Annotated in this window: 405 protein-coding genes, 3 tRNA genes, 1 other RNA gene and 3 pseudogenes (2 of these 412 only partly in view); 186 read left to right on the plus strand and 226 right to left on the minus strand. The window is 72.4% G+C overall.

Features of this window, described 5'->3' with window-relative positions:
• From BJ981_RS08490 to BJ981_RS08520, 7 genes are all read left to right on the plus strand, one after another.
• Positions 1 to 6,273 carry the 3' portion of a non-ribosomal peptide synthetase gene (locus tag BJ981_RS08490; protein ID WP_184609622.1) on the plus strand. The gene continues 672 nt to the left of window position 1, outside the view, so 6,273 of the gene's 6,945 nt are visible here — the last part of the coding sequence; the start codon falls outside the window, past its left edge; it ends in the stop codon at positions 6,271 to 6,273.
• A gap of 162 nt (positions 6,274 to 6,435) precedes the next feature.
• The gene (locus BJ981_RS08495) at positions 6,436 to 6,648 is read left to right on the plus strand and encodes a CbtB domain-containing protein (protein ID WP_184609624.1); all 213 of its coding nucleotides are present in this window, start codon (positions 6,436 to 6,438) and stop codon (positions 6,646 to 6,648) included.
• Positions 6,649 to 6,666: 18 nt separating this feature from the next.
• The gene (locus BJ981_RS08500) at positions 6,667 to 7,413 is read left to right on the plus strand and encodes a CbtA family protein (RefSeq protein ID WP_239139538.1); all 747 of its coding nucleotides are present in this window, start codon (positions 6,667 to 6,669) and stop codon (positions 7,411 to 7,413) included.
• A 257-nt stretch (positions 7,414 to 7,670) separates the two neighbouring features.
• Entirely contained in the window at positions 7,671 to 8,882 is a 1,212-nt protein-coding gene (locus BJ981_RS08505; protein WP_184609625.1) for an ammonium transporter, read from the plus strand.
• A 31-nt stretch (positions 8,883 to 8,913) separates the two neighbouring features.
• A complete protein-coding gene (locus BJ981_RS08510) occupies positions 8,914 to 9,687 on the plus strand; it encodes an HAD family hydrolase (RefSeq protein ID WP_184609627.1) in 774 nt (257 codons plus the stop codon).
• Positions 9,684 to 12,056, plus strand: a complete 2,373-nt coding sequence (locus tag BJ981_RS08515; RefSeq protein ID WP_184609629.1) for a glycoside hydrolase family 65 protein — start codon at positions 9,684 to 9,686, stop codon at positions 12,054 to 12,056. The genes BJ981_RS08510 and BJ981_RS08515 overlap by 4 nt, the downstream gene beginning before the upstream one ends.
• A gap of 184 nt (positions 12,057 to 12,240) precedes the next feature.
• Complete coding sequence (locus BJ981_RS08520) at positions 12,241 to 13,311, plus strand: ornithine cyclodeaminase (protein ID WP_239139539.1); 1,071 nt, start codon at positions 12,241 to 12,243, stop codon at positions 13,309 to 13,311.
• A 47-nt stretch (positions 13,312 to 13,358) separates the two neighbouring features.
• On the opposite strand, the gene BJ981_RS08525 is transcribed toward BJ981_RS08520, so the two are convergent.
• The 3 genes from BJ981_RS08525 to BJ981_RS08535 all read right to left on the minus strand — a co-directional run bounded on the left by BJ981_RS08525 (position 13,359) and on the right by BJ981_RS08535 (position 16,750).
• Entirely contained in the window at positions 13,359 to 14,204 is an 846-nt protein-coding gene (locus BJ981_RS08525) for an alpha/beta fold hydrolase (protein ID WP_184609631.1), read from the minus strand.
• The gene (locus BJ981_RS08530) at positions 14,204 to 15,139 is read right to left on the minus strand and encodes a VOC family protein (RefSeq protein WP_184609633.1); all 936 of its coding nucleotides are present in this window, start codon (positions 15,137 to 15,139) and stop codon (positions 14,204 to 14,206) included. The genes BJ981_RS08525 and BJ981_RS08530 overlap by 1 nt, the downstream gene beginning before the upstream one ends.
• Before the next feature lie 66 nt (positions 15,140 to 15,205).
• Positions 15,206 to 16,750: a bifunctional 3-(3-hydroxy-phenyl)propionate/3-hydroxycinnamic acid hydroxylase gene (locus tag BJ981_RS08535; RefSeq protein ID WP_184609635.1), complete on the minus strand. Its 1,545-nt coding sequence runs from the start codon at positions 16,748 to 16,750 to the stop codon at positions 15,206 to 15,208.
• A 174-nt stretch (positions 16,751 to 16,924) separates the two neighbouring features.
• Between BJ981_RS08535 and BJ981_RS08540 the strand changes: the two genes are divergently transcribed.
• The gene (locus tag BJ981_RS08540) at positions 16,925 to 17,575 is read left to right on the plus strand and encodes a TetR/AcrR family transcriptional regulator (RefSeq protein ID WP_204070521.1); all 651 of its coding nucleotides are present in this window, start codon (positions 16,925 to 16,927) and stop codon (positions 17,573 to 17,575) included.
• A gap of 24 nt (positions 17,576 to 17,599) precedes the next feature.
• On the opposite strand, the gene dmpG (BJ981_RS08545) is transcribed toward BJ981_RS08540, so the two are convergent.
• The 3 genes from dmpG (BJ981_RS08545) to BJ981_RS08555 are packed head-to-tail and all read right to left on the minus strand — an operon-like array spanning position 17,600 to position 20,387.
• Positions 17,600 to 18,625: a 4-hydroxy-2-oxovalerate aldolase gene (dmpG, locus tag BJ981_RS08545; protein ID WP_184609639.1), complete on the minus strand. Its 1,026-nt coding sequence runs from the start codon at positions 18,623 to 18,625 to the stop codon at positions 17,600 to 17,602.
• Complete coding sequence (locus BJ981_RS08550) at positions 18,625 to 19,569, minus strand: acetaldehyde dehydrogenase (acetylating) (protein WP_184609641.1); 945 nt, start codon at positions 19,567 to 19,569, stop codon at positions 18,625 to 18,627. Before BJ981_RS08550 ends, dmpG (BJ981_RS08545) begins: the two co-directional genes overlap by 1 nt.
• Positions 19,566 to 20,387, minus strand: coding sequence for a 2-keto-4-pentenoate hydratase (locus BJ981_RS08555; protein WP_184609646.1), 822 nt, complete (start codon positions 20,385 to 20,387; stop codon positions 19,566 to 19,568). Before BJ981_RS08555 ends, BJ981_RS08550 begins: the two co-directional genes overlap by 4 nt.
• Before the next feature lie 70 nt (positions 20,388 to 20,457).
• On the opposite strand from BJ981_RS08555, the gene BJ981_RS08560 reads away from it, so the two are divergent.
• Positions 20,458 to 21,219, plus strand: a complete 762-nt coding sequence (locus BJ981_RS08560; RefSeq protein WP_184609648.1) for an IclR family transcriptional regulator — start codon at positions 20,458 to 20,460, stop codon at positions 21,217 to 21,219.
• On the opposite strand, the gene BJ981_RS08565 is transcribed toward BJ981_RS08560, so the two are convergent.
• Positions 21,181 to 22,002: an IclR family transcriptional regulator gene (locus BJ981_RS08565; RefSeq protein ID WP_184609651.1), complete on the minus strand. Its 822-nt coding sequence runs from the start codon at positions 22,000 to 22,002 to the stop codon at positions 21,181 to 21,183. The genes BJ981_RS08560 and BJ981_RS08565 overlap by 39 nt on opposite strands.
• 79 nt (positions 22,003 to 22,081) lie before the next feature.
• Between BJ981_RS08565 and BJ981_RS08570 the strand changes: the two genes are divergently transcribed.
• The 5 genes from BJ981_RS08570 to BJ981_RS08590 all read left to right on the plus strand — a co-directional run bounded on the left by BJ981_RS08570 (position 22,082) and on the right by BJ981_RS08590 (position 28,538).
• A complete protein-coding gene (locus BJ981_RS08570) occupies positions 22,082 to 23,245 on the plus strand; it encodes a cupin domain-containing protein (protein ID WP_184609652.1) in 1,164 nt (387 codons plus the stop codon).
• Positions 23,242 to 24,075 (plus strand): fumarylacetoacetate hydrolase family protein, encoded by an 834-nt coding sequence (locus BJ981_RS08575; RefSeq protein ID WP_184609654.1) that lies wholly within the window; start codon positions 23,242 to 23,244, stop codon positions 24,073 to 24,075. Before BJ981_RS08570 ends, BJ981_RS08575 begins: the two co-directional genes overlap by 4 nt.
• Positions 24,075 to 24,716 (plus strand): maleylpyruvate isomerase family mycothiol-dependent enzyme, encoded by a 642-nt coding sequence (locus BJ981_RS08580; RefSeq protein ID WP_184609656.1) that lies wholly within the window; start codon positions 24,075 to 24,077, stop codon positions 24,714 to 24,716. The genes BJ981_RS08575 and BJ981_RS08580 overlap by 1 nt, the downstream gene beginning before the upstream one ends.
• 17 nt (positions 24,717 to 24,733) lie before the next feature.
• Positions 24,734 to 25,990, plus strand: coding sequence for an FAD-dependent monooxygenase (locus BJ981_RS08585; protein WP_184609658.1), 1,257 nt, complete (start codon positions 24,734 to 24,736; stop codon positions 25,988 to 25,990).
• Positions 25,991 to 27,344: 1,354 nt separating this feature from the next.
• A complete protein-coding gene (locus BJ981_RS08590) occupies positions 27,345 to 28,538 on the plus strand; it encodes a chymotrypsin family serine protease (protein WP_184609659.1) in 1,194 nt (397 codons plus the stop codon).
• Between the two features lie 214 nt (positions 28,539 to 28,752).
• Here BJ981_RS08590 and BJ981_RS08595 read toward each other — a convergent pair whose 3' ends face one another.
• From BJ981_RS08595 to BJ981_RS08620, 6 genes are all read right to left on the minus strand, one after another.
• Entirely contained in the window at positions 28,753 to 31,908 is a 3,156-nt protein-coding gene (locus tag BJ981_RS08595; RefSeq protein WP_184609661.1) for a S8 family serine peptidase, read from the minus strand.
• A 600-nt stretch (positions 31,909 to 32,508) separates the two neighbouring features.
• Positions 32,509 to 33,945 carry an MFS transporter gene (locus BJ981_RS08600; RefSeq protein WP_184609662.1) on the minus strand — a complete coding sequence of 479 codons (1,437 nt, stop codon included), beginning with the start codon at positions 33,943 to 33,945 and terminating at the stop codon, positions 32,509 to 32,511.
• 285 nt (positions 33,946 to 34,230) lie between these two features.
• Positions 34,231 to 35,079 (minus strand): SDR family oxidoreductase, encoded by an 849-nt coding sequence (locus tag BJ981_RS08605; RefSeq protein WP_204070522.1) that lies wholly within the window; start codon positions 35,077 to 35,079, stop codon positions 34,231 to 34,233.
• Between the two features lie 17 nt (positions 35,080 to 35,096).
• Entirely contained in the window at positions 35,097 to 38,036 is a 2,940-nt protein-coding gene (locus BJ981_RS08610; RefSeq protein WP_184609666.1) for an amino acid adenylation domain-containing protein, read from the minus strand.
• Positions 38,029 to 38,748, minus strand: a complete 720-nt coding sequence (locus BJ981_RS08615; RefSeq protein WP_184609667.1) for a thioesterase II family protein — start codon at positions 38,746 to 38,748, stop codon at positions 38,029 to 38,031. The genes BJ981_RS08610 and BJ981_RS08615 overlap by 8 nt, the downstream gene beginning before the upstream one ends.
• 41 nt (positions 38,749 to 38,789) lie before the next feature.
• The gene (locus BJ981_RS08620; protein WP_184609669.1) at positions 38,790 to 39,956 is read right to left on the minus strand and encodes an epoxide hydrolase family protein; all 1,167 of its coding nucleotides are present in this window, start codon (positions 39,954 to 39,956) and stop codon (positions 38,790 to 38,792) included.
• Between the two features lie 245 nt (positions 39,957 to 40,201).
• Between BJ981_RS08620 and BJ981_RS08625 the strand changes: the two genes are divergently transcribed.
• Complete coding sequence (locus tag BJ981_RS08625; protein ID WP_204070523.1) at positions 40,202 to 41,464, plus strand: cytochrome P450; 1,263 nt, start codon at positions 40,202 to 40,204, stop codon at positions 41,462 to 41,464.
• Between the two features lie 2 nt (positions 41,465 to 41,466).
• On the opposite strand, the gene BJ981_RS08630 is transcribed toward BJ981_RS08625, so the two are convergent.
• The 15 genes from BJ981_RS08630 to BJ981_RS08700 form a co-directional block, all read right to left on the minus strand.
• Positions 41,467 to 42,246, minus strand: a complete 780-nt coding sequence (locus BJ981_RS08630; protein WP_184609676.1) for a 2-keto-4-pentenoate hydratase — start codon at positions 42,244 to 42,246, stop codon at positions 41,467 to 41,469.
• Positions 42,247 to 42,302: 56 nt separating this feature from the next.
• Positions 42,303 to 42,533: an acyl carrier protein gene (locus tag BJ981_RS08635; protein ID WP_184609678.1), complete on the minus strand. Its 231-nt coding sequence runs from the start codon at positions 42,531 to 42,533 to the stop codon at positions 42,303 to 42,305.
• 37 nt (positions 42,534 to 42,570) lie between these two features.
• Positions 42,571 to 43,554 (minus strand): beta-ketoacyl-ACP synthase III, encoded by a 984-nt coding sequence (locus tag BJ981_RS08640; protein ID WP_184609680.1) that lies wholly within the window; start codon positions 43,552 to 43,554, stop codon positions 42,571 to 42,573.
• Positions 43,551 to 44,576, minus strand: a complete 1,026-nt coding sequence (gene dmpG, locus BJ981_RS08645) for a 4-hydroxy-2-oxovalerate aldolase (RefSeq protein WP_184609682.1) — start codon at positions 44,574 to 44,576, stop codon at positions 43,551 to 43,553. Before dmpG (BJ981_RS08645) ends, BJ981_RS08640 begins: the two co-directional genes overlap by 4 nt.
• A complete protein-coding gene (locus BJ981_RS08650) occupies positions 44,573 to 45,583 on the minus strand; it encodes an acetylating acetaldehyde dehydrogenase (RefSeq protein ID WP_307837843.1) in 1,011 nt (336 codons plus the stop codon). The genes dmpG (BJ981_RS08645) and BJ981_RS08650 overlap by 4 nt, the downstream gene beginning before the upstream one ends.
• A 186-nt stretch (positions 45,584 to 45,769) precedes the next feature.
• Complete coding sequence (locus BJ981_RS08655; protein WP_184609686.1) at positions 45,770 to 46,945, minus strand: cytochrome P450; 1,176 nt, start codon at positions 46,943 to 46,945, stop codon at positions 45,770 to 45,772.
• A 10-nt stretch (positions 46,946 to 46,955) separates the two neighbouring features.
• Positions 46,956 to 48,245: an MFS transporter gene (locus BJ981_RS08660; protein WP_204070525.1), complete on the minus strand. Its 1,290-nt coding sequence runs from the start codon at positions 48,243 to 48,245 to the stop codon at positions 46,956 to 46,958.
• Between the two features lie 27 nt (positions 48,246 to 48,272).
• A complete protein-coding gene (locus tag BJ981_RS08665; RefSeq protein WP_204070526.1) occupies positions 48,273 to 49,328 on the minus strand; it encodes an amino acid--tRNA ligase-related protein in 1,056 nt (351 codons plus the stop codon).
• Positions 49,329 to 49,330: 2 nt separating this feature from the next.
• Positions 49,331 to 50,713: an FAD-binding oxidoreductase gene (locus tag BJ981_RS08670; protein WP_204070527.1), complete on the minus strand. Its 1,383-nt coding sequence runs from the start codon at positions 50,711 to 50,713 to the stop codon at positions 49,331 to 49,333.
• The gene (locus tag BJ981_RS08675; RefSeq protein WP_184609690.1) at positions 50,710 to 58,200 is read right to left on the minus strand and encodes a non-ribosomal peptide synthetase; all 7,491 of its coding nucleotides are present in this window, start codon (positions 58,198 to 58,200) and stop codon (positions 50,710 to 50,712) included. Before BJ981_RS08675 ends, BJ981_RS08670 begins: the two co-directional genes overlap by 4 nt.
• Before the next feature lie 14 nt (positions 58,201 to 58,214).
• Positions 58,215 to 59,441, minus strand: a complete 1,227-nt coding sequence (locus BJ981_RS08680) for a condensation domain-containing protein (protein WP_184609692.1) — start codon at positions 59,439 to 59,441, stop codon at positions 58,215 to 58,217.
• Between the two features lie 4 nt (positions 59,442 to 59,445).
• Complete coding sequence (locus BJ981_RS08685) at positions 59,446 to 62,070, minus strand: amino acid adenylation domain-containing protein (protein ID WP_204070528.1); 2,625 nt, start codon at positions 62,068 to 62,070, stop codon at positions 59,446 to 59,448.
• Between the two features lies 1 nt (position 62,071).
• Entirely contained in the window at positions 62,072 to 63,115 is a 1,044-nt protein-coding gene (locus BJ981_RS08690; protein WP_184609695.1) for a class I SAM-dependent methyltransferase, read from the minus strand.
• A gap of 36 nt (positions 63,116 to 63,151) precedes the next feature.
• On the minus strand, positions 63,152 to 63,382 hold the full coding sequence (locus tag BJ981_RS08695; RefSeq protein WP_184609702.1) for an MbtH family protein: 231 nt from the start codon (positions 63,380 to 63,382) through the stop codon (positions 63,152 to 63,154).
• 89 nt (positions 63,383 to 63,471) lie between these two features.
• A complete protein-coding gene (locus tag BJ981_RS08700; protein ID WP_184609704.1) occupies positions 63,472 to 64,467 on the minus strand; it encodes a class I SAM-dependent methyltransferase in 996 nt (331 codons plus the stop codon).
• Between the two features lie 229 nt (positions 64,468 to 64,696).
• Between BJ981_RS08700 and BJ981_RS08705 the strand changes: the two genes are divergently transcribed.
• Positions 64,697 to 65,809 carry a histidinol-phosphate transaminase gene (locus BJ981_RS08705; protein WP_184609706.1) on the plus strand — a complete coding sequence of 371 codons (1,113 nt, stop codon included), beginning with the start codon at positions 64,697 to 64,699 and terminating at the stop codon, positions 65,807 to 65,809.
• Between the two features lie 75 nt (positions 65,810 to 65,884).
• Here the strand turns inward: BJ981_RS08705 and BJ981_RS08710 are convergent, their stop codons facing one another.
• The 4 genes from BJ981_RS08710 to pdhA form a co-directional block, all read right to left on the minus strand.
• Positions 65,885 to 66,901, minus strand: coding sequence for a ParB/RepB/Spo0J family partition protein (locus BJ981_RS08710; protein WP_239139541.1), 1,017 nt, complete (start codon positions 66,899 to 66,901; stop codon positions 65,885 to 65,887).
• A 643-nt stretch (positions 66,902 to 67,544) separates the two neighbouring features.
• Positions 67,545 to 68,909, minus strand: coding sequence for a dihydrolipoamide acetyltransferase family protein (locus tag BJ981_RS08715; RefSeq protein ID WP_184609710.1), 1,365 nt, complete (start codon positions 68,907 to 68,909; stop codon positions 67,545 to 67,547).
• Entirely contained in the window at positions 68,906 to 69,931 is a 1,026-nt protein-coding gene (locus BJ981_RS08720) for an alpha-ketoacid dehydrogenase subunit beta (RefSeq protein ID WP_184609712.1), read from the minus strand. The genes BJ981_RS08715 and BJ981_RS08720 overlap by 4 nt, the downstream gene beginning before the upstream one ends.
• The gene (gene pdhA, locus BJ981_RS08725; protein WP_184609714.1) at positions 69,928 to 71,052 is read right to left on the minus strand and encodes a pyruvate dehydrogenase (acetyl-transferring) E1 component subunit alpha; all 1,125 of its coding nucleotides are present in this window, start codon (positions 71,050 to 71,052) and stop codon (positions 69,928 to 69,930) included. Before pdhA ends, BJ981_RS08720 begins: the two co-directional genes overlap by 4 nt.
• 112 nt (positions 71,053 to 71,164) lie before the next feature.
• Here pdhA and BJ981_RS08730 point away from each other — a divergent pair, with 112 nt between their 5' ends.
• A complete protein-coding gene (locus BJ981_RS08730) occupies positions 71,165 to 71,689 on the plus strand; it encodes an Lrp/AsnC family transcriptional regulator (protein WP_184609716.1) in 525 nt (174 codons plus the stop codon).
• A gap of 37 nt (positions 71,690 to 71,726) precedes the next feature.
• Here BJ981_RS08730 and BJ981_RS08735 read toward each other — a convergent pair whose 3' ends face one another.
• Positions 71,727 to 72,008, minus strand: coding sequence for a sulfurtransferase TusA family protein (locus BJ981_RS08735; RefSeq protein WP_184609718.1), 282 nt, complete (start codon positions 72,006 to 72,008; stop codon positions 71,727 to 71,729).
• 139 nt (positions 72,009 to 72,147) lie between these two features.
• Positions 72,148 to 73,086, minus strand: coding sequence for a GlxA family transcriptional regulator (locus BJ981_RS08740; RefSeq protein ID WP_184609720.1), 939 nt, complete (start codon positions 73,084 to 73,086; stop codon positions 72,148 to 72,150).
• Positions 73,087 to 73,271: 185 nt separating this feature from the next.
• Here BJ981_RS08740 and BJ981_RS08745 point away from each other — a divergent pair, with 185 nt between their 5' ends.
• On the plus strand, positions 73,272 to 73,676 hold the full coding sequence (locus tag BJ981_RS08745) for a DUF6010 family protein (RefSeq protein WP_184609721.1): 405 nt from the start codon (positions 73,272 to 73,274) through the stop codon (positions 73,674 to 73,676).
• Positions 73,677 to 73,686: 10 nt separating this feature from the next.
• Here BJ981_RS08745 and BJ981_RS08750 read toward each other — a convergent pair whose 3' ends face one another.
• From BJ981_RS08750 to BJ981_RS08790, 9 genes are all read right to left on the minus strand, one after another.
• Entirely contained in the window at positions 73,687 to 74,841 is a 1,155-nt protein-coding gene (locus BJ981_RS08750; RefSeq protein WP_184609723.1) for a glycoside hydrolase family 113 protein, read from the minus strand.
• 143 nt (positions 74,842 to 74,984) lie between these two features.
• Positions 74,985 to 75,800, minus strand: a complete 816-nt coding sequence (locus BJ981_RS08755; RefSeq protein WP_184609725.1) for an IclR family transcriptional regulator domain-containing protein — start codon at positions 75,798 to 75,800, stop codon at positions 74,985 to 74,987.
• Positions 75,801 to 75,980: 180 nt separating this feature from the next.
• Positions 75,981 to 77,039 carry an amidohydrolase family protein gene (locus BJ981_RS08760; protein ID WP_184609727.1) on the minus strand — a complete coding sequence of 353 codons (1,059 nt, stop codon included), beginning with the start codon at positions 77,037 to 77,039 and terminating at the stop codon, positions 75,981 to 75,983.
• 36 nt (positions 77,040 to 77,075) lie between these two features.
• Entirely contained in the window at positions 77,076 to 77,705 is a 630-nt protein-coding gene (locus BJ981_RS08765; protein WP_184609729.1) for a hypothetical protein, read from the minus strand.
• Positions 77,683 to 78,468: an ABC transporter ATP-binding protein gene (locus tag BJ981_RS08770; RefSeq protein ID WP_184609731.1), complete on the minus strand. Its 786-nt coding sequence runs from the start codon at positions 78,466 to 78,468 to the stop codon at positions 77,683 to 77,685. The genes BJ981_RS08765 and BJ981_RS08770 overlap by 23 nt, the downstream gene beginning before the upstream one ends.
• Positions 78,465 to 79,256 carry an ABC transporter ATP-binding protein gene (locus BJ981_RS08775; protein ID WP_204070529.1) on the minus strand — a complete coding sequence of 264 codons (792 nt, stop codon included), beginning with the start codon at positions 79,254 to 79,256 and terminating at the stop codon, positions 78,465 to 78,467. Before BJ981_RS08775 ends, BJ981_RS08770 begins: the two co-directional genes overlap by 4 nt.
• Entirely contained in the window at positions 79,253 to 81,259 is a 2,007-nt protein-coding gene (locus tag BJ981_RS08780) for an ABC transporter permease (RefSeq protein ID WP_184609733.1), read from the minus strand. Before BJ981_RS08780 ends, BJ981_RS08775 begins: the two co-directional genes overlap by 4 nt.
• Positions 81,260 to 81,347: 88 nt before the next feature.
• Positions 81,348 to 82,676 (minus strand): ABC transporter substrate-binding protein, encoded by a 1,329-nt coding sequence (locus BJ981_RS08785; protein ID WP_184609735.1) that lies wholly within the window; start codon positions 82,674 to 82,676, stop codon positions 81,348 to 81,350.
• Entirely contained in the window at positions 82,673 to 83,905 is a 1,233-nt protein-coding gene (locus BJ981_RS08790; protein ID WP_184609737.1) for an FAD-dependent oxidoreductase, read from the minus strand. Before BJ981_RS08790 ends, BJ981_RS08785 begins: the two co-directional genes overlap by 4 nt.
• Before the next feature lie 256 nt (positions 83,906 to 84,161).
• Here BJ981_RS08790 and BJ981_RS08795 point away from each other — a divergent pair, with 256 nt between their 5' ends.
• Entirely contained in the window at positions 84,162 to 84,914 is a 753-nt protein-coding gene (locus tag BJ981_RS08795) for an IclR family transcriptional regulator (RefSeq protein WP_184609739.1), read from the plus strand.
• A gap of 16 nt (positions 84,915 to 84,930) precedes the next feature.
• On the opposite strand, the gene BJ981_RS08800 is transcribed toward BJ981_RS08795, so the two are convergent.
• The 18 genes from BJ981_RS08800 to BJ981_RS08885 all read right to left on the minus strand — a co-directional run bounded on the left by BJ981_RS08800 (position 84,931) and on the right by BJ981_RS08885 (position 107,531).
• Positions 84,931 to 85,827: a hydroxyquinol 1,2-dioxygenase gene (locus BJ981_RS08800; RefSeq protein ID WP_184609741.1), complete on the minus strand. Its 897-nt coding sequence runs from the start codon at positions 85,825 to 85,827 to the stop codon at positions 84,931 to 84,933.
• Complete coding sequence (locus tag BJ981_RS08805) at positions 85,824 to 86,882, minus strand: maleylacetate reductase (RefSeq protein ID WP_184609744.1); 1,059 nt, start codon at positions 86,880 to 86,882, stop codon at positions 85,824 to 85,826. The genes BJ981_RS08800 and BJ981_RS08805 overlap by 4 nt, the downstream gene beginning before the upstream one ends.
• Before the next feature lie 30 nt (positions 86,883 to 86,912).
• A complete protein-coding gene (locus BJ981_RS08810; protein WP_184609745.1) occupies positions 86,913 to 88,406 on the minus strand; it encodes a CoA-acylating methylmalonate-semialdehyde dehydrogenase in 1,494 nt (497 codons plus the stop codon).
• 51 nt (positions 88,407 to 88,457) lie between these two features.
• On the minus strand, positions 88,458 to 89,474 hold the full coding sequence (locus BJ981_RS08815) for an ABC transporter permease (protein WP_184609747.1): 1,017 nt from the start codon (positions 89,472 to 89,474) through the stop codon (positions 88,458 to 88,460).
• Entirely contained in the window at positions 89,471 to 91,015 is a 1,545-nt protein-coding gene (locus tag BJ981_RS08820) for a sugar ABC transporter ATP-binding protein (RefSeq protein ID WP_184609749.1), read from the minus strand. Before BJ981_RS08820 ends, BJ981_RS08815 begins: the two co-directional genes overlap by 4 nt.
• The gene (locus tag BJ981_RS08825) at positions 91,012 to 92,163 is read right to left on the minus strand and encodes a sugar ABC transporter substrate-binding protein (protein WP_184609750.1); all 1,152 of its coding nucleotides are present in this window, start codon (positions 92,161 to 92,163) and stop codon (positions 91,012 to 91,014) included. Before BJ981_RS08825 ends, BJ981_RS08820 begins: the two co-directional genes overlap by 4 nt.
• 84 nt (positions 92,164 to 92,247) lie before the next feature.
• Positions 92,248 to 93,174, minus strand: coding sequence for an alpha/beta hydrolase (locus BJ981_RS08830; RefSeq protein WP_184609752.1), 927 nt, complete (start codon positions 93,172 to 93,174; stop codon positions 92,248 to 92,250).
• A gap of 117 nt (positions 93,175 to 93,291) precedes the next feature.
• Positions 93,292 to 94,629 (minus strand): amidohydrolase family protein, encoded by a 1,338-nt coding sequence (locus BJ981_RS08835; protein WP_184609754.1) that lies wholly within the window; start codon positions 94,627 to 94,629, stop codon positions 93,292 to 93,294.
• A gap of 22 nt (positions 94,630 to 94,651) precedes the next feature.
• Positions 94,652 to 96,178 carry an FAD-dependent oxidoreductase gene (locus BJ981_RS08840; protein WP_184609756.1) on the minus strand — a complete coding sequence of 509 codons (1,527 nt, stop codon included), beginning with the start codon at positions 96,176 to 96,178 and terminating at the stop codon, positions 94,652 to 94,654.
• A gap of 263 nt (positions 96,179 to 96,441) precedes the next feature.
• The gene (locus BJ981_RS08845; RefSeq protein WP_184609759.1) at positions 96,442 to 97,320 is read right to left on the minus strand and encodes an alpha/beta fold hydrolase; all 879 of its coding nucleotides are present in this window, start codon (positions 97,318 to 97,320) and stop codon (positions 96,442 to 96,444) included.
• 18 nt (positions 97,321 to 97,338) lie between these two features.
• On the minus strand, positions 97,339 to 100,074 hold the full coding sequence (locus BJ981_RS08850; RefSeq protein ID WP_184609761.1) for a helix-turn-helix transcriptional regulator: 2,736 nt from the start codon (positions 100,072 to 100,074) through the stop codon (positions 97,339 to 97,341).
• 44 nt (positions 100,075 to 100,118) lie between these two features.
• Positions 100,119 to 100,973: a ribokinase gene (locus BJ981_RS08855; RefSeq protein WP_184609763.1), complete on the minus strand. Its 855-nt coding sequence runs from the start codon at positions 100,971 to 100,973 to the stop codon at positions 100,119 to 100,121.
• Positions 100,974 to 101,001: 28 nt separating this feature from the next.
• Positions 101,002 to 101,952 carry a nucleoside hydrolase gene (locus BJ981_RS08860; protein WP_184609765.1) on the minus strand — a complete coding sequence of 317 codons (951 nt, stop codon included), beginning with the start codon at positions 101,950 to 101,952 and terminating at the stop codon, positions 101,002 to 101,004.
• On the minus strand, positions 101,949 to 103,178 hold the full coding sequence (locus tag BJ981_RS08865) for an amidohydrolase (RefSeq protein WP_184609767.1): 1,230 nt from the start codon (positions 103,176 to 103,178) through the stop codon (positions 101,949 to 101,951). The genes BJ981_RS08860 and BJ981_RS08865 overlap by 4 nt, the downstream gene beginning before the upstream one ends.
• Positions 103,179 to 103,233: 55 nt before the next feature.
• The gene (locus BJ981_RS08870) at positions 103,234 to 104,844 is read right to left on the minus strand and encodes an ABC transporter permease (protein WP_184609770.1); all 1,611 of its coding nucleotides are present in this window, start codon (positions 104,842 to 104,844) and stop codon (positions 103,234 to 103,236) included.
• Positions 104,841 to 105,662, minus strand: coding sequence for an ABC transporter ATP-binding protein (locus BJ981_RS08875; RefSeq protein WP_184609772.1), 822 nt, complete (start codon positions 105,660 to 105,662; stop codon positions 104,841 to 104,843). The genes BJ981_RS08870 and BJ981_RS08875 overlap by 4 nt, the downstream gene beginning before the upstream one ends.
• Before the next feature lie 29 nt (positions 105,663 to 105,691).
• The gene (locus tag BJ981_RS08880; RefSeq protein WP_184609774.1) at positions 105,692 to 106,729 is read right to left on the minus strand and encodes an ABC transporter substrate-binding protein; all 1,038 of its coding nucleotides are present in this window, start codon (positions 106,727 to 106,729) and stop codon (positions 105,692 to 105,694) included.
• A gap of 55 nt (positions 106,730 to 106,784) precedes the next feature.
• Entirely contained in the window at positions 106,785 to 107,531 is a 747-nt protein-coding gene (locus BJ981_RS08885) for an FCD domain-containing protein (RefSeq protein WP_184609777.1), read from the minus strand.
• Positions 107,532 to 107,671: 140 nt separating this feature from the next.
• On the opposite strand from BJ981_RS08885, the gene BJ981_RS08890 reads away from it, so the two are divergent.
• Positions 107,672 to 108,475, plus strand: a complete 804-nt coding sequence (locus BJ981_RS08890; RefSeq protein WP_184609778.1) for a nucleoside phosphorylase — start codon at positions 107,672 to 107,674, stop codon at positions 108,473 to 108,475.
• Entirely contained in the window at positions 108,475 to 109,746 is a 1,272-nt protein-coding gene (locus BJ981_RS08895) for an MFS transporter (protein ID WP_184609780.1), read from the plus strand. The genes BJ981_RS08890 and BJ981_RS08895 overlap by 1 nt, the downstream gene beginning before the upstream one ends.
• Here the strand turns inward: BJ981_RS08895 and BJ981_RS08900 are convergent.
• The 8 genes and pseudogenes from BJ981_RS08900 to BJ981_RS08935 all read right to left on the minus strand — a co-directional run bounded on the left by BJ981_RS08900 (position 109,718) and on the right by BJ981_RS08935 (position 117,340).
• Positions 109,718 to 110,578 carry an N-acyl homoserine lactonase family protein gene (locus BJ981_RS08900; RefSeq protein WP_184609782.1) on the minus strand — a complete coding sequence of 287 codons (861 nt, stop codon included), beginning with the start codon at positions 110,576 to 110,578 and terminating at the stop codon, positions 109,718 to 109,720. The two genes, BJ981_RS08895 and BJ981_RS08900, sit on opposite strands and share 29 nt — an antisense overlap.
• 4 nt (positions 110,579 to 110,582) lie before the next feature.
• On the minus strand, positions 110,583 to 111,992 hold the full coding sequence (locus BJ981_RS08905) for a purine-cytosine permease family protein (protein ID WP_184609783.1): 1,410 nt from the start codon (positions 111,990 to 111,992) through the stop codon (positions 110,583 to 110,585).
• A 137-nt stretch (positions 111,993 to 112,129) separates the two neighbouring features.
• Positions 112,130 to 112,923 (minus strand): annotated as a pseudogene (locus tag BJ981_RS08910) (amino acid ABC transporter ATP-binding protein).
• Entirely contained in the window at positions 112,916 to 113,581 is a 666-nt protein-coding gene (locus BJ981_RS08915; RefSeq protein WP_184609785.1) for an amino acid ABC transporter permease, read from the minus strand. The pseudogene BJ981_RS08910 and the gene BJ981_RS08915 overlap by 8 nt, the downstream one beginning before the upstream one ends.
• 57 nt (positions 113,582 to 113,638) lie before the next feature.
• Positions 113,639 to 114,589 (minus strand): ABC transporter substrate-binding protein, encoded by a 951-nt coding sequence (locus BJ981_RS08920; protein WP_184609787.1) that lies wholly within the window; start codon positions 114,587 to 114,589, stop codon positions 113,639 to 113,641.
• 71 nt (positions 114,590 to 114,660) lie between these two features.
• A complete protein-coding gene (locus BJ981_RS08925; RefSeq protein WP_184609789.1) occupies positions 114,661 to 115,413 on the minus strand; it encodes a YoaK family protein in 753 nt (250 codons plus the stop codon).
• 22 nt (positions 115,414 to 115,435) lie between these two features.
• Positions 115,436 to 116,572, minus strand: a complete 1,137-nt coding sequence (locus tag BJ981_RS08930; protein ID WP_184609791.1) for a diaminopropionate ammonia-lyase — start codon at positions 116,570 to 116,572, stop codon at positions 115,436 to 115,438.
• 24 nt (positions 116,573 to 116,596) lie between these two features.
• Positions 116,597 to 117,340, minus strand: coding sequence for an SDR family NAD(P)-dependent oxidoreductase (locus BJ981_RS08935; protein ID WP_184609793.1), 744 nt, complete (start codon positions 117,338 to 117,340; stop codon positions 116,597 to 116,599).
• A 54-nt stretch (positions 117,341 to 117,394) separates the two neighbouring features.
• Here BJ981_RS08935 and BJ981_RS08940 point away from each other — a divergent pair, with 54 nt between their 5' ends.
• Together BJ981_RS08940 and BJ981_RS08945 are read left to right on the plus strand one after the other, a co-directional pair.
• Positions 117,395 to 118,840 (plus strand): gamma-glutamyltransferase, encoded by a 1,446-nt coding sequence (locus BJ981_RS08940; RefSeq protein WP_184609795.1) that lies wholly within the window; start codon positions 117,395 to 117,397, stop codon positions 118,838 to 118,840.
• A gap of 78 nt (positions 118,841 to 118,918) precedes the next feature.
• Complete coding sequence (locus BJ981_RS08945; RefSeq protein WP_184609797.1) at positions 118,919 to 120,124, plus strand: M20 family metallopeptidase; 1,206 nt, start codon at positions 118,919 to 118,921, stop codon at positions 120,122 to 120,124.
• 58 nt (positions 120,125 to 120,182) lie between these two features.
• Here the strand turns inward: BJ981_RS08945 and BJ981_RS08950 are convergent, their stop codons facing one another.
• Positions 120,183 to 120,620, minus strand: coding sequence for a GlcG/HbpS family heme-binding protein (locus BJ981_RS08950; protein ID WP_184609799.1), 438 nt, complete (start codon positions 120,618 to 120,620; stop codon positions 120,183 to 120,185).
• A 107-nt stretch (positions 120,621 to 120,727) separates the two neighbouring features.
• Between BJ981_RS08950 and BJ981_RS08955 the strand changes: the two genes are divergently transcribed.
• Positions 120,728 to 121,927, plus strand: a complete 1,200-nt coding sequence (locus BJ981_RS08955) for an RNA-guided endonuclease InsQ/TnpB family protein (RefSeq protein ID WP_184609801.1) — start codon at positions 120,728 to 120,730, stop codon at positions 121,925 to 121,927.
• On the opposite strand, the gene BJ981_RS08960 is transcribed toward BJ981_RS08955, so the two are convergent.
• Genes BJ981_RS08960 through BJ981_RS08975 form a run of 4 tightly spaced genes read right to left on the minus strand, consistent with a single transcriptional unit; the run spans position 121,845 to position 124,821 of the window.
• Positions 121,845 to 122,594 carry a 2-oxo acid dehydrogenase subunit E2 gene (locus BJ981_RS08960; protein ID WP_184609802.1) on the minus strand — a complete coding sequence of 250 codons (750 nt, stop codon included), beginning with the start codon at positions 122,592 to 122,594 and terminating at the stop codon, positions 121,845 to 121,847. The genes BJ981_RS08955 and BJ981_RS08960 overlap by 83 nt on opposite strands.
• Positions 122,591 to 122,821 (minus strand): biotin/lipoyl-containing protein, encoded by a 231-nt coding sequence (locus BJ981_RS08965; RefSeq protein ID WP_184609804.1) that lies wholly within the window; start codon positions 122,819 to 122,821, stop codon positions 122,591 to 122,593. The genes BJ981_RS08960 and BJ981_RS08965 overlap by 4 nt, the downstream gene beginning before the upstream one ends.
• 21 nt (positions 122,822 to 122,842) lie before the next feature.
• Positions 122,843 to 123,814: an alpha-ketoacid dehydrogenase subunit beta gene (locus tag BJ981_RS39075; RefSeq protein WP_204070540.1), complete on the minus strand. Its 972-nt coding sequence runs from the start codon at positions 123,812 to 123,814 to the stop codon at positions 122,843 to 122,845.
• Positions 123,811 to 124,821: a thiamine pyrophosphate-dependent dehydrogenase E1 component subunit alpha gene (locus BJ981_RS08975; protein ID WP_239139543.1), complete on the minus strand. Its 1,011-nt coding sequence runs from the start codon at positions 124,819 to 124,821 to the stop codon at positions 123,811 to 123,813. Before BJ981_RS08975 ends, BJ981_RS39075 begins: the two co-directional genes overlap by 4 nt.
• 137 nt (positions 124,822 to 124,958) lie before the next feature.
• Here BJ981_RS08975 and BJ981_RS08980 point away from each other — a divergent pair, with 137 nt between their 5' ends.
• Both BJ981_RS08980 and lipA read left to right on the plus strand, forming a co-directional pair.
• The gene (locus BJ981_RS08980) at positions 124,959 to 125,759 is read left to right on the plus strand and encodes an SDR family NAD(P)-dependent oxidoreductase (RefSeq protein WP_184609806.1); all 801 of its coding nucleotides are present in this window, start codon (positions 124,959 to 124,961) and stop codon (positions 125,757 to 125,759) included.
• Positions 125,760 to 125,761: 2 nt separating this feature from the next.
• The gene (gene lipA, locus BJ981_RS08985; protein WP_184609808.1) at positions 125,762 to 126,724 is read left to right on the plus strand and encodes a lipoyl synthase; all 963 of its coding nucleotides are present in this window, start codon (positions 125,762 to 125,764) and stop codon (positions 126,722 to 126,724) included.
• A 25-nt stretch (positions 126,725 to 126,749) separates the two neighbouring features.
• Here lipA and BJ981_RS08990 read toward each other — a convergent pair whose 3' ends face one another.
• Positions 126,750 to 127,448, minus strand: a complete 699-nt coding sequence (locus BJ981_RS08990) for a GntR family transcriptional regulator (RefSeq protein WP_184609810.1) — start codon at positions 127,446 to 127,448, stop codon at positions 126,750 to 126,752.
• A 451-nt stretch (positions 127,449 to 127,899) separates the two neighbouring features.
• Between BJ981_RS08990 and BJ981_RS08995 the strand changes: the two genes are divergently transcribed.
• The 4 genes from BJ981_RS08995 (at position 127,900) to BJ981_RS09010 (ending at position 130,628) form a co-directional block, all read left to right on the plus strand.
• Positions 127,900 to 129,198 carry a dicarboxylate/amino acid:cation symporter gene (locus BJ981_RS08995; protein ID WP_184609812.1) on the plus strand — a complete coding sequence of 433 codons (1,299 nt, stop codon included), beginning with the start codon at positions 127,900 to 127,902 and terminating at the stop codon, positions 129,196 to 129,198.
• A 125-nt stretch (positions 129,199 to 129,323) separates the two neighbouring features.
• Positions 129,324 to 129,881 (plus strand): NADPH-dependent FMN reductase, encoded by a 558-nt coding sequence (locus BJ981_RS09000; protein WP_184609813.1) that lies wholly within the window; start codon positions 129,324 to 129,326, stop codon positions 129,879 to 129,881.
• Positions 129,882 to 129,922: 41 nt separating this feature from the next.
• A complete protein-coding gene (locus BJ981_RS09005) occupies positions 129,923 to 130,333 on the plus strand; it encodes a winged helix-turn-helix transcriptional regulator (protein WP_239139544.1) in 411 nt (136 codons plus the stop codon).
• Positions 130,334 to 130,427: 94 nt separating this feature from the next.
• Positions 130,428 to 130,628, plus strand: coding sequence for a hypothetical protein (locus BJ981_RS09010; RefSeq protein ID WP_184609815.1), 201 nt, complete (start codon positions 130,428 to 130,430; stop codon positions 130,626 to 130,628).
• 136 nt (positions 130,629 to 130,764) lie between these two features.
• Here BJ981_RS09010 and BJ981_RS09015 read toward each other — a convergent pair whose 3' ends face one another.
• Positions 130,765 to 131,376: a hypothetical protein gene (locus BJ981_RS09015; RefSeq protein WP_184609817.1), complete on the minus strand. Its 612-nt coding sequence runs from the start codon at positions 131,374 to 131,376 to the stop codon at positions 130,765 to 130,767.
• A 325-nt stretch (positions 131,377 to 131,701) separates the two neighbouring features.
• On the opposite strand from BJ981_RS09015, the gene BJ981_RS09020 reads away from it, so the two are divergent.
• Positions 131,702 to 132,571 (plus strand): D-alanyl-D-alanine carboxypeptidase family protein, encoded by an 870-nt coding sequence (locus BJ981_RS09020; RefSeq protein ID WP_184609819.1) that lies wholly within the window; start codon positions 131,702 to 131,704, stop codon positions 132,569 to 132,571.
• A 64-nt stretch (positions 132,572 to 132,635) separates the two neighbouring features.
• On the opposite strand, the gene BJ981_RS09025 is transcribed toward BJ981_RS09020, so the two are convergent.
• Positions 132,636 to 136,232: a WD40 repeat domain-containing serine/threonine protein kinase gene (locus BJ981_RS09025; RefSeq protein ID WP_184609821.1), complete on the minus strand. Its 3,597-nt coding sequence runs from the start codon at positions 136,230 to 136,232 to the stop codon at positions 132,636 to 132,638.
• A gap of 217 nt (positions 136,233 to 136,449) precedes the next feature.
• On the opposite strand from BJ981_RS09025, the gene BJ981_RS09030 reads away from it, so the two are divergent.
• Complete coding sequence (locus tag BJ981_RS09030) at positions 136,450 to 137,043, plus strand: CBS domain-containing protein (protein ID WP_184609828.1); 594 nt, start codon at positions 136,450 to 136,452, stop codon at positions 137,041 to 137,043.
• Between the two features lie 80 nt (positions 137,044 to 137,123).
• Here BJ981_RS09030 and scpA read toward each other — a convergent pair whose 3' ends face one another.
• The 5 genes from scpA to BJ981_RS09055 are packed head-to-tail and all read right to left on the minus strand — an operon-like array spanning position 137,124 to position 144,487.
• Entirely contained in the window at positions 137,124 to 139,289 is a 2,166-nt protein-coding gene (gene scpA, locus BJ981_RS09035; RefSeq protein ID WP_184609830.1) for a methylmalonyl-CoA mutase, read from the minus strand.
• Positions 139,286 to 141,001 carry a methylmalonyl-CoA mutase subunit beta gene (locus tag BJ981_RS09040; RefSeq protein WP_239139813.1) on the minus strand — a complete coding sequence of 572 codons (1,716 nt, stop codon included), beginning with the start codon at positions 140,999 to 141,001 and terminating at the stop codon, positions 139,286 to 139,288. The genes scpA and BJ981_RS09040 overlap by 4 nt, the downstream gene beginning before the upstream one ends.
• Complete coding sequence (locus BJ981_RS09045; protein ID WP_184615847.1) at positions 140,998 to 142,752, minus strand: acetyl/propionyl/methylcrotonyl-CoA carboxylase subunit alpha; 1,755 nt, start codon at positions 142,750 to 142,752, stop codon at positions 140,998 to 141,000. The genes BJ981_RS09040 and BJ981_RS09045 overlap by 4 nt, the downstream gene beginning before the upstream one ends.
• A gap of 8 nt (positions 142,753 to 142,760) precedes the next feature.
• Positions 142,761 to 142,952 (minus strand): acyl-CoA carboxylase epsilon subunit, encoded by a 192-nt coding sequence (locus tag BJ981_RS09050; RefSeq protein ID WP_184609832.1) that lies wholly within the window; start codon positions 142,950 to 142,952, stop codon positions 142,761 to 142,763.
• On the minus strand, positions 142,949 to 144,487 hold the full coding sequence (locus BJ981_RS09055; protein WP_184609834.1) for an acyl-CoA carboxylase subunit beta: 1,539 nt from the start codon (positions 144,485 to 144,487) through the stop codon (positions 142,949 to 142,951). Before BJ981_RS09055 ends, BJ981_RS09050 begins: the two co-directional genes overlap by 4 nt.
• A gap of 84 nt (positions 144,488 to 144,571) precedes the next feature.
• On the opposite strand from BJ981_RS09055, the gene BJ981_RS09060 reads away from it, so the two are divergent.
• From BJ981_RS09060 to BJ981_RS09075, 4 genes are all read left to right on the plus strand, one after another.
• Entirely contained in the window at positions 144,572 to 145,261 is a 690-nt protein-coding gene (locus BJ981_RS09060; RefSeq protein WP_184609836.1) for a TetR/AcrR family transcriptional regulator, read from the plus strand.
• A gap of 171 nt (positions 145,262 to 145,432) precedes the next feature.
• Entirely contained in the window at positions 145,433 to 146,695 is a 1,263-nt protein-coding gene (locus BJ981_RS09065) for a KAP family P-loop NTPase fold protein (RefSeq protein ID WP_184609837.1), read from the plus strand.
• Positions 146,696 to 146,697: 2 nt separating this feature from the next.
• Entirely contained in the window at positions 146,698 to 147,651 is a 954-nt protein-coding gene (locus BJ981_RS09070; RefSeq protein ID WP_184609839.1) for a P-loop NTPase family protein, read from the plus strand.
• Positions 147,648 to 151,712: an NACHT domain-containing protein gene (locus tag BJ981_RS09075; protein WP_184609841.1), complete on the plus strand. Its 4,065-nt coding sequence runs from the start codon at positions 147,648 to 147,650 to the stop codon at positions 151,710 to 151,712. Before BJ981_RS09070 ends, BJ981_RS09075 begins: the two co-directional genes overlap by 4 nt.
• A 51-nt stretch (positions 151,713 to 151,763) precedes the next feature.
• Here BJ981_RS09075 and BJ981_RS09080 read toward each other — a convergent pair whose 3' ends face one another.
• Complete coding sequence (locus BJ981_RS09080; protein ID WP_184609843.1) at positions 151,764 to 152,879, minus strand: FAD-dependent monooxygenase; 1,116 nt, start codon at positions 152,877 to 152,879, stop codon at positions 151,764 to 151,766.
• 91 nt (positions 152,880 to 152,970) lie between these two features.
• Between BJ981_RS09080 and BJ981_RS09085 the strand changes: the two genes are divergently transcribed.
• Positions 152,971 to 153,984, plus strand: coding sequence for a GntR family transcriptional regulator (locus BJ981_RS09085; RefSeq protein ID WP_184609845.1), 1,014 nt, complete (start codon positions 152,971 to 152,973; stop codon positions 153,982 to 153,984).
• On the opposite strand, the gene BJ981_RS09090 is transcribed toward BJ981_RS09085, so the two are convergent.
• The 4 genes from BJ981_RS09090 to BJ981_RS09105 are packed head-to-tail and all read right to left on the minus strand — an operon-like array spanning position 153,941 to position 160,143.
• The gene (locus tag BJ981_RS09090) at positions 153,941 to 155,026 is read right to left on the minus strand and encodes an enolase C-terminal domain-like protein (protein ID WP_184609847.1); all 1,086 of its coding nucleotides are present in this window, start codon (positions 155,024 to 155,026) and stop codon (positions 153,941 to 153,943) included. The two genes, BJ981_RS09085 and BJ981_RS09090, sit on opposite strands and share 44 nt — an antisense overlap.
• A gap of 1 nt (position 155,027) precedes the next feature.
• The gene (locus BJ981_RS09095) at positions 155,028 to 158,123 is read right to left on the minus strand and encodes an FAD-binding and (Fe-S)-binding domain-containing protein (RefSeq protein WP_184609849.1); all 3,096 of its coding nucleotides are present in this window, start codon (positions 158,121 to 158,123) and stop codon (positions 155,028 to 155,030) included.
• Positions 158,120 to 159,886, minus strand: a complete 1,767-nt coding sequence (locus BJ981_RS09100) for a thiamine pyrophosphate-dependent enzyme (protein WP_184609851.1) — start codon at positions 159,884 to 159,886, stop codon at positions 158,120 to 158,122. Before BJ981_RS09100 ends, BJ981_RS09095 begins: the two co-directional genes overlap by 4 nt.
• Positions 159,883 to 160,143, minus strand: coding sequence for a hypothetical protein (locus BJ981_RS09105; RefSeq protein WP_184609852.1), 261 nt, complete (start codon positions 160,141 to 160,143; stop codon positions 159,883 to 159,885). Before BJ981_RS09105 ends, BJ981_RS09100 begins: the two co-directional genes overlap by 4 nt.
• Before the next feature lie 494 nt (positions 160,144 to 160,637).
• Between BJ981_RS09105 and BJ981_RS09110 the strand changes: the two genes are divergently transcribed.
• Complete coding sequence (locus tag BJ981_RS09110; protein WP_184609854.1) at positions 160,638 to 161,918, plus strand: ArsB/NhaD family transporter; 1,281 nt, start codon at positions 160,638 to 160,640, stop codon at positions 161,916 to 161,918.
• A gap of 86 nt (positions 161,919 to 162,004) precedes the next feature.
• Positions 162,005 to 162,520, plus strand: a complete 516-nt coding sequence (locus tag BJ981_RS09115; protein ID WP_184609856.1) for a DinB family protein — start codon at positions 162,005 to 162,007, stop codon at positions 162,518 to 162,520.
• A 48-nt stretch (positions 162,521 to 162,568) separates the two neighbouring features.
• Here the strand turns inward: BJ981_RS09115 and BJ981_RS09120 are convergent, their stop codons facing one another.
• Positions 162,569 to 163,708 (minus strand): polyamine ABC transporter substrate-binding protein, encoded by a 1,140-nt coding sequence (locus BJ981_RS09120; protein WP_184609858.1) that lies wholly within the window; start codon positions 163,706 to 163,708, stop codon positions 162,569 to 162,571.
• Between the two features lie 393 nt (positions 163,709 to 164,101).
• Here BJ981_RS09120 and BJ981_RS09125 point away from each other — a divergent pair, with 393 nt between their 5' ends.
• Positions 164,102 to 165,343 carry a multidrug effflux MFS transporter gene (locus BJ981_RS09125; RefSeq protein WP_184609860.1) on the plus strand — a complete coding sequence of 414 codons (1,242 nt, stop codon included), beginning with the start codon at positions 164,102 to 164,104 and terminating at the stop codon, positions 165,341 to 165,343.
• Positions 165,344 to 165,360: 17 nt separating this feature from the next.
• On the opposite strand, the gene BJ981_RS39080 is transcribed toward BJ981_RS09125, so the two are convergent.
• The 6 genes from BJ981_RS39080 to BJ981_RS09155 form a co-directional block, all read right to left on the minus strand.
• Complete coding sequence (locus BJ981_RS39080) at positions 165,361 to 167,202, minus strand: helix-turn-helix domain-containing protein (protein ID WP_184609862.1); 1,842 nt, start codon at positions 167,200 to 167,202, stop codon at positions 165,361 to 165,363.
• Between the two features lie 90 nt (positions 167,203 to 167,292).
• A complete protein-coding gene (locus BJ981_RS09135) occupies positions 167,293 to 168,927 on the minus strand; it encodes an amidohydrolase (protein ID WP_184609864.1) in 1,635 nt (544 codons plus the stop codon).
• Complete coding sequence (locus BJ981_RS09140) at positions 168,924 to 170,393, minus strand: aldehyde dehydrogenase family protein (RefSeq protein ID WP_184609865.1); 1,470 nt, start codon at positions 170,391 to 170,393, stop codon at positions 168,924 to 168,926. The genes BJ981_RS09135 and BJ981_RS09140 overlap by 4 nt, the downstream gene beginning before the upstream one ends.
• Positions 170,393 to 171,430: an LLM class flavin-dependent oxidoreductase gene (locus tag BJ981_RS09145; RefSeq protein ID WP_184609867.1), complete on the minus strand. Its 1,038-nt coding sequence runs from the start codon at positions 171,428 to 171,430 to the stop codon at positions 170,393 to 170,395. The genes BJ981_RS09140 and BJ981_RS09145 overlap by 1 nt, the downstream gene beginning before the upstream one ends.
• A gap of 93 nt (positions 171,431 to 171,523) precedes the next feature.
• A complete protein-coding gene (locus BJ981_RS09150) occupies positions 171,524 to 172,498 on the minus strand; it encodes a flavin reductase (protein ID WP_184609869.1) in 975 nt (324 codons plus the stop codon).
• Positions 172,495 to 172,944: a cupin domain-containing protein gene (locus BJ981_RS09155; RefSeq protein WP_184609871.1), complete on the minus strand. Its 450-nt coding sequence runs from the start codon at positions 172,942 to 172,944 to the stop codon at positions 172,495 to 172,497. The genes BJ981_RS09150 and BJ981_RS09155 overlap by 4 nt, the downstream gene beginning before the upstream one ends.
• A 307-nt stretch (positions 172,945 to 173,251) precedes the next feature.
• Here BJ981_RS09155 and BJ981_RS09160 point away from each other — a divergent pair, with 307 nt between their 5' ends.
• The 9 genes from BJ981_RS09160 to BJ981_RS09200 all read left to right on the plus strand — a co-directional run bounded on the left by BJ981_RS09160 (position 173,252) and on the right by BJ981_RS09200 (position 180,436).
• The gene (locus tag BJ981_RS09160) at positions 173,252 to 174,031 is read left to right on the plus strand and encodes an amino acid ABC transporter ATP-binding protein (RefSeq protein WP_184609873.1); all 780 of its coding nucleotides are present in this window, start codon (positions 173,252 to 173,254) and stop codon (positions 174,029 to 174,031) included.
• Between the two features lie 52 nt (positions 174,032 to 174,083).
• Positions 174,084 to 174,959 carry a substrate-binding periplasmic protein gene (locus tag BJ981_RS09165; RefSeq protein WP_184609874.1) on the plus strand — a complete coding sequence of 292 codons (876 nt, stop codon included), beginning with the start codon at positions 174,084 to 174,086 and terminating at the stop codon, positions 174,957 to 174,959.
• The gene (locus BJ981_RS09170; protein ID WP_184609877.1) at positions 174,959 to 175,645 is read left to right on the plus strand and encodes an amino acid ABC transporter permease; all 687 of its coding nucleotides are present in this window, start codon (positions 174,959 to 174,961) and stop codon (positions 175,643 to 175,645) included. Before BJ981_RS09165 ends, BJ981_RS09170 begins: the two co-directional genes overlap by 1 nt.
• On the plus strand, positions 175,645 to 176,307 hold the full coding sequence (locus BJ981_RS09175) for an ABC transporter permease subunit (protein ID WP_184609879.1): 663 nt from the start codon (positions 175,645 to 175,647) through the stop codon (positions 176,305 to 176,307). The genes BJ981_RS09170 and BJ981_RS09175 overlap by 1 nt, the downstream gene beginning before the upstream one ends.
• Before the next feature lie 104 nt (positions 176,308 to 176,411).
• On the plus strand, positions 176,412 to 177,119 hold the full coding sequence (locus BJ981_RS09180; protein WP_184609881.1) for a CBS domain-containing protein: 708 nt from the start codon (positions 176,412 to 176,414) through the stop codon (positions 177,117 to 177,119).
• The gene (locus BJ981_RS09185) at positions 177,116 to 177,610 is read left to right on the plus strand and encodes a CBS domain-containing protein (RefSeq protein WP_184609888.1); all 495 of its coding nucleotides are present in this window, start codon (positions 177,116 to 177,118) and stop codon (positions 177,608 to 177,610) included. Before BJ981_RS09180 ends, BJ981_RS09185 begins: the two co-directional genes overlap by 4 nt.
• Before the next feature lie 65 nt (positions 177,611 to 177,675).
• Entirely contained in the window at positions 177,676 to 178,059 is a 384-nt protein-coding gene (locus tag BJ981_RS09190; RefSeq protein WP_184609890.1) for a hypothetical protein, read from the plus strand.
• Between the two features lie 101 nt (positions 178,060 to 178,160).
• Positions 178,161 to 179,216 (plus strand): PLP-dependent cysteine synthase family protein, encoded by a 1,056-nt coding sequence (locus BJ981_RS09195; RefSeq protein ID WP_184609892.1) that lies wholly within the window; start codon positions 178,161 to 178,163, stop codon positions 179,214 to 179,216.
• Positions 179,216 to 180,436 carry an MFS transporter gene (locus BJ981_RS09200; protein ID WP_239139812.1) on the plus strand — a complete coding sequence of 407 codons (1,221 nt, stop codon included), beginning with the start codon at positions 179,216 to 179,218 and terminating at the stop codon, positions 180,434 to 180,436. The genes BJ981_RS09195 and BJ981_RS09200 overlap by 1 nt, the downstream gene beginning before the upstream one ends.
• 21 nt (positions 180,437 to 180,457) lie before the next feature.
• Here BJ981_RS09200 and BJ981_RS09205 read toward each other — a convergent pair.
• A pseudogene (locus BJ981_RS09205) lies at positions 180,458 to 181,684 on the minus strand (aminotransferase class V-fold PLP-dependent enzyme); the annotation flags it as partial.
• A gap of 194 nt (positions 181,685 to 181,878) precedes the next feature.
• On the opposite strand from BJ981_RS09205, the gene BJ981_RS09210 reads away from it, so the two are divergent.
• Entirely contained in the window at positions 181,879 to 182,649 is a 771-nt protein-coding gene (locus tag BJ981_RS09210; protein WP_184609895.1) for a TetR/AcrR family transcriptional regulator, read from the plus strand.
• A gap of 230 nt (positions 182,650 to 182,879) precedes the next feature.
• Here the strand turns inward: BJ981_RS09210 and BJ981_RS09215 are convergent, their stop codons facing one another.
• The gene (locus BJ981_RS09215; RefSeq protein ID WP_184609897.1) at positions 182,880 to 185,027 is read right to left on the minus strand and encodes a (Fe-S)-binding protein; all 2,148 of its coding nucleotides are present in this window, start codon (positions 185,025 to 185,027) and stop codon (positions 182,880 to 182,882) included.
• 328 nt (positions 185,028 to 185,355) lie between these two features.
• Here BJ981_RS09215 and BJ981_RS09220 point away from each other — a divergent pair, with 328 nt between their 5' ends.
• From BJ981_RS09220 to BJ981_RS09305, 18 genes are all read left to right on the plus strand, one after another.
• Positions 185,356 to 186,375 carry an acyl-CoA dehydrogenase family protein gene (locus BJ981_RS09220; RefSeq protein WP_204070662.1) on the plus strand — a complete coding sequence of 340 codons (1,020 nt, stop codon included), beginning with the start codon at positions 185,356 to 185,358 and terminating at the stop codon, positions 186,373 to 186,375.
• Between the two features lie 2 nt (positions 186,376 to 186,377).
• On the plus strand, positions 186,378 to 187,505 hold the full coding sequence (locus BJ981_RS09225) for an acyl-CoA dehydrogenase family protein (RefSeq protein WP_184609900.1): 1,128 nt from the start codon (positions 186,378 to 186,380) through the stop codon (positions 187,503 to 187,505).
• Between the two features lie 224 nt (positions 187,506 to 187,729).
• Positions 187,730 to 188,971: an ABC transporter substrate-binding protein gene (locus tag BJ981_RS09230; RefSeq protein WP_184609902.1), complete on the plus strand. Its 1,242-nt coding sequence runs from the start codon at positions 187,730 to 187,732 to the stop codon at positions 188,969 to 188,971.
• A gap of 7 nt (positions 188,972 to 188,978) precedes the next feature.
• Positions 188,979 to 189,845 carry a branched-chain amino acid ABC transporter permease gene (locus BJ981_RS09235; RefSeq protein WP_184609904.1) on the plus strand — a complete coding sequence of 289 codons (867 nt, stop codon included), beginning with the start codon at positions 188,979 to 188,981 and terminating at the stop codon, positions 189,843 to 189,845.
• A 3-nt stretch (positions 189,846 to 189,848) separates the two neighbouring features.
• Positions 189,849 to 191,723: a branched-chain amino acid ABC transporter ATP-binding protein/permease gene (locus BJ981_RS09240; RefSeq protein WP_184609906.1), complete on the plus strand. Its 1,875-nt coding sequence runs from the start codon at positions 189,849 to 189,851 to the stop codon at positions 191,721 to 191,723.
• A complete protein-coding gene (locus tag BJ981_RS09245; protein WP_184609908.1) occupies positions 191,723 to 192,472 on the plus strand; it encodes an ABC transporter ATP-binding protein in 750 nt (249 codons plus the stop codon). The genes BJ981_RS09240 and BJ981_RS09245 overlap by 1 nt, the downstream gene beginning before the upstream one ends.
• A 12-nt stretch (positions 192,473 to 192,484) precedes the next feature.
• A complete protein-coding gene (locus BJ981_RS09250; protein WP_184609910.1) occupies positions 192,485 to 193,231 on the plus strand; it encodes an SDR family NAD(P)-dependent oxidoreductase in 747 nt (248 codons plus the stop codon).
• A 2-nt stretch (positions 193,232 to 193,233) separates the two neighbouring features.
• Entirely contained in the window at positions 193,234 to 194,373 is a 1,140-nt protein-coding gene (locus BJ981_RS09255; protein WP_184609912.1) for a CaiB/BaiF CoA transferase family protein, read from the plus strand.
• The gene (locus BJ981_RS09260; RefSeq protein ID WP_184609914.1) at positions 194,370 to 196,508 is read left to right on the plus strand and encodes an acetate--CoA ligase family protein; all 2,139 of its coding nucleotides are present in this window, start codon (positions 194,370 to 194,372) and stop codon (positions 196,506 to 196,508) included. Before BJ981_RS09255 ends, BJ981_RS09260 begins: the two co-directional genes overlap by 4 nt.
• Positions 196,501 to 196,947 (plus strand): FAS1-like dehydratase domain-containing protein, encoded by a 447-nt coding sequence (locus BJ981_RS09265; protein ID WP_184609916.1) that lies wholly within the window; start codon positions 196,501 to 196,503, stop codon positions 196,945 to 196,947. Before BJ981_RS09260 ends, BJ981_RS09265 begins: the two co-directional genes overlap by 8 nt.
• Positions 196,948 to 196,997: 50 nt before the next feature.
• Positions 196,998 to 197,453: a MaoC/PaaZ C-terminal domain-containing protein gene (locus BJ981_RS09270; protein WP_184609918.1), complete on the plus strand. Its 456-nt coding sequence runs from the start codon at positions 196,998 to 197,000 to the stop codon at positions 197,451 to 197,453.
• Entirely contained in the window at positions 197,450 to 197,893 is a 444-nt protein-coding gene (locus BJ981_RS09275) for a Zn-ribbon domain-containing OB-fold protein (RefSeq protein WP_184609926.1), read from the plus strand. The genes BJ981_RS09270 and BJ981_RS09275 overlap by 4 nt, the downstream gene beginning before the upstream one ends.
• On the plus strand, positions 197,890 to 199,056 hold the full coding sequence (locus BJ981_RS09280; RefSeq protein ID WP_184609928.1) for an acetyl-CoA acetyltransferase: 1,167 nt from the start codon (positions 197,890 to 197,892) through the stop codon (positions 199,054 to 199,056). The genes BJ981_RS09275 and BJ981_RS09280 overlap by 4 nt, the downstream gene beginning before the upstream one ends.
• Complete coding sequence (locus BJ981_RS09285; protein WP_184609930.1) at positions 199,053 to 199,826, plus strand: enoyl-CoA hydratase/isomerase family protein; 774 nt, start codon at positions 199,053 to 199,055, stop codon at positions 199,824 to 199,826. Before BJ981_RS09280 ends, BJ981_RS09285 begins: the two co-directional genes overlap by 4 nt.
• The gene (locus BJ981_RS09290; protein WP_184609932.1) at positions 199,823 to 200,635 is read left to right on the plus strand and encodes an enoyl-CoA hydratase/isomerase family protein; all 813 of its coding nucleotides are present in this window, start codon (positions 199,823 to 199,825) and stop codon (positions 200,633 to 200,635) included. Before BJ981_RS09285 ends, BJ981_RS09290 begins: the two co-directional genes overlap by 4 nt.
• Before the next feature lie 4 nt (positions 200,636 to 200,639).
• Positions 200,640 to 201,410 carry an electron transfer flavoprotein subunit beta/FixA family protein gene (locus BJ981_RS09295; RefSeq protein ID WP_184609934.1) on the plus strand — a complete coding sequence of 257 codons (771 nt, stop codon included), beginning with the start codon at positions 200,640 to 200,642 and terminating at the stop codon, positions 201,408 to 201,410.
• Positions 201,411 to 201,423: 13 nt separating this feature from the next.
• The gene (locus BJ981_RS09300) at positions 201,424 to 202,383 is read left to right on the plus strand and encodes an electron transfer flavoprotein subunit alpha/FixB family protein (protein ID WP_184609936.1); all 960 of its coding nucleotides are present in this window, start codon (positions 201,424 to 201,426) and stop codon (positions 202,381 to 202,383) included.
• A complete protein-coding gene (locus tag BJ981_RS09305) occupies positions 202,384 to 203,574 on the plus strand; it encodes an MFS transporter (RefSeq protein ID WP_184609938.1) in 1,191 nt (396 codons plus the stop codon).
• Positions 203,575 to 203,644: 70 nt separating this feature from the next.
• Here the strand turns inward: BJ981_RS09305 and BJ981_RS09310 are convergent, their stop codons facing one another.
• Positions 203,645 to 204,196, minus strand: coding sequence for an isochorismatase family protein (locus BJ981_RS09310; protein ID WP_184609940.1), 552 nt, complete (start codon positions 204,194 to 204,196; stop codon positions 203,645 to 203,647).
• Positions 204,197 to 204,461: 265 nt separating this feature from the next.
• On the opposite strand from BJ981_RS09310, the gene BJ981_RS09315 reads away from it, so the two are divergent.
• The gene (locus BJ981_RS09315) at positions 204,462 to 205,676 is read left to right on the plus strand and encodes an MFS transporter (protein WP_184609942.1); all 1,215 of its coding nucleotides are present in this window, start codon (positions 204,462 to 204,464) and stop codon (positions 205,674 to 205,676) included.
• A 19-nt stretch (positions 205,677 to 205,695) separates the two neighbouring features.
• Here the strand turns inward: BJ981_RS09315 and BJ981_RS09320 are convergent, their stop codons facing one another.
• Complete coding sequence (locus BJ981_RS09320; protein WP_184609943.1) at positions 205,696 to 207,093, minus strand: sensor histidine kinase; 1,398 nt, start codon at positions 207,091 to 207,093, stop codon at positions 205,696 to 205,698.
• 459 nt (positions 207,094 to 207,552) lie between these two features.
• On the opposite strand from BJ981_RS09320, the gene BJ981_RS09325 reads away from it, so the two are divergent.
• On the plus strand, positions 207,553 to 207,915 hold the full coding sequence (locus tag BJ981_RS09325; RefSeq protein ID WP_184609945.1) for a hypothetical protein: 363 nt from the start codon (positions 207,553 to 207,555) through the stop codon (positions 207,913 to 207,915).
• Positions 207,916 to 208,117: 202 nt separating this feature from the next.
• Here the strand turns inward: BJ981_RS09325 and BJ981_RS09330 are convergent, their stop codons facing one another.
• Entirely contained in the window at positions 208,118 to 208,858 is a 741-nt protein-coding gene (locus BJ981_RS09330) for a DUF2306 domain-containing protein (protein WP_184609947.1), read from the minus strand.
• Between the two features lie 114 nt (positions 208,859 to 208,972).
• Between BJ981_RS09330 and BJ981_RS09335 the strand changes: the two genes are divergently transcribed.
• The 3 genes from BJ981_RS09335 (at position 208,973) to BJ981_RS09345 (ending at position 211,466) form a co-directional block, all read left to right on the plus strand.
• Positions 208,973 to 209,713 carry a TetR/AcrR family transcriptional regulator gene (locus BJ981_RS09335; protein ID WP_184609949.1) on the plus strand — a complete coding sequence of 247 codons (741 nt, stop codon included), beginning with the start codon at positions 208,973 to 208,975 and terminating at the stop codon, positions 209,711 to 209,713.
• Between the two features lie 279 nt (positions 209,714 to 209,992).
• Positions 209,993 to 210,193: a ferredoxin gene (locus BJ981_RS09340; RefSeq protein ID WP_184609959.1), complete on the plus strand. Its 201-nt coding sequence runs from the start codon at positions 209,993 to 209,995 to the stop codon at positions 210,191 to 210,193.
• A 1-nt stretch (position 210,194) separates the two neighbouring features.
• Positions 210,195 to 211,466, plus strand: coding sequence for a cytochrome P450 (locus BJ981_RS09345; protein WP_184609961.1), 1,272 nt, complete (start codon positions 210,195 to 210,197; stop codon positions 211,464 to 211,466).
• A 62-nt stretch (positions 211,467 to 211,528) separates the two neighbouring features.
• On the opposite strand, the gene BJ981_RS09350 is transcribed toward BJ981_RS09345, so the two are convergent.
• Together BJ981_RS09350 and BJ981_RS09355 are read right to left on the minus strand one after the other, a co-directional pair.
• Positions 211,529 to 213,346: an RICIN domain-containing protein gene (locus BJ981_RS09350; protein WP_184609964.1), complete on the minus strand. Its 1,818-nt coding sequence runs from the start codon at positions 213,344 to 213,346 to the stop codon at positions 211,529 to 211,531.
• Between the two features lie 367 nt (positions 213,347 to 213,713).
• Positions 213,714 to 214,670, minus strand: coding sequence for a glycosyltransferase family 2 protein (locus BJ981_RS09355; RefSeq protein ID WP_184609966.1), 957 nt, complete (start codon positions 214,668 to 214,670; stop codon positions 213,714 to 213,716).
• Positions 214,671 to 214,810: 140 nt separating this feature from the next.
• On the opposite strand from BJ981_RS09355, the gene nhaA reads away from it, so the two are divergent.
• Together nhaA and BJ981_RS09365 are read left to right on the plus strand one after the other, a co-directional pair.
• On the plus strand, positions 214,811 to 216,115 hold the full coding sequence (gene nhaA, locus BJ981_RS09360; protein WP_372437024.1) for a Na+/H+ antiporter NhaA: 1,305 nt from the start codon (positions 214,811 to 214,813) through the stop codon (positions 216,113 to 216,115).
• 126 nt (positions 216,116 to 216,241) lie between these two features.
• Positions 216,242 to 217,165: a TIGR03620 family F420-dependent LLM class oxidoreductase gene (locus BJ981_RS09365; protein WP_184609970.1), complete on the plus strand. Its 924-nt coding sequence runs from the start codon at positions 216,242 to 216,244 to the stop codon at positions 217,163 to 217,165.
• A 21-nt stretch (positions 217,166 to 217,186) separates the two neighbouring features.
• Here the strand turns inward: BJ981_RS09365 and BJ981_RS09370 are convergent, their stop codons facing one another.
• From BJ981_RS09370 to BJ981_RS09385, 4 genes are all read right to left on the minus strand, one after another.
• A complete protein-coding gene (locus BJ981_RS09370) occupies positions 217,187 to 217,615 on the minus strand; it encodes a DUF2267 domain-containing protein (RefSeq protein WP_184609972.1) in 429 nt (142 codons plus the stop codon).
• Positions 217,616 to 217,675: 60 nt separating this feature from the next.
• Positions 217,676 to 219,679, minus strand: a complete 2,004-nt coding sequence (locus BJ981_RS09375) for an erythromycin esterase family protein (protein WP_184609974.1) — start codon at positions 219,677 to 219,679, stop codon at positions 217,676 to 217,678.
• A gap of 12 nt (positions 219,680 to 219,691) precedes the next feature.
• Positions 219,692 to 220,141 carry a DUF1931 family protein gene (locus BJ981_RS09380; RefSeq protein WP_184609976.1) on the minus strand — a complete coding sequence of 150 codons (450 nt, stop codon included), beginning with the start codon at positions 220,139 to 220,141 and terminating at the stop codon, positions 219,692 to 219,694.
• 114 nt (positions 220,142 to 220,255) lie between these two features.
• Positions 220,256 to 222,151 (minus strand): glycoside hydrolase family 15 protein, encoded by a 1,896-nt coding sequence (locus BJ981_RS09385; RefSeq protein ID WP_184609978.1) that lies wholly within the window; start codon positions 222,149 to 222,151, stop codon positions 220,256 to 220,258.
• Positions 222,152 to 222,369: 218 nt separating this feature from the next.
• Between BJ981_RS09385 and BJ981_RS09390 the strand changes: the two genes are divergently transcribed.
• The 13 genes from BJ981_RS09390 (at position 222,370) to BJ981_RS09450 (ending at position 236,029) form a co-directional block, all read left to right on the plus strand.
• Positions 222,370 to 223,287 carry an SRPBCC family protein gene (locus BJ981_RS09390; RefSeq protein ID WP_184609980.1) on the plus strand — a complete coding sequence of 306 codons (918 nt, stop codon included), beginning with the start codon at positions 222,370 to 222,372 and terminating at the stop codon, positions 223,285 to 223,287.
• 11 nt (positions 223,288 to 223,298) lie between these two features.
• Positions 223,299 to 224,471 carry a zinc-dependent alcohol dehydrogenase gene (locus BJ981_RS09395; RefSeq protein WP_184609982.1) on the plus strand — a complete coding sequence of 391 codons (1,173 nt, stop codon included), beginning with the start codon at positions 223,299 to 223,301 and terminating at the stop codon, positions 224,469 to 224,471.
• Positions 224,472 to 224,790: 319 nt separating this feature from the next.
• Entirely contained in the window at positions 224,791 to 225,537 is a 747-nt protein-coding gene (locus BJ981_RS09400; protein WP_184609984.1) for a GntR family transcriptional regulator, read from the plus strand.
• Between the two features lie 27 nt (positions 225,538 to 225,564).
• Positions 225,565 to 226,878 (plus strand): ABC transporter substrate-binding protein, encoded by a 1,314-nt coding sequence (locus tag BJ981_RS09405; RefSeq protein ID WP_184609985.1) that lies wholly within the window; start codon positions 225,565 to 225,567, stop codon positions 226,876 to 226,878.
• 103 nt (positions 226,879 to 226,981) lie between these two features.
• A complete protein-coding gene (locus BJ981_RS09410; protein WP_184609987.1) occupies positions 226,982 to 227,821 on the plus strand; it encodes a carbohydrate ABC transporter permease in 840 nt (279 codons plus the stop codon).
• The gene (locus BJ981_RS09415) at positions 227,818 to 228,651 is read left to right on the plus strand and encodes a carbohydrate ABC transporter permease (RefSeq protein ID WP_184609989.1); all 834 of its coding nucleotides are present in this window, start codon (positions 227,818 to 227,820) and stop codon (positions 228,649 to 228,651) included. Before BJ981_RS09410 ends, BJ981_RS09415 begins: the two co-directional genes overlap by 4 nt.
• Positions 228,648 to 229,607 carry an N-acetylglucosamine kinase gene (locus tag BJ981_RS09420; RefSeq protein WP_184609991.1) on the plus strand — a complete coding sequence of 320 codons (960 nt, stop codon included), beginning with the start codon at positions 228,648 to 228,650 and terminating at the stop codon, positions 229,605 to 229,607. Before BJ981_RS09415 ends, BJ981_RS09420 begins: the two co-directional genes overlap by 4 nt.
• 3 nt (positions 229,608 to 229,610) lie before the next feature.
• The gene (locus BJ981_RS09425; RefSeq protein WP_184609993.1) at positions 229,611 to 230,276 is read left to right on the plus strand and encodes an N-acetylmannosamine-6-phosphate 2-epimerase; all 666 of its coding nucleotides are present in this window, start codon (positions 229,611 to 229,613) and stop codon (positions 230,274 to 230,276) included.
• Positions 230,273 to 231,562, plus strand: a complete 1,290-nt coding sequence (locus BJ981_RS09430) for a hypothetical protein (protein WP_184609995.1) — start codon at positions 230,273 to 230,275, stop codon at positions 231,560 to 231,562. Before BJ981_RS09425 ends, BJ981_RS09430 begins: the two co-directional genes overlap by 4 nt.
• The gene (locus BJ981_RS09435; RefSeq protein WP_184609996.1) at positions 231,559 to 232,323 is read left to right on the plus strand and encodes a sugar isomerase domain-containing protein; all 765 of its coding nucleotides are present in this window, start codon (positions 231,559 to 231,561) and stop codon (positions 232,321 to 232,323) included. The genes BJ981_RS09430 and BJ981_RS09435 overlap by 4 nt, the downstream gene beginning before the upstream one ends.
• A gap of 406 nt (positions 232,324 to 232,729) precedes the next feature.
• Entirely contained in the window at positions 232,730 to 232,921 is a 192-nt protein-coding gene (locus tag BJ981_RS09440) for a DUF6229 family protein (protein WP_184609998.1), read from the plus strand.
• A 23-nt stretch (positions 232,922 to 232,944) separates the two neighbouring features.
• Positions 232,945 to 233,136, plus strand: coding sequence for a DUF6229 family protein (locus BJ981_RS09445; protein ID WP_184610000.1), 192 nt, complete (start codon positions 232,945 to 232,947; stop codon positions 233,134 to 233,136).
• A gap of 19 nt (positions 233,137 to 233,155) precedes the next feature.
• Complete coding sequence (locus BJ981_RS09450) at positions 233,156 to 236,029, plus strand: type 2 lanthipeptide synthetase LanM family protein (RefSeq protein WP_184610002.1); 2,874 nt, start codon at positions 233,156 to 233,158, stop codon at positions 236,027 to 236,029.
• 125 nt (positions 236,030 to 236,154) lie between these two features.
• On the opposite strand, the gene BJ981_RS09455 is transcribed toward BJ981_RS09450, so the two are convergent.
• A complete protein-coding gene (locus tag BJ981_RS09455) occupies positions 236,155 to 237,012 on the minus strand; it encodes a universal stress protein (RefSeq protein ID WP_184610004.1) in 858 nt (285 codons plus the stop codon).
• Between the two features lie 223 nt (positions 237,013 to 237,235).
• Between BJ981_RS09455 and BJ981_RS09460 the strand changes: the two genes are divergently transcribed.
• Positions 237,236 to 237,577 (plus strand): DUF3147 family protein, encoded by a 342-nt coding sequence (locus tag BJ981_RS09460; protein ID WP_184610006.1) that lies wholly within the window; start codon positions 237,236 to 237,238, stop codon positions 237,575 to 237,577.
• The gene (locus BJ981_RS09465; protein WP_184610008.1) at positions 237,574 to 237,978 is read left to right on the plus strand and encodes a DUF3147 family protein; all 405 of its coding nucleotides are present in this window, start codon (positions 237,574 to 237,576) and stop codon (positions 237,976 to 237,978) included. Before BJ981_RS09460 ends, BJ981_RS09465 begins: the two co-directional genes overlap by 4 nt.
• Positions 237,979 to 237,987: 9 nt before the next feature.
• On the opposite strand, the gene BJ981_RS09470 is transcribed toward BJ981_RS09465, so the two are convergent.
• From BJ981_RS09470 to BJ981_RS09485, 4 genes are all read right to left on the minus strand, one after another.
• Positions 237,988 to 239,046: a sensor histidine kinase gene (locus BJ981_RS09470; RefSeq protein ID WP_184610010.1), complete on the minus strand. Its 1,059-nt coding sequence runs from the start codon at positions 239,044 to 239,046 to the stop codon at positions 237,988 to 237,990.
• Positions 239,033 to 239,698 carry a response regulator transcription factor gene (locus BJ981_RS09475; RefSeq protein ID WP_184610012.1) on the minus strand — a complete coding sequence of 222 codons (666 nt, stop codon included), beginning with the start codon at positions 239,696 to 239,698 and terminating at the stop codon, positions 239,033 to 239,035. Before BJ981_RS09475 ends, BJ981_RS09470 begins: the two co-directional genes overlap by 14 nt.
• Before the next feature lie 300 nt (positions 239,699 to 239,998).
• Complete coding sequence (locus BJ981_RS09480) at positions 239,999 to 240,160, minus strand: hypothetical protein (RefSeq protein WP_184610014.1); 162 nt, start codon at positions 240,158 to 240,160, stop codon at positions 239,999 to 240,001.
• Between the two features lie 82 nt (positions 240,161 to 240,242).
• Complete coding sequence (locus BJ981_RS09485; RefSeq protein WP_184610016.1) at positions 240,243 to 242,567, minus strand: phosphoketolase family protein; 2,325 nt, start codon at positions 242,565 to 242,567, stop codon at positions 240,243 to 240,245.
• An 86-nt stretch (positions 242,568 to 242,653) separates the two neighbouring features.
• On the opposite strand from BJ981_RS09485, the gene BJ981_RS09490 reads away from it, so the two are divergent.
• Both BJ981_RS09490 and BJ981_RS09495 read left to right on the plus strand, forming a co-directional pair.
• Entirely contained in the window at positions 242,654 to 243,295 is a 642-nt protein-coding gene (locus BJ981_RS09490) for a response regulator transcription factor (protein WP_184610018.1), read from the plus strand.
• 52 nt (positions 243,296 to 243,347) lie between these two features.
• Entirely contained in the window at positions 243,348 to 243,752 is a 405-nt protein-coding gene (locus BJ981_RS09495; protein WP_184610020.1) for a pyridoxamine 5'-phosphate oxidase family protein, read from the plus strand.
• Between the two features lie 3 nt (positions 243,753 to 243,755).
• Here the strand turns inward: BJ981_RS09495 and BJ981_RS09500 are convergent, their stop codons facing one another.
• The 5 genes from BJ981_RS09500 to BJ981_RS09520 all read right to left on the minus strand — a co-directional run bounded on the left by BJ981_RS09500 (position 243,756) and on the right by BJ981_RS09520 (position 249,622).
• Positions 243,756 to 245,444 carry a sensor histidine kinase gene (locus tag BJ981_RS09500; protein ID WP_184610022.1) on the minus strand — a complete coding sequence of 563 codons (1,689 nt, stop codon included), beginning with the start codon at positions 245,442 to 245,444 and terminating at the stop codon, positions 243,756 to 243,758.
• A 69-nt stretch (positions 245,445 to 245,513) separates the two neighbouring features.
• Entirely contained in the window at positions 245,514 to 246,059 is a 546-nt protein-coding gene (locus BJ981_RS09505) for a DoxX family membrane protein (protein WP_184610023.1), read from the minus strand.
• A 97-nt stretch (positions 246,060 to 246,156) separates the two neighbouring features.
• The gene (locus tag BJ981_RS09510) at positions 246,157 to 247,170 is read right to left on the minus strand and encodes an Acg family FMN-binding oxidoreductase (protein ID WP_184610025.1); all 1,014 of its coding nucleotides are present in this window, start codon (positions 247,168 to 247,170) and stop codon (positions 246,157 to 246,159) included.
• Positions 247,171 to 247,258: 88 nt separating this feature from the next.
• On the minus strand, positions 247,259 to 248,230 hold the full coding sequence (cydB, locus tag BJ981_RS09515) for a cytochrome d ubiquinol oxidase subunit II (protein ID WP_184610027.1): 972 nt from the start codon (positions 248,228 to 248,230) through the stop codon (positions 247,259 to 247,261).
• 12 nt (positions 248,231 to 248,242) lie between these two features.
• Positions 248,243 to 249,622 carry a cytochrome ubiquinol oxidase subunit I gene (locus BJ981_RS09520; RefSeq protein ID WP_184610029.1) on the minus strand — a complete coding sequence of 460 codons (1,380 nt, stop codon included), beginning with the start codon at positions 249,620 to 249,622 and terminating at the stop codon, positions 248,243 to 248,245.
• A gap of 295 nt (positions 249,623 to 249,917) precedes the next feature.
• Between BJ981_RS09520 and BJ981_RS09525 the strand changes: the two genes are divergently transcribed.
• On the plus strand, positions 249,918 to 252,545 hold the full coding sequence (locus BJ981_RS09525) for a bifunctional acetate--CoA ligase family protein/GNAT family N-acetyltransferase (protein ID WP_184610031.1): 2,628 nt from the start codon (positions 249,918 to 249,920) through the stop codon (positions 252,543 to 252,545).
• 60 nt (positions 252,546 to 252,605) lie between these two features.
• On the opposite strand, the gene BJ981_RS09530 is transcribed toward BJ981_RS09525, so the two are convergent.
• Entirely contained in the window at positions 252,606 to 253,280 is a 675-nt protein-coding gene (locus BJ981_RS09530; protein WP_184610033.1) for a CBS domain-containing protein, read from the minus strand.
• Positions 253,281 to 253,496: 216 nt separating this feature from the next.
• Here BJ981_RS09530 and BJ981_RS09535 point away from each other — a divergent pair, with 216 nt between their 5' ends.
• From BJ981_RS09535 to BJ981_RS09560, 6 genes are all read left to right on the plus strand, one after another.
• On the plus strand, positions 253,497 to 253,967 hold the full coding sequence (locus BJ981_RS09535) for a pyridoxamine 5'-phosphate oxidase family protein (protein ID WP_184610034.1): 471 nt from the start codon (positions 253,497 to 253,499) through the stop codon (positions 253,965 to 253,967).
• Positions 253,968 to 254,165: 198 nt separating this feature from the next.
• A complete protein-coding gene (locus BJ981_RS09540; RefSeq protein ID WP_204070659.1) occupies positions 254,166 to 255,911 on the plus strand; it encodes an iron-containing alcohol dehydrogenase in 1,746 nt (581 codons plus the stop codon).
• 143 nt (positions 255,912 to 256,054) lie between these two features.
• Positions 256,055 to 256,702, plus strand: coding sequence for a DsbA family oxidoreductase (locus BJ981_RS09545; protein WP_184610036.1), 648 nt, complete (start codon positions 256,055 to 256,057; stop codon positions 256,700 to 256,702).
• A gap of 22 nt (positions 256,703 to 256,724) precedes the next feature.
• Entirely contained in the window at positions 256,725 to 257,390 is a 666-nt protein-coding gene (gene cseB, locus BJ981_RS09550; RefSeq protein WP_204070658.1) for a two-component system response regulator CseB, read from the plus strand.
• The gene (locus BJ981_RS09555) at positions 257,387 to 258,688 is read left to right on the plus strand and encodes a sensor histidine kinase (protein ID WP_184610038.1); all 1,302 of its coding nucleotides are present in this window, start codon (positions 257,387 to 257,389) and stop codon (positions 258,686 to 258,688) included. Before cseB ends, BJ981_RS09555 begins: the two co-directional genes overlap by 4 nt.
• Positions 258,689 to 258,791: 103 nt before the next feature.
• Positions 258,792 to 259,682 carry a D-alanyl-D-alanine carboxypeptidase family protein gene (locus BJ981_RS09560; RefSeq protein WP_184610040.1) on the plus strand — a complete coding sequence of 297 codons (891 nt, stop codon included), beginning with the start codon at positions 258,792 to 258,794 and terminating at the stop codon, positions 259,680 to 259,682.
• 41 nt (positions 259,683 to 259,723) lie between these two features.
• Here BJ981_RS09560 and BJ981_RS09565 read toward each other — a convergent pair whose 3' ends face one another.
• From BJ981_RS09565 to BJ981_RS09625, 13 genes are read right to left on the minus strand one after another with little or no spacing between them, the layout of a single operon-like run.
• A complete protein-coding gene (locus tag BJ981_RS09565) occupies positions 259,724 to 260,434 on the minus strand; it encodes a thioesterase II family protein (protein WP_184610041.1) in 711 nt (236 codons plus the stop codon).
• Positions 260,431 to 261,219, minus strand: coding sequence for a methyltransferase domain-containing protein (locus BJ981_RS09570; protein ID WP_184610043.1), 789 nt, complete (start codon positions 261,217 to 261,219; stop codon positions 260,431 to 260,433). The genes BJ981_RS09565 and BJ981_RS09570 overlap by 4 nt, the downstream gene beginning before the upstream one ends.
• Complete coding sequence (locus BJ981_RS09575; protein ID WP_184610045.1) at positions 261,216 to 262,490, minus strand: MFS transporter; 1,275 nt, start codon at positions 262,488 to 262,490, stop codon at positions 261,216 to 261,218. The genes BJ981_RS09570 and BJ981_RS09575 overlap by 4 nt, the downstream gene beginning before the upstream one ends.
• 25 nt (positions 262,491 to 262,515) lie before the next feature.
• Complete coding sequence (gene asnB, locus BJ981_RS09580; RefSeq protein ID WP_184610047.1) at positions 262,516 to 264,336, minus strand: asparagine synthase (glutamine-hydrolyzing); 1,821 nt, start codon at positions 264,334 to 264,336, stop codon at positions 262,516 to 262,518.
• A gap of 25 nt (positions 264,337 to 264,361) precedes the next feature.
• On the minus strand, positions 264,362 to 265,504 hold the full coding sequence (locus BJ981_RS09585) for a GNAT family N-acetyltransferase (protein WP_184610049.1): 1,143 nt from the start codon (positions 265,502 to 265,504) through the stop codon (positions 264,362 to 264,364).
• Complete coding sequence (gene panD, locus BJ981_RS09590; protein WP_184610050.1) at positions 265,501 to 265,932, minus strand: aspartate 1-decarboxylase; 432 nt, start codon at positions 265,930 to 265,932, stop codon at positions 265,501 to 265,503. Before panD ends, BJ981_RS09585 begins: the two co-directional genes overlap by 4 nt.
• Positions 265,932 to 270,914, minus strand: coding sequence for a non-ribosomal peptide synthetase (locus BJ981_RS09595; RefSeq protein ID WP_184610052.1), 4,983 nt, complete (start codon positions 270,912 to 270,914; stop codon positions 265,932 to 265,934). Before BJ981_RS09595 ends, panD begins: the two co-directional genes overlap by 1 nt.
• Entirely contained in the window at positions 270,911 to 275,503 is a 4,593-nt protein-coding gene (locus BJ981_RS09600; protein ID WP_184610054.1) for a non-ribosomal peptide synthetase, read from the minus strand. Before BJ981_RS09600 ends, BJ981_RS09595 begins: the two co-directional genes overlap by 4 nt.
• Complete coding sequence (locus tag BJ981_RS09605) at positions 275,500 to 277,305, minus strand: non-ribosomal peptide synthetase (RefSeq protein ID WP_184610056.1); 1,806 nt, start codon at positions 277,303 to 277,305, stop codon at positions 275,500 to 275,502. Before BJ981_RS09605 ends, BJ981_RS09600 begins: the two co-directional genes overlap by 4 nt.
• Positions 277,302 to 278,513, minus strand: coding sequence for an aminotransferase class V-fold PLP-dependent enzyme (locus BJ981_RS09610; RefSeq protein ID WP_184610058.1), 1,212 nt, complete (start codon positions 278,511 to 278,513; stop codon positions 277,302 to 277,304). The genes BJ981_RS09605 and BJ981_RS09610 overlap by 4 nt, the downstream gene beginning before the upstream one ends.
• The gene (locus BJ981_RS09615; protein WP_184610060.1) at positions 278,503 to 279,819 is read right to left on the minus strand and encodes a phenylacetate--CoA ligase family protein; all 1,317 of its coding nucleotides are present in this window, start codon (positions 279,817 to 279,819) and stop codon (positions 278,503 to 278,505) included. The genes BJ981_RS09610 and BJ981_RS09615 overlap by 11 nt, the downstream gene beginning before the upstream one ends.
• Positions 279,820 to 279,866: 47 nt before the next feature.
• Positions 279,867 to 280,067: an MbtH family protein gene (locus BJ981_RS09620; protein WP_184610062.1), complete on the minus strand. Its 201-nt coding sequence runs from the start codon at positions 280,065 to 280,067 to the stop codon at positions 279,867 to 279,869.
• A complete protein-coding gene (locus BJ981_RS09625) occupies positions 280,064 to 281,491 on the minus strand; it encodes a class I SAM-dependent methyltransferase (protein ID WP_184610064.1) in 1,428 nt (475 codons plus the stop codon). The genes BJ981_RS09620 and BJ981_RS09625 overlap by 4 nt, the downstream gene beginning before the upstream one ends.
• A 485-nt stretch (positions 281,492 to 281,976) precedes the next feature.
• Here BJ981_RS09625 and BJ981_RS09630 point away from each other — a divergent pair, with 485 nt between their 5' ends.
• From BJ981_RS09630 to BJ981_RS09670, 9 genes are all read left to right on the plus strand, one after another.
• A complete protein-coding gene (locus tag BJ981_RS09630; protein WP_184610066.1) occupies positions 281,977 to 283,023 on the plus strand; it encodes a MupA/Atu3671 family FMN-dependent luciferase-like monooxygenase in 1,047 nt (348 codons plus the stop codon).
• Positions 283,020 to 284,117 carry a Rossmann-fold NAD(P)-binding domain-containing protein gene (locus BJ981_RS09635; RefSeq protein ID WP_184610068.1) on the plus strand — a complete coding sequence of 366 codons (1,098 nt, stop codon included), beginning with the start codon at positions 283,020 to 283,022 and terminating at the stop codon, positions 284,115 to 284,117. Before BJ981_RS09630 ends, BJ981_RS09635 begins: the two co-directional genes overlap by 4 nt.
• 51 nt (positions 284,118 to 284,168) lie before the next feature.
• Positions 284,169 to 285,551 (plus strand): DUF6002 family protein, encoded by a 1,383-nt coding sequence (locus tag BJ981_RS09640; protein WP_184610070.1) that lies wholly within the window; start codon positions 284,169 to 284,171, stop codon positions 285,549 to 285,551.
• A gap of 3 nt (positions 285,552 to 285,554) precedes the next feature.
• Entirely contained in the window at positions 285,555 to 286,574 is a 1,020-nt protein-coding gene (trpS, locus tag BJ981_RS09645; protein WP_184610072.1) for a tryptophan--tRNA ligase, read from the plus strand.
• Positions 286,574 to 288,217 (plus strand): DUF885 family protein, encoded by a 1,644-nt coding sequence (locus BJ981_RS09650; protein WP_184610074.1) that lies wholly within the window; start codon positions 286,574 to 286,576, stop codon positions 288,215 to 288,217. The genes trpS and BJ981_RS09650 overlap by 1 nt, the downstream gene beginning before the upstream one ends.
• A 172-nt stretch (positions 288,218 to 288,389) precedes the next feature.
• Positions 288,390 to 289,106 carry a Crp/Fnr family transcriptional regulator gene (locus tag BJ981_RS09655; RefSeq protein WP_184610076.1) on the plus strand — a complete coding sequence of 239 codons (717 nt, stop codon included), beginning with the start codon at positions 288,390 to 288,392 and terminating at the stop codon, positions 289,104 to 289,106.
• Between the two features lie 73 nt (positions 289,107 to 289,179).
• On the plus strand, positions 289,180 to 289,965 hold the full coding sequence (locus BJ981_RS09660) for a hypothetical protein (protein WP_184610078.1): 786 nt from the start codon (positions 289,180 to 289,182) through the stop codon (positions 289,963 to 289,965).
• Positions 289,966 to 290,153: 188 nt separating this feature from the next.
• Entirely contained in the window at positions 290,154 to 292,154 is a 2,001-nt protein-coding gene (locus BJ981_RS09665; protein WP_184610080.1) for a hypothetical protein, read from the plus strand.
• 3 nt (positions 292,155 to 292,157) lie between these two features.
• Positions 292,158 to 292,931 carry a hypothetical protein gene (locus BJ981_RS09670; protein ID WP_184610082.1) on the plus strand — a complete coding sequence of 258 codons (774 nt, stop codon included), beginning with the start codon at positions 292,158 to 292,160 and terminating at the stop codon, positions 292,929 to 292,931.
• Positions 292,932 to 292,947: 16 nt separating this feature from the next.
• Here BJ981_RS09670 and BJ981_RS09675 read toward each other — a convergent pair whose 3' ends face one another.
• From BJ981_RS09675 to BJ981_RS09685, 3 genes are all read right to left on the minus strand, one after another.
• Positions 292,948 to 294,072 carry a Ppx/GppA phosphatase family protein gene (locus BJ981_RS09675; RefSeq protein ID WP_204070653.1) on the minus strand — a complete coding sequence of 375 codons (1,125 nt, stop codon included), beginning with the start codon at positions 294,070 to 294,072 and terminating at the stop codon, positions 292,948 to 292,950.
• A 292-nt stretch (positions 294,073 to 294,364) separates the two neighbouring features.
• Positions 294,365 to 295,450 (minus strand): hypothetical protein, encoded by a 1,086-nt coding sequence (locus BJ981_RS09680; protein ID WP_184610084.1) that lies wholly within the window; start codon positions 295,448 to 295,450, stop codon positions 294,365 to 294,367.
• Entirely contained in the window at positions 295,447 to 296,049 is a 603-nt protein-coding gene (locus tag BJ981_RS09685) for an RNA polymerase sigma factor (protein WP_184610086.1), read from the minus strand. Before BJ981_RS09685 ends, BJ981_RS09680 begins: the two co-directional genes overlap by 4 nt.
• A 307-nt stretch (positions 296,050 to 296,356) precedes the next feature.
• Between BJ981_RS09685 and BJ981_RS09690 the strand changes: the two genes are divergently transcribed.
• The 3 genes from BJ981_RS09690 to BJ981_RS09700 all read left to right on the plus strand — a co-directional run bounded on the left by BJ981_RS09690 (position 296,357) and on the right by BJ981_RS09700 (position 300,246).
• On the plus strand, positions 296,357 to 298,729 hold the full coding sequence (locus tag BJ981_RS09690; protein WP_184610088.1) for an NACHT domain-containing protein: 2,373 nt from the start codon (positions 296,357 to 296,359) through the stop codon (positions 298,727 to 298,729).
• A gap of 136 nt (positions 298,730 to 298,865) precedes the next feature.
• Entirely contained in the window at positions 298,866 to 299,504 is a 639-nt protein-coding gene (locus BJ981_RS09695) for a maleylpyruvate isomerase N-terminal domain-containing protein (RefSeq protein ID WP_184610090.1), read from the plus strand.
• A 34-nt stretch (positions 299,505 to 299,538) separates the two neighbouring features.
• Positions 299,539 to 300,246: an RraA family protein gene (locus BJ981_RS09700; protein WP_184610092.1), complete on the plus strand. Its 708-nt coding sequence runs from the start codon at positions 299,539 to 299,541 to the stop codon at positions 300,244 to 300,246.
• Positions 300,247 to 300,286: 40 nt separating this feature from the next.
• Here BJ981_RS09700 and BJ981_RS09705 read toward each other — a convergent pair.
• Positions 300,287 to 300,361 (minus strand) — tRNA-Cys (locus BJ981_RS09705).
• Positions 300,362 to 301,121: 760 nt separating this feature from the next.
• Here BJ981_RS09705 and BJ981_RS09710 point away from each other — a divergent pair.
• The gene (locus tag BJ981_RS09710) at positions 301,122 to 301,577 is read left to right on the plus strand and encodes a DoxX family membrane protein (protein ID WP_184610094.1); all 456 of its coding nucleotides are present in this window, start codon (positions 301,122 to 301,124) and stop codon (positions 301,575 to 301,577) included.
• A 69-nt stretch (positions 301,578 to 301,646) separates the two neighbouring features.
• Here the strand turns inward: BJ981_RS09710 and BJ981_RS09715 are convergent, their stop codons facing one another.
• Entirely contained in the window at positions 301,647 to 302,264 is a 618-nt protein-coding gene (locus tag BJ981_RS09715) for an alpha/beta fold hydrolase (protein ID WP_184610096.1), read from the minus strand.
• A gap of 53 nt (positions 302,265 to 302,317) precedes the next feature.
• Here BJ981_RS09715 and BJ981_RS09720 point away from each other — a divergent pair, with 53 nt between their 5' ends.
• Positions 302,318 to 303,055, plus strand: coding sequence for an SDR family NAD(P)-dependent oxidoreductase (locus tag BJ981_RS09720; RefSeq protein WP_184610098.1), 738 nt, complete (start codon positions 302,318 to 302,320; stop codon positions 303,053 to 303,055).
• 101 nt (positions 303,056 to 303,156) lie between these two features.
• Here the strand turns inward: BJ981_RS09720 and hpnH are convergent, their stop codons facing one another.
• The 8 genes from hpnH to BJ981_RS09755 form a co-directional block, all read right to left on the minus strand.
• Positions 303,157 to 304,161 (minus strand): adenosyl-hopene transferase HpnH, encoded by a 1,005-nt coding sequence (gene hpnH / locus BJ981_RS09725; protein WP_184610100.1) that lies wholly within the window; start codon positions 304,159 to 304,161, stop codon positions 303,157 to 303,159.
• Complete coding sequence (locus tag BJ981_RS09730; RefSeq protein ID WP_184610102.1) at positions 304,158 to 304,868, minus strand: phosphorylase family protein; 711 nt, start codon at positions 304,866 to 304,868, stop codon at positions 304,158 to 304,160. The genes hpnH and BJ981_RS09730 overlap by 4 nt, the downstream gene beginning before the upstream one ends.
• Entirely contained in the window at positions 304,865 to 306,829 is a 1,965-nt protein-coding gene (gene shc / locus BJ981_RS09735; RefSeq protein WP_184610104.1) for a squalene--hopene cyclase, read from the minus strand. The genes BJ981_RS09730 and shc overlap by 4 nt, the downstream gene beginning before the upstream one ends.
• Complete coding sequence (locus BJ981_RS09740; protein ID WP_184610106.1) at positions 306,829 to 307,842, minus strand: polyprenyl synthetase family protein; 1,014 nt, start codon at positions 307,840 to 307,842, stop codon at positions 306,829 to 306,831. The genes shc and BJ981_RS09740 overlap by 1 nt, the downstream gene beginning before the upstream one ends.
• Positions 307,839 to 309,161: a hydroxysqualene dehydroxylase HpnE gene (hpnE, locus tag BJ981_RS09745; RefSeq protein WP_184610108.1), complete on the minus strand. Its 1,323-nt coding sequence runs from the start codon at positions 309,159 to 309,161 to the stop codon at positions 307,839 to 307,841. Before hpnE ends, BJ981_RS09740 begins: the two co-directional genes overlap by 4 nt.
• Positions 309,158 to 310,015: a presqualene diphosphate synthase HpnD gene (gene hpnD, locus BJ981_RS37445; protein WP_204070651.1), complete on the minus strand. Its 858-nt coding sequence runs from the start codon at positions 310,013 to 310,015 to the stop codon at positions 309,158 to 309,160. The genes hpnE and hpnD overlap by 4 nt, the downstream gene beginning before the upstream one ends.
• Positions 310,016 to 310,018: 3 nt before the next feature.
• On the minus strand, positions 310,019 to 310,942 hold the full coding sequence (gene hpnC, locus BJ981_RS37450; protein WP_311745344.1) for a squalene synthase HpnC: 924 nt from the start codon (positions 310,940 to 310,942) through the stop codon (positions 310,019 to 310,021).
• Positions 310,943 to 311,072: 130 nt separating this feature from the next.
• Complete coding sequence (locus BJ981_RS09755; RefSeq protein ID WP_239139673.1) at positions 311,073 to 311,855, minus strand: polysaccharide deacetylase family protein; 783 nt, start codon at positions 311,853 to 311,855, stop codon at positions 311,073 to 311,075.
• Between BJ981_RS09755 and BJ981_RS09760 the strand changes: the two genes are divergently transcribed.
• A complete protein-coding gene (locus tag BJ981_RS09760) occupies positions 311,849 to 312,985 on the plus strand; it encodes an MGDG synthase family glycosyltransferase (protein ID WP_239139672.1) in 1,137 nt (378 codons plus the stop codon). The two genes, BJ981_RS09755 and BJ981_RS09760, sit on opposite strands and share 7 nt — an antisense overlap.
• Here BJ981_RS09760 and BJ981_RS09765 read toward each other — a convergent pair.
• Complete coding sequence (locus tag BJ981_RS09765; RefSeq protein WP_184610110.1) at positions 312,897 to 313,775, minus strand: DMT family transporter; 879 nt, start codon at positions 313,773 to 313,775, stop codon at positions 312,897 to 312,899. The genes BJ981_RS09760 and BJ981_RS09765 overlap by 89 nt on opposite strands.
• Positions 313,772 to 314,665 carry a DMT family transporter gene (locus BJ981_RS09770; protein WP_184610111.1) on the minus strand — a complete coding sequence of 298 codons (894 nt, stop codon included), beginning with the start codon at positions 314,663 to 314,665 and terminating at the stop codon, positions 313,772 to 313,774. The genes BJ981_RS09765 and BJ981_RS09770 overlap by 4 nt, the downstream gene beginning before the upstream one ends.
• 421 nt (positions 314,666 to 315,086) lie before the next feature.
• Between BJ981_RS09770 and BJ981_RS09775 the strand changes: the two genes are divergently transcribed.
• Entirely contained in the window at positions 315,087 to 316,016 is a 930-nt protein-coding gene (locus BJ981_RS09775; protein WP_184610113.1) for a methyltransferase domain-containing protein, read from the plus strand.
• 121 nt (positions 316,017 to 316,137) lie between these two features.
• Here BJ981_RS09775 and BJ981_RS09780 read toward each other — a convergent pair whose 3' ends face one another.
• Positions 316,138 to 316,572, minus strand: coding sequence for a hypothetical protein (locus BJ981_RS09780; protein WP_184610115.1), 435 nt, complete (start codon positions 316,570 to 316,572; stop codon positions 316,138 to 316,140).
• 232 nt (positions 316,573 to 316,804) lie between these two features.
• On the opposite strand from BJ981_RS09780, the gene BJ981_RS09785 reads away from it, so the two are divergent.
• Positions 316,805 to 317,206 (plus strand): ribosomal maturation YjgA family protein, encoded by a 402-nt coding sequence (locus tag BJ981_RS09785; protein ID WP_204070650.1) that lies wholly within the window; start codon positions 316,805 to 316,807, stop codon positions 317,204 to 317,206.
• A gap of 206 nt (positions 317,207 to 317,412) precedes the next feature.
• On the opposite strand, the gene BJ981_RS09790 is transcribed toward BJ981_RS09785, so the two are convergent.
• The 3 genes from BJ981_RS09790 to BJ981_RS09800 form a co-directional block, all read right to left on the minus strand.
• Complete coding sequence (locus tag BJ981_RS09790) at positions 317,413 to 318,267, minus strand: dioxygenase family protein (RefSeq protein ID WP_184610118.1); 855 nt, start codon at positions 318,265 to 318,267, stop codon at positions 317,413 to 317,415.
• Between the two features lie 421 nt (positions 318,268 to 318,688).
• Entirely contained in the window at positions 318,689 to 320,965 is a 2,277-nt protein-coding gene (locus BJ981_RS09795) for a M4 family metallopeptidase (RefSeq protein WP_239139671.1), read from the minus strand.
• A 180-nt stretch (positions 320,966 to 321,145) separates the two neighbouring features.
• Entirely contained in the window at positions 321,146 to 322,123 is a 978-nt protein-coding gene (locus BJ981_RS09800; RefSeq protein WP_239139670.1) for a LysR family transcriptional regulator, read from the minus strand.
• A 344-nt stretch (positions 322,124 to 322,467) separates the two neighbouring features.
• On the opposite strand from BJ981_RS09800, the gene BJ981_RS09805 reads away from it, so the two are divergent.
• Positions 322,468 to 323,130 (plus strand): hypothetical protein, encoded by a 663-nt coding sequence (locus tag BJ981_RS09805; RefSeq protein WP_184610121.1) that lies wholly within the window; start codon positions 322,468 to 322,470, stop codon positions 323,128 to 323,130.
• A gap of 202 nt (positions 323,131 to 323,332) precedes the next feature.
• Here the strand turns inward: BJ981_RS09805 and BJ981_RS09810 are convergent, their stop codons facing one another.
• The 12 genes from BJ981_RS09810 to BJ981_RS09865 form a co-directional block, all read right to left on the minus strand.
• A complete protein-coding gene (locus BJ981_RS09810; protein WP_184610122.1) occupies positions 323,333 to 325,930 on the minus strand; it encodes a DUF4118 domain-containing protein in 2,598 nt (865 codons plus the stop codon).
• A gap of 53 nt (positions 325,931 to 325,983) precedes the next feature.
• On the minus strand, positions 325,984 to 326,862 hold the full coding sequence (locus tag BJ981_RS09815) for a potassium-transporting ATPase subunit C (protein WP_184610124.1): 879 nt from the start codon (positions 326,860 to 326,862) through the stop codon (positions 325,984 to 325,986).
• A complete protein-coding gene (kdpB, locus tag BJ981_RS09820; RefSeq protein ID WP_184610126.1) occupies positions 326,862 to 329,009 on the minus strand; it encodes a potassium-transporting ATPase subunit KdpB in 2,148 nt (715 codons plus the stop codon). Before kdpB ends, BJ981_RS09815 begins: the two co-directional genes overlap by 1 nt.
• Positions 329,010 to 330,671, minus strand: a complete 1,662-nt coding sequence (gene kdpA / locus BJ981_RS09825; protein ID WP_184610128.1) for a potassium-transporting ATPase subunit KdpA — start codon at positions 330,669 to 330,671, stop codon at positions 329,010 to 329,012. It abuts the gene before it with no gap.
• Positions 330,671 to 330,760, minus strand: coding sequence for a K(+)-transporting ATPase subunit F (kdpF, locus tag BJ981_RS09830; protein WP_184610130.1), 90 nt, complete (start codon positions 330,758 to 330,760; stop codon positions 330,671 to 330,673). Before kdpF ends, kdpA begins: the two co-directional genes overlap by 1 nt.
• Entirely contained in the window at positions 330,757 to 331,014 is a 258-nt protein-coding gene (locus BJ981_RS37455) for a hypothetical protein (protein ID WP_204070649.1), read from the minus strand. Before BJ981_RS37455 ends, kdpF begins: the two co-directional genes overlap by 4 nt.
• Positions 331,015 to 331,059: 45 nt before the next feature.
• Positions 331,060 to 331,734, minus strand: a complete 675-nt coding sequence (locus BJ981_RS09840; RefSeq protein ID WP_184610132.1) for a DUF6766 family protein — start codon at positions 331,732 to 331,734, stop codon at positions 331,060 to 331,062.
• A gap of 154 nt (positions 331,735 to 331,888) precedes the next feature.
• The gene (locus BJ981_RS09845; protein WP_184610134.1) at positions 331,889 to 332,344 is read right to left on the minus strand and encodes a hypothetical protein; all 456 of its coding nucleotides are present in this window, start codon (positions 332,342 to 332,344) and stop codon (positions 331,889 to 331,891) included.
• Positions 332,345 to 332,483: 139 nt separating this feature from the next.
• A complete protein-coding gene (locus BJ981_RS09850) occupies positions 332,484 to 332,900 on the minus strand; it encodes a CBS domain-containing protein (RefSeq protein WP_184610136.1) in 417 nt (138 codons plus the stop codon).
• 300 nt (positions 332,901 to 333,200) lie between these two features.
• On the minus strand, positions 333,201 to 333,533 hold the full coding sequence (locus tag BJ981_RS09855) for a DUF3140 domain-containing protein (protein WP_184610138.1): 333 nt from the start codon (positions 333,531 to 333,533) through the stop codon (positions 333,201 to 333,203).
• A gap of 1 nt (position 333,534) precedes the next feature.
• A complete protein-coding gene (locus tag BJ981_RS09860; protein WP_184610139.1) occupies positions 333,535 to 333,762 on the minus strand; it encodes a hypervirulence associated TUDOR domain-containing protein in 228 nt (75 codons plus the stop codon).
• 50 nt (positions 333,763 to 333,812) lie between these two features.
• Positions 333,813 to 334,274 (minus strand): carboxymuconolactone decarboxylase family protein, encoded by a 462-nt coding sequence (locus tag BJ981_RS09865; protein WP_184610141.1) that lies wholly within the window; start codon positions 334,272 to 334,274, stop codon positions 333,813 to 333,815.
• A gap of 94 nt (positions 334,275 to 334,368) precedes the next feature.
• Between BJ981_RS09865 and BJ981_RS09870 the strand changes: the two genes are divergently transcribed.
• Positions 334,369 to 335,268 (plus strand): sigma-70 family RNA polymerase sigma factor, encoded by a 900-nt coding sequence (locus tag BJ981_RS09870; RefSeq protein WP_184610143.1) that lies wholly within the window; start codon positions 334,369 to 334,371, stop codon positions 335,266 to 335,268.
• A 288-nt stretch (positions 335,269 to 335,556) separates the two neighbouring features.
• The gene (locus BJ981_RS09875; protein WP_184610145.1) at positions 335,557 to 336,003 is read left to right on the plus strand and encodes a BP74-related protein; all 447 of its coding nucleotides are present in this window, start codon (positions 335,557 to 335,559) and stop codon (positions 336,001 to 336,003) included.
• A 143-nt stretch (positions 336,004 to 336,146) separates the two neighbouring features.
• Here BJ981_RS09875 and BJ981_RS09880 read toward each other — a convergent pair whose 3' ends face one another.
• The 3 genes from BJ981_RS09880 to BJ981_RS09890 form a co-directional block, all read right to left on the minus strand.
• Positions 336,147 to 336,755 carry a class I SAM-dependent methyltransferase gene (locus BJ981_RS09880; RefSeq protein ID WP_239139669.1) on the minus strand — a complete coding sequence of 203 codons (609 nt, stop codon included), beginning with the start codon at positions 336,753 to 336,755 and terminating at the stop codon, positions 336,147 to 336,149.
• 200 nt (positions 336,756 to 336,955) lie between these two features.
• Positions 336,956 to 337,249, minus strand: coding sequence for a hypothetical protein (locus BJ981_RS09885; RefSeq protein ID WP_184610150.1), 294 nt, complete (start codon positions 337,247 to 337,249; stop codon positions 336,956 to 336,958).
• A gap of 165 nt (positions 337,250 to 337,414) precedes the next feature.
• On the minus strand, positions 337,415 to 338,308 hold the full coding sequence (locus BJ981_RS09890; RefSeq protein WP_239139668.1) for a maleylpyruvate isomerase N-terminal domain-containing protein: 894 nt from the start codon (positions 338,306 to 338,308) through the stop codon (positions 337,415 to 337,417).
• A gap of 184 nt (positions 338,309 to 338,492) precedes the next feature.
• Here BJ981_RS09890 and BJ981_RS09895 point away from each other — a divergent pair, with 184 nt between their 5' ends.
• Entirely contained in the window at positions 338,493 to 338,798 is a 306-nt protein-coding gene (locus BJ981_RS09895; protein ID WP_239139667.1) for a hypothetical protein, read from the plus strand.
• Positions 338,799 to 338,914: 116 nt separating this feature from the next.
• Positions 338,915 to 339,475, plus strand: coding sequence for a hemerythrin domain-containing protein (locus BJ981_RS09900; RefSeq protein WP_204070648.1), 561 nt, complete (start codon positions 338,915 to 338,917; stop codon positions 339,473 to 339,475).
• Positions 339,476 to 339,726: 251 nt separating this feature from the next.
• On the opposite strand, the gene BJ981_RS09905 is transcribed toward BJ981_RS09900, so the two are convergent.
• The 4 genes from BJ981_RS09905 to BJ981_RS09920 all read right to left on the minus strand — a co-directional run bounded on the left by BJ981_RS09905 (position 339,727) and on the right by BJ981_RS09920 (position 342,139).
• Positions 339,727 to 340,284, minus strand: a complete 558-nt coding sequence (locus BJ981_RS09905; RefSeq protein ID WP_184610154.1) for a hypothetical protein — start codon at positions 340,282 to 340,284, stop codon at positions 339,727 to 339,729.
• Between the two features lie 87 nt (positions 340,285 to 340,371).
• On the minus strand, positions 340,372 to 341,460 hold the full coding sequence (locus BJ981_RS09910; protein ID WP_184610156.1) for a winged helix DNA-binding domain-containing protein: 1,089 nt from the start codon (positions 341,458 to 341,460) through the stop codon (positions 340,372 to 340,374).
• A 49-nt stretch (positions 341,461 to 341,509) separates the two neighbouring features.
• Entirely contained in the window at positions 341,510 to 341,863 is a 354-nt protein-coding gene (locus BJ981_RS09915; RefSeq protein WP_184610157.1) for a hypothetical protein, read from the minus strand.
• Between the two features lie 108 nt (positions 341,864 to 341,971).
• Positions 341,972 to 342,139 carry a hypothetical protein gene (locus tag BJ981_RS09920; RefSeq protein WP_184610159.1) on the minus strand — a complete coding sequence of 56 codons (168 nt, stop codon included), beginning with the start codon at positions 342,137 to 342,139 and terminating at the stop codon, positions 341,972 to 341,974.
• A gap of 25 nt (positions 342,140 to 342,164) precedes the next feature.
• Here BJ981_RS09920 and BJ981_RS09925 point away from each other — a divergent pair, with 25 nt between their 5' ends.
• The 3 genes from BJ981_RS09925 (at position 342,165) to BJ981_RS09935 (ending at position 344,589) form a co-directional block, all read left to right on the plus strand.
• A complete protein-coding gene (locus BJ981_RS09925; protein WP_184610161.1) occupies positions 342,165 to 342,686 on the plus strand; it encodes a CGNR zinc finger domain-containing protein in 522 nt (173 codons plus the stop codon).
• Positions 342,687 to 342,722: 36 nt separating this feature from the next.
• Complete coding sequence (locus tag BJ981_RS09930; RefSeq protein WP_184610162.1) at positions 342,723 to 342,953, plus strand: DUF2277 domain-containing protein; 231 nt, start codon at positions 342,723 to 342,725, stop codon at positions 342,951 to 342,953.
• A gap of 577 nt (positions 342,954 to 343,530) precedes the next feature.
• On the plus strand, positions 343,531 to 344,589 hold the full coding sequence (locus BJ981_RS09935; protein ID WP_184610164.1) for a PP2C family protein-serine/threonine phosphatase: 1,059 nt from the start codon (positions 343,531 to 343,533) through the stop codon (positions 344,587 to 344,589).
• A gap of 15 nt (positions 344,590 to 344,604) precedes the next feature.
• Here the strand turns inward: BJ981_RS09935 and BJ981_RS09940 are convergent, their stop codons facing one another.
• The 4 genes from BJ981_RS09940 to BJ981_RS09955 form a co-directional block, all read right to left on the minus strand.
• Entirely contained in the window at positions 344,605 to 345,789 is a 1,185-nt protein-coding gene (locus BJ981_RS09940) for a site-2 protease family protein (RefSeq protein WP_184610165.1), read from the minus strand.
• On the minus strand, positions 345,786 to 346,697 hold the full coding sequence (locus BJ981_RS09945) for a universal stress protein (RefSeq protein ID WP_184610167.1): 912 nt from the start codon (positions 346,695 to 346,697) through the stop codon (positions 345,786 to 345,788). Before BJ981_RS09945 ends, BJ981_RS09940 begins: the two co-directional genes overlap by 4 nt.
• Before the next feature lie 69 nt (positions 346,698 to 346,766).
• A complete protein-coding gene (locus BJ981_RS09950; RefSeq protein WP_184610169.1) occupies positions 346,767 to 347,372 on the minus strand; it encodes an Rv1733c family protein in 606 nt (201 codons plus the stop codon).
• A gap of 321 nt (positions 347,373 to 347,693) precedes the next feature.
• On the minus strand, positions 347,694 to 349,184 hold the full coding sequence (locus tag BJ981_RS09955; RefSeq protein ID WP_239139666.1) for a phenylacetate--CoA ligase family protein: 1,491 nt from the start codon (positions 349,182 to 349,184) through the stop codon (positions 347,694 to 347,696).
• 211 nt (positions 349,185 to 349,395) lie between these two features.
• Between BJ981_RS09955 and BJ981_RS09960 the strand changes: the two genes are divergently transcribed.
• Positions 349,396 to 350,373 carry a hypothetical protein gene (locus BJ981_RS09960; RefSeq protein ID WP_184610170.1) on the plus strand — a complete coding sequence of 326 codons (978 nt, stop codon included), beginning with the start codon at positions 349,396 to 349,398 and terminating at the stop codon, positions 350,371 to 350,373.
• Here BJ981_RS09960 and BJ981_RS09965 read toward each other — a convergent pair.
• The 3 genes from BJ981_RS09965 to BJ981_RS09975 are packed head-to-tail and all read right to left on the minus strand — an operon-like array spanning position 350,370 to position 354,140.
• Positions 350,370 to 351,629, minus strand: coding sequence for an APC family permease (locus BJ981_RS09965; RefSeq protein ID WP_184610172.1), 1,260 nt, complete (start codon positions 351,627 to 351,629; stop codon positions 350,370 to 350,372). The two genes, BJ981_RS09960 and BJ981_RS09965, sit on opposite strands and share 4 nt — an antisense overlap.
• On the minus strand, positions 351,626 to 352,258 hold the full coding sequence (locus BJ981_RS09970; protein WP_184610174.1) for a DedA family protein: 633 nt from the start codon (positions 352,256 to 352,258) through the stop codon (positions 351,626 to 351,628). The genes BJ981_RS09965 and BJ981_RS09970 overlap by 4 nt, the downstream gene beginning before the upstream one ends.
• A 37-nt stretch (positions 352,259 to 352,295) precedes the next feature.
• Positions 352,296 to 354,140, minus strand: coding sequence for a bifunctional copper resistance protein CopD/cytochrome c oxidase assembly protein (locus BJ981_RS09975; RefSeq protein WP_184610176.1), 1,845 nt, complete (start codon positions 354,138 to 354,140; stop codon positions 352,296 to 352,298).
• Between the two features lie 228 nt (positions 354,141 to 354,368).
• Between BJ981_RS09975 and BJ981_RS09980 the strand changes: the two genes are divergently transcribed.
• On the plus strand, positions 354,369 to 354,563 hold the full coding sequence (locus BJ981_RS09980; protein ID WP_184610178.1) for a CsbD family protein: 195 nt from the start codon (positions 354,369 to 354,371) through the stop codon (positions 354,561 to 354,563).
• An 87-nt stretch (positions 354,564 to 354,650) separates the two neighbouring features.
• Here BJ981_RS09980 and BJ981_RS09985 read toward each other — a convergent pair whose 3' ends face one another.
• Both BJ981_RS09985 and BJ981_RS09990 read right to left on the minus strand, forming a co-directional pair.
• Complete coding sequence (locus BJ981_RS09985) at positions 354,651 to 355,394, minus strand: RraA family protein (RefSeq protein ID WP_184610180.1); 744 nt, start codon at positions 355,392 to 355,394, stop codon at positions 354,651 to 354,653.
• Between the two features lie 553 nt (positions 355,395 to 355,947).
• Positions 355,948 to 356,415 (minus strand): VOC family protein, encoded by a 468-nt coding sequence (locus BJ981_RS09990; protein WP_184610182.1) that lies wholly within the window; start codon positions 356,413 to 356,415, stop codon positions 355,948 to 355,950.
• A 219-nt stretch (positions 356,416 to 356,634) separates the two neighbouring features.
• Here BJ981_RS09990 and BJ981_RS09995 point away from each other — a divergent pair, with 219 nt between their 5' ends.
• From BJ981_RS09995 to gnd, 7 genes are all read left to right on the plus strand, one after another.
• Complete coding sequence (locus tag BJ981_RS09995) at positions 356,635 to 357,027, plus strand: PPOX class F420-dependent oxidoreductase (RefSeq protein WP_184610184.1); 393 nt, start codon at positions 356,635 to 356,637, stop codon at positions 357,025 to 357,027.
• A 168-nt stretch (positions 357,028 to 357,195) separates the two neighbouring features.
• Positions 357,196 to 358,521, plus strand: a complete 1,326-nt coding sequence (locus tag BJ981_RS10000; protein WP_204070647.1) for a hemolysin family protein — start codon at positions 357,196 to 357,198, stop codon at positions 358,519 to 358,521.
• 19 nt (positions 358,522 to 358,540) lie between these two features.
• Positions 358,541 to 359,566 carry a hemolysin family protein gene (locus BJ981_RS10005; protein ID WP_204070646.1) on the plus strand — a complete coding sequence of 342 codons (1,026 nt, stop codon included), beginning with the start codon at positions 358,541 to 358,543 and terminating at the stop codon, positions 359,564 to 359,566.
• 127 nt (positions 359,567 to 359,693) lie between these two features.
• On the plus strand, positions 359,694 to 360,995 hold the full coding sequence (locus BJ981_RS10010) for an acyltransferase family protein (RefSeq protein ID WP_184610186.1): 1,302 nt from the start codon (positions 359,694 to 359,696) through the stop codon (positions 360,993 to 360,995).
• A 145-nt stretch (positions 360,996 to 361,140) separates the two neighbouring features.
• The gene (locus tag BJ981_RS10015) at positions 361,141 to 362,568 is read left to right on the plus strand and encodes an LCP family protein (protein WP_184610188.1); all 1,428 of its coding nucleotides are present in this window, start codon (positions 361,141 to 361,143) and stop codon (positions 362,566 to 362,568) included.
• 151 nt (positions 362,569 to 362,719) lie between these two features.
• A complete protein-coding gene (locus BJ981_RS10020; protein WP_184610190.1) occupies positions 362,720 to 363,388 on the plus strand; it encodes an HAD family hydrolase in 669 nt (222 codons plus the stop codon).
• A gap of 178 nt (positions 363,389 to 363,566) precedes the next feature.
• Positions 363,567 to 365,003 carry an NADP-dependent phosphogluconate dehydrogenase gene (gene gnd, locus BJ981_RS10025; RefSeq protein ID WP_184610192.1) on the plus strand — a complete coding sequence of 479 codons (1,437 nt, stop codon included), beginning with the start codon at positions 363,567 to 363,569 and terminating at the stop codon, positions 365,001 to 365,003.
• Between the two features lie 6 nt (positions 365,004 to 365,009).
• On the opposite strand, the gene BJ981_RS10030 is transcribed toward gnd, so the two are convergent.
• Positions 365,010 to 365,204: a hypothetical protein gene (locus tag BJ981_RS10030; protein WP_184610194.1), complete on the minus strand. Its 195-nt coding sequence runs from the start codon at positions 365,202 to 365,204 to the stop codon at positions 365,010 to 365,012.
• Positions 365,205 to 365,468: 264 nt separating this feature from the next.
• Here BJ981_RS10030 and BJ981_RS10035 point away from each other — a divergent pair, with 264 nt between their 5' ends.
• The 13 genes from BJ981_RS10035 to BJ981_RS10095 all read left to right on the plus strand — a co-directional run bounded on the left by BJ981_RS10035 (position 365,469) and on the right by BJ981_RS10095 (position 379,725).
• Complete coding sequence (locus BJ981_RS10035) at positions 365,469 to 366,704, plus strand: helix-turn-helix domain-containing protein (protein WP_184610195.1); 1,236 nt, start codon at positions 365,469 to 365,471, stop codon at positions 366,702 to 366,704.
• A 178-nt stretch (positions 366,705 to 366,882) separates the two neighbouring features.
• Positions 366,883 to 367,722: an undecaprenyl-diphosphate phosphatase gene (locus tag BJ981_RS10040; protein WP_239139664.1), complete on the plus strand. Its 840-nt coding sequence runs from the start codon at positions 366,883 to 366,885 to the stop codon at positions 367,720 to 367,722.
• Positions 367,723 to 367,812: 90 nt separating this feature from the next.
• Positions 367,813 to 368,775, plus strand: a complete 963-nt coding sequence (locus tag BJ981_RS10045) for a 3-oxoacyl-ACP synthase III family protein (protein ID WP_184610197.1) — start codon at positions 367,813 to 367,815, stop codon at positions 368,773 to 368,775.
• A gap of 10 nt (positions 368,776 to 368,785) precedes the next feature.
• Positions 368,786 to 369,532: a glycosyltransferase family A protein gene (locus tag BJ981_RS10050; protein WP_184610199.1), complete on the plus strand. Its 747-nt coding sequence runs from the start codon at positions 368,786 to 368,788 to the stop codon at positions 369,530 to 369,532.
• Positions 369,529 to 370,686, plus strand: a complete 1,158-nt coding sequence (locus tag BJ981_RS10055) for a cytochrome P450 (protein WP_239139663.1) — start codon at positions 369,529 to 369,531, stop codon at positions 370,684 to 370,686. The genes BJ981_RS10050 and BJ981_RS10055 overlap by 4 nt, the downstream gene beginning before the upstream one ends.
• A 1-nt stretch (position 370,687) precedes the next feature.
• Positions 370,688 to 372,280, plus strand: a complete 1,593-nt coding sequence (locus tag BJ981_RS10060; RefSeq protein ID WP_184610201.1) for a class I adenylate-forming enzyme family protein — start codon at positions 370,688 to 370,690, stop codon at positions 372,278 to 372,280.
• Between the two features lie 31 nt (positions 372,281 to 372,311).
• Complete coding sequence (locus BJ981_RS10065; protein WP_184610203.1) at positions 372,312 to 373,259, plus strand: NAD-dependent epimerase/dehydratase family protein; 948 nt, start codon at positions 372,312 to 372,314, stop codon at positions 373,257 to 373,259.
• Between the two features lie 212 nt (positions 373,260 to 373,471).
• The gene (locus BJ981_RS10070) at positions 373,472 to 374,647 is read left to right on the plus strand and encodes a cytochrome P450 (RefSeq protein ID WP_239139662.1); all 1,176 of its coding nucleotides are present in this window, start codon (positions 373,472 to 373,474) and stop codon (positions 374,645 to 374,647) included.
• A gap of 238 nt (positions 374,648 to 374,885) precedes the next feature.
• On the plus strand, positions 374,886 to 375,962 hold the full coding sequence (locus BJ981_RS10075) for an ABC transporter substrate-binding protein (RefSeq protein ID WP_184610207.1): 1,077 nt from the start codon (positions 374,886 to 374,888) through the stop codon (positions 375,960 to 375,962).
• Positions 375,963 to 376,059: 97 nt separating this feature from the next.
• The gene (locus BJ981_RS10080) at positions 376,060 to 376,896 is read left to right on the plus strand and encodes an ABC transporter ATP-binding protein (protein ID WP_184610209.1); all 837 of its coding nucleotides are present in this window, start codon (positions 376,060 to 376,062) and stop codon (positions 376,894 to 376,896) included.
• Between the two features lie 3 nt (positions 376,897 to 376,899).
• Complete coding sequence (locus BJ981_RS10085; protein ID WP_184610211.1) at positions 376,900 to 377,760, plus strand: ABC transporter permease; 861 nt, start codon at positions 376,900 to 376,902, stop codon at positions 377,758 to 377,760.
• On the plus strand, positions 377,760 to 378,155 hold the full coding sequence (locus BJ981_RS10090) for an RrF2 family transcriptional regulator (RefSeq protein ID WP_184610212.1): 396 nt from the start codon (positions 377,760 to 377,762) through the stop codon (positions 378,153 to 378,155). Before BJ981_RS10085 ends, BJ981_RS10090 begins: the two co-directional genes overlap by 1 nt.
• 97 nt (positions 378,156 to 378,252) lie before the next feature.
• The gene (locus BJ981_RS10095) at positions 378,253 to 379,725 is read left to right on the plus strand and encodes a serine/threonine-protein kinase (protein WP_184610214.1); all 1,473 of its coding nucleotides are present in this window, start codon (positions 378,253 to 378,255) and stop codon (positions 379,723 to 379,725) included.
• Between the two features lie 12 nt (positions 379,726 to 379,737).
• Here BJ981_RS10095 and BJ981_RS10100 read toward each other — a convergent pair whose 3' ends face one another.
• Positions 379,738 to 381,672, minus strand: coding sequence for an amino acid transporter (locus BJ981_RS10100; RefSeq protein WP_184610216.1), 1,935 nt, complete (start codon positions 381,670 to 381,672; stop codon positions 379,738 to 379,740).
• 572 nt (positions 381,673 to 382,244) lie between these two features.
• Between BJ981_RS10100 and BJ981_RS10105 the strand changes: the two genes are divergently transcribed.
• Together BJ981_RS10105 and BJ981_RS10110 are read left to right on the plus strand one after the other, a co-directional pair.
• Complete coding sequence (locus tag BJ981_RS10105) at positions 382,245 to 383,210, plus strand: ATP-binding protein (RefSeq protein WP_184610218.1); 966 nt, start codon at positions 382,245 to 382,247, stop codon at positions 383,208 to 383,210.
• A gap of 111 nt (positions 383,211 to 383,321) precedes the next feature.
• The gene (locus tag BJ981_RS10110) at positions 383,322 to 383,708 is read left to right on the plus strand and encodes an SCO5389 family protein (RefSeq protein ID WP_184610220.1); all 387 of its coding nucleotides are present in this window, start codon (positions 383,322 to 383,324) and stop codon (positions 383,706 to 383,708) included.
• Positions 383,709 to 383,779: 71 nt separating this feature from the next.
• On the opposite strand, the gene BJ981_RS10115 is transcribed toward BJ981_RS10110, so the two are convergent.
• On the minus strand, positions 383,780 to 384,721 hold the full coding sequence (locus BJ981_RS10115; RefSeq protein WP_184610222.1) for a LysR family transcriptional regulator: 942 nt from the start codon (positions 384,719 to 384,721) through the stop codon (positions 383,780 to 383,782).
• A gap of 97 nt (positions 384,722 to 384,818) precedes the next feature.
• Here BJ981_RS10115 and BJ981_RS10120 point away from each other — a divergent pair, with 97 nt between their 5' ends.
• On the plus strand, positions 384,819 to 386,093 hold the full coding sequence (locus tag BJ981_RS10120; protein WP_184610224.1) for a pyridoxal phosphate-dependent aminotransferase: 1,275 nt from the start codon (positions 384,819 to 384,821) through the stop codon (positions 386,091 to 386,093).
• 163 nt (positions 386,094 to 386,256) lie between these two features.
• Positions 386,257 to 386,901: a GNAT family N-acetyltransferase gene (locus BJ981_RS10125; RefSeq protein WP_184610226.1), complete on the plus strand. Its 645-nt coding sequence runs from the start codon at positions 386,257 to 386,259 to the stop codon at positions 386,899 to 386,901.
• 374 nt (positions 386,902 to 387,275) lie between these two features.
• On the opposite strand, the gene BJ981_RS10130 is transcribed toward BJ981_RS10125, so the two are convergent.
• Entirely contained in the window at positions 387,276 to 387,764 is a 489-nt protein-coding gene (locus BJ981_RS10130; protein ID WP_184610227.1) for a hypothetical protein, read from the minus strand.
• Positions 387,765 to 388,353: 589 nt separating this feature from the next.
• Here BJ981_RS10130 and BJ981_RS10135 point away from each other — a divergent pair.
• Positions 388,354 to 391,380, plus strand: coding sequence for an AfsR/SARP family transcriptional regulator (locus BJ981_RS10135; protein WP_184610229.1), 3,027 nt, complete (start codon positions 388,354 to 388,356; stop codon positions 391,378 to 391,380).
• Between the two features lie 548 nt (positions 391,381 to 391,928).
• Positions 391,929 to 392,231, plus strand: coding sequence for a hypothetical protein (locus BJ981_RS10140; RefSeq protein ID WP_184610231.1), 303 nt, complete (start codon positions 391,929 to 391,931; stop codon positions 392,229 to 392,231).
• Here the strand turns inward: BJ981_RS10140 and BJ981_RS10145 are convergent.
• The 3 genes from BJ981_RS10145 to BJ981_RS10155 all read right to left on the minus strand — a co-directional run bounded on the left by BJ981_RS10145 (position 392,228) and on the right by BJ981_RS10155 (position 394,376).
• The gene (locus tag BJ981_RS10145; protein WP_184610233.1) at positions 392,228 to 392,782 is read right to left on the minus strand and encodes a dihydrofolate reductase family protein; all 555 of its coding nucleotides are present in this window, start codon (positions 392,780 to 392,782) and stop codon (positions 392,228 to 392,230) included. The two genes, BJ981_RS10140 and BJ981_RS10145, sit on opposite strands and share 4 nt — an antisense overlap.
• Positions 392,783 to 392,856: 74 nt before the next feature.
• Entirely contained in the window at positions 392,857 to 393,708 is an 852-nt protein-coding gene (locus BJ981_RS10150; RefSeq protein WP_184610235.1) for an LLM class flavin-dependent oxidoreductase, read from the minus strand.
• Positions 393,709 to 393,773: 65 nt separating this feature from the next.
• Complete coding sequence (locus BJ981_RS10155; RefSeq protein ID WP_184610236.1) at positions 393,774 to 394,376, minus strand: TetR/AcrR family transcriptional regulator; 603 nt, start codon at positions 394,374 to 394,376, stop codon at positions 393,774 to 393,776.
• A 222-nt stretch (positions 394,377 to 394,598) separates the two neighbouring features.
• Here BJ981_RS10155 and BJ981_RS10160 point away from each other — a divergent pair, with 222 nt between their 5' ends.
• Complete coding sequence (locus BJ981_RS10160) at positions 394,599 to 395,066, plus strand: winged helix-turn-helix transcriptional regulator (protein ID WP_184610238.1); 468 nt, start codon at positions 394,599 to 394,601, stop codon at positions 395,064 to 395,066.
• 5 nt (positions 395,067 to 395,071) lie between these two features.
• Here the strand turns inward: BJ981_RS10160 and BJ981_RS10165 are convergent, their stop codons facing one another.
• A complete protein-coding gene (locus tag BJ981_RS10165) occupies positions 395,072 to 395,716 on the minus strand; it encodes a VC0807 family protein (RefSeq protein WP_184610239.1) in 645 nt (214 codons plus the stop codon).
• A 226-nt stretch (positions 395,717 to 395,942) separates the two neighbouring features.
• Here BJ981_RS10165 and BJ981_RS10170 point away from each other — a divergent pair, with 226 nt between their 5' ends.
• From BJ981_RS10170 to BJ981_RS10180, 3 genes are all read left to right on the plus strand, one after another.
• The gene (locus BJ981_RS10170) at positions 395,943 to 396,743 is read left to right on the plus strand and encodes an SURF1 family cytochrome oxidase biogenesis protein (RefSeq protein ID WP_184610241.1); all 801 of its coding nucleotides are present in this window, start codon (positions 395,943 to 395,945) and stop codon (positions 396,741 to 396,743) included.
• Between the two features lie 6 nt (positions 396,744 to 396,749).
• The gene (locus BJ981_RS10175) at positions 396,750 to 397,328 is read left to right on the plus strand and encodes a putative glycolipid-binding domain-containing protein (RefSeq protein WP_184610242.1); all 579 of its coding nucleotides are present in this window, start codon (positions 396,750 to 396,752) and stop codon (positions 397,326 to 397,328) included.
• A gap of 189 nt (positions 397,329 to 397,517) precedes the next feature.
• A complete protein-coding gene (locus BJ981_RS10180) occupies positions 397,518 to 398,660 on the plus strand; it encodes an amidohydrolase family protein (protein WP_221314680.1) in 1,143 nt (380 codons plus the stop codon).
• A 9-nt stretch (positions 398,661 to 398,669) separates the two neighbouring features.
• Here BJ981_RS10180 and BJ981_RS10185 read toward each other — a convergent pair whose 3' ends face one another.
• A complete protein-coding gene (locus tag BJ981_RS10185) occupies positions 398,670 to 399,032 on the minus strand; it encodes a YkvA family protein (protein ID WP_221314681.1) in 363 nt (120 codons plus the stop codon).
• A gap of 180 nt (positions 399,033 to 399,212) precedes the next feature.
• Positions 399,213 to 399,887 carry a TetR/AcrR family transcriptional regulator gene (locus BJ981_RS10190; RefSeq protein WP_239139346.1) on the minus strand — a complete coding sequence of 225 codons (675 nt, stop codon included), beginning with the start codon at positions 399,885 to 399,887 and terminating at the stop codon, positions 399,213 to 399,215.
• 213 nt (positions 399,888 to 400,100) lie between these two features.
• Between BJ981_RS10190 and BJ981_RS10195 the strand changes: the two genes are divergently transcribed.
• Positions 400,101 to 400,784 carry a hypothetical protein gene (locus BJ981_RS10195; protein WP_184610248.1) on the plus strand — a complete coding sequence of 228 codons (684 nt, stop codon included), beginning with the start codon at positions 400,101 to 400,103 and terminating at the stop codon, positions 400,782 to 400,784.
• A 54-nt stretch (positions 400,785 to 400,838) separates the two neighbouring features.
• Here the strand turns inward: BJ981_RS10195 and BJ981_RS10200 are convergent, their stop codons facing one another.
• The 7 genes from BJ981_RS10200 to ffs form a co-directional block, all read right to left on the minus strand.
• On the minus strand, positions 400,839 to 401,948 hold the full coding sequence (locus BJ981_RS10200) for an aspartate-semialdehyde dehydrogenase (RefSeq protein WP_184610250.1): 1,110 nt from the start codon (positions 401,946 to 401,948) through the stop codon (positions 400,839 to 400,841).
• Positions 401,945 to 403,219, minus strand: a complete 1,275-nt coding sequence (locus BJ981_RS10205) for an aspartate kinase (RefSeq protein WP_184610252.1) — start codon at positions 403,217 to 403,219, stop codon at positions 401,945 to 401,947. The genes BJ981_RS10200 and BJ981_RS10205 overlap by 4 nt, the downstream gene beginning before the upstream one ends.
• A 145-nt stretch (positions 403,220 to 403,364) precedes the next feature.
• A complete protein-coding gene (locus tag BJ981_RS10210) occupies positions 403,365 to 403,895 on the minus strand; it encodes a DUF5063 domain-containing protein (RefSeq protein WP_184610254.1) in 531 nt (176 codons plus the stop codon).
• The gene (gene recR / locus BJ981_RS10215) at positions 403,888 to 404,487 is read right to left on the minus strand and encodes a recombination mediator RecR (RefSeq protein ID WP_184610256.1); all 600 of its coding nucleotides are present in this window, start codon (positions 404,485 to 404,487) and stop codon (positions 403,888 to 403,890) included. Before recR ends, BJ981_RS10210 begins: the two co-directional genes overlap by 8 nt.
• A gap of 5 nt (positions 404,488 to 404,492) precedes the next feature.
• Positions 404,493 to 404,840 (minus strand): YbaB/EbfC family nucleoid-associated protein, encoded by a 348-nt coding sequence (locus tag BJ981_RS10220; RefSeq protein WP_203959057.1) that lies wholly within the window; start codon positions 404,838 to 404,840, stop codon positions 404,493 to 404,495.
• Positions 404,841 to 405,272: 432 nt separating this feature from the next.
• Positions 405,273 to 407,420: a DNA polymerase III subunit gamma and tau gene (locus tag BJ981_RS10225; protein ID WP_184610258.1), complete on the minus strand. Its 2,148-nt coding sequence runs from the start codon at positions 407,418 to 407,420 to the stop codon at positions 405,273 to 405,275.
• A gap of 98 nt (positions 407,421 to 407,518) precedes the next feature.
• An RNA gene (gene ffs / locus BJ981_RS10230) (signal recognition particle sRNA small type) lies at positions 407,519 to 407,614 on the minus strand.
• Between the two features lie 133 nt (positions 407,615 to 407,747).
• Here ffs and BJ981_RS10235 point away from each other — a divergent pair.
• The 3 genes from BJ981_RS10235 to BJ981_RS10245 all read left to right on the plus strand — a co-directional run bounded on the left by BJ981_RS10235 (position 407,748) and on the right by BJ981_RS10245 (position 408,464).
• Positions 407,748 to 407,833, plus strand: a tRNA-Ser gene (locus BJ981_RS10235).
• 186 nt (positions 407,834 to 408,019) lie between these two features.
• Positions 408,020 to 408,304 carry a tyrosine-type recombinase/integrase gene (locus BJ981_RS10240; protein WP_184610260.1) on the plus strand — a complete coding sequence of 95 codons (285 nt, stop codon included), beginning with the start codon at positions 408,020 to 408,022 and terminating at the stop codon, positions 408,302 to 408,304.
• Between the two features lie 19 nt (positions 408,305 to 408,323).
• A complete protein-coding gene (locus BJ981_RS10245; protein ID WP_184610262.1) occupies positions 408,324 to 408,464 on the plus strand; it encodes a hypothetical protein in 141 nt (46 codons plus the stop codon).
• A 31-nt stretch (positions 408,465 to 408,495) separates the two neighbouring features.
• Here the strand turns inward: BJ981_RS10245 and BJ981_RS10250 are convergent, their stop codons facing one another.
• Complete coding sequence (locus BJ981_RS10250) at positions 408,496 to 409,314, minus strand: hypothetical protein (protein WP_184610264.1); 819 nt, start codon at positions 409,312 to 409,314, stop codon at positions 408,496 to 408,498.
• A 1,558-nt stretch (positions 409,315 to 410,872) separates the two neighbouring features.
• Here BJ981_RS10250 and BJ981_RS10255 point away from each other — a divergent pair.
• Both BJ981_RS10255 and BJ981_RS10260 read left to right on the plus strand, forming a co-directional pair.
• Positions 410,873 to 411,613, plus strand: coding sequence for a WbqC family protein (locus BJ981_RS10255; protein ID WP_184610266.1), 741 nt, complete (start codon positions 410,873 to 410,875; stop codon positions 411,611 to 411,613).
• Positions 411,614 to 411,856: 243 nt separating this feature from the next.
• A complete protein-coding gene (locus BJ981_RS10260) occupies positions 411,857 to 412,621 on the plus strand; it encodes a formyltransferase family protein (RefSeq protein WP_184610268.1) in 765 nt (254 codons plus the stop codon).
• A 325-nt stretch (positions 412,622 to 412,946) separates the two neighbouring features.
• Here BJ981_RS10260 and BJ981_RS10265 read toward each other — a convergent pair whose 3' ends face one another.
• Complete coding sequence (locus tag BJ981_RS10265) at positions 412,947 to 413,852, minus strand: Sco1979 family transcriptional regulator (RefSeq protein WP_184610269.1); 906 nt, start codon at positions 413,850 to 413,852, stop codon at positions 412,947 to 412,949.
• A gap of 189 nt (positions 413,853 to 414,041) precedes the next feature.
• Positions 414,042 to 414,347 (minus strand): hypothetical protein, encoded by a 306-nt coding sequence (locus BJ981_RS10270; protein WP_184610271.1) that lies wholly within the window; start codon positions 414,345 to 414,347, stop codon positions 414,042 to 414,044.
• Between the two features lie 289 nt (positions 414,348 to 414,636).
• Between BJ981_RS10270 and ypfJ the strand changes: the two genes are divergently transcribed.
• The 3 genes from ypfJ to BJ981_RS10285 all read left to right on the plus strand — a co-directional run bounded on the left by ypfJ (position 414,637) and on the right by BJ981_RS10285 (position 416,851).
• Entirely contained in the window at positions 414,637 to 415,518 is an 882-nt protein-coding gene (ypfJ, locus tag BJ981_RS10275) for a KPN_02809 family neutral zinc metallopeptidase (protein WP_184610273.1), read from the plus strand.
• Between the two features lie 69 nt (positions 415,519 to 415,587).
• Complete coding sequence (locus BJ981_RS10280) at positions 415,588 to 415,938, plus strand: type II toxin-antitoxin system VapB family antitoxin (protein WP_184610275.1); 351 nt, start codon at positions 415,588 to 415,590, stop codon at positions 415,936 to 415,938.
• A gap of 115 nt (positions 415,939 to 416,053) precedes the next feature.
• Positions 416,054 to 416,851: a hypothetical protein gene (locus BJ981_RS10285; RefSeq protein WP_184610277.1), complete on the plus strand. Its 798-nt coding sequence runs from the start codon at positions 416,054 to 416,056 to the stop codon at positions 416,849 to 416,851.
• Positions 416,852 to 417,089: 238 nt separating this feature from the next.
• Here the strand turns inward: BJ981_RS10285 and BJ981_RS10290 are convergent, their stop codons facing one another.
• From BJ981_RS10290 to BJ981_RS10300, 3 genes are all read right to left on the minus strand, one after another.
• Complete coding sequence (locus tag BJ981_RS10290) at positions 417,090 to 417,614, minus strand: hypothetical protein (protein ID WP_184610278.1); 525 nt, start codon at positions 417,612 to 417,614, stop codon at positions 417,090 to 417,092.
• 62 nt (positions 417,615 to 417,676) lie between these two features.
• A complete protein-coding gene (locus tag BJ981_RS10295) occupies positions 417,677 to 417,880 on the minus strand; it encodes a hypothetical protein (RefSeq protein WP_184610280.1) in 204 nt (67 codons plus the stop codon).
• Between the two features lie 671 nt (positions 417,881 to 418,551).
• The gene (locus BJ981_RS10300; RefSeq protein ID WP_184610282.1) at positions 418,552 to 419,256 is read right to left on the minus strand and encodes a hypothetical protein; all 705 of its coding nucleotides are present in this window, start codon (positions 419,254 to 419,256) and stop codon (positions 418,552 to 418,554) included.
• Between the two features lie 649 nt (positions 419,257 to 419,905).
• Here BJ981_RS10300 and BJ981_RS10305 point away from each other — a divergent pair.
• Together BJ981_RS10305 and BJ981_RS10310 are read left to right on the plus strand one after the other, a co-directional pair.
• On the plus strand, positions 419,906 to 420,130 hold the full coding sequence (locus BJ981_RS10305; protein ID WP_184610283.1) for a hypothetical protein: 225 nt from the start codon (positions 419,906 to 419,908) through the stop codon (positions 420,128 to 420,130).
• Positions 420,131 to 420,259: 129 nt separating this feature from the next.
• Positions 420,260 to 420,523: a PadR family transcriptional regulator gene (locus tag BJ981_RS10310; protein ID WP_239139367.1), complete on the plus strand. Its 264-nt coding sequence runs from the start codon at positions 420,260 to 420,262 to the stop codon at positions 420,521 to 420,523.
• A gap of 933 nt (positions 420,524 to 421,456) precedes the next feature.
• Here BJ981_RS10310 and BJ981_RS10315 read toward each other — a convergent pair.
• Genes BJ981_RS10315 through BJ981_RS10335 form a run of 5 tightly spaced genes read right to left on the minus strand, consistent with a single transcriptional unit; the run spans position 421,457 to position 423,237 of the window.
• Entirely contained in the window at positions 421,457 to 421,843 is a 387-nt protein-coding gene (locus BJ981_RS10315) for a hypothetical protein (protein ID WP_184610285.1), read from the minus strand.
• Positions 421,843 to 422,133 carry a hypothetical protein gene (locus tag BJ981_RS10320; protein ID WP_184610286.1) on the minus strand — a complete coding sequence of 97 codons (291 nt, stop codon included), beginning with the start codon at positions 422,131 to 422,133 and terminating at the stop codon, positions 421,843 to 421,845. Before BJ981_RS10320 ends, BJ981_RS10315 begins: the two co-directional genes overlap by 1 nt.
• Complete coding sequence (locus BJ981_RS10325; protein WP_184610288.1) at positions 422,130 to 422,534, minus strand: hypothetical protein; 405 nt, start codon at positions 422,532 to 422,534, stop codon at positions 422,130 to 422,132. The genes BJ981_RS10320 and BJ981_RS10325 overlap by 4 nt, the downstream gene beginning before the upstream one ends.
• A complete protein-coding gene (locus BJ981_RS10330) occupies positions 422,531 to 422,836 on the minus strand; it encodes a hypothetical protein (RefSeq protein WP_184610290.1) in 306 nt (101 codons plus the stop codon). The genes BJ981_RS10325 and BJ981_RS10330 overlap by 4 nt, the downstream gene beginning before the upstream one ends.
• Complete coding sequence (locus BJ981_RS10335) at positions 422,833 to 423,237, minus strand: hypothetical protein (RefSeq protein WP_184610292.1); 405 nt, start codon at positions 423,235 to 423,237, stop codon at positions 422,833 to 422,835. The genes BJ981_RS10330 and BJ981_RS10335 overlap by 4 nt, the downstream gene beginning before the upstream one ends.
• 300 nt (positions 423,238 to 423,537) lie before the next feature.
• On the opposite strand from BJ981_RS10335, the gene BJ981_RS10340 reads away from it, so the two are divergent.
• The 4 genes from BJ981_RS10340 to BJ981_RS37920 all read left to right on the plus strand — a co-directional run bounded on the left by BJ981_RS10340 (position 423,538) and on the right by BJ981_RS37920 (position 425,914).
• A complete protein-coding gene (locus BJ981_RS10340) occupies positions 423,538 to 424,710 on the plus strand; it encodes a helix-turn-helix domain-containing protein (protein ID WP_184610294.1) in 1,173 nt (390 codons plus the stop codon).
• A gap of 46 nt (positions 424,711 to 424,756) precedes the next feature.
• A complete protein-coding gene (locus tag BJ981_RS10345) occupies positions 424,757 to 425,065 on the plus strand; it encodes a 4a-hydroxytetrahydrobiopterin dehydratase (RefSeq protein ID WP_184610296.1) in 309 nt (102 codons plus the stop codon).
• Between the two features lie 134 nt (positions 425,066 to 425,199).
• Complete coding sequence (locus BJ981_RS37915) at positions 425,200 to 425,403, plus strand: 4a-hydroxytetrahydrobiopterin dehydratase (protein WP_239139348.1); 204 nt, start codon at positions 425,200 to 425,202, stop codon at positions 425,401 to 425,403.
• Between the two features lie 376 nt (positions 425,404 to 425,779).
• Positions 425,780 to 425,914 (plus strand): hypothetical protein, encoded by a 135-nt coding sequence (locus BJ981_RS37920; RefSeq protein ID WP_260324624.1) that lies wholly within the window; start codon positions 425,780 to 425,782, stop codon positions 425,912 to 425,914.
• Positions 425,915 to 426,138: 224 nt separating this feature from the next.
• Here the strand turns inward: BJ981_RS37920 and BJ981_RS10355 are convergent, their stop codons facing one another.
• The 6 genes from BJ981_RS10355 to BJ981_RS10380 all read right to left on the minus strand — a co-directional run bounded on the left by BJ981_RS10355 (position 426,139) and on the right by BJ981_RS10380 (position 429,892).
• Entirely contained in the window at positions 426,139 to 426,522 is a 384-nt protein-coding gene (locus BJ981_RS10355; protein ID WP_204070361.1) for a hypothetical protein, read from the minus strand.
• A gap of 118 nt (positions 426,523 to 426,640) precedes the next feature.
• The gene (locus BJ981_RS10360; protein ID WP_184610300.1) at positions 426,641 to 428,065 is read right to left on the minus strand and encodes a tyrosine-type recombinase/integrase; all 1,425 of its coding nucleotides are present in this window, start codon (positions 428,063 to 428,065) and stop codon (positions 426,641 to 426,643) included.
• Between the two features lie 158 nt (positions 428,066 to 428,223).
• A tRNA-Ser gene (locus BJ981_RS10365) sits at positions 428,224 to 428,313 on the minus strand.
• A gap of 72 nt (positions 428,314 to 428,385) precedes the next feature.
• Positions 428,386 to 428,820: a tRNA adenosine(34) deaminase TadA gene (gene tadA / locus BJ981_RS10370; protein WP_184615882.1), complete on the minus strand. Its 435-nt coding sequence runs from the start codon at positions 428,818 to 428,820 to the stop codon at positions 428,386 to 428,388.
• A 74-nt stretch (positions 428,821 to 428,894) separates the two neighbouring features.
• Complete coding sequence (locus tag BJ981_RS10375) at positions 428,895 to 429,386, minus strand: tRNA adenosine deaminase-associated protein (protein ID WP_184610301.1); 492 nt, start codon at positions 429,384 to 429,386, stop codon at positions 428,895 to 428,897.
• A gap of 17 nt (positions 429,387 to 429,403) precedes the next feature.
• Positions 429,404 to 429,892 carry a tRNA adenosine deaminase-associated protein gene (locus tag BJ981_RS10380; protein ID WP_184610303.1) on the minus strand — a complete coding sequence of 163 codons (489 nt, stop codon included), beginning with the start codon at positions 429,890 to 429,892 and terminating at the stop codon, positions 429,404 to 429,406.
• 178 nt (positions 429,893 to 430,070) lie between these two features.
• On the opposite strand from BJ981_RS10380, the gene upp reads away from it, so the two are divergent.
• The 6 genes from upp to BJ981_RS10410 all read left to right on the plus strand — a co-directional run bounded on the left by upp (position 430,071) and on the right by BJ981_RS10410 (position 434,189).
• Complete coding sequence (gene upp, locus BJ981_RS10385; protein WP_184610305.1) at positions 430,071 to 430,709, plus strand: uracil phosphoribosyltransferase; 639 nt, start codon at positions 430,071 to 430,073, stop codon at positions 430,707 to 430,709.
• 188 nt (positions 430,710 to 430,897) lie between these two features.
• A complete protein-coding gene (locus tag BJ981_RS10390; protein WP_184610308.1) occupies positions 430,898 to 431,116 on the plus strand; it encodes a three-helix bundle dimerization domain-containing protein in 219 nt (72 codons plus the stop codon).
• Positions 431,117 to 431,231: 115 nt separating this feature from the next.
• A complete protein-coding gene (locus BJ981_RS10395) occupies positions 431,232 to 431,390 on the plus strand; it encodes a hypothetical protein (RefSeq protein WP_184610310.1) in 159 nt (52 codons plus the stop codon).
• 7 nt (positions 431,391 to 431,397) lie between these two features.
• Positions 431,398 to 431,925 (plus strand): PH domain-containing protein, encoded by a 528-nt coding sequence (locus BJ981_RS10400; protein ID WP_184610312.1) that lies wholly within the window; start codon positions 431,398 to 431,400, stop codon positions 431,923 to 431,925.
• Positions 431,926 to 432,057: 132 nt separating this feature from the next.
• A complete protein-coding gene (locus BJ981_RS10405) occupies positions 432,058 to 433,395 on the plus strand; it encodes a helix-turn-helix domain-containing protein (RefSeq protein ID WP_184610314.1) in 1,338 nt (445 codons plus the stop codon).
• 104 nt (positions 433,396 to 433,499) lie between these two features.
• Positions 433,500 to 434,189: a FadR/GntR family transcriptional regulator gene (locus tag BJ981_RS10410; protein ID WP_184610316.1), complete on the plus strand. Its 690-nt coding sequence runs from the start codon at positions 433,500 to 433,502 to the stop codon at positions 434,187 to 434,189.
• Positions 434,190 to 434,210: 21 nt separating this feature from the next.
• Here BJ981_RS10410 and dnaN read toward each other — a convergent pair whose 3' ends face one another.
• From dnaN to BJ981_RS10425, 3 genes are all read right to left on the minus strand, one after another.
• Positions 434,211 to 435,305 (minus strand): DNA polymerase III subunit beta, encoded by a 1,095-nt coding sequence (gene dnaN, locus BJ981_RS10415; protein WP_184610318.1) that lies wholly within the window; start codon positions 435,303 to 435,305, stop codon positions 434,211 to 434,213.
• A gap of 71 nt (positions 435,306 to 435,376) precedes the next feature.
• Positions 435,377 to 436,030, minus strand: a complete 654-nt coding sequence (locus tag BJ981_RS10420; protein ID WP_184610320.1) for a LuxR C-terminal-related transcriptional regulator — start codon at positions 436,028 to 436,030, stop codon at positions 435,377 to 435,379.
• Positions 436,027 to 437,526, minus strand: coding sequence for a sensor histidine kinase (locus BJ981_RS10425; protein ID WP_184610322.1), 1,500 nt, complete (start codon positions 437,524 to 437,526; stop codon positions 436,027 to 436,029). Before BJ981_RS10425 ends, BJ981_RS10420 begins: the two co-directional genes overlap by 4 nt.
• A 132-nt stretch (positions 437,527 to 437,658) precedes the next feature.
• On the opposite strand from BJ981_RS10425, the gene BJ981_RS10430 reads away from it, so the two are divergent.
• The 6 genes from BJ981_RS10430 to BJ981_RS10455 all read left to right on the plus strand — a co-directional run bounded on the left by BJ981_RS10430 (position 437,659) and on the right by BJ981_RS10455 (position 442,566).
• Complete coding sequence (locus BJ981_RS10430) at positions 437,659 to 438,570, plus strand: ABC transporter ATP-binding protein (RefSeq protein ID WP_184610324.1); 912 nt, start codon at positions 437,659 to 437,661, stop codon at positions 438,568 to 438,570.
• A gap of 10 nt (positions 438,571 to 438,580) precedes the next feature.
• A complete protein-coding gene (locus BJ981_RS10435) occupies positions 438,581 to 439,354 on the plus strand; it encodes an ABC transporter permease (protein WP_239139350.1) in 774 nt (257 codons plus the stop codon).
• Between the two features lie 81 nt (positions 439,355 to 439,435).
• On the plus strand, positions 439,436 to 440,017 hold the full coding sequence (locus tag BJ981_RS10440; RefSeq protein ID WP_184610326.1) for a TetR/AcrR family transcriptional regulator: 582 nt from the start codon (positions 439,436 to 439,438) through the stop codon (positions 440,015 to 440,017).
• A 73-nt stretch (positions 440,018 to 440,090) separates the two neighbouring features.
• Positions 440,091 to 440,843, plus strand: coding sequence for an SDR family NAD(P)-dependent oxidoreductase (locus BJ981_RS10445; protein ID WP_184610328.1), 753 nt, complete (start codon positions 440,091 to 440,093; stop codon positions 440,841 to 440,843).
• Positions 440,844 to 440,987: 144 nt separating this feature from the next.
• Positions 440,988 to 441,809, plus strand: coding sequence for a helix-turn-helix domain-containing protein (locus tag BJ981_RS10450; RefSeq protein ID WP_184610329.1), 822 nt, complete (start codon positions 440,988 to 440,990; stop codon positions 441,807 to 441,809).
• Between the two features lie 13 nt (positions 441,810 to 441,822).
• Complete coding sequence (locus BJ981_RS10455) at positions 441,823 to 442,566, plus strand: metallophosphoesterase (RefSeq protein ID WP_184610331.1); 744 nt, start codon at positions 441,823 to 441,825, stop codon at positions 442,564 to 442,566.
• 8 nt (positions 442,567 to 442,574) lie between these two features.
• Here BJ981_RS10455 and soxR read toward each other — a convergent pair.
• Together soxR and dnaB are read right to left on the minus strand one after the other, a co-directional pair.
• Positions 442,575 to 443,024: pseudogene (gene soxR / locus BJ981_RS10460) on the minus strand (redox-sensitive transcriptional activator SoxR); the annotation flags it as partial.
• A gap of 100 nt (positions 443,025 to 443,124) precedes the next feature.
• Positions 443,125 to 444,480, minus strand: coding sequence for a replicative DNA helicase (gene dnaB, locus BJ981_RS10465; RefSeq protein WP_239139351.1), 1,356 nt, complete (start codon positions 444,478 to 444,480; stop codon positions 443,125 to 443,127).
• A 313-nt stretch (positions 444,481 to 444,793) separates the two neighbouring features.
• Here dnaB and BJ981_RS10470 point away from each other — a divergent pair, with 313 nt between their 5' ends.
• Positions 444,794 to 446,104: an MATE family efflux transporter gene (locus BJ981_RS10470; protein ID WP_184610334.1), complete on the plus strand. Its 1,311-nt coding sequence runs from the start codon at positions 444,794 to 444,796 to the stop codon at positions 446,102 to 446,104.
• 28 nt (positions 446,105 to 446,132) lie between these two features.
• Here the strand turns inward: BJ981_RS10470 and BJ981_RS10475 are convergent, their stop codons facing one another.
• From BJ981_RS10475 to rpsF, 7 genes are all read right to left on the minus strand, one after another.
• Positions 446,133 to 446,894 (minus strand): amino acid ABC transporter ATP-binding protein, encoded by a 762-nt coding sequence (locus BJ981_RS10475; RefSeq protein ID WP_372436932.1) that lies wholly within the window; start codon positions 446,892 to 446,894, stop codon positions 446,133 to 446,135.
• The gene (locus BJ981_RS10480) at positions 446,891 to 447,784 is read right to left on the minus strand and encodes an amino acid ABC transporter permease (protein ID WP_239139352.1); all 894 of its coding nucleotides are present in this window, start codon (positions 447,782 to 447,784) and stop codon (positions 446,891 to 446,893) included. Before BJ981_RS10480 ends, BJ981_RS10475 begins: the two co-directional genes overlap by 4 nt.
• Complete coding sequence (locus BJ981_RS10485) at positions 447,781 to 448,659, minus strand: ABC transporter substrate-binding protein (protein WP_184610336.1); 879 nt, start codon at positions 448,657 to 448,659, stop codon at positions 447,781 to 447,783. The genes BJ981_RS10480 and BJ981_RS10485 overlap by 4 nt, the downstream gene beginning before the upstream one ends.
• A 217-nt stretch (positions 448,660 to 448,876) precedes the next feature.
• Positions 448,877 to 449,323 (minus strand): 50S ribosomal protein L9, encoded by a 447-nt coding sequence (gene rplI / locus BJ981_RS10490; protein ID WP_184610338.1) that lies wholly within the window; start codon positions 449,321 to 449,323, stop codon positions 448,877 to 448,879.
• A gap of 17 nt (positions 449,324 to 449,340) precedes the next feature.
• Positions 449,341 to 449,577 (minus strand): 30S ribosomal protein S18, encoded by a 237-nt coding sequence (gene rpsR / locus BJ981_RS10495; RefSeq protein ID WP_061256131.1) that lies wholly within the window; start codon positions 449,575 to 449,577, stop codon positions 449,341 to 449,343.
• A 71-nt stretch (positions 449,578 to 449,648) separates the two neighbouring features.
• On the minus strand, positions 449,649 to 450,212 hold the full coding sequence (locus BJ981_RS10500; RefSeq protein WP_184610340.1) for a single-stranded DNA-binding protein: 564 nt from the start codon (positions 450,210 to 450,212) through the stop codon (positions 449,649 to 449,651).
• Between the two features lie 99 nt (positions 450,213 to 450,311).
• Positions 450,312 to 450,602, minus strand: a complete 291-nt coding sequence (gene rpsF, locus BJ981_RS10505; protein WP_184610342.1) for a 30S ribosomal protein S6 — start codon at positions 450,600 to 450,602, stop codon at positions 450,312 to 450,314.
• A 233-nt stretch (positions 450,603 to 450,835) separates the two neighbouring features.
• Here rpsF and BJ981_RS10510 point away from each other — a divergent pair, with 233 nt between their 5' ends.
• Positions 450,836 to 451,144, plus strand: coding sequence for a hypothetical protein (locus BJ981_RS10510; RefSeq protein ID WP_184610344.1), 309 nt, complete (start codon positions 450,836 to 450,838; stop codon positions 451,142 to 451,144).
• A 61-nt stretch (positions 451,145 to 451,205) separates the two neighbouring features.
• On the opposite strand, the gene BJ981_RS10515 is transcribed toward BJ981_RS10510, so the two are convergent.
• Entirely contained in the window at positions 451,206 to 451,394 is a 189-nt protein-coding gene (locus BJ981_RS10515; RefSeq protein ID WP_184610345.1) for a hypothetical protein, read from the minus strand.
• 99 nt (positions 451,395 to 451,493) lie between these two features.
• On the opposite strand from BJ981_RS10515, the gene BJ981_RS10520 reads away from it, so the two are divergent.
• Positions 451,494 to 452,249, plus strand: coding sequence for a deoxyribonuclease IV (locus BJ981_RS10520; RefSeq protein ID WP_204070362.1), 756 nt, complete (start codon positions 451,494 to 451,496; stop codon positions 452,247 to 452,249).
• Positions 452,250 to 452,309: 60 nt separating this feature from the next.
• On the opposite strand, the gene BJ981_RS10525 is transcribed toward BJ981_RS10520, so the two are convergent.
• The 3 genes from BJ981_RS10525 to BJ981_RS10535 form a co-directional block, all read right to left on the minus strand.
• Positions 452,310 to 453,437: a mannosyltransferase family protein gene (locus BJ981_RS10525; RefSeq protein WP_239139353.1), complete on the minus strand. Its 1,128-nt coding sequence runs from the start codon at positions 453,435 to 453,437 to the stop codon at positions 452,310 to 452,312.
• Between the two features lie 69 nt (positions 453,438 to 453,506).
• Positions 453,507 to 454,847, minus strand: coding sequence for a glycosyltransferase family 87 protein (locus BJ981_RS10530; protein WP_184610347.1), 1,341 nt, complete (start codon positions 454,845 to 454,847; stop codon positions 453,507 to 453,509).
• A gap of 14 nt (positions 454,848 to 454,861) precedes the next feature.
• Positions 454,862 to 456,869 carry the 3' portion of a transglycosylase domain-containing protein gene (locus BJ981_RS10535; protein ID WP_184610349.1) on the minus strand. The gene runs 632 nt beyond the window's last position, so 2,008 of the gene's 2,640 nt are visible here — the last part of the coding sequence; its start codon lies beyond the right edge, outside the window — the gene reads right to left on this strand; its stop codon occupies positions 454,862 to 454,864.

Genomic DNA, 456,869 nt, shown 5'->3' on the forward strand with positions numbered 1-456,869 from the left:
CTGCGGCGGGTCTGCGACGTGGACGTGCGGGGCACGGCGGCGCCGCGCGCGGCGGCCCTGGGCGTCAGCATGTTCGCCGTCGCGCTGAGCGGGCTGGCGGCGGCGCTGGCGCGGTGGAACGGCGAACCGCGTGCGGCGGTCGGGATCCCGTTCAGCCACCGTCCCCCGGCCGAGGACGGCGAGGTCGGCTACCGGGTCAGGACCCTGCCCACGCGGATCGAGGTCGCGGCGGGGGACACGCTGGGGTCGCTGGCGACCCGCGTGGGAGCGGAACTGCGGGACGCGGCCACGCACGCCGACTGGGAGACCGGCGCCGACCTCGGCGCCGCGATGGCGGGCGATTCCGTCGTCGCCGTCAACCTGCTCCAGCCCGCCGGCATGGTCACCCATCACCGGCCGTCCCCCGCCGAGGTCGCCGGCCTGCGCTGGCGGCCGTACCTGCTGCACAACGGCACCGCCAAGTTCCTCATGAACGTCTACGTCGCCGCGAGCGACGGCAAGCTGGCCCTCACCTTCGAGTGCCGCGCCGGCGGCGGAGCCCGCGACGAACTGGAATGGCTGGCCGACCTCGCCGCCACCACGATCGCCGACGCCTTCACCCTCCCCCCGGACCGGCCGGTGATCACGATCGGCGATGCGGCCCCCATCCCCGAGGAACAGCCGGTCGGCCCAGCCAGTGGCGCGAGCACCCTGCCCACGGAACGGCCGGTCGGCCCGGACAGTGGCACGAGCACCCTGCCCGCGGAACGGCCGATCGCTCCGACCGGTGACGCGAGCACCCTGCCCACGGAACGGCCGGTCGCTCCGGCCGGTGACGCGAGCAACCTGCCCGCGGTCGCCACGGCAGGTGGGGTGCGGGCCGCCGTGTCCGCACCGCCGTCCGTGCGTGCGGGTGGGTGGACGCCGCGTGACCTGCTCGCGCGGGCGGCCGAGCGTCCCGACGCCGTCGCCGTCGTGGAGGACCACCCCGGGGGCGCGGTCGCGGCGAGCTACGCGCAGATGGCGGAGGCGGCCGAGGAGGTCGCGCGGTGGCTGACGGCCGCCGAGGTCGGTCCCGGCCAGGCGGTCGCCGTGCGGCTGCCACGGGGCGCGCCTCTGATCGCCGTGGCGCACGGCGTGCTGATCGCGGGCGGGGTCCTGCTGCCCCTCGACCCGGACCTGCCGACGGGGCGAGCGGAGCACATGCTGGCCGACAGCCGGGCGCGCCTGCTCGTCGAGGAGGACCAGGCCGGCGGGGCCTTCACGTCACTGGGGCGGCCCTTACGCGTGACCGCGCTCAGCTCCGGGCCACGGAGCATCCCCCTGGAGGACGGCGCCGCCGAGGCGGCCTACGTCATGTACACCTCCGGCTCGACGGGCCGTCCCAAAGGCGTCGCCGTCGGCCGGGAGGCGCTGGCGAACCGGCTGGCGTGGATGCAGCGCGCGTTCCCCACCGGCCCCGGGGACGTGGTGCTGGCCAAGACGCCGCTGAGCTTCGACGTGTGCCTGTGGGAGCTGCTGTGGCCCACCGCCCACGGCGCGACCGTGGTCACGGCCCGGCACGGACGCCACGGCGACGCGGGCTACCTGGCCGACGCCATCGTCCGCTACGGGGTGACGGCCGTCCACTTCGTGCCGTCCATGCTGGCCGCCTTCCTCGACGCCGCCGCGGCGCCGCCGCCGAGCCTGCGCGAGGTGTTCAGCAGCGGTGAACCGTTACCGAGGTCCCTGGCCCACCTCGCCTGGACCCGGCTCGGCGCGCGGGTGCACAACCTGTACGGGCCGACCGAGGCGTGCGTCGACGTCACCGCGTGGACGTTCGACCCCGGGGACGGGCGGTCGTTCGTGCCGATCGGCCGCCCGATCGACGGCATGCGCGTGCGCGTCCGCGATCCGGACGGCCGCGAGGTGCCGCTCGGCGCCGTCGGAGAGATCGTCGTCGAGGGTGTGGGCGTGGCCCTCGGCTACCTCGGCGGAGCGGCCGGGGAGCGTGCCCGGTTCGCCGTCGAGCCGGGCACGGGGCTGCGTTCCTACCGCACCGGCGACCTCGGCCGGTGGCGGGCCGGGCAGGTGCTGCGGTTCCTCGGCCGCCTCGACGACCAGGTGAAGATCAACGGCCAGCGGGTGGAGCTGGAGGAGATCGACGCGGTGCTCGCCGAGCATCCGGCCGTCTCCGCGGCCGGCGTGCGGTACCGGGCGCAGGTCACCGGGCCGCGCCGCATGCAGGCGTACCTGGTGCCGCGCGGCGAGGTCTCGGCGGCCGAGCTGCGGGCCCACGCCGCCCGGCACCTCCCGCGTCCGATGGTCCCGACGCTGTTCACGGCGGTGGACCGGCTGCCGTACCAGGCGAGCGGCAAACTCGCCCGCGCGGACCTGGACGCCCTGACCGGCCACGACCTCGCCTGGCCCACGAGTCCGGAAGAACAGACCGGCCCGGACGTCGCCCGACCCGCCGACCAGGACCCCGCCCGGCCCAGGAGTCCCGAAGAACAGACCGGCCCGAACGTCGCCCGACCCGCCGACCGGGACCCCGCCCGATCCGCGAGACGGGAAGGACGGGCCGGCCGGGGCCCCGCCTGGTCCGCCGACCGGGGCCCCGTCTGGTCCGCGGAGCGCGGCGTCCCGGACGCCACGGTCGTGGATGCCCTGGTGCGCGCTCAGGTGGGCGAGCTGCTGGGGATGGCGGAGGTCCCGCCGGACACCGATCTGTTCCACCTCGGCGTCGACTCCATCAACGCGGTACGGCTGGTGGGGGCGCTGCGCCAGGCGGGCATCGCGGCCGAGGTGGCCGACCTGTTCGAGGCGCGCACGCTACGCGCACTGACGGCCCGCCTCGACACGCGCGACGACACCCGCGAGACCACGCCGACGTCCCCGAACCCACCCGCACGATCGGAGCGATCGGCGCCACCACACCCATCCGCGCCGTCGGGGCGATCGGTGCCACAGGACCCATCCGCGCCACCGCACCCATCCGCGCCCTCGGGGCGATCGGCGCCACCGGATCCGTCCCCGCCACCGAACCCATCCGCGCCACCAGATCCTTCGGGGGCACCGGACCCTGTCGCGCCGTCAGGGCCGTGGCGGTATGAGCGCTGGCGCGGTCATGGGGTTCTGCGGCGGTTTCCGTTGTCGGGGCTGCAGATGGGGCTGGTCTATCACCGGGACGTGAGCGGGGACTATCTGACGTACGTCACCGGGTACGAGCTCGACGGCGAGGTGGACTCCGAGCTGCTGCGGGGGGCGATCGCCGAGGTGGCGGCGCGGCATGAGGCCGTGCGTACCGCGTTCGATCTCTCCGCCGAGGGCGGGCCCGAGCAGGTCGTCGTGGACGAGGTGGCCACCCGCCTGGTCGAGCACGACCTCACCGCCGCGGGGGACGAGGCGGCCGCGGGGAACGAGGCGGCCGCGGGGAACGAGGCGTTCGGCCGGTGGCTGGAGCGGGTGCGCCGTGAGCCGTTCCCGTGGGACTCGCCGCCGCTGTTCGCCTTCCACCTGCACCGGCTGGCGCGCGACCGGGCCGTCCTGTCCATCGTGGAACCGTTCCTGGACGGCTGGAGCGTCGCGGTGCTGGGGCGCGACATCCTGGACTCCTACGAACGCGCCCGGTCTGCGCGCGCGGGAACCCCTCCCCCGCGCACCGCCCGCGAGCCGGTCACGGCGATCCCGTCCTACGAGACGTTCGTCGGCCTGGAGCGCGCGGCGGCCGAGGACGAGTCCGCGCTGGCCCACTGGCGCGAGATGGTCACGCGCCCCGGCGTCGCCTGGCGGCCCGCGCTCGCCCCGGGCGACCCCGCGGCGCCCGGCGCGTGGCACCGCTACGACCACGTGTTCGCCGAGGACGAGCTGCGCGCGTTGCGCGCGGCGGCCTACACGCTGCGGGTGTCGCTGCGCACGCTGATGTGGGCCGTGCACATGCGCACCCTGGCGCTGTTCACCGGCCGTCCGCTCACCGGGTCCACGCTGGTGGTCAACGGGCGTCCCGAGGTTCCCGGCGGCGAGGCGATGTGCGGGCTGTTCCTGAACTTCATGCCGGTGGTGGCCGAGGTGGGGCAGGACACCACCTGGCGCGACCTGGCCGGCCAGATGGTGCGGGCCGAACAGCTCTCCTGGCGTCACCGGCGCACCCCGTACGCGACGGTGAAGGCCCTGGCGCCGGGGTTCGAGCCCTCGACGGTCTTCAACTACACCGAGTTCCACCTCTACCGCGAGCTGATGGAGGACCCGAGCCGGGCGCTCCGCGTCCGGAGCGTCACCGGTTTGGACCAGACGTACATGGACCTCACCGTGCAGTGTTCCCTGGACGCCACCGGCCGCCGGCTCCGGGTGTCGGTGGAGCACCGCGCCCCGAACGTCACGGCGGCGGACGCGCGCCGCTACCTGTCCTGCCTGGTGCACGCCGCCCGCGCGGCGGCGCGCGACGTGGAGTCCGCGGTGGACGCCGACCGGCTGCCGCCCGAGGAGCTGGCGCGCGTCACCGCGGCGGGACAGGGACCGGACCGCGCCTGGCCCGCCGATCTGACGCTGCCGCGCGCCGTGGACGGGCATGCCGACGCGCGACCGCACGCCGTGGCCGTGGAGGACGCCGCCGAGTCCTTCACCTACGCGGAGCTGGCGGCGCTGAGCCGGCGGTACGCGGCGGGCATCCTGCGGCGCGCGACCGGCCCGCACCCGGTCGTCGGGGTGATGGCCCCGCGCTCCGCGCGCTTCTGGGCGTGCGTGCTCGCCATCTGGCGGGCGGGGGGCACCTACCTGCCGCTGCCGGACGGGACGCCGCCCGCGCGCCTGGCGGCCATGGCCGCGCGCGCCGGAGCCGAGGTGGTGTTCACCGACCCCCGCCACGACACCGTCCCGCCCGAGTTGCCGGCGTCCGTGCGGCTCCTCGCCCTGGACGGCCTGGACGGCCCTGCGGCGGACGCCGAGCCCGTGCCCGCGCGACCGCGGGCCGCGTGCGCGTACATCCTGTTCACCTCGGGGTCCACCGGCAGCCCGAAGGGCGTGCGGATCGGGCCCGCCGCGATGGCCAACCACTGGTGGAGCAAGGTGGACCTGCTCGGCCTCGACGAGGAGTGCGTCGTGGCCCAGTCGGCTCCGGCGTCCTTCGACGTCTCCCTGTGGCAGTTCGCCGTGCCGTGGCTGCGCGGCGGGCGGGCCGTCGTGCTGGAGGACGACCTGCTCCTGGACCCGGCGCGGCTGTTCGCCCGGCTGGAGGAGCGGGGAGTGCGGCTGTACGAGACGACGCCGAGCCACCTGGCGGCCCTGCTGGACGCGGCCGGGCACCGGGCGACGCCGTGGCCGCGGCCGGGGGGCGCGCTGGACCGGCTCATGGTGACCGGTGAGGCGGCCGGCGCCGAGGTGTGCCGCCGCTGGCTCGCCGCGGGCGGCCCGCCGATCGTCAACGCCTATGGCCCGACCGAGTGCGCCGACGACATCACGCACATGGTGATCGACGATCCCGGCCTCACCGGGGTCGTGCCGATCGGCCGTCCGATCCCGAACGTCGTCTGCCAGGTCACCGACGAGGCGGGGCAGGTGCTGCCGCTCGGCGTCGAGGGAGAGCTGCGCGTGCGCGGCGCCTGCCTGGGGCTCGGCTACCTGGAGCCGGAGGACGAGGCGGGGCGTTTCCTGCGCGCGGGCGGCGACCGGGGCGAGGTGGTCGCGTATCGCACCGGTGACCGGGCGCGGTTCAGGGAGGACGGCGCGCTGCTCTGGCTGGGGCGGGACGACGGGCAGGTCAAGGTGCGGGGGCGCCGGATCGAGCTGGGCGAGGTCGAGACGCATCTGCGCGCCCATCCGGCCGTCCGCGACGCGGCGGCGGTCGTGCCGGACGGCGGTGGCCGCCTGCGGGCCGTCGTCGTGGCGGGCGCACCGGGCGTGGACCGAGCCGCGCTGCTGAGACATCTGTCCGCGCGCGTTCCGTCCTGGATGTTCCCCGACGAGTTCGTCTTCGCCGACGCGCTGCCGCTCACGTCGCACGGCAAGCTGGACCGCGCCGCGCTGGCGGGACCGGGCCACACCTTGGACGCCGGCCGGGCGTCCGGCGCGCCGGCCCGGCCGAGGGCGGAGCTGGACGCGATCGTGGCGGCGGAGTGGGAGGCGATCACCGGCCGCGTCCCGGCGCCGGACAGCCACTTCTTCGCCGACGGCGCCGGCTCTCTGGACAGCGTCCGCCTCATCGCCCGGCTCGGGGCGCGCCTCGGCCGTGCGCCGAGCGTCGCCGACCTGCTGGACGCGCCCGTCTACGCCGACTTCGTCGCGCGACTGCGCGGCCGGACTCAGTGCCCATTGAGTTAGCCGACCCCGCTATGTACATTATAAGTAATCTTGTCGTGACGCTGGGTTGATCTAGTCCCCGCGGCCCGGCGCCACCGCGGGATCCCGCTGTTTCGGGGGAGTCACCTCGCGTGACACACGGTCCTATCACCAGGTGCATGTGCGACCTCGAAGGAGACGTCCGTGGCACAGACAACCGTCCCCGCGTCCCGGCCATTACCCCTGACGATCCCCATCCAGACGATCATCCCGTGGGCGGTCCTGGCCACCGTCCTGTCCCTCCTCGTCCTCTACTTCGTCGGCGTCGAACAGGGGGCGTTCTCGCTCTTCGGCGGCCAGTCCGTCCACGAGTTCGTCCACGACGGGCGGCACCTTCTCGGATTCCCCTGCCACTGACCGGCGCGGGGAGACACCATGACCATGGGCCCCTTGCTGGTACGCGGAATGCTGGCCGGGCTCGTCTCGGCCGCGCTCGGCCTGGTGTTCGCCTGGGTCGCCGGTGAGCCGCAGGTCAACCTGGCCATCGCCTTCGAGGCGCGGCAGTCCGCCGCCGCGGGCATGGCGGAAGAGCCCGAGCTGGTCTCGCGCACCGTCCAGGAGACCTTCGGCCTCGCGGTCGCGGTCGGGCTGTTCGGGGTGGCCATCGGCGGCCTGTTCGCCGTGGCGTTCGCCATCGCCTACGGACGGCTCGGAGCGTTCGGCCCGCGCGCCACGGCGGCGCTGCTGGCCGGCGGCGGCTTCGTCGCCGTCGCGCTGGTGCCGTTCCTGAAATATCCCGCCAACCCGCCCGCTGTGGGTTCCCACGACACCGTCGCCACCCGGACCGGGCTCTACTTCGCACTGGTCGCGATCTCGATCGCCATCGCCATCGTCTCCGTCCAGGCGGGGCGTCACCTCGCCGCACGGCTCGGCAACTGGAACGCCACGCTGGCCGCCGGCGCGATGGCCCTGATTCTGATCACCGTCTCCTACCTGATCCTCCCGAAGGTCGACGAGGTCTCCGCGAACTTCCCCGCCACGGTCCTGTGGGAGTTCCGCCTCGCGTCCCTCGGCGTGCAGGCCGTCATCTGGACCACGCTCGGTCTGGTGTTCGGCGTGCTCACGGAGCGCTCCCTGGCGTCCCGCGCCCGGGCGGCCCCGGTGACCGCGCCGACGGGCTGACCCGCCGGTCGCGCTCCTCTCGCCCGGCCCCGACTCCGGCCACGTCCTCCTCCCCCCCGACGTGGCCGGCCGGGCACCGGACCCGTTCGCGCCGGTCACAGGCCCTCTGCGCGGCGGATGCCCGGGAGGCACGCTAATGATCGGCAAAGTAAGTGAGCGCCGCGTTTGCGTGACGGCCGCCTCGGCAACGCAAGCAGCGGGGGCTTCACGGCGCGGCCGGGACGGGGCGACCGGCGGCCGGGGGCGAGGGGGAACGAATGCAGAGCGGTCTGAACACGGGCGACTCCGCCTGGATGCTGGTCAGCACCGCGATGGTGCTCCTGATGACCCCCGGCCTCGCCTTCTTCTACGGGGGCATGGTCCGCTCCAGGAACCTCCTGACGATGCTGTACATGAGCTACATCTGCATCAGCCTGGTCACCATCGTGTGGTTCGCCTACGGCTACGGGCTCGCCTTCGGCAAGGATCTCGGCGGCGCCGGCCTCCTCGGGTGGAGCAACTTCCTGTTCAGCGGCATCAGCCCCGGACAGGGGTACGGCCGCATCGCCGCCTACATCTTCGCCGCGTTCCAGACGACCTTCGCCATCATCACCGTCGCGCTCATCAGCGGCTCGATAGCCGGACGCGCGCGCTTCGGCCCGTGGATGGCGTTCGTCGTCGCCTGGGTCACCTTCGTGTACGTCCCGATCGCGCACTGGGTGTTCTCGCCCACCGGCTGGATCAACAAGTGGAAGGTGATGGACTTCGCGGGCGGCCTGGTCGTCGAGTTGAACTCGGGGATCGCGGGGCTGGCGCTGGCGCTGGTGCTCGGCCGCGGCGTCGCCTTCCGGCGCGGCGAGGGGCCGCGGCCGGACAACATCCCGTACGTCCTGCTGGGGCTGGGCCTGCTGTGGTTCGGCTGGTTCGGGTTCAACGCCGGATCGGCGCTGACCGACGGCGCGCTGGCCTCGCGCGCGTTCGTCAGCACGCTGATCGCGGGCTGCGCCGCGCTGCTGACCTGGCGGCTGCTGGAGTGGATCCGCTTCAAGCGGCTCACCCGGCTCGGCTCCTCCAGCGGCGCGCTGGCCGGCCTCGTGGCCATCACCCCGTCGTGCGCGTTCGTCGACGTCACCGGCGCCTTCTTCATCGGGGTCATCGCCGCCATCGTCTGCACCTACGCCGTGGAGATGAAGCTCGTGCTCGGCTACGACGACACGCTGGACGTCACCGGGCTCCACGGGGTGGGCGGCATCGTCGGGGTCCTGGCCCTCGGATTCTTCGCCACCGGCGAGCTGCGCGGAAGCCCCGGGCTGTTCCACGGCGGTTCGGTCGCGGTGCTCGGCAAACAGGCCGTCGCGGTCGTGGTCGTGGGGCTCTACAGCTTCGTGCTCACCTACCTCATCGGAACGGTCGTCGACCGGCTGTTCCGCATGCGCATGACGGACGAGGAGCAGGAACAGGGCTCCGACGCCCACTTCGCCGCGGGCTGACCCCCGCTCCGGTCCATCCCAGGAGGAAGCCATGTCCCGGACCGCCCTCGGCCTCCCGGCCCGGATCACGGCCTGCCTCTTCGACATGGACGGCGTGCTCACCAGCACCGTGAAGCTGCACAAGGCGGCCTGGAAGCAGACCTTCGACGCGTTCCTGCGCGAGCGCGAAGGACCCGGATTCTCGCCGTTCACGGAGGAGGACTACGACCGGCACGTGGACGGACGGCCGCGCGCCGACGGCGTGCGCGACTTCCTGGCCTCCCGGGGCATCCGCCTTCCCGACGGACACCCGGACGACCCGCCGGACGCCGACACGGTCAACGGGGTGGGCAACCGGAAGAACGAACTGCTGTTGTCCCTGATCAAGCGGCACGGCATCGCGGCGTACCCCGGCTCGGTGACGTATCTGCGGGCCGTGCGGGACGCCGGCCTGGCCATCGGCGTGGTCACCTCCTCGCGCAACGCGCCGGCCGTCCTGGCGGCGGCGGGCCTGACCGACTTCGTGCACGCCAGGATCGACGGCACGGTCATCGCCGACCAGCACCTGCGGGGAAAGCCGGAACCGGACTCCTACCTGGCCGGGGCGAAAGCCCTCGGCGTGCATCCCTCCGGCGCGGCGGTCTTCGAGGACGCGCTCGCCGGCGTCGCGGCCGGACGGGCCGGCGGCTTCGGCTGCGTCGTCGGCGTCGACCGCGCCCACCAGGCCGACGCCCTGCGCGCGCACGGCGCCGACATCGTCGTGAGCGATCTGGCGGACCTGCTCGACCGGCCGGCGGGTGAGGCGGAGGGCGGGGCGGCACCGTGATCAGGCATCCGGCGTTCCCCGTCGAGCCCTGGGCCGTGCGGGAGAGCCGGCTCGACCTGGAGGTGCTGGCCCAGAGCGAGTCGCTGTTCGCGCTGTCCAACGGGCACATCGGCCTGCGCGGCAACCTGGAGGAGGGCGAGCCGCACGGCGAGCCGGGCACCTACCTCGGCGGGTACTACGAGCTGCGGCCGCTCCCCTACGCCGAGGCGGGCTACGGGTATCCCGAGTCCGGGCAGACGGTGGTGAACGTCACCAACGGCAAGCTGATCAGGCTGCTGGTCGACGACGAGCCGTTCGACGTGCGCAACGGCGTCCTGCACGAGCACGAACGCGTTCTCGACCTGCGCGCCGGCACGCTGTCGCGCAGGCTCCGCTGGACCTCGCCGAGCGGCGGCCAGGTGCGGGTGTCCAGCACGCGGCTGGTGTCCTTCGCCCAGCGCGCGGTGGCCGCCATCCTGTACGAGGTGGAGGCGGTCGACGAGCCGCGGCACGTGGTCGTGCAGTCGGAGCTGGTCGCCAACGAGACCCTGGGGTGCGCGGCCGGGGACCCCAGGACGGCCGCCCACCTGGAGTCGCCGCTGGTCCTCGGGGAGAACCTCCCGGCGAAGGACGGCGTGGCGGTCATGGTCCACCACACCCGGGCGAGCGGGCTGCCGATGGCCGCCGCGATGTGCCACGAGATCGACGGGCCGGAGGACCTGCGCGTCAACGCGGCGGGCACGGGCGACGTCAACCGGGTGACGATCGCCACGTGCCTCACCCCCGGCCGGCGGCTGCGGCTGGTCAAGTTCCTCTCCTATGGGTGGTCGGCCGGCAGGTCGCGGTCCGCGCTGCACGATCAGGTCGTCGCGGCGCTGGCCGCCGCACGCCTGGTGGGCTGGGAGGGCGTGCTCGACCAGCAGCGGCGGTTCCTCGACGACTTCTGGCACGGCGCCGACGTGACGGTCGAAGGAGACGCCGAGGTGCAGCAGGCCGTGCACTTCGCGCTGTTCCACCTGCTCCAGTCGGGGGCGCGCGTACAGGACGCCCCCATCCCCGCCAAGGGGCTGACCGGAGCCGGGTACGACGGGCACGCCTTCTGGGACACCGAGAGCTACGTGTTGCCGGTGCTCACCTACACCTACCCGCGGGCCGTCGCGGCGGCGCTGGAGTGGCGCGAGTCCACCCTGCCCCTGGCGAAGCAGCGCGCCGGGCAGCTCGGCCTGGCCGGGGCCACCGTCCCGTGGCGGACGATCAACGGCCAGGAGTGCTCCGGGTACTGGCCGGCCGGAACGGCGGCGTTCCACGTCAACGCCGCCGTCGCCCACGCGGTCCTGGAGTACGTCGACGCCACCGGGGACACGGCGTTCGAGCGGGACACGGGCCTGCCGCTGCTGGTCGAGACGGCCCGGCTGTGGTACGCGCTCGGCCACCACACCGCCGAGGGGAAGTACCGCATCGACGGCGTGACCGGCCCGGACGAGTACAGCGCCGTCGCCGACAACAACCTGTACACCAACCTGATGGCCCAGCTGAACCTGCGCGAGGCGGCGGAGGCCTCCGGCCGCCATCCCGACCGGGCCGCACGGCTCGGCGTCACCGAAGAGGAGAGCAGGAGGTGGCGTGCGGCGGCGGCCGCGATGTCCGTCCCCTATGACGAACGGCTGGGCGTGCACTCCCAGAGCGAGGAGTTCACCCAGCACGACGTGTGGGACTTCGCCGCCACCAGGCCGGAGCAGTATCCGCTGTTCCTCCATTTCCCGTACTTCAATCTCTACCGTCAGCAGGTGGTGAAACAGGCCGATCTCGTGCTGGCCATGCACCTGCGCGGTGACGCCTTCACACCCGAGCAGAAGGCCCGCAACTTCGCGTACTACGAGGCGCTGACGGTCCGTGACTCGTCGCTGTCCGCCTGCACCCAGGCGGTCATCGCCGCCGAGGTGGGACAGCTCGACCTCGCCTACCGCTACCTCGGCGAGGCGGCGCTGATGGACCTCGACAACCTGGAGAGGAACACCCTCGACGGCGTTCACATGGCCTCGCTGGCCGGGGTGTGGATCGCCCTGGTCGCGGGGTTCGGCGGCCTGCGCGCGGCCCGGGGCGAGCTGTGCTTCGCCCCGCGACTGCCCCGGGAGATCACCCGGCTCGACTTCCGGCTGCGGCACCGCGGCACCCTGCTCCAGGTGAGCGTCACGGAGCAGGCCACCACCTATCGGCTCCTGGACGGCCCGCCGGCCGCGCTGACCCACCACCGCGAACGGTTCCCGCTGCGGGACGAGCCGGTCACGCTGCCCAACCCGCCGACGCCGCCACCGGATCCGGGCATCCACCAGCCGGCCGGCCGCGAGCCGCTCGCCCGCCATCCTGATCGTCCGGCCCCCGGCTCCTGAGCCACGGTGAGCGGGCCACGGCCCGGGGCGCGTTGACAGCGCAAGACGTCCGTGTTCGCATGAGGAAGCGGCGGCTCAAGCGCGGGAGACGAGGGCTTGACATGTCGCGGGCCGACCATGACGGACGTGAGCGTCCACGCGTGGGCGCGTGGCGCTCCCGGACACACTCAGGAGATCTCGTCCCGTGGACTTCGAGCCCCATCCCGGCCACGAGTTCCGCTATCTGACCCGCGCGGACGTCGTCGAGGCGGCCCGCGGCGTGGACATCGTCGGCGCGGTGGCCGAGGCGCTGGTCCTGCACGGCGAGGGCCGCACGGTCCTGCCCGAGGAGGCGTACCTGGGCTGGACCACCTCCGGCGGCGCCGCCGCCCGCTGCCTGGCCATGCCGGGCGCGCTGACCGCGGGGCCGCCGCCGGTGGTCGGCCTGAAGACGATCAACGCGAGCCTCGCCAACCCGGACCGGGGCATTCCCCGCTCCCAGGGCTTCACCCTGCTCCTCGACCCGGACACCGCCCGCCCGCTCGCCCTCATGGAGGCCGCCTACATCAGCGCGATGCGCACCGCGGCGGTCACCGCGCTCGCGGCGCGGCACCTCGCCGTCGCGTCCCCGCGGTCCCTCGCGCTCATCGGCTGCGGCACGCTGGCACGCGCCCACGCGGCCCTGCTGCTCGACACCGTGCCCACCCTCGAAGAGATCCGCGTGTACGACACCGCCCCGGGCCGCGCGCGGAGCCTGCTGGAGTTCGTCGCCGGGCTCCCACGTGGCGCGCACGTCACGGCGAAGGCGGCCGGCGCGGCGCGCGCCTGCGTGGCCGGCGCCGATCTCGTCGTCCCCGTCACCACCGTCACCGAGGGGTACATTCCGCCCGGCTGGCTGAAGCTGGGCGCACTGGTCGCGCACGTCTCCCTCGACGACCTCACCGAGGAGGCCGTGCTGGCCGCCGACCTGCTCGTGGTCGACGACTGGAGCCTGGTGCGCGACGACCCCCGGCGGCTGCTCGGCCGGATGCACCGCGCGGGAAGCCTGCTCGGCCCGCGCGGCGAACCCTGGCCCGGAGCGGCCCCGCGGCCGCGCGCCCGCAAGGTGGACGCGTCCCTGGCGGACATCGTGACCGGCCGCCACCCCGGCAGGCGCGGCGAGGCCGACGTCGTCGTCAGCAACCCCTTCGGCATGGCGATCCTCGACGTCGCCGTGGCCGATCGAGTCCACGCCGAGGCCGAGGCGCGGGGCATCGGCCGCCTGCTCGGCATCTGAGCCGGTCACCGCGCGCGCGGCGTCGCGACCGCCCCGGGTTCGCCGGGTCAGGTGTTGGCGATGAAGTCGGTGACCAGCCGGTTGAACTCGTCGGCGTGCTCGATCATCGCCCAGTGGCCGCAGCGGTTGAGGAGCACAAGGCGGCTGTCGGGGATGTTCGCCAGCAGGTACAGCGAGGTCTCGAACGGGACCACGCGGTCGTCGCGGCCGTGGATGAGCAGGGTCGGCGTCTGGACGGCCGGCAGCAGCTCCGGCTTCACCCACACCGGGAGCGGCGCGCCCTTCGGGAGGCCGGCCACGTAGTTGCGCAGGTGCTCGGGGCGGGCGAGCGCGGCGTCCGAACGCGCCTGGCACAGCTCGGGAGTGGCGAACCTGGCCTTGTCGTAGACCATGATCTCGACGAGCCGGCGCATGTTCTCCGGGCTCGCGTCGCGGTAGGCCTCGATCAGCACCTTGAGGCCCTCGGACGGCCCGTCGCCCGCGCCGAAGAGCGTGGGCATCCGGCCGACGGGCGGCCCCATGGTGACCAGGTGCGAGATCCGGCCGGGATGCTCGGTGGCCAGCCGCAGCGAGGTCTGGCCGCCCATCGAGTTGCCGACGAACGCCGCCTTCTCGATGCCGAGGGCGTCCAGGAACTGGATCGCGGCCGCCACGTGGTCGAGCCGGTCGACGGTCGCCGGGTCCGACTCGCCCCAGCCGGGCATGTCGACGGCGTACACGTGGAAGTGCCGGGCCAGCGCCTCGATGTTGCCGGCGAAGTTGCTCCACCCGGTCGCGCCGGGCCCGCTGCCGTGCAGCAGGACGACGGGGTGGCCGGAGCCCGCCTCGTAGTAGCGGAGCGTCCAGTCGCGGGTCCGGACGGTGCGCGCGATGTCGCGGGGGTCGAGGGCCATCAGTGGGACGCTCCGTTCGGCGCGGGCGCGGCGGCGGCGAGCAGCTCGGCGACGACGCCCGGGGGGCGGTGGCCCCAGCTGTGCAGCTTGTCGAGCGTTCTCACCTCCCACGTCGCGTCATCGATGATCAGCCCGCCCCAGCCGTACTCGACGCTGAAGCCGGAGGGGGTGAAGACGTAGAAGCTGAACATGTGGTCGTTCGGGTGCATGCCGAGGGTCATCTCGAACGGCCGCCCGGCGTCCATGCAGCGGTCGTAGGCCGCGCCGACGTCGCGGATGTCGGTCACCTCGACCATGAAGTGATGGGTCTTCTTCGGCGACGGCAGGTCGCCGAAGGCGACGGTGTGGTGGCGGCCGTTGCAGTGCAGGAAGATGAGGTCGGCGACCACGCCGGGGGCCAGCTCCTCGACGATGATGTCGCTGATCTTGAAGCCGAGCAGGTCGACGTAGAAGGCCAGGTAGGTCTCCCGGGAGACGCCGTGCGCCAGGAGGACCTGGTGGCCCGCGCCGCCGGCGCCGGTCACGAACCCGCCGAGCAGCTTCGCGGACGCGAACGGCGTGGCGGCGTCGGCGAGGCCGGTGACCAGCTCGATCCGGTTGCCCATCGGGTCCGTGGTGACGAAGATCCGGTCCACCTGACGGGCGGCGGCGAGGGCGTCGTCGCCTTCGGTGACCTCGACTCCGGCCGCGCGCGCCTTCTCGACCAGCGCGCCGAGCGCGGCGGCGTCCGAGACCTCGTAGCCCGTCGCCACCAGGTCGTCGGCCGGGCCGTCCTCGACGATCCAGCGGTGCGCCTTCGCGTCGGTGCGCAGCGTGAACCCGCCGGCGGTCCTCTCCCCGATCTGCATGCCCAGCAGGTCGACGCCGAAGCGCTCCCATTCCGCGAGGTCGCTCACCTCGTAGACGACGTAGCCGAGTTCCATGACTCCGGACATCGATCCTCTCCTCTTCTTCACGTTCTTCTGGTCGCGAGGGTTCTCGTGTGCGCGGGCGGGCCGCTCTCAGGCGGGCACGGCGAGGCCGCTGACGTCGGCCGCGGCGACGAACCTGTCCGGGCGGACCGCCACGGCGCGGGCGCCGTACCTGCGCAGCCAGGGCAGGAGGACCTCGTCCAAGTCGACCAGCTCGTCCGGGCCCTGCGTGTAGGCGGTCTTCGGCCGCACGGCGACGTAGCGGGCGCCGAGCGCGTCCCAGCCCGCCTTCTCCGGCTCCGTCAGCAGCGTCGCGGGGTCGACGTCGTCGCCGAGCAGCACGAAGCCGTCGCCGAGCAGCTCGTCCAGGCGTGCCATCCGGCCGACCGCGTCGCCGGCGATCGGCTGCGGGACCATCCGGCCGACGATGCTGGCGTCGCCCAGCGGGCCCCTGAGCCACCCGCCCGCGAGCACCGGCGGGGCGGTGAGCGGCGGCTCGAACGGGGTCACCGTGTCCTCGGGCACGGCGTTCATCGCCGCCTGCTCCTCCTCGGAGAGTTCCTGCTTGATGACCCGTCCGAGCTGGACGGCGAGGGCGGTGTAGAAGGCGGCGTTCGGGCGCCGCTCCGCCTCGTAGGTGTCCAGCCAGCTCTCCGGCAGCTCGCCTCTGATCACGCGGGCGAGCTTCCAGCCCAGGTCGTGGGCGTCGCGCATCCCGGTCTGCATCCCGGCGCCCGCCCACGGCGGCATCAGGTGGGCGGCGTCGCCGGCGAGGAACACCCGGCCCCGGCGCCAGGTGTCGGCCATCCGGGTGTGGTGCTTGTAGAAGGCGTGCTGGTGGATCTCGACGTCCTTCTCGGTGACGCCGAGCGCCTTGAGCAGCGGCCAGACCTCGGCGCTGGTCGGATAGTCCGCCGGGGACTCGTCGGGTTTGAGGGGGATCTCCCACCGGTGGTTGCCCGCGGAGAGCGCGATGTCGACGACCGGACGCTCCTTGTCGGACCAGAAGGTCAGGAAGTCGCGGTCGGGCCACCACCGCTTGACGCGGCAGTCGATGACCACCCAGGTGACGTCGCCCGTGTCGCCCAGCAGCCGGCAGCCCACCTGGCCGCGGACGGTGCTGCTGCCGCCGTCGGCGCCGATCGCGTACCGGGCGCGGACGGTGCGGCGCTCGCCGGTCGCGGCGTGCGTCCAGGCGACGGTGACGCCGTCCGCGTCCTGGTCGACGCCCGTGACGTCGGCGCCGTAGTGGACGGCGACGCGGTCGCCGTGCTCGCGCGCGGCGGCGCGCAGCTCGGCCTCCATCGTCGGCTGGTAGATGTTGTAGAAGCGCGGCCTGCGGCCCAGCGTCGAGGGCGGGTGCTCCACCCGCATGATCTCCGTGCCGTCGTAGGTCACCCAGCGCAGGGCCCGCTGGGGGTCGATCTTCTTCTCGATCCGCTCGTCGACGCCGAGGTTCTGGAAGATCCGCATCGTCCAGTCGTTGACGGTCACGGCCCGGGCCCGGGGGTAGAGGTCCTCGTCGCGCTCCAGGGCGACGGCGGACACGCCGTACTTGGCGAGGGTGAGGGCGGCGATCACTCCGGTCGGGCCGTACCCGACGATCGCGACGTCCGCGTCGTGGCTCTCGGTCATAGCGCTGACTCCGTGGTCTCGGGCGCAGGTGATCTGCGACACTTTTGGACCGAACGTTCGGTTCAAGTGTGTGAGGAGCTAACAACGTGCTCCGGCGACATGTCAAGAGCTTGCCCGCACCGCGGCCCGGGTGAGGAGACGGGCCACCGCCACCGGGTCCCTAGACTTCGGCGCGTGGACAAGCCCGCGCCGGAGGCGCACACCGGAAACCGCCGCGGCCGCCGGTCACGTCAGGAGATCCTCGACGCCGCGGCCCGGGTGATGTCCGTGCGCGGCTACGCCGGCACGTCGATCTCGACGCTCGTCAAGGAGACGGGCCTGCCGAAGAGCGCCTTCTACCACCACTTCGCGTCCAAGGCGGGGCTGCTCTCGGCCGTCATGGCCCAGGGGGCGCGCGGATTCTTCGACGCCATGCGCGAGGCCCACAGGAACCCGCCCGAGCACGGCGCCCCGCGCGAGCGCCTCGGCTGGTACCTGCAGAAGACCGGCGAGGTCTTCGTGCATCGGGAGGAGTTCCTGCGCCTGCTGCTCGTGCTGGTGATGAGCCGCGAGGCCGCCGAGGCCCCGGAGGCGCAGCGCACCGTGAGCGCCGTCCGCGACGAGGGGCGCGACTACATGCGGCACATGATCCGTTCGTCGTTCATGGCCGAGGGCGAGGACGCCGCGAACGCCGTCGCCGACGCCCTCGGCCACTTCGGCATGGCCGGGTTCGACGGCGCGTTCGTCTCACTCCAGTCGGAGGACGGCAAGCCGATCGCGGAGTTCATGGACCAGCTCGCCGACGCCATGGTGGCGCTCGGCGCGGCGCTCCTCGCCGCCCGCTGAGCCGGGCCCCCTGCCGCGGCACGGTCACGCGGGCCGCTGCTCGCGCGCCGCGACGATCGTGAGCGCGATGTCGACGATCATGTCCTCCTGGCCGCCCACCAGGCGGCGGCGGCCGCACTCCATGAGGATGTCCCGGACGTCCAGGTCGTACCGCGCGGCGGCGGCCTCCGCGTGGCGCAGGAAGGACGAGTACACGCCGGCGTACCCCAGCGTGAGAGTCTCCCGGTCCACGCGCACCGGACGGTCCTGCAAGGGACGGACGATGTCGTCGGCGGCGTCCTGGAGCCGGAACAGGTCGCAGCGGTGCTCGAAGTCCGAGAGGTCCGCGACCGCGATGAACGCCTCCAGCGGGCAGTTGCCCGCGCCCGCGCCGTGCCCGGCCAGCGACGCGTCCACCCGGCGGACGCCGTTCTCGACCGCCACGACGGAGTTCGCGACCGACAGCGAGAGGTTCTCGTGGGCGTGGATGCCGATCTCGGTCCCGGCGTCCAGCACGTCCCGGTAGGCGCGGACCCGCGCGGCCACGTCGTTCATCGTGAGCCGGCCGCCGGAGTCGGTGACGTAGACGCAGTGCGCGCCGTAGGACTCCATCAGCCGCGCCTGCCGGGCCAGCTCCTCCGGCGGGGCCATGTGGGAGAGCATCAGGAAGCCGGACACGTCCATGCCGAGCTCGCGCGCGGCGGCGATGTGCTGGGCGGAGATGTCGGCCTCGGTGCAGTGCGTGGCGACCCGGACGGAGCGGACGCCGAGGTCGTAGGCGTGCCGCAGTTCGCGGACGGTGCCGACGCCGGGGAGCAGCAACGTGGTGAGGCGGGCGTTCTCCAGCACCGAGGCCGCGGCCTCGATCCACTCCCAGTCGGTGTGCGAGCCGGGGCCGTAGTTGACCGACCCTCCGGCGAGGCCGTCGCCGTGCGCGACCTCGATCGCGTCGACGCCCGCCCGGTCGAGCGCGGTGACGATGCGCTTGACGTCCTCCAGGCCGATCCGATGGCGTACGGCGTGCATGCCGTCGCGCAGGGTGACGTCCTGGACGAAGATCGGGATGCCCATCAGAGGCCCGCCTTCCCTGCCGCGAGGCGCTCCGCGACCCGCAGGCCGGCGGAGGTCATGATGTCGAGATTGCCGGCGTAGGCCGGGAGGTAGTGCGCGGCGCCCTCGACCTCCAGGAAGACCGACACCTGGTGAGTGGGCGGCGGACCTCCGCCGGCGAGCAGCGTCCCGACCGGCTGACCGGCGGGGATCTCGGTGATCTGTACCTGCTGCTTGAGCCGGTACCCGGGGACGTAGGCGGCGACGTCGGCGACCATCTTCTCCACCGACCGCCTGATCTCCTCCTGCGCGTCCGGGTCCGGTGCCGTGACGAGGCAGAACACCGTGTCCCGCATGATCAGCGGCGGCTCGGCGGGATTGAGGACGATGATCGCCTTGCCGCGGCGCGCCCCGCCGACCCGCTCGATGGCGGCCGCGGTGGTCTCGGTGAACTCGTCGATGTTGGCGCGGGTGCCGGGGCCGGCCGACTTCGAGGCGATCGACGCGACGATCTCGGCGTACTCGACCGGCGCCACGCGGCCGACCGCGGCGACGATCGGGATGGTGGCCTGGCCGCCGCAGGTGACCATGTTGACGTCCGGCGCGTCGAGGTGCGCGTCGAGGTTGACCGCGGGGACGACGTAGGGCCCGATCGCCGCCGGGGTCAGGTCGATCAGCCGCCTGCCGAGCGGGATCAGCTTGGCGGCGTTCGCCTCGTGCGCCTTGGCCGAGGTGGCGTCGAAGACGATCCCGATCTCGGCGAAGCCCGGCAGCGCGATCAGCCCGTCGACGCCCTCGTGCGTGGTCGGGACGCCGAGGCGGGCGGCGCGGGCCAGGCCGTCCGACGCGGGGTCGATGCCGACCATGGCCCCCATCTCCAGGTGCCGCGCCCCGCGCAGCACCTTGATCATCAGGTCGGTGCCGATGTTGCCGGACCCGATGATCGCGACCTTGGTCCTGCTCACGAAGTCCCTCCGGTGAAGCGTGCCGTCACGGCGCCGAGCCCCGACAGCGTGGCGGTCACGGTGTCGCCCGCGGCCACCGGCCGCATCGGGCCGAGCGCCCCCGACAGCACGACCTGCCCCGCGCGCAGCGGCAGGCCGAGGTCACGGGCCGTGCGGGCCAGCCACACGACCGCCTCGATCGGGTCGCCGAGGCAGGCCGCGCCGGTCCCCGTGGAGACCTCCTCGCCGCCGGCGCGCATCGACATCACGACGTCCACCGGCTCGAACTCCTCCAGGGTGCGGCGTTCCCGGCCCAGCACGTAGGCGCCCGAGGAGGCGTTGTCGGCGACCGTGTCGCCGAAGGAGATGTCCCACCCGGCGATCCGGCTGCCGCAGATCTCCAGCGCGGCGACGCCGTACCCGATCGCGTCCCGCACCCGCGCGGCGTCGAGCGGGCCGTCGGCCAGGTCGGCGCGCAGCACGAACGCGATCTCCGCCTCGACCCGCGGCTGGAGCACCCGCGCGGCCGGGATCGCGTCCCCGTCGGCGTACGCCATGTCGTCGAAGAGGACGCCGAGGTCGGGCCGGTCGACGCCGAGCTGCCGCTGCACGGCCTCCGAGGTCAGGCCGATCTTGCGGCCGACGATCCGGGCGCCCGCGGCGAGGCGGCGCCGGGTGAGCTCGGCCTGCACCGCGTACGCGGCGGTCAGGTCGTCCGGGCCGATCAGGTCCCGCACCGGCGCGCAGGGCACGCCGGACGCGGACGCCGCGGCGAGCCGCTCGGCCGCGGCGGCGATGGCGGACTGGCTCGCGGTGGCGAGCCCGGTGCTTTCTGTCACGCTCCCCACTGTGTGGCCGGGGCAGGGCCCCCGACCAGCACTTCGTCTCGTTCAGCGATACGCTGCGAGGGTGACGGGAGCGGCTGACCTCGACACCGTGCTGGGCAAGGCGGTGACGATCCTGCGTGCCTTCCGGGCGGAGGACCGCGCCGTCAGCCTCGCCGAGCTGGTGCGGCGCACCGGCCTGCACAAGGCGACCGTGCACCGGCTGTCCGGCGACCTGGTCGCCAACCGCCTGCTCGAACGCGCCGGCGGCGGCTACCGGCTCAGCGGCGGCCTCTTCGAGCTCGGGATGCTCGCGTCGCTGGAGCGCAGCCTGCTGGAGGTGGCGATCCCGTTCCTCCAGGACCTGTACGAACGCACCCACGAGACCGTCCACCTCGGAGTGCTGGAGGGCCACGACGTGGTCTACCTCGCCAAGATCGGCGGCCACCACCAGGCCAAGGCGCCCTCGCGCACCGGCGGGCGGATGCCGCTGCACTGCACCGCGATCGGCAAGGCGCTGCTGGCGCACGCCGGCGCCGGTCTGCGGCGCGAGGTGCTGTCCGGACCGCTCGAACGGCGCACGCCGCACACCGTCGTCGCGCCGGGCATCCTGCGCCGCCAGCTCTGGCGCGTCACCGAGACCGGCGTCGCGTTCGAGACGGAGGAGTCGACGGCCGGGCTCGCGTGCGTCGCCGCGCCCGTGCTCGGACGCGACGACGAGCCGCTCGCCGCGATCAGCGTGGCGGGCCCGGTCGGCCGGTTCCGCCCCGAGACGCACGTGACGGCGGTGCGCGCGGCGGCGGCCGCCCTAGCCGCCACCCTCACCCGGCGCGCCCTGCTCGTCTGACCCGTCCAGGCCGGCGCCGTGGAGGGCGCGCGTGATGGCGTCGGTCGCGGTGGTGAGTGCGGCGATGAGCGCGGTGAGGTGATCCGGGGAGTACCGGACGCCGGGCATCGAGATCGACAGTGCCGCGATGGTGGCGCCGGCGTGGTCCCGCACCGCGTGCCCGAGCGCGACCACGCCCCGCTCGGTGCGCTCCAGGTTGAGCGCGACGCCGCTGCGGCGCACCGCCCGGAGCTCCACGCGGAGCCTCGCCAGGTCGGGCGGCTCCTCGCCGAGGTCGCGCCGATCGTCCCCGGCGTACAGGGTCTCGAGCTCCCGGTCCGAGAGCGCCGCGAGCGTGATCAGGCCGCCGCTGGCCTGGTGGGCGGGGAAGACCATGCCCTCGCGGCTGCCCACCCGCAGAGCCTGCGCGCACTCGACCGAGGCGATGAACCGGACGGTCCTGCCGGTGCGGATGCTGAGGTTGACCGTCTCGTCGATCCGGTCGACCAGGGCGCGCATCGGCCCGAGGGCCGCCGCGCGCAGCGCGCCGACGTCGGAGCGGGCACGCTCGGCGAGCGCGAGGATGGGGCCGACCCGGTAGGTCCTGTCCTCGTCCTGGACCGCGAAGTCGCGGTAGACCAGCGCGGTCAGCAGCCGGTGCGCCGTGGAGCGCGCGACGCCCAGCCGCTCGGCCGCCGCCGACACCGTGATCGCCCCATCGAGCTGGAGGATCTGCGCGAGCCTGAGGGCATGGTCGACGCTGCTCGGCGCGTAGGCCGGTGGAGTCTTCATCGACTTCGCCATGCGTCCGATCCTGACACGGATTGTTCTGCTGTGCAGAATCCTCTGTTCCGCGTTGGTCAACGTCGCAGATAGTCGTGCTATGCCCGATGTCTCCGATCTGCACGCCGTCACGTCGCCGGTCAGCCTCACCGCCGTGGACCGGCCCGACCAGCCTCCCGCAGGCCCCGACCTCGACGATCTCTACCGCGGCTTCGAGAAGGCCCTGCTCGTCCCGCTGTGGACGGAGATCGGCGACCTGATGCCCGGGCACCCGCGCTCCAGCGCGCAGCCGCACCGCTGGGAGTGGAGCCGGCTGCTCGAACTCGCCGGCCGTGCCGGGAACCTGGTCCCGGTCGGCCGTGGCGGCGAGCGCCGCGCGATCGCCCTCGCCAACCCCAGCCTCGGCGGCCGGCCCTACGCGACCCCGACCCTGTGGGCGGCGATCCAGTACCTGATGCCGGGCGAGGACGCGCCCGAGCACCGGCACACCCAGAACGCGTTCCGCTTCGTCGTCGAGGGCGAGGGCGTGTGGACGGTGGTCGAGCGCGACCCGGTGCCGATGCGCCGGGGCGACTTCCTCCCCCAGCCCGGCATGCACTGGCACGCCCACCACAACGCGGCCAGCACGCCGATGGCCTGGCTCGACGGCCTCGACATCCCGTTCCAGTACGGCGTCGAGGGCCAGTTCTTCGACTTCGGCCGGGACACCCTCAGCGAGGAGGAGCACGCCACCCCGGGCCGTTCCCGCTCGGAGCGGCTCTGGGGACACCCCGGCCTCGCGCCGGTCTCCCAGCTCGGCCGTCCCCAGGGCACCCCGCTGCTGTGCTACCGCTGGACCGACACCGACGCCGCGCTGAACGACCAGCTCGCCCTGGAGCGCGAGGGCCACGGCGGCACGGTCGAACCCGGCCACGCCCTGGTCCGCTACACCGACCCCGCCACCGCCGGCGACGTGCTGCCGACGATCCGGGCGCAGTTCCACCGGATCGCGGCGGGCACGCACACCGCGCCGTACCGGGAGACCGGCTCGTCGGTCTACCAGGTCTTCGACGGGTCCGGCCGGGTCACCGTCGGCGACCGCTCCTGGACGGTGACGCGCGGCGACCTCTTCGTCGTCCCGTCCTGGCAGCCGCTGTCGATCCGCTCGGAGGCCTCGGCGTCCGACTCCGACTCGGGCGCGCTCGACCTGTTCCAGTTCAGCGACGCCCCGATCTTCACCAAGCTCAACCTGTTCCGCAGCCACACCGAGAAGGACGCCCGATGAAACTCGCCACCATCCGCCTCGACGGCCACCGCACCGCGGCCGTACGCGTCGACGGCGACGAGCTCGTCGACGTGGGCATGCCCGACGTCGGCGCGGTGCTGGCCGCTCCCGGCGGTCTCGCCGCCGCCGCGGCGGCCGACGGCCCGCGGCGGCCGCTGGCCGGAGCCGACCTGGCCCCGGTGGTGCCACGGCCCGGCAAGGTCGTCTGCACCGGCCTGAACTACCGCAACCACATCACGGAGATGGGCCGCGACCTCCCGGAGTACCCGACCCTGTTCTGCAAGTTCGCCGACACGCTCATCGGCGCCACCGACGACATCGTGCGCCCGGCGGAGACCGAGCAGTTCGACTGGGAGGCCGAGCTGGCCGTGGTCATCGGCCGCCAGGTGCGCCGGGCCGACGAGGAGCAGGCGATCGCCGCGATCGCCGGGTTCACCGTGCTCAACGACATCACCTGCCGCGACTGGCAGTTCCGCACCCGCGAGTGGCTGCAGGGCAAGGTCTGGGACTCCACCACCCCGATCGGCCCCTACCTCGTCACCGCGGACGAGACCGGTCCCCGGCCGGCGCTCGCCATCCGCTGCGAGGTCGACGGCCGGGTGACACAGTCCGACAACACCGGCGACCTGCTCTTCGACCCGGTCCACCTGGTCCGCTACGTCTCGACGATGGTGCGGCTCAACCCGGGCGACGTGATCGCGACCGGCACGCCCGGCGGCGTCGGCCACGCCCGCAAGCCGCCGGTCTTCCTCAACGGCGGCGAGCTGGTCGTGACGGAGATCGAGGGGCTGGGCAGGCTGGCGAACCGCGTCGTCGCCGAGGGCGCGTGATGGCGCGCGACCTCGCCACCACGCTGGCCTGGGTCGACGCGGGAACGCGGCTGTGCGCGCCGGCGATCGCCGGCCTCTCCGAGGAGGAGTACGACGCCCCGTCCGCGCTGCCCGGCTGGACGCGCAAGCACCTCGTGGCGCACCTGGCGGCGAACGCCGACGCGATCGGCAACCTGGTCCGCTGGGCGCGCACCGGCGAGGAGACGCCGATGTACGCCTCGCCGGAGGAGCGCGCCGCCGGCATCGAGCGGGGCTCCCTGCTCGGCGCCGGCGAGCTGACCGAGTGGTTCACCGCGTCGGCCGCGACCCTGGCCGCCGCGATGACGGCGCTGCCCGAGGAGGCGTGGCGGGCCGAGGTGGTGACCGCGCAGGGGCGCACCGTCCCGGCGAGCGAGACCCCGTGGATGCGCGCCCGGGAGGTCATGGTGCACGCCGTGGACCTCGCGACCGGGCACACCTTCGCCGACCTTCCCGAGGACTTCCTGCGGGCACTGCGGGACGACATCCACGCCAAGCGGGGACAGGTGCCCGCCGTCGAGGGAACCCTGGCCGACGTGACCGCCTACCTGGCCGGACGGTCCTCAGGCGGCGTGACCTCTCCCGGCGGCGGCCCTCCCCCGGCCCTGCCGCCCTGGCTGTGACGGGAAGGACCGACCCCATGGGCACCTCCAACGCCGACGTGATCGTCATCGGCGGCGGCATCGGCGGCCTCTCCGCCGCGCTCGCGCTGACCCGCGCGGGCCTGCGGGTCCGGGTGCACGAGCAGGCGTCCGCGTTCGGCGAGGTCGGCGCCGGGCTCCAGCTCGCGCCGAACTGCACCCGCATCCTGGACCACTACGGCCTGCTCGGCGAGGCGACCGCCCTCGGCGTGCTGCCCGAGTCCATGGTCATGAAGGACGCCGTGGACGCGACGGAGCTGACCCGGCTGGACCTGCGCGACGTCGAGCGCCGTTACGGCCACCCCTACCTGGTCATCCACCGCAGCGACCTGCACGGCATCCTGCTGCGCGCCTGCGACCGCGCGGGCGTCGAGCTGCTGACCGACGCCCGCTGCACCTCGTACGAGAACGTCGGCGGCGGCGCCCGGGTCCGCTTCGCGGGCGGTGGGACCGACGAGGCGGAGGCGGTGATCGCCGCGGACGGGCTGCACTCGGTCGCCCGTGAGCTGCTGGTCCGCGACGAGCCGGTCAGCTCGGCGTACGTCGCCTACCGCGGCGCCGTGCCGTTCGAGCAGGTCGCCGGCAACGGCGTCCACGAGAAGGACGTCGTCGTGTACGTCGGCCCGCGCTGCCACTTCGTGCAGTACCCGCTGCGGGCCGGCGAGATGTTCAACCAGGTCGCCGTGTTCGAGTCGCGCAAGGCACTGGCCGGCGAGGAGGACTGGGGAACCCCGGACGAGCTGGACGCCGCGTTCGCCGGGACCTGTGACCAGGTCCAGAAGGGGTTGCCGTCGATGTGGCGCGACCGGTGGTGGCGGATGTACGACCGGGACCCGATCATGACGTGGGTGTCCGGCAGGATCGCGCTGCTCGGCGACGCGGCGCACCCGCCCCTGCAGTACATGGCGCAGGGCGCGATCATGGCGATCGAGGACGGCTGGGTGCTCGGCGAGCAGGTCGCCGCCCAGGGCGCCCGGCGGACCGGGCAGGGCTCGGGCGTCGACTGGGACAGGGTGCTCGCCGCCTACGGGGCGGTGCGGCCCGAGCACTGCCGCCGGGTCGTCACCACCGCCCGGGCGTGGGGCGACCTGTGGCACCTCGACGGCGTCCGGAGGCTCCGGCGCAATGCCCTGCTGCGCGGCCGGGACGTCCACGACTACGCGTTCGTCGACTGGATCTTCGGCCCCACCGCGCTGACCCCCGAGGACGAGCCGGAGATGTTCCGCCCGATCCCCCTCGACACCGTGCCGCTGTGACACCCAGGCGCGGCTCGCGGAGGCCGGGAACATCGGGACGGCGAGGAACAGACGTCCTCGCCGTCCCCGTTCCGTCTGTTCCTGGTGCGCCGCATCGCGGAGGCCCGGCCGGGTGGCGCTCCGCCGATCAGGACAGACCTCCGATAACTCGTCATGTCAGGACGTTGCTCTCGATCGGGCACACAGGCCGGGATATTCCGCTTTCCCGATGACACGACGGTGATTCCGCCGAAGTAGGCAGAGTTCTGCCGTTCACCGCATCGCAGCGCCCAGTCGGGGACGGACATGTGATCTCCGCCTCGTTCATCATCCATACCCGACCTCCCTTACCAAACGCGACACAGGAAGATTTGTCGCCTTGCCCGGCTTCTTATTGGGCCGACCCAATAACGCCGGGCCGAATTCCGGAGAGCGACCGGTTCGTAACAGGGCTCCGCATATCCGGCGGCCGACATGCGCGCCGACGATCGCGAACGCGCGGCGTGTGGAATACCACCGACCGAAAACCGTGGCGTACCGATCGGCGGCACGGCGATGGCGCGGGTCGGACACACCGCGTCGCGGCCTTCATACCCGCCGGAGTGGCGCCGGGCCCATACGAGCCGCCGCGCCGGCCATTTTCCGCCGGTAATCGCAGGCCAGGGGCCGCACTGCCGGGCTTCTCCCTGGTCGGAGGGGTCGGCTCACCGGGAACCCGCCCTCCCGGCGGCACGTGCCGCTCTCTCTCACATGAACTCGTCATCGGGTGTGAAATGGACATCGCACGGTCGGCCGCAAACAACGGTTCCGGGCCGGCGGATGGGCGCCGCGATTACTTCTGGCCCGTTTCATAACCCGGCGACGTCCCAGTTCACCCCATATTCGTCAGACCAATTCACATACCCGTGTCGTTGACGGTGAGGACATTCTCTGCCACGAAGCGCAATGTGACGAAGGTCATAATTCGCCGCGCGGCCGCGCGCCGGCGGCCATTCGCGCGCACCCTTCGCGTCAACCCCTACGCCCACCGTGACGATACTGACCGCGAAGGTAAGGGGCGTCCTACCTCGACGGCGCACACCCCTACCTCTGACAGGGATTCCGCCATGATCCGTTCGGAAAGTAAGAGCGGCATAAAGAATGACGGAATGGCGCCCTGACAAACGTGTTTGCAAACCCGTGTGCGGCTATGTACTGTCACTTTCGGGACGGCGGCCTTAAGGCAGTCGAAACGGTTATGTCGGGGAGAGTTCATCTAAAATCCATTGTTCTCATCGCCTTCCTCGAGCGCCTCGTAACGGCGCGGGCGTTCGGCGGGAAGGCGCGATCCAATGCACGGTGAAAAAGCCCACACGACGATGTGAAAGGACCACTCGTGCGTAGAAGGTTTAGTCTCGCCCTTGTCACTCTGGCCACCACGGCCGGGCTCGCGCTGCCGGTCGGCAGCGCGATGGCGCAGAGCCCCGAGCCCGGCGCGCACAACGCGCCGGCGGCCGGCTACCACATTCCGCGCCCCGCGGAGAGCGCGCTCGCCGGCCGGACCGAGGTCGACCAGGCCGCGAAGATCATTCGCACCGCCGTGGCGAACGGCGCCGACACCGGTTACGGCAACATCGTCGTGACCGACAACGCCGTTCAGCTCTTCTGGAAGGGCGCCCCGCCCGCGTCGCTCAGCAGCGCGCTGGCCGAGGCGCGTGACATCGTGACGGTCGAGGTCCTGCCCGCCGACTACTCGCTGGCCGAGCTGGAGAGCCAGGCCGAGGTCATCGCGCAGGACATCAGGGCGGACGTGAAGGGCCCGGTCATCGGCGTCCAGATCGCCCCCGACTCAAGCGGTCTGATCCTGCGCATCCGCAAGGACGCCAACCCGGGCCAGCTCGGCGTCCCCTCGGTGACCGTGCCGTACACCACCCAGGAGTCCGCGGTTCCCACCCTGACCTCGCGTCAGGTGGACACGGCCCCGTACTCGGGCGGCATCGTCCTCACCAACCAGGACCCCGGCGTGCAGTACTCGTGCACCAGCGGGTTCGGCGTCACGAAGAACAACGTGAAGTACCTGCTGACCGCGGGCCACTGCGGCCAGGTCGGCAGCCAGTTCCGCAACAGCACCTCGACCGTCGGGTCCGCGACGCAGAAGCACTCCGCGCACGACCTGCTGCTGGTTCCGGCCAACGCGGCCGGGACGATCTACGACGGTCCGGTCGCGACCACGTCCAAGAAGGGCGTCGTCGGCTGGGACTACGTCTACGCCGGTGACATCGTGAAGTCCTCCGGCGCCACCAGCGGCACCGTCCCCAGGCTGTGGGTGACCGGCAACGTCTACGCGCTCGTGGTCAACGACGTCTACGGCAACAGCGTGGTCATCAGCAACCAGATCGAGACCGTTCAGCTCGACGGCCTGACGCCGGCCGCCGGCGGCGACAGCGGCGCCCCCATCTTCGTCGACTACGGCACGACGGGGAAGGTGGTCGCCAAGGGTTCCGCGTCCGCGGTCAGTGGCACCAGCCTGTTCTTCCAGCCCTTCTCCTCGGCGGTCGTGGACTTCGGCGTCGCCCCGATCCCGGGCTGACCGGCGCCCGGCGCACCACGCCGAGCACCGGCCGCACATAGCACCGCCCCCGGCGAAACCTAGCCAGAAGACCGGCCGTTCCCGATGATGTCGGCCCCGGCGAGTACCTCTCCCACTCGCCGGGGACTTTCTCATTTCCAGCCCTTCTTTTCCTGCTTTTCCCGGCTCCGGCTTCCCGGTGTCGCGGAGAGGACACCGGGACGCCGGCCCCGGATCAGTCCATGAGCCCGTACGCCCGGATGACCGTCTGGCTCACCCGCATACCGGCGGTCGTGGCCGCCGTGACGCGCAGGGACACGAAATCCCCTGTGGCGGACGGCTTCACGACGGCGGAGTACTGCCACTCACCGCCCTTCCGTACGGTGGCCGGCTGCCAGGTGGCGCCGTCGTCGTACGACGCCTCCACGGTCAGATGCTTCATCTGTAAATAGGGGACCAACGGGATACGGTCGATGGTGATGCCGACCGGGATGTTCACCGTGCGCTTGGCCCGGTTCAGCGGGTCGAGCCCGGTCGGGGAGATCCGCGCGGCCAGACGCGAGATCGGCGCCGGCCACGCGGTGGACCCGGAGTCGAACGTCCAGCTGCTCTCCACCCGGGTCGCGAGCGAGGCGTACGGCACGTTCCGCGTGCTGACCTCCGTCAGCGTGTAGGACGCGGTGTTCTCGGGCAACGTCGCGTCGAGGCCGCACGAGACGCCGCCCCGCGGGACCACGCAGGTGGTGTGCGCGAGCACCTTGCCCCCCGAGGTGAGCGTCGCCTCGCCCTCGCTGTACATCTCCATGCCGATCCGGCCGGGCTCCGGGTCGGCGTACTGCCTGCCGCCCGTGAAGCTCAGCTCGTCGCCCTCTCTGACCAGGCCGTCCTGCTGGAGGCCCGGCCCGTAGGCGGCGCGGCCCCAGACCTCGCTGGAGGACCTGTCCACGACGTACCGGCCGAGGCTCAGCACGCTCTGGCCGGGCCCGAGGTGCAGCACCGTGTCCCAGGCCAGGCCGGGCTGGTACGACCGGTAATTCACCACCGTGCCCGGCAGCGAGACCCGCGTCGACACGAAGGGGGCGCCCGACGGCGCCGCCGCGACGGCTCCCGGGAAACTCACGCCCGCTCCGCGGTTCACCATGGTGATCTTCGCCAGGTCCTTGACGGCGGCGTTGTAGACCGGGCGGTCGGGCAGGCCGCCCTGGTACACCTTGACCAGGTCGTAGCGGACGTTCTCCCCGTTGTCCCCGCTGCTCTTGTACCACATGTTGTGGACCTGGTACGTGGCCCCCGGCACGCGTGAGGGGATGACGTAGAGGTCCCCCACCGGAGATCCCGTGACGGAACCGGCGAACATCGACCGGAACGTGCGCCCCGCCGCCTGGTGCGTGATGACCGAGATCGCGGTCGGCTCCTGGAGGGCGTCCGGGTCGTCCAGGGTGACGGTGACCTTCTGCCCCTTCCGCGCGTCCATCACCACCTCGCGGTGGTCGGCGTCCACGTGGATCGCCGTGTGGGCGATGGCGCTGTAGTTGTCGCGCCAGGTGAAGTCGGTGTTGAGCATGTACCCCTGCGCCGTCCAGTCCCCGGCCGGCAGCCTGGCGTGGCCGACGCCCTCGTAGAGCGCCACGTTCTCCAGCCAGTCCCGCTCCAGGTCGTAGACCAGGGCGCTGCTGTGCACGGCGGGCTCGCCGTTCCTGTCGAGCACCTTGAACGTGACGTCGTACGATTCGGGCTCGACGTAGGCGCCGGCCAGCGTGCGCAGCACCACGTCGTCGCCCGCCGAGGCGACGAGCACGCCGGGGTACTCACCGGGCTCGGCGCCCGCGGTGGCCATGGCCAGCGTCACCGAGGCCTGCCCGTGGGCGGGCACCTTGAGCCGCTGCGAGGCGAGCTTCAGCAGCCCTCGGGGCAGCGCGACGCCGGGCTGCGCGCTCTCCATGCGCAGGTCGAGGATGAGCGACCTGTCACCGGAGTTGGTGTAGGTGACGGTCTTGGTCACCGTCGCGTTCCCGCCTTCGCCGTACGGCAGCGTCGTCCACAGGTTGCCGGGCGTGGCCGTCACCTGCCGGTCGCTCGCCGCCGCCACGTCGACGCGCCCGGCGCCCTGCTCGTACGGGCCGAAGTCCGGGTTGGGGACGGCGGTCCCGATCAGCGCGCCCTTCAGCTCCTCGGCCTTCCAGTCCGGGTGCGCCTGGGCCAGGATCGCCGCCGCGCCCGCGACATGCGCCGCGGCCAGCGACGTGCCGCTCTCCGGGGTGTACATGCCGTTCTGGTCGAGCCCGATCGTGGTCCCCGCGGTGATCGCCACTCCCGGCGCGGTGATGTCCGGTTTCACCGCGTGGTCGCCGGTGCGCGGCCCCCGGGCGGAGAAGTCGGCCGGCATGTCGCTCTTGTTGACCGCGCCGACGGTGAGCGCGGCGTCCGCGCTCCCCGGGCTGGCGAGCGTGGCCTTGCCCGGCCCGTCGTTGCCGGCGGCGACGACGAACAGCGTCCCGTAGATCTCGGTGAGGGTGTTGACGGCCTCCTCCAGCGGGTCGGGCTCCTGGCTGTCCCATGGTGTGCCGAGGCTCAGCAGGGCCACCTTGGCCTTGACCTCGGCGGCGGCCCAGTCCATCCCCCTGAGGATGGAGGAGTCGCTGTACCCGGCGAGGACGCCGGCCACCTTGCCGATGGCGAGCTTGGCGTCCGGCGCGACTCCCCGGTACTTGCCGCCCGACCCCTTCCCCGACCCGGCGATCACCGAGGCCAGGTGGGTGCCGTGCCCCATGCCGTCCATGATGTTGCCCTCGCCGGAGAAGTCGGCGGTGTCGGCGACGGCGTCGGCGAGGTCCGGATGCCGGGAGTCGTACCCGTTGTCGAGCACGGCCACCGTCACGCCCTTGCCGGTCAGGCCGCGCTTCCACGCGACCGGCGCGCCGATCTGCGCCACGCTGCGGTCCAGGAACGGGGTGCGCTTGCCGTCCAGCCACACCTTGGTGACGCCGCCGGCGAGCGAACGGCCCGTCGAGCCCGCCGTCAGCTCCCGCCACGCCTGCCCCGCGCCGTTCTTGGCGACCTTCATCGCGGACAGCTTGAGCGCGTCGCTGCGCCAGCCGCCCACGGCCGCCTTCGCGGCGAGGCTCGGCGGCGACGACGACCGGACGATCAGCGGCACCTCCTTGCTGTGGCCGTCGTCGTAGCCCCACGCCACCAGTTGCGTGACGTCGAACAGGCGCTTGTCCATGAGGCCGCGCGCGACGAGCGGCAGCGCGTCGACGGGGAAGACGCTCAGGTGGCCGTCGCGTTCCTGGGCGGTGAACTGCATCTTCTCGCGGCCCGGGCCGCGCTCGATCTCATAGGCGGGACCCGAGGCGCCCTGCGCGTACAGCGTGACCCGGTCTCCGGTCACCAGGGTGACGACGGCGGCTCCCCGCGCGCGCCCGGCGTCACGCGGTGTTCTCCCGGTCGCGGCGCGCGGGCCGTCGGCCGAAATCGGCGCACCGGCTTTCCGTGCGCCGGGCGAATAATTCGGCACGCGGGCGGAATCGCTTTGTGCGCGCTCGGCTCCATTCGGTGCCGACGCATTCGCGGCGCCGAGCGGCAGGGCGAGTCCGAGCGTGGCGGCCAGCCCCAAAGTGGTGGTCTTTCTTTTCCAGGTCATCGGCGCCGTCCCTTCTCCGGACGGCTCGATATTGGCGTTCCGGTACGCGTCTGGCGAGGTGTCGGCAGCGTGAGAGGGCTCGCTGGCGACGCCTGGTCCTGTGGGGGGTGCGACACAGATCCTCCTGTCGGCTCATCCGGCCGCCATTCGGCAGGCGACGCATACACTCCTAGCACAAACCCGATCAGTAGTCATGAGCGTGGTAAGTAACCCCACTTCACCATGTCAAGGACCGGCCGGCCCCGCCTCTCACCGCTGTTTTCCGCGGCGTTCAAATCGCGGGAGCCGGCCTTTTCCGTGACACTTTATGGTGTGGTCGCACAGCCATTTTCGGGCGATAGCAGGCGATTATCTGTTCCGTGAAATGTCACCGGCGGGCTCGGCGCCCTCCGTGGTCGCCGCCTTCGGCGCGCGCATCAGCAGAAGGCTCAGCACGGCGCCGCCCGCCGCGATGATCCCGGCCCCGGCGAAGGCCGCCTGGAAGCCGCCGGTGAGCCGGGCCGCGTCACCCAGCTCCGCGGCGCCGCGCGAGGTCGCGATCGCCGTCATGACGGCGAGGCCGAGGGCCGAGCCCACCTGGTAGGTGGTGTTGACGATGCCGGAGGCCAGGCCGCTCTCCTCCGGCCGCACTCCCGACATCGCCGACATCATCGCGGGGATGTAGGCCAGGGACATGCCGGCGGCGGCGACGAGCGAGGCGGGCAGCACGTCGACGGCGAACACGCCCTCGGCCCTGACCAGGGACAGCCCCGCCACTCCCGCCGCCAGGACCAGCAGGCCGATGACGATCAGCGGCTTGGCGCCGAACCGGCCGAGCAGACGGGCCGTGACGCCGATCATGAAGATCATGATGGTCACGGTCATGGGGAGCAGGGCCGCGCCGCCGGCGAACGCGCCGTAGCCGAGGACCTGCTGAAGGTAGAGGTTGAGGAAGTACCACATCGGGATCCAGGCGGCGCCCAGCAGCGCCATCGCCAGGTTGGCGGTGGCGAGGCCGGGGGTGCGCCAGATGCCGAGCGGCATGAGCGGCGCGCGGACCGCCCGCTGGACGAGCAGGAACAGCACGAGCAGGGCGACCGCTCCGGCCAGTTCCAGCGAGGTCGCGGCCGAGGTCCAGCCCTGCTCGGGCGCCCGCACGATGGCGAACACCGCCAGGGCGATGCCGGCGGTGACCGCGACGGCGCCGAGAACGTCGACCGTGCCGCGCCTGCCGCCGACCGCCGGCAGCAGGGCGGGGACGGCCAGCAGGGTCGCCACGCCGATGGGGATGTAGACGATGAAGACCCACGGCCAGCTCAGGTATTCGGCGATGACGCCGCCGAGGAAGACGCCGGCGGTGCCGCCGGCGGGGGCGGCGGCGCCGTACAGGGCCATGGCCTTGCCGAGTTCGCGCCGGTCGTGGCCGAAGAGCATCATGAGCAGGGTCATCGAGGCGGGCGCGATCAGCGCGCCGCCGATCCCCTGGACGCCACGGCCGGCGATCTCGACCCAGGCGTCGCCCGCCGCCGCCGCGATGGCCGACCCGGCGATCAGGATGATCCAGCCGGCGGTGAAGACCTTGCGGGCGCCGAGGAGGTCGGACAGCCGGCCGCCGAGCAGCAGCAGGCCGCCGAAGGCGATGACGTAAGCGTTGAAGACCCATTGCAGACCGCTCTGGGTGAAGCCGAGGTCGCGCTGAATGTCGGGCAGCGCGACCCCGATGATCGAGGTGTCCATGATGACCATGAACTGCGCGGCGGCGAGCACGATGAGTGCCCGCCATCTGCGCGGGCTGATGGCGTCCATGCGGAAACTCCTGTTCCCCGCGTCCGCGCCGACTGGCAGGATGCGGGAGGGGTGGGTGTGATCTCGAACCGGACCGGCCCCGCGAGTGGGCGTGCATGCCAGTGCACGCCCACCACTCATGTCAGTGGCCGGAAGACGCCCGGCGCGCCGCCGCCCACGTGATCGTGCCGTCGGCGACATCGGCGCCCGCGCCTCGGTGTTCCTTCCGTTCCTGATACCCCTAGGGGGTAGGTGTATGGGACGGCAGGACGGTAACATACCCCCCAGGGGTTCATCAAGCAGGTCTCAGCGGGCGCTGTAGCCGCCGTCCACGGTGATGACGCCGCCGGTGACGCCGCGGGACTCGTCCGAGGCGAGCCAGATGCAGGCGTTCGCGACGTCGTGGGCCGAGACCAGCCGCCGGGTCGGCTGGCCGTCGACGAAGACCTGCTCCTGACGGTCGGCGGGGATGCCGAGGGCGTCGGCGATGCCGCCGAGCATCCGGCCCTCCAGCTCCGGCTCGTCGCGGACCGACCCCGGGCACAACGCGTTGACCCGGACGCCGGACGTGGCGTAGTCCAGCGCGGCGGCGCGGGTGAGCCCGACGAGTCCGTGCTTGGCCGCCGTGTAGTTCGCGAAGTGCGGGTAGCCGACCACGCCCGCGGTCGAGGCGACGTTCACCACGCTGCCGGCCCCACGGTCCAGCATGTGCGGGACGACCAGGCGCATCACGCGCCACGCGCCGGTCAGGTCGACGTCCACCATGAGCCGCCACTGGTCCTCGTCCAGCCCGTGCGCCGGGAGGCCCGCGGGCGTGGCGAGGCCCGCGTTGTTCACCAGGACGTCGACGCGCCCGAGGCGGTCCAGCGTGTCGCCGACCGCCGCCGCGAGCTCGTCCGGGGAGCGCACGTCGGCGTGGCGGGTGAGGACGGTCGCGCCGCGCTCCTCGCACAGCCGGCCGGTCATGCGCAACTGGGCCGCGGTCCCGAGCGGGTAGGTGGCGCCGGGGATGTCCGCGGCCACGTCGATCAGGGCGAGGTCGGCGCCCTCCGCCGCGAGCGCGAGCGCGCAGGCGCGGCCGATGCCGCGAGCGGCGCCCGTGACGATCGCGACCCTGCGGTCCAGGCGTCCGGCGCGCCGGGGTGAAGTCGTCACAGCACCTTCCTCGTCGGTCATGCCGGACGGGCCTGCCGCCGCAGCACCGCCGCGAGCCCGCGGACGGTGGGGTTGAGGTAGATCTCGCGGGGCGGCAGCTCGGCCAGCCCGTGTTCGGCCATCACGGTGAGCAGGCGGATCGCGGTCAGCGAGTTCCCGCCGAGGTCGAAGAAGTTGTCGTCGGGCCCGACGGGCGTCCGCAGGACCGCGGTCCACGCCGCCAGGACCGCCTCCTCCACGTCGCCGTTGACCGGCGCCGGCGGCGTGACCGGAGCGGGTGCGGCCGTGGAGACCTCGGCGAGCCGGTCCACGTCGAGCTTTCCGTTGGCGGTGAGCGGCAACGCCGCCACGACCGTGACCGAGGCGGGCACCATGTAGTCCGGCAGGACGCGGGCCACGCGCCGGCGGACGTCCTGTCCTGACGCGGCGGCGTCTCCGGCGACCACGTAGGCGTCGAGCCGGGCGCTGTCGGAGTCCGGCCCCCGGCGGAGCACGACGGCGGCGGCCGTCACGGCGGGAACGGCCAGCAGCGCCGCCCGGATCTCCTCGGGCTCGATGCGGTACCCGCGCAGCTTGACCTGGTCGTCCAGCCGGCCGAGGTGTTCGAGCCGCCCGTCCGGGAGCAGCCGGCCGCGGTCGCCGCTCCGGTACATCCTGCCCCCCGTGAACGGGTCGGCCGCGAAGCGCTCCGCCGTCACCGCGGGAAGGTTGAGGTAGCCGTCGGCCACGCCCGCGCCGCCCACCCAGATCTCCCCCGGCACCCCGGGGGGAAGCAGCCGGCCCGCCTCGTCCATGACGTACACGTGCCAGCCGGGGATCGGCGGCCCCACCGAGCGGGACCCGGTCAGCGCGTCCCACCGCGTCACCGTCTGCGCCGTCACGTGGACGGTCGTCTCGGTGATGCCGTACATGTTCACCACCCGGCACTCCTCCTCCGGGTGCCGGTCGAACCAGCGGAGCAGGATCCGGGGGTCGAGCGCCTCGCCGCCGAGGATCACCAGCCGGACGGCCAGCGGCTCCGGCCGGGCGTGGTCGTGGTCGATCAGGTGGGTGAGCGCCGAGGGCGTCTGGCTCAGGACCGTGACCCCCGTGCGGCGCAGCAGCTCGTGGAAGCTCGCCGGAGAGCGGGCCACCAGGTAGGGGACCACGACGAGCCGCCCGCCGGTCAGCAGGCACCCCCAGATCTCCCACACGGAGAAGTCGAAGGCCGGCGAGTGGAAGAAGGACCACACGTCCTCGGGGGACAGCCCGAAGTCGCGTTCGGTCGCCGCGACGAGGGCGGCCACGTTCCGGTGCGGCACCTTCACGCCCTTGGGCCGGCCGGTGGATCCCGAGGTGTAGATGACATAGGCGGCGTCGTCCGGCGTGACGCGCACCGGGCCGGCGGGCGCGTCGCCGCCCTCGGCGATCAGGTCCTCCACCGTCAGCACCGGCACATCACGGGCTCTGTCCCCGGCCGCGTCCCCGGCCTTCTCCTCGACCGTGCGCTCGGTCATGGCGACGAGCAGCGCGGCGTCCGAGTCGTGCAGGATCGCGGTGATCCGCTCCGCCGGGTAGCTCGGGTGCAGCGGCACGTACGCGGCACCGGACCTGAGGATGCCGAGCATGGTCGCGATGAGGTCCGGGGACGGGTCCAGGCACACGCCGACGCGTGCGCCGGTGGTGACGCCACGCCGGCGCAGGCCCGCCGCGATCCTCCCGGCGCGCGCGTCCAGTTCCCGGTACGTCAGCGACCCGCCGTCTCCCAGGACCGCGACCCGGTCCGGGTGCGCGGCGGCGCGGGCGGCCAGGGCGTCGTGCACGCAGACGGCGGGCGCGTCCACCGTGTGGCGCGGGCGGCCGAGCCGGGCCACCCGCCGCTTCTCGGCCTCGTCGAGCAGCTCGACCTCCCCCAGGGAAGACGACGGCGCTCCGGTCAGCAGCCGTCCGGCCACGTGCAGGGTGTGCCGGACGAACCGCGCGGCGGTGTCCCTGCCGAACCGGTGGTGGCACTCGCCGAGGACGCGCCCGTCCGGGAGCAGGTCCACCACGAGCGTCAGCGGATAGAGCGGCGCGAGGTGCGGGACGTACGCGTCCTCGTCCCGCCGCGCCACCAGCACTCCGGCCCGGGCGCTCAGCACGTCCGGCAGCGCGGGATCACCGGACGGCTCCCACGGCACCCCGTGGGCGAGCCGGTCGCGCACGCCGGACAGGTACCGTCCGATGGTCGTCCCCGCTTCGGCGTCCGCAGGCACGACGGTCAGCGTCTCGGCGCACACGGCGCCGTCCGCAGCGGCGGACAGGGCCGTGCCGACCAGCGCCCGATCGGTGCCCGCGTACCGGGCGAGCACCAGGCCCGCCGCCGCCACCAGGACGGCGTGCAGGTCGGCGGGCGGAACGTCCGGCGGAGCGGGCACCGGGAACCGCAGGACCCCGTGCCCTGCGCCGCCGGGGTGGCCGTCGCTCCACGCCGGCGTATCGCCCCGGAGATCGCGGACGGCTCCGGCGAGCTCCTCCAGGTCGGCGTGCGGCCCGCCGGGCGGGACGGCGAGGCCGGCGCCGGTGAGGATCGACCTGGCGAGCGGGCCCAGCGACGCCCGTCCGACGCGGGACCGGTGCGCGACGAGGACGAGGTCGGCGGCGCCGTCGGCGTATCGGAGGAGCACGGCCCGCAGCGGGGCGCGGCCCGGGGCGAGGGGGCGGTGCAGTTCGGCGGTCCTGCGCCGCCGGGCGAGCGGGCCGGCCGCCGCGCCGGGCACGTCCTCGGCCCACAGCCGCGGGGCCGCGCCGCCCAGGTCTCCCGCGTCGTGCGCGTCGCCCACGGCGAGGAAGGGGTGGTCCGCCGTGATCCGCGCGAGATCGCGCGCCAGTGACTCCGCGGCGGGCGCGTCCGCGATCCGGAACGCCGCCGAGTGGCACAGCCGGGCGGTCTTCTCCGCCGCGGACAGGAGCGGCTCCCTGGCCGCCCGATCACCCATGGGACAGCCGTCCGACGAGCGCGAGGATCTCGGCCACGGAGTCGACCAGGTACATGTGCCCGCCGGGCATCTCGGCCACGTGGAACTCCGCGCCGGTGGCCGTGGCCCAGCCCTGGAGTTCCGCCCGGGAGACGAGCCCGTCGTCGGCGCCGCGCACGGCCGTGATCGGCGCGCGCAGCGGCGGGCGGGAGGCCGGCGGCCGGTAGTTCTCGTGCATCTCCACGTCGGCCCGCAGGCAGGGCAGCAGCAGCTCGCGCATCGTGGGGTCCTCCAGCGCCGGATGCGAGTACCCGGCGAACTCCAGGACCCGTGCCAGGAACTCCTCGTCCGGCAGCCCGGTGGCCCGCTTCTCCCGCACCTCGCCGGGACCGGGGGAACCGCTCACGACCAGGTGCGCGACGGCCGGGCCGCCCACGTCCTGGAGGCGGTGCGCCATCTCGTAGGCCAGGATCGCGCCCAGGCTGTGCCCGAAGACCACGACGCGCGACCGCCCGGCGAGCTTGTCGAGCACCTCCCCGGCGAGGCCGTCGACCGCCTCGTGGACGTCGCGGTACGGGGGCTCGGTGAACCGCTGTTCCCGGCCGGGAAGCTGGACCGGGACGACCTCGACGGCCTCCGGGTCGTGGCCGCGCCAGGGCCGGAAGAACCCGGCGCCGGCGCCCGCGTAGGGGAAGCACAACAACGTCGCGGGGTCCGCCTTCGTGCCTCGCATCGGCCGCTGCTCCTTCGAGAGGTCGCCATCGTTCGGATTCGTCATCGCGCCGGCCGGCGTAGGGGGCGGAAGAACCGGCGGACGTCCTCGGTGAACAGGTCGGGCACTTCCAGCGCGGCGAAGTGGCCCCCGGTGTCGAACTCGGTCCAGGACGTGATGTTCGGGTTGGTGCGCACGGCGAAGCGCCGGATCGGCGGCGCCACGTCGCCGGGGAACACCGCCACGCCGAACGGGACGGTCAGCGTCTCCGGCAGGCCGAAGGTCGCCGCGGAATCCTTGTACAGGCGGGCGGAGGACGCCGCGGTGTTGGTGAGCCAGTAGAGCATCACGTTGGTGAGGATGCGGTCGCGGCGCACCGCGTCCTCCGGGAGCGCCGCCGGGCGGCTCCACTCCTTGAACTTCTCCACGATCCAGGCGAGCTGGCCGGCCGGGGAGTCCGCGAGCGCGTGCCCGAGCGTGTGCGGGCGGTGGGTCTGCACCTGCGCGTAGCCGGACAGCTCCGTGTTGAACACGTGGAGCCGTTCCACTCTCTCCATCTCGGCGGGAGTGAGCGCGGCCATCTCCTTCGGGTCGCCGGACGGGAAGGTGAGCAGGAAGTTCACGTGCACGCCGACGACGTCGTCCGGTGCGTGGACGCCGAGCTTGCGCGAGATCAGCGACCCGAAGTCGCCGCCCTGCGCGCCGTAGCGGTGGTAGCCCAGCCGCTTCATCAGCGCGGCCCAGGCGGACGCGACCCGCGCCACCCCCCAGCCGGTGTCGCGGGCCGGCCCGGACAGGCCGAATCCCGGGATCGAGGGGATCACCACGTGGAAGGCGTCCGCGGGGTCGCCGCCGTGCGCGGCGGGGTCGGTGAGCGGGCCGATGACGTCCAGGAACTCCGCCACCGAGCCCGGCCACCCGTGCGTGACCACCAGCGGGAGCGCGTCCGGCTCCGGGGACCTGACGTGCAGGAAGTGCACGGTGGCGCCGGATATCTCGGTGGTGAACTGGGGGTGGGAGTTCAGCTCCGCCTCGGCCTTGCGCCAGTCGTAGGACGTGCGCCAGTACTCGACGAGGTCCTTGAGGTAGTCGACGGGGACGCCGTCGTCCCAGCCGGCGCCGGCGGGCTGGCGGGCCCAGCGGGTGCGGGCCAGCCGGTCGGCCAGGTCGTCGAGGTCCGCCTGCGGGATGTCCACGCGAAACGGCCGGACAAGGCCATCAGAGACCATCGCTTCTCCTCGTTGGACCCGCGCCGGGGAGCGGGTTTCAAAGGCAGGCGGGCACGGCGGATTCTGGGCGGGCACCTTCGGCGCGGACGCCCACGGCCCCGCCGGCGTCACAGGCGAGCATAAACAAGGCCCGCCCGTTAATCACGCTGTCCATTGACGGTTCTTTCCGCGGCCGGCCCATATCTTGGAGTCCACGCGGCGACCCGGCACAATTGCCACCGACGAGCCGGGAAGGCGCCGCGCGCATGGCGGTCGCGACGGCACCGAATGGCGCACCATCCGGAAGGAGAAGTGACATGTCTTTCGGCGCGCACAGCGAATGGAAATCGCCGGATCTGTCCGATCCCTTGGTGTACACCGAAGGCGACGCGGAGGCGCTTTGGGCGGCGCAACGTGAACGCGAACCGGTCTTCTGGACCGACCGGGCCGCCGCGGAGGGATTCTGGTCCGTGCTGAGCCACCCGCCCGCGAACGACGTCCTGCGCGACAGCGAGACCTTCGTCTCCTCGCGCGGCATGCGGCTGGACTCTCCCCCCGTCCCGACGGCCGACGCGGCGGGCAGCGTGCTCATCGTGAGCGACCCGCCGCGGCACGGCAGCCTCCGCCGGATCGTCAGCTCGGCCTTCACCCCGCGCACGGTCCGCCGCCTGGAGGCGACCATCCGCACGACGGCCGTCTCGATCGTGGAGAACGCCGTGGCCGCGGGCGAGTTCGACGCGGTCGAGATGGCGGCCAGGCTGCCCGTCTCGGTGATCTGCGACATGCTCGGGGTGCCGCCGCAGGACTGGGAGAGCCTGCTGAGGCTGAGCATCACGGCGTTCGGGTCCGGCGGCGACCGCGAGGTGGAGATCGAGGCGAACAGCGAGATCCTGCTCTACTTCGAGCACCTGGTGAAGCTGCGCAGGAAGGATCCCGGAGACGACGTCGTCAGCGCCTTCGTCCACGCCGAGGTGGACGGCGTCCCGTTCTCGGACGACAAGATCATCCTGAACTGCAACGCCCTTTTCTCGGCCGGCACGGAGACGACACGGCACGCCTCGGTGGGCGGGCTGCTCGCGTTCATCGATTTCCCCGGCCAGTGGGCGCGCCTGCGGGAGAACCCGGATCTGATGCCCACCGCGGTCCAGGAGATACTGCGCTATTCAAGCCCCATCCTGCACGTGATGCGGACCGCCGTCGCGGACACCAGGATCGGCGACCGGGAAATCTCGGCGGGCGACCGGGTGGCGGTCTGGCTGCCCGCCGTGAATCGCGACGAGACCGTTTTCGACGACCCGCTCGTTTTCGATGTCGGCCGTGATCCGAACCGTCATCTCGCGCTTTCAGCCGGCCCGCATTTCTGTCTCGGGTCGTCGCTCGCGATAACGGAACTCGGCGTATTGTTCGAGGAACTGCTGAAGCGGGCCGACCACGCCGAGCACGCCGGGACGCCGCGCCGCATGCCATCGAACTTCGTCTGGGGATTCGAGACGGCGCCGGTCCGGCTGGCACGGCGCCGCGCGGAGTGAGGTCAGGCCTGGACGGCGACCGAGCCGAGCCGGTCGAACTCGGCGACGAACCGGTCGCCGGGGTTCATGGGGACCGCGGCGTGCAACGCGCCGGTCAGGATCAGGTGACCGGGCTCCAGCGCCACGCCGTGCTCGCCGAGCGTGTTCGCCAGCCAGGCCACCACCGCCACCGGGTCGCCGAGGGCCGCCGCCCCGGCGCCCGTGGCGACGACCTCGTCGTTGCGGCTGAACACCATGCCGATCAGGCGCGGGTCCACGTCCCGGGCGGGCACCGCCCGGTCGCCGAGCACCAGGGCGCCGTTGGAGGCGAGGTCGGCGATCGTGTCGGCCAGCCGGATCCGCCAGTCCGCGATGCGGGAGTCGACGATCTCCAGCCCCGCCATGACGTCCGCGATGGCGGCACGGGCGGTCTCCAGGGTCACGCCGGGCCCGGCGAGACGGGACCCGAGCCTGAAGACGATCTCGGCCTCGACCTTGGGCGCGATGAAGGCCTCGCGCGGCACCCGGTCGCCGTCGGCGTACAGCGTGGACGCCAGGACGGGGCCGTAGTCGGGCGTGTCCACGCCGAACAGGCGCTGCATCGGGACCGACGTCAGCCCCGCCTTGTACCCGATGACGCGGTCGCCGTCGTCCAGCAGCATCCCGACCAGGTCCCGCTGGATCGCGTAGCCGTCGGCCATGCCCATCGCCGGGTCGTCGTCGGTGAACGGCGCGATCGGCACGCGGGTGGCCCTGGCCTGGTAGAGCGCCCGCGCCCTGGACCGGTGATCGAGACCGGACATGAGTACACCTGCTTTCGCTTCCGAAGGGCCGGACCGGGAACGCCGCGGCGAGGGTGTCAGGTCCGCGGGCTGCGCTCCTCCATCAGCCGCACGATGTCGGCGACGGTGGAGGCGCCCATCAGTTCGTCGTCGCTGATCTCGATCTGGAACCGCTTGCTCAGGATCATCGACAGTTCGACCATGGCGAGCGAGTCCAGCCCCGCCCCCTCCCGGTCGACGTCGGGCCGCACGTCGACGTCGTGGAGTTGAAGATCCTCCACCAGTATCGTCTTGAGCACCTCGTACACGCCGCCTCCTCGTCTGTGTCGCGGTCCGGCGCCTGATCTAGGGCGCGGTTTCCAGGTCGGGCCAGACCACCGTGGTGGCGCCCCAGGTCAGGCCACCGCCGAAGGCCGTGACCAGCACCCGGTGGCCGGGTGCGAGGACGCCGTCCGCCGTGGCCTGGCCCAGCAGGATCGGTATCGACGCGGCCGCGGTGTTGCCCACGTCGCGGATGTTCTGCGCCTGCCGGTCCGCCGGGATTCCCAGCTCGGCGGCCACCGCCGCCGACACCCGGGCGTTGGCCTGGTGGGCGACCATCCGGTCCACGTCGTCCATCGACCAGCCCGCCGCTCCGGCGGCGGCGCGCGCCGCCTCGGCCATCCGTTCCACGGCCTGCCGGAAGACGGCGCGGCCCTCCATGCGGAAGTAGCCGTCCTCGACGCGGATCAGATCGCGGTTCTCGCCGTCGCTGCCCAGGAAGACGCGCCCGACCGCGCCCCGCTCCGCCGCGGCGCCGCGCCGCAGGACGACCGCGCCCGCGCCGTCGCCGAAGATCGGGACGGTGGTGCGGTCGAGCGGGTCGAGCAGGCTGGTGAACCGCTCGGCGGCCACCAGCAGCACCCGGTCGGCGTGTCCGGCGGCGATGAAGCCGGTGGCGGCGGCCAGCGCGTAGAGGAATCCGGAGCACACCGCCGAGACGTCGAAGGCGGCGACGCCGGTCAGGCCCAGCCGGGAGGCGACCTCGGGGGCGGTCGCGGGGCAGGCGCGGTCCGGCGTGGTGGTGGCCAGCATCAGCGCCTGGACGTCGTGGCCGCCGGCGGACTTCAGCGCCCGCGCGCCCGCCTCGGCGGCGAGGTCGGCCGTGGTCAGGTCCTCGCCCGCGACCCGCCGGGCGGCGATCCCGGTCCTGCTGAGTATCCACTCCTCGGTGGTGTCCAGCCGGGCGCACAGGTCCGCGTTGGTCACCACGCGCGGGGGCAGCCAGTGCCCGATGCCGCAGATCACCGCGGCGGCCCTGTCGGCCGGCGGCGTCCCGTCGCCGGTCATGCGCGGCGCTCCGCCAGTTCCAGCGCGACGTCCACGATGAGGTCCTCCTGCCCGGCCACCGCCTGCCGCCGCCCTAGCTCGAAGAAGACGTCGCGGGGGTCCACCCCTTCGCGGCGGGCGATGTCGAGCACCGGCGTCTTGAAGCCGGAGAAGACGCCGGCCAGGCCGCTCACGAGGCTGACCGAGTCGATGGTCGGCGGCGCCGGCATCAGGGTCCGCCCGGCGAGGTCGGCCGCGTCCAGCAGGGCGTAGAGGTCGATGCCGGTCGCGAAGCCCATGCGCTCCAGCACCGGCACCACGACCTCGAGCTGGGTGTTGCCGGCCCCGGCGCCGAAACCCCGCGCGCAGGCGTCGATGACCTGGGCGCCCGCCTGGGCCGCGGCGACCGAGTTGGCGACGGCCATGCCGAGGTTGTTGTGCCCGTGGAAGATCACCGGTACCGAGACGGTCTCCACGATCGCCGTGATCCGCTCGGTGACGTCGGGCGGCAGGTAGTGGCCGGAGGAGTCGAAGATCCCGACCGCCGTCGCCCCGTACTCCTCCATGCGCAGGCACTCCTTGGCCAGCCGCCCGGGGTCGGCCATGTGGCTCATCAGCAACAGGCCCTGCGCCTCGGCCCCCAGGTCCCGCAGGAACCCGAGGTGGCGCTCGGTGAGGTCGCTCTCGGTGCAGTGGGCGCCGAGCCGCACCACGTCCGCGCCGTGGTCCAGGGCCCGGCGCAGGTCGCGGGCCGTTCCCCAGCCGGGCAGCATGAACACGCCCATCTTGCTGTTCGGCAGCGCCTCGCGCACCACCGTCAGCATCTCGTCGTCGCTCAGCGCCGCGCGTCCGACCTGGAGCGAGGACGCGCCCAGGCCGTTGCCGTGCCCGACCTCCACCACCGGGACGCCGGCCGCGTCGGCGGCCGAGGCGTAGCCGCGCAACTGCTCGCGCCCGAGGACGTGGCGCACCGCGTGGTGGCCGTCGCGCAGGGTGGGGTCGTGGATGACGAGGCGGGGCCGGCCGGTGGAGAGCTGGTTCATGACACCCCCGTGGTGGCGATCGCCGCGTCGCTCAGCGCCCACCGCTCGGCGACGAGCACGGCCGCCGCGTTGATGATGTCCACGTTGCCCATGTGCCGCGGGATGCGCTCGCCCGCGGCGGCGACCTCGACCGCGACGAACACCCGGTCGCCGGTCACCGTGCACGCCTTGACCGTGAGGCCGGGCGCGAACGCCCGCACCCGCGCGGCGGCGTCCTCCACGTCCGCGCGGACGGACTCGGCGTCGAACCCGCCGCCCAGCAGCGACATCGCCACGCGGAACATCGCCGGCGGCGACGCCGGGCTGAGGTTGACCATCACCTTGATCTCCGGCACGCCGGTGAACGTCCGCACGGCGTCCTGCGTGGTGTCGATGTACTCGTCGAGGTTCAGGCGGGTGGCCCGGCCCACGCTCGCGCTGGCCGCCGTGGTGACCACCTCGATGTACTCGGCCGGGTGCCGCCGGGTGAGCGCGTGCAGGATCGGCACCGCCGCCTGCCCCGTGCAACTGATCAGGTTGACGTTGCGGTGGGACCGCGCGTCGGCCCCGTTCACGGTCGGCGCGACCATGTGCCCGACCATGCTCGGCGTCAGGTCGACGAGCCGGGTGCCCAGCGGTTCGAGGGATTTCCAGTGTTCGACGTGGGACAGGGCGTTGCTCGCGTCGAACACGATGTCGAAGGGACGGTCGGCCGCGACCAGCGACCGGATCCCGTCCGCGGCGGTGGCGCAGCCGAGGGCGGCCGCGCGGCGCAGCCCGTAGGCCCTGTCGTCGCGTCCGACCACCAGTTGGCAGTCGAGGACGGCGGAACGCTGCACCTTCGTGAGGAGATCGATACCGATGAGTCCGGCTCCGAGAATGGCGACCCTCAGCGGTTCGCTTCCATTCACAGGCAAGCCCTCTTCCGACGTGAGACGGCGTCCATGAGAGAAAAGGAGAAACGAAATGTCCATGAGCGCGGATGACCGGTGACCCTGGATGCCGCCGGCGGCGCGGCCGCGCGGCATTCCGATTCCCTGGTCGGCTCTCTAGGTACTTTCTCAATGGGCCCTGTCCATGTCCAGCCCGCGGACCGGGGCCTGTGGACATGGGTTTCACCGCGGCGGAGAACGCGGACACGCGTTCACGATGAAAGGCGCGGAAAGCCTGGAGAATGAGCGCGCGGCCGGTCACGACGGGGACCGGCCGCGGGCTCAGGACGTGACGCCGGAGTCGCCGCTCAGCGTCAGGTAGAGATGCTCGAAACCGCGGTAGGTGCGGTTTCTGCGCCAGCGCACCTCGCGGACGCGCGCCTCGGGATAGCGCCGGGCGAACAGCGTGAGCACGGTGGTGGCCGTCAGGCGCGCGAGCGACGCGCCGGAGCAGTAGTGCATGCCGTGGCCGAACGCCAGGTGGTCGGCGCGGCGTCCCTCGAGGTGGGCGGCGGGCCCGTCGGACGCGGGCAGATCGGACGCAGAAAGATCGGACGCAGAAAGATCGGACGCGGACGGCGGCTCGAAGAGGTCCCGGCCGTCGAGCGAGACCATGACCAGCTCGCCGCGCGCGATCCGGTGGCCGCCGAGCGCGGTGTCCTCGGCGGCGACCCGGGCCACGTGGCCGAGCGGGGCGTACAGGTCCAGGACGCGCTCCACGATCGCGGCCGCCTCCTCGCCGGTCCGCGACGCCGCGACGCCGCCCTGCAGCCCGTGGCCGATCATGTACCACAGCGCGAACGTGATGAGCGCGGCGGTGGTCTCCAGCCCGCCGAACAGCATCATCGACGAGGTGGCCAGCCGGTCGCCGTCGCCGTCGCCGTCGCCGTCGCCGGACCGGGCCCAGATGCCCTCGCCGTCCCCGTCCGGGAGGCCGTCGATGAACTCCTCCATCTCGTGGAGCGCCTCCTGGGCGCGCACCGCGTACTCGCGGCGGTAGGAGGCCGCGAGGAAGTCGGCCAGCGCCCGCGCCCACCTTTGCTCGATGCCGGGCAGTTCGAGCACGTGGGCGACGGTGCGCGCCGAGATCGTGTCGGCCAGGTCGGCCACGGCGTCAGCGGTCGCCGACTTCCCGAAGTCCGCCAGCGCCTCCTCGACGATCGTGTGGACGACGCCGCCGAGTTCGCGGATCCGGCGGGGGGAGAACATCGGCTGGACGGCCCGCCTGGCGGTCCTGTGCCGCTCGCCGTCGAGCAGCGCGAACCACCGGCTCAGGGTGGCGATCAGGTGCGCGCACCGGTCGTGCATGTCGGCGGGCAGGTAGGTGAGGTTGGCGACCTCGAACGTCTCCGAGGACAGGCGCCGGTCCTCCAGCGCCTCCCGCGCGGCCTCGCCCCACACCACCCAGCAGGCCAGGTCGTCGTAGTAGCGGACGGTGGATGTCTGGTCTGACGGCATCGTCCATCCCTCACCCGCCGGCGAGGGCGGGTTCCGGCTCGTAGGTCTCTGGGAGGTCGCGTTCCTTGCGCATCGGGCTCAGCGCGAGGATGAGCCAGCAGACGGCGAGGACGCCCGTCATGATCCACATGGCTCCCCGGTATCCGACCACGTCGCCGAGCACGCCGCCGAGCAGGGAACCGAGCGGGATCATGCTGTGCCCGATCGCCATGGCCGTCGCCACGACCCGGCCGAGCATGTGCGGCGGGCAGTACGCCTGCCGGAAGCTGCCGACCACGATGTTGGCCACGGCGATGCCGATGCCGACGAAGAACCCGCCGAGCCCGAACAGCAGCATGCGCGGCCCCGGGCCGGCCATGGGCATGAGCAGCGCGAACGGCGCGGTGGTGAGCTGCAGGAGCAGCAGGCCGCGCGCGGTGCCGACCCGGCGGGTGACCCTGGTGGTGACCAGCGCGCCCACGATGCCGCCGACGCTGCCCGTGCTCAGCAGCACCCCGACCGTGGCCGGGTTCAGGCCGACGGTGCGCACCAGGAACACGACCTGGACCGCCTGGTACCCCATCAGCGCGAGGTTCGTCACGGCGCCCCAGGTGACGATGGGCCGCAGGTAGCGGTCCCTGCCGACGAACCTGAGCCCCTCGGCGATCTGCCGGCCGAGGGGGTCGCGACCCTCGCGGGGGGCGGGGGGCGGCTCGGCCACGCGGATCCGGTGCAGGCAGAACGCGGAGATCAGGAACGTCAGCGCGTCGGCCAGCAGCGCGGTGGCCGCGCCGAACGCCTGGGCGAGCAGGCCGGCCGCGCCCGGCCCGGCGAACTGGGTGGCGGTCTCGCTGCCGTGCAGCTTGGCGTTGCCCTCCATCAGGTCGCGGCCGTCGAGCACGGTGCGGACGTAGGCGTGGTAGGCGGGGTAGAAGCAGGTGGCCGCGGTGCCGGAGATCAGCGCGACGGCGATGAGCTGGCCCAGGGTCAGCACGCCGAGCCACGCCGCCACCGGCACGCTCACGAACACCGCCGCGGACACCAGGTCACACGCGATCATGAACGGCCGCTTGCGCACCCGGTCGACCCACGCGCCCGCCGGCAGGCCCACGATCAGCCAGGGCAGCCACACCGCCGCGGCGAGGACACCGACGGCCGTGGAGCTGGCGCCCAGGCTCACGACCGCGATCAGGGGGAGGGCGACCACGGTGATGCTGTTGCCGAGCTGGCTCGCGGTCTCGCCCGTCCACAACAGGCGGAAGTCCCGCTGGGCCAGCACGCCCCACCACGTCCGGGGCCGTTCCGGGGTGTCCTTCGCCACGTCCGACAAGATGCATCATCCCGTGATTTATGGCCGAACGACGGCCGAAGGGAACTCCAAGGGCTCGTTTACCCGCGATATTACAGGAATATCGCGGATGTCGTCGTGGCGCAGCACCCACATCAGAAAACGCTCCACGCCCATGCCGAAACCCGAGGTCCGCCGCGGAAATGCCTCCACCATGCGCACATACCATGCGTAGTCCTCTTCCCTGACGTTATGCAGCGCCATGGACTTACGCAGGGTCTGGGCGTCCGAGTGCCGCTCGCCCGAGCCGACGATTTCGCCAGGACCGAAAAGCAGGTCCGCGTTCCGCGCGGTTCTCCCGTCCGGGTCCTCGAATGCCTGGTAAAACGGCACGGCCAGCGCGTCGTAGTGACGCACCCAGACGAATTCGCTCACCCGCCGCATCAGCGCACGCTCTCCCGCGCGGGTCAGCGTCCGCCAGGTGCCCTCGTCGCGGACGCCGCCGTCCACGTCGGCCACCACGCGGGCCGCCTCGTCGAAGGTGAGCTGCGGGAACGACGCCCCGGCGGCCATCCGCTCCAGGTGCGAGACATCGCCCCGGGTGGCCGCCAGACGTCCGCCCAGCCGTTCGAGGACGGCGCCGGCCAGCGTGCCGACATAGCCGTCCACGTAGGCGATCAGGTCGTCCAGCCCGCCGGGGATCTCCGCCTCGCTGTGGGTGTACTGGTTCAGATGGGTCTGGTCGGCGGGCTCGCCGCGGAACGACGGCGCGATCACGAAGCATCCGTCCGGCGTCAGGCGGCAGCCGTACTCCAGGGCGAACTGCAGGGAGTCCGGTAAGTACGTCCGCACCCCCGCCACCGTCACCGGCACCGGCTCCGAGTCGCTGCCCAGGGCGGTCGGGCACGTCACCGACCGGGTGGTCAGCGGCAACGGGAACCCGCGCAGCCCGCGCGAGCGGGCGTACTCGCCGGTGGTCGCGAGGATCACGTCGTACAACTCCGCGATCAGCGCGGTCCAGGGAGAGCGCAGCGCCGTGACGAACGCGTCCGGCTCGTTGCTGTCGAACACGGCCGGTGGCCGCACCAGGTTCTGGGCCGTGGTGGCCTGCGTCATGGTCATGTCCCTTCGGAAGCGCTGGTCGTGGGCCGCGCGGCCGCCGGGATCCGGCCACCGCGCAGGACGTCGTCCGGGTCGTAGACCCGTTTCACGGCGGCCAGTCGCCGCAGCCGCTGTTCTCCGTAGATGTCCGGGGGCGCCCATTCCTCGTCCTGGACGTAGTTCACGTAGGCCCCCGGCATGCGCGACCCGCTCAGGGACCGGACCGCGCGGCGGGTCCAGGCGACGTTCTCCTCGTCGTGCGCCGGATCCGTCCACTGCGCCGAGGCCGTGACGATGTAGGGCGCGTCGCGGTTGGGGAAGGCGCCGTCGTGCTCGGGCAGGCGCGCGATCGCGCCGCGCAGGTACTCGAAGTCGATGCTGGACAGGGTCGAGGGCATCTCCCGCGCGCCGCTCAGCATCGACGCCACGGCCTCGTCCGGCAGGCCGGTCAGGTAGCCGGACTTGGTGTAGTAGCGGTGGCCGTGCGGCTCGCTGAGATCGCCCATCCCCTGGAGCTCCAGGTAGGAGATCACCCGGCCGGTCGCCGTCTCCGGCGGCGCGGCGTCGAGCAAGGGGGCGATTCGCGCCGGGCCGTCCTGCGGGTCCCCGAAGTACGCGCCGCTCAACCGCAGCACGACGCCGCCGCCGTCCGGCGCGGCGCCGGGCAGCCGCTTGAGCGCGCCCACCACGTGCAGATTGTCGGGCTGCCGCTCGGCGAAGGACCGGTAGGCGGCCAGCGCCCGCGCCGCCGTGGCCGGCGGGTACTGCGCCACATAGTGGTAGAGCGGCCCCACCGGGCGCAGCCGGAGCGTGAACCGGGTGACGACGCCGAAGTTCCCGCCCCCGCCGCCGCGCAGCGCCCACAGCAGTTCCGGGTGCTCGGCATCGGTGGCCTCGACGATCGAACCGTCCGGAAGCACCACCTGCGCGGCGAGGATGTGGTCGCAGGTCGGCCCCCACGTGCGGGCCAGCCAGCCGTAGCCGCCGCCGAGGGCGAGGCCGCCGAGGCCGGTGTGCGACACCACCCCCGCCGGACAGGCCAGGCCGTAGCGCACGGTGGCGGCGTCGACGTCGCGCAGCAGGCATCCGCCGTCGGCGTGCGCCACCTTGGCCCCGGCGTCGACGAGCACGCCCCGCATCGGCGACAGGTCGATCATGACGGCGTCGTCCGCGACGGCCGCGCCCGCGACGTTGTGGCCGCCGCCCCGCACGGTCACCGGGTGCCCGTTCGCCACGGCGAACCGCAGGGCGTCGGACACCTCCTCCGCCGTACGGCAGCGCGCCACGCACACCGGGCGGCGGTCGTGCATGGCGTTCCACACCGCCCGCGCCTCGTCGTAGCCGGGGTCCCCGGGGTACAGCAGGTGCGGCCGGGACGGCCGCGGCCGGGCGCCGTTCACCGCGCCCCCCGCAGTCCGGCGCCGGTCCCGAGGGCCGCGCCGAGCGCCTCGGCGATCAGCGTCCGCGGCTCGTCGGCCAGGACCTCCTCGTGGCGGCAGGGCAGCGGCGTCTCGGCCAGGTCGTCCACGTATCGCTCCCAGTCCTCGGGTCTCGGCCAGTTCGGGCCGCGGCCGCGGGCCGCGGTGAAGAACATCGCCGTCCCCCGGAACCGGGACGGCCGCCACGCCGCCGCCAGCCGGCTCGCGTTCACCCCGACGTCCACGAGCCGCTGGAGCACCCGTTCCTCCAGGCCGAGCCGGTGGAGCGCCGTGCCGCGAAGGGCGGCCAGCGCGTGGCGCAGCCGATCGGCGTTCTCCACCTCTCCCGGCGGCTCCTCGCCGAGCGTGGCCAGCAGGGAGAACTCGTCCCACTGGCTCTGGGTGGCGAAGGCGGGGTAGTGCCAGGTCTCGCCGGGGTAGGCGTCGATCAGGGCGAGCAGCTCGACCCGCTCCCCCTCGTCCTGGAACCTTGTGGCCAGCGCGTGGGCGATGTTGCCGCCCAGCGACCAGCCCAGCAGCCGGTAGGGCCCCGTCGGGCTGACCTGCCGGATCTCGGCGGCCATCCGGTCCAGCATCTCCGCGAAGGACGCCGGGAGCGGCGCCCCGTCCCGCAGGCCCGGCGCCTGCACGCCGTACACCGTCGTGTCGGTGGCGAGCTGACCGGCCAGCGCCCGGTAGCCCCAGGCCAGGCCGGAGGCCGGGTGCACGCAGAAAAGCGGCGTGGGGTCCGCGCCGGTCCTGAGCGGCAGGAGGACGTCGAAGTCGTGCCGCGCGTCCTCGCCGGCTTCGGCCGCGAGGATGCCCGCCGGGGTCGGCGTCCGGAACAGCGTGCGGATCGACACGGTCAGACCGAGTTCGGAGCGGACATCGGCGATCAGCCGCATGGCGAGCATCGAGTGCCCGCCGAGCTGGAAGAAGTCGTCGTCCACGCCGACCTCGGGCCGGCCGAGCAGCCGGGCGAACAGGCCGCACAGGACCTTCTCGCGCGGGGTACGGGGCGCGGCGAGCAGGCCGGCGGCGGACGGTTCTGGGGCGGGCAGCGCGGCGCGGTCCAGCTTCCCGTTCACGGTGCGCGGCAGCGCGTCGAGGACGACGAACGCGGTCGGCACCATGTACTCGGGCACCAGGTCGACGGCCCGGCGGCGCAGCCGGTCCACCTCGACGTGCCCGCCGGCGAGCGCCGGGGTGACGTAGGCGATCAGCGCGCCCTCCGGGGAGGCCACGACCGCGCTCTGCCCGACCGAGGCGTCGCCCTCCAGCGCGGCCTGGATCTCGCCGGGCTCGGCCCGGTGGCCGCGGATCTTGAGCTGGTGGTCGGCCCTGGCGACGAACTCCAGCTCGCCGTCCCGGTTCCACCGGACCAGGTCGCCGGTGCGGTACATCCGGGTGCCCGCGGGCCCGAACGGGTCGGCCACGAAGCGCTCGGCGGTCAGCGACGCCCGGCGCGAGTAGCCGCGGGCGACTCCGGCGCCCGCGACGTACAGCTCCCCGACGACGCCGGGCGGCGCCAGGCGCATCCGGTCGTCGAGCACGTAGCACCGGGTGTTGGGCAGCGGCGGCCCGATCGGCGCACGGCCGCCGGCCACCGCGTCGCGGCGCAGCATCGCGATCGACACGTCGTCGGTGCACTCGGCGGGCCCGTACACGTTGGCCAGCGGTATGCCGGGGAACCGGTCGTACCAGCGCCGGGCCAGCTCGCCGGGCAACGCCTCGCCGTGGACCAGCATCCACCGCAGCCCGGTGAGCCGGGCCGCCGCGGCGGGGTCGGCCGCGCAGGCGTTCAGGACGGCGTCGAGCACCGCGGGCACGATCTGCAGCACCGTGACGCCGTGCCGCGCCACCGCGTCCAGCAGGGCGAACGGGTCCCGGGTGGTGTCGTCGTCCATGACGTGCACCCGGCCGCCGACGGTGAGCATGGTGAGCGCCTGCCAGATCGCGACGTCGAACGTCAGCGGCGCGTTGAACGCCATCGTGTCGCCCTCGCCGAGCCCGTACAGGTCGGCGACCACCGCCAGGTGGTTGGCCAGTCCGCGGCGGGTGACGAGGACCCCCTTGGGCGTGCCGGTGGAGCCGGAGGTGAACACGCTGTAGGCGAGCGCGTCGCGCGGCGCCTCGACGGGCGGCTCCAGAGGCGCCGATCCGCCAGGGCTCAGCACCGTGACCGGATGGTCGCAGGCGGCGGCGATCGCCGCGGCCCGGTCCCGCAGGCCGGCGGCGGCGACGATGACGCGCGCTCCGGCGTCCGTGAGCATCCCGGCGGCGCGGGCCACCGGGATCCCCGGGTCGAGCGGCAGGTAGCCGCCCCCGCCGTCGAGCACGCCGAGCGCGGCGGCCACGAACCACGGGCTGCGCTCGGACAGCACCGCGGTCACCGCGTCGATCCCGGCTCCGGCGGCGACCAGCTCCCGGCGGACCGCGCCAGCCCTCCCCGCCAGCTCCGCGTAGGTCAGCGAACCGTCCGCGGCGGACACCGCGACCGCGTCCGGACGCCGGTCCACCACCTGGCGCACCCGCACGGGGGTGTCGTGCTCGGGTTCGGGGCGGTCCGCGCCGTTCCCGTCGGCCAGCAGGCGCCGCCGTTCGGCCGGGGACAGCAGGTCGATCGCGCCGATCCGCCGGTCCGGGTCGGCGACCACGGCCTCTAGCATGCGGATGATCCGGTCGCGGATCGCCACGACGGTGTCCCGGTCGAACAGGTCGGTGGCGTACTCCAGGACGACGCCGAGCCCGGACGGCGCGCCCTGGGCGTCGCGGCGCTGGTCGAAGTCCACCGACAGGTCGAACTTCGCCGTCCCGGTGGACAGCGAGGACAAGGTGGCCTCGGCGCCGAACAGCGGCTCGCTCTCGTTCATGAAGCCGTAGTCCAGGGCCACGAGGACCTGGAACAGCGGGTGCCTGCCGAGGGACCGCCGCGGGTTGCAGCGTTCGACCACCAGGTCGAACGGCACGTCCTGGTGGGCGAAGGCGGCCAGTTCGAGGTCGCGGGTGCGGTGGAGCAGTTCGGTGAACGTCGGGTCGCCCGAGGTGTCGGCGCGCAGCACCAGCGTGTTGACGAAGAACCCGACCAGGTCGTCCAGCGCCGCCTCCGGACGCCCGGTGACCACCGTGCCGAGCGGGATGTCGTCGCCGACGGCGTACCCCTTGAGCACGGCCGCCACCGCGGCCTGCAGGACGATGAACAGCGTGCAGTTCTGCCGCCGCGCCAGGTGCAGCAGCTCCCGGTGCAGGGCCGGGTCGGTGACGAGCTCGACCGTGTCGCCCTGGTAGCTGGGCTCGGACGGGCGCGGCCGGTCGTAGGGCAGGTCGAGCTGCTCGGGCATCCCCGCCAGCGCGGTGGCCCAGTGGTCGAGGTGCCCGGCCAGCACGCTGGACGGGTCGCGCTCGTCGCCGAGCGTCGCGCGCTGCCACACCGTGTAGTCCGCGTACTGCACGGCGAGCGGCTCGATGTCCGGCCGGGCGCCGGCCGCCCGCGCCCGGTAGGCGTGGTCCAGGTCGGCGAGGAGCGGGCGCAGCGACACGCCGTCGCAGGCGATGTGGTGCACCAGGACGAGCAGCACGTGCTCGGGCCCGGGGCCGTCGGTCACCTCGAAGAGTACGCAGCGCAGCGGCAGGTCCACCGTGACGTCGAAGGCGTGCCGGGCGGCGCGGTCCAGCTCCGCGTCCACCTCGCTCCCGGCGACGGCGACGACCGGCAGGTCGAGGCCGACCTCGGCCGGCGGCAGGATCCGCTGGTAGGGGGCGCCGTCCGCGGACGGGAACACGGTGCGCAGCGCCTCGTGCCGGGTGACCAGGTCGTGCAGGGCCGTGCGCAGCGTGGCGACGTCCAGCGCGCCGCGCAGCCGCACCACCAGCGGGATGTTGTAGGTGGCGCTCGGCCCCTCCATCTGGCCGATGAACCACAGGCGCTGTTGCGCGAAGGACAGCGGGATCGGGTCGGGGCGCGGCCCGCCCCCGGCCAGCGGCACGGGCTCCCGGTCCGGCTCGGCGACCTGGGTCAGCACCCGCGCGACCCCGGCGGGGGTGGGTTCCTGGAAGAGCTGGGCGAGGGCGAGGTGCACGCCGAGCACGGAGCGGATCCTGGTCACCAGCCGCATGGCGATCATGGAGTGGCCGCCGAGCGCGAAGAAGCTGTCGTGCGGGCCGACCTCCTCGACGCCGAGCGCGTCGGCGAAGAGGCCGCACAGGATGTCCTCCACCGCGGTGCGCGGCACGGCGGCCTGCCGCGACCCGGCGGCGGCCTGCGCGGCGCGCTCGGGCTCGGGCAGCGCCGCCCGGTCCAGCTTCCCGTTGGCGGTGATCGGCAGCGCGTCGAGGGGCACGAACGCCGAGGGCACCATGTAGTCGGGCAGCCGGGCGGCCACGCGTTCCCGCAGGTCCGCGAGCGCTCCCCCGTCCGTGTCGTCGGCGGGCACCACGTAGGCGACCAGGCCGCGCTCTCCGGCGTCGTCCTCGTGGACCACCACCGCGGCCAGGGCGACCGCCGGGTCGGCCTGGACCACGGACTGCACCTCGCCGGGTTCGATCCGGAACCCGCGGATCTTGACCTGGTCGTCGGTCCTGCCGGCGAACTCCAGGTCGCCGGTGTCCGTGCGGCGCACCAGGTCGCCGGTCCGGTACATCCGCTCGCCCGGCCCCGCGAACGGGTCGGCGACGAACCGCTGCGCGGTCAGCCCGGGGCGGCCGACGTACCCGCGGGCCAGCCCGGCGCCCGCCACGTACAGCTCGCCCAGCTCCCCGTCCTCGACCGGCCGCAGCCCCTCGTCGAGCACGTAGGCGCGCACGTCGTCCAGCGTGCCGCCGATCGGCACGTTGTCGGGGAGCTCGCCCTCGGCCGGCACGAAGAACCGGGTCGCGAAGGTGGTCGTCTCGGTGGGCCCGTACCCGTTGACCACCTGGGTGCCGGGCCGGGCGGCGCGCAGCGTGCGGATCGCGCGGGCCGACACGGCCTCGCCTCCGGTCCACACCTCCTCCAGAACGCCGAGCGCGGCGTCCTCCTCCTCCACCATCAGGTTGAACAGCGACGTGGTCATCGCGGCCGCCGTGGGCCGGTGCTCCTCGATGGCGCGCGCCAGCGTCCGCGCGTCGAGGTCGCCGGGCGGGGCGATCACGCAGCATCCGCCGTTGAGCAGCGGCACCCACATCTCGTAGGTGGAGGCGTCGAACGCGTAGGAGGAGTGCACCAGCACCCGGCGGTGCGCGGCGCCGGAGAACGAGCCGTCCCTGGCCAGCGCCAGGATGTCGCCGTGGGTCACTCCGACGCCCTTCGGGGTGCCGGTGGACCCGGAGGTGAACATGATGGACGCGAGCTGGTCGGGGTTCCCCGTCGAGCGCGGCAGCGGGACGTCGGGCGCGGACATCGCGCCGGGCTCGACGACGAGGATCGCGGCCTGGTGGTCGAAGCGCACGCTCAGCGACGTCGCGTCCACCAGCAGCACCCGCGCCTTGGACTCCCGCATGACGACGCCGTGCCGCGCCGCCGGGCTGCGCCGCTCCAGCGGCACGAACGCGCCGCCCGCCTTCAGCACGGCGAGCAGCGACACGATCAGTTCGACCGAGCGGTCGACCAGCACGGCGACCGGCGTCTCCGGCCCCACGCCGAGGGCGACGAGCCGGTGGGCGAGGGCGGTGGCCCGCCGGTCGAGCTCCTGGTAGGTGACCTCCTCCCGCCCGGAGACGAGCGCCGGGGCGTCCGGCCGGTCGCGGACCAGCTCGGCGAACCGGTCGGGGACGGTCGCCGCGAGGGACTCGCTTCCCGCGGGCGCGGCGCGCTCCGCCAGCTCCAGCCGGTCCACGGTGAGCTCCGGGTCGTCCGCGACCTGGTCGAGGATCCGGACGAAGTTCGCCGCCAGCAGTTCGACGGTGTCCCGGTCGAACAGCTCGATCGCGTAGTCGAGGAAGCCGGCGATGCCCTGCGGGACGCCGTCCGCGGCCGGCAGCTCCCGCATGCCGAGCCCGAGCTCGAACTTGGCCGCCACCGTGCCCACGTCGTAGAGCTCGGCGTCCGGCAGGCCGCGCAGCACGTCCGCGTCGACCCCGGTCGCGCCGAATCCGAGGGACACCTGGACGAGCGGGCTCCAGCCGCGCGCGTCGCCCGGGTTGACCGCCTCCACCACCCGGTCGAACGGCACCTCCTGGTGGGCGAGGGCGGCCATGTCCGCGTCCCTGATCCGGTCCACCAGGTCGCCGAAGGACGGGTCGCCGGAGGTGTCGGTGCGGAACACGAGCGTGTTGGCGACCAGGCCGACCAGCCCGTCCAGGTCGTCGTGCGACCGGCCGGCCACCGCCGCGGCGAACGGGAGGTCGGTGCCCGCGCCGGCGCGGGTGAGCAGCGCGGCCAGCGCGGCCTGCATCACCATGAACAGCGTCGCCCGGCACCGCCGGGCCAGGGTGACCAGGCGGGCGTGCAGCGCCGCGTCGATGGTGAACGGCACTCCGGCGCCGTGGTGGGACGGCACCGCGGCGCGGGGCCGGTCCAGGGGCAGCGCGAGCCGCCGGGGGATGCCGTCCAGCGCGCGCCGCCAGAAGTCGAGCTGGGCGGTCAGCACGCCGTCCGGCCCGGACTCCTCGTCGAGCAGCCTCCGGTACCACTCGCTGTACCGCCGGTAGGTCACCGGCAGCGGCGGGAAGTCCGGAGCGCCGCCGGCGAGGCGGGCCGCGTAGGCCGTGGCGAGGTCACCGAGCAGCGGGCGGATCGACTCCCCGTCGGCGGCGATGTGGTGCAGCGACAGCAGCAGCACGTGCTCCGGCCCGCCGCCGCCCGGCGCCACCGTGATGTCGGTCACCCGCAGCGGAAGGTCGGCGGTGATGTCGAACGCCTCGCTCGCCGCCTCGGCCAGCGCGCCGGGCAGGCCGCCGTCCGGCACGGTGATCTGGCGCAGCAGCGGGCCCACCTCGGCCATGTCCACCACGTGCTGGTACGGCACCCCGTCGATCTGCGGGAACACCGTGCGCAGCGGCTCGTGCCTGGCCACCACGTCGCGCAGCGCGGCCTCCATCGCCGCCGCGTCCACCGTGCCGCGCAGGCGCACCGCGACCGGCATGTTGTAGCGGGGGGTCGGCCCTTCGAGCTGCGCCAGGAACCACAGCCGTTGCTGCGCCGACGACAGCGGGGCGCGTTCCGGCACGGTCACCTCGTCGAACGCGGCGCGGACGCGGGTGGCCTGGGCGCCGTCCGCGTCCTGCGCGAGCCTGCGGGCCAGCCCGGCCACCGTGGGCGACTCGAAGAGCTTGCGCACGTGCGCCGCCGGGCCGAGCACGCGGCGGATCCGGTTCACCAGCCGCATGGCCAGCAGCGAGTCGCCGCCGAGCTCGAAGAAGTTGTCGTCGGCGCCGACCGAAGGCAGCCCCAGCGCCTCGGCGAACAGGCCGCCGAGGATCTCCTCCTGCGGCGTGCGGAAGGCGCCGCCGCCCTGAGAACCATGGGGGGAGCCATGGAGTGCTGACGTCATGGGGTTCCCTTCGATCAACGTGGTTCCTGCAGGAGACGGCGCAGCGCGTGCTGGAACCGGCCGGCCAGCTCGCGTACGTCCCCGGAGGTGAAGGACTCGGCCTCGGCGCGCAGCACGCCGCGGATGTTGCCGACCGTGCCCCAGGTGAACTCCCACAGCGCGGGCAGGTTCGCCCAGCGTGGCGCGATGGGCCTGGCCGACGTGCGCATGCCCGGCAGGGGCAGGTCCGGGAGCACGGTGTCGACGTTGACCACGTGCACGAGCAGCGGGTCGGCCCCGGGCCCGCGCGGCAGCCCGGCGGCCCGCAGGATGACGGGGTAGGGCACGTCCTTGTGCGTCAGGGCGTCGTCCATCGACTCCGCGTGCACCTCGACCAGGCCGGCGCCGCGCAGCCCCGCCGGCCAGGTGGTGCGCACGGGCAGCGTGTTGAGCAGCGGTCCCACCGTGGCCTGCGACGACGCGGTGTCGCGGATGGCGGCGGGCAGTCCCACGACCGACTCGCCGCGGTCGCCGGCCACCGCGACGCTCACCGCGGTGAACAGCACCGCGGCCGGCGAGACCCGCGCGGCCCTCGCCAGAGCGCGGATGCCCCGGGTGTCGTCGGCGTCGAGCTCCAGGTCGGCCGCGTCGAACAGGCCGCGCCGCTCGTCGGCCGGTTCGGCCCGCGGCCTCGGCGGGACCGTCACGCCGCGCAGCCGTTCCCGCCACCACGCGGCGTCCCAGCTCTGCTCCTGCTCCCACGCGGCGTGGTCGAAGAAGTCCGGCGCGGGGCCGAGGTCCGGCACGGCGCCGCGCACCGCCGCGCCGTACGCCGCGCCGAGCTCGCGCAGCATGAGCGCCAGCGACCAGCTGTCCCCGGCGACGTGGTGGACGGCCAGCCCGAGGGCGTGCTCGTCCGGCGGGTCCGACACCAGCACGGCCCGCACCGGCGGCTCGTCGACGAGGTCGAACAGCGTGTCCCACAGCCCGGCCAGCTCGGGCGCGCCCGCCCGCGCCGGGCCGGTCACCCGGCGCAGGCCGGGGAGCCCGCCGGTGTACGGGAGGGCGACCTCGCCGTCGTAGGTGGACGACAGGACGGGATGCCGGCCCATGACGTGGTGCAGCGCGTGTTCGAGCGCTCCGGCGTCCACACGGCCCGTGATGGAGAAGCACACCGGCATGGTGTACATCGGGCGGCCGGTCAGGGCCTCCTGCACCAGCATGGCCTGCTGCATGCCGGTCAGCGGTCGGGCGGCGGCCACCAGATCACGCCCTCACGGCGTCCGCGGCGCGCAGCACCTCGCCGGCCCACCCCGCGAAGCTCGTGGCGCGCAGGCACCGTCCCGGGCCGATGTCGGCGCCGGTCACCTGGCGGACCCGCGCGGTGACGCGCAGCGCGAGCAGCGAATGCCCGCCCAGCGAGACGAAGTCGTCGTCGTCGTTGATCTGGTCCATGCCCAGCGCCACCCGCCAGATCTCGCGCAGCACCTCGCGCGGGGAGCCGTCCCCGCCCGGGACGACCGCGGTCTCGGGCGGCAGGTCCGGCGGGGGGAGGTCGCGGCGGGACACCTTGCCGTTGGGCAGCCGCGGCAGGTCCTCCAGGAACACGACGTGGCCGGGCCGCATCGCGGGCGGCAGCAGGGCGGCGGCGTGCCGGTGGATCTCGCGGGCGGTCAGGAGCTCCGGGGGGCGGTGCGCGCCCGGCCGGGCCGGGGAGGGCGGCGCGGGGTCGGCGTCCCGGGTGGCGTACACGTAGCTGACGTCGGCGTCGCGGCCCACGGTCCAGTCGTGCTGGGTGTGCACGGTGAACCCGGCCTCCTTCAGGGTCGCCACGATCGGCGGGCCGGCGACGGTGCTGTGCTCGACCTCCAGGCAGACCTGCCGCACCCGGGCCCAGTGGCCGGGGCGGACGCCGTCGAGCACGCCGCCTTCCGCGCCCTCGACGTTGATCTTCAGCAGGTCCACCCGGTCCACGCCGTACTGGTCGAGCACGGTGGACAGGTCGAGCGTCTGGACCGTGTACGTGGTGCCGCGCAGCCGGTCCTCGGTGTCGCGCCGCAGCTCCGCCATCTCGGTGGCCGGCACCGTGCCGGCGGCGGCGTGCTCGAGGTGCGACCGGACCAGGCCGGCCGCCTCCGTGCCCCGGTCCGCGCCGAGGCCCGACAGGTACGTGAGGCCGGGGAACGAGGTCAGCGTGGCGGTGCCGGCCCGGTCGGTGACCGCGACCGGGACGATCCGGGCGCGCACGTCGTTGAGCTCCAGGTTGGCGCGCAGGTACGGCAGCACGTCCGGGTTCGGCTCCACCGCCACGACGTGGACGCCGGGGGCCTGGTCGTGCGCCCACAGCGCGAACAGCCCGACGTTGGCCCCGACGTCCACCACCGTGTCGCCGGGCCCGACCCGGATCCCGAACCGCGCGTACTCGTCCTCCTCGAAGATCTGGCGGTACAGGAACATCGTCTCGTCGGGGGACGGCGTGGCCACCGGCCGCCCGTTCGGCAGCCGTATCCGCCGCAGCCCGTCGACCACCGGTGAGTTGGCCCGCCGCGCGGCCACGTAGGCGACCAGTTGGACGCCGCCCGCGCCGTCGGGCACGCCGACGACGGCGGCGTCCCTGACGAGGGGATGCCGGCGGATCGCGCTGCTCACGCCTTCGGGTTCCACGCGGACGCCGCGCACCTTCACCTGGTCGTCGATCCGCCCGCGGAACTCCAGGTAGCCGGCCGGGGCGAGCCGGACCAGGTCGCCGGTGCGGTAGACGCGGCCGGGGCCCCACGGGTCGGGCAGGAACCGCCGCGCGGTCAGCGCGGCGTCGTCCAGGTAGCCGGTCGCCACTCCGGCGCCGCCGATCCACAGCTCGCCGGTCTGTCCCGCGGGCACCGGGGCGAGGTCCTCGCCGAGCACGTGGCAGGTGACGCCGTCGATCGGCCGTCCGATGGGGGCGATGGTCCCGTCGAAGGGCTCCTCGGCGTCCCACGTCGTGGCGTTCACCGACGTCTCGGTGGGCCCGTAGAAGTTGACCACGCGGCAGCCGAGCATGCTCCGCAGGCGGCGGACCAGGCCCATGTCCAGGGCCTCGCCGCCGCAGAACACCCGCCGCAGCGAGGTGCAGTACCGCAGCTCTTCCTCGTCCAGCACGTAGCGCAGCACCGAGGGGACGAAGTGCGCCGTGCTCACCTCGGCCTCGCGGATGAGCCGGACCAGGCCGCGGCTGTCGAACTGCAGGCCGGGCGGGGCGATGACGAGGGTGCCGCCGGCGACGAGCGGCGCGAAGATCTCGTGGATGGCGGCGTCGAACGCGGTCGACGCCTTGTGGAGCACGCGCTCGCCGGGCTCGAACGCGAAGACGCGCTGCCCCCACTCCAGCCGGTTGACGAGGCCGGCGTGGTGCAGGACCACGCCCTTCGGCCGGCCCGTCGATCCGGAGGTGAACAGGATGATCGCCGGTTGGACGTCCGCGGCGGCTCCCCGCCACACGTCCCCGGGGGCCACCGGCCCGAGGTGGGCGCGGTCCTCGTCGAGGCGCAGCCAGGGCGCGGCGCCCGCGCCGGGCGGCGCGGTGTCCTCGGCGTGCAGCACCACGCGGGGCCGGGCGGCCGCGCAGATGCCGTCGAGCCGGTCGAGCGGGAACTCCGGATCCATGGGCACCGCGACCGCGCCCATGGTGGTGACCGCGAGCAGGGAGGTCACGTACTCGGCGGATCGCGGCAGGTAGAGCCCGACCCGGTCGCCGGGGCGCACGCCCGCGGACCGCAACCGCCTGACCGTGCGGCCGACCCGGTCCCACATACGCGGGTAGGAGACCTCGCCGTTCACGTCGATGATCGCGGCGCGTCCCGGATCGTCCGGCGGCGTGTTCCCGATCAGGTCGGGCAGGTATACGGGCGGCACCTCACGACACCCTTTCCGCGACCGCCGCGAGCGCCATGCGCGGCACCTCGGCAACGCAATATCCGGACATTTCATGAACCGTTGGGCGACGCGGCGTGTCCGAGGCGGCGCCGATGCGCGCCAGGTACGCCGAATGGTCGAAGATCTCCTCCAGCAGGCGCCAGGAGGACTCCTTCTCCCCCGCCATGACCTGGTGGATGCCGTACATGTCGGCGACGTAGTCGCACATGCGGCGGCGCGCGGTCTCGGGGTCCCGTCCCCGCACCACGAGCGGGTCGTAGACGTCCACCACCCGCACGCCCGCCGGCAGCCGATGGAACAGCGCCACCATGTCCTCGCGGGAGAAGTGCCGGTAGTCGTGGCCGGCCGCCGAGTGCGGGTGGACCAGCTCGGCGAAGAACCGCGCCATGGGGCTGGCCTCGTCGAAGTCGTGGATGACCACACGTCCTCCGGGGCGGGTGACGCGCAGCGCCTCCGCCATGGCCCGGGACCGGTCCGCGGGGGCGATGTGGTGGGTGCCGTAGGCCAGCAGCACCGCGTCCACCGACGCGTCGCGCAGGAAGAGGAAGTCGGCCGCCTGGCGCACCGCGGGCAGGCCCATGGCCAGCGCCCGCTCGACCATCGTGCCGGAGATGTCGCCGGTCAGGACGGTCGGCTTCGCCGCGGCCCCGCCGTTCTCGGCCACCGCGCGCGCGATCACGCCGTCGCCGCCGAGCACGTCGAGCACGGTGACCTCGCCGGTCGCGCCGGCGGGCGTGGCGAGCCGCAGCAGCCGCCGCGCCCCGGTCCACCGCACCGACACGTCCTGCTGCGCCCTGCGGTAGGAATCGCCCCGGCCGCTCGCGTCGGACTCGAACTCGTTGACCGTGGACACCAGAGCCGACAACCGGTCGGCCGACCGCATCCGCGCGTCGTCCAGCCTCGCGCGCAGCTCCGGATGGCGGGCCGCCACCATGCCGAGGTATTCGTCAAGGGAGGCGGACGGAAGATATCGGTCCGTGGCCGGTGATCGCACAGCGGTTTCCAGGCGTGAGTTGACGGTCATGAAATGCGGCTCCTGCTCGCTGGAGAGAACACCGGACTACTCCGCGGGCCGCCGGCCGGCTTCGTCCAGGGCGCGCGCCAGGCTCGCCGGGCGCAGGTCGGTCCAATTGCGCTCGACATAATCCAGGCAGTCGGTTCTCGACCCCTCGTGGACCACGTCCCACCCGGCGGGAACGTCCACGGAAGGCAGCCAGAGAGAATGCTGGCGCTCCTGGTTGACGAGGACCAGAAACGTACCATCGGCATGGTCGAACGGGTTTTCCGGCACACTCAGCCCCTTTGGCAGGAATGGTTAGGTCAGCCGATCGGCGGCCCGCGGCACGGAACTCGTGGATTCCGGCGGCGCGGGGGAGCGGATCAGCCGCCGGCCACGAACATGCGGCCGCCCGGCATGCGGTGCGGCACGGACGTGACGTCGGTGTAACCCGCGCGGCGGAACAGGTCCAGCCATTGTTCTTCGGTGGGCAGCCGCACGTTCATCGACGTCCCGTGCAGATAGGTGAAAAGCGCGCTGAAGGCCCGTTCCCGCGCGACGGGCACGTACGGCACCGCGTCGGTGACGATCAGGCGGCATCCGTCCGCCGTCGCCTCCCGGCAGGCGCGCAGGACCGCCGTGAACGTCTCCGGATCGCCCACGACGTCGTGCATGACGAAACCGGCGTGCACGACGTCGGCGTCCCGCACCGGCGACGGGTCCTCCACCAGCGACTCGATCTTGCGGTTCACCACGGTGAGGCGGTCGGCCACCCCGGCGCGCCGGGCCGCGCGCCCTGCTTCCTCGCAGGCCGCGGCGCTCATGTCGATCGCGGTGCCGGTGCTGCCGGGGAGCGTGCGCAGCAGGTGGACGAGCAGCCCGCCCGCCCCCGCGCCGAGGTCCGCCACCTTGGCCGGACGGAGGTTCACGATCTCGGAGAAGGCGCGGGGATAGAAGCCCTGCGACCCGACCCAGCGCGACGACGTCGCCACCCATCGGCCGTCGCGGTCGTATTTCCTGGTCGCCTCGCCGGGATCCCGGAGAAATTCCGGCGCGTTCTCGATGTACGGCCGGTTGGCATTCATGGCCCACAGCACGTAACCCGACTCGTACCTGCGGTCCGCCATATCCGGACAGGGCAGGAACCGCTCGGACTCGCCGACGCGATCGACCAGTCCCGCGGCGTGCAACGCGTTCACGAATTCGGCGCAGTTCCGCGTGGGGGCCGCCGCCGCGGCGGCGACGTCCTCGACCGTGAAAGGCTCCGCCCGGTCCAGCAACGGGGTTATTCCTATTTCCTCGGCGATCTCCAGCAGAGCGGCGACCGCCGCCAGATCCGCGGCCGTCTCACCGGGATGAGTGGATTGGTCGATGCTCATTGGTCGCTCCAAAGTCAAGGGCTGCGTCCAAAAGAGGAGTATCGGCAGGGGTGTACCGGGTGGTGCCATCGTCAGGCCTGCGCCGCCGTCCAATCAAGTAATCGCACGCCGCGATAAGAAACACGGCGGTCATCACGTGGGTGAGGCGTCCGCCGTTCACGGCGCGCTGTCGCCGTCTCGGCGCGTTGGCTACCGTCGGAACCGACTCGATCGCGGATACGGAGGATTCATGGGAAAGCCGCGCTTCCGCTCTATATTCGATGGTCTGCCCGCCTATGAACCGTCGCGAGCCGTTCGGTCGGCGACGGGCGATTCTCACCTTCTCGCGGCGAACGAGTCCCCGCACCGGCCGCTCCCCGACATCGTCGCGGCGATCACCGAGGCGGCGGAGACGATCAACCGCTACCCCGATTTCGGCGGGACGGAGCTGACCGCGCGGATCGCGCGGGCGCACGGCGTCACCGAGGACCGGGTGGCGATCGGCGCCGGTTCCGTCGCCCTGCTCCAGATGCTCCTCCAGGCCGTCGCCGACGCCGACGCCGAGGTCATGTACGCGTGGCGGTCGTTCGAGCTGTATCCGGTCCTCGCCGACCTCGCCGGCGTCCGCGGCGTCCGGATCCCGCTGGTGGACGAGCGCCACGACCTGAACGCCATGGCCGAGCGCGTCGGGGACGACACCCGGCTCGTCCTGGTCTGCAACCCGAACAACCCGACCGGCACCCTGCTCGGCCACGACGACCTGCGCGCGTTCGCCGACCGGGTGCCCGCGGACCGCCTGATCGCGGTGGACGAGGCCTACTTCGAGTACGTGCGCCAGCCGGGGGCGCGCAGCGCGATCGCCCTGACCGCCGACCGCCCGAACCTCGTCGTGCTACGCACCTTCTCCAAGGCCTACGGGCTCGCGGGCCTGCGCGTCGGGTATCTCGTGGGCCCGCCCTACGTCGTCGCCCGGCTGCGCAAGGCCTACCTCCCCTATTCGGTGAGCGCCGTGGCGCAGGCGGCGGCGCTGGCGGCGCTGGGGCGGCAGAAGGAGCTGTTCTCCCAGGTCGACGAGGTGGTCGCCGAACGGGCGCGGGTGCGCGGGGAACTGACCGCGACGGGGTGGGCCGTGCCGCGGAGCGAGTCCAACTTCCTGTGGCTGCGCATGGGCGCCGCCAGTGGCGAGTTCGGCGACCGGTGCGGCGACGCGGGGGTCGCGGTGCGGGTGTTCCCCGGAGAGGGGCTGCGGGTCTCGATCGGAACCCCCGCCGACAACGACGCGTTCCTGGCCGCGGCGGCGGCCTGGCGGGCGAAGACCAGGTCACCGGCCGCGGACGGCCCCGCGACGGTGTCCAACTGCTGACATCGGCAGTTGGACACCGTCAGGTCGTCCAACCGCGGACCTCGGCGGTCGGACACCGTCGGACCGCGTGCCGTGTCACGCGCTCGGCTGGCTCGCCGCCTGACTGCTGACCTGCTCGGCCAGCCGGGCCCAGTCCTCGGCGCACGATTTGGCGAGCTTGGCCACCTGCTGCACCCGGTGGCTCGGCACGGCGCGCAGGATGTCGTCCCACTCCCGGACCGCCACCTGGGACAGCTCCAGCCAGCGCAGCAGCAGCCGGCCCCCCGCCGAGAAGCGCAACGACGGGTCCCGGCGCAACGCGTGGACGAGGGCCACCTGCTCGTCGTGGGACGCCAGCCCGTTCGGGATCCGCCCGACGACCCGGCCCGGCTGCGCGCGCGCGTGGCCGTCGTCGTGCCGCGGGCGGCCGCCACCGCCGGACCGGGTGCGACGGCTCTGCGGCACCGGGTCCTCGCCCCGCTCCACCCGGTTCCGCACGTCGCGCACGGTCTCCGGCGAGATCCCCGCGATCTTCGCGATCTCCCGCAGCGACGCGTCCGGCCGCTCGGCGACCAGCCAGCCGGCGAGCTTGCGGCCGCTGGCCGCGTCGACCGGCCGCGCGCGCCCGTCGCGCCCGAGCCGCACCTCTCCCGCCCTCCGCAGGGAGTCGCTCGCCGACCGGATCTCGGCCACCGTCTTGGGCGACAGCCCGACGACGGCGGCGATCCGCCGGTCGGACCAGTCCGGGTGGGAGTTCATGATCCTCGCGGCGGCGGTCCGGCGCTCGGCCGCGGACAGCGGCAGCCCGTGCCTGACGTTCTCCTCGACCGCCCTGACGAACGCGCTCTCCTCGCTGCCCTCGAAGAACCTGACCTCGACGGTGTCCCTGCCGACCAGTTGCGCGGCGTGCAGCCGGTGCATGCCGTCGATGACCCGCATGGTGCTCCGATGCACGATTATGGGGGGCAGTTCCTCGACCACCTCCATCAGCCGCCGGGCATGCGCGACGTCCACCCCTGTTAATCGTGGACCGTCCCCGACCGCCAGCAGCTCGATGGGTACCGAATGAATATTGCTTTTATCCGCTCCCTCGCCCGATCTGAGCTCGCTCAACGTCGCTCCTCCCCCGTCGACCATCTGCGTGGAAACGTCAGGCCACCTCCCGGCGTGTGGCGCACGAGAAGAACACCCCTCGCGATCGGTTCGTCTTCGCGCGCCGAAATCGTCTATCGAGTTGGCGTCCGGGAATCATTGAACTCAGGGGTTCGACCCCCATCGTTCAATGGCAGCCGTGACGAAGACGAGCGCCCTCCACCGCGTGGGCCCCGTACCGTTGAATTCGAATGACGCCCCGCAGAGAGGGCAGTACCCGCGGCGTGTCAGCGACCGTGCCGCGGCACCTCAATGTGCGCTCGTCGCCCTCGATCAGGGACCGGCTCCGAAACCGAGGCGGGAATCGGGAGGCCATTCACGAGTCGCACTCACATTGTCGTCGGCCTTTGCTCGAAGACCGGGCCGAAGCTGCCTGCACGACTGCGGGGCCGACGCTGCATGACAACTCCGATCGTCTCACGAAGGCACGCGGAACGGTTGTTAGTCGTTGATCAGCAAGATCTGATTATTGCCGAGTGTCCGGATGACTACAACCGCGACTGGACACCTTTAGGGTTGGTCAGGATGCCGGCCGTCACCGGCTTTGGTGCGACCGCTTTGGGCGCCCGGGCCGCCGTCGTGACACCACCGCGCGCCGCGGCCCTCACAGGTTGGCGACCAGCACTTCCGGGCGTTCGACGCAGTCGGCGACGAAGCGGAGGAACCCCCCGGCGACGCCGCCGTCGCAGACCCGGTGGTCGAACGTGAACGATATCTGCGCGACCTTGCGGAGCCGTATCTCGCCCTCGTGCGCCCACGGCCGGTCGATGATCCGTCCGACGCCGAGCATGGCCGCCTCGGGGTGATTGATGATCGGTGTGGAGCCGTCCACCCCGAAGACGCCGTAGTTGTTGAGGGTGAACGTCCCTCCGGTGAGCTGCCGCGGCGTGAGGGCGCCCGCGCGGGCCTGCTCCGTGCGCTCCCGCAGCCGGGCGGCGAGCTCGGTGAGGGTGAGCCGGTGCGCGTCGTGCACGACCGGGACGACCAGCCCCCGGTCGGTCTGCGCGGCGAAGCCCAGGTTGATCCGGGGCAGCCGCACGATCTCCTCGCGCTCGGTGTCCACGTAGGCGTTGAGCTCGGGGAACTCCCGCAGGCCCGCCACGCAGATCCGGGCGAACAGCGCGAGCATCCCCACCCGCGCGTCCGGGCGGGCCCGTCCGATGCCGGCCTTCAGCTCCACCAGGGCGGAGGCGTCGACGTCGACCCAGGTCGTCGCGTCGGGGATCTCGCGCCTGCTCCGGGCGAGCTTCTCGGCGACGGCCCGCCGCACCCCCCGCAGCGGGACCCGCACCGGCTCCCCCGCCTCCTCCAGCACCGAGGGCCCGGCCTGCGCCGGCACCACCGCGCGCCCGGCCCGGGCGGGAGCCGCGGCGTCCGGCGCGACCCGCGCGGACGCCGCGGCGTCGACGTCGCGGCGGAGCACGACGCCGCCGGGACCGCTGGGGGTCAGCGTGGCGAGGTCGACGAGACGCTCGCGCGCCAGACGGCGCACCACCGGCGAGATGACCCGCGGCACCTCCGGCCGCGCCGGCACGCCGGCCGGCGTGGCGGATCCGGACGACGCAGGCGATGTGGCACCAGACGACGCGGGCGGCGCGGGCGGCGCGGCCTTGGCGAGGCGCGCGGCGCGGCGGCGGGAGCGGCGCGCCGCGCCGGTGCCGTAGCCGACGAGCACGTTGCCCGAGCCCGCGCGTTCCTCTTCCCGGTACCGCTCGTCGGCGGCCGTCACCGCGATGAGCGGCTCGCCCACGCCGACGACCGCCCCCGGCTCGCCGTACAGCCGCGCCACCGTCCCGGCGACCGGGACCGGCACCTCGACGGCGGCCTTGGCCGTCTCGACCTCGACGACGATCTGATCGACGGTGACGACGTCGCCGACGGCGACCCGCCAGTCCAGGATCTCGGCCTCCGTCAGCCCTTCCCCGAGGTCGGGCAGCCGGAAGATCTGCTCCGTGCCGGACGCGTTCACGCCGCGCCCCCGGCGAGGAGGTGGCGGGTGTCCGGCTCGTCGTCGCGCTGCAGGCGGTCCAGCGCGTCCAGGATCCGGTCGACGCCCGGCAGGTGGTGGTGCTCCAGCATCGGCGGCGGGTAGGGGATGTCGAACCCGGTCACGCGCAGCACCGGCGCGAGCAGGCTGTGGAAGCAGCGTTCCTGCACCCGCGCGGCGATCTCGGCGCCGACGCCGGCGAATCCGGCGGCCTCGCTCAGCACCACGCACCGGCCGGTGCGGCGCACCGACGCGACGACGGTCCCGTCGTCGAAGGGCACGATCGTGCGCAGGTCGAGGACCTCCAGGTCCCAGCCCTCGTCCGCCGCGGCCTCCGCCGCCTCCAGGGCCACCGGCACGGTGGGCCCGTAGGCGACCACGGTCGCGTCCGCGCCGGGGCGGCGGATCGCGGCGCGTCCGAACGGCTCGGTGCGCGCCGGCAGGGCGACGTCCGCCTTGGACCAGTACAGCTTCTTGGGCTCCAGGAAGATCACCGGGTCGGGGTCGTCGATCGCCTCGCGCAGCAGCGAGTACGCGTCCGCCACCGTGGCCGGGGTGACGACCTTCAGCCCCGGCGTGTGCGCGTAGTACCCCTCGCTGGAGTCGCAGTGGTGCTCGACGCCGCCGATCCCGCCGGCGTAGGGGATCCGGATGACGATCGGCAGCGCGACCCGGCCGCGGGTGCGGTTGCGCATCTTGGCGACGTGCGAGGCGATCTGCTCGAAGGCCGGGTAGGCGAACGCGTCGAACTGCATCTCGACCACGGGCCGGAAGCCGCCCATGGCCATCCCGACGGCGAAGCCGACGATCCCGGACTCGGCGAGCGGCGTGTCGAAGCAGCGGTCCTCGCCGAACTTCGCGGTCAGGCCGTCGGTGACGCGGAAGACGCCGCCGAGCGGGCCGACGTCCTCGCCGAAGACCAGGACGCGTTCGTCGCCGTCCAGGGCGTCCCGCAGCGCGGCGTTGAGCGCCTGCGCCATCGTCGTACCGGCCGGCGGCGTCATACCGGCACCTCCTCGGCGTGGAGCTCGGCCTGGAGCTCGGACCGCAGGAGCGCGCGCTGCTCGGCCAGTTGCGGCGTCGGCTCGCGGTAGACGTGGGCGAACAGGTCGAGCGGGGCGAGGTCGGGATCGGCGTTCATGCCGGCGCGCAGCCGCGCGGCGACCTCCTCGGCCTCGGCGGCGATCGCGGCCGCCTCCTCGTCGCCGAGCCGCCCGAGCCCGCGCAGGTACGCCTCCAGCCGGGCGATCGGGTCGCGCCGCCGCCACCGCTCGGTCTCCGCGTCCGCGCGGTAGCGGGTGGCGTCGTCGGCGTTGGTGTGCGGCTCCATACGGTAGGTGTGCGCCTCGACGAGGAACGGCCCGCCGCCCGAGCGCGCGTGCGCGACGGCGGCGCCCAGCACGGCGAGCACCGCCACGGCGTCGTTCCCGTCCACCTGCTCCGACCGCACGCCGTACCCGATGCCCTTGTAGGCAAGGGCGGGCGCCGCGGTCTGCCGCTCCAGCGGCACCGAGATGGCGTACCGGTTGTTCTGCACCAGGAACACCACCGGCGCGTGGAACACGGCGGCGAAGTTCAGCGCCTCGTGGAAGTCGCCCTCGCTGGTCGCGCCGTCGCCGACGAAGGCGAGCGCGACCCGGCCGCTGCCCTTGCGCCGTTCGGCGTAGGCCAGGCCGGCGGCGTGCACGGTCTGGGTGGCGAGCGGCGTGCACTGCGGCGCGACGTGGTGGCGGTGCGGGTCGTAGCCGCAGTGGGCGTCGCCCCGCAGCAGCGAGAGCACCTCGACCGGGGGGATGCCGCGGGTCACCAGCGCGACCGACTCCCGGTAGGTGGGGAAGAGCCAGTCGCCGTCGTCGAGGGCGAGCACGGCGCCGACCTGGCAGGCCTCCTGCCCTCGGCTGGAGGGGTAGACGGCGAGGCGGCCCTGCTTGGTGAGCGCGGTGGCCTGGGCGTCGAACCGGCGTCCCACGACCATCCGCCGGTAGGCCCGCAGGAGCAGGTCCGGGTCGGGTTCCGGATAGGGGTGAGGACCGCGCGCGGGCGTGCCGCCGTCGGTCAGGAAGCGGATCGGTCGCTCCGAGGGAAGCAGCGGCCGTGGGCGGCCGTCCCGGTGTCGCTCCGTCATACGGGCACCGACCTCCTTGCTCGGCCATCTGAGTAGGAATATGAGCCAATTCCGCCATATGTCTCAATAGCTGGGATAAAGTCGGGATATTTGGCTCTGAGAGGCGGTCCCGATGGACCATCTGTCGTTCCCCGCGTTGCCGGACGCCGACCCCACGGGACGATCGGCGGCGCTCGACGACGTCGACCACGCGATCCTGCGCGAGCTGAGCGCCGACGGGCGCATGTCGATGCGCGCCCTCGCCGAACGCGTGCGCGTCTCCCGGTCCAACGTCTACGCGCGGGTCGAGCGCTTGGTCGAGGACGGCGTCATCACCGGCTTCACCGCCCGCGTCGATCCGGCACGCGCCGGGCTGGGCCTCACCGCCTACGTCCTGGTCACCATCGACCAGAACGCGTGGCGGTCGGTGTCCGGCATGCTGTGCGACGTGCCCTACGTCCAGCACGTGGCGTTCGTCGGAGGCGACGTGGACCTCATCATGCTGGTGCGCGCGCCCGGCACCGCCGCGCTGCGCGACATCGTCCTCGCCAGGATCCACGCGGTCGAAGGCGTCCGCTCCACCCGCACCTGGCTGGTCTTCGAGGAGCAGGCCGGCCCGCTCGCCCCCGGCGGAACGGCGACGCACGACGCCGTCTGAGCCGCGAGCGCGCGCGGGTGCGCCGGAGGTGACGGAGTCAGGACCCGCTGAGGCGCCAGGGGGATCGTGGTTGGGTGGGGCGGGCGTCGGTCCGGACCTGGAGGGCGTAGGTGGGACGTTCGGCGGCGGGCACCGGGCCGAGGTAGGCGTGACCGGTCAGATGGCACCAGGCCGGCAGGTCGATCGGCGCGGCCGGGTCGGTGGCGATCAGGTGCACGACGGTGCCCGCGGGCAGCTCCTCGACCAGGCGGCGCAGCTCGATCAGGAGCTGGACGCAGCGGCGGTCGCCGCCGTCCATCACCACGGGCTCGGCGGTCATGCCGCCGCCTCGGTCGCCAGGCGGCGCGGCCAACGACGTTCCGATCTCACCACAGACCTCCGACAATCCGTGGAACAGCGTAGAAGACGGCGGGTGACCGTACCGAAGGGGGCCCGCGGGAACCGTCGCCGCGGGCGACTCAGCGGAACGCGCGCCGGTAGCCGTGCGGGCTCACGCCCGTGACCCGCTTGAAGCGGTCCCGGAACGCGGTGGACGAGGTGAAGCCGACCTCGGCGCCGATGCGCTCGACGGTGTGGTCGGTGGTCTCCAGCAGGTGCTGGGCCTGGCGGACCCGGGCCCGGTGCAGCCAGCGCAGCGGGGTCGTGCCGGTCTGCTCGCGGAAGCGGCGCAGCAGCGTGCGGGGGCTCATTCCCGCGTGGGCGGCGATGTCGGCGAGCGTCAGTTCGCGGGCCAGGGACTCCTGCAGCCAGGCGAGCAGCGGCTCGAACGCGGAACCCCGGGTCATGGGCGAGAGCGGCTGGACGATGAACTGGGCCTGCCCGCCTTCCCGCTCCAGCGGCATCACCGACAGCCGGGCGGCGTCGGCCGCCACGGCCGAGCCGTGGTCGCGGCGGATCAGGTGCAGGCACAGGTCCAGCCCGGCGGCGGCGCCCGCCGAGGTGAGGATCTGCCCGTTGTCGACGTAGAGGACGTCGGGATCCACCTCGACGTCCGGGTACGCGGCGGCCAGCCGGCCGGCCGCGGCCCAGTGGGTGGTGGCGCGCAGGCCGTTGAGCAGCCCCGTGGCGGCCAGCGGGAAGGTGCCCGAGCAGATGGAGGCGATACGGACGCCACGGGCGGCGGCGGCCCTGAGCGCGTGGCGGACCTCCGGTGACGGCGGGGCCGCCGGGTTCGCGGTGCCCGGCACGATGATCGTCCCGGCGTCCGCCAGACCGTCCAGCCCCCACGGGGCGCGCAACGTGAACGCGCCCGCGTCCACCTCCGGCCGCTCGGCGCAGACGCGCACCTGATAGCCGGGACGACCGTCCGCGAGCCTCGTGCGGGTGAAGACCTCGATCGGCGTGGACAGGTCGAAGGGGATCACCTGGTCGAGCGCGAGCACGGCGACGATGTGCATGCCCGAAAGCTATCCGCCACCGCCGGCCGGGCGTATGGCGGTATCCCGTTGACAGGTGTCGGAAACGCCACTGGGACGGGCCCGGCGGCCCGGCTAGCGTCGGTGGCGCTCTCCGGCCTGGACGGAGGAACCCGGTCCGTACACATCCGCGTCGGCACGCGACGCACGGGGGTAATGAAATGATCTTGACTGTCGTCCCGCCGGCCCTGATCGGCCTGCTCTACGCCGCCGGGATGTCACTGATCCGGGAGCCGCACCGGCGCCGGTTCAACGCCGTCATGGTGGCGGGGGCCGGAGCCGCCTACCTCAGCGGCGGCGGCCTGGGCGGCTGGGAGTTCGCCTTCACCGCCGCCGTCACCTACTGCGCCTACCGCGGGCTGGAGTCGTGGACGTTCATCGGCGTCGGCTGGCTGCTGCACACCGCCTGGGACGTCGTGCATCACCTCAACGGCAACCCGATCATCCCGTTCGCCCTTGACTCCTCCCTCGGGTGCGCGATCTGCGATCCGGTCATCGCCCTGTGGTGCCTGGCCGGTGGGCCCTCGCTCGTGGACGTCGCCCGCCGCCGGGTACCCGGTCTCCGGAGCTAGCCGGCTCGCTTCAGCGGGCGCCGGCCGCACGGGCGAAGTGCCGGGCCACGGTGTGGAAGGACTCCTTCGGCGCCCAGTGCCAGGACGGCGTGGGGGCGTCCTCGGTCTTCCATATCGCCTTGGTCAGGCTGTAACTCGCCATGTCGAGGTCGTGGCGCCGCTCCCGGCGGTGCGGCGCGTCCGGGGTGACGAACTGGTACACCATCGCCGCGTGCAGGTTCATCCGCTCGAACACCTCCAGCACCTGGGCCAGGTAACGGGCCTGGACGTGTTCGCTGCGCCTGAGGTCTCCCCGGATCTCCGGCTTGGGCTCGCCGTAGTCGACGACGTCCCACCCCATGCCGCCGGCTTCGGGCGCGCCCGCGAAGGTGCAGGTGCCGCACTCGGTGACGGCGACCGGCCTGCCCCACTTCCGGTACCGCGCCAGCTCCTTGACGTACCCGGACGGGTCGGCGAAGTAGGAGTAGTAGTTGACGCCGACGATGTCGAACAGGCGCCAGTCCACGGTGTCGCCGTGCCCGGCGCCGTAGGTGAGCGGGCCGGTGAAGACCCGGCGTCCGGTCCTGGCCGCCTCGGCGATGAAGCGGTCGAGGAGCCGCTGCGCCTTCTCGGGGTCCCAGTTCCCCTTGATCATGTTCTGGACGCGCTCGACCGCGTCGTCACCGGGGACGATGCCGGGCACGAACAGCACGAACTCGCAGCCGACGATCAGGTGCACCCGAGCGCCCTGGCGGCGCAGCCGCTCGGCCTGCCTGCCGGTCTCGGCAATGTGGTCGAGGATCTCGCGTTCGGGACGGTCGGCCAGGCGCGGCTGGAGCCACACGTGCATGCCCTGCCCGGCCGCCTCGGCGGCGGTGGCCGTCATGCGTTCGACACCGGTGCCGAAGACCACGACCGAGTTGGCGTGCAGCCGGTGCCTGATCGCCCGCATGTCGGCCCGCATGCGGGCGCGGTCCCAGCCGGTGTGCGGCGTCTCGCCGTCCAGGCACTCGTACATCACCCCCCGGTAGGTCAGCCCGCGCCGGGGTGACGCCGATTCCCGGGGCGCGGTGGCGGGGGCTCCGGCCGCCGGCTCCGCCGCCAGGAGCGTCCCGGCCGCCGCCGTGGCGCCGACCGCCGCCGCCCCGGCGAGGAAGCGTCCCCTGCTGATCGCCTTGTTCCGCATTCGCGTGCTCCAACCGCCGTCGTCTGGTCCTCTCCAGGCTCCGGCCGAGCGCCCGCGATGATCAATCGTTCCTCGGTCTACCTGCCATGACGAAAGTAGGAACCCGCGCCGGGAAAAGCACCTGCTCGGCCCCCTTCGTGCGGCTATCGGCGCGGGGCCGGGGTGATGACGGCCTGGGGGGCGGCGTGGATGAGTTCGTAGTCGCGGCTGATCGCGCTCGCCGTCCTGAGGAGGAGCGGGAGCAGTTCGTCGATCAGTCGCCGGTGGTCCACCTCGGCGGTGATGGCCGTGATGTTGACCGCCGCGATGGTCCGGCCGTCGCCGTCACGCAGGGGAGCCGCGACGGAGCGGACGCCGGCCGCCACCTCCTCGTCCGTCGAGGCCCAGCCGCGGGCGCGGATCTCGCGGAGCTCGGCCTCCAGTTCGCCGGCGGTCTTCGCCCGGCGGGGGATGATCGCCGAGCGGGTCGGGGTGTCGAGGGCGGCGCGCAGCGCGTCGGCGTCGAGGGCGGCGAGCAGCACCTTGCCGAGGGCCGTGCTGGCGGCCGGCAGCCGGCTGCCCACGTCGACGCGGACGGAGACGACCTTGGGGACCTCGACACGAGCGACGTAGAGGATGTCGGATCCGTCGAGCTGTGCGATGGAGGCGGCCTGGTCGCTGCGGGCGACCAGGTCGCTCAGGTGCGGGTGCGCGACCTCCCAGAGCCCGGTGGACAGCGTGTAGGCCATGCCGAGTTCGAGCACACGGGGGGTGAGGACCACGCCGTCGGAGGTCTGCCGGACGTACCCGAGGTGTTCCAGGGTGAGGATGATGCGGCGCGCGGTCGGCCGGGCCAGGCCGGTGGCGGTCGCGATGTCGGTGAGGGACATCGGCACGCGCCGTGAACCGAAGCACGTGAGCACGTCGAGTCCACGGGCCAGCGCCTCGATGAAGTCGGGGCCGGCGTTGTCGCGTGGCATCTGGGTCCTTTCGTCGGGCTTCGCAGGAAAGGTTAGCGGGGTGGCCCCGCGCTGCCCGACAGTCGGCCCGCTCAGCGGCCTGGCGTCCGATTTCTCCGCCCTTCGCTCTCACCTCCTTGGCTGGTCACGGGAGAGGTCATGCTTCTAGTGATCACACTTGGCGGATCGCCCCCGCCCGTCTCATGATTCCGGCCGCCCAGCGGCCACATGACCGCCATGCGACGGGTCCGCCGTGCCGACGGGCGAGACGGCCGGTCGCGTCCGCTGGACGGCGGGGGTCATACGCCGTGCGGCTCTCGGGAAGAGCTCCGCCGCGCGCCGCAGAACGCCGTCGGCCTCCTCGGCGGAGAGGGCGCCGCACTGGGTGAGACCGCGCAGGTCGGCCTCGGCGGACTCCTCGGTCGTACACGGGGCGCCCCAGTCGCTGCCGTACACGATGTGGCCGACGCCCACGGTGGCCACCGCGGGGAGCAGCGACTGCGTGGCGGCGGTCCCCGCCGTGTCGACGTAGAGCGTCGAGACCTGCGCGTCGATCTCGTCCGCCGTCACCCCCTGGGGCACCCACGCCTCGTCGCCCAGGAGACGGAGCCGTCCGGTCAGCGCCGGGAAGGCGCCGCCGCAGTGGGCGATGACGAAGGTGATGTTCGGGTACCGGGTGAACGTCCTGCGGAACACCATGTCGAAGACGGTCCTGGCGGTCTCGAAGGCCACCTCGTACAACGGCGCGGGGTGGTCCAGCACCGGGGGACGGCGGGCGTCCGGGTGGACGAAGACCACCGCTCCCCAGTCGTCGAGCCGCGCCCACAACGGCGCGAGCGAGGCGTCGCCCAGGTGGACGCCGTTGTAGTTCGCCGTGACCGCGAAGCCGTCGGCGTCCAGGTGCTCACGCGCCCGCTCCGCCTCCCGGACGGCGGCGGCCGGGTCGTCGGTGGGCAGCGCGGCCAGGAGGCCGAACCGGGACGGATGGTCCGCCACGAGCCGCGCACCGTAGTCGTTGGAGGCGCGCACGGCGGGCTCCGTGCCCGGGATGTTGCTCAGCATCTGCATGGCGGTCCCGGACGCGTCCATGTGGGCCAGCGTCCGCTCCAGGGACCATTCGTAGGGCTCCGGGAAGTAGATGCCCCGTCCGAGCATGGCCTGCCACGCCCGGACGCGCTCCTCCTTCGTGCTCGGCGGGGCGAAGTGCGCATGGACGTCGATGTGTCCACCGGCGGTCGTCCGGCCTCGCGTGGCCGTCATGGGCGTTCTCACCTTTCTCTCGCACTCTTGTGGGCGCTACGCGCGCGGCGGGCGGACGCCGGTGAACAGGGCGAGGCCCTCCTCGATCTCCGTGAGCGGGCTGCGCGCCAGGCTCGGCGCCAGCAGCGCCCGCGCCTCGGCCGGCGAGGTCAGCGCCGACGGGTCCACCTCGTCCACGCGCCAACTGCCGCTGTCGTCGTAGATGTACTCACCGGCGAGCCGCCCCTCGCGGTAGGGCCACATGGCGGCGAAGTGGTGCGAGACCTGGTAGGTCCCCGAGGGCTCCACGTCCTCGCCGGCGAGCGCCGGATCCGTGCCCGGCACCACCTGGGCGAAGACGGCCTCGATGAAGACGCCGTGGTCGGAGACGGCCACCTGCTCCTCCAGCGCGCCGAACACGTTGGCGCCCTCGGAGACGATGCCCGCGTAGAAGCGGCGCACCTCGTCCATGCCGTCGAGGACCATGGTCCTGCCCCGCTCGGTGATCCGGTAGACCGGGTGGTCCACCGTCATGACCGGCGTGAGGATGTCCTCCCAGTGGCCGGACACCTCCAGCACCGCGTGCCGGCGGTAGTTCTTCAGCATGTGCCGGTGCCTCGGGTTCTCGACGACCGCGAGCGCGGCGTCGACACCTACCGTGATGTCACGGACGTCGAACACCTTCATCGTTCTCTCCTTCATCAGTGACGGTCGCGGCGGCGGATCCGCCGGCGACCCCCGGCGCGGGCGCCGGGTCCTCCCCGAGGTAGGCGCTGGTCAGCTCGTCGATCCTGGGCCTCATCTCGCCGGTGGTCCCCGAGGCCACCACCCTCCCTCCGGCCATGACATGGACACGATCGACCCACCGGAGCGCCAGATGGACGTGCTGCTCGACGATGACGACCCCGCATCCCCGCTCGGCCGCGACGCGGCGCAGCACCGGGAAGAAGGCGCTGACGACCAGCGGCGCGAGGCCCAGGCTCATCTCGTCCACGATCAGCAGGCTCGGGTCGCGGCACAGGGCCCGCGCGAGCGCGAGCATCTGCTGCTCACCGCCGGACAGCGCCGCGACCCTGCGGCCGCCGAGCCCGCGCAGCGCCGGGAAGTACTCCAGCACCCACTCCGCCGATCTCCGCCCGCCCGCGGCGAGGCCGAGGGTCTCGTCCACGGTGAGCGAGGGGAACAGCGACCGGTCCTCCGGGACGTGCTGGATGCCCGCCCGTGCCCGGTGCGCGGGCGGCAGCCCGCCGACCGGCCTGCCGTCCAGCCGGATCTCGCCCTGGTAGGTGCGCACCAGGCCGGAGATCGCCAGAAGCGTCGTGGTCTTCCCCGCGCCGTTGGCGCCGAGCAGGGCCACCAGCTCACCGCGCTCGACCGAGAGGCCGACGTCGCGCACGACGGGCACGGACCCGTATCCGGCCGTCAGGCCCTTCACTTCCAGCAGGCTCACCGCGCCCCCTCGGCCGGCCGGCTCGGCTGGAGCCCGCCCTCGTCCGCTGTCCCCGGGTCGTCGGCGCCGAGATAGGCCGCGATGACCCGGGGGTCGTTCCGCACGTCACGGGGCGGGCCGCAGGCGATGACCGCCCCGAAGTCCAGGACGTACACCCGGTCGCAGATCCCGAGGACCAGCGGCATGTCGTGATCGACGAGGACGACCGACGTGCCCGAGGCGACGACGTCGCGCAGGATCTCGCCCAGGAGGCCGCGTTCACGCCCGTCGAGCCCGGCGGCGGGTTCGTCCATCAGCAGCAGCTTGGGGTCGCCGGCCAGCGCGCGGGCGACGCCGACCAGGACGCGCTGCCCGTGCGACAGCTCGCCGGGCATCCGGCCGGCCAGCCGCCCGATGCCCAGGCGTCCGAGCACGTCGTGATCGTCCCGCCGGCCGTCCGAGCGGCGACGGGCGGCCCCGGACCGGCGGGGAACCGCCATGCGGACGTTCTCGGCGACGGTCAGGTCCTCGAAGAGCTGCAGCGTCTGCCACGTCCGTGCCAGCCCCATGCGCGCACGCTCCGACGGCCGGCGACGCCGGATGTCGTGGCCGTCGAACGTGAGGGAGCCGCTCGTGGGGGAGGCGAAGCCGGTGATCGCGTCGAGCAGCGTGCTCTTCCCCGCGCCGTTCGGGCCGATCACACCGACCAGTTCCGCGGGCATGATCTCGACGTCCACCTCACGCAGCGCCCGCACGCCGCCGTAGTGCAGCGAGACCGCCGCGGCGCGCAGAAGCGGGCCGGCCGTCACGACTCCCCCATCGCCGCGCCGCCGCGCCGCCAGTGCCGCAGGAGCGCCGCACGCGGGCGGCGCGCCGCGCCGGCGACGCTCACGGCGACGCCGTCCGGCGATCCGATGACGGTCAGGATCACCGCGAGTCCCGCGAACAGAGGCTGATAGTCGGGGCCTATCCCGAACCACGTCGTCACGGCGTGGAACAGCAGCCCCTGCGCGACCAGCAGGCCACCGACGAGCGCGCCGCCGACCGTGCCGACCCCGCCGAGCACGGCGACGGCGAAGAAGGCGATCGAGGTCAGCGGCCCGAAGCGGTCGGCGCTGACGCCCGCGAAGTTGTAGCCGTACAGCACCCCGGCGGTGCCCGCGAGAAGGCCGCCTATCGCGAAGGCGGCGGTCTTGACGGCGCCGACGTTCACGCCGGCCGCCGCGGCGGCGGCCTCGCTCGACCGGACGGCGAGCATCCGCGCGCCGAGGGGCGAGCGCCGCACCCTGACCACGAGCAGCGCGCATCCGAGCAGGACGGCGAAGACGACGAGGCCGAACCCGCCGCTGGGCGACTCCGTCCCCCAGAACGAGTGGGCCGGGGAGATCTCCATGCCGAAGACCGTGATCGGCGTGACGTTCGCGGGCCGCAGTCCGCTCCCCCACTGCGGGTTGCCGAACCAGAACCGCTGGGCGGCCACGCCGCCGGCGAGCGTCAGCACCGCGAGCTGGAGCCCGCGCACCCGGCGGGCCGGCAGCGAGAACAGCAGGCTCGTCGCCACCGCCGCCGCGACGCCGGCGATCGGCGGCAGCGGGAACGGCAGGTGCGCGTCGGTACCCGCCGCGGCGGTCACGTATCCGGCGGCCCCGGCCACGGCCATCTGGGCGAAGGAGATCTGGCCCACGAAGCCGGTCGTGACGACGACCGACAGGCAGAGCACGGCGCCGAGCATGCTGTTGATGAGCGCCTGGCGCCAGTCGAACGGAAGGCCCGCCAGGGCGGCGACGACGACCACGGTGCCCGCGACGGCGGCGGCGCCGGCGCGCCGGGGCCGGGGCGCGCGGGGCATCGCGGGCGGAGCCGCCGTCAGCCGGTCGGGCAGCGCGCGTCCCCTGAGGTAGAGCGCGACGGCGAGCACGAGGAAGGGCACCAGCTCGGTGACGCCGGGCAGCGGTACGCCGTCGACCTGCGGGAACCACGACTGTCCCTGGAAGAGGGCGATCAGCGAGGTGACGATCCCGAGCCCGAACGCCGTGGCGACGGTGACGCCGAACGACGTGAAGCCCCCGAGCAGGGCCGCGGTCAGCACCGGGACGACCAGCAGCGTGAAGGTCACCGGGTGAAGCTGGGTCGTGGGCGCCGCGAGCATGCCGAACAGCCCGCCGAGCACGCTCGCGATCACCCAGTTGGCGCACTCGAGGCGGGCGGTGGACAGTCCGAGGAGCACCGCGCCCTTCCCGCTGTCGGCGGCCGCCCGGGTCGCGATCCCGAACCGGGTGTGGCGGTAGAGCGCCCACAGCAGCGCCGTCGCCGCGACCACGAGCCCGGCCAGCAGCAGGCGGTCCTCGGGTATCGACACGCCGAGCAGGCCGACCGGTTCCTGGGGCAGGACGGCCGGCGCGGCGACCGGATCGGCTCCCCAGTGCAGGACGATCACCGCCTGCACCGTCAGCAGCACGCCCGACGACGCGACGATCTTGGCGAGCGGCCCGGCCTTCGCCAGCGGCCGGTAGACCAGCAGGTACTGCAGCACGCCGAGGCCAGCCGCCATGGCGAGGCCGATGGCCAGGGCGGGCAGGGCGCCGAGCGGTTCGCCGCCGGCCGTCAGCGGGATCGACGGCGGCAGCACCAGCGTCCCGGTCGTGCGCAGCTCGGAGTAGGTGTAGGCGGAGTAGGCCGCGGTGGCGCCCGCGGCGATGTTGATGACGCCGGACGAGCGGTACGTCACCACCATGCCGGTGGCGAGCCCGGCGATGAGCGCGCCGTGGCCGAGCCCGAGCAGCATGAAGGCGAGGATCTGTTCCGTGCTCATCCGCGGGCCCCCGGGGCACCGAGGGCGTACGGGTGGTGCGGTTTCGCGCCGGCGGCGAGGCCGGCCACGGCGAGAAGGCGGCGCGGGGTCATCGCGTGATGCCGATGCTCTGGGCGTCGACCTCGACCGAGCGCTCCCACCGGCCGCCGCCCTGGTACCGGGACAGGAAGACGGTGGTCGAGCAGAGCGACGGCAGGCCCTTCTCGGCGAGGAAGCCGCAGCTCATCCGGTCCGGGCCGAGGAACAGCGGTCCGTGGAACGCCTTCCACCAGCCGGAGACCGCCGCGGGCTCGGGGGTGGCGCCCAGCTCGTTGAGCATCTTCGTGTCCAGGATGATCGAGTCCCAGGCGTACGGCGCGAGGCCGCCCGCCTTCCCGCCGGGGGCGTAGGCGTTCATGACGCTCCGGTAGATCGCGGCCTGCCGGTCCGTCCCGGGCGACAGCACGTTGCGGGACTGTCCCACGTACGTCCACGCCGGCAGGTCGCCGCCGTTGGCCTGGCGCACGGAGTCGTCGGTGCAGAAGTCGAGGGCGATGACCGGCGCCTTGACGCCGAGCTGCCGCAGGGCGCGCGCGGTCGGGACGCAGCTCGGCGTATTGGAGATCCGCACCACCGCGTCGGCGTCGAGCGCGCCCGCCGACACGAGCGCGGAGGCGACGTCGGCGGAGCCCGTCTGGGTGGCGACCTGCTTGAACGAGACGCCGAGCTGCCCGAACGCCGCCGCGACCGACTTGGCGCCGAAGGACGAGCCGGGGTCGTCGCCGTCGTACACCACGGCGACCCGCTCGGCCTTGAGGACGTCGGCGACGTACTTGGCGATACCGCCCTGGATGCCGTACGAACCAGGCCAGGGCTGGTACACCCCCTTGGCGGCGACGTCCGTCGGGGAGGCCGGGGTCTGCCCGACGACCGCCTTCCGGCCGCTCAGGGTGTCGTAGACGGACACGGTGCCGACGGTCAGCAGGCTGAGCTGGACGACCTGGATCCGCGCGTCGCCGGCCATCCGTTGCGCGCAGTTCAGCGCCTCCTCCTGCGCCGAGACGACGACGCAGGGGACCAGCGCGAGGGGACGGCCACGGACGCCGCCCAGCTTCTCGTTCACGAACCTGACGGCCACCTCGGCCGCGGCCTGCGCCTCGGGGAAGCTCGGGATGCCGCCGTGCTGGGTGATGAAGCCGAGGTACACCGGCGGCTTGCCGGTGTCCGCGCTCCCCGGCGTGCCGCCGACGTAGGAGCTGAGCGCCTTCTGCGCTTCGCCAAGGCTCGGCAGCGCGGCCGTGCCGGCCGGCGCCGCGCTCGCCCCTGTCCGTGCGGCCGGTCCCGGGCCCGCGCAGCCGGTGATCCCCATGAGGATCCCGGCACCCGCCGCCGCGGCCGCGCGCAGGACACGACCGCGACCACGCGCGTTGTCGATCATTCGGTGACGCCTTTCCTGACATGGTCGTTCGACGTGAGCCCGATCGCGGGGTCGTGACCGTAGATCCATCCGTTGTGCGTCAGCGGGTCCTCGCCCGCGAACGACGCGTCCCTGGCCCGCTGGGCGGGCCCGTCGGGCAGATGGTTGGTCTCGGCCCTGTCGCGGCTCGCCCGCTGCAGCCGGGTGGCCCGGGGGCGGCGGATCTTCTCGTAGCGTTCGAGGGCGGCCCGTGGGTCCGCCCGCTGGTCGGCGAGGCAGTGCGCGAGCACCGCGGCGTCTTCGAGCGCCTGGGCCGCGCCCTGGGCGTAGAAGGGGAACATGGGGTGGGCCGCGTCGCCGATCAGCGCGACCGGGCCGTTGGTCCACCGCGGCAGCGGATCACGGTCCAGCAGGGCCCACTGGCCGGTGCGGTCCGCCGCCGCGAGCAGCGCGGTCAGCTCGGCCGACCATCCGGCGAACTCCGCGCGCAGGTCCTCGACCCGGCCCTCGGCCGACCAGGACTCGGTCGTCCAGTCACGCGCCGGTCCGAAGGCGACGATGTTGACCAGCGTGCCGCCGGATATCGGGTAGTGCACGAGGTGGTGGCCGGGGCCGAGCCAGAGCGTCTGGACCGGCCGCAGCGCGAACGCCGGGGCGCGGTGCGCCGGGACCAGGCAACGGTAGGCGCACATCCCCGAGAACCGCGGCGGCCCGGCCTGCCCCACGAACCGGCCGACGGTGGTGTGCACCCCGTCGGCGCCGATGACGACGTCGGCCTCCGCCTGTGATCCGTCGGCGAAGGTGATCTCGACGCCCCCGGGACGGTGCTCCAGCCCCACGACACGGCTGTCCAGCCGCAGCGCCGACTCCGGGCCCGCCGCCCTGACCACGTCGAGGAGATCGGCACGATGGGTGACATAGCACTGCTCGCCGTAACGGCGCTCGCACTCGTCGCCGAGCCGCTGCGAGAACAGCACCCGTCCGTCGGCCCAGCGCCGGAACTCCCAGCCGATCCGCAACGCGACCGCGCGCTCCCGCAGCCGCTCGAACTGGCCGAGGCGGCGCAGCAGCCGTACGGCGTTGGGCGAGACGACGAGCCCGGCGCCGACCTCGGCCAGTCGCCTGGCCTGCTCGTACACGGTCACCTGGATGCCCGCGCGGTCGAGGAACGCCGCGGCGGCGAGGCCGGCGATCCCCCCGCCGACCACGGCCACCCGCGGGCCCGGGGGCGGCTTGGCATTGATGCGCATTCACGTACTCCTGTCGGGGGGCGCCGCTAGGGGGTGCGGCGAGGGGACTCCGGTGCGCGAACGCGGACGTCCGGTGGGTGGCGGGAACGCCGGCCGCCGGGCCGTAGACTCACCGGCGGGTTGCCACCACGATCCGTGGCGGGCGCCGCGCGCCGCAGCAGGTTGTCCGCTGAACGGACCCCTTCCTGGTCCGCGCCACCCCGCGGGCCGCACAATGGCACCCAGGGCCACCGCCGACGCGAGCAGGTAACACGACATGGCCAACAGCAGCGACCGTGGCCGCACGGTCACGTCCCGGGCACTCGCGGTCCTCGGCTCCTTCACGCCGGCGCGGCCGGAGCTGACGCTCGCCCAGATCTGCCGGATCACCGGCCTGCGCCACGCCACCGCGCACCGGCTGGTCCGCGAGCTGGTCGACTGGGGGGCGCTGGAGCGCACGCCGCGCGGCCCGTACGTGATCGGCCTGCGGCTGTGGGAGCTCGGCACGCTCAACCCGCGTGGACTGCCGCTGCGCGTCCGCGCGATGCCCGTCATGGAGGACCTCCACGCCGCGACGCGGCAGCACGTGCAGCTCGCCGTGCTCGACGGCAACGAGGCCCTCGTCGTCGAACGGATCTCCGCGCCCGGCGCGGTGCCCGTGCGGTCCCAGGTCGGCGGGCGGCTCCCCCTGCACGCCTCCGCCGTGGGCAAGATGCTCCTGGCGCACGCGGGCGACGACCTGTTCGCCGAGGTGGTCAAGGAGGGCCTGGCCCGTTTCACCACGGCGACGGTCACCGACGAGGCCGTGCTGCGCCTGGCGCTGGCCGAGTCCCGGCGGACGGGGGTCGCCGTCGTGCGGGAAGAGATGAGCGCGGGCGCCTACTCGGTGGCGACGCCGATCACCGATGAGAAGGGGCACGTGGTCGCCGGGCTGTCCGTGGTGGGACCCGACCCGGCGATCCACCGGCTGGTGCCGGCCGTCGTGATGGCAGGCCGCGGCATCTCCCGCGGCCTGGTCCGGAGACCGTGAGAGCGCCCGGCCGCCGTCAGGTCTCCGCCGGCGCGAGAACGATGTCGAAGCGCGCCGTGGACCAGGTGCCGTCCACGGGCCTGCCGTCCGGCGTGGGCGTGCCGGCCGGCCGGCGGACGAATTCCTTGACCAGCGACTCCTTGACGCCGAAGACGCTGTCCTCGCCGAGCAGTTCGTCGCCGCGGACGAAGATGTGCGTCACGAGGCGCCGGCATCCCGCCGCGGTGACCATGAAGTGCAGGTGCGAGGCGCGCATCGGGGACCGGCCGGTCGCGGCGAGCAGCGCGCCGACCGGGCCGTCGTGCGGGATCGGGTACGGGGTCGGGGTGATCCCCCAGAACGCGTAGCGCCCGTCGCCGTCGGTGAACAGGTGGGCCCGGGCGGCCGTCCGCCCGTCGTCGTACTGGACGTCGTACCTGCCGTGCTCGTCGGCCTCCCACACCTCGATCCTGGCCCCGGGCACCGGCCGGCCCGCCGTGTCGGTGACGGTCCCTTCGACCCGGCACGGCTCGCCGGCCGCGCCGAAGGCGATGTCCCCGCCGATCGGCGCCTCCGGGCTGTCCTCGACGAAGAAGGGGCCGAAGACGGTGGCCTCGGTCGCGGCGCCGACGGCCTGGTTGTTGATCGTGATGATCTGCATCGAGGCGCCGAGGACGTCGGAGAGCAGGATGAACTCCTGCCGCTTGGGAGTGGTGATGTGGCCGGCGGCGGTGAGGAAGGCGATCGCCGCGGCCCACTCCTCCTCGGTGAGCCGCACCTCGCGCAGGAAGCCGTGGAGGTGGCGCACCAGCGCGCGCATCACCTCCTTGAGCCGGGGATCCTCGCAGGCGTCGAACGAGCTCAGCACCCGGTCGACCAGGGCGGTCTCCCGGCGTTCCTGCTCGGCGGAGAGACCGGCGGGCGGCGTGTTCACGGTGTTCCTCCTGTCCAGGCGGCGCGCAGGAGCGCCACCAGGTCGGGCCGGGTCACCGGCCGCGGGTTGGCGTACGGGTCGGCCAGCACCTCGTCGGCGACTCGGGCGAGGTCGCCCTCGGCGACGCCGAGCTCCCTGAGGCTCGTGGGCACGCCGAGCCGGGCCGTCAGGGCGGCGAGGCCGGCGGCCGCGTCGCCGGCGCCCAGGGACCGGCGCAACGCGGCGGCCGCGGCCGGCGCCGCCGGAAGGTTGTACGCGGCGACGTGCGGGAGCATGACGGCATGGGTCTCGGCGTGCGGAAGGTCCAGCATGCCGCCGAGGACGTGGCACAGCTTGTGGTGCAGGCCCATCGTCGTCGCGCCGAGGCAGGCCCCGCACAGCCAGGCCCCCCGCAGCGCCGCCGTCCGTCCCGCCCGGTCGCCGGGGTCGCGGGCGATGAGCGGCAGGGCGGTCGCGAGATCGCGCACGCCCTGCTCCGCCATCGCCGCGACCACCGGGGACCCGTCCGGGGCGTACAGGGCCTCGACGGCGTGGGCGACCGCGTTGAGCCCGCTGGTCAGCGAGACGGCGGCCGGGAGCGTCACGGTCAGGTCCGGGTCGTAGAGCACGGCGCGCGGCAGGACGACGGGGGCGCGCCCGGTCCGCTTGCGGGCGTTCTCGGTGAGTCCCCAGATCGGCGTCATCTCCGAACCGGCGTAGGTCGTGGGCAGCGCCAGCACGGGCAGCCCCCGCCGGAGGGCGAGGGCCTTGCCGAGGCCGATCGTCGACCCGCCGCCCGCGGCGACGCACCCGTCCACGGCCAGGCCGGCCGCGACCTGCTCCGCGGCGGCGACGGTCTCGACCGGCACGTGCATGCGTGCCCGGTCGAACACGCCCACGGCGCGCTCGCCGAGCAGCCCGGCCACCCGGTCGGCGAGCCCGCGCTGCTCGGGGGTGGACAGCACCAGCAGGCGCCGCGCCCCGATCCGTTCGGCCTCTTCCGGCAGCCGGGCCACGCTCCCCGCGCCGAACACGACCCGCATCGGCAGGGCCTCGTAGGTGAAGGCGTCCGTCATCGGTCTTCTCCCGTGCGCATGGTCCTCCGCTCAGTTGCTCGGAAAGTCGAATCCGGCCCCGGAGTCCTCCCGCGGCCGGGGCCACCGGGCCGTGACGACCTTGGCGCGGGTGTAGAAGGCGACGCCCTCGGGTCCGTGGACGTGCTTGTCCCCGAACAGGGACTCCTTCCACCCGCCGAACGAGTAGAACGCCATCGGGACCGGCACCGGGACGTTGATGCCGATCATGCCCACCTGGACGCCGCGCTGGAACCGGCGCGCCGACTCGCCGCTGGAGGTGAAGATCGCCGTGCCGTTGCCGTACGGGTTCGCGTTGATCAGCGCGATCGCCTCGTCCACGTCTCCGGCGCGAAGGACGCACAGCACCGGGCCGAAGATCTCCTCGCGGTAGACGTCCATGTCCCGCCGCACCTGGTCGATCAGGGTGGGGCCGAGGAAGAAGCCCTGCTCGTGTCCGGGCACGACGTGCTCGCGGCCGTCGAGCACGACCTGTCCGCCCTGCTCGGCCCCGGTGCCGATCAGGGCGGCGATCCGCTCCCGCGCCTCGCGGGTGACCACGGGACCCATCTCGCTGTCCGGGTGCGCGCCGGGCCCGACCCGCACCGCGCGTGCCCGCCGGGCGACCGCGTCGACCACCCGGTCGGCGCCCGGGCCGACCGCGACCGCCGCGGAGACGGCCATGCAGCGCTCCCCCGCGGAACCGTAGGCGCCGGCGACGAGATGGTCCGCCGCGAAACCGACGTCGGCGTCCGGCAGGACGATGGCGTGGTTCTTGGCCCCGCCGAGCGCCTGGACCCGCTTCCCCGCCGCCGAGGCGCGTTCGTGGACGTGGCGGGCGACGGGGGTGGAGCCGACGAAGGAGACGGCGGCGACCTCGGGCGCGTCGATGAGGGCGTCGACGGCGACCCTGTCCCCGTGCAGGACGTTGAAGACGCCGTCCGGCAGTCCGGCCTCGCGCCACAGCTCGGCCAGCAGCATCGACGCCGACGGGTCGCGCTCGCTGGGCTTGAGGACGAAGGTGTTGCCGCAGGCGATGGCGACCGGGAACATCCACATCGGCACCATGGCCGGGAAGTTGAACGGCGTGATCCCGGCGCACACCCCGATCGGCTCGCGGAACGACCAGGTGTCCACCCCCGTCGAGACCTGGTCGGAGTAGTCGCCCTTGAGCAGGGTCGGGATGCCGCAGGCGAACTCGACGACCTCCAGGCCGCGGCGCACCTCGCCGAGCGCGTCGGACAGCACCTTGCCGTGCTCGGCGGTGATCAGCTCGGCGAGCCGTTCGGCGTTGCGGTCGACCAGGTCCCGGAAGGCGAACAGCACCCGGGCGCGCCGCGTCAGCGACGTCTGGCTCCATCCGTCGTAGGCGGCCCTGGCGGCGTCCACCGCGGCGGCGGCGTCCCGCGGCGTCGCGAGGAGCACCTCGTGCCGCTGCCGGCCGGTGGCGGGATCGTAGACGGGGGCGGTTCGCGCGGAGTGCCCCGCGACGGCCTTACCGCCGATCCAGTGCTCGATGACGGCCATCTCTTCCTCCTTGATCGTGCGGGTTCGGTCGTGCGGGTTCGGTCGTGGTGGTCACGTGTGTTCCCCGCGCCCGCGCCGCCGGGCCAGCAGGGTGGAGATCGCCACGGCGACGACGAGGGCCGCGCCGTTGAACACGTCCGGCACCCAGTCCGCGGCGCCCGCCAGCGTGAGCCCGCTCACGGAGATGGCGACGAACAGCGCGCCGACCACGGTGCCGAGCACGTTGTAGCGGCCGGGGTCGATCGCGGTGCCGCCGAGGAAGACGGCGGCGAGCGCGGGGAACAGCAGGTCGACCCCGCTGTTCACCAGACCCCCGCCGTTGCGCGCGGTGAGCAGGACGCCGGCGACGCCGGCGAGCCCCGCGGAGATCACGAAGGCCAGGAAGGACACCCGGGTGACGGAGATGCCGACGAGGCGGGCGGCCGAGGGGTTGCCGCCCACCGCGTGCAGCCGGCGGCCCACGGCCGTCTGGCCGAGCACGAACCAGCAGACGGCGATGATCACCACCACGGGCCAGATCACCTGGGGCAGGCCGAGCCACGTCCCGGAGCCGAGATCGCGCAGCGGCTGCGCGATGTCGCGGGTGATGCCCACGCCGCCCGTGTACCACTGCACGATCCCGGGGAGGAGCGTGGCGGTGCCGATCGTCACGATGAACGCGTTGAGCCGCAGGACGGCCACGAGCGTCGCGTTGACGAGGCCGACGGCGAGCCCGGCCAGCAGGCCGCCGGCCACGCCCACCGCGAGGGAGGCGTGGTGGTCGGACAGCAGGGCCGCGCAGGTGATCGAGGACACCAGGGAGGTCGCCGCCACGGAGAAGTCGAAGTGCCCGGCGACCAGCGGGAAGATCGCCGCGATGCCCAGCACGGAGACCACGGCGATGTTGCCGAGGACCGCCTGGAGGTTCGCCGTCGTGGGGAAGGCCGCGGCGCTCGCGGGCAGGAGGCTGAAGAAGGCGGCGACCGCGCAGAGCAGCAGGACCAGCCCGTACCGCTCGCCGAGGTTCCGCAGCGCGTGGGACCTCGCCGCCGCCCGTTCCGGGGAGGTCGGCAGCGTGGTGGCGCTCATGACGCCTCCTGGTCGGCGTAGGAGGAGGTGACGATGGCGGGGATGGCGACCTCGGCGCCGCGCAGGTGCGCGGTCACGCGCCCGGCCCGCAGCACCACGACCCGGTCGCAGAGGTGCGCCAGTTCCTCGACGTCGGAGGAGGCGACCACCACGGCGGCGCCGCTGGCGGCCACGGTCCTGAGCCGCTGGTAGATGTCGGCCCTGGCCATCACGTCGACGCCCTGGGTGGGCTCGTCGAGCAGGAGCACGCGGGGCGCCCGCTCGAGCCAGCGGGCGAGGACGACCTTCTGCTGGTTCCCGCCCGACAGCCGGGTGATCGGCTGCCCCACGGCCGCGGCCGTGATGCCGAAGCCGGCGACCGCGCCGCGGGCCGCGGCCCGCTCGCTGGACGGCCGCAGCCACGACCACCGCACGTGCCGGTCGAGCGTGGCGATCGTGGTGTTCCGCACGACCGAGAACTCGCCGAACAGCGCGTCGCCGTGCCGGTCCTCGGGGACCAGGGCCACCCCTGCCCGGATGGCGGCCGGCACGGAGGGCGGCAGCGGCCGTCCATCGATCAGTATCGAGCCGGAGCGCGGCGCGACGGCGCCGAACAGGCTGCGCAGCAGCGTCGAGCGGCCGGAGCCGAGCAGCCCCGCCACGCCCACGATCTCCCCGGCGTGCGCCTCCAGGCCGACCTCGCGCAGCGGTCCGGCGCAGAGGCCGCGGACCTGGACCACCGGCCGTTCCGGGGTCGCGGCCGGTCCTGCCGCGGCGGCGCGCCGCGGATAGAGGGCCTCCACCGACCGGCCGGCGATGAGCTCGGCCAGCCGGAGCCGGTCGAGGTCCGCGGTGGGCCGGCTCTCGGCGACCACCCCGTCCCGCAGGACCGTCACATGGTGCGCCAGCGACAGCACCTCGGCCGGCCGATGGCTGACGTAGAGGATCGCCTGCCCGGCGGCGGCCCTGCGGGCCAGCGCGTCGAGGAGGACGTCGACCTCGTGGTGGGGCAGGCTCGCGGTGGGTTCGTCGAGCACGAGGACCTGGCCCGGCTCGTCGTCGGCGAGCGCGCGGGCGATCGCCACCATGGTCCGTTCCGCCGGGCGCAGGCTCGCGACCCTCACCCCCGGGTCGATCGAGAGGTCGAGACGCTCCAGCGCGGCGGCCGTCGCGCGGCGCAGCCGGGACCAGGACACGGCCCCGAGCCGGGTCGGGAACCCGCGGGAGAGCGCGAAGTTCTCCGCCACGGTCATGCCGAGGACCAGGCCGAGGTCCTGGTGCACGAAGCGCAGCCCGGCCCGGCCGGCCGCCGCCGGTGTGAGACCGGCCAGGTCGGCGGCGGAGCGTCCGGGCCCGCGCACGGTGCCCGCGTCCGCCTGCTCGATCCCGGCCAGCACCTTGATCAGGGTGGACTTGCCGGACCCGTTGCCGCCGGCGAGGGCGTGGACCCGCCCGGCGCGCAGGGTCAGCGAGACGCCCTTGAGCACCGCGACCGCGCCGTAGGCCTTGCGCACGTCCTCGACGCGCAGCACGACGCCGGCCGGGCCGGGTGGGGCCGTCATCGCCCCCACGCCTTCCGGTACGCGGCGCGGAAGTCCACCGGCGCCGTGTACGCGCCGGACCCGGGCAGGTTGGCGCTCCGGTCGACGATCTGGAAGCCCAGGCCGGCGGGCGCCGGCTTCTCTCCGGCGAAGACCCTGATCAGGGTGTCCACGGCGGCCCATCCGTACCAGTCGATGGGCTGGCCGACCGCGGCGTCCTGCCCCTGCCCGCCGCGGATGAGGTTCAGGTTGGGCGGCAGCCCCTCCCCGCCGATCAGCCGGAGCTCCGACCGGCGCGGCGAGCCGGCGACGGCCTGCGCGGCCCCGGCCAGGACCAGCGAGTCGAGCGGCACAGAAACCCACGTGGCGTCGGGGTTCCTGAGCAGGGCCGACTCGATGATCTGGCGCACGTCGCCGAACGTGCTCAGCGTCACGTCCACGGGGTGCACCTGGCATCCGGCGCACGCGGCGATGCCCTCGGTGAACCCTCGGTGCAGCGCGGCGCCGATGTTGGTGCCCTGGAAGACGAGCTCGACGATCGACGCCCGGCCGCCCGACCCGGCCGCGATCCACGCGGCCCGTGCCCGGCCGATGGCCTCCTGGTAGGCCGCGTTGGTGGGGTGTTCCCGCGCCGGCACGACGGAGGCGGTGAACAGCTTCTCGCCGCCGGAGCCGGTGTCGCAGTCGAAGCCCCAGAAGTCGACGGTCGGCACGCCGGCGGCCTTGGCCTCCCGCAGGGGTTGCCGGATGTCCGAGCAGTCGATGGCCTCGGTGATGATCGCGTCCGGGCGGGCGGCGACGCCCTGGCGGACGCACTGGGCGAAGGCCCCGCCGGCGTTCAGCCTGCCGTCGCAGATCTGGGCCTCCCAGCCGACGGCCTTCGCCGCCTCCCTGGCCGCCTCGGCGCCGGTCTGGCAGCCGATCGCGCTCTGCCCGCAGGAGACGATCCACACCTTCTTGCCCGGGGGCGCCGCGGGAGCGGCCGCCGGCGGGGCGCCGTAGGAGGAGCCCTTGACGAGGTCGCCGAGGGCCTCGCTCCCTCCTCCCGTGGCCGCGGCGGCGTCCGGGGCCTTCGGGGACGGGGCCGTGCCGGAGGAGCAGGCGCCGAGCGCGAGCGTCCCGGCGCAGAGCAGGGCGAGCGGACTTCGCCTCCAGGTCTTGCCGAACAACGTGATACCTCCTGGTGATCCTGCCGGCGAAGCGGCACGCCCGCGTCGCGGGTCGAAGCGAGGGACGTGGGAAGTGGGAAGAGGTCAGCCGAGCCGGGCCCCGAACAGCGCGGTGAGCTCGGTGACGGCCCGGTCCGCGGCGGGTGACGCGGCGGGCATTCCGAAGAAGGGGTGGATGAGGTCGGCGTAGACCCGGAGCGTGGTGGGCACGCCCGCCCGCAGCAGCCGGGCCGCGAAGACGACGCCGTCGTCGCGCAACGGGTCGAACCCGGCGACGCCCACGACGGTGGGGGGCAACGCGCCGAGGTCCTCGGCGAGGGCCGGGGACACCCGCGCGTCCCGCGCGGCCTCCGGGTCGCCGCCGAAGTAGAGCTCGCTGATCACGGTCAGGTCCTTGGCCTCCAGGAAGTACCCGGCGGCGTTCTCGGTCATCGAGGGATACGACGTGGTGAAGTCCGTGACCGGGGAGGCGAGCAGCAGGGCGCGGACCGGGTCGCCGCTCCGGGCGGCGCGCAGCGCGGTGACGGCGGCCAGGTTGCCGCCGGAGCTCTCCCCGGCCAGGCCGATCCGGCCGGGGTCGGCGCCGAGGCGGTCGAGGTTGGCCCGCGCCCAGGCGAGCGCGTCCGCGGCGTCCTCGACGGCGGCGGGGAACGGGTCCTCCGGGGCCAGCCGGTAGTCGACCGACACCACGACGGCCGACAACTCGTGGCTCAGGCGGCGGGCGACGTCCCGCATGAGGTGGGCGCTGCCCATGACGAAGCCGCCGGGGTGGAAGTACAGCACCGTCGGGACCGGCCCGGCGGCGTGCGGCCGGAACACCTTCAGGCGCAGGCCCCCGGCGGTGACGTCCTCCTCCGAGGCGACCGGCGCGAAGGCCGCGGGGTCCCAGCCGCTCTCGATGGCCTGGGTCATTCTGGCGCGCATCTCGTCGGGCTCACCGTCGAACGATCCGGGTGCGCCGACGGAGCGGAGCATGCCGAGAAAGCCGGCGAATCCGCTGTCGAGGGTCATGGGCTTCCTTGTCTTCGTCGTGGATCTGGTCGGGTGACCCCGTCGTCCCGGTATGCGGGCGCGCGGGGTCGCGCGGCCGCGGGCGCGCCCGGGGCCGGGGGCTGGATGGACGGGAGGTCAGGTCGCCAGAACGTGCCGGCGGGACTCCTCCGCGAGGTCGCGCAGCCGGTCCTGGTCGACGCCGGTCAGCACGCCGCCCCGCTTGCGGACCGCTCCGGCGACGAGGACCGTGTCGACGTTGCCGGGGTGCGCGGCATTGACCACCGCGGCCACCGGGTCGGTCACGGGGTGGAGGTTGAGGTCGGTCGCCCGGAGCAGCACGATGTCGGCGGCCTTGCCCGGCGTGAGGCTGCCCACCCGGTCGCCGAGGCCGAGCACGTCGGCGGCGCCCTGGGTGGCCAGGTGGAACACGTCCTCGGCGGAGAAGGCGCTCGGCGGGTCCTCGAAGCGGGACCGGCCGGTGTTCACCCGGCTCCTGACGGCGGCCAGCGCCATCTTCATCTGGGTGAACAGGTCGGCGGCGCCGAACGTCTCGGTGTCGCTGCTGAGCCCGGTCGTGACGCCGAGGCCGCGCAGCCGGTCGATCGGGGTGTGCCCGATGCCGGGGAAGCCCTGCTCGTGCTGCGGGGCGACCGCGGCGCCCACGCCGTGGTCGGCCATCATCCGCAGCTCGTCGTCGCTGTTCTCGCTGCAGTGGACGAACGTCAGGTCGGGGCCGAGCAGACCGGCGGCGTTCAGCCGGGCGATCGCGGCCATCGCGCCGAACCGCTCGCCGCAGCCCATGTGGATGGAGGTGCGGATGCCGAGGTCGCGGGCCATCGCGAGGTCGTTGCGGGTCACGTCCATCGTGGAGAGCTCCGGACCGCGCCCGGCCAGCGCCAGGGTGACGAGGGCGTCGTCGTCGAAGAGCAGGTCCTCGCGGATCCGGCGCAGGTCGCCGGTGTGGTCGCGGGTGCTCCCCATGATCCACTCGGGGAGGTCCACCAGGGGCCAGCCGTGGCCGAACACCGCGCGCACGCCCGCCTCCCGCAGGGCCTGGATCGCGGCGTCGCCGTGCCCGGGGGAGTTCTGCACGTGTGACCAGTCCATGAGCGTCGTCGTGCCGGCGTCGAGGGCGGCGAGCGCGCCGAGCAGGTTGCCGGCGTACACGTCCCGCGGCCGGTACCGGGGTCCTAGCCTGCCGAACATCTCCCCGAAGTAGGTCATCAGGTCCATGCCGGTGCACCGGTGGCGCACGGCGGACTGCCAGGTGTGCTTGTGGGCGTCGACGAGCCCGGGCAGCACGAGCATGCCGGACGCGTCGATCGCCTCGGCGCCGGGCGCCACGATCCCCTGGCCCACCTCGGCGATCTTTCCGTCCCGCACCAGGACGTCGGTGTCCCGCGCGGTCCCGATCACGGGGTCACCGGAGACGACCCAGCCTCCCGTGATCAGCAGGGCGGCGGCCTCGCTCATCCCATCCACCTTCCGTGGTCTCTCAGTGGCCGGCGAGCGTGAGCTCGGCGCGGACGGCACGGCCGGTGGCCTGGTCGTAGGCCGCCCTGAGCTCCTGGTCGGACGGGGCGGCGGCCCAGGCGCGCGCGACGTAGGCGTCCGGACGGATGAGGGCCGCGGACGCGCCGGCCAGCTCCCGGCCGAACCCGGGGTCCTCGGCCACGACCCGGGTGACCCGGTCCGGCGGCTGCCGGGTGGCGGGCGCCCCGTCCGCGCGCTCGACGAGCACGAAGAGGCTGCGGGCGGCGACCTCGGTGTAGCGGCGGTCGCCGAGGCTCAGCTCGCCGACGCGGGTGCCGTCCGCCGGGTGCGGGTCGCCCTCCCGGTGGTAGGTGGTCTTGAACCCGCTGAGCCTGTCGCGCAGGATCGCGTTCACCTCGGGGACGGGGATGAGCTCGTCCTCGAAGAACTCCTTGAGCTTGAGACCGGCCGGCGTGAAGTCGAAGTGCAGCTTGCACTGGGCCGCGACGTCGTCCATGAGGTCCTGGAGCACCGGATACCGCTCCTCGTCATAGGTGCGCAGCAGTGCCTCGGGGGCGTCGCCGGTGGCGACCAGGCCGAGCTTCCACCCGAGGTTGAAGGCGTCCTGGATGCAGTAGTTCATTCCGATGCCGCTGGCCGGGTAGTGGACGCGGGTGGACTCGCCGACGAGCGACACCCGGCCCCGGTGCAGGTACGGCGTCGTCTTGTGGGTGTCGCCGTACCGCGACAGCCACTTGGCGGTGGTGATGCCGAAGTCCTCGCCGAAGATGGCGCGCAGGCTCTCGCGCACCTCCTCGATCGTCACCGGCTCGCCGCGCGGCACGGTGCGCCGCGCCTCGGCCACGATGATGAAGCGGGTGGTCCGCCGGCCGAACGGATAGGCCAGCACCCAGCCGTTCTCGTTGCGCCGCATCTGCATCGACGCCGCCCACGGGAAGGTCAGGTCGGCGTCGACCGACACCGCGGTCATCTCCGCGTCCCGTCCTTCGAACGGGACGCCGGCCCGGGTCCGCACCGCGCTGCGCGCGCCGTCCGCGCCGACCAGGAACCGGGCGCCGAGCCGGACGGTCGCCCCGTCGGCGTCGAGGGCGGTGACGGTGACGCCGCCCCCGTCCTCGGTGTGCTCGGTGTGCTCGATGTAGGTCACCCCGCGCCGTACGTCGGCGCCGGACTCGACGGCCCAGTCGCGCAACAGATGCTCGGTGGTGGTCTGCGGCAGGATGAGCGCGTACGGGTGCGCGCTGTCCAGCAGGTCGTAACGCAGGCCGACGAGCCCGGCGTAGATGTACCGGGGGACCTCGAAGTCGGGCCGCCACTCCTTCGCCGCCTCGCGGAACCGTCCCATGAGCCCCCGCGCGTCGAGGAGTTCGAGCACGCGCGGCTGGATGACGCCGGCCCGCGACGGGCTGTCACCCTCCCGCTTCTCCAGAACGATCACACGCGCCCCGGCCCTGGCGGCCTCGGCCGCGACGGTCGCACCGGAGGGACCGCCACCGATGACGATGACGTCCGCATCAGTCGTTCGCATCTTTCCTTGCCTCGCTCCCTGGCAGCCTGTCCGCTCTACGGACACTTGTCCGTCTGTCGGTGCGCGGACGAGCTTAAGATAGCCGTCACCCCCCGTCAATCCCCTCGAAACATGTAAAAGCCCTACATATCGACAGTCAATCGGATACGTACATATGTCCGTTCAACGGATAACCACTCTCCTCCGGGCACGGCTCCGGAGGAGAGTGGCCATGGCGAGAACGAGCGCCGGGCCTGGAGTCCTCCGCCGCGCTTCCTAGGAGGTCACTCGGCCGTGTGCGCGAGGATGGCGGCGGCCAGTTCCTCGTGGACCTCGGGGGGCAGCGTGTGCCCCATGCCCGGCACGATCATCAGCCGCGCTCCCGGGATCCGCTCGGCGATGACCGCGCCGTGGCCCGGCTTGACCGGCTCGTGATCGCCCTCGATGACCAGGGTGGGCGCCTTCACCCGGTGCAGCGCGTCCACCGGCTCGAAGCCGGGCTTGGCCATGGCGGCCAGCCGGTGGTTGCCCGCCGCCGCCAGGTCGCGGGCCCGGTCGTGGATCCGTTCCTGCAGGCGCCGCGCCGCGTCCTCGTCGAACGGCAGCCCGGTGCCGTGCAGCACGCGCTGCTCGGCGATCATGCCGTCGATCAGCGCCCGCCGGTCCGGCGGCGGCGGAGCGGCCATCAGCCCGCGGTAGTAGGCCACGAACTCCGGCGCCGGCTCCGGCAGGGCGCCCTCCGGCTGCGGCTGCCCCGTCAGGGCGCGCACGAGCACCTCGCCCTCGCCGCCGCCGAGCGGCGAGGAGGCGATGACGGTCAAGGAGCGCACCCGCTCCGGCCGCTCCACGGCGGCGAACTGGCCGAGCAGGCCGCCCGCCGAGTGGCCGACCAGGTGGGCGCTCGCCAGTCCGTGGGCGTCCATCACCCGGTAGACGTCGTCCTTGATGTCGTCCCAGGTGTACGGCTCTGCCGCGAAGTCGACCGTGCCCGACATGCCGGTGTCACGGTGGTCGTACCGGACCACCCGGCGGCCCCCGGCGGTCAGGCGTCCGACGAGCTCGTCCGGCCACAGGACGCCCTGCGACATCGAACCCATGATCAACAGGATCGGCGCGTCGGTCTCGGCGCCGAACTCTTCACTCCAGATGGTGACCTTTCGCATGTCCCTCAGCATGTCGTCTCAGGTCACGGGCGCCTTCTGTAGAACTACCAGTCGCGCCAGATCCGTACGGGAGCCGATGCCCAGCTTCGGATAGATCTTGTACAGGTGGTACTCGACCGTGCGCGGGCTCAGGAAGAGCTGGGCGGCGATCTGCTTGCTCGACAGACCGTCGGCGACCAGGCCCGCGATGCGCAGTTCCTGCGGGGTCAGCGCGTCGAGCACGGCCGCGGGCGGGGCCTGCCCGGTCTCGCCCGCCGCCCGAAGCTCCTCCCGCGCGCGCCGCGCCCACGGCCGGGCGCCCGCCCGCTCGAACGTCTCCCACGCCGTTCGCAGATGCGCCCGCGCCTCGCCGGGCCGCTGCGCGCGGCGCAGGCGCTCCCCCAGCAGCAGGGCCGTCCTGGCCGCCTCGAACGGGTTGGTGTGCAGCCGCAGCGCCTCGGCGAGCGCGTCGTCGGAGGACCCGGCCAGACCTCGGCAGCGGGCCAGCAGCGCGCGGGACTCGGGCGTCGCGGCGTGCGCCGACCACCGCTCGTACGCCTCCAGCGCCGCCCGCGCGCCCGCCTCGTCGCCCGCGCCCACGGCGGCCTCGACGTGGTCCGGCGCGGCCCGCCACGCCACGGTCGGATGCCCGGCGCCCGGTCCGGCCGCGGCGATGGCCGTGAAGCGGTCGCGTGCCGCCGCGTAGCGGCCCAGGCACAGGTCGAGCGTGGCCAGCGCGTACGCGGCCACTCCCGCGCGCAATCCGACCCGGTGCGGGATGGCGATGGCCAGCGCCTCGCGGGCCTGCCGTTCGCAGGGCTCCTCCTCGCCGCGCAGCGCCGCCACCACCGCCAGGTTGGCCAGGTGCGCGGCCACCGTGTTCTCGTACCCGGCCTCCCGGGCCAGCGCCAGGCCCTCCTCGGAGATCGCCTCGCTGCGGGCCAGCCGCCCGGCGATGCGCTCGGCGGTCGCCACGAACTCCAGCACGACCGGCAGTTGCCCGGTCATCCCCGACACCCGGGCCACCTGTCCGGCCCGGGTGGCCATCTCGGCGGCCAGGTCCGACTCGCCGAGAGCGCTGGCCGCGGCCGTCGCCCACAGGTACCCCGCCGCGTCCTCCAGCTCGCCGGTCCGGGCCAGTGCCCGCCGCAGCAGGCCCGGCCCGGCGTCGTCGCCGTCCATGGTCAGGCCGATCCCGGCCACCGCGTCGCGCAGGAACCCCTCGGGGTGCGCCGCCGCCCTGCGGCCGAGCGCGGCGACGGCGGCGGTGTCGCCGACGTACGCGGCCGCCTCCGAGGCGTCGGCCAGCATGTCCATGCCGTCGCCCGCCGCGAGGATCCGCACGGCCTCGGCGGCGTTGCCCGAGTTCAGCGCGAACCGGCCCCGGAGCTGGGCGATCTCCAGGGCGAGGGCGGCGTCCGCGCCGCCCCGTTCGCGCGCCTCGGCCAGCAGGGACTCCGCCTGTCCCGGCCGGCCGCCGAGCCAGGCCGCGACGGCGGCGTCCTTCAGGCGGACGGCGCGGGCGCGCGGCTCGGGCGTCAGCTCGGCCGCCCTGGCCAGTGCCGTGGCGGCGGCGCCGTACCCGCCGCGGTCGCGCGCCCGCTCCGCGGCGGCCACCAGCGCGGCGGCGACCCGCTCGTCCTGCCCCAGGGCGGCGGCGGCCAGGTGCCAGGCGCGGCGGTCGTCCGCGGTCAGCTCAGCCAGGACGGCGTGTACCCGCCGGACGTCGGCGGGCGCGGCCGCCTCGTGGATCGCGGATCGGACGAGCGGATGACGAAAACGCACGCTCGTACCGCACACCTCGGCGAGCCCGGACTCCTCCAACTCCCCCAACGCCACCCGCCCTGCTCCGGCCTCCGCCCCGAACCCGGCCTCGGTCCCGGGTCCGTAGGAGACCGCTCGATCCGCGTCCGCGCCAGGAGGTGCCGGTCGGCCGGCGAGCAGCCGGTCGGTGGCGTGGAGGATCAGGTCGAGATCGGCCTCGACCGCGGCGACCAGGGCGACCTGCCGGACAGGGGCCGGCAGCTCGGCGACCCGATCGCCGAAGAGCCGGGCGCCGCCGGGCAGCGGGTCGGGGAGCGGGTCGCGCCCGGCGAGCTGCGCGGGCGTCAGGCGGGCGGCGATCTCGCGCAGGGCGAGCGGGTTGGCGCCGGTCAGCGTGACGAGCTCCCGTCTCACCCGGGCGTGCAGCCCGCCGTGGCGGGACTCCAGCAGCTCGGCCGCGGCGGGCTCGGGCAGGCCGCGCACGTCCACCGTCAGCGGCACGCCCTTGACCGGGGCGTCCCCGCGCACGGCGAGCAGCATCGCGACGCGTTCGGTCCCGAGCCGCCTGGCGGCGAACAGCAGCGCGTCGGCCGAGGCCCGGTCGACCCACTGGAAGTCGTCGACCACGCAGATCAGCCCGTCCGGCGTGGCGGCCTCGGCCAGCAGCGAGAGCACGCCGGCCCCCAGCAGGAACCGATCGCCCGCGCCGCCGGCCGCGAGCCCCAGGGCGGCGCGCACGGCGGCGCGCTGCGGCTCGGGCAGCGCGCCGAGCGCGCCGGTCACCGGCCACAGCACCTGGTGCAGCGCCGCGAACGCGAGGTCCGACTCGGACTCGACGCCGGTGGTCCGCAGGACCCGCATCGCGCCGCCGCGCGCCGCCGCCGCGTCGAGCAGCGCGGTCTTGCCCGTCCCCGCCTCGCCCCGCAACACCACCGCGCCGCCGGAGCCGTCGCGAGCCCCCGCGATCACCTCGTCGAGCGCGCCGACCTCCGCGGACCTTCCGTAGAGCACGGACACCCACTGTAGGCGCGCCGCCGAGGGATGCGCGACAAGCCTCAGGACCGCCCCTGACCTGGCACCTCGCGGACGTAGTCGTCCAGCGGCTTCAGCGGCGGCTGGGAGGACGGGTCCTGGACGGCGGCCGCGCCCACGGCGCACGCCGCCGCGAGCGCCTGGTCGTAGGGCAGGCCGCGGCCGAGGGCCAGGACCAGCGCGGCGGTGAACGCGTCGCCCGCTCCGACGCTGTTCACCGCGCTCACCCGCGGGGACGCGGCGCGGGCCACCTCGGCGCCGTGGTCGAGCAGCGCCGCGCCGCGGGCGCCGAAGGTGACGGCCACGAGCCGTCCTCTCCGCAGCGACGGCATCGCCTCGTACTCCGACTGGTTGACGATGACCAGGTCCGCGCGCGCCAGCAGTTCCTCCGGCAGGGTCGTCGCGGGCGAGGCGTTGAGCGCGAAGAAGCCCCGCGCCCTCTCCGCGAGGTCGAGCACGACGCGCATGTCGATCTCGAGCTGGGTGAGGACGGCCTCGCCGGGGCCGAACTCCACCCCCGCGAGATCGATGCGCGCGTTCGCGCCCGGGCAGACCGCGATCTGGTTCTCGCCCGACTCCTCCACCATGATCAGCGCGGTTCCGGTGGGCTCGGCGACGGTCCGGACCCGCGAGACGTCCACCCCGATGCCGGCCATCCGCCCGAGCAGGCCCCGGCCCTCGTCGTCGGCGCCCACGGCGCCGACGAACCGGACCGTCCCCCCGAGCCGGGCCGCCGCCACGGCCTGGTTCGCGCCCTTGCCGCCCGGGTGCCGCGACAGCACGCCGCCGCCCGCGGTGACCCCCGGCGCGGGCAGCTCCGGCACCCGGGCGACCAGGTCGACGTTGGCACTTCCCACGACGGTCAGCGTGTCGCGCATTCTCGGCTCCCTTGCCGGTCGGCCGTTCCTACAGGGCGAGCAGTCGTTCCATCAGGATCGGGGCCAGGGGCTGCGTCGTCGACAGGACCACGCGGCTGCGGACGCCCGGCTGCTCCGGATAGTCCCGCCACTGGCCGCGCAGGTCGCAGATCGTCTGCCCGCGCCCCGGCCCGTGGGTGTCGTCGATGGTGACGGACACGCGCGGCGCGAGGAGCGGCTCGACGCAGCCGATCGCCAGGGCCGCCGCCAGCGGGTCGTGCAGGGCGGCGCAGCGCAGGCCGTACACCGACACGTAGAAGTCGAAGTAGCGGTTGAGGATCAGGCCCAGCGTCCGGGCGACGGGCCGCCCGGACTCCTCCAGCCGCCGCCGGTCGTCCTCGGTGAGCCGGTTGACCAGCGTGACGTCCAAGGGGACGAGCGTGATGTCCCACGGCGCGGCGAACACGCGCCGGGCGGCCTCGGGGTCGTTGCCGATGTTCGCCTCGGCCACCGCCGTGATGTTGCCCGGGCTGCGCGCCGCGCCGCCCATGACGGTCACGCTCGCGACCCGCTCGGGCAACGTGCCGTCCAGCTCAAGGGCAGTGGCCAGGTTGGTGAGCGGGCCGACCGCCACGACGTGGAGCCGGCCGGCGTGGGTGTGGGAGAGCCCGATCAGCAGTTCGGCCGCGCTCTCCGCCGCCGGGCTCTCCCCCGAGGCGGGCAGCAGGACGTCGCCGAGCCCGTTCGCGCCGTGGATGTGCGGCACGGGGACGCTGGCGTTGCCCGCGCCGACCGCCACGGGAACCCCGGCCCGCCCGGCGAGGGCCAGCAGGGCGAGGGTGTTGGCGGCGGCCTGCTCGGCGCCGGTGTTCCCGCTCACCGTGCCGACCCCCACCAGGTCCGCTTCGGGGCTGGCCAGCAGCAGGGCGAGCGCGAGCGCGTCGTCGACGCCGGTGTCGCAGTCGAGGTAGACGGGCGTCGGCCGCGCCGAGGGCGTCACGACGTCCTTCCCGACCCGGGCGCCGCGCCGACGGTGAGGGCGCCGGAGCGGGCGACGATCTTCCCGCGCTTCATGACGAGCGTCCGCTGCGGCGGCGCCACGACGATCTCGCCGATCGCCTCGCCGGGCAGGACGACGAGGTCGGCGACGTCCCCGGCCTTGAGGTCGCACGCCTCGAAGCCGAGCGCCTGACGGCCGAGGGTCGTGCCCATGGTGACCGCGAACTCCAGGTCCTCGTCCCTGCGCCAGTAGCACTTGTAGGCCATGAACATCGCCCTGGACAGGATGTCGCCCTCGCCCCACGGCGACCAGAGGCTGCGCGATGAGTCCGACCCCAGGCACATCCGCACGCCCATCGCGTGCAGGGCCTTGACGTCGGGCACCGGCAGGAGCCCGTGGACGCCGACGGCGACGGTGATGCCCGCCTCGGCGAGCACCGACCCGAGGTGCGCGAGCTGCGCCGGCGTCGGGTCGGCCAGGCTGAACACGTCGCAGAGGCTGACCTTGTGCCGCATGCCGAGCGCCTTCACCCGCGCGGCGATCCGCTCGATGAGCCAGATGCCGAGCTCGCCGGACTCGTGCAGGTGGAAGTCCACCGGCACCTGGTACTTCTCGGCGAGGCCGAAGACGACGTCGAGCTGGCGGGACGCGTCGCCGTCGACGCCCGCGGGGTCGATCCCGCCGATCGCGTCGGCGCCGTCGCGCAGGGCCTGTTCGAGCAGTTCGGCGGTGCCCGGCTTCCTGAGCAGGCCGAGCTGCGGGAACGCCACGATGCTCAGGTCGGTGAGCTCGGCCATCTCCTCGCGCACCTGGAGCATGCCGTGGACGCCGTCGAGGCCGATCTCCGGCGCCACGTCGGCGAAGGTCCTGATGGACGTGGACCCGTAGGTCACGCACTTGTCCAGGAAGGCGCGCGCCCGGGTGGCGACCGGGGTCGTGGTGGCCTCCCACTGCCGCAGGGTGTCCTCGAACATCTGCTCCATGGTGATCGGCGCCGACGTCCGCCGGGCCCACGGCTCGCCCCACATGCTCTTGTCCGCGTGGGCGTGGCCGTCGACGAAGCCGGGCAGGAGGATCTGTCCGCCGAGGTCCTCGACGTGGTCGGCGGGGCCGAGGTCGGCGGGCGCCTGCGCGCCGACGGACTGGATCCTTCCGTCGGCGACGGTGACGACCTGCGGGTCTCCCGCGCCGTTCACCCGGACGTTGGACAGGACAATTCTGGGCATAGTAATTCCCACGCTGTTCGAAGTTGCTGATACGTGAATCGTTGGGATGTGTCGGTTACTCCAGGCGCCGGAGCGCGGAGTCCTCAAGAGCGCCGGCCAGGTGGTAGGCCAGGAGCGAGGCGAGCAGGACGATGGCGACCCCGCCCCAGACGAAGTCGTAGTCCGACAGGGTCGCGGCGACGGTCATCGACGCGCCGAGCCCGTAGCCGGTCGCGAGCCACTCCGCCACCATGGCCGCGCCGATGGACAGCGGCAGCGCGATCTTCACCGAGGCCAGCAGGGCGGGCAGCGCGTACGGGATCAGCAGCTTGGTCAGGTGGTGCCGCCGGCCGGCGCCGACCGCGGTGAGCAGGTCCTTGGCGCTCTGCGGCACCGCCCGCATCGCGAGCAGGACGTTGACGAGGATCGGGAAGAACGTCATCACCGCGATCAGGACGGTGACGGCCAGCAGGCCCCGGCCGAAGATGAGCGCCAGCAGCGGCATCGCGGCCACGATCGGGATCGACCGCAGCGCGATCGACATGGGCATCAGCACCCGTTCGATCATCGGGAACTCGTGCGCGACCACGGCCATCGCCAGCGCGAGGACCAGCCCGACCAGGAAGCCGACGCCGGCGTCGCCGACGGTCTGCAGCAGCGACGTGAACATGTACGGCAGCGGATCCTCGGGCTCGCCCGAGGCGGTGACGAGCTGGGTGTCGCCGGTCAGGAAGTAGGACACGACCTCCACCGGGCCCCGCGCCACCGCGCCGCCGCCCGGCACCACGAGGACGAGCAGCCACCAGCAGAGCGCGACCCCCGCCACCGTGCCCGCCGCCGCGAGCACGCCGCGCCGGGCGCGCGCGGCCCCGCCTCCGCCGCGCCGGCCGCGGCGGGCCGCCCGCGCCCCGAGCACGGTGTCCATCGAGCGGGTCCACGGCAGCGCCGTCCGCGCGATCAGCGGCAGCGCCACGAACGCCACAGCGGCGACCAGCGAGGTCACGATGGCCAGGCCCCAGGCGCGGGGGATGTCGAAGGCGCCCTGGGCCTGGATCATCGCGACGCCCATGCCCTGCGTGCCGCCCATGTACTCGCCGATGATGGCGCCGAGGATGGCGGCGGGCGCCGCGACCTGGAGGCCGCCGACGAAGCTCGGGATCGCCGCGGGCAGCCGGACCTTGCGGATCACCGTCCACTCCGAGCCGCCGCAGGCGCGGACCACGTCCACCGACGTCCTGTCCACGCTGTTGAGGCCGAGGATGGCGGCGACCAGGGTGGTGAAGAGCACGGCCTGCGCGGCGAGGATGACGCTCGGCACCTCGCCCCGGAAGGTGATCGCGAGGATCGGGGCGATGGCGATGAGCGGCAGCGCGATCGCGCCGACGGCTACCCGCTCGAACATGGCCTGGACGCGGGGGAACGGCAGCGTGCACAGGGCCAGGCCGATGGCGAGGCCGTTGCCCCACAGGTAGCCCTGCAGCGCGGACGACATCGTGACGGACAGGTTCGGCAGGTAGTAGCCGGCGTCGTCCCGCATCTGCCCGAGCACCTCGCCGGGCGACGGCACCAGCGTCCCGAGGCCGGTCAGCGACGCCGCCTGCCAGGCGAGGCCCACGACCACCACGGTCAGGAGCGGCGCGACGGCGTGCCGCGCGCGCAGGGGCAGGCCCCGGGCCACGGCGCTCACCGGGACGTCCCGTCCCCGTGGCCGGCGAACAGCTTCTCCGACAGCTCATCGCAGATGGCGTGGAAGGCCGCGTCGTGCAGGATCTCGGGCGTGCGCGGCCGCGGCAGGTCGACGCGGACGACGTCCAGGATCGTTCCAGGGCGCGGCGACATCAGGACCACGGTGTCGGAGAGCAGCACGGCCTCGGAGATGCCGTGGGTGACCAGCACGGTGGTCGTGCCGCGCTCGGCCCAGATGCGCTGCAGTTCGAAGTTGAGCCGCTGGCGGGTCAGGTCGTCCAGCGCTCCGAACGGTTCGTCGAGGAGCAGCAGGTCGGGATGGGTGACCAGGGACCGGGCGAGCGACACCCGCTGGCGCATGCCCCCGGACAACTGCGACGGCCTGGCCTTCTCGAACCCGCTGAGGCCGACGAGCCGGATCAGTTCGGCGACCGTGTCGCCGTCGCGGCGGCCGGCCACCTCCAGCGGGAGCCGGATGTTGGCCTCCACGCTGCGCCACGGCAGCAGGCCGGCGTCCTGGAAGGCGATGCCGACGCCGTGCCCCTCCCGCAGCTCCCGGGGGGTGCGGCCGTGGACGGTGACCGTCCCGCCGCTGGGGGTCTCCAGGTCGGCCAGCACCCGCAGGACCGTGGACTTGCCGCATCCCGACGGCCCCAGCAGCCCGACGAACTCGCCGCGCCGGGACTCGAACGAGAAGTCGCGGAGCGCCTCGACCGACGCCCCCTTGTCCACGAAGGTCTTGGTCAGGCCCTGGGTGCGGATGCCTTCGGACGCGCGCGTGTCCGCCGTGGCGTCGCCGGTCGCCGCCGTTTCGAGCACTGTTCTCTCCTCAGATCCGGTGCGGCCGGTCACCCGAGCAGCTCGTTCGTGAACAACGACGCGTCGAGCTTGATCCCGATGCTGCTCAGGCTCGTGATCGTCTCCTGGATGAGGGCGTCGGACATCCAGAAGAGGCCCTTGCCGCCGGCGGCGTCGTCGCCGGTGACGTACGGCGCGATGGCGTCGAGCGACTTGATCTGCTCGTCGAGCTTCAGGCCGAGGTCGGCGCCGTACTTCTTGATGATGACGTCGGCGCCGTGCTTGTGGTCGCGCAGCGCCGCCTCCCAGCCCTGCCTGCTGCCGGCCATGAACTTGCGGGCGTTCTCGCGGGCGGCGGGGTCGTCCAGCGTCTGCTGGGAGACGAAGAAGACGCTCTGCATGCGGTTGAACCCGTAGTCGGCCAGCGGCATCACGTGCGTCTCCACCCCGCGCAGCGCCAGCGACACCGGCTGGTTGGAGGCGAAACCCCAGATGGCGTCGACCTCGCGGGCGGCGAGGGGAGCCGGGTCGAACTGGATCGGGACGAGCGTGACCTTACTGACGTCCACGCCGTTGCGCTTCATGAACACGAGCGCGGTGTTCTTGCCGGCCAGCGTGATGCCGAGCTTCTTGCCCTCGATCTCCTTCGGGCTCTTGACGGGCTTGTCCGCCAGCGAGATCCAGCACTCGGGGCTCTTCTGCAGCCCCGCGCCGACGATCCTCAGCTTCGAGCCGCGGGCGACGGCGGTGGCGACGTTCTCCGGGATCGCCTCGACGCCGACGTTGACGCGGTTGGTGGTGACCATGGGGACGACCGCGGAGTTCGGCCCGCCCGGGAGGACGTCGACGGTGAGGCCCTGCTTGGTGTAGAAGCCGTCGTTGACGCCGACGAAGACGCCCGCGTACTCCACGTTCGGGATCCAGGCCAGTTTCACCGAGAGCCGGCTCGGCGAGGCGGCGGTCTCGCCGCTGCCGCACCCGGACAGCCAGGTGACCGCCGAGCCGGCCGCCACGACGGCCGCGCCTCGGCCGCCGATGCGGAGGAAGGAACGCCGGCCCATGCCGGGCCGGACAGAGGTACGAGTCATTCGTGCTCCCGAGAACGCGGTCGTCGTGATCGCCGTGGTGATTGGAGTGAGCGCTCTACGCGAGATCGATTTCCGCGAGCAGCGTGTGGATGAGATGAGCGTTGCCGCTGTTGGCGAATTGCTCGGTTTCACGGATCATTCCGTCGAGATGCACGACCATGAACCGCTCGGCGCCGTCCGCGTCCCGGTCTGAGATGCTCGCGACGATGTCACGGTGCTCCTGGTCCCAGCGGACCAGCGCATCCTGCCTGATTCCGATCATGATGAGCAGGCGTTCCAGCGGGTCGAGGCGCTCGTCGAAGAGCGTCGTGCTGATCGCCTGAACCTGCTTGTTGTGCGAGGCCTGGCCGATCGTCTTGTGAAAGGCGACCCGCTCCTGCAGGCGCGCGGAGCCGCTCGCCTCGACCATCGCGCGCAGGTGGGCCACCTCCTCCGGGCGTGCCCGGAGCGCGGCGGCCCGCGCGGCCTCCCGTTCGATCCCCCGGCGGCAGGCCAGGTGGTCGACCAGGTCGTGGACGTCGCGCAGGCTGAGCGCGTCGGCGAACGACGACGCCCTGTGGCTGTCCAGCCGCTGGTTGGCCGCGACACGTCGGCCCTCCTCGGTGAGGACCCTGCCCTTCTTCCCCAGCGACCGGGTGAGGGCCCGTTCGTCGAGGTCGGTGAGCAGCCGGCTGACGGTCGACTCGCTGATGTCGAATCCGTGCTCACGGAGATGCCGGGTGGCGGCGCGCGCCCCCACCGGGCCCGCATGGGAGTTCATGATCGCCAGAAGCGCGGACTCCATCGCCGGCGTGTGCCGCACGGTTCCTCCTCGTCGTCGAGACCTTGTGTCGTCGAGACCGTAGCCGGAACCGTAGAAGTCCGATGAATGTATGTCAATAGTGACGAACATTGACTAGATATGACACTCTAGCGTCGCAATTGACGGATGGAAGGAGTCGGATGAGCACCGACAAGCTGGCCCACCACCTGCACCTGCGCGCCGGGGACGTGGGGAGGTACGCCCTGCTGCCCAGCAACCCCGACCACGTGGCGGCGATCGCCGCGCTCCTGGACGACGCGGAGTTCGTGGCGCGCAACCGGGAGTTCGAGACCTGGCGCGGCACGGTGGCCGGCGAGCCGGTCGTCGTCACCTCCACCGGCGTGGGCGGCCCCTCCACGGCACTGGCCGTGGAGGAACTGGCCGCGCTCGGGGTCGGCACGATGCTCCGGGTGGGGGTCTCCGGCTCGATGCGGTCCGACACGGTGAACGGCGAGCTGGCCGTGCTCACCGGCGCGATCCGCGACGAGGGCACGACGCGGCAGTACCTGCCGGTCGAGTTCCCCGCGATCGCGTCCATCGACGTGGTGCTCGCGCTGCGCGGCGCCGCGGCCCGCGCGGGCGTGCCGTACCGGTGCGGGACCGCGCACACCAAGGACTCCTACTACGGCGAGATGGAGCCCGAGCGGATGCCGCTCGCGGCCCATCTGACCGAGCGCTTCGAGACCTGGCGGCGCGGCGGGGCCATCTGCTCCGAGATGGAGACGGCGGCGGTGTTCGTCGTCGGCGCGGTCCTCGGCGTGCGCGCGGGCAGCGTCGTGATGATGTGGAGCCAGGAGGCCATGGCCACCGGCGCCGCCCCCTCGACGGACCCGCTGTTCGCCACCGCCGTCGACGCGATACGCGCGCTGGTCGCGGCGGACACCGGGGACAGCCGGGACACGGCCGACGCCGAGCCGGCCGCGCGGCCCGTCCTCGGGGTGTGATGAACCACCGCCACAGCACCCACGGGGACGCGAGGGCGCCCGCGACGTCGCCGCCCGGTCACGCGCCGGGCAGGCGGCGGGCGCTCGGCATGCTGGCCGGGGTCGTGCTCGTCGCCCTGAACCTGCGCGTCGCGGTGACGAGCCTCGGCGCCGTGCTCGACCAGGCGCGCGCCGACCTCGCCATGTCGGCCGTCGCCGCGTCCACCGCGGCGGCGCTGCCGGTCGTGTGCTTCGGCGGCGTCGCGCTGGCCGTGCCGTGGCTCATCCGGCGCGTGGGCGCGATGGCCGGGCTCGGCGTCACGGTCGGGCTGCTCCTGGCCGGCCTGCTGGTCCGGGTCACCGGGGGCGAGATCACCTTGCTGACCGGCACGTTCGTCGCCTGCGCCGGCATCGCGGGCGCGAACGTGCTCATCCCCGTGATCGTCAAGATGGAGTTCCCGGCGCGCGTCGGCGAGGTGACCGGCGCGTACAGCGCGGCCATGTCCGCCGGGGCCGCGATCGGCGCCGCCGCGACCGTGCCGGCCGGGGACGTCCTCGGCGGCTGGCGGGGCGGCCTCGCCGTCTGGTCCGTGCTCGCCGCCGCCGCCCTGGCGGTCTGGCTGCCCCGCACCCGGCGCGGCGCCGCGCCGGCCGAGCCCCGCGCCCGGACGACCGCGCTGACGCGCAGCCCGGTCGCCTGGACGGTGACGTTGCTGTTCGCGACGCAGTCGCTGCTCGCGTTCGTCGTGATGGCGTGGCTGCCGACCATCTACCTGGACATCGGCTACACGCCGGGAGAGGCCGGCACGCTGCTGGCCGTCGCCCTGGTCGTCGGGGTGCCCGTGTACTTCGCCGTGCCGATCCTGGCCGCGCGCATGCGGCGCCAGGGGGCGCTCGGCGTGGGCATGACCGCCGTCCACATCGCCGGCCTGCTCGGCCTCCTGCTCCGTCCCGAATCGGTCCCCTGGCTGTGGGCGCTGTTCATCGGCGTCGGCGGGGGCGTGTTCCCGCTGACGCTGGCGCTGTTCAGCATGCGCACGCGCACGGCGGAGGACACGGCGGCCCTGTCGGCGATGGCGCAGAGCGTCGGCTACCTGCTGGCCGCGTTCGGTCCCTTCACCGTCGGCCTGCTCCGCGAGGCCACCGGATCCTGGTCCGTGCCCGTGTCGCTCCTGGTGGCGATCTGCGTCGCGCAGGCGGCCCTCTGCCTCGGCGCGGGGAGGCCGCGCTTCGTGGAGCGGGGCGCGAGGGCCGCCGTGCCGGTCAGCGATGGCCGCCGGCGGGGTGCCTGATGGCGTTGTGCACGATCTGGTCGTGGCCGGGGACCAGGCGGGCGCGCAGCCGTCTGGCCTCGCTGAGCAGGCGTTCGAGGGAGTCCTCCGCCGCCTTCTCGTCGGCGGCGGTCCCCCCGGCACAGGAGCCGGGGGGAACCCTGTCATGGAAGTTCTGCGCGAGGTCGGCGGCGTCCATGGCGAAGAGCCACGTGCCCGTCTCGGGGAGGTCGACGCGGTAGGACATGTGCCCGGGGGTGTGTCCCGGGGTGGCCACGGCCCACACCCCCGGCGCCAGCTCGGCGTCGCCGTCGAGGAGCCGCCAGGCGACCTCGTGCTCCCAGTCCTGCCGCCGGTAGCCGTCGTCCAGCGTCGGCACGCCGCTCCTGGCGAACTCCAGCTCGGCGCGCTGGATGGCCACCGGCACCCCGGCCGCGGCCAGGGTCGGCACGCCGCCCGAGTGGTCCAGGTGCATGTGGCTCACGCAGGCGAGCGAGATGTCGCCGGGGCGCAGCCCGACGCCGGCGAGCGCCCGCTCCAGCGGGTCGCCCGGCAGTCCCCAGTTCCAGCGCCCCGTCACGGGAGGAGCGGGGTACAGGTGCCATTCGGTCTCGGCGGGGTCGGCACCGTAGGCGTCGGCGGCCGCCGCGTACGCCCGCTGGTTGGCCTCGTCCTCCAGGGCCGCGCGGCCCATCCCGGTGTCGAGGAGCACCCAGCCGGTCTCGGTCTCGACGACGACGCCGGTCAGCGGCTCCCAGTACAGGACCCCGGAGCCGCCGCGCATGGACAGCCCCTTGGTCACCCGTTCCGCGCCGTACTGCAGCGAGTACATGCGGCGTGCCTGCGATGTCATCGGATCACACCCTGTCGAGCACGTGCCGGGGACGCCGGGCGCTCCGGCGTCCCATCAGCAGGAGGTAGACGGCGCCGGTGACGACGGTGCCCGGGATCCAGGACAGGTCCGCGCCGCCGAGCGCCTCGGACAGCGGGCCGGTGTACCAGGTGTTGCCGACCAGCGGGATCGAGGCGAGGACGCCGACGACATAGGACAGGATCGCCTTCCACGCGATGCCCTTCCACGTCCAGGTGGCGGAGTCCTCGTAGTACGGGCCGCGCGGCTCGAAGAACGCGTTCACGTCGTAGTCGCCGTGGCGGACCAGGTAGTAGTCGATCAGGTTGACGGCTCCCCAGGGGACGAACCCGAGCATCAGGAAGGAGAGGAAGTTGCTGAGGTTCGTCACGAAGTTGTCCGACGCCCACATCGCGACGGCGAGCCCGATGAGGAACGTCGGGAGCAGCATCACGACCCGGAACGTGACCGACGCCTTCACCTTGACCGCGGAGCTCACCGCGGTGATCAGGTTGAGCATGCCGCCGTAGAGGTTGAGGGCGTTGTTCCCGCCGATGGCCGCGGCGCCGACGATGAGGACCACGAAGGTCAGCGGGCCGTCGCCGAGGACGGCGCGGACCGCGGCCATGGAGTCCAGGTCCTTGAACTGCACGGCGAGGAAGGCCCCGACCAGCCCGGCGGCGAAGTATCCGGTGGTCGCGCCGAGGAAGGTCCAGCCGAAAGTGGACCTGGCGGGGGTGTCCTCGGGCAGGTAGCGCGAGTAGTCCGAGACGTACGGCGCGTAGGTGAGCAGGAAGGTGGCGACCAGGCCGATCGCGGTCAGGAACGGCCCCCAGGAGAAGCCGCCGAGCGACCAGTCGAGCCCGCCGTGCCGGATGCTCGCCACCGCGACGATGAGCACGCTGATGGACAGCGGCCAGACGGCGAGCCGGGCGGCCAGGTGGATGACGCGGTACCCGATCAGCGCCAGGCCGATGCTGATCAGCGAGACCAGGACGGTGGCGACCCCGGGCGTGGCCGCGGGGACGGCGGCGGTGAGCGCCTGGCCGCCGATGATGGCGGTGACCACGAAGAACCCGCCGTACAGCAGCGCGGCCAGGACGACGGGGAGCAGCGCGCCGTAGTAGCCGAACTGGCCGCGGCTCTGGATGAGCTGGGGCACACCGAGCCTGGAGCCCTGCGCCGAGTGCAGGGCCATGAACGCCCCGCCGACGACGTTGCCGACCACCAGGGCGATGACCGCCCACAGCAGGTTGTTGCCCACGATGACGGCGAGGGCGCCGAAGACGAACTGGCCGATGCTCAGGTTGGCCGAGCACCAGACGGCGAAGAGGTCGCGGGCCTTGCCGTGGCGTTCGGATGGGGCGACGACGTCGATGTGGTGGACTTCCACACCGCGGCTCTTTCCTTCGCTCATATGATCACATTCCTTGGGGGTGGGGCGAGGCGAGGAGCGACGACCTGGCGGGCGGGAGAGGATGCCCGGGGGCGCGCGCCACCGGGGTCGTCAGCCTGGGTGGCACGTGGGCGGGGACGGGAGGAGCCGGGGGCGGGTCATGCGTCCTCGCCCCACAGCAGGACGTTCAGGAACTGGTGCAGCCGCTCGGTCTCCGGCCGGCGCAGGATCACGCCGGGCGGGCCGTCTCGACGATCTGGCCGCCGTCGATGAAGACGGCGCGGTCGGCGACGCGCCGGGCGAAGCCCATCTCGTGGGTGACGATCATCATCGTCATGCCCTCGGCGGCCAGCTCGCGCATGGTGTCGAGCACCTCGGCGCGCAGTTCGGGGTCGAGGGCGGAGGTCGGCTCGTCGAACAGCATGATCTTGGGGTTCATGGCCAGCGCGCGGGCGATCGCCACCCGCTGCTGCTGTCCGCCGGAGAGCTGGCGCGGCTTGGCGTCCGCCTTGTGCTCCAGGCCGACCTTGGCCAGCATCCGGCGGGCGGTCTCCTCCGCCTCGCGCGCGGACTTGCGCTGGACGGTGCGCTGGCCCTCGATGACGTTGGCGAGCACGGTCATGTGCGGGAAGAGGTTGAACTGCTGGAAGACCATGCCGATGTCCCGCCGGATGCGGTCCAGCCGGGCGCCCTTGGCGTTGATCTGCTGTCCGAGGACGTGCACCTCTCCGCTGGTGGGGGTCTCCAGCAGGTTGACGCAGCGCAGCAGGGTGCTCTTGCCGGAGCCGCTCGGGCCGATGATCGTGACGACCTCGCCCTCGCGGACGTCGAGGTCGACGCCGCGCAGCACCTCGTTGTCGCCGAACCGCTTGTGCAGGTTCCTGATCCGGATCAGCGGCGGCCGTCCCGTCTCGCTTCCGGCGCCGCGCCGGGCCGTCTCCGTCTCAGACATGGATGTTGTGCCTTCGGTTCAGCCGCTCGGCGTACGCGGCGAGCGGCAGGTTGATCACCAGGTAGAAGAGAGAGATGAAGAGGAGGACCTCGATCTGGCGGAAGGTCCGGGCGCCGACGGTCTGGGCGGTGTTGAACAGGTCGGCGACGCCGATGACCGACACCAGGCTGGTGTCCTTGGTGAGACCGATGAGCATGCTGCCGATCGGGGGGAGCATGCGCCGGATCGCTTGAGGATAGATGACGCGGCGCAGTGTCTGGAGGCGCGTCATGCCCATGGCGTCGGCGGCCTCCCACTGCCCTCTGTCCAGGCTGAGCACCCCGGCCCGGAAGATCTCCGAGAAGAACGCGCCGTAGTTGAGGCTGAGCGCGATGACGCCGCTGGTGAACGCGGGCACCTGGACCGCGAACAGCATCGGGAGCAGGAAGAAGACCGCGACGATCTGGAACAGGACGGGGGTGAGCCGGAAGAAGTCCACATAGACCCGGGCCGGGACGCGCAGCCACGCGTGCCTGGACATCAGCATCTGCCCGGTGATCAGTCCGATCACCATGGACAGGATCGCGGCCCACAGGAGGATCTGCACGGTGAGCGCGGCAGCGCGAGCGAAAACGGGCAACGTGTCGGGGACCCAGGCGAAGTCGAACTCATAGCTCATCGGAATCTGCCCTCGTTCTCCGTGCGCCGTCCTGAGTGACGCCGGGATGTCGTACGGTCAACCTGCGATGTTCTGCGCCAGCCAGTAGTCGATGCGCTGGTCCATGCGCCCGCTCGTGGTGGCGTCCTCGACCCAGGCGTTGACGCAGGTCCGCCAGCCCGGATCGGTCTTGCCCAGGCCGAACGCGACCTTGAAGGGGTCGATGATCTCGTCCTTCTGCGCCTTGTCCCCGGTGACCCTGCCCTTGAGCCCGATCGCCGCCAGCGCGGGGCTCCGGTACTTCTTCAGCAGGACGGCCATGGGGGCGGCCTCGACCATGCTCACGTCGGCCTGGCCGCTGGCCAGGAACTCGTACAGCAGGAGCTGGCCGCGGAGGGGGGCGTCCGACACGCCGGCCTTGGGGATGTACTTCTCCGCGAGCGCTCCCTGACCGCCGCCCGTGCCGTACACGAAGCGGACGCCGGCCTTGTTCATGTCGTCGATGCTCTGGAAGCCGGAGTCGGCCCGCACGTAGAAGAGCTGGCCCGACAGGTAGTAGGGCGTGCTGAAGTCCATGGCCTTGGCACGTTCCGGCGTGATGAACAGCTGCGCGCCCACGATGTCGGCCTTCTTCGACTGGAGGGCGACGGTCATGAGGCTGTAGTCGTAGTCCTGGATGACGGGCCGCACGCCGAGGATCGCGGCGAGTTCCTGGGCGTTGTCGGCCTCGACCCCGCCCCAGCTCCCGTCGGGCTGCTTGAAGCCGAAGGGCGGGGAGACGCCGATTCCCCAGCGCAGCTCTCCGCGCTTGCGGATCTCCGCGATCGTGGGCGAAGCGTCGGCCTGGCAGGCCGCCGTCACCGCCGTGGGGAAGCCCGTCGTGCGGGGCGCTCCGGCCCGGTCGGCGGTCTTGGGCGCGCCCGCGGTGCCGCTCGTGGACTCGACTCCGACGGCACACGCACTGGTGATGGAGGCGGCGACCATGGCCATGACCAGCACGGCACCGCGTCGTGTCCTCGATGTTCTCATCGATGACCCCCTAGAACGTTGTGGGTGGAAAGCACCGTAGTAGAGATGAGGTAAAATGGATAGAGTATAAATTATTTAACTTTGGCCTTCGGTGGCTGTGAAGTCCCGTGTAGCCGGAACACCGCGACCAGGATCACGACCAGGACGACGGCGGGCCCCGCCACGGCGGCCGCCACGGGCGACACCCGCATGAGGACCGCGCCCACGGCCGCGCCCACGGCCAGCCCCGCGATGACCAGCGACCGCTGCACCGCGCCGCCGCGCTCGCCCGCGACCAGGCCGCCGCACAGCGACGTGAGCGTCCCGGTGACGAACGTGGTGGTGATCCCGTACGCGTTGAGCTGCCGCGCGGCGGCGGTCTGGATCCCCATCGCCGCGGACGACATGACGATCAGCCCGACCTCGGCCCACGGGCCCGGACGCGCCCCCGTGCCGGCCCACCAGACGAGGAACACCACCTGAAGGACCAGGTCGGCGACGAGCGCCCAGGTGACCCGCCGTGGCCACAGCTCGTCGCCCGCCGGCGAGCGCGCGATGCGGAACCCGGCCAGCAGGCCCGCCGCGAACGCCAGGACGGCCAGCCCGCAGCGCACCATCTCACCGCCGGTCCCCTCTCCCGCGGCGAGCCCGAACAGCACGATGTTGCCGGTCATGTTCGCCGTGAAGACCCGGTCAAGGCCCACGAACCCCAGCACGTCCACGACACCGGAGACGACCGTGAGCAGCACGAGCAGGGTGTCGCGGGTCCGCGGCCCGGCCGAGGGCGCCGCGCGGGCACGTCCGGCGGCGGGCGCCGCCGTGCCCGCACCCGGGCCCGCGCTCATGCCTTCCCCACGGCGCGACCGGTCACGAGGCGGCTCCGACGATGCCGCGGTAGGCGTCGGGATCGGTGGCGCCCTCGGTGTTGAGGATGAGCACCCGCGATTCCGGCGTGAGCCCGAGCGCCTCGGGCCCGGCGGCCAGCAGGCCCGCCGCCCCCGCCGCGCCGGTCTCGCCCGCGACGACGGACTCCTTCGCCAGCACGCGCATCGCCTCGCGCGCCGCCTCGTCCTCCACGCTGAGGAAGACGTCGGCGCCCTGGACGACCAGCGGCCACGCCAGCGGCGAGGGACGGCCGCAGTTGAGCCCCGCCATGATGGACGGATGCGGGCCGGGGACCTCGGCGAGCGCGCCCGCCTCGGCGGAGGCGAACAGGCAGGCGGCGGTCTCGGGCTCCACGATGATCACGCGGGGCGGGACGGCGAGGGACCCGGCGCGGAAGTGCCGCACGGCCGCCGCCGCGAGCGCGCCCACGCCCGCCTGGACGATCACCGCGTCCGGCTGTCCCGAGCCCGTCGCGGCGAGCTGGTCGGCGACCTCGTGGAACAGCGTCGAGTAGCCCTCGATGACGGCGCGCGGCACGGACTCGTACCCGGGCCAGGAGGTGTCGGAGATGACCAGGGTGCGTTCGCCCGCCTCCGCGGCGGAGCGCTCGATCGCCTCGTCGTAGGTGCCCTCGACCACGGTGACCTCCGCGCCCTCGGACCTGATGGCCTCCATCCGCGCGGGCACGGTGCCGAGCGGCACGAAGATGTGCGCCCGCCACCCGAACAGCGCCGCCATGCGCGCCACGCCGCGCCCGTGGTTGCCGTCGGTGGCGGCGGCGAGCGTCCGGCCGCCGAGCGGGCGCAGCCGGTCCCGCATCTCCTCGACGGACCGGCAGGCCGTGAGGTCGGCGCCCCACTCCTCCCGTACCGCGTGGGCCACCGCCCACGACGCGCCGAGGATCTTGAACGACGGCAGCCCCAGGCGCGACGACTCGTCCTTGACCATCACCTCGGCCACGCCGGCCCGTTCCGCGAGGGACGGCGCCGCGGTGAGCGGTGTCCGGGCGTAGCCGGGCAGGCGCCGGTGGAACTCCAGGGGGGCGCGGTCGGGCGGGTTGAACGCGCCCAGATCGACCCGCGGGCGGGCGGCGCGGTTGACCGACAGGCGGTAACGCATGAAGAACTCCTGCTGGTGGGGGTGTCAGACGGCGGAGTAGCCGCCGTCGATGACGATCGATTCGCCGGTGATGTAGCCGGACTCCGGTGCGGCGAGGAACATCACCAGACCGGCGATGTCCTCGGGCTGCGCCTGGCGGCGCAGCGGGATGCGGGACTCCAGTTCCTTGAGCGCCTCCGCGGGGCTGGACTGGTGGTTCCAGAAGGCGTCGTTGAAGGGGGTGTCCACCCATCCCGGGCAGATGCAGTTGACCCGGACGCCGTGCGGCGACAGCTCGTCGGCCAGCGCGCGCGCCAGGTTGATCAGCCCGGCCTTGGAGGCGTGGTAGGCGGGCATGCCCGCGTGCCCGCGCAGCGCTCCGGTGGACGAGGTGAAGATCAGCCGCCCGAGCGGGGACTTCTCCAGGTGCGGGGCGGCGGCCTGCGCGACGAGGAAGGGCGCGCGCAGGTTGACCTGCATGGACAGGTCCCACTGCGCCACCGTCCACTCCGCGAGCGGCGCGGCGAGCAGCACGCCGGCGTTGTAGAACACCACGTCGAGGCCGCCGCCGAAGTCGACGGCCGCGCGCACCGCGTCCCCCGGCCCGTCGGCGGTCGCGAAGTCGCACTCCAGGATCCGCAGCGGGCCCGGCGCCGCCTCCTCGGCGACCTCGCGCGCGGCCGTGAGGTTCCGGTCGGCGAGCAGCACGCTGTCGCCGCGTTGTCGGAACGCCTGGACCACTGCCCTGCCGATGCCGGTCGCGCCGCCGGCGACGAGAACGGATGCCATTGCCACCTCCGAGTATGTTTTATAAATTATCTTCTATATGCAGAGGAGGGGTCAATGGCAAGTTCGCCCGGCGCCGCGTCCACCGCCCATCCCCGGGCCACCGAGGCCGCGCTCGCCGTGTTCCAGGCGGGCGGCAACGCCGTGGACGCCGCCATCGCCGCCCAGGCGGTGCTCACCGTGCTCATGCCGGACGCCTGCGGGCTCGGCGGGGACGCGCTCTGCCTGGTGCGCACGCCCGGCGGCCGGGTGACGGCGGTGACCGGCGCCGGCACGACGGCCGCGGCCTCGCCCCGCACGCTGTGCTCCGACGGCGGCGGCAGCGTCACCGTGCCCGGCATCGTGGACGCCTGGCAGGTCATGAGCCACCGGTGGGGCCGGCTGCCGCTCGCCCGGGTGCTCGCCCCCGCGACCGCCCTCGCCTTCGACGGGATGCCGGTGAGCGAACCGCTCGCCGCCGCCGTCCGGGCCCAGCGCGCACGGCTGCTGCGCGGCGGGGCCGAGGGCTGGCCGCTGCTCGACGCGGCGCCCGGCGACCTCGTGACACAGAAAGAGCTGGCCCGCACCCTGGAACGGATCGCCGCCGAAGGGTCGTCCGCCTTCTACCGCGGCGAGCTGGCCGGCGCCGTGGCCGCCGCCGTACGGCGCGACGGCGGCCGGCTCACCGAGGACGACCTCGCCCGCCACCGCACCCCGACCGGCCCCGCGATCGGCACGCCGTGGGACGGCGGCACGGCGTTCGTGCAGCCGTCCCCCAGCCAGGGCGTGCTGCTCGCCATGGCGCTCGCCTGGCTGGAACGGGAGGGCGTGCCGGGGCCGCTCGACCACGTCTGCGTGGAGCTCACCGAGGCGGTGTTCGCCAGCCGCGACCGGTGCGCCCGGGACGGCGCCCGGCTCCTCGACGTCCCGCTTGAGGTGGACCCGGAGCGCTCGTCCCTGCGCGGCGGGCCGCGCGCCTACCTGCACACCGCCGGGGTCGCCACCGCCGACCCCGCGGGGCACGTCGTGTCGTCGCTGGTCAGCGTGTTCGACGACTTCGGGTCCTGCACGTTCGTGCCCGAGGGCGGGTTCACGCTCAACAACCGCGCGGGCGGGTTCACCGCGGCCCCCAACGACCCCGGCCCGGCGCGCCGCCCGGTGCACACCCTGGCCCCCGCGCTGCTGACCGCGCCCGGCCGGGTCACGGCGCTCGCCACCCCGGGCGCCGACGGTCAGGTCCAGACCCTGCTCCAGGTGCTCGCGCGCATGCGTTTCACCGGCGGCTCCCTGGCCGACGCGGTCCGCGCCCCGCGGTGGCGCAGCGAGGAGGGCCTGCTGCTCGTGGAGGACGGCCACGACGGCGCCGGCGACCTCGCCCGGCGCGGGCACCGCGTCACCCGCGTCCCCGGCGCCGACATGCGGCTCGGCGCCGTCGTGGCCGCGGGCACCGAGGACGGCGAGGTCTTCTGCGCGGGCGACTGGCGCAGACAGGTACACGCCGCCGTCGCCGGCCCGTCCGTCTAGCGGCCGCGTCCCGGAACGCCGCGGTCCCCGAACGCGGCCGGGCCTCTCCCAGCCCGGCATCCCTCAGTAAGGAGAACCATGTCCCTGTCCGAAGAACTGGACGCCCTGGTCGACGACGCCCGCGAGGACCTCGTCGCGCTGTGCGGCCGGCTCGTGGCGGCCCCCAGCGTCAACCCGCCCGGCGACACCGTGGCGGTGGCCGACGTCGTGGCCGGCTACCTGCGCGCGCACGGGTGCGAGGCGGACCTCCTCAGAGCCGACCCGGTGATGCCGAACGTCGTGTCCCGGATCCAGGGCACGACGCCCGGGCCGCACCTCGTGCTCAACGTGCACATGGACACCATGGACCCGGGCGACGAGTCGCTCTGGTCGGTCCCCGTCCACGAGATGACCCGCAAGGACGGGCGCCTGTACGGCCTCGGCATGGGCAACATGAAGGGCGCCGTCGCCGCGATGAGCCTCGCCTACACGCTGCTCGCCCGGCACGCCGACCGCTGGCCGGGCACGATCACGTTCACCGCCGTGTCCGACGAGTGCGTGTTCGGGGACAACGGCGCCGCCCACCTGCTCGGCACGCTGCCCGACCTGGCCGGGGACGGCCTGATCTGCGGGGAGGGGCCGGGCTGGATGCGGCTCGCGGTGGCGGAGAAGGGCGTGCTGTGGCTGGAGCTGTCCGCGTCGGCCGACGGCGGGCACTCCTCGCTGGCGGAGTGCGGCTCGGGCGCGGTCCCCCGGCTCGCGAGGTTCGTCGCGGCCGTCGACGAGCTGAACGGATGGCGCACCACCCTGCCCGCCGAGCTGGCGGACGTCCACGCCTCCGCCGAGGACCCCTCCGCGCGCCTGTCCGCCAACCCCGGCACGGTCGAGGGCGGCTCCTACGTCAGCCAGATCGCCACGAGGGCCGCCGCCGCGGTGGACTTCCGGCTGCCGCCGGGCATCCGCATGAGCGACGTCGAGGACCAGGTGAGCCGGATCGCCGCGCGGATCCCCGGCGCGGGCTGGTCCCGCATCAAGGGCTGGGACGCCAACTGGACCGGGACCCGCTCCCCGCTGGTCGGCGCGCTGGCCGGCGCGTTCCGCGAGGTGCGGGGCGCGGAGCCGGAGTACACGATCAGGCTGCCCGCGAGCGACGCCAGCCGCTGGCGGAACCTGGGCGTGCCGGCGCTGTGCTTCGGCCCGCAGCCCACGCTGGCCGCGGGGATCGACGACTACGCCGAGGAGCAGGACGTCGTCGACTGCGCGAAGATCTACGCCAGGGCCGCCCTGGACTTCCTGTCCGCCTGAATGAAACGGCGAGGGCCCGCCCACCGGACCGGTGGGCGGGCCCTCTGACTTTCGGGGATCAGCCGGTGGTCAGCCCGGCGGCGGCCAGCGCCGCGTCCGCGCACGCCTGGTCGACGTCGGCCGCCGACCCGCTGACGCCGAGCCCGCCGACGAGCTTGCCGCCCACCGTGATGGGCATGCCGCCGGCGAAGACCACGAAGCGCCCGCCCAGGGTGGTGTTGAGCCCCCAGTCGGGGCCGCCCGGCTGGGAGCGCTCCGCCCAGACGTGGCTGGGCAGCCCGCACCCGACCGCGGTGTACGCCTTGTCGATCGCGAGGGGAAGCGCGACGATCTGCGCCCCGTCCATGCGCATGGCGGCGACCACCTGCCCGCCGAGGTCGACGACGGCCGCTCCCATCGCCACCCCACGGCTCTCGGCCTCGGCGCGTACGCCGTCCAGCAGCCGGCCCGCGAGGTCGAGGCTCACGTCCTCACGGCTCACGGTCAGATCGGTCATCAGAACTCCTTGAAGGCTGGAGACCACGGCTTTAGCCCTGGAGAGGGAAGCCGGACTAGGCGGCAACGGTTTGCATCCGAACCGTGGCGTTCTGTTAATGTCGATCTATGCGGACGGCGTACAAGTGCCGGGCCTACCCGACATCCGAACAGGCCGCGGCGCTGAACCGCACGTTCGGCTGTGTGCGCTTCGTGTGGAACCGCACCCTGGCCTGGCGGCGCGCCCGCTACCACGCGGAGCGGGTCAAGACGAACTTCGCCCAGGCCAACGCCCACCTGACGGCGATGAAGACCGCCGATGAGACGGCCTGGCTGAACCATGTGTCGTCGGTTCCGCTTCAGCAAGCGATTCGCCACCAGCAGGTCGCGTTCACGAACTTCTTCGCCGGGCGCGCCCGTTATCCGCGCTACAAGTCCCGCGGTGGGCGGCAGAGCGCGGAGTACACCCGGTCGGGTTTCCGCTACCGGGATGGGCGGCTGTGGCTGGCGAAGATGGACGCTCCGCTGGAGTTCGTGTGGTCCTGGCCCGATGTGGACGTGACGGCGATCGACCCGACCACGGTGACCGCTTCTCGTGATCCGTGCGGACGTTGGTATGTGTCCTTCGCCGTGGAGGTGGACGCCCCGGAGCGGGCTCCCGCCCCCGGTGCCGTGGTCGGCGTGGACCTCGGGGTGAAGGATTTCGCGGTCACCTCTGACGGTGAGAAGATCGCCAATCCGCGCGTTCTGGCGAAGCGGGAACGCAACCTCGCCCGCTACCAGCGGCGCATGGCCCGCAAACGGCGCGGATCGAACAACCGGGCCAAGGCGAGAGCGAAGGTCGCCCGCGCCCATCGCAAGGTTGCCGCCTCCCGCGCCGACTTCCTGCACCGCATGTCCACGCGGCTGGTCCGCGACCACGACGTGATCGTGGTCGAAGACCTCGCCGTCAAGAACATGGTGCGTAATCACAAGCTCGCCAAGGCGATCTCCGACTCCGGGTGGGGCACCTTCCGCCGCCAACTGGAGTACAAGACCGCCAAGTACGGCCGGCACCTGATCGTGATCGACCGCTGGTATCCCAGCTCGAGAACCTGCTCGGCGTGCGGGCATCTGCTCGCCACACTCTCGCTGAACACCCGGCACTGGACGTGTCCGGGTTGCGGCACCCGGCATGACCGGGATATCAACGCCGCGAAGAACATCTTGGCGGCAGGTCTTGCCGTGTCCGCCTGTGGAGGTGACGTCAGACATTCCGGGTCCTCCCGGGTGCGGTCGCCGGTGAAGCAGGAACCCCAACCTGCGAAGGTTGGGATCCCTCGCCTTTAGGGCGTGGGGAGGAAGTCAACCACTCGGGTCGTTCCAGCAGCTCGCCGACGTGGGTCAGGAAGCGGGCCGCCGGCACGCCGTCCACGACCCGGTGGTCGCACGACAGCGTGAGGGTGAGTCGGGAGCCGCGGGCCGATCCCACGGCGAGGATCGCCGCCTGCGGCGGCAGGACCATCGCCTGGAACCTGGTGACGCCGAACGGGCCGAGGTTGGAGATCGTGAACGTCGCCGTGAAGAGCTCCGCCGGGCGCAGCGTCCCTTTCCTGGCGGCCTCGGTCAGCCGGACCCGTTCCGCGGCGAGCTCGGGGAGGCCCTTCGTGTCGGCCCCCTGGATCACCGGCGTGATCAGCCCGTCGTCGAGCCCGACGACGAAGGCGACGTTGACCTCGGGGTTCTCCACGATCGCGTCCCCGTCGAAGCGGGCGTTGACCACGGGGAACTCCCGGAGCGCGCGCGCCGAGGCCGCCACGAGCGCGTCGGAGTACGACAGCGCCGTCCCCGACGCGCGCAGCGCGGCCAGCGCCCCGGTGTCGATCTCCACGTCCACGCTGAACTGCGGGACCCGCGCGCTGGCCTCCACCGTGCGCACCACGGCGGCGCGCATCCGCGACAGCGGCCGGCGCACCTCCGCCGTCTGCTCGGCCCGCCGGGTCTCCTGGCCGGTCATGGGCTGAGGCGGGCGATGACGGCGCCGACCTCCACGGTGTCGCCCGCCGTCACCAGCAGCTCCGTGACCGTCCCGTCGCCGGGCGACTCGACCTCGGCGTCGACCTTCTCGGTCTCCACCGTGGCGACGGGCTGGCCCTCGGTGACGGTGTCGCCGACCTGGACGTGCCACTCGGTGATGACGCCCTCTTGCATTGACATGCCCCACTTGGGCAGCGTGATGTCCATCCGTGTCCTTTCCGCGGGTCGTCAGGCGAGGGTCTTCATGACCGCGGCCCTGATCCTGTCCTCGTCCACCAGCACCCGCTTCTCCAGGACCGGCGAGAAGGGCACCGGCACGTCCTCCCAGGCCACGCGCTGCGGCGCGGACTTGAGCACGCCGTAGGCGTTCTCGGTGACGGTGGCGACGATCTCGCTCGCGGCCGAGCAGGTGAGCCGGGCGCTGTCGCACACGACGAGCCGGCCCGTCTTGCCGACGGACTCCAGGATCGTGTCGGTGTCGAGCGGCGCCAGCGTGCGCGGGTCCACGACCTCGGCCGAGACGCCCTCCTTCTCCAGCGCGGCGGCCACCTTGAGCGCCTTCGGCACGGTCGCGCCGATGGCGACCACGGTCACGTCCGTCCCCGCGCGCTTGACGTCCGCGACGCCGAGCGGGATCGCGTACGGCTCCTCGGGAACCTCGCCCTTGGTGCCGCCGAGGACGAAGTCCTGGAAGTAGACGACCGGGTTCGGCTCGCGGACCGCGGACAGCATGAGGCCCTTGGCGTCGTACGGGGTCGAGGGCATGACGATCTTGAGCCCGGCGACGTTCATCAGCATCGGGTGCGGGTTCTCCGAGTGCTGCGCCGCGCCGGAGCCGCTCGGGCCCGTCGCGGTGAAGTACACGATGGGCAGGTCCACCTGGCCGCCGGACATGTACCGCAGCTTGGCGGCCTGGTTGGCGACCTGGTCCATGGCGACGTAGAAGAAGGAGCCGACCATGAGGTCCACGACGGGCCGCAGCCCGACGGCGGCGGCGCCCACGCAGGCGCCGACGAACGTGGCCTCCGAGATGGGGGTGTTGCGCACCCTGTCCTCGCCGAACTCGCCGACCAGGCCCCGGGTGGCGCCGATGATCGACCGGTCGACGTCCTCGCCGATCACCACGACGGAGTCGTCCTCGGCCATCGCCGCCCTCAGGCCCTCCTGCATGGCCTGGATGTAGTAGATCTTCCTGCTCACGAGCGGGCACCTTCCGTACGGTCGGCATACAGGTGGGCGAGCGCCTCGTCGGCGTCGGGGAACGGGCTGGCGTCGGCGAAGGCGACCGCGGCGTCCACGGCGGCCACTTCCTCGGCGTCGATCCGGTCGAGTTCCTCCTCGCCGGCGATCCCGGCGTCGATCAGCTGCCGGCGGAACCTCGCGATGGGCTCCTTGGTCCGCCATTCGTCCTGCTCGTCCTGCGGACGGTACTGGCCGGCGAACGCCTCCTCGCCCTCGTTGTGGCCGTGCCACCGGTAGGTGGCGGCCTCGATCAGGCTCGGGCCCTCCCCGGCGCGGGCGCGGGCCACCGCCTCCTCGGTCGCCTGCCGTACGGCGAGCACGTCGTTGCCGTCCACCTGCACGCCGGGGATGCCCATGGCGGCGCCACGGTCGGCGATCTTGCCGGCGGTGAGCCGGTGCGTGGGCGTCCACTCGGTGTAGCCGTTGTTCTCGCAGACGAAGACCACCGGCAGCTTCCAGATCGCCGCGAGGTTCATCGCCTCGAAGAAGACGCCCTGGTTGGAGGCGCCGTCGCCGAAGAACGTCACCGTGACGTTGTCGCGGCCCAGCTGCTTGTCGCCCCAGGCGGAGCCGGTCCCGATCGGGATGCCGCCGCCGACGATGCCGTTGGTGCCGATGATGCCGAGGCTGAAGTCCACGATGTGCATGGATCCGCCCTTGCCGCGGCAGTAGCCGTCCACCCTGCCGAACAGTTCGGCCATCATGCGGTCGACCTGCGCGCCCTTGGCGATCAGGTGGCCGTGGCCGCGGTGCGTGGAGGTGATGCGGTCGTCGTCCCGCAGCGCCGAGCACACGCCGACCGCGACCGCCTCCTCTCCCAGGTAGAGGTGGACGAAGCCGGGAAGCCTGCCTCGTTTGAACAGGAGCGCAAGCCGCTCCTCGAAACGCCGGATGCGCACCATCTGGCGCAGCATCTCCAGTTGCTCCTCGCGCGCGAGCGCGGCACCTCGCATGACGTCGGTCACTGTGCCTCCGAACCGGCCGACCACCATCAGTTCACGTTCCTGCTGCTACGGCTCTTGGCCGACTGAGGATTTTTTTATAATATATAGCCCTAACTCCGCAAGGGGTGTCACGCTCCATATCCGCGAAGGGCCACAAATTGGACATTCAGTCATCCCGATCGCTGGCAGGGCGCGTCGCCGTCATCACCGGAGGCGCCCAGGGCATCGGCCGGGCCATCGGCGAGCGGTTCGCCGCGGAGGGTGCGACGGTGGTCCTGGCCGACCTCGCCGTGGACAGGGCCGCGTCCGCCGCGGCCGAGATCGAGAGGACCCACGGCCGCCCGGCCTTCGCGGTGCGGATGGACGTGGCCGACCCGGCGTCCGTCGAGCAGGCGGCCGACGAGGTGCGCGCCCGCGCCGGCCACCCCGACGTGCTGGTCGCCAACGCGGGAACACTGCTGCTCAAGCCCGTGCTCGACATCAGCCTAGACGAGTGGCGGCGTGTCCTGGACGTCAACCTGACCGGCGCGTTCGTCACGGCGCGCGCCTTCGCCGCGCGCATGGTGGAGCGGGGCGCCGGGGGGCGGATCATCTTCTCCTCCTCGCTGTTCGGACGCCGCGGCGGCAGGGAGAACGGCGCCTACTCGGCGTCGAAGTTCGGGGTGATCGGGCTGATGGAGTCGATGGCCGCGGAGCTCGCCCCGCACGGCGTGCTGGTGAACGCGGTCTGCCCTGGCCAGGTGGCCACCGAGATGATCGACCGGCTGGTCGGCGAGCGCGCCGCGCTGACCGGAGCCGACGCCGAGACCGTCAGGAGCGAGATGGTGGCGAGGATCCCCGTCGGCAGGCTCGGGTCGGTCGAGGAGATCGCCGACGTCTACGTCTACCTCGCCGGCGAGCTGAGCCGGTACGTGACGGGACAGTCCCTGATCGTCGACGGCGGCTGGACGGTGGGCTGAGCATGGACACCCCGGACACCCGCGCCCCCGCCGCCGGCCTCCCGGCCGCGAACCCTCCGGCCCGGCGGGCCCTGCGCCTGGAGGTGCGCAACAGCCGGACCCCCATCGAGAAGCGGCCCGACTGGATCAAGGCCAGGATGCGCGTGGGCCCGGTCTCCCGCGAGCTGCACGATGTGGTGCGCTCGGCCGGCCTGCACACGGTCTGCGAGGAGGCCGCCTGCCCCAACATCCACGAGTGCTGGGAGGACCGGGAGGCCACCTTCCTCATCGGCGGCGAGCGCTGCACGCGGCGCTGCGACTTCTGCCAGATCGACACCGGCAAGCCGTCCGGCTACGACCGGGACGAACCACGCCGGGTCGCCGAGTCGGTCGCGCAGATGGGTTTGTACTACGCGACGGTGACCGGAGTCGCCCGCGACGACCTGCCCGACGGCGGCGCCTGGCTGTACGCCGAGACCTGCCGCCGGATCCACGCGGCGGTCGAAGGATGCGGCGTGGAACTGCTCATCCCCGACTTCATGGGCGATCCCGAGCTCCTCGGCGAGGTGTTCTCCGCGCGCCCGGAGGTCCTCGCGCACAACGTCGAGACGGTGCCCCGCCTGTTCCGGCGGATCAGGCCCGGATTCCGCCACGACCGCTCGCTCGGCGTGCTGACGGCCGCGCGGAAGGCCGGCCTGGTCACCAAGTCGAACCTGATCCTCGGGCTCGGCGAGACCCGCGAAGAGGTCTCCGAGGCCATGCGGGAGCTGCTCGACGCGGGCTGCGAGCTGCTCACCATCACCCAGTACCTGCGCCCGAGCACGCGCCACCACCCCGTGACGCGCTGGGTGCGGCCTCAGGAGTTCGCCGACCTGCGGCAGGAGGCCGAGGAGATGGGCTTCGCCGGCGTCTTGGCGGGTCCGCTGGTCCGGTCCTCCTACCGGGCGGGGCGGCTGTACCGGCAGGCCGTGGCCGCCCGGTCGTGACGCCGCGCCGCGGGGCGGGCGGGGGCTAGTGCTCGACGAGCCCCCGGATCGCGGCGACCGTCGAGCGCACGTGCTCGGCGGAGATGCGGTCGGCCCGCTCCGCGTCCTGGTCGCGGATGGCGTCCAGCAGCTCGGCGTGCACGTTGATCCACCCGCGGCCCAGCGTGGGGGCGATGGCCGAGTAGTAGAAGCGGGCCCGCTTCTTCATGCCCGCCAGGGTGGCGCCCAGCACCGAGTTGTGGGCCGTGGCCCAGATCAGCTCGTAGAACTGGACGTCCAGGACGGCGAGCTCGTGGTCGTCGCCGCGCCCGGCGGCGTCGCGGCTGGACTCCACGATGCGGGAGAGCTCGGCGAGCTCCTGCTCCGTGCGGCGCGCGGCGGCGCGGGCGGCCGCCATGCCTTCGAGCTCGGCCCGCACGTCGAACAGGTCCTCGAGCTCCTTGCTGGTCCGCTCGCACACATAGGTGCCGTACCGGGGGCGGATCTCGATCCACCCGGCGGCGTCGAGCGCGCGCAGGGTCTCGCGGACGGGGATGCGGCTGACGCCGTAGTGGGCGGCGATGTCGTCGGCGTGCAGACGCTGGCCCGGCTTCAGAGCGCCCTCGATGATCGCCTCTTCCAGCACCTGGTAGAGCTGGGCGGGCAACGTGCTCGACCCGGGCATGGCCAGTAATCCCTGCAGGGACGATGCCGCCTCTTCGGCGTCCCTCGCCTTTCGTGGCATCGCTCTCTCATCCGTCTAGGGAACCTTGAATAAACTATACACTTTCCGGCCCACACCGACCCGCGGCGACGAACCCTCCGGCCGGGACGAGCGTGGGCACCGGCCTCATCCTGGAAGAACTGCCCTCCTCCCGTCCAGTCCCGGAGCGCGGGCACGGCGAGGGGCGGCACGCGGCGCGGCGGCGGACGGCCGGATTCCGGGGCGGCAGAGGCTTCTCTCCCGGCGGGGAACGTGATATGGATCACAGGAGAAACCGGAATTATCCTACCGGGTAAGGAGGTTTTATCGCCTCGTGAGGTTCTTCCCGGTGACCGTGCGGCTCGTCGAGCGCCTGCACGTGGACCTGTGCCGCCTGAACAGTCAGCTCTGTCCCTGAACGCAGTTTCCACTCCCTTCCCTCACCCCGCATGCCGCCTGGGCGCGAGCATGCCCTTTCGCCGGAGTCGCGTTCGTGAAGAAACCCTCCTTCTCCCTGCAGTTGCTGCTCGGTCTGGTGGTCGGCGTCGCCCTCGGGTTCATCGCCCGCGCCGGTGGCGTCGCCTGGCTCACCACCACCCTGACCGAAATCGGAAAGCTCTTCGTCCAGCTCCTCAAGCTCGCCGTCCCGCCGCTGGTCTTCACCGCGGTCGTCGTGAGCGTGGCCAACCTGCGCAACGTCAGCGGCGCCGCCAGGCTCGCGGGCAAGACGCTGCTGTGGTTCCTGGTCACCTCGCTGATCGCGGTGGCCTTCGGCATCGGCCTCGGCCTGATCCTGAACCCCGGCCAGGGCGTCACCATCTCCACCGCCGGCGCCAAGGCGGTCGACCTGGACGGCGCCGGGACCTGGCTGGACTTCCTGACCGGCATCATCCCCACCAACATCGCCACCGCGTTCACCGAGCTCAACGTCCTCCAGATCGTCTTCCTCGGGGTCGTCCTCGGCGCCGCCGCCCTGGCCGTCGGCGACCGGGCCGAGCCGTTCATCGCCTTCAGCCGCTCGGTCCTCGACCTGGTCCAGAAGGCCCTGTGGTGGGTGATCAGGCTCGCCCCGATCGGCACCGCCGCCCTGATCGGCAAGTCGGTGGCCTCCTACGGCTGGGACCTGCTCGCCCCGCTCGCCAAGCTCAGCGCGGGCGTCTACATCGGCTGCCTGCTGGTGCTCGTGGTGAGCTACCCGCTGCTGCTCGCCTTCGTCGGCAAGGTCAACCCGCTCACCTTCTACCGCAACGCCTGGCCCGCGATCGAGCTGGCGTTCGTCTCCCGCTCCTCGGTCGGCACCATGCCGCTCACCCAGCGGGTCACCACCGACCGCCTGGGCGTGGACCGCGACTACGCCGCGTTCGCGGTGCCCTTCGGGGCGACCACCAAGATGGACGGCTGCGCCGCGATCTACCCCGCGCTCGCGGCGATCTTCGTCGCCCAGGTGTTCGCCGTCCCCCTGAACGCGGGCCACTACCTGCTGATCGCGTTCGTCTCCGTGGTCGGCTCGGCCGCGACCGCCGGCCTGACCGGCGCGATCGTGATGCTCACGCTGACGCTGAGCACGCTCGGCCTTCCTCTGGAGGGCGTCGGGCTGCTGCTGGCGATCGACCCGATCCTCGACATGATCCGCACCGCGACCAACGTCACGGGGCAGATGGTGGTCCCCGTCCTGGTCGCCCGTTCCGAGGGCCGGCTCGACGAGGCCGTGCTGAACTCCCCGCCGCAGCCCCTCGACGACGCCCCCGCCACGATCCGTCCCGCCGCGGGGCCCGAGCCGGCCCCCGCCTGACCCGGGCCGGACGTGCTGCCGACGTGAGGAACATTCGTGGGACCACGGGCGAAGAATGTGCCTTCTTCCGGTGTGGAGCCGAATGGAGGGATGATCCCTTCAATCCCCACAGAGAAGGACGGGAAATGACGCGAATCGCCATCATCGTCGGCAGCACGCGGCCGGGCCGGATCGGCCGCGGCGTGGCGGACTGGGTGTACCGGATCACCGCGAAGCGCACCGAGGCCGAGTACGAGATCGTCGACCTCGCCGACCAGGACCTGCCGCTCTACGACGAGGCCGTCCCCGCCGCCGTCGGCCGGTACGCCGGCGAGCACACCAGGCGGTGGGCCGAGATCGTGGAGCGGTACGACGGCTACCTGGTGGTCACGCCGGAGTACAACCACGCGCCGCCGGCCGCGCTGAAGAACGCCTTCGACTTCGTCTACGCCGAATGGGGCGACAAGGCGATCGGCTTCGTCGGCTACGGCGCGGCCGGCGGCGCGCGCGCCGTCGAGCACCTGAAGCTCGTGGCGGTCGAGCTGAGCATCGCGCCGGTCTCCGCCCAGGTCGGGCTGCTGATCCCGGCCGACTTCCCGGCGTACCCTGAGTTCACCCCATTGGACGGCCGCGAGTCCGAGCTGGAACGCGTTCTGAACCAGCTGGAGTCCTGGTCGAAGGCACTGGCCGCCGTTCGCGCCTGACCGAGCACGAGAGGCGGCGTTCCGGCGGGGAAGGAGCACCCGTGTCAGCAGGGTCAGCAGGCTCGGCACGGTCGGCAGGGTCCCGGCTGCCCGCCGACGTGGAACCCGGCGTGTGCGCCGCCTTCCGCGACGCCCTCGACCTGGTCGGCAGCAAGTGGGGAATCGCGATCATCGTGGCCGCCGGCGGCGGCCCGATCCGGTTCGCCGAGCTGCACCGCGCGATCCCCGGCATCAGCCGCCGCATGCTGACCCTCACCCTGCGCACGCTCGAACGGGACGGGCTGCTGGTCCGCACCGTGCACCCCACCGTGCCGCCGCAGGTCGAGTACGCCGCCACGCCCCTGGCCGAGGAGCTGTTCCGCTCCACCCGCGCCCTGTCGGAATGGGCGGAGAACAACCACGAGCGGATCGCCGCCGCCCGCGCCGCCTACGACGGGCGAGGGTTCGCATAAGGGCGGGACGGATACGGCAAAGCCCGGCGTGGGCCGTGGGCGGGGCGGGTAAAAAACGTCCGTTCACTCCGAGGGGTCACCGCGAGGAGGGACCATGGGTGAGAGGACAGTGAACCAGGGCGTGCCGGTGGAGGGTGTCAGCGGCACGGAGCCGCCGGCCTCGCCCGGGACGGCGTCCGGGGCGCGCCGGGCCGAGACCGGATGCGGCGCCACCCCGCAGTTCTCCGACATCTCCGAGATCGACGACACCATGCGCGAGCACCTCAAGGAGCTCAATCCCGACGACTTCGAATGAAGCGCACCGCGCAGGGGCACCGTCGCGCGAACACCGTTGAGCGACCGCCGCCGCAGGAGGCGCCGCCTCCGCAAGGGCGGCGGACGGGGCGTCGCCCTTCGCGGCGGTCGGTCACGGAATCGGCTCCGGGGATCGCTCAGGGGATCTCTGTGTAACGGAACGACGTGCGGCCGTTGGCGTCGGTCCAGACATCCGCCGCGGTCGCCAGGCCGTACGCGTCGGTCCGCTGCACCTCCAGGCGGATCGTCGTCGGCCCGTTGACGGTGACGTGCTCGCTGATCGGGGTGGTCTCGTTCTTGCCGATGGCCCCGGACAGAGGCGTGGTGTCGAGGATCTGGGTGAGCAGGCGCTCGCTGTTGGGCAGGAGGGCGCCCGTGGTGGCGTTCCAGAGCCGTCCGACGATGTACACGTTGACCGGCGGCGCGCCGGTGAGGCGCGTGCGGACGCTCAGGTCCAGCGCGTAGGTGCCCGCGTGGGGCAGGGTGACCGTCAGTCCGGTGCCGACCCACGTCCCGGACACCGCCGGCAGGAGGTTGACGCGCGCGGGCAGGTAGCGGATGTCCGACGCCGTCACCGGCGCCGCGTCGGCGTCCCCGTCGGGGCCCGAGGTCGCGCCGGGCGGCGGAGCCGAGCTCGCACCGGACGCCGAGGTCGTCATCGCGCCGCCCGCCATGAGGACGGCGGCGCCGGCGACGACCAGGCAGGCACGCCTGCCGGAGACGAAGGCCCTGCGGCTGAAGCTCGACATGGTGATCCCCCACTGCTGTCTCGGCGGTGACCGTGGCCGAATCGCACGGTCCTGCGGTCGCGGCACGGCGGCCCTTCCGGGGGCCGGGGCGCGACCGTGGATCATCCTGCCGGTCGAGCGATCACCGGCGTGGGCACTGCGCGTACAGGTCGGCCCCGAAAACCGTAAACGATCAACGAACCACCACCGGCGCGAAACGGGCGGGCAGGGCGTGACGCGTCCTTTCCCGCACCCATCCCGGGATTTTACTTTTATCGCATAAAAGCATTTCCAAGCCCATGGCACGCTAAATCCCGTGCGTCTCTGGAAAGTTCTGGCAAGTGGCATGCTCGCCACGTCCGCCCTGGTCAGCGGGCTCTCGTCACCGGCGATCGCCCGGTCCGCGCCCACCGCCGTCCTCGCGTCCACCGAACGCCGCGCCCCCGAGGTGTTCGGGCGCGCCGTGTATCTCATGGACGCCGCCAACGGGAAATCCCTGTTGGACGAGAACGCCGCCGACCGGATGCCGATCGCCAGCCTCACCAAGGTCATGACCGCCTACCTCGTCCTCAGCGAGGCCAAGCCGGCCGACACCGTCCAGATCGCCCAGCAGGACGCCGACTACGCGGAGGCGGGCGGCGGCACGACCGCCGACCTGCGTCCCGGCGACAGGATCCCGGTCGGCGAGCTGCTCTACGGCCTGATGCTGCCCTCGGGCGCGGACGCCGCGCACGCGCTCGCCCGCCACTACGGCCCCGGCGTCGACGGTTTCGTCCGCAAGATGAACGCCACCGCCCACCGGCTCGGGCTGCGCGACACCCTCTACGTGAACGCCGACGGGCTTCCCACCTCGAACGGCGACGGCTACTCCACGGCGCGGGACCAGGCGCGGCTGGCCGCGATCGCCCTGCGCGACGAGAGGTTCAGGACGGTCACCGCCACGCGGAGCCACTCCCTGGCGGAGTCCGCGGAGCACAGGTCCTACACCTGGACCAACACCAACAGGATCGCCGGAGACCCGGGCGTGCTCGGCGTGAAGACCGGGTTCACCAACGACGCCGGCTTCTGCCTGACGTTCGCGGCGGACCGCGACGGACGTCGCCTGGTCGGCGTGATCCTCGGCGAGGAGGTCTCCTCGCGGCGGTTCGTGACCGCGGAGTCGCTGCTGGACTGGGGCGGTGACCGCGGCGGGGACACCGCCCGCGACCAGGTGTAGCGGGCGCCCGGCGGCGAGCGCGGCGGGAGCCCGCGACGACGGGGAGCGGGTGTCCCTCGGTGATCTACGGGCACACGTCGCGGTAGGGGACGTCGGGAAGGTACCGCCGCCAGTCCCGCTCCGCCAGGGTGCGCCCCGCCCGGGCGCACACCTCGGCGGCGATCCGCTCCGGATCCACCGGGTACTCGCGTACGCCCCCGGCCTGGTCGGCCGCGTACAGCACGGAGCCGTCGGCGCTGAACGCCAGGCTCAGGACCGCGCTCCCGCGCAGGTCGGCGGCCGGGCCGAGGCGGCGTCCCGTGGCGACGTCCCAGAGCTGGACGGTGCCCCGGGCGCCGCCGGTGGCGAGCACGCGCGCGTCCGGCGAGAAGGACATCGCGCCGATCGGCTCCCGGGGGCCGTGCAGGACGGGCGGCCTGAGCGCCGGGCCGCGGGTGCTCCACAGCGCGACCCTGCCGATGTCGTCGCCCGTGGCCATCAGCCGCCCGTCGGGCGCGAACGCCAGGACCGGGTCCTGATCGCCGTCCTCGGAGGCGACGTCGTAGTTCGCGCCGAACGGCGTGCCCGAGGCCGTGTCGAAGAACCGGCCGAGGCCGACGGGCGCGACGGCGCGGCCGTCCGGCGTGAAGACGAACCCGGCGGGGGCCTCGGCCAGGCGCACCGTCCTGCGCACCTGGCCGGTCCGCGCGTCCCACACGCGCATCCACACCTCGGTCTCCTGGCTCGCCCGCTCGAGCACCGCGGGGGTGAGCACGGCCACGAGGACGGTTCCGTCGGGGCTCAGCGCGCCAGGCCGCGCCTGCCACCTGTCCTCCGCCGCGATGACGCGGACCGCCTTCCGGGTGGCGACGTCCCAGATCGTGTACGTCCGCGCGCCGTCGCCGGTGAGCAGGAGGCGTCCGTCGCCGCTGAACATCGGCGGCTGGGCGTCGAGGGCGCCGGACGCGGGTCCCGTTCCTCGCAGGGGCCCGCCGAGGAAGGCGCGCCGGCGGACGTCCCACAGCCGCACGGGGCCGGAATCGGACATCCGGACGGCGAGCACGTCCGCGCCGGGGCTCAGCGCCGCCGCGGCGACCTTCCCGGGCAGGACGCCGGGGACGAGGCGCGCGCCGAGGTCCAGCGTGATGACCGAGTCGTCGACCAGGTACCGCAGCGTGTGCCCGTCGAGGCGGACGTCCGGCGCCCGCCCGTCGAGCTTGTGATCGAGCACCAGGTGGCGGTCGGCGACCCGCCACACCTGGATCCGGGAGTCGGCGAACGAGGCCAGCAGCCGGCCGTCCCCGCCGTACCGCAGGCCGGGAGAGGTCGTCAGGGCGTCCCGGCCGTCGGGCCCGGCCGCCGTCCAGTCCCCCGGAAGGCGCCGGGCCGTCGCGGTGTCCACGAGCGTGATCGTCCGCTCGCCCCGGCAGGCCAGCGTGCGGCCGTCCGGGCTGAACGCCAGCGAGAGGGTGGTGCCGGGGCAGGACGCGCGGAACCGCGGGTCCTCGGTCCCCGCGGGCAGCCGCCAGACGTGGATGCCGGGCCCGCCGGCTCCCGAGACCGTGGCCGCGAGCCGCCCCGAGGACGCGACGGCCGCGTTGCCGAGCTCCCATTCGTCGTGGCCGTAGAAGCGGTCGCGGCCCACGTCCCAGAGGAAGAGCCCCTGGTTCTCGTGCACCACCAGGATCGCCTCGCCGTCGCCGAACTCCAGCGTGTACGGCACGTACGCGAGACGGTCCGCGGGTGCGGAGCCGTCCCCGGCGAACGGGTCGTACTCGCGTTTCCGCCATCCGTCGCGGGTGTCCCAGACGACCACCTTCGCGCTGAGCGCCACCGCCAGGTACCGGCCGCTCGGGCTCAGCGCCACGTCCTGCGGCGGTTGCCCCGCGCCCGGCCGGCCGCCGATCCTCCTGCCGGTGGGGACGTCGTAGAGGCGGACGCCGTCGGCGCTGACGCTCGCCAGGATCCGGCCGTCGCGGCTGAGCGCGCGGCGGGTGGTGCCGGTGGCCTGCGGGTCGTGGAAGGCGGCGGTCTCGGACTGGTAGAGCGAGGTCGTCAGGGCGGAGCGCGTGTCGGCGCCGGGGGCGAGGCGCCAGCCCGCGACGGTGAGCAGCATCGCCGTCGCCGGGTCGCTCGCGCGCATCGTGTCGCCGAGCGCGGAGACCTGCCGTGCGGTCGCCTGGTCGCGCTGCTCGGCGATCCGCCGCCCCTGGTACACCGAAAGACCTCCCCCGGCGAGGGCGAGCACGAGCAGCACGGTCAGCGCGAGCGTGAGCAGCCTGCGCCGGCTCGTACGCCTCCTGGCCAGGGCCGATCCGGCGTCGAGGTAGTCGCGCTCCATAGCGTTCAGCGCGAGGTGCCTGCGGCCGGCGGCGGCCCAGCCGAGCGCGGCGTCGAGCCGGGCGCCCACGAGCAGGTCGGCGTCCTTCCCGCCGTCCCGGCGCCAGCGGTGCGCGGCGGCGGCCAGCTCGACGTGGGCGCGCAGGCCCTCGTGCTCCTCGTCCAGCCAGGCGCGCAGGCGGGCCCAGGCCCGCAGCAGGGCCGGACGGGCAAGCGTCATCGCGCCGTCCGCCCCGGCCAGCAGGCCCGCCTGGGCGAACGCCGCCATCGCGCGCTCGGCGGCGGCCTTCTCCTCGGGCCTGCGGCCCTCCAGCACCTCGGCGCGGCGGACCCGGCGGGTGCTCTCCTCGCCGTGCTCGTCGACCGCGACCATGCGCAGCAGCAGATCCGGCACGACGGCCTGCGCGGCCGGGTCGAGCCCGGCGTACACCTCCTCGGCGAACGCGCCGAGCGTGGGCTCGCGGTCGGCCTCCCTGCCCATCAGCCCGGCCTCGGCGCTGCCCAGGGCCAGCAGATCGCCCTGGAAGCCGCGCAGGCCGCTGACCAGGGCCATGAGCAGCTCGCGTGCCTGCGGGCGCGTGCCCGGGTCCTTGCGCAGCGCGGCCTCCACGAGGGGGCGCAGGGAGTCGGGCAGCATGGAGAGGTCGGGGTCGACGGACAGGACGCGGTGCATGACCCCGCCCAGGCTCTCGGCCTCGAACGGGTCGGACCCTGTCGCGGCGAACAGGATGATCCCGCCCCAGGAGAACACGTCGGCCGCGGTGCCGGCCCGCCGCCCGGTGAACACCTCCGGCGCCATGTACGTGGGCGTGCCGGCGACCAGGCCGCTCGCGGTCAGCGACATCTCCAGCGTGCGCGCCACGCCGAAGTCGATCACCCGCGGCCCGTCCGGGCCGAGCAGCACGTTGTCCGGCTTCAGGTCGCGGTGGATCACTCCGGCGTCGTGGATCGCGGCCAGCGCCGTGGCCACCCCGGTGGCCAGCCGGTGCAGGCCGTCGCCGCCGAACCTGCGGCCCTCCCGGCGTACGGCGCGGCGCAGGCTGGGGCCCTCGACGTACTCGCTCACGATGTACGGCGGGTCGCCGTCCAGCCGCGCGTCGATCACCCGGGCGGTGCAGAACGACGCCACCCGCCGCGCCGCCGTCGCCTCCTTGCCGAACCGGCCCCGCATCTCCTCGTCGCGGGCCGCCTCGCCGTGCAGGACCTTGATCGCGACGCGGTGGCCCTCGGGGTCGTACGCCTCGTAGACCACCCCTTGGCCGCCCGCGCCGAGCCGGCCCGCCAGCCAGTACCCGCCCAGCCGCTCCGGGTCTTCGGGCAGCAACGCCGCCGCCAGCGCCATACGTACATCCCACCTCTCGGAACACCTGTTGGACGCCGAGGAGGGACCGGATGTTCGCCACGGCGGGCGCCGATCCCCCGACCGGGCCGAACGTCCCCGAGACCAGGGCCCTCGGCCTCTTCGCGGCCACGCCCGCCGCCGGTTCGATGGAGGGAGACGACGATCCGCGTCGAGTACGGCGGGCCTCCATGGGACGGCCCCGGCGAGGAGGGGAAGGATGCTCGTCCAGGAGGTCATGACCAGTCCCGCCATCACGCTGCGGCCGGACGATCCGATACGGCGGGCGATCCGCACGCTGCACTCCCATGGGATCACCGCGGCCCCCGTGCTGGGCGACTACGGGGAACTGGTCGGGATCGTCAGCGAGATGGACCTGCTGTGCGGCGCGTTCGAGCCCGACCCTCGGGTGAGCGTCCGCACGTCGGGCGGACCGGCGGACCCCGCGCCGCGGCGGGTCGGCAGCGTGATGTCCACCCAGGTCACCACGGTCGCCGAGGACACCGACGCGGCCGTCCTCGTGGACCTGATGGTCGCCAAGCGGGTCAAGAGCGTGCCGGTGCTCCGCGACGACCGGGTGGTCGGGATGGTCAGCAGGCGCGACCTGATGGCCACCCTCGCCGCGCCCGACGCCGACGTGCGGCGGGCCGTCCTCGGCGCGCTGCGCGAACGGTTCCCGTCCGGCCCGGCCTGGGAGGTGACCGTCACCGACGGCGAGGTGGAGCTGCGCGGCCAAGCGGGCGGCGACCTCGACGAGATCGCCGACACGGTGGCGCGCACCGTCCCGGGCGTGAGCCGCGTGCGGCACGCCTGACCGCCGGGTGCCCGCTTCGCCGCGGCACCGTACCTCCGGAACGCCTGTCTCCGGAGCGCCGGGTTCTCCGGACCGGCGGATCAGACGCCGGCGGCGGCCGGGTGGCCGAGGCGGGTGGACAGGTCGCGGAGCAGGCGCAGCGCGGCGTCGGTGATGACGGTGCCGGGCGGGAAGACCTCCGCCACCCCGGCCGCGCGCAGGGCGGGCACGTCGCCGGGCGGGATGACACCGCCCGCGACGATCATGATGTCGTCGCGCCCGAGCGCGGCCAGCTCGTCGCGGAGCGCGGGCACCAGCGTCAGGTGCCCGGCCGCCTGCGAGGAGACCCCGGCGATGTGCGCGTCGGCCTCGACGGCCTGGCGGGCGACCTCGGCGGGGGTCTGGAACAGCGGGCCCACGTCCACGTCGAAGCCGAGGTCGGCGAAGGCGGTGGCGATCACCTTCTGCCCCCGGTCGTGCCCGTCCTGGCCCATCTTCGCGACCAGGATGCGCGGACGCCGCCCCTCGGCCGCGGCGAACGCGGCGCAGGCATCCCGGACCGCCGCGACGGCGCGGGAGGTGTCCGAGCCGTCCCCCATCTCGTCCCGGTAGACGCCGGTGATGGTGCGGACGTCGGCCTGGTGGCGGCCGAACACCTCCTCCAGCGCCGCGGAGATCTCCCCGACCGTGGCCCGCGCGCGGGCCGCGTCCACGGCCAGGGCCAGCAGGTTGCCGTCCCCCGTCGCGCCCCGCCCGAGCGCGTCCAGCGCCTCGCGTACGGCGGCGGGGTCGCGTTCGGCGCGCAGGCGGCGCAGCCGTTCCACCTGCGTGGCGCGGACGGCGGTGTTGTCCACCTTCAGCACCTCGACCTCGCTGTGCGCGTCGGTCCGGTACCGGTTGACCCCGATGACCGGCTGGGCGCCGGAGTCGATGCGGGCCTGGGCGCGGGCCGCCGCCTCCTCGATGCGCAGCTTGGGCAGCCCGGCCTCGATGGCCTTGGCCATGCCTCCGGCGTTCTCGACCTCGGTGATGTGCTCCCAGGCCCGGCGGGCGAGCCGGCTGGTGAGGGTTTCCACGTAGGACGAGCCGCCCCAGGGGTCGATCACGCGGGTGGTCCCCGACTCGTGCTGCAGGACGAGCTGGGTGTTGCGGGCGATGCGGGCGGAGAAGTCGGTGGGCAGGGCGAGCGCCTCGTCCAGGGCGTTGGTGTGCAGCGACTGGGTGTGTCCCTGGGTGGCGGCCATCGCCTCGACGCAGGTGCGCACCACGTTGTTGAACACGTCCTGGGCGGTGAGCGACCAGCCGGAGGTCTGGCAGTGGGTGCGCAGCGCCAGCGAGCGCGGGTCCTGTCCGCCCGCCTCGCGCACGATACGGCTCCACAGCAGGCGGGCGGCGCGCAGCTTGGCGACCTCCATGAAGAAGTTCATCCCGACGCACCAGAAGAACGACAGCCGCGGCGCGAAGGCGTCCACGTCCAGCCCGGCCGCCACCCCGGCCCGCAGGTACTCCAGGCCGTCGGCCAGGGTGTAGGCCAGCTCCAGGTCACAGGTGGCCCCGGCCTCCTGCAGGTGGTAGCCGGAGATGGAGATCGAGTTGAACTTCGGCATCCGCCGCGAGGTGTAGGCGAAGATGTCGGAGATGATCCGCATCGAGGGGCCGGGCGGGTAGATGTAGGTGTTGCGGACCATGAACTCCTTGAGGATGTCGTTCTGGATGGTCCCGGTCAGCTCCTCCGGCGCCACCCCCTGCTCCTCGGCCGCCACGATGTACAGCGCCAGGATCGGCAGCACGGCCCCGTTCATGGTCATCGACACCGACATCTCACCCAGCGGGATGCCGTCGAACAACCGCCGCATGTCGTAGATCGAGTCGATCGCCACCCCCGCCATGCCCACATCGCCCGCCACGCGCGGGTGGTCGGAGTCGTAGCCGCGGTGCGTGGCCAGGTCGAACGCCACCGACAGCCCCTTCTGCCCGGCCGCCAGATTGCGCCGGTAGAAGGCGTTGGACTCCTCCGCCGTGGAGAACCCCGCGTACTGGCGGATCGTCCAGGGACGGGTCACGTACATGGTGGGGTACGGCCCCCGCACGTACGGCGGAATGCCCGGATAGGTGTGCGGGTCGTAGTCCTCCGCTTCGAGGTCGGCGGGGGTGTGGACCGGCGGGACCGGGATGCCCTCGGGACTCTGCCAGGGGTCGCCGTGGGCCACCGGGGGCGCGTAGCGTGCCGCGCCGGTGAGACCGACGCCGCGGAAGTCGGGGATCACGCGGTCACCTCCAGGTCGGCGAGGGTCGTGCGGAGCACCTCGGGCACGTCGCACCCGGCGTGCAGGACGGCGTCCACGCCGTCGTGGCGGTCCCGCCCGGCCAGCCAGATCCTGGTCGCGCCCGCCGCGCGCAGCGCCGCCGCCGCCGCCGACGCCTGCTCGGCGTACCGGCGGTCGCCACCGCACAGGCAGGCCACCGGGGTGACGCGCGGGTCGAACTCCTCGGGCGTGCCGGTGACGGTCTCGATGCCGCCCGCGTGGAAGACGCCGGCGGCGAACGAGACCCGGGCGGCGTGCTCGCGCGCCGGGCCGAGGGTGGCGAGGAAGACGCGCGGCCGGACCGGGCGCGCGTCGGCCAGGTCGCGGAGGTCCTCGAACTCGCCCGCGTGGCGGATCCGGGGCAGGGCGCCCACGGGCGGGCGCGGGGGCGAGGCGGCCGGGCGCGGCGGCTGCGACAGGTCGGGGTAGTGGGTGACGCCGATGATCGGGGCGCGCCCGCGGGCGATGTCGCGCGCCCGGTCCGCGCGGACGGCGGCGATCCGCTCCGGCACCAGGCCCGAGGCGAGCGCCGCGGCCATGCCGCCCGCCTCCTCGATCTCCTGGAACCACTCCCAGGCGTGCCCGGCCAGGTCGGCGGTGCGGCGCTCGACGTACCAGGAGCCGCCCGCCGGGTCGGCCACCCGGGCCACGTGCGCCTCGTCGGTCAGCAGCGCGGAGGTGTTGCGGGCGACGCGCCGCGAGAAGGCGTCGGGCGCGCCGAGGGCGTCGTCGAAGGGCCGTACGGTCACGGCGTCGGCCCCGCCCACGCCCGCGGCGAAGCAGGCCAGAGTGGTGCGCAGGATGTTGGTGTGCGGGTCGTGGCGGGCCATCATGGCCGCCGAGGTGACCGCGTGCTGGAACTGGCCGGGCGGCCCGCCGCTCACCTCGGCCACCCGCGCCCACAGGACGCGGGCCGCGCGGAGCTTGGCGATCGTGGCGAACTGGTCGGCGGTGGCGGCGTAGCGGAACTCGACCTGGCCGAACGCCTCCTCGACGGTGAGGCCCGCGCCGGTGAGCGCGCGCAGGTAGGCCAGGCCGGTCGCGATCGAGCAGCCGAGCTCCTGCGCGTCGCCGGCCCCGGCCTCGTGGTAGGGGGTGGCGTCCGCGACGAGGGCGCGCATGCCGGGCGGTTCACAGGCGCGCGCCAGGGCGGCGGCGTCCGCCAGGTCGGCCGGCGTGCCGGTGCGGGCCTGGAGGCCCAGCGGGTCGGCGCCGAGACAGCCGCGCAGCGACGCGGGGGGCACGCCGCGCCGCTCGGCCAGCGCGCGCAGCGCCGCGGCGGCCTCGGCGGTGCGGGCGCCCGCGTCCAGCACGATCGGGGTCGTGTCCAGGGGCACGCCGGCGAGGGCCTGGGCCAGGTCCTCGGGGGCCACGGCCAGCCAGAGCGACCCGGCGCCGTTGTGCAGGTCGGCCAGGACGGCGTCGGGGTCGGCGAGTTCGTGCCGCGCCCGCACCTGCCAGGGACGGCCGGGCGCGCGGCCGTCGCCGGTGGCCGGCGGGAGGCCGGGCGCGTCGTCCGGCAGGTCCGCGGCGTCGTACAGGGGCGCGAGGGTGATGCCGTCGTAGGTCGTGGTGGCGAGCGCACGCTCCGGCTCGGCGGCGTCCCCGCCCGCCTTGCGCAGGACCTCCGCGGCCAGCTCGCGCCAGCGCTCCCGGGTCGCGGCCGGCGTCACGACCCGTCCTTGATCTCGCAGATCACCGCGCCCGCCGTCACCGTCGCGCCGACCTCGGCCGACAGGCCGGTCACGACGCCGTCCCGGTGGGCGGTCAGTGGTTGCTCCATCTTCATGGCCTCCAGGACGACGATGGTGTCCCCTGCGGCGACGGCGTCGCCGTCGGAGACCGCCACCTTGACGATGGTCCCCTGCATGGGGCTGACCAGGGCGTTCCCGCTCGCGGCCGGTTTGGCACCGCCGCGCCGCGACGTGCTCCCGACCGGGGCCGGCCGCCGGGCGGGGGCGGTGGCGGCGCCGACGGTGCCGGCGGGGAGCACGACCTCCAGGCGCTTGCCTCCCACCTCGACCGTGATCCGCTCCCGCTCCTGCGCCGCCGCGGCCTCGGCTTGGCCGTCGTAGGGGGCGATGGTGTTGTGGAACTCGGTCTCGATCCAGCGGGTGTGGACGGTGAACGGCTCGCCGGTGAAGGCGGGGTCGGTCACGACGGCCCGGTGGAAGGGCAGCGCGGTGGGCATGCCGTCGATCTCGAACTCGGCCAGGGCCCTGGCGGCGCGCCGCAGGGCCTCGGCGCGGGTGGCGCCGGTGACGATCAGCTTGGCGACCAGCGAGTCGAACGCGCCGGGCACGGTCTCGCCCTGCTCGTAGCCCGCGTCGAGGCGGACGCCGGGGCCGGAGGGCGCGCGCCAGCGGGTGATCGTGCCGGGGGCGGGCAGGAAGCCGCGGCCCGGGTCCTCGGCGTTGATCCGGAACTCGACGGAGTGGCCGCGCGACGGCGGGTCGTCGTAGCCGAGGGGCTCGCCCGCCGCGACGCGGAACATCTCCCGCACCAGGTCGATGCCGGTGACCTCCTCGGTGACCGGGTGCTCGACCTGCAGGCGGGTGTTGACCTCGAGGAACGACACGGTGCCGTCCTGACCGACGAGGAACTCGCACGTCCCCGCGCCGACGTAGCCGGCCTCGCGCAGGATCGCCTTGGACGACTCGCGCAGCCGCGCCTCCTGTTCCGCGGTCAGGAACGGGGCGGGGGCCTCCTCGACGAGCTTCTGGTGGCGGCGCTGCAGCGAGCAGTCGCGGGTGGAGACCACGACGACGCCGCCGTGCGCGTCGGCCAGGCACTGCGTCTCCACGTGCCGCGGCCTGTCGAGGTAGCGCTCCACGAAGCACTCGCCGCGGCCGAACGACACCACCGCCTCCCGCACGGCGCTGTCGTACAGGTCGGGGATCTCCTCCAGCGTGCGCGCGACCTTGAGCCCGCGCCCGCCGCCGCCGAACGCCGCCTTGATCGCGATGGGCAGCCCGTGCTCCTCGGCGAACGCGACGACCTCCGCCACGCCGGACACCGGGTCGGGGGTGCCCGCCACGAGCGGTGCGCCGACCTTCTGGGCGATGTGCCGCGCCTGGACCTTGTCGCCGAGCGCCGTGATCGCGTGCGGGGGCGGGCCGATCCAGGTCAGCCCGGCGTCGATGACGGCCTGGGCGAACGCGGCGTTCTCGGCGAGGAAGCCGTAGCCGGGGTGGACGGCGTCCGCGCCGGACCGCGCCGCGACGTCGATGATCTTCTCGATCGCCAGGTAGGTCTCCGCGGGCGTGTCGCCGCCGAGCGCGTACGCCTCGTCCGCCATGCGGGCGTGGGAGGCGTCCCGGTCGGGGTCGGCGTAGACCGCGACGCTGCCGATCCCGGCGTCCCGGCAGGCCCGGATGACGCGGACGGCGATCTCGCCGCGGTTGGCGACCAGCACCTTGCGCAGGCTCGTGCTCACAGGGACCTCCCAAGGTTCCATCGCGACTCCCGCCAGCCGCGGGGACCGGTCACGAGAGGACGGCGCAGCGCCGGCCGGGGGCGGGGCGCCGGGGGCGGCGGCGCGGGGGCGGCGGCCGTCGCGAGACGCAGGGCCACGACGAGGGCGGCGAGCTCCTCGGGCGTCGGGTCGCCGGTGACGACGTTCACAGCGGGATGTTCCCGTGCTTCTTGGGCGGCAGGGCGTCGCGCTTGCCGCGCAGCAGCCGCAGCGCCAGCGTGACCTCGCGGCGGGTCTCGCTCGGCCGGATCACCGCGTCCACGTAGCCGCGCTCGGCCGCCAGGTAGGGCGTGGCCAGCGTCTCCTCGTACTCGCGGATCAGCTCGGCCCGCAACGCGCCGGGGTCGTCGGCGGCGGCCAGGCGCTTGCGGTGCAGGATGTTCACCGCGCCCTGCGCGCCCATCACCGCGATCTGCGCGCTGGACCAGGCGAGGTTGACGTCCGCGCCCAGGTGCTTGGAGCCCATCACGTCGTAGGCGCCGCCGTAGGCCTTGCGGGTGATGACGGTGACGAGCGGGACGGTGGCCTCGCCGTAGGCGTACAGGAGCTTGGCGCCGCGCCGGATGATGCCGTTCCACTCCTGGTCGGTGCCGGGCAGGAAGCCGGGCACGTCCACCAGCGTGAGCACCGGGACGCTGAAGGCATCGCAGGTGCGGACGAACCGGGCGGCCTTCTCCGAGGCGTCGATGTCCAGCGTGCCGGCCATCCGCATCGGCTGGTTGGCCACGACGCCGACGGGACGGCCCTCGATCCGGCCGAACCCGACGACGATGTTGGGCGCGAACAGCGCCTGCACCTCAAGGAACTCGCCGTCGTCCAGCAGCGCGGCGATCACGTCGTGCATGTCGTAGGGCTGGTTCGGCGAGTCGGGCACCAGCTCGTCCAGCGCGAGGTCGCCGGCGGACGGCTCCAGGTCGGCCTCGAAGACCGGGTGCGGCGGCTCGTCGAGGTTGTTGTCGGGCAGGTACGACAGCAGCGCCCGCGTGTAGTCCAGCGCGTCGTCCTCGTCGTGGGCGAGGTAGTGGGCGACGCCGCTGCGGCTGTTGTGCACCCGTCCGCCGCCCAGCTCTTCGAACGTGACGTCCTCGCCGGTCACGGTCTTGATCACGTCCGGGCCCGTCACGAACATGTGGGACGAGGAGTCCACCATGATCGTGAAGTCGGTGAGCGCGGGCGAGTAGACGTGGCCGCCCGCGCAGGCGCCCATGACCAGGGAGATCTGCGGGATCACGCCCGAGGCGCGGATGTTGCGGCGGAAGATCTCGCCGTACATGCCGAGCGAGACCACGCCCTCCTGGATGCGCGCCCCCGCCCCTTCGTTGATGCCGATGATCGGGCAGCCGTTGCGCACGGCCAGGTCCATGACCTTGCAGATCTTCTGGCCGTACACCTCGCCGAGGCTGCCGCCCGCGACCGTGAAGTCCTGGGCGAACACGCACACCCGGCGGCCGTGGATCGTGCCGTGCCCGGTGACCACGCCGTCGCCGTAGACGAGCGATCCCTTGGCCAGGGCGTCCAGTTCCACGAAGGTGCCCGCGTCCAGCAGGCGTTCGATGCGCTCGCGCGCGGTGAGCCTGCCCTTGGCGTGCTGCTTCGCCGTCGCGCGGGCCTCGGCGGCGTGGACCGCCTCGTCGAGGCGCTCCTTCAAGCGGGCGAGGCCGTCCGCGGTGCCGTGCAGGGTCATCCACCACCTCGATAGGACTAAGTTCCGTTTTGACGGTACTCAGTACCATGACGGATGGCAACCCCGGAGGGGAGAATGACCCACGTGTCCATACCGCCCATCCGCCGGCGCCTCGCCGAGGCCGCCGTGGCGCTGTTCGACGAGAACGGCTACGACGCGACCACGGTCGACGACATCGCGGCCCGCGCGGGGGTGAGCCGCAGCACGTTCTTCCGCTACCACCGCTCGAAGGACGACGCGATCTTCCCCGACCACGACGAGCTGCTGGCCAGGATCGACGCCCGGCTGCGCGCCTCCACCGCCGAGACCGCGATCGTGGCCATCACCGACGCCGTCCGCATCGTGCTCGCCCACTACGTCGACGACGCCGAGGTCTCGCTGCGCCGCTACCGCCTCGTCCGCCGGGTGCCCGCGCTGCGCGACCGCGAGATCGCCAGCGTGGCCCGCTACCAGCGCCTGTTCCGCGAGTTCGTCGGCGAGTGGCTCGGCGCCTCCCCCGACGCCGGCCTGCGCGCCGAACTCATGGCCGCCTCCGTCGTCACCGCCCACAACCAGGTGCTCCGCGGCTGGCTCCGCGCCGGCGGCACCTACGACCCCTCGACCCCCCTCGACCACGCCCTCGGCTACGTCATCGCCACCTTCCGCCACCTGGAACAACCCCAGGAGAAGAGCGACGAGATCGTCGTCGCCGCCTTCCCCCGCTCCGCCACCCCCCAGGCCGTGATGACCGCCATCCAGCAGCACCTCGAATCCGGCGGGAGAGGCTCGTCCTGAACAACAGAAACGGCGTTTCCGAAAAACCCTCACCTCCATAAAGCCCGCGGTGGATCGATACACAAAGATCCGCGTGTACGGCATGCGCCAGAATTACGGGAAAATACCGCGAGAGGGCACGCTCTCCGGCACAGTAATCGGCACACACTGGTCCATGGCGAGGAGTCGGGAATGGCGACTGAACGGCTGCTGGTTTCCGACGCTCCGGTAGGACGCGATCTCGATCGGCTCGACCTGCGCCGGTATGTGGGACCGCTCGCCGAGGTGATCGTGAGCGAGGGCACCGACACGCCGTTCACGATCGGCGTGTTCGGGCCGTGGGGCAGCGGGAAGTCGAGCCTGCTGCGGATGGTGGGCGAGGCGCTGGACGCCGACCATCCGGAACGTACCGTGCGGGTGGAGTTCAACCCGTGGGTGCATCGCAAAGAGCCGAACATGCTGCTGCCATTGCTGCACACACTCCAGGACACCCTGGCACGGGACGCCAAGGCCCGGTTCGGGGACACCGTACGGCGGCTGAGCAGCGTGATCAGTACCTTGACCACCAACATCCTGCTCGGGCGGGTGTCCGGGGGCGCGATACAGCTCGACGACATCAAAAGCGCGTCAGAGGAGTATTCCAAGGCGCACGGAGAAGTCGAGAGTGAGATGCGCAACCTGCGCTCGACTCTCCAGTCGGAGGCCGACCGTCTGGCGGCCAAGGACGTGCGCCTGGTCATCATGGTCGACGACCTCGACCGGTGTGAGCCGGACGAGATCATCGATCTCCTGGAGTCGCTGAAGCTGTTCTTCGATCTGAGGAACGTGTTCGTGGTGCTGGCCATCGCCAAGGATGTGGTCGACCGCGGAGTGGCCCTCAAGTACCGGGAGTTCAACTTCGGAGCCGACAAGGTCATTGAGATCGGCAACGACTATTTAGATAAAATCATCCAGTTACCGCTCTACCTGTCCGCTTTCGAGGAATCCGCGATAGGCGCGTTCCTGCACGGCCTCGACCTGCCGCGTGAGCTGGTTCCCCATATCGATCTTCTCAAGGAAATCGTCTACCCCAACCCCCGGCACATCAAGCGGGTGCTCAACCTGGCCGCCTTCACGAACGTCGTCGCCCGGAACACGGCCGACCTGCCGGAGTTCCGCCTCGACCTGCTGCTCCGGCTCATCGTGATCCGCATCCAGAGCCCCTCCCTCTACAAGGCGATCAAGGCCGGCCCGTCGCTGCTCGTCGATCTGGAGAGCGTCTACCAGGGCACGCTCTACCCCACCGACGCCAACCGCTTCGTCCGCCGCCACGGCACCACACGCGCCGTGGCGGCCCAGGAGGCGGTCGTCCGCTTCCACCACGCCGAGCCCTACTACGAAGCCCTCTTCGCCGGTTCCGCCTTCGCAGCGATCGAGCCCCATCTGCGCGAGTACATGTCCTTGCTCGGCGACTGACCATGGCAGCGCAGGGAACCGCCTATGACGTCTACGGCCTGACGGGCAACCCCTACACGGTCACGCCGCTCACGCCCCTGGCGATCCCTCCCGACGCCCGGATGCCTCTGGGCCTCGATGGGTTCTTCGACCCGCGGGCGCTGGACGACTACCTGGAGGACGTGGTCGCCGACGGCCGGCCGGCGTTCGTCGTGGTCTCGGGACGGGACTTCACCGGCCGCACGTCGATGGCGCGCTGCGTCCTGGACCACTACCGCAGAAAGCGCGGGCTCGGAGACCGGTTCGTGGTCGCCGAGGTGAACCTGAACACCTTCGACGCCTTCGAACTTCTCAGCCACGCGCTGGGCCGCCTCAGAAGGGGCAGCGTCAAGATGGGCGTTCCGCTGGGCACGGATCTCGACAGGCGGCTGAGCCAGGTGAGCGAGTCTCCCCGGCCGGGTTTCCTGCTGCGGTTCCAGGAGTTGGCCGAAGATCTGGAGACGGCGCTCACGGCGCCGGACACGCCCCGCCACGGGTTCGGAGTGCTCATCGAAGGTCTGATGGACGTGTCCATGCTGGGCGCGGCGCACGAGGTCTTCGGCGACGTTCCCTGTGTCGTGGTCTTCACCCACCAAGCCGGCGAGCATGCCAAGACGGCGCCGCTCCACGGCCTCACCGCGGACGACGCCCACCTGCTTCACCTGCACCCCCTCGGGAGCAGGCAGGTCAGGCTGCTGGCCGAGGGACGCTGGGCGCAGGCGACCACCGAGCACCCCTGCCCATTCGACGGGCCCGGCCTGGAGTCGGTGTTCAGCACCGAACTGCCGATCAAGCTGGTGCTGAAACGGCTCGCGCGCCTGCTGCAGTACCGGCTGAACACGGCCGGGCGCGAGGCTGCCGACGCCGAGAAGTTGAAGATGTCCTACGCGTGGCTGGTCGAAACGGGGCGGCTGCTGAGCGAATGGAACGGCCGATGACCACGCCGCGGAATCCCTTCTCGGCACACGGCACCTCCAGCATGGAAGAGCACGTCATGGACTCGGCGCTGCTGGCGTGGACGTCCACGACGCCGACCGCCGGTCTGCCCGCGGCGCGCCGGCTCGCGCGACTGGTGGACCGATATCTCTCCGACGCCGGACGGCGCGGCTCGGCGGTGTTCCTCCACGGGGACCACGGATCGGGCAAGACCCACGCCGTCCGATACGCCCTAAGCCGGCACCTGGCGGACGGCAACGGCGCCATCCGGTTGTACGCGAAGGCGGAGACCGTCGATCTCCTCTCGGTCTATCAGCGGCTGATGAGCCAGCTCAGCCGGCCGCTCCTGCGGGAGCTCACGGTGCGATTCCGCGGAGTGCTCGCCGTCGACAGGGCGAAAGGCACGCCGGAGGAATCCGTCCTGATCGACGCGGCGCGTCGTGATCCCGAACAGGTGCCCGCGCTCTATCGGGAGATGCTCGTCGAGCCGGGCGCGGTGCTGGAGGCCCAGGCCGACCACCTCGCCAGGGTCGCCGATGACGGCGCCGACTTCGAACGCGCGCTCGACGCCCTCCTCGACCCGAATCTCGAACAGGCCGCCTACGACTGGCTCGTCGGCCGTGACATCGCTCTGGCCACCGCCAGCAGGCTCGGCGTCGAAGGCCCGATCCTCGACAGCGCCCGCTGCCGCTTCGGGCTGCAACTCCTCGCCGCGATGTGCTCCGTCGTCGGCCGCCCTCTGATCATCGTGATCGACCAGTGCGAACGCCTGATCCTGCGCCACGGCGGCCGTCCGCACACCGCGAACCTCGGCCTGCTCCACTCCTTGGTCGAGCGTGTCCCCGCCGAGCGGGGAATGCTGATACTGATCGGCAGCGAGTCCGCCTGGGACGCCCTGCCCCCCGACCTGGCACAGCGCTTCGGGCCGTTCGTCCTCGCCACCTCCGCGCTCACTCTCGCCGAGGCGGAGAAACTCCTCGGCGTCTACTTCGCCGCCGCCCCCGGCGTCCCGCGCCTCGACCGCGAGGCGATCGCCCATCTGCTTCAGGTGAGCGGTGGCAACCATCGCCGCCTTCTGCAGCTCTGCTGGGAGATGTACAACCGGACCGGCGCGACCGGTGGGCCGGAGCTCACCCCGGCGACGAGGGACAGCGCCGGCCCGGCGGTCGAAGCCGAGCTGCGCGGCGCGGGACTGGAGTACACCCGCCAGGAAGGGCGGGACGGCATCGTCGAGTACACCGTGGCCGGGCGGGCCGGATCCGGCTTTCTCGTCAAGGTGGTGGAGGCGCTCTTCGACGCCCCGTCCGCGCGCGCGGCGCTGGGCCCCGACGCCCCTCCGGCGCACACCATCGTCGTGGTGCTCAACTATGCCAGTCCCGAAGCTGTAGGGGCCCTTGACGCCGTCGTCGACGCCGTCGTCGTCTTCCGGGGACCGGAGGACCGTGCCCGCCTGGCCCGGGCACTCCCCCGGGCCGTACCCACCGCGGACGAGGCGAAGCCGCGCAGGACCAGGCGGCTCGGTTTCCTGTCCGGTGCGACGGTGGGGCTCGTGGCGAGCCTGGGGGTCGGAGCGCTCGCGAATTTCATGAGCTCTTCTTCGAGCGCCATCGCCCGCCTCGGCATCATAGTCGGGTTGCTCGCGGCGGCCCTGGGGGCGGAACAGGCCCTCCTGTGGGTGGGACGGTACAGACGGACGCGGAGGTACTTCACTCGGCTTCGCGCCTCGCTCTCCTATGTGGAGAACTACGGACTGATCACGCAGGGTGAGTTCGCCCTCGAATCGAGCCAGGTGTTCGTGGACGTGCGCTTGCGCCGCCTCGCCGGGCCTCTCGATCCCGAGGTCGCCGCCACGGACGCGCCGGCGACGCACGAGGTGTCTCTGCGGGATCTGGTCGTCCGGCGGCGCAGTGGCGTCATCGTCGTGCTCGGGGGACCGGGAAGCGGCAAGACGACGCTGCTGCGGCAGATCGTCCTCGACCTGATCCGGCCCCGTGTGTCCGGTCTTCCCCGTGGTCGCCTACCGATGCTGCTCTCCTTGCGCGACCAGGCGCCGATGATCCTCCGGCACGACGCGCCGTCCCTGCCCGCTCTCATGGCGTCGGCCGGCGATCTGGACCGGGAGCTGTGCGAACGACACCTGTCCCGGGATCGCGCCGTCCTGCTGTTCGACGGGCTGGACGAGGTCGCGGAGGAGGAGGACCGCCGAAGGCTGGTCGACTGGATAAGTGGCCAGGTGGCCAGGTACCCCGGGAACCTGTTCGTCCTCACCTCGCGGCCGGCCGGATACGCGTCCAACCCGCTGCCGTCCGCCGAGGTCGTGGGGACGCGCCCCTGGGACGCCGACGAAATGTCGGCCTTCCTGCGCCGGTGGTACCGGGCCGTCGAGATCCGGGCGCACGACCGTTCCGGCCGCGAGGTGCTGGCCCGGGCCGACGCCGCCGCGGACGGCCTGATCACCCGGCTTCTGGCGGCGCCGTCCCTCGCCACCCTGGCCGCCTCTCCGCTGTTGCTGACGATGATCGCCAACGTCCATCGATACCGAGCGGCCCTGCCCGGGTCGCGGGCCGCCCTGTACGCCGAGATGTGCGCACTCCTGCTGTACCGACGGCAGGAGGGTAAGAACCTGGGCGATCCGACGGGTCTCCGGGGTTCGCAGAAGGAGCAGGTCATCCAGAGCCTGGCTCTGCACATGATGCGGGAACGTCTCGCCTCGGTGTCCGCCGGGGTCGCGGCGGCGGTGATCCGCCGGCCGCTGGACAGGGTCTCGGGCGCGGAGATCGGCGCGGAGGACTTCCTCAGGGAGATGGGAAGAGCGGGACTGCTCCTCGAACCGGCGCCGGACGTCTACACCTTCGCCCACTTCACCCTGCAGGAGTATCTGGCCGCGGCCGCGATCCGCCAGGATCCGGCACTCGTTCATCTGCTCCTCGACGGGGTGGACGATCCCTGGTGGCGGGAGACCACGCTCATCTGGGCCGCGAGCGGGGACGCCACACCCGTCATCGAGAGATGCATGGCGGTGGCCACGGTCCCCGCCCTGAGCCTGGCGTTCGCCTGCGCGGACGAGGCGTCGCAGGTGGAGCCGGCCGTGCGGACGCGGCTCGGCGAGCTGCTCACGAGCGAGGTCTCCGATGACCCGGAGCGGCGGCGTCTGCTGAGCGCCGTCCTCGTCGACCGTGAGCTCGGCGAGCGGATCCGGCTAGACGAGGGAACCGTCCTGTGCTTACGGCCGGTGAGCCGGCGCCTGTACCGCAGGTTCGTGGACGAGCACACGCGACAGGGCAGGCACTTCGCCGATCCCGAGCCCGGTGGCGGAGCCGCCACCGGCATGTGGAGCACCGATGCCCAGCGATTCGTCGGATGGGTGAACGCGCTGTCGGACGCCTCACCGCGGTTCCGCCTGCCGACCCGGCGCGAGGTCTCCTCGGTCGTCGACTCCGTCATCGCGCAGTTGGTTGGAAATGCGACGATCTGGATGACCTACGACGTCAACCGTCCCGCACTGTGGGGCGCCAGGGGAACGCCATGGCCGTACGGGCCCGGCCCTGACCTCGGCGCGACGCTCGGCGACCTCTTGCTGCCGCACCTGAGGCCCCTTTGGGAGGGAACCTCGCATCTCTCCCCCACGCCCCTGGACGCGGCGCTCCGGACGGTGATCGCGGCCTGGACCGCCGAGACGCCGGGCACGGCGACGCCCGCGTCCTTCGGGGAATTCGCCGAGTCCCGCCTGCGCGAGGCGCTCGGCCGCGAGCGACCGGCCGAAGACCCCGTCGCGGTGCTCGAAACCCTCGACGCCCCTGGCGAGCCGGCGGTCGCGTCCGCGCTGAAGCTGATCCGGCCCGTGCTGGACCGGTCGGTTCCTTTCAGCGAGGAACGCGTCGCGCTCGCCGTGGCGGACCTGCTGCCGCTGTCACTGTCGGTCCCCTCGCGTACTCCGGCCGCGCGCGACCTGGCGCGAGTGATCGTCGCGCTCGTGACGCTGGTCCAGCGGCACAGAGGGGGATTTCAGCCGAACGAAGTACTCCTGCTGGCGGTCTCCGAAGCGGCGGACGGCCAGAGGTGACCGGGGCGGCGCGGCGATCAGGACGTGCCGCCGTCACCTCGCGCCGACCGGTCAGGGGAGTTCGATCGCGTTCTTGACGCGGTCCATCGGGCTCTCTCCGGTGGGGTTCTCCTCCATGTGCTTGCGGTTCTCCTCGATGAGGGACTGGTTGAGGGCGGCGAAGGGGCGCATGCGGGACTCGTAGGCGGCGAAGGCGGTCTCGTGGTCGGACCTTGCCAGTTCGGCGGCCAGGACGTAGGCGCCGATCAGCGCCAGGCTCGTTCCCTGGCCGGACAGCGGGGAGGCGCAGTAGCCCGCGTCGCCGAGGAGCGTCACCCGGCCGGACGACCAGCGGTCCATGTGGACCTGGGCCATCGAGTCGAAGTAGAAGTCCGGGGCGTCCCACATCGCCTTCAGCAGCCGGGGCACCTCCCAGCGGGCGTGCGCGCAGCGGTCGGCGACGAGCCGCTTCTGCGCCTCGACGTCGCGGTGGTCGTACTCGATCGGCTCCGGGGACTCGAAGCCCAGGTTGACGCGGAGCTCGGTGTTGCCGCGCACCGGGTAGACGGCGCCGCCCACCGGCCCGTCGTTGAACCAGGTCTGCCAGTCCTCCAGGCCGAGGTAGTTGTCCATCGAGAAGATCGACACGTACATCCCGAGGTGGCGGACGAACTCTCGCTCGGGGCCGAAGGCGAGCCTGCGCACGGTCGAGTGCAGGCCGTCCGCGCCGACGACCAGGTCGAAGGCGCGCGGCGCCGACCGCTCGAAGGTGACGCGCACGCCGTGCCCGTCCTGGTCGAGCGTGGCGATGGAGTCGCCGTAGACGTACTCGACGTCGTCGCGCGTCCTGTCGTGGATGAGGCGGCTCAGGTCCTCACGGAGCAGCTCCACGTCGTCGCCGCCGAGACGGCCGCTGGACAGCGCCATCTCGGTGGACCGCCACAGCTCGTTGCCGTCGCCGTCCAGCATGGACATGCCCTTCATGTGGGTACGGTGGCGCCGCACGTCGGCGAGGATCCCCATGCGGTCGGCGACCGTGAGCGCGGCGCCGCGCACGTCGATCGCCTGGCCGCCGGCACGCGGGGCGGGGGCGCGCTCGACCACGGTGACGGCGAAGCCGTGCCGGCGGAGCAGGTAGGCGAGGGCGGGGCCGGCGACGCTGGCGCCGGAGATCAGCACTGAAGTCATGGTCCATTGGTATTCCAGGTGAGGCCCGATCACCCAACTGTGCTAGAACAGATCCGGCCTTTCCCCCTGCAATCTGTACTAGGACAGTTCCGTGGACCATCCCTACCTGCGCATCGCGGCCGAGCTCCGGCGGCGCATCAGGACCGGCGAGCTCGTGCCCGGCGACCGGGCGCCCTCCACCCGCGCGCTCGCCCGCGACTTCGGGGTCGCGGCGGCCACCGCGGTGCGGGCGCTCGCCGTGCTCAAGGACGAGGGCCTGCTGGAGGCGCGGCCGAGGTCGGGCACCGTGGTGGCGGCCACGCTGAGCAGGCCGCGGCGGCGCGGCGGGGTGGCGGAGCTGACCCGGGAACGGATCGTACGCGAGGGGATCGCGACCGCGGACGCCGAAGGGCTCGGCGCGGTGACCATCCGCGCGGTCGCCGCCCGGCTCGGCGTGGCCGCCACGGCCATCTACCGGCACGTGCGGGGCAGGGACGAGCTGGTCAGGACGATGGCGGACCTGGCCTACAGCGAGGAACGCTACACGGCCGTCCCGCTCGGCAGGCGCGAGCGGCTGGAGACGGTGGCGCGGACGCTGTGGCGCACCTACCGCCGGCATCCGTGGCTGCCCCATCTGGCCCCCCTCAGCCGGCCCCTGCCGCTGCCGGGCCTGCTCCAGCACGGCGAGCAGATGCTGCGCGCGCTCGACGGCCTCGGCCTGGCCCCCTCGGACATGCTGTCCATCGAGGTGCTGATCTACGGGTACGTGCAGGGGTTCGCCGTCCACCTGGAGCGGGAGACCCAGGCGATGGCCGCCACCGGGCTGTCCGGGGACCAGTGGATGGGCACCCAGGAGAGGGCGATGAACGCCCTCATCGCCTCCGGCCGGGCCCCCTTGTTCACCGGCCTCATGAGAGGTCTCGACGCGAAAGGCTACGACTTCGACCTCGACACGCTCTTCGAGTTCGGCCTCCGGGTGCTTCTCGACGGCCTGGCCATCGGGGGCGACACCGAGGACGCCCTGGGGCACGACGGGCCGAGACCCGCGGACGTGCCGCCGGCGCCCGAGGTCCCGTCCTCGGTCAGGCCACGCGCCAGCGCTCCGCGTCGGCCTCCTTCAGCGTGAGCCCGTTGCCGGGCTCGCCGGACGGGACGCGCACCTCGCCGCCCTCCGGCGAGCGGGTCCCGTCGAACAGCATGCCCTCCACGCGCACGTGATCGTGGAACCATTCCAGGTGGCGCAGGTTCGGGACGGCGGCGGTGACGGCGAGGTGCTGGTGCGGGGCGCAGTGGCCCGACACGTCCAGGCCGTGGGCGGCGGCCACTGCGGCGGCGCGCAGGAACTCGCTGATCCCGCCGCAGCGGGTCACGTCGATCTGCTGGCAGTCCACGAACGGGGCCATGCGCCCGAAGTAGGCGAGGTCGTAGCCGTACTCCCCGGCGGCCACGTCGGCGTCCACCGCGTCGCGGACCACGCCGAGGCCCTGGAGGTCGTCGGAGGAGACCGGTTCCTCGAACCACCGGACGTCCAGGTCGGCGGCGCGTCTCATCACGCGGACGGCCTGCTTGCGCGTGTAGCCGCCGTTGGCGTCCACGAACAGCTCGGCCCGGTCGCCGATGGTCCTGCGGGCGTCGGCCATCCGCCGCAGGTCACGTCCCGGCGCCCGGCCCCACGACTGCGCGATCTTGATCTTCACGCGGGGGATGCCCTGCTCCTGGGCCCAGTGCGCCAGCTGGTGGTGCAGCCGCTCCTCGTCGTAGGTCGTGAACCCGCCGCTGCCGTAGACGGGCACGGCGGGGCGCGCCGTGCCGAGCAGGCCCGCCAGCGGCAGGCCGTGGCGGCGCGCCTTGAGGTCCCACAGGGCGCAGTCGGCCGCGGAAAGCGCCATCCCCGCGATGCCGGGACGGCCGGCGTTGCGCACCTGCCGTGCCATCGCCGTCCACGCGCCGGGAACGTCGTCGGGGTCCAGGGCGCCGACCGCCGGCGCCAGCAGCTCGGCCACGACCGCGGCCGTCGCGGCGGGTCCGTACGTCCAGCCGAGGCCGGCGGCCCGGCCGTCGGAGGCGTGGACGATCACGATGGTCGTGCTCGACCAGGCGAGGGTGCCGTCCGCCTCGGGGCCGTCCGTGGGGATCCGGTACGCGCGCGCGGTCAGCTCGATCGCCATGTCAGCCCCGCAGGACGCGCCTGACCCCGAGCGCCAGCCCCGCGGCGATCGCCGCCGCCGCTCCCGCGGACGCCAGGGCGCGCGCCGCCACGGACGGACGCCTCGGCCGTGCGGCGAAGGTCTCTTCCGGGCGGGGCGAGCCGCCCTGGTCGCCGCGCAGCCCGGCCCGCAGGAGCTGGGCGAGGTGGACGGCCGTGCGGCCGTTCGCGTCGCTCTGTTCGAGCTGGGTCCGGCAGCTGAACCCGTCGGCGAGGATCACGGCCGACGGGTCGGCGTCCCGGACCGCGGGCAGCAGGACCCGCTCCGCGCACGCCTCGGACACCTCGTAGTGCCCGCGCTCGAACCCGAAGTTCCCCGCCAGCCCGCAGCACCCGGAGTCGAGCACGTGGGCGTCCACGCCCGCCGCGCGCAGCAGCGCCTCGTCGGCCCCGTGCTGGAGGATCGCGTGCTGGTGGCAGTGCACCTGGACGAGCGCCGACCGGGGCACCCGGGGAGGCCGCCACCCCGGGGTGTGGTCGTGCAGGAGCTCGGCCAGGGTCACCGTCTGCCGGCTCAGCCGCTGGACGTCCTCGTCGTCGGGGAACAGCTCCGGCGCGTCGCCCCTGAGGACGGCCGCGCAGCTCGGCTCCAGCACGACCACCGGAAGACCGGCCTGGATGGCGGGCCTCAGCTCGGCGAGGGTGCGGCGCAGCACCCGCTTGGCGGTGACGAGCTGGCCGGTGGAGATCCACGTCAGGCCGCAGCAGAGGGCACGGCGCGGCACCCGGACGCGCCACCCTGCCGACTCCATGACCTCGACGGCGGCGTCGGCGACGTCGGTGTGGAAGTGGTTGCTGAAGGTGTCCGGCCACAGGAGCACCTCGCCGCGCGTCCCGTCGCCTCCCGGCCGGCGGCGGGCGAACCGGTCCTGGAAGGTCCGCGGCGCGAACAGCGGCGGCTCGCGCCGCCGGTCGACGCCCGCGGCGGCCTTGCCGAGCCGGCCCAGGATCGGGGCGTGGGCCAGGACGTTGACCAGGCGCGGGGCACGGGCGGCGAGGGCGGCCCAGACGGGCAGCCATCCCATGGAGTAGTGGGCGCGGGGCCGCAGGCGTCCCGCGAAGTGGTGGGACAGGAACTCGGCCTTGTAGGTGGCCATGTCGACGTTCACCGGGCAGTCGGACTTGCATCCCTTGCAGGCCAGGCACAGGTCGAGCGCCTCGTGCACGGCCTCGGACCGCCAGCCCTCCGTCACCGCGCCGCCCCGCGCCGACCCGTCCAGCATCTCGAACAGCAGCCGGGCCCGGCCGCGGGTGGAGTGCTCCTCCGCGCGGGTGACCATGTACGAGGGGCACATGACGCCGCCGTGCTCGCGGCGGCACTTCCCCACCCCGACGCAGCGCAGCACCGCGCGCCCGAAGCTTCCCTCGTCGTCGGGGTACTTGAAGTGGGTCGCCACGTCGCCGTGGTTGTAGTCGACGCCCAGGCGCAGGAAGCCGTCCAGAGGGTAGGGCTTCACGACCTTGCCCGGGTTCATCCGGTCGCCGGGGTCGAAGATCGTCTTGAGTCGCCCGAAGGCGTGGACCAGTTCCTCGCCGAACATCTTGGGCAGCAGCTCGCCGCGCGCCTGCCCGTCGCCGTGCTCCCCGGAGAGCGAACCGCCGTAGGAGACGACGAGGTCGGCGGCCTCCTCCATGAACGAGCGGAACCTGGCCACGCCGGCGGCGGTGGTCATCTCGAACGGGATGCGGGTGTGCACGCAGCCCTGCCCGAAGTGCCCGTACAACGACGCCTGCTGGTAGCCGTACCGCTCGTAGATCGCCCGCAGGTCGCGCAGGTAGTCGCCGAGCCGGTCCGGCGCGACGGCCGAGTCCTCCCATCCGGGCCAGGTGTCGGCGAGCCCGGGGACGCGCGCGGTGGCGCCGAGCCCGGACTCGCGGATGAGCCACATCTCCTCTTCGAGCCGTTCGTCGTCGAAGTATCCGACGCCGGAGCCGTCACGGCTCTTGCCGAGGTCGCCCAGCATCGCGTCGGCCGCCCGGTCGGCGTCGTCCTTGTCCTCGCCGCCCATCTGCACGAGCAGCCACGCGCCACCCGGGGGGAGCTTGGACACGGCCTCGGGATTGAGGTGCTTCATCCGCTCGAAGTTGATGAGCTTGTCGTCGATGCCCTCCAGCGCGATGGGCTTGTGAGGAAGGATCGCCGGGACGGCGTCCGCGGCCGCCGCGATGTCGGGATAGGCGATGTAGATCATCGTGCGCGCCTTGACGACGGGCACGAGCATGAGCCTGGCCCGCAGGACGACCACGAGGGTCCCCTCGGAGCCGACCAGGGCCCGGCCGACGTTGAAGCGGCGTTCCGGCAGGAGGCTGTCGAGGTTGTAGCCGGAGACGCGCCGCGGGATGTCGGGATAGCGCGTGCGGATCTGCTCCAGGTGGGCGTCGCGGAGCTCGCGCAGCCGCGCGTAGATCTCCGCCCGGCGGCCCCCCTGCCGCTGGATCGCCGCGTACTCCTCCTCGCCGGTCTCGCCGACCCACATGCGGGTGCCGTCGTAGAGCAGCACCTCCATCTCGACGAGGTTGTCCACGACCTTGCCGGTCCGCTGGGCCGTGGAGCCGCACGAGTTGTTGCCGATCATCCCGCCGATCGTGCAGTGGTCGTGCGTGGCGGGCCTCGGGCCGAACTCCAGCCCGTACCGGCCGAGCCGCGCGTTGAGCGTGTCCAGGACGATGCCGGGCTCGACCAGGCAGGTCCTGTTATCGGGGTCGACGTCCAGCAGCCGGTGGCAGTGCTTGGACCAGTCCAGCACGACCGCGGTGTTGGCGCACTCCCCCGCCAGGCTGGTCCCTCCGCCGCGGGACAGCAGCGGGGCCCCGTGCGCCCGGCAGACCGTCACCGCCGCGACGGCCGCCTCGACGGTGCGGGGGCACACCACCCCGAGGGGGATCTGCCGGTAGTTGGACGCGTCGGTGGAGTAGGCGCCGCGCATGGTGGCGTCGAACCGCACCTCGCCGTGTACGGCGGCCTCCAGGTCGCGCCGCAGCGCCGCCACGTCGACCGGGGCCGCGGGCGCGGGACGGCGTCCGGTCAGGCCCGGAGCGCGCTCGGTGACGGCGCTCATGACCGCAGCTCGCTGATCTTGTCGCGGGCGACCGTGGCGAGGATGGCGGCCTTGTGCGGCTGGCCGCGCAGGAACGCCTCGGTGAAGGCCTTGGCCTGCTCGTACTTGACCTTGCCCGGCATCGGCGGCTCGTTCGGGTTCACGTCGCAGTCCACCAGCGCGGGCCCCGGGTGGGCGAACGCCCGCCGGATCGCGTCCGGCAGGTCCCCCGGCTCCTTCACCTTGGCGCCGAACGCGCCGCACCCGCGCGCCCAGGACGAGAAGTCGGCCTCCGGCTGCCGGTGGCGCACGGCGTACTCGGGATAGCCGAGGATGATCTGCTCCCAGAGGATCTGCCCGTAGGAGTTGTTGTTGTTGATCACGACCTTGATGGGCAGCTCGTGCCGCACGGCGGTCAGGAAGTCGGCCATCAGCATCGCGAACCCGCCGTCTCCCACGAACGCGATGACCTGCCGGCCGGGGAAGGCGTGCTGGACGGCGATCGCGTACGGCAGCCCCGGCGCCATGGTGGCGAGGTTGCCCGACAGGTAGAACTCCCGGCCGCCGCGTATCGTCCAGTGCCGCGCCGCCCAGGTGGCGATGGTCCCGGAGTCGCAGGTGAGAACGGCGTCGTCGCCGGCGGCCTCGTCGACGCACGAGATGAGGTACTGCGGGGCGATCGGGTCGCGGGACGGGTTCTGCAGCGCCTTCATGTCCGCCCGCCAGGCGTCCATCTTGCGCTGGTACTTGGTCAGGAACGACCGGTCGGAGGCGGGTTCCAGCATGGGCAGGAGCTGCTGGAGCGCCAGTTTGGCGTCCGCCGCGACCGGCGCCTCGGTCGGCCGCCTCATGCCGACCAGGCTGGGCTCGTCGTCGATCTGCACCACCCGCGCCTGGCCGTCGGGCGGCAGGTACTTCCCGTACGGGAACGAGGTGCCGACCATGAGCAGGGTGTCGCACTCCTCCATCAGCTCCTCGCTGGGCGCGGTGCCCAGCAGGCCGAGGCCGCCCGTGGTCAGCGGGTGGTCGTCCGGCACCACGAGCTTGCCGGGGAGGGTCTTCACGATGGGGCTGGCCAGCCGCTCCGCCACCGCCAGCACCTCCCCGCGCGCGTGCCGGGCGCCGACGCCGACGAGCATCGCGACGCGCTCGCCCGCCCTCAGCACCTCCGCCGCCCGCGCCAGGTCCTCCTCGGCGGGCCGCAGCGGCGGCCGCGAGAAGGTGGGCAGGCTGTCCGGCGGGCTGCCGGGGCCGACGTGCCGGTAGGGGTCCTCGGTCACGGCCGCGACCTGGACGTCGTTGGGGAAGGTCAGGTGGGACACCGTGCGCCGCGACAGCGCGGTCCGCACGGCGAGGTCGACCACCCCGGGAAGCTGCCGCGGGTTGGTGATCATCAGGTTGTAGCCCGCGACGTCCTGGTAGAGCCGGTCGAGGTGGACCTCCTGCTGGTAGTACGTGCCGAGGACCGACGTCTCCTGCATCCCGGTCAGCGCCAGGACGGGCACGTGGTCGAGCTTGGCGTCGTACAGGCCGTTGAGCAGGTGGATGGCGCCGGGTCCCGAGGTGGCGGCGCACACGCCGAGCCTGCCGGTCGCCTTGGCGTAGCCGGTCGCCATGAAGGCGGCCGCCTCCTCGTGGTGCACGAGGACGAAGCGGAGTTTCTCGCGTTGGCGGCGGAAACCCTCCATCAGGCCGTTGATGCCGTCGCCGGGGAGACCGAAGATCGTGTCGACTCCCCACTCCACCAGGCGCCTGGCCAGGCTCTCTCCGACGATTTCCTTCACGCTCGGCCTCCTGAGATCCGTTCCCCGGCCCGCTCGGCCGGGCCGGGGCGGCGGGCCGCCGCCCGGTGCGCGCGACGCCGGCCGAGCACGTAGGCCAGCGCGATCCCGGCGCCGAGGACGGAGGTCCTCGGCGAGACGAGGGACGACCTGAGGCGCCGCAGCCCGCCCTTGGGGTCGGCGACGGCGCCCGTGACACCGCCGATCGCCGACACCAGGGCGTCGTCGGCGTTCTTCAGCCAGGTGTGCTGATCGATCATGATGGACTCCGGCCTGGCGCGTCCCCGCCGGTCGGCCGCCGGGCGGAGGAACGCGCACCCGATCCGCGATCTCTTGTCCTGTCCGCTGTCGTGCTTCGCGGTGTCCAGCGACCCATTCGGGCCGTTCCCGCGCCCGATCGCCGCAAACGGCGGTCGTGTTCGCGATTACCTCATCGGGCCCCGGCCCGCACGTGAGCGTGTCCCGCCCGCGCGCCCGGACAGCCGCACCGGCCCGCGCGTTGACGTCCTCTTGACGCTCGCCGTCCGCCGGACGATCGCGTGCGTCGGCTGGGCGGCGGCGGGGCGGGTCTCGTGTGCGCGCACGCCTGCCTGATACCTTGCCGACAGGTGTGCCGGGAAGTCTGGTCGGCGGTCGTTGCCCCCTGCCGATATGAGGAACGTGTCTTGCGCGCCCGCGATCCCCTCGCCGACTCTCCCCTGATGGCCCACGACCGACCGCGGCCGATCCCGCGGACCTCCCCCGCGCTCGCGGCGTGAGCGTCCTCGCCTGGGCGAGCGTGGCGGTGTTCCTGGCCGCCTACGCGCTGATCGCCACCGAGAGGATCCACCGGCTCGCCGCCGCGCTGGGCGGCGCGGGGGTCATGCTGGCCCTGCGCGCCACCGACGCCACGGCGGCGTTCTTCTCCCCGCACGCCGGCATCGACTGGAACGTCATCTTCCTGCTGCTCGGCATGATGGTCATCGTCGGGGTCCTCCGGCGGACCGGCGTGTTCGAGTACCTGGCCATCTGGGCCGCCAAGCGCGCCCGCGGGCGGCCGTTCCGGCTGCTGGCGCTGCTCGTGCTCATCACCGCCGCGGCCTCGGCGCTGCTGGACAACGTCACCACCGTCCTGCTGGTCGCGCCCGTGACGTTCGTGGTGTGCGAACGCCTGGCCGTCCCCCCGGCGCCCTTCCTGATCGCCGAGGTCATGGCGTCCAACATCGGCGGCACGGCCACGCTGATCGGCGACCCGCCCAACATCATCATCGCCGGAAGGGGCGGCCTGAGTTTCAACGACTTCCTGGCGCACGTGGCGCCGATGGTCGTCGTGCTCCTGGCGGTGTTCGTCGTCCTGTGCCGGCTGATGTTCGGGCGCGCGCTCCGCCACGATCCCGCGCGGGCCGCGGCCGTCATGGCGCTGGACGAACGGGCGGCCATCGCCGACCCGCGGCTCCTGCGGCGGTCGCTGTCCGTGCTGGCGGTGGTGCTGGTGGCCTTCGTGCTGCACCCGGTGCTGCACTACGAGCCGTCGGTGGTCGCGCTGCTGGGGGCGGGGGTGCTGGTCGCGGTGACCGAGGTGCGCGCCGAGCAGGCCGTCGCCGAGGTGGAGTGGCCGACGCTGGTGTTCTTCGCCGCCCTGTTCGTCATGGTCGGGGCCCTGGTCGAGACCGGGGTGATCGGCACGCTGTCCACGGCGGCGGCGTCGGCCACCGCCGGACGGCCGGAGGTCGCCACGATCGGCCTGCTCGGCGTGTCGGCCGCGCTGTCGGCCATCGTGGACAACATCCCCTACGTGGCCACGATGAGCCCCATCGTGGACCACCTGGTCCAGGCGGGCGGGCATCGGTCGTTGTGGTGGGCGCTGGCCTTCGGCGCGGACCTCGGCGGCAACGCGACCGCCGTGGGCGCGGCGGCCAACGTGGTGGTGCTCGGCATCGCCGCGCGCAACGGGACCCCGATCGGCTTCTGGCACTTCACCAGATACGGCCTGATCGTCACGACGGTCACCGTCGCCCTGGTCGTCCCGTACCTGTGGCTGCGCTACCTGCTCTGAACGCGACCCGCGACGCCGGCCGCTCCGGATTCGGCCCGGCGTAAAGGTGGTGCGACGGTGCGCCCGTCGGCGTAACGTCGGCAGGCGTGAGTCTTCCGCGAGTACGTCCTCCGTTGGTGGCCGACGAGCGCACGCAGCTCCTCGGCTGGCTCGACATGCAGCGCGCGATCCTCCAGTGGAAGTGCGAGGGGCTGTCGGAGGAGGACGCGCACCGTCCCCTCCTGCCGGACAGCCCTCTCATGACGGTGGCGGGGATCGTCTCGCACGCCCGCTGGACCGAGCACGGCTGGTTCGAGGTGCTGTTCCTGGGCCGTTCCGCCGACGACAACCCCCAGTTCGACCAGAACGTGGAGGACGCCGACATGCGGGCCGAGGGCGTGCCGCTCGCGCGGCTGCTCGACGAGTACGAGCGCCAGTGCGCGGTCTCCAACGAGATCGTGGCCGCCCATTCCCTGGACGAGGTGGGCAGGCACCCCGACTACCGCTCGGCCGCCGCGTCCCTGCGCTGGATGGTCATCCACATGGTCGAGGAGACCGCCCGGCACGCCGGCCACCTGGACGTGATCACCGAGTTGCTGGACGGCCGGAAGGGCTACTACTGACCGGGCGACGCCGGCGGGCCAGGCCCGCACGGCGTCCCGGGGCCGTGGCTACTGGTGCACCGTCATCTCGGTGGCGAGGCGGCTGTACTTGGACGCGGCGTCGCCGACGTCGTTGATCGTCTCGCCCTGGAGCAGCTCCGCCGGGGTCATCTGCAGCGGAAGGTTCTTGTCGATCAGGTCCGGGTCGTTCCTGGCGACCAGGTCCATGGCCGCCTTGTTGGGCACCTTGCTGAGGATGTTCTCCGCCACCCAGCTGTGGACGGCCGGGTCCAGGATGTAGTTGATGAAGGCGTGCGCCGCCTCCTTCTTCTTGGACGACTTCATGATCACCATGGTGTTCGCCCAGAGGTCGCTGCCCTCCTTGGGCACCACGAACTTGATCTTGGGGTTCTGGGTCGGGCACCGGCCGTCGAACGACTCGACCATCGCGGCCTCGCCCTTCTCCAGCCGCTCGGCGAAGGTGGTGTCGTCGTAGGCCAGCAGCGACTTCTTGGTCCTCAGCAGCACGTCCTTGGCCTGCGCGAGCTGCTTGTCGTCGGTGGTGTTGATGGAGTAGCCGAGCGCCTTGAGCGCGGGCAGGGCCAGCCACCGCTCGGTGGTCATCATCGTCACCTTGCCCCGCAGCTCGGGCGCGGGGTTCAGCAGGTCGTTCCAGCTCGTGGGCGGGGTCTTCACCATGTCCGTGCGGTAGCACAGGCCCGTGGTGCCCCAGGTGTAGGGCACCGAGAACTTGTTGCCCTTGTCGAAGGAGAGCTGCGACGCCTCGGGGTAGAGGTTGGCGAGGTTCGGGATCAGCTCGGGGTGGATCGGCGCCAGCCAGCCCTGGTCGTTCATCGCCTGGGCGTACTGGCCGGAGACGAACGCCACGTCGACGTCGCTCGGCGTGCCGATCGTGTTGGTGACCCGGGCCACGGCCATCTCGTTGGTGTCGTGCAGCACGATCTTGACGTCGAAGCCGAGCCGGTCCTTCACCCGCTGCGGCAGGTCCTTGGGGCTGTAGTTCTCCCAGATCGTGATGTTGAGCGGCGTCTGCTTGGACAGGTCGGCGTTGAGGTCGAGCTGGTTGGCGGCCGCGCTCAACGCCACCCCCTCCGTGGCCGGGCCGCCGCCACAGGCCGCGAGGGCGAGTGTCGAACCGATGGCGGCCACCGCGGCCGGAAGACGACGGGTGTACCGGAATCGGGGCACGGCCACCACTCCTTAGGTCCTGGAGGTGCTGTGGTTCGAGAAAGGCCGCTGTGCCTGACCCGCGCACGGCAAGGCGAGAGACAGGAGTGTTTCAGCCCAAACAATTACGGGCAAGCACTTCCGATCACGACACCGTAGCCTCAACGGCTCAACGGCATAACGGCTGATCATCATCGCCATATCCGGTCACCCGTCCTCCCCGGATCGCGGAACGTCGCCGTTCCCCCGAAGCGACCGCCGCGCCGGCCCGTCGCCGGTCCACATGCCGGAACAGACCATCATCAATTGCGCATATCAGGCAAAAATTGCGGCAAGGGACGTCCAAGGCCGCACGCGCGTGATCCGCGCACCGAGAGGGCTTGGCCGTCCGACGCGATACGCCCAGGAGGATGAATGACGGCCATGCCGACGCGAGGCGCCGGGGAACGGCTCTGGATCGGGACGTTCCTCGTGCTCGGGTCGCTCACGGCGTTCGGCCCGCTGGCCATCGACCTGTACCTGCCGGCCATGCCCGACCTGGCGAGGGTGCTCGGCACCTCCGACTCGCTCGCCCAGCTCACGATCTCCACCTGCCTGGTCGGCCTCGCCGTGGGCCAGCTCGTCGCCGGGCCGCTCAGCGACCGCGTCGGCAGGCGGTGGCCCCTGCTGATCGGGGTCATCCTGTTCACGATCACCTCGGTGCTCTGCGCGCTGTCCACCTCGATCTGGGTCCTGCTGGTCCTGCGGCTCCTCCAGGGCCTGTGCGGGGCCGCGGGCGTGGTGATCGCCCGGGCCATCGTGCGGGACATGTTCGAGGGACACAGGACCGCCAAGGCGTTCTCACACCTCATGCTGATCACCGGTGTCGCCCCCATCGTGGCGCCCCTGCTCGGCGGGCAGATCCTGCGCTTCACCGACTGGCGGGGCCTGTTCGTGGGGCTGGGCGCGATCTCCGTGCTGATCCTCCTCGGCTGCGTCCTCGTGCTGCGCGAGACGCATCCCCCGCACCTGCGGCAGCGCGGCGGGGCGGCGGGCACCTTCCTGTCGCTGCGCGGGCTGCTCGCCGACCCGGTCTTCCGGGGCTACCTGATCATCGGCGGGCTGCAGAGCGCCTCGCTGTTCACCTACATCTCGATGAGCTCGTTCGTGCTGCGCCAGGAGTACGGCGTGAGCCCGCAGGGGTTCTCCCTCGTCTTCGCCGTCAACGCGGTCGGGCTCGTGCTCGGCAGCCAGGTGAACGGGGCGCTGGTCTCCCGGTTCGGGCCGGAGCGGCTGCTGACCGTCCAGCTCGTGATGATGTGCGTGGCCGCGGCCGGGGTCGTGGGCGCCGCCCTCGCCGATGCCGGCCTCGTCGTCCTGCTCGTCCCGCTGTGGATCGTCATGGTGGGCATGGGCGGCATGGGGGCCAACACGACGGCGCTCGCCCTGATCCCCTACGGGCACGCCGCGGGCTCGGCCTCCGCCCTCATCGGGACCAGCCAGTTCCTGGTGGGCGCGGCCGTCGCCCCGCTGGCGTCCCTGGTCGGCACCGACAGCCGCGTCATGGGCGCGACCATCGCGCTCGCCACCGTCCTGTCGCTCGTCGCCCTGTGGCGGGTCCACCACGCCCGCCGCACGACCCCCGCCCACTCCGAGCCGCTCACGACGACCACCTGACCGTGCCGGCCGGCGGATCAGTCGGCGGCCGGGCCCTGCACGGACGGGGGCTGGAGGGAGGCGGACCTCAGGCGGTGCAGGCGGGTGGCGAGGATGATCTCGAAGCGGGCCTCCTCGTCGCCGAGGTCGCGGCCGATCAGCTCGGTGATCCGGTCCAGGCGGTACCGCAGCGTGCTGACGTGGACGTGCAGCTTGACGGAGGTCTCCTGGTACTTGCCGCCGCACGACACGAACCGCTCGGCGGTCTCCAGGAGCTGGGTGCGGTGCTCGCGGTCGTACGCCAGCAGCCTCCCGATGATCTTGTCGATGAAGTCGTCGACGTCCTCGGCGGCCGACGCCGCCAGCAGGAAGCGGTACGCGCCGAAGTCGTCGAGGTGGACCACCCCGTACTGCCGGAGACGCTCGGCCAGCTCGACCGCCAGCCCGCACTCGCGCCAGGCCCGCGGATACTGCTCCAGCTCCACGCACGGGCCCGCCCAGCCGACCGTGACGTCCCTGCCGAGCACCTGCTCGGCCCGGGCGCGCACCGCGTTGAGCCCGTGCGTCAGCCGCTGCCCGTCCGGAACCGACTCGGCCGGGACCAGCACGGCCAGCCCGGCGCCGGCCCGGACCGTCAGCGCCCCCTGCCACTGGCCGATCACCGGCCGGAGCGACCGGATCAGCGACTCCCACTCCGCCGCGGCCGGCGCCGGCCGCGCCCGCACGGCCACCAGGTGCATGGGCCGCCCGAGCGGCAGGCCCAGCGACGAGGCGCGCACGAGCAGGTCCTCGCGGCGGGTCCACTCGCCCGACAGCAGCGGGTCGATGACGCCCACCCCCAGGTCCTGCTCGGTCTGGTGGCGGATCAGGTCGCGCATGAGCACCGCCGTGACGGCGGAGCGGAGCTGGGACAACGGCGGGTGGGCCGGCTCGTACGCCGCGGCGGACGTCCGCAGGAACACGGCCGTGCCGAGGACGTTCACGCCGTCGAGCACCTGGGTGACGCGCAGCCACACGTCCCGCTCGCCGAGGGCGCCGATGCGCACGGGGCTCTGCGGCACGGCCTGCTCGTGCCGGTCCAGCGCGGCGGCCTCGACCGCGGCGCGGGCGACGTCACCGGCGACGGCGGCCCACGCGGCGGCGTCGTACGCCCCCGGGTCGGGGCTGACACCGCTGTAGACCACCCGCGCGTCGCCGTCCAGGATCGTCATCGACTCGCCGGTCATGGACTGGACGAGGTCGTACACGGCGGCCGAGCTCTGCCCCCTGATCAGCGCGTCGAGCACCGACGCCTGCATGGCCTGGCCGCGCGCCATCGTGGTCACGGCCGCCTGGGCCGCCGCGGCCTGGCGCGCGTTGCGGGCCGCCAGGGACGCCAGCTCGGCCACCGTGCGCAGGAACGGCAGCTGGTGCGGGTCGTCGGTCAGGTTGCGGTCGCTCTGGACGCACAGCACCATGGGCCGCCCGTCGACGTCCCCCGTGCTGAGCGGCAGCACCACGCCGCACACGTAGCCCCGGTGCCGGGCGTCCGCCGCGTACGCGGGGTAGCGCCGCTGGTTCTGCGCGTCGGCGATCACGACGGGTTCGTCGCCGGTGACCGCGTCCAGGGCGGGGATGCCGTCCAGGGTCCAGCGGGTCTGCCGCCCGGCGGCGCTGTACTCCAGCTTGTCGCGCCGGGCGACGACCTCGGCCTGGTTCGCGGCGACGTCCACGACGTCGATCCAGCAGATCTGCCACGGCGTCAGGTCGCAGACGGCGTCGACCACCGTCTGCAGCACGCTGTCGAGCTTGAGGTCGGAGTTGACGCTGGCCGCGACCCTGCGCAGGCTCTGCAACAGCTCCACCGCGTCGGCGCCGCCGGCCGTGGCCCTCGAAACCACCGCATCCTCCCCGTGTCCCACAGACGCCGACCGGACCACGGCTCCCCCGGTCCGCCGGCGTCCTCGGCGAACTCTAACCAACGCGTCCGGTCACCCGTACCGCCGCGCGACCGCGCCGTTCACCGTGACCGCGTCCACGGCGATCGACGAGATCTCGCCGGGCGCGGCGTCGCGGGGGTCGGCGGCCAGCACGACGAGGTCGGCGCGCCTGCCCACCTCGATCGAGCCGCGGTCGGTGAGGCCCATCGCCGCGGCGGCGGACGAGGTGTGCATCTCCAGCGCCTCCATCACCGTGATCCGCTGGCCGGGGTTGACCTCCTCCCCCACGCACGACACGCGGGTGACCGCGCACTGCACGCCGAACAGGGGGTTGAACTGGAGGAGCTCGGAGCCGGCGCCGTCGGAGCTGGAGCAGACGCGCCACCCGCGGTCGATCAGGTCGCGGAAGCGGAACATGCCCGGGAACGCGTAGTCGCCCATGGAGCGGGGGATGAAGCTGCCCATCGTGTAGATGAACCCGGCCTGCGGGATCGGGACGGCCCCGGCGCGCCGCCAGTGGTCCAGCGTCGCGTCGTCGGTGAGCACGTTGCCCGCGTGCTCCAGGCGGACCGGCGGGCGCCCGTCCGCGTCCCCGCCCCGGGCGGTGAGCGCGGCCCGGCACAGTTCGCGCTGCGCGCGCTCGCCGTTGACGTGCGCGGTCACCTGGAGGTCCAGCTCGTCGGTCGTCCGGATCAGGTCCGCGAGGTCGCCGGCGGTGTAGGCCATGCGGCCGGACTGCGGCTCGCCGTCCCGCTCCTGCGCGTACGGCCGCAGCACGGCGGCGCCCGCGGCCGAGAACCCGCCGTCCACGAAGATCTTGATGCCGCGGTACCGGAAGGCCGGGTTGGAGGGGTCGTCGAGCCGGCCGGCGCGGCGCGCGTCGAACAGCTCGCCCAGGGGCAGCGTGCCGGGCGCCCAGACGAAGGCGTCCACCGCCATCGGCAGCCGCGCCGTGCCCGCCAGCTCCGCCAGCAGCCGCGCGCCCGCCATGCTGGTGGTGATCTCACCGGCCGTCGTGACCCCGTACCGGGTCAGGTACCGCTCGGCGGTCTCCTCGACGGCCTGCGCCAGCTCGGCCTCGGTCAGGCTCGGGATCGGCAGGGCGTAGAACAGCTCGTGCAGCTCGCCGGTCGGCCGCCCGGCGGCGTCGCGGCCGATGTAGGCGTCGCCGGTCTCCGGCAGGGCGCCGACGTCGATGAGCTCCAGCCCGCGGCTGTTGACCACGGTGACGTGGGCGCCGAAGCGCACGGCCACGGGGAAGGCGGTGCTGACCCGGTCCAGGTCCTCGCGGGTGGGCAGGCGCTGCTCGGCGAACCGCCGCCCGGCGAACAGCCCGCCCTGGCCGACCAGCCACCCGCCGCGCTGCTCGCGCAGGTGGGCGTGCGCGCGGAGCTGTTCGATCAGCTCCTCGATGCTCCCGCAGGGCGGGGTGTGGCAGTCCACGGCGCCCCACATCGCGAGCGCGGCCATCTCGATGTGGACGTGCGGGTCGACGAAGCCGGGCAGCAGCGGCCGGTCGCCGACGTCGGTCACGGGGAGGCCGGCGGGCGGTGCGACGCCGGCCGGGAGGATCGCGGCGATCCGGCCGTCGCGGACCACGACGGATCCGTCGAGGACGGTGGCCGCGGCGTCCATCGTCATGATCCGCCGGGACGAGATGGTCATGCTGCCGGGTGCGATGCTCACTGTGCGGGCTCCTGTGGAGGTACGGGACGCAGGACCGTCCGGGTGTCGAGGAACTCGCGCAGCCCCTCGACGCCGTTCTCCCGGCCGTAGCCGGAGTGCTTGACGCCGCCGAACGCGGCCTTGGGGTGCGAGACGCCGCCCCGGTTGACGGCGACCATGCCCGCGTCGAGGCCAGCCGCCAGCAGGCCGGTCTCGGCGGCGTCGCCGAAGACGTAGGAGGCGAGCCCGTACTCGGTGGCGTTCGCCAGCTCCAGGGCCGCGCCGAGATCGTCGCCGGGGTAGGGGACCACCGGCAGCACGGGGCCGAAGAGCTCCTCGGCGCAGACGCCCGCGGCGGGGTCGGGCCCGAGCACGACGGTCGCGGCGACGGCCGCGCCGGGCGTGCCGGGCGCGACGCCCCCGGTGACGACGGCGCCGCCGTGCGGGCCCTCGGCCAGACGGCGCAGCCGGTCCGCGGACTCCCGGCCGATCACGGGCCCGAGGCGGGCCGACTCCTCCCACGGGTCGGTGACGGTGGTCGCCTCGGCGGCGGCGCGGAACAGCTCGTAGACGCCGGCCGCGGCGGACTCGGGCACCAGCACGCGGTTGGGCGAGGTGCAGGCCTGGCCGTTGTTGAAGATCTTGGCCTGCCAGATCGTGCGGACGGCCTCCTCCAGGTCGGCGCTCGGGCAGATCACGGCGGGCGCGTTGCCGCCCAGCTCCAGGCCGACGCGCGGGAAGTGGGTGGTGCTGGCCGCGAGCACCTTCCGCCCCACCGCGGTCGAACCGGTGAACGAGATCTTGCGGAGCCGGGGGTCGCCGGTCAGCGCGGCGAGGATCTCGGCGGACCGGTGCGAGGGGACGACCGAGCCGACGCCCTCGGGCAGCCCGGCCGTCAGCAGCCCCTCCACCAGGGACATCGCGGTCAGCGGGGTGCGCTCGGAGGGCTTGAGCACGAAGGCGCACCCGGCGAGCAGCGCCGAGACCACCTTGCGGCTCGCCATCGCGAGCGGGAAGTTCCACGGCGTGATGAGCAGCGCGGGCCCGACCGGCGCGCGGAGCGTGGTGATCCGGGCGGACCGGTCGCCGTCCTCGTGCGCCTCGACGGCGGCGGGGGCGCACGCCAGCAGCTCGTCCACGACGGCGCCGGCGACCGCGACCTCCGCGCGGGCGTCGGTGATGGTCTTGCCGGTCTCCAGCACGATCAGCCGGGCCAGCGCCTCCGCCTCCGCGGCCAGGAACGCCCGGTAGCCGCGCACGACGGCCGCCCGTTCGGCCAGGGGGGCGCGCGCCCAGGCGGGCTGCGCGGCGGCCGCGGCGTCCAGGGCGCGCAGCGCGTGCTCCGGGGAGGCGACCGCGACCGGCCAGGCGGCGGGACCCACCGGGCCGCGGTTCTCGGCGAGGTCGCCGCGATCGACGCCGACGATCCGCGAACCGATGATCAGCGTGCCGAGCAGGTGCGCGGGCAGGTCCGGGTGGGACGGCATCAGCGCGCCACGGCGGGTTCGCCGAGCGACGCGGCGATCTCGCCGAACAGCTCGATGGACCGCAGCGTGAGCTCCTGCGGAGCGCCGAACGTCAGGTTCAGGTTCAGCAGGTCCACCCCGGCGTCGCGGTAGAAGCGCATCTTGTCGCGCACCTGGCCGGGGGTGCCGACCAGCAGGGTGGCGCGCAGCTCGTCCAGGGTCGGCTCGTCCGGGCCGGGGACCGGCCGGACGATCCCGCGCGCGTCGGCGTTCTGGGTGAAGTCGTGGAGCTGCCGGTGGATGCGCCAGCCTTCGAGGATCTCGCGGAGCCGGGGCTCCACCTCGGCCTCGTCCTCGACGACGAAGGCGTAGCGGGTCATGCCGAGCTGGGTGCGGCCGGCGAGCCCCGCCTTGGCCTGCCCGCGCTTGAACGCCTCGACGACCTTCGCCGCGTGGTCGTCGTCCCAGAGGAAGAGCGAGTTGAGGACGTTGTAGCCGCGGGCGGCGGCGTCCTCGACGGCCGCGGGCGCCTGGGAGCCCACCCAGATCGGCGGGTGCGGGAGCTGGCGGGGACGCGGCCAGACGTAGGCGCCCTCGAAGTTCACGTACTCGCCCGTGAAGGACGCGCCGGCGTCGCCGGTGAGCCAGAGGGCGCGGACCGCGTCGAGCGTCTCGATGAAGCGCGGCAGGCTGGTCCTGAAGTCGATGCCGAAGATGTCGAACTCGTACTTGTAGGCGCCGCGGGCCACGCCGAAGTCCAGCCGTCCGCCGGTCAGGTGGTCGGTCGCCGCGACCTCGGCGGCGAGCTGGAGCGGCGCGTGGTACGGCAGCACGACGACCGCGGTGCCCACCCGGCACTCCACGTGCTGGGCGATGGCGGCGGCCTGGATCAGCGCCGAGGGGGCGGGCAGGAACTGCACCAGATGGTGCTCGGGCACCCATACGCGGGCGAACCCCGCGCGGTCCGCGGCGACCGCGCAGGCGAGCATCCGGTCGTAGACGCCTTCGTACTGGGCGTCGTCGTTCACCTGGTAGGAGAGGAAAAGTCCGAGGTCCATGCCGATCCGATCTCTAGTGTCTTTTCTGTGAGGCTCTGGGCGTCGATGGCGCGAAACCTCCGTACGGTCCGTCGTCCGCGGGTCGGAGGTGTCCTAGGACACGGCGCGCTCGTAATCGCCGGCGTGGTCGGCGGTCCACGGTGACTCCCGCTCGATCTTGGCGATGCGGCCCGCGCCCAGGTTGAGGTAGATGCCGAAGCGGTCGCTCACCCGCTCGTCGAAGTACCGGCGCAGGATCACCTGCATCGAGGAGTGCGACAGCTCGGCCCACGGGATCTCGTCCTCCGCGAACAGGCGCAGGTCCCGGGTCTGCTCGGGCAGCACGCTCGGCCGGGCCCGGTAGACGTGGCAGGTCTCCGACTCGCTGAGGTCGATCGCCGAGTAGAGGAACTCCGGCTCGATGACCTGCCCCATCAGGGCGCGCGAGGTGTCGACGAGCGCGGCGGACATGGTGGGGCCCGCCTGGAGGGGGCCCACGGGAAGGCGCCACGCGCCGGTCGCGGCGTCCCGGGACAGCAGGATCCTGGCGTCGTACTCGACGAGCCAGCCGACGAGGATCCGCCGGCCCGGCCGCCGCTCGCCCACGGGGGTGTCCACGCCCGCGGTCGTGAAGAACGACCCGTCGCAGTAGCCGAGCGGCGCGCTCTGCCCGAGCGCGCACTCCTCCACCGCGCCGACCAGCATCACGTGGTCGCCGATGTCCACCCGGGTGTGGACGGAGCAGGCCAGCGTGGCGGCCGCCCCGGACATCAGGATCGCCCCCGGGTGGTCCTCCCGGGTCGCGAGGCCGGTGAACTTGTCGTCGAGCGGCGTCGCGAACCGGACGGCGAGATCGCGCTGGTGCTCGGCCAGGATGCTGACGCCGAACATCCCGCATCCCGAGAAGGCGGAGAAGCTGCCCGCCCGCCGGTCGACGCACACCGAGATCAGCGGCGGGGTCAGCGAGACGGACGTGAACGAGTTCGCCGTCATGCCCCACGGCCGCCCCGCGTCGTCGCGGGTCGTGACGACCGTGACGCCGGTGGGGAAGCGGCCCATGGTGCGCCGGAAGAGCAGGGGGTCGTTCACGAGTCGTCTCCTTCGGCCGGCGGCCAGTGCCGGTGCCCATCGGCCACGTCGGTGCCCGCGCCGAAGAGCACGGTCAGATGCGCCATCGGCGTGTCACGGCCGGCGCCGTGATAGTGCGGGAGGCCGGCCGGGACGACCACGACGTCCCCGGGGCCGACCACGACGTCCCGGCCCGGACGGCCGATGTGCCCGCTCCCCTCCGTGACGATCAGGATCTGGTCGCCCTCGTGGGTGTGCAGCCGCGTCCGGGCGCCGGCGTCGAAGCGCACGAGCGCCGACCGGACCTGGCTCTCCCGCATCGCGGTGATGGACGCGGCGATCTCCGCGACGGGGCCGGAGCGGACCCGCCCGCCCTCGAAGATGTCACTGTCACTCGGGCGCAGGTCCGCGGTGTCGTGGCGGAAGACCACCATGTCGCGGCCCACGTCGGCGGCCGAACCGGCCATGCGCAGCCTCCCATGCGTGTCACCGCCCCCTGGCGGCGAGGTCTCCACGTTAGGAAGCAAGGAAAGCCACGGGCATCGTAGGAACCATATGGATCCCACGCCGTGCCGTCCGTCGTTATGCAGGGCAGGTCAAAGGTGATCAGTGCGGGTCCCGCCCGGAACGCCGCGCCCGCCGAGTGTTCCTGCGGATGCTAGGAACGGCGGGCCTATGTGTCCTGTATTACAGCGGGGTGCACGGCGCCGCGCCTCACCTAAACTCCCTGCCTAACGGAAAGCCGCGGCACGCAGGACGATGAGGCGGGAACGTATGGAGCACACGCGGGCGGTCATCACCCTCGAGGGGATCCGCAAGTCGTACGGGTCGTTCGTCGCCCTGAACGAGGTGTCCCTGTCGGTGGACGCGGGCGAGACGGTGTGCGTCATCGGGCCGAGCGGCTCGGGCAAGTCCACGCTGCTGCGGTGCTGCAACCTGCTCGAAATCCCCGACGCCGGCGCCGTGCGCGTCGGCGGGGTCGAATACTTCCCGCTCGCGGCGTCGGCGCGGGAACGCTCCACGTCGCTGCGGGGGCTGCGCACCCGCACGGCGATGGTGTTCCAGAGCTTCGAGCTCTTCCCCCATCTGTCCGCGCTCGACAACGTCGCGCTGGCCCCGGTCCAGGTCAAGGGCTCGGATCGGGCCGCGGCCGGCCGGGCGGCCCGGTCGCTGCTCGAACGCGTCGGCCTGCGCGACTTCACCGAGGCCCGCCCGTCCACCCTCTCCGGCGGCCAGGCGCAGCGCGTCTCGATCGCGCGGGCGCTGGCCATGGAGCCGGAGGTCCTGCTGTTCGACGAGCCGACGTCGGCGCTGGACCCGGAGATGGTCGGCGAGGTGCTGGAGATCATGCGCGAGCTGGCCACGTCCGGGGCGACCATGCTGGTCGTCACCCATGAGATGCGCTTCGCGCGCGAGGTGGCGACCCGGGTGGTCGTCATGGACCGCGGGGAGATCGTCGAGACCGGCACGCCGGACGAGATCTTCGAACGCCCGCGACACGAACGGACCCAGCGGTTCCTCCAGGCGCTGTCGCGCTCGGGCTACGCGGTCTGACGGCCGCCCCAGGAATTCGTACCGGAACCACACCATTGGAGTTGACTCATTCATGCGTACGAGGCGTATGGCGATGGGCCGCGCGCGCCGGCTGGGCGCCGTGGTCGCGCTCGCCGGGCTGCTGGCGGCGACGGGCTGTGGCGGGTCGGACGAGGAGGCCGCCGCGGGCGACCTGCCGTTCAAAGTGATCAAGCCCGGCCATCTCACGGTCACCTACTCCGAGAGCTACCTGCCCAAGATCGCCTCAGGCGACGGCGGCAAGCTCGAAGGGTACGAAGGATTCCTGATCGGCAAGGTCGCCGAGAAGTACGGCCTGAAGCTGCAGCCGATGCCGACCGAGTTCGCCTCGCAGATCCTCTCCGTGCAGCAGGGCCGGGCCGACGTCGGCACCGGCATCTACTACACCGAGGAACGGGCCAAGCAGGTCTTCTACACCCGGCCCAACATCACCGACCGGCTGGGCGCGCTGACGCTCAAGAGCACGAAGTACGACAACGTGGACAGCCTCAAGGGCAAGCCGATCGCGTCCGTGAACGGGTTCTCCTACAACTCCTACCTCTTCGACTACTACGGGAAGGAGAACGTGAAGCTCTTCCCGTCCTACGCCGAGGCGTCCCAGGCGGTGCTGGGCGGCCAGGTCGTCGCGTTCATGGGCTCGACCGGAACCGCGCCCGGGATCATCAGGTCGCATCCGGACCTGACCCTGCAGACGTTCGCCGACGGCGACTTCTCACTGCCGGAGAACGTCGCGAAGTCGGCCACCTACGAGTACGTCAACTGCAAGAACCCCGGCCTCGCCGACGCCATCGACCAGGTGTACCAGGAGCTCGTGTCCTCCGGCGAGTGGCAGAAGCAGCTCGACCAGTGGCAGGTCGGCGGCGCCGAGTACACGCCTCCCGCCGAGCGGCCGACCCAGCACTGCGCCTGATGGCTGACTGGTTCGGCTTCCTGCTCGAAGGTCTGTGGACGACCCTGCTGCTGGTCGTCCTGAGCACGGTGCTGACGTTCGCCCTGGCCGTGCCGCTCGCCGTGTGGCGGATCAGCCCGCGCCGGTCGGTGCGCGCGCTGTCAGGGACGTTCGTCGAGATCTTCCGCAGCATCCCGCTCCCGGTGCTGCTGGCGGCGCTGTACTTCGGGTTCGGCCCCAAGCTCAAGGGGCTCGGCCTGGACGCGTTCGAGCTGGTGGTGATCGCCATCGTCCTCAACGAGTCCGCCTACATCGCGGAGGTCTTCAAGGGCCTGCTGCGGTCGGTCCCGATCGGGCAGTGGCAGGCGGCGGCCAGCCTCGGGATGCGGCGGTGGCAGGCGCTCCGCCTGGTGATCCTTCCCCGGCTCCGGCGCCCGGCCCTGCCGCACGCCGTCAACGGGTTCATCTATATCGTCAAGGGCAGCGCATTGGCCTCCATCATCACGGTCCCCGAGCTGACGTTGCACGCGAACCAGCTCATGATCGAGACGTTCCGCCCGCTGGAGGTGTACGCCCTCGTCGGCGTCATCTACCTCGCCATCAACATCCCCGTGTCCTACCTCGGGCGGCTCGCCGAAGGCGGCCGGGCACGGCGCGGGAGCAGGCGGGCCGCGGCGGAACCGGTCGCGCCGGTGGTGGGTGGCTGATGGACCTCTACATCCGCCTCATCACCGAGGCGCTCCCCGTGACGGTCGGCGTGAGCGCGGTGGCCTGGCTGCTCGGCACGGTCCTCGGCACCGGGCTCGGGCTCGCGGGCCTGAGCCGGCGCCGCTGGCTGCGCGAGACGCAGTTCTTCGTCAGCACGCTCCTGCGCAGCCTGCCCGAGCTGCTGGCGATCTACCTGCTGTTCTACGGCATCACCGCGCACGGCGTCGAGCTGACGCCGTTCACCGCGACCGTCCTCGCCCTCGGCGTCACCCAGGCCGGTTTCTGGGCCGAGGCCGTCCGGGGCGGCGTGCAGGTCGTGGGCGTGCGCCAGTTCGAGGCCGCGTACTCGCTCGGCCTGACCACGGGCCAGACGTACCGGAAGGTGATCTTCCCGCAGCTGGTCTCCGCGCTGACCTCGCCCGGCCTGAACATGTTCGTCGCGCTGACCAAGCTGACCGCGATCGCCGCGGCGGTGGGCCTGCCCGAGCTGCTGCACACCGGCCGGTCGGTGATGGACCGCACCTACGACGTCCTGCCCGTGGTCGTCGCCCTGGCCGTCACCTACCTGATGCTCACGATCCCGCTCACCTTCCTGGTCAAGGCGGCCGAGTCCCGCTGGCACAGGCGGACCACCCGCCAGAGCATGCCGCTGTTCTCCTGAGGACGGGGCCGAACGCCTCGGCCGAAAGGGGCCTACGTCCCTGTCCCGCGGGGGCCTCCGGGCGATGTGCTGGAAGAGGCCGTCCACCCGCGAGGGAGCCGAGCATGCGGAAGAAAGTGCGGGACGTCATGACCGTCAAGGTCGCGTCCGTCAACGGGAGCACGCCGTTCAAGGATGTCGCCGAAATCCTGATCCACCACGAGGTCAGCGCGGTCCCGGTCGTCGACGGCGAGGGGCACGTCCTCGGCATGATCTCCGAGGCGGACCTGCTCCGCAAGGAGGAGTTCAAGCGGCAGTACTACACCGAGGGCTATCACCTGCCGCTCGGCGCGCGGTTGCGCGAGAGGCTCACGGGCCGCGGCCCGGGGGCCGAGGACCGGGCGCGCGGCGACACGGCGGCCGAGCTCATGACCAGCCCGGCCGTCACGATCAAGGACTACGCCTCGGTGGTCACCGCGGCCCGCCGGATGAGCGCGAACGGCGTCAAGCGCCTGCCGGTCGTGGACGACGAGGGGCGCCTGCGGGGCATCGTCAGCCGCCACGACCTGCTGGCGGTGTTCCTCAGGACCGACGAGGAGATCGCCGCGGAGATCGAGGACGACGTCGTCGGCGCCCTGTGGCCGTACCGGCCCGAGGTGGAGGTGTCGGTGAAGGACGGCGTCGTGACCCTGACCGGGCACATGGCCACCGCCCGCGACGCGCGGCTGCTGACCCAGATGGCCGGGCGGGTCAACGGGGTGGTCGACGTGGTGGACGCGCTGCGCGGCGGCCCGGCCGACCGGCCGCACGCCCGGGGGACGGAGGCGTCATGAACCTCGACCGGCTGACGGCCGCCGACGTGATGAGCCGGGTCCTGGTCACCGTCGGGCCGGAGGAGTCGCCGCTGATCGCCTGGGAGATCATGCGCAGGGGAGGCGTCCACCACCTGCCCGTGATCGACGACCGGCTGCGGCTGCACGGCGTGCTCACCCGCGAGCAGGTCGCCGCGCACTGGTCGGGAGGCCCCGCCGTGCAGTCCGCCGGCCAGGTGAGGGACCTGCTGGCCGGCCGGGCGTGCCCGCACGTGTCGCCCTCCACCACCGTGCCGGCGATCGCCGCCGCCATGGTGGACCACGGCGTCGACGTGCTGCCCGTGATCGGCCGATCGGAGACGCTGGAAGGGCTGGTCACGGCCACCGACGTGCTCCGCGCGGTCGCGGGGCGCCCCACCCCCTCCCCCGCGCACACCGACATCGCCACGGGCCTGTTCCGGCTGGAACCCGTCGTCCCGCCGCGCCGCGACGAGCCGCCGTCGGACACCTGAGGTGAACTGATTACCCGTCCGGCACCGACACAGGGTGGTGATCGTGTTACTTGTAGTGACTAGTCATGAATGCCGAGGGCCGGTCGCGCGGGGAGCCACGCTGGGGGGCGTGGCTCTGCGTGCTGGTCGGCGTCATCACGGTCGCCCACCTGTGGACGCACGTCACCGCCCCGCACCAGCACGGCCTCCAGCTCGGCGCGCCGGTGGTGGACTCCTGCCCCGACAACCCGCCGCACGACCACCACGACGAGTCCGCCCACCCCGAGGTGTTCCTGCCGCCCGCCTGGGGCTGCGCGGTCCCGGCGCAGGCCCCGGCCGTCCTGGTCGTCCCCGCCGTCACCCCGGCCCCCGTCTCCGCCGCTCCACGGGAGCGGCCGGGCCGCGCCCCGCCGCGCTGTCACCGGGAGAGGGCCGCGCTGACGCACACGCTTGAGATCTGCCGTCGCTGACGGCCGGCGAGCCGCTGTCCGGACCGGGCACCGGGCTCGCTCGCCGTGCCGATCATCCAGCGACGCCGGCGCCGACCGCGCCGGAGAGAGCGTGCGTCACCATGTCGACCCTTTCACCTGATATCGCCTTCCCCGCCGTCGCCCATCTGGTGGGCAACACCCCCGTCCGCCGTATCTCCGAACCGTTCTCCCCCGCCGGCCGGGGCTTCTGGGCCAAGCTCGAAGGGGCCAACCCCGGCGGCGTCAAGGACCGCGCCGCCCGGCACATCATCGAGCGCGCGCGAGCCCGCGGCGACCTGGCCCCCGGCGCGACGATCGTCGAGTCCACGTCCGGCACGTTCGGGCTGGGCCTCGCGCTGGCCGCGATCACGCACGGCCACCCCCTCACCGTGGTCACCGACCCCGGCATGGAGGCGATCGTGGCACGCCTCCTGTCGGCGTACGGCGCCCGCGTGGACACCGTGACCACCCCGCACCCGGCCGGAGGCTGGCAGCGCGCCCGGCTGGACCGGGTGCGCGAGCTGCTCGCCGCCGACCCCGCCGCCTACTGCCCCAGCCAGTACGACAACCCCGACAACGTCGACGCCTACGCCGGCCTGGCGGGCGAGCTGATCGACCAGATCGGCCGCGTCGACGTCCTGGTGTGCAGCGTGGGCACCGGCGGTCACTCGGCCGGCATCGCCAAGGTGCTCCGCGGCCGGTACCCGGACATGAGGCTGATCGGCGTCGACTCGATCGGCTCGGCCATCTTCGGGCAGCCCGCCCGGCCACGGCTCATGCGCGGCCTGGGCAACAGCATCCACCCGCGCAACGTCGCCCACCGCTGGTTCGACGAGGTCCACTGGGTCGCCCCGCACGAGGCGGTGTGGGCCTGCCGCACGCTGGCCGCCACGCACTACACCACCGGAGGCTGGAGCGTCGGCGCCGTCACCGTCGTCGCCGCCTGGTGCGCCCGCACCCTGCCCGCCGGCGCCCGGATCGTCACGGTCTTCCCCGACGGGCCCGCCCGCTACTACACCACCGTCTTCGACGACGCCTACTGCGCGGCCCATGACCTGCTCGGCCGGCCTCCCGCCGAGGAGCCCGACGAGATCCGGCATCCCGGGCAGGCCGAGGTGACGCGCTGGACCCGCTGCTCCACGGTGGTGAGCCGCTGATGTGGCGGCGCCTGGCCGCGTTCGACCGCGGCGTGCGGCTGCTCATGCTCAACCAGCTCACGATCAACATCGGCTTCTACATGCTCATGCCCTACCTCGCCGGTCACCTGTCGGCGGGGCTCGGCATGGCGGCCTGGGCGGTCGCGCTGGTGCTCGGGGTGCGCAACCTGTCCCAGCAGGGCCTGTTCCTGCTGGGCGGCACGCTGGCCGACCGGCTCGGGTACAAGCCCGTGATCGTCGGCGGCTGCCTGCTGCGCACCGCCGGGTTCGCGCTGCTCGGGCTGTCCGACTCGCTGCCGGCGCTGCTGGTGGCCTCGGTCGCCACCGGGTTCGCCGGCGCGCTGTTCAACCCCGCGGTGCGCGCCTACCTGGCGCACGACGCCGGGCCGCGCCGCGTGGAGGCGTTCGCGCTGTTCAACGTGTTCTACCAGGCGGGCATCCTGGCGGGGCCGCTGATCGGGCTGGCGCTGGTGGCGCTGGACTTCCGCCTGGTCTGCCTCGTGGCGGCCGCGCTGTTCGCCGTGCTCACCGTCGTGCAGATCCGCGCGCTGCCCCGCTGCGCCGTCCCGCCCGCCTCGACCGGCGCCGCCACCGGCGTGCTGGCCGCGTGGCGGGGGATGCTGGGCGACCGGCCGTTCGTGCTGTTCTGCGCGGCGATGGCGGGCGCGTACGTGCTGTCCTTCCAGATCTACCTGCTGCTGCCGCTGGCGGCGGGCGGCAGCGGGGCCGTGAGCCTGTTGTTCGTGCTGTCGGCGGCGGTCGCCATCGCGGGCCAGACGCGGATCACCGACTGGGCGCGCCGCCGCTGGAGCAACTCCGCGGCGATCACCCGCGGGCTGCTGCTCATGGGGGCGGCGTTCCTGCCGCCCGCGCTGTGCGTCACGCTCTGGCCCCGCTCCACGGCGGCGCAGGTGGCCGCGGTCGTCGTCTGCACGGCCGTGCTGGCGCTCGGGACGACGCTGAGCTACCCGTTCGAGATGGACACCATCCTGACCCTGTCACGGGGCCGGATGGTGGCCACGCACTACGGCCTCTACAACACGGTCGCGGGCGTCGGCATCGCGGCGGGGAACCTGCTGGTCGGCCTGCTGATCGACCTCCGGTCCCCGGCGCTTCCCTGGCTGGCCCTCGCGGCGCTCGGCGGGGCGTGCGCGCTGGCCGTTCATGTGCTGCGCGAGGACCCGCAGGGCGCGCGCGAACCGGTCCACCTCGTCCCGTGAGGTGAACAGGGCGGGCGTGACGCGGACGCAGGCGCCCCCGGCGGTCCCGCCGCGCTGGACGGTGAAGATCCGGTGCCGGTCGTACAGGTGCGCGACGATGGCCTGGTTGGCGGCGTCGGAGGTGTGCCCGGTGAGCCGGAACGCGGTGATCGCGCCGTACATGGCCGGGTCCTCGGGGGTGAGGATCTCCACGTTCGGCAGGTCCCGCACCTGGTGGACCCAGCGGTCCCGCAGGAACCGCAGCCGCGCCTGCTTGGCCGCCGCGCCGAGGGCGTCGTGGAAGTCCAGCGCGGCGGGCACGCCGAGCACGGCGGCCACGTCCAGGGTGCCGCTGTGCACGCGCGAGCGGATGTCGCCGGCGGGATACGTCTCGTCGGCGAAGGCGCGGTCGATGTCGGCCAGGCGATGGCCACGGATGTGGACGAACCCGGTGCCGAGCGGCGCGCCCATCCACTTGTGCAGCGAGAACCCGGCGAAGTCCGCCCCGAGGTCGGGGACGGCGAAGTCGAGCTGCCCCCAGGAGTGGGCGGCGTCCACGATCACGTCCACGCCCGACGCCCGCGCCGTCGCCGCCAGCTCGGCCACCGGCAGCACCAGGCCGGTGCGGTTGTTCATGTGGCTGAGCAGCAGGAGCCGCACGCGGGGGTTGTCGCGCAGCGCCCGGGCGTAGGCGTCCACGGCCCGGGTGCGGCTCACCGGCTCGGGGATCACGACGCGCACCACGTCGACGCCCCGGCGCTCGCGCAGCCAGTTCATCGCGAACTGCATGCCGGGGTAGTCGAGGTCGGCGTACATGACCGCGTCGCCGGGGCGCAGCCGCCGGTACCCGGCGATGAGCAGTTGCAGCGCCTCGGTGCCGCCCCGGGTCAGCGCGATCTCCTCCGGCGGGACCCCGGCCGCGGCGGCGACGCGCCGCCGCACCTGCTCGGCCCGGTCCTTGTAGGCGGTGCGCAGCAGGTGGCTGTTGCGCTCGTTCACCAGGTCGACGGCGCGGTGGTAGGCGTGCCGCACCGGCTCGGGCATGATCCCGTAGTAGCCGTTCTCCAGGTTCACGAAGTCCCGGGCCACCCGGTACCGGCGCGCCACGCCACGCCAGAAGCGCTCGTCTCCGGCCAGTCGCTCGGCGCTCACTCCCGGCGGAGCCTCCGGCGGCCCGGCCACGGCCCCCGCCCACGCCGGGGTCCTCCCCTGCGAGGCGAGCCCCAGCGAGAGGCCCAGCGTCCCCATGTGCCGCCTGGAGAGGCTCATCGGTCGCCGCCGCGGGTGTCCGGAACGGTGAGCTGCGTGTTCGTCACATGATCACCATTACCTGCCGACGCGGCCGCTCAATCTTTTCCTGGCACGCGAGCCGGTTTCCTGGGGCGGTGGCAGTGAGGGCGGCCGCCTCTTGTCATAGACTGAATGGGATTCAGACATGTGGGGTGTCAGTGGACGTGTTAGACGTGGTGGGGGATCGAATGGCCAAGCCGGGCACGGCGCCGAGAAAGCAGGGGAGATCGTCCCGAGAGGGCGACGACACCGAGGCGGTCATCGATCTCGACGATCCGCGGTTGCAGACCGAGGCCGCGCGCGGCCTGGTCAAGGCGGCGCGCGAGTTGTTCGTCAAAAAGGGCTTCTCCGCGACGAGCGTGAGCGACATCACCGAGCGCGCGGGCATGAGCGTGGGTTCGCTGTATTACCACTACGGCAGCAAGACCAACATTTACGTGGCGATCTGGCTGCAGTACCAGCGCAGCCAGGAGGCCCGCGCCCGCGAGACCGTCATCGCGGTGCGCGCCGCGGGGGTCACCAACGGGCTGCGGCTGTTCCTGGCCGGGACCCGCGCCTACCTGCTGGGAGCCTGGGAGCACCGCGACGTGGTGCGGCTGGCCGCCGACGGCGACACCCCGCCCGGGTTCGGGCTGCGCACCCGGCGGATCAACCAGGAGTGGTTCCGGCAGAACTCCGCGCTGCTGCGCGACAGCGCCAACACCGCCGGGCAGGACGATCCGCTGGCCATCCGGGCGATCGTCGCGATCGTCACCGACGCCATGGGCGGGATCTGCCGGGAAGTGGCCGCCTGCGCCACGCGTGAGGAGGCCGAGGAACTGGTCGCCCGCGCCATCGACGTCTTCGCCCGGCTGGCGAATTCCCCCATGGACCAGCAATTCCGGCCCGACGCCCGGCCGGCCACGGCGTTCGGCGTCACCGTCCGCGACGACGGCGGCTGGTGACGGCGAATCGGCCGCGCCGGAGCCGGCGCGGCCGATTCATCGGGAAATCTTTGATCGCCGAGTAAATGCCCCGAGTCAGGCGGCGGGCGGATCCTCGGATGAGGAAAGCCATCGGAAACCCGCCCGGACCCGGCCGGCGGCCGGAACGCCGTCCGGCCCCGGTGCGGTGATCCGAGGGCGGACGGCGCCCGGAACGCCGTCCGGACCCGGGCCGGTGATCCGGGGGCGGCTCACCGTCCCGCGGGGCCGCTCGCCACGGGTTCGCCCTTGACGGACTTGATGAGCAGCTGGGCGACGTCGACGACTTCCAGGGTTTCCTTGGCCTGGCCGGTGTTCTTCTTCTCGTTGATCGCGTCCCCCAGCATCACCAGGCAGAACGGGCACGCGGTGGACACGGTGTCGGGATCGGTGGTCAGCGCCTCATCCACCCGCTCGGTGTTGATCCGCTTACCGATCCGCTCCTCCATCCACATCCGCGCCCCACCCGCGCCACAACAGAACCCCCGCTCCTTACAGCGGTGCATCTCCTGGGTCCGCACCCCCGGCACCGTCGCCATGATGTCGCGCGGCTGGGCGTACACCTTGTTGTGCCGCCCCAGGAAACACGGATCGTGATAAGTGATCTTCTCCTCGATCGGCGTCACCGGCGTCAGCTTGCCCGCCTCCACCAGGTGCGCCAGCAACTGCGTGTGGTGTACCACCTCGAAGTGACCGCCGAGCTGCGGGTACTCATTGGCCAGGGTGTTGAAGCAGTGCGGGCAGGTCGCCACGATCTTCCTCACCCCCGCCTCGTTCAACGTCTCGATGTTCTGCCGGGCCAGCATGTCGAACACGAACTCCATCCCAAGCCGGCGAGCCGGATCCCCGGTACACGCCTCCATCGGCCCCAGCACCGCGAACCTCACCCCCGCGATGTGCAGCAGCTCGGCCACGGCCTTGGTGGTCTTCCTGGCCCGGTCCTCCAGCGCCCCGGCGCAGCCCACCCAGAACAGGTACTCCACGTCCTCGGGCATCTTGTCGTCGACCATCGTGACCTCGATGGGGTCGACCTCGCGGGAGGCCAGCTCCTCGATCCACTCGGCGCGCTTGCCCTCCGGCAGGCCCCACGGATTGCCCTTGTTCTCCAGGTTCTTCAGCATCACCCCCGCCTCGGAGGGGAAGCTCGACTCGATCATGACCTGGTAGCGGCGCATGTCGATGATGTGATCGATGTGCTCGATGTCCACCGGGCACTGCTCCACACACGCCCCGCAGTTGGTACACGACCACAACACATCCGGATGGATCACACCCTCCTCGCCGACCAGCGGCTTCTCCAGCAGGGCGAGCACGTCCTGCGGATAGGAGTCCTTCTGCGCGTCGCCCGCCAGCAGGTACGGGGCCACCTGGAACGCGTGGTCGCGCTGGTCCAGGATCAGCATCTTCGGCGACAGCGGCTTGCCGGTGTTCCACGCCGGGCACTGCGACTGGCACCGGCCGCACTCCGTGCAGGTGTAGAAGTCGAGGAACCCCTTCCACGTGGTGTCCTCGATCTTGCCGCGCCCGAACACGTCCACCTCGGGGTCGGCTTCCTCGAAGTCGAGCACCTTGCCGTTGCTGCGCATCTCCGGCACCGCCCCCAGGCCGTCCGGACGGCGGGAGAACAGCACGTTCAGCGGCGCGGTGAAGATGTGCAGGTGCTTGGAGTTCACCACGATCACCAGGAACACCAGCATCACGCCGATGTGCAGGAGGAGGCCGATCTCCTCCAGGAGCGTGCTCGTGGGCAGGATCCTCGCGGTGAGCTCGGAGGCGAACGCGCCCGACCTGTAGGGGAAGTTCCCGGTGTTGATCGACGCGCCGCGGAACAGGAACAGCGTCCAGATCACGTTGAAGATCATGAAGAGCACGAGCCAGGCGCCGCCGAGATGTGAGCCGGAGAACCGGGAGCCACGGCCGAGTCTCTTGGGCGAGTTCTTGACGCGGATCGCGGCGAAGGCGACCAGTCCGGCGAGCGCGGCGACGGCGATGAAGTCCTGGAGGAACCCGAGCACCGGCCAGGTCCCGATGAGCGGGATGTGGAAGTCGGGCTCGCCGGTGATCGCCCCCTGGACGAGCGCGCCGTACGCCTCCAGGTAGACGGTGGCGAGGATGAAGAACGCCCACATCACGAAGAAGTGCGCGGTGCCGGACGGCGTCCACTTCAGCAGCTTCTTCTGGCCGAAGACCTCCACCACCTGGGCTTTGATCTCCGCCCCGACGTTCTCCCTGGCGTAGCGCAGGCGTTCGGGGGCGGGCTGGCCGCTGGTGGCGAGCCTGGAGAGGAACGCCACGCGGCGGCCCGCCAGGGCGAGCGCGACGCCGGTCGCGACGAGCCCGATGATCGCAACCCAGAGCACGGGTCCTCCTCAGCGAGGCGACATGGCTGGTGAAACCGCCATCTGAATGTCATTCATCGCCGCATGGAATCCGCGCGGAGCGGGTACCGCGTCACGCTCGGGGCTTCCGATCGGCATTGAAGAAGCTAAACACGCTGCTGAAGGGGTGGTCAACAGTCCCACCGAACGGGATTCAAGTTGCGGGAATGTAACGCACATGTGTCCGTTGACGCCCTTCTCGGCACCGTGCTAGACATTGCCCTGAATGACATTCAGTCATGTTCCGCCCCTGGTCGCAGGGGGCATGGGAGGTGCTGTAGTGCTCGCTCTACTCAGTGACGAGCAGCAAATGCTCAAAGACGTGGCCGCCCAGATCGCCGGCTCCGCCGGCCCGTCGAACCCCAGTGACCTGAACACCCTGGACCGCGCCGCGGCCTGGCGGTCGCTCGCGCAGGCCGGCCTGCTGGCGCTGCGGACCCGGGACGACGACGGGCGCCCGGTCGGTTCGGGCGTGGAGGTCGCCGTGGTGGCCGAGGGGCTGGGCGCGGGCCTGGTACCGGTGCCCTACCTCGGGTCGGCCGTGCTCGCCACGGAGCTGCTCGCCCTGGCCGGCGCGCACGACGAGGCCGAGGCCCTGTCCGAAGGGGACACGAGGACCACGGTGCTGCTCGACCGCGACCTGTCCGCCCTGGCCGTGCTGCCGGGCGACCAGACGGTGTACGCCTGGGACGCCGACGGCGCCGCGGACGCGCTGGCGCTGACCGCCGGACCCGACGGGCACCAGGTGGTGCGGGTATCGCTGGACACCGGGTTCGCCCCCGCGGCCGGCTCCGACCTCACCCGCACGCTGCTGCGCTCCGACGGCCCGATCGACGGGGCCCGGCTCACCCCGGTGGGCAGCCCCCTCTCCGCCGAGGCGCTGCTGCGCTGGGAGGCGCTCGCGCTGACGGTGATCAGCGCGGACATCGTCGGCGTCATGCGCGCCGCCGTGGCCAGGGCCGTCGCCTACACCAAGGAGCGCGTCCAGTACGGCGTGCTGATCGGCTCCTTCCAGGCGGTGCAGCACCTGTGCGCCGAGGCGTACGTGCAGGCGGAGGCGTCGGCGAGCGCGACCAACTACGCGGCCTGGGCCGTGGACGAGCTGGACGTGGCGGAGGCGCTGCTGGCGGCACGCACCGCGAAGACGCAGGCCGCCCTCGTGGCGCGCGAGGTGACCGAGACCGTCATGCAGGTGTTCGGCGGCATCGGCCAGACCTACGAGCACATCGCGCACGTCCACACGCGGCGTGCCCTGACCGACCGCCAGGTCCTCGGAGACGAGGGCGTCCAACTGGTGCGCATCGCCGACGTCCGGCTGACGGGAGAGTGACCATGGACTACCGCGACACCCCCGAGGAGGCGGAGTTCCGCGCGACCCTGCGCGAGTGGCTGACCGCCACCATCCCCGCGGGCTGGGACAAGATCGAGGACGAGGAGGAGTCGGTCAGGCTCCGCAAGGACTGGCACCGCACCCTCTACCGCGCCGGGTACGTCGGGATGAGCTGGCCGGTGGAGTACGGCGGGCGCGGCCTGAGCCCGGTGTACGACGCGATACTCAACGAGGAGTCGGGCAACCTGGGCGCCCCTCCGCTGCCGTCCGTCGGCTACATCGGCCGTGCCATCTTCATGTACGCCTCCGAGGAGCAGAAGAGGCGGTTCCTGCCGCCGCTGCTGTCCGGCGAGGCGAGCTGGTGCCAGGGCTTCAGCGAGCCGGAGGCCGGGTCCGACCTCGCCTCGCTGCGCACGGCGGCGCGGCTCGACGGGGACCACTACGTGGTCAACGGGCAGAAGATGTGGACGAGCGGCGGCCAGTACGCCGACTGGTGCCTGCTGCTGGCCAGGACCGACCCCGACGTCCCCAAGCACAAGGGCATCTCGGCCTTCCTGGTCTCGATGACCGAGCCGGGGGTCACGGTACGGCCCATCGTGATCGCCAGCGGCGAGGCCGAGACCGCCGAGGTGTTCTGGGACGACGTGCGGATCCCGGTGGAGCAGCGGCTCGGCGCCCCCGGCGAGGGCTGGCGGATCGCGATGACCACGGTCGCCTACGAGCGGGGCCCGGCCGACATCGGGTTCATCGCCAACTACCGGCGCACGCTGCGCAAGGTCGAGGGTCTCGCGGCCGAGCGCGGCCTGCTGGAGAAGGAGGAGGTCCGCAAGGCCCTGGCCCGCGCGTACGTGCGGGGCGAGGTGCTGCGTCTCAACTGCATGGAACAGCTCTCGATGCGGGTCTCCGGGCGCGCCCCGGGGCCTGAGGGCTCGGTCGCGAAGCTGCTGTGGGCCGACGCCGAGCAGTCCCTGCAGCACCTGGCGATGGACATCCTCGGCGCCGACGAGATGACCGGCGTCGCCGCCGGCTGGCTCAGCTCCTACTTCACCTCCCGCCCCGTCAGCGTCTACGGCGGGTCGGCGCAGATCCAGAAGAACATCATCGCGCGCATGCTCGACATGCCGCGCTGATCCGCGGGACCCCGGCCGCGCCCGGCCCCTTCCCCCGGTCCGGGTGACGGCGCCCCGGCCCAGGGTGCCGGGCCCACTCCGTGATCTTCATGTGGTCGGCGGCGCGCACGCCGCGCCGTACGCGATCACCTTTCCCGACCATCCCCCAGGGCTCGCGCGGCCCGTCGCGCGCGCCCCTCCTCCTGAACACCATTCAGTCGCATCGCCCGGCCGAGGAGGCCGTCATGAGATCACGCCACATCCGTCTTTCCGCGATATCGCTCAGCGCACTGCTCGCGTTCTCCGTGGCCGCGTGCGGCGGCGAGGGGAGCGACGGCGCGTCCGGTGACAGCGCCGACAAGCCCTTCGTCGTCTACTTCACCGGGGACTACTCCGGTGCGATCTCCACGAACAACGCGAGCCTGGACGCGGGCATCAAGATCGCGGCGGAGGAGCTGAACGCCGCCGGCGGCATCAACGGCCGCAAGGTCGTGGTCGAGACGGCCAACGACCAGAACGACCCGACCAAGGCGGTCAGCCTCCTCCAGCAGCGGCTCTCCTCGGGATCCAAGCCCGACCTGGTCTACCCGGGCGGCTCCAGCGCCGTCTCCCTCTCGCTGCTGCCGATCCTGAGCAGGCAGAAGATCCTCTCGATCGGCGGCACGGTCAGCACGCTGCTGAACGACCCGAAGAAGTTCCCCTACCACTTCGGGGTCTCCTCGCCCGGCAAGGACTACGCGCCCGCGCTGATCCGGACGGCGAAGGAGAAGGGCTACAAGAAGATCGGCATGCTCTACTCCAACGACGCCACCGGCCAGAGCTCGGCCGAGATCTACAAGGCGGCCGTCCAGGGCGCGGGCATGGAGTTCGTCGAGGCCCGCTACGAGGCCACGGCGCTGGACATGACCTCGCAGCTCAACCAGCTCCGCGCGCAGAACCCCGACGCGCTGGTGCTCAACGGGTACGGCACCGCGGCGCTGTACGTGATGCGCAGCCGGGCGCAGATCGGCTGGGACATCCCGTCCTTCTGCGACCAGCTCGCCTCGGGCTTCCCGTACATGAAGAACCTGAAGGCCGACCAGCTCAAGAACGTGTTCGTGGTCGTCTCCAGCGCGACGCTGGAGGACAGCGAGCGTCACCCGAACCTGGGCGCCTTCGTCGAGCAGATCAAGAAGAGCCCGGCGGCCGGCGGCATCGGCAACACCGGCTGGGGGCTCTACGCCACCGGGCACGACGCCCTCGCCGTCGTCGCCTACGCCGCGCAGCAGGCCAAGACCACCGAGTCCGACAAGGTCAAGGCCACCCTGGAGAACCTGCCGCAGCCCTCGGGCGCGCCGCTCTGGTACGCCGCGGGACCCGCCGGGCAGTACGTGCAGTTCAAGTACTCGCCGGCGAACCACTTCCCGACCACGAGCGAGGAGACCTTCCAGTACGTCCCGCCGGGCGTCTACAACGGCGAGGGCTTCTACGCGCCCGAGAAGGCGTGAGGTCGCGATGACGACCGTATGGGCCGGACTGGCGACGGGCGCCATCTACTCGCTGATCGCGATCGGGTACAACATCGTGCTCCTCGCCTCGGGGACGTTCAACTTCGCGCACGCCCAGCTGCTGATGGTCGGCACGTTCCTGGCCTACACCGGGGCGGTCACGCTGGGGCTCCCCGTGCTGCCGACCGTGCTGCTCGCCATGATCGGCGTGGCGGCCATCGCGCTCATCGAGGAGCGGATCGCCATCCGTCCGCTCCTCGGCCGCAGCGACAGCCACGGCACGCTGATCACCACGGTCGGCGCCGCCACCATCCTGGACGGGCTGGCCGCGGTCATCTGGGGCAGGGAGCCGCTGACCGTGCCGTCGGTCCTGCCCGACCGGCCGCTCGACCTGCTCGGCGGGACCGTCCGGCCGGTGGACCTGGCGCTGATCGGCTTCACGCTCGTCGTCGGCGTGGGACTGCACCTGTGGTCCCGGCACACGCTCACCGGCCTCGCCTCCCTGGCCTCCGCGGAGGACAGGGACGCGGCCTCGGCGCGCGGCATCAACGTGCGGCTCCTCGGCGTGGGCGCCTTCGCCCTGGCCGGGGCGGTCGCCGGAGTGTTCGGCCTGCTGGTCGGGGCGCGCACGTACGCCGTCTTCGACCTCGGGCACGACCTGGCGCTGTTCGGGTTCGTGGCCATCGCGATCGGAGGGTCGGGCAGCCAGCTCGGCGGCCTGATCGGCGGTTTCGCCACCGGGCTCGTGTACGCGTTCGCCGCCAGGTACATCGGCGCGGCCTACCCGCAGATCGTGGTGTTCGCGGCGTTCCTGCTGATCCTGTTCCTGCGACCGCGCGGCCTGTTCGGCGCCGCGCTCGAACGGCGGGTGTAGCCCATGAACGCCCTCCTCCACCGGTACCGGCCGCTGGGCGTCGTGCTCCTGCTGGCCCTGCTGCTCATCGCCCCCACCGCGGGCCTGCTCAACGGCTACTGGTCGCGCACGGTGATGCTGATCGCGATCCTGAGCCTGCTGGTCAGCGGCCTGAACGTCGTCCTCGGCTACGCCGGCGAGCTGGCCATGGGACAGGTCGCGCTCTACGCCGTGGGCGCCTACGTCGCCGGCTACCTCGGCGTCGAGCTCGGCATGACGAACGTGCTGTTCTCGCTGCTGGGGGCCACCCTCGCCGCGGTCGTGGTCGGTCTCATCACCGGCATACCCGGGCTGCGCCTCGGCGGCTGGTCGCTGGCGATGGTGACGTTCTTCCTGGTCACGCTGGTGCCGAACCTGGTCGACGTCTTCTCCGGGTTCACCGGCGGCACGCTCGGCATGGCCACCGCCGTCCCCACCCTGTTCGGCATGGAGATCGTCGGCGACCGGCTCTACTGGCTGATCATCCTGGTCGTGGCCGCCTGGTTCACGGTCGCCCGCAACCTGCTGCTCTCGCGGCACGGCAACATGTTCCTGGTCCTGCGGCAGAGCCCGATCCTGGCCTCGGTGCTCGGCGTCTCGGTGTACCGGCTGAAGCTGCTGGTGTACGTCGTCGGCGCGATCCCCGCGGCGCTGGCCGGCGCGCTGTTCTCGATGCTGGACGGGTTCATCGCCCCCGACACCTTCACCTTCGCGCTCGCGCTCAGCGTGCTCGCCGCGTCCGTCGTCGGCGGCGCGACCTCGGTGTACGGCGCGATCGCCGGCGCGGCGGTGATGCAGCTCGGGCAGCAGACCTTCACCCAGTTCCAGACCTGGCAGCTCGTCATCTACGGCGCGTTCCTGCTGATCGCGGGCATCGCGTTCAACCGCGGGCTCGCCGGCCTCGCCCAGGACGGCCTGGCCGCCGTCCGCCGCAGGGGCTGGCTGCCGACCCCCGCCCCGGCCACCGTCGCCGCCGAACCGGCCGGCGAGGTCGAGACACGGCTCGAACCGCTGCACGGCGTGACGCTGCGCAGCGAGGGGCTCGGCAAGTCCTTCGGCGGCAACCGGGCGCTCGACGACGTCACCATCGAGGCCAGGCCCGGCGAGGTCACCGCGCTCATCGGCCCGAACGGCTCGGGCAAGACCACCATGCTCAACCTCATCTGCGGCCTCTACAAGCCGTCCGCCGGGCGGCTGCTGCTGGGCGAGGAGGAGATCGGCGGCCACCCGACGTACCGCATCGCGCGGCACGGCGTGGCCCGCACCTTCCAGACCCCGCTGATCCCGGCGCACATGACGACGCTCGCGTTCGTCGCGACCGGCAGGTACGTGAGCCACCGCGTCGGCATCCTGCCCGCGATCCTGCGGCTCCCGGGCTTCCGCAAGGGGTACGCGACCGACGACGCGCGGGCCATGGCGCTGCTGCGGCTGGTCGGCATCGCCGACGTCGCCCACCAGCAGGTCGACTCGCTGGCCCTCGGCACCCGGCGGCTGGTCGAGGTGGCCCGCTGCCTCGCCTCCGGCGCCCGCGTGTTCCTGTTCGACGAGGTCGGCTCCGGCCTCGACGAGAGCGACCTCGAAGTGCTCGAACGGGCCATCGGGATGATCCGCGAGGCCGGCGGGACGGTGATCCTCGTCGAGCACAACTTCCCGCTCGTGCTCAAGCTGTCCGACCGGATCCACGTGCTCAGCCAGGGGCGGCTGCTCGCCTCCGGCACCCCGGCGCAGATCCAGAACGACCGCAGGGTGCTCGCCGAGTACACCGGCGCGACCGACGGCGGGGACGCCCCCGACGCCTTCGACTCGGTGGCGGACCTCCAGGCCGCCGACGGGCCCGCCACGCCGAAGGGAGCCAAGTGATGTTGTCCGTCGCCGGCGTCACCGGTGGATACGGTGACCTGCGGGTCCTGTGGGACGTGGACGTGGCCGTGCGGCCCGGCCGGATCACCGTCGTGCTCGGGCGCAACGGAGCGGGGAAGACCTCGCTGCTGTCCGCCATCGCCGGGCTGCTGCCCACCGTGAGCCAGGGCCGCGTCGAGCTCGACGGGCGGGACCTCAGCGGCGCCCCCGCCCACCGGCGGGTGCGGGCCGGTCTCGCCCTCGTGCAGGAGAACAAGCGGGTCTTCCGCGCCCGCAGCGTCGAGGAGAACCTGCTCCTCGGCGGATACAGCCTCGGCGGCCTCGGGCTGCGCGGAGGGGCGCGCGGGACGGCGCTGGAGAAGGCCTACGAACGTTTTCCCGTCCTGCGTCAGCGGCGGCGCGAACCGGCGGGCAGCCTGTCCGGCGGCCAGCAGCAGATGCTGGCCATCGGCCAGGCCCTGATGCCGGGACCGAAGCTGCTGATGCTCGACGAACCCTCCGCGGGCCTCGCGCCCGCCATCGTCAACGAGGTCCTGGAGATGGTCGCGGCGCTGCGCGACGAGGGCCTGTCCATCCTGCTGGTCGAGCAGCGGATCGAGCACGCGCTGGCGATCGCCGACGACGTCGCGGTCATGGAGAACGGGCGCATCATCACCACCGGCCCGAAGTCCGCCTTCGACGACGGCGCGGTGATCCGCGAGGTCTACCTCGGCCGGTCGGGCGAACGCCTGACCACCGGCAACAATTGAGAGGAACGCACCATGTTGCTGAAGGACAAGGTCGCCGTGGTCACCGGCGCCGCGCAGGGCATCGGCCGGTCGGTCGCCGAGCTGTACGCCCGCGAGGGCGCCCGGGTGGCGGTGGTCGACGTCAAGACGGACGACGCGGAGAAGGTGGCCGCGGGCATCCGCGAGGCGGGCGGCCAGGCGATGGCCGTGACCTGCGACGTGTCGGACCGGGCCGCGGTGGACGAGGCGGCCGCGGCCGTGAAGGCGGCCTACGGGCCGATCGACGTCCTGGTGAACAACGCGGGCGTCACGCGCCCGGCGATGCTGCACAAGATGACCCAGGAGGAGTGGGACGTCGTCATGGGCGTCCACCTGCACGGCTCCTTCTACTGGCTGCAGGCCGTGGTACACGACATGATCGAGCGGCAGCGCGGGTGGATCATCTTCAGCTCCTCCTCGACCGCGCAGAACGGCTCGATCGGCCAGATCAACTACGCGGCCGCCAAGTCGGGGATGCTCGGCATGGTCCGCACGGCCGCCCGCGAGCTCGGCCGGTACAACATCCTGGTCAACGCGGTCGCGCCCGCGGCGGCCACCGAGATGACGCTCAAGATCCGCACGGACCCGCGCTTCGCCGACGGCGTCAAGCGGCTGCCGCTGCGCCGCCACGCCGAGCCCGAGGAGATCGCGCCGACCTTCCTGTACCTGGCCTCCGACGCGGCCAGCTACGTCACCGGCCAGGTCATCTCGGTGGACGGCGGCGGAATGATGGTGCGTTGACGGTGACGCCGAGTGGCCCGCTGAGCGGCGTGCGGATCGTCACGTTCGCGCCGCTCTACCAGGGGCCGTACGCGACGACGCTGCTCGCCGACCTCGGCGCGGACGTGGTCACGGTCGAGCGGCCGGGCACCGGCGACGGCGCCCGCCTCCAGGGGGTCATGTTCGCCGCGCTCAACCGGGGCAAGCGCTCGGTGGCCCTGAACCTCAAGGCCCCCGAGGACCAGGAGACCGCCCGCCGGCTCGCCGGCACGGCCGACGTCCTGGTCGAGGCGTTCCGCCCCGGCACCATGGAACGGTACGGCCTCGGGTACCCGCGCCTGAGCGCCGGCCATCCCGGCCTGGTCTACGTGTCGCTCTCCGGCTTCGGCCAGGACGGGCCGTACCGGGACCGGGCCGGGCACGACCTGATGTACCAGGCGGCGGCGGGCCTGCTCGACGGGCTGGTGGACCGGCCCGGAGCGGTCCATCCGCCGCCCGAGCTGGAGGCGGGCGCGATCGTCGGCGCCCTCTACGCGGCGCTCGGCGCGCTGGCCGGCCTGGTCGGCAGGGCCGCCACCGGCCGCGGCACCCACGTCGACCTGTCCACCCACGAGGCCCTGCTGTCGGTGATGTCCCTGCGGCTGGAACCGGTGCTCAACGGCTCCGGCGCCCCGGCCCCCGAGCCCGGCCCCGAGCCCGGATACGGGCTCTACCGCTGCGCGGACCGGCGGCTGATCGCGCTCGGCATCGGCTTCGAGGACCATTTCTGGGCCCTGCTGTGCGAGGCGACCGGCCTCACCGCGTACGCCGGGCTCACCCAGGCCGAGCGTGCGGCGCAGGGCGGCACGCTCGCCGGGCTGCTGTCCGAGGCGCTGTCCACCCGGACCTACGCCCACTGGCAGGAGCTCTTCGACCGGATCGGGGTGCCCGCCGGCCCGGTCCACCGGCTGCGCGAGATCCCCGACGACCCCCACGTGCGCGCCCGGCAGGCGATCCGCGCGCTGAACGGCGGCGACGGCCGCCGCTACGTGCGCCAGCCGCTGCGGTTCAGCGGATACGGCGCGCCCGACCCCGCCCCGGCCCCCGGCCTGGGCGAGCACACCGCTTCGCTCCTTCGCGAGCTGGACGCATCACCGCACCATCAGGAGGTACCCGAGCCATGACCGTGCCCCCGCCGCCGCCCCCGCCGTCCCCGGCGCCCCACGCCCGGCCCGCACTCGACCGCCTGCTCTCCCCCCGGTCGATCGCCATGGTCGGCGCGTCGAACAGCCTTACCCGCATCGGAGGCACCGTCTTCGGCAACCTCCTGCGCGCCTTCCCCGGCGAGGTCCACCCGGTACACCCCAAGGACGACGTGGTCCAGGGCCGGACGGCCTACCGGAGCGTGAGCGACCTGCCCGAGGGCGTCGACATGGCCGTGATCGCGGTGCCCGCCCGCGCCGTCGTGGACGTGGTCGCCGAGTGCGCCGCCCACGGCATCGGCGGCGCCACCGTCATCACCTCGGGCTTCGCCGAGGCCGGGCCGGAGGGCCGCGCCCTCCAGGACCGGCTGACCGCGGTGGCCGAGGAGACCGGCATCCGCGTGATCGGCCCGAACTGCATCGGGTACATGAACACGCACGGCGGCGTGATGGCCAACTTCATGATCACCCCGGATCAGCCGCTCCCCGAGTCCGGTCCCGTGGCGCTCGTCTCGCAGAGCGGCGGCTTCGGCTCCTACATCACCAGCAAGGCCGTGCTCGCCGGGCTGCGGCTCGGCTGGTTCGTCTCCACCGGCAACGAGGCCGACGTGAACGTGGCGCAGGTGCTGCGGCACCTGGTGGAGCGGCCCGAGGTCGGGGTGCTGCTGTCGTTCGTCGAGACGCTGCGCGACCCCGAGATCTTCATGGCGACCGCCCGCCGCGCCGCCGAGCTGGACAAGCCGCTGGTGCTGCTCAAGGCCGGCCGCTCGGACGAGGCCGCCCGCGCCGCGATGAGCCACACCGCCTCGATCGTGGGCTCGGCCCAGGTCTTCGACGCGGTCTGCCGCCAGTACGGCGTGTTCGTGGCCTCGACCATGGAGGAGCTGCTCGACCTCGGCACCATCTTCCAGGACGGCCGCCGCGCGGCCGGCGGCCGGGTGATCGTGATGACGTCCTCCGGCGGCGCGGGCGTGCTGCTCGCCGACGAGGGCGGGCAGGCGGGCCTGTCGGTGCCCGAGCTGCCCGCCGAGGAGCAGGCGGCGCTGGCCGCCGACATGCCGGTGCCGTTCTACGGCAGCACCTCCAACCCGGTGGACACCACCGCGCAGACCACCGCGATGCCCGACGCCTACCGCAAGGTGCTGAACAAGGTCGCGGCCAGCCCGTCCGGCGACATGGTCGCCGCCGTCACCTGGGCGGGCCCGGGCCCGGCCAACGACGCGATCGTCGAGATGTACCGGAACACCGCCAAGCCGGTGGCGATCCTGTCCACCGCCTGGTCCGAGCAGTTCCAGCGGGCCGGGGTGCCGACCTTCACCGACCCGCGCCGGGCGATGGCCTCGCTGGGCGCGCTCGCCCGCCTGTCGGCCCGCGGCCCGGTGCCGCCCGACCCGGACTCCTTCGCCGCCGACGGCGACCGTGTGCGACGGGCGCGCGAGCTGATCGCGGCGGCGGGCGAGGAGACGACGCTGCTGGAGTCGACCGGCAAGAGCATCCTCGCCATGTACGGCGTGCCGGTGACCCGCGAGGAGCTGGTCGCCGACGTGGACGCGGCGGTCGAGGCGGCGGCGCGCATCGGCGGGCCCGTGGCGATCAAGGTGATGTCGTACCGGCTGCCGCACAAGTCCGACGCCGGGGCGATCCGGCTCGGCCTGCGCGGCCCGGACGCCGTGCGCGACGGCTACCGCGAGATGCTGGAGGAGGTCGCCCGCCGGGCCCCGGACGCCGAGGTCGAGGGCGTGCTCGTCCAGCAGATGGCGCCCGCCCGGCTCGAGCTGACCTGCGGCGTGCAGCGCGACCCGGTCTTCGGGCCCATGGTCGCGGTCGGGCTCGGCGGGGTGCTGGTGGAGGTGCTGAGCGAGGCCGTGCTGCTCCGCCCGCCGTTCGACGTGGACGCGGCGGTGGCGGCGCTCGGCCGGCTGCTCGGCGGGCGCCTGGTCACCGGGCGGCGCGGGCTGTCGGAGGCGGAGCTCCAGGCCACCGCCCAGATCATGACCGGGCTCGGCGCGCTGGCGCTCGAACTCGACGAGGTCGCCGAGGTGGACGTCAACCCGCTGCGCGTCGCCGACGACGCGGTGCTGGCCGCGGACGCGCTGATCGTGGTGCGCCATGACTGACCGTCGCCACCTGGTCGGGCACGCGTACACCCCGTACACGTTCCCGGTGGAGCACGGCAAGGTGCGCGAGTTCGCCCTCGCCGTCAAGGACGAGGACCCGGTCTACCACGACGTCGAGGCGGCGCGGGCCGCCGGATACCGGCACCTGCCGGTGCCGCCCACCTTCTCCGCCGTCACCTCGCACTGGGCGGTCCGGGACGTGGACGTGCTCCGGCTGGACCTGCGCCGGGTCCTGGCGGGCGGCGCGGAGTGGGAGTACCTCGGCGACATCGTGGCCGGCGACGTGCTCACCGTGCGGTCGCGCATCGCCGACGTACAGGAGAAGACCGGCAGCCGCGGCCCGATGACCTTGATGATCACCGAGCACGAATTCGTCAACGAACGCGAGGAGACCGTGATGCGGATGCGCAGCACGGTGATCGAAATGGGGGAGCAGTGACAGCACCCGACACAGAACCAGACACAGCACCGGACACAGCGCCGGACACAGTGCCGGACACGGCGCCGGGGACGGTGGCACCGGAGCGGCGCGTCGGGCCGCTGACGCGCACCGACTTCGTCCGGTACGCCGGAGCCGGCGGCGACTTCAACCCCATCCACCACGACGAGACCTTCGCCCGCTCCGCCGGGTACCCGTCGGTCTTCGGGCACGGGCTGCTCACCGCCGGCGTCCTCGCCGGGTACGCCGCCTCGTGGCTCGGCCGCCGCAACCTGCGCCGGTTCACGGTCCGGTACGTCGGCCAGGTGTGGCCGGGCGACACGCTCGTGCTCAGCGGCGAGGTGCTCCGCACCGGGACGGCCGAGGACGGCGGCACCGAGGTCGAGGCGAGCCTGGAGGTGCACACCGAGGCCGCGGGCCGCGAGCGCAGGCTGGTGCTCCGGGGCGGCGCGACCGCCGCCTACCCGGCCCCCGCGCTCGCCCTGGCGGAAGGAGACCGGCCATGACCGCGCCCGGCAGCGAGGCGGCCGTGACCCCCCGCCACGAGGCGGCCGTGACCGGATCGGCGCCCCACCGGGAGTACCTGGACCGGCTCGCCGCCGGGAGCGTGCCGTTCCAGACGTGCGACGGATGCCTGACCGCCGTGTTCCCGCCCCGGGTGATCTGCCCGGCCTGCGGGGCCACCGAGCTGCGCTGGAGCGAGAGCTCCGGGCTCGGCACCGTCTACTCGACCAGCGTCATCGCGCCGCGGGACGCCGACCCGTACCCGGTCGTGCTCGTCGACCTCGACGAGGGCTTCCGGATGATGAGCACCGTCGTGGAGACCCCCGCCGCCGACGTGCCGATCGGGATGCGCGTGCGCGCCCACGTCGAACAGGACGGCCCCTCCGGCCCCCGGGTCGTGTGCACGGCGGCGGAAGCCGCGGAAGGAGAGGATGCGTCATGAGCCCCCGCGATCTGCGAGGCGCCGCGGCGATCGTGGGGGTCGCCGAGTCCGACCTCGGAGAGGTGGGCCAGGACCGGTACGCCATCGAGCTGGCGGCGCAGGCCGCCGGCACCGCGCTCGCCGAGGCGGGCCTGACCACCCGGGACGTGGACGGGCTGTTCTGCGCCATCGCCGGGCGCGGCATGGCCCCGCTCGACGTCGGCGAGTACCTCGGCGTGCGCCCCCGCTACACCGACGGCACCATGGTCGGCGGCAGCTCGTTCGTCTCGCACCTGCACCACGCCGCGCTGGCCATCGCGGCCGGGGCGTGCGACGTCGCCCTGATCGTCTACGGCAGCACGGCGCGCTCCGACAGCGGGCGCGGCCGGCTCGCCATGGGCCCGCCCGAGCTGCCCTCCTACGAGGCCGCCTACCGGCCGCGCCCGCCGATCACCGGGTACGCGCTCGCCACGGCACGGCACATGCACCAGTACGGCACCACCCGCGCCCAGCTCGCCGAGGTCGCGGTCGCGGCGCGGCAGTGGGCGCGGCTCAACCCCAAGGCGTTCGCCCGCGACCCGCTGACGGTCGAGGACGTCCTGGCCGCCCGCATGGTGTCCAGCCCGCTGTCCACCCTGGACTGCTGCCTGGTCACCGACGGCGGCGGGGCGGTCGTGGTGACCAGCGCGGCGCGCGCCGCGGACCTGCCGCGCCCGCCGGTGTACCTGCTCGGCGCGGGCGAGGCGCACTGGCACCGCGCGATCTCGCAGATGCCCGACCTGACCGTCACGGCCGCCACCGAGTCCTCGGCCCGCGCGTACGCGATGGCGGGCCTCGGGCCCGAGGACGTCGACATGGTGCAGCTCTACGACGCCTTCACCATCAACACCATCCTGTTCCTCGAGGATCTGGGGTTCTGCAAGAAGGGCGAGGGCGGCGACTTCGTCTCCGGCGGGCGCATCGCGCCGGGCGGGGAGCTGCCGGTCAACACCAACGGCGGCGGCCTGTCCTACTGCCACCCGGGCATGTACGGCATCTTCCCCCTCATCGAGGCCACCCGGCAGATCCGCGGGGAGGCGGGCGAGCGGCAGCGGCCCGGCGTGTCGGTCGCGGTCGCGCACGGCAACGGCGGGCAGCTCTCCAGCCAGGTCACCGCGATCCTCGGCGGGCGGGACACCCTGTGAGCACGGTGATCACCGAGCGGGACGGCCCCGTGCTGACCGTCACGCTGAACCGCCCGCACGTGCTCAACGCGCTGGACGCCGACACCCTGCTCGCGCTCGCGGACGCCTGGCACGAGGCGGCGGACCCGGAGGTCCGGGCCGTCGTCGTGACCGGCAGCGGGAAGGGCTTCTGCGCCGGAGCCGACCTGCGCACGCCGCCCGACCCGTCCCGCAAGCCGGGCAGCTCCGGGCTGCGGCACACCTACCACCCGCACGTGCTGGCGATGGGCGCCCTGGAGAAGCCGGTGATCGCCGCGGTGAACGGCGCCGCCGCCGGGGCCGGGCTGTCCCTGGCCGCCGCCGCCGACGTGCGGATCGCCGCCGCCACCGCCAAGTTCGTGCCCGCCTTCGCCACGGTCGGGCTCGTGCCCGACGCCGGAGGCGCCTACTTCCTGCCCCGGCTGCTCGGCTACGCCCGCGCGTTCGAGTGGCTGGCCACCGGCAGGGCCGTGGACGCCGAGGAGGCGCTGAGCTGGGGACTCGTCTCGCGCGTGGTCCCGCAGGAAGAACTGCTGCCCGCCGCGGCCGAGCTGGCCCACCGGATGGCCGCCATGCCCGGCGCGGCGGTCGGGCTGACCAAGGGGCTCCTCGACCACGGCCTCACCCACGGGCTCGCCGACCTGCTGGACGAGGAGGCGCGCGCGCAGGCCCGCGCCGTCGCCGACCCCGGACGCCGGCGCGCCCGGGCCGAGATGGTGAACCGGCTTTCCGCTACCAAGGAGGACAGATGAGCGGCTACAAGACCTTGCTGGTGAGCGTGGAGGACGGGCTCGCCACGATCGCCCTGAACCGTCCGGAACGGCTGAACGCGATCGGCGGCGGCCTGGAGCGCGAGCTCTCCGAGGCGCTCGCGGAGATCGGCGCGGACACGTCCGTGCGGGCCGTCCTGCTGCGCGGCGAGGGCCGGGCGTTCTGCGTCGGCGGGGACGTCAAGGAGATGGCCGTACGCGCCGAGGACTCAGAAGACACCGCGGGGCCGAGCGCGGGCCAGCAGGTCTACCAGCTCCTGCACGGCCGCCACATCCTGGAGACCATCCTGTCGGTCCCGCAGCCGATCGTCGCCGCCGTCCACGGGTACGCGATGGGGCTCGGCGCGACGATCGCGCTGTTCTGCGACGTCGTGATCGCCGCCGAGGACGCCCAGTTCGCCGACACCCACGTGGCGGTCGGGCTGGTCGCCGGCGACGGGGGCGCCGTGGCGTGGCCGCTCGCGATGCCGCTCGGCGCGGCCCGCTACTACCTGATGACCGGCGACCGGGTGAACGGCGCGGAGGCGGCGCGGCTCGGCCTCGCCCTGCGCGCCGTGCCCGCCGACGGCCTGGTGGACGAGGCGACCGCCGTCGCGCGCAAGCTCGCCGCCTGCGCTCCCCTCGCCGTGCAGGGGACGAAGACGACGGTCAACAAGATCCTGCGGGAGCGGATGAACCTGCTGCTCGACCTGGGGCTGGTCCTGGAGGGCGGCACCTTCGTCAGCGACGACCACAAGGAGGCCGCCGCGGCGTTCGTCGAGAAGCGCGCCCCCGTCTTCCGGGGCCGGTGACCGCATGAAGATCGTGGTCTGCGTCAAGTACGTCCCCGACATGGCCTCCCAGCCGCGCTTCACCCCCGGCCACCGGGTCGACCGCGCGGGCGGGCAGCTCTCCGAACTGGACGAGTACGCCGTCGAGCAGGCGCTGCGCGTCGTGGAGTCCGTGCCCGGCGCGCACGTCACCCACCTGACCGCCGGGCCGCCCGCCGCCGCGGAGGCCCTGCGCAAGGCGCTCGCGATGGGCGGCGACGCGGCGGTGCACGTCAGCGACGAGGCGATCGCCGGGTCCGACGGGCCCGCCACCGCGCTCGTCCTTGCGGCCGCGCTGCGCCGCCTCGCGCCCGACCTCGTCGTGTGCGCGATGGCCTCCACCGACGGCGGCACCTCGCTGGTCCCGGCCATGCTCGCCGAGCACCTGGACATGCCGCAGCTCACCTTCGCGGGCGAGGTGAGCGTGGCCGACGGCGCCGTGCGGATCCGGCGCGACGCCGCGGGAGAGATCCGGCGGATGGAGGGCGCGCTGCCCGCCGTCGTGTCGGTGACCGACCGGATCGGCGACCCCCGGTACCCGTCCTTCAAGGGGATCATGGCGGCGAAGAAGAAGTCCCTGGAGACCTGGACCCTCGCCGACCTCGGCGTGCCCGCCGACCAGGTCGGCGCCGCGGCCAGGACCGTGGTCGAGGACATCACCGCGAGGCCCGCCCGCACCGCCGGGACCATCGTCAAGGACGAGGGCGAGGGAGGGCGCTCGCTCGCCGGCTTCCTGTCCACGCGCAAGTTCATCTGAAGAAGGGACGGCAGTGTCAGAGATTCTCGTGCTCGTCGGGCACGTCGCGGGACAGGTCGGCAAACCGGGTCTGGAACTGCTCACGCTGGCCCGCGAGCTCGGCGACCCGGTCGCCGTCTGCGCGGGCACGGCCGACGAGGGCGTCGTCGCGACGCTCGGCCGCTACGGCGCCCGCCGGGTCCACGTCGTCGAGTCCGATGAGCTGGAGGAGTATCCGGTGGCCTGGGTGCGCGCCCTGGCCGAGCTCGCCGCGGAGGTGTCGCCGGCGGCCGTGCTCGTCGAGTCCACCCCGGACGGCAAGGAGACCGCGGCGCGCCTGGCCGTCCGGCTCGGCGGCGGCGTGCTCACCGACGCCGTGGACGTCCGGCCGGGTCCGGACGGCCCCGTCGTCACCCAGTGGGCCTTCGCCGCCTCCTACACCGTGACGTCCCGGGTGGCGCGCGGCCTGCCGATCATCGCGGTCAAGCCGAACGCCGTCGCGCCCGCCGAGGCCCCGGTCACGCCGTCCGTCACCCGCAGCGCCCTCCCGCTCGACGAGGCCGACCGCCGCACCCGGATCGTGTCGCGCGCCGCCCGGGAGAGCACCGGCAGGCCGCAGCTCACCGAGGCGGACATCGTGGTCGCCGGCGGCCGCGGCATGGGAGGAGCCGAGCAGTTCGCGCTGATCGAACAGGTCGCGGACGCGCTCGGCGGCGCGGTCGGCGCCTCGCGCGCCGCGGTCGACTCGGGCTGGTACGCCCACTCCCACCAGGTCGGGCAGACGGGGGCCACGGTGTCGCCGCAGCTCTACCTCGCCGTCGGCATCTCGGGGGCGATCCAGCACCGCGCCGGGATGCAGACCAGCAAGACCATCGTCGCGGTGAACAAGGACCCCGAGGCGCCCATCTTCGAACTGGCCGACTACGGCGTGGTCGGCGATCTCTTCGAGGTGGTGCCACAACTCCTCGACGAGGTCGCCAGGCGGCGATCCTAGGTGGGCGGCTTCCGCGAGCTGCCCCGCGAGGTCAAGATCCTGACCGTCGTCGCGTTCACGGTGGCGGTCGGGTTCGGCATCCAGTCCCCGGCGATCCCCGTGTTCGCCGGGGAGTTCGGGGTCGGCAGCACGGCCATCGGGGCGGTGGTCTCGGCGTTCGCGTTCATGCGCCTGGCCACCGGCCTGCCCGGCGGGCGGCTGGTCAACCGCTTCGGCGAACGCCGGGTGCTGCTCACCGGCATGGCGATGCTCGCCGCGACCAGCATCCTCGCCGGGCTCTCCTGGAACTACCCGCTCCTGCTGATCTTCCGGGGCGCGTGCGGCGTCGGCTCGGCGCTGTACACCGTGTCGGCCATGAACATGCTGCTGCGGGTCACCCCGGCCTCGCACCGGGGAAGGGCCACCGGCTACTTCCAGGGCGGCTACTACCTCGGCACGGTCACCGGCCCCGCCCTGGGCGGAGGGCTGCTCGGCGTGTCCCCCCGCCTGCCGTTCTTCGTGTACGGCGTGGCGGTGGCCGTCGCGGGCGCCATCGCGGCCGTCGCGCTGGCGCGGGCCGCGCTGGTCGCGCCCGCGGCGCCGCGTGCGGAAGCGGCCCCGCAGGGCGTCACGCTGGGGCAGGCGCTGCGGCAGCGGCCCTACCTGGCCGCGCTGAGCTCGAACTTCGCGCTCGGCTGGGCCGTGTTCGGCGTGCGGGTCTCGGTGCTGCCGCTGTACCTGCTGGTGGTGATCAAGGCCAGCCCGACCTGGATCGGCGCCGGTCTCGCCGTGGGAGCCGTCGTGCAGGCCGCGGCGCTGCCCCTCGCCGGGCGGATGGCCGACCTGTGGGGACGCCGGCCGTCCCTGCTGCTCGGCCAGGGGCTGATCCTGTGCTGCCTCGCCATGGTGACGGCGTGGCAGACGCTCCCGTCCTACCTCGCCGCGTTCGCGCTGATCGGGCTCGGCACCGCCTTCTGCACCACGGGCGGCGCGGCCACCGTGGGCGACGTCACCCAGGGACGCGGCGGCACCGTCGTGGCCGGGTACCAGATGACCGCCGACCTCGGCATGACCGTCGGCCCGCTGGTGGCGGGCGCGCTGGCGGCCGCGTACTCCTACGAGGTGGCGTTCATGGGCACCGCGGCCGTCGTGCTCGTCGGCTGGCTCATGGCCCTCACCGTCCCCCCACGCCCCACCGAACGACCGGCGTGACCCCTCCCGGCCCCGCCGGACGGCCACCTGTCCCCTGGCCGTCGGGCGGGAGGCCGGCCGGCGTGCCGGCTCAGGCGAAGGCGACGTCCGCGGTGTCGACGGTGCCTCCCTGGCGGCCGGGGGCGTTCTGGTACTTCCAGTAGAGGTTGGTGTGCGCGATCACCTGGTCGGGGGGCGGCGCGCCGTACTTGGTCAGGTCCTCCGTGGTGTGCGCGTCGCCGACGAGCGTCACGTCGTACCCGCGGACCATGGCCCCGTGGATCGTCGCGCGGATACACGCGTCGGTCTGGGCCCCGGTGACGACGACCCGGCCCACGCCGCGCTCGGCGAGCACGGCCTCCAGGTCGGTGCCCTCGAAGGAGTCGCCGTAGTTCTTGTGGACGACGGGCTCGGACTCGCCATGAGGCAGCTCGGGCACGTACCGCCAGGCGTCGCTGTCGCGCGGGAGACCCTCGTCGGAGTGCTGGACCCAGACCACGGGCACGTCCTCGGCGCGGGCCTTGTCGACGAGGGTCCTGATGTTCGCGATCACGCCGTCGCGGTCGTGGGCGTCGGCCACCACTCCGTTCTGGACGTCGATGACGAGCAGGGCGGCGTTCGGCCGGTCGGGCAGAGTGGTCATGGCACCTTCTGTTCCTTCGTCTGTTCCTTCGTCGCGTTTCCTGCGGCCCCACACTAGGCGCCGCCACCGACAAAACGGCAGGCCAGCTCGCCCGGCGACCGCAGGGACGGCACGGTGACCACCGGCGCGGGCGCCGTGTCCGCCCGGGGCGGGGCCGCATCTCTTTGACACCGGTTCGCACAGGACGGTGGTCTTCTGCCGCGAATGTGTTAGTCCGGAGGAGAAACGCGCTGAACGCAGTCGGACCCGCGGGCAGGTCGTCACCATGATTCCGGAGGAGGACGTCGCCCGCCGCGCCCGGCGGAGATCCCTGACGGCCCTCCTGCTCGCCGAAGTGATCTCGGTCGCGGGCACCTACGTCACCCGGCTGGCGCTCCCGTGGTTCGTCCTGACCGCGACCGGGTCGACCAGCCAGATGGGCGCCGTCCTCGCGACCCAGATGGCGGCCATGGCGATCTTCGGCATTCCCGCGGGACCGCTCGCCGACCGGCTCACGCCCCGGCGCACCATGCAGATCGCCGACCTGACGCGCGGGGCTCTGATCCTGCTCGTGCCGGTCCTCCAGGCGGCGCACCTGCTGTCGTTCCCCGTCCTGCTCACCATCGTCTTCCTCGTGGGGTCGTTCTTCACGCCGTACCACGCGGCGCAGCGGGTCCTGCTGCCGGATCTCGTCCGGGACGACCAGCAGGCACTCTCCCAGGCGAACGCGCTGCTCATCGGCGCCACCCGGACCGCGTCCCTGCTCGGGCCCGCCGTCGCGGGCATGCTCGTCGCCACCTCCGGCGCCTCCAGCGCCTTGATCATCGACGCGGCCAGCTTCTTCGCGTCCTACCTCCTGATCACGTTCTTCCTCCGCGGGAAACAGCCGTCCTCCGCCGAGAGCGCGCCGCCGGCCGTCTTCTCCGGCCTCCTCCTGCTGGTGCGCGACCGTGTGCTGCGTCCGTGGACCATCGCGCAGTGCGTGTGCGAGATGGCCGTCCAGATCGTCCTGGCGGCGGTCCCGATCATGGCCTTCCTGCGGTACGGCGGCGACCCGCGCACGGCGGGGCTGCTCCTCATGCTGTTCGGCGCGGGCGCCGTCGCCGGCAATGTCCTCGTGCTGATCCTGCTGCCCCGCTGGACCACCTCTCGCCTGATCATCGCGGGCTGCGTTCTCGAACCCGCCATCCTCTGGGTGCTCGCGATCGACACCCACGCCGTCACCGTCGGCGTGGTGCTCCTGCTCGCCGGCTCGGCCCTCGGGCTCATCAACGGCCCGGGCACCGCGATGCAGACCCACCACACCCCGCCCGCCCTGCGCACCCAGGGCATGTCCGCCTTCTCGACCCTCATCCTCGGGGCCGGCGCCCTGGGCCTGGCGCTGACGGCCCCGGCCCTCGAAACCCTCCCCCCCGAGACCGTCTTCTCCCTGGTCGCCATGCTCTACACGATCGGCTCCCTCTTCGCCATCGCCTCGACCGTGCGCTCGGACGGCGCGTGAGGCGCCGGGAGTCGCGCGGTCAGGAGCCGGCCCGGGCCGCGGGGGTCGAGTGGTCGGGGTGGCGGGGCAGGCGGAGGACGAAGCGGGCGCCGGTGGGGCTGTCCTTGATGCGGAGGGTGCCGCCGTGGGACTCGGCGATCTGGCGGGCGATCGCCAGGCCCAGGCCGGTGCCGCCCGCGTCCTTGGCCCGGGCCTGGTCCAGCCGGGCGAACCGCTGGAAGACCAGCTCACGCTTGTCCGGATCGATGCCGGGGCCGTCGTCGAGGACCTCCAGCACGGCGGCGCCGTGCGGGAAGCCCTCGCCGGAGGCGTCGCCGTGGGCCACCACGACCGTGATCATGCTCTCGGCGTGCCGGTCGGCGTTGTCCAGGAGGTTGGTGAACAGCCGGCCCAGGCGGATCCGGTCGCCGAGCACCACCACGCCGGGTTCGAGGTGGCAGATGATCTTCTTGGTCGTCTGGTGGCGCATCCTGCACTCCTCCACCACCATCTCGACCAGGTCGACCGGGTCGCGCTCGGCCGGCACTCCGGACTCCAGCCGGGCGATGGTCAGCAGGTCGCAGACGATCGACTCCAGTCGGTCCAGGCCCTCCAGGATCGCGCCGGCCAGCGCGGGGACGCTGGTCTGCCGGGGCGCCAGCATGGCGTCCTCCGCCTCGGCGCGCATGGCGGTGATGGGACTTCGCAGGTCGTGGGAGGCGGCGGAGGCGAACTGGCGCTGCTGCTCCATGGCGCCCTGGAGCCGGGTCAGCGTGTGGTTGATGCTGTCGGCCAGGTCGTGGATCTCGGTGTCGGACGGCGCGGGCACGCGGCGGCCGGGACAGGAGGCGTTGATCTCGTCCAGTTCCGTGCGGATCGCGTCCACCGGCCGCAGGGACCTGGTGACGATCCTGTTGCCGAGATAGGCGACGGCGAGGGTCAGCAGGACCACCGAGGCCCCCACCAGGGCGGCCAGCCCCGGGTCGGTCCACAGGGGCGGTCGCGGCGAGGCGGTGTAGACGATCCAGTCGCCACCCGGCCGGTGCGCGGACTGCGCCACGACGATGGAGCACCGGTCCCGCCCGGCGGCTCCTCCGCAGACGACCTGGGCCCGGGTGCCCTCGCCGTCGGGGGTGAACGTCGCCATCGGGGGCTTTCCTCGCAGGGCGGGGGTGGACGCCACGACCCGGCCGTGCTGATCGACGATCTGCACGTCGCGGAACGGCCGGACGGTGAGCACGGGATCCACCTGCCCGTGTTCCGCCTTGAGCGCCACGCGGCCCGCGGTCGCGCGGACCTCCTCGGTGAGCTTGGCGGTGGCGTAACGCTGGAGGGCGGCCATCAGCGCGACGGCCATCAGCGTGGAGAGGACGGCGGCCACCAGACCGGTGAACACGGTGATGCGGCGGGTGATCGAACGTCCGTGCCTGGCGTTCATCCTCCCCTCCCCCGCCGAATGGACCGCACCGGCCCTGGGCCTGTGGACGAGACGTCGTCCGCGGGTGCCGAGACGGGAACCAGCAGTGATCATCCGCCCACGCGTCCCACGCATCGACGTACATACCCGCTGGTCAGAGGCACTACCAAGGCAAAGTCGGGAGGCGCGCGGCTCCCGGGACACGGTCTTCGCCGGCCCCGGGTGTGCCGACTCCCGGGGCGGCCGCGCACCCCGGTCACCCATTCGAACTATTCGAACTATTCGGACATATCCGGCTATAACTAGCGAATGACATAATGAGAGGCTAAATAGCGACCAAGAGGCAGTTGTCGTCGTTTGCCGGGCATCGCCCTGGAAAGACCCTAGATGGGCAGGCTCTGGACGAGTCACCCGCGCATTTATCTCGATACAAGCGATAAATGCCTTCATAGGGGGACCCGACATCAAGGGGGATACGCAATGCCCGGCATCAAGAAATTCGCCGCAACGCTCGCCGTCACGGTCGCGCTCACCGGTGGCGCGGTGGGGCTGAGCGCCGCGACGTCCACCGGCGCCACCGCCTCCGCCGCCGTCACGACCGGCGGCGACTGGGAGGGCGGCGGACACGGCAAGTGGGGCGGCTGGGGCGGCGGCGGCCATGGCAAGTGGGGCGGCCACGGCGGACACGGCCACGGCAAGTGGAGCGGCTGGGACGGCGGCGGCGGCAACTGGGGCGGCGGCCACGGCAAGTGGGGCGGCCACGGCGGCGGCAACTGGAGCGGCTGGGACGGCGGGTTCGACTTCGGCTTCCCCATCTGGGAGCTCACCGACTTCTGGTGGTGACCCTGCCCCACCCGCAGGGCTCATGATCACGAAGGTCCTGGAGCGGCCACGCTCCAGGACCTTCGCCTTCATCCAGACGACCCGAATTTCGAATAATGGACGGACCGAAAACAATCCGCCATGTTGGGCGGCCACCGATCCCCCGCATCCTCCCGCGGGGATATCCGCGCGAACGGCCCGGCCTCTCGGCCCGGCGTCCCGTTCAGGCGGCGGTGCGGGCACGGGCGCGGCGCTTGGCCGCGTCGCCGCGCCCCAGCCACCACTCGACCACCAGCAGGGGCACGGTCCACCCCAGCCAGCCGCCGAGCCCGGCCACGGTCCGGGTCAGTTCCTGCTGGTCGCCGCCGAACAGGGTGTCCAGCGACGGGCTGAGCGTCAGGGTGAGGATCACGCCCCAGATCCGGTTGGTGATGATGGAGAAGGTCAGCGCGAAGGCGCGCAGCATCCACCGCCGGTGTTCGACGAAGCGGCGCCGCCTGGCCATGCGGTAGCCGGCGGCGGTGCAGCCGAGCCACAGCAGCGCGAGCATCACGTTGCTGACCGCCAGCACCGGGCCGAACGGCGTGAGCGCGCCGATGACGATGCCGGACAGGCCGGCGGGGAGCACGCCGGCGAAGACGTAGGCGCGGCCGGTCCACCGGTGCGCGGCGGGGTGGCGCCGCCGGAACCACGGCCACACCTGCAGGAAGCAGGTGATCATGGCCACGCTCGCGAACAGCACGTGCGCGACGAGCAGCGGGTAGTGGGCGGCGAAGTCCTCCACCGGCACCCGGGACCGCGCGGGGTCGCCGGTCAGGTACGGGGGCAGCGAGAAGGCCAGGAACAGCACGGTGACGAACCCGAGCGGCGCGACCCAGGGCCGCCGCCACCAGGGGATTCGCGCGGAGGGTCGGAGTAACGGGTCCGGGACGTGCTCTCGGGGTGCCCGCGTGGAGATGGCCATGGACGGCTCCGTTCGCCTGGATGCGTATGACGTACGCTGAGCGTAGACCATACGCACCGCGTAGGGAATACGCCGTGCGTATGAGATACGCGCCGACTTGCTACCATGGCGGCGATGAACGAGAAGTCCCGCGACGATCTGCCGCGCCCGCTGGAGGTCCTCTGGAAGGGCCGGGAACGCCGCCCACGCGGCCCGGCGCAGGCGCTCAGCCTGCCGCGCATCGTCGCCGCGGCCATCGCGCTCGCCGACGAGGAGGGCCTGCCCGCGCTGTCCATGGCCCGGCTCGCCCAGCGTCTCGGCTGCGCCCCCATGTCGCTGTACCGGCACGTCGCCGGCAAGGACGAGCTCCAGCTCCTGATGATCGACGGGGCCACGGCCCCCGCGCCGCGCATCGAGCCGGGGCCGGGCGGCTGGCGGGCCGGTCTCGCGCGGTGGGCGGTGGAGATGCGCGGGGTCTACCACCGGCACCCCTGGATCCTCCAGATCACCGGCGGCCCGCCCCTGGACCCGGGCCAGCTCGCCTGGGTGGACGCCGGGCTGCGCACGCTGAGGGCCACGCCGCTGCCGCCGGCCGAGAAGCTGTCGGCGATCATGCTGCTGACGTACTACACGCGTGGCCACGCGCAGATCTCGGCGCGACCGCCCGTGGAGCCCGCCGAGGCCCTCGCCGAGGAGGCGGGCTACGAGACGCTGCTCAGGCGCCTGGTGGACGCCGAGCGGTTCCCCGACCTGGCGGAGGCCCTCGCGGAGGGCGCCTTCGCCCCCGACCCGGACGCCGCTCCCGAGGCGGACTTCCTGGCCGGGCTCGACCGCATCCTCGACGGCCTCGAGACCCTGGTCGGCCGCCGCGGATAGGGACCGGACTTCAACGGACACCGACCACAAAACCTCTTAATAAACTCATTTACTACCTCTGGTTGCGAAAACTCCCGCCATTTCTTGACATGTCGTGTGGATGATCTTTTAATCTGGGGTATGGGGCGTATCTCGGTGGCCACCGCCGCCGAGTCGAATCGGCGGATCATCGGTCCGCCGCTCACCGTCGGCCTCCTCCCGCGGCCGGGCGAATTCTGATCGTCGAGGCACTGCTCGCCGCCCGCCGCGAGGAAATGACGACACAGAGGGAGCGCCGGAATGAGAGTGAAGATCGACCCCCGACGGTGCCAGGGCCACGGTCGCTGCTACGACCTCGCGCCCGGCCTGTTCGGTGAGGACGACGAGGGGTACGGGAAGGTCCTCGGGGACGGCGCCGTGCCGCCCGGTGAGGAAGAGGCGGCGCGCCGCGCGGTGTCCAACTGCCCGGAGCGGGCGATCGAGACCGACCGGGAGTCCTGACATGGCCGTCGACGACCGCTTCACACAGCATTTCCGGGAGAAGCCGAGCGACCGTCTCGTGGGCGTCCGCAACCAGGTCGTCACCGGCCCGGTGTCGGACTGGGCCACCGACTTCTCCCACACCGAGCCCGAGTGGGCGGCCGACCCGTACCCCATCCAGGACGACCTGCGGCGGCGCTGCCCGATCGCGCACACCGACCGGTTCGGAGGCGGCTGGCTCCCGACCCGCTACGACGACGTCACGGCCATCGCCTACGACACCGACCGCTTCTCGTCGCGGGCGGTCATCATGGGCAACTACCGGCCGCCCCAGGAGCTGGCGCCGATCGGCGGCGCGCCGCCGATCTCCTCCGACCCGCCCTTCCACCACGACGCCCGCAAGCTGCTGCTCCCGGCCTTCACCAAGAGCGCGGTCGCCAAGCGGGAGGAGGCGACCCGCGCGTACTGCCACGCGCTCGTCGACGCGCTGGAGGGCCAGGAGGTCGTGGACGCGGCCCGCGACTACGCCCAGCACATCCCGGTCCGCGTCATCGCCGACATGCTGGGCTTCCCGCCCGAGGACGGGCCGCGGTTCCGCGAGTTCGTGGAGAACACGCTCGAAGGGGCCAACCTGCCGCCGGAGGAGCGGATACGGCGGCTGGACGCGCTGTTCGACTACCTGTACGACCAGATCGGCGACCACGTCGACAACCCCCGCGACGATCTGACGACGTACCTCTTGACCGCGGAGCTCCACGGCGCGAAGCTGCAGCCGTCCCACGTGGCCGGCACGATGTCGCTCCTGCTGATCGCGGGCATCGACACCACGTGGAGCGCGATCGGGGCGTCGCTGTGGCACCTGGCCAGGACGCCGGAGCACCGCGAGCGGCTGGTGGCCGAGCCCGGCCTGCTCCCGACCGCGATGGAGGAGCTGCTCAGGGTCTACGCGCCGGTGACGATGGCGCGGCTGGTCAGGGACGACATGCGCTGGGGCGGCGTCGACATGAAGGCCGAGGACTGGATCCTGCTGTCGTTCCCGGCGGCCAACCGCGACCCGGCGCAGTTCGACCGGGCGGACGAGGTGGTCCTGGACCGTGAGGTCAACCGGCACGTCGCGTTCGGCCTCGGCATCCACCGCTGCCTGGGGTCCCACCTGGCCCGCATGGAGCTGCGGATCGCCCTGGAGGTCTGGCTGGAGCGCGTCCCCGTCTTCCACCTCGCCGACCCCTCGGCCGTGACCTGGGCCGCGGGCCAGGTCCGCGGGCCGCGCGCCCTCCCGCTCCGCATCGGCTGACATCTGCCGAAAGTCCACGGAAAGCGGTGGGCCGCCCTCGGGAAAGGGCGGCCCACGGTGGGTCAGACCGGGTTGAGGTACCAGATCTCGTTGCCGGCGACGACGCCCTTGGCGGGGTCGGTGTTACCGGTGATCGTCTGCTGGTCGAGCGTGGTGCTGCTCGCCGGCGAGTCGAGCACCTTGCCACTGAGGCGGTTGACCAGGTAGAAGGTCCCGTCCGCGACGCGGCGGAGCGTCCATTGCTGGTTGGTCGCGGTGCCGCAGGTCGCCTGCCTGATCTGGACGCCGTCGGTGCTGCTCGCCGTCACCAGGTCCAGGCACTTGGAGCTGTTGACGTTCACGAGCTTCCAGTACGAGCCGGTGGCCTGGAGCTGCCAGCGCTGGCTGGTGGCCCCGGACGGCGCGTTGTGCGTGATCAGCGTGCCGGACGCCGTCGAGCCGCCCACGGGCTCGGCGTTGTCGCGGGTGCCGAGGCCCTGCAGGTAGTAGACGCTGTTGTTGACCGGCGCGATGCCGGTGACCTGGTTGAACACCCACTGCTGGTTGGTCGCGCCGGTGTAGACCTCCTGCGTGACGGGGGCGGGGTAGGCCGAGCCCGCCGTCAGCGCGAGGCCGGACAGCCAGTCGAAGATCGCGTAGGTGTTGGTGCCGGTCGGCAGGTAGGCGAAGCGCATGCCGTCCTGGCCGTTGCAGATGTACTGCAGGAGGGTCGTGCCGGGCGTGGTGCCGCTGTAGGAGCTGTCGGCGCACAGGCGGCTGCCCACGTTGATGAACTGCAGCCCGGTCGTGTAGCCCATCAGCCACTTCTGGCTGGGGGTGTCGACGCGCGTGCGCTGGCTCAGCTCCGTCAGCGCCCCGGTGGAGGCGCCGATGGGTTCGAGGGCCCCTCCGGTTGCCACGTTCGTGATGACGTAGGTATTACCGGTCTTGGGGTGCGGGTCGCTGTCGGCGGTGGCGCCCTGGATCAGGTACGCGCTGTTGGCGACGTTCCAGTGGGTGGCGAGGTAGCTGCCCGCGGTGGGGGCGGCGTTGTAGTAGTCGTCCCGGTTGCAGTCGGGGATGCGGTAGTCGTTCCACTGCAGGCAGGACCACGTGGGCGTGCCCCCGTAGCACATCAGGTCCCACTGGTCGAGGCAGTGCCAGCTCCCGTCGGAGTGGGCGGCGCTGAGCTGCACGGCGCCGAAGGTGTGCCCGAGCTCGTGGGCGATCGCGTTGGCGCCGAAGCAGCCGGGGATGGCGTCCACGCGGGCGTAGGCGAGGCCGTTGTTCAGGTTGGTGGACCCGGTCGTGGTGTCGTCGCCCTTGATCTCGCCCATGCCGCAGATGACCGTGGCCTCGGTGAGCAGCAGGTAGTGCCGGTCGGTGCTGGTGTAGCCGAGGGCCGCGACGGCGCTCTTGCCGGAGTCGAAGTCGACGAGCGAGCCCGCCGGCACGACCACGTTGCGCACGACGGCGGCGCAGCCCCCGGACACGGCCGTGGTGACGTAGCGGACGTGCCTGCTGCGGCCCGAGGTGGCGGCGGCGTCGTTGAAGGCGTCGTCGGCGTTGGCGAGCCACGCGCGGATCATGGGGAGGAGCTGGGTGTAGCGGTCGGGCATGGACGGCTCCCGCACGTACAGGACCTCGACGCGCTTTCCGCTGGTGCCGTCGCCGTCGCAGGCGACGAGCTGCGGGCCGACCTGGGCGGCCTTGGCCTGACTCGGCGCCAGGGCGGCCGGTCCCACCCGCTGGCCGATCTTCGCGCCCGGGAAGACGTCGGAGGCGACGCGGGTCGGGCCGTCGTCCCGGGGAGCGGCCAAGGCCGCCGAGGGTAAGGCGATCAGGCCGGTCGCCAGGAGGATCCATGCCAGGACGAGGGACAGCTTTCGCCGGGGTTGCATTCTGATGAACTCCCATCGGCAGGGATACGCCCTCAATGGGGCGATTCATCGGCAATGATCACACTCGGCGGGATAAATGCAAGGCGCTTGTAATATTTATCACAAGCCATTGACTCGATGGATGTCGCCGCGTATTGGCGTGTTTGTCAACACGTGGGGTAACGCTTCTTTCCGCTTCGGCCACGCGCTGAAGTCAGGGAACGCGGCAGGTGACGGCGAGACGAAGGCCGGACGACGGCCGGACGACGCCGGGTCCGAGCGGTGGCAGTCCTGACACCGATGAAAGGCGGACCGCCATGATTAACGGCCATGACAAAGCCAGGCCATTCTCACGGTAAAGCGTAATATCCGGGGTTCCCGGGAACGGTCAGCTCACGTAGCGGCGGGCGGCCGAACGGGACTGCGGTCCCTCCAGGGCGGAGAAACGCAGCTCGACGTGCGGCGGCAGCGAGCGCCGTTCCGCCAGCACCCACGGAAGCCCCCGCAGCGCGTCCCAGAACGCCAGCGCCGACACGCGGTCGCGCGGCACCGTGCGCATCAGGTGCGAGGTCCGCCGCAGCGCGGGACGCAGGGGCCTGCGCAGCCAGGTGAACCACAGCGTGTTGCGCAGCCCCACCCGCCGGCGGGCGTGCCCGTCCCGGACCGCGGCCTGGTGGTGGACGGTGAGATCCTCCAGGTAGCACAGCTCCCAGCCCGCCGTGGCGAGGTCGGCGGCCAGCAGTTCCTCTTCTCCGCCGAGCCACAGCCGCGCGTCGAAGCCGCCGCACCCGAGGAACGCGTCGCGGCGCAGCACGGACGCCCCGGCCAGGAAGCTGCCGAGCGCGGGTCCCGGCAGCCAGGCGGGCCCGGCCACGGGCGAGCCGCGCAGCTCGGCCACGATCGGGTCCTCGCGGCCGCCCGGCTCCACGAGGATCCGCGCGGTGAGGACGGCCAGGGCCGGGAAGCGGTCGAGCACGTCGGCGGCCCGGCTCAGACAGCCGGGGTCCCACCAGGTGTCGTCGTCGCAGAAGGCGACGTAGGGGGTGGCGAGCCTGCGGACGCCGACGTTACGCCCGACCGCGCCCAGGTTCTCGCCGAGCGCGACCAGTTCGACCTCCGGGTACGCCGCCGCGACCGCGGGGGCCGTGCCGTCGCGCGAGCCGTTGTCGACCAGGACGACCTGCGGGCGCTCGGGCAGGGCGCGCAGCCTCGCCAGCGTGGCGAGGGCCTCCCGCCTGCGGTTCCACGTGATGACGACGACGCCGACGCGCCGCTCGCGGGACGCGCGCGGCCCCTTGGTCGTCCGCTCGGCGCCCCGGGCGGTGGCGCCTGAGATCGGCCCCATACCCACGGGGTGCCCGGTATATCCCTGTGGAACTCGCACCCGGCCCGCCAGATCGCGGTATGGCTTCCTTTAAGGTAGAGAGCGGTGCGCCGGGAAGTCTGGTCGGCAATGTCCGATCCAATGGCGACCCTGGAGCGTTCGTGGGCACCTCACAGACGAAGGCGTACCGCCTGCTGAGCCGAGGCTCGAAAGGCGAGGCCGGCCGTATCGCCGCCGTCCTGCGCGAGGAGACCGTCGGGGGCGCCCTGCTGCTGGTCGCCGCGGTGGCGGGGCTGGTCTGGGCCAACAGCCCCTGGTCCGACGCCTACCACGCCGTGCGCGCCTTCGAGTTCGGGCCCGCCACCCTGCACCTGCGCCTGAACACGGCGGCCTGGGCGGCGGACGGCCTGCTGGCGATCTTCTTCTTCGTCGCCGGGCTGGAGCTCAAGCGGGAGTTCATCGCCGGCGACCTGCGCCGGCCGCGCCAGGCGGCGGTGCCGGTCGCGGCCGCCCTCGGCGGTGTGATCGTTCCGGCCGTGATCTACCTGTCCCTCACCATGGGCACGTCGACGGCCAAGGGGTGGGCCATCCCCACGGCCACCGACATCGCCTTCGCCCTGGCCGTGCTGGCGGTCGCGGGACGGCACCTGCCCTCGGCGCTGCGGGCCTTCCTGCTCGCGCTCGCCGTCGTGGACGACCTGGTCGCCATCGTGATCATCGCCGTCTTCTACACCACCCACCTGACGGCGCCGGCGCTGCTCGCCGCGCTGCTCCCCCTGGCGGCGTTCGCCGTGCTGGTACGGCGCGGGGTGCGCGCGTGGTGGCTGCTGATCCCGCTCGCGGTGGCCACCTGGGCGCTGGTCCACGCCTCGGGCGTGCACGCCACCGTCGCCGGGGTGCTGCTGGCCTTCGCGGTGCCCGTCCGGCGCGCCGGCGCGCCCGCCTCCGGCTCCCCGACCGGCGGCGTGACCGACCTCGCCGGCCACTTCGAGCACCGTTTCCGGCCCGTCTCCGCCTCCGTGGCCGTCCCGGTGTTCGCGTTCCTGTCCGCCGGGGTGACGCTCGGCGGCCTGGACGGCGTCGCCACCGCGCTCGGCGACCCCGTGGCGATCGGCGTGGCCGCCGGGCTGGTGATCGGCAAGCCCGTGGGGGTCATGGCGGCCACCTGGCTGGTGGCCCGCTTCACCCGGGCAGAGCTCGACGCGGGACTGGCCTGGATCGACGTGCTCGGCCTGTCCGTCCTGGCCGGGATGGGCTTCACCGTGTCGCTGCTCATCGGCGAGCTGGCGTTCGGGGCCGGCACCGCGGCGGGCCGGCACGTCACGATCGCGGTGCTCGCCGGTTCGCTCACCGCGGCCGTGCTCGCCTCCGTGATCCTGCGCCTGCGCGGCCGGGCCTACCGCCGCGTCCGGCAGGCCGAGGAGGCCGAGGAGGCGGAGGAGGCGGAACCCGGCCCGGCCGGATGACCGCGCCCGCCCGCGTACACGGCCGGCCTCGCCCACGGAAAACAACGGAAAACATCGGCGTGACCCGCGCCTTCGCCCGCCGCGGGCGGGAAGGCTCCCGAGCGTGACCAGGACCGGAGGCGGGCCATGCGGGAGACGAGCACCACGCCGCGGACGGACCCCGCGGCGCTGAAGGAGCGCCTGGGCCGCGTGGGGGTGTGGCTCGCCCGGCCGTGCTTCGACTCCGCGGCCACGAGCCGGGCCGCGGCGGTCACGATCGAGGAGCTCGGATACCGGGCCCTGTGGTTCGGCGAGCTGCTGGGCGGCAAGGAGGCGCTGGTCAACGCGTCGATCCTGCTGTCGGCGACCGACGACCTCATGGTCGCCACGGGCATCGCCAACATCTGGGCGCGGGACGCGACCGCCGTGGCGGCGGGGGCGAACGCGCTCGCCGAGGCGTGGGAGGGACGCTTCGTGCTCGGCCTCGGCGTGAGCCACGCCCCGCTGGTGCGTCCCCGGGGGCACGCGTACGGCAGGCCGGTCGCGACCATGCGGGCCTACCTGGACGCCATGGACCAGGCCCCCTACCGGGCCCCGCTGCCCGAACCGCCCGCCCGGGTGCTCGCGGCCCTGCGGACCAGGATGCTGCGCCTGGCGGCCGAGCGCGCCCAGGGCGCGCACACCTACTTCGTCACCCCGGAGCACACCATGCGGGCGCGGGAGATCCTCGGCCCGGACCCGCTGCTGGCCCCCGAGCAGGCGTTCGTCCTGGAGACCGGCCCCGACCGGGCCCGCGCCGCCGCGCGCGCGTACATGTCCTTCTACCTGGAGCTGCCGAACTACCTCAACAGCCTGCGCGAGCTCGGCTGGTCGGACGCCGACTTCGAGGGCGGCGGCAGCGACGCGCTGGTGGACGCGATCGTGCCGTGGGGTGATCCGGACACCGTGGCCGAACGGGTGCGCGCCCACCACGAGGCAGGAGCCGACCACGTCTGCGTCCAGCCGCTGGCGGACACGACGGACGCCTGCGTCGAGCAGCTCCGGCGGCTCGCCCCCGCCGTCCTCGGCTGACGCGGGCCGCCGCGAGGCCGGCTAGGGGAGCACGTCGGCCAGGTCCCTCGGCATGCCGGCCTTGACGTCCTGCCACTCGCCGTCGGCGACGTAGGCGCGCAGGGCGGTCAGGACCGTCGCGACGAGCCGCTCGGTGCCGCCCTTGACCTCGTACGGGAACTCCTTGCGCACGCGGGCCAGGAACTTCTCCCTGTCCATCTTGGCGGGGACCGCGCTCGGGTCCCAGCCCTCGTAGTAGAGGCCGCGGACCAGCATCGGGAGCTGGGCGCCGAGCTGCGCCGCCTCCTCGACGGTCAGCCGGTCGCGCAACGTGTGCAGGACGGCCCGGGCGGCGGCGTAGGACTGGTTGCGCCGCTCCTTGGGCCAGCCGTAGGCCTGCTCGATCTGCTTGAGCAGGTGGTTGGTCTTGTCGACGGTGGTGTTGAACGATGAGTATCCCGTGTCCGCCATCGGTTCTGCTCCGTCCCTGCGGTTTCGCCCGTTCCCGTGGCCCGCCGTGCCTGCGGCGCGTCAGACGGTGAACGGATAGGTCTCCGGAACCTCGCCCTCTTCCCACCGGGCCGTGCGCTCGAGGGGTTCGACGGCCCGCGTCTCGTCGATGTGGATCACGGCGTCGAACTGCTCGGACACCCGGCAGCGGAAGTAGTGGCTCTGCCGCTCGGTGCGCGGCCGGTAGATCACGCCGATCGCCCGTTCCAGGCGGGCCTTGCGCAGCGCCCGCGCGGCCTCCGGCGCGACGGCGAACGAGACCAGGAACTCCTTGCCCCCGACCTCGTGGTGCAGTTCCTCGATCGACTCGGGGAGCCCCGGGCGCACCCGCTTGCGCTCGGCGGGCCCGCCCCAGTCGTCGGCCGCCGTCACCGTGCCCGTGTAGGTGGTGAAGCCGATCAGACGGCACTCCCCGGCGAACCGCTCGCGCGCGAGCTGCCCGAGGGTGAACTCGCCGCGCGTGCCCGCCTCGGTGACCCGCGCGTCTCCCACGTGCGAGTTGTGCGCCCACACCACGATCTTCGCGGGGCCGCCCCTGCGGCCCAGGTGGCCGGCCAGCGCCTCCAGCGTCTCGGCCATGTGCCGGTCGCGCAGATTCCACGACGACACCGAGCCCCGGACCATGGTGCGGTAGTACTCCTCTGCCGCCGCGACCACCCGCGCGTTGCGCTGGGTGTAGAACAGCTCGTCCTCGGCCGGCGGGCCGTCGCGCCGCGCGTACTCCAGGGCGTGGCGCCGCAGGTCGACGAGCTGCTCGACCACCTCGCGCTCGCAGCCGTCCCCGGCTCCGAACCCGGCCGCGAAGCCGTAGGCCCGGCCCTCGTCGCCGTCCTGGTGGTCGAAGCAGCCGTAGCGCTCGCGGGCCCGCGCCGCGGCGGCCGGGTCCACCCGCTCCAGGTAGGCGACGACCTCGTGCATGGACCGGCGGAGGCTGTAGAGGTCGAGCCCGTAGAAGCCGGCGCGCTCCTCCTCGGGGAGGCCGTCGTTGTGCCCGCGCAGCCATCCGACGAAGTCGAGCATGACCGCGTTGCGCCACATCCACGCGGGGAAGCGTTCGAAGCCGCGCAGCGCCTCCTCGGCGTCGGCGTCCTCGCCCCGTCCCTGGACGTACCGGTTCACCCGGTAGGCGTCGGGCCAGTCGGCCTCGGCGGCCACGGCGCGAAACCCCCTCTCCTCGATGAGGCGGCGGGTCATCCGGGCGCGCGCCGCGTAGAACTCGTGGGTGCCGTGGGAGGCCTCGCCGATGAGCACGACGCGCGCGTCCCCCACGAGCGTGAACAGGGCGTCGTCGGCCGGGACGCCGTCCTCGGCGGTCAGCGCCTCGGCGCGGACGGCGGCGACGTCGCTCATGGCCGGCGGGCCGTACGGCCCGGTGCGGGTTCTGGACGCCGCGCGCAGCAGGTCGCGGACCTCCTCGCCGGTCGTCTGGGTGAAGTCCCAGAAGGACCGGCCGACGGAGAGGAACGGCGACGGCGTGGTGGCGCAGACCACCTCGTCGACGAGGTACTCCAGGTCCTCGCACGTGGACTCGGGCGCGGCGGGCACGGCGACGACGATGGCGGCGGGCTCGAACCCGCGCAGGGCGTGGATCGCCGCCCGCATGCTCGCGCCGGTGGCGAGCCCGTCGTCCACCAGCACGATCGTCTTGCCGGTGAGCTCGGGCGGCTGCCGTCCCTCGCGGTAGGCGCGCTCGCGCCTGAGCAGTTCACGCGCCTCGCGCCGGGCCGCCGCGCGCATCGTCTCCGCCGGGATGTCGAGCGCGCCGGCGACGTCCTCGTTCACGACGACGGCCCCGCCACCGGCGATCGCGCCCATCGCCAGCTCCTCACGGCCGGGCACGCCGAGCTTGCGCACGAGGAAGACGTCGAGCGGGGCGTCCAGGGACATGGCGATCTCGTACGCCACCGGCACCCCGCCGCGCGGGAGCCCCAGGACGACGACGCCGGGGTGGTCCCGATACCCGTCCAGGAGACCCGCGAGAACCCGCCCCGCGTCGCGCCGGTTCTGGAACAGACGGTTCGACATGGCGGCGGCCTCCTAGAGCAGGAGCTCGAAGACGGAGATGACGCGGTCCCATTCCTCGGTGGTGGGGTTCTTCCGGCCGGGGTCGAGGATCTTGAAGGTGCGGGCCAGGGCGAGCGAGAGCCCGCCGACCACCTCCGGCAGCCGCTCCACCAGCTCCGTGCCGAGGCTGCCGTCCAGCGGCGGGAACGCGGCGAGCCGCTCCAGGACGGGCGTCAGCGCGATGTCGTGGTCCAGTTCCCTGAACCGGTGGATGCTCTCCTGGAGGCCCTTGGTGACGGGCAGGTCCCACGGCTCCACGACGTCGCGGCCGTTGGCCTTGGCGTGGGCCTCCGCGATCACCAGCAGGTCGTAGAGCTTGCCGTTGACGAAGTCGGTGTAGCGTCGCAGGTCCGCCTTGTCCACGTCCAGACCCGCCGCCGCGCGAAAGAACCGCTCGAATCGCGGCACCGCTGTGAGTACCATGCGAGTCCCTTCCGGCGTGGTTTCCCGAGCCTAAAAAGCACCCCATATCCATCAAATCGGATATAGCTCACCAAAACCGACACTACGCCCCTCTTCGCGGCACGGGGAAGGTGGTCAGAGCCTTCCGGGGAAGTCCCCCGCGCGCGCCGCGGGCTCGCCGCGCTCGGCGCGGATGAGGTGGATCACCGCGTTGATCAGCGACAGGTGCGCGAACGCCTGGGGGAAGTTGCCCAGGTGCCGCCCGGTGAGCGGGTCGATCTCCTCGGCGTAGAGGCCGAGGGGGCTCGCGAAGGACACGAGCTTCTCGCAGAGGCGGCGGGCCCGGCACAGCTCCCCGATCTCGGTCAACGCGGACACCAGCCAGAACGAGCAGATCGTGAAGGTGCCCTCCTCGCCGGACATGCCGTCGTCGGTGTGCTTGGCGGAGTAGCGCAGCACGAGGTCGTCCACGGTCAGCTCGCCGGCGATGGCCAGCACGGTGTCCCTGACCCGCGCGTCCTGCGGGGGCAGGAAGCCGACCAGGGGGATGAGCAGGAGGGACGCGTCCAGCGCGTCGGTGTCGTAGTGCTGGGTGAACACGCCGCGCGCGCTGACCGCGCGGGAGCACACCTCGGCGTGGATCTCGTCGGCGACCGCCTGCCAGCGCGCGGCCAGCTCGAACTCCTCGCGCGTGCGCGCCAGGCGGGCGCCCCGGTCCAGCGCCACCCAGCACATGACCTTGGAGGAGGTGAAGTGCTTGGGTTCGCCGCGCACCTCCCAGATGCCCCGGTCGGGTTCCCGCCAGTGCTCGATGGCCGACTCGACCAGGCGCTTCAGGATGGGCCACATGCGCTGGTCCAGGCGGTCGCGGGACCGGGTGTGGATGTAGAACGACTCCAGCACCGTCCCCCACACGTCGTTCTGGCGGTGCCGGTAGGCGGCGTTGCCCACGCGCACCGGCCGCGCGCCGTCGTAGCCGTGGAGGTGGTCGAGCACCCGTTCCTCCAGGTCGCGCTCGCCGTCCACGCCGTACACGACCTGCAGGTCCCGGTCGCGCTCGGCGACGTCGGCGGTGAACCAGAAGAAGTCGTCGGCCTCCCAGTCGAGGCCGAGCGTGTAGAGGCCCCAGAGCGCGAAGGTGGAGTCGCGGATCCAGCTGTAGCGGTAGTCCCAGTTCCGCTCGCCGCCCGGCGTCTCCGGGAGCGAGGTGGTGGGGGCGGCGACCAGGGCGCCGCTCGGGGCGAAGGTCAGGCCCTTGAGGGTCAGCGCGCTGCGCTCCAGGCACCCGCGCCAGGGGTGGTCGGGGAAGCGGCCGCGGGCGAGCCAGTGCTGCCAGTGGTGCGCGGTCCACACCAGGCGCCGGTACGCCTCGTCGAAGGTGTACGGCGGCTCGTGCTCGGTCCACGACAGCGCGCAGAACCGTGTCTGCCCCTGCTTCAGCAAAGTACGGGCCACGGCCCGCCCCTTCTCGAACCCCAGCCGCATGTCGGTGGTCAGCTTCAGCTCGACGGGCGTCCCGTCGGCGCGGGCGAGGCCCTGGTGGTAGCCGTGGTCGGTGTAGCACCAGTCGGCCGCCAGGCGGCCGTAGTCGAAGACCGGCTCGCAGTCCAGCGTGATCTGCGCCTCGCCGCTGACGCAGCGGACGGTCCGCAGCAGGACGTGGTCGGCGTCGTAGTCGGTGGGCGCCCGCCGGTGGGTGCGGGACAGCTCCCTGTCGTGGTGCCAGGGGCCGATGAGCAGGAGGTCTCGGATGATGATCCAGCCGGTGGCCGTCCCCCAGCTCGTCTCCAGCACCATCGTGCCGGGCAGGTAGCGCCGCGCCGAGGGGACGGCGGTGTCGGCGGGGCCGAGGCGGAAGCCGCCCGCGCTCCGGTCCAATATGGCCCCGAACACGCTCGGGGAGTCCAGCCGGGGCAGGCACAGCCACTCGATGTTCCCGCTCGGCGCGACCAGGGCCGTGGCCTCGCAGTCGGAGAGGAAGCCGTACTCGGCGATCGGAGGGAAAGCCGACTCTCCACGTGACGTGTCCATCCAGAAGCACCCCCGTGCGCCGGCGGGCGGCCCCGGCAGGTCTCCCCTAGCCCCCAAATCCGGCTAAATCAGCATATATACCACCAAACCACCTACCCCGATCAGTGTCGCCCCGGAACAGAGGGGTACGGCTTAGCGGTACACGAAGGATCCGCCGCGGGCGCGAAGGCGGCGCCCGGCGGATCGCATCGAGAACCACCCGGCCATGTGAGGTTCACATGAGCGAAGCAGAACACCACAACGCCCACCGCTGGGCCGGCGTCCTCGGATGGGTCAGCGCCGGCCTGGGCGTCCTGCAGGTCGCCGCGCCCGACACCGTCGTCCGGGTGATCGGCGCCGGGGACAGGCCGTGGGCCCGCCGCGTGGTGCGGCTGATCGGCCTGCGGGAGCTGTTCCATGCGGCCGTCCTGCTCGGGAGCCGCAGACCGGCCCCCCTGGTGTGGACCCGCGTGGCGGGCGACGCCATGGACCTGGCCCTGCTGGGCCGCCTGATGGCCGAGCGCGAGGACGGCGGACGGCGGCGCCTCGCCGCGAGCACCGCCGCCGTAACCGGCATCACCTTCGCCGACATCGTCACCGCGGTGCGCGGCGGCCACGAGCCGGGCCTTCCGCCGCACCGCCTCACCAACCTGCGCGCGGCCATCACCGTCAACCGGCCGCGCCGGGAGGTCTACCGGTTCTGGCGCGACATCGAGAACCTTCCGCGCTTCATGATCCACCTGGAGTCGGTGGAGCCGATCGCGGGCGGATACTCGCACTGGAGGGCCAAGGGCCCCGCCCACAAGAGCGTCGAGTGGGACGCCGAGATCATCGAGGACCAGACCGAGCAGCTGATCGCCTGGCGGTCGGTCGAGGGCGCCACCGTGCGCAACCGGGGCTCGGTGCGCTTCACCGACGCCCCCGGCGGGCGCGGCACCGAGGTCCGGGTGGACATCGACTACGACCCGCCCGCGGGCAAGGTCGGCCTCGCCTTCGCCCGGCTGCTCGGCGAGCACCCCCAGCAGCAGGTGTGCGACGACCTGCGCCGGTTCAAGCAGGTCATGGAGACCGGCGAGGTGGCCCGCTCGGAAGGCAGCCCCGAGGGCACCCGCGCCCGGCGGCAGCTCTTCCAGCGCCCCGCGCAGCCGGTCAGGTGAGGGAGGGAACCATGAAAGCCAACTGCTGGATGGGGCGCAACACGGTCGAGGTCCAGGACGTCCCCGACCCCGGAATTCTCAACCCGAGGGATGCCGTCGTCCGCATCACCTCCAGCGCGATCTGCGGCTCCGACCTGCACCTGTACGACGGCTTCGTCCCGACCATGAAGAAGGGCGACGTCCTCGGCCACGAGTTCATGGGCGAGGTCGTCGAGGTCGGCCCCGGGGTCACCACCCTGCGGGTGGGCGACCGGGTCGTGGTGCCGTTCCCGATCTCCTGCGGCGGGTGCCTGGCCTGCGAGAACGGGCTGTTCTCCGTGTGCGAGAACTCCAACCCGAACGCGGGCATGGCCGAGAAGCTCCTCGGCCACTCCCCGGCGGGCATCTTCGGCTACTCCCACATGCTCGGCGGCTACCCCGGAGGCCAGGCGCAGTACGCCCGGGTGCCGTTCGCCGACGTCGGGCCGATCGTGGTCGACGACGACCTGCCCGATGAAAAGGTGCTGTTCCTGTCCGACATCCTCCCGACCGGCTGGATGGGCGCCGAGATGTGCGAGATCAAGCCGGGCGACGTGATCGCCGTGTGGGGCGCGGGCCCCGTGGGGCAGTTCGCGGTCGCGAGCGCCCTGCTCATGGGCGCCGAACGGGTGATCTGCATCGACCGCTTCTCCTACCGGCTCCAGATCGCCGCGCGCGCGGGCGCGGAGACGATCAACTACGAGCAGACCGACGTCTTGGACGCGCTGCGCGACATGACCGCGGGCCGGGGGCCGGACGCGTGCATCGACGCCGTGGGCATGGAGGCGCACTACCCCGTCCCGGCCGTCCACGCCTACGACCGGGCCAAGCAGGCGACCCGGGCCGAGACCGACCGGCCGTACGCGCTGCGGGAGGCGATCCTGGCCTGCCGCAACGGCGGCGTCGTCTCGGTGATCGGCGTCTACGCGGGGCTGATCGACAAGTTCCCGATGGGGTCGTTCATGAACCGGTCCCTGACGCTGCGGACGGGCCAGTGCCACGTCCAGCGGTACATGGAGCCGCTGCTGGCGAGGATCAGGGAGGGGGCGCTCGACCCCAGCTTCGTGATCACCCACCACCTGGACCTGGAGGACGCCCCGCGCGGATACGAGATGTTCAAGCACAAGGAGAACGAGTGCAACAAGGTCGTCCTGCACCCCTGGTGACCGGGACGCTGCGGCCCGCCGCCGGGTGAGGCGCGGGCATGGACATGGGCACAGGCACGGTGGAATCGACTTTCCCGTCGGTTCCACCGTCTTTTCGATCCCACCTCCCGTGGTCGCATGACGGCGGCGCGTGGCCGTCGTCGCGGACACGACCTTAGACCACAGGTCGGAGATCCACCGTCCGATCACCCTGATGACCAGGGGCTATGCAAAGCCATCGTCAGGCTCTGGTCTAAAAGAATCTTCGTTCTGGTATGGCCACAGCCCCCTTTGGACACCTAGCGTTCAGACACGGCACCACGAGCGGGAGGTGAGGGCCTTGTCCATCGAAGGATCCACCGACAGGACCGCCGAGACCCGTGCCCGCCTCCTCGACCTCATCGACTCGCTCCCGGCCGGGGAGCGCATTCCCTCCGAGCGCGAACTGGCGGAACGCTGGGGCGTCGCCCGGATGACCCTCCGCAAGGCGATCGACCGCCTCGTCCTGGACAGCCTGCTGGAGCGCAGGCACCGGCGGGGCACCTACACCTGCAGGCCCCGGGTGCCGCGGCACCTGACCATCTCCTCGTTCACCGAGGAGATGACCCGTCGCGGCGTCCAGGCGAGCAGCCGCATGCTGGCACTGAAGCGCACTCGCGCGAGCGTCGAGGTGTCCAGGCGGCTCCGCGTCCCCGAAGGGGAGCCGGTGATCCGTTTCACCCGATTACGGCTCGGTGACGGCGAACCGGTGGCGATCGAGACCAACTACGTGCCGGCGGTCCTGTTCCCCGGCCTGACCGAGGCGGACCTGGACGGGTCGTGGTACGCGGTGATGTCGCGCAGGTACGGCATCGACATCATCGCCGGAACCGCGCAGGTCCAACCGGCGCTCCCCGACGAGCGCACCGCCGAACTGCTCGGCATCCCGCCGGGCCAGCCCTGCTTCAGCATCCTCACCGTGGTCCGGGACCGCAACGGACGGGTCGTCGAGTACGGCGACTCCGTCTACCGCGGCGATTACTACACCATCACGGTCGAGCTCCTCCCTACGGTCGAGGCGCGAGGCGCCCCCCGTCCCCCCCACTGAACCTCATAGCAAGACCTGGAGGGATCCATGCCCAGGTATCGCCATTACCGGCGTCTCTCGGTGATCGCCGCCACCCTCGTCGTCGGAGCCGGGATGACCGCCGCGTGCGGCGGCGGCGACGGCGGCGGCGGCGACGGCGCCTCGACCGGCACGGTGAAGCTCAGCTTCTGGACCCACACCCACCCGCCGATGATCGACCTCAACAAGAAGCTCATCGCCGAGTACGAGAAGAGCCACCCGAACGTCAAGATCGAGTACCAGACGATCCCGAACACCGAGTTCGGCACCAAGATGCTCACCTCGCTCAGCACGGGAGCGGGGCCGGACATCATCAACATGGACGACAACGCGCTGCGCGGCGAGTACATCCCCAAGAACCTGCTCGCGCCGGTCGACCCGGCCGGGTTCGGCAAGTCGTCGGCCGCCGAGATCGAGGGCGGCTACGTGCCCGGCACGCTGGACGGGGCCAAGGACGCCAAGGGCACGCTGTACGGGGTGCCGAGCGAGTTCAACGGCACGGCGTTCGCGATCAACAAGAAGCACTTCAAGGACGCCGGGCTCGACCCGTCCAAGCCCCCGAAGACCTGGCGTGAGGTCGTCGAGTACGGCAAGGCGCTCAACAAGGCCGGGCACAAGCAGGCGTTCAACTTCCTCTACCTGCACTCCGGCTGGTACAGCCAGTGGTTCCAGACCCTGGCCAACCAGACCGGCGGGTCGATCCTGTCGGAGGACGGCAAGACCCCCGCGCTGCAATCGCCCGGCACCAAGGCGGCGATGAACCTGTGGGTCGAGCTGGCCCGCACCTCCGGCATCGCCGACCCCAAGACCTCCTCGCGGGACGCGACGGCGCCGTACCAGGACCTGGCGAGCGGCACGCAATCCATGGCGATCGTCTACCCGTGGGCGATGGAGCAGATCCAGCAGTCCAACCCCGACACCTACGCCGACCTGGCCGTGGTGCCGCTCCCCCAGGCCGACCCGGCCAAGCCGGTCAGCCGCGTGTACGGCTACTTCTGGGCGGTGAACAACGCGAGCAAGCAGAAGACCGAGGCGTGGAAGTTCATCTCCTACCTGGCGAGCCAGCACGACCGGTGGCTGAGCGACGTGAGCTTCGTCCAGCCGGTGACCGACTGGCAGTCCAGTGAGCCGGCCAAGAAGACGCCGTTCATCGACGTGATCGCGGCCGCCTACGCGCAGGGCCGCTACGACCAGGTCGGCCCGCACTGGAACGAGGTCCAGGACGTCATCCGCAAGGCGGTGGACGAGGCCGTGTTCGACGGCAGGCCGGTGGACGACGTGCTCAAGGAGGCCGACGAGTCGGTCCGGCGGAGCATCGGCTGACATGCCCACGATGACGCGGACCCCTTCGGGAACTTCGGGCACGGACGGCCGGGCCGCCCGCCGCCGGTTCCCGAAGGGCCCGGTCCGGGGCCGGGGGCGCCGGGTGAGCCGCAGGGACCTGGTCGGGGCGACGCTCTCCTTCCCCGCGCTGGCGCTCTTCGCGCTCTTCGCGATCTATCCGGGCCTGCGGGTGTTCTACCTCAGCCTGTTCGACTACAGCCTGACCAGCCCCGCGACGTTCGTCGGGCTGGAGAACTTCCGTTTCCTGGCCACGGACCCCCGCTTCCACGAGGCCCTGCTGAACTCGTTGTTCTACACGGTGGGGACCTACCTTCCCGCGCTGGTCCTGGCGCTCATGCTGGCCATGGCGCTGCACCGGCGCATGGCGGGCGGCGGCTGGATCCGCCTGCTGTACTTCCTGCCGGTGGCGACGAGCTGGGTGGCCATCTCAGTGGTCTGGCGTCTGGTCCTGCACCCGCACGGGCTGCTGAACCAGACGCTCGGCCTGGACGTGACGTGGCTGACCAGCTCGGCGGCGGCCCCGTGGGCGCTGGTGATCATGAGCGTCTGGAAGGAGACCGGCTTCTTCCTCATCCTGTTCCTCGCCGGGCTCTCCCGCCTGCCCCGCGAGGTCTTCGAGGCCGCCCAGGTGGACGGCGCGGGGGCCTGGCGGCGGTTCTGGCACATCACCTTCCCGCTGCTCAAGCCCGTCACGGCGATCTGCTCCGTCATGGCGATCATCCGCGGGCTCCAGGCGTTCAGCCCCCAGGTCGTGCTGACCGACGGCGGGTTCGGCACCGAGGTGGTCAACCTGTTCGTCTACAAGACCGCGTTCGAGAACGCCCGCATGGGCCGGGCCAGTGCGGTGGCGGTGTTCATGTTCTTCGTCCTGATCTGCGTGACCCTGGCCCAGCTCCGCCTCTTCCGCAGGGAGGACGCGTGACCGCCCTCGCCCGGACCGGCCGGGTGCTGCGCTGGGCGGCGGTGACCGCGGGCGGCCTCGCGTTCGCGGCGGTCCTGGCCTACGCGGCGGTGTCGGCGGTCAAGCCGGCGGGCGAGGTGCTCGCCGTGCCGTTGAGCTGGCTGCCGAGCAGCGTCGAGTGGCACAACATCGTGCTGCCCTTCACCGAGACGCCGTTCGCCCGCTACTTCGGCAACAGCGTGTTCGTCGGCGTCACGGTGACGCTGCTGAACGTCGTCACCTGCACGCTCGCCGGGTACAGCTTCTCGAAGTTCAGCTACCCCGGCCGCAACGTCGCGTTCGTCGTCGTGCTCGCCACGCTGATGGTGCCGCTCGAGGTCATCTACGTGCCCCTGTACGCGCTGATCTACGACCTCGGATGGGTCAACAGCTTCGCCGGGCTGATCGTCCCCGCGGGCACCAGCGCGTTCGGCATCTTCCTGATGCGGCAGAGCATCGACACCATCCCCGACGAACTGCTGGAGGCGGCACGGATCGACGGCGCGGGGGTGCTGCGCAGCCTCGCGCGGATCGTCGTCCCGCTCGTGCGCGGCCCCATGGCGGCCCTGGCGCTGTTCATCTTCATGATGAACTGGGACAGCCACCTGTGGCCGCTGCTGGTCGCGGGCGACGACGACCACCGCACGCTGCCTGTCGGCCTCGCCGCCATGCAGGCCAACAACCTGGGCGCGAGCGGCGTGCCGATGATGATGGCCGCGGCGGTGCTGGCCATGCTGCCCACGGTGCTGCTGTTCCTGTCCCTGCAGCGGCGGTTCGTCGAGGGCGTGGCGATGAGCGCGGGCCTTCGATGACCGGCGGCTCCTCGCCCGGGGGGCCGGGCGTGCTGGTGGCCGTGGACAGCGGCCAGTCCAGCCTGCGGCTGGCCGTCCTCGGCTCGGGCGCGGTCCACGAGGCGCCCGGCTTCAGCTACTCGGCCGGCGATCCGGTCGCCGCGCTGACGCGGACCATCGGCGCGGCGTGGGAGGCCGCGGGCTCCCCCGGCCCCGTGGCCCGCGCCGTGCTCGGCCTGACCGGCCTGCCGTCCCGCCCCGAGGTGCGCGCCCGCCTCGCCGCGGCGATCGCGGCGCTGCTGGACGCCCGTGAGATCGTGCTGGCCGCCGACAACGTCACCGCGCACGCCGGGGGGCTGCCCGGCGGGCACGGCGTGGTGATGACGATCGGCACCGGGGTCGGCTGCCTCGCGGTCGACGCGGCCACGCGCACCGCGCGCCGCGTCGACGGGTGGGGCCACCTGTTCGGCGACGACGGCAGCGCCTTCGCCGTCGGCCGCGCGGGGATCGCCGCGGTGCTGCGCGCGGTGGACGGCCGCGGCCCGCGCACCGCGCTCGCCGGACCCGCCGGGCGGCGCTACGGCTCGGTCCACGAGATGACGTTCGCCCTCTACACCTCGCGCAACACCGTCGACGACACCGCCAGGTTCGCCCCCGAAGTGGTCGCGGCGGCCGAGGCGGGGGACGAGGTGGCCGACGGCATCGTCCGCGCGGCCGGGCACGCGCTGGCCCACACGGCCACGGCGGCGGTCGCCACGATCTCCGGCGACGACCCGGTCCCGCTGGCGCGCACGGGGCGGCTCGTCGAAGGGGACAGCCTGCTCGTCCGCACCTTCCTGACCGGCCTCGCCGCCGCCTGCCCGCGCGCGCGGCCCGTGCCCGCCGAGGGCACGTCCCTGGACGGCGCGCGCAGGCTCGCCACCGCGCCGGACCCCGGCGCCCAGGGTCTGCCCGTTCATATCTACCGAGGTTCGTGAATCATGCTGCCATTCCCATCGCGTTCGCTGGTCGTCTCCTGCCAGGCGACGGCGTCCAGTCCGCTGCGGGACCCCGACCCCATGGCCAGGATGGCCCGCGCCGCCGAGGAGGGCGGAGCCGTCGCGATCCGCGCCAACGGCCCCGCCGACGTGGCGGCGATCGCGCGCGCGGTCGCGATCCCGATCATCGGCATCAACAAGACCGGCGATCCGCGTGGCGTCTACATCACGCCCACCGCCGACGCCGCGGGCGAGGTCGTCGCCGCCGGGGCCAGGCTGGTGGCCGTCGACGGCACGACCCGGCCCCGGCCGGACGGCGCCACGCTCGCCGAGCAGATCGCGCGGATCCACGACGAGTACGGCGTGCCGGTCATGGCGGACGTGGACCACCACGAGGCGGGGCTCGCCGCCCGCGAGGCGGGCGCGGACATCGTCGCGACCACGCTGTCCGGCTACACGGGCCCTGGGCCCGTGCCCGAGGGCCCCGACCTGGAACTGGTCGCCTCGCTGGTCGCCGCGCTGGACTGCCCCGTGATCGCGGAGGGCCGGTACTGGACGCCCGAGCAGGCGCGCGAGGCCGTCGAGGCGGGCGCCTACGCGGTCGTCGTCGGCACGGCGATCACCAACCCCGGCGCGCTCACCGGCCGCTTCCGGCGGGCCCTTTCATGAGGGCGGGCCACGGACGGAGCCCGCTGCCGGTCCCGCCGGGCACGCCGCTCGGCGGGTACGCGGCCAGGACCGGGGTCTCCACCGGGGTGCTCGACGAGCTGGAGGTCGCCGCGGTCACCGTCGAGACCGGCGGCACGCGGCTGGTCTGGGTGGTCGCGGACCTGCCGTTCGTCAACGTCGACCTGGCCGACCGGGTGCGGCGGGCGGTGCGCGACGCGATCCCCGGGGTGCGGCCGGAGGACGTGTGGGTCTCGGCGACCCACACCCACTCCGGGCCGGACAGCTCCTGCCCCGCCGAGCCCTCGCGCACGCCGGACCGGTGGCTGGAGGACGTCCCGGCCGCCGCGGTCGCCGCCGCGCGCGCCGCGGTCGCCACCGAGCGCGAGTCCCTCCTGAGCGTGCGGCGCGGACGGCTGGCCGGGGTGGGCGGGCAGCGCTCCGGCGCGCGGCCGCGGCGCACGGTGCCGATCGACGTCCTGTCCTTCGAGGCCCCGGACGGCGGCACGCGCGGCCTGATCGTCGTGGCGCCCGTGCACCCGACCGTACTGGGCGCGGACAACCTGCTGGTCAGCGCGGACCTCACCGGCGCCGCACGCCGGGCGCTCGCCGCCCACCCGGCGCTCGCCCGCGACGGCGCGCGCCCCTGGGCGGTGGTCGCGACCGGCGCGGCGGGCGACGTGAGCACCCGGCCGCACCGCCACGCGCAGACGCCGCGGGAGTGCGACCGTCTGGGCGCGCTGGTCGCGGACCGCGTCGTCCGGGCGCTGCGCGAGCCCGCCCGCGCGGTCGTCCCGATCGGCGCGCCCGCCGAGGCGCGCCTGGAGCACGTCCCCGTCCCGCCGAGGCCGCGCGACGCGCCCGCGCTCGCCGGCCGGCTGGAGGAGGAGCTGCGGCGGGTGGAACGGCGCGGCGACCCGGTCGCGACGCGTACCGCCTGGACGGCGCTCCAGGCGGCGCGGCTCGCCGCCGACGGCCCCCCGCCCCCGGAGCGGCCGTCCTGCGCGGTGTCGGTCATCAGGCTCGGCACGGTCGCGCTGGTGGCCCTGGGCGGCGAGCCCTACCTGGACCTGGCGGCACGGCTGGAGGAGTCCGTCGGCGGGACCACCGTCCTCGTCGGCTACACCAACGGCTATTTGGGCTACCTGCCCGTGCGCGCCGCCTACCGCCGGCCGGTCTACGAGGTTCTTCGCTCGCCGGTCGCCGAGGGCGGCGCCGAGCGGGTGATCGCCCGCGCCGCCGCCCTCGTCCCGTCCCCCACAGCACCATCATCGGAGGAACACCCGTGACCAATCCGACCCTCGACCGCCCGCCCGCCGTGCAGGTGCTGCAGGACGCGATGGACCGCGTCCTCACCACCCAGCGCCCGGCGATCGCGCAGGCGGCGCGCCTGTGCGCCGACGCGCTCGCCGGTTCCGGCATCATCCAGGCGTTCGGCACCGGGCACTCCCGCTCGTTCACCATGGAGATCGCCGGCCGCGCGGGCGGGCTGGTGCCCGCGAACCAGATCGCGATCAAGGATCTCGTCATGCACGGCGGCGCCGCCCCCGCCGAGATCCTCGATCCCACCAGCGAGCGGGACCCCTCGCTCGCGCGGCGCATCTGGTCGCTGCACGACATCCGCGCGGACGACGTCTTCCTGATCGCCTCCAACTCCGGCATCAACGGCACGATCGTCGAGATGGCCAAGCTCGCGCGGGAGAACGGCAACGCCGTCGTCGCGGTCACCTCCGTGGCGCACAGCAGGAACACGCCCTCCCGGCACCCGTCGGGGCGGCGGCTGCTCGACGAGGCGGACGTCGTGATCGACAACTGCGGCGTGCCCGGCGACGCGGCCTACACGCTCGCCAACGGCGCCAAGATCGTCCCGACCTCGACCATGACGAGCGTGCTCATCGCCCAGCTCATCACCGCCGAGATCTGCGCGGACCTGCTCGCGCGCGGCATCGCCCCGCCGGTCTACCTGTCCGCCAACATCCCGGCCGGGGACGACCACAACGAGCGGGTCCTGGCCAAGTACGCCGCCCGGATCCGCAAGAGCGAGCCCTGAGGTGTCGCAACCGCCGTCGCGCGCGGCGATCCGTGAAACGCACCGCGAATATGGATTTATCATACGGCCGTAATTCCGGAATCCCTCCCGTGCCGTGAACGAGCACGAGCCCCCCAGGTCACGGTGCCGCGCGCCCGCGCGGCACCCGGCCGGGGAGCAGGTGACCGAATTCGCGATTCGGCCGGATCCCCGGTCCGTATAGCGCCGCGTGGGCGGGACGGGCGGCGCCACCGGCCGCTCCGCTGAATACGAATCGCATTCGGCATAACATTCGCCACACCCCCGCTCCCCTTTCCGCGTTACCGATGAATGGCGACAAATCAGGATCTGTAACTAGTAACTGTTGATTTCCTGAAACATCCCGTTAACGTGGATCTGCACCACCAGGTCGCGAAAGGAGTCAGGAATGCCGGTCCCCCTGGAACGCTCCGAGCAGATCATCGCCGCGTGGCGCAGCGGCGCGGCGGACGCCGACGGCTGGGAGAACCCCGCCGGTCCGCCGCTAGCCCGGTACGCCGAGTCGGAGATCACAGCGGCCTTCGCCGAGACGCGCAGACCCACCGCGTGCACCGGCGCCAACACCATCCCGTGCTGCTGACCAAAAGCCAGAGGGAGCAACAGATGCCAGTGACAACGGAACGCTCCGAAGAGATCATCGCCGCGTGGCGCAGCGGCGCTGCGGACATCGACGGCTGGGAGAACCCGGCCGGTCCGCTGCTGAGCCGGTACGCCGAGTCGGAGCTCACGACCGCCTTCATCGAGACGCGCAGGGCCAGCGCGTGCACCGGCTCCTTCACCCACCAGTGCTGCTGACCGACGAAGGGTGAGAAGCATGGCCGGGGACTTCGACCCGTCGCTCGACCACCTGACCGCCCCGGCGCTGCGCAGGCTGTCGGCCGTACTGGCTTCGGTCCCCGGCCTCACGGCGGCGGAGGCCCGTGTGATCCACCGGGGCGCGGCGGAGGCACTGGAGGAGACCGTCCGCCGCAAGGTGAACCGGGTCCTGCTGCTGGAGCTCAACGCGGCCAGGATCAGCGGCCGGCTGACGGGCGCGACCCCGGAGGACCGGTGGCGTGAGTGGAAGGCGACGGCCGCGACCCCGGAGTTCTGGCGCTCGCTGACCCCGCACTACCCGACGATGCGCTCCCGGCTCGCCGTGATCGTGGCCAACCGGTGCGCCGCGGCCGAGGAGCTGGCCCGCAGGTTCGCCGCCGACCGGGCCGACCTCGCCGCGCTGCCCGGCGCCCCGGGCGGCGACCTGACCCAGGTCCGGTTCGGCGCGGGCGACAGCCACCGCGGCGGGCGCGCGGTCGCCGTCCTGCACGGCTCCGACGGGCGGGTCGTCTACAAGCCGCGGTCCCTCGCCGTGGACCGCGAGCTGGCACGCCTGATCGCCCGCCTGGCGCCCGCGCTGCCCCACGGCACGGTGATCCGCGTTCCCGAGGTGCTCAGCCGCCTGGAGTACGGCTGGGCGGAGCACATCGCGCACCGCTACTGCGCCGGCGACGCCGAGCTGCGCGCCTTCTACCGGGGCATCGGGCACTGGCTCGCGCTGATGCGCCTGGTCGGCGGCAGCGACCTGCACGCGGAGAACCTGATCGCGGCCGGGCCCGCGCCGGTCGTCGTCGACTGCGAGACGCTGTTCACCCCGCACGCCGCCCTCAAGCCGTCCGGCCACGGCGCGGCGGTCGACCGCGCGTCCGAGCTGCTCATGGGGTCAGTGCTGCGCATCGGCCTGCTGCCCGGCCGTGGCGCCGCGCTCGGCTGGCGGGGCGTGGACGTCTCCGCCCTCGGCGCGCTGCCCGGCCAGCAGCCGCACGTGCGGGTGCCCGTCGTCGTCGACGCGGGCACGGACACGGCCAGGGTGGGCGTCCAGCGCGTGGAGATGGAGGCGGTGGGCAACCACCCGAGCCCCGACCCCGTTCTCGCCCGCTACTGGGACCTGGTGCTGGACGGGTTCGCCGAGCTGTCCCGCCACCTGGACGCGCTGGACCGGCGCGGCGACCTCGGCGGGATGCTGGCCGGCTTCGCCGACCTGCCCGTCCGCGTGGTGCCGCGCGCCACCGAGGCGTACGCCGAGCTGGCCCGCATGCTGTGGCATCCCGGTTCGCTGCACGACGAGGCCGCCGCGTGCCGCGAGGCCGCGCGCCTGCTGACCGAGCACGCCGGCAACCAGCCGGGCGCGCCGCCGGACCCCAAGGTCATCGACGCCGAGGTGACCGAGTTGCTGAACGGCGACATCCCCTTCTTCGCCACGACCCCGGCCCGCGGCCGCATGGACGGCCCCGGCGGCACCGCCTTCGGAGAAGAACAGGACCTCATCGCGGACGCGCTGCGGCGCTGGCGCGAGCGCGAGTCGGCCCTGGACCGCGACGTGATCCGGGCCGCCCTCGTCAGCGCCTACCTCAACGAGGGCTGGCTGCCCCGGACCGCGCGGATGGCCGCCCCCCTGATCCGGCACGACGACCTGGACCCGCGCCGCCGCCGGCTGGCGGCCGGCATGGCGCGCCGCCTGCTGGACGCGGCGGTGCGCGGCGACGACGGCACGGTGACCTGGATCGCCCCGGTGCTGACCTCCTCCGGCTGGTCGGTGCAGTCGCTGACCGCCGACGTGTACGGCGGGGCGCACGGGGTCGCGATCACGCTGGCCGCCTACGCGGCCGAGACCGCGCGGGGCGAGGCCGACGAGGTGCCGGGTCTCGACCGGCTGCTGGCCGACCTGCTCCACACGATCAGGCTGGCCGAGGATGACGACGCCGCCCTGCGCCGCTCGGCGACGCCCCGTCGGCCCGACCCGCCGGGAGGGTACGTCGGCATCGGCTCGTGGATCTGGAGCTGGCTTCTGCTCGGCCGGCTCGGCGCCGTGGCGGACCACGAGGCCCTGACCCGGGCGTGCGCGCTGGCCGGGGAGCTGCCCGCGGCGGTGGCGGCGGACGAGGTCTACGACCTGCTCGGCGGGATGGCGGGCGCCGTGGTGCCGCTGCTGCGCCTGGCGGGGCGCGCCGGCGACGCGCGGTACGCGGCACAGGCCGGCGAGATCGGCGAGCGGCTCGTCACGCTGGCCGCCGACGACGGCCGGGGGGCGCGCTGGCCCAACGCCGACAACCGGACCGGGCTCGGCGGCATGGCGCACGGCTCCACCGGCATCGGCTGGGCGCTCGCCCGGCTGTCCGACGCCGGGGTGCCCGGGGCCGAACGGTTCGCCGCCCTGGCCGACCGGGCCTTCCTGTTCGAGGAGTCCCTGTACGACGCGGACGGGGACGGCTGGCTGGACCTGCGCGAGACCGAGCCGCAGGTGACGGCGAGCGCGTGGTGCCACGGGGCCGGCGGCATCGGCGTCGTCGCGGCCGACCTACTGGCCCGCCGCGCCTCCCCCCGGTGGCAGGACGTGCTGCGCCGCGCGGCCGCGTCCTGCTGGAAACTCGGCATGGGCTGGAACCACACGCTGTGCCACGGCGATCTCGGCAACTGGGAGGTGCTGGATCGGGCGGTCGAGGCCGGGCTCGGCCCCGGGGGACTGACCCGCGAGCACCTGTACGCGTACATGATCGGCACCGTCGAGGAGCACGGCCCGATCACCGGCCTGGCCCGCGACGCCTTCGCCCCCGGCCTGCTCCCGGGCATGTGCGGCATCCTCTACCAACTCCTCCGCGCCCGCCCCGGCACGCCCCTGCCCTCGGTGCTGCTCCCCGACCCGGGGGCGTGACCCGGCGGCACGGACGGGGAGCGCGATCGAGGCTCGGCCGGGGCCCGCTGGGGGCTCGCTGGGGGCTCGGTGGGGGCTCGGTGGGGCGCCGTCCCTCGCCGTCCGGCGGCGGGGCGGCGCGGGCGTCATTCCCGGCGGCGGTCCTCCTTCGAGGCGCCGCGGACCACGGCCACCGGGCAGGACGCGTGGTGCAGCACGGCGTGGCTCGTGGACCCCAGGAGCAGCCCGGCGAAGCCGCCGCGCCCGCGTGAGCCCACGACCAGCAGGTCCGCCTCTGCCGACGCCTCGGTCAGCACGCGGGCCGGATGCCCGTCCTCCACCTGCGCGACCACCTCGACGCCGGGGTGGCGCTCGCGGTGCGCCGCCAGCGACTCCCCCAGCCGGCGCGTCTCGTCCGCGGCCTCGCCCGGATCGGACGGCAGGACGCGTTCCTGACCGGAACGCACCCGGACGACCCGCAGCCGCGCCCCGCGCGCCGCCGCCTCCGCGAAGGCGAACCCGACCGCGGCGTCGCTCGCCACCGACCCGTCCATGCCCACCACGACCTCTCCGGAGGTGACCGCCGCCGGGCCGCGCACCACGACGACCGGGCATCGGGCGTACCCGGCCACCCCGAGGGCGACCGAGCCGAGCAGCAGGCCGCGGAACCCGCCGAGGCCGTGGTTGCCCACCACGAGCATGCCCGCGTCGGCGGCCAGGCCGAGCAGTGTGGTCCGCGGATCACCGGCGGCGGGCTCGGCGGTCACCCGGGCCTCGACCGGCTCGGCGGCGGCCCGTTCCGTCGCCTCCTTCAGCACCGTGGCGGCGTTGCCGCGCATCCACCGCCCGACCTCGGCGTGCGGCGCGTCCTCGGGCATCTCGGCGGCCCACTTCGGCATGACGTGCACGATCCGCACCGGACGGCCCAGCAGCGCGCCCTCCCGCACGGCCCATCCGACCGCGTCCAGCCCCGCAGGCGAGCCGTCCACCCCGACGATGATCATGGTGTCTCCCCGTTCCCCGCGCGGCCGCCGGCGTCCGCGCCACCGACGGGCGGAGTCCCCCCAGACCACACGATGCCCCCCGCCGCACGCCGGGGTCAGGGCCGAAGGTCACCGCGGCGACGGACCTCCGGCCGGCGCTGGTAGGGCGGGGGGATACGGGGCAGGATCACATGATCCCCGTTCTGCGGCGACGGCCGGCGGCGGGGACCTCGTGGGGGGCGTCATGAGCCAGGTGTGGTTGGTCGCGCTGCGCGGGCTGTTCGGCGGCCTGCTGGTGATGGCTTTCGCCCTGCTCGGCGAGATGGTGTCCCCCAAGAAGTTCGCCGGCATCTTCGCCGCGGGCCCCGCCGTGGCGCTGGCCGGGATGAGCATCACGGTCCTGCACGCGGGGAGCCGTCCGCTCGCCGAGTCCGCGCTCGGCATGATCGTCGGGTCGGTGGCGCTGGTGGTCTACTGCGCGCTGGCGGTCCCCGTGGTGCGGCGTCTCGGCGCGGTCACCGGGTCGGCGGCGGCGGTCGCGGTGTGGCTGGCCGTCGCGGGCCTCGGATGGTGGCTGATGGCGTGAGCGGGCGGGAGAGGATCCGGCTGCGCCCGTCCAGGGCGCGGTGCGCGCACCCGGCCGGCATGGCGCTGCGCTTCGCCTTCGGCGCGGCGATCTCGGTGGTCGCGGCGCTGGTCACGGACCGGTGGGGCCCCGTCACGGGCGGGATCTTCCTGGCCTTTCCCGCCACCCTCGCCGCCACGCTGACCCTCATCGAGCACGAGGAGCACAGGCGCCTCCCGGTCGAGCAGGACGCCCGCGGCGCGGTGCTCGGCGCGGCGGGCATGATCGTCTTCGCCGTGTGCGTGTGGGCGCTCGCCCCCTGGCTGCCCGCCGCGCTGGTCCTGGTGACCTCGACCGCGGCGTGGGCGCTGGTCGCCGTCGCCCTCTACCTGCTCCTCCAGGGGCGGCGCGACGCCGGGTGACGCCAGGGCTCAGCGGGCCGTTCCTGGGCGCAGGACCTGGCCAGGGTGTTCGGCCGCCGCGAGCGGCAGGTGGATGGTCGCGGTGAGCCCGCCGGACGGCGCGGGGGTCAGGGTGACGTGCCCGCTGTGGGACTCCACGATGCCGCGGACGATCATCAACCCGAGGCCGGAGCTGGACGAATAGGACCAGTCCGCGCGGCGCGCGAGCTCCTCGGCGCGTTCGGGCGGGATGCCCCGTCCGTGGTCCTCCACCTCCGCGACGACCGTCGCCGCGCCCTGCCGCACCCGCAGGACGACCGGGGCCCGGCCGTGCCGCGTGGCGTTCTCCACGAGGCAGTCGAGCGCGGTCTCCAGCCGCTCCTCGTCGCCCGTGACCGGGGCGGCGACGGTGTCCACGCGGATCGCGCCGTTCAGCAGGGGCGCCCAGCGCCGGCCGACCCGCTGGACGAGCGCGCCCAGGTCCAGGACGCGGGCGCCCGCGCCGGGATCCTGGTGCGCCCAGGCCAGGGCGGACAGGCGGCCGGTGATCCGGGACAGCTTGTCCAGTTCCTCCACGACGACGCCCAGGTCCGCGGCCGGGTCGGAGTCGGCGCCCTCCACCAGGAGCATCTCGGCGTACCCCCGGGCGACGGTGAGCGGGGTGCGCAGCTCGTGGGTGGCGACCCGCACGAACCTCTCCGTCATCTCGTGCGCCAGGCGCTCGCGCGCGGCGGACAGCCGGGCCTCGGCCGCCGCGGCCGTCCGCCACCGCACGTGCCAGACCATGACGAGGAACAGCAGGCACATCAGCGGGATCTCCGCCGTCTCCTCGAAGGCGATGACCTCGGAACTGGCGTGCCAGTACAGCGGCACCCCGGTCGCCGCGGCCACGGCGAGGCACACGGCGAGGGTGGCGGGCATCGGCCACGGCCGCACGCCGTACACCAGCGCGAACGAGATCCAGACCAGGTGGAAGGGGATGGTCTCGGCGCCGGGGAGCATCCACATGACCGTGGCGTTGACGGTGGCGAAGACCGCCCAGAGCGGGACCGCCCAGCGCGCCGCCCGCGACAGGTCAGCCCGCGACAAAGCTGTAGCCCACGTTGCGGATGGTCTCGATGGAGTCGGCGCCGAGCTTGGCGCGCAGCCGCCGCACGTAGACGTCCACCACGTTGCTGGCCGCGTCGAAGGCGTGCCCCCACACGTCGGTGAGCAGCTCCTCGCGCCCGCACACGTGCCCGGCGCGGCCCATGAGGTGGCTGAGCAGCACGAACTCCCGTTGCGTGAGCTGGACGCTGCGGCCGGGGAGCTCGGCGGTGCGGCGGTGCGGGTCGAGGGCGACCTGCCCGGCCCTGATGCAGCGCCGGGCCGCCGCGGGCGCGGGTTCGGCGGCCCTGATCCGCACCCGGGCCACGAGCTCGGCGAGCGCGAACGGCTTGGCGAGGTAGTCGACGGCGCCGTGGGCGAAGCACTCGACCTTGGCGGCGACGTCGCCGATGGCGGAAAGGACGAGGACGCGCTGGTCGGGGCGCCGGGCGAGCATCTGCCGCAGCACGTCCACCCCGCCGAGCCGCGGCAGCATCAGGTCCAGCACGACCAGCGCGAACTCCTCGGCGTCGGCGAGCAGCAGTGCCTGCTCGCCGGTTCCGACCGTGCGGACGACGTGGCCGTCGCGTTCCAGGGCGCGCGAGACGAACCTGCAGATCCTCGGCTCGTCGTCCACGACCATGATCCGGGGCATCCAAGCTCCACGAGACTCAGCGGCGCCCTGGCCATCAACGCCGTCCGCTCCCTACGTCTCGTGTGTACCGCCCCTGATCAAGACGGGCAAGCATCCGGCTATGCCCCATATGGACGAGGTGTCTGACCTGGGGTGAAATGAGGTCAATCTGATAGTCAGATGACGGACTCGTCATCTCCCCCCGTACGTCAGCCGCCCCAGCCTGATACAGGGGCAACCCGGACATGCGAAAACGCCCGGATATCGATATCCGGGCGTTTCTCGTTTGCCGTGCTGGGGGACCGGGTCCGCCCGGACGGATCACACGTCCATGCACCACATCCAGCCGTAGCCGCTGATCCAGCAGCGGTAGTAGTCGTTGTTGGGCATGGCGTTGGCCGGGGCGCTCGCGGCGGCGAAGGCGGCGCCGGCGAGGGCGACGGTGGCGGTCAGCGTGGCGACGCGGCGGGTGATCTTGCGCATCAGATCTCCAAAGATCTCGTGTGGCGGACATCTGAAGTCAACCAACGAGGTCTTGGACCGCTCTTGGAGATCACTGCAGCGCTCAGCTCCGCCGTTCCGGCCAGGTCCAGTCGCGGACCTCCGGGGCGTCCTCGCCGTGGTCGCGGGTGTGGGCGCGGGCCCGCAGGCGGGCGTCCGCCATGCGCTGCCGCAGGTGGGCGGCGGTGACGCGCAGGCCGGGGACGCGGTCGATGACGTCCATGACCAGGTGGTAGCGGTCGATGTCGTTGAGCATCGCCATGTCGAAGGGGGTGGTCGTGGTGCCCTCCTCCTTGTAGCCGCGGACGTGCAGGTTGGCGTGGCCGTTCCTGCGGTAGGTGAGCCGGTGGATCAGCCACGGGTAGCCGTGGAAGTTGAAGATCACCGGCTTGTTCGTGGTGAACAGGGCGTCGAACTCGGCGTCGGGCATGCCGTGCGGGTGCTCGGCCGGCGGCTGGAGGCGCATCAGGTCCACGACGTTGATCACCCGGACCCGCAGCCACGGCAGGTGCTCGCGCAGCAGCGCCGCGGCGGCCAGGGTCTCCAGCGTGGGCACGTCCCCGGCGCAGGCCAGCACGACGTCCGGCTCCTGCCCCGCGTCGTTGCTCGCCCAGTCGATGATGCCGAGGCCGCGGGCGCAGTGCGTGACCGCCTCCTCCTCGCCGAACAGGTCGAGCACGGGCTGCTTGCCCGCCACGACCACGTTGACGTAGTCGCGGGAGCGCAGGCAGTGGTCGGCCACCGACAGCAGCGTGTTGGCGTCCGGCGGCAGGTACACGCGCACGACACCGGCCTTCTTGTTGACCACGACGTCGAGGAATCCGGGGTCCTGGTGGCTGAAGCCGTTGTGGTCCTGCCGCCAGACGTGCGAGGACAGCAGGTAGTTGAGCGAGGCGACCGGCCGCCGCCAGGGGATGCGCCGGCTCGCGTCCAGCCACTTGGCGTGCTGGTTGAACATGGCGTCGACGATGTGGATGAACGCCTCGTAGCAGGTGAACAGGCCGTGCCTGCCGGTCAGCAGGTAGCCCTCCAGCCAGCCCTGGCACAGGTGCTCGCTCAGCACCTCCATGACCCGCCCGCCCTCGGCCAGGCGCGCGTCGGTGGGCAGGGTGCCCGCGTGCCAGGCCCGGCCGGTGACCTCGAAGACGGCCGACAGGCGGTTGGAGTCGGTCTCGTCCGGCCCCATGAGGCGGAACGTCCGCGGGTTGGCGGCGATCACGTCGCGCAGGAACCGGCCGAGGACGCGGGTCGGCTCGGTGAGCGCGGTGCCGGGCACGGGCACCGCGACGGCGTGGTCGCGGAAATCGGGCAGGACGAGGGGACGGAGGATCTCGCCGCCGTTGGCGTGCGGGCTGGCGCTCATGCGGCGGGGACCCTCGGGGACGGTCTCCAGGATCTCGGCGACCGGGCGGCCGTCGGCGTCGAAGAGCTCGCCCGGCCGGTAGGACCGCATCCACTCCTCCAGCATGGCCAGGTGGCCGGGGTTCTCCCGGACGGCGGCCAGCGGGACCTGGTGGGCGCGCCAGGTGCCCTCCACGGGCACGCCGTCGACCTCGCGGGGGCCGGTCCAGCCCTTCGGGGTGCGCAGCACGATCATCGGGAGCCGGTCGGCGCGGCCGTCCTTGTAGGCGGCGATCTCGTCGAAGACCTCGTCCAGCGTCCGCGCCATCAGCGCGTGCATGGCCGTGGGGTCGTCTCCTTCGACCAGGTACGGCCGGTAGCCGTACCCCTCCATGAGCTTGACCAGGTCCTCGGAGGGGATCCGGGACAGCACCGTCGGGTTGGCGATCTTGTAGCCGTTGAGGTGCAGGATCGGCAGGACCACCCCGTCGCGGCGCGGGTCGAGGAACTTGTTGGAGTGCCAGCTCGCCGCCAGCGGGCCCGTCTCGGCCTCCCCGTCCCCGATCACGCACGCGACCACGAGGTCCGGGTTGTCGAACGCGGCGCCGTAGGCGTGGGCCAGCGAGTAGCCGAGTTCGCCGCCCTCGTGGATCGACCCGGGCGTCTCCGGGGCCACGTGGCTCGGGATGCCGCCGGGGAAGGAGAACTGGCGGAACAGGCGGCGCATGCCCTCGGCGTCCTGCGAGACGTCGGGGTACCGGTCGGAGTAGGAGCCCTCGAGCCAGGCGTGCGCCACCGCGGCGGGGCCGCCGTGACCGGGCCCGGCGACGTAGATCATGTCCTGGTCGCGCTCGGCGATGACCCGGTTGAGGTGGGCGAAGCAGAAGTTCAGCCCGGGCGTCGTGCCCCAGTGACCGAGCAGGCGCGGCTTGATGTGCTCCGGCTTCAGCGGCTCGGTCAGCAGCGGGTTGTCCAGCAGGTAGATCTGGCCCACGGCGAGGTAGTTGGCGGCGCGCCAGAAGGCGTCGATTCTCTCAAGGGCGTCCATGAGAAGATCGTCGCCTGAGCCGAACGCCGAGGTAAGGGACCTTGGTCCCTACCCGTCAGAGGCCATCGCGACATAAATTCTGGTACATGATTCGCGTTTTTCTACTCGATGACCACGAGGTCGTCCGGCGGGGCGTCGCCGCCCTGCTGAACACCGAGGACGACATCGAGGTGGTCGGCGAGGCCGGCACGGCCGAGTCGGCCATCGCGCGCATCCCCGCGCTGCGGCCCGACGTGGCCGTCCTCGACGTACGGCTGCCCGACGGCAGCGGCGTCGACGTGTGCCGCGAGGTGCGCTCACGGCTGCCAGGGCTGGCGTGCCTGATGCTCACCTCCTTCGCCGACGACGACGCCCTGTTCGACGCCGTCATGGCCGGGGCCTCGGGGTACGTGCTCAAGCAGATCCACGGCTCCGACCTGGTCGGCGCGGTCCGCACGGTCGCGGCCGGCCAGTCGCTGCTCGACCCGCAGACCACCGCCGCGATGCTGCAGCGGCTGCGCGACCAGGCCGCCAAGAAGGACCCCCTCGCCGCGCTGTCGGAGCAGGAGCGCCACATCCTCGAACTCATCGGCGAGGGGCTGACCAACCGGCAGATCGGCGAGCGGCTGTTCCTCGCCGAGAAGACCGTGAAGAACTACGTGTCGAACCTGCTGGGCAAGCTCAGCATGCAGCGCCGCACCCAGGCCGCCGCGCTGGCGGCGCGGATGAAGGCGGAACGGCACGAGTGAAGTGACTTTCGTCCCTGAACGCGAGACCACCAGGCGGAAGACCCTTGATGTCATGAAACTCGATACGGCCGGGCTGCGGGTCCTGACCCGTGAGGAGTGCCTGCACCTGTTCACGCTGACGCCCGTCGGGCGCATCGTCTTCACCGACCGCGCCCTGCCGAGCGTCCAGCCCGTCAACTTCCTCCTGAACGGCGAGGACATCGTGATCCGCACGTCGACCGGGTCCAAGCTCGCCGCCGCCACCCGCAACGCCGTGGTGGCCTTCGAGGCCGACGAGATCGACGTGACGACGCGCACGGGCTGGTCGGTCACCGCCGTCGGGCACGCCCGCGCGGTGACCGACCCGGCCGAGATCGAACTCCTCTCGGCGCTGCCGCTGGTGCGGTGGCTGCCGGGCGACCAGGACCATTTCATCGTGGTGCGCGCCGAGCAGGTCTCCGGGCGCCGGATCGTCTGAGGATCAGCCGAGGGGGACGTCCCAGACGAGCCGCGTCCCGCCCTCGGCCGGGGACTCGGCGACGAACGTCCCGCCGAGCCGCTCCGCCCGCTCCTGCAGGTTGCGCAGGCCGCTGCGGCGCCCCTCCGCGGGCAGGCCGACCCCGTTGTCCTGGACGACGAGCACGACGCGTCCCGCCTCCACCCGCGCGGCGACGTCCGCCTTCGACGCCTTGGCGTGCCGCACCAGGTTCGACAGCGCCTCCCGCAGGACGGCGAGAAGCTGGTCGGCGATCGGCGCGGGCACGTCGTTGTCGAGCCGGCCCTCCATCTGCAGCCCCGGCATGAAGCCCAGGTGACCCCGCGCGCCCTCCACGAGCGCCACGACCTGGGCCCGCAGACCGGGATCGGCGAGGTCCGGGGGCGTCTGGAGCGCGAAGATCGTGGAACGGATCTGGCGGATCGTCTCGTCCAGCTCGTCGACGGCGTGCCGCAGGCGGGTGGACGCCTCGGGCCGCTCGACCAGCCGCACCGCGCTCATCAGCGTCATCGCGACCGCGAACAGGCGCTGGATCACGACGTCGTGCAGGTCCTTGGCGATCCGGTCGCGGTCCTCCAGCAGGCCCAGGCGCTCGGCGTCCTTGCGCGCCGTCGCCAGCTCCAGCGCGATGGCGGCCTGACCCGCGAACGCGTGCAGCATGCGCAGCATCGACGGCGTGAACGGCAGCCGGCCCGGCCGCTTGGCCAGCGCGAGCACGCCGCGCACCGACCCGGCGGTGCCGAGCGGCACCGCCGCCGCGGGCCCTGACTCCACCTCGTCCGACATGTGGAAGCCCACCGTGCCCACGTCACCGGCCGTGTACGGCTCCCCCGCCGCGTACGCCGCGCCCGGGAGCGAGCCCTCGACCGGGACCTCGGCGCCCACCAGGTCGTCGGCGCCCTCGGCGATCCTGACGTGCAGCGTCCGGCCGTCCGCGGACGGGAACAGGATCGTGGTGACGTCGGCGTCGGCCATCTGCTGGACGTGGCGGGCGACCTGGCTCAGCACCTCGTCCACCCCCGCGCCGGTGAGCAGGGTGGTGGTGACCTCGGAGGACGCCTGGAGCCAGATCTCCCTGCGGCGCGTCTCCTCGTACAGGCGGGCGTTCTCGATCGCGACGCCGGCGGCGGTGGCCAGGGCGGTGACGACGGCCTGGTCCTCCTCGTCGAACTCCGCCCCGCCGCGCTTCTCGGTGAGGTAGAGGTTGCCGAAGACCTCGTCGCGCACCCGGATCGGCACCCCGAGGAAGGACCCCATCGGCGGGTGGCCGGGCGGGAAGCCGTAGGACTCGGGGTGGTCGGAGATGGAGGCGAGCCGCAGCGGGACCGGCTCCTTGATCAGCAGGCCGAGCAGGCCGAGGCCGTGCGGCCAGTGCTCGATGCGGGCGATCTCCTCTTCCGAGAGCCCGACCGGGATGAACTCCAGCAGCGTGCTCTCTTCGCCGATCACGCCGAGCGCGCCGTAGCCGGCGTCGACCAGGCGGGTCGCGGTCTCGACGATGCGGCGCAGCACCGTCTCCAGTTGCAGGTCGCTGCCGACGGAGACGACGGCCTCCAGAAGCGCGTGCACCCGGTCACGGGTGGCGAGGACGGCCTCCAGCCTGGTCTGGAGTTCGGCCAGCAGCTCGTCCAGCCGCATGCTGGGGACGAGGGAACTCGGCTCACCACTGCTCATAGCGGGATTCTTACATCAACGCGCACAGGAGCCCATCCGGACCCGGACGGGCTCCTGAGGGGAGTGCGCTCACTTGAGGACGGGGTACTTGCGGACCAGCGGGGTGGCGCCCCACCACCGGCCGATGCCGAGGGTGTCGCCGGCCGAGACCAGGGCCAGGCCGGCCAGCACGATCGCGTAGACGAGGTGCTCGTCCATGAAGGGGTTGGTGGTGAGGGGAAGCTCGGCCGCCCACATCAGCACCAGCATGAGCCCGCCGGCGACCGCGGCGATCCGCAGCCCGGCGCCGAGGATCAGCGCGACGCCGACGCCGAGCAGGCCGATCATGAACAGCCAGTCGACCCACGCCTGCCCGGCGAGGCCGGAGAAGAAGCCGCCGAGCGCGTTCTCGCCGGTGCCCTTGAGGAATCCGGCGGTCGGGCTGCCGCCCTCGATCCAGGCGCGGCCGGCGGGGGTCGAGAAGCCGAGGCCGAAGGTCTTGTCGAGGAAGGCCCAGAGGAAGACCCAGCCGAGGGCGATGCGGGCGAGGGCCCAGACGTATCCGGCGCCGCGGGAAGAGGAGGCGTCCATGACGGGAAGGTCGGAGAGGGAGTGCCGTCCGTTGATGGTGGCCATCATCGACCCCTTTCGTAGAGCCGGTCCGTGAACCTTTGCCGTTTGTTTACGGCTTGATCACACCGTTTCGCGGGTCCGGATCCGAGTGCCGGACGACTCACCCCCGCGGCCCCGAAGTCCCGTCATCCTCGGGACCTTCGGACTCTTGCAGAACCTCGCCCAGTGGGCGCCGCACGCCGCGGATGCGGCAGGGCGCGTGGCCGAGACGCAGGATCATCTGCGGATACTCCCCCGAGCACAGTTCCTGCCTGACGAACTCCCGCAGGTGGTGGACCTCCAGCGGCTGGGTGTGGAACGCGGCCGTCACGTCGTGGGCGGAGGCGCGCAGCAGCACGCGCTGCAATGCCTGCCCGGCCGCGATCCAGTCCTCCGGCCGGTCGCCGGGCGTGGTGAGCAGCGCGACGACGCCCGTCTCCCGCGCCTCCGGCCGGTCCTCGCCGGTGCCCCAGGCGCGCCCGGCCGTGTAGTCGCGCTGGGCGAAGTGCGGCCACGTGCGCCCCGGCTCACCGGGGTAGGCGTCGGCGGGCACCCCGTCCATGTGGCGGCTGCCCGGCGGGCGGCCCCAGCGGACGATCTCCAGGGTGAACGCGCGGTCCCGCGCCTGGACCTCCTGGGCCGCGGCGGTCACGGCGGCCAGGATCCGCGCCGCGGCCTCCGAGCCCACCGGGGTCAGCCGCGCGCCCTCGGCCCGCGCCTCGCCGACCAGGACGTCCAGCAGCTCGTCGGGGACCGGCTCGGGGAGGAACCCCGCCCGGTGCGTGCGGCGGCGCGGGATCTCGGCGTTCATCACGCGCACGTCCTCGTCGGCCTCCTCGTCGGGCCCGAGCCGCACGGTCGCCAGCAGGCCCGGACGGTCGGGGTCGGGCAGCACGCGGACGACCGGCCGGTGCCCCATCCCCCGCAGGGCCGTGCGGATGTTGAACAGCGCCGCGCCGCAGCCGAGCAGCAGCTCCCTGCCTTCGGCGTCGGCGACGCGCAGCAGGCGGTCGGTGTCGGACCGCAGGCTGATCTCGCCCTCCTCAAGCGCGAAGCTCCACGGCTGCGTGTTGTGCGGCGACGGGGCCCAGACCGCGGCCTCCACCGCGGCGCGCAGCTCCTGTTTCGTACGCATGAGCGATGCACCTCCAGGCTCCAGTCCACCGCCGCGGGCCCCGCGAGGGCAGGGACGAAGGGCACCGCCGGGCGGGACGTTGGTCGGGTCAGCCCGCCGTGAGCCGCTTGCGGAACACCCAGTACGTCCACGCCTGGTAGCCCAGCACCACGGGCGTGAAGATCACGGCCACCCACGTCATCACGGTCAGCGTGTAGGGGGTGGAGGAGGCGTTGGCGACGGTGAGGCTGTTGGCCGGGTCCAGGGCGGGCATGACGTTCGGCCACAGGTTCCCGAAGAGGGTGGCGGTGACGGCGGCGATGGCCACCGCGTTGGCGGTGAAGGCCCAGCCGTCCCTGCCCCGCGCCGTCGCGGCCAGGGCGCCCGCGATGCCCGCAGCGGCGACGGCCGCGGTGCCCCAGGTGACGGGCTTGCCCGAGTCGAGCTGGGTGAGCAGCAGGAACGCGCCGCCTGTGCCCAGGGCGAGCAGCCCCGCCTGCCGGGCCACCCGGGCGGCGGCCTCCCGCAACACCCCTTCGGTGCGCAGGGCCAGGAACACCGCGCCGTGCAGCGTGAACAACGTCAGCGTCGCCGCCCCGCCCAGCAGGGCGTAGGGGTTGAGCAGGTCGAACAGGGAGCCCGCGTACTCGTGCCGGGAGTCCAGCGGCACGCCCCTGACGATGTTCGCGAAGGCCACGCCCCACAGGAAGGCGGGGCCGAGCGAGCCCCAGAAGAAGGCGCGGTCCCAGCCCTTGACGCTGTCGCTCTTGCCCCGGTACTCCAGCGCGACGCCCCGGACGATCAGTGCCAGCAGGATCAGGAACAGCGGCACGTAGAAGCCGCTGAACAGGGTGGCGTACCACTCGGGGAAGGCGGCGAAGGTGGCGCCGCCGGCGACGAGCAGCCAGACCTCGTTGCCGTCCCAGACCGGGCCGATCGTGCGGACGACGGCGCGGCGCTCGGCCTCGTCGCGGGCGATGAGCGGCATGAGCACGCCGACGCCGAAGTCGAAGCCCTCCAGGACGAAGTATCCGGTCCACAGGACCGCGATGAGCACGAACCAGACGGTGGTGAGTTCCATGATCGCGGTTCCTCAGTACGAGAGCGCGGGGACGGGCTCGGCGGGGCCGGCCTCGGAGTCCAGGCCGGCGCGGACGAACTTCAGCAGCAGCCTCACCTCGACGACGGCGAGCACCGCGTAGACCAGGGTGAAGCCCACCAGCGTGAGCGCGACCTCGGGGACGTCGGCGCCGGGCGAGACGGCGGCGGCCGTGCGCATGACGCCGAAGACGGTCCAGGGCTGGCGGCCCATCTCGGTGAAGATCCAGCCCAGGGAGTTGGCCAGGAACGGCAGGCCGATGCCGAGCACGGCCACGCGGGTGAACCACGGGCTCGCGGGCAGGCGTCCCCGCCGGGTCAGCCACAGTCCGGCGAGCGCGAGCAGCCCCGCCAGCGCCCCGAAGCCGATCATCAGGCGGAACGACCAGTACGCCAGGCCCACCACGGGACGGTAGTCGCCGGGGCCGTAGAGGGCCTGGTAGCGGGCCTGGATGTCGTTGATCCCCTCCACCTCGCCGTCGAGGGTGTCGGTGGCGAGCAGGCTCAGGCCGTTCGGGATCTGGACGTTGACGCGGTTGCGGCCGCGCTCGACGTCGCCGACGGCGAACAGCGAGAACCCGGCGGAGGTCTCGTCCTCCCACAGCGCCTCGGCGGCGGCCATCTTCATGGGCTGCTGCTCGGTCATGATCTGCGCCTGCCAGTGGCCGGTGAACGCCACCCCGGCCGCGGCGACCAGGCTGATCGCCATCGCGACCCGGGCCGACACGCGGAACAGCGGCACGTCCTTCCCGCGGGCGAGCCGCCAGACGCTGATCCCGGCGACGAACGCCCCGGCGGTCACGAACGCGCCGAAGATCACGTGCGGGAAGGTGACGAGCGTGGTGGAGTTGGTCAGCACGGCCCAGATGTCGGTCAGTTCGGCGCGCCCGCTCACCGGGTCGAGCCGGTAGCCGACGGGGTGCTGCATCCAGGAGTTGGCGGCCAGGATGAAGTACGCGGAGATCGCCGTCCCGGTCGCGGCCAGCCAGATCGTCGCCAGGTGCAGCCGGCGCGGCAGCCTGTCCCAGCCGAAGATCCACAGGCCGAGGAACGTTGACTCCATGAAGAAGGCGATCAGCCCCTCCATGGCCAGCGGCGCGCCGAAGACGTCGCCCACGAAGCGCGAGTAGGCGCTCCAGTTCATGCCGAACTGGAACTCCTGCACGATGCCCGTGACCACGCCCATCGCGAAGTTGATCAGGAACAACCGTCCCCAGAAGCGGGTCAGCCGCAGGTAGCCGGGGTCGTCGGTGCGATGCCAGGCGGTCTGCAGGCCGGCCACCACGAAGGACAGCCCGATCGTCAGCGGGACGAACAGGAAGTGGTAGACGGTCGTGATGCCGAACTGCCATCGCGACAGGTCGAGGACGTCCATCGGTGCTCCAGGTATCGGTGGTTCGCTTCCGGAAGGGTCCGGCACCCGGCGCCGCCCGTCCCAGGGCCGCCCGGCCTCCCGCGGCGGGACCTTGGTCACATCCGGGACGGCGGGCCGGGGACGCCGAGCCCCTGGTGGAACCGGGGGAAAGGACCGAAGTCCCTCGCGCGCGGGCCGTCCGGCACTGCCGCGCGGGCGCCGCGCGGCGGGACCGTGGCGGTGGACTTCCGATGACGGCGCGCCGGCGGGCCTGACCCCCGCCGGTCCCGCCCGGCCGGCGAATTGGAGAACTTTCATGTCCGAGGAATGCGACGTCCTGCTCAGAGACGGCGGCATCGCCCACGTGCGCCCGCTGGCGCCGGGCGACCGCGCCGCCCTCCACGACCTCGTCGACCGGACCTCGGAAGGCTCTGCCTACCTGCGCTTCTTCACCGGCGGCCGGGGAACCGCGCACGCCCACATGGACCGGATCACCGGCCCCGGCCACGAGGGCCGGGTGCTGCTGGCGACCGTCCGCGACCGCCCGGCCGCCATCGCCGAGTACACCCCCGCCGCCGACCCGTCGGTCGCGGAGATGGCGATCCTGATCGACGACGCCGCCCAGGGGCAAGGGCTCGGCACGCTGCTGCTGGAACACCTGGCCGTGCGTGCCGCGGAGGCCGGGGTGCGGGAGCTGGTCGGCGAGGTGCTCGCCGAGAACCGCGCGATGCTCGGCGTGCTGCGCGACCTCGGCCTGCCGGTGGACCTCCATTTCGACGGCGGCCTGGTACACCTGCGGATCGGGCTGGACCCCGATGACCGGTTGCTGGACCGCGTGGCGGCCCGCGACCACGAGGCCGAGCGGGCGTCGCTGGCCCGCGTGCTCGCCCCCGCGTCCATCGCCGTGGTCGGCGCGGGCCGCGACCCGTCCGGCGCCGGGCACAAGGTGCTGCGCAACCTGCTCGACGGAGGCTTCCCCGGCCCGGTCTACCCGGTGAACCCGAAGGCGGCGCGGGTGGCCGGGGTCACGGCGTACCCGGACCTGGGCGCGGTGCCCGGGCCGGTGGACCTGGCCGTGATCGCCGTGCCCGCGCCCGCCGTGCTGGACGTGGCGAGGGACTGCGCGGCGGCCGGGGTCAAGGGCCTCGTCGTGCTGACGGCCGGGTTCGCCGAGAACGGCGGGCGCGCCGCCGAGCGCGCGCTGGTGGCGATCTGCCGGTCGGCGGGCATGCGGATGATCGGCCCGAACTGCCTGGGGATCGTCAACACCGCCGCCCGGATGAACGCGACCTTCCTCACCGCGCCCGTGACCGAGGGGAGCGTGGCGGTGCTGTCGCAGTCCGGCGCGGTGGGCGCGGCGCTGCTGGACCGGCTGCCGGTGTCCTCGTTCGTCTCGGTCGGCAACAAGGCCGACGTGAGCGGCAACGACCTGCTCGACCACTGGGAGGACGACGAGGCGACCCGCGTCATCGCGCTCTACCTGGAGTCGTTCGGCAACCCGCGCAAGTTCGCCAGGATCGCCGCGCGCGTCGGCCGCCGCAAGCCGGTCCTGCTCGTCAAGAGCGGCAGGTCCGGGGCCGGCGACCGCGCGGTGGCCTCGCACACCGCGGCCGCCGCCACGCCCGACGTCGCCGTGGACGCGCTGGTGCGCGCGGCCGGGGTGATCCGCCTGGACAGCGTGCGCGACATGCTGGACACCGCGCGGCTCCTGACCGCCCAGCCGCTGCCCGCCGGGCGCAGGGTCGCCATCGTCGGCAACTCGGGCGGCCCCGAGGCCATGACCGCGGACGCCTGCGAGCGCGAAGGGCTGGTCGTGCCCGAACTGGCCCTCTCCGGGAGCCTCGCCGGGCGGGTGCCCGCCGCGGCGGCGCTCGGCAACCCGGTGGACCTGACCGCCGACGCCTCGGCGGAGGAGATCGGGCTGGCCGTCGAGAGCGCGCTGGCCCGGCCGGACGTCGACGCCGTGCTGATCGTCTACACCCCGCCCTTCGGGTCCGGGCTGGAGGCGACGGCCAAGGCGATCGCCGAGGCCGCCCGCGCCAGTGGCAAGACCGTGGTCGCCTGCGTGATGGGCCAGGACGGCGCGATCGAGGACAGCGCCCCCGCCATCCCCGTCTACGCCTTCCCCGAGCAGGCCGTCCAGGCGCTGGCCCGCGCCGCCGCGTACGCCGAGTGGCTGCGCACCCCGCCCGACCGGGTCGAGCGCGCCTCCGTCGAGGCGGACTGGGCGGCCAAGGACATCGTGCGCGCCGAGCTCGCCGCCCGCCCCGAGGGCGGCTGGCTGGACCCGGACGCCACGGAGCGGCTGCTGCGCGCGTTCGGCGTGACCGTCGCCGAGTCGATCATCGTGGAGGGCCCGTGGGCGGCGGGCGAGGCCGCGGCGGCGTTCGGGACGCCCGTCGTGCTCAAGGCGACGGGGCTCGTGCACAAGAGCGACGTCGGCGGCGTGCGGGTGGGTCTGGCCACGCCCGGCGAGGTGCGGCAGGCGTACCGCGAGATGGCGGCGGAGATCGGGCCGGTGATGACCGGCGCGATCGTGCAGCGCATGGTCCCGCCGGGCGTCGAGATCATCGTCGGCGGCGTCAACTACCCGGCGTTCGGCCCGCTGCTCATGACCGGCATGGGCGGCGTCACCGCCGACCTGCTCGCCGACCGCGCCTTCCGCGTCCCGCCGGTCAGCGCCGACACCGCGGCCGAGATGATCGCCGACCTGCGCTGCTCCCCGCTCCTGTACGGCTACCGCGGCGGCCCGCGGTGCGACACCGCCGCCCTCGCCGACCAGATCACCCGGGTCGGCCGGCTCCTCGACGCGCTGCCCGAGGTCGCCGAGCTGGACCTCAACCCCGTCATCGTCACCCCCGGCGGCGCCGTCGCCGTGGACGCCCGCGTCCGGCTCGCCCCCTGCGCCCCCGCGCCGTCCCCCTACGCCCGCCGCCTCCGCTGACCCTCGGCCGCGACGATCCGGCCCGGCCTCCCGAGGGAGCCGGGCCGGACGCGTGAGGGGTCACAGGAGCGGGAGGCGTACGGCCTCCTCCTGCCAGGGCGGGCAGGTCAGCCGGGAGACCACCGCGACGACGCCGTCCACGTGCCGCACCGCGTACAGCAGCGCGGAGATCTGGGACGGGCGCTCGGCCTCGCCGGCGATGGTCACGACGCCGTCGGCGACGCCGATCTCCAGGGGGGCGGGGTCGAGCCCGATCTCGTCGCGGACGACCGAGACGATGTCGTCGCGCAGCTCGGCCTCCGGGCGCTCGAAGACCCGCAGCAGGTCGGCCTGGTGGACGGTGCCGGCGATCCTGCCGGTCACGGGGTCGATGACCGGGAGCTGCTTGACGTGCCGGTCGTGCATCAGGCGGGCGGCGTCCCTGACCGGCGTCCCTGGGGTCACCGTGACGGCGGGGGCGGTCATCAGCTCGCCCGCGCGCACGCCCGCGGCCTTGCGCCGGTCGAGCCGCCGCGTGCGCGTCAGGAAGGCCGCGGGGAACGCGTTCCCCGGCTCGATCTCCTTGAGCAGCAGGTCGTCCTGGGACACCACGCCCACCGGACGACGGTCCCGGTCGATGACCGTGACGGCCCCGACGGCGTACTTCCTCATCGTGGCCACGATCTCGGAGAACGGCGCGTCCTGGTGGACGGCGATCGCCACGCGTCCCATCACGTTCCTGACTTCGATCGTCATGATGTCTCCTCCTTCGCGCTCCAGCCTCCTCCGGCGCCCGCCGCGGCGGCAGCGGCGAACGTCCCCGGGCGGAGAGGCTTACGGCTCGGGCCGGGGCGGGACCTCGTCGGCGCGCGGCGGTGCCGAAGGTCCTTCCCGGAGGAGCCGATCGGCGGTGCCGCTCCGGATCCGGGCTCACGACACTGGGAGGCACCGACGACAGGAGAGGACGCCCCGATGTCACAGACCCCGCACGGCCTGGAGGAGCACGGCCTGGAGGAGCACGGCCTGGAAGAGCACGGCCTGGAAGAGCTCGGCCAGGAGGAGTGCATGCGGCTCATCTCGCCCGGCGGCATCGGCCGGGTGGCGTTCGACGGCGCGCCGGGGCCGACCGTGCTGCCGGTGAACTACCGGGTCGCCGGCGGCGACATCGTGTTCCGCACCCGCGAGGGCGGCATCCTGGACCTGGACCTGCGCTCGGGCCTGCGCGGCCTGGACATCAAGATCGCGTTTCAGGTGGACCGCGTCGACGAGATCCGGCACGAGGGGTGGAGCGTGCTCATCCAGGGCGCGGCCCACCACGTGCCCGAGGAGGAGGAGGCCGCCGTCCTGTACACGGACCTGCGGTCCTGGGCCGGAGACGACCGGCGGCACTACGTCCGCGTCATCCCGACGCGCGTCACCGGACGCCGTATCCACAGCCTGTGAACGACTCCCGCCGCCGGACGGGCCTGCGCAGGGCCGTCAACGACATCGTCCTGTCCAAGGCGTTCGACAACGGCATGATCTGCGCCTCCGAGCAGGCGGTGATCATCGACGCGGAGGTGTACGACGCGGCGCTGGCCGAGTTCGGCCGGCTGCACGCCTACCTGGCCACCGAGGAGGAGAAGGGCAGGCTGGAGGAGCTTGTTCGGCGGCGCCGCCACGGGCGAGTCGTGCGCGGAGGCCAGGATCAATCCCGAGGTGGTGGGCCGTCCGGCCGCGTGGATCGCCGAGCGCGCCGGGTTCACCGTGCCCGAGGGCACCTCGGTCATCCTCGCCGAGGTCGGCGCGGTCGGGCCGGCCGAGCCGTTGACCAGGGAGAAGCTCTGCCCGGTGCTCGCGGTGCTGCGCGCGGGCGGCGCCGAGGAGGGCATCGTGCTCGCCGAGCGCATGGTGGAGTTCGGCGGCCTCGGCCACAGCGCCGCCGTCCACACCCGCGACGAGGAACTGGTGGAGCGGTTCGGGCGGCGGGTGAAGGCGGTCCGGGTCATCTGGAACGCCCCGGCGTCGCAGGGCGGCATCGGCGACATCTACAACGCGTTCGTCCCGTCCCTGACGCTGGGCTGCGGCAGCTACGGCCGCAACTCGGTCTCCCACAACGTCTCGGCGGTGGACCTGCTGAACATCAAGCGGATCGGGCGGCGGACGAACAACCTCCAGTGGTTCAAGGTGCCCGCGAAGATCTACTTCGAGCCGCACGCTATCAGGTACTTAGCCGACATGCCGGACATGCACCGGGTGACGATCGTGACCGACGCCACCATGACCCGGCTCGGGTACGTCGACCGGATCCTCACCGTGCTCGGCCGCCGCCCCGAACGGGTCGCGCTGCAGATCATCGACGACGTCGAGCCCGAGCCCAGCGTCGCCACCGTCGACCGCGGCGCCGCGCTGATGCGCGCCTTCCACCCCGACACCATCATCGCGCTCGGCGGCGGCTCGGCCATGGACGCGGCCAAGGTCATGTGGCTGCGCTACGAGCACCCCGAGGTCGTGTTCGCCGACCTGCGGGAGAAGTTCTTCGACATCCGCAAGCGCGCGTTCCGGTTCCCCCCGCTCGGCGACCTCGCCCGGCTCGTCTGCGTGCCCACCACGTCGGGCACCGGCGCCGAGGTCACGCCGTTCGCGGTGATCACCGACACCGCCACCGGCGAGAAGTACCCGCTGGCCGACTACGCGCTCACCCCGAGCGTCGCCATCGTCGACCCGGTGCTCGCCGCCGACCTGCCGCCGGTCGTCACCGCCGACAGCGGCTTCGACGCCCTCACCCACGCCATCGAGGCGTACGTGTCGGTCTACGCCGGCGACTTCACCGACGGGCCCGCCCTGCACGCGATCAAGCTGATCGCCGCCAACCTGGAGAACGCGGTGCGGCACGGCGCGGCCGACCCGCGGGCCCGCGAGCACATGCACAACGCCGGGACCATCGCCGGCATGGCCTTCGGCAACGCCTTCCTCGGCATCGTCCACGCCATGTCCCACACGCTCGGCGCCACCTTCCACATCGCCCACGGCCGCACCAACGCCGTCCTGCTCCCGCACGTCATCCGCTACAACGGCACGGTGCCCGCCAAGCCGACCGGCTGGCCCAAGTACGAGCACTACCGCGCGCCCGAGCGCTTCCAGGACATCGCCCACGCCCTCGGGCTGCCCGCCGCGACCCCTGAGGAGGGCGTGGAATCCCTGGCCGCCGCGATCGAACGGCTGCGCGACGCCGTGGGAATCGAGCCGTCCTTCCAGGCCCTCGGCGTGGACGAGGAGACCTTCATGGCCGCGCTCCCCCAGCAGGCCCGCAACGCCTACGAGGACCAGTGCGCCCCGGCCAACCCCCGCATGCCGATGCTCGACGACATGCGCGCGCTGATGCGCGCCGCGTACTACGGCCGCTGAACCCCCGAGCCCGGAACACCGGGGCCCGCGTCGGCGCCCCCGCCGCCGACGCGACGACGCGGCACGTGATATGCACGGGAACGCACGATTCGGCGGGCCGGTGCGCGCCGACGTACGTGGAAGCGAATGGGAGGTCGCCGGCGGTGAAGGTGCAGATCTGGGCGGACGTCATCTGCCCGTGGTGCGGCATCGGCCGGCACCGGCTCAAGGCGGCGCTGGAGCGGTTCGAGCACGCGGACGAGGTCGAGGTGGTCCACCGCTCCTTCCAGCTCGACCCCGGCGCGCCCGCCGGCGTCGCACGGCCGGTGGCCGAGATGCTCACCGCCAAGTACGGCATGGACCCGGCCCAGGTGGCCGCGATGAACGCGCGCGTGGAGGAGCTGGCCCACGCCGAGGGCCTCAAGCCGTACATCGTCGCCGACAACGTGGTGGGGAGCACCGCGCTCGCCCACGAGTTCCTCGCGCACGCCACCGCGCAGGGCATGCACACCCGGGCGTGGGACCACGTCCTCACCGCCTACTGGGGCGAGGCCCGCCCGGTGTTCACCGTCGACGCGCTGGTCTCGCTCGGTGAGGAGATCGGCCTCGACCCGGCGGGCACCCGCGAGGCCCTCACCGACCGCCGCCACCGCTCGGAGGTCGAGCGGGAGGCCGCCCGCGCCCGGGCCCTCGGCGCGACCGGAGTCCCCTTCACCGTCGTCGGCGACCGCTACGGCCTCGCCGGCGCCCAGGACCCCGAAACCGTCCTCGACGTCCTGCGACGGGCCTGGGACGACGCCCACCGGCCATGACGGCGGGCGCGTAAGGTACAGGGTGACCTCCATCCTGCTCGTCGAGGACGACGACGTGATCCGCAAGACCGTCGCGATGGCCCTTGAGCGGTACGGCTACCGTCTCGCCACCGCCGCCGACGGTCTGAGCGGCCTGGAGGCCTTCCTCGCAGGCGGCCACGACCTGCTCCTGCTCGACGTGATGCTGCCCGGGCTGGACGGCATCGGCCTGTGCCGCAGGATCAGGGAGTCCAGTCAGGCGCCGATCCTGATGATGTCGGCGCGCGGCGACTCGCTCGACGTGGTGTCGGGGCTGGAGGCCGGGGCCGACGACTATGTCGTCAAGCCCGTCGACATCCCGGTGCTGGTCGCCCGGATCAGGTCGCTGCTGCGCCGCGCCACCACGCCCGCCCCCCTGTCCGGCGTGCTCACGTTCGGTGAGCTGACCGTGGACCCGGCCGCGCTGGAGGTGCGGCTCGGCGGACGGCCGGTCGAGCTGGCGCCGACCGAGCTGCGGCTGCTCCTGGAGTTCGCGGCCAACCCCGGGATCGTGCTGGAGCGCGCCACTCTGCTCCGCAACGTGTGGGACTACGGGTGGGACGGCGACAGCCGCGTCGTCGACCTGTGCGTGCAGCGGCTGCGCAAGAAGATCGGCGCCGACCGTATCGAGACCGTGCGCGGATTCGGCTACAAACTGCGCCGGTCATGAGGTCGGTCTCGCTGCGCTGGAAGGTCGCGGCACTGATCACGCTGGCCTGCTGCGCGGTCGCGGCCGTGGTGGGCGCTCTCGTCCACCGCACGACCCTTGAGCGCGCGATGTGGCTGGGCGAGGGGCGGGCCCTGGAGTCGGCCGTGGCCGTCGCCGAGAACCACCGCGCGGGCGCGCCCGCCGAGCCGTCTTCCTCGTGGACCGAATGGATCAGGTCGCCGGACGACCTGCCCCCGCCCCTGCGCGAGCGGCTCGCCGCGGCGTCGTCCACGCCCTGGCCGTCGTCCGCCACCTGGTACGACGACCGGAAGCCCGAACAGCCGTGGATGTGGGCGGCGCAGTGGGTGGACGGCGGCCGCGTCGCCATCTCCCAGATCGAGATGGGCTCGGAGCTGCTCAGGCTGCGCGCCCTCGACCGTGCCATGGTCCAGGCCGCGCTGACCGCGCTCGTCGTCGTGGTGCCCGTCTCCGTGGGCCTGGCCGAGCTCGCCAACCGGCGGCTGCGGCGCGTCGCCGTCACCGCCCGCAGGATCGCGGACGGCGACCTGGACGCACGCGTCGGCGGCAAGGGGGACGTCGCGGACCCGCGCGGCCTGGCGCGCTGGGCCGGGTCCGACGAGATCGCCGGCATCTCCGCCGCCGTGGACTCCATGGCGGCGAGCCTTCAGTACCGGTTGCTGGCCGAGCAGCGGTTCACCGCCGACGTCGCCCATGACCTGCGCACCCCGCTGATGGGCATGCTCGCCGCGGCCGAGCTGCTGGAGGACGGCGAGGCCGCCGATCTGGTGCGCGACCGGCTGCGCGTGCTGCGCGCGCTGGTCGAGGACCTGCTGGAGGTGTCCCGGCTGGACGCGGGCGCCGAGGCGGCCGAGCGGATCCGGGTGCCGCTGGCCGAGCTGGCCGAACGGTCCGCGGCCCGCGTGGGGGTGGAGGCGCGCGTGGTGGCCTCGGGCGACCCGGTGGCCGAGACCGACCCGCGCCGTCTGGACAGAATCGTCGCCAACCTCGTCCTCAACGCCCACCGCCACGGCGAGCCGCCCGTGGAGATCACGGTGGGCGACCACGTGATCGAGGTGCGCGACCACGGGCCGGGTTTCCCCCCGGAGCTGCTGAGCGACGGGCCGAGACGCTTTCGCACCGGCGCCGCCGAACGCGGCCGCGGCCACGGCCTCGGGCTCACGATCGCACTGGGCCAGGCCCGCGTCATAGGCGCCGGCCTCACCTTCGCCAACGCCCCCGACGGCGGCGCCGCCGCCACCCTCCGCCTCCCCCGCCAGGCGCCGGGCCCGTCACGCTGACCTAGGCGCCGACCCGGGCTGATACACGGCTGATACACGGTCAAGCCCGGGCGGAGACACGGGCACGGCCGTACGGACACACGAGCGGCACAAGCTGTCCGCTATGCGACGTTCCTTGATGTTCCTCCTGCTGGCGAGCGTCCTTGCCGGATGCGGAAGCGCGCCGTCCGTCTTCGGAGCCGCCGTGCCCGGCGTACCGCTGCCATGGCCGGCGGAAGGCCAGGCGGCCGTCGAGGTGGAGGGCGTGGGCAGCCTGGGCGTCAGCGGCGACCCGCGCCCCGTCCCCATCGCCAGCGTGGCGAAGGTCATGACCGCCTACGTGATCCTGCGCCGCCACCCGCTCAGGCCCGGGGACGACGGCCCGGCGATCACGGTGGACCACACGGCCGCCGACGAGTCCTACGCGCCGCAGGAGTCCACCGTCCCGGTCAGGGAGGGCGCGCGGATACGGCTGCGCCCCCTGCTGGAACTGATGATGGTGCCGTCCGGCAACAACGTGGCCCGCCTCCTGGCCCGCTGGGACGCCGGTTCGCAGCCGCGCTTCGTCGCGCGGATGAACGCCGCCGCCCACCGCCTGGGCATGGACGACACCAGGTACACGGGAGCGAGCGGCAACGAGGACAGCACCGTCAGCACCGCGACCGACCAGCTCAAACTCGCCGCGCGGGCGATGCGCGACCCCGTCTTCCGCCAGGTGGTGGCACAGGCCGACACCGCCGTCCCCGGCGAGGCGAGAAGGCTGCCCAACACCAACACGCTGCTGAACAGGCACGGCGTCATCGGCATCAAGACCGGCTCGGGCACCGCCGCGGGCGGCAACCTGATGTGGGCCTCCCACGTGCGGAGCCGCCTGGTGCTCGGCGTGATCCTCGGCCAGGCGACCGGCGTCACCCCGGCCGCCGCCAAGGCGGCGGCCCTGGAGGCCGGCGAGAAGATGAGCGCCGCGGTCGAACAGTGGCTCCAGGAATCCCCTCTCGTCAGCCGCGGCGCGTGAGCGGCGCGGCCGGGTCATCTCGCCCGGCGGGCGCCGGGGTGTCAGCCCAGCGGCGCGGTCAGCTCCTCGGCCGGTTCGCCGGGGCGGGACAGGTAGAAGTAGTGGCCGCCCGGCACCAGGCGGAACCGGAAGGCGGAGGTGGTGTGGGCGCGCCAGTCGTCCATGTGCGCCGCCTCCAGCTCGGGATCGTCGGCGCCGTGGAGGGCGACGACCGGGACCGGCAGCGGGCCGCGCGGCCGGTGGGCGTAGCCGAGGCCGAGCGCGTTGTCGCGGCGGATCTGCCGCAGCATGAGGGCCTGCAGCTGAGGGGCCATGTCCCGCATCCCCGGCGGCCAGGCCCGCCCCATACGGTCGAGGATCTCCGCGTCGGACCTGCGGTCCAAGGGCTCGAAGCCGGGGGCGGTGTCGGGAGGCCGCCTCCCGGACACCACGAGCACCCGCGGGGCGGGCAGCCCGCGTTCCAGCGCCTGCCAGACCACCTCCAGGCCGACGATGGTGCCGAAGCACGTGGCGAACACCGCGTACGGGCGCTCGGCGATCGTGGGCTCCAGCTCGGTGACGATCTCGGCGGCCAGGCCGGCCACGGTCAGGGCCTCGGGGGCGCGCGTCCTGCGGCCCCGGCCGGGCAGGTCGGGGACGGTCAGCCCCACGCCATCGGGCAGAGCCTTGCGCAGCGCGGCGAACATGCCGGCCCCGCCGCCTCCGGGAGGGAAGGCCACGACCGCCGCCGTGCGGTTCGCCCGCGCGCTCACCGATCGCCGGCCGTGGCCACCCAGACCAGGTGGCCGGAGTTGGGACCGAAGGGACGGCCGTCGTAGGCGCCGTGGACCCGCTCCAGCCGGAACCCGGCCTCGCGGATGAACCGCTGCAGCTCCGCCGGATGGCGGTAGTACAGCGTCTGCACCGAGTGCCGCCGCTCCAGCACGAGACCGTCCTCGTCGAGGATCTCCGTGATCCGCCGGCGCGTGGCCACCTGGGTCACCTCGGTGACGGAGGTGTAGTCCCAGATGACGACCCGCTGCCCGGTGCGGGGGTGGCGGACCTCGCAGACGAACCGCATCTTGTCCTGCATGTCGAGCATGGCCGCGTGCGTCAGCACCGGAACCCCGGCCGCCCAGCGCCCGCCCGGCGCGAGGTGGGCCCGTACGGTGTCCAGCGCGGCCCGGAGCTGGTCGTCGGTGGAGAGGAAGAACAGCGGCTGCCCTGCCATGACGATCAGGGGGAAGGTCCGGTCCAGGCGGACGGTGCACATGTCGCCTTCGACGAAGGCGACGGCGCCGTCGAGGCCCTGCTCGACCGCCTTCGCGCGCGCACGCTCCAGCATCTCGGGCGCGAGGTCGACGCCGACCGCCTCTCCCGCCTCGCGGGCGCACGGCAGCGTGACCCTGCCCGTGCCGCAGGCGAGGTCGAGTACCGGCCCGCCGGACGGCCCGGCCAGGCCGCGGTAGAACTCCACGTCGGGCTGGTTCCTGCGGAAGGGGAGCTCGTCGTACAGCTCCGCTTCGAGGGCGAACGCGCCGATCATCTCCGAGGTCACCTGGCCTCCTCTACGGCCTGTGCTTGGCTTGGCATTTCCTTCAGGTGGCGCAGCGGCGAGACGAGGCTCCACGCGAACGCCGTCATCGCGCCGGCCGCCCCGGCGAGGAGGGTGACGCGCAGGCTCGTCGCCTGGCCGAGCAGGCCGCCCGCGAAGACGCCCACGGCGACGAGGCCGGAGCCGAGGAAGCGGTAGGTGGCGTTCACCCGGGCCAGGACGCCGTGCGGCGTGTGGGCCTGCCGGAGGCTGGTCATCATGATGCCGCCGACGGTCCAGCCGTACCCGGCGACGGCGAAGGCGCCGATCAGCCAGGGCACGGCGAGCTCCGTACGCTCCGGGGTGAGCGCGACCAGCACGAACGGCACCGAGGCGACCGCCGTGGACAGGACGACGACCCTCCCCGGGCCGAGCCTGGCGGTCAGCCGGGCCACGGTCATCGACCCGGCGAGGCCGCCGACCGCCGCCACCGAGACGATCAGCCCCATGAGCCCGGCGCTGAGGCCCAGGTCGCGCACGGCGAACAGGGGGAACATCGCGACGACCCACTGGCTGAACATGTTGAACAGCGCGCCGACGCCGACCAGCGACCGCAGCAGCGGGTCGCGGAACGACGCCGCGAGCCCTTCCCTGACGGCGGCGACGGCGCCCGGGCCGCCCGCGGGCGCGGGATCCACCCGCTCCTCGACGCGGGTGGCGCTGAGGAACCCGGCCGAAACCAGGAAGGCGCCGGCCTGCGCCAGCAGCGTGACGGGGGCCGTCACCCACTGGACGAGCAGGCCGCCGAGCCCGGGCCCGCCGACCTGGGCGACCGAGCCGGACGCCTGCAGCCGGCCGTTGGCCTCCACCAACTGCTCACGGGGGACGACGCTGACCAGCACGGTGGTGTGGCCGACGTCGAAGAACACGGTCATCACGCCGAGCAGGAACACCGCGGCGACCAGCACCGGCAGGTTCAGCACTCCGGCCAGCGCGAGGACGACCACGACGCCGAGCAGGGCCGCGCGTCCGAGATCCGCCGCGATCATGACGGGGATACGGCGGCGCCGCTCCACCCAGGCGCCCGCCCACAGCGACACGAGCACGAAAGGCAGCCAGCGCGCGGCGTTGAGAAGACCGAGGTCGGAGGCCCCCGCGTGCAGGACCAGGATCGCCAGCAGCGGCAGCGCCATCTCGCTGATCTCGAAGCCGAGCAGCGCGACGGACTGCCCGCCCCAGATCTTGAGGAAGTCGCCCCGCCGGCTCAGCGGGGGGTGGGACGTCCGGTCCCGCATGGTCGTCACTCCTGGAAGGGGGGGTTCAGGCGGTCAGCGTGACGTCGTAGGCGCGGAGCCAGCGGTCCACCTCGATGAGCGGAAGCAGCAGATGGAGGTTGTCGGCCATGGTCATCATCTCGGTGCGGCCCTCGGCGAGCGCGCGCACCTTGGGCACGTCCAGCAGGCCGTCCAGGGGAGAGGTCCTGTCGTCGAGGAGCGCGGTGAGCGCGCCGCGCACCGCCTCGGCGTGCGCCGGGGCGAAGGTCGCGGGGTAGCCGCTCTTGCGCCGCTCCAGCACCTCGCGCGGCAGCAGGTCGGCGACCGCGGAGCGCAGCAGGCTCTTCTCGCGCCCGTCGGCGACCTTCATCTTCCACGGGACGTTCCACACGTACTCCAGCAGTGTGTGGTCGCAGAACGGCACCCGCACCTCGAGGCCGAGCGCCATGCTCATGCGGTCCTTGCGGTCCAGCAGGTACAGCAGCGGCCCCTGCAGGCTGAGGTACAGCACCTCGCGCATCCGCGCCTGCAGCCCCGACTCGCCGGGCAGGCGGGGCACCCGCGCCCGCAGGGTCTGGTACCTGTCGCGTTCGTCGTCGCCGGGGCGGACCCGGGCGCGCACGTCGGGGGCCAGGCAGTCGGTCAGGCGGGGCGCGTTGCCGAGCCAGGGGAAGGTGTCGCCGAAGACGGTCTCGCGGTCGAAGAACCACGGGTAGCCGCCGAACACCTCGTCCCCGGCCTCGCCGGACAGGGCGACCGTGGAATGCCGCCTGATCTCCTGGAACAGCAGGTACATGGAGGTGTCGAACTGGCCGAGCGTGGGCATGTCGCGCGCCGCCAGCGCGGCGGGGATCGCCTCGGGCAGCCTCCCGGGGTCGAGGGTGACGGTCGTGTGGTCGACGCGCAGGTGGCGGGCGGCGGCCAGGGCGAAGGGCGTGTCGCGTTCCGGGCGCAGCGGCGTGGCGCGGAAGTCGGCGTCGGCGCCCGTGAAGTCGACCGCGTAGGTGCGCAGGCCCCCCGGCTTGTGCGCGGCGGCGAACGCCGCGAGGGCGCTGGAGTCCAGGCCGCCCGACAGCAGCGCGCACAGCGGCACGTCGGCGACGAGCTGGTGGACGACGACGTCCTCCAGGATCTCCCTGACGGTGCGCACGGTGGTGGGGTGGTCGTCGCGGTGCTCCCTGCTGACCAGCCGCCAGTACGGGGTCTCGTGCGCGCCCGAGCGGTCCACCCGCACCAGGTGGCCGGGCTGCACCTGGTTCATGCCGAGGAACGGCGTCTCCCACGGCATCGCCAGCCGCGGGTTGAACAGGATGGGCAGCTTCTCCTCGCTGGTCCGCGCGGTGAACAGGGGGTTGGCGAGGATGGCCTTGGGCTCGGAGCCGAACAGCAGCCCTCCGGGGTAGGCGTGGTAGTACAGCGGCTTCACGCCGAGCCTGTCCCGGACGAGCAGCAGTTCCTCGCGCCGGCCGTCCCAGATCGCGAACGCGTACATCCCCGCGAGCCGGTCCACGAACGCCGCGCCCCATTCCAGGTAGGCGCGCAGCACGACCTCGGTGTCGGAGCAGGTGCGGAAGCGGTGGCCGAGCCCGGCGAGCTGGGAGCGCAGCTCGCGGAAGTTGTACAGCTCGCCGCTATAGGTGAGCACGACGGGCGCGTCCTCCCCCTGCCCGCGCGCCTCCATGGGCTGGGCGCCGCCCTCGATGTCGACGACGGCGAGGCGGCGGTGCCCGAGCGCGGCGTGCGGGCCGATCCAGACGCCTTCCGCGTCCGGGCCGCGCCGGTGCAGCGAGCGGGTCATGGCCTCGACCGTGGGCCGCTCGAGGGCGAGGTCGCGGGAGAAGTCGATCCAGCCGGTGACGCCGCACATCGTGATTTCCTTTGCCGCTCGGGGATCAGTGGGAGACGCGCTCCGGGCGCAGGCCGGCGGAGTCGCCGCGGGGCAGTCCTGCCAGGAACGGGTCCAGGTGGACGAGGCGGTGGCGGTCCACGCCCGGGCTCTCCCAGCGCAGGTCGAGCCGGGGCGGGCGCTCGTCGTCGTGGAAGTAGACGGCTTCGAGGCCGCCGGCCTCGCGCAGCGCGAGCACCGGGTTGGCGACGAGGAGGTCCCGGACGCCGGCGCCGTCGCGCAGGACGCGCACGAGCAGCCGCTTGTCGCGGAAGTGGTTGGGCGGCAGGCCGACCTCCGGGTGCATCTTGCGCTTGAACTGGAAGGTCCCCTTGCTCAGGAACGGCTCGCCGCCGGACAGGTCGACGCGGGCGAAGCCGTGCTCCGCGGCCCATTGAAGGATCAGGATGAACAGCGCCATGTAGGTGCCCGACCGGTAGGCGCGCGCGCCGCCGCCGTCCACCCCGGCCAGCCGGACGACCAGCGTGCGGCCCTCCACGCGGCAGAGCATGCCGGCCACCCGCGTGCCGGACTCGCGCAGGAAGAACAGCACGCCGTGCCGCAGGATGCACGCGCGGGCGTCCTCCTTGGCCTCCGAGCGTGCGGACTCGCCGTGCCGGGCGTCCATGGTCGGCCGGTGCATGCCCTCGTAGAAGCGGTCGAAGTCGGCGTCGCCGGTCGTCGTCTCCAGGGTGCGGGCGTGGGAGACCAGCTCGCGGGCGTGCTGCTGCCGGGCCTTGCGCGAGAGCCTGCGCAGCACGTCGGCGGGGTCGGGGGCGAGCGGCACGGTCAGCGTGACCCGGAACGGCAGCAGGACGCCGTGCGGGGGAGGCACGGCCGGGGCCCGCCGCCGCGGGTAGGCGACGGCGAGCACGTCGGCCCCGGGGACGGCGCCGCCGAGCTCGGCCCAGGAGATACGGCGCCCGTGGCGCTCGGCGGGCAGGCCGCGCCGCTGTTCCAGGAACGGCAGCACGTGGGTGAGGGCCTGCGGCAGGCCCCCGCAGGCCAGCACCGGGCCGCCGCCCACCGGGACCGACCAGGTCACCCGCGGGCGGGACGCGGCGTCGGCCAGGGTCCTCGCCCGCAGCAGCCACGGGCCGCCGCCGTTGTGCCAGGCGTACCGCCAGGCGCGCGGGACCGGCGGCGTCACCCGGCCTCCATGGCGCCGACCGGCAGGTCCCCCGGCAGCAGGCCGTAGCCGCTCGGCACGTCCGACAGGGCGGCGTCCAGGCTGACGATCCGGTTGCCCGCGTCCACGAACACGACGCTCGGCTTCAGCGCGCGGGCCTCGGCGTCGGTCACCATCGCGTAGCCGATGACGATGACCAGGTCGCCCTTGTGGACGAGGCGGGCCGCGGCGCCGTTGACGCCGACGATCCCGCTGCCGCGCTCCCCCTCGATGACGTAGGTCTCCAGGCGGTTGCCGTTGTCGATGTCCACGATGTGGACGAGCTCGCCGGGCAGCAGGTCGGCGGCCTCCATGAGGTCGGCGTCGATGGTGAGCGACCCCACATAGTGCAGGTCGCACTGGGTGACGGTCGCCCGGTGGATCTTGGACTTGAGCATCGTGCGGTACATCAGCGTGTCCTCTCCAACATGCGTCGCACCTCGTCGTCGGTCATGCGGAGTATCTCCAGCGCCGCCCGGGCGCGCTCATCCAGGTAGTCCCCGGGGGTGAGCGCCGCGAGGGCGGCCGCGACGCCGCGCGGCGCCGGGTCGGCGTACAGGGTCCGCAGGGGCAGCGAGACGGCGAGCAGCTTGTTGATCCGTACGAGCAGCCGGGCGGCGAGCAGGGAGTGCCCGCCGAGGGTGAAGAAGTTGTCGGTGACCCCGGCGCGCGTCCCGAGGACGTCGCTCCAGATCTCGGCGAGCAGTTCCTCGACGGGCCCCGCGGGCGGGACGTCGCCGCCGTGCGCGGCGGACGGACGGTCGGCGGGGGCGGGCAGGGCCCGGGTGTCGACCTTCCCGTTCGTGGTGAGCGGGAGCGTGCCGAGCTCCACCAGCGCCGCGGGGATCATGTGCTCGGGCAGCCATTCGCGCAGGCTCCGCAGGACCTCCCGCACGTCCACGCCGCCGTCCTCGGAGGTGAAGTAGCCGACGAGCCGCTTGTCGCCGGGGACGTCCTCGCGGACGACGGCGGCACAGGTCGTGATGCCGGGCTGCCGGGCGAGGGCGGCCTGCACCTCGCCCAGCTCCACGCGGAACCCGCGGATCTTCACCTGGTGGTCGCCGCGGCCGAGGAAGAACAGGTCGCCGTCGGGCAGGTAGCGCACCTGGTCGCCGGTGCGGTACAGCCGCTCGCCCGCGCGGCCGCTCAGCTCGTCGGGGACGAACCTGTCCGCGGTCTGCGCCGGGCGGGCGAGGTAGCCGCGGGCCAGCGCCGACCCGCCGACCAGCAGCTCGCCCGGCACGCCGACGGGCACCGGGCGCAGCGCCCCGTCGACCACGTACACCTGGATCCCGGGCAGCGGGCGGCCGATGGTGGGCGGCCCGCCGGGGGTGACGAGGCGCCCGGTGACGTTGTTGGTCTCTGTGGGGCCGTAGACGTTGAACACCCGCCACGGCCCGGCGGCGAGCTTCTCCCACAGGCTCTCCGAGATCGCCTCACCCGCGACGATCGCGCGCATCGGATGGGCCACGCGGGTGAGCGCGCCCGCGTAGACGAGCAGCTCGGCGTGCGACGGCGTGCAGTCGAGGATGTCGACGCGCTGCTCGGCCAGCAGGTCGGCGAACCGGCCGGGGTCCCTGCGGACGTCCTCGGGGACGATGACGAGGGTGGCGCCGCGGAACATCCAGCCGAACTGCTGCACCGAGCCGTCGAAGAAGATCGGCGCGTTGAGCGTGACCCTGCGCGGAGGCTCGGCGTCGCGGCCGAGCAGGCGTCCGAGCGCGAAGAACATGCGGACCATCGGCCGGTGGGCCATCGCCACGCCCTTGGGGGTGCCGGTGGAGCCCGAGGTGTAGATGACGTAGGCCAGGTCGCCGGGGGAGCACCGGCGGCCAGGCCGCTCCGCCGGGTGGTCCGCCAGGGAGTCCGCGCCGAGGCACGTCTCGGGCAGGGATCCGGCGAGCCGCCCTTGGTGGCGCGGCTGCGTCACGACGGCGGCGGCGTTCGCGTCCTTCAGCATGAAGGCCAGCCGCGCGTCCGGCAGGGCCGGGTCCAGCGGGAGGTAGGCGCCTCCGGCCTTGAGCACGCCGAGGACGCCGACGAGCATGTCCACCGACCGGTCCAGGCAGAGCGCGACCACGGTCCCGGGGCCCACGCCGTGCCCGGCGAGCCACCAGGCGAGCCGGTTGGCGCGTTCGTCCAGCTCGCGGTAGGTCAGGGAGGTCGAGGAGTCGGAGCCGTAGGTCACGGCTACCGCGCCGGGCGTCGCGTCCGCCTGCCGCTCGAACAGCTCGTGCAGGCAGACGTCCTCGGGCGCGTCCACCGGCTCGGCGTTCCAGGTCACCAGCATGCGCTCACGCTCGGCGGGCTCGAGCATGTCCAGTTCGGACAGGGGCCGGCCGGGCGCGGTGGTCATGGCGTCGAGCAGGCGCAGGTAGTGCCCGATCATCCGGCGCGCCGTCCCGGGGTCGAACAGGTCGGCGCTGTGGTTCAGCACGCCGCGTACCTCGCCGTCCGCCTCCTTGAGGTCGAGGCTCAGGTCGAACCTGGCGACGCCGGCGGGCAGGTCCGCCACCTCGAAGCGGACCGTCCGCCCCTGGACCGAGGGGTCGGGCAGGGACTCGAACCCGAACATCGCCTGGAACAACGGGGTACGGCTCAGGTCGCGCTCGGGCTGCAGTTCCTCCACGAGCCGGTCGAGGCGCACGTCCTGGTGCCCGTACGCGGCGAGCGAGGTCTCCTTGACCTGGGCGAGGAACTCGCGGACCGTCGGGTCGCCGGACAGGTCGGCGCGCAGGACCAGCGTGTTGACGAAGAAGCCGATGAGCGGCTCCAGCTCGGTGCGCGGCCGGTGGGCGACCGGGGTGCCCACGACCAGGTCGGTCTGGCCGGAGTAACGGGACAGCAGCAGGTCGAACCCGGCCAGCAGGACCATGAACAGGGTGACGCCCTCGGCGCGGCAGGTCTCCCTGAGCCGGTCCAGCAGGCCGGGCGGGAGGGTGAAGTGCTCGTTCCCGCCGCGGAAGGACTGGACGGCGGGGCGCGGCCGGTCGGACGGGAGCTCCAGCAGCGGCGGGGCGCCCGCGAGCCGGCCTCGCCAGTAGTCGAGGTGGCCGTCCATGGCTCCGGAGTCGCGCAGCTCCCGCTCCCACGCGGCGTGGTCGCCGCACTGGACGGGCAGGGCGGGCAGGGACGCCTCCGGGTCGTCGTAGAGCGCGGCGAGCTCCTGGACGAGCACGCGCAGCGACCAGCTGTCGAAGACGATGTGGTGGACGACGAGGAGCAGGACGTGCTCGCGGTCGTCCACCCGCAGCAGCCGCGCGCGCAGCGGCGGGCCCGCGGCCAGGTCGAACGGGACGCGCGCCACGGCGTCCGCCCACGCGCGCAGCTCGGGCTCACCGAGCCCGGGAGCGTCCTCGACGGGGATCGGCGCCTCGGCGACGTCCAGGACGACCTGGCGGGGCGTTCCGTCCTCGGCGGGGAAGGCGGTCCGCAGCGCCTCGTGCCGGGCGACGACCCCGGACAGCGCCGTGCGCAGGCGCGGGACATCGAGGGGTCCGCGCAGCCGGACGGCCATGGGCAGGTTGTAGGCCGCCGTGTCGGGGCGGAGCTGTTCCAGGAACCACAGGCGCTCCTGGTCCGCCGTGAGCGGCGCCGTGGCCCCGTCCCGCCTGCGGACGGGCGGCGCGGCGGCGGGGTCGTGCCCGCCCGCCCGCACCACCGCGGCGAGGTCGGCGATGACCGGGTGCCCGAGGACGGTCCGGGTCGTCACTTCGACGCCGAACGCGTCGCGGACGCGCGCGGCGAGACGCATCGCGAGGAGCGAGTGGCCGCCGAGGTCGAAGAACCCGTCCTCGACACCGGCGACCTCGGCCCCCAGCACCTCGGCGTACAGGGCCACGAGCGCGGCCTCGACGGGGTCGCGCGGCGCCGTGCCGGTCCTGGCGGTCTCCGGCGGCGGAAGGGCTCCGAGGTCCACCTTCCCGATGCCCTCGATCTTCGGCAGGGCGTCCATCGCGACGACGGCCGCCGGGATCATGTATCCGGGCAGGACGTCGCCGAGCGCGGCCCTGAGGCCGGCCGGCGCCGTGCCGTCGGCGACGACGTAGGCGACCAGACGGTGGTCGCCGTGGCCGTCCGGGTGCGCGACGACCGCGGCCTCGGTGACACCTGGCAGCCTGACCAGCGCGTCCTCGACCTCGCCCGGCTCGATCCTGTGGCCGCGCGCCTTCACCTGCCGGTCGGCGCGCCCGAGGAACTCCAGCTCGCCGTCCTCGCGCAGGCGGACGGCGTCGCCCGTGCGGTACAGCCGCCCGCCAGGCTCGCCGCCGAAAGGGTCGGGGACGAAACGCTCGGCGGTGAGGCCGGGCGCCGCCGCGTACCCGCGCGCGACCCCGGCGCCGCCGACCAGCAGCTCGCCGCGCCCGCCCGGCGGGACCAGGTTCATGTCCTCGTCCACGACGTAGGTCCTGACGCCGGGGATCGGCCTGCCGATGGGCACCGACGGGTGGTAACGGGCCTGGCCGGAGGGGTCCACGGCGAAGGCGGTGGCGTTGACCGTGGCCTCCGTGGGGCCGTACGCGTTGAAGATCTCGACCTCGGGCAGCACGGCCCCGCACCGCCGGACGAGATCATCGCGCAGGACGTCCCCGCCGCAGATCATCCAGCGGACCTCGGTGCCGTCGAACACGTGGTCGTCGACCAGCGCGGACACGACGGGAGGGGTCAGGCCGACGGCGTTCACACGGTGCCTGACCAGCAGCTCGCGCAGGCGTGCGCCGTCGGCGGCGTACCCGGGCGGGGCCATGACGACCGTGCCGCCCGTGGTGAGCGGGGCGAAGAAGTCCTCGGTCGAGGCGTCGAACCCCACCGAGATGGCCTGCAGGCAGCGCAGGGGACGGCCGGTCAGCACGGCGGAGGTCAGCCAGGTGACCTGGTTGACGATGGACCGGTGCTCGACCATCACCCCCTTGGGCCTGCCGGTGGAGCCGGAGGTGTAGATGACGTACGCCAGGGATCCGGGCGGCGCGCCCGCGTCCATCCGGTCCGCCGGCTCGGCCTCCAGCAGGAGGCGGTCGGTGTCCAGCCGCACGGCCTCGCACGGGGCGAGGCCGCCGGCGTGGCGGCCGGACGTCACCACGAGGCGGGCCCCGGAGTCGGCGAGCAGGTACGCGGCGCGCTCCGCCGGGGTGAGATCGGGATCGATGGGCAGGTAGGCGCCGCCCGACTTGAGGATGCCGAGCATGCCCACGACCAGGTCGGCCGAGCGGTCCAGGCACAGCCCGACGACGGTCTCGGGTCCCGCCCCGCGGCGGGCCAGCAGGCGGGCCAGCCGGTTGGCGCGCGCGTCCAGCTCGCGGTAGGTCAGGGCCTCCTCGCCCGAGACGACCGCCACGGCGTCCGGGGTGCGGTCGGCCTGCCGTTCGATCAGCGTGTGCAGGCAGGCGCTCATGCGGAGGTCCCGCCCAGCCGGGAGATCGGGGCGTCCGGCGTGCGCGCCATCCCGGTGACGATGGCCCGGTAGTCGGCGAGGATCCGGCGCGCGGTGTCCTGGTCGAACAGGTCCACGCAGTACTCGAGCGCGACCGCGATGCCGTCGTCGCGCTCCTTGACGAGCAGCGACAGGTCGAACCTGGCCACGCCCTGCTCGACGTCCACGGGCTCGACGGTCAGCCCGGGGAACTCGGGCTCGTGTTCAGGGGTGTTGGCCAGCGCGAACATGACCTGCACGAGCGGGGAGCGGCTCGGGTCGCGCGGCGGGCGCAGGGCCTTGACCAGCTCCGCGTACGGGATGTCCTGGTTGGCGTAGGCGCCGAGCGCGGTGTCGCGGACGCGGTCGAGCAGCTCGGTGGCCGTGGGGTCGCCGCTCAGGTCGGTCCTGAGGACCAGGGTGTTGACGAAGAAGCCGATCAGCGGCTCCACCTCGACCCGGTTGCGGTTGGCGGCCGGGGTGCCGACGACCACGTCGGTCTGGCCGCTGTAGCGGGCGAGCAGCACCGTGAAGGCGGCGAGCAGCACCATGAACATGGTGACCTCCTCGCGCCCGCACAGCTCGCGCAGGTCCCGCAGCACCTCGGCGGGGACGGCCAGCGACTCGTGCGTGCCCCGGTGGGACTGGACCGCGGGGCGCGGCCGGTCGGCCGGCAGCTCCAGCACCGGCGGCGCGCCGGCGAGCCGGTCGCGCCAGTAGTCCAGCAGGTCGTCGAGCACGCCGTCGCCCAGCCATTCGCGCTGCCACACGGCGAAGTCGCCGTACTGGATCGGCAGGCCGGGCAGGTCGGCGGCGCGCCCGGAGCGGCGGGCGGCGTAGAACTCGCCGAGCTCGCGCATGAACACCCCGAGGGACCAGCCGTCGAACACGATGTGGTGGACCGTGACGACCAGCAGGTGGTCGGTGGCGGACAGCCGCAGCAGGCGCGCCCTGATCAACGGGCCCGTGGCCAGGTCGAGCGGCGCCCGCGTCTCCTCCTCCGCGCGCGCGACCACCTCGGGCCAGGACAGGCCGGCCACATCGGTGACCGACCACGGCACGGCGAGCTCGTCCTTCACGACCTGGCGCGGGCGCCCGCCCACCGAGGGGAACACCGTGCGCAGGGCCTCGTGCCGGGCCACGACGTCGCCGAGCGCGTCGCGCAGCGCGCCGGCGTCCAGGCGCCCGCCGAGCCGGAACGCCAGGGGCTCGTTGTAGGCGGGCGTGCCCGGGCGCAGCTTCTCGAAGAACCACAGCCGTTCCTGGGCGGGCGCCAGGGCCAAGGCCTCGTCGCGGGGGGCGCGCGGGATCGTGAAGAAGTCCTGATCATCGGCCGCGGCCTCGGCGGGACGGCTCTCCCGGATCATGGGCAGGAGCGCGGCGGCGGTCCTGGCGGTGAACAGGGCGCTCAGCGGCAGGTCCACGTCGAAGGCGGCGCAGACGCGGGCGACCAGCGCGACCGCGAGCAGCGACTGCCCGCCGAGCACGAAGAAGTCGTCCTCGGCGCCGACCTCGCCGGCGGGCAGGTCCAGGACGTCGGCGAACAGCTCGACCAGCCGTCGCTCCTCCTCGGAGCGGGGCGCGACGTAGGCGCCGCCGAGCTGTTCCGGGCGCACCCGTCCCGGCGCGGGCAGCGTCCTTCTGTCGATCTTGCCGTTGGCGGTCATCGGCAGCGCGTCCAGCTCGACGAGGATCGCCGGGACCATGTACTCGGGCAGCCGCTCGCCGAGCCACTGCCGCAGCTCGGCCGTCGGTGTCCCGGAGCCCGCGGTCGTGAAGTAGCCCACCAGCCTCTGCTCCCCTGGGCGGTCCTCGCGCAGCGTCACCGCGGCGGCGCCGATCTTCGGGTGCAGGAGCAGGACGTTCTCGATCTCGCCGGGCTCGATCCTGTGTCCGCGCAGCTTGACCTGGTGGTCGAGGCGCCCGAGGAACTCCAGCGAACCGTCGGGGCGGTGGCGGGCCAGGTCGCCGGTCCGGTACAGGCGCCCGCCGGGCTCGTCACCGAACGGGTCGGGGACGAAGCGTTCCGCGGTCAGCCCGGGGAGGTTCACGTACCCGCGCGCCACGCCGTGCCCGCCGATCAGCAGCTCGCCGGGCACGCCGAGCGGGACCGGCTCCAGGTCGGCGTCGACCACGTAGAGGCGGGTGTTGGCGATGGGCCCGCCGATCGGCACCGGCCCGGACACCGCCGAGGACTCCAGGACCGCCGTCAGCGACCACACCGTCGTCTCGGTCGGGCCGTACACGTTCCAGACCCGGCCGACGACGGGGAGCAGGCGGCCGAGCAGCTCCGGCGGCAGGGCCTCGCCGCCGCACAGCACGCGCAGGCCGGGGTCGCCCGGCCAGCCGCCGTCGAGCAGCATGCGCCACAGCGACGGCGTGGCCTGCATGACCGTCGCGCCCGACCGCTCCAGCAGGCGGGTGAGCGCGCGGCCGTCGGTCACCGCGCTCCCGTCGGCGAGCACCACGCACGCGCCGCACGACAGCGGGCCGAGCAGTTCCAGGACCGCGATGTCGAAGGCCAGGGTGGTCACCGCCAGCAGACGGTCCTCCGCCGTCAGGCCGGCCTCTTCGGTGAGCGCGCGGATCAGGTTGACGACCGACCGGTGCTCGATCATCACGCCCTTCGGCGTCCCCGTCGAGCCGGAGGTGTAGATCACGTAGGCGAGGTCGCGCGGGGACACCGCGGGCCGGGGGGCCGGGGCGTCCGGCAGGTCCTCGCGGTCGACGGCGAAGGCACGGACCTCGGCGGGCAGCCGCCCGGCCAGGTGACCCTGGGTGAGCACGAGGCGCGCGCCCGCGTCGTCCAGCATGTACGCCAGCCGCGCGGACGGCTGGGCCGGGTCCAGGGGCAGGTAGGCCGCGCCCGCCTTGAGCACCGCGAGCAGCGCGGCGACCATCTCGGGCGAGCGCTCGAAGTACAGCCCGACGACGACGCCCGGCCCCGCCCCGAGCTCGGCCAGCCGGGCGGCCAGCCGGTCCGCCGAGGCGTCGAGCTCGCGGTAGGTGAGCGTGCGCTCGCCGAAGACGACGGCGGCCGCCTCGGGCGTGCGGGCGGCCCGCGCCTCGACCAGCTCGTGCAGGCACCGCTCGCCCGGCCAGTCCCTGCCGGTCGCGTTCCGGTCCCGCAGCAGCGTGCGGCGCTCCGCGTCCGGGATGACGCCGAGCCGCGAGCAGCGGGTGCCGGGCGTGGCGGCGACCAGGGACCTGAGCAGCGTCAGATAGTGCTCCCAGAACCGCAGGACGGTGCCACGGTCGAACAGGTCGGTGGAGTACTCGAGGCCGCCGTCGATCTCGTCCCCCGACTCCCTGAGGAAGGCGGACAGGTCGAACTTGGCCACGCCCGGCTCGACGTCGAGGGGCTCGACGGTCAGCCCGGCCAGCTCCGGCTTCTGGTCGGGGGTGTTGGCCAGCGCGAACATGACCTGCACCAGCGGCGACCTGCTCAGATCGCGCTCGGGGCGCAGTTCCTCGACCAGCCGGGCGAACGGAAGATCCTGGTCGGCGTAGGCGGCGAGCGCGGTGTCGCGGACGCGGGCCAGCAGTTCGGCGACGGTCGGGTCCCCGCCCAGGTCCGTGCGCATGACCAGGGTGTTGACGAAGAAGCCGATCAGCGGCTCGATCTCCGCGCGGTTGCGGTTGGCGATGGGCGTGCCGACCACCACGTCGTCCCGGACGCAGTACTTCGCGAGCAGCAGCTTGAAGGCGGCGAGCAGCACCATGAACATGGTGACCTCCTCGCGCGCGCACACCTCGCGCAGCCCCCGCACCACGTCCGCGGGGATCCTCACCGGCTCGTGCGTGCCGCGGTGGGTCTCCACCGCCGGGCGCGGCCGGTCGGCGGGCAGCTCCAGCACCGGCGGCGCGCCCGCGAGGCGGTCCCGCCAGCGGTCCAGCAGGCCCGACAGCTCCTCGCCGCCCAGCCGGCCGTGCTGCCACTCGGCGAAGTCGCCGAACTGGATCGGCAGCTCGGGCAGCACGGCGGGGCGCCCGGACGTCCTGGCCGCGAAGAACTCGGCCAGCTCGCGGGTGAGGACGCCGAGGGACCAGCCGTCGAACACGATGTGGTGGACGGTGAGCACCACGACGTGGGCCTCGGGCGACACGCGCAGCAGGCGGACGCGGATCAGCGGCCCCGCCGTCAGGTCGAACGGCGCCCGCGTCTCCTCCTGCGCCGCCTGGAGAACCTCCGGCCAGGAGAGGCCGCTCACGTCGGTCTCCGCCCAGGGCACCACGGCCTCCTCCTGGACGACCTGGCGCGAGCGCCCGTCCACCGACGGGAAGACCGAGCGCAGCACCTCGTGCCGCGCGACCACGTCGCCGAGGGCGGCGCGCAGGGCGCCGCGGTCGAGCGGGCCGTCCAGCCGGAAGACCAGGGGCATGTGGTAGGTGGCCTGGCCGGGCTGGAGCTGCTCCAGGAACCACATGCGTTCCTGGGCGAGCGAGAGCCTGCTCTCCTTCCGCCCGGACCTGGCGATCGGCGCGTCGCTCGGCCGCTCGAGGCCCCGGCTGCGCAGCAGGTGGAGGAAGAGCGCGTCGCGGTCCAGGGCCTCCTGGGACTCGTGGGTCACGCCCGGGACTCCTCTCGCGCGTCTCGCACGTCTCGCACGGCGGAGGTCGCCAGGCGCACCATGGTCGCCACGGTCGGCTCCTCGAAGAACTCCGCCAGGGACACCTCGGAGCCGAGGTGCTCGCCGACCGCGCTGACCATCTCGACGGCCAGCAGCGAGTGGCCTCCGAGCTCGAAGAAGCTCTCGTCCGTGCCGAACTCCTCCAGCTCCAGGTACTCCTTCCACAGGCCCACGACGAACGGCTCGACGCCCTCCCCCGGACCCGTGCCCTCGCCGCGCCGGCCACGGCCCGCGCGGCGCGTCTCCAGGATCAGCGCGCGCACGGCGGCGCGGTCGACCTTCCCGGTGGGCAGCAGTGGCGGCCTGTCGCCGAGCAACACTTGGTCGGGCACGAACGCGGCGGGAAGTCGCCGCCGGGCGGCCTCGCGCACCTTCGCCGTCTCGACCACGGCCCCGTCCGCGGGGAACACCATCGCGACGAGCGACGGGCTGCCGTCGTCGGTGACGACCGCGACGGCGCGCTCGACGTCGTCGTCCAGCGCGAGCACGCTCTCGACCTCTTCCAGCTCGACGCGGACGCCGCGCAGGTTGACCTGCAGGTCCGCGCGCCCCCTGAACTCCAGCCTGCCGCGCCCGTCCCTGACGACCAGGTCGCCGGTGCGGTACATGCGCGTGCCGGGGGCGCCGTACGGGTCGGGCAGGAAGCGCTCGGCGGTGAGGCCGGGCCTGCCGAGGTAGCCGGTCGCCAGGCCGGCGCCCGCGACGAACAGCTCGCCCTCGGTCCCGTCGGGCACGGGTTCGAGGCGCTCGTCGAGCACGTGCAGACGGGTGCGGTCGATGGCCGTGCCGATCGGCACCGCCCCCTCGGCGTCCCCGTCGCCGGGCTCGTAGCGGTGGAAGGTCGAGTCGACGCACGTCTCGGTGGGGCCGTACTGGTTGAACAGCGTGGCGGCGGACCGCGCCCGGAAGCGCCGCGCCAGGTCCTTGGTCAGGGTCTCTCCGCCCGAGAAGACCAGGGACAGCTTCGCGCAGCGGGCGAACGCCTCCCGGTTGATCACCCCGGACAGCACCGAGGGGACGAAGTGCGCGGTGGTGACCGCGTGCCTCTCCATCGCCTCGGCCAACTCGTTGAAGTCGGGATAGTTCGCGAGCTCCGGGGCCACCAGGGTCGCGCCGAAGGACAGCGTCGCGAAGACCTCCCAGGCGGAGAAGTCGTAGATGTAGCGGGTGTGCTGCAGGACGCGGTCGTGCGGGGCCAGCGGATAGACGCTCTGACCCCACAGCACGCGGTTGGCCAGCGCGCGGTGCGGGACGATCACACCCTTGGGCGTCCCGGAGGAGCCGGAGGTGTAGATGACCGAGACCGGGGACTCGGGATCGATCTCCACAGGGGCGTCCTGGCCGGCCGCGTCCCCGTCCGTGATCGGGAGCGCGGTGACGCCCAGCGCCGCCTGCCCGGCCGCGGCCTCGGCGTGCAGCACGAGCGACGCGCCGGAGTCCTCGGCGAGCGCGCGCAGGCGGGCGCTCGGCAGCGACGGGCACAGCGGGACGTACGCGGCCCCGGCCATCGCCACGCCGAGCAGGCCGACGACGCCCTCCGCCGACGGGCTCGCCAGGACCCCGACCCGCCGCCCGGCGCCCACGCCGAGGGCGCGCAGCCGTGCGGCGACGGCGCCCGCACGTGACCCCAGCTCTCCGTAGGTGACAGGCCCGGCCGGGGTGACGATCGCCGTGTGCTCGGGCAGCGCGCGCACCGTCCGGCGGACCAGTTCGACGACCGAGCCGGGCTCGACATCGCTCATCGACGGCCCCGCACGAAGTCGAGCACCGAGTCCAGGGCAGAGAACAGCACGTCGAGATCCTCCCTGTCGTTGTAGAGGTAGCCGGAGACCCGTAGGACCTCGTCGTCGGTGAAGCGGTCGACGAACGGCTGGGCGCACATGTGCCCGGTCCTGCACAGCACGCCGTAGGAGTCGCTGAGGATCTTCGCGATCTCCTTCAGGTTGTGGACGCCGTCGATCGCGAAGCTCGCGATCGCCGCGCGGTCGGTGCCGTCCGCGGGGCCGAGCAGGCGCAGGCGCGGCCGGGCGAGGGTCTCCTCGACCATGGCCCCCGCCAGCTCCCTGTCGTGCTCGCCCAGCTCGTCGAAGCCGATCGCCTGCAGGTAGTCGATCGCGGCGGCGAGCCCGTAGACGCCGGCGATCGGCGGCGTGCCCGCCTCCAGCGCGTGCGGCACCTTGCGGACGTCGTAGCGCTCGGTGTCCACCCAGTCCACGACGCCGCCGCCGAGGAACGGCGGTGCCAGGCGCCGCAGCAGCTCGTGGCGCCCGCACAGGACGCCGACGCCCGTCGGGCCGAGCATCTTGTGCGCGGAGAAGGCCAGGAAGTCGACGTTCTCGCCGCCGACGCGCCGGTGCCCCGCGGACTGCGCCGCGTCCACCACCGTGACGGCGCCCGCCTCTTTGGCCATCGCGGCCATCCGCTCCACGGGGGCGTACACGCCCGAGACGTTCGAGCAGTGGGTGAGGACGACCACGGCCGGGCGGGCGCGCAGCAGCGCGGCGTACGCGTCGAGGTCGGCGACGCCGGTGTCGCTCACCGGGATGTAGCGCACGCCGGCGGCGCGGCGCCAGGGCAGCATGGCCGAGTGGTGGGCGTCGAACGGGACGAGCACCACGTCGTCCCCGGTCAGGCCGAGGCCGGACGCGACCATGTTGAGCGAGGCGGTGGTGTTGGCCGTGAAGACCACCTCGCTGCTCAGGAAGCCGGTGAACCGCGCGACCCGCGTCCTGGCCTCCTCGTAGTCGTCGGAGGCCTGCTCGGACAGGAAGTGCTTGCCCCGGTGGATGTTGGCGCCGACCTCGGTGTAGTACCTGCAGATCGCGTCGATGACCGGCTGGGGCTTCAGGCTGGTCGCCGCGCTGTCGAGGTAGACGATCCTGCGGCCGTCGATGGAGGTGCGCAGCAGCGGGAAGTCGCCTCTGACGCGCTTGGCCAGGTCACTCTTCATGGCTCGCCTCCGCGGAGACCTCGGAGGTGCAGGACGCGAACTTGCCCGAGCGCCCGGCCGGGATGTACGAGACCGCCTCGATCGTCAGCCGCGGGCCGTCGCCGCACAGCTCCGTCAGCCGCTCGCGCAGCGCGCCTTCCCTCACGCGCGCGCCCGGGCTCGGGATGTAGCGGAACTCCAGGTCGCCGCCGCGAAGCTGGTGGAGCTGGTAGACGTCGACGGGAAGGTCGTCTCCCACGGCGTCGTCCACGTCCCTGGGACTGACCCAGGCGGGCTCGCCGTCCCTCGCCAGCTTGATCATGGTCTGGTGACGCCCCTCGTGCCGGGCCAGGGGAAGGTCGCTGCCGCATGGGCAGGGGCCCTCGCCGAGCGTGTAGATGTCCCCGGTGCGGTACCTCAGGTGCGGCGAGAGGCGGTCGCCGAGGCTCGTGGCGACCAGCTCGCCGCGCTCGCCCGGGCGGGCCGGGCGGGATCCGACGAGGAACTCGGTGTAGAACCTCAGGTTGTTGACGTGCATGCGCCGGTGCGGGCATTCGATGGCCACCCAGCCCAGCTCGGTCATCGACACGATCTCCGCCATGGGCAGGCCCGAGCCGAAGTACTCCAGGAGCTGCCGGCGCGCGACACCCGTGACCAGCGTGTAGGTCAGGGCGATGGCGACGACGGGCGGGGGCTTCTCCTCGCGGAGCCTGAGTTGCCGCACCAGGAACGCCAGGTGGGTGGCGTCGGCGTAGAACCAGTGCGGCTCGAACTCCTTGACCTCGTCGATCGCCTGCCGGATCAGTTGGTCGGGTGTGGCGAGCACGTCGTGGGAGACCGGGAGCACCAGCGTGCCGTCCGGCAGGGTGCGGTCGCGCACGGTGGTGAACGGGGTGGCGCACTCGACGTCCGAGCAGTTCGGCGCCGCGTACCGGATCGGGCGGTGCGACCGGCAGCCCGCCAGCGCCTCCCGCAGGACCGGGTTGGCGGCGAGCGTCGCGCGCATCCGGTCGGCCAGGGCGTAGGTGTTGGCGATGGTGGTGAGCCGCTCGCCTCCGGTGCCCGAGCTCTGGCTGATGAGCGTCAGCGGCTCCGACAGCGTCTTTCCCCTGGCCAGGACGCCGAGGGGGAAGTTTCGCCGGTAGTCCACCTTCCGGGTCGCGGGGAGGCGGCGGAAGTCCTCGGGGGTCCGCACCTCCTCGGGGCGGATGCCGGCGGCGTCCAGATGGCCGCCGTAGAAGGGGACGTTCTCGTAGGCGAAGGCGACCTCAGAAAGCGCCCCCTCGAAACTGCTCTTCCGAAATCCGATGTCCTGCGCGTGTACCAAGGTGCTGCTCCCATCGCGGAAAGCGCTCGGGTACCGGGTCGGGCGGTTCAGGCCTCCAGCCGCTGCCGCAGGCTCCACGGGCGCATGTCGGTCCAGACCTCGTCGATGTGCCGCAGGCACTCCTCTTTGGTGCCGCGCACGCCCTGGTCCGTCCAGCCGGGCGCGAGGACGCGGTGGACGGGCCAGATGCTGTACTGCCGTTCGTGGTTCATGACCACGCGGTACGCGGCGGCTTCGGGCTCGCTCATGAGGGCGGTTCCTCCGTTGTCACGAATGTGATCGCAGGCAGGGGAATGTTCTCGAAAACGCGGGCCAGATGGGCTCGCAATGATTTCTCGAAGGCCGCGGTCCCCTCTCCGCCGAGGGGCGCGGCCTCGCGTGCGGGCGATGTTCCGGGGGCGGGCGGCGGCGGGCTCAGCACGAACGGCGCGTCGCCGGCCAGGCCGGTGGCGAATACCACGTCGAAGTCCCCGTCGGGGCTTTCCGCCGACCATGTCGCCCGCACCTCGTATCCCAGGCGCGCGCCGATCGCGTGGCATGTCTCGGGATCCAGTGCGGAATTCACGGCTGTACCGGCCAGCTTTTCGACGGCCGATTCCACCGGTTCGCCTCGGTCGAGCGCGCGGAGCGCGGCCATCTCGCCCGCGAGCCTTTTGTTGGGAATGTTCGCCAATCGCATCGCCGCGGGACGCCGGGCCGAAAGATATTCTTCCAGGGACGCCGCGTCGGCGATCTCCGTTCCCCAGCGAGGCCGCTCCACTCCGTCCGGTGATTTCGCCTCGGCGGGACGCCGATAAAGCAGCACATCGTATCGGTGCCGGGTGAGCTCGTTGTGGTGTTCGCCGCGTTTCAGGCGGACGTCCACCGCGGCGATCTCGCCGAGCGCGGCGGGCAGCGCGGCGAAGAACTCCGGGTCGAACAGCAATTCGCGCTCTTCGAGCTCCCGCCGGCCGATTCTCTCGCGCACCGATTCCGCGCGCGGATTCCCGCCCGCGTCGAGCAGTTCGGCCGCCGCGTACAGGCCGCGCCGCAGCCGCCGGTTGCGGATGTCGCCGAGCACGACGACGCCGCCCGGCGCGAGCGCCTTGAGCGCCCCGTCCAGGACGTCGAGAAGGTAGCCGGCGTCGGGGAAGTACTGGACGACCGAGTTGAGCACCACCGTGTCGAAACGGCCCGCGGGCAGGCCGCCGAAGTCGTGGGCGGGCTGGTGGCGGACCTCGACGACCTCGGCGAGCCGCGGGTCGCGCGCGACGGCCCGCGACACAAGTCGCACCGCGTCGCCGCTGAGGTCGGTGGCCCAGTAGCTCTCACAGCGCGGCGCGACCCGGGACAGGATGAGCCCGGAGCCCGCGCCGATCTCCAGCACGCGGCGCGGGCGCAGCGCGAGCACGGTGTCCACCGTGCGCGCCCGCCACTCCTCCATCTGCGCGCGGTCGATGGGCAGGCGATCGTAGCCGCTCTTCCATTCGGCGAAGTTCTCACCGAACTCCGGGTCGCCGGCCTGCGCTTCGTAGACGGATCCGTAAATCGCGCGCCATTCGTCGAGCCGACGTTCTCTCGCCATTTCGCGGATGGTGCGCAGAACGCGTTCTCTGGGAACGACGAAGGCCACCAGATGACGATCGCCCGCGCCGTCCGCGCGTTCTTCCACGGTCACCCCGGCGACGTCCATATGTCGCGCCAGCGCGGATCTGATGTTCTTCGGATCAAATCTTCCCCGGGACGAGGATGACCCCCCGTCATGACGTACGCCCCCCAAAGCGGACCCCCGTCGCCTCAGACATTTCAGACACTTCGGACATCTTGCTCAATATCTTGACACCATCTGAAATGCAACGTTGGCCATTATTACGACCCGCCGGCCGGGCCGTCAAGGATTCAACTCTCCACGGGACCGTTCCAAATCCTGGCGACCGCGACGCCAACCCTATTCAACAAGTAGGTTTTGTGGAATTAACCATTCTTGCATCGCGTACAATGCTCGGCATCCCTTAGTCGACGGCGCGTGATAATCCACGGACACAGCGTTGCCATACCGCTTCCCGGGGATGAACGCTTGACAGTCCGATCAATGATGGGAGAGTGTCTTTCCCGATCCCGATTACATCCGACATCCACCGCTATGCCCGGCGGAGCGGTCGCAAGGGACGGGTTAAATTGGACTTCAGTCTGTTCTATTTCTCCGCCGACAGCACCGGGAACGAGCGGAACCGCTACGAGCTCCTGATGGAGGGCGCGCGATTCGCCGACACCCACGACTTCCGCGCGGTGTGGACGCCCGAGCGCCACTTCCACCCCTTCGGGGGGCTGTACCCGAACCCCGCGGTGACCGGCGCCGCCGTCGCGGCCGTCACCGAGCGGGTCGGCATCCGCGCCGGCAGCGTCGTCGCCCCGACCCACCACCCGGCGCGCGTCGCCGAGGAATGGGCCGTGGTCGACAACCTGTCCCGCGGCAGGGTCGGCGTCTCGTTCGCCTCCGGCTGGAGCGCGATCGACTTCTCCTTCACCCCCGAGAACTACGCCCGGCGCCGCGAACTGCTCTTCGAGCACACCGAGGAGATACGCCGCCTCTGGCGTGGCGAGAGCCTCGACGTCGTCGACGGCGCCGGCGCCCCCACCCGCGTCCGGATCTTTCCGCCGCCGGTGCAGGCCGAGCTGCCGGTCTGGATCACCAGCGGCGGCGACATCGGAACGTTCCGCGGCGCCGGCCGCATCGGCGCCGGGCTGCTCACCCATCTGCTGGGGCAGGACATCGACGACCTCGGCAAGAAGATCGAGGAGTACCGCGCCGAGTACCGCGCGGCGACGAACGGGGGGCGCGGGCACGTCGCGCTGATGGTCCACACCTACCTCGGCGAGGACGACGACGAGATCCGCGAGATCGTCCGCGAGCCCCTCTACGAGTACCTGCGCAGCTCGATCAACCTGCTCGTGGGCTCGCGCAGCGTCGACGCCCGCAAGATCGACCCGGCGTCCCTGCGGCCCGCCGACGTCGACTTCCTCGTCCAGCGCTCCTTCGACCGGTACTTCGACGAGAGCGGCCTCCTCGGCGGCCTGGACAAGGGACGGCGGATCGTCGAGCGCCTGCGCGGCATCCAGGTCGACGAGATCGCGTGCCTGATCGACTTCGGGCTGCCCACCGCCGACGTGCTCAACGGCCTCAAGTATCTGGACCAGCTCCGCCAGTACTGTCAGTCCCCATGACCACCCGAATGGCGATCGACGAGAACGACGGCCGGGCGACGCTGGCGGTCATCGGGACCGGCGGCCTCGCCCGCGCCGTCTGCTACGCGCTCGCGGAGGGCGGGAGGCCCCTCCGGGTACTGGTGATCGGCAGGGATCCGCGCAGGACCGCCGAGGTGAGCTACATCGGCTCGGTGAAGACGCTCGGCACGCCTGTGACGTTCGAGCCGGTCACCGTGGACCTCGCCGCCGACGGCGCCCTTGCCGAGGTGCTCGCCGCGGCCCGGCCCACCGGCGTGCTGGTGCTCGCCTCGCCCCAGTCGCCGTGGGAACGTCTGAACGCCCCCTCGGACTGGACCCGCCTGGTCCAGCGCGCCGGATTCGGCCTCACCCTTCCCTTCCAGGCGCGCTTCGCCCGCCAGGCGGCCGAGGCGCTCGCCCGGTTCCGTCCCTCGGCCTGGCTCGTCAACGGCTGCCTTCCCGACGCGGTCAACCCGGTGCTGGCCGGCCTCGGCGTGCCCCCGCTGTGCGGGATCGGCAACGTCGCGCTGGTCGCCTCCGCCCTGCAGGCCGCGCTCGGCGTCCCCGAGCGTGCCCGACTGAAGGTGCTGGCCCACCACCTGCACCTGCACAGCCCGCCCCCGAACGCCGAGGAGGCCCTGGCCTGGGCCGACGGCAGGCCGGTCACCGGCGTGGGGGCACTGCTCGACGCCATGAGATCGGTGTCCAGACCCGAGCTCAACCTCCTCACCGGGCAGGCCGCCGCCCGCCTGGTCGGCGACGTGCTCGAGGGCCGGGACGCGCACGCCAACCTCCCCGGCCCGCTCGGGCTCCCCGGCGGCTACCCCGTACGGATCTTCCGCCCGCACCCGGACGAGCCGGTGCGCGCGGAACTGAGCCTGCCGGACGGGGTGAGCGAGTCCGAGGCCGTCGCCTTCAACGAGCGGGCGGCGCGGCACGACGGCGTCGCCGTCGAGCACGGCCGCGTCGTCTTCACCCGGGTACGGCCCGGTGACCTGCCCGCCGAGCTGGCCGACGGGTTCCCGGTGGGCGACCTGGACGAGGCCACCCGATGCCTGAGCCGATTCCGCGATCGCCTGCGCGGCGACACCTAGCTCGCCACCACGTTCCCCCGCGAAGACCTCGCGAGACCCAGAGGAGCCAGCATGCCGGAAACCGGCCTCGACGCGGCCACACCCGTACGGTCGGCCAATCTCCTGCTCGACTTCTTCGACCGGCTCGGCGAGGCGATCCCGGCGATCGCCGGGCACGTGGACCCGGTCCGCGACGGCGACGCGGCGTTCTCGCCAGGCTTCCTGCTCCCCGAGCCGGACGAGCCCCTGCGCCGCTTCTTATCCGCCGCCACCGTGCGGTGGCACCGGCTCGCCGGCTACGGCGGGCACCGCCTGCACCTCATGGACCTCACCGGCAACCCCGGCACGGGCACGACGAAGACCTTCGCGTCCCTGCTGATAGTGGCCCGCGCCGTCGCCTACATCCGCCGCTACGGCGAGAACGTGACGATCTTCTCCCCCACCTCGGCCAACAAGGGCACCGCCCTGCGCGACGCGGTGCTGCGCGCGATCGAGGCCGGGCTGGTCGAGCCGGAACAGTTGCGCGTCGTGATCGTCGCGCCGCGCTCGTGTCAGGCGAAGCTGCGGGCGAGCCGCCTGTCGGAGGACCCGGAGCTGCGCGCCCTGAACCCCGTGTTCCTCTACACCGGGCCCGAGCCGGAGCACGTCAAGGCGCTCGGGGCCGAGTTCGTCGAACGGTACGGCGCCGAGGCGGGCAAGCGGCTCGACACCCGGCTCTGGTACTCGCTGGAGCTGCGCAACTACATGGTCGCCGACGCCGCGCGGGCGTTCTTCGAACGGGAGGCCCTGCCCGACGCCACGGCCCGCCGCGTGCACGCCCACGCGGTGTCCAGCGCGTTCGGCCTGCTCGGGTACCACCAGGGCCGCGCGGCGCTGGAGCGCGCCGGACTGGCGCGCCCGGAGGACCGTCCCGCGAGCCTGCTCGTCCAGCACCTGGGCACGCCCGACATGGTGCTGAACCTCGTGCACGGCGACTTCGGCCGCGAGAACGTCCCCGCCTACACGACGGCGGCCGACGGGCTGTACCACCAGTCCGCGGACCCGCGCTTCCCGAGGGTCACCGCCGATCCGGGCGAGGTGCTGGACCCGACCTTCTACACGCACCGCCCCGCCACCTCCCCTGCCATGAACGAGCTGATCCGCCGGTACGGCGGCGACGGCATCGTGGTGTCCCTCGCCGAGTGCGTCGAGCGCTACCCGCTCCTGCGCCGGCTGCTCGACGGCACCGGATGCGCGCTGCCCGCCGACCTCCGCGAACTGCAGGAATGGTCGCTCGTCATGGCGCTGACCGGTGTGATGAACGCCGTCGACCGGGGCCTGGTCGAGGGCGCGGGCCACGACATCGTCGTCCACGGCTCGGGCGCCTACGCCCGCGCGGACTACCGCCCCCTGAGATACTTCACGGAAGTGGAAGAACCAGGCGACATAGCGACCGCACTCTACGGCGACAGGTGACCTATGACCGATTCAGCGACCTCAGCCAACGTCAGCAAGCCGCGCGTCCTCTCCGGCATCACCGCGACCGGCAAGCTGACGATCGGCAACTACATCGGAGCGCTGAGCGTCTGGGCCGCCGAGCAGGACCGCTACGAGAACTTCTTCTTCATCGCCGACCTGCACGCGCTCACCATCCCCGAGAACATCAAGGCGGACGCGCTGCGCGAGCGCATCAAAGAGATCGTCGCGCTGTACCTGGCCTGCGGTCTGGACCCGGCCAAGTCCGTGCTGTTCCAGCAGTCCCGCGTGCCCGCGCACGCCTCCCTCGCCTGGATCTTCGACTGCGTGACGCCGGTCGGCTGGCTGGAGCGCATGACGCAGTACAAGTCCAAGTCCCAGACGGCCACGCCGAGCGCCGGCCTCTTCACCTACCCGGCGCTGATGGCCGCCGACATCCTGCTGTACCAGGCGGCGTACGTCCCGGTCGGCGACGACCAGCGCCAGCACATCGAGATCACCCGCGACATCGCGCAGCGCTTCAACCACCTGTTCGGCGAGGCGTTCCGCGTGCCGGAGCCGCTGATCCGCGCCAGCGGCGCCCGCATCATGGGCCTGGACGACCCCACCGTGAAGATGAGCAAGAGCCTGGCCGAGACCCGCGACGGCCACGCGATCGGCCTCCTCGACCCGCCGTCCAAGATCCGCAAGGCCGTGATGCGCGCGGTCACCGACTCGGGCTCGGAGGTACGCGGCGACGCGATCGGCCCCGGCGTGGACAACCTGCTCACGTTGTTCGAGGTCCTGTCCGGCACCGACCGCGCGAGCTCGCTGCGCCAGTTCGAGGGCCAGGGGTACGGCACCCTCAAGAAGGCCGTCGCCGAGGTCGCGATCGAACGGGTCGGCGCCATCCAGTCCCGCTACACCGAGATCCGCGCCGACGAGACCTACCTGGAGAAGACCCTCATCGAGGGCGCCGAGAAGGCCACCGCCGTCGCCGACCGCACCCTCTCCACCGCCATGCGCCTGACGGGCCTCCTCTGATGCCGGACCTCGGCATGCGGGAGCGGCTCGACGCGCTCGCGGCGGAGTTCTGGACGTGGCGGGAGGCGACCGGCCCCGACTCCTCCGACGACCTTCCGCGCCTGGAGCGCCCGGCGGGCTGGCTTCCCGACTGGTCGGCGGACTCCGTCGCCGACCGCCGCCGGCGGCTGGGCGAGTTCGCCGCGCGGCACGCGAGCCTGGACACCACGGGCGAGCCGGTCGCCGTCCAGGTGAACGCCCGGCTGCTCGGCTGCGCCCTGGACCGCGCCCACTGGGAGCTGGACCTGCTGCGCGGCTGGCGCCGCAACCCCTGCTTCTACATCGACCAGAGCCTGGTCCCGGTCTACAACCTGCTGCTGGTCTCCACGCCCATCACCCCCGAGCGCGCCACCGCGATCATCCGCCTGCTGGACCACGTCCCCGTGGTGCTCGCCCAAGCGCGCGAGAACCTCGCGGGCGAGGCCGCGAAGCCGTTCGCGACCTCGGCGCTGCGCATCCTCGCCGACGCCGACACCCGGCTCGACACCGCGATGACCGCGCTCGCCCCCTTCCTTCCCGAGGCGCGGGCGGCCGAGCTGCCTGCGGCGACGGCCAGGGCCGTCACCGCCGTGCGCGGCTACCGCGACTGGCTGCGCGAGTCGCTACCCACCTTCGCCCCGGACGGCGCGGCCGGGTCCCACGCCCTGCGGTTCCTGCTGCACCGCGTGGCCCTGCTGCCGTACTCGGTGGAGCAAATACGCGAGCTCGGCCGCCAGGAGTGGACGCGAGCGCTCGCGACGGAGGCGATGCTGGGCGCGCGGCACCGCGGCCACACGCCGCGGCCGGTGCCCGGCACGGCCGAGCAGATCGCCCGGCAGCACGCCGCGGAGCAGGAGGTCCGCCGTTTCTACACCGGCCGCGACATCCTGACTCAGCCGCCCACGCTGCGCCACTACCGCTTCGCGCCCTGCCCGCCCTACCTGGAGCCGCTGATCTGGCTCGGCGTCCCCGACGACCTGACCTCGCCCGCCCGCGCCGGCGAGGACGCCGTCAGGTACGTCGTCGCCACCGAGGCCGAGCCGCCGTACTTCGAACGCGCCGCGGCGATCGACCCGCGCACGATGATCGCCCACGAGGGCGTCCACGCCCAGCAGGTCGCCCTCTCCTGGCGCCACCCCGACCCCGCCCGCCGCCGCTTCTACGACTCCACCCCGAACGAGGGCATCGCGTTCTACAACGAGGAGCTCATGCTCCTGTCCGGCCTGTTCGACGACAGCCCCGAGGGCGCGGCGTTCGCCGCCAACGCGATGCGCCTGCGCGCCCTGCGCGTCGAGGTCGACATCGCCCTCGCCCTCGGCGAGCTCACCGTCGAGGCCGCGGCCGACCGCCTGCGCGACCTGGTCCCGATGGACGAGGAGACCGCATGGGACGAGGCCGTCTTCTTCCTGGGCAACCCCGGCCAGGGCCTGAGCTACCAGATAGGCAAACTCCAGATCCTCGACCTCCTCGCCACCGCCACCCAACGCCCCGGCTTCACCCTCCGAACCTTCCACGACGACCTCTGGCAGGAGGGCAACGTCCCCCTCTCCCTCCACCGCTGGCAATCCCTGAACCTCCCCGACCACCTCCACCGCTCCGCCCAGCTGGCCGCCGCCCTCTCCTGACCCGGCCCGCCCCGTCTCCGCACCAGAATCGGCGTCGGCGCCTGCGCTGAAAGGGCATGCCCGTACCCCCCGAAGCGGGTCGGCGTTAACCCAGGACCGTTTCTCGCAGGATGACCGAGGTGGCATTCTCACGCTGGCGGTGTGTCGTCTCCTAGCTTCAGGGGAGGCTTCCATGCGGCGGCGTCCGGGGTGGCCATCGGAGACGTTTCTGGCGCGACTTCCCGAGGCGTCCCGGCAGGAGTTGCTGGGTCTCGGCCCGGTACACGCCCATCCCGCCGGCCGCGTACTGGTCCGCCAGGGAGACCCCGGCACCCTGCTGTACGTCATCGCGCACGGCCTGGTCAAGGTGACCGCGCGCACCGAGAACGGCAAGGAGTCGCTGCTCGCGGTGCGCGTGCGGGGCGATCTGGTCGGCGATATGGCTCTCGGCGGGTCGCCGCGCTCGGCGACCGTGACCACATGCGGCCCGACCACCACCTGCGTGATCAAGGGGGACGTCTTCCTCGCCTTCATATGCAGGCATCCGCCGGCCGCGCTGGCCTGGAACACCTTCACCGGGGAGCGGCTGCGCTGGGCCAACCAGCGGCGACTGGAGTTCGCCGGGTACGACAGCGACGTCTGCCTCGCCCGGCTGCTACTGGCGCTGCTCGCACGGCACGGCCGTCCCACGAGGCACGGCATGGACCTCGGTGTCCCGCTGACCCAGCCGGAACTGGGCAGCCTCATCGGCGCCAAGGAGAGCACCGTGCAGAAGATCCTCCGGGATCTCTCCGTCCGGGGACTGGTCCGCACCGGCCGTCGGCGCGTGGTCGTCACCGATGTGCCGGGCCTGACGGCCTTCGCCGAACTCCCCCCGTCCTCGGCAGAGAATCATCGGGCCAAGCCCTAATAATGCGGGTTCCCCTATTCCGGCCGTTCGCACAATCGAGGACGGCATGTGCCGGGCGAACGGGAGGAGCCCCATGCGCGACGAACGCGAGTTCCGCTTGATGATCACATCGGACATCGAGGATTACGGGGGGCGCAGCGACGGCGACCAGGTGGAGCTGCAACAGAGGCTGACGCGTGTCCTGGACCTGGCCGCCGGAGCGGCGGGTCTGGCGTGGCTGGAGTGGAAACAGCAGCCACAGGGGGACGGCTACTTCACCGTCCTGCCTCCAGGCACCGACGCCGCGACCGTTCTCGGGCCCTTCATGACGGCGCTCGCCCGGAACGTCGAGGCCGCGAACCGGGGACGGGACCGCATGCGCCTGCGGCTGTCCGTGCACGGCGGGCCGATCCATGTGCACGGCGCCGCGGGGTCGCCGGGGGGCCACGCCGTCCAGTCGGGAAGGCTGGTGGGAGCCGCCCCGCTGCGCGCCGCCATGGGCGCGCGCCCAGAGGCCGGCCTCGGGGTGATCATCTCGGACCGGGTCTATGAGGACTTCGTCGGTCAGGGGTACGGCGGTCCGTCCCGCGAGGAGTTCCGCCACGTGCACGTGACGGCGAAGTCACAGGAATATCAGGCTTACGTCCACCTCCCCGGGCACAACGTTCATCGGCTGTCCGAGCTGGACGAATACGACGTCGAGCCGGGGGTCCACGGCGACGACGAGGTAGTCCGGGAGGCCGAGCGAGGCGGGGTGACCGCGGGCCGTGATTATTACGGCGGCGGCACCGCCACGGCCGGCGGCAACGGCGTCGCCTTCACGGCCGGCAGAGACGCGTTCTTCGGCGACGATCCGCGCGACGGGAGGCGCCGCCGATGAGTGATCCCTCCCCCGCCCCCGACCCGTCTGTGCCTCCCGAAGGGGAGCGACCGTTCTCGGCCGACGAGCCCCCTTCCGACGGACCCGGGCGGGATGACGGGCAGCGGCCGGACGACGGTCCTGACGACCGGGACGATCCCGATGGCGATGACGAACAGGGCAGTTCGCAGGAACCCGGCGACGACCCCATGCTCGCGCGACGTGTCCACGAGGAGGAGCGCAACCTGTGGCTCCGGCTGAACATCCTGCGACGGCTGGCAGGGCTCGAGACAACGGCCGGGCGCGACGCGTTCGGCGGGCCGGTCAACCACGCGCGGGGCAACGGCCACGCTTACGGCGCCGGACGCGACTTCTTCTTGAACCATTTCGCCTCTGATGGCGGCCCGCACGTGCAGAGCGCGCCGATGACCGCAGAGCAACTCGGACGGCTCAAAGGGTGCCTGGTCACCACTCGCTCCCAGACCCGGCTGACGGCGATGCTGGCCACCGAGCCACTCGTGGTGCTGCGCGGGCTGCCCGGGATGGGGCGGGTCACGACGGCCATGGCCGCGCTCCAGGATGTGACCGAGTCCTGTCACTGGATCATGCTCCGCGACCCGTTCCGCCTGACCACGGAGGACCTAAAGAAGCGCGCCGGGTACGTCGTGAACGCCGACGTACCCGAGTGGACGTCACGACCGGAGGAGTTCGCGGAGTTCCTGGCATCGATGGCACTGCGCAAGGACTGCCGCATCGTCCTCGTCAGCGCGGACTTCGACCTTCCCCACCGGGTGGTGGACCACGATCCACCGGCCGCCGTCGAGGTGTGCCGGGCCACGGTCGCCTACTTGCTCCGCGACCCGGACGCGTGGGAGAGGCACGGACTGGACGCTCTCGACATCGGCCAGCTGCTGTCCGGCCGCCGCCCGCGCGAGGCGGCGTTGTTGGCCGAAGGCCTGGCGGACGGCGTGCGGCGTGGCCTGCCCGTCCAAGACGTGCTCGATGCCCAGCCGGTGTTCACACGGACACGGTTCCGTGAGCATCTGAACAAGGATCTGACCAGGTCCGGCCACTGCTTCCTCATCAGCAGCGCGGTGCTGCACGGCCTGCCGGAACCCGCGGTGTCATCGGCGGCGCTGGAGCTCGCCAGGCTGATCGCCGACGGCACAGGCGTGGAGGAGGAGCCCGATGACGGCCCCGTATGGGAACGCCTGAGGAGCTGGCTCGGCTATTCGGACATCAGCGCGGTCGAGGGCGACCGCCCAGGTGAGGGACGGCGCGTGCGGTTGCGCGAGGATCTCGTTTCGCTGCTCCTGCCGATGCTGTGGGAGGAACTGCCGGGGGTGCGCCCGCACCTCTACGTCTGGCTGCGCCGGCTTGGGGACGGTCCGGACGAGCACGTGCGGATCAAGGTGGCGCACGCGGTGGGCCTTCTCGCGACCTGCGACTTCGACCTGGTCCAGCGGGAGTTCCTCGACGGGTGGAGCCGTGATCGCAAGCCGGCACGCAAGCAGCTCGCCGCCTGGGCCCTGGAAGCGGCGGCCGGAGCGCCCGGGCTGAGCGGCCGCGTGGACCGCCTGCTGCGCGAGTGGGCGGAGTACGGCCCGTACGAGCGCCTGGCGACGGCCGCGATCGCGTATGGCTCGCCGACCCGTGTTCGAGACCTCGGCGACGCGCTCGACACGTTCGAGCGGATCACCAGGGTCACCCGGAGGTACTGGCTCTGCGACGCCGTCGCGCGGTCGGTCGCCGACATCTACGCGCCGGATACCGCGCGACCCGTCGTCGGCGCGCTGGCCCGGTGGGCGCGCGGCGAGGCGGCGGGCGGGCGGCTCGCGGCCGCGCTGGCGCTGGTGCGGCTCGGCGGGCCACGCCCCGGTGCCCGTCCCGTGCTGCTGGACCACGGCGACGACGAGGATCTGATCGCCCTATGGAGCCGGTCCCTTGAGCTGACGTTGTCGTCCGACCGGATGGCGGGGCGGGGGTCGAGCTTGTCGGGCCGCCTGTGGGAGCTGTTCACCGCATGGGTGGGGGCGTGGGAGGAGTGCCCGTCCTTACGGCCGGTGGTCGCGGGCGTCCTCCTGTCGGCCGGTCAGGGAGAGGTGCGGCTGCGCCGTACCTACCAGCTCTACCTGCTGCTGTGGCGGCGTACGGCGACCGTTTCCGGCGAGCTCTTCGACCATCTGAACCGCATCCTGAAGGACTGGTGAGCGATGTCGTTCCTTTTCAAGCACTACAGCTTCGCCCCCGAGCCGTCCCTGCCGAAGGGAGGCGAAGTGCTGTCGTTCCTCTCGCCCGCCGCCGGCGAGGCGTTCGACTTCGCCGTGTCCGTACGCCTGCGGCTGCTTGCCGGTGGACGGCGCAGGTCGTGGGCACCCGACCGCGAGGAGGTCGACCGGGTCGGCGAATTCGTGCGCCGGACGGTCCGGGGCACGACCCGCGGGCACTCCGTCTTCGACGTGGTCAATGCTGAGGCCGCGGTCAACCAAACCCTCGACCGTCGTCTGATGGGGGTCTCGCACGACGATCCAGCCATCATCTCGCGGTGGGGGGCGACCGCCGAGCTCGCGCTACCGGAGCGCGTCAAGGAGGTCAGGCGGGCCCACGAGATCGCCGTGTACGAGCTGGACGCCCAGGCGAAGGTCACCGAACGGCGCGTGGACCGGCTCAGGGAGTCCAGCGGGATCTGGACGGCGCTGCTGGACGAGACCACGAGGAACCCGTACGCCCGCTACGCCGTGCGACTGACCCAGAACGACGCGTCCCCGGCCGAGATCGTCGAGCGGATGCTCGACACACGACGGGAGGACGCCGACCAGCTCCTCACCCTCGTCGCGAAGATCGTGAACGCGCAGCAGGCGGCGGGGGTGGTCGACCTCGTGCTCGCCAGCGACACCGCGCTACGGGCGGCCTTCCAGCGCCTCGGCGTGCCGCTGCCCCCGGCCGATCCCGACTCGCCGTTCGCGCCCCTTGATCCGGTGCCCTGATCTAAGAGCCCGGCGTTCAGCGGGAGGCGAGGCGTTCGAGGAGGAGGCCCTCGCGGGTGGACCAGGGGCAGATCTCGACGGTGGGGGTGGCGTAGGCGCGCATGAGGGCTTCGGCTATCAGGGCGCCGGCGAGGGATTGTTCGGCGCGGTGGGGGCTGATGCCGGGGAGGGTGCCGCGGGCGGGGACGGGCGTGCCGGACAGGAGGGCCAGGGAGGCGCGGACGCCGGGGAGGGTGAGGCGGCGGCGGGTGCCGTGTTCGCCGGGCTGGGCGGTGGCGAGGCGGGCCAGTTGGGAGAAGGTCTTGGAGCAGGCCAGCACGCGCAGCCCGGGGGCCGGGGCGGGCAGGTCGGGGAGGGCGCCGAGGCTCTTGCGGAGGTGACGCCGCACCTCGCGCAGCTGCCGGGGGGAGGAGGCGACGCCGCCGGGCAGCCACCGCCGGGTGACGGTCCTGGCGCCGAACGGCAGCGAGTGCACGACGTCGGGCTCCTCGCCGGTGCCGTACGCCAGCTCGACGGTGCCCCCGCCGATGTCCAGCACGAGGATCGGCCCGGAGGGGGGTTCGTATACCAGGCCGGACGGGGATCGGTATGCCGCGCCGGATGAAGGCTCGGACAACCGGTCCGGGGATTCGTACGCCGAGCCGGATGAGAGCACGGACAACCCGTCCGGGGATTGACATGCCGCGCCGGATGAGGGCTCGTACGTCGCGGGGGAGGCCGCGTGGGGTGGTGGAGCCGAGAGGGAGCGGGGTGGCCGGGGGGAGGTGCGGGTCCATTGGCGGGCGGCCACGTAGGCCAGGCGGGCCTCCTCCTGGCCTGGGAGGACGCGGAGGAGGGTGCCGGTGGCGCGGGCTACGCGGGCTATCACCTCCTCGCGGTTGGGGGCGTCGCGGATGACGGAGGTGGCGAAGGCGAACACGTCTCCGTCGCCGGGGCCCGCGCCGATGGCCTGGGCCACCGCTCGCTGGACGCTGCGCATGCCGCGCTCGCCGAGGCGGCCGTCCGGCTTCAGCATGGTGTGCAGGCCCAGCCGCACCTTGCGGGACGTCACCGTCTCCAGGGCGCCCTTCGTCCGGGGGCGCCGCACCACCGTCAGAAGGGCGCTGTGGCACCCGACGTCCAGAACCCCTGCCTGCCGCATCCCCACCGCCTCTCACGGGGCCCACTACCCGCGCAGTGGACCGGATTTCCCGTCGCGAGCCTGTTCTGGGGTGTGACCGCACGACGTTCAGGGGTGCCTCACCCCACCAGAATGGCCGGACTATAGCCTTTCATCACATTCGACCGATTGAAGCCGATTTTCACGGCTTTCGAACGCCTCGCCGCGGCACCGCTATGGTGTTGTCCTGGAATCTCATGCCCGGAATGCATGGAAATTCACGCACATGTCACGAATTGGACATAATTCCGTTCATTCACGGCTGCGGTCCCGGTCAGTGCGCGGGCGCGGAGTGGTCCTCGATCTCGTGCTCGGTCCCCGGGCCGCGGACGCGGAACGTGCCGGGCATGATCTCCCTCGATCGTGCCCTGACCTGGCCGGCGATCCGGACCGGCCACACGGTGTCGAGCGTCCACAGCACCCCGGCCAGCGCGTCCACCTCCTGCAGGTCCAGGTGCCGCAGGTCCAGGCCCGAGGCGTCGACGTCGACCGTCCCGAGGTCGTGGATGAGGTCGTCGATCAGGTCGCCGATGAGGTCGCTCGTCAGGTCGCAGGGGTAGGCCCTGGCGAGGTCGTCCTCCAGGCGGTAGGCGCCGGCGAGCACGCGCTTCCAGTCGCGGACCAGGCTGATCGTGCCGACGACGTCCCCGGCCTGGGCGAGCACGGCGGCGACGTCGTGGTCGATCCTGCGGATCCTGTCGGCGGCGCGGCCGAGGTCGACGGCCCAGTTGAGCGGGCTGTTGAGGTCGCGCACGCCGTCGAGCATCCCGGCCAGTTCGTGGACACGCCCGCGCACCTGGAAGCGGGCGAAGACGTCGGCGTACTGCCCCGCGCCGAGCCCGAGCGCGTCCAGGATGGTGAGGGTGCGGGCCAGCGCGCGGGCCCGCACGAGAACGAGGTTCACATCGCGGTCCATCGTCAGCGCGCGCACGAGGTCGCCGGCGCGGTCCACGACGGCGCCGGGGGCGCCCGCGAGGTCGAGCGCGCCGACCAGGTCGCGGGCGTGGCCGAGCATGCCGTCGCGCAGGTCGTCGTGCACGAGGTCGCGCACCGGATCCCGGGGCCTTTCGAGCTGGCGGTCGTACTCGCGGCCGCGGTCGAGGCCGCGGAGCAGGGCCAGGTCCTGCCGCAGGCTGTGGACCTTCGCCCGGATCGCGATGATCGAGGCGGCCGCGTCGCCGCCGGGACGGCCCGCGGCCCGGGGCGGCTGGTCCTGCGCGACGACCATGAGCCGGAGCAGTGCCTGATCGAACCCGGCCGACGCGCGCAGGCGCTGGTCGAGCTCGGACGCCGCCGCGTCCAGCAGGGCGTCCAAGGCGGCGTCCTCGTCGCCCGCGGGTAGGTCGTGGTCGGCGCTCATCGGTCCCTCCCCTTTGCCATGATGACGTCCGCCTCGCGCGCGAGGATCTTGCGGCCCTTCTTCAGCAGGTCGCGCGCCTGCTGGTCGGTGACGCCGAGCTCGGCGGCGATGTCCACCGGCCGGAACCCGTCGATGTGGAAGGCCATGGCGGTCCGCACGCCCTCCGGTAACCGGCGCAGGGCCTGCAGGACGTGCAGGGTCTGCGCGGTCAGCTCGCCGGGGTCCTGGCCGCTCCAGACGGTCTCGTCCGGGCCGCTCCGCAGGACGGTCGGCGGTTCGCGCCGCCGGTCGGGCGGCCGCCGGTAGGTGCGCAGCGCGATGGTGCGTATCCACGCGCGCGGGTCGCGCACGGCCTCCCACTGCTCGGGGCGGCGCTGGACGAGGAGCCACGCCTCGGCGAAGGCGGCCTGGGTGGCGTCCAGCGCCTGTTCCCTGTCGGCGCCGTTGACCATCACGAACCGCACGACCTTGTGGTACTCGTCCTCGAAGAGGGCGAGGAAGCCCGCCCGCATCGCGGCCAGCGTGGCGTCGGGCGGCCGGCCGGCGTCCCTCGGCGTCCAGTCGACGGAGGGCCGCACGGAGGAGTCGTCGGAGGTCATCGAGACGACCACCGGCGATCCGATCTCCGGGCCCGGCCGCCACCTGTCGCGGGATCCCTCACACCGGCTCCTCTCTCCCTGCACTCGTGTACGCGCTCTCTTAGAAGAGGCGGCAGCGAGCATGATCGGGAAAGGAAATCCGAGAATTTCCCGTACGTAGCGCGTGCGGTGGGTCTCGGCTTCGGTGCGTGACGATTACAAGTGGGGCATACCATCCGGTAGCGCCGGGCGTGTGCCGGACGGTGGCCTCGGGATGTCGGCGGATCGGCGCGCGCGGCCGCGGCCGCGACGGCGGGGGGCTGGGCGAGTGAAGCGCTGGGCGAGGGCGTCACTGCTGGTCGTCGCCATCTCGCTGTTCTCGGTGCTGTGCAGCGTCGCGGCGAACCAGGTCTTCGACGGCCGCGAGTGGAGCCGTCACTGGGGCGTGGTCGCGATGGCCTTCTCCCTGGCGGGCACCGCCCTCACCATGCTGGTCTTCCCCCGCTTCGACCCGGCGCGGCGCGGCGAGGAGGCGAGGGCTCCGGCGCACGTGAGGCTGGCCCGGCGGGTCCACCGGCAGGAGAAGGCGGCACGCGACGCGCTGCTCGGCCCCGTCGTCCCCGCCGCCGACGTCGCCTTCGACGCCCTCGACGGCGAACCGCCGGGAGGGCTCGCCGACGGCCTGGCGCGGCGCACGTGGCAGACGGCCGTGCGGCTGCTGTCCTGGCGGGAGACCACGGACGAGGAGGGCGACGGCGCGGCGGGAACGCTGGAGGACATCACCGGCTTCTACGACGGCCTGTCCGACGGCCGGCTCGTCATCGTGGGCGACAAGGGCTCGGGCAAGACGATTCTGGCGATCCACCTGGTGATGCGCCGGGCCAAGGCCATCATGGACGACCCGGACGCGAAGGATCCCGTGCCGGTGCGGCTGAGCGCCGCGTCCTGGACCACCGACCGGCCGTTATCGGACTGGCTCGCCGACCAGGTCAAGGCGTACGGCCTGTCCGCCGCGGACGCGACGCGGCTGGTCGAGGAGCGGCGGATCCTGCCCGTGCTGGACGGCCTGGACGAGATGGACCCCGAGCCGTCCGCGCAGGACGCCAGGACCGCGCCGCGCCGGGCGGCGGCCCTGCTGGCCGCGCTGAACACCTTCTACGCCGCCGAGGAGCACACGTACGCGCCCGTGGTCGTGACCACCCGGCCGGGCCGCCACGCCGACCTGGACCGGCACGAGGTGACGCTGGACCGTGCCCGCACGGTGGCCATCCGCCCGCTCACCGTCCAGCAGATCACCGGCTACCTCACCGAGCGGTACCGGGGCCGGCTGCCGAAGGCACGGCGCGCCTGGGAGCCCCTGCTGGCGGCCTTGGAGAAGGACGACGGCCTGAGGCGGCTGCTGGCCACGCCGTGGCGGATGATGCTGGCCGCCACCGCCATCGAGGCCGATCCCGCCGTCGCGGCCGGACTGCTCCGCGGCGGCGCCGGCCGCGCGGACGGCGCCACGCCGGAGCCCGCGCTGCTCGCCGCGTTCGTCCCCGCCGCGGTGCGCGCCGCGGGCGGACGCCACCGTCCCGAGCAGGTCGAACGCTGGCTGGCCCACCTCGCGCGCCACCTGGACTGGCAGGACGGGTACGCCGGCCGCCACCCGCCCGCCCCTGAGCCGCCTGAGCCGCGCCGCGCCGTCCCCATGGCGCCGTACGCGTTCGCCGGGGACATGAGCTTCATCGTGCCGGTCCCGTCCGAGAGCTCCGCGCCGGAGCCGGACCCGCGCCTGGCGCCCACCGAGATGTCGGCGGTGGACATCGTGCCGCACCTGCTGTGGCCGATGGGCGGCTCGCTCGCGCCGCGCCTGGTCCACGCGGGGCTGGCCGTCGCGGCCATGCTGGCGGCGGGCGCCACGGTGACAGGGCTGACGTCCTTCGGCGACGTCACGGCGTGGGTGTCCCACCTGGCGCACGGGCAGTGGATGCCCGCCGCCTGGCAGGCCGTCGGGCTCCTGCTGACCGGCTTCGCGGTCGCGGCCGTCGCGCCGGTCTTCGGCGTGTGGTGGAGGCCGCCGAGCGTGCGCACCCGGGCGAAGGTCTCCTTCCACGACCGCAGGCAGGGGATGGACGCGGGTCTCGGCCTCGGGCTCATGGGCGGGCTGATGTGCGCGCTGCCCATGGCGCTCACCACGGGGGCGGGCGGGATCGCGCGCAGCGACGGCCAGGCGGGCCTGTGGCTCCAGCCCGGGATCGGCACGGGGCTGAAGACGGCGCTGGCCGTGGTGGTGTCGATCATGCTGTTCAGCGGGGCCGCGGGGTGGTTCTTCGTGGGCCTGGACGACAGGCGGCGGGCGTGGGAGTCGTGGGCCGACCTGGACTCGCCGCAGCGCGCCATCCGCGACGACCTGCGGGCGGGGGTGGCGGCGGGGCTGGCGTTCGGCGTCGTGCTCGGCGGCATCGCGGGTGTGATCGGCGGGCCCGCCCTCGGGCTGCGGACCGGACTGTTCGTCGGGATCGCCATCGGGCTGATGGCAGGAGGCACGGCGGCCAGGTACGCGATCGCCGTCCCCTTGGCCGCGCTGCGCGGACGGCTGCCGTGGCGGGTGGCGTCGTTCTGCCGGTGGGCGTGCGCGGCGGGCCTGCTACGCACCGCGGGCACGGCGTACCAGTTCCGCCACCGCGAGCTGCAGAGCTGGCTGGCGCGGAACAGGTGACCGCCCGCGGCGCGGGCCGAAACCGGGGCTCCCAGGGCCGTGCGGCTGTGGGAATGTAGAGCCCGGGACGTCCGGCCGGACCGGTCCGGACGGCCGTCGGACGGCTCATGGGCGAGATTCTCACAAGGAGAACGCGATGACCGCTATCAAGGACGACTATCTTGCAACGGCCCGCGCGGCGGCGAACCTGCTGCGCGACCCCGCGGTGGCCGCCGCCTGGGAGAAGCCGAGCGCGTTGGCGGAGTTCCGCGTGAGCGGGCTCGCCGGCCACCTGGCCTACCAGATCCTGATCATCTCCCGGATCCTGGACTCCCCTGTCCCGCAGGAGCCGACCATCTCCCTTCTGGACCACTACGGCCGCGCGGAGTGGGTCGGCAAGCCCGTTGACGACGACTTCAACGTCCGCATCCGGGAGGGCGCCGAGCAGGTCGCCGCCGACGGGCCGGAGGCGCTGGCGGCGCTCGTGGACGCCACCGTGGCGGAGCTGTCGGACGGGCTGCCGCGCGCGGAGAACCGGCCGGTCCGCGTCCCGCTGTGGGGGCCGTGGTCGCTGCTGCTGGACGACCTGCTGGTCACGCGCATGATGGAGCTGGCCGTCCACTCCGACGACCTGGCCGTCAGCGTGGGCGTGCCCACCCCGCCGATCCCGCAGACCGCCGTGGACACGGTGGTGGACCTGCTGTCGCGCCTGGCCGTGCGCCGCCACGGCCCGACGAACGTGCTGCGCGCCTTCAGCCGCGCCGAGCGCGCCCCCGCCACCATCGCCGCGTTCTGAGCCGTCCAGGGACCACCGAGGAAGGGGACACATCATGGATCATGCGGAGCTTCGCGGACGTTTCGCCACGCTGACCACGGCTCACCTCGCGGACGCGTGCATCCGCGCCGAGGTTCCGGTGCGCTGCGCCCCCGCGCCGGTGCGCCCGGTGCTGCCCGGGACGCGGCTGGCGGGACGGGTGGCGCCCGCGCGGCACGCCGGCAGCGTGGACGTCTTCCTGGAGGCGTTCCATGAGGCCGCGCCCGGGGACGTGCTGGTCGTCGACAACGGCGGGCGCGTGGACGAGGCGTGCGTCGGCGACCTGGTCGTGCTGGAGGCGCGGGCGGCCGGGCTGGACGGCATCGTGATCTGGGGCCTGCACCGCGACACGGCCGACATCCTGGCGATCGGCCTGCCGGTCTTCAGCATCGGCGCGACCTCGACGGGGCCGCTGAAGCTCGACGCGCGGCCGGAGGACGCGCTGGAGTCGGCGACCGTCGGCGAGTGGACGGTGGGCCGCGCGGACGTGGCGCTCGGCGACGACGACGGCGTGCTGTTCGTCCCCGCGGACCGGGTCGGCGAGTTGCTCACGCTCGCGGAGGGGATCCGCGACACCGAGCGCCGTCAGGCCGAGCGGATCCGCGCCGGCTCCTCGCTGCGCGAGCAGGTGCGTTTCGATCTCTTCCTGGAACGGCGCAGGGAGAACCCGGCCCTGACCTTCCGCGAGCACCTGCGTGCCGTGGGCGGGGCCATCGAGGAGTGACGGACGGCGGGGCGGTCCCGTACGGGGCCGCCCCGCCGTTTGGAGGCCGTGACCGGAATCGAACCGGCGTACACCGCTTTGCAGGCGGTTCCCTGAGCCACTCGGGCACACGGCCATGCTGGAAATCCTGCGCGAGACCTGAAATCGCAGGAATGCAGGAAAGCGTTTCCGGCGTAGTAATTCAGACCATTTCATGGACCGAATGAAAAAGGGGACACCTGGCGCCACGCCGCGCGGATAGACCGCCCGTGAGCACCGAAGGGTGAAGTGAGCTGGGAAGACGCGCGACTAGGCGCGACAACAACAGGACGAGAGGCTCGCGCCATGGGCGGCGTGCGGCTTCATGACCGCCGTCCTCGTACCCATCATCTGGCTCCTGCCGTCTCATCCGGGGAGCGGGGCCGCGAACTCAGGCCCGGCCGCTCCATGCGAAATCAATACTAGGCACGGATATCAACGCAGTCAATCTCGACCACGAATTGACCCTTATCCCGATTGATTTCCTCCCGCCGCGCGCCGGCCCCGCCGCCCCGCCCGGCACACCGGCGACGGCCCGCGCCACGCCCTCGGATCCACCGCGGCCTCCGAGGAGCCGAGGGCCCGCCCGGCCGCGGCATCCGACCACGATGTGAGGTCTTGTGACAAATCAGGGGTAAAGCTACGATCAAAACAACTCTTAGGAAACTTTCCTAAAAGAAAGTTGAGCGTCGTCGAGGGGACCAGGCGCGATGAGGCCTCTTCCGATCGCGGCGCCCACCTCGACCCACCTCCCGCTCATGCTCGCCACGGCGGGACACGGGCACGTGCGGGCGCGACACGCGAAGGAGACCGCGATGTCAACCGTGAACCGTCGGCGCAGACCGCCCCAGCAGCCAATGGCCGGTATCGAGGCCGCCCTCGTCGCCCTGCTGCGCAGGCGCGCCCCCGACCTGATGCGATGGGCCCTCGGCCTGGTGTTCCTCTGGTTCGGCGCGCTGAAGGTCGCGAACGCCACCCCCGTGGGCGCCCTGGTCGCCGACACGCTGTCCTTCGTCCCCATCCCGGCGTCGATCCTGGTGCCCGCGCTCGGCGCCTTCGAGATCGCCGTCGGCGTCCTGTTGATTCTCAACAGGTGGCTGCGCCCGGTCCTGATCGCGCTCTTATGCCACCTGGCCGGGACGTTCCTCGTCCTGGTGGTCCGCCCCGACACCGCGTTCAAGGGCGGCAACATCCTCATGCTCACCATGGAGGGGGAGTTCGTCGTCAAGAACGTGGTCCTGATCGCCGCCACCCTCCTCGTGGCCGCCACCCTCCCCTCCCGGACCGGCGCCGGCGACCCCATCGAGCCCTGACCTCCGCCTTCCCATCGGACCCGCCGCCGCGCGGCATCGCGCACGTCGTCCCGCGCGGCGGCCTGACGATCACAGGTCGTGGCCGAGGAGCCGGCGGACCCGGCCGGCGACGAGGTCCGGCCGTTCGGCCTGGAGCAGGTGCCCCGAGTCGACCTCCTCGTGGCGCCCGTCGGGCAGGCTCTCGGCGTAGCGGCGCTGGTGCTCGCGAATGGCGGCGTGCTGACGCTCCCGTCCCCGGGCGGCGCGGGTCACCGACAGCACGATCGCCGGGCATTTCGGGAGCGCGGGCGGCTGGGCGCGGAACCGCGGGACGGCGGCGGCGACCGCCCGGATCTCCTCGCGGGTCTGCGCGATCCCGGCGGGGGTGAAGTCCTCGGCGAGCATGGTCCGGTAGGTGCCGGCGGAGAACAGGCGCCGGACGTTGCCGCTGAACAGCCGGGCCAGGGGCGGGAAACGGCTGAGCGTCTGCGTCACGGCCAGCATGCGGTCGATCTTCTTGGTGGTCTCGTCCCAGGTGTCGTACACCGGTGCGGTCTCCGGCAGGGCGTCGGCCAGCAGCAATCCCCGCAGCCGGGGCCCCAGGCGCTCCGCGGCGCGGCGGGCCACCAGCCCGCCCATGCTGTGCGCGACGAGCACGAAGTCGCCCGGGACGACGGCCTGCGCCCCGCTGCGAAGGCGAGGAGCCACGCCACGCGCGTCCGATGCCGTTGATCAGGGGAGATGGCCGTTAGCCTGCGGTCATGAGGGTGGCCGGGGCGCGGGTGCTGATCACGGGGGGATCGTCCGGGGTCGGCGCGGCGGTCGCGCAGGCGATGGCCGGGGCCGGGGCCAAGGTGGTGGTCGCCGGGCGGGATCGGGGGCGGCTGGAGGCCGTGGCCGCGCGGACCGGGGGGCTGGCCGTCGTCTCCGACGTCACGGCGGACGGCGAGCTGCTCGCCGGGTGTGCCGGGAATGTGGACGTGCTCGTCAACAACGCCGGGGCGGGATGGGCGGGGGCCTTGGTGGAGATGCCGCCGGATCGGGTGGACGAGCTGGTGGCGGTCAACCTGGCGGCGCCCATCCATCTGACGCGGCTCCTGCTGCCCCGGATGGTCGAGGCCGGGCGGGGACACGTCGTCTTCATCGCGTCGATCGCGGGCGCGGTCGGGGTCGGGCGCGAGGCGGTGTACTCGGCGGCGAAGGCCGGGCTCCTGGTGTTCGCGGAGGCGCTGCGGCAGGAGCTGCGCGCGGTGCCGGGCGTCGGGGTGTCGGTGATCGTTCCCGGCGTGGTGGACACCCCGTTCTTCCTGCGGCGCGGCGCCCCCTACGACCGCCGGTGGCCGCCGCCGATCCCCCCGGAACGCGTGGCGCGCTGCGTCCTGAGGGCCGTCGAACGCGGGCGCGCCGAGTCGTACGTCCCCGCCTGGCTCAGGGTCCCGGCGCGGCTGCGGGGCTCCCTGCCCGGCCTGTACCGGGGGCTCGCCGGACGCCTCGGGTGACCAGGCGGCGGGTCCGGCCCACCAAGACCAGCACGAGGATCCGGCGGCGAGACCGGCAGGAAAGACCGGCCCGCCACGACGTGCCCGCCACGACCTGCCATTCAGCGGGCGTGGATGGCGCGGAGTGATTCCTTCAGGGAGCCGAGGGTGGCGAAGATGGCGGTGGGCTCGTAGCCGCAGTGGGCCATGCAGTTGGCGCAGCGCGGGTCGCGGCCCCGGCCGTAGGCGTCCCAGTCGGTCTCCTCCAGCAGCTCCCGGTACGTGCGGGCGTAGCCGTCCGACATCAGGTAGCACGGGCGCTGCCAGCCGAACAGCGAGTACGACGGTATGGCCCAGGCGGTGCAGGGGAAGTCGACCTTCCCTTCGAGGAAGTCCAGGAACAGCGGCGAGTGGTTGAAACGCCACCTGCGGCGGTTGCCGCCCGCGAACGCCTTCCTGAACAGGGCGCGGATCTCCGTCACGCCGAGGAAGTGCTCCTGGTCCGGGGCCTTCTCGTAGGCGTAGGCCGGGGAGATCATCATCTGGTCCACGGCCAGGTCGTCGTTGAGGTAGTTGAGCACGTCGATGACGGTCTGCGGGGAGTCGCCGCTGTAGAAGGTGGTGTTCGTCGTGACCCGGAAGCCGCGGCGCCGGCATTCGCGGACGGCGGCCACCGCCTCGTCGAAGACGCCCTGCTTGCACACCGACGCGTCGTGGCGCTCGCGCAGGCCGTCGATGTGGACGGTCCAGGCGAAGTACCGCGACGGCGTGAACTGGTCGATCTTCCTCGGGATCAGCACGGCGTTGGTGCACAGGTAGACGTACTTCTTGCGCTCGACGAGCCGGCGCACCATCTCCCCGATCTGGGGGTGCATGAGCGGTTCGCCGCCCGCGATGGAGACCATGGGCGCGCCGCTCTCCTCGACGGCCGCGACGGCCTGCTCGACGGGCATGCGCCGCTTCAGCACGTCGGCGGGATGCTGGATCTTGCCGCAGCCCGCGCACGCCAGGTTGCAGGCGAACAGCGGCTCCAGCTCGACCAGGAGCGGGAACTTGCCGCGCCGCCGCAACTTCTGACGAAGTATGTAGCCGCCGACGGCCAGGCTCTGGCGAAGTGGGATCGTCATGACAGCACCTCCCCGGGAGGCGGGATCCGGATGTCGTCCTCGGTCCTGCCGGGCCGAGGCCCCGTCTGTTCCACGGCGCGCGCCCAACGGGTGAGGGCGGGGCCGGCGAGGCGGAGCGCGCGGCGCGCGGTGAGGCCCGCGCGGAGGGTGGCGAGGCCGAGCAGCGGCGTCCCCGGGCCGTCCACGACGACGCGCACCGCGGCCACCGGGCGTCCCCCGGCCGCCTCGGTGAGGGGCCCGGACTCCATGTCCACGGCGAGGGCCACGTCCCGGCCGGGTGAGGAGGCCCCGCGGGGGCCGGGCACGGGGCCCGGGCGGCGGGTCGCGGCGAGGCGGCGGCGTTCGGTCTCGCGCACCACGTGGCCGATGGTCAGCAACGGCCCGACGCGGACGCGCAGCCCGGCCCGCGTGAGTTCCCCGGCCAGCAGGGACGCGGACGCGCAGGGGTGGGCGCGCGCGCCGAACCGCACCTCGTCGGCCACCACCACGTCCCCGGGCCGCAGCGCCGCGTCGAGCGCGCCGCCGAAACCGGCCACGGCCAGCGCGTCGTACGGCGGCAGCAGGCACCCGGCGCGTGCGGCGCGCCGCGGGCCCATGCCGGTCCTGATCACGCGCGCCTCCACGCCCGCCGGGGGCGCGGCGGCGAGACCGTGGCGCAGGGCCCTGGCTTCGAGGGCGAGCGCGGCACAGATCAGGAGACGGGTCATGGAGCGCCGTCCCCCTCACGGGCGGCCAGGACGCCGTCCCCCTCGCGCGCGGCGAGGTGGTCGTCCCCGCCGGCGGCGGCCAGGGCGCCGTCCCGTTCGCGGGCGGACAGGTAGCGGCCGAGCGCGGTGATCGGGAAGACGAGCCGGTAGAGGTGGTAGTTGATGTAGAAGTCGCCGGGGAACCCGGTTCCGGTGAAGTACGGCTCGTCCCAGGTGCCGTCCGGCCGCTGGGTCTCCACGAGCCACCGCACGCCCCGGTCCACGGCCTCGGAGCGGTCTCCCGCGGCGAGCAGGGCGAGCAGCGCCCAGGCGGTCTGCGACGCGGTGGAGGCGCCGCGCCCGATCCAGGCCGGGTCGTCGTAGGAGCGCAGGTCCTCCCCCCAGCCACCGTCCTCGTTCTGGTGGTCGCGCAGCCAGGCGACCGCGCGCCGCACGCAGGCGCTCTCCGGGCGCACACCGGCCGCGACCAGCGCCGGGACCACGGCGCCCGTGCCGTACACGTGGTTGGCGCCCCAGCGTCCGAACCAGGAGCCGTCCGCCTCCTGCGCCTTGAGCAGCCAGACGACCGCGCGCCGCATCAGCCGGGTCCGCGTGTACCCCTCGTGGGCGAGCGCCTCGACGACGTGCGCGGTGACGTCGGCGGACGGCGGGTCGATGACCGCGCCGAAGTCGCAGAACGGCAGCCGCCTGATGAGCTCGCGGGTGTTGTCGGCGTCGAAGGCCGCGAAGCCGCCGTCCCGGGACACCATGCCCGCCATCCACCGCACCCCGCGGTCGACGGCCTCGCGCCCGCCGGGACGCCGGGTGCGGCGCAGGGCGAGGACGACCTCGGCGGTGTCGTCGGTGTCGGGGTAGCCGTCGTTGTCGAACTCGAAGGCCCACCCGCCGGGTGGCAGTCCCGGCCGCCGCACGGCCCAGTCGCCCGGCCCTTTGACCTCTTCACCGATCAGCCAGTCCGCGGCCTGGACGATGACCGGGTCGTCGGCGGGGACGCCGGCGTCCAGCAGCGCGTTGACCGCGAGCGCGGTGTCCCAGACCGGGGACTGGCACGCCTCCAGCCTGCGCCCCTTGCCGTCCCTGATCGTGAACCGGTCCAGCCCCTGGATGCCCCTTCGCATGACGGGGTGGTCGACGTCGTATCCGGACAGGTTGAGCGCGATCAGCGAGTACACCCACGGCGGCTGGATGCCACCCCAGGAGCCGTCCGGCTCCTGCCGGGCCACGATCCACTCGGCGGCGCGCCGCAGCGCCGCCCGGCGCGCGCCCTTGAAAGGCGCCCGCTCGTACCGGCGCAGCACGTGGTCCAGCGCGGCGAACGCGGCGGCCCGGCCCGTGCGCGCCTTCCGCCGCACGGGCCGTCCGGCACGCAGCTCGTCCAGGCCGAACGGGAGGGGGCGCACGGGCCGGTGCGCGCGGACGATGGTGAGCGGGACGATGGTCTGCCGGGCCCAGCACCCCCAGTCGTACACGTTGAGCGGGAACCACGGCGGCAGGTACACGAGCTCCGGCGGCAGCGCGGGCAGGTCCTCCCACCGCCACAGCCCGAACAGGGCCAGCCAGACGCGGGTGAACACGCGGGTCGCCTCGATGCCGCCCGAGCGCAGGACGTAGGCGGCGGCGGCGCGCATGTGCGGGGCCTCGGGCGGGTCGCCCGCGAGGCGCAGCGCGGCGTACGCCTCGACCGTGGTGGACAGGTCGGGCGGGGCGCCGTGGAAGTTGGCCCAGGTGCCGTCGGCGCGCTGCTCGGCGCGGATCCACCGCGCCGCCTCCGCGGTGTCCTGCTCGCCGCGGATGCCGAGGAACTCCCGCAGCAGCAGGTCCTCGGCGTCCATGGTCACGTTGGTCTGCAACTCGCCCTTCCACCATCCCTGCGGCGAGCGCAGGCCGATCAGGTGGTCGCAGGCCGCGCCGAGGGCGAGCCCGGCGCTGGAAGCGGGCAGGTCGACGTCGACGGTGGTCATCAGCGGTCCCTGCCGGTGAGGAACAGGACGATGTCCAGGAAGTCGGCGCGGACGTCGGAGGGCATGCCCGCGTCGGCGAGGTGGCGTCCGGCGGCGTCGAGCCGGTGTTTGGCCTCGGTCTCGGCCCAGTCCCTGCCGCCCGCCTCCTCGACCAGGCGCGCCGCGGTCCGCAGGTCCTCCTCGGAGAGGGGGCCGGGCCGGGCGAACAGGCGGGCCAGGTGGGCGGCCGCCGGGGCGCCGCCGGTAAGGGCGGCGACGATGGGCAGGCTCTTCTTGCGGGCCCGCAGGTCCGACAGCACCGGCTTGCCGGTCGCCGCGGGGCTGCCCCAGATGCCGAGCAGGTCGTCGGCGAGCTGGAAGGCCAGGCCCGCCTCCGCGCCGAACGCGGCCAGCGCCGACACCAGCGGCGCCGGGCCCCCCACGGCGGTGGCGCCGACGGCGCAGGCGCACGCCAGCAGGTCGCCGGTCTTGCGCGCCGACATCTCCAGGCACTCCTCCAGGGACACGTCGTCGCGCCGCTCGAACGCCAGGTCCAGCCCCTGCCCGGCGATGAGACCGCGGGTGGCGCGGCCGAGCACGCGGGCCGCGCCCACGAAGCCCGGGGCGTCCTGTTCGACCAGCACCTCCCCGGCCAGCGCGAGCAGGGCGTCGCCCGCGAGGATCGCCTCGGCCTCGCCGAACACCGTCCACGCGGCGGGGCGGTGCCTGCGGGTGCGGTCGCCGTCCATGATGTCGTCGTGGAGCAGCGAGAACGCGTGCACGAGCTCCACCGCGGCCCCGGCCACGGCCCCCCGCGCGGCGTCGCCGCCCGCGGCCCTGGCCGACAGGACGGCGAGCGCGGGCCGCAGCGCCTTCCCGCCGTGGGAGGCCGCGCGCCCGGAGGCGTCCGCCCAGCCCAGGTGGTAGGCGGCGACCCGGGCCGTGATCGGGTCCAGCCGCGCGACCGCCTCCCGCAGCACCGGCTCGACCAGCCCGCGCGCGGCCTCCACCGCCGCCGGGACCACCGGGGTCACGAGGGGACCCACTGCCGTAGATGCCGCCTGACGAGGCGGGCCGCGTCGAGTCCGCTGCGCACGGCGCCCTCCATGGTGTCGGGCCAGCCCGTGTTCGTCCACGCGCCGGCGAGGTAGAGGCCGGGCCACCGGGTGGCGGCCCGCGGGCGGAGAGATCCGCTGCCAGGGCTCTGGCGGAAGGTGGCGCGGCGCTCGCGGGTGACGAAGAAGTCGACGAGCCGCGCGTCGCGCCGTGCGGGGAAGAGCTGTTCGAGGGCGGGGACGAACTCGGCCTGGAGCTTGGCGACCGGCGCGTCGATCCAGCGGGCGGCGGCGGAGACCGAGACGGCGAGGTACTGGCCGCGGGTCAGCCCGGCGGCGCGGGTCTTGTCGAAGATCCACTGCACCGGGGAGTCGACGACGGCGGCGAACGGCAGGTCGGTGATCCGCCGGTCGAAGACGGCGTGCACGTTGACGATGGGGCTGGCGCCGAGGCCGTGCCAGTCGTCCCGGTCGGGCGCGGCCTCGTGCGGGGTCAGCTTGGCGGCCTGCTCGTGCGGCGTGGCGACGATGACGGCGGACGCGGCGACCCTCTCGCCGCCCACGACGAGCGCGAGGCCGGGCTCGACGGCCGTGACCTTGGCCGACAGGCGCACCTCGCCGCCGCGCGCGGCGATGGCGGCCATGGCGCGCGTGCCGTGCAGCTCGCCGAGAGGGACGGCGGGCACGCCGATGTCGGCCGCGCCGGCCCGGCCGAGCAGGGCGGTCCTGAACACCTTGACCGCCGGGGCCAGCGACGCCTCCTCGCTCGGGACGTTCAGCGCCGCCACCGTGAACAGGTCCCAGAGCGCCTCCCGGGCGCGGGCGCGCTGGCCGTGGCCGGCGAGCCAGGCGCCGAGGGTGACCCTGTCCAGCGCCGGGTCGGACGGGTCCAGGCGGGTCAGCGCGACGGACGCGCGCAGGGCGCGCAGCCGGTCGGCCGGCCGCAGGATCCCGTACGCCGCGATCGCGGGGGCCAGGTGGAAGGGGCCGGGAAGCACGGCGCGGCGCAGCCGTCCCGCGCGCCCGGACGGGGTGAGGACGCGGACGTCGAAGCGGTCCTGCAGGTGGACGTCGCCGGGGGCGGCGATGCGGCCGAGCAGGCCCCGGTAGGCGGTGCAGCAGCGCAGGAACACGTGCTGGCCGTTGTCCACGGTGAGCCCGTCGCGCGGGAAGGAGTGGGTGGCGCCGCCCAGCCGGGGACGCGCCTCGTACAGCGTCACGGGAAGCCCCGCCTCGCCGAGGGCCACGGCGGCGGCGATGCCCGCCAGGCCGCCGCCGACGATCGCGACCGGCCTCATCGGCCGGCTCCGGCGAGCGCCCGCGCCGCCACCATCGCCTTCTCCCAGGCCGGCAGCGAGGACCTGCTCGCCACCGCCTGCGTGGGATGGGCCGCGATGCGTTCGAGCAGGGTGCGGTAGATGCCGGCCATGGCGGCGGTGCAGGCGGCGCTGCGCCGGTCGAGCAGGGGCAGCAGCCGCATGCCGCGGTGGTACCAGTCGCGGGCCCGGCCCGCCTCGAAGCGGATCAGCGCGGCCAGGCGGTGCGGCGGGTCGGTGAACGCGCCGGAGGAGTCCAGGGCGAGCGTGCAGCCGAAGCGTTCGAGGTCCTCGGCGGGCAGGTACACGCGCCCGGCCAGCCGGTCCTCGCGGACGTCCCGCAGGATGTTGGTGATCTGCAACGCCACGCCGAGCGCGTCCGCGAGCGGCGTGGCCGCCTCCTGGTCCTCGGCGCCGAAGACGCCGAGCGACAGCCGCCCGACGGACCCGGCGACGCACCGGCAGTAGGTGAGCAGGTCGTCGAAGCCCTCGTAGGTCGTGCCGCGCACGTCGGCGGCGCAGCCGTCGATCAGCTCCTCGAACGCCCGCAGCGGGATCGGGAAGCGCCGGGCCGCGTCCAGCAGCGCCACCAGCACCAGATCCTCCTGGCCGGGGTGTGCCGCCCGGATCGCGGCGCGCGCCTCGGACAGGCGGGCCAGGCGCTCGGCGGCGGGGCCGTCGGCGTCGCCGATGTCGTCGATGCGGCGGGCGAAGGCGTACACGGCGCTGAGCGCCCGGCGCTTGGGGGCGGGCAGCAGGCGGATGCCGTAGGAGAAGTTCCTGGCCTGCACGCGGACGATCCGCTCGCAGCGGCGGTACGCGAGGGCGACGCTCACCCCTCACCTCTCCTTCGCTAGTAGTCGGAGCCAGGACGCCAGCCATCGGGCGCGGCGCGGGCGCACGGCGTGGCCGAGCACGTCGTGGTCGGCGCGGCGCAGCGCCGCGATCGTGGCGAGGCCGCCCGCGATGTAGCCGGCCACGGCGGGGCGCGCGTGCCCGGTGAGCGCGGCGACCAGCGGACGGCCTTCGTCCAGCAGCCGCGCGGCCCGGGACGTCTGCACGGCGAGGACCCGGCGCAGCGCCCGCGGGGTGGTGGGCCCGGCCAGGTCCGCCTCGGCGCAGCCGTGCTCGTGCAGGTCCTTGGCGGGCAGGTAGACGCGCCCGCGCCCGAAGTCCTCGCCGACGTCCTGGCAGTGCTCGACGACCTGCAGCGCCGAGCACACCCGGTCCGCCAGCGCCATGCGCTCCGGCGTGGCCTGGCCGAAGACGTGCAGCACGAGGTGCCCGACGGGGTTGGCCGACAGTTCGCAGTAGCCGAGCAGCTCCTCGAAGGTGTCGTAGCGGGTGACGACCTGGTCGCGCCGGTTGGCCCGCACCAGCTTCCTGAGCGGCTCGGCGGGGATCGCGCACGCCGTCACGGTGGGCGCGAGGGCGCGGACGGCCTGAAGGCAGGGGGTCGCGCCCGTGTAGAGGCGGTCCAGGTCGGAATCGACGAGGTCGAGCAGCCACATCCGATCGCCGGGCTTTGCCTCGTCGCCCGCGTCATCGACGAAACGTGCGAATCCGTAAACCGCGAGAAGGTGCCCGCGACACGCGCGCGGCAGTAACCGTAAGGCCACCGGAAAATTTTCACCGGTGACCCCCGATACGACGTCGAGTTTGCCGTCCTGCCGCGCTGACACCGCTACGGAATTTCCGCCCGCAGACGTCATCAAACGAGGAAATGCCTGCTCACGGGCAGCCATTGCCTCTCGCTGCGACATATTTTACGGGCCGCAGAAATGGGGCCGGGGCGCCGGTAAAGGGGCGGCGCGGCCTGTCGTTCCCAGGGGGAGCGTTGGCACGATCACGCCTTTAGGGAAACGGGGACCTGGAGAGGAGTGACGGCAACGGTCACCGTGGAGCACGGCCGTGACGGCGTACGACGCCGTGGTCGCGCAGCGGCCCGGGGCGAAGCCCCAGGGAGCGGCAGCGGCCCACCAGCTCGGGCAGCGCGCCGAGCGCCGCCCGCCAGGACCCGGGGGCCGAGGTGTGATCGGAGTCGTGCAGCAGCAGGGTGGCGCCGCCCCGCAGGCCGGGGGTCAGCGCGGCCAGCACCGAGTCCGGGCTCGCCGTGGCCGTCCAGTCCCGGCCCCATGCCGTCCACAGCACCGGGCGCAGCCCGCACGCCCGCGCCGCGGCCAGCGTCTCGGCGCTGAGCACGCCGTACGGCGGCCGGTACCAGGCCGGACGGGCGCCGGTGACCGCGCGGACCAGCGCGCACGCGTCGGCGATCTCACGCGCGGCGCGGCCCGGCCGCGTGACGAGGGCGTTGTGGTGACGCCAGCCGTGCACGGCGATCTCGTGCCCCTCGGCGACGGCGCGCCGCCCCAGCTCGGGGTGGCGTTCGAGCATCTCGCCGAGCACGAAGAACGTGGCCAGGCAGCCGAGCCGCCGCAACTCGTCGAGGAAGCGCGGCGTGGAGGCGGGGTCGGGGCCGTCGTCGAAGGTCAGCGCGACGCGCCCGGCCGCGCCGACCCCCGCGAGCCCGGGCAGCAGCCGGCGGACGCCGGGCAGCCACGTCGCCGCGGGCGCGGCGTACACGGCGACCGCCCCGCCCAGCGCCAGCACGGCCCGGACGGCGGCCGGTCCCGTCCCGCCGGGGAGCGCCGGGTCAGGCGGGGTGCGCCGTGACACGGCGGGTGGTGATCCTGAGCGCGGGCATGGGCGCGGGCCATGACGGGGTCGCCGTGGAGCTGGCCGGGCGGCTCGCCGCGCGCGGGGCCGAGGTCGAGGTCATCGATGTCCTCCAGGTGCTGCCGTTCCGGCTCGGGCCGCTGCTGCGCGGCTGGTACCAGTGGGCGATCAGGCGGGCTCCCTGGCTCTACGAGGTCATCTACCAGGTCTTCTTCGCCGGCAAACAGGGCCCCTCGTCCTCGCCGCTCGCCGGCCTCGGCGCGGCGCGGCTGCTGCGCCTGCCGGGTATGCGCGGCTGCGACGAGGTCGTCTCGACCTTCCACCTGGCCGCCCAGATGGCGGGGCTGCTGCGCGAGCGGGGCCTGCTGCGGGCGCGCAGCACGGTGCTGCTCACCGACTTCGCCGTACACCGGATGTGGCTGCACCCGGGCAACGACCGGTACCTGTGCCCGGACCCCGCCGCGGCCGGACCCGTCACGGCCGCGACCGGCAGGCCCGCGTACCCCTGCGCCCCGGTCGTGCGCCCGAGGTTCCGGCACGTGGCCACGGGGGGTGCGGAGCCGGATGGGGTGTGGGGGCGGATCGGCGCCCGGGAAGGGGATCGGCTGGTGCTGGTCTCCAGTGGTTCGTGGGGGGTCGGCCGGGTGGAGCGGACGGCGCGGCTGCTGGCGCGTTCGGGGAGGTACACGCCGGTGGTCCTGTGCGGGGGCAACGCCGCCCTGCGCCGGCGGCTGGCGGCGGGCGGCGCGGGCATCGCGCTCGGCTGGCGCGACGACCTGCCCGCGCTCATGGCGGCCGCGTACGCGCTCGTCGACAACGCGGCCGGGCTGACGTGCCAGGAGGCGTTCGCGGCCGGGCTGCCCGTGGTCTCGTACCTGCCGATCGCCGGGCACGGCCGCGCCAGCGCGCTGACGGCGGCGCGGGCGGGGGTGAGCGCTCACGCCCGCCGCGGCGCGGACCTCCTGCGCGCCCTCGACGACCTCGGGGACCGGCGGGAGCGCGCGCTGGCCCTGTTCGGCTCGCCGTCCGCGGAGTCCCTGATCATGCCCCTTCCCGCGCCTGCCGTCTCGCCGCCTGCGCCTGCGCCCGGATGGGGGGCGACTTGGACAGAAGGTAGCTCCCGTAGATGATCAGGGCGATGCCGGCCGCCTCCAGGAGAATCCACGCCCCGGTCCTGACGTACTCGCCGAACAGCAGGGTGCCGTACAGGATGCTCGACACCGGGTCGCTGATGGTGAGCGCCGGCTGGGCGGCGACCAGCGGCCCGCTCTGCAGCGTGTTCTGCAGCAGGAACAGGCTGCAGAGCCCCGTGAACACCATCGCGTACAGCTCCCAGGAGCGGAACAGGACCCCGGCGTCGGTGTCGAAGATGGTGGTGCTCTCCTTCATGAACGTGGCCGTGAACGCGAACCCGATGCCGGTGGCGATGCCGAGCGCGACGGCCCGTCCGACGCCGGGCATGAGCCGCGCCACCATGACGAGCCCGATGACGGCGCCCACGGTGATGAAGGTCGTCGTCAGCCAGCGCGCCGAGTCCGGCGCGTGATGGCCCGGGCCCGGCGCGGCGCTCGCCAGGAACGTCACCAGGCCGACGGTCATCAGGGCCACCGCCAGCCACGAGCGCGTGTCCAGGTTGATGCCGAACATCCAGGCGATGAGGAGCATCGTGAACGGCAGCTCGACCACGAGCGTGGGCTGGACCAGCGCGAGCGCGCCCCTCGACAGGGCGGCGGCCTGGAAGACGAACCCGGAGATCAGCGCGACGATGCCGAGGAGCCACACCGGGCGGCGGATCAGGTCGAGGACCAGGGCGAGGCGGAACGCCTTCTGCTCGGGCACCTCGCGCGCCGCGCGGCGCTGCAGCACCGAGGCGAACGCGTTGCTCGCCGCCGCGATGACGGCGAAGATCACCGCGATCATGAGTGTCGCCGCCGGGCGTGCCGCGGGTGCCCCGCTTCCCCCGGTTTGGCGAGGAACGGCGACCGGCCGAGGAGCAGGATGCCCGTGACCATCGCGATCAATCCCACCACCTCCGCCGCGAGCGCGGCGGCCGACACCTGCAAGCGCTCGGAGAAGACCACGATGCCGAGGACGATCCCGGTGACCGGCTCGGCGGCGGTGGTGGCCGGCAGCGAGACGCGCAGCGGAGCGGCGTCGAACGCGCTCTGGTTGAGGAACAGCCCGACCACCGCGACGCCGGGTACGGCGTACGGCTGCCAGGTCCGCAGCAGCGCGCCGAACCCGCCGCCGAACACGGCGAGCGCGCTGTGCGTGAGCACGTCCTGCATGCCGTAGAGAACCCCCGCGGCGGCGGCGAGCAGCATGGCCTTGACCTGCAGGGACGCCCGGACCGCGATCACGACGAGCAGGGCGGACAGCGCGGCGGCGGGGATCATCGCGAGCCAGCGCCAGGACAGGGGGTCGGCGGGGTCGGCGACCTTGGCCTCCTGCGGCCGGCCGAAGAAGAGGAACAGGGCCACCCCGCCGCACACCAGCACCGCGCCGAGCCATTCGGCGAGGTTGAAGTGCTGCTTGTAGACCACGTGCGCGGCGATGAGCGCGAACAGCAGGTTCGTGGCCAGGAGCGGCTCCACCCACGAGACGCTGGCCCGGCCGAGCGCGATCGCGCCGAGGACCTGGCCGCAGAACATCAGGCCGATGCCCGCGAGCCACAGGGGCTTGTGCAGCAGGTCGAGGATCAGGCGCGGGTGCAGCACTTCGCTCAACGGCTCGGTGTAGGCGGCGTGCTGCTGCGCGACGAAGCCGAGGCCGATCAGGCAGGCCGCGGCCAGGGAAAGCCAGACGATCACGTGAGCCTCCCTCCGATACACGCTCCCAGCGGTATCCGCCCTGGTCAGAGTATGCGATGCACCCGGCGTGACCTTGTCAGGCCGGGCCGGTCACCACGGGCGAGGGTGTCGCGGACCGTGCCGTGCGGCCCGCGCCGGCCGGCGGACCCGCCCGCCGAGGCGGCCGTTCCGTAATTCGGCCCGTGGAAGGCCCGCTTCCGAAGGTTCATGACCGGTATCGGCAGACATTCCTCACGCACATACCGGACATTTCCTGAGATCGATATCAGGAACGCGCAGGACATGCCGGGAAGCGCCCGCACGGCCTTGATCCACTCCCCGCGACACACGGCCTTATTCCCAGATCACCGGCGTTGACACGTCACTCGACAGGCTGATAGGAAGTGTTCGTCATATCGGGCTTGAATAACAGGGAAAGCTCGTGACCACCAAGGCGTTACGGCGACGGCCCTATCTTCCCGGTCTCTCCCTCGGAGATTATCTCGATTTCATCGAGGACCGCTTTCCCGCCTTCGCCCGCGTGCTCTGGTTCGACAGGACGGGCGGCGCCGACGCGCTCGGATCCCTGCCGCGGCCGGCCCGCGGCGGCGCGAACGCCAGGGCGGACCTCCAGCGCCACGCCCGGCGCGACCCGATGGCCGGGGCCCGCGGAATGCGCGCGCTGTTCACGCTCGCCGCGGGCGTCACGTCCCCCGAGCGCGTCCCGCGCGGCTGGAACGTCCTCGACCCGCTCGGCGGGGACGGCGTGCTCGCCCAGGTCTTCGCGACCATGGCTCCCCAGGCCGGGCACGCCGTGATCACCAGCGACGTGGCGGGCGAGATGGTGATCGAGGCGCTGCGCGCGGGCCTTCCGGCCGTGCGCCAGCGGGCGCGGTTCCTGTTCATCCGGGACGAGGCCGTCGACGCGGTGCTCCTGGCGTACGGCACGCGCCGGATCCCCGAGGCGGACCGGTTGCTCGTCTGCCAGGAGGCCGCCCGGGTCCTGCGCCCCGGCGGCAGGCTGGTCATCCACGATTTCGAGGAGGGCGCCCCCCTCACGCCGTCCGGGGGCGCGCGCCGCCCGGTCGCGGCGGGCCACCCGCGTTTCACCGCCGCCGACATGGAGCGGTGCCTCGCGCTCAGCGGCCTTCACGCGATCAGGGTGCACCGCGTCCACGACCCGCTCGTCCTGCGCAAGGGCTCGGCCGCCGAGGCGCGCGCCCTGTTGTCCGGTCACCTGCTGGACACGGTGGGGCCGGCCGTCTTCCGGGACGGCTCGGACTGGGTGGCGGAGGTTCCCCGGGTGGCGCTGGTGGCCGTCGGCGAGAAACGGCCGGCGGCGGGGTGCGGAACGCCCGGCCTCGCGCGTTGACCTCGGGAAACAGCCGGAATTGCTCAGGTAGTCGCAATTCCGGCGGGGCGGTGCGCACGCCGCCGCGCCGCGCCGGGCCGTGTATCCGGGCGTCGCCGCGACGTGCGTTCCGCCGTTCCCGCTAGGCCGGCTCGCCGTCGTCCTGCGGAAGGGAACTGATCTCACCGGGAATCGCCGCGCGGATCGCCTCGGCGACGTTGGGACCGTCGATCACGGATATGGATGGTGGTGTTTCCTCCTCGGGGGGCGGCTCCAGGACCATGAGGGTGTAGCCGAGTTCCAGAAGGATTTCGGCTATCGTCCGGTGCATCGAAACGACGACATGACGCTCCAGCGAGTTAATCGACTGGCTCCCGTTCTGGAAACGGGTCGTCAACGCGCCGAGCGCCGTTTTCGCGCAGTCGTTCACACGCCAGATCACCCGGACCACGTCGTGGTCGAGGTGAGCATCGAATCCACTGGAACATCCAGTGGTATAACGCGGAAGTCCGACCAGTCGTAAAATGAGGTAGACGTCCTCCGCCAACGCCTGCCCCATCGGTGACAGATCGCTCATAGATGAAACGCTAAGTGCTGCATCCGCCGATTACCAGACTCGTGTTGCCTTGACTCAGTTGATGATGTCAACATACCCGGTCAATCCATGACATCTTCACGATCCAGCCATGAACCATGACAAGGCCATCTCGGCCTCACACCGTACCGCCCTCAGGTCCGGCGAGGCGCGGTGGTTTCTCCGAGTTTCTTCAAGGTCCCCATCTCCGGCGCGCGGTCGTAGAATGCGCGGCGTGACGGGGGCCGGACGACGTGAGGGCGCGCGGGCGCGTCTGGTGGCGGCCGGCGCCGTGGCGGCGACGGTCGCGGCGGGGCTGGCGGTCCGGGCCGTCGCCGCGGGAGACGTGGCGAAGTACGCCGGGGACGCCCTCTACACGGTGCTGATCTACGGGCTGGTCGTCCTCGTGGCGCCGCGGGTGAGACCGGTGACGGCGGGCGCGCTCGCGCTGGCCGTGAGCTGGGCGATCGAGTTCGCGCAGATGACCGGCCTTCCGGCGGAGCTGTCCCGGCACAGCGCCCTGGCGCGGCTGGTCCTGGGGTCGACCTTCAACCCGCCCGACCTGTTCTGGTACGCGGTGGGGGCGTCCGCCGCGCTCCTGGCCCATCTGGCCGCACGGGCGCGCCGCCGCGGGTGACGCGCCGCCGCACGCGAAAGGCCCCGGTCTGCGGAAACCGGGGCCTGCGAATCGAACGCTGCGAGATCACCGGCGGATGCCGGGAGATCCCAGGAGATACGGCACGGCCACCGTGTGATCCTCGGGGGTGTCCACACAACACTGCCGATCACGCGGTGGCCGTGCTCTGACCAGTGAGATCAGGGATTCTCACTGGGGCCTTGGGTTCAGCCCACGCGCTGCCACAGGGACGGCACGTTCGGCGGCTCCCAGCCCGGCAGGGCGGTGTGCGACTGGAGGCACCGGTAGGTGGAGCCGTTGTACTGCACCGTGTCGCCGGCGTTGTAGTTCTTCCACGCCTGCCAGGTGGTGGTCCCACCCGTGGGGGTGGTGGTGGGCGTGTTCGACGGGGTCGGCGTGGGGGTCACCGTCCGGGTCGGCGTCGGGGTCGGGCCCTGCACGTTGAGCACGAAGTCGTACGACGCCTGCTTGGGGTTGCTGCCGCTGACGGTCATCAGCAACCGGGGGTCGTAGATCGTGTCCGTGCTGTTGCGCGGCTCGCCGGGGAAGTAGGTCTGCGTGGTCAGGATCGGCCGGTTGGGGGCCTGCAGCTTGACGTGGAGGTGCCGCGTACGGCCCGGGTAGAGGCCCGGCACGATCGTGGTCAGCTTGTAGGCGCCGTTGGCGTCGGTGTAGAAGTGACCGCGCTGGTTGTAGGTGACGTTGTCGTAGTTGCCCTGGGAGTCCGCCTGCCACCAGTCCATCAGCACGTTGGCGAGCGGCTGGCAGTTGATCCCGAAGACGAAGCCGCTGACCACCAAGGGGGTGCCGCTGCCCGGGATCGTGCTGCGCTGCGGCGAGCCCGGCTTGAAGTACGGGCCCTCGGTCTGGGCGATGGTGGGGGCGTCGCCCGGGTCGCAGTTGTACGGCGTGGGGCTCAGGGTGGTGCCACCGGCCGCCACGACGTCACGGGCGAGAGAGGCGTGCGCGACCTTGCCCACGATGAGCGGGACAGGGGCGCCGATGAGCGCCGCCTTCAACAAGGTCTTGCGGGTGATCCCGCGCGGCTTTTCCTCTTCCATGGGGGGTCCCTCCTTGTAGGTGCTGCTACCAAATTGACAGCGAGTGTTACCGCGGAGAACCCCTCAGGTTTGCATAAGACCGTCGTATACCATCTCGGATATTTTGCCGGATGTGACGGTGATGCGGCAGGTCTGGGTGGTTATCGCGGGGTCGAGGGGTTCACCGGAGGCCACCGAATCGCTCCGGGCAGCCGTGCGCCCGGCCGCTAGGCGGCCGGGCGAGGGATTCGCTGTCAGTGGAGGAGTCAAGGCGGCGGCCCCCCCGCGAGGTACGCCGCCCTGACTCCTCCCCGGGCGGACACGGCTCCGCCCGGTTCGGCGGCGCCGCCCTGCTCCTGCGGAGTTGGAGCCCGGGCGACGTCATGTGGTCAGAGTGTCCGCGGGCGGGCGGCCGAGCGAGGAGGCCGCCCGCCCCCGGAGATCAGACTCGAGCCCAGAGAGCCGGGACGTTCGGCGGCTCCCAGCCGGGCAGCGAGGTGTGCGACTGGAGGCACCGGTAGGAGACGCCCTGGTAGGTCACCGTCTGGCCGGCGGTGTAGTTGGTCCACTCCTTCCAGGTGGTCTCACCCGGGCCGGTGCCGCCGACGGTGAGGTTGAAGCTCGCCGTGCGGTCGACGGTGGCGCCGTCCAGGTTGATCGTGATCGGGTAGGTGTCGGCCTCGGTGGCGGAGGTGGTGCTGATCGTCACCGTGGACGTACCGCCCGCCGTGATCGACTGCGGCGAGAAGCTGACCGACACGCCGGCCGGGAGCTTGGAGGCCGACAGGGTGATCGACTGGGCGCTGCCCTGCGTGACCTGGGTCCTCAGCGTCGTGGTGGCCGACTGGCCGGCCTCTACGTTCGCCGAGGCCGGGTCGAGCGTGGCGCTGTAGTCGTTGTCACCGGGGTTCACGGTGCCGACGGTCAGGCTGAAGTTCGCCGTCTTGTCGACGTCCGCGCCGTCGGCGGTCACCGTGATCTGGTAGGTGCCGGACGGGGTGCTGGCGGAGGTCGCCAGCCGCAGCGACGAGGTCTGCCCGGACTGGATGGTCGCCGGGGTGAACGTCGCGGTGGTGCCGGCGGGCAGGCCGCTCGCCCGCAGGGTGATCGACTGGGCGTTGCCCGAGGTGACCGTCGTGCTGAGGTTGGTGGTGACCGCCTGGCCGGCCTCGGTGGTGGCCGAGGTCGGGTTCAGCGAGAAGCTGAAGTCGTTGATCGGCGTGGTGATCGTGCAGGTCGGCTCACCGGACTGCGCGGGAACCTGGACGGCGGTCCACGCGGCCTTGGCCGCGTTGAACTCGACACAGCTGTTGGGGAACAGCTGCTTGGCGGCCGTCAGCGAGTGCAGACGGAACCGGGCGTAGGTCCGCGCGCCGCTCTTGAGGTTCATGCCGCTCATGAAGATCTGGCCGGCCTTCTGGATGCCGATGCCGGTCAGCGAGGACGGGCCGGTGCAGACCGGGCTGGTCGGCTTGCCGCCGCCGGGGTTAGTGCCCTCGGCGAGCAGGTAGAACCAGTGGTTCTGCGGACCGGCGGCCTTGTGGACCTCGGTGTTCGGGATCGCGCTGGTCCAGCAGTTGGGGTCGCCGTTGGTCTGGGGGTTGTACATGTACCGGATCGGGCCGCTGCCGACCAGGTTGACCTTCTCGCCGACCGTGTAGTCCCCGGGGTCGTTCGGGTTGTTGGCGTAGTACTCGGTCAGCGCGCCGAAGATGTCACCGGTCGACTCGCCGAGACCGCCGCCCTCGCCACCGCTGCCCGTGCTGCCCGTGTACTGGTCGATCGCGTGGCCGTACTCGTGGGCGACGACGTCCATCGACGTGGCCTGGCGCTGGTTGTCCTGGCTGTGGCCGAAGTTGGTGTAGCTGCCGTTCCAGTAGGCGTTGACGTCGGCGAGGCCCACGCGGGCGGGCGGGGCGCCGCCGCTGCCGTTGATGCCGTTACGGCCGAGCCAGTCCTTGAGCATGTCCGACTCTTTTTGCGCGGCGTACATCGTGTCCACGCAGGCGGTTTCCAGGTTGGTGCCCTGGCCGTTGCCCCAGGAGTCGGTGCTCTTGGTGTAGGCCGTGCCACCCTGGCCGCCACACCGCAGGCCGGGGCGGGTGTTGTCGGTCATCGAGTACGAGCCGGCGGAGCCGCTCGTCGCGATGTTGACCTGGCCGACGTAGTAACCGTTGCCGGTGCCGTGCTTGACGTCGTCGTAGGAGTCGACGACCTTGCCCGTGGCCGCGTCGACGAATACGTGCAGGACGCTCGGGGCGTTGTCCTTCTTCGCGCCGGTGACGACGGTCTCCCACGTCAGGGTGGGCTTGGCCAGAAGGGCGTGGACGACGAGCTTCGGCGTGCTGACGGACTCGACCTTGGCCAGCTGCGCGCGCGCCGTGGCGGCGGCCTTGGCGGCGGTCAGCTTGGGCACGTTGGCGACCTGCAGCTCGGACTCGATGCCGTTGCTGACCGCCTCCACCGCCTGCCCGCTGGCGTCCGTGGAGATGACGACGTCTCCGCCGTGCACGGGGATGCCCGCGTAGGTGCGGTTGTAGGTCAGGTACTGGATGCCGCGCAGCCCGGTGATGCTCTTGGACAGCGCGAACTTGTCCTGCGGCGTCGCGTGCAGCTGCGCCGCGTACGTCGTGAGCGCGCTCGCCGCGCTGGCGAGTGCGCGCGCCTGGGGGCTCGGTGAAGCCGGGGCGCTGGCCGCGGAAGCCGACGTTGTGGTCACTCCCGCGAGTGCTGACGAGGCCAGGGCCGCTGCTGCCAGTACGGCTAGCGAGGCCGACCTCTTAAGTGGGGATTTCACTCCTTGTGACTCCTGTCCCTTGGGGGGTTGAGGGGAGGAGCCCGGCCGGGGCTGAAGCACACCGTGACATTCACGGTGCGAGGGGGGTAACCCCACAGCTTCCTATACGATCGCGCTATAGGGGTCCTGGGCCTGGGGCTGAGGAAGGGGTCCGTGTCGCTTGAGCCAGTCTTGATACACGGGTGCCTTCTCGGCGTCCGCCCAGTACGCGCGCCGTACCGCCGTCACGAGCTCAGAGATCTGCGGGTCCACGGGGCCCGCCTCCGTCCACCCGATCAGGTGGCGGAAGCTGAGCGGTGTACCCGCCAGTGGCCGGATGGCGATGCCGGGGTAGCCTCTGCTGGTCGCCTGGAACATCCCGACGCACCGCGAGGCGGCGATCAGGTCCACGGCGACGCTGAGGGTGGCCTCGCAGCCGATCTTCGGGACGAATCCCGCCTTGGCGCAGGCATCGGAGAAATGCTCTCGATGTCCGACCTCGATCATGACCGGCAGCGACCACTCCTCGCCGGCCAGGTCGGCCAGCTCGATCTCCTGGTGCGCGGCCAGCGGATGGTTCTCGGCCACGGCGACGAAGATCGGCTCCCACGCGACCGGGGCGTATCCGACGCCGGCGGGCGGTGTGAGAGGGAGACCGGGGTAGTCGGCGAGGGTCGCCAGTTCGAGCCGCTGCGAACGCAGGAGGCTCGGCAGGACGTCCATCGCCTCCTCCGTCCGCATGCTCACTTCGGCGTCGGGCAGAAGTTCCCGGAGGGTGCCGATGATGTGCAGGGCGAGGTGACTGGACATGCACCCCACCCGCACGACCCTCCGGCCGGCGAACCTCATTCCGTCGCGCCGCAGTTCCTCGAACGCGGGCAGCAGGGAGCGAGACCGGGCCAGCACCCACTCGCCGAGTGGCGTGGCCGTGGCTCCCTCGCGCCCGCGCTCGAAGAGCGGGCTGCCGAACATCGACTCGATGCGCCGAAGCTGAGCCGCCAGGGACGGCTGGGAGGTCTTCAGCGCGGCAGCGGCCTTGGAGATGCTCCCGTGGTCCGCGATGGCGCAGACCGCACGCAGATGACGCACTTCTAGATCCACGAAATGAGCTTAATAAGTAAAGAAACTTTAGAGTAGACCCAATAATGGCTCGTCAGCCGTAGTGGTCCCCGAGCGGAGCGGGGACGGCGGCTCACCGAGGGGCGACGCGACGAGGCGCGCCGCGCCCCTCACACGCACGTCCGCGAACGCCCCGCCAAAGCCGGACAAGGGGCTCATGCCGTCACGCGGGCCCCAAGAGCACCCGGGTGGCTCCCGGCCCGAACTTCCGCACCGCGAGGTGCCGCCCCGAACTTTCGGGGCCGAAGAACTTTCGGGGCGGCCCGGCCGCAGGATCGGGGGCGGCGCGGGGCGAACCGGTCGCGGCACGGGTACGTTTCAGGGCCATGGGACATCGAGTGCTGGCCGTACTGCTCCTGGTGGCGGGCTTCGTCGTGCTGGCCCCCGGCACCGCGTGCGCCTGTAGTTGCGCCACCCTGAAGCCGGCCGACCAGATGCGGCTCTCCGCCGCCGTCTTCACCGGGACGGTCGTGGCCTCACGGCAGGTCAAGGGGGACCCGGCCGGCCCCACACCGCCGATCGTCTACACGTTCCGCCCCGACCAGGTCTACAAGGGGGAGCCGGTCACCGAGGTGCAGGTGGCGTCCAACGCCGAGAGCCCCGCGTGCGGCTACCAGTTCACCACCGGGGGCCGGTACCTCGTCTTCGCCTCCGCGGAGAAGACGGGCATGCTGCAGCCCGACCCCGGCGTGCCCCTGCACACCGGGCTGTGCCTGGGCAACCGCCAGGTCGGCCTGGGCGCCGCTCCGGTGCGCGCCGGGGAGCCCGTCGTGAACGGCGAACCGATCGACGCCGAGCTGATCGACGCCCTCGGCGCGCCCGAGCCACCCTCCGTCGCCCCCTCGGCGCCGCCGAACGCCGCCCCCGCCTCGCCCGCCGCCTCCACCGGCGCGAGCGCGCCCACATGGATCATCGTCGCCGCGGCCGTCGCGGGCGCCGCAGTGGTCGTCGCCGGCTGGCGCCTGCTGACCCGGCGCAGGGGCGACTGACCCGGAGACGCGAACGCCTGCCCCCGCGCGCGAGGGCAGGCGTTCTTCGTCCGCGTCAGCGGCGCTTGGTCTTGCCCCGGGAGGGCGACTCCCGAAAGCCGGACACGAGACCAAAGGTGATCAGCGCTACGACGGCGAGCGCCAAGGCGACGAGAATGGTCTTGATCATTAGCAGGCTCCGCGATTCAGTGACATAGCGTAGTCACAGGTGACTATTCGCATTGTCTCCGGTGGTGTCTCCGATAAACGCGCCTTCCTCCACCGGCGTCACCGCCCGCCGTGCGATCGGCAGGCCGATCACCATCGTGAGCCCGCCGCCGGGCGTCTCCTCGGGCACGAGAGAGCCGCCCATCGCCTCGGCCAGCCCCCGGGACAGCGCGAGGCCGAGCCCCACCCCCGTGTGGTTGTCGCGGTCGCCCATGCGCTGGAAGGGCATGAAGACCCGGTCATGGTCCTCGGCGGGAATCCCCGGGCCCCGGTCGATGACGCGGACCTCCACCTGGCCGCCGTGCGCGCTCGCGGTGACGAGCACCTTGGCGTCCGGGGGGCTGTAGCGGACGGCGTTGCCCATGACGTTGACCAGGATCCGCTCCAGCAGCGCCGGGTCGGCGTCCACCTCGGGCAGGCCGGCCGGGATGTCCCGCGCCACGCGGTCCCCGGCCGGGCCGAGGTCGTCGATCGCCAGGGGCACGATCTCGGACATCGCGGTCGGCTCGGCACTGAGCCCGAGCACCCCCGCCTGCAGGCGGCTCATGTCGAGCAGGTTGGCCACCAGCCGGTCGAGCTTGGCCAGCGACTCGTCCGCCGTGGCGAGCAGCTCGCCCCGGTCCTCCTCGCTCCAGGCGACGTCCGTGCTGCGCAGGCTCTCGACGGCCGCCTTGGCCGAGGCCAGCGGTGTGCGCAGGTCGTGGCTGACGGCGGCGAGCAGGGCCGTGCGCATCTTGTCCGCCTCGGCCAGCGGCCTGGCCAGCTCGGCCGCCTCGCGCAGCCGCTCCTGGCGCAGCGCGATGGCCGCCTCGGCGGCGAACGCCTCGAGGACCCTGCGGTCGGAGGCGTCCAGCAGCCGTCCGTTCACCGCGAGCACGAGGTTCTCGTCGATGGTCACGTCGGTGTCCGCGGCCGAAGGGGCCGGGCACGGCGCGGCGCCTGCTATGCCGACGATGCGCCACGCCTCCGGCTCGGAGTAGTCGTCCGGGCTGGGATCGCCCACGCGCTCCAGCAGCGTCACCGACGACAGGCCGAACGTCTCGCGCAGCCGGGCGAGCAGGGACGGCAGCGCCGCCTCGCCGCGCAGCACGTGCCCGGCCAGGGTGGACAACACCTCGGCGTCCGCGCTCGCCCGCGCCGACTCCCGGGTGCGCCGCGCCGCCAGGTCCACGACGGCGCTGACCATCACCGCCACGAGGACGTACACGCCGAGCGCGAGCAGGTTCTCCGGCTGGGAGATCGTGAATCGGTTCACCGGCGGGGTGAAGAAGTAGTTGAGCAGCAGGAACCCGGCCACGGCCGCGGTCACCGCGGGCCACATGCCGCCCACCAGCGCGACGCAGACGACCGTGAACAGGAACAGCAGGATCTCGCTCGGCAGCGCCAGTTCGCCCCGGAACGGCAGCAGCGCGACGGTGAGCAGGGGCGGGATCACCACGGCCATGGCCCAGCCCGCGATCCTGCGGGTGCCGGTCAGCGCCGCCCTGCGCATCGGGCGCCGTCCCTTGCTGACCTCCGGGTGGGTGACCATGTGGACGTCGATGGCCCCGGACAGGACGGTGGTCGTGGCGCCGACCCCGCGCGCGAACAGCGAGGCGATCCGCCCCCGGCGTGAGGCGCCGAGCACGAGCTGGGTGGCGTTGACCCCGCGCGCGAAGTCCACCAGCGCCTGCGGGATGTCGTCCCCGATGACCTGGTGGTAGGTGCCGCCGAGGCTCTCCACGAGCGTGCGCTGCCGCAGCAGGTTCGCCGGGTCGGCCCCGTTCAGCCCGTCGGAGCGGGTGACGTGGACGGCCAGCAGGTCGGCGCCCTTCGTCCTGGCCGCGATCCTGGCCGCGCGCCGGATCAGCGTGTCGCCCTCGGGCCCGCCGGTCACCGCGACGACGACGCGCTCGCGGGCCTCCCAGGTGCCCGAGATGCCGTGGGCGGCGCGGTAGCTGTCGAGCTGCTCGTCGACCTTCCCCGCCACCCACAGCAGCGCCAGCTCGCGCAGCGCGGTCAGGTTGCCGACCCGGAAGTAGTTCGACAGCGCGGCGTCGATCTTCTCCGGGGGATAGATGTTGCCGTGGGCCATGCGGCGGCGCAGCGCCTCGGGCGCCATGTCCACGACCTCCACCTGGTCCGCCCTCCGCACGACCTCGTCCGGTACGGTCTCGCGCTGCTGCACCCCGGTGATCTGCTGGACGACGTCGTTCAGCGACTCCAGGTGCTGGATGTTGACGGTGGAGACCACGTCGATCCCGGCGTCGAGGATCTCCTCGATGTCCTGCCACCGCTTGGCGTTGCGCGAGCCCGGCACGTTGGTGTGCGCCAGCTCGTCGATCAGCGCCAGCTTCGGGGCCCGGGCGATCACCGCGTCGGTGTCGAGCTCGGTGAAGCTCGCCCCCCGGTAGACGACGGTCCTGCGGGGGACGGTCTCCAGCCCTTCCAGGAGGTCGGCGGTGCGGCGCCGGCCGTAGGTCTCGGCGAATCCGACCACGACGTCGGTTCCCCGCTCGCGGCGGCGATGGCCCTCGCCGAGCATGGCGAAGGTCTTGCCGACGCCGGGCGCCGCGCCGAGATAGATCCGCAGCCGGCCGCGGACCGGGTTCATCGGCCCATCCCTTCCTTTTCTTTATGCGCCTCTATCCGGTCTACCCCCTGGGCTCACCCCTTCGCCCGGTCGAGGGCCAGGTTGAGCCGGAGGACGTTCACCGCCGGCTCGCCCATGAAGCCGAGCGCGCGGCCCGTGGTGTTCTCTCTGATCAGCGCCTTCACCGCGTCCGGCGTCATGCCGCGCTCCCGCGCGACCCTCGGCGCCTGGAGGTCGGCGTAGGCCACCGAGATGTGCGGGTCCAGGCCGGACCCGCTCGCGGTGACCGCGTCCGGGGGCACCACCGCCCTCGCCGTGCCCCGGACCGCGATCGTGCGCCCGGCGGCGTAGTCCTCGCCGGGCTTGCCGCACTCGACCTTCACTCCCCGGTACTCGGCGGCGAAGGGGGCGGCGGGGCACGCCTGGTTGACGCTGACCGCGCGGGTGGGCGTCCCGACGGCCGGGAAGACCTTCAGCACCGCGCCCACCCCGTCGGGCGTGCAGTACGGCCGGGCGCCGCTGACGCCCTCCAGCGCGCCGACCGCCGCGCTACGGGCGCACACCTGGGTGAGCAGGCTCTGCTTGCCCGTGTCGGGGTTCCCCTCGGCGTCCTTGGCCCCGGGCACCGGCAGGGTGTCCACGATGTTCTCGGGCCCAAGATTACTGGCACCGCTGGAGGTCGGGTCGTAGCCGGCGCCGGCCGCCGAAGGACGGCTCTGGAAGTACTTCTTGACGGGGCCGCCGTCCGCGTCGGTGAAGTACTGCCCGATGACGCCGCTGCCGACGTCCTTGCCGTCCTTCTGGACCATCGAGCCGTTGGCCCTGCCGGTGAACAGCCCCTGGGCCACCCCGGTTACGACCAGCGGGTAGATCACGCCGGTGACCAGGGTGAGGACGAGCAGCGCGCGCAGCGCGGCGAGGTGCTGACGGATCCAGCTTGGCAGACGTTCCATTACGACATCCCCGGAAGGAGGTGGACGAACAGGTCGATGACCTTGATCCCGACGAACGGGACGACGATGCCGCCCAGGCCGTACAGATAGATGTTGCGGCTGAGCAGCTTGGCGGCCGTGGACGGCCGGTACCGCACGCCGCGCAGCGCCAAGGGGATCAGCGCGACGATGACGACGGCGTTGAAGACGACCGCGGAGAGGATCGCCGACTGCGGGCTCGCCAGGCGCATGACGTTGAGCGCGTCCAGGCCCGGATAGACCGCGGCGAACATCGCCGGGATGATCGCGAAGTACTTGGCGATGTCGTTGGCGATCGAGAACGTGGTCAGCGCGCCGCGCGTGATCAGGAGCTGCTTGCCGATCTCCACGATCTCGATGAGCTTGGTCGGGTTGGAGTCCAGGTCCACCATGTTCCCGGCCTCCTTGGCGGCGGTGGTGCCCGTGTTCATCGCCACGCCGACGTCCGCCTGCGCGAGCGCCGGGGCGTCGTTGGTGCCGTCGCCGGTCATCGCGACCAGCCGTCCGCCCTCCTGCTCCCGCCGGATCAGCGCCAGCTTGTCCTCGGGCGTGGCCTCGGCGAGGAAGTCGTCCACGCCGGCCTCCTCGGCGATGGCGCGCGCCGTCAGCGGGTTGTCCCCGGTGATCATCACGGTGCGGATGCCCATGCGGCGCATCTCGTCGAACCGCTCGCGCATGCCCTGCTTGACGACGTCCTTCAGGTGGATGACGCCGAGCACGCGCGCCTTGCCGTCCACGACCTCCCCCACGACCAGCGGGGTGCCGCCGGAGGCCGAGATGCCGTCCACCAGGTGGCCGACCTCGTCGGTGGGGTGGCCCCCGTTGTCGCGCACCCACTTCATGACCGCCGTGGCCGCGCCCTTGCGCACCTGGCGGCCGTCCACGTCGACGCCCGACATGCGGGTCTGGGCGGTGAAGGGGATCCACGCCGCGTGGAGCAGCTCTCCGGGCTCGCGTTCCCGCAGGCCGTACGCCTGCTTGGCGAAGACCACGATCGAACGGCCCTCGGGGGTCTCGTCGGCGAGGCTGGCGAGCTGGGCGGCGGCGGCGAGGTCCGCGGCCGGGACGCCCGGGGCGGGCGCGAAGTCCGACGCCTGCCGGTTGCCGAGCGTGATCGTGCCGGTCTTGTCCAGCAGCAGGGTGCCGACGTCGCCCGCCGCCTCCACCGCGCGCCCGCTCATCGCCAGCACGTTGCGCTGCACCAGGCGGTCCATGCCGGCGATGCCGATCGCCGACAGCAGCGCGCCGATCGTCGTCGGGATCAGGCACACCAGCAGCGAGACCAGCACGATGCCCGTGACGCCGTCGCCGGTCAGCGCGAGGGAGTCGGGGATGCCGGGGTTCACGGCCTTGGAGTAGACGGCCAGCGGCTGCATGGTGGCGGTGGCGACCAGGAAGATGATCGTCAGCGCGGCCAGCAGGATGTTGAGCGCGATCTCGTTGGGGGTCTTCTGCCGGTTCGCGCCCTCGACCAGCGCGATCATGCGGTCGATGAAGCTCTCGCCGGGCTTCTGCGTGATCTGGACGACGATGCGGTCCGACAGCACCTTCGTGCCGCCGGTGACGGCCGAGCGGTCGCCGCCGGACTCGCGGATCACCGGCGCGGACTCGCCCGTGATGGCCGACTCGTCCACGCTGGCGATGCCCTCGACGACGTCGCCGTCCCCGGGGATGACCTGCCCGGCCTCGACGACCACGTGGTCGCCCTGCCGCAGTTCGGTGGCGCCCACGCTCTCCTCGGCCGGTGCGGTCTGGCCGGGGCTCCAGCCGGCGAGCCTGCGCGCCGTCGTGTCGCGCTTGGCGGCGCGCAGCGTGGCGGCCTGCGCCTTGCCGCGGCCCTCGGCCACGGCCTCGGCCAGGTTGGCGAAGACGACGGTGAGCCACAGCCAGACGACGATCGCCCAGGCGAAGAGGGACGGATCGGTGATCGCGAGCGCGGTGGTGAACGCCGCGCCGATCTCGACGATGAACATGACCGGATTGCGCCACAGCGTGGCCGGGTTGAGCTTGCGCAGCGCGTCCGGCAGCGAGGTGAGGAGCTGCTTGGGGTCGAGCAGCCCGCCTCCCACCTTGGCGTTCTTGGCGGGCACGGGAGGACGGCCCGGCGCCTGGACCACAGGGGTAGCCATTTACTTGATTCCTTCTGCGAGCGGCCCGAGCGCCAGGGCGGGGAGGAAGGTCAGCGCGACGAGGACGACCGTCACGCCGACGACCATGCCGACGAACTGCGGGCGGTGCGTGGGCAGCGTGCCCACCGACGCCGGCGCCGGGGCCTGCCTGGCCAGCGAGCCCGCCAGGGCCAGCACGAAGATGATCGGCAGGAAGCGGCCGAACGCCATGCACAGGCCGAGCGCGACGTCGTACCACGGCGTGTTGACGGTGAGGCCGCCGAAGGCCGAGCCGTTGTTGTTGGAGGCGCTGGTGAAGGCGTAGAGCACCTCCGACAGGCCGTGCGGGCCGCCGTTCAGCATGCTCGCGCGCTGCTCGGGCGAGCCCATCGCCAGAGCCGTGCCGATGAGCACGAGCACCGGCGTGGTGAGGAAGTACAGCGAGGCCAGCTTGATCTCGCGCGCGCCGATCTTCTTGCCGACGTACTCGGGCGTGCGGCCGACCATGAGGCCCGCGACGAAGACGGTGATCACCGCGAGCATCAGCATGCCGTACAGGCCCGCTCCGACGCCGCCGGGCGCGACCTCGCCCAGCATCATGTTGACCATCGTCATCATGCCGCCGAGCGCGGTGTAGGAGTCGTGGAAGGAGTTCACCGCGCCGGTCGAGGTCAGCGTCGTCGCGGCGCCGAAGGTGGCCGAGTTCGGGACGCCGAACCTGACCTCCTTGCCCTCCAGGGCGGCGCCCACCGCCTGCGGGACGGTCCCGTTGTGGGCGATCTCCAGGCCGGTCAGCAGCGCGACACTGGCGCAGGCGAGCACGGCCATGACGGCGACGATCGCGTAGCCCTGCCGCTTGTCCCCGACCATCCGGCCGAACGTGCGCGGCAGCGCGAACGGGAGCACGAGGATCGCGAAGATCTCGATCCAGTTCGTCCAGGCGGTGGCGTTCTCGAAGGGGTGGGCGGAGTTGGCGTTGTAGAAGCCGCCGCCGTTGTTGCCGAGCTCCTTGATGATCTCCTGGCTCGCCACCGGGCCGCCGGTGAGCGTCTGCCTCGCACCGGTCAGGGTGGTGACGGCGTGCGGCTCGGCGAAGTTCTGGATCACGCCGCCGATCACCAGCACGACCGCGCCGGCGAACGCGAGCGGCACCAGGACGCGGAGCGTGCCGCGGGTCAGGTCCACCCAGAAGTTGCCGAGGTTCTCGGTCCGCCGGCGCGCGAACCCGCGCACGAGCGCGATCGCGACGGACATGCCGACCGCGGCGGACACGAAGTTCTGCACGGCGAGGCCGGCCATCTGCACCAGGTGGCCCATCGTGGATTCACCCGAGTACGCCTGCCAGTTGGTGTTGGTGACGAAGCTGACCGCCGTGTTCCAGGCGACGTGGCCGGTCACCGGCGGGAAGCCCAGGCTCAGGAACAGCTTGTCCTGGAGGCGCTGGAAGCCGTACAGGAACAGGATCGACACGGCCGAGAACGCGAGCACCGAGCGGGCGTACACGCTCCACCGCTGCTCGGTGCCGGGGCTGACCCCGACGAGGCGGTAGATCAGGCGCTCCACCGCCAGGTGCCGCGTCCCGCTGTAGACGCGGTACATATAGTCGCCGAGCGGCCTGTGCGTCACGGCCAGGGCGACGATCAGGGATCCGACGAAGAGGATCCCCGCGGTCGTCGACGACATCAGAAGCGCTCCGGGAACAGCAGGGCCGCGATCATGAAGATCACGAGGGCGGTGATGACCACCAGCCCCGCGGCGTTGACAGCGCTCACAGGCGCTCCACCGCCTTGACGACGAGCCCGAGGACCACGAAGATCGCGATCGTCAGGGCGACGAAGATGACGTCTGCCATCCCCTTACTCCTCAAATCCAGACGAACATGCTCCTGGCCCTCCATGACGAAGGGCCTCAAAGCAAGCAAATCGCTGGATTTCCGAGGTTCTACGAGTCTTGACGGCCTCTCTACGCCGCCCACCGCATTCTTGATGCCATCTTTACGGCGGCGGGCCGGGACGGCCTCGGTCACGCGCGGCCGGCGAAGCCCGGTGCTTCTCGCCGCTCTCCTCGACGCTCAGTTCTCCTCGCCGGTCTCCTGGTGCGGCGCCCCGACCGGCTTCGACTCAGGTGACCCGCGCTGCCGCAGGTAGATGGACAGCACCACCATCGACAGCACGGCGAGGAACTCCGACTGCCAGTTCTGCAGCGTGCGGTTCCAGAAGTCCGGCGAGCCCAGGTAGCCGAGCGCGGACACCGGGTCCTGGAGCCGGGCGAGCCGCTCGGCGTTGTGGCTCGCCGTCCCCGCCACCCACTGGGCCAGCCACGACAGCGCGAAGACCGCGCCCATCACCATGCCCAGCGACCTGCCGTACAGCCACGGCCGCAGCCCGGTTCCCTTGGCCCACGACGGGGCCCGCTCAGGCGCGTACCGCCCCACCTGCTGGTCGGCGTCGCTTCCCGCGCCCTCCTCGCCCATCTGCTTGGACTCCGGCGACCCGCGCTGCACCAGCCAGACCGTCACCAGGATGAACAGAAGGAACTGCAGGTACTCCGACTGCCAGTTCTCGGCCACGTCCACGGCGAAGTCCGACGAGGTCACGTAGGACGCCCACGAGACCGGCGCGCCGCCGTCCACCACCTGCTGCTCGTTGTACGCCGCGTTCCCGGCCAGCGACTGCCCCGCCAGCGCCACCACGAAGATCACCAGAAAGAACAGACTGAGCGCGTTGTCCCGGACGAACCGCCGCATCACCCCTCCTCCCTCCGGCCGCGCCGACCGTCGCCCGCTGACCGCCGCCGCGTGGAGTCCACCGTTCTCACCTGCGCAGCAGCCCGATGACCAGGAAGTACGCGAGCCCGATGACGATGACCGCGATCGTGAAGGTGAAGAGCGTCCGCATCGCTCAGCCCTCCACCTTGCACCGGTACGGCTTCTCCCCCTGCGACGTGCACCCGGCCGCCCGCACGAGCCATCCCTTCGAGAACCGGTGCAGGAAGAGCGTGTCCCCCGCCACCCGCACCTGCGCCTCCCGCCCCCACACCTGTGCCGCTCCGTCGGCCCCCGCCGACGGCGCCCCCTCGGACGGCTCCGCGCTCCCCCCGGACGAGCCCGCCTTCCCCTCCGGCAGGTCGGCCTTGAGGATCGCCGCGGCGCAGCCCGTCTCCTCGTCCGAGGCGACCGCCTCCGCGGTGTCCGGCGCGAGAAGCGCGCACGCGGCCTCCCCCTGCCCGCCCCGCACCGCCGCGACGAACCGATCCGCCGCCGACGCCACCCCCGCCTCCTGCCCCGAGGCGCATCCGGTCAGGGCGGCGACCAACCCCATACCGACCACCCCCACGACCAGCACCGCTCTTCGCATGAACCCCCGCTACCCCCGCGCCTTCCCTTGTCACCTCGCCTTTCCTCGGCGAGGCGGGAGGGATGAGGACGGCGCGGGCACGCGAGATCCCCGGGCGGACGAGGCCGCGCCGGGGACCCGCGTGGACGCTCGCGGGCGGTCAGTCGGTGGTGATGGCGTCGACGAGGTCGCCGACGGGGGCGTCGGGGAGGGAGCGGGCGACGTCGGCGAGGGCGACGATGCCCACCAGCGAGTGGCCGTCGATGACGGGGAGCCGGCGGACCTTGTGGTGCGCCATGGTCTTGAGGACTTCCTTGGCGTCGTCGTCGGCGCCGATGGTGACGGCCTCGGCCTGGGCCAGCGAACCCGCCAGGCAGGACTTGGGGTCCTTGCCCTTGGCCAGCACCTTGATCACGATGTCGCGGTCGGTGACCATGCCCTTGAGCCTGTTGTCGGGTCCGCAGATCGGCAGCGAGCCGACGTCGAGCCGCGCCATCTTCTCCGCGGCGTCGAAGACGGTCTCGTCCGTCTCCACGCATTCGACGTTCGGCGTCATGATCTCTCGTGCGGTCGGCATCCGCGCTCCTTTCCTTGGATCGGCCGGGGACTCTTTACGGTTGCCCCTGCCGCAGGGCCTGAAACGGCATTTCCATGTCCCGCCGAAGGCCCGTCCGATCCTCCGGCCTTGGCAAACGGCTCCACCCCTGGTGGAGGGCCGGTAGGGCGGCGCGCCGCGAGGGGAGAACGCCAGAAATCCGAAATAGTGATTACGGACATGAAGAAAAGGTGTTCGGATGGCCGACGCACCGATCTCCTTCGTCTCCTCCCATGACCGCGTCGCCGTGATCACCGGCGCCGGCTCGGGCGATGCGGCGGATCACTTCAGCGGGTCGTGGCCCCAGTTCATCAACGAGTACCGCCACGGTGTGTCCCGGACGTCCCCCTTCGGCCGCTGGGCCATGTGCCGGTGGACGTACCCGGTGACCTTGCGCATGTGGGCGTAGTCGTCGTCGCTCAGCTCCCCCTTCTTCTTGCGGAGGATGTCGACGATGTGCCGCCCCGAGGCGTGCCCCGTGGACTCGCCGCCGCTCGACTTGTCCCCTACGGCGCCGGACTCGGAGGTGCCGAGCCACCGTTCCAGCTCCGCGGCGGTCATGTTGACGGCCTCGCCGAACTCGTCCGCGACGCGCCGCCGCTCGTCCTCGGCCATCTCAGGGCCTCTTCCGCAGGGCCGAGGGCTTGTGGACGGCGCTCCGGCCGCTCTTGTCGCTCTTGACGAGGTACTGCGGGTCGTCCGGCGAGGCGTCCACCACCCGGCCGGCCCGCTCGGTCCTCTTGGTGATCTTCTGCTCGACCGTTCCCGTCGCGGTGCCGCCGTGGCTCTTCCACGTGACCTTGTCTCCAACGGAGATTTCATCACCTTTGTCGCTTTTACCCATACGGTCGGTGTGCCCGGCCACCGGGCCGGGCATTCCGCCCCTCCGAGCCGTCAGGCCCAGGTCATGCCGGCCGGCTGCTTGGTGGTGGCGCTGAGCCGGTTGAAGAGGTTGGTCACGCCGATCATGAGGAGGAGGGCCGAGAGCTGCCGCTCGTCGTAATGGTCCGCGGCGGCGTCCCAGACGTCCTCCGGGACCGCGTCCCCCGACCGATCGGCGATCCGGGTGCCGTGCTCGGCCAGCGCCAGCGCCGCACGCTCGGCGTCGTCGAAGAACGGCGCCTCCCGCCAGGCCGCCAGCGCGTGCAGCCGCTCGTCCGTCTCCCCTGCCTTCTTGGCGCTGTCCACCCCTCCGTACAGGCACACGCCGCACCCGTTGATCTGGCTCACCCGCAGGTGGACCAGCTCCAGCGTCGGCTGGGGCACCCCGCCCCGCCCCACCGCCTTGATGAGGGCCTGGATACCCTGCATGGCGTCGGGCAGGACCATCACCGGGTTGTTCATCCGAGCGTCCACGATCTTCTCCTTCTCATCCGCCGGCGGTGCTCGTCACATCGGCCGGTCGTCGTCCGTCATCGCATTGACGGACGGCACCGGAGGGATGTGACAGATGACCGGGAACGAATTCCTGGCGGAGCGCTTCGAGGAGCGCCGCCCCCAGTTGCGCGCGGTCGCCTACCGCATGCTCGGCTCGCTCAGCGAGGCCGACGACGCCGTCCAGGAGGCGTGGCTGCGGCTCAGCCGGTCCGACTCCGCCGCGATCGAGAACCTCGGCGGCTGGCTGACCACGGTGGTGGGGCGGGTGTGCCTGGACATGCTGCGGTCCAGGACCGCCCGGCGCGAGGAGCCGCTGGAGGAGCCCGGCGGGCAGGTGCGCATCCCCGACCCGATCATCAGCGGGCCCGGCGGCCCCGACCCCGAGCAGCAGGTCCTGCTCGCGGACTCGGTCGGCCTGGCCCTGCTCGTGGTCCTGGAGACCCTGGGACCTGCCGAGCGGCTGGCCTTCGTCCTGCACGACCTGTTCGCGGTGCCCTTCGACGACATCGCCCCCGTCATCGGCCGCACCCCCGCCGCGGCCCGGCAGCTCGCCAGCCGCGCCCGGCGCCGCGTCCAGGCGACGGCCCCCACCCCCGGCGCCGACCCGGCCCGCCACCGTCAGATCGTGGACGCCTTCCTCGCCGCCGCACGCGACGGCGACCTCGACGGGCTGGTGGTCCTGCTGGACCCGGACGTCGTGGTGCGTTCGGACGGCGGCGCCCTGCGCCCGAGCGCCGTCCACCGGGGCGCGACCAAGGTCGCCTCCCAGGCGATCATGTTCACCCGCTTCGCACAGGCGCTGGCGCCCCTCCCCGTTCTCGTCAACGGCGCCCCAGGCGTCATCGCGCTGGCGAACGGCCGGATCGCCGCGATCCTGTCCTTCACGATCGCCCACGACAAGATCACCGCTCTGGACATCCTCACCGACCCCGAGCGGCTCGCCCGCATCGACGCCACCGGCCTGGACGGCTGACGCTCCCGCAGGTCAGGACGGCCGCGGCGTCGGTCGCGGCCCGGCCGCCCTCGTTCCACGCTTCGTTCATCCGGGCCGTTCCCCCGATGCCGGACACCGTCGACGGCTATACATGACATCGAGCGAAGGGCGCGGCAGCGCCGTCCGCTCACGGGCCGCACCGGGAAGCGGGACGGGCCCACGAGCACCACTCGGAGGGCCGGCCCGGTACCGCCCTTCACCTATCTCGCATCTGTTCCATTGCTCTGCGCGACCACGGAAAGCGCCCTGACAAGGACCGGAGGCACCATGCCACGCATCTTCTCCAAGATCGGCATTTCCACCGCCGCGGCGATGCTCGGCGTCGTCGCGGCGACGTCCCCCGCCGCGGCCACCGGCCGCACCGCGACGGACCCCGCCTACTTCGCGTTCACCGACGCGTCCGACCAGTACTTCGTCTTCCAGCTCACCGACCCGGCGAAGATCCAGCACGCGAGAGACCTGATCAACGGCGTGACCACCGACCAGCGGCACGTCATCGGCACGATCATCCCCTCCCCGGCCTCCTACAACCAGGGCTGGAGCTACCACTACGACCCCGCGACGATCAACTTCTTCGACGCCGCCACCGAGGTCTGCGACGCCTCGATCGACTACGTCGAAGAACACCTGGACGAAGCCGGCGGCGCCTTCCTGCCGAACTACACCTGGTGCCCGTGGAGCTCCCAACTCGTGGAGGAAGTCCCCGCCCCGTGACCCGGGAGCGACCACGCCGCCAGAACCCAAGTGATCACGATGTGAGCTGAAGGGACCACACCGTGAGGTTCAGGGGGACGCGAAGGCGTCCCCCTGAAATGACTCCGCCATCCATCCTGAACCGGCGGTGCGCCCGTCCTCCGTCATCCACCGGTGCCGGCGGGCTTGACCGCCAGCAGGTACGCCTGCTGGAACCGCTCGTTCGCGGCGGGCTCCCGAACAAGGCTCGCGTTCATCGCGAAACCGGCCTGCCGCAGCAGTCCGGCCATGTGATCGGGCGACCAGCGATAGGCGAGCGACACCTTGTGGTCGAACGGCTCCACGACGAACCCGGACCGGTCCTCGGCGAAGAAGCCGAGCAGCAGGTGGCCGCCCGGCGCCAGCACCCGATGGAACTCGGCCAGGAACGCCGGGACATGCTCGGGCGGCGCATGGATGATCGAGTAATAGGCGAGGACACCCCCGAGGCTGCCGTCCGGAACGTCCAGCGCGTCCATCGACCCGACCTCGAACCGCAGTTCCGGGTGCGTCCGGCGCGCGATCTCGATCATCACAGGCGACAGGTCGACCCCGAACGCGTCCACCCCCAGCGAGGCCAGATGCGCCGTCAGCCGCCCCGGCCCGCACCCGAGATCACCGACCGCCCCCAGCCCCGCGTCCCGCACCAGCTCGGCGAACACCCCGAACATCGCCCGATCGAACGGCATGACATCGAGCAACGCCCGCGCATACTCGGCATAGACCTCGGCCATGGCGTCGTAGTCCGCCCGAACCCCCTGCAAAAACCCCGGTTCCCCCAAAGACGCTCCACTCATGACCAAGCACCCTACCCACCCCCACCGACACTCCCGCCCCACCGACCACCGGACCGCAGCCCCTCGCGCCGCCCCTGAAATGGTCCTCAACTCCGCGCCTGGAGGCCCTGGGGTTCGCAGTTACATTGATGGCCCACCTATAAGGCGTCTTCAACGCGATCTGGGCCGTGCCGCCGGAACATACATGTGAGGACGCGCACACCGTTTCCGTACATGCTTTCAAGCATGCGTTCCAAGCGCCAACCCTCTTGCTCGATGCGATTGATCGCCTCTGTCGCTCCCCATGAGGTGTGAACCTGCTTGTACTTCCTAGGGACTTCTTCTGGGATGTAGGCGACATAGACCTGATAACCGCGCTCAATGGCAGTACGCGCATCCTGCGAGAGCTGCTCCTGGGCCTCGCCTTCCCCATCCCCACCCAAGCGCGCCATACCAGTCACCTTCGCGTGTATGCCTGCAGAAGCACACGATCAAACGACGATGGCGCGCACATGGTTCCACGTAATGCCATCGCAAGGGGACAAGCCGCGCGGGACTGAGCGCGGGGAGTTCGAGGGGCGGCAGCGTCCGGAGCCGAGGTCCGTAACAGGGCGAGATCAGGCGTCTATGGGGGTTTCGGCGTGGTGGTGGCGGGGGCGGCGGTTGGTGGGGAGGCGGACTTCTTTCAGGAAGGCGGGGAGGAGCCAGGGGCGGCGGCCCCAGGCGGCCAGGTTGCCGGTGAGGACGGCGCGGGTGCGGCTGATGCGGCCGAAGAGCATCAGGTTCAGGGTCGCGGGGTTGAAGGCGACGTGGGCGTCGACGCGGGGGCCTGGGTCCTCGACGGAGACGCGGCCGTCGTGGAGGACCAGGCTCGCGGGCGTGGTGTGGCGGGAGTGGAAGCGGACGGCGATGCGGCCGGCGCGGCGGGACTGGGAGGTGTCCATGAGCCGTCCATAGTCCTCGCGGATCATGCCGATGAGGAAGAGGTCGAAGAACAGGGCCGCCTCGCGCGGGGGGATGGTCCAGGGGGCCCGCAGGCTGCGGGCGATGTCCCAGCCGTGGATGTGCAGCTCGTTGACGAGGTGGGCGAGGACGCCGGCGAGGGGGACGCGGGCCTCGCCGAGCCAGGGGATGAACGAGCCGGGGTCCAGGTGCTCGGTGACGCGCAGGATCTCGTCGATGTGGGCGCGCAGGCAGCGGGCCAGCTCGTACGGGTCGCGCTCGGGGTAGGACCGCAGGGCCAGGTCGTTGACGTCGGCGACGGTGTCGATGTTGGTCTGGGCGATGGGCCCCGCCAGCTCCGGCATGGGGTGCGGGGCGCCGTCGTCGCGCACGATCGCCGTGTAGAGCAGCGCGATGGCGGCGACGTGGGCGCCGGTCTCGGCGACGGTCCAGTCGCGGGTCGCCATCGCCTGCGGCGGGACGGAGGTGAGGAGGTGGGCGAACCGGTCGCCCGCGCGCCTCAGCGTGGTGCGGACGGTTCTCCACTGGAAATCGTTCACGCGGGACACGGCCTGGCCCCCTCCTCGTCGAAGTCACGATCACCGTAACAGCGGCCTGACCTGGGCGGTTCTTCTCACGTGCGCTGTACGGCCGGGGGCGGGCGGCACGGACGTACGCTGATCACACGGCCGGGCGGGCGAGGTTTCTGACAATCCCCTTAACTACTGCCTCTTTACCCTCTCTTATCGGCAGATGTCCGTGTTCCGGGGCCTTACGGGGAAAGCTTCAATTGCCCGGCACCACCGCCGGGTCGGCGGCACCACTGGGGGATCCATGGTAGTGAACGCGGATTTGGCCAAGATTCTCGACAAGGAGTTCGAGGACAAGAGCCTTCCTGAGCTCATCAAGGCGCCTGTTTCGGCCCTGGCCGGAGTCAGCGAAGGCGACGCCAAGCTCCTCAAGGAAGCCTTCAAAATCAACACGGTCGGAGACCTCGGGCGTAACAAATACTTTCGCACCGCCGTGGCGCTCACCGAGCTGGCGGACAGCACCAAGTAGGGCCCAACGATCGTGCCGGGTGACGGCCGGCGGCCACGGAGGGCGGCTGCCGGCCGTTCCATGACCAACGAAAGCCGGGGGACCTGATGTCAGAAGGCAGGACTGTTCCGGAGTTGATGGACGAGAACGACGTGGTCGCGCTGCTCGTCCACCAGCACCAGATGATCAAGGATTTGTTCGGCGAGGTGGAGCGGGCCACCGGCGGGGCGAGGGCCGAGGCCTTCGAACGCCTGGTGCGGCTCCTCTCGGTGCACGAGACCGCCGAGGAGGAGGTCGTCCACCCGTACGCCAGGCGTGCGCTCGCCGACGGGGACGCCGTCGTCGAGGCGCGGCTGCGGGAGGAGAACGAGGCCAAGCGGCTGCTCGCGCTCATGGAGCAGCGCGGCACGGACGACCCGCAGTTCGACTCCCGCCTGCGGGAGCTGCGCGCCGGCGTCATCGCGCACGCCGAGGCCGAGGAGCGGGACGAGTTCCCGCAGCTGGTCAGGGAGACCAGCGAGAACGAGCGCCGGGCGCTCGCGCTCGGGGTCAAGGCGGCCGAGTCGCTCGCCCCGACGCACCCGCACCCGGGAGTCGAGTCGGCGACGAAGAACATCGTGCTCGGCACGCCGACCGCGATCTTCGACCGCCTCCGGGACGTCGTCCGCAGGATGACGGGGAAAAGGGGCGTCCGCTGACGGGTTCGTGCGCGGCCCTTTCGAGGTCGCGCACGAATTCCCCTGTAGCGGGTCATCAGGAATGCCGCACTCTCGCCGGAACGGCACGGGATCTTCTCGCCGGAACGCCGATCGGAGGCGCGGCGAGTCCGCGTTCCAGGACGATTTCCGCGATGGCGGCGAGGAACGCCGGCCCCGCTTTCCCGTATCTCGGCGCTCATGACTTCACGAGTCATTCACCTTCTGTAAATCTCTCGTTCATCTGAACAACGTCACCGAGCGCGACCACGACAGGACAGAAAGCGACGAACGATGAGCTCACCGGCACGTCCGGCGGCGCAGCGTCCCGCGCGTGCCGGTGGGGTCATCATGCGGAAGGCGTACGCGGTCACCAGCCCGTACGTGAAGTGGGGGATCACGTCGGACAGCCACCCCACGGCGCCCCACGAGCGAGGGTCGGTGAGGCCCAGCGCGATCATCGGCGTGTTCGCCCCGGCCGTCACGGCCAGGCCGAGGCCCACGCCCGCGACCGGTTCCGGGACCTCCCGCACACCGGTGCGCAGCAGCCCGTACGCCGCGCCGAGCCCGACCCCCGTCAGGATGCCGAGCAGCGCGCCGACGGCCTCCTCGCGGTTCGGGGCCCGCTCCTCGTCCCCGAAGCCGATCCCGGCCTTCCCCGCGAGCTTCTCCGCGGTCCGCGCGGGCAGCCGGCTGGGCGATCGGCCGCGCGCCGCCTGGTCCAGGTAGGTCACGATGTAGAGGGCGGTGGTGCCCGCGGCGCCCGCCAGGGCCCCGGCCGCCAGGTGCCGCCAGACGGTCGAATCCCCCATGAGCGCCCCTCTCCCGTCGCGGCGGCGTCACGCGCCCGCTCGTTGACTGCCTACCCGGCGGCGGCGACGTTCACGGCAAACGGCACGTCAAGGCGCCGCCGGGGAGAAGCGGACGTCCTGGTCGCTCTTACCCGGGGCGGCGAAGGCGAGCAGGTTCATGCCCTCCTCGGCGAGCGCGTCGCGCGTCGCCGGAGTGAGGGCGGAGAACGGCGTGATCTCCAGGGCCGCGGTGTCGCCGCGTTCGACGATCTTCCAGGTGCCGGCGACGAAACCGTCCACGAGGATCGTCGCCCGGATGATCCCGTTGACGGTGAAGACGGCTTTGCGGTGCTCCTCGGTCATGACGCGCGCGCGGTCGGCGTGGGAGAGCAGGAGGTTGTCGAACTCGCCGACGAACCGCGCCGGAACCTCCGTGTCGGGGTCGGGCAGCGGGCCGTCCGGCACGTCGAACAGCTCGACGCCCGCCTCGTCCCGGTCGGTGCGCAGACCGGGCAGCCCGCGGACGACCTCGCGCAGTCCGGTGAGCCCGGACCACGCCTGCATGTCCCTGATCGAGGCGGGGCCGAAGGCGGCGAGGTAGCGCAGGACCATGGTCTCGATCGCCGAGCCGTCGCCGAGGGGGCGTTCCAGCCAGGACTCGGCGGTGGTGTGCCGCGCCTGCGAGACGGCGCCCCAGATGCCGCGGGGAGGCACCTGGACGAGGGGGAGCTTGGCGCGGAGCAGTTGGGACAGCGCCTGGCCGTCCTCCCACCGCTCCCCGAGAAGGGCGGCGAGTTCGTGGAAGGTGAGCGGGCCGTCCTCGACCAGCTTGCGGCCGAACGCGAGCACCTCCTCCTGGTCGACGCCGGCGACACGCCTGCCGTAGCCCGTCCGGAACAGCCGGTCGAGCAGTGGCTGGACGACCGGGCGCAGCTCCAGGCAGTCGCGGGCGCTGACCAGGTGGATCGTGCTGCGCATGAGCGCGAGGCGGACCGCCGATCTGTCGTTCAGGAGCCTGGCCAGATCGTCCTTCTCGAAGTCCTGGAGCCGTGTCCACAGGCCGACGTACGGCGAGGTGGGCGCCTGGGACTGCATTCCGACCAGGTGCTCGATGGCCTCCAGCGCCGTCTTGCCGTGACGGCGGAGAAGCAGTTGACGTTCCAGTAGGGCGCGGTTGAGCGCGCGGCGGGACAGCATATCCAAATTATGGAGAATGTATGGGTCTGCACCGCTCTGTAACCATGCGCTACAGCGACTCGGCCGCCTTCCCGACGCCCTTCAGCGCGCGGAAGAGGTTCTGCTCGGCGAGGAAGTGCCCGACGGCGATGATCAGCGCCAGCGGCCAGTCGATGAGGTTGAAGGCCACGAGGACGGCGAGCGCCGCGTAGTAGGTGAGCCTCTCCGGCGGGGGGATGCCGATCGTCACCCCGATGAACGGCACCCTCACCTCGTACATGCACCCTCCCGGAAGGCGGTGGCCGAGGCGGTGGACGAGGCCCTCGAAGACGGAGCGGACGCCCGACGGCCGGGCCGGACGGGACGGGGCGGCGCCCATCGGCCGGACCGGGCGGGGCGGGGCGGCGATCGTCTGTGGCGCCATGGCGGGCCTCCAGGAGTCGGGACGGTTAGGGCATCCCCGCCGAGACTCGCCCGGTAACCGCCTTTGACTGGGAGTTTGTCCGCTTCCCAGGGAAAGAACGGCCGCGGTTCACCGCTCCGGCGAGGTGGAGGCGGGGCGCGCCAGCACGGTCGCGCCGCCCGCGGGCCCGGTGAGGACCCGCCAGGCCCCGCAGTGGCACGACTGGTAGCGGACCAGGCCCTCGCTGGTGAAGTGGTGTGATCGCGTCCGCCAGGTGTGGCCGTCATGGTCGGTCATGTTTCGAGTGTGCTGTAATGCCATTGTGCATCTCAACCCTTACGGGGAGGATCCGGTGCAGCTCATCGCCGACCTCGCCAACACCCCTCCCAGCTCGCTGGACGACCTGGTGGACCGCTGCCAGGCCGCCGGGCTGCGACTGGACGGGCCGTCACCCCGCCCGGAGGATCTGGCGACGGCGCGCGCGCTCATCGGCGAGTGGTGCGCGGTGGTCGACGCCGAGGACGACCGCCGGCGCGCGGCCCTGCTGAACGAGCTGCTGGCCTCCGCCGCCGCGCACCCGCGCCTGAGCGACCACGCGGGCACGGGCTGGCACCTGCACTACCGCGACGAGGCGCTGCCGCTCGGCGAGGTGCTGCGGGCGCTGGTCGCGGTGGGCACGGCGCTCCACCTCACCGGACGGGGCATGTCGCGGCTCGGCCGCTGCGCCGCCCCGGAGTGCTCCCGGGTGTACGCGGACGTGTCGCGCGGCGGCCGCCAGCGCTACTGCTCGCCCCGCTGCGCCAACCGCGACGCCGTGCGCCGGCACCGCGCCCGGCGCCCGTGAGCGCTCGCGCGCCCGTCATGACGTACGGTCCATGGCATGTGCCGGAGTATCAAGACCTTGCGCGAGCCCTACACCAGTGACGTCACCGACGATGACGTGCGGGCCGCGGCCCTGCAGTACGTCCGCAAGATCTCGGGGTTCCGCGCCCCCTCGGCCCGCAACGCGGAGGCGTTCGAGCGCGCCGTGGCGGCGGTCACGGCGGCGACCCGGGCCTTGCTGGACGACCTGGAGCTGAGGCGTACGGGACGGGACGCGGCGGCGTCCTGAATGACCGCCCATAAGTTGCCGCTCAATCCGCATATTTCGGCCTATCACGTTATCGCGGAGCTTTAACCGGCGGCCGTGGCGCGGAAACCACAAGACCTATATCGAATCAGTCCCAGTTGGCTGATCCGAGAGTAAGGTTCGATTCATGAGCCCTTCAGAGACCTCCCGGCGCGAATCGCGCTCGGGCAGGCTCGGTGCGGCTTTCGGACGCCCCCGGGCGTCCGGTTCGTTGGTCCTGTGAGGTCGTCGAGTGCTTGGTCACGTAGGCGCGAAATGTTGAGAATCATCCCTGGGTCATCACGTTCACACTCCGCATATGCGGACGGCGCCCCCGGCCCCGCCGCGCCCTATATCGGGCTCCCGCGGCGTCTCTCCGGACGTCGTAACGGGGCCCGTGTCACTCATACCTGTGACCCTCACGTAAGGTCGCCACGCTGTTCGCCGATTCCCGGTCTTGTTACAGTGGCCGCGGAGCACCGGGAAGTCTGGTCGAAAATCGACAGAAATGACCAATCCCGCGGAGGCATCCTGTGACGAGCGACGTCAGCCCCCGGAGCGTCACGGCCGCGGAGTGCCGATGACCCGGGAGAACCGCAGAACGCAGACGCTCATGGCCGCCCTGCCCTTCGCGTCCCTGGGCATCGTCGCCGCGGTCGACGTCCTGACCGGGCCCGACCTCGGCTACCTCTCGCTGCTCGCCGTCGGCCCGGCGTTCGCGAGCCTCGTGGGCGGCGTGCGGCGCACCGTGCTGATCGGCGTCATCGCCCTGGTCACCTCGCTGCTGCTCGCCGTCTACAACGACCTGCTCGGCGACCGGCAGAGCACCATGAGCCTGGTCTCCATCACCGGCGTGACCGCCGCGAGCATCCTGGCCACGGTCGGGCGCCAGCGGCGCGAACGCGAGCTCGCCACCGTGCGCTCGGTCGCCGAGGTCGCCCAGCGGGTGCTGCTCAGGCCCGTCCCGCGCCGGGCAGGCCACTTACGCGCGGCGGTGTCGTACACCTCGGCCAACGCCGAGGCCCGCATCGGCGGCGACCTGTACGAGGTCGTGACCGGCCCCGGCGGGGTGCGCGCCATCGTCGGCGACGTCCAGGGCAAGGGCCTGGAGGCGGTCGAGACCGCCGCGCTCGTGCTCGGCGCGTTCCGCGAGGCCGCGCACGACGAGCCCGACCTGCGCGGCGTCAGCGGGCGGCTGGAGAAGGCGCTCAACCGGCGCCTGTCCGGCGAGGAGTTCGTCACCGCGATCCTCGTGGACGCCGACCCGGCCGGGAAGCTGACCCTGCTCAACTACGGGCACCCGCCGCCGTTGATCATCCACGCGGACGGGGAGATCACGCTGGCCGAGCCCGCGGACAGCGCGCCGCCGCTGGGCCTCGCCGTCCTGGAGGTCGAGGGGCCGAACCCGCACCAGGTCGCGTTCGGTCCGGGAGACCAGGTCCTGCTCTACACCGACGGGGTGATCGAGGCACGCGACCGCGCGGGCCGGTTCTATCCCCTGGCCGAGCGGGCGTTCCTGCTGAAGGACGACGACCCCGAGGCCGCGCTCGAAGCGCTCAGGCTCGACCTGGTCCACCACGTCGACGCGCCCCTGCACGACGACGCGGCGATGCTGCTGTTGCGCTTCCGCGACGGGTGACGCCCCGGCCGCGCCTCAGCCGCCGGGACCGTCGCGCAGGGCCTGGCCCGGCTGGTCGGGCCGCGGGCCGGTCCCCGCGGGGGCGCGCAGGGCGGCCTGCTGCAGCGCCCGGCCGAGGTCGGCGGTGGTGACGATGCCGACGACGCGCCCTCCCTCGACGACCACGGCCACCAGCTCCCCCGCGACCCGCGACGCCGACGGCTCCAGGATGCGCGTGGCGTCGTCGTCGGGAGAGAGCAGGTGGCCGGCGCTCAGGGGACGGGCCAGCGCGGAGACGCGCGTGTCGCGGCGCCGCCCGGCCGGGACCGCCGTCAGGGCCTGGAGCGGCAGCGCCCCGGTGACCGCGCCGCCGAAATCGACGACGGGGAAGACGCTCTGGCGGGAGCGCAGCGCGGTGGAGTCCACGAAGCTCTCCACGTCCTGCCAGGCGGGGGCGACGTCCGGCGCGGGGGTCATCACGTCGCGGATCCGCCAGCCGCCGAGGCCCTCGTGCGCGGCCCTGATCATGCCCTCGCCACGGGCGGCGGTGATCAGGAACCAGCCGATCAGCATCATCCAGAGCCCGCCGGTCCAGCCCATGAGGATGAGCTCCAGCGCCCCGAGCCCGATGAGGCCGGCGCCGAGGCCCTGCCCGGCCCGTGAGGCGGCCAGGTCGGCGCGGGCACGGTCGCGGCCGCGGTGCCACAGGAAGGCGTGCAGCACCCGCCCGCCGTCCAAGGGCGCGCCCGGCAGCATGTTGAAGACCGCGAGCACGGCGTTCATGAGCGCCAGCCAGCGCACCGCCGCCACGATCAGCGGAGGGCCGCTCACCGGCAGGACGCAGAGGTAGAACACGACGGCGAGGATCAGGCTGACGAGCGGCCCGGCGACGGCGATCCTGAACTCGTCCTTCGGCGTCTTGGACTCCCCGGCGAACTCGGTGACCCCGCCGAGCAGCCACAGGGTGATCGAGGTGACCGGCACGCCCCTGCGCCGGGCGACGAGGGCGTGGGCCAGCTCGTGCGCGAGCAGCGAGACCAGGAACAGGACGGCGGTGGCCGCGGCCACCGCCCAGTAGTGGACGGCCGGCCGGCCGGGGCTCGCCTGGGGCAGCACCGTGCTCGCCAGCACTCCGCCGATCAGGATCATGATCAGCAGCGTGGACCAGTGCGCCCCCACGGGGATGCCCGCGACGCGGCCGAGGCGCACGCTCTGCTTCATGTGCCCCGCTCCTCCCATCGGGCGGCCTCCTCCGAGCCCGGCCCGCCGGGGCGGACGTGGACGACCGCGACGGGGCAGCGCGCGTGGTGCAGCACGCCGTGGCTGACCGACCCGAGCACGGCCGCCCGGAGGGCGCCCCGGCCCCGCGACCCGACGACGACCAGGTCGGCGGTGGCCGACGCCTCCGACAGCGCCTCGACCGGGTGCGCCCAGGGCATCGACTCCGTCACGCGGAGCTGCGGGTACTTGTCCCGCCACGGCAGCAACTGTTCCTTGGCGGCCTTGCGGCCGAGGTCGTACAGCCGCTCCATGTGCGGGGTGTGGCTGGCCGGCATGGGCAGCCACGCGGACTGCTCCCAGGCGTAGATCGCGCGCAGGCGGCAGCCCCGGCGCGCGGCCTCCTCGAAGGCGTACCGCAGCGCGGGCTCGGACTCCGGCGACCCGTCGTGCCCGACGACGATCTCGCCGTGCTCGCGGGACTCCTCGTCGTACCTGACCACGATCACCGGGCAGCCGGCGTGCCCGGCGACGCCGATCGACACCGAGCCGAGCACCATCCCGAGGAACCCGCCGTGCCCCCGGGTGCCGACGACGAGGGCCTCGGCGTCGTGGGACTGGCGCAGCAGCTCGGTGCGCACGTCGCCCACCCGCGACACGGTCTCGATCTCCAGGTCCGGCGCCTGGTCGCGCGCCTCGTCGGCGGCCTGGGCGAGCACGGCCCGGGAGGCCTCCTCCAGCGAGTCCTGGAAGCCGGGGGGCGTGGCGAGCGGCTGGACGTACATCCACGGCTCGCTGACGTGGACGACGCGCAGCCCGGCGCCGCGCCGCCGCGCGTCCTCGGCGGCGTAGCGGGCGGCGGTCACCGAGGAGGGCGAGCCGTCGACCCCTACGACAACGTGTCCGCTCATGGGTGTCTCCTCCCGCGCGGGCCTACGGCCCCGTGAACCCCGCCGTCCGGCCGTGCCGGGGCGGGGCGGTCACGGCTGCCTGGGACGCCGCCAGCGGTCGTGGACGGCCGTCCACTCCTTCTCCCACTCGACGTAGCGGCGGCGGTCCAGCATCCACCGCAGGAGGGCGAGGTTCAGGAAGAGCAACCCTCCGATCCCGGCGACGACGCCGAAGCCCGCCACGACGGCGTCGGCGACCGTCTGGGCGTGCGTGCGGGGGGCGGTGGTGGGAGTGCCGTGCGCGTCGACCCACATCTCCAGCGACGACCCCGCCTTGGCGTGCGCGGGCACCGCCACCACGCCCTGGTGGACGCTGCCGTCGGGCATGTACCAGCGGGCCTTGGCCTTGACCCCGATCACGGCTCCCTGGGACGGGACAGGGTTGGTGGCGGTGCCGTTCTCCAGCAGCACGGCGGTGACCTGCTGGCGCACCTCCGGGTCCACACGCTCGGCCGTCAACCCCCGCTGGTACACCATGCGACCGGCCAGCAGGGCGGGCCACACGCTGGCGACCAGGACCAGCAGGGTGAGCAGGACGGCGACGGCCTCGATACGGTCAGAGCGCCGGCGCAGCGGATTGTGGTCGAACCGATAACGGCGAACACACCTCGCCGTCCACCTGGCCAAGGATCGCATAGTGCACCTCCCTGTCAGGGAATCTCCATCCAGCGTCGGGTATGGACGAGCGACCCGACAGGGTCTTACGACGCCTCGCGGCGGGACGTTCGGCCCTGCCCGCCACCTGCGTGTTCTCACGCATGGTGACCACCTAACCCCTAACGTACGACGCCGCGGGCACCGGGGGTGTACCGGCCCGCCGACGGCGCGCTCCGTGCGGCCACGGGCACGCCGGCGGTGACGATCCGGTCGTGAACTGCCCACGACGCGGGCCGGGAAGCGTCAAGGAATTCAAAACTCACCTCACGGATCGTTCTCCGCCGGGTTGCGCGGGTTCCGCTACGCGGGACGCGTGTAGCGATGTTTGACGCCGGGCGGGAAGTACTCCGGGTCGCCGGTCTCGCGCAGCTCGACCGCGGGGGTCTGGTGCTCCGGGGGCACGTAGTGGGCGAACTCGCTGTTGAGGCGGAGCAGCTCGGTCCGGATGGAGGCGGCGATCACCGGGACGAGCGCCGGGTCGGGCCGGACGCCGGGGGCCAGCTCGACCACGACCGACAGGCGGCGGTCGCGATCGGCGTCCTCCTCGGCGCGCAGCACGAACTTGCCGGTGACCTTCTCGCCGATGTCGGCCCGCTCCAGGCCCACGGTGACGTTCTCGGGGTAGACGTTGGCCCCGAAGAACGAGACGGTGAACATCGAGCGCCCGAAGACGTACACGAAGGGCAGCTCGGGGACGGCCTCGCCGGGCCCGTGCCCCGCGGCGGGGTCGAAGCCGTGCGCGCGGCAGAACTCCAGCATCGCGTCGAAGGGCACGACGCCGCCCTCGTCGGCGATGTGGTAGCGGATCAGCGGCACCCCGTTGTCGCCGGTGAAGAGCAGCGTGCCGTCCCGGGTCTCGAAGTAGCGGCTCTCCGGGTCGTACTGCACGAGGGTGGGCAGGCGGGAGTCGCCGAACAGCTCGCGCGCGGCGTCGGGACGCCCGGCGAGGAACCGGCGGGCCCGGACGCTGAGCGGGGTCTCGGTGCCGAGCACGCCGGCGTCTGCGGTGCCGTAGAGGGACGCCGAGTCGTGGCAGGGGTCGGTCATGCCCGCCCGGCGCCCGACCAGGTCGCGCCACTGCTCGCTGAACACCTCTCCGGCGAGCACCATCTTGACGTGGCGGGCGGGCCAGTCGACGCCCTGGGCGAGCCCCGCGTCCACGACGTTCTTGACGAACGGGGGATAGCCGAGCAGGACCACCTGGTCGAAGTGCGGCCCGAGCTCGCCGACGACCCGCAGGATCTCGCCGATGTCGTTGCCGGGGGTGGCCACGGTGATCGGGTAGCCCTTGGCGGCGAGGTGGCGGCAGCAGGCCGCGGTGTACATGCCGCCCACCCAGGTGCCGAGCGCGAAGCAGATGACGGCGAGGGTGGTGCGCTCGCCGGCGTGGAAGGCGTCGCGGAAGACCTGCTCGAAGCGGGCGGCGACGAGGCGCTCGTCGAGCACGGACCGCGGCCAGACGGTCGGCGCGCCCGAGGAGCCTGAGGAGACCGCGACCATGTCGCAGGCGTCGAGCCTGCCGTGCCGGCAGAGCCGGGGCAGAGGATGGCGGCGGTGGTAGGAGTCCTTGTCGAGCAGGGGGACGCGCGCGAAGTCCTCCACCGTACGGATCGCGGCGGGGTCCACCCCCTTCTCGCGCAGGAAGTCCGCGTACGCGGGGACGGTCGCGGCCACGTCGTGGAACAGGGCGAGCGCGGCCTCGGCGCCGCGGCGGGATGTGACGGGCGGAGGGGTCTGGTAGAACTCCCGCAGCCCGGCCAGCACGCGGGCGGGACGATCTTCGTCGATCACGGCAGGCTCCAGTCGTCGGGGACCGGGTCAAGCTTGGCAGGTTCCGCCGGTCAGGCGGCGAATCCGGGGCTCCGGACCTGTGACTCCCGTGACACAGGAGAGTCATGAAATGGTTGCGAATCTTGGGGAAATTTGTGAAGTTTCCGGACAGATCGTTGTCGAAGCTGCTAAGAAGATGCGCGGCCGAAATGTAGAAACAGAGAGGTTCGGTATGGACCGCGACGGCACCCCGCGCCCGCAGGAAGAGGAGCCTCTGAAGCAGACAGGTCCGTTGGGCGTGGCGTGGACCGGCGAGCCGGAGCCCCGGGCCGGAGACGTACTGTCCGACGGCTGGAGCCCTGATCAGGAGTCCGCCCCCGTCCCCGGGGACGACACGCCGGAACACCCGCGCCCCGAGCACGAGCGCGCGGACCACGCCGAGCTCGGCGTCGCCGCTCCTTACGGGCCCGGCGACCGGGCGCTGGACGGCGACCACGACCTTCGCGAGGGCGGTTTCGACGGAGCCGACGATTATGAGCGTCCGGAAGGCTACGCGAGCCCCGACGACGGCTGGGACGCCGACCGCACCCAGCACGACCCCGACGACGAGCCGCGCACCGGCTTCCTCGGGTCCGGCTGGACCGGCGAGGACGACGCGGAAGAGGAGAAGAAGGGCCAGAACCGGCGGCTGATCCTCGCCATGGTCGCGATCGTGGTCCTCGCGGTCTCCGGCGGCTGGATCGTCTCGTCCTCGGTCGGCTCCCGTCCCGAGGCGGCGTGCTCGTCGCCGTCCGACTGCGCCCCCGCGGGCCAGCCGCTGCCGACCCTGAGCGACGGCACCACGCCCGCCCCCTCCTCCACGGACCCCACGACCGAGCCGCCGGCCGAGGAGCCGAGCGCCACCCCGTCGCCGACCTCGCCCACGCCCGGCGCGACGGCGCCGGCGGCGCGCACCACCACCGACGCGCCGACGCGGGACGAGCGTGACCCGACGACCCGGCCCGAGCCGACCCACACGCGCGACCGCGCCCCCGATCCCCGCCCGAAGGGCACCGAGGACCCGCAGGTCCCCCGGCCCGAGACTTCGGAGGACCCCGAGCCCACCGAGAAGCCGTCCCCCACGCCCCCGCCCACCACCGAGGCGCCCGAGCCCGCCCCGACCCCGACCAAGAAGGAGCGCGGCGGCGGCCTGCTCGACTGGCTGTTCTAACGCCGCAGCGCCCTGCGGACGCCCCAGACGGCCAGGCCGGCGGCGAGCACCGCGCCGCCCGACACCACCGAGGCGGCCGGAAGGCTGAAAGCCAGCGCCAGGCAGCCCGCGATGCCCGCCACGGGGACGACCCGCGGCGGGCGGTGCTCGGCCGGGGTCAGCCTGAGGGCCGAGGCGTTGGCGATGGCGTAGTACACGAGCACGCCGAAGGACGAGAAGCCGATCGCGCCCCGCACGTCGGCGACCGCGGCGATCACGGCCACCACCAGGCCGGTCGCGGTCTGGGCGTGGTGCGGCACGCCGGTGCGCGGGTGGACGGCGTCGAGCGCGCGGGGCAGGTGGCCGTCCCTGGCCATCGCGAGCACCGTGCGCGACACGCCGAGCAGCAGCGCCAGCAGCGACCCGAGCGCCGCCGTCGCCGCGCCCACCGTGACCAGCGGGACCAGCGGCCCGGCTCCGGCGGCGCGCACCGCGTCGGCGACGGGCGCCGTGGCGCGCGCCAGCCGGTCGGGGCCGAGCGCGGCGAGCAGCGCGACGGCCACGGCGGCGTAGACGAGCAGCGTGATCCCGAGGGCGATCGGGACGGCCCGCGGGATGGTCCTGGCGGGGTCGCGCACCTCCTCGCCGAGGGTGGTGATCCTGGCGTACCCGGCGAAGGCGAAGAACAGCAGCGCGGCCGCCTGGAGGACGCCGCCCGCCGTCGTCGCGAGCGGCTCCTGCCCCGCCAGGCCGGCCCGGCCGCCGGCGAGGCAGGCCGCGACCGCCACGGCCAGCGTGAGGAGCACGACGGCGACGATCAGGCGGGTCGCCCAGGCGGCCTTGCGCACGCCCGCGTCGTTCAGCGCGGTCAGCGCCACGACGGCGGCCACCGCCACCGGGTGCTCGTGCCCCGGCCAGAGGTAGGCGCCGACGACGAGCGCCATCGCGGCGCAGCTCGCGGTCTTGCCCGCGACGAACGCCCACCCGGCGAGGTAGCCCCACACCTCGCCCAGCCGCTCGCGGCCGTACACGTAGGTGCCACCCGAGAGCGGGTGGCGCGCCGCCAGGCGGGCCGAGGAGGTGGCGTTGCAGTACGCGACCAGGGCGGCCAGGCCGAGCGCGGGTAACAGCGCGTCGCCCGCGGCGGCCGCGGCCGGGGCGAAGGCGGCGAACACCCCCGCGCCGATCATCGCCCCGAGGCCGATCACCACGGCGTCGCCGACGCCGAGCCGCCGGGCGAGCCCCGCGGGAGGCGTCGGGGGGCCGCCCCCGGTCATGAGGGATCCTTGCGACGGCGGCGCCGCAGCAGATGGCGGGCGATCAGCGCCACGACCAGGAGCGCGACGGCGATCACGATGTAGGTCTCGTACCGGGTGAACTCCTGGTAGAGCTCGGTGATGTGGTAGCCCGCCAGGTAGCCGGCGGCGGTCCACATCGAGACCCACAGCACCGCGCCGATGACGTTGTAGAGCAGGAAGCGGCGCCACGGCATGGACGTCGCGCCGGCCACCAGGCCGTTGGCCTGGCGCAGCCCGTCGATGAAGCGGGCGACGACGATGATCGGCGCGCCCCTGCGCCGGAAGAACGCCTCGACCCTGTCGAACCGCTCGGGGGGCAGGAAGACGTACTTGCCGAAGCGGTGCACCAGCGCGCGCCCGCCGGTGCGCCCGATCAGGTACCCGAGATTGTCCCCGAGGACCGCGGCGGCGAACGCGACGGCGGCCACGACCACGACGTCGAGGCGCCCGGCCCCGGCGTAGACGGAGGCGGCGATCAGCACGGTCTCGCCCGGGACGGGGATGCCGAAGTCCTCGACGAAGATCAGCGCGCCGACGGCCAGGTAACCGTAGCGATCCAGCAGCGGGGCCAGGTCGGCCAGCGGGCCCGGCAGCGGTGACGGCGCCATGCCGTCACTCTATGTGATCATGCCGGACGGGGCCCGTTCACGGCCGCGCGGCGACGGGCGCATCGGAGGCGACGCGACGCGCGGCGACGCGCCTGCGGACCGCCAGCACGACGAGCAGCGCCGCGATCGTCACCGCGGCCACGCCCGGCCCGAGCGCGGCGCCGCGGAGCTGGTCCGCCGCGCGGTCGGGCGCCCAGGGCAGCGCCAGGTCCTCGTACCAGTCCTGGCCCTGGACGGGGCCCGCGAGGAACACGACGGCCATCCACGCCTGCACGGCCAGGGCGCCGGCCAGCATGAGCATGCGCTGCAGCGGTCCGATCGCGCGCGGCAGCGGGTCCAGGCCGAGGGCGACGCAGAAGAACCAGGTGCCCGTCGTGAACAGCACGACCCAGACGGCCAGGCGCACGGCGAGGCTCGACTGCGCGGGCTCGAACAGCCCGGCGGCGTAGAAGATCAGGTAGGGGGCGGCGTACAGGCCGAACGCCGCCCACGGGTGGGTGAGCGCCCGCGCCTGCGGGCCTTCGACCGCGGCGCGCAGCGGCGTCCACACCTCGCGCAGGGGGACGAGCGGCGCGGACAGCGCGATCAGGGCCGGGGCCAGCGTGCCCACGAGGGCGTACTGCAGGGCGTGCGCGGAGAAGATCGCCGGAGCGTAGGCGGCGAGGCCGCCCGCCGTCGCGTACAGCAGGACGGCCAGGCCCACCAGCGCCGCCACCACGCGGCCGGCCGGCCAGGAGCCGCCGGCCCAGCGGCGCGCGCCGAGGAGGTAGGCGACGGCCAGGCCGGCGACGGCGAGGATCACGATGGGGTCGGGGCGGATGTCGGTGATCAGGCGGCCCGCGGTGAAGGGCCGCAGCGTGTAGCCGAGCAGCTCGTGGGAGGAGTGCGCCGAGCCCGCGCCCGGCGGCGGCGTGCGCGACAGGGCCACCGCGAGGCCGAGCGTGCACGCCATCACGCCGACCTCGGCGGTCGCCAGGCGCAGGAACGGCCGGGACGCCGTGCCCGCCTCCAGGGCGGCGATCGTGCGGCGGCGGTGCCGCAGCCCGAACCAGCCGAGCGCGACGAGCGCGACGATCTTGCCGACGACCAGGAGGCCGTAGCGGGACTGCCAGAGCTCGCTCAGGTCGCCGATGCGGATCCAGGCGTTGACCGCGCCGGAGAAGCCGACCGCGACGAAGCAGCACAGCGCGAGGGCGCTGAACCTGCGCACCGCGGCGGGCAGGTCGTCGGACCCGCGCAGCGCGAGGACGAGCGCGAACAGGCCGCCCACCCACATCGTGACCCCGGCGATGTGCAGCATGAGGCTGGAGACGGCGAGGTTGTGGTCCGCGGCCGAGGCCGAGTGGCCGACGTAGGCCGGGGGCAGGACGGCGAAGACGGCGAGCGCGAGCAGCAGGGCCCGGCCCAGGGGGCCGAGCGTGAGCGTGGTGGCCGCGGCGATGACCAGGGTGATCAGCGTGACGATCAGGAACGCCTCGCCCTGCGGCACCTCGGTGCTGAAGTTGATCAGGAACCCCGACTCCAGCGCCTCGCCGATGGGCAGCCCGAGCAGGTCGGAGAGGGTGAGCACCTGCGTGACCACCGCCGTGGCGGCCCAGGCGAGCGCCCACTGGCCGGCGATGCGGGTGAGGCGCCGCCGGTCGTCGGACCCGCCGGCGAGCGCGACGGCGGCGAGCAGCAGCCCGACGGTCGCCACGGCGCAGGCGTCGTGGACGACGCGCACGATCGGCAGGCCGAAGGAGGTGAGGGGGCCCGGCGAGGGAAGGCCGGGGATGTCGGGCTGTGGCCAGCCGCCTCCGAGCCATAAGGCCGCCAGGAGCACGGCGAACGTGCCGGCGGCGATGATCGCGTACACGGCCGGGCGCCGTCGGAGTGTGCTCATGCTCCTGACTTCCTCGCTTCGGGGGCCGAACCCACGATGTCATCTTGTGATCAAGTATCACCGCATCCGGTGTCCGCGGCGAGGGTTTCAGGGGTTCGCAGCACCACAAGGGCTTTTATTGCTCTATGTCATGACTTGGGGGAGTGCGGAAGCTGCCAGGGCGTTTATTGCCTCGCACACCGGACAGTCAACGAAGGGGATGGACCCGTACACCGAAGGGGGCATGTCATGGGTGCCGACGACAAGGCGGCCAACAAGGCCGAGCAGCTCAAGGGCAAGACCAAGAAGGGGCTCGGCGACCTCACCGGCGACGACGAGCTGCGTGCCCAGGGCGAGGCGGACGAGGCCAGGGGCAAGGTCAAGCAGGCAGGGGAGCGCGTGAAGGACGCCGCCAAGAACGTCAAGGACGCGTTCAAGCGCTGAGCCTGACCCACCGCGGCGGAGGCCCCGTGACCGGGGATCCTCCGCCGCCGCCGTGCCGGAGCCCGACCGGCACGGCGCGGACGGACCTCACGAACGGCGCAGCTCGCCGACCACGCCCTCATAGTCCCCGTGTCCCCGGTAGGCCCGGTGCCCCCCGTAGGGGTCGTAGGCTCCGGCGCCTCGCGCCCCCGCGTCGTCCAGCGCGCGCCCGTCGCGCAGCGTCCGGACCACGTCCTCCTTGTACCGGTTGGCCTCGGCCAGCGACGCGCCGTCGCGCAGGGCTCTGACCACGTCCTCCTCGGCGTCCGCGTACATGTAGGAGTCGGGGAAGACGTCGGTGGAGGGCAGCGCGACCACGCCCGACCCGTCCATGACGATGGACGTGGTCTCGTCCACGACCACCCCGGCGATCTCCACCGGGCCGCCGACGCAGGCCACGTGCACGTCGGGCCCGGGCCCGGCCGTGGCCTCGTAGAGCGCCCAGACGGGCAGGCCGAGGTCGCGGAAGGCGTTCACGTCGCGGACGCCGCCCTCCACGAGAAGGCCCGTCGCGCCACGGGCGAGCGCGGCGCGGGTCAGGATCTCTCCCCACACCGCTCCGGCCGCCGCCTCCGCGCCGGCGACCACGATCACCCGGTCCTCCAGGTCCTCGTCCATCATGCGGTGCAGGGGATCCAGCCCGTCGACGCCGGGTCCCGGCGCCAGTCGTACGGTGCGGGCCCTGCCCAGCAGGCCGAGCGATCGGTGTATGGGACGCAGCGGCGGGCTGAGCCACCCGGTGAGCCCTCGCAGCTGAAGTACGTCCGCGATCGCGGTGGTAGGCGGAACCACGGTATCGATCACCTCTTGTAAAGAGATTTTCAGATCTCGCCGTCCGGAGGCGGCGAAGGGTTGTCCGGACAACACGTCGTCGATCTCAGCGATCCCGGCCTGGAGCGGGGCCTCCCCGGTTGGCGACCGGTCCGTGACGGGCCGGCCGCGGTGGAACGGCGCGGCCCAGCGCATCCGGCTCGCCTGCCCCCACGGCGATGATCTGATGCACGGCGCTTCCTCTCCCCGGCCACGGGAACGGTGGTTCCGGTGGCGTGCGAAGGACCTGACCCTCTTTTCGTGCCCTGTGCCGCTCGAATGATCGGGCAATCACCTGCCCGTTCATTCACAATAACCGGCTTTTCTCACGGACAAGAGTCCCGCATCAGACTAAGTAGACGGTAGAGCCGATGTGCGGGAAAGAGTGGCGGTTTCATTACGGAGATGCGTGAAGACGGTTTCGTCTACGTCGCTCCGCGGCCCCGCGAAGGGCCCCAGGCGGCGAAAGCGCTGGTCGGGACCGGTCCAGGTGAAGCGGTTCACCGGTCAAGGGGGGAACCGATACCCACCCGGGTCAGCCTCCGGCGCCGCGTGACCCCCAGAGCGAGCGGACCTCCTCGAAGACCTTCTGATCATGGGAGATCTCGACGACGTTCCCGTCGGGATCGGTCAGCGCGCACACGTAGCCGACCGGCGGCGGCAGGAGCCGCGGCTCCCAGTGGAGGCACCCGAGCGCGCGCGCCCGCGCGGCGGCCGCGTCCACGTCCTCGCGGCGCGGCACCTCCATGCCGAGGTGCGCGAACGGCGTGAGCTGCGGGCTCGGCCGTCCCCTGTCCCTGGCGAACTCCACCAGCACCAGCACGAACGGCGTCTCCGCCTGGCCGGGGTTGGAGAGCCAGGCGTTGCGTCCCTGCTCGTCGCTGTGGGTCGAGACCACGACGAGCGGGGTCATGGCGGTGTAGAACGCGACGGACGCGTCGAGGTCGGCGCTCGGCAGGGCGACGTGCGTCCAGCGTGCCTCGGTGAGCCTCTCTCCTGACATGGCGTCTCCTCCCGGGACCACCGGGGTCCGCGGACGACCTTTCCCCCTCCGAAACCCCGCTCATTCGAGCTCTTTTGTCGGTGAGGTCGTTCATCTCGCTAAGCGATTGAGCGTTTCGAGGAATCGTGCCCGCCCATTCACATGTGAACCGCGGCGCGGAATGATCCGCGGCCTCGCGGCGTTCGGGCTCGCGGAACCTCTGTAGATCGGGAGAGATCGATGAGCAAGCTGAACGACGACGCCAAGGCCCTGCTCCGCAGGCCGGTACACGCGTGGGCGACCGTGGTGCGGCCCGACGGGGCGCTGCACAGCACCGTGGTGTGGGTGGACCTTGACGGCGACGAGGTCGTCTTCAACACCGCCGTGGGGCGGGCCAAGGAGCGCTACCTGCGCGAGAACCCTCACGTGTCCATCGGCGTCCTCGACCCGGACAACGCCTACCACCTGGTCAGCGTCTCGGGCACGGCCCGGCTGGAGCTGGAGGGGGCGGACGAGGTCATCGACGGCCTGGCCAAGAAGTACCTAAACGCCGACTCCTACCCGTTCCGGCAGCCGGGTGAGCAGCGGGTCAACGTGCGGATCACCCCGGAGCACGTGATCCACAACGGCTGACGACGGGCCCGGCGCCCGGTCCCCGCCCGGTTCTCCGGCGGGGCCCGGCCGCCTCCGGCAGGGGGCTCACGAGAGGACGGCCACCCGCCCGTTCCGATACGGTTTCCGCGGATAACTGCATCTGTCGCATGGTCTCGTCTCCTGGCGGGCTTCGCGGGAGGCCGCACCGTGATCGTCGAACTGCTCTTCCTGCTGGGCGCGATGGCCCTCGTCCTCGCGAACGGCCTCTTCGTCGCGGCCGAGTTCTCGCTGGTCACCGTGGAGCGCGGCGAGGTGCGGCGCCTCGCGGGCGCGGGCGACCGCGGCGCGCAGGGCGTCCAGGCGGCGATCCGGCGGCTGTCCTTCCAGCTCTCGGGCGCGCAGCTCGGCATCACGATCACCTCGCTGTTGCTCGGCGTCACCGCGGAACCCGCCATCGCCGGGCTGCTGCGGCCCGCCCTCGGCGCCGTCCCCGGCCTGCGCGGCCCGGCGGCCGGCACCGTCGCCGCGCTGCTGGGACTGCTGATCGCCACGGTCGGCCAGATGGTGCTCGGCGAGCTGGTCCCGAAGAACGCCGCCCTGTCGCGCCCCATGATGGTCGCCCGGCTCGCCACGCCTCCCCAGCGCGCCTTCTCCGCCGTGTTCGCCCCGCTGATCAAGGCGTGCAACGCCACCGCCGACGCGATCGTGCGGGCGTTCGGCGCCGAACCGCAGGACGAGCTGGCCTCGGCGCGCTCGCCGGACGAGCTCAGCCTGCTGATGAGCCTGTCCGCCCAGGCCGGCGCCCTGCCCGGCGGGACCGCCGCCATGCTGCGCCGCGCGCTGCGGTTCGGCGACAGGACGGCGGCCGAGGCGATGACCCCGCGCACCGACTGCGTGACCGTGGCCGGCGGCGCCGCCGTCGCCGAGTTCCTGACCATCGCCCGGCGGGAGCGCCACCTGCGGCTGCCCGTCTCCGGCGGCGACCTCGACGACATCGTCGGCGTGGCCTCGGTGGCCGGGGCCTTCGCCGTCCCCGCCGACCGGCGCGCGAGCACGCCGGTCGCGGCGATCGGGCACCCGCCCGTCCTCGTCCCCGGATCCCTGGACCTCGCCACGGTGCTGGAGCGCCTGTTCGCGGCCGGGCAGGAGATGGCCGTCGTGGTCGACGAGTACGGGGGCTTCGCCGGGATCGTCACGGTGGAGGATCTGGCCGAGGAGCTGATCGGCGACATCGCCGACGAGTACGACCTGCCCGAGGAGGGCTCGGCCGAGCCGGCGTCCGCGCTGCTGGCGCCCGGGGCGTCGGTGGCCGTGCCCGCCGGGCTGCGCGCCCACGAGGTCGAGGAGCGCACCGGCTTCCAGATGCCCGAGGGGCCCTACGAGACGCTCGCCGGGCTCCTGATCAGCAGGCTCGGCCGCCTCCCCGAGACGGGCGACGGGGTGTCCGTGCACGGGTGGGGGCTGCGGGCCGACGTCGTGCGGCGGCGCAGGATCGAGCGCATCACGCTCACCGCGCCGGGCGAGGAGTCATGACCACCTCCGGAGGCGGCCGGTGAGCCTGGTGGACGCGCTCGTCATCGTGGCCCTGCTCGGGGTCAACGGCTTCTTCGTCGGCGCGGAGTTCGCGCTGATCTCCGCGCGGCGCACGCAGATAGAACCGCTGGCCAGGGGCGGCTCGCGGCGGGCGCGTGCCGTGCTCGGCGCGATGGACGACGTGCCGCTCATGCTCGCCGCCGCGCAGCTCGGGGTGACGCTGGCCTCGCTCGCCCTCGGCGCCGTGGGGGAGCCGGTGCTGGCCCACGCGCTGGAGCCGCTGTTCGCCGCCCTCGGCGTCCCGCACGCCCTGGTGCACCCGGCCGCCTTCGCGCTGGCCCTGCTCGTGGTCGTCTCGGCGCACGTGATCATCGGCGAGATGGTGCCGAAGAACCTCGCCCTGTCCGGGCCGGACGAGGCGGCCCTGTGGCTGGTGCCCACGCTGCGCACGGTCGCCCGCACCCTGCGGCCCGTGCTGGTGGCGATCAACGCGGTGTCCGTGGCGGTGCTGCGGGCGCTGAGGATCCCGCCGACCGGGGAGGTCCGCTCGGTCTTCACCTCCGACGAGATGCCGGCCGTCATCCAGGAGTCGCGCCGGCACCTGCTGCTCGACCAGGACGAGTACGACCGCATGATCGCCACGCTGGCGCTGCGCGCGCGGCCGGTCACCTCGGTCATGGTGCCCGTGGCGGACGCGGTGACCGTGCCCGCGACCACGACCGCGGCCGACCTTCAGGAGTACGCGGGGCGGCACGGCCACTCGCGCTTCCCGGTGCGCGGGAACGAGCCGGGCAGGCTGTCGGGGTACCTGCACGTGCTGGACGCGCTGAACGGGTACGCGCCGGACGAGCCGCTGCCCGCCCGTCCGCTGCCGGTCGTCCACCGCGAGACCTCGCTGGCCGACGTCCTGGCGACGATGCGCAAGCGGCGGGCACAGCTCGCGGCGGTGGGGGACGACGGCGGGGCCGTGATCGGGGTGGTCACGCTGCAGGACGTGCTCACCGGCCTGCTGCGGCACGCGGACCCGGAGACCACCCCTGGATAGCCGCCCCTAACCCTTAGCTAAGGCGTGATTTATACCCTTATGCGGCTATTCTCACTTTTCACCGTGTTTGACCCAGTAAGGTGAACCGGTGGTTAGGGAAGCGGACATCCGGGGTAGCGCGGTCCAAATGCCCGTCGACGGTCGCATCGAAACCTCCGCACCATCCGTTGACTCCGTCTCCCGGTCACCGTCCGCCCCGCCGATCGCCCGCCAGGCGTGGCTGGACGCGCTGCGCGGGCTCGCGGCGCTCGTGGTCGTGTTCGAGCACTCGCTGGACGCCCTGCTGCCCGAGGTCCGCGGCGCCGTCAGCCCGTGGTTCGACTTCGGCCAGTACGGGGTGCTGCTCTTCTTCCTGATCAGCGGCTACGTCGTCCCGGTCTCGCTGGAGCGGCGCGCCAGCGTGCGCGGCTTCTGGATCACCAGGTTCTTCCGCATCTACCCCTTGTGGGCGGTGGCGGCGGCCGTCGGCACCGCGTTCGCCGTCGCCGGCGTGTGGAACGTCATCCCCGGCCAGACGGCCGAGCGGCCGTGGACGGCGCTGCTGGCCCACCTCACCATGCTCCAGGACCTGCTCCAGGTGCCGAGCGTGGTCAACGTCTTCTGGACCCTCTCCTACGAGATGGCGTTCTACCTGCTCGTCACCGCGATGTTCGTGCTCGGCTCACGCGGCGCGGGCGCGGGGACCTCCCTGTCGTTCGCGGCGTGCGGCCTGCTCGCCGGCCTGCTGATCCCCGCGGGCTGGCTGACCAGGAACCTCGGGGTGGCCGTGGTGGGCGTGGCGACGGTCGCCCTGCTCGGGGGCATCGCCGCCGTCGTCAGCACCGACCGGAACGTACGGACGCGGGGCGCGGTCGTCATCGCCGCCCTCGCGCTGGTGCTGCTGACCTTCAACAGCAGGGTCGGCGCCTGGCAGAGCCTGGTCATCCTCGCCACCATGTTCGCCGGGACCGCCGTCTACCGCCTCCAGCACTCCGAGGCCCCCGCGCGCACGCGCTGGATGCTCGCGCTGGTGCCCGTCGTCTCGGTCGCCGCCGCCGTGCTGCTCGGGCCGGGCTGGGGCATGTCCGAGAGCGCCGAGCAGGCGTTCAAGTGGAGCTGGTCGGCGGCCCTGATCGGCGCCTGGCTGACGTTCGCCGCCGGGCTCGCGCTGCGCCACCGCGCGGTCTCGCGGGCGCTGGTCTGGCTCGGGCTGGTGAGCTACTCCATCTACCTGCTGCACCCGCTGATCCTGCAGGTCGTCCGGCGGCTCACCATGGACCCCTCGCAGATCTCGCTGCCGGCCCGGCTGGCGTGGGAGGCGGCGCTCTTCGCGCTCGTGCTCGGGTTGGCGGCGCTCGGCCACCGTTTCGTGGAGCGACCGGCCCAGCGTGTGGGGCGCCGTCTCGCCCGCGCGGTGCCGCGGGAGTCCGCGATTCACCTGGAAAAATGACGATTTCCTGCGAATACTGCGACACCGGGCCACAAATATCCTGGTGCTCGCTAGACTGGCCTGCGGCTTGCCGGGCACGAGGATCCGGCGCCTGGAGTCGGCGCGTGGCCTCGGGCCACCAGCCCTGGCCATTTCCGTGGGGACGATGAACGGCGGGCTTGTCGATGTGCGCCCTGTCCAGCCCGCAGGCGACCCGGCCACCGGTCGCCGCAAGCGGTGGTGGACCTCATGGCTCTGGTGCCTGGTCGCGGCCGTGGCGGGGGTCGCCGTCGCGGCGAGCGCCACGCTCATCGGCGCCTATACCAAGCTGAGCGGCAACATCAAGCACGTCACGGTCGACGCCAAGGACCTCGGCACGCGCCCGGCCAAGGTGAGCAAGGCGCTGAACATCCTGATGGTCGGCTCCGACACACGGGCGGGCGCCAACGTCAAGTACGGCCACCGGGAGTACGGCGAGCGCACCGATACGATCATCCTCGCACACATCTCGCCGAGCCGGGACAACGCGCTCCTCATCAGCTTCCCGCGTGACTCACTGGTACAGCTCCCTTCGTGCCCGGCCAAGAACGGCCTCACCGGACAGCGCGCGCACATCGGGATGATCAACGAGTCGTTCAACTTCGGCGGCATCGGCTGCACCTGGAAGACGATCGAGTCCCTCACGGGCATCCGCATCGACCACTTCGTCAAGGTCGACTTCACCGGCTTCAAGAGCATGGTGAACGCCCTCGGCGGCGTCGAGATCTGCGTGCCCAAGCCCATCGACGACACCAAGGCCCTGCTCCACCTGCCCGCGGGCCGGCAGACGCTCAAGGGCGAGCAGGCCCTCGGCTACGTGCGCGTCCGCTACTCCATCGGGGACGGCTCCGACATCGGCCGCATCCAGCGGCAGCAGATGTTCCTCGCCTCCATGGTCAAGAAGGCGATGAGCGGCGCCACGCTCACCGACCCCGCCAAGCTGTTCGGCTTCCTGGACGCGGCCACCAAGTCGGTCACGACCGACCCGGAGCTGACCCTCGGCGTGATGAAGGACCTGGCCACCAGCGCCCAGGGCCTCGCCGCCGGCGACATCCACTTCATCACGACGCCGTGGCGCTACTCGCTCACCCAGCCGGGACGCGTCGAGTGGGTGCAGCCGCAGGCCAGGCAGCTCTTCCGGCTCGTCGCCACCGACACCAAGGTCAAGGGGTCGGCCATCAAGACCGGCCGCGAGGCCAAGGTGCCCAAGGCCAAGATCGAGATCTCGGTGCAGAACGGCACCGCCCGCGCCGGCCTCGGCGCCCAGGTCGCCGCCGCGCTGGAGCAGCGCGGCTACAACGTGGTCAAGGTCGGCGACGCGAAGGTCAAGCCGTACCCGAAGACCACGATCAAGTACGCGGCCGACGGGCAGTCGCGCGTCCCGACCCTCGCCGGGGACCTCGTCCTGTCGCGCAACGCCATGGTCGCCGACGTCACCACGACGCGGCTCGTCCTGGTGATCGGCGCGGACTGGAAGGGCCTCAAGCCCGCTCCGGTCTCCGACGAGGAGCTCAAGGGCATCGACGCGACCCAGGACTCCTGCTCCGACGCCTGAGCCGTTCCTGATCGGCCGCGGACGGTTCCTGTTGGACCGGCGCTCTCCGGGGTACGGAACCGGACACGTGGCCGTCGCGGGGGCGTCGGCGGCCGGGCGTTCCCACGGGGCGGGACGGGCCACGACCCGGTGATTCCAGGATGGTGAAGCGATGCGGCGCGGGGTTATCTTCGATCTCGACGGCACCCTGGTCGACACCACGTACCTGCACGTGGTGGCGTGGTGGGAGGCCTTCCGGCGCAACCGGAGGGACGTCCTCATGCTGGACATCCACGGGGCCATCGGCCGCGCCGACCGGGCCCTGCTCGACTACCTGCTGCCCAAGGCGAGCGAGGAGGAGGCGCAGGCCATCTCCGACGCGCACGCCGAGATCTACAAACCACGGCTCGACGACGTGCGCCCCGTGCCCGGCGCGGGCGAGCTGATGCGGACGCTCGCCGACCGGGGGCTGACCGTGGTGGTCGCGACCAGCGCGCCCAAGGACCAGGCCGAGCGGCTGGTGAAGATCACAGGCGCGGAGGACGCGGTGGCGGTGCTGGTGCACGCCGGGGACGTCGACAAGTCCAAGCCGCACCCCGAGCCGGTGCGGCAGGCGCTCGACAAGTCGGGCATGGCCGCCGAGCAGGCTTTCATGATCGGGGACAGCGTCTGGGACGCGCTGTCGGCCCGCGCGGCCGGGGCCGCGTGCATGGGCGTGCGGTCCGGGGGCATCGACACGGCCTCGCTGCTGGACGCCGGGGCCGAGGCCGTCTACAAGGACTGCCGCGACCTGCTCTACAACCTGGAGGAGAGCCCGCTGGAGCGCCTGCTCCGCTCCTGACCCTCGCGCGCGGCCCCGCGACGGCCCTCCTTCACAATTGGATCCGCCCCGGAAACGCCGCGGACGGCCCCGGGCGCCCAGCCGTCGCCGGCCGATCCTCGCCGCGACGCGCCCGCCGTCCCGTCGAACCTCGCGGCCCTCCACGGCGTATCGCTGATCGGAAGGAGAGTGATCGGACATGACGACAGAGCGCGCGGTCATCGGAGTCACCGGACTCGGTGTCATGGGCCGGAACCTTGCGCGGAACTTCGCCAGGCACGGCTACCCGGTGGCCGTGCACAACCGGACGGAGGCCAAGACCAAGGCGCTGATCGAGCAGTTCGGCGCCGAGGGCGAGTTCCTGCCCGCCGAGACGCCCGAGGCCTTCGTCGCCTCGCTGGCCCGCCCCCGCAAGATCGTGATCATGGTCAAGGCGGGGGCCTCGACGGACGCGGTGATCGAGGAGTTCGCGCCCCTGCTGGAGCCCGGCGACATCCTGGTGGACGGCGGCAACGCCCACTTCGCCGACACGCGCCGCCGCGAGAAGGCGCTGCGGGAGCGCGGCGTCCACTTCGTCGGCACGGGCATCTCGGGCGGAGAGCAGGGCGCCCTGGAGGGCCCGAGCATCATGCCGGGCGGGTCGCGCGAGGCGTACGAGCACCTCGGGCCGATCCTGGAGGACATCGCGGCGAAGGTCGACGGGGTGCCGTGCTGTGCTTACGTTGGACCGGACGGTGCCGGACATTTCGTGAAAATGGTGCACAACGGCATCGAGTACGCCGACATGCAGCTCATCGCCGAGGCCTACGACACCCTGCGCCAGGGCGCCGGCATGTCCCCGGCGCAGATCGCCGAGGTGTTCCGCGTCTGGAACACCGGCCGCCTGGAGTCGTACCTCATCGAGATCACCACGGTGGTGCTCTCGCACCGGGACGCGGCCACCGGTAAGCCGTTCGTCGACGTCGTGCTCGACCAGGCCGAACAGAAGGGCACGGGCCGCTGGACGGTCCAGACCGCGCTCGACCTCGGCGTGCCGGTCAGCGGCATCGCCGAGGCCGTCTTCGCCCGCTCCCTGTCCGGCCACGCCGGGATGCGCGAGGAGGCGCGCGTCCTGCCCGGCCCGTCCGGCGACGGCCTGGAGTCGTCCTTCGCCGACGACGTCGAGCAGGCCCTGTACGCCTCCAAGGTGGTGGCCTACGCCCAGGGCTTCAACGAGATCCAGGCCGGCAGCGCCGAGTACGGGTGGGACATCGATCTCGGCGCGATGGCGACGATCTGGCGCGGCGGGTGCATCATCAGGGCCCGCTTCCTGGACCGGATCCGCGCCGCCTACGAGGCCGACCCCGGCGTGCCCACCCTGCTGGCGGACGCGTCGTTCGCGGACGAGCTGTCGCGGGCCCAGCGGGCCTGGCGGGACGTCACCGTCGCCGCCGCCCGCCGTGGCGTCCCGGCGCCGGGTTTCTCCAGCTCGCTGGCCTACTACGACGCCCTGCGCGCCGAGCGCCTGCCCGCCGCGCTGATCCAGGGCCTGCGCGACTACTTCGGCGCGCACACCTATCGGAGGGTCGATCGCGACGGCGTCTACCACACCTGGTGGGAGCTGCCCGGGCAGCCGGAGACCCGCGTGGACGTCTGAGGCCGGTCAGAGCGCCGAGCGCGCGCGCTGCTCCTGCTCGGCGATCAGCTCGGCGAGGGTGGTGGCGTCGTCGGCGTCCACCGTGCGCCACACCCCCGCCGCCTCGGTGGCGTCGTCGAAGCGCAGGCGGGTCGCCCAGAAGCGCCCGGCGTCGGAGCGGAAGACCACCCACCCGGAGGCGCCGGCCGGCGCGGGGTTCACCGGGCCTCCCCTGCCCGGGGGCTCGGCGGTGGCGCGGCGTGGCGCCGGCGGAGGTGGAATGCTCTGATCTGTCGCACGTGGCCCGACCTCGGTTCGCATCAGTAGGCCCACAAGCACCGGCAATCGCTCCTATGGGCCTGTCCTTTATGGCGTCATCGGTCTGCGCGAGACGCATCCGCGCTACGGTCAGTGTGAGGGATCGGTGACACGGTGTCATCATTGCCATGGTGCCGCACCGTCATTGCCGCAACACCTGGAGTAACGATGACCATCGGCGAGGATCTCAGGGCCGCGCGCAGGCACGCCGGGCTCAGCCTCGGCCGGCTCGCCGCGCTGACCGGCGTTTCCGCAGGCCACCTCAGCCGGGTGGAACGCGGGGACCGCGAGGCCACCCCGGCCATCATGCGCCACTACGAGGTCGCTCTGGGTATGCCGCCGGTTCGGTTCATGGCAACGGAAACCCCCCATTCCCGCGACGCCGAAACGGGTACCGTCGATGACATGAAGCGCAGGGGCCTACTCTCGGTCATCGCGGCGGCTTCGGTGGGGGTCGCCACGGGCGAGCCTCTGACACGCCTGCTTGACGGATTGTCGACCGAACCGCCAAACCTCGTCGGCTTACCCGAAGTGCGAGCGGTCGAGGCCGCCGCCGACCTGTACATGCGCATGGACCTCGCCCGCGGGGGCAACGCCGCCATCGCCATGGCGCGCGGCTCCCTCGAGTGGGCGGTCAAACTCCGGGACCGGCCCATGGCCGAGTCCACCCGCGACCGTCTCAGCTCCGCCATCGGCCTCCTGGCCGACCGCGTCGGCTGGGCCACCTACGACCAGGGCCGCCTCGAACCGGCCACCAAACTCCTCACCTTCGCCCTCGACTCCGCGGCCCGCGGCTCCGACCGCGACCTGCGGGCGCACACCATGCTGGACCTGTCGGTGGCCTTCGCCGACCTCGGCCGCCCGCGCGACGGCGTCGACATCCTCCGCATGGCGCTCGGCGACGAACGCATCTCCAGCGCCGAGCGCGCCAACCTCCACGCCGTCGCCGCCCGCCACTGCGCCGCCGCGGGCGACCGCGCGGCCGGGCTGCGGCACATCGGCCTCGCCGAGGAGGCCCTCGCCAGGGCCGAGCCGGCGCTCGCGCCCGACTGGGCGCACCACATCACCGTCTCTCCCGGCCACCACGACAGCGCGCTCGGGCTGGCGCTGTTCCAGCTCGGCGAGGACGCCCGCGCCCGCGCGCGTCTCAGCGCCGCGCTGGACCGCCTCGGCGAGAGCCGCACGCGCACGGGCCTGCGGTGCCTGACGCGTCTCGCCGTGCTGCGCATCCGCGAGGGTGACCGGGAGGCGGGCGCCGAGCAGGCCCGCCGCGCGGTCACGCTCGCCTCGGACGTCCAGTCGATGCGCGTGGCCAACGACCTCCGCATGATGATCGACGACGTCCGCCAGTGCGGCATGACCGAGCTCGCCCGCGAGCTGTCCCGGTCGCTGGTGGCGGCCTGAGGTCCGGCGCGGCACACCCTCGCTCCCCGCGACCGGTCACGGGGGCAGGAAGGCACCGAAGCCGTACGGCCGACCATATATCGGCCGTACGGCCGAGCCCCGGGGACCGGAATTCGGCTAACCTCGCCTGGTCCCCGCACATGCCAGGCGCTTCGCCGCGTCCCGGCCCTTCCGAAAGGTGTGTTCGTTGATCGGCTGGTTCGAGGCGCTCGTGCTGGGGGTGGTGCAGGGGCTGACGGAATTCCTGCCGATCTCCTCCAGCGCGCACATCCGGGTGGTGTCGGCCTTCTTCGGCTGGAAGGATCCCGGGGCCGCGTTCACCGCGGTCATCCAGCTCGGCACCGAGGCCGCCGTGCTCATCTACTTCCGCCACCGCATCTGGGACATCGTCTCCACCTGGGCCCGCTCGCTGGGGAAGCCGGACCTGCGGGCGGAGCCCGCCGCCCGCATGGGGTGGTACATCATCGTGGGCAGCATCCCCCTCGGCGTCGGCGGCGTGATCTTCAAGGAGCAGATCGAGACCACCGTGCGCGACCTGCGCCTCGTCGGCACCTGCCTGATCGTCTTCGGCCTGCTGCTCGCGGTCGCGGACCGCATGGCGCGCAACGAGCTGACCCTGGACAAGAACCTCAACACCCCGCACGCGCTGACGTACGGCCTCGCGCAGGCGCTGGCGCTGATCCCGGGCGTGTCGCGCTCGGGCGGCACCACCGGCGCGGGCCTGCTGCTCGGCTACCGGCGCGAGGAGGCGGCCGAGTACTCGTTCCTGCTGGCGATCCCGGCGGTGCTGGGGTCCGGGGTGTTCGAGCTCTTCAAGATCGGCGACGGGGAGACGACGCCGAACTGGGGCCCGACGATCCTCGCCACGATCGTGTCGTTCGCGATCGGCTACGCCGTGATCGCCTGGCTGATGCGGTACATCAGCACGCACCGTTTCACGCCGTTCATCATCTACCGGGTCGCCCTCGGCCTCGTGGTCATCGCGGCCGTGAGCTTCGACCTCATCCCGGCGATCTAGAGCCGGGCCGCGCTTCGATCGTGCCGCGGTAAAGAGCAGGTAGATTCCGAGCAGGGGGAAATTTCACGACAATCGAGTACGGGGGGCGCGATGAAGGCCCGTATCGCGGGCGTCGCGGCGTACCTGCCGGAACGCTCCATGACCAGCGACGAGGTCGAGTCGCGGATCGAGGGTTACGTCCCGTACCGCGGGGTCATCGAGCGCATGACCGGCATCAGGCGGCGGCACCTCGCCGCGGACGACGAGCAGGCGTCCGACCTCGCCGTCGCCGCCGTGCGCCGGCTCCCCGAGCCCGGGGAGCCCGACCTGCTCATCTTCGCGTCCGCGTCGCAGGACATGGTCGAACCGGCCACCGCGCACATGGTGGCGGCCAAGCTCGGCCTGTCCTGCCCCGTCTTCGACGTCAAGAACGCCTGCAACAGCCTGCTGAACGGCATCCAGGTGGCCGAGGCGCTGATCCGCACCGGCGCCCACCGCACGGTCCTGGTGTGCAGCGGCGAGCTGCCCTCCCGTGCCGTGCGGTGGCGGGTCGAGAGCCGGGCGCAGTTCGCCGACGCCTTCGCCGGGTACACGCTCTCGGACGCCGGCGCCGCGGTGCTGGTCACCGCCGACCCCGGCCGGGGCATCTTCTACCGCGCCTTCGCCGCGGACTCCACGGCCTGGTCGGCGGGCACGCTGCCCGGCGGCGGCTCGGCGCACCCGCGCGACCCCGAGTACACCTACTTCCGCGGCGACGGGCGCCGGCTGAAGGAGGCGTTCGAGCTGGCCGGGCCGGACCTCTTCCTGACGGCGCTCAAGCGCACCGGCCTGACCTGGGATGACTTCTCCGTCGTGGCCGTACACCAGGTGGCGATGCCCTACCTCGACGTGCTGGCCCAGGCCCTCGGCATCCCCGGCGACCGGCTGGTCGTGACGCTGCCCGAGCACGGCAACTGCGCGTCGGCCACGCTGCCGCTCCAGCTCGCGGCGGCGGGCGCCGGGCCGGGCGACCGGGTGGCGCTGCTCGGGCTCGGCGGCGGCATCAGCCTCGGCGTGCTGTTCGCGGACCTGTGAGGACGGACCGATGGACCTCTGGGTGATCGTCCCCGCCTACGACGAGGCGAAGGGGATCGAGGCGACGCTGCGCGCGCTCGAGGACCAGGACGACCGCGCGTTCACGCTGGTCGTGGTCGACAACATGAGCACCGACGGCACCGCCGAGGTCGTCCGCGCCTACGCCGCGGGCTCCTCCCTGACGATCGAGATCGTCACCGAGCGGCGCAAGGGCACGGGGGCGGCGTCCGACACCGGCATGCGGCACGCCATCGCGCGCGGCGCCACCCACCTGCTGCGCACCGACGCCGACTGCCTGCCGCGGCGCGACTGGGTGCGTGCCATGAAGCGCGGGTTCGCCGACGGCCTGGAGATGGTGGGCGGCCTGCTGCGGCCCCGCACCGACGAGTTCCGGCTGAAGTTCTGGGAGCGGTGGCTGCTGCCGTCCGTGGTGGAGGCGGCGGCGCTGTTCGGCCGCCTGCGCCCGAGCAACCGCGGCGCCTACCTCGGGCCGTACGTCATGATGCCCGGCGCCACCGTGGGCATCACCGCGGCCCTGTACGAGCGGGCGGGCGGGTTCCCGCGCACCGCGATCGAAGAGGTCCACGAGGACCGCGCCCTGGTCAACCGCGTGCGCGCGATCACCCGCGCCTACGGCACCCGGCGGGACGTCGTGGTGTACGGCTCGGTGCGGCGACTGCGCGCGTACGGGCTGGCGGGGACGCTGGCCTGGTACGCCGACCACCACTACCGGCCCGAGGTGGTCGACGTCCGGTGAGGCCCCGTGACGCGGGGCGGGCGATGGCCGCCGAGCGGCGGCTCTACCTGGCCGCCCATCCGGTCGCCTATCCCCTGGTCCGCCTGCTCGCCCGGTTCGGCCCGGTGGTGCGGGTGCCGGGGCTCGGGGTGGTGGTGAACGACGCCGCGACCGCCCGCGCGGTGCTGACCGACCCGCGGTTCCGCAAGGACGGGCCCGGCTCACCCGGCGACCTGTGGACGCCCGTGCTCGGGCCGTCGGTGCTGCTCAACATGGAGGGCGAGGCGCACGCGGCGCTGCGGCGCAGGCTCGCCCCGCTGTTCACGCCCGCGCACGTCACGGCGCTGGTGGACGACGTGCTGGCCGGGCCGCTGCGCGACCTGTCGGAGCGGCTGGCGCGCGGCGCGACCGTGGACCTGGTGGACGAGATGCGGCTGATGGCGGGGGCGGTGATCTGCCGGCTGATCGGCATGCGCGAGGTGCCGGCACGGGAGGCGCGGTCGCTGTTCGCCGACGGGGAGCGGGTCGCGTCCATGATCTCACTGCGCTCCCGGCGGCTGACGGACCGGCAGGTCGCCGTGGCGCGCCGGGTGCTGGACCGGGTCGGCGCCATCGCGGTGGACGCCTACGCGAAGGGCGACGCGGCGACGGTGATGGGGCGCATGCGGGCGCTCGGGCTGTCGGAGGCCGAGGCGCGCGGCGCGGCGGGCGCGTTCTTCCTGACCGGCACCGAGACCGTCGCGACGTTCGTCCCGAGGCTGGTCGCCCTGCTGCACGACTCCGGCACGCCGGTCGAGGCGCCGGAGGACCTGGACCGGGTCGTCGAGGAGGCCATGCGGGTGACGACGCCGACGCCGGTCATGCTGCGCTCGGTGGCGGCGCCCGCCCGGGTGGGACGGGTCCGGGTGCGCCCCGGGGACCGCGTGGTGATCGCCACGCACAACTGCGCCCGCGCCTACGGCCCGTTCGACCCGGCGGCCGAGCACCCGGCCGAGCTGCGGCGGCTCTGGTTCGGGGCGGGGCCGCACTTCTGCGTCGGCCATCCGCTGGCGATGGCGGAGATCCGGGCCGTGGCCGGGACGGTGCTGGCCCACCGGCCGCGAGTGGTCGGCCGTGAGGTGGCCCGGGGCGTGCTCATCCCCACCTATCGACACCTGTGGATAACTTGTGGATAACGTGTGGACAGGCGACGTCGTGGGCGACGTCCTCGACGGGCCGGGGCGCAACGGCCAGGCCGCGATCATCGACGGGCGCGGGCGGACGCTGCGGTACGGGGAGCTGCGCCGCCGCGTCCACGCCGTCGCCGGGGCCATGGCCGGCCTGGCGCCCGGCGAGGCGGTGCTGTTCGCCGTGCGGCCGGGGCCGGACGCCGTCGTCTGCGCGCTGGGCGCGGTCGCGGCGGGCGGCATGCTCGTGCTGGCCGACCCCGGGCTCGCCCCCGCCGTGGCCGCCGCACGCCTGAAGCTCGCCCCGCCGCGCTGGGTGGTCGCCGACTCCCTGGTCTACACGCTCGGCGGCCCGCTGCGCGCCCTGGCCGCCCGTCGCGGCCTCCACCTCCCGCACCTGCGCGACCCCGTGCCGGGCCGCCCGGTGCGCCACTTGTACGCGGGCCCCTGGCTGCCGGGCGTGCCCCGCGGGGCGACCCGCCTGCGCTCCCTCGGCGCGGCGGACCTCTCGTCCGGCCGCCTGCCGCACCTCGCGGCACAGGATCCGGCCGGCCCGGGTGCCCTCGGACCGGGCGCGCCGGAGGCGCGCGAACCGTCCCACGCGGCGCAGCCGGCCGTCGTGGCCTTCACCTCGGGGACCACGGGGCGGCCGCGCGGGGTCGTGCACACGCGCGGATCGCTGGCCGCGGGGTCGGCCCTGTTCCGCGCCGCCGTCCCGCTGGCGGACGGCGACGTCGTCCACACCGACCAGCTCATGGTGGGCCTGCCCGCGCTGGCGGCCGGGGCCACGTGGTCGCTGCCGGGCCCCGGTCCCTGGGCGGCCGAGCTGGCCGCGCGCGGGGCGACGCACGCCTTCCAGGTGCCCGTACGGCTGGACCGCGACCTGCGCGACGCCCCCGCGCTGCCCCGGCGGCTGCGCTGCCTGCTGCTCGGCACGGCGCCCAGCCCGCCCGCCGTGCTGCGCCGCGCCCGGGACGCCGCGCCGCACGCCGAGATCCTGTCGGTGTACGCCCTGACCGAGGCGCTGCCGGTCGCGGTCGCGCGCGCCGAGGACAAGCTGGCCTGCCCGGAGGGCGATCTGCTCGGCACGCCGCTGCCCGGCGTACGGACACGGATCGCGGGCGACGGGGAGCTGTTGGTCTCGGGGCCGCAGCTCGCCCGCGGCTACCTCGGCGAGCCGCCGCTGCGCGAGGTCGCGACGGGCGACCTGGTCCGCCTCGACGCGCAGGGGCGGCTGGTGCTGCTCGGCCGCAAGAAGGACATGCTGCTCAGGGACGGCGTGAACATCTATCCGGGCCTGTACGAGCCCGCGATCGGCGCGCTGCCGGGGGTGGCGGAGGCGGCGATCGTCGGCGTGCCGGACCCGGAGACCGGGGACGAGGAGGTCGTCCTCGCCGTGGTCCCCGGGCCGGGCTTCGACGCGGGGGCGCTGCGCCGCGCGCTGCCGGGTGTCGTGGACGCGGGGGCGCTGCCGGACCGGGTGGCGGTGCTGGAGGACTTCCCGCGCGGCGGCCGCACCGGCAAGCTCGACCGCGCCGCCCTGCGGGCCGCCGTGGCGGGGCAGGAGACGCGGGTGCCGCCCGATGCCGGTGGCGCGGGATGAGGCCAGGGCCGGGGACGCGGGGTGGCGTGGGATGAAGGTGGTGGTGACGGGCGCGTCGGGGTTCGCCGGGGGCGTGGTGGTGCGCGCGGCCGTGGCACGGGGGTGGCGGGTGCACGCCTTCGGGCGGCGGGCGGCGTCCGGGATCGGCGCGGGACCGTTCGGCGACCTGGTGCGCGCGGGCACGGTGCCGTACCGCTCGTGGGACGTCACCGCCGACGCGCCCGGCGACCTGCCCGAGGTGGACGCGGTGATCCACTGCGCGGGCACGGTGACCGACTGGGGCCCGGCCAGGGAGTTCGCGCGGGTGAACGTGGCCGGCACCGCCCGGGTGCGCCGGGCGTTTCCCGGCGTGCGGTTCGTCCACGTCAGCACGGCCAGCGTGTACGACCCGTTCCGGCCGACCGTGATGGCCCGCGAGCACGATCTCCCCGCCCGGCGGTACGCCAACGCCTACGGCGCGTCCAAGGCCCGCGCCGAGCGCGCGGCGGGCGCGGACGCGATCGTCCTCAGGCCGCACGCGGTGTACGGGCCCGGCGATCCGACGCTGCTGCCCCGGGTGCTGGGCGCGGTGCGCGGGAGGCGTCTGTGGGCGGTGGGCGACGGGCGCCAGCGTGTCAGCCTGACCTCGGTGGCCAACCTCGCCGAGGCGTGCCTTCTCGCGGCGTCCGGGCCGGTGGAGCGAGGGGTCTTCAACATCGCGGACGCCGAGCCGGTGGTGCTCGACGACGCGCTGCGCTGGATCCTGCGCGAGCGCGGCATCGACGCCGAGCCGTCCTACCTGCCCGCCGGGCTGGTGACGCCGGTGGCCGGGGTCATGGAGGTCGCGTTCCGCCTCCTGCGCCGTCCCTCGCCGCCGCGTCTGACCCGCTACGCGGCCGGCCACCTGGCCGTGGAGCGCACGCTGGACATCTCCGCCGCGCGGGAGCTTCTCGGGTACCGCCCGTCGCCGACCTCGTTCCACGGGGCCGCGGCGTGGTGAACTCCGGCTCACGGCCGTGCCGGACCGGCGGTGATTTCCGACGTCGTCCATGAAACGGACGCATCGAGGATGAAAGATCACCGGTTGTCATCATCAATCCTTACAATTCCTGACAATCGGCATTGCGGGAACGGCGTCCGGGTGCGACCGTCGATATGAGCCTGCTCGCGGTACCCGTCATGAGACGTTCGTCGAGGAGAGGGGCACCCACCGTGTCCGATCTGCCCCAGCTGCCGTTCCCGCGGCGCACCCGGCTGGAGATTTCGCCGAAGTTCCGCGAGCTGCGGGCCACCGCGCCGATCATCCGCGTGCGCACGACCACGGGCGACGAGGCGTGGTTCGCGATGAGCTACGACGTGGTGCGGACGCTGCTGGGAGACGACCGGTTCGGGCGCACCCATCCGGATCCGGAGAACGCCCCCCGCGTGTCCCACGCGGTGATCGCGGGCGTGCCGCGCGGCGGTTTCGAGACCGAGAAGGCCGACCACGAGCGGATGCGCAAGCTGCTCACGCCCGCCTTCTCGGCGCGGCGCATGAGGCTGCTGAGCGGCCACGTCCAGGACATCGTGGACGAGCTCCTCGACGAGCTCGCCGCCAAGAAGCCTCCCGCCGACCTGCACGCGCACCTGTCCGTGCCCCTGCCCGCGCTGGTGATCTCCGAGCTGCTCGGCGTGCCCCGCCAGGACCGCGAGCGCTTCGGCGTGCTGGCCGAGGCGATGACCGACATGTCGGCATCAGGAAAGGCGCACGCGGCGCTGGAGGAGCTGAGCGGCTACATCCACGAGCTCATGGTCGACAAGCGCCGCCACCCGGCCGAGGACGTGTTCTCCGACCTGGCGACGATGGAGGCCGACGACCAGGAGATCGCCGAGCTGGGCGCGATGCTGCTGTTCGCCGGCCACGAGACCACGGTGAACCGCATCGACCACGGCGTGGCGTACCTGCTCACCAACCCCGACCAGCGGGACGCGCTGGCCGCCGACCCCTCCCTCGTGCCGGCGGCCGTCGAGGAGATCCTGCGCATGTCGGCGCCGTCCGACCTGGGCGTGACCCGGTGGGCGCGGACGGACGTCGAGATCGGCGGCGTCACGATCCGCAGGGGCGACGCGGTGATCGTCGGCACCATGGCCGCCAACCGCGACGAGGGCGTCTTCCAGGAGCCGGACCGGTTCGACGTCCACCGGCACGGCGAGGAACCGCACCTGGCCTTCGCGCACGGCATGCACTACTGCATCGGGGCCAGCCTCGCGCGGGTGGAGCTGCGCAGCGTGTTCGGCACGCTGTTCCGGCGGTTCCCTGCCCTGGAGCTGGCGGTGCCGCTGGAGAGGATCCCGGTCAGGACCGACCGCGCGACCGGCGGCTTCGCGGAGATGCCCGTCGTCTGGTGACCTCCACGCCGAGATGATCACGGCCGGTCCCCGTGGCACGGGGCGCCGGCCGGCCGCCGTGAACGCGGCCTTTCTGACCACTGCCGCACGCGTGCCGAACCTCTTCCTGACGGCTGCCCCGAGGGACACGAACCGGTAACAACGCGTACCCATGTCGTCACACCCGCTTGACACCGGGCACCGCATGTCGTCTTATATCACCTACCCGACTTATTAAGTAGGAATTGAGGAGAGGTACATGAAGGTGCGCGGGCTCCGGGGGATGACGGCGGCGCTGGCCGCGGTCGCGGTGACCGCCCTCGCGGCGGCCTGCGGCGGCGGTGGCGACACCACAACCGCCTCCGGCGGTGCCGGCGGGGGCGGCACGACCAAGACCGAGCTGCGGCTCGGGTTCTTTCCCAACATCACCCACTCGACCGCCCTCGTCGGCGTCAAGAAGGGCTTCTTCACCAAGGCCCTCGGCGACAACGTGACGCTGAAGACCGCCACCTTCAACGCCGGCCCCGCCGCGACCGAGGCGATCTTCTCGGACGCCATCGACGCGACCTATATCGGCCCCAACCCGGCCATCAACGCCTGGTCCAAGTCCAAGGGCCAGGCCATCAAGATCGTCGCAGGCGCCGCGTCCGGCGGCGTGTACCTCGTGGTCAAGCCCGAGATCAACTCGGTCCAGGACCTCAAGGGCAAGAAGATCGCGACGCCGCAGCTCGGCAACACCCAGGACGTCGCGCTGCGCTACTGGCTGCAGGAGAAGGGCCTCAAGACCGACACCAAGGGCGGCGGCGACGTCTCCATCCTCCCGCAGGAGAACGCCCAGACCCTGCAGACCTTCGCGACCGGCGACATCGACGGCGCCTGGGTGCCCGAGCCGTTCGCCAGCCGCCTGATCCAGGAGAGCAAGGGCAAGATCCTGGTCAACGAGGCCGACCTGTGGCCCAACAAGCAGTTCGTCATCACCCACCTGATCGTCAGGCAGCAGTTCCTCAAGGAGCACCCCGACATCGTCAAGAAGCTGATCGAGGGGCACGTCGAGGCGACCGCCTACATCAAGTCCGACCCGGCGGGCGCCAAGGAGGCGATCAACGCCGAGCTTCAGGACCTCTCCGGCAAGCCGCTGAAGAACGAGGTCCTGGAGAGCGCCTTCCAGAACATCACCTTCACCAACGACCCCATCGCGTCCTCCCTGATCGGCAGCGCGGACCACGCGCAGAAGGTCGGGCTGCTCGACCCGGTGGACCTCAACGGCATCTACGACCTCACGATCCTGAACCAGGTGCTCGCCGCCAAGGGGGAGCAGGCGGTGAGCGACAAGTGACCGGGCACCACACGGCGGGCCCGGCCGTCCGCGGAACGAACGAGCCGACGCGGCGCCCCCGGTCCACGACCGGCGGGCTGCCGGGTGAGGAGTCGAAGTGACAGCTCCAAGTCAGGAGCTGCGCTCCAGCCGGACCGACGGGCACGGGCCCGCGGTCCGGCTGGACGCGGTTTCCAAGGTGTACGGCCGGGAGCTCCTGGCCCTGGACCGGGTCAGCCTGTCGGTGGACCGCGCCGAGTTCGTGTGCCTGCTCGGCGCGTCGGGCTGCGGCAAGAGCACGCTGCTCAACCTCGTCGCCGGTCTCGACCACGCCACGGCCGGGACGATCGACACGCAGGGCGGGCGCGTCGCGATGATGTTCCAGGAGCCCGCGCTGTTCCCCTGGCTCACCGTCTCGGCCAACATCGAGCTCGCGCTGCGGGTGACGAGCAAGGGCAAGAGCACGACGAAGAAGGAGCGCCGCGAGCGGGCGGCCGAGCTGCTGGACATCGTCCACCTGACCGGCTTCGGCGGCAAGCGCCCGCACGAGCTGTCCGGCGGCATGCGCCAGCGGGTCGCCCTCGCCCGGTCGCTCGCCCAGGAGGCCGACGTCCTGCTGATGGACGAGCCCTTCGGCGCCCTGGACGCGATGACCCGCGACCTGCTCCACGACCAGCTGGAGCGCATCTGGCGGGAGCGGCGGCTCACCGTCCTGTTCGTCACCCACAACGTGCGCGAGGCCGTGCGCCTCGGCGACCGGGTGGTGCTGCTGAGCAGCAGGCCGGGCACGGTGATCCACGACTTCCCCGTCGACCTGCCCCGGCCGCGCCGCACGGACTCGGCCGAGGTCGCCGAGATGACGACCACGATCACCGACCGGCTGCGCCAGGAGGTGCTGCGGCACGCCAAGCCGGCGCCGCAGCCGGTGGGCGCCGCGGCGAGAGGCGACGGGTGAGGGATGACGACCACAGAGGTATCCCAGAGCATCGCCGGCCTGGACGCCCTTGAGCTGTCCACCCGCGAGCGGCGTGGCCTGGCGTCCAGGATCTGGTCACGCGCGTGGCCGATGATCTCCGCCATCCTGCTGGTCTTCGCGGTGTGGGAGCTGGTCGTGCTGAGCGGCTGGCGTCCCGAGTACGTGCTCCCCGGCCCGATCACCGTGCTCGGCGAGCTGTGGACGCGTCTCGGCGACCCGGAGTTCTACGACGCCGTCCTGGTCACGATGCGCCGGGCGATCTTCGGGTTCGCGCTGGCCGTCCTGGTCGGGCTGGTCGTCGGCGCGGCGGTCTCCCGGGTGCGCCCGCTGCGCGCGGCCTTCGGATCGCTGATCACGGGCCTGCAGACCATGCCGTCCATCGCGTGGTTCCCGCTCGCGATCCTGCTGTTCAAGCTGAGCGAGAGCGCGATCCTGTTCGTGGTGATCCTCGGCGCCGCCCCGTCCATCGCCAACGGGCTGATCGCCGGGGTGGACTACACGCCGCCGATCCTGCTGAGGGCCGGGCACATCCTCGGGCTGCGGCGGCTGGCGCTGTACCGGCACGTTATCCTGCCCGCCTCGCTGCCCTCGTTCCTGTCCGGTCTCAAGCAGGGGTGGGCGTTCGCGTGGCGCTCGCTGATGGCGGGCGAGCTGCTCGTGATCATCGCCCACCAGACGTCCATCGGCGAACAGCTCGACAACGCACGAGAACTGTCCGACGCGCCCGGCCTGCTCGCCACGATGATCGTCATCCTGATCATCGGCATCGTGGTGGACATGTGTTTCGGCGCCGCCGACAACGCTCTCCGGCGCCGCTGGGGGCTCGACCAACCTGTGGGCTGATGCGGATCTCAGCCAGGACGCAGTACGCCCTGCGCGCCGCGGCCGAGCTGGCGGCCGCTCCTCCGGGCCCCGTGCCCGCCGAGCGGATCGCCAGCTCGCAGGACATTCCGCGCAGGTTCCTGGACAACATCCTGCTCCAGTTACGGCGCGCGGGGCTCATCGAGAGCCAGCGCGGCCCCGACGGCGGCTACTGGCTCGCGAGGCCGGCCTGCGAGATCACGCTCGCGGACATCATCGTCGTGGTGGAGGGCGTGCCGACGGGCGCTGAGAGGTTCCCGGGCGTGGCGGGTCCGCTGGCGGAGGTGTGGACGGCGCTTCGGGCGTACGAGAACACGACGCTGACGGAGATCACGCTGGCGCACATCGCCAGCGGGTCCCTGCCCCCGCTTTCGTGATGCCGTCCCGGCCCGTTGCGGCGCGGCGGCCACACGACTGTGGAAGACTGCGCATCTGCTGATTTCTTGCTCTATCGCCCGCGAAGGGGCATCGCAGATGGGAACTCCAGGGCAGCTCGTCGTCAAGAGGTACCGGCTCATGCGGGCGCTGGGCCAGGGCGGCATGGGCATGGTCTGGGAGGGACACGACACGCTTCTGGACCGGCCGGTCGCGGTCAAGGAAGTCCTGATCCCCGACACGCTGAACTCCCGTCAGCGGCTCAACATGATCCACAGCACCGCCCGCGAGGCCCGCATGGCCGCGCGGCTCGACCACCGCAACATCGTCAGCGTCTTCGACGTGGCCGACGAGGACGGCCGCCCGTGGATCATCATGGAGCTCGTCCCGTCGCGCTCGCTCGACCGGGTGATCGCCAGCGAGGGCCCGCTCTCGGTCGCCCGCGCGGTGGCGATCGGCACCGAGGTGCTCACCGCCCTGACGGTCGCGCACGCCGCCGGCGTGGTGCACCGCGACGTCAAACCGGCCAACATCCTCATCGGCTACGACGGCCGCATCGTCCTCAGCGACTTCGGCATCGCCACCCTCCTGGACGACCCGCACGCCTCGCGCGGCGGCGCGACCGGCTCGCCCGGCTTCCTCGCCCCCGAACGCCGCGGCGGCCGGCCCGCGGAGCCCGCCTCCGACCTGTGGTCGCTCGGCGCGACGCTGTACGCCACCGTCGTCGGACGGCCCCCGTTCGAAGGGACGCGCGGGCAGCTCTCCACCCTGCTCGTCCAGGACGCCGAGCTGGCCAAGGCCCCCGCGGAGCTGCGCCCGGTCCTGGCGGGGCTGCTCACCGCGGAGCCGGCCGCGCGCATGGGCGCCGCCGAGGCCAAGCGGCTGCTGGACGAGATCGCGGCGCCCGAGGCGGCGCCGGCCCCCGTACGACGCCGGGGCAGGCTGCTCGCCATGGGAACGGCCGCCGCGGTGGCGGCGGTCGCGATCGGCGGGTGGGCGTTCCTGCGCCCGTCCGACCCCGCGGGCGCGGGTCCGGTCGCCGCCTCGCCGGCCGGCGCGTCGACGTCCCCGGCCGCCGCGCCTTCGGCCTCGCCCACGCCGGCGCGGCTGAAGCTGAAGTGGTACGACCCCGGCAAGGGCTGGAAGGCGGGGGTGCCCAAGGGCTGGCGGCTGTCGATCCAGGAGGACACCTACACGTGGGCCGACCGGGACGGCATCGCGCACCTCGGGATCGAGGTGATCGACGCGCGCGGGAGGAGCCCGGTGGACCTGCTGGAGGAGGTCGAGTCCTCGCTGTCCACATCGGTCAGGAAGTACCAGCGCGTCCGGCTGAAGAAGGTGCCGTCCAAGCACGGGACCGTGGCGGCGGAATGGGAGAGCACCTGGACCGGCCCCGGCTACCACTCCTGGGCGGTGCGCGGCGTCGCCTACCGCGAGGTGCAGCGGATGATCGTCACGGGCGACAGGATCAGCGTCCTGGACTGGTCGGCCACGGACGCCGAGTGGAACCGGCTCAGGCCGACGATGGACGCGGTCTTCAAGTACTACCGCCCGCCGGGCACCGACGGCTGAGCGGCCCCGGCGTCAGCCGACGTGCACGGGCGGGCGCCGGGTGTCGTCCGGCTCGGCCTGGCGCAGCACCTCGCGGGTGAGCGGCGCGACGTCTCCGCCGCCGAAGACCAGGTAGCGCAGCAGCGCGGCGATCGGGTTGCCCTCCGACCAGTGGAAGTAGACGTGCGGCATCTTGCCGGTCTCGTCGCGGATGTGCAGCAGGACGGCGGCGATGGCGTTCGGGACCGTCGCGCCCTGCACCCGCAGGATCTTGTAGCCGTGCCGCTCCTCGCCCTGGACGCACAGCTCGGAGTGGAACTCCGAGGCGTCCTCGACCGTGACCTCCAGGAAGATCAGGGGCTCCTCCTCGGGGAGGTGGTTGTTGCGCCGGGTCTCGTGGTCCTTGTCGGCGTACTCCTGCGCGTCGCGGGCGTCCGGCTCGTTGGCGATGATGCGGATCTTGCCGGGCACGTCGATGATGCCTCGGGCCTTCTCGTCCAGCTCGATGGCGCTCACCCGCAGCTCGGTGGAGCGGGTCGCCCGGGAGATCAGCGAGGTGACGACGATGGCGAGCACGAACAGGAACGCGATCTTCAGGCCGTCCGGCCGCTCGACGATGTTGGCCACGGCCGTGTAGGCGAGCACCAGCGCCACCAGGCCGAAGCCGGCCGTCCTCCCGCGCCTGCGCTTCTGCCAGGACGAGAGCGTGACCGCGACCGCCGCCGAGAGGATCAGCGCCAGCACGCCCGTGGCGTACGCGCCGCCCTGCTCCTCGACGCCCGCGCCGAAGAAGACCGTGATGCCGCAGGCGATGCACGTGAAGACCAGCACCAGGGGCCGCACGGCGCGCGTCCAGTCGGGCGCCATGCCGTAGCGCGGCAGGTAGCGGGGCACGATGTTGAGCAGTCCCGCCATGGCGGACGCCCCGGCGAACCACAGGATGGCGATCGTGCTGAGGTCGTACGCCGTGCCGAACAGGTCGCCGAGGTGCTGGTGGGCGAGGTAGGCCAGGGCGCGCCCGCTCGCCTTGCCGCCCTCCTTGAACTCCTCCGGCGGGATCAGCACGCTGGTGGCGAAGCTGCTGGAGATCAGGAACACGCTCATGATCAGGGCGGCGGTGGTGAGCAGCAGCCTCGCGCCCTTGATCCGCTGCCGCAGGTCGCCCTTGACCAGCGGCATCACCGCGACGCCGGTCTCGAAGCCCGACAGGCCGAGCGCGAGCTTGGGCATCACGAACAGCGAGACGGCGATCATGGCGAGCGGCCCGGAGTGGTCGGTGGTCAGCGCCGTACGCCAGTCGCCGATCATGTCGGGGTGCGCGAAGGCCTGTACGACCGAGGTGGCCACCACGATCACGTTCAGCAGGAGGTAGACGGCCACCAGCACGACGGCCAGGCCGATGGCCTCGCTGAAGCCGCCGAGGAACACCGCGCCGAGCGCGACGACCAGGAACAGCGTGATCGGGACCTTCCACCCGTCGAACAGGTCGGGGACGAACGGGTTCTGCAGGATGTGCGCCGTGGCGTCGGCGGCCGAGAGCGTGATCGTGATGACGAACGCGGTGGCGACGAAGCCGAGCAGGAACAGCACGAGCAGCTTGCCGCGCCATCCGGGCAGGAGCCCTTCGAGCATGGACAGCGAGCCGAGGCCGTTCGGGCTCTCGGCGGCCACCGCGCGGTACGTCGGCAGCGCGCCGAACAGGGTGAGCGCCACGAGCAGCAGCGTGGCGACGGGGGACAGGGCGCCGGCGGCGAGCGCGGCGATGCCGGGCTGGTAGCCGAGCGTCGAGAAATAGTCCACGCCGGTGAGGCACATGACCTGCCACCAGCGGTGCTGTTCGTGCGGCGCGGGGTCGGCGTGCTGCCCCACGGAGCGGCGGTCGGACTGGAGCAGCCCGTGGAGGAGCCAGGCACGCACTCTGTCGTCGGCGCGTCCGCCGCTCGACGGCGGAGACGAAGTGGCCGTCACTGTCACCCCTTGTCCGAACACCACAGGATGTGAGGAACCCTACTCAACAGGCGTCCCGGCGGGACGGGTAACCGTGTCACCTCATCGGTGACCCGCCCGCGGCACGTCGCGGCCGGATCGCTCGCCGGTCGATGACGGGGCCGCACCCCAGCTCCGATACGCCCCATAACCGAGAGAAAATCCGCATCGGTGTATCGCGTCCCTCCCGTCACAGCACCCTATGTACCCCAGGACCTGCGCGTAGACCTCCGACCTCTGGTCGATCCCTGCCCCGCAACTATTGTTGTCGAAGTATCTGACCGAGCCCCGAAAATTCGCACCGACATACGGACCTGTGGTGCGTTCCGGTGCGTGCGATAAAGAAACCAGCACAGAAGACGTCCCACCTCCCCGGCCGCCCGCGACATGTCACCGCGATCCCCGCCACAGCTCCAGGCGCCGCGCGGCACTCCACCGTGCCGTCCGGGCCATGCCCTTCCGCCATGCCACGGAGGTCCACGAGAGCAGGGACGCGTGGCGCGATGGCGCCACGGTACTTGCAATGGTTTTCATAATCAGATTGGATCCGAGCCATGAGAGTCGCCTTCGTGGGAAAAGGTGGTAGCGGTAAGACCACCCTGTCCTCGCTGTTCGCCCGGTACACCGCGCGCGCCGGCGGTCCGGTGGTGGCCATCGACGCCGACATCAACCAGCACCTGGGCCTGGCCCTTGGACTGAGCCCCGCCCGGCTGCCCGCCCCCCTGGGCGCGGGCATCACCGCGATCAAGGATTACCTGCGCGGCGACAACCCCCGCATCCCCTCCGCCGCCGCCATGGTCAAGACCACCCCACCCGGCTCCGGCTCCCGCCTGATCACCATCGACGACCCCTACTTCACCCGCCACCACACCACCACCCTGCCCGAACTCGGCGGCCTCGCCCTGATGATCACCGGCCCCTTCAACGAGGACGACCTCGGCGTGGCCTGCTACCACTCCAAGGTCGGCGCCGTGGAGCTCTACCTCAACCACCTCATCGACGGCCCCGGCGAACACGTCATCGTCGACATGACCGCCGGCGGCGACTCCTTCGCCTCCGGCATGTTCACCCGCTTCGACATGACCTACCTGGTCGCCGAACCCACCCGCCAAGGCATCGGCGTCTACCACCAATACGCCGAACACGCCCGCGACTACCAGGTCCCCCTCGCCGTCATCGGCAACAAGATCCACACCCCCGAAGACGTGGACTTCCTACGCCGCCACGTCGGCGACGCCCTGCTGGTCACCCTCCCCCACTCCCCCGCCATCCGCGCCATGGAACAAGGCCACCCCTTCACCCTGGACGACCTGGAACCCCAAGGCCACCACGCCCTGGCGATCCTGAAGGACCACCTGGACGCCACCCCCAAGGACTGGGCCAAGTTCGGCCGCCAGACCATCGAGTTCCACACCCGCAACGCCCACGCCTGGGCCAACCGCGCCACCGGCCAGGACCTGCTCCAGCAGATCGACCACGACTTCGTCTACGGCCGCCGCCCCACCCTCGCCACAGGCTGAGACCGGCGCCCGGCCGCGCGTCCCACGTGACTGTCGCTCCCGCGCCACCTTCAGCCCGCGGCACCACCCGCTTACCGTCGGATCCGTCCCCGCTGGAGAGGAGAACCTCCCATGTCGCTGACCGTTCCCCCAGACCTTCTCGACCAGGCCCGCGCCGGTGAGGTCGACGACGCGGCCTTCGTGGCCTGCGTCCGCGACTCGCTGCCCTACGCCTGGTCGCTCATCACCGGCCTCATCCGGCAACGGCAGGAGACCGGCGCGGAGTTCGCCGACAACCACACCCCGCCCCCGGACGAGGCGGCCCGTGGCCAGCTCCTGCGCTGCCTGGCGAGCGACGCGATGCGCGGCGCCCTCGAACGCCACTTCGGCGTGCGGCTCGCGTTCCAGAACTGCCACCGCGTGGCGGTGTTCGACCCGGCGGCCGAGAAGGCGCACGCCGAGTTCGTCACCGCGCGCTCGCAGATCCTGAACCAGAGCCCCGATCTGGTGGACTGCTGACCGGCGGTTCCACCACCTCCCACGGGGCCGTACGGCATCCCCGCCCGTACGGCCCCGTGGCATGCCCGGGGCTAGCCGGCCGACGCGCGCACCGGCGCGAGGCCGGCGGCGAGGTAGCGTGCCGCCACGTGCAGGGCCCGCAGCGTCGCCGCGATCGACGGGCGGTTCACGCTCGACCCGCGCACCACCGCCTTGACCTCACGTGTGACGGGCTCGCCCGGCAGCTCGCGCACCGCGACGCCGCGCACCCCGGCCGCGAGGGCCAGGGCGGGCACGGCCGCGATGCCGATGCCCTTGGCGACCAGGCCGAGGATCGTCCCGAGGCCCTCGAACTCCCACGGCACCGGCTGGGCGCCGCCGGCCACGGCGAGCAGGCGGTCCACCGCCACGCGGGACGGCTCCCCCTCGGGCGTCGCCATCCACGGCTCCTCGCGCAGCCGCCGCAGGTCCACCGGCGTGGCGGTGTCGGCGACGGGATGGCGCCGGGGGACCACCAGCACGAGCGGGTCGCGCAGCAGCGGGTAGACCCGCAGCACGTCGCCGTCCCGGACGGCTGCCTGCCCGTGCCAGTCGTCGACGAGGGCGATGTCGGCCTCGCCCGCCTCGACCTGCCGGATGCCCCGCCCGGGCCCGCTCTGCCTGAGGCGCAGGGCCAGGGACGTGTGGCGGCGCAGCGACCGGGCCAGCACGGGGGCGAAGGCGACGGCGGCGGTCGGGAAGGCGGTGACGACCACGCGCCCGGAGGGGGTGGCCCGGTGGGCGCACAGGTCGGACTCGGCCGTCTCGACCATGGCGAGGATGCGCTCGCCGTGCCGGACGAGGCGGTGGCCGGCGTCGGTCAGCTCGGCGCTGCGCGAGGTGCGGTCCAGCAGTACCGAGCCGCTCTCGCGTTCCAGGGCCGCGAGCTGCTGGGACACCGCCGAGGCGCTGTACCCGAGCGCGGCCGCGGTCGCCGCGATGCTCCCCCGGCGCGCGAACTCGCAGAGCAGGGCCAGGCGCCGCAGGTCCAGCATCGGTTCTCCTTACGGTCACCCCTGGAAAGCCTCGCTTGTCCTGATGGATGTACCCGCGCACGCTGGGCACGTCCCCGGATGCGAGGAGGTTATGGCGGTGAACATCACGCTTTCCGCCACACTGGCGGCTAATGAGGAGATTGCCCGAAGACGGAGCGCCGGGCAGCGGGTGCTGAACCTGGCCTTCGGCGAGGCCGGGCTCCCCGTCCACCCGGCGCTGCGCGAACGCCTCGCGCGGGCCGCCACGGACAACGGCTACGGCCCGGTGGCGGGCGCGCCGTCCCTGCGCGAGGCCGCCGCGGGCTACTGGACCCGCCGCGACCTCCCCACCGACCCCGGCCTGGTCGTCTGCGGCCCCGGCAGCAAGCCCCTCCTCTACGCGCTGCTGCTCGCGATCGGCGGCGACGTCGTGCTCCCCGCGCCGAGCTGGGTGAGCTACGCCGCCCAGGCCGGGCTGGCCGGCGTCCGCCCGATCATGGTCCCGGCGCCTCCCGGCGAGGGAGGGGCGCCGGACCCCGAGCGGGTGGCCGAGGCCGTGTCGCGGGCGCGCGCCGAGGGACGCCGGGTCGGCTCCTTGCTCGTCACGCTGCCGGACAACCCCACGGGACGGCTCGCCGGGCAGGCGACCGTGCGCCGCCTCGCGCGGCTCGCCCGCGACCTCGACCTGACGATCGTCTCCGACGAGATCTACCGGGACCTCGTCCACGACGAGCGCGCCGCCTTCCTGTCGCCCGCGGCCGTCGCGCCCGAGCGGACCGTCGTCACGAGCGGCCTCAGCAAGAGCCATGCGCTCGGCGGGTGGCGCATCGGCGTCGCGCGGCTCCCCTCCGCGCCGCTGCGCGACCGGCTGCTCGCCATCGCCTCCGAGATCTGGTCGAGCCCCGCGGCCCCGGTGCAGCACGCCGCCGCGTACGCCTACGCCGAGCCGCCCGAACTGGCCGAGCGCGTCGCCGCGAGCCGCCGGCTGCACGGCGTCGTGGCCCGCGCGGTGGCCGCCAGGTTCGCCGCGGCGGGCGCCCGCGTCCCGGCCCCGCAAGGCGGCTTCTACCTGTACCCGGACCTCGCGCCGCTGGGCCGGTTCGCCACCTCCGGCGCGCTCGCCGCGGCGCTGCTCGACGGGCACGGCGTGGGCGTGCTGCCGGGCACGGCGTTCGGCGACCCCCCCGGCGCGCTGCGCGTGCGGGTCGCCACGAGCCTGCTGTACGGGGAGTCGGAGGAGCGGCGGCTGGCCGCCCTCACCGCCGAGCGCCCGCTGGACCTGCCGTGGGTCGCCGCGGCGCTCACGCACCTCGACGAGGCCCTCGCCGGGATCGCCGGGCGACGCCGTTTCGCGGCCTGGATCCCCGCGGCGCTCGCCCCGGCCGTCACCTAGACGCCATTGCCGAACCTTTACCTTCCCGCCGACCGCCCCGACGGGTGAAATAGCTACTCTGACCTGCGGTTTCACCACTCCCAGCATCGCCTTCCCGTGGGCGTGCCAAGTTGTTCCATGTGATTTCGCCCAGCGTATGCAGGGGAGCCCCCATCATGTGCTCATGCCCGCTTTTGTCACCCTGTCCGGGCGCTCCGTGCGCCTGGAACCACTCAGCCTCGCGGTGGTCGACGACCTGGTCATCGCGGCGAGTGAAGACCGTTCCACCTACGCCTTCACTCGGGTTCCCGTAGGCCGGGAAGAGATGACCTCGTACGTCGAGGCCGCTCTGGCTGAGCAGGCGGACGGCCGCACGTTGCCGTTCGCCATCCGGTGGCTGCACACCGACCGCGTCGTCGGTGCCACCCGTCTCATGCACCTGGAGTACTGGCAGGGCCCCCTGCCGTGGCCTCCGGGCACGCGGGGCGCGGTGGGCGAGGTCCCGTCCGTGGCGGACATCGGTTACACCTGGCTGGCCGCATCGGCCCAGGGCACCAGCGTGAACCGGGAGAGCAAGTACCTGATGCTCTCGCTCGCCTTCGAGACCTGGCAGGTCCACCGCATCACCCTGAAAGCAGACGTACGCAACGAACGATCCCGGGCCGCCATCGAGGCCCTCGGCGCACACCTGGACGGTGTGCGGCGGGCGGACAGCCGAGGCGCCGACGACACGGTCCGAGATACGGCGTACTACTCCATCCTGAGTTCCGAATGGCCGGCGGTCCGAGAACGGATGCGCACGAGGCTCGGCCTCCTGGAAGCCGCGTGACCCCCCTCTCCCTTCGATGAACTCATGGAACGGACGGCCCGCCGGGAAGCTTCGCGCTTTCCCGGCGGGCCGTGTTGTTTATCCGCATATGCCGCATATGCCCTACATGTCGCTATGTCGTGCTGTCTCTCCGCATGTTCAGGTCTTCTCCCGGAGGCGGAGGTGAGGGTTTCCCTTGGTTCCCCCCATGGGCGCCCTCACCGCCGCCTCCGAGATCCCCCCGCCGGTTCCCCGCCGGACGTTCCCGCCGCGTGAGTCCCCTCCAGGGTGGTGCCGCCGTGTGCTCCCTGCCGGCCCTTACGCGATCCCCACGTTCCCCCGTGACGATCCTCGTTCAGCCCCGCCGGTGTGCTCGTGCTGCCGGTGAGCAGAGCTCACTCGTCGTCCTGGTCGGCCTCGTAGACGTAGTCCCAGCGGCCGCAGTAGACCTTCTTGTCGCGGTTGTCGTCCCAGTAGCAGACCCGGACCTGGGCGTTGTCCACGTCCCTCTCCCAGAAGTGGAAGGTCCGGTAGCCGTTGGAGCCGCACTTGATGGCCGAGTCGATCGACTCGTCGCCGTCGGCGTTCTCGAACTTGACCTGGACGTAACCGCACAGCCAGCGCGGGGAGTCCTTGTCGTACAGCCGGCCGCTGACGTGGAGCCGGTCGGCACCGTCGACCCACACGTCGCCGCGGGCTTTGGCGCGCGAGCCGTGGAAGTACTTGCTGTAGTCGTAGCCCCAGCTGTCCTCGAAGTCGTCGAGGGCGGAGGCGCTGACCTTGGTCGTGGCGGCGCTCGCCGAGGTGGCGAGGGCGGGCACACCCACCGCGAGGACGGTGGTGGCCGCGGCGAGTCCGAGGATGGTGCGGATGGAGCGGCGCATCTGGTTCTCCTGTTCGAGGGTTCCCCGGTGTTCTCCTGCTGCCGGGGTGGTACGTGATTAGTGAAAGCCCGACCGCCTGCAGGACGCTTACAACGGCCTTACGCCGCCTGCAGGTCGCTTGAGAAGGTGGTCACGCCGTATACCGGTGACCGCGAAGGGGCTCCGTGGAGCCGAGCCGTGCGGTGAATCCCCGAGAGCCCGTCGTCCCGGCGCCGGCGAACGCCGCCCGGGGAGGGCTGAATATGCGGCCCTGCCGGATCCGTGTCAGGAGCCGGATCCGGCGAAGATGGCCGGCGCCTCGCGCGACCGCCCCCGCACAGGGGCCGCGCTCGACTGCCCTCAGCATGAACCCGCCCGGTCAACGCGAAATTAACGGGGAATCAACGGACGTCGTACGCGTCCGGCTCGCCCGCCCTGGTGCGCACCGGGTCCCGACCGGCCGGGGGAGTTGCGTGGGGTTGCGTAGGAGCTGACCGGAAAACGACGCGGAATCAACGCCTGGATTAACGTCAGGGCCGCCGCATAGGGCTGAAAGCATCGGGGGATCTATGCTTTGCATTGAATCGGCTAAAGGGTGGGGAACTCGGACATGGCTAGTCAGGGAGACGAGGCTGGCCTTCGCTTCGCGGTCCTCGGACCGGTGCTCGCCTGGCGGGACGGCCGGGAGCTGGAGCTGGGCACGCCGCTGCAACGGTCCATCCTCGCCATGCTGCTGCTCCGCGAGGGCCGCGCGGTGTCCCCCACGGAGATGATCGACGCCATCTGGGGGGACGACGCGCCGCCGCGGGCGCTCGGCGCGCTGCGGACGTACGTCTCCCGGCTGCGCGCCGTCCTCGAACCGGACCGCTCCCCTCGCATGCGCCCTGAGCTGCTCACCTCGGTCGGGCGCGGGTACGCGCTGCGGCTCCCGCCCGGCGCGTTCGACCTGGCCGAGTTCGAGCGTCTCGTCGCCGAGGCCGAGACCGAGCGCAGGAACGACGACCCGGCGGCGGCCGCGGCCACCCTGCGCCGGGCGCTCGGCCTGTGGTCGGGCGAGCCGCTGGCCGGCGCCGTCGGGCCGTACATCGAGAGCCAGCGCGGCCGGCTCGTCGAGCGCCGCGTCGGCGTGGTCGAGACCCTCATGGAGCTGGACCTCGAACTGGGCCGGCACGCCGACGTGGTCCACGAGCTGATCGCGCTCATCGCCGAGCACCCCCTCAGGGAGCGCCTGCGCGGGCAGCTCATGCTGGCCTACTACCGCTGCGGACGGCAGGCGGACGCGCTCGCGGTCTTCGGCGACATCCGCCGCGCCCTGGTCGAGGAGCTCGGCATCGACCCCGGCCGCGAACTGGCCTCGCTCCACCAGCGCATCCTCGCCGCCGACCCCGGCCTGGCCTGGACACGGCGCGCGCCCTCCCCCGACGGGGACGGCCCCGGCAGGGACGCGCGCGCCCCCTCGGCCGAGGCGCCGGCCGCCGAGGACGCCGAGTACGAGGGCGTCCAGGAGATGCCGCGCCCCGCGCAGCTCCCCGCCGCCGTGAGCGACTTCACCGGGCGCAGGGAGGTCGTCAACCGGCTGCGCACGCTGCTGACCAGCGCGGGCGGGGCCGAGGGCGTGCCCGTGGCCGCGGTGTCGGGCATCGGCGGCGTCGGCAAGACCGCCTTGGCCGTCCACGTCGCCCACTCGCTGCACGAGGTGTTCCCTGACGGGCAGTTGTACGCGGACCTGCGCGGCTACGGCGAGGAGCCGACGGCCCCGGAGTCGGTGCTGGCCGCGTTCCTGCGCGCGCTCGGGCTGCCGGTCGACATCATCCCCGACGGGCTGGCCGAGCGGGGCGCGCTGTTCCGCTCGCTGCTCGCCGACCGCCGCATGATCGTGCTGCTCGACAACGCCCGCGACGCCGAGCAGGTCGAGCACCTGCTGCCGGGCACGGCGGGCTGCGCGGCGATCGTGACCAGCCGCGTCAAGCTGGCCGACCTGCCGTCCGCCCGCCTGGTCGACCTGGAGGTGATGGAGCCGGAGGAGGCGCTGAGCCTGTTCGCGGCCGTCGCCGGGCCCGAGCGCGTCGCCGTCGAGCGCGCCGCGGCCATGGACGTGGTCGCCATCTGCGGTTTCCTCCCGCTCGCCGTCCGCATCGTCGCGGCCAGGCTCGCGGCGCGGCCCGGGTGGACCGTGGCCTCGCTCGTCCCGCGGCTGGCCGACGAGCGGCGGCGGCTGGACGAGATGCGCATCGGCCACCTGGCCGTGGACGCCACCTTCTCCCTCGGGTACGGCCACCTGGACGCGGGGCAGGCCCGCGCGTTCCGGCTGCTGTCGCTGCCGAACGGCCCGGACATCTCGGTGCAGGCGGCGGCCGCGCTGCTGGACCTCACCATGATCGAGACCGAGGACATGCTGGAGTCCCTGGTCGACGTGAGCTTGCTGGAGGCGCCCGCGCCGGGCCGGTACCGCTACCACGACCTGCTCCGGCTGTTCGCGCGCCGGCACGCCGAGGCGAACGAGGGCGCGGACGCCGGGGGGCCCGCGACGCGGCGGCTGCTCGGGTTCTACCTTGCCTCGGCGCAGGCCGCGCACCGGCTCGCCTACGAGGGCAGCGTGATCTGGCGGCACCTGACCGCCACCGGGATCACGGGCCGCACGTTCTCCAGCGCCGACGAGGCCGTCCTGTGGCTGACCGTCGAGGCCGAGACGCTGTTCGCCGCGATCGGGCAGGCCGCCGAGTCGGCCCGCACCCCCGAGACGCTGCGGCTGGCCGCCGACCTGCTGCTGGCCATGGAGCCGCTGCTGGAGTCGGGCGCCTTCGTCCGCGAGTTCCACGGCCGCGCGACCACGGTGCTCGTCTCGGCGCAGGCGATCGGCGACAGGCCGGGCGAGCTGCGCTGCCGGTACGTCCTCGGCCGCGTGCTGTTCGGGGCCAACCGGCTGCGCGAGGCGGACGCCGAGTTCCGCGCCGCGCTGGAGCTGGCCGACGCCATCGGCGATCCGATCGTCACCGGCGAGACCTACAACGCGCTCGCGGTCGTCGCGGGGCGCCGCCGCCGCCACGAGGAGGCGCTGGCCTGGTTCGACTCGGCGCTGAAGGCGTTCAAGGAGAGCGGGGCGATCGGCGGCGAGGCGCTGGTGGCGAGCTACTCCTCGCGGGACCACCTGGGCCTCGGCCGCACCGACGAGGCGATCAGCGCCGCCGAGCGGGGCCTCGCGTTGTTCTCCGAGCTCGGCAGCGGGGCCGGGATGGCCCGCGCGCGTTACCAGCTCGGCGTCGTCCTGTCCCGGGTGGGACGGCTGACCGAGGCGGTCGTCCACCACGCCGAGTGCCTGGACTTCTTCCGCGCGGGCGGGCAGAAGGTGTGGGAGCAGCGGATCTGCTGCCGTCTGGCCGAGACGTTCATCAACGCCGAGCGGTACAAGGACGCCGCGCGGCACGCCGAGCAGGCGCTGACCCTGAGCAGGGAGATCGGGCACCCGTACGGCGAGGCCCTGTCACTGACCGTGCTGGGCCGTGCCCTCGCCGGGCTCGGCAGCGTCCGCAGGAGCGGCGACTGCCTGAAGCGGGCCCTGGACATCTTCACCCGGCTCGGATCCCCCGAGGCCGACGACCTTCGCGCCCTGCTGAAGCTCGATCAGGTCAGCGATTAGCTCCCGCACGCTGAAGGGGTCGTCGTCGAGCCGGGTCATTCGCACGTGATTGATCACCTTTGACCTACCGTGTCCCTTTCGAGCAGCACGCGATCCACGCGGCTCAGCGGAAAGTATCCGGATAGGCACTCAACGCTGACGGAATTATGGAAAGCTCATATCCGCCGTTAAGTGCTTGGAGCTTAGATGAATCCGTACTGAAGTGCCCGGCCGGCCGTCTGTCGCCGCGTGACGCCTTGGGGGCCCGGTTGGCTACCGGCATGGCGCCTCGCGACGACCGGCCGCCTCACTCCGGACGACCGGCCGGACATGTCACGGATCTCGAACCCCCCAAGTTCCGTGCACATCGCAAGGCTCCCGCCCGGTGTTCAAAATCCGATCAATGCCGGATCAACATCACGAACCCATCACGATGGACCATGCGGGACATCGGCCGAACAGCCTGGGGCACCGGGACGGATAAGCCCTTCGCAAGCGGCGGTCAAGGGGGTACAGGTACCACAGAGGGGCGCGAGACCCTCACCAGGAGTTGCAAGGAGCGGATCCCCGTGTTGATTCCGTGCTACGCGTGCGAGTCCCGGTTCCGGCCGGGTGAATACTTCGTCGCCTGCCATGACTACAACCGCGGCATGGACCTCGTCGCCTGGACGTGTCCTGCCTGCGGAAACCGCGACGATCTGCGTGTGATGCCGGACGCCATCGGTTTCGGCTATCCCTGGCGGGGCCGCTTCTCCGTCCAGGATCGCTTCCAGGTGCCCGGCCTGCGCCGCCGCCGCCGTGACCTCCGCCTGGACATCAGCCTGGACAAGGACGTGTGGCACGTCCCGACCAAGCTGCGGCAGGTCGCCTAGGCGGCCTTCCCGGCCACCCGATAGGTCAGCTCCGTCCTCCTGGGGAAGCACCGCACCCGGGGCGGTTCCAGCTCCACCGGGCCCACGCCGCCGAACAGAGGGATGCCGGCGCCGAGCAGCACGGGCACGAGGTGGACGCGGATCTCGTCCAGCAGCCCGGCCGCCAGGAACTGCCGGGCGATGTCCGCGCCGCCCATGACGTAGACGCCCCCGTCGCCCGCGACCGCCTGCGCCTGCTCCAGGGCACTGCGCACGCCGTCGGTCACGAACGTGAAGCGCTCGCCGGCGTCGTCCGGCACGTCATGCGAAATCACGAAATAGGGGACGGGCACCGGCGGGTCGCCGCCCCAGCCGCCCGAGACGTCGTACGTCCGCCGGCCCGCGATCACCGCGCCCGTCCACGAGGTCTCCATCAGCTCGCGCACCTCGGGGCCGAAGACGGTCTGGCCGGCGTCGCTGAACACCCACGCGTGCAGCCGCTCGGTGTCGTGGTCCTGGGTCGCGACGAACCCGTCCAGCGACATCGTGATGTCCAGAACGACCGTGCCCATGCCCTCTCCCGATGATCGCCCGCCGGTCCGACCGTACGGGGCGGCGAGGCGCGGGACAAGACACCCGGCGGACGTCAGGGGAGGGCGAGGGCGATCCTGTCGATCTGCCCCAGGTCGGGCGACCAGCAGTACAGCATGACCTCGTCCGCTCCGGCGTCGGTGAACGCGCGGACGGCCCGCCCGACCGCCTCCGGCGTGGTGAGCATGTCCTCGACCACATGGCCGGGCCTCTCAAGGAACCCGTAGTACGCCCGGATCTCCCGCCGCGCCTCCGCCACGACCTCGTCGGGGCCGAGGGCGACGTTGGCCTGCGCCACCAGCCGGGGACGGCCCTCGCGCCCGGCCTCCCGCCACGCCCGCTCGACCGTCCGGAAGAACCTGCCCATCTCGGGCGGAGGGAACATCGCGCCGAGGAACCCGTCGCCCCAGTGCGCCACGCGCTCGGCCGTGGCCGGGACGAACCCCCCGAACAGCACCTCGGGGCCGCCGGGCCGGGCGGGCGCGGGCCCGATCGGGCCGACCCCCTCGCCGTACGGCTCGCCCGCCCAGACGCGCCGCAGCGCCCTCGCCTGCTCGTCCAGGACGCGCCCCCGGCTCCGGCGGTCCACCCCCACCGCGCGGAAGTCGTCGTCGCGGACGCCGACGCCGAGGCCGAGCGTGAAACGCCCGCCCGAGAGGCGGTCGAGCGTCGCGGCCTGCTTGGCGAGCAGCGCGGGCCGGCGCAGCGGCGCGACCAGCACCTCGGTCATCAGCCGGATCGTGGAGGTGGCGCCCGCGACCGCGCCCAGGGTGACCATGGGCTCGGGGTTGCCGTAGACGACGCGGTCGAGCAGGCCCAGGGTGGTGAACGTGGCCGCCTCGGCGCGGCGTGCCCAGGTGAGCAGTTCGTCGACGTCGGCGATCGGAAGGCCGAGGCCCACTCGCATCGCGGCACCCCCCGGGTCGTCAGGGGGGTCGCCTCACTGTACGTCGGCGGCGCGCCCGGGCCGGGTCAGGACGCGCCGGACGTGCCCTTGAGGCTGTGCCACGCGGCCTCGCCGAGCATCCTGATCTCGTCCTCGGTGGGCTGGTGGGCGCCGGAGAACCACAGGCGGCACATCTCGGTCGCGGGTCCGAGCCACAGGACGTAGCACATGGTCGGTTCCACGGGCCGCAGCACGCCGTTCTTCATGTGCGGACGCCACCAGTCCGACACCCGGCGGAAGAAGGCGCGGCGCGCCTCGGCGACCTCGGGGCCGCCCGGCTCCTCGCGGCGGGGCGGACGCTCGCTGATCAGGATGCGGGCCCGCTCCGGGTGGCGTCCGCACCAGGCCATGTGCATGGCGACGATCGCCTCGATGCCGTCCTTGGCGGTGTCGTGCCGGAAGAGCTCGTCGACGAACGCCTGCTGGTACATGGTCGCGATCTCGGAGTACAGCACCCCGAAGACGTGTTCCTTGCTGGCGAAGTGGTGGTAGAAGCTCCCGACGCTGACCCCGCTCTCCTCGCGGAGGCTGGCCAGCGTGGTGGAGGAGACCCCGTCCTGGCTGAAGCGTCGCAGGGCGCCCTCGATGATGCGGGTGCGGCCGTCACGTCCGTTCTTCGCGCTCTTCACAGCGTCAATGGTGACTCAACAGAACCTTGTTCTGCAAACCTCGGGAGTCCGCCGCGGCCTGGACGGCTCACAGGGGCCGACGGGCGCGATGATCCCGACGGTACCGCATGCGACGCACACCTCGGCGTCCGTCATCGTCCTGGACTCCGCGGGGTCACCTGGGTTTGTCAAATAGACTTAGCCGTGGTGAAGGGAGGAAACATGACCGCCTACGATGCCTGCATGAGCGCGCGTACCCCCTTCCGCGTACGGAACTGCTCGATCGAACGCACGCTCACGATCGTGGGCGAGAAGTGGACCTTCCTCGTGCTCCGCGAGGCGTTCAACGGCGTGCGCAGGTTCGCCGACATGCAGGAGGGCACCGGCGCCCCCCGCCAGGTGCTCAGCGCCCGGCTGTCCCGGCTGGTCGAGGAGGGCCTGCTGCGCAAGGTGCCCTACCGCGAGCCGGGCAGGCGCGTCCGCCACGAGTACCGGCTCACCCAGAAGGGCCTCGACCTCTATCCGATCCTCGTGAGCCTGATGCAGTGGGGCGACGTCCACATGGCCGAGTCCGGCCCGCCCGTCGTCCTCACCCACCGCGACTGCGGCGCGCCCGTCGGCGTCCACCTGAGCTGCGCCGAAGGCCACGAGGTGACCTCGCCCCGCGAGGTGACCCCGACGCACGGCCCCGGGGCGCGCCTCGCGGGCTGACCGCTTCAGCGGTGGACGATCCGCAGCACGCGGCGGAAGGCCAGCAGCGAGGCCAGCGCCGCCAGCACCATGAGCACGGCCACCGCCGCCGTCCGCACGATCAGGTACGTCTCGATCGACTCGCTCAGCAGCAGCCACAGGCTCAGCGAGCCGTTGGCGAACTGGACCGTTCCCCACAGCAGCGACAGGTGGACGAAGAACCGCCGCATGCGGGGATGGTCGGTCAGGTGCTCCGGGATCGGCACCAGGTCGGTGGTCACCCGCTGGATCAGCGGGCGCGGCGCGGCGGCCGTCCCGAGGAAGGCCAGGCTCGCGGCGTAGACGCCCAGCGTGGGTTGCAGGAAGAAGATCAGAAGGTCGCCCGTGACCAGCGCGAGCACCGCGCGCACGGTGACCGCCAGCATGGCCAGCAGGACCGTTCCCGGCACGGGCTGCCGCCTGATCAGCCGCAGCACCGCGCCGCCGTACACCCAGGCCACCGCCATGCCCACGCCGCCGAGCTCGCCCGCCGCCAGATAGCCCACGTAGAAGATCGCGACCGGGAGGATCATGCCCTCCAGCACGCGCGGCACCGCGTGCCGGACCAGCACGGAAATCCTCGGAATGGCGGGCCGCGCGACGGGCGACAGGACGAGAGTGGACGCGGTCATGTTCGAGAAGGCTCCTCAAGGACCGGCGCGACGGCATGCCGCAGGCGGGCGACCCAACCGACCGTACGGCATGACCTTCCCCGCCGCCATCGGTTCCACGAGAACATGATCGGAGGCTGGAAGGGCCTTCACCGCCGCCGGGCACGCCCATGGCACGGGGCCGGTGCGCTGGTCGCGGGCGTGGCCGAGTGAAGGACCACCCGGTGCCTTGCCTACCCTGAAGGGCGTGTACCGCTTCCTCTTGACACCGCGCTGGCTGGCCTTCCACGTGCTGGTCCTGGTGCTCATCCCCGCCTTCGTGTTCCTGGGCCGGTGGCAGTTCGGGCGGTACGAGGAACGGTCGGCGGCAAGCGACGTCGCGACGACCAACCTCGCGGCGGCGCCCGTGCCGCTGACCTCGCTGGACAAGCCCGGCGGGTCCGTCCCCGACTCTTCGCGCTTCCGCGCCGTGACGGTCTCCGGGCACTACGATCCGGCCGGCGAGCTGCTGGTCAGGCGCCGTACGCAGAACAGCAAGCCGGGGTACTACGTGATCACCCCGCTGGTGACCGCCGACGGCGCCGCGGTGATCGTCAACCGCGGCTGGGTGCGGGTCGGCGCCACCGCGGAGACGCCTCCCGAGGTGCCGCCGCCCCCTTCCGGTGAGGTAACTGTCACTGGCCGGCTACGTCCCGCGGAGACCGAGGAGAGCACCGGCATCGAGGAGCGCGCAGGCCTCCCCCCGCGCCAGGTTCTGCTGATCGACACCTCCGCGATCGCCGGGCGCGTGCCGTACCGCCTGTACGGCGGCTTCGTCGAGCTGACCGAGCAGCGGCCCGCCGCGGCGAGCGCCCCCGAGCCGGTGCCCGCGCCGGACGTCGGCGGCGGAGGCGGCCTCAACCTGGCCTACGGCGTGCAGTGGTGGCTGTTCATCGCGATCGCGATCGGCGGGTGGATCGCGCTCATCCGCCGCGAGGCGCGCGACCTGAAGGCCGCCGAGGACCAGCCCGCGACGAGCGTCGTCCCGACTACCGGCACCGGTGGGTGAGGGCCGATGCCGTCGATCGTGTGGGTGAAGGACGAGGGCGCCGAGTACGCCCATGTGGAGCTCTCCGGCGGACGCCTCTCGGCGGTGGGGACGGCCGTGGGCGGGGGTCCGGTGCCCTACCGGCTCGAGTACGAGCTGCTGACCGGCCCGCGCTACGTGACCGCCGTCCTGACCGTCCGCAGCGAGGGCGCCGGGTGGACGCGGTCGCTGGACCTGCGGCGGGGGGTGGACGGCGCCTGGTCGATCGGCGCGGACGCCTCCGGAGCGCTGGAGGGCGCCGAGCCCGGCGGCGACGCCTCCCTGCTCGACGGGGCGCTGGACTGCGATCTCGGGCTGTCGCCGCTGACCAACAGCATGCCGGTGCTGCGGCACGCCATGCTCGGCGGCGGCGATCCCGTCGATCTCACGATGGCGTGGGTGAGCGTGCCGCACCTCGCGGTGGTCCGGGACGCCCAGCGCTACACGCCGCTCGGCGGTGGCGTCGTGCGGTACGAGAGCGACGGGTTCCGGGCGGACATCGCCTTCGGGTCCGAGGGGCTGGTCGCCACCTACCCTGGGATCGCCCGGCAGGTCACGGCTTCGTGACCGCATAAATGCGCTCTCATCACGATATTTGGCCAGAGGTCCAGCAGCGCCGGGCGTCGCTCCGCTTGCGAACGGATACCAACCGGAGACCTCCCAGCTTGTGTGGTGTTATTCCTGCGGCATACGGTTTTCCTCGTGAACACATCGCTGCCCCCTGACCCCGAGCCAAGGCGGCGCGACTATGTGATCATGAGCGTCGACGATCACCTGATCGAGCCGCCGGACGTCTTCGAGGGACGGCTCCCGCAGAAGTACGCCGACGTCGCCCCCAAGGTGGTCGAGACCGAGGCCGGCCACCAGGTCTGGCGGTACGGCGGCGGCACCTATTCCTGCGCGGGCATGGACGTCGGCGCCGGCCTGCCCCGCGAGCAGTGGACCCTCGACCCCGTGCGGTTCGAGAACATGCGCCCCGGCTGCCACGACATCGAGGCCCGCATCTCGGACATGGACATCGCGGGCATCTGGGCCGCGATCAACTTCCCCGGCATGCTCGCCGTCCAGTCCGGCATGGCCTTCGCCAAGACCCGCGACCAGGATCTCGGCCTGGCCCTCACGCGCGCCTACAACGACTGGCACTGCGACGTCTGGGCCGGCACCTACCCCGAGCGCATCATCGCCCTGCAGCTCCCCTGGCTCCCCGATCCCGAGGTCGCGGCCAAGGAGATCCGGGCCAACGCCGCGCGGGGCTTCAAGGCGGTCGTCTTCCCCGAGTTCCCGACCCGCCTTCGCCTGCCGTCCATCCACACCGGCCACTGGGACCCGTTCTTCGCCGCCTGTGAGGAGACGGGAACGGTCCTGTGCCTGCACACCGGCGCCTCGTCGTGGTCGCCCGTGCCCTCGCCCGACACCCCGATCGAGGCCATCACCACGATGATCCCGGCCAGCGCGATGTTCGCCTGCGCCGACTGGCTGTGGTCGGGCGTCCCGCTGCGCTTCCCCAAACTGCGCATCCTCATCGTCGAGGGCGGCGTCGGATGGCTCCCCATGCTGTCCGCCCGCGCCGACTACGCCCTCGACCACCCGGTGGCCGGCGAGGCGACCTGGGAGGGGGGCCTGAAGCCGAGCGAGGTCCTGCGCCGCAACTTCTACTTCGGCACGTTGGACGACTACGCCCTGTCCGGCGTGCGCCTCGCCGTGGGCCTCGAGCACGTCCTGCTCGAAAGCGGCTACCCCCGCTCGGAGTCCACCTGGCCCGACGTCCAGAAGGCCCTGGCCCGCAACCTCGGCAGCCTGCCGCCCGCCGACATCGCCCGGGTGGCCTACGGCAACGCCGCCCGCCTCTTCGGCCACCCGTTGCCGTCGCGGGCGTGGCTGCTGCGCGAGGAGCTCTGACCCCGGGCCTCAGACGACCTCGCCGACGACCTTCCTGCGCTCCCAGTCGAGGTAGCGGCCGCTCTCGCCGAGCAGGGACGTCATCAGCCACAGGAACACGCCGAAGTCGTCGGCCACGCCGATCAGCGCGAGGAAGTCGGGGATGACGTCGATCGGCGAGATGATGTAGACGATGCCGAGCCCCATCAGGGCGAGCTTGCCCTTGCCGAGATCGCGGTAGTCCCCGCGCATCGCGCCGGAGACCATTCTCGGCAGTGCCTTCAGGCGGGCGCCCAGGCCGTGGGACCCCGCCCGGGAGACCTCCTGGTAGGCGCGATAGGCCGCCGCCGCGCGCCCGGCCCTGCCCACGGAACCTCCGCGACCCTTGACCATGCCGGCTCCCCTCCGTTCGTGCCGCACGCGCACCGTCGGATACGTCCACCGCCGACTACCCCCGCGCGTACTCCGATAACGTGCGCCCCCTTCGCCCGGTTCCTCCGGGGTGTCCGGTTAGGGCACTGTCACCATCCCGGCAGAGGGCCCGGCAGAGGGGTCGGCGAAGGGGCCGGCGTCTCAGGCGCGCAGCTCGCGCATCGCCGTGAGGAAATCCTTGGTCACCCCGCGCAGCCCGGGCAGATGCGACAGCCCCACGAGCCGGTCGATGAGCGGGACCATCACCTCGATCAGCCGGTACGTGCGCGCGCACCCCGGCGAGGTGTCGTGCACCCAGTACAGGACCATCCCCATCGACGCCAGCCACAACAGCTCGGGCAGCTCCTCGCGCAGCTCGGCGTCGATGCGCGCGTCCGACCCCTCGACGACCCGGCGGTAGACGGCCACCGCCGCCTCCCGCGCGGGGGTGGACTCCCCACTGAACGGGCTGAGCGGGTTGCTCGGCTCTGACGCGTGTTTGAAGAACTTGACGGCGAAGTCGTGGTACGGCTCCGACACCCGCACCCAGGCGCCCAGCACGCCGCTCAGCCGCGCGGCGAACTTGCGCTCCGAGGCCAGCAGATCGCGGCACGCGGCCTCGTGCTCGGACTGCGCGCGATCGTAGTAGGCCTGGACGAGCTGTTCCTTGGACGAGAAGTAGTAATAGGCGTTCCCCACGGAGACGCCCGCCTCGGCCGCGATGGCCCGCATCGTCGTCGCCTCGTACCCCCGCTCCCTGAAGAGGCGCAGGGCCGTCTCGACGATGAGATCCCGGGTCTTCTCTCCTCCGCGCGCTCTGGGCGTCGATTCGGCCACGTGGCCACTGTACGGCCCGCAGCCCGTCAAGGTCACAGACGGCCAGCTTGTCCGCCATTTTCGCGCAAAAACACGCAGAGTAGTGGAGTCAGCACTTTCCCCGAATGGGATAGATCCTCGTGGCGGAGGGGCGCCCTGCGACAGAGGACGAATATGGGTTTGCATCCCGGTGGACGCGGGCCCGCGTGGCTCGGTGCCTGCGCGTTGCTCGCCGTGCAGATCACAGTGACGGGGCTGGCCTCGGCGCGGCCCGCCTCCGCTTCCGCCCCACGACGGCCGGCCGCCGCGCACGGGGCCGCGGACGCCGCCCGGCACCGGCCCGACGCGACGTCACCGGCCGCGCGCCACGCCGCGCGCGTCCGCACGCTGAACAACGCGCTGCCCGCCACCCGCTACGCGACCAACGCCCCGCGGCTCGGCCGGGCCGCGGCGGCCGCCCAGGCGCGCACCGGCGTGCTCGGCGCCGCCCTGTGGCGGCAGCACAGGCTCTACCACGCCGTACGCCTGGGGCACGTCCAGGCCGCGCGGCGGCTGCGCCACGCGGGGCTCGGGCGGCGGTCGTCCGGGCACTGCGCGAACCGCCACCGGCGCTCCTGCACCTCGCTGGACACCGTGCGGCTCGGCACCCTGTGGGGAGTGGTCGACCTGAAGCGCCGCAGCCGCTGCCCGCTCGTCGTGACCGGAGGCACCGAGGCCGGCCACGCGCACGGTCCCCGCAGCCACGGCCAGGGCTACAAGCTGGACATCGAACACAACAAGTGCGTCGACCGGTACATCCGCGCGAAGCAGCGGGGCACGGTGCGCGGCGACGGCGCGGGAACCTACTCCGAACGCCGCCCGCAGGGGCACACGGTGTACGCCGACGAGCCGAGCCACTGGGACATCACGTTCCTCTGACGCCCTCGCCGGCGCGGGGTGGGAGCCCCCGGGGGGACTCCCACCGCGGCGGGCTCAGCGGCCCTGGAACTCGGCCGCGACCAGCTCGGCGATCTCGGCGGTGTTGAGCGCCGCGCCCTTGCGCAAGTTGTCGCCGCACACGAACATGTCCAGCGTGTTCGGGAAGTCGAGCGCCTGGCGGATGCGGCCGACGTAGGTCGGATCGGTGCCGACGACGTCGGCCGGGGTCGGGAACACGCCGTTCTCGGGGTCGTCCAGCACGACCACCGTGGGGGCCGCCCCCAGGACCGCCCGGGCGTCCTCGACCGTCACCGGCCCCTCGAACGTGGCGTGGACCGCCAGCGAGTGGGTGGTGACCACGGGGACCCGCACGCAGGTCGCCGAGACCTTCAGGTCCGGGATGCCGAGGATCTTCCGGGACTCGTTGCGGACCTTGAGCTCCTCGGAGAACCAGCCGTCGCCCTTGTAGGACCCGGCGGCCGGGACCACGTTGAAGGCCAGCGGCGCGGGGAACGGCGAGTCGACCAGGTCGGGGACGGCCTTGCGGACGTCGCCGGCCACCGTGCCGAGCGTGCGGTTGCCCGCCACCGCCTCGACCTCGTCGTAGAGCCGCTCGGGCCCGGAGACGCCCATGCCGGACACGGCCTGGTAGGACGCCACGACCAGCTCGCGCAGGCCGTACGCGCGGTGCAGGGCGCCGAGCGCGGCCATCATCGACAGCGTCGTGCAGTTGGGGTTGGCGATGATGCCCCGGGGACGCTCGCGCACCTGCTCGGGGTTGCACTCCGGCACCACCAGCGGCACCTGCGGGTCCATGCGGAAGGCGCCGGAGTTGTCCACCGCCACCGCGCCGCGGGCCGCCGCGATCGGCGCCCACTCGGCCGACACCTCGTCCGGCACGTCGAACATGGCGACGTCCACGCCGTCGAACGCCTCGGGCGAGAGGGCGATGACCTCGACCTCCTCGCCACGGACCCGCAGCCGCCTGCCCGCGGAGCGCGCGGAGGCGATCAGGCGGATCTCGCCCCATACGTCGGGACGGCCGGACAGGATCTCCAGCATCACCGTGCCGACGGCCCCGGTGGCCCCGACGACGGCGAGAGTGGGCTTGGTGTTCACTGCGGGGGAACCTTCCTGGCCGGTGTGGTCGGACGGGACGCTCATCTGCCGGTACCTCCGTAGACGACGGCCTCGACCTGGTCGGCGTCGAGGTCGAAGGCGCGGTGTGCGGCGGTGACGGCGGCGTCGACGTCCTCCTGCCCCACGATGACCGAGATGCGGATCTCGGAGGTGGAGATCATCTCGATGTTGACGCCGGCGTCGGCCAGCGCGCCGAAGAAGGTGGCGGTGACGCCCGGGTGGGAGCGCATGCCCGCACCCACCAGCGACACCTTGCCGATCTGGTCGTCGAAGAGGATCTTCTCGAAGCCGATCTCGCTCTGGATGCGCTTGAGCGCCGTGACGGCGACCGTGGCGTCGGCGGAGGGCAGCGTGAAGGAGATGTCGGTGCGCCCGGTCGCCGCGGCCGAGATGTTCTGGACGATCATGTCGATGTTGATCTCGGCGTCCGCGAGCGTCCTGAAGATGGCCGCCGCCTCGCCGACCTTGTCGGGCACCCCGACCACGGTGATCTTCGCCTCGCTGCGGTCGTGCGCGACGCCGGAGATGATCGGCTGCTCCATCACGTTTCCTTCGGTATAGGGGTCGGAGACGACCCAGGTGCCTTCCCTGCTGCTGAAGGAGCTCCGGACATGGATCGGCAGGTCGAACCGCCGGGCGTACTCCACACAGCGCAGGTGGAGGATCTTGGCGCCGCACGCGGCCATCTCCATGGCCTCCTCGTAGGCGATGCGAGGAATCTGGCGCGCGGCGGAGACGATGCGCGGATCGGCGGTGAAGATGCCGTCGACGTCGGTGTAGATCTCGCAGACGTCGGCCTCCAGCGCCGCCGCCAGCGCGACCGCCGTCGTGTCCGAGCCGCCGCGGCCGAGCGTCGTGATGTCCTTGGTGTCCTGCGAGACGCCCTGGAAGCCGGCCACGATCGCGATCTGGCCGATGTTCAGGGCCTCGCGGATGCGGCCGGGCGTCACGTCGATGATGCGCGCCTTGCCGTGCGTGGAGTCGGTGATCACCCCGGCCTGCGAGCCGGTGAAGGACCGGGCCTCGTGGCCGAGGTTGGCGATCGCCATGGCCAGCAAGGCCATCGAGATGCGCTCGCCCGCGGTCAGCAGCATGTCGAGCTCGCGGCCGGGAGGCAGCGGCGACACCTGCTGGGCGAGGTCGAGCAGCTCGTCGGTCGTGTCACCCATCGCCGAGACGATGACCACGACGTCGTTGCCGGCTTTTTTCGTCGCGACGATCCGCTGGGCCACACGCTTGATGCGCGATGCGTCGGCGACGGAGGAACCACCGTATTTTTGGACAACGAGCGCCACGGGATGTCTCCCAAAGGTTCGGTCTGCGGAGCTCACAGTCTACTTGGGCGCTCTGCGGAGCCGACTGAATTACCCACTATGTGGACAACCGGGCACTTCACGCCGTCTGTACGGCCGTTCCTCCGCGCGGGACCGCCCTCGCGGATCAGGCGATCGTCGACTCCTCCACGACGTCCAGGCGCGTGTGCGCGACGAGCGCCTGCAGGGCGCGCAGCGCCGCGCCGGCGTGGTTGCCCCAGGTGTTGAAGTAGGAGTACTGCCACCACCACAGGGCCTCCAGCGGACGCCCGGCCCGGTAGTGGCCGAGGCCGTGGACCAGGTCGGCGGCGACCGCGGTGAGGTCGTCCGACAGGCGGTAGTGCGTGACGCCGGTGTCCTTGTACGGGTCGAAGACCTCGACGTAGTCGTCCACGGGGCCGAGGCGTGTGGCGAGCGCCGTGCGCATGCCGTCCAGGTCGGGGTCGGGACCGGTCGCGGGCTCGACGTTGCCCTGCAGGATCACGTCCTGAACGGCCCCGAGCTGGGCGCCCGCCAGGCTGACCTGCGAGACCTCGACCAGCAGCATCGCGAGTATGGCGTCACCGCCCTCACCGCCGGCGAGCCTCGTCAGCCCGTCGAGGTAGTTCTGCGTGTGCGCCGCGACGCTGTCGGCCAGAGCATTCCACTCGTCAAACATCCAGCAACCTCCGTCCTTCGAAAGCGCGGCCCAAAGTGACCTCGTCGGCGTACTCGAGGTCTCCGCCCACCGGCAGTCCGCTGGCCAATCGTGTGACTTTCAAACCCATGGGTTTGACCAGACGCGCGAGATAGGTCGCCGTGGCCTCCCCTTCGAGGTTCGGGTCGGTCGCCAGGATCAGCTCGGTGACCTGCCCGTCCGCCAGCCGCGTCATCAGCTCGCGGATCCGCAGATCGTCGGGACCCACCCCCTCGATAGGGCTGATCGCCCCGCCGAGAACGTGGTAGCGCCCGCGGAACTCGCGGGTCTTCTCGATGGCCACGACGTCCTTGGGCTCCTCGACCACGCAGATGACGTGCGGGTCGCGCCGGGCGTCCCGGCAGATCCGGCACTCCTCCTCGGACGCGACGTTGCCGCAGACCCGGCAGAAGCGGACCTTCTCCTTGACCTCCAGCAGCGCGTGCGCCAGGCGTTTGACGTCGACCGGGTCCGCGGCCAGCAGGTGGAAGGCGATGCGCTGCGCGCTCTTCGGACCGACGCCGGGCAGCAGGCCGAGCTCGTCGATCAGGTTCTGGACGACCCCCTCGTACATGACGGTCAGAACCCTGGCAGCTGGAATCCGCCCCCGCCGAGCCCCTGCGCCAGCGGGCCGAGCTTCTCCTGCTGGAGCTCGCTGGCCGCGCGGACGGCGTCGCGCACCGCGGCGATCACCAGGTCGGCGATCGTGTCGGCCGTGTCCTGCGGGTCGCCGGCGTCGACGGCCTTGGGACTGATCTTCAGCTCCAGCAGCTCACCGCTGCCGTTGACGGTCGCGACGACGAGGCCGCCTCCTGCGGACCCCTCGATCTGCGCGTCGCTGAGCTCCTGCTGGGCCGTCGCGAGCTGCTGCTGCATGAGCTGCGCCTGCTCCAGCAACTGCTGCAGATTGACATCCCCTGGATTCACGATCGTGCGCTCCTCATGGCTTCGCGTGTGGCACGAGCCTACGGGGTTTGCCACGCATGTTGCACTGGCGCACGGTGGTGTTCGGACCGCCGCCCCCGCCGGGCGCGCCGCGCCCGCGCGGCCCGCCGCAGGTCGGAGCCGGGGAGGTGACGGCGGTGGCGGGGCCGGGTGTGCCTGTGGGGACGAGGTTCCCGGCGCGCCGCGGCGGACCGGCCGCGCGCCGGGGAGCGCTCCTCGGCCCCGGACCGGCCGGGCCTCGCCGCGGGACGCGCGGACGCCGCCGGTTCCCGCCGGGTCACGAGCGCCTGCGGCCGGCGTCAACCCCCGCTCCCCATGGAGGGCAGGACCTTCCGCTTCCGCCCATGCGCGTGCCAACGGCGCGCCGGATCGGGTCATGAAACGCCAACCCCCGACAAGGAATCGGCAAGGACGCTAGCCGTGGTCGATCTCGCCGATGATCTGACCGCCCAGTTCGCGCTGGACCAGGGCCATGCCGGTCAGCGCGTCGGCGTCGGCGTCCGCGTCGTTGAGCGGGTCGACCTCGTCGGCGTCCGTGACCCCGGAGCCGGCACGGCCGGGCACCGCGTCCGGCCAGCCGGCCGCGCCCGCCTGCCGGGGACCGGCCTGCGCCGCGGCGTTCGCCGCCGAGCGCGCCGCCGCGAGCCCCCCGCTCGCCGGGCCGCGTCCGCCGCCGGGAGGGCCGCCGACGTCGTCCGGGGGCGGGGCGTCCGGCCAGGGGTCGTCATCGGACTGCGCCGCCGGAGCCTGGGGCCGCCCGGCCGGCTGCCGCCGCGCGGGCGCCTGCGGGGCAGGAGACGGGGGCGGGGGCGCCTGCGGGGCGGGAGCGTTCTCGGGCCGGGACGGCGCCGGGCGGGCCGCGGGCGGAGCATGCCGCGCCGGCGCGCCTCCCGCCGGGGGTCCCGACGATCCGGCGACGACGGCCTCGACCTTCCACGTGCCGCCCATGACCTCGGCGATCGCCGCCGCCACCACGGTGTCCTTGGTGCCGTTGACGAAGTAGCGCATGGCGCCGACCTGGCTGTAGCCCAGGGTGACGATGTTGCCCTCGACGCCGATGACCTCGGCGTGCGTGCTCACGTTGGCCCAGACCGCCGGGGAACGCCGCTTGAGCGTGTCGAGCACCTGCGGCCAGGTGTGCTGCAGGGCGCCGCCCTGCGGGGCCACCCGGGGAGCGGGGGCGGGATCGGAGGCGGGCTCCGGGCGGCTCGGCTGCCCGCCCGACCCCGGCTTCGCCGCGGCGGGCCAGTCGTCGCCCGCGGGACGCGCCGCGGGCGGGCGGGGCTCGGCCCGCTCCGCCTCCTCAACGCGCGGGGCGGGCGCGGCGGGCTCGGCACGTGCCACGGGCCGCGGGGCGGGCGGAGGCTCGGCGGACGCCGCGACGGCGGCCGGCGCCGCGGCCACGACCCCGCCGCGCTCCAGGCGCTCCAGGCGGGCCATCATCGCCGCCTCGCCCCCCTCGGCGCCGGGGAGCAGCACGCGGGCGCACATGAGCTCCAGGAGCAGCCTCGGGGACGTCGCGCCGCGCATCTCGGTCAGCCCGGCGTTGAACACCTCGGCCGCCCGGGTCAGCTCGGCGGGCCCCATCGAGGCCGCCTGCGCGGCGAGCCGCTCCAGCTCGTCGGCCGGATGGTCGAGCAGGCCGCTGGACGTCGCCTCGGGGACGTTGGCGATCACCACCAGGTCGCGGAAGCGCTCGAGGAGGTCGGCGGCGAACCGGCGCGGATCGTGACCCCCCTCGATGACCCGGTGGACCGCCGCGAAGACCTTGGCCCCGTCGCGCCGCGCGAACGCGGTGACGATCTCGTCCAGCAGGTCGGCGTCGGTGTACCCCAGGAGCGAGACGGCGCGGGCGTAGGTGATCCCGGCGTCGTCCGCGCCGGCCAGGAGCTGGTCGAGGATCGACAGCGAGTCACGGGCCGACCCGGCGCCCGCGCGCACGACCAGCGGCAGCGCGGCCGGCTCGTACGGCACGGACTCGGAGCCGAGGATCTCCTCCATCAGCTGGCGCAGCGTCGCCGGCGGCATGAGCCGGAAGGGGTAGTGGTGGGTTCGCGACTTGATGGTGCCGATGACCTTCTCGGGCTCGGTGGTCGCGAAGACGAACTTCAGGTGCGGCGGAGGCTCTTCGACGAGCTTGAGCAGCGCGTTGAAACCCTCGCGGGTCACCATGTGCGCCTCGTCGATGATGTAGATCTTGAACCGCGCGGAGACGGGCGCGAAGAACGCGCGCTCGCGCAGGTCGCGGGCGTCGTCCACGCCACCGTGCGAGGCGGCGTCGATCTCGATGACGTCCAGGTGGCCCGGCCCGGTGGGAGCGAGGGCCACGCAGGACTCGCAGACGCCACAGGGGTCGGGCGTGGGGCCCTTCTCGCAGTTCAGCGAGCGGGCGAGGATGCGCGCGCTGGAGGTCTTGCCGCAGCCACGCGGGCCGCTGAACAGGTAGGCGTGGTTGATGCGCCCGGTGCGCAGCGCCTGTCGGAGCGGCTCGGTGACGTGTTCCTGACCCTTGACCTCGGCGAACGTCCCAGGCCGGTATTTGCGGTAGAGAGCGAGACTCATGCCGTCTCCTCGCCTAGGGGGTCGGAGTGCGAAGCGCCGGCGGCCCGCGGGCGTCACGCGCGGCGATCGGATCGCGCGCCTGACGACGGTGGCCCCAGCGAAGAGACCCCTCGCACACCCGCCAGAGCCCGCTTATCCTTGCTGCCTTCCGGCCCTGGGGAGGTTCACAGGATGACGCCGCGCGAGGGGTCCGGTCACAGTCTAGCCGCGCCCGGCAGTGCTCGTGGCCCCAGAACGCCGATCGAGCCTCCGCCCCCCACACCGAGACCGTTTCGTGCCCGTCCACCGTGGTCCACGCCCCCGCCGAAGTCCGGTAAGCTTCTCGACGGAGGATTCGCCTAGTTGGCCTAGGGCGCACGCTTGGAAAGCGTGTTGGGGGCAACCCCTCAGGAGTTCGAATCTCCTATCCTCCGCGCTTGGTTGAGCAGCACAAACACGAAGGCCCCGGACCGATCCAGCCGGGGCCTTCGTGCTGTCTCCGTCTCAGTCTCCGTCTCGGTTGACGAAGATGATCAGGCGGCCGCCCCGTACCACGAGGGTGACCGCGACACCGGCCGCGCGGAGCTCGCGGGCGAGGGTGACGCGATCCCGGCCACGCGGTGGCAGGAGATGGTCGCGGGGATGGCTGCGACCGCGACCGGGCGCTGCTGGAGTTCTACGTCAGCACTGGGGCACGGGTGAGCGAACTTCTCCTGCTCGCCCTGGAGGACATCGACCGGGCGGGGGGACTCATCTACGTCGCCGCCCTGCGCACCCGGTTGCGCCGACCGGTCCTGGCCTCCGCCGACGCCTTCCGCCACCTCGGCCGTTACCTGGCCGCCGACGACTTCCCGGCCCCGGGCAGCCACTTCGGCGCACCCGCCGCGGCCAGATCCGCCCGATGACGTACCGGGGGCGCAACAGGTGCTGCAGCGCGCCAACGACCAGCTGGGCGCCGACTGGACCTGGCAGGACGCCCGTCACACCGTCATCGGCAGAATGACCCACGACGAGCCCCTCACGCTTGCCGAACTCCGCACCCACACCACCGCCCGGCCCTCCTGAAACCACCGCCGAGCACGCCACGCCCATCGCCTCATCCCCCTGGCCCAGTGGACCCTGGGAGGAACGCGGTGGCGGCGCTGGACAGCAGTGGCCCGAGGATCACCAGGCCCGTTTGCAGGTCGGTCATGAGGTTGTGGTCGACCTCCAGGACCTGCTCCAGTTTCGCGCGTTCATCGGCCCGGCTGATCACTGTCGCGGCGTCGTCCGCGTCCCCGAAAGGCAGCAGATCGTCACAGAGACGGGTGGCGGCCTCCCGAAGCGCGGCGCGGGCCGGAACGTACGCCAGGGCCACCAGCAGTGATCCGTTGCTGCCGAAGATCAGGACGACTCCACGGGACGACAACGGGGCGGGAGAAGCGCCGAGCGCGAGCGTCGCCAGCGCCACCAGCAGGCCGACGGCGCCCAGCAGTCGCCGGAGCAGCCGCCGGAAGCTGATCAGCGTGGCTACTCGGGTGCCTGGTCCGCCATCCAGCGTCCCGGCCGATCGGCGGATGCCCAGCATCGTCACCGTGGCCGGAAGAGCGCCCACACACGCGATCGTCGATAACCCCCAGCCCCGCCAGCTTGAGAAGGGGTTCGGGGACAGGACCAGGGCGAGCACGACCAGCAGCAAGACCACCAGAAACAGGGCGCCGAGCGGTCGGAACAACTCGCGGACGTGTCCGGAGCGCAGCGCCGTCAACTCTCTCCAGCGCTGGACACCATAGGCAAAGACGGCGCCGGAGGCGGCGGCCAATGCCACAGCAAGGCATGCCCACACCTCCCATCCGGGAGCCGCCTTGTTGGCGGAGGTGAGCACGATTGCCAAGCCGAGTGCGGACGCCGTCACGATGGCGACGGGGCGAAGCACAGGTACCACCACCCCCACCACGGGGTCAGAGCCGGACGGTGATCGTGTCAGATGCCCCTGCCGGTGTCCATACCTGACCGTCCGCGCCTCACCCCCGCCCTCCGGGGCCTTGGCCCCGCGCGCGGAGGTCCGCAAGGTACCTGGGACCCCGATTCATGAGGTCCCCTCCCCCATGATCATCGACACGAGCCATCCTTCCTCACTCGGTCGCACGTTCGAAACTTTCCGCGACCGTCCAGCGCTGACCGGCCTTGCGAACTCCTCCGCTGTCGCGTGCCTTCTCCAGCTCGCGAACCCGCCTTGATGGCCTCGGCCTGAGTCTTGCGCTGCACGTGTCGGCCGGGCATCCCGTCGTCCTTGACTCCCACGCTCACGCGCCCGTGCCACTTCAGCGCCCAGGCAGATGCTCGAAGCACCGTTCGGCTCACGTCCCGTTCAGTGCCCCCTTTCAGGCGACCGTCCTGTCACGCTGGCCACCACCGGCCGGCAGGGTCTTCACGTACTCGTGCAGGCACTTCGTCGGCACACGCCGCAGCCGGCTGATGAATACGGACGCGACGGCACCGCCGGTCCGTCCACGAGGCTCCACCAGGGTTCGGCCTGACCGGCAGTCCCCTGGTCGGACCCCATTTGGGCCGCCCTGAACAGTGATGGATCGGGCTGCCGCCCGGCTTCACCGGGTGCGGCATTCGCGGAACGTCCATGGTCGTTCGGCGTGGCCCTGAGCGCGTCCTGCGCATGGCGTGCGTATCGGCCGCTCGTGGCGGGTGCGGGGGCGTGGCACGAAACATGGAATGGCTTGAAACGGTTGCCCGGGCGCATGTGGCCGAAAAGCTCCGGCAGGAAGTAGCGAAGCCGGAAGCGGGCGACGCCGTCCCCACGCGGGACATGTCGGCCGACATTGCCGGGCTTGAAAGCCGGATCGCCGAGACTCGTCAAGCGGCCGTAGACGGCCTGATGCCAATGGCGGACGCCGGGGAGATCCTTACCGGCCTACGTGGCGGTTCTCGGCCGGTACGTGAAGCGGATCATGGTTCACCCACCCGGCCCCGGCCGCAGGCGGATGGACAACATCCCCGGAACGTCAATCGACATCATCCACGCATAGCAGAAAGCCCCCGCCGTAGCGGGGGCTTTCTGTTTGGGTTGGACGAGTCGCATGGCCCGCCCAACTGGGCACGTCGGCAGGCCGATGGCGATCCGCTAGCCGACGTGCGGACCTGGGAGCCGCCGCGGCGTCGCAGGGCCGTATGGGACGAGCCGGGCTAATCGTTTTTCCCGTTCCGGCAATTTTCAGGTAACGCATCCCGTGCTTTTCAGCAAAGTCGGCGAGGATACGCGGGGCCGCACTTTCCGGCGGTTTCCGGGTAAATTCGAACGTTCACCTCTTGTCGCGGCATGGGTTCTTCCGCTCTTCGGATGAACGATTGGCACATCTCAGGCTTGACGCCCATCGCGGTCATGCCGCTCGGGCTCACCGTCTTCATTGAGGGTGGATCGAAGATTCGCTATGCTGGCCGGACGAGAAATTACGTCATAAGGCGAAAGCGCGAAGTAGATGAAGCGTGTTGCAATAGTGCAATCGAATTACATTCCCTGGAAAGGGTATTTTGATCTCATCGCGCATGTCGATGAGTTCATTCTGCTCGACGATGTTCAGTACACCAATCGGGATTGGCGTAACCGAAACCTGATAAAGACGGCTGCGGGCCCCAGTTGGCTCTCGATTCCAGTCAGGCAAAGCAGTCGGAGTCAACTCATCAATGAATCGACCATCGTCTACCCGGCCTGGAACGTGAAGCACTGGCGCACACTCATGCACGCATACCGAAGAGCCCCCTATTTCGATGAATATGCCACGGTCCTGGAGAAGATGTACCTGGAATGTGAGACAAGCAGCCTATCCGAGATCAACAGGCATTTCCTCGAAGGAATCTGCTCCATCCTTGACATTCACACCGATCTGCGTCCGTCCGCCGACTACGGCGCGACAGGATCGAAAACCGAACGCCTGCTCGACCTGTGCCAGAAGTCGGGCGCAACGCAATACGTCAGCGGACCGGCGGCTCGTGTCTACCTTGACGAGTCACTCCTCCGGAACGCAGGAATCGACGTCCTGTGGTTCGACTACGAAGGGTACCGCGAATATCCACAACTCCATCCTCCCTTCCACCATCACGTGAGTGTCGTCGATCTCATTTTCAATACGGGGCCAACCGCCAAGAAGTATCTGAAGGTCGCCACGCCCGGAACCGAAACCGTCGAAGTACCGTTGGACCTGCGGGCATCCAGCACGTGAGTACCTGCCCAGACGGCATGCCGCCGGCCACTTACCACAGAGCAGGCACGGCTGTTCGCCATGCGGATAAGCGACGGATCCGATCGCGGGAGTTGATGGCGGCGTGGCCGCCGGTTCGACGAGTACGTCGGGCACGATCTGCTGTCCAGTCGCGGCAGGTGGCCAAGCGTATCGGCGCGAGGGCGATATAGGAGAACGGCAAGCGGCCCCACAGCTGAAAACCACATCTCGAGGGAGAAAAGTATGCGGATTGTCCTGTTCTGTAATGATCGGACCGGTCTTGAGATCGCAACTTGGCTGCGTGGCAGGCCTGATGCCGAGATCGCCGCCGTCGTCCTCAACGCTCCCGGGCAGCAGCGTCGCGCCGACGAAATCAGGGACCTGTTCCCCGACCTGGAGCGAGCAGGGTTGGTGCTCACCGGGGACATCCTCAAGAAGGAGGAGACGCCTCGTCGTATCGCAGGACTCGGCGCGGAGATGGGGATCTCCCTGTACTTCGCGCACATATTCACGTCGCGGCTCATCAACGCGTTTCCGCGTGGGATCGTCAACCTGCATCCCTCCCTGCTGCCCTACAACCGGGGGCGGCGGACGGCGATCTGGTCGATTATCGATGGCACGCCGGCCGGTGCGACGTTGCACATGGTCGACCAAGGAGTCGACACGGGTCCGGTGCTCTCGCAGGAGGAGGTTCCTGTCCACCCGTACGACACAGGCGGTTCGCTCTATCGGAAAGTAGAGGACGCCGCCGTCGAACTGTTCCGGCGCTCGTGGCCGTTGCTGTGCGCGAATTCGCTCATACCGAAAGAGCAGGATAATGAGAAAGCCACTGAACACACGACCAGTGAGTTCGAGGAAATCGGGTACCTTGACCCGGACCGGTTCATGACGGTCGGGCAAATGGTGGACATCATCCGGGGCCGGTGCTTCAACCGAGACAACTGCGTGCGAATCCGCGGACTCGACGGCACCACGATCCGCCTCTTTCTCGAGCCGATTCCCGAGTGACTCCCGGCCGGGGTCCGCGCGGACGTGGCCTGGCCGGGGATCCCCGCCTCCGCGCAGCGGTCCCCTATGATCGCGGCCCTGCGGGCGGCGTGGTGCGGCATTGACGCGCTCGGCGTTGAATGGGGCGCAGAGCGCCTAGGGACGCCGTAGCCAGTGTCACGGCCTTTTTCCCTCCTTCCTCGCGCGGGGCACGACAGTGACGACCTGAGGGTCTTCCACAGGCATCAGGAGCACAGCAGCAGGCACCAGCAGCGGACGCGCGTCCAACGACGGAAAGGCCCCTGACCGATCCAGCCGGGGCCTTCGTGCTGTCCGGGGGCGGGCGTCAGAGGTCGTCGATGATGGACTTGATCAGGGTGGGGGTTTCGCCGATGGGGGCGGCCTGCACGGTGAGTTCGTTCATGGTGGCGGTGTAGTCGTCGACGTCGGCTCGTTTGTCCAGGTACAGGGCGCTGGCGAGCTGTTCCAGGTACACCACGTCGGAGATCGCCGCCTCGGCGAAGCGCAGGATGGTGATCGGGCCGCCGGCCGCGGCGTGCCCGCCGACCGCGAAGGGCAGCACCTGCAGCGAGATGTTGGGCGCCGCGGCGGCCGTGATCAGGTGCTCGAGCTGGGCGCGCTGCACGTCGGCGCCGCCGAACGGACGGCGCAGCGCCGCCTCGTCCACGATCGCCCACAGCCGCAGCCCGTCGGCGCGCAGCAGCCTTCGCTGGCGCCTCATGCGCAGGCCGACCCGGCGTTCGATGTCGTCCACGGGCTCGGCGCCGTGGACGAGCCGGATGACGGCGCGCGCGTAGTCGGGGGTCTGCAGCAGGCCAGGGATGAACTGCACTTCGTAGGCGCGGATCACGGAGGCGGCCTCCTCCAGCCCGATGTAGGGCTCGAACCAGCCGGGCAGCAGACCGGCGTACTCGTGCCACCACCCCGGGAGGCCCGCCTGGCGGGCCATGGCCGTCAGGGCCTCGCGTTCGCCTTCGTCGGTGACGCCGTAGAGCGTGAGCAGGTCGGCCAGATCCCGGGTCTTGATGGGGCTCCGGCCGAGTTCTAATCGGCTGATCTTGGATTCGCTGCCCCGGATCGCGTAGCCGGCCGCGTCGCGCGTGATGCCCCTCGCCTCGCGCAGGCGCCGCAGATGGTGGCCGAGCGCCATGCGCAGGACGGTCGGCCCGCCGCGCGGCCAGGTCAGCGCCGCCCCGGTCTGCTTCCCGCTGACGGCGTGCTCGCTGACCATATGGCGCTCCCTGGACAGATGATCGGTTCTTCGTGCAGGCCGGCCGATGTATCCGCCGATGGCCCCGCGTCTCTGCCGCAGACGTGAGCGGCACCTCTGTGGGCACGCCGGTCGTCATTCAGGTCCAACATATTACGCGCAGTCGCGGGGAACGTACAGATGCACGTGCATATGCACGTCCTATACGATTCACGGTGTGCCCGTACGCAGCATGTTCGGCGGCGCCGGACGGATGAGGGACGGGTACGGAGGGACGCCGGGCCCGCCGGACCGTTGCGGAGGCTGAAGGGGATGGGGGCACGACGGGGTGACCCCGAGGGCCAGGCCGAAACCGGCCGCCATGGCGAGGAGCAGGCCGGCCGCGTACGGGCCGCGAGAGACGAGGTGGGCCCGCAGCCACGCGCCCGTCGGCATGATCGGCAGGCTTCTCACGAAGTACGCGGGCGGCGGGATGTCGTCGGCAGGACCCAAGGCCGCCCCCTTCCCGATGATCACCTGCCCGTCACGCTAATCAGCGGGCCGGGCACGCCCCCGGAAGCCGCGCGTGGGCAGGGCCGATCCCTGCCGAGCGTTGGCGTGCGGCGGTGCCGGACTTGAACCAACGGAGAACCGACCGGGCCGCCGGGTGTGGCCGCGGCGCGCCTTTCTTTCCCCGTTGAGTTCGCGTAGAAGTGGCTCTACCTGGCCATTCACCTGCGCCATGCATGATCGTTTCGCAACAGGGCAGTAGCAGCCGCAGTTCTGACCCGAAGCCGCGCACAAGGACGCAGATAAGGATCGGCCAATGGACTTCCGGGACGATGTCGACCTAGACGCCTCCCAGGTCGAGAATCGTGGAGGCGGGGGCGGCCTCCGTGGCGGCGGACTCGCCATCGGCGGCGGCGCGGTGGGGGTCATCGCCCTGCTGGCCGCCCTGCTGTTCGGGGTCAACCCCGGCGACATCCTCGGAGGCGGCGGCGGTGACTCCACCAGCGGGCAGCCGGCCTCCGACCTCAGCTCCGAGTGCCGGAAGGGCTCCGACGCCGACCAGTCGGAGAACTGCCGGGTCGTCGGCGTGGTCAACAGCATCCAGGCGTACTGGAAGGACGCGTTCGACCAGGCGGGCAGGTCCTCCTACACCTCGGCCAGGACCGTCCTGTTCTCCCAGGCCGTCGGCACGGGATGCGGGCAGGCCACCTCGCAGGTCGGCCCGTTCTACTGCCCGGCCGACAAGCGGGTGTACCTGGACCTGACCTTCTTCGACGAGCTGCAGAGCAAGTTCGGCGCCAAGGGCGGGCCGTTCGCCCAGGCGTACGTCATCGCCCACGAGTACGGCCACCACGTGCAGGACCTGCTCGGGACCATGGAACGCGTCGGCGACGACCGTCAGGGCCCCGAGAGCGGCTCCGTACGCCTCGAGCTCCAGGCGGACTGCTACGCGGGCGTCTGGGCCAAGAACGCCGTGGACACCGGCTTCTACGAGAAGCCCTTCACCGACACCGACATCCAGGAGGCGCTGGACGCGGCGGCGGCCGTCGGCGACGACAGGATCCAGGAGAAGGCGCAGGGCCGGGTGAACCCCGAAGGCTTCACCCACGGCACGGCGGACCAGCGGATGAAGTGGTTCGGCACCGGCTACAAGTCGGGCGATCCTGGCGCGTGCGACACCTTCTCCGGCGGCATCTGAGCGCTTTTCGCACCTCAACACAGGACACCGAAGCAGGCAGAGCATGAAAACTCTCTTAAACTCAATAGGGTGATCTTCAAGTCAGTCGGTGACAGACGTCCGTACCCGGAGCATGGCCTGTCCCATCGCGAATGGGCGCGCATCCCGCCCCGGCAGGTCAGGCTCGATTCCCTGATCACCACCAAGGCGGTGCTGGACCTGCACTCCCTGCTCGCCAAGGACTCCACGTTCTACGGTGACCTCTTCCCCCACGTCGTGCAGTGGCGCGGCGAGTACTACCTCGAAGACGGCCTGCACCGCGCGCTCCGCGCGGCGCTCCACCAGCGCTCGGTCCTCCACGCCCGCGTCCTGGAAGTGGACTCCCTCGCCGCCGCCGGCGAGGGCCTGCAGGGACGCGCGGCCGAACCACCGCTCTCTTAGGTAAAACACTTCCCGTACCCGTCATCCGCCGCCGCCCGGCTTCCTAAGCTGCGACCGTCGCAGAGGCGACACGGCCACTGGCCGCAGGGAACGCAGGCGTCGGGGCGGTTATCCAATGCGAGATGTCACTCAGATCGTTGCCCAGCTCCGGGAAGAGCTCGCGGGAGAGCTGCGCGAACGGGTGCGGCGCCGTCTGCGCGAACAGCCCGCCGACTGGCTGGTGGACCAGCTGATGGCGTTGGTCCTGCCGCCGGAGGAGGTTTCCTACGCCATCCCCCGGCAGGTTCCCCGAGGCCCCGAGGCGGACGCGCACGCCGCCGTGCCTCTCCCCGAGGCGCACGGGTGCGCCCCCTGGAACGGGGAGCCTCTCGACCCCGTCACCTCTCCGGAGGCCGAGGGCGACCGTCCGGCGCGGATCCGCCGGCTCGGCCTGGACGCGACGTCCCTGCCCGGGTTCACCGCCCGCTACCGGTCCCTGCGCCGCGAGGTCCTGGAGGCCGAGGGCTACCTGCTCGACCCGCCGCCCCGGGGCGGTGCGCTGATCGCTCCCGCGCACCGCTCGCCCGAGGCCGAGGCGCTGCTGCGCGAGGCCAAGGACGTCCTGCACGCGCTGCTCTTCTGCGGCCCGCAGGACGGCGTACGGCTCGACCGCGCCGCATGGGCCTCGCTCACGCTCGCCGTCCCGCCGTCCAAGGCGCACGCCGTGGCCGCGCTTCTCGGCCCGGAGGCGCGGGCCGAGGGATCCACGTTCCGCGTCGAGTTCGGCGAGCTCCCCGGCGAGCCGGCCCACCACGCGGACGAGACGGCCCCGGCCCGGCCCGGCGCCGCGGGCCTGGTGGCTCACGCCCTCGGCGCGGCCCTGTGCCTGATCAACGACCTGGAGATCAACGAGCCCACCCTCTGCGGCCGATGACCGGTCGACCCATCGCCGGGGCTGAGCAGCCCGGGCGGACGCTGACACGCCGCGAGCTTCCTTGGTTCGGTCACCGCGACCAGTGCCCGCGGACATGATCGAACTCATGCTCGCCCGCGAGTCGCGCGGGGTGGAATGATGCGGTCGCATACGGTGAGGATCATTATCGAACAGGCCCGGTCGCCCCGGCGGCTGGGCCTTCGTCATGCCAGGGCGCCACGCCCAGACTGGCGCTGCCCTAAGAGCCGCTCACCGCGGCACGCGCTTGACGGATGAACCACTCGACCACCTCGCGGTAACGGTGATGCGCCTGATCGAAGCGTGAGCGCGCCCCCTCCTGTCCCTGGGCGATCTCCCACAGCATCGAATTGCAGTCCGCTGCCGCCTGCGTGACAGCCTCCGACGCCTCGGCTACCGTTGCGGGCCCTTCGAGCAGAACCACCCGGGCACACCTGGCCAGCGGATCGAAGGCATCTCGCAGGCTGTTGCGTAACTCCTGGATCCTCACCGCCTGCTCCGCCGCATCCATCCCCTGGATGTACACGTCACCGAGCCTGTAGTACAGCTCACCGGCGATGTGGGCCTGTTCGATGAACTCCAGGTAGGCGGTACGGCGAGCCTGCCGAACGTCGCCGTGCTGCTGGGCTCGGGCGGACGCTTCGGCCTGAATCCTCGCAGCGCGGGCGTTGCCCTGGCTGGCCACCCAGCCCGCTAGAACCGCAGTTCCTCCGGTCAAGAGCGCAACCCATATCGTGCTGTCCACATCGGCCTCCTCGGTTTCGGCTCCTGTGGACCTCATCTCCAGACCCGCGTCCTCGTCCTGGTCTACTCCCGGTCGTTCAGCACGCCGATCAGTGCGGACAGTTCACGCCCAGTGCTCTCATAGAGCGCGTTCAGCATGTCCTCGACGTCGCCGAGCTTTGTCGCGACCTGCAGCGTGGCCCACACCTGCGCCGCGGCGGTGTCGCCCTTCTGCAATGCCTTACGCGCCTCGGTCTCGTAGTCGGTCGATCGCGCGAACGGCTCCATCGCCCCTCCTCGCCTCGATGTGGACGGCGCCACCGTACGCACCAGGCAGGCCACACGACCACGGACAAACTGCTATCGCCCAGGTCATGGCCTCATCTCCTTGACCATCAACCCACCCCATGATCGTGGGCCCGGCGTCGTTCCCCCGAACGCCGGGCCCCACACATCAGTTTCTATCGGCCGGCCTCACACAATGAGGCGCGCCTTGCGGCGCTTGTGGCCGGTCTGCCGCTCCTCGCCGATGGCGCCTAGAGCCAGCACGAAAAGGCTCCAGGATGGCCAGTCCTCTCGGCCCCCGTGAAACTGCAGCGCCAGGCGCCCGACCTCATCCTTATCCTTCCCGCGTCGAGTTCCCGGCGGATCTCCCTGATCGCGTCGAACATCTCGTCCGCCTGAGCTTTCGCCTTCGACACGAATACTTCCTTCCCCATGAGCCCCGGTCTGGGGCTCGGTTGGGAGTAGGAGAGCACAGCATGCCGCCCCCGGAACGGCCCGTGCATAGGCAAGCTCTCGCTGATATCGCGATGGTGCTCAGCTGAGGGCTGCGCGAAAGCTGGGCCGACGGCCGTGGCCCCCTCACGGTCGACGACGTCCCGTACGAGGCGTCCGCGGCGTCACCATCTACGCCGGCGTCAACAGCCTCCCGAGGTCACCCTCGACGTCATCGTCCGCTAGCTTGCCACCTTTCCTAGGATAAAGCCCAGCACGAGGAACAACGCGCCGCCAATGATCTGCACCAACCAGTCATCCCGCGTTCTTCGCCAAAAGGATGGGCGATCAGAACGGTAGTAATTTCGAAGGGACACCCTAGGCCCTCTTCCTCGCGCCAAAAGAAACATGAGGCCCAATGAGACGGCCACCCACAAACCAAAGGGTGCGATAAGATAATTGATGCCGCCAGATGATATCTTATTCGTAATAATCCATGTAGCACCCTGAGCGGCAGTGACGGCCGCGAGCCCCAGGGTGAATATCGTGTGTGCAGCCATGAGCCCGCGGTGATTTATGTTGATGCGACGCCTGGACGGCCTAGACACTACTGTGCGAATACGACTTAGAATGCCCTCACACAGCACGTCCGGTTCCACGAGTCTGACGTAGGAGGTCCAACGCGAAAGCTCGACCTCGATTCGCCGGGGATCACGGACCGCACTTCGGACATCATCAACGGCGACCACATATTGAAGGCTTTCAATCCTCTCAGGAAGTCCAGAAAAATCCTCACCCCTATCCGCCCGATAAGTGTTGTCACAAATAATTTCTAAATCGCCCAACTCGGCCAAGGCATTCGCGATATCTTCCATATCCTCACGGAAGAGTCGCAGATTACCCAGTTTGTGAATCTCGATTCGCGTACCAGTCCGTTGCACCGCCATGTGCAGATCGTGCCGCCTGGGCCGCCCTTAAGGTGCTACAACAACCCAATTGTGACCTGGGTGGATGACGTTATGCCGCTGCCGAGCGGCGGAAACGCCTCATGGCCGCCTCCCACCCCCACCACCGTCCATACCAAACTATCCAAATGAAGCGCCTGGTATCCGGTGAACCCGACGCACTCGCCGCCGTGTACGGCGGCCAGCAGGCCCAGGAAACCACCGGCTTCTTCGCCTTCGAAACCGGCGGCTGGAAGGCCGCCGTCCGCCGCGGCCTTGAACGATGGTTGGGGGACCCGCCCCAGCGGACAACAGCCCCGCATCAAGCTCCACGTCCCCTCGCCTCTGACATCTGCGTCACCTCAGCGAACCTCCTGTTCGGCGAGATGGTCACCATCACCTACACCGACAAAGCGACTGCAGACCCGCCTGGAGGAACTCGTCGAGGAGACCGGCCTCCACGCGACGCTACTGGAGGCCGCCGAGCTGGACGCCGCACTCGGCGGGGTCTGTCTGCGCGTGTACCGGGACGCGAAGGTCGCCCCGTACCCGTGGCTGGCGCTGGTGCACGCCGACTCAGCGCTGCCCGAATGGTGGTACGGCCAGATGACCACCGTCACCTTCTAGGAGGTCGTCGCCGGCGAACGCCAAGGTGTGCCAGGTCGAAGCCGACCTCCCCGCCGCGAGCGACATCGTGGCCAGCGTCGCAGCCACCAGCGCTGAGCAGCACCAGGAACTGCTCGCCGCCCGCGCCGAGCGCGGAAGTCTCCTCGACAGGCTGTGCGCACCCCACCCGTTGTGGGACACCGCGGACAACAAGCTCGCCGCGTGCACGGCGCTTCAGAAGGCAGCGCGAGACGACTCGGTCCTGGCCTGACTCTCATCCGCCGATCTCGTCATGCTTACGCTTGGGGCTAGGTAGAGTACGAGCATGGGTACGACACCCCGGATGACCCTGCCCACTCAGCTGGTGCTACGGGCATTACTCGAAGATCCATCACGCGAGATGTACGGCCTGGAACTGTGCGCCGCCGCCGGCCTCCCGAGCGGCACCATTCATCCCATCCTTGCCCGCTTCGAAGGGCTGGGGTGGCTGGATTCGCGATGGGAGGAGGCGGATCCTCACGAGCAGGGTCGGCCACGTAGGCGGTACTACAAACTGACTCCAAATGGTGCCGAGCGCGCACGTACTGCTCTTGATCGTTCTTCGGCGAAGGCTCCCAGAAATCCGCCGATCCTCCGCACAAGACATCTCGGCGGCGCCTCGTGAATGAGTATTGTACATCCACCCCTGCAGTGCGAGCCGCTAGCTCTCTAGGCATTGCAATGGCACACATGCACCCCTACATCGCCAGAGAACCATACAAGCCCCACGTAGAAGCGGTTCAGATTCTCGCCATCCTCGGAGAATGCCGGAACACGATAGGTGTACTCGAGGAGCTGCTACGCCAGCCCGAAGCTAACCATCAAAACATAAAGAGCGGCGTTTTAACACTTGTCAACATGCTCCACTCGCACCAGGACAAATCTTACGAACTTTTCCCCAATGATCACATGGCGTGCGCTGCGCTCACAAAGGCGACTATGGATTATAAACAATATGTCTTAAGTCTTCCCAACGCCCTCATGACCAGCACTCGGGCGGTGCCGAGGCCGCCGAGTATCCAGGTGCATGTCACTCCGAACGCCCAGCGGTTAGCGAACCTGACAGCAAGGATGCTGCCCGCTGCACACCGGGGCCGATATGTAGAGGAGCTGCAAGCGGAGCTATGGGACCTCGCCAGCGCAAGAGCGACCAAGTCTATGCAGCTGCTTTATGCGTTCCAGCAGTTGGGACGAGTGTGGCAGTTACGCCGTGAGTTGCTAGTCCCAGGGCGATGCAGGGGCGAAGTTCTACTCCGCTGGGCAAGTTGGGTACTCGAATCTGACGTCCGCACCTGGATACCACTGAGCGCCATAGTGATTCTAGCTCTGATCAACGTCGTGATCGAGCAAGGGTGGGGCTCGGCTTTCCTAGCGGCTCCCACAGCCTGGGTATTTCATAAAGGTGTGCAGCGGCTCCGCACCCGCTGGGGAATCCAGCCACCAGATAAAGACCGGGCACGGAAGTAATTACCGTATTATGACGGAGTCACGCCCTATCAGTCGGAGTGCCCAGCTGATTGCACCATGCGACTGACGGCACCATCTCCCCGGTAACGGCTTATCCCCAGGGGGACAGTCTTAGCTCCGGCCGCCCTGCCTCACACAGGGCGGCATTCACTGCAGCCCGCAGCTTCGCATCCCGGCGCAGGTGAATGCGCACCGTTTCCGGCTTCTTGTTCAGTTTGGCGGCCGCCTTCGGGATGGAGAGGCCGATGGCTAGCAGGTAGGGCAGGTGCGGATGCCAGCTTGTGTCAGGCAGCGCCCCGCGCAGTCGCGGGCCGCGCAGTCGCATGGCCTCCGCGCGGAACTCGGGGTAGGCCTCGAAGTGCTGGTGCAGGCCGGCCTCGGCCTTGCCGAGCTTCCGGATGGCGACCCGGAAGCTCAGTCCCTCCCCCACCAGGCGGAGGAACTCCGCGTGCCAGGAGGTGTCGCGGCGCTGGGGCATCACACGGCCTTGCCCAAGAGGATCTTCTCCCATAGGTCGGCTATCTGGACGTACCGCATACGAGGGGTCTGCACCCTTTCTCCACCGGCGGTAGTCCGTTCGATGTAGCCCCGCCCGCCCGCCGTGACGAGGTAGTAGATCACCGGCTTGCACTCGCACGTCCAGCGCAGGACCCGACGGCGGTCCTCGGCGGCGGTGGCCGATTGCCAGGTGACGCGCTCGGCGTCGTCGTTCGGCTTGGGCACGTGCGGGCCGTGCCCGGCGCTGCCCTCGGTCGCGGTGAGCGTCACGACGTCGGTCCTATCTGCCGTGGCGGCCGTCGTCCGGTGACCACCGCGGCGCATTCCTGGCACATCATCCGGCCCCGCTCCCAGATCAGCCGTGTCCCGGAGATCTCCGCGACCCGCGCCTGAACGCCGCACGCCGTGGTGGCCGTGGCGCGCGGGACGGCGAGCTCCCACGGCACGGCGTGCTCAACGCAGGACGGGACGACGAGCGCGACGGCGTAACGCTCACGGCCGTCCTCGCCGGAGGACCGCGCCGGGTCTTCCGCCGGGCGCCCGGTGGCGGCAGGGAAGTACCCGCCCACCGAACGGCGCGCGTTCGGTCCGAGACCGTAGGGGTCGCGTGGTTGGCCGTCGACGAGCTGCTCCTCGCGAGGCTCTCGGGCGGGGCCGTCCTGCCCGGTCATGCGACCCACGTCCGCCCGTGGCTGAGCGCCGCGGTGGCGCCGAGCTCGGCCTCGCGCATCTGCTCGCGCAGCTCGTCGAGGGTCGGGGCCTCGACTCGCAGGGCGGAGGGCGCGTTCCACATCGCGATGGCGACGAACCGGCGGGTGCCCACGCCGTAGAAGATGAACCAGCCGGGCTCGGCCTGGTCGAGCATGGCGGCTGCAGCCGTCTTGGCCGGGTCCCACCGGTGCGGGGTCTGGAGGTTCACGCGCGGGCTCTGCCCCTCGCCCTCGGCGCAGTGGCGCCCCTTGGGCCGCCTCACGCTGCCGCTCCCACTCGATGCGGCTCGCGCGCGCCGACCGGAGGCGGGGTGTCCGGGGCCCGGCCGACCCCGCGCGGGATGGCGGGCACGGCCGGACGGGCGTGCCGCGCGAGGCGGGGCGCGGCCGCCGGCGGGTGGACCGCCGCAGGGCGCGCGGGGACGGCGGCCGGGAAGCGGCCGGCCAGGCCGAGGCGGCGCCGAGCGTCGAGCCGGGCGCGCATCTGCGCGGTGGTGGGGTGCTCCCACTCGTGGCCGTGACGGTGCGGCAGGCTGCCCGCGTCATGGGCGTACGGCGGGTGCCCGCACCAGCGGCAGCCGAGCGGCTTGGGCGGGGCGTCGGCGCGGTGGCGGATGCGGACGAGTCGGGGCGTTCTGGCTAAGGGGCCTCTACGATTGCTCACGGGTCGGACCTCCAGAGTCCGGTCAAGGGCTCGTCCGGTCGTTTGCAGCGCCGGACGGGCCCGTCTTGCTTCTTGCAGTGGACGGTGCGACGGCGCAGGAGGTCTGGGATCACCGCGCCGCCACACCAGCTCATGGCCACGGAGCCCCCGGACGTCCTGTATCGAGCCGCGTCCGCGTAGGTCTTTGCGTGGCTTCGCTGCCATGCAAGCAACCGGCCGGTTACGGTTGGGAGAGTTGACCTGTTGCCCTGCAGGGACAGGTCAACGAAGTCAACAGGCGGTCAACACCGGGACAGGCCAATGACGAGCACCTTCGGCGAGCGGATGCGGGCCCTCCTGGCTGAGCGCGGCATGTCGCTGCGCGGGCTGGCAAGAGCGGTGCATTACGACGTTGGGTACCTGTCCAAGGTGGCCAATGACCGCAGGCGGCCCTCGCTGCAGGCGGCTGAGAGAATCGACGCCTCCTTGGAGGCGGGGGGCGAACTTGTGGCCCTGGCCCCCTCTCCTGTCCGCTCGGGGGCGCTCAACCCAGACGATGAGGACAGGCTCGTCCACGTCACTCAGAACCCGATGCGACTGGATTCCGTCGTGGTCGAGGGCCTTGCAGCTACCTTGGCCAGCCATCGGCGTATCGAAGATGTCGTCGGATCCAGCGCCGTGTTGTCTGCCGCGCGAAGCCATCTTGACCTAGTTCTCCGCCTACTGAAAGAAACGCGTGGGCCTTTAGCAAAGGATCTGTCCGCGATCGCTTCCGAAGCGTCACAATTTGCCGGATGGTTAAGCACCGCAACCGGTGCTCACCGAGCAGCCGGCCCGCTGTATGACCAGGCACTACGACTCGGCCTGCAGGCAGGCGAAAACAACCTGGCCGCCACAGCACTGTCCATGCGCGGGCATCTGGCATGGGCAACAGACGACATCGTCGCTATGGCCAGCCTTTCAGAGGCCGCCGGGCAGCTCGCTTCCGCTGCAGGAACTCGGGCAGTCGCTATTCAGCAAGGTGGACGTGCATTAGCAATTCTCGGAGAGAAACAGGAAGCGCTACGAGCAATAGGCCGCGCGGAAGAAGTGCTCGACGGCCCCACCGACCGAGATGATCCCGACGGCCTGTACTTCTACAGCTCCGACTTGTTGACTATGCAACGCGGACTAATTTTGGCCTATCTGGCAGACTCGCCCGCCGAGCATGCTAAGGCAGCCGACCTCATCACCGTGGGTATTGAGGGGCTTCCTACAGAAATTCGAGACTCCGAGTGGGTCGCGTGGTACCGCGTCCAGGCCGCTGCAGCGCGTGCAGCCAGCGGGGAAGCCGAAGAGTCCGCAGCGGCACTGCGTGTGGCACTGCGCATCATCTCCGCCACAGGAGGCCGGAAGACCCGCGGCGATATCGCAAAGACGCACCGGTGGATGGCCGCACGCTGGCCGAGTAACCCTGCCATTGCCGAGCTCGGTGAATACCTACGCTCAGCCTGACGCAGGGCCCCGTCAAGCCAGCCCTAGCAGGCCAGGGAGGTAGTACGTGAGTCTACGAACGCCCCTCACACCTGAACGTGTGACAGAGCGTCTCAGTGATACCGGATGGACTGGCGACACCGTCGAGATCAGCCGAACCTACGCCGTTGAGTACGACACGGCGATTCGTATCGTCGCCGCGGTGGGTGTGGCGGCCATCGAGCTGGAGCACCGACCAGACATCGACATCCGTTGGGACCGACTGCGGTTCGCCATGACCACGCACACCGCTGGGGATGTCGTTACCGAACTCGACTTCGCGCTGGCAGAACGGATCAACGAAATAGCTCGCCAATATGGTGCTCAGCCGCTGTGACGTCAATGGAGAGCAAAGGTAGATATGCCGCAGCCTCTCAGTGAACGGGAGATCAGCACGCTTCTCGGGTTCCATCCGGGGTGGCAGCGAGAGGGAAATTCCATCACGCGCACTTTCACGCACACCTATCACGAATGCGTGCACCTTGCGATGTACGTGGCGGCCAAGGCCCGTGTGAAATCGGCCACCACCCGGACATCCACATTACCTGGCAGCGCATCCGATTCGAGATCACGACTCACGATGCGGGCAACCAGCTAACAGAGAGGGATTTTCAGCTCGCGCGGCATATCGACGCGATCGCCGCCGGCCACGGTGCCACCGAGCTGAGCGACTGAGCTGCACGCGCGGCGCATCCGGCGTGGCTCCCGGTCGCCCCTTCGGGAGCCGCCCCCACCGGCGGTGCGGCGGCGCAAGGTCTGGCTTACATGCCGCCGCACCTGCTCGCAGGTTCTTCGATGCCGTAGCACCGTTCCCGGTGAACATTGCGTGAACCACCCATGACGGTGGAAATGTTGTCGGGGAAGATAAATCTGACCCATGGGTTAGGAGCTGCTGGTGAGCCGTCGCGCGGCCGCTCGCGCCGCATGCTCGCCACGGCCAGGCCGACGCCGTGCGCCGCGAGCTCGTACGTCGGCCGCCAGGCACCGCCGCTCGGCCCGCTCTTCCTCCGCCAGGCGCTCGGCACGCTCCGCGCGGGAGCGCAGCTCGCCTATGCTCTCCTCGGCGGCCGCCAACCGGGCGGCGGCCGCCCTCCGCTCCGCCTGCAGCTGCGCCCGCACCTCCGCCTCGCTGCGGGCCACAGCCGCCGCCTGCTCGCCGTGCTCGGCCACCTTCCGCGCCGCCTGACGCACCTGACGGTCAGCCTCGGCCAGGCCCCGGGTGAGTGCCTCACGTGCCTCGCGGGCGTCCTCCTGGGCCGCGCACATCGCTTCCTCGGCCTCGACGAGGCGCTCGTCGGCCTCCCGCGCGGCGCGGCGCGCCTCCTCTGCGTCGGCCTCGGCCAGGCGGCGCCGCTCGACCTCGGCGGCGAGCTCGGCGCGTGCCTCGGCGACCTGTCGCGCCGCCTCGGCCTAGGCCGCTTCGATCTGGGCCTCGGCCGCCTCGATGTCGGCGGCGCGCTCCAGCTCGGCCAGCATGCCGGCCAGGCGCTCGGCGAGGCGTTCGATGTCGGCGCGGATCTCGGCCTGGAGCCTGCTCGCGCGGCCGATGGAGGTGTGCACGGGCCGGTCATCGACGACGTCGCGCCCGCGGCCGCCGGCCGCCTGGGCGCGGGCCCGGCGCTCGCGCTCGCGGAACGCCGACAGCGCGGTGTGCAGCCGCCGGTCGTTCTCGTCGACCACGTCGCAGTACTTGCGGGGCGCGCCGCGGCGGGCGCTGGTCGAGGGCATGGCGGCCGGCCGGTCGCAGCCGGGGTAGGCGCAGGCGGGCATGGCCTCAGAGAGCTGCACGAGCATTTCAGTGCCTTTCGTTCACACGAAACGAAATGGATTGCAACGAGATTGAATGAAATGGAAACGCAATGGTGAACGGCTCCCGCGGGCGGCGAGGGGCGCGCCGCCCGCGGGGCGGCGGTCAGGCCGTGACGACGGTGGGGCGGGCGGCCGGGCCGGTGGCCATCAGCGCGCCGATGACCTCGGCGGCGTGCCGGGCGGCCTCGGGCGACAGCCTGCTGTAGACCTCGGCCAGCGCCAGGACGTCGGCGGGCACGGCTACGCCGAGTGCCGCGCCCGCGGGGGCGGGCGCCGGGCCGCTGTCGCGGGGGACGGCCATGACGCTGTCGATGACGTCGGCCGCGCGCCCGTCGGCCTCGGGCGACAGGTGGCCGTAGATGTCGGCGGTCACGGTGATCGACTCGTGGCCGAGGCGCTTGGAGACCGTGTCCAGGCTGACGTTCTCGCCGAGGAGCTCCAGGGCATGAGCGTGCCGGAACTTGTGAGGGGTCGCGGCCGTCTGGATCTGCCGCTCGCGGGCCGTGGCCACGACCTTGGACCAGTGGGTCTGGTGCCAGCCGCTGCTGTTCAGGATCCCGCCACGGGCGCCCGTGAAGATCAGCCCCTGGGCGGGCACGTCCTTGGTCCGGCGGCGGAGCATGAGCACGACACTGTCGGGGATCCGGATCGTGCGCAGCCCGGCGTCCGACTTCGCGTACGGCGCGAGGTAGTTGCGCCGCCTCTCGTCCTCCTTGACGACCTGGGCGACGGTAAGCAGCTTGCGCCGCAGGTCGATGTCACACGGCCGCAGCGCGATCATCTCGCCCCAGCGCAACCCCGTGCCCATCGCCAGGGTCAGGATGTCCCCGGCGAGCTGAGACACCTCATACCCAATCGCGATCCAGTCGGCGATCTCCAGGCCCGTCGGCACCTGCTCCAGCGTCACCGACCGCCCCGGCCGCTCCGGGAGGATCACCCCGACGCACGGGTTCACCTCGATCGGAATCGAGGCCTTGCGCGCCGCCCAGGACAGCGCCGGGCTGAGCACGCCCCCATGCACGTTGGAGATCGTCTTGGGCGAGTAGGGGATCCGCTCGCCCCTGCGCGAGTAGGTGCGGCCACGCATCCAGAACACCCACGCCTGGACGAGCTCGGTCGTCACCTCGGCGACGGGCCGCCCGCCGAGCGGGCCCACGCGGGTGTCGTCCTCCAGGGTGACGATCGCGCCGCGGACGTGGCCGCCGTACAGCCGCCGGTACCCGGCGACCTGGCGCGGCTCGGCCTTGCCCGTCTTGCCCAGGTACGCGAGGTAGTCGTACACGACCTGCGTGAGGCTGGGCCCCGCCGCAGAGGTCTCCAGCTCGGGCTCGGCCGGGGCTAGCTCCAGCCCCCGGCACCCCTTCGGGTAGCCGGCGGGACGCCGGTCCCCGGCGGCCTCGACCTTGGACTTGAACTTCTTGGCGATGCGCTCGGTGTCGCAGGTCTCGCCGTCCTCGCGTCCGTCGCGTGCGCCGCCTTCGCGCCAGCAGACGCGGAAGGTGGTCCGGCTGGTGTGCTTACTGGTCAAACGTCGTATCCATGCTGCCATCTGGCACCCCTTTTGATCAGGGGTAGGCACCACCGCCACCGGGACGCGCATTCAAGATCATGTCTGTAAATGTGCTGCAATGATCTTGAATGCGAAGGGCCTCTGAGCGAGTTCTAGCAGCTCAGAGGCCCTTGTAGTGGCGGTGGAGGTGGGATTTGAACCCACGGATGAGTTGCCCCATCACACGCTTTCGAGGCGTGCGCCCTCGGCCACTAGGCGACTCCACCGCCGAGCAGCCTACCGGATCCTGGACACTGCTCGTGCGGACAGTCGCCGGTTATGCGGCATTGATGAGATGTTCACCGGCGCCGATCGGCGAAGAAGTCCGCCAGGACGGCCGAACAGTCCCCGGCGAGCACTCCGAGGAGCACCTCGGGACGGTGGTTGAGCCGCCGGTCCCGCACGACGTCCCACAGCGAGCCGGCCGCGCCCGCCTTCTCGTCCACGGCGCCGTAGACGATCCTGGCCACACGGGCGAGGACGGCCGCGCCCGCGCACATCGTGCACGGCTCCAGCGTGACGACCAGCGTGCAGCCGGACAGCCGCCACTCCCCGAGCGCCCGCGCGGCCCCGCGCAGCGCGACGATCTCGGCATGGGCGGTGGGGTCGGCGGCGGCCTCGCGCTCGTTGCCCGCGGCGGCCAGCACGGCGCCGTCCGGGCCGAGGACGACGGCGCCGACGGGCACCTCGCCGCGGCGCCCGGCACGCACGGCCTCGGCGAGCGCGAGCCGCATGGGCTCCTCGAAGGATGGCAGGCTCACAGCAACGATTGTCCGCCCTGACGGACACGGGGAGGGACCGGGCGCGGCTAGCGCAGCCGGTCCAGCTCGTCGGCGAACGACAGCTTCTCGGCGATCACCGAGAGGGTGTCCGCCGGGAGCACCCCTTCCTCCATGCTCAGCTCCAGCAGCTCCTCGGCGCTGACGCCGAGGTCGCGCAGCAGCTCGAAGTCGCCCGCGGGGCGGATCCCGACGTCGGCGTCCTTGTCCGGCACCACGACGCCCGCCAGCTCGTTGAACAGCTCTCCGAGCGCGTCGCCCGCCGCGGCGTGCGCGTCGGAGAGGAAGGCGCGCGGGTCGCCCTCGTCCTCGTACCGGACCAGGGCGAACCATTCGTCCTCGACCTCGACGCAGAGCAGGGCGAGCTCGTCGCCCTGCAGCCCGAGAGCGTCCTGCACGGCGTCGCCGAGGTCGTCGGCGATCTCGACGTTCGCCAGGTCCACCTCGGCGCCGTTCCAGCCGTCGGGCATGCGGACGAAGGCCGCGGCGAACAAGGAGCTACGGGACGGTCTCGACGGCATGATCGGGGCTCCCGAGGTCAGCCGATGGCTGAGTCGACGGCACGTTCAAACGGCTGGGAGAACCCGAGCCGGGCGGCGATGCTGGACAGCACCTCATCAGGCAGCAGTTCGAGGTCCCCGGAGAGCGCGCCGAGCTCCATCTCGTCGAGCCCCAGGTCGGCGAAGATCGACAGGTCTCCCGCGGGGAGGACCATGTCGAGTTCCTCCTCCTCGGGGACGGGAACGTCGAGGAACTCGAGCACCTGCTGGGCCAGGGGCCAGTCCCACGCCGCCGTGATGTCGGAGAGGAAGACGTCGACGCGCTCGCCGAACACCCGTAATGCCACGAAGAAGTCATCCCCAACGGCGACCAGGCCAATCGTGGCACCCATGCTCGGCTGCTGGCGAAGCGCGTGGATCAGGCCGTGCAGATCGGCCGTCAGACCCACGGGCAACATCTCGGCTTCCCAGCGGTCGTCCTCGCGATAGACCACGATGGCGAAGTCAAGAGCGTCTACGTCTGTCATCTTCACCCCACCGACGCGGTTCGTACGGTTGGCAATGCTCCCAGAATCGTCGGGTCCCCGTACGCCCGTCGGGCAAATTGTGATCAAAAACGGGTGACCAGGGCCCGCCCGTAGGGAGATGGCCGTTTCCGACCAGGTCGTACCGTTCACCCGGCCCCAGCGGCTACGGTTGGCCACCATGAAGACCCTCGTCGTCGACCACCCGCTCGTCGCGCACAAGCTCACCGCGCTCCGCGACGAGCGCACGGACTCCCCGACGTTCCGCCGTCTCGCGGACGAGCTGGTCACGCTGCTCGCCTACGAGGCGACCCGCGACGTGAGGGTCACCGACGTGACGGTCACCACCCCTGTCGCCCCCGCGGACGGCGTGCGGCTGGCGCGCCCGGCGCCGCTGGTGGTGCCGATCCTGCGGGCGGGACTCGGCATGCTGGACGGCATGGCCCGTCTGCTGCCGACGGCCGAGGTGGGCTTCCTCGGCATGGTGCGCGACGAGGGCACCCTCAAGGCGCAGACCTACGCGACGCGCCTGCCGGAGGATCTGTCCGGCCGCCAGTGCTTCGTGCTGGACCCGATGCTCGCGACCGGCGGCACGCTGGCCGCGGCGATCCGGCTGCTGTTCGAGCGGGGCGCCGAGGACGTCACGGCCATCTGCCTGCTCGCCGCGCCGGAGGGCCTGGCCTACCTGGAGAGCGTCTTCACCGACTCGGCGGCCCCGGTGCGCGTGGTGACGGCCGCTCTGGACGAGCGGCTGAACGAGCTCGGCTACATCGTCCCGGGGCTCGGAGACGCCGGCGACCGCCTGTACGGGGTCGTCTGACTCTCTTGGGGCGTTCGAGCCCCCTCGTGCCTCTAGGTCATCAGAGTCGTCCGAATCCTTTTCCTTCTTCTTCCTCTGGTTGACACACGTCTAGTTACATACTGTGTTTCAGTGGGTACACACGGTGATGACGATGTCATTGTGTTCCCCGGCACCCGGTGCCGCGGGACGCGCACTGGGGAGAGCCCATGGACCAGCGGCCGGAGATTGACGCCTATACACAGGTCGAGACCGTGCTTAAGGTCGAGTTCGCCGGGGTTCATCCGGCCGCGACGGTGGCACGCTGCATCGAAGCGGCTCACCACGGTGCGATGGAGGTCACTGGTTACGCGTACCCGGGTCTCGTGGAGCGCATCGCGCGCAAGCACCTTCAAGTGCTGGCGACGGTCGCCACCGAGCGGGAGTGACGCGGGTCACATCCAGACCCCTAAAGACTGAGGGGTCCGGATGCGCTTTACCGAGCCTGACGGCTGGGTAATGTATACGGTGGGTGCAGTGGGTGAGTGGTAATCGGAGGCGGCAGTGCAGGTCAAGAAGGTTCTAACGTACGCAGCCATCGCGTTTGTGGCTTTCTACCTGTTCACCAGACCGGCTGACGCGGCAAGCGCGGTCAAGGGAGCAATGGACACTGTGGTGAATGCCGCGGATTCGCTGGCGCTATTCTTCACGAAGCTGACATGAGGCTGACATGAGGCTGGTGACCCACGGAGACTCTGCTCCGTCGTCGGTCAACCGTTACCTTCTCCCCCAAGAACACCAAGTCATCATGGTGCGGCGCCATCCGGCCGTCCTGTTGCGGCCGGTCGCCGAGGTCTTCGGCGGCCTGGTCCTCGCGGGGCTGCTGAGCAAGTGGCTCGGAGAGAACCAGGGCTCGCAGGCGCTCGTCATCGTCTGGTGGGCCTGGCTCCTCTTATTGGTCCGCTTCGTATGGAAAGTGGCGGAGTGGTCGGTTGACTACTTTGTGGTGACGTCCAAACGCATGCTGTTGACACGAGGGCTCATAACCCGCCGCGTCGACATGATGCCTCTGGGCAAGGTCACGGACATGAGCTTCCAGCGTTCCCTGCTGGGCCGCATGCTCGGATACGGCGAGTTCGTCCTGGAGTCGGCGGGTCAAGATCAGGCGCTGTCGACCGTCCCCTTCATTCCGTATCCCGAGACCTTGTACCTGGAGGTCTGTCAGATGCTGTTTCCCGGTTCTGACGACGATGATTAGTCCACTTTCGTCCTGAATCCCGAGGCGTGAGACACACTTCGCCTCGGGATTCTTGACGTGGGTATACCCGATTCGGCTCCTTCGTGCCATCATGGCGGAACCATTGACCATATCCCCGCCCTAAGAGATCACATGCCGAGTCAGGGAACCATCGGTGATCGCGTCCGCGGACTGCGGCTGAGCAGGCGAATGTCTCAGGCCCAGTTGGCGGGACCCGACCTATCCGACAGTTATGTCTCTCTCATCGAGTCCGGCAAGCGTACGCCTACGCCGGTGGTGGCCCGTCTGCTCGCGGAGCGCCTGGGCTGCACCACCGAGTTCCTGCTGCACGGCATAGAGCCGCGCCAGCGGATCGACACCGAGCTCGGCCTTCGCCATGCCGAGCTGGAGCTTTACCACGGAGATCCGGCCCTGGCCGCCGACCGGTTCGGCGACATCGTCAAGGCCGCAGGCGAGGACAACGCGCTGCTCGCCGCGCACGCCCGGCTCGGGCGGGCGCGCGCTCTGGAGGCCCAGGGCAAGATCGGCCGCGCGGTGGAGGCGTACGAGCGCCTGCGCCGCGAAGCCGCCGCGCACCCGGAACGTCTGGCGGACGTTCCTCTTACCGTCGCGCTATGCCGGTGTTACCAAAAGGCCGGGGATCTCATGCGGGCGCGTGACCTCGGCGCCGAGGCGCTGGCACAGGTAATGGAACTGTCACTGTTCCACGGTGAGGTCGCCGTCGAACTCGCCGCGGCGCTCGCCGAGGCCGAGATCGGCCTGCCGTACGTCGAGCAGGTGCTGGCCTCGACCGGCGTGCCCGTGCCGGAGGACCGCACCACCGAGATCCTGTCGCTGTGGCAGGCCAGCATCTCGGCGGCGGAAGGCGAGGACTCCGCGCTCGCGGTGCACTTCGCCGACGACGCCCTGTCGGCCGGCCGGCCGGCGCGGATCGCGCTCCAGATGGCGCGGGTCGCCATGCGCTGGGCCGAGGTCGGCGCCGCCAAGGCCGTCAGCGACTCCGGTCGCGTCGACGAGCTGGTGGCACGGGCCGGCGCGGTGTTCGCCATGGTGCCGGACGAGTCGGCGGAGCACGCGCGCAGCCTGGTCGTCCTGGCTCGCCTGCGGCTCAGGTCCGGCGACGCCGGCCGTGCGGAGGAGCTCGCCAGGCAGGCGCTGACGCGGCTCGCGGAGGAGCCGTGCACCACCGCCGCCCTGGCGCACCTGGTGCTGGCCGATGTCGCTTTGGCACGGTCCGACGGCAGTCTGGAGGCGACTCTGGAACGCGCGGGCGCGCTGCTGGAGGAGGCCCCGCAGGTCGGGGCGTTCACCGGACGGCAGGTCGCGGCGGTCTGGCGGGAGCTCGGCGATCTCTGGGGACGGGCGGGCAGGCGCCCCCAGCAGACGGCCGCGTATCGTAAGGCGCTGGAGGCGGTCGGCGTGCGGTCGACCGTGGCCGGAGCCGTGACGTCCGCGGTCTTCGCACGGTGACCCTCCCTCGCTCAGTCCGACGCTTCGACGGGTAGACTCCGGGTTAGTCAAGTTCAACCAATCACCGACTCGTCGGATGATTGGTTTCCCGGAGGAGGCTGACTGTGAGTCTGCGTACGGCGCAGCGGGCTTCGCTCGTCGACCAGGTGATCGAGCAGCTGAAGGATCAGATCACCTCGGGATCCTGGCACCTGCACGCCAAGATCCCGACGGAGACGGTGCTCGCCGAGCAGCTCGGAGTAGGCCGCAACACCGTGCGTGAGGCCGTTCGCGCCCTCACGCACGCGGGCCTGCTGGAGTGCCGGCAGGGTGACGGCACCTACGTCCGCGCCACCAGCGAGCTGTCGGGAGCGATGGCGCGGCGGCTGCGGGCGGCCGAGCACCTGGAGATCCTTGAGGTGCGCCGTGCCCTGGAGGTGGAGGCCGCCAAGCTCGCGGCCGTCCGGCGGACCAAGGGCGACATCGAGCTGATCGAGGCCGCCCTGATCCGCAGGGAGCAGGCGTGGGCCGAGGCCGAGGTCGAGGCCTTCGTCGAGGCCGACCTGGCCTTCCACGTCGCGGTGGTGGAGGCCACCCACAACCGCGTGCTGATCGAGCTGTACAAGGACTTCTCCGCGGCCCTGCGCGCGAGCATCGCCGCGGCGGGCGCTCCGCTGGAGAACGGCCACATCCCCCACGACGCCATCGCCCGGGCCATCGCGGCGGGCGACGCGGCCGCCGCCGAGCGCGCCGGCCACGCGTGCATGGAGCACATCGCGATCGCGCTCAGCGACACCTCGGAACTGCTGGACTGACCTGGGCGGGCCCCGTGGGGCTCAGCCCAGCCGCAGGGACATCACCAGGTAACGGAACGCGGGGTCGTCCGCGTCGTCGGTGATCAGCACCGGTCTGGTCGGCGAGGCCAGGTGGAGGCGGGCGTTCTCGGTCTCCACGCCCGCGAGCCCGTCGAGCAGGTAGTGCGGCTGGAAGGCGATCTGGATGTCCTCGCCGTCCAGCTCCGCGGCCACCGCCTCCGCGCCGCGGCCGATCTCGCCGCCGCCCGCCTGGATCAGCACCTGTCCCTGCGTGAACGACAGCCGGATCGCGCTGTTGTGCTCGGCGACCAGCGCCACGCGCTTGACGGCCTCGACGAACGGCGCGACCGTGACGCCCGCCCTGATCGACAAGTCGTCGGTGAGGCGCGAGCGGTAGTCCTTGAACTGGTCGTCCAGGAGGCGGACCGTGGTGACCCGGTCGGCGCACTCGAACCCGGCGATGCCCTCGCCGAGGCCGATGGACACCTCGCCGGCGCGCAACGTGCGGCCGACCTCCACCATCACCTTGGCGGGCACGATGACCGCGGCCCGCTGCTCCGGCCGTGCCGAACTCCACAGGAACTCGCGGGCGGCGATGCGGTAGCGGTCGGTGGCGGCCAGCGAGACGACGTCCCCGTCGATGTCGACGCGGACCCCGGTGAGCACGGGGAGCGAGGCGTCGCGGCTGGCGGCCACGGCGACCTGACCGACCGCGGCGGCGAAGACCCCGCCGCCGACCGCGCCCGCCTTCTCGGGCATCGCGGGCAACGTCGGAAAGTCCTCGACGGGCATCGTGAGCAGCCCGAACTCGGCGCCGCCGCAGGTCAGCATGACCTCAGAGCCCGAGGTGGCGATCTGCACCGGCTGGTCGGGCAGGCTCTTGGTGATCTCGGCGAGTACCCGGCCCGGGATCAGCGTCGTGCCCGGCTCGGCGACGTCCGCCTCGATCGAGGCGCGCGCGGAGACGTCGTAGTCGAACGCCGACAGCGTGAGGCCGCCGTCCAGCGCGTCGAGCAGGATGCCGGACAACGCGGGCACGGCGGGACGGCCCGGCAGCGTGCGGGCCGTCCAGGCCACCGCGTCGGCCAGGACATCGCGGGTCACCTGGAACTTCACCGTGATCCACCCCCTTCGAAACGTCCGTCCTTGAACGGTAGCGTCTGGGGGTGACATTTACCGGGGCGCGGTCAGCCCCGGGTGCCGTTGAGGTAGGCGAGCACGGCCAGCACTCTGCGGTTGTCGTCGTCGGAGGCCGCCAGGTCCAGCTTGGCGAAGATGTTCGCGGTGTGCTTGGACACGGCGCTCTCGCTGAGGAACAGCCGCTGCGCGATGGCGGCGTTGGAGCGGCCCTCCGCCATGAGTTCCAGCACCTCGCGCTCGCGCGGGGTGAGCCGTCCGAGCGGCTCGTTGCCGGCGTTGCTGGCCAGCAGCCTGGCGATCACGTCGGGGTCCATCGCCGTGCCGCCGGAGGCGACCCTGCGCACGGCGTCCACGAACTGGCCGGCGTTGAACACCCGGTCCTTGAGCAGGTAGCCGACGCCCCCGCTGCCGTCGGCGAGCAGCTCGCGGGCGTACAACTGCTCCACGTGCTGGGACAGGACGAGCACCGGCAGGCCGGGGATGGAACGCCGGGCCGCGAGCGCCGCCTGCAGACCCTCGTCGGTGAAGGTGGGCGGCAGGCGGACGTCCACGACCGCCACGTCGGGCCGCTCGTCGAGCAGGGCCTTCAGCAGCTCGGGCCCGGACTCCACCGCCGCCACGATCTCGAACCCGTGGGCCTGGAGCAGCCGAACCAGGCCGTCCCTGAGCAGGTAGAGGTCTTCGGCCAGGACGACCCTCACCCGCAGCCCCTCCCTTCGGCGTCCTTGATCCGGTCCGACACGGACTTGCCGTACAGAACCATGCCACCACCCAGGACGACCATCGCGACCATGGTGGGCCACTGGAGGGCCTCGGGCAGGTAGAGCGCGAGGAACCAGCTTCTGTTCTCACTACCGAAGATCTTGAAGCCCATGGTGACGAGGCCCTGCGGGAACAGCGGGAGCCAGAACAGCCCGTAGCAGATCGACATCAGCCGGATCTTCCAGCGGGGGACCGCGTTCTCCCCGGCCACGCCCGGGAACGCCCGGGGGATCTCCACGATCGCGGTGGTGGGGCCGCCGGCCGGGCTGTTCAGCGCGAGGACGCCGTCGAAGGCGGCCAGCCTGCGCTCGATGCCGCGAAGGCCGCTGCCCCGGGAGGGGTCGGCCCCGCCGTGGCCGTCGTCGGTGACGGTGACGCGCAGGGCGGGGCCCCGGTGGCTGACGTCGATCGTCACCGCGTCCGCGCCCGAGTGCCGGCCCGCGTTGGCCAGCAGCTCGCTGACCACGAAGTACGCCGCCGACTCGACCGGCGCCTCGGCGCGGGCCGGGAGGTCGACGCTCACCTCGGCCTTCAGCGGGCTGTCCAGCGCGAGGGCGCGTATCGCGTCGCCGAGGCCGCGCTCGGCGAGGACCGGCGGGTGGATGCCGCGGACGAGCCGGCGCAGTTCGATCAGCGAGGCCGCCGACGCCTCGCGCACCTTCACGATCAGCGCCTTGGCCGCCTGCGGGTCGGACTCCACGATCTCCTCGGCCGCGCCGAGCATCATGCCGATCGCCACCAGCCGCGCCTGGGCGCCGTCGTGCAGGTCGCGTTCGATGCGCCGCAGCTCGGCGGCCTGCGCGTCGACGGCCTGGGTGCGGGACTGGGTGAGGTGGCGGACCTCGTTGGCGAGCAGGGCCCTGCGCGTGGGGGCCAGCAGCGACCGCGTCCACCGTCCGTGCAGCCAGGGCACCCGAGGGGCCACCAGCACGCCGGCCACCACGAGGACCAGCCCGGCCAGCACCTGGAACGGCTGCCAGGTGCTCGCGAGGAGCACGCCGTACCCGGCCAGCAGCAGCGGCGACAGGGCGATGAGGCCGCCCACCACCGGCTCGGCCGCGAGCCAGGCGAGGTCGCGCCAGGTGGCCGGGTCCTTGACCATCCAGTCCAGCGTGCGATTGAAGAGGGGGACCATGGACGTGCGGTAGAGCTGCCGTCCCTCGCGGTACCAGCCGTCCGCCTGGGGCACGGGAGGCGGCGGCGCCGGGCGGTACGGCGTGGCGATCTCCACTCCGGACCACCTGGCGGCGATCCTGCGCGCCTCGGCCGTACGCCCGCGGACAATGCGCACGCTCGCCGGGAACACGAAGACCATCCCGAGGCCGAAGGTCAGCGTGAAGGCCACGACCGCGATGGCGAGCCGCCACAGCTGCCACAGGGCCAGCCCGAACAGGGCCAGACCCTTGGCGACACCGGTCAGCGTGCGCAGAATCATGGGTTCAGTCTGCTTCACCTCCGCCGTGGTTCGTAGTGGCGCTGGGTGCCCGGCAAAGGTGTACCTAGGTACACCCCCGCTCGGACCTCAGGTGCATTCCGAACACACACCGCGATTCCTACGGTCGAACGCATGGCAATCATCGAGATCACCAACCTGCGCAAACGGTACGGATCGCAGGTGGCCGTCGAGGACGTGTCCTTCGCGGTCGAGGAGGGTGAGATCTTCGGCGTGGCCGGGAGGAACGGCGCGGGCAAGACGACGACGGTCGAATGCCTGTCCGGCCTGCGCGTCCCCGACGGCGGCACGATCCGTGTCACCGGCCTCGACCCCCGCGACGACCGCGCCGAGCTGCGGCGCAGGGTCGGCGTGCAGCTCCAGGACTGCACCCTGCCCGACAAGATCCGGGTGCACGAGGCGCTGCGGCTGTACGCGTCGTTCTACCGGCGCCCCGCGCCGTGGGAGGAACTGCTGGAGGAGGTCGGCCTCGGCGCCAAGCGGGACACGGCGTTCGCCAAGCTGTCCGGCGGGCAGCGGCAGCGGCTGTCGATCGCGCTCGCCCTCGTCGGGGCGCCGCGCGTCGCGATCCTGGACGAGCTGACCACCGGCCTCGACCCGCACGCGCGCCGGGAGACGTGGGAGCTGATCGAGCAGGTCAGGGCGCGCGGGGTCACGATCGTCCTGGTCACCCACTTCATGGAGGAGGCCGAGCGGCTCTGCGACCGGCTCGCCGTGATCGACGGGGGCCGCGTCGCCGCCCTCGACACGCCGGCGGGGCTGATCGGGCGGCTGGACGGCGCGCAGCGCGTCACCTTCCGCTGCCCGCCGGACGCCGACGAGGCGCTGCGGTCGGCCGGCGAGGTCTCGCGGGTCGTCCGCGACGGCGAGAACGTCACGGTCACCGGCGGCGAAGGCGTGCTGCTGGCCGTCACGACCGCGCTGGCGGAGCGGCGCATCGTCCCCTTGGGGCTGCACGTGGAGCGGGCGACGCTCGACGACGCGTTCCTCGCCATCACCGGCCGCGCGGCCACCGACCACTCCTAGGAGACCTCTCATGCCGGCCACCACCTCCTCGGCGCCACATGGCGCCCTGCGCACGCTCCTATGGACCGAGACCAAGCTCTACCTGCGGGAACCGCTCACGACGTTCTTCACGCTCGCGCTGCCTCTGGGCCTGCTGCTGATCCTCGGCAACGCGATCCCGGGGTTCCGCGACCCGGACCCGAGCCTCGGCGGTGAGCGTGTCGTGGACACCCACCTGCCGGTGATGATGATCGTGCTGTCCGTCATGATCTCCGCGTTCTCCGCCATCCCGGCGGCGCTCGCGGTGTACCGGGAGCGCGGCGTGCTGCGCCGGATGTCCGTGACGCCCGTCGCGCCCCGGTCGCTGCTGCTGACCCAGCTCCTGCTGAACCTGGCGACGTCGGTCGTCGCCGTGATCCTGATGATCGTGGCGGGCGCTCTGGCGTTCGGCACGCACGTGCCCGGCCGGTTCCCCCTGTTCGCGCTGACGTTCCTGCTGGGCGTGTGCGGGCTGTTCGGGCTCGGCCTGTGCCTGGCCGCGGTCGTGCCGAGCAGCCGCGCCGCCGGCGGCATCGGGTCGGTGGTGACGTTCCCGCTGCTGTTCCTGGCCGGCATGTGGGTGCCGCGCGAGCTGATGCCGGACATCCTGCGGAAGATCGGCGACTTCACCCCGACGGGCGCCTTCGGGCAGGCCATGCGGGACGCCTGGGCGGGCGCCACGCCCGAGGCGCTCCACCTCGTCGTCCTCGCGGTGTGGGCGGTGGGCGCCACCGCGCTCGGCGTCCGCGCGTTCCGCTGGGAGTGACAGACCGGTCCGGGTACGGCGGACGGGGCCGGCCGTACCCGGGCCTCTTTCTGAAACGATCGTTCTGATAATGTCGGCGGCATGGCGCGCACGAAGGAGTTCGATCCGGACACCGCGCTCCAGGCGGCCCTCGAGCTGTTCTGGGAGCGGGGCTACGAGGCGACGTCCATGGCGGACCTGGTGGCACGGCTCGGCATCGGCCGGGCCAGCCTGTACGCGACCTTCGGCGGCAAGCACGAGCTCTACATGAAGGCCCTGCGTCGCTACATCCAGACGCGCGCCCCCTCCCCGATCGAGCTGGTCTCCCAGCCCGGCTCTCCGCTGCCCGCCGTCCGCGCGCTGGTCGAGCTGTACGCCGAGCAGTCGTGCGGCGCGCGGGCGGGGCTCGGCTGCCTGGTGGTCAACGCGGCGGCCGAGATGCTGCCCGGCGACGCCGAGGTCTCGCGGTTCGTCGAGGGCAACTGGACGGCGATCGAGACCGCGCTGACCTCCGCGCTCATCCGCGCCCGCGCGCTCGGCGAGCTGCCGGAGGGCAGGGATCCGGTGGCGCTGGCGCGGTTCCTGCTGGTGTTCATGCAGGGCCTGCGGCTCGTGGGCAAGGCCTCGCCCGACCCCGCGCGCCTGCGCGACGCGGCCGCGCAGGCGCTGTCGCTGCTGGACTGATCCTTCTCAGGGCGCACTGCCGACGCATGGTCGAATTCTGGAACGAACGGTCAATGTACAGAAGGGGCAGGACATGAGATTCAAGGACAAAGTGGTGCTGATCACCGGCGCCGGATCGGGCATCGGCCGCGCGGTCGCGCTCGGGTTCGCCAGGGAAGGCGCCCAGGTCGTCGTCACCGGCCGCCGCCGCGGCCCACTGGACCACACCGTCAAGCTCATCGAGGCCGACGGCGGCCACGGCGCCGCCATCCCCGCCGACGTGACCCGCTCGCAGGAGGTCCGCGAGCTCGTCGACGAGATCGTCCGCCGGTACGGCAGGCTGGACATCGCCGTCAACAACGCGGGCGTGCTGTTCAAGGCCGAGGTCGCCGACATCGACGAGGACGACTGGGCGCGGACGCTCGACACCAACGTCACCGGCGTCATGCTGTCCATGAAGCACGAGATCGCCGCCATGCTCCGCACGGGATCCGGTGTGATCATCAACGTGTCGTCCCAGCTCGGAGCGCACATCCGGATCCCCGGCCTCGGCGCGTACGCCGCGTCCAAGGCCGCCGTCACCGCCCTCACCCGCACGGCGGCCAAGGAGTACGCCCGGCACGGGATCCGCGTCAACACGGTGAGCCCCGGCCCGCACGACACGCCGATGTCCATGCGCCCCGGCGAGACCGAGGACGACCGCGCCGAGCGCGTCAGGCGCGAGCTCCCCATCGGCCGGGTCGGGAAGCTGGACGAGATCACCTCCGGCGTCCTCTGGCTCGCGTCCGACGGCGCCGGCTTCGCCGTCGGCACCGACCTGGTCCTCGACGGCGGCTCCACCGCCTGACCCCGAACCCGTGCGGACCGCCTGCCCCGGGACCACGCGGCTCCGCACGGCGTGAGCCCCGGGCGGACGGCTCCGCCGAGGGAACGCCGCCGGTTACCTGCCGCGTAATCGCGCACCGGCCGCCGTCCCGCATAACCTCACGTCATGACGACCACGGCGCTCTCCCGGCGGCCCGTAGGCGAGCTCCTGCGCCAGTGGCGCGAGCACCGCCGGCTCAGCCAGCTCGACCTGTCGATCCAGGCCGACATCTCCACCCGGCACCTCAGCTTCTTGGAGACCGGAAGGTCCAAGCCGAGCCGCGACATGGTCCTGCACCTCGCGGAGGAGCTGGACCTGCCGCTGCGCGAGCGCAACCGCCTGCTGCTCGCCGCCGGGTTCGCGCCGGAGTTCTCCGAGACCACGCTGGACGCGCCGCGGATGACCGCCGTGCGCACGGCGCTCCGGCAGATCCTCGCCGGACACGAGCCGTACCCGGCGGTCGTGGTGGACGGCCGCTGGAACCTCGTCGAGGGCAACGTGAGCCTCGGGCTGCTCACCTCGCTCGTGGACCCGGAGCTGCTGGCCGCGCCCGCGAACGTGCTGCGGGCCAGCATGCACCCGAAGGGCCTCGCCCCGCACATCGTCAACCTCGGCGAATGGCGCTCCCACCTGCTCGGGCGGCTGCGCCGCCAGATCGCCTTCAGCGCCGACCCCGAGCTGGAGGCCCTGTACGCCGAGATCCGGGCCTACCCCTGCGACCAGCCGGAGCCGGAGGAGGCCGAGCTCGCCGGGGCGGGCGAGCTGGTGGTGCCGCTGCGCCTGCGCCACGACGCCGGCGAGCTGGCGTTCTTCAGCACGATCGCCACCTTCGGCACGCCGCTCGACATCACCTTGGCGGAACTGGCCATCGAGTCGTTCTTCCCCGCCGACCGGCGGACCGCCGAAGTCCTCAGGTCGGCCGCGCGGACGTCCCCGGCGGCGCTGTGACATCCTCGACCCTATGATCACGCTCGCCCACGTCAGCGACGTCCACATAGACGGCTCGCCCCGGAGCGTGGAACGGACCGAACGGGTCGTCCGCCACGTCTCCCGGCTCGCGGGCCCGATCGACGCCGTGCTCGTCACCGGCGACATCGCCGACCACGGCGCCGCGGACGAGTACGAGATCGCCCGCGAGCTGCTGCGCTTCCCCTACCCCTCGATCGTCTGCCCGGGGAACCACGACAGCAGGGCCGAGTTCCGCAAGGTGTTCCTCGGCGAGGCCTCCGGCGGCGCCGAGCCCGTCGACCAGGTCCTCCAGGTGGGCGACGTCACCGTCGCGCTGTGCGACTCCAGCGTCCCCGGCCGGAACGAGGGCCGTCTGGAGGACGGGACGCTGCGCTGGCTGGCCGGGGTGCTCGGCGCGGCCCCCGGTCCGGTGCTGATCGGCATGCACCACCAGCCCGTGCCCGTCGCCATCCCGTACGTCGACGAGATCGGCCTGCTGGAGCCCGAGCGTCTGGAGGAACTGGTCCGGGCCCACCCGCGGGTGGCGGGCGTCCTGGTCGGGCACGCGCACACCGCGGCCGCGACGACGTTCGCCGGGCGCCCGGTCTACGTCGCGCCGGGCGTCGCCTCGCAGGCGTTGCTGCCGCAGGAGTCGGCGGCCATGCCGCCGCTGTCGTTCGACATGCCGCCGGGGTTCGCGCTGCACATGCTGTCCGGCGACGGCCGGCTGACGACGCACGCGCGCGTCGTGCTCTGAGAGCCCTTCAGCAGCCTGCGCGGCCCCGGGCCCTGCCGTCCGAGCTCGTCGCCGGGGTTGATCACCGGGCACCGGTCGATCGACAGGCACCCGCAGCCGATGCAGTCGGTGAAGTCGTCGCGGAGCTGCTGGAGCCGGCGCATGCGCTCGTCCAGCTCCTCGCGCCAGTGCTCCGACATCCGCTGCCAGTCCGCGCGGGTGGGGATGTGGTCCGGCGGGAACAGGGAGAGCACCTCGGCGATGTCCGCGAGGGGGATGCCGACGCGCTGCGCCATGCGGATCAGCGCCACCCGGCGCAGCATGTCACGCCGGTACCGCCGCTGGTTCCCGGTCGTACGACGGCTGCTGATCAGCCCCTGCTTCTCGTAGAAGTGCAACGCGGAGACATTGACCCCGCTCCGCGCGGCGAGCTCGCCCACGCTGAGCTCCGGCCCCCGCGGCGCCGCCGAATCCGACATGTCAGACACGCTCCGCTTCCCCTCGCTTGACCTCAAGGTTACTTGAGGTCCGGGGGACCTGCCCCACGCCCGCCACGACATCGTCGGGTCAGCCCGCGGATCAGTGCGGGGCCATGTCCACGAAGCGGCTGTAGTGTCCCTGGAAGGCGACGGTCACCGTGGCGGTCGGCCCGTTACGGTGCTTGGCCACGATCAGGTCGGCCTCGCCCGCCCGCGGCGACTCCCGCTCGTAGGCGTCCTCACGGTGCAGGAGGATCACCACGTCGGCGTCCTGCTCGATGCTTCCGGACTCGCGCAGGTCGGACACCTGGGGGCGCTTGTCGGTGCGCTGTTCCGGACCACGGTTGAGCTGGGAGATGGCGATCACGGGCACCTCCAGCTCCTTGGCGAGCAGCTTCAGCGCACGCGAGATCTCCGACACCTCCTGCTGACGGCTCTCGGTCCGCTTCGGCGAGCTCATGAGCTGGAGATAGTCGACGATGACGAACCGCAGGTCATGCCGCTGCTTCAGCCGCCGGCACTTGGCACGGATCTCCATCATCGACATGTTCGGCGAGTCGTCGATGAACAACGGCGCCTCGGCCACCTCGCTCATCCGCCGCGCGAGCCGCGTCCAGTCGTCATCGTTCATCGTCCCCGACCGCATGGTCTGCAGACTCACCCGAGCCTCCGCCGACAACAGGCGCATCGTGATCTCGTTCCGCGACATTTCCAGCGAGAACACCACGGTGGTCATATGGTGACGAATCGCAGCAGACCTCGCGAAATCCAGACCCAGGGTACTTTTACCGATCGCCGGGCGTGCCGCCACGACGATCATCTGGCCGGGGTGGAGGCCGTTCATGAGGGCGTCGAGGTCCTGGAAGCCGGTGGGGACGCCGGTCATCTGGCCGCTGCGGCTGCCGATGGCCTCGATCTCGTCAAGGGCTCCTGGCATGATCTCGGAGAGGGGGCGGTAGTCCTCGCTGGTGCGGCGGTCGGTGACCGCGTAGATCTCGGCCTGGGCGCGGTCGACCAGGTCGTCGACGTCCTCGTTGTGGCCGCCGTAGCCGTAGGAGACGATGCGGGTGCCGGCCTCGATGAGCCGGCGCAGCACCGCCTGCTCTCGGACGATCTTGGCGTAGTAGCCGGCGTTGGCGGCGGTGGGGACGACGTTGGTGAGGGTGTGGACGTAGGCGCCGCCGCCGACGCGGCCGAGCTCGCCGCGCCGGGTCAGCTCGTTGAAGATCGTGACGGAGTCGGCGGGCTCGCCGCGCCCGTAGAGGTCGAGGACGGCGTCGTAGATGATCTGGTGGGCGGGCCGGTAGAAGTCGTCGGCGCGCAGGACCTCGACGACGTCGGCGATGGCGTCCTTGGACAGGAGCATGCCGCCCAGCACGGACTGCTCGGCCTCGATGTTGCTCGGAGGTGTGCGTTCGAAGGGGGTGTCGAAGGCAGGTGCGATCTCACTGCTCACCTGGCGCCCTCCTCGCGTGTTCCCGGCCCCCCGAAGTAGCCGGGGTGACAGTTTCGCCGGTTCCGCGAGAACCGGCAACGCATGCTGTAGACAACGGTGTGGATGAGCTGTGGATAACGTGTGGACTTCCGGGCACGACATGTGGGCACGCTGGGGACAACTCTGTGGATAACCAGCACCCCTCTGCACACACCCCCGCATGAGCAGGGAAAACACTGTCCACGAGCTGTGGAAGAAAGAAAGCTCGGTGTGACACGCGGGGAACGGTGACCCCGGACACAAGCGACGGGGACGTAAGGGGCAAAATAGGCGAGTGGCTCTTACCCCTCGCGTCGGCGGCCGGGAGATCCTCCGGCTGGCCGTCCCCGCCTTCGGCGCCCTGGTGGCCGAGCCGCTGTTCATTCTCGCCGACTACGCCATCGTCGGCCGCCTCGGCACCGGCGCCCTCGGCGCGCTCGGCGTCGCCGGCGCCGCGCTCACCTCGCTGGTCAGCGTCTGCGTCTTCCTCGCGTACGGCACGACCGCCGCCGTGGCACGGCAGGTGGGCGCGGGCGACCTGCCGCGGGCCGTCAAGCGCGGCGTCGACGGACTGTGGCTGGCCGCCGGCATCGGCGTCGTGCTGATCGCGGCGGGCTGGCCGCTCGCCCCCTGGATCGTCGAGCTGTTCGGCGCCTCCCCCGAGGTCTCCGCCCAGGCCGTGACGTACCTGCGCGTCAGCCTGCTCGGCACGCCCGCCATGCTCGTCATCCTGGCCGGGACGGGCGTCCTGCGGGGGCTCCAGGACACGGTCACGCCGCTGGCCGTCTCCGTCGGCTCCTTCGCGCTCAACGCCCTGCTCAACGCCGTGTTCGTGCTCGTCCTGCACTGGGGCATCGCCGGGTCGGCCTGGGGCACCGTGCTGGCCCAGGCGCTCGGGGCCGTCGTCTACGTCCTGGTGGTGGTCAGGGCGGCACGGGAGCACCACGTGCCGATGCGGCCCGACCCCGCGGGGATCCGCGACTCGGGGACGGCCGGGATCGCGCTGCTGATCCGCACGGTGTGCATGCGGGTCGTGCTGATCGTCGCCACGGTGGTCGCCACCCGCATGGGGGACGCGCCGCTGGCCGCGCACGCGATCGCCACGCAGATCTGGACGCTGACGGCCTTCGCGCTCGACGCGATCGCGATCGCCGGCCAGGCGATCACCGGGCGGGCGCTCGGCGCCGGGGACGTCCACCTGACCCGGTCGGCCACCCGCACCATGGTGATCTGGGGCGTGGGCTACGGCGTCGTCCTGGGCGTGGTGATCACGCTGGCCCGCCCGGTACTCCCCGGGTTGTTCGACGCCGATCCGGCCGTGGCCGCCGCGCTGGTGTCGGTGCTGTGGGTGGTGGCGGCGCTCCAGCCGGTCGCGGGCGTGGTGTTCGTCCTGGACGGGGTGCTGATCGGGGCGGGCGACCGGCGCTTCCTCGCCTGGGCGTCCGCGCTCACCACGGCGGCCTACCTGCCCGCCGCGTACGCCGTCGTCCACACCGGAGGCGGCCTGGTGGCGCTGTGGCTGGCGCTCGGGGTGTGGATGGCGGCCCGGCTGCTCACCCTGGGAGCGCGCGCGTACGGCCGCGCCTGGCTCGTCACGGGAGCCTAGGCCGAGCGTCACCGGAGTCCGGCCGCGTTCAGAGGCGCCTGGCCTCCAGCACGCGCCTGAGGAACTCGCGGGTGCGGGGCTCGCAGGGCTCGCTGAAGAACCGCTCGGGCGGCCCCTGCTCCAGCAGGACGCCCCCGTCCAGGAAGCACACCTTGTCGGCGATGTCGCGCGCCAGCCCCATCTCGTGCGTGGCCAGCACCATCGTCATGCCCGTCGTCTTGAGCTCGCGGATGATGTCGAGCACCTCGCCCACCAGGGCGGGGTCGAGGGCGGAGGTCACCTCGTCCAGCAGGAGCAGGCGCGGCCGGGTGGCGAGGGCGCGGATGATGGCCACGCGCTGCTGCTGGCCGCCCGACAGCCGGTCGGGGTAGGCCCCGGCCTTGTCGGCCAGGCCGAACCGGGCCAGCAGCTCGCGGGCCTCCTCCTCCGCCTGTGCCCTGGCCACGCCGTGCGCCTTCCTCGGCGCGAGCGTGATGTTGCCGAGCACGGTCATGGACGGGAAGAGGTTGTAGGACTGGAAGACCATGCCGATGCGCTTGCGCACCTGGTCGGGATCCGTCCGCACGTCGGTGATCTCGTCCCCGTCGAGGTGGATCGTGCCGTCGTCCACGGTCTCCAGGAGGTTGACGCACCGCAGCAGCGTGGACTTGCCGGAGCCGGAGGCGCCGATCAGGCAGACCACCTCGTGGGAGTCCACCGACAGGTCCACGCCGCGCAGCACGCTGTGCCGGTGGTAGTGCTTCCAGACCCCCGCGACGCGCAGGACCTCGCCCGCGTCCGTGCCGCTCACGCGCCCCGCCGCCTCTGGGACCTGGCCGCCAGGTAGTCGGTGAAGCGGGCCATCGGGACGGTGAGCGCGATGAACAGCAGCGCGGCGGCCAGGTAGGGGGTGTAGTTGAAGGTGTCGGCCGCGTGGATCTGCGCCTGGCGCAGCGCCTCCAGCGGCCCGATCGTCGCGACCAGGGCGGTGTCCTTCTGCAGGGAGACGAAGTCGTTGAGCAGGGGCGGCACGACCCTGCGCACGGCCTGGGGCAGCACCACGAACCGCATGGACTGGGCGTGGGTCAGGCCCAGGGACCGGGCGGCGGCGCGCTGGCTCGGGTGCACCGAGTCGATGCCGGCCCGGAACACCTCGGCCACGTAGGCGCCGTACGACAGCGTCAGCGCGATGATGCCGAGAACGGCGAGGTCGGACGGCATGCCCCGCAGTTCGAGCGCGGGCAGGCCGAACCCGACCAGGTAGATGATCAGGATCGTCGGTATGCCGCGGAAGACGTCGGTGTAGAGCACGGCCAGGGCGCGCAGCGGGAAGAACAGCGGCGAGCGCACGGTGCGGACGAGGGCCACCAGCAGGCCCACGATGAGGATCAGCGGCTCGGCGATCAGGAAGATCTTGATGTTGAGCAGGAAGCCGGACAGCACGTCGGGGAAGGCGTCGGCGAACCGCTCGGCGTCGAAGAAGGTCTCCTTGACCCGTGGCCAGCCCGGCGAGGCGGTGACCACCCAGATCACGAGCACGACGAAGACGACCGTGGAGACCGACGCGACCGAGCCGGACCGTACCTCGCGGCGCCGGCGCAGGCGCTCGCGTTCCCGCTGGCGCTCGCTCTTCACCCAGGCGCCGGGCACGCCGGCGGTGTCCGCCGCGAGCGGGCCCGGCGACTCGCCGGGGTGGCTCACTTCAGGTCCGGGGCCCCGGCCGCGGAGCCGAGCCACCGGGTCTCGATGCTCGCCAGCTCGCCGGTGGAGCGCAGCTCGCCGATCGCCGCGTTGACGCACGGCACCAGCGCGCTGCCCTTCTGGAAGACCAGGCCGAACTGCTCGGCGGCGCCCTGGTCGCTGCCGAACTGGCCGACGATCTTCGAGCCCTCGACCTGCGCCGCGGTGACGTAGAACGCGGTCGGCAGGTCCACCACCAGGACGTCGACCTGCTTGTTCTTCAGGGCGTTCACGGCGTCGATCTGCTCGTTGTAGACGTTCGGCTGGGCGGTCGGCTGGATGGCGCTCTTGACGGCCGTGAGGGACGTCGTGCCGACCTGGACGCCGATCTTGGCGTCCTTGAGGTCGGCCAGCGAGCCCGGGGTGGCGTACTTGGAGCCGTTCAGCGCGACCGCGGCCTGCTTGACCGTGTAGTAGCCGTCGCTGAAGTCGACGGCCTTGGCGCGCGCCGGGGTGATGGACACCTGGTTGACGTCGAAGTCGAACTGCTTGGCGCCGGGGGCGAACGCGGAGTTGAAGGGGGCGACCGTCCAGGCGACCTCGGTCTTGGCGAAGCCGAGCTTGCCCGCCACCGCGTAGGCGACGGCGCTCTCGAAGCCCTCGCCGGTGGACGGATCGTCGTCCTTGAACCAGGGCTCGTAGGCGGGCTTGTCGGTGCCGATGGTCAGCGTGCCGGGCTTGAGCAGCTTGAGCTGGTCCTTGGCGCAGGAGGCCGACGCCGAGGGCGCGGCCGAGGACGGCGAGCCGGACGCGGAGGTGGTGTCGTCGGCCGGAGCGCATGCCACCACCACCATCGCGAGCGCGCCGAGCACCGGCAGCATCGAGGGACGGAGCATTCACGCCTCCAGAGGGGGTCCTGACGAGCGAATTCGTCGCTCAGGATATCGGTGACCAAAGATTCGCCCATACCAGGCCATTGATGCTGAAACCATACTGTTCCTGCGCCCCACCCGGCACGGCGGGGGCGCCCCGCCCCGGAGGCCGCCCGGGAAAGCCGGAGGGCCCCTCTCCGGTGGAGAAGGGCCCTCACGAGCGTCTGTGGTCGCACACCGCTCAGGCGGAGAGGACCTCGACGTCGATGTTCGCCGCGACCTCGGGGTGGAGCCGCACCGAGATCCGGTGCGAGCCCACGCTCTTGATCGGGCTGGTGATCTCGATACGGCGGCGGTCCAGCTCGGGGCCGCCGGCGGCCTTCACCGCGTCGGCGATGTCGGCGGTCGTGACGGAGCCGAACAGACGGCCGGACTCGCCGGAGCGGGTCTTCAGCGTCACCCGGAGAGAGCCGAGGCGCCCGGCGACCTGCTTGGCGGTGTCCAGGTCGCGGATGTCGCGGGCGTCACGCGCCTTCTTGATCGACTGGACCTGCTTCTCGCCGCCGCGGGTCCAGCGCAGGGCGAAACCGCGGGGAATGAGGTAGTTGCGGCCGTAGCCGTCCTTGACCTCGACGATGTCGCCGGGGGCGCCGAGGCCCGAGACCTCGGTGGTGAGAATGAGCTTCATGTCTCCCAAGCCTCCTGTCAGCGCGCGGTGCTCGTGTACGGCAGCAGGGCCATCTCACGAGCGTTCTTGATCGCGGTCGCCACGTCGCGCTGGTGCTGGGTGCAGTTGCCCGTCACCCGGCGGGCACGGATCTTGCCGCGGTCGGAGATGAACTTCCGCAGCAGCGCCGTGTCCTTGTAGTCGACGTAGGAGATCTTGTCATGGCAGAACAGGCAAACCTTCTTCTTCGGCTTGCGCAGTGCCGGCTTCGCCATCGTGGTGCTCCTCCTAGGAGAGCCCCGCGTGATGCGGGAATGGTCGATCGGTTACTGGATCAATGGTTCGGTCAGAAGGGCGGTTCGTCGCTGAGGTCGCCACCGCCGGAGCCGCCGTAGCCGCCCTGGTTGTAGCCACCGCCACCGCCGCCGCCGTAGTTGCCACCGCCGCCGCCACCGCCGTAGTTGCCACCGCCGGGCGGCGCCGGAGAGGCCGAGGCCCACGGGTCGTCACCGCCGCCGAAGCCGCCGCCGCCCCCGCCGCCCTGCCGCGCGGTCTTGTTGACCTTGCACGTGGCGTTGCGCAGGGACGGGCCGACCTCGTCGACCTCGACCTCGTAGACGGTGCGCTTCTCGCCTTCCTTGGTCTCGTAGGACCGCTGGCGCAGCCGCCCCTGGACGATGACCCGCATGCCGCGCTGGAGGCTCTCGGCGACGTTCTCCGCCGCCTGACGCCAGACGTTGCAGGTCAGGAAGAGGCTCTCGCCGTCCTTCCACTCGTTGGACTGGCGGTCCAGGAACCGCGGAGTGGACGCGATGCGGAACCGGGCCACGGCCTGCCCCGAAGGGGTGAAACGCAGCTCGGGGTCGTCGACAAGGTTGCCGACGATGGTGATCGTTGTGTCGCCTGCCATGGTCGCTCTCGCCTTCCCGCGTTGAATCCGCGCAGCCTGTTGGGCCTCAGAGTACGGCCCCGGCCCGACAAAAAGCCGGGCTTCGGCGTGACCTGAGACTCAGTGGACGTCCGGGCGCAGCACCTTGGTGCGCAGGATGCCTTCGTTCAGGTTGAGCTGGCGGTCCAGCTCCTTCACCGTGGCCGGCTCGGCCGTGAGGTCGATGACGGCGTAGATGCCTTCGCCCTTCTTGGCGATGTCATAGGACAGCCTGCGACGGCCCCAGACGTCGACCTTCTCCACCGTGCCGCCGTCGTTGCGGATGACACCGAGGAACTGGTCGAGCGAAGGGCTGACCGTGCGCTCATCGAGGGACGGGTCGAGGATGACCATCACTTCGTATCGACGCATGCGGACTTCCTACCTCCTCTGGACTCTTGCGGTCACGACACCGTGCCGTGACAGGAGGACGCCGACGCCTTCGCCCCCGCTTCCGGAAGGGGAGCGGCCACGCGGGATGAGGACACGCGTAGCAAGCGCAGCTCAAGGAGTCTACCAGGGCCACAGACCGTGCCCACGCGATTGTCGGCGGGCCGTAAGGGGAACGTCACAAAAAGAAGCGGGAGGGGAGAGAGGTGGCCGCCATGTCACAACCCTCGGGCCCGGTCAAGGGCCGGCACCGCCTCACACTCAACACCGACGGCAAGAGGCATCCGCTGCAGAACGTCATGACGGCGGCGACGCTGAGCCTCGGCGTGCTGGCCCTGGTCACGGGGTTCATCGTGGACGCGCACATGGTCGCCTCATGGGCGGGCGCGCTGGGCTTCCTCGGCGGCCTGTACGCGCAGTACATCTCGGCGACGACGGCGGAGCGCTCGCTCAACATCGTCGGCATCGTGGGATCCTTCGTCGGCGCCGCGCTCGGCATCTACCACCACGGGTTCCTTCCCTGAGCCGCGCGCGCCGGAGGCGGCGGGGCGCCCCCGATGCGCCCGCGCCGGTGCGGTCAAGCGGCTATGACAAGCCTCCGATGTGGAGGTCGACGCCGAGCAGGACCAGGAACCACAGCAACACCGCGAGCAGCGCCTGGGCGACCTTCTTGAGCAGGCTGGGTGTGATGTAGTCGTGGACCCAGGCGACGTAGACGCCGATGATGAGGTAGATCAGACCTAAGAGGCTGATTCCGCGGCGGTGGTAGGCCACAGTCGTCTCCTATATGTCGTGGTACGCGGGTCTGTGGGCGTACCAACCCGGTGCCCCCACTGCCCCTGGTCAGGTCGTCGAAACGGCTACGCTCGACCCATGGTGCGCATCGGAGCTCACGTCGACAGGGACGACCCACTGGCCCACGCCGCGGCGCGTGACGCGCAGGTCGTGCAGTTCTTCCTCGGTGATCCGCAGGGCTGGAAGGGGCCGGAGATCCCCGAGTCCGCGGCCGCGCTCAAGACCTCCGACATCGACGTCTACGTCCACGCGCCGTACGTCATCAACGTCGCGACGGCGAACAACCGCATCCGCATCCCGAGCCGCAAGCTGCTGGCGGGCCAGCTGGAGGCGGCGGCCTCGATCGGCGCCAAGGGCCTGATCGTGCACGGCGGCCACGTCAACAAGGACGACGACCCCCAGATCGGCTTCGACAACTGGCGCAAGGTGTTCGAGCGCCTGGAGACCCCCATCCCGGTCCTCATCGAGAACACCGCGGGCGGCGGCAACGCGATGGCCCGCAGGCTGGAGCGCGTGGCCCGGCTGTGGGACGCGCTGGACGGCTTCGACGTCGGGTTCTGCCTGGACACCTGCCACGCGCACGCGGGCGGCGAAGACCTCGCCGACGTGGTCGACCGGGTGAAGGCGATCACCGGCCGCATCGACCTGGTGCACTGCAACGACTCGCGCGACGCCTTCGACTCCGGGGCGGACCGCCATGCCAACCTCGGCAAGGGGCAGATCGACCCGGAGCTGATCCTGACGGTGTGCCGGGCCGCGGGCGCGCCCGTGGTCGTGGAGACGCCCTCCGACGGGCAGGCGGCCGACATCGCGTTCCTGCGTGAGCGGCTTTGATCCACAGCCTGTGGATAAATCCCCTGGATTACTCCGGCGGGAAAGTGGGTACGGGCGGCGTCAGCCCGCCCATGCCCCCTCGATGAACGTCATCGTGTTGAGCACCATCAACGGCCCGGCCACCAGGCCGTACACCACGAGCACCATCGGCCGCCGCACCGAGACCTGCCCGATCATCACCCACAGCGGCCACCAGAGCAGGGCGGCCCGCGGGATCGACAGGTAGTACGCCGAGAACATCAGCGCGCCGAGCTGGAGCCCCACGTAGACGAACTCGCTCCAGCGGCGCGCGGCCAGCAGCCAGACCGCCACGGCGACCCCGGCCACCGCGCCGGCGAGCTCCATGCGGAACGCCCAGGCGAACTGGCCGTCGCCGCTCGCCATCTGCAAGGTCGTCCAGAACGACCGCCACGGCCAGACCATCTCGCGTCCCCAACCCGCCTGCTGGGCGTGCTGCCAGGCCAGCCAGTCGCCCGTGCGCGTGTACTGGTAGATCGAGTAGAGGACCAGCGGGACGAAGGGGGCCAGCAGCCAGGGGGCGGCGCGCGCCCTGCCGCGCCGCATGACGAACTCCACGATCAGGGCGAGCGCGAGGAACAGCCCGGTGATGCGCACACAGGACGCCCCCGCGGCGAGCAGCGCGGCGGCCGTCCAGTTCTGGCGCCGGGCGCAGAGCCAGGCCGGGATCGCGAAGGCCAGGAACAGCGACTCGGTGTACCCCGCGAACAGGAACACCGCCGTGGGGCACAGCAGCAGCGCCAGCACGGCCCGCCGTCCCGCGCCCTCCGGCCGCTCGAGGTCGGCGAGCCGGGCGAGCGCCACCACGGCGACCAGCCCGGCGGCGAGCGAGATCAGCAGTCCGGCCAGCGACCAGTTGGGCACGATCACGTGGACGGCGCGCAGCGCGAGCGGCATCCCGGGGAAGAAGGCGGGCAGCCCGAGATCGGGGTCGGCGCCGGGATCGCCGTCATAGCCGTACTTCGCGATGTCCACCAGCAGCTTGGCGTCCCAGCGCTGCCAGCGGTCCAGGAAGGGCGCCTCGTCCGCGGCGAGCGTCCCGGCCCCGACCGCGGCCGCCATGACGATCCCCAAGCGGGAGCCGAACCACAGCACGGCGACGTCGGCCGCGGACGATCGCGGCCGTATCCCCTCGACCCCCGCGACGGTCTCCTGGCCGATCGTCTGCACACAGAGGAGAATAGAGGGTCATCTGCGGCATTCGTCTGAAATGCACCCCGTGTCGGGCACCGCGCCCGATCACGCCGAGTCGGGCGCGGGCTGCGGCGCCGCGGGGGCGCGCAGGACGAACCGGTCCGGCGCCCCGTCGAAGACGCCGCCCGTGGGATCGTCCGCCCCGCCCTGCCTGATCACGTCGTGCTCGGGGCGCAGGATGTCCCGCACCACGAACGCCGCCATGATCGCGATCGTCACCACCCGGCCCCAGATCGCCGTGTAATAGGTGACGTCGCCGATGCCGAACGCCTCGTTGCCCGGCTGCTGGGCGACCAGATACAGCCAGATCGCGAAGAAGTACCAGCACTCGGCCACCTGCCACAACGCCAGCGGCTTCCAGTTCGGCCGGGCCAGCACCGCGAACGGCACCAGCCACAGGACGTACTGCGGCGACCACACCTTGTTCGTCACCATGAACGCCGCCAGCACCAGGAAGGCGAGCTGCATGAGCCTCGGCCTGGTCGGCGCGGCCAGCGCCAGCACGGCGACGCCCAGGCAGAGCACCGCGAACGAGGCGATGCCCAGCATGTCCAGCCTCTCGCCGTCCCCCAGGAACGGCACCTGCTCGCGCTGGAAGAAGAACCAGACCGACCCCCAGTCGGCGCCCCGCTCGCTGCTGAAGACGTAGAACCGCTTCCAGCCCTCGAACGCCAGCAGCATGAACGGCAGGTTGACGACCACCCAGGTGACGACGGCGCCGCCGGCCGCCCACAGGAACGCGTTGAGCTTGCGGGTGCGCAGCGCGAGCAGCAGCAACGGGCCGAAGAACACCAAGGGGTAGAACTTGGTGGCGACGGCGAGCCCGAGCAGCACGCCGGTCAGCACGTGCCTGCCCCGCGCCCAGGCGAGGAAGGCGCCCAGGCTGAGGGCCCCGCACAGCAGGTCCCAGTTGATGAACGCGGTGAGGATCAGCGCGGGCGCGAGCGCATACCAGACGGCGTCCCACGGCCTGCGCTGCGCCCCGGCGAGGTAGACCATGATCACGACGCCGGCGACCAGCGACGCGGCCATGACCAGCGCGGTGATGTCGAAGAACCACACGCCGGGCTCGTTCAGCCCCCAGACGAGCTTCTGGATCACCCACATGATGCCGCCGATGCCGACGGGGTACTCGACGGGGTGGCCGAAGTACGGGGCCAGCCCCTGGTCGAGCTTCTCGTTCCACCACAAGGGATAGATGTCGGTGTAGCAGAACCTCAGGAACTGCTGCGTCCCGTCGTTCCACGCGCCGCCGAACCGGCACGGAGCCTTCCACGCGTAGGCGAGTACGGCGCCGAGCGCCGCGAGCAGGCCCACGGGCACCAGCGGCAGCAGCGCCCGCGTCGCGGACGCGGCGGAGTCGGAGGCATGGGTCGTTCGGCTCATGGCGTCGTTCCTCGTCAGCGGGAGGACGGGGCAGGGGTGGGCCGGCGCGTGCCCGGCGGCGTGGGCGTGGGCGTGGGCGTCGCCGCGCTCGCCGGCGACTTGCCCTCGTTGAACGGGTCGCCGCCGCCGTTGCCGTTGCCGTTGTTGCAGTTGTCGTCCCACGGCAGGCAGCCGCCGCCGTTGTCGCCGCCACCACCGTTGTCGCCGCCGTCGCCGTCACCGGTCGGCGGCCAGTTGTCGTCGGTGGGGAATCCGGGGTCGTCGCTCTGCGTCGGCGTCGGGGTGGGCTCCGGCTTGGGCGCCAGGTCCTTCGGCGCGCCGATGTTGGACGGCGGCGGGAACTCCTCGGCCTTCTTGCCCTTCATCGCCTCGGCCATGAAGGCCCGCCACACGCGCGCGGGCACGGTGCCGCCGTCGAAGTTGTTGCCCAGCGACAGCTCGGCCCCGGTCTTGCGGTCCTCCTTGTACATGCCCACCGCCGTGGACAGCTGCGGGGTGAAGCCGACGAACCACGCTTCCTTGTTGTCGTTGTTCGTCCCGGTCTTGCCGGCCACCGGGCGGTCGGACAGCGCCGCCGCCGTACCCGTGCCGCCCTTCACCACCGACCGCAGCGCGACGATGGCGTCCGCCGCGACCTCTTCGGTGATGACCTGGTTCGACTTCTTGGCCTCGGCGATGATCTGGACGCCGTCGCCGTTGACCACGCGGATGACCGTGTGGGTCTCGTAGTGCTTGCCGCGGTTGGCGAAGATCGAGTAACCGCCCGCCTGCTCGACGGGGGTGACGCCGGCGCTGCCGATGGAGAACAGGTACTTGTGCTCGTTGACGTCCTTCTCCAGCGCGTCCTTGCTGAGCCCGGCCTCCTCGGCGATGCGCTTGACCGCGTCGAGGCCGACCTCCGCGCCCATCTGGCCGTAGGCCGTGTTGATGGAGTGCTGGGTCGCGTAGATGATGTCCATGGACGCCGGGGTCGCGTGCCCGTTGCGGATGGGCGTCGTGCCCTCCAGCTTGAGCGGTTCCTTGCCGGTCACGTAGCTCTTCAGGCTGTTCCCGGCCTCCAGCCAGGCGGCGAGCACGTACGGCTTGAACGCCGACGCCGCCTGCTTGCGCGCCTGGAACGCCTCGTTGAACTGGTCAGGGTGCTTGCCCAGGTAGTTGTTGCCGCCGTAGAAGGCGATCACGCGGCCGTTGGTCGGGTCGACGGCGGCGAGGCCGGTGTGGACCTCCTTGGGCAGTCCGGCCGTCGTCTGGGTGACGGCGGTCCGCGCGACCTTCATGAGGTTTCTGTCGAAGGTGGTGTAGATCTTGTAGCCACCGGTCTCGATCTCGGAGCGCGGCAGGCCCTTGGCCTCCAGCTCCTTGAGCGCCTCGGTCAGCATGTAGCCGCGCAGCCCGCCGAACGACTCGTTGTCCTTGCGCGGTTCGGGCTTGGGGAACTTCAGCGTCGAGGGGTAGTTCCCGTAGGCCTTCGGGTCGACCTCGGCCATCTGCTTGAGGACGTAGTTGAACCGGAACCGCGTGCCGGAGTAGTTCTTCTTCTCCTCGGCGAGGTCGAACTGGCCCGGTTGCTGGATGCGGCCGGCGAGGTAGGCGCCCTCGGCCGGGGTCAGCTTCTTGGCGCTGTGGCCGAAGAACTCCACCGCCGCCGCCTCGATGCCGTAGGTGTTGCGGCCGAAGGGAACGATGTTGAGGTAGTACTCCAGGACCTTGTCCTTGGACCATTCCTTGTCGAGCTTGACGGCGATGAAGATCTCCTTGATCTTCCGCTTGATCGTCCGCTCGTTGCTGAGGCCCTTGAAGTAGCCCCGGGCCATCTGCTGGGTGATCGTGGAAGCGCCCTGGACCTGCGTCCCGGTCGCGGTGCTCCACGCCGAGCGCACGATGCCCGAGAGCGAGATGCCCGCGTCGCTGTAGAAGGTCTTGTTCTCGGCGGCGACCACGGCGTCGCGGACGTACTTCGGCACGTCGTTGAGCGGGACGGCCCGGCGCTGCGTGCCGAGCCTCGCGATCTGCTTTCCGTCG

This window comes from Sphaerisporangium krabiense (assembly GCF_014200435.1).
Taxonomy (GTDB): domain Bacteria; phylum Actinomycetota; class Actinomycetes; order Streptosporangiales; family Streptosporangiaceae; genus Sphaerisporangium; species Sphaerisporangium krabiense.

Bases quoted from the DNA above. Each gene is read 5' to 3' on its own strand.
- BJ981_RS10380 (WP_184610303.1), bottom strand. From the start codon at position 429,892: ATGACAGACGTAGACGCTCTTGACTTCGCCATCGTGGTCTATCGCGAG.
- BJ981_RS09335 (WP_184609949.1), top strand. From the start codon at position 208,973: ATGAACGAGAAGTCCCGCGACGATCTGCCGCGCCCGCTGGAGGTCCTC.
- BJ981_RS09930 (WP_184610162.1), top strand. From the start codon at position 342,723: ATGTGCCGGAGTATCAAGACCTTGCGCGAGCCCTACACCAGTGACGTC.
- BJ981_RS09095 (WP_184609849.1), bottom strand. From the start codon at position 158,123: ATGAGCGCCGTCACCGAGCGCGCTCCGGGCCTGACCGGACGCCGTCCC.
- BJ981_RS10390 (WP_184610308.1), top strand. From the start codon at position 430,898: ATGGACCAGCGGCCGGAGATTGACGCCTATACACAGGTCGAGACCGTG.
- BJ981_RS08690 (WP_184609695.1), bottom strand. From the start codon at position 63,115: ATGACCGTCAACTCACGCCTGGAAACCGCTGTGCGATCACCGGCCACG.
- BJ981_RS08700 (WP_184609704.1), bottom strand. From the start codon at position 64,467: ATGAGCATCGACCAATCCACTCATCCCGGTGAGACGGCCGCGGATCTG.
- BJ981_RS08575 (WP_184609654.1), top strand. From the start codon at position 23,242: ATGAAACTCGCCACCATCCGCCTCGACGGCCACCGCACCGCGGCCGTA.
- gnd (WP_184610192.1), top strand. From the start codon at position 363,567: ATGACGACAGAGCGCGCGGTCATCGGAGTCACCGGACTCGGTGTCATG.
- BJ981_RS10520 (WP_204070362.1), top strand. From the start codon at position 451,494: ATGGTGCGCATCGGAGCTCACGTCGACAGGGACGACCCACTGGCCCAC.
- BJ981_RS09220 (WP_204070662.1), top strand. From the start codon at position 185,356: ATGCTCAAAGACGTGGCCGCCCAGATCGCCGGCTCCGCCGGCCCGTCG.
- BJ981_RS08630 (WP_184609676.1), bottom strand. From the start codon at position 42,246: ATGTCCGGTCTCGATCACCGGTCCAGGGCGCGGGCGCTCTACCAGGCC.
- BJ981_RS09440 (WP_184609998.1), top strand. From the start codon at position 232,730: ATGCCGGTCCCCCTGGAACGCTCCGAGCAGATCATCGCCGCGTGGCGC.
- BJ981_RS08935 (WP_184609793.1), bottom strand. From the start codon at position 117,340: ATGGCATCCGTTCTCGTCGCCGGCGGCGCGACCGGCATCGGCAGGGCA.
- BJ981_RS08815 (WP_184609747.1), bottom strand. From the start codon at position 89,474: ATGAGCGCCACCACGCTGCCGACCTCCCCGGAACGGGCGGCGGCGAGG.
- BJ981_RS10355 (WP_204070361.1), bottom strand. From the start codon at position 426,522: ATGCTCGTGCAGCTCTCTGAGGCCATGCCCGCCTGCGCCTACCCCGGC.
- tadA (WP_184615882.1), bottom strand. From the start codon at position 428,820: ATGCGGCTCGCGCTCGCCGAGGCCGTGCGTGCCGGGCGCCGCGGCGAG.
- BJ981_RS08755 (WP_184609725.1), bottom strand. From the start codon at position 75,800: ATGCCACGCGACAACGCCGGCCCCGACTTCATCGAGGCGCTGGCCCGT.
- BJ981_RS09640 (WP_184610070.1), top strand. From the start codon at position 284,169: ATGCCGGAAACCGGCCTCGACGCGGCCACACCCGTACGGTCGGCCAAT.
- BJ981_RS09105 (WP_184609852.1), bottom strand. From the start codon at position 160,143: ATGATCGATCAGCACACCTGGCTGAAGAACGCCGACGACGCCCTGGTG.
- BJ981_RS09125 (WP_184609860.1), top strand. From the start codon at position 164,102: ATGACGGCCATGCCGACGCGAGGCGCCGGGGAACGGCTCTGGATCGGG.
- BJ981_RS09280 (WP_184609928.1), top strand. From the start codon at position 197,890: ATGAGCCCCCGCGATCTGCGAGGCGCCGCGGCGATCGTGGGGGTCGCC.
- BJ981_RS10165 (WP_184610239.1), bottom strand. From the start codon at position 395,716: ATGACCGCGTCCACTCTCGTCCTGTCGCCCGTCGCGCGGCCCGCCATT.
- BJ981_RS09555 (WP_184610038.1), top strand. From the start codon at position 257,387: ATGAGGTCGGTCTCGCTGCGCTGGAAGGTCGCGGCACTGATCACGCTG.
- BJ981_RS09370 (WP_184609972.1), bottom strand. From the start codon at position 217,615: ATGGCGGACACGGGATACTCATCGTTCAACACCACCGTCGACAAGACC.
- BJ981_RS09425 (WP_184609993.1), top strand. From the start codon at position 229,611: ATGCTGCCATTCCCATCGCGTTCGCTGGTCGTCTCCTGCCAGGCGACG.
- BJ981_RS10315 (WP_184610285.1), bottom strand. From the start codon at position 421,843: ATGCCCCAGCGCCGCGACACCTCCTGGCACGCGGAGTTCCTCCGCCTG.
- BJ981_RS09625 (WP_184610064.1), bottom strand. From the start codon at position 281,491: ATGGACGTCGCCGGGGTGACCGTGGAAGAACGCGCGGACGGCGCGGGC.
- BJ981_RS08820 (WP_184609749.1), bottom strand. From the start codon at position 91,015: ATGACGGCCCCACCCGGCCCGGCCGGCGTCGTGCTGCGCGTCGAGGAC.
- BJ981_RS10450 (WP_184610329.1), top strand. From the start codon at position 440,988: ATGACGACCACGGCGCTCTCCCGGCGGCCCGTAGGCGAGCTCCTGCGC.
- BJ981_RS09995 (WP_184610184.1), top strand. From the start codon at position 356,635: ATGAGCAAGCTGAACGACGACGCCAAGGCCCTGCTCCGCAGGCCGGTA.
- BJ981_RS09885 (WP_184610150.1), bottom strand. From the start codon at position 337,249: ATGGCGCGCTTGGGTGGGGATGGGGAAGGCGAGGCCCAGGAGCAGCTC.
- BJ981_RS09380 (WP_184609976.1), bottom strand. From the start codon at position 220,141: ATGGTACTCACAGCGGTGCCGCGATTCGAGCGGTTCTTTCGCGCGGCG.
- BJ981_RS08855 (WP_184609763.1), bottom strand. From the start codon at position 100,973: ATGCGCGACACGCTGACCGTCGTGGGAAGTGCCAACGTCGACCTGGTC.
- BJ981_RS10325 (WP_184610288.1), bottom strand. From the start codon at position 422,534: ATGACCGGGCAGGACGGCCCCGCCCGAGAGCCTCGCGAGGAGCAGCTC.
- kdpB (WP_184610126.1), bottom strand. From the start codon at position 329,009: ATGGCTACCCCTGTGGTCCAGGCGCCGGGCCGTCCTCCCGTGCCCGCC.
- BJ981_RS08895 (WP_184609780.1), top strand. From the start codon at position 108,475: ATGAACCACCGCCACAGCACCCACGGGGACGCGAGGGCGCCCGCGACG.
- BJ981_RS10210 (WP_184610254.1), bottom strand. From the start codon at position 403,895: ATGTTTGACGAGTGGAATGCTCTGGCCGACAGCGTCGCGGCGCACACG.
- BJ981_RS10050 (WP_184610199.1), top strand. From the start codon at position 368,786: ATGGACCTCTGGGTGATCGTCCCCGCCTACGACGAGGCGAAGGGGATC.
- BJ981_RS09525 (WP_184610031.1), top strand. From the start codon at position 249,918: ATGTCCGAGGAATGCGACGTCCTGCTCAGAGACGGCGGCATCGCCCAC.
- BJ981_RS10455 (WP_184610331.1), top strand. From the start codon at position 441,823: ATGATCACGCTCGCCCACGTCAGCGACGTCCACATAGACGGCTCGCCC.
- BJ981_RS09610 (WP_184610058.1), bottom strand. From the start codon at position 278,513: ATGAAGAGTGACCTGGCCAAGCGCGTCAGAGGCGACTTCCCGCTGCTG.
- BJ981_RS09620 (WP_184610062.1), bottom strand. From the start codon at position 280,067: ATGAGCGAGCCCGAAGCCGCCGCGTACCGCGTGGTCATGAACCACGAA.
- BJ981_RS09765 (WP_184610110.1), bottom strand. From the start codon at position 313,775: ATGATCGCGGTGATCTTCGCCGTCATCGCGGCGGCGAGCAACGCGTTC.
- BJ981_RS09905 (WP_184610154.1), bottom strand. From the start codon at position 340,284: ATGGGGGATTCGACCGTCTGGCGGCACCTGGCGGCCGGGGCCCTGGCG.
- BJ981_RS09935 (WP_184610164.1), top strand. From the start codon at position 343,531: ATGACCCGGGAGAACCGCAGAACGCAGACGCTCATGGCCGCCCTGCCC.
- BJ981_RS10485 (WP_184610336.1), bottom strand. From the start codon at position 448,659: ATGCTCCGTCCCTCGATGCTGCCGGTGCTCGGCGCGCTCGCGATGGTG.
- rpsR (WP_061256131.1), bottom strand. From the start codon at position 449,577: ATGGCGAAGCCGGCACTGCGCAAGCCGAAGAAGAAGGTTTGCCTGTTC.
- BJ981_RS09275 (WP_184609926.1), top strand. From the start codon at position 197,450: ATGACCGCGCCCGGCAGCGAGGCGGCCGTGACCCCCCGCCACGAGGCG.
- BJ981_RS09080 (WP_184609843.1), bottom strand. From the start codon at position 152,879: ATGACTTCAGTGCTGATCTCCGGCGCCAGCGTCGCCGGCCCCGCCCTC.
- BJ981_RS09950 (WP_184610169.1), bottom strand. From the start codon at position 347,372: ATGCGATCCTTGGCCAGGTGGACGGCGAGGTGTGTTCGCCGTTATCGG.
- BJ981_RS08785 (WP_184609735.1), bottom strand. From the start codon at position 82,676: ATGATCGACAACGCGCGTGGTCGCGGTCGTGTCCTGCGCGCGGCCGCG.
- BJ981_RS10340 (WP_184610294.1), top strand. From the start codon at position 423,538: ATGACGAGCACCTTCGGCGAGCGGATGCGGGCCCTCCTGGCTGAGCGC.
- BJ981_RS08500 (WP_239139538.1), top strand. From the start codon at position 6,667: ATGACCATGGGCCCCTTGCTGGTACGCGGAATGCTGGCCGGGCTCGTC.
- BJ981_RS09605 (WP_184610056.1), bottom strand. From the start codon at position 277,305: ATGAGCGATGTCGAGCCCGGCTCGGTCGTCGAACTGGTCCGCCGGACG.
- BJ981_RS10135 (WP_184610229.1), top strand. From the start codon at position 388,354: ATGGCTAGTCAGGGAGACGAGGCTGGCCTTCGCTTCGCGGTCCTCGGA.
- BJ981_RS09175 (WP_184609879.1), top strand. From the start codon at position 175,645: ATGGACCTCTACATCCGCCTCATCACCGAGGCGCTCCCCGTGACGGTC.
- BJ981_RS08765 (WP_184609729.1), bottom strand. From the start codon at position 77,705: ATGAAGGTGTTCGACGTCCGTGACATCACGGTAGGTGTCGACGCCGCG.
- BJ981_RS09915 (WP_184610157.1), bottom strand. From the start codon at position 341,863: ATGGCGCCACAGACGATCGCCGCCCCGCCCCGCCCGGTCCGGCCGATG.
- hpnC (WP_311745344.1), bottom strand. From the start codon at position 310,942: ATGTCGCAGCGAGAGGCAATGGCTGCCCGTGAGCAGGCATTTCCTCGT.
- rpsF (WP_184610342.1), bottom strand. From the start codon at position 450,602: ATGCGTCGATACGAAGTGATGGTCATCCTCGACCCGTCCCTCGATGAG.
- BJ981_RS09450 (WP_184610002.1), top strand. From the start codon at position 233,156: ATGGCCGGGGACTTCGACCCGTCGCTCGACCACCTGACCGCCCCGGCG.
- BJ981_RS09195 (WP_184609892.1), top strand. From the start codon at position 178,161: ATGTCGACCCTTTCACCTGATATCGCCTTCCCCGCCGTCGCCCATCTG.
- BJ981_RS09675 (WP_204070653.1), bottom strand. From the start codon at position 294,072: ATGCGGCAGGCAGGGGTTCTGGACGTCGGGTGCCACAGCGCCCTTCTG.
- BJ981_RS09870 (WP_184610143.1), top strand. From the start codon at position 334,369: ATGACCGGGAACGAATTCCTGGCGGAGCGCTTCGAGGAGCGCCGCCCC.
- BJ981_RS09250 (WP_184609910.1), top strand. From the start codon at position 192,485: ATGTTGCTGAAGGACAAGGTCGCCGTGGTCACCGGCGCCGCGCAGGGC.
- BJ981_RS09505 (WP_184610023.1), bottom strand. From the start codon at position 246,059: ATGGCCACCATCAACGGACGGCACTCCCTCTCCGACCTTCCCGTCATG.
- BJ981_RS10260 (WP_184610268.1), top strand. From the start codon at position 411,857: ATGCGGATTGTCCTGTTCTGTAATGATCGGACCGGTCTTGAGATCGCA.
- BJ981_RS10150 (WP_184610235.1), bottom strand. From the start codon at position 393,708: ATGCGAGTGGGCCTCGGCCTTCCGATCGCCGACGTCGACGAACTGCTC.
- upp (WP_184610305.1), top strand. From the start codon at position 430,071: ATGAAGACCCTCGTCGTCGACCACCCGCTCGTCGCGCACAAGCTCACC.
- BJ981_RS10510 (WP_184610344.1), top strand. From the start codon at position 450,836: ATGTCACAACCCTCGGGCCCGGTCAAGGGCCGGCACCGCCTCACACTC.
- BJ981_RS08830 (WP_184609752.1), bottom strand. From the start codon at position 93,174: ATGACCCTCGACAGCGGATTCGCCGGCTTTCTCGGCATGCTCCGCTCC.
- BJ981_RS08810 (WP_184609745.1), bottom strand. From the start codon at position 88,406: ATGGCCGTCATCGAGCACTGGATCGGCGGTAAGGCCGTCGCGGGGCAC.
- BJ981_RS09920 (WP_184610159.1), bottom strand. From the start codon at position 342,139: ATGACCGACCATGACGGCCACACCTGGCGGACGCGATCACACCACTTC.
- BJ981_RS10375 (WP_184610301.1), bottom strand. From the start codon at position 429,386: ATGCCGTCGAGACCGTCCCGTAGCTCCTTGTTCGCCGCGGCCTTCGTC.
- BJ981_RS09860 (WP_184610139.1), bottom strand. From the start codon at position 333,762: ATGGGTAAAAGCGACAAAGGTGATGAAATCTCCGTTGGAGACAAGGTC.
- BJ981_RS09015 (WP_184609817.1), bottom strand. From the start codon at position 131,376: ATGTCGAGCTTCAGCCGCAGGGCCTTCGTCTCCGGCAGGCGTGCCTGC.
- BJ981_RS10295 (WP_184610280.1), bottom strand. From the start codon at position 417,880: ATGGAGCCGTTCGCGCGATCGACCGACTACGAGACCGAGGCGCGTAAG.
- BJ981_RS10010 (WP_184610186.1), top strand. From the start codon at position 359,694: ATGCCCGTCGACGGTCGCATCGAAACCTCCGCACCATCCGTTGACTCC.
- BJ981_RS09670 (WP_184610082.1), top strand. From the start codon at position 292,158: ATGTCGTTCCTTTTCAAGCACTACAGCTTCGCCCCCGAGCCGTCCCTG.
- BJ981_RS10400 (WP_184610312.1), top strand. From the start codon at position 431,398: ATGAGGCTGGTGACCCACGGAGACTCTGCTCCGTCGTCGGTCAACCGT.
- BJ981_RS09980 (WP_184610178.1), top strand. From the start codon at position 354,369: ATGGGTGCCGACGACAAGGCGGCCAACAAGGCCGAGCAGCTCAAGGGC.
- BJ981_RS10500 (WP_184610340.1), bottom strand. From the start codon at position 450,212: ATGGCAGGCGACACAACGATCACCATCGTCGGCAACCTTGTCGACGAC.
- BJ981_RS09685 (WP_184610086.1), bottom strand. From the start codon at position 296,049: ATGACCTCCGACGACTCCTCCGTGCGGCCCTCCGTCGACTGGACGCCG.
- BJ981_RS09730 (WP_184610102.1), bottom strand. From the start codon at position 304,868: ATGACCCGTCTCCTGATCTGTGCCGCGCTCGCCCTCGAAGCCAGGGCC.
- BJ981_RS09350 (WP_184609964.1), bottom strand. From the start codon at position 213,346: ATGCAACCCCGGCGAAAGCTGTCCCTCGTCCTGGCATGGATCCTCCTG.
- BJ981_RS09325 (WP_184609945.1), top strand. From the start codon at position 207,553: ATGCCCGGCATCAAGAAATTCGCCGCAACGCTCGCCGTCACGGTCGCG.
- BJ981_RS08940 (WP_184609795.1), top strand. From the start codon at position 117,395: ATGGCAAGTTCGCCCGGCGCCGCGTCCACCGCCCATCCCCGGGCCACC.
- BJ981_RS10265 (WP_184610269.1), bottom strand. From the start codon at position 413,852: ATGGTCAGCGAGCACGCCGTCAGCGGGAAGCAGACCGGGGCGGCGCTG.
- BJ981_RS09680 (WP_184610084.1), bottom strand. From the start codon at position 295,450: ATGAGCGCCGACCACGACCTACCCGCGGGCGACGAGGACGCCGCCTTG.
- BJ981_RS08890 (WP_184609778.1), top strand. From the start codon at position 107,672: ATGAGCACCGACAAGCTGGCCCACCACCTGCACCTGCGCGCCGGGGAC.
- BJ981_RS09265 (WP_184609916.1), top strand. From the start codon at position 196,501: ATGACTGACCGTCGCCACCTGGTCGGGCACGCGTACACCCCGTACACG.
- BJ981_RS09805 (WP_184610121.1), top strand. From the start codon at position 322,468: ATGGGACATCGAGTGCTGGCCGTACTGCTCCTGGTGGCGGGCTTCGTC.
- BJ981_RS08845 (WP_184609759.1), bottom strand. From the start codon at position 97,320: ATGCGAAAGGTCACCATCTGGAGTGAAGAGTTCGGCGCCGAGACCGAC.
- BJ981_RS09875 (WP_184610145.1), top strand. From the start codon at position 335,557: ATGCCACGCATCTTCTCCAAGATCGGCATTTCCACCGCCGCGGCGATG.
- BJ981_RS09990 (WP_184610182.1), bottom strand. From the start codon at position 356,415: ATGTCAGGAGAGAGGCTCACCGAGGCACGCTGGACGCACGTCGCCCTG.
- BJ981_RS08705 (WP_184609706.1), top strand. From the start codon at position 64,697: ATGGGAAAGCCGCGCTTCCGCTCTATATTCGATGGTCTGCCCGCCTAT.
- BJ981_RS09510 (WP_184610025.1), bottom strand. From the start codon at position 247,170: ATGCGTACGAAACAGGAGCTGCGCGCCGCGGTGGAGGCCGCGGTCTGG.
- BJ981_RS08625 (WP_204070523.1), top strand. From the start codon at position 40,202: ATGGCGGTCGCGACGGCACCGAATGGCGCACCATCCGGAAGGAGAAGT.
- BJ981_RS09445 (WP_184610000.1), top strand. From the start codon at position 232,945: ATGCCAGTGACAACGGAACGCTCCGAAGAGATCATCGCCGCGTGGCGC.
- BJ981_RS09810 (WP_184610122.1), bottom strand. From the start codon at position 325,930: ATGAACCCGGTCCGCGGCCGGCTGCGGATCTATCTCGGCGCGGCGCCC.
- BJ981_RS09420 (WP_184609991.1), top strand. From the start codon at position 228,648: ATGACCGGCGGCTCCTCGCCCGGGGGGCCGGGCGTGCTGGTGGCCGTG.
- BJ981_RS08915 (WP_184609785.1), bottom strand. From the start codon at position 113,581: ATGAGCTATGAGTTCGACTTCGCCTGGGTCCCCGACACGTTGCCCGTT.
- BJ981_RS09455 (WP_184610004.1), bottom strand. From the start codon at position 237,012: ATGATCATCGTCGGGGTGGACGGCTCGCCTGCGGGGCTGGACGCGGTC.
- BJ981_RS08525 (WP_184609631.1), bottom strand. From the start codon at position 14,204: ATGGCCCTCGACCCCCGCGACATCGCGCGCACCGTCCGGACCCGCGAC.
- BJ981_RS37915 (WP_239139348.1), top strand. From the start codon at position 425,200: ATGCGTGCACCTTGCGATGTACGTGGCGGCCAAGGCCCGTGTGAAATC.
- BJ981_RS09780 (WP_184610115.1), bottom strand. From the start codon at position 316,572: ATGAGCGATCTGTCACCGATGGGGCAGGCGTTGGCGGAGGACGTCTAC.
- BJ981_RS09330 (WP_184609947.1), bottom strand. From the start codon at position 208,858: ATGGCCATCTCCACGCGGGCACCCCGAGAGCACGTCCCGGACCCGTTA.
- BJ981_RS09315 (WP_184609942.1), top strand. From the start codon at position 204,462: ATGATTCCGGAGGAGGACGTCGCCCGCCGCGCCCGGCGGAGATCCCTG.
- BJ981_RS09190 (WP_184609890.1), top strand. From the start codon at position 177,676: ATGAATGCCGAGGGCCGGTCGCGCGGGGAGCCACGCTGGGGGGCGTGG.
- BJ981_RS08950 (WP_184609799.1), bottom strand. From the start codon at position 120,620: ATGACCGATCTGACCGTGAGCCGTGAGGACGTGAGCCTCGACCTCGCG.
- BJ981_RS09655 (WP_184610076.1), top strand. From the start codon at position 288,390: ATGCGGCGGCGTCCGGGGTGGCCATCGGAGACGTTTCTGGCGCGACTT.
- BJ981_RS10300 (WP_184610282.1), bottom strand. From the start codon at position 419,256: ATGGCGGTGCAACGGACTGGTACGCGAATCGAGATTCACAAACTGGGT.
- BJ981_RS10130 (WP_184610227.1), bottom strand. From the start codon at position 387,764: ATGCGCCGCTCCATCCGCACCATCCTCGGACTCGCCGCGGCCACCACC.
- cydB (WP_184610027.1), bottom strand. From the start codon at position 248,230: ATGGAACTCACCACCGTCTGGTTCGTGCTCATCGCGGTCCTGTGGACC.
- BJ981_RS08900 (WP_184609782.1), bottom strand. From the start codon at position 110,578: ATGACATCGCAGGCACGCCGCATGTACTCGCTGCAGTACGGCGCGGAA.
- BJ981_RS08805 (WP_184609744.1), bottom strand. From the start codon at position 86,882: ATGACGGACGCCTTCACCTACGAGGCCCTGCCGATGCGGGTCGTGTTC.
- BJ981_RS09090 (WP_184609847.1), bottom strand. From the start codon at position 155,026: ATGGCGATCGAGCTGACCGCGCGCGCGTACCGGATCCCCACGGACGGC.
- BJ981_RS08835 (WP_184609754.1), bottom strand. From the start codon at position 94,629: ATGAGCGAGGCCGCCGCCCTGCTGATCACGGGAGGCTGGGTCGTCTCC.
- BJ981_RS09460 (WP_184610006.1), top strand. From the start codon at position 237,236: ATGAGCCAGGTGTGGTTGGTCGCGCTGCGCGGGCTGTTCGGCGGCCTG.
- BJ981_RS08510 (WP_184609627.1), top strand. From the start codon at position 8,914: ATGTCCCGGACCGCCCTCGGCCTCCCGGCCCGGATCACGGCCTGCCTC.
- BJ981_RS09495 (WP_184610020.1), top strand. From the start codon at position 243,348: ATGAAACTCGATACGGCCGGGCTGCGGGTCCTGACCCGTGAGGAGTGC.
- BJ981_RS09850 (WP_184610136.1), bottom strand. From the start codon at position 332,900: ATGCCGACCGCACGAGAGATCATGACGCCGAACGTCGAATGCGTGGAG.
- BJ981_RS10425 (WP_184610322.1), bottom strand. From the start codon at position 437,526: ATGATTCTGCGCACGCTGACCGGTGTCGCCAAGGGTCTGGCCCTGTTC.
- BJ981_RS09475 (WP_184610012.1), bottom strand. From the start codon at position 239,698: ATGCCCCGGATCATGGTCGTGGACGACGAGCCGAGGATCTGCAGGTTC.
- BJ981_RS09535 (WP_184610034.1), top strand. From the start codon at position 253,497: ATGTCACAGACCCCGCACGGCCTGGAGGAGCACGGCCTGGAGGAGCAC.
- BJ981_RS37920 (WP_260324624.1), top strand. From the start codon at position 425,780: ATGCTCTCCTCGGCGGCCGCCAACCGGGCGGCGGCCGCCCTCCGCTCC.
- BJ981_RS08965 (WP_184609804.1), bottom strand. From the start codon at position 122,821: ATGGACATCACGCTGCCCAAGTGGGGCATGTCAATGCAAGAGGGCGTC.
- BJ981_RS10105 (WP_184610218.1), top strand. From the start codon at position 382,245: ATGAGAGTCGCCTTCGTGGGAAAAGGTGGTAGCGGTAAGACCACCCTG.
- BJ981_RS08565 (WP_184609651.1), bottom strand. From the start codon at position 22,002: ATGGCGAAGTCGATGAAGACTCCACCGGCCTACGCGCCGAGCAGCGTC.
- BJ981_RS09840 (WP_184610132.1), bottom strand. From the start codon at position 331,734: ATGCGGCGGTTCGTCCGGGACAACGCGCTCAGTCTGTTCTTTCTGGTG.
- BJ981_RS09345 (WP_184609961.1), top strand. From the start codon at position 210,195: ATGGCCGTCGACGACCGCTTCACACAGCATTTCCGGGAGAAGCCGAGC.
- BJ981_RS09355 (WP_184609966.1), bottom strand. From the start codon at position 214,670: ATGGGGCCGATCTCAGGCGCCACCGCCCGGGGCGCCGAGCGGACGACC.
- BJ981_RS08600 (WP_184609662.1), bottom strand. From the start codon at position 33,945: ATGGACGCCATCAGCCCGCGCAGATGGCGGGCACTCATCGTGCTCGCC.
- BJ981_RS09660 (WP_184610078.1), top strand. From the start codon at position 289,180: ATGCGCGACGAACGCGAGTTCCGCTTGATGATCACATCGGACATCGAG.
- BJ981_RS08730 (WP_184609716.1), top strand. From the start codon at position 71,165: ATGGACCATCTGTCGTTCCCCGCGTTGCCGGACGCCGACCCCACGGGA.
- BJ981_RS10015 (WP_184610188.1), top strand. From the start codon at position 361,141: ATGAACGGCGGGCTTGTCGATGTGCGCCCTGTCCAGCCCGCAGGCGAC.
- BJ981_RS10405 (WP_184610314.1), top strand. From the start codon at position 432,058: ATGCCGAGTCAGGGAACCATCGGTGATCGCGTCCGCGGACTGCGGCTG.
- BJ981_RS09480 (WP_184610014.1), bottom strand. From the start codon at position 240,160: ATGCGCAAGATCACCCGCCGCGTCGCCACGCTGACCGCCACCGTCGCC.
- BJ981_RS09260 (WP_184609914.1), top strand. From the start codon at position 194,370: ATGACCGTGCCCCCGCCGCCGCCCCCGCCGTCCCCGGCGCCCCACGCC.
- BJ981_RS09065 (WP_184609837.1), top strand. From the start codon at position 145,433: ATGGCGACTGAACGGCTGCTGGTTTCCGACGCTCCGGTAGGACGCGAT.
- BJ981_RS09030 (WP_184609828.1), top strand. From the start codon at position 136,450: ATGCTCGTCCAGGAGGTCATGACCAGTCCCGCCATCACGCTGCGGCCG.
- BJ981_RS09055 (WP_184609834.1), bottom strand. From the start codon at position 144,487: ATGACCCTGCACGGCACCGCGGACGGCCTCGCCCGCTTGAAGGAGCGC.
- BJ981_RS09665 (WP_184610080.1), top strand. From the start codon at position 290,154: ATGCTCGCGCGACGTGTCCACGAGGAGGAGCGCAACCTGTGGCTCCGG.
- BJ981_RS08905 (WP_184609783.1), bottom strand. From the start codon at position 111,992: ATGAGCGAAGGAAAGAGCCGCGGTGTGGAAGTCCACCACATCGACGTC.
- BJ981_RS09245 (WP_184609908.1), top strand. From the start codon at position 191,723: ATGTTGTCCGTCGCCGGCGTCACCGGTGGATACGGTGACCTGCGGGTC.
- BJ981_RS09900 (WP_204070648.1), top strand. From the start codon at position 338,915: ATGGACGAGAACGACGTGGTCGCGCTGCTCGTCCACCAGCACCAGATG.
- BJ981_RS09375 (WP_184609974.1), bottom strand. From the start codon at position 219,679: ATGTCGAACCGTCTGTTCCAGAACCGGCGCGACGCGGGGCGGGTTCTC.
- BJ981_RS09490 (WP_184610018.1), top strand. From the start codon at position 242,654: ATGATTCGCGTTTTTCTACTCGATGACCACGAGGTCGTCCGGCGGGGC.
- BJ981_RS10180 (WP_221314680.1), top strand. From the start codon at position 397,518: ATGAGCGTCGACGATCACCTGATCGAGCCGCCGGACGTCTTCGAGGGA.
- BJ981_RS09595 (WP_184610052.1), bottom strand. From the start codon at position 270,914: ATGAGCGCCTGCCTGCACACGCTGATCGAACGGCAGGCCGACCGCACC.
- BJ981_RS09720 (WP_184610098.1), top strand. From the start codon at position 302,318: ATGAGGGTGGCCGGGGCGCGGGTGCTGATCACGGGGGGATCGTCCGGG.
- BJ981_RS10125 (WP_184610226.1), top strand. From the start codon at position 386,257: ATGCCCGCTTTTGTCACCCTGTCCGGGCGCTCCGTGCGCCTGGAACCA.
- BJ981_RS08720 (WP_184609712.1), bottom strand. From the start codon at position 69,931: ATGACGCCGCCGGCCGGTACGACGATGGCGCAGGCGCTCAACGCCGCG.
- BJ981_RS09635 (WP_184610068.1), top strand. From the start codon at position 283,020: ATGACCACCCGAATGGCGATCGACGAGAACGACGGCCGGGCGACGCTG.
- BJ981_RS09155 (WP_184609871.1), bottom strand. From the start codon at position 172,944: ATGGCCGGTTCGGCCGCCGACGTGGGCCGCGACATGGTGGTCTTCCGC.
- BJ981_RS09145 (WP_184609867.1), bottom strand. From the start codon at position 171,430: ATGGACCTCGGACTTTTCCTCTCCTACCAGGTGAACGACGACGCCCAG.
- BJ981_RS09560 (WP_184610040.1), top strand. From the start codon at position 258,792: ATGCGACGTTCCTTGATGTTCCTCCTGCTGGCGAGCGTCCTTGCCGGA.
- BJ981_RS08620 (WP_184609669.1), bottom strand. From the start codon at position 39,956: ATGGTCTCTGATGGCCTTGTCCGGCCGTTTCGCGTGGACATCCCGCAG.
- BJ981_RS09945 (WP_184610167.1), bottom strand. From the start codon at position 346,697: ATGAGCGGACACGTTGTCGTAGGGGTCGACGGCTCGCCCTCCTCGGTG.
- BJ981_RS10085 (WP_184610211.1), top strand. From the start codon at position 376,900: ATGACGACCACAGAGGTATCCCAGAGCATCGCCGGCCTGGACGCCCTT.
- BJ981_RS09895 (WP_239139667.1), top strand. From the start codon at position 338,493: ATGTCCGTGTTCCGGGGCCTTACGGGGAAAGCTTCAATTGCCCGGCAC.
- BJ981_RS10255 (WP_184610266.1), top strand. From the start codon at position 410,873: ATGAAGCGTGTTGCAATAGTGCAATCGAATTACATTCCCTGGAAAGGG.
- BJ981_RS08790 (WP_184609737.1), bottom strand. From the start codon at position 83,905: ATGCGCATCAATGCCAAGCCGCCCCCGGGCCCGCGGGTGGCCGTGGTC.
- BJ981_RS10075 (WP_184610207.1), top strand. From the start codon at position 374,886: ATGAAGGTGCGCGGGCTCCGGGGGATGACGGCGGCGCTGGCCGCGGTC.
- BJ981_RS08505 (WP_184609625.1), top strand. From the start codon at position 7,671: ATGCAGAGCGGTCTGAACACGGGCGACTCCGCCTGGATGCTGGTCAGC.
- BJ981_RS09790 (WP_184610118.1), bottom strand. From the start codon at position 318,267: ATGGAAGAGGAAAAGCCGCGCGGGATCACCCGCAAGACCTTGTTGAAG.
- BJ981_RS09485 (WP_184610016.1), bottom strand. From the start codon at position 242,567: ATGGACGCCCTTGAGAGAATCGACGCCTTCTGGCGCGCCGCCAACTAC.
- BJ981_RS10145 (WP_184610233.1), bottom strand. From the start codon at position 392,782: ATGGGCACGGTCGTTCTGGACATCACGATGTCGCTGGACGGGTTCGTC.
- BJ981_RS08840 (WP_184609756.1), bottom strand. From the start codon at position 96,178: ATGCGAACGACTGATGCGGACGTCATCGTCATCGGTGGCGGTCCCTCC.
- BJ981_RS08655 (WP_184609686.1), bottom strand. From the start codon at position 46,945: ATGCCGTCAGACCAGACATCCACCGTCCGCTACTACGACGACCTGGCC.
- BJ981_RS10445 (WP_184610328.1), top strand. From the start codon at position 440,091: ATGAGATTCAAGGACAAAGTGGTGCTGATCACCGGCGCCGGATCGGGC.
- BJ981_RS09395 (WP_184609982.1), top strand. From the start codon at position 223,299: ATGAAAGCCAACTGCTGGATGGGGCGCAACACGGTCGAGGTCCAGGAC.
- BJ981_RS08535 (WP_184609635.1), bottom strand. From the start codon at position 16,750: ATGACCGAGAGCCACGACGCGGACGTCGCGATCGTCGGGTACGGCCCG.
- BJ981_RS10020 (WP_184610190.1), top strand. From the start codon at position 362,720: ATGCGGCGCGGGGTTATCTTCGATCTCGACGGCACCCTGGTCGACACC.
- BJ981_RS08930 (WP_184609791.1), bottom strand. From the start codon at position 116,572: ATGCGTTACCGCCTGTCGGTCAACCGCGCCGCCCGCCCGCGGGTCGAT.
- panD (WP_184610050.1), bottom strand. From the start codon at position 265,932: ATGTACCGCACGATGCTCAAGTCCAAGATCCACCGGGCGACCGTCACC.
- BJ981_RS09340 (WP_184609959.1), top strand. From the start codon at position 209,993: ATGAGAGTGAAGATCGACCCCCGACGGTGCCAGGGCCACGGTCGCTGC.
- BJ981_RS10095 (WP_184610214.1), top strand. From the start codon at position 378,253: ATGGGAACTCCAGGGCAGCTCGTCGTCAAGAGGTACCGGCTCATGCGG.
- BJ981_RS08925 (WP_184609789.1), bottom strand. From the start codon at position 115,413: ATGAGCGCGGGCCCGGGTGCGGGCACGGCGGCGCCCGCCGCCGGACGT.
- BJ981_RS10440 (WP_184610326.1), top strand. From the start codon at position 439,436: ATGGCGCGCACGAAGGAGTTCGATCCGGACACCGCGCTCCAGGCGGCC.
- BJ981_RS10285 (WP_184610277.1), top strand. From the start codon at position 416,054: ATGCGAGATGTCACTCAGATCGTTGCCCAGCTCCGGGAAGAGCTCGCG.
- BJ981_RS08585 (WP_184609658.1), top strand. From the start codon at position 24,734: ATGGGCACCTCCAACGCCGACGTGATCGTCATCGGCGGCGGCATCGGC.
- BJ981_RS09185 (WP_184609888.1), top strand. From the start codon at position 177,116: ATGAACCTCGACCGGCTGACGGCCGCCGACGTGATGAGCCGGGTCCTG.
- BJ981_RS09695 (WP_184610090.1), top strand. From the start codon at position 298,866: ATGACCGCTATCAAGGACGACTATCTTGCAACGGCCCGCGCGGCGGCG.
- BJ981_RS09170 (WP_184609877.1), top strand. From the start codon at position 174,959: ATGGCTGACTGGTTCGGCTTCCTGCTCGAAGGTCTGTGGACGACCCTG.
- BJ981_RS08960 (WP_184609802.1), bottom strand. From the start codon at position 122,594: ATGACCGGCCAGGAGACCCGGCGGGCCGAGCAGACGGCGGAGGTGCGC.
- BJ981_RS10310 (WP_239139367.1), top strand. From the start codon at position 420,260: ATGTACGGCCTGGAACTGTGCGCCGCCGCCGGCCTCCCGAGCGGCACC.
- trpS (WP_184610072.1), top strand. From the start codon at position 285,555: ATGACCGATTCAGCGACCTCAGCCAACGTCAGCAAGCCGCGCGTCCTC.
- BJ981_RS09310 (WP_184609940.1), bottom strand. From the start codon at position 204,196: ATGACCACTCTGCCCGACCGGCCGAACGCCGCCCTGCTCGTCATCGAC.
- BJ981_RS09295 (WP_184609934.1), top strand. From the start codon at position 200,640: ATGAAGATCGTGGTCTGCGTCAAGTACGTCCCCGACATGGCCTCCCAG.
- BJ981_RS09430 (WP_184609995.1), top strand. From the start codon at position 230,273: ATGAGGGCGGGCCACGGACGGAGCCCGCTGCCGGTCCCGCCGGGCACG.
- BJ981_RS10110 (WP_184610220.1), top strand. From the start codon at position 383,322: ATGTCGCTGACCGTTCCCCCAGACCTTCTCGACCAGGCCCGCGCCGGT.
- BJ981_RS08865 (WP_184609767.1), bottom strand. From the start codon at position 103,178: ATGCCCAGAATTGTCCTGTCCAACGTCCGGGTGAACGGCGCGGGAGAC.
- BJ981_RS09500 (WP_184610022.1), bottom strand. From the start codon at position 245,444: ATGAGCAGTGGTGAGCCGAGTTCCCTCGTCCCCAGCATGCGGCTGGAC.
- BJ981_RS09700 (WP_184610092.1), top strand. From the start codon at position 299,539: ATGGATCATGCGGAGCTTCGCGGACGTTTCGCCACGCTGACCACGGCT.
- ypfJ (WP_184610273.1), top strand. From the start codon at position 414,637: ATGGACTTCCGGGACGATGTCGACCTAGACGCCTCCCAGGTCGAGAAT.
- BJ981_RS10225 (WP_184610258.1), bottom strand. From the start codon at position 407,420: ATGAGTCTCGCTCTCTACCGCAAATACCGGCCTGGGACGTTCGCCGAG.
- BJ981_RS08920 (WP_184609787.1), bottom strand. From the start codon at position 114,589: ATGAGAACATCGAGGACACGACGCGGTGCCGTGCTGGTCATGGCCATG.
- BJ981_RS10530 (WP_184610347.1), bottom strand. From the start codon at position 454,847: ATGAGCCGAACGACCCATGCCTCCGACTCCGCCGCGTCCGCGACGCGG.
- BJ981_RS10200 (WP_184610250.1), bottom strand. From the start codon at position 401,948: ATGAGCGTCCCGTCCGACCACACCGGCCAGGAAGGTTCCCCCGCAGTG.
- BJ981_RS09965 (WP_184610172.1), bottom strand. From the start codon at position 351,629: ATGACCGGGGGCGGCCCCCCGACGCCTCCCGCGGGGCTCGCCCGGCGG.
- BJ981_RS09230 (WP_184609902.1), top strand. From the start codon at position 187,730: ATGAGATCACGCCACATCCGTCTTTCCGCGATATCGCTCAGCGCACTG.
- lipA (WP_184609808.1), top strand. From the start codon at position 125,762: ATGGACACCCCGGACACCCGCGCCCCCGCCGCCGGCCTCCCGGCCGCG.
- BJ981_RS09405 (WP_184609985.1), top strand. From the start codon at position 225,565: ATGCCCAGGTATCGCCATTACCGGCGTCTCTCGGTGATCGCCGCCACC.
- BJ981_RS08530 (WP_184609633.1), bottom strand. From the start codon at position 15,139: ATGTCCGGAGTCATGGAACTCGGCTACGTCGTCTACGAGGTGAGCGAC.
- BJ981_RS09960 (WP_184610170.1), top strand. From the start codon at position 349,396: ATGGACCGCGACGGCACCCCGCGCCCGCAGGAAGAGGAGCCTCTGAAG.
- BJ981_RS09000 (WP_184609813.1), top strand. From the start codon at position 129,324: ATGACGCGAATCGCCATCATCGTCGGCAGCACGCGGCCGGGCCGGATC.
- BJ981_RS08735 (WP_184609718.1), bottom strand. From the start codon at position 72,008: ATGACCGCCGAGCCCGTGGTGATGGACGGCGGCGACCGCCGCTGCGTC.
- asnB (WP_184610047.1), bottom strand. From the start codon at position 264,336: ATGTGCGGCGTCACCGGCTGGATCGACTTCTCCCGCGACCTCGCCCTC.
- BJ981_RS10115 (WP_184610222.1), bottom strand. From the start codon at position 384,721: ATGCTGGACCTGCGGCGCCTGGCCCTGCTCTGCGAGTTCGCGCGCCGG.
- BJ981_RS10090 (WP_184610212.1), top strand. From the start codon at position 377,760: ATGCGGATCTCAGCCAGGACGCAGTACGCCCTGCGCGCCGCGGCCGAG.
- BJ981_RS08945 (WP_184609797.1), top strand. From the start codon at position 118,919: ATGTCCCTGTCCGAAGAACTGGACGCCCTGGTCGACGACGCCCGCGAG.
- BJ981_RS10160 (WP_184610238.1), top strand. From the start codon at position 394,599: ATGAGCGCGCGTACCCCCTTCCGCGTACGGAACTGCTCGATCGAACGC.
- BJ981_RS09650 (WP_184610074.1), top strand. From the start codon at position 286,574: ATGCCGGACCTCGGCATGCGGGAGCGGCTCGACGCGCTCGCGGCGGAG.
- BJ981_RS08880 (WP_184609774.1), bottom strand. From the start codon at position 106,729: ATGACTCGTACCTCTGTCCGGCCCGGCATGGGCCGGCGTTCCTTCCTC.
- BJ981_RS08675 (WP_184609690.1), bottom strand. From the start codon at position 58,200: ATGACGTCAGCACTCCATGGCTCCCCCCATGGTTCTCAGGGCGGCGGC.
- BJ981_RS09240 (WP_184609906.1), top strand. From the start codon at position 189,849: ATGAACGCCCTCCTCCACCGGTACCGGCCGCTGGGCGTCGTGCTCCTG.
- hpnE (WP_184610108.1), bottom strand. From the start codon at position 309,161: ATGAGGCCGGTCGCGATCGTCGGCGGCGGCCTGGCGGGCATCGCCGCC.
- BJ981_RS09070 (WP_184609839.1), top strand. From the start codon at position 146,698: ATGGCAGCGCAGGGAACCGCCTATGACGTCTACGGCCTGACGGGCAAC.
- BJ981_RS09225 (WP_184609900.1), top strand. From the start codon at position 186,378: ATGGACTACCGCGACACCCCCGAGGAGGCGGAGTTCCGCGCGACCCTG.
- BJ981_RS08795 (WP_184609739.1), top strand. From the start codon at position 84,162: ATGGCCAACAGCAGCGACCGTGGCCGCACGGTCACGTCCCGGGCACTC.
- BJ981_RS09140 (WP_184609865.1), bottom strand. From the start codon at position 170,393: ATGCCGTCCCACCCGGACCTGCCCGCGCACCTGCTCGGCACGCTGATC.
- BJ981_RS09910 (WP_184610156.1), bottom strand. From the start codon at position 341,460: ATGCTGTCCCGCCGCGCGCTCAACCGCGCCCTACTGGAACGTCAACTG.
- BJ981_RS09010 (WP_184609815.1), top strand. From the start codon at position 130,428: ATGGGTGAGAGGACAGTGAACCAGGGCGTGCCGGTGGAGGGTGTCAGC.
- BJ981_RS09575 (WP_184610045.1), bottom strand. From the start codon at position 262,490: ATGCGGGACCGGACGTCCCACCCCCCGCTGAGCCGGCGGGGCGACTTC.
- dmpG (WP_184609682.1), bottom strand. From the start codon at position 44,576: ATGAACCAGCTCTCCACCGGCCGGCCCCGCCTCGTCATCCACGACCCC.
- BJ981_RS08580 (WP_184609656.1), top strand. From the start codon at position 24,075: ATGGCGCGCGACCTCGCCACCACGCTGGCCTGGGTCGACGCGGGAACG.
- BJ981_RS09235 (WP_184609904.1), top strand. From the start codon at position 188,979: ATGACGACCGTATGGGCCGGACTGGCGACGGGCGCCATCTACTCGCTG.
- BJ981_RS10185 (WP_221314681.1), bottom strand. From the start codon at position 399,032: ATGGTCAAGGGTCGCGGAGGTTCCGTGGGCAGGGCCGGGCGCGCGGCG.
- BJ981_RS10175 (WP_184610242.1), top strand. From the start codon at position 396,750: ATGCCGTCGATCGTGTGGGTGAAGGACGAGGGCGCCGAGTACGCCCAT.
- BJ981_RS09290 (WP_184609932.1), top strand. From the start codon at position 199,823: ATGAGCGGCTACAAGACCTTGCTGGTGAGCGTGGAGGACGGGCTCGCC.
- recR (WP_184610256.1), bottom strand. From the start codon at position 404,487: ATGTACGAGGGGGTCGTCCAGAACCTGATCGACGAGCTCGGCCTGCTG.
- BJ981_RS09075 (WP_184609841.1), top strand. From the start codon at position 147,648: ATGACCACGCCGCGGAATCCCTTCTCGGCACACGGCACCTCCAGCATG.
- BJ981_RS09975 (WP_184610176.1), bottom strand. From the start codon at position 354,140: ATGAGCACACTCCGACGGCGCCCGGCCGTGTACGCGATCATCGCCGCC.
- BJ981_RS10430 (WP_184610324.1), top strand. From the start codon at position 437,659: ATGGCAATCATCGAGATCACCAACCTGCGCAAACGGTACGGATCGCAG.
- BJ981_RS08640 (WP_184609680.1), bottom strand. From the start codon at position 43,554: ATGACCGGCGACGGGACGCCGCCGGCCGACAGGGCCGCCGCGGTGATC.
- BJ981_RS08955 (WP_184609801.1), top strand. From the start codon at position 120,728: ATGCGGACGGCGTACAAGTGCCGGGCCTACCCGACATCCGAACAGGCC.
- BJ981_RS09520 (WP_184610029.1), bottom strand. From the start codon at position 249,622: ATGGACGTCCTCGACCTGTCGCGATGGCAGTTCGGCATCACGACCGTC.
- BJ981_RS09390 (WP_184609980.1), top strand. From the start codon at position 222,370: ATGAGCGAAGCAGAACACCACAACGCCCACCGCTGGGCCGGCGTCCTC.
- BJ981_RS09200 (WP_239139812.1), top strand. From the start codon at position 179,216: ATGTGGCGGCGCCTGGCCGCGTTCGACCGCGGCGTGCGGCTGCTCATG.
- BJ981_RS10035 (WP_184610195.1), top strand. From the start codon at position 365,469: ATGACCATCGGCGAGGATCTCAGGGCCGCGCGCAGGCACGCCGGGCTC.
- BJ981_RS08650 (WP_307837843.1), bottom strand. From the start codon at position 45,583: ATGCCGCGCGGCCGCGCCGCCGGCGGCATCCAGGGTCACCGGTCATCC.
- BJ981_RS08750 (WP_184609723.1), bottom strand. From the start codon at position 74,841: ATGCGGAACAAGGCGATCAGCAGGGGACGCTTCCTCGCCGGGGCGGCG.
- BJ981_RS08610 (WP_184609666.1), bottom strand. From the start codon at position 38,036: ATGGGTGATCGGGCGGCCAGGGAGCCGCTCCTGTCCGCGGCGGAGAAG.
- BJ981_RS09880 (WP_239139669.1), bottom strand. From the start codon at position 336,755: ATGGCCGAGGTCTATGCCGAGTATGCGCGGGCGTTGCTCGATGTCATG.
- BJ981_RS09530 (WP_184610033.1), bottom strand. From the start codon at position 253,280: ATGACGATCGAAGTCAGGAACGTGATGGGACGCGTGGCGATCGCCGTC.
- kdpA (WP_184610128.1), bottom strand. From the start codon at position 330,671: ATGTCGTCGACGACCGCGGGGATCCTCTTCGTCGGATCCCTGATCGTC.
- rplI (WP_184610338.1), bottom strand. From the start codon at position 449,323: ATGAAGCTCATTCTCACCACCGAGGTCTCGGGCCTCGGCGCCCCCGGC.
- BJ981_RS09180 (WP_184609881.1), top strand. From the start codon at position 176,412: ATGCGGAAGAAAGTGCGGGACGTCATGACCGTCAAGGTCGCGTCCGTC.
- BJ981_RS09320 (WP_184609943.1), bottom strand. From the start codon at position 207,093: ATGAACGCCAGGCACGGACGTTCGATCACCCGCCGCATCACCGTGTTC.
- BJ981_RS08740 (WP_184609720.1), bottom strand. From the start codon at position 73,086: ATGCACATCGTCGCCGTGCTCGCGCTCGACCAGGTGATCCCCTTCGAC.
- BJ981_RS08760 (WP_184609727.1), bottom strand. From the start codon at position 77,039: ATGACGGCCACGCGAGGCCGGACGACCGCCGGTGGACACATCGACGTC.
- BJ981_RS08990 (WP_184609810.1), bottom strand. From the start codon at position 127,448: ATGCCACGAAAGGCGAGGGACGCCGAAGAGGCGGCATCGTCCCTGCAG.
- BJ981_RS09710 (WP_184610094.1), top strand. From the start codon at position 301,122: ATGGCCGGTATCGAGGCCGCCCTCGTCGCCCTGCTGCGCAGGCGCGCC.
- BJ981_RS09970 (WP_184610174.1), bottom strand. From the start codon at position 352,258: ATGGCGCCGTCACCGCTGCCGGGCCCGCTGGCCGACCTGGCCCCGCTG.
- BJ981_RS09160 (WP_184609873.1), top strand. From the start codon at position 173,252: ATGGAGCACACGCGGGCGGTCATCACCCTCGAGGGGATCCGCAAGTCG.
- BJ981_RS09815 (WP_184610124.1), bottom strand. From the start codon at position 326,862: ATGGAACGTCTGCCAAGCTGGATCCGTCAGCACCTCGCCGCGCTGCGC.
- BJ981_RS09940 (WP_184610165.1), bottom strand. From the start codon at position 345,789: ATGAAGCAGAGCGTGCGCCTCGGCCGCGTCGCGGGCATCCCCGTGGGG.
- BJ981_RS09855 (WP_184610138.1), bottom strand. From the start codon at position 333,533: ATGGCCGAGGACGAGCGGCGGCGCGTCGCGGACGAGTTCGGCGAGGCC.
- BJ981_RS09385 (WP_184609978.1), bottom strand. From the start codon at position 222,151: ATGGACACGTCACGTGGAGAGTCGGCTTTCCCTCCGATCGCCGAGTAC.
- dmpG (WP_184609639.1), bottom strand. From the start codon at position 18,625: ATGGGCATCCCGATCTTCGTCCAGGACGTCACCCTGCGCGACGGCATG.
- BJ981_RS08570 (WP_184609652.1), top strand. From the start codon at position 22,082: ATGCCCGATGTCTCCGATCTGCACGCCGTCACGTCGCCGGTCAGCCTC.
- shc (WP_184610104.1), bottom strand. From the start codon at position 306,829: ATGACCACCGTCGACGTCGACCTGCCCGCTTCCAGCGCCGGGCTCGCC.
- BJ981_RS09025 (WP_184609821.1), bottom strand. From the start codon at position 136,232: ATGGCGCTGGCGGCGGCGTTGCTGCCCGAAGACCCGGAGCGGCTGGGC.
- BJ981_RS10435 (WP_239139350.1), top strand. From the start codon at position 438,581: ATGCCGGCCACCACCTCCTCGGCGCCACATGGCGCCCTGCGCACGCTC.
- pdhA (WP_184609714.1), bottom strand. From the start codon at position 71,052: ATGACGGAGCGACACCGGGACGGCCGCCCACGGCCGCTGCTTCCCTCG.
- BJ981_RS09365 (WP_184609970.1), top strand. From the start codon at position 216,242: ATGCGGGAGACGAGCACCACGCCGCGGACGGACCCCGCGGCGCTGAAG.
- BJ981_RS09020 (WP_184609819.1), top strand. From the start codon at position 131,702: ATGCTCGCCACGTCCGCCCTGGTCAGCGGGCTCTCGTCACCGGCGATC.
- BJ981_RS09845 (WP_184610134.1), bottom strand. From the start codon at position 332,344: ATGCGAAGAGCGGTGCTGGTCGTGGGGGTGGTCGGTATGGGGTTGGTC.
- BJ981_RS08665 (WP_204070526.1), bottom strand. From the start codon at position 49,328: ATGACGCAGGCCACCACGGCCCAGAACCTGGTGCGGCCACCGGCCGTG.
- BJ981_RS08780 (WP_184609733.1), bottom strand. From the start codon at position 81,259: ATGAGCACGGAACAGATCCTCGCCTTCATGCTGCTCGGGCTCGGCCAC.
- BJ981_RS10045 (WP_184610197.1), top strand. From the start codon at position 367,813: ATGAAGGCCCGTATCGCGGGCGTCGCGGCGTACCTGCCGGAACGCTCC.
- BJ981_RS10065 (WP_184610203.1), top strand. From the start codon at position 372,312: ATGAAGGTGGTGGTGACGGGCGCGTCGGGGTTCGCCGGGGGCGTGGTG.
- BJ981_RS08615 (WP_184609667.1), bottom strand. From the start codon at position 38,748: ATGCGAGGCACGAAGGCGGACCCCGCGACGTTGTTGTGCTTCCCCTAC.
- hpnH (WP_184610100.1), bottom strand. From the start codon at position 304,161: ATGACGATCCCACTTCGCCAGAGCCTGGCCGTCGGCGGCTACATACTT.
- BJ981_RS09165 (WP_184609874.1), top strand. From the start codon at position 174,084: ATGCGTACGAGGCGTATGGCGATGGGCCGCGCGCGCCGGCTGGGCGCC.